General features: G+C 59.6%; 367 protein-coding genes, 8 tRNA genes, 10 pseudogenes and 1 CRISPR repeat array (2 of these 386 only partly in view). Of the genes and pseudogenes, 224 read left to right on the top strand and 161 right to left on the bottom strand.

Translation table 11 applies throughout. The annotated features are described in order from the left end of the window. The 12 genes from GH656_RS09515 to sctU (GH656_RS09465) form a co-directional block, all read right to left on the bottom strand. On the bottom strand, nt 1–347 hold the beginning of the coding sequence (locus GH656_RS09515; RefSeq protein WP_153075656.1) for a hypothetical protein. 2,134 nt of this gene lie to the left of the window's left edge; the window shows 347 of its 2,481 coding nt (coding positions 1–347); the start codon lies at nt 345–347; the stop codon falls past the left edge of the window. 121 nt (nt 348–468) lie between these two features. Further along, nucleotides 469–669, bottom strand: a complete 201-nt coding sequence (locus GH656_RS09510) for a hypothetical protein (protein WP_153075655.1) — start codon at nt 667–669, stop codon at nt 469–471. Between the two features lie 196 nt (nt 670–865). After that, nucleotides 866–1,021: a hypothetical protein gene (locus GH656_RS17775; RefSeq protein ID WP_174769734.1), complete on the bottom strand. Its 156-nt coding sequence runs from the start codon at nt 1,019–1,021 to the stop codon at nt 866–868. A 99-nt stretch (nt 1,022–1,120) separates the two neighbouring features. Continuing rightward, complete coding sequence (locus GH656_RS09505) at nt 1,121–1,345, bottom strand: hypothetical protein (RefSeq protein ID WP_153075654.1); 225 nt, start codon at nt 1,343–1,345, stop codon at nt 1,121–1,123. A 9-nt stretch (nt 1,346–1,354) separates the two neighbouring features. Then, a complete protein-coding gene (locus GH656_RS09500; protein ID WP_153075653.1) occupies nt 1,355–1,636 on the bottom strand; it encodes a hypothetical protein in 282 nt (93 codons plus the stop codon). A gap of 206 nt (nt 1,637–1,842) precedes the next feature. Continuing rightward, nucleotides 1,843–2,328 carry an FHA domain-containing protein gene (locus tag GH656_RS09495; protein ID WP_153075652.1) on the bottom strand — a complete coding sequence of 162 codons (486 nt, stop codon included), beginning with the start codon at nt 2,326–2,328 and terminating at the stop codon, nt 1,843–1,845. Between the two features lie 49 nt (nt 2,329–2,377). Further along, nucleotides 2,378–2,638 (bottom strand): type III secretion system export apparatus subunit SctS, encoded by a 261-nt coding sequence (gene sctS, locus GH656_RS09490; protein ID WP_153075651.1) that lies wholly within the window; start codon nt 2,636–2,638, stop codon nt 2,378–2,380. A gap of 3 nt (nt 2,639–2,641) precedes the next feature. Further along, a complete protein-coding gene (gene sctR / locus GH656_RS09485) occupies nt 2,642–3,289 on the bottom strand; it encodes a type III secretion system export apparatus subunit SctR (RefSeq protein WP_153075650.1) in 648 nt (215 codons plus the stop codon). Further along, nucleotides 3,273–4,526 carry a type III secretion system cytoplasmic ring protein SctQ gene (gene sctQ / locus GH656_RS09480; RefSeq protein WP_153075649.1) on the bottom strand — a complete coding sequence of 418 codons (1,254 nt, stop codon included), beginning with the start codon at nt 4,524–4,526 and terminating at the stop codon, nt 3,273–3,275. Before sctQ (GH656_RS09480) ends, sctR (GH656_RS09485) begins: the two co-directional genes overlap by 17 nt. Nucleotides 4,527–4,529: 3 nt before the next feature. Then, a complete protein-coding gene (locus GH656_RS09475) occupies nt 4,530–5,330 on the bottom strand; it encodes a type III secretion HpaP family protein (RefSeq protein WP_174769733.1) in 801 nt (266 codons plus the stop codon). A gap of 32 nt (nt 5,331–5,362) precedes the next feature. Next, on the bottom strand, nt 5,363–7,366 hold the full coding sequence (locus GH656_RS09470) for an FHIPEP family type III secretion protein (RefSeq protein ID WP_153076622.1): 2,004 nt from the start codon (nt 7,364–7,366) through the stop codon (nt 5,363–5,365). After that, nucleotides 7,363–8,415, bottom strand: a complete 1,053-nt coding sequence (gene sctU / locus GH656_RS09465) for a type III secretion system export apparatus subunit SctU (protein ID WP_153075647.1) — start codon at nt 8,413–8,415, stop codon at nt 7,363–7,365. Before sctU (GH656_RS09465) ends, GH656_RS09470 begins: the two co-directional genes overlap by 4 nt. 242 nt (nt 8,416–8,657) lie before the next feature. Between sctU (GH656_RS09465) and GH656_RS09460 the strand changes: the two genes are divergently transcribed. The 11 genes from GH656_RS09460 (at nt 8,658) to sctC (GH656_RS09410) (ending at nt 19,628) form a co-directional block, all read left to right on the top strand. After that, nucleotides 8,658–9,185: an HrpB1 family type III secretion system apparatus protein gene (locus GH656_RS09460; RefSeq protein WP_153075646.1), complete on the top strand. Its 528-nt coding sequence runs from the start codon at nt 8,658–8,660 to the stop codon at nt 9,183–9,185. Between the two features lie 89 nt (nt 9,186–9,274). Then, nucleotides 9,275–9,772 (top strand): hypothetical protein, encoded by a 498-nt coding sequence (locus GH656_RS09455; protein ID WP_153075645.1) that lies wholly within the window; start codon nt 9,275–9,277, stop codon nt 9,770–9,772. Between the two features lie 215 nt (nt 9,773–9,987). Further along, nucleotides 9,988–10,707, top strand: coding sequence for a type III secretion system inner membrane ring lipoprotein SctJ (gene sctJ / locus GH656_RS09450; RefSeq protein WP_153075644.1), 720 nt, complete (start codon nt 9,988–9,990; stop codon nt 10,705–10,707). Further along, a complete protein-coding gene (locus GH656_RS09445) occupies nt 10,704–11,654 on the top strand; it encodes a type III secretion protein HrpB4 (RefSeq protein ID WP_153075643.1) in 951 nt (316 codons plus the stop codon). The genes sctJ (GH656_RS09450) and GH656_RS09445 overlap by 4 nt, the downstream gene beginning before the upstream one ends. Next, nucleotides 11,639–12,475 carry a type III secretion system stator protein SctL gene (gene sctL, locus GH656_RS09440; protein WP_153075642.1) on the top strand — a complete coding sequence of 279 codons (837 nt, stop codon included), beginning with the start codon at nt 11,639–11,641 and terminating at the stop codon, nt 12,473–12,475. Before GH656_RS09445 ends, sctL begins: the two co-directional genes overlap by 16 nt. Next, complete coding sequence (locus tag GH656_RS09435) at nt 12,475–13,833, top strand: FliI/YscN family ATPase (protein WP_153075641.1); 1,359 nt, start codon at nt 12,475–12,477, stop codon at nt 13,831–13,833. The genes sctL and GH656_RS09435 overlap by 1 nt, the downstream gene beginning before the upstream one ends. Nucleotides 13,834–13,850: 17 nt before the next feature. Then, nucleotides 13,851–14,282: a hypothetical protein gene (locus tag GH656_RS09430; protein WP_153075640.1), complete on the top strand. Its 432-nt coding sequence runs from the start codon at nt 13,851–13,853 to the stop codon at nt 14,280–14,282. Then, nucleotides 14,279–14,794: a hypothetical protein gene (locus GH656_RS09425; protein WP_153075639.1), complete on the top strand. Its 516-nt coding sequence runs from the start codon at nt 14,279–14,281 to the stop codon at nt 14,792–14,794. Before GH656_RS09430 ends, GH656_RS09425 begins: the two co-directional genes overlap by 4 nt. A 3-nt stretch (nt 14,795–14,797) precedes the next feature. Beyond that, on the top strand, nt 14,798–15,667 hold the full coding sequence (gene sctT / locus GH656_RS09420; RefSeq protein WP_153075638.1) for a type III secretion system export apparatus subunit SctT: 870 nt from the start codon (nt 14,798–14,800) through the stop codon (nt 15,665–15,667). 358 nt (nt 15,668–16,025) lie between these two features. Continuing rightward, on the top strand, nt 16,026–17,459 hold the full coding sequence (locus tag GH656_RS09415) for a helix-turn-helix transcriptional regulator (RefSeq protein ID WP_153075637.1): 1,434 nt from the start codon (nt 16,026–16,028) through the stop codon (nt 17,457–17,459). A 249-nt stretch (nt 17,460–17,708) separates the two neighbouring features. Beyond that, nucleotides 17,709–19,628, top strand: a complete 1,920-nt coding sequence (sctC, locus tag GH656_RS09410; protein ID WP_153075636.1) for a type III secretion system outer membrane ring subunit SctC — start codon at nt 17,709–17,711, stop codon at nt 19,626–19,628. A gap of 458 nt (nt 19,629–20,086) precedes the next feature. Here the strand turns inward: sctC (GH656_RS09410) and GH656_RS09405 are convergent, their stop codons facing one another. Both GH656_RS09405 and GH656_RS09400 read right to left on the bottom strand, forming a co-directional pair. Beyond that, nucleotides 20,087–20,959 carry a hypothetical protein gene (locus tag GH656_RS09405; RefSeq protein WP_153075635.1) on the bottom strand — a complete coding sequence of 291 codons (873 nt, stop codon included), beginning with the start codon at nt 20,957–20,959 and terminating at the stop codon, nt 20,087–20,089. Between the two features lie 206 nt (nt 20,960–21,165). Continuing rightward, a complete protein-coding gene (locus GH656_RS09400) occupies nt 21,166–22,107 on the bottom strand; it encodes an RNA polymerase sigma factor (protein WP_217352245.1) in 942 nt (313 codons plus the stop codon). Nucleotides 22,108–22,811: 704 nt separating this feature from the next. Between GH656_RS09400 and GH656_RS09395 the strand changes: the two genes are divergently transcribed. From GH656_RS09395 to GH656_RS09385, 3 genes are all read left to right on the top strand, one after another. After that, the gene (locus GH656_RS09395; RefSeq protein ID WP_174769732.1) at nt 22,812–23,573 is read left to right on the top strand and encodes a response regulator transcription factor; all 762 of its coding nucleotides are present in this window, start codon (nt 22,812–22,814) and stop codon (nt 23,571–23,573) included. A 375-nt stretch (nt 23,574–23,948) separates the two neighbouring features. Continuing rightward, nucleotides 23,949–25,772 (top strand): inositol phosphate phosphatase SopB, encoded by a 1,824-nt coding sequence (locus GH656_RS09390; protein WP_174769731.1) that lies wholly within the window; start codon nt 23,949–23,951, stop codon nt 25,770–25,772. 439 nt (nt 25,773–26,211) lie between these two features. Then, on the top strand, nt 26,212–27,111 hold the full coding sequence (locus GH656_RS09385) for a response regulator (protein WP_153075632.1): 900 nt from the start codon (nt 26,212–26,214) through the stop codon (nt 27,109–27,111). A gap of 296 nt (nt 27,112–27,407) precedes the next feature. On the opposite strand, the gene pdxR is transcribed toward GH656_RS09385, so the two are convergent. Then, on the bottom strand, nt 27,408–28,865 hold the full coding sequence (pdxR, locus tag GH656_RS09380) for a MocR-like pyridoxine biosynthesis transcription factor PdxR (RefSeq protein WP_153075631.1): 1,458 nt from the start codon (nt 28,863–28,865) through the stop codon (nt 27,408–27,410). Between the two features lie 190 nt (nt 28,866–29,055). Here pdxR and GH656_RS09375 point away from each other — a divergent pair, with 190 nt between their 5' ends. The 4 genes from GH656_RS09375 to GH656_RS09360 all read left to right on the top strand — a co-directional run bounded on the left by GH656_RS09375 (nt 29,056) and on the right by GH656_RS09360 (nt 34,464). Beyond that, nucleotides 29,056–30,132, top strand: coding sequence for a phosphotransferase (locus GH656_RS09375; RefSeq protein ID WP_153075630.1), 1,077 nt, complete (start codon nt 29,056–29,058; stop codon nt 30,130–30,132). Then, a complete protein-coding gene (locus GH656_RS09370) occupies nt 30,119–31,444 on the top strand; it encodes an aspartate aminotransferase family protein (protein ID WP_153075629.1) in 1,326 nt (441 codons plus the stop codon). The genes GH656_RS09375 and GH656_RS09370 overlap by 14 nt, the downstream gene beginning before the upstream one ends. 195 nt (nt 31,445–31,639) lie before the next feature. Beyond that, nucleotides 31,640–32,641 carry an ABC transporter substrate-binding protein gene (locus GH656_RS09365; RefSeq protein WP_153076620.1) on the top strand — a complete coding sequence of 334 codons (1,002 nt, stop codon included), beginning with the start codon at nt 31,640–31,642 and terminating at the stop codon, nt 32,639–32,641. Nucleotides 32,642–32,706: 65 nt separating this feature from the next. Then, nucleotides 32,707–34,464: an ATP-binding response regulator gene (locus tag GH656_RS09360; RefSeq protein WP_246184238.1), complete on the top strand. Its 1,758-nt coding sequence runs from the start codon at nt 32,707–32,709 to the stop codon at nt 34,462–34,464. Between the two features lie 242 nt (nt 34,465–34,706). On the opposite strand, the gene GH656_RS09355 is transcribed toward GH656_RS09360, so the two are convergent. Genes GH656_RS09355 through GH656_RS09345 form a run of 3 tightly spaced genes read right to left on the bottom strand, consistent with a single transcriptional unit; the run spans nt 34,707 to nt 36,840 of the window. Continuing rightward, a complete protein-coding gene (locus GH656_RS09355) occupies nt 34,707–34,958 on the bottom strand; it encodes an EscF/YscF/HrpA family type III secretion system needle major subunit (RefSeq protein ID WP_153075627.1) in 252 nt (83 codons plus the stop codon). A gap of 26 nt (nt 34,959–34,984) precedes the next feature. Then, nucleotides 34,985–35,242 carry an EscE/YscE/SsaE family type III secretion system needle protein co-chaperone gene (locus tag GH656_RS09350; RefSeq protein ID WP_153075626.1) on the bottom strand — a complete coding sequence of 86 codons (258 nt, stop codon included), beginning with the start codon at nt 35,240–35,242 and terminating at the stop codon, nt 34,985–34,987. After that, nucleotides 35,239–36,840, bottom strand: a complete 1,602-nt coding sequence (locus GH656_RS09345; protein WP_153075625.1) for a hypothetical protein — start codon at nt 36,838–36,840, stop codon at nt 35,239–35,241. Before GH656_RS09345 ends, GH656_RS09350 begins: the two co-directional genes overlap by 4 nt. 29 nt (nt 36,841–36,869) lie before the next feature. Here GH656_RS09345 and GH656_RS09340 point away from each other — a divergent pair, with 29 nt between their 5' ends. After that, on the top strand, nt 36,870–37,220 hold the full coding sequence (locus GH656_RS09340) for an STAS domain-containing protein (protein WP_153075624.1): 351 nt from the start codon (nt 36,870–36,872) through the stop codon (nt 37,218–37,220). A gap of 175 nt (nt 37,221–37,395) precedes the next feature. On the opposite strand, the gene sctV is transcribed toward GH656_RS09340, so the two are convergent. The 8 genes from sctV to GH656_RS09300 form a co-directional block, all read right to left on the bottom strand. After that, nucleotides 37,396–39,498: a type III secretion system export apparatus subunit SctV gene (gene sctV / locus GH656_RS09335; protein WP_153075623.1), complete on the bottom strand. Its 2,103-nt coding sequence runs from the start codon at nt 39,496–39,498 to the stop codon at nt 37,396–37,398. Between the two features lie 5 nt (nt 39,499–39,503). Continuing rightward, complete coding sequence (locus tag GH656_RS09330; RefSeq protein ID WP_153075622.1) at nt 39,504–39,959, bottom strand: hypothetical protein; 456 nt, start codon at nt 39,957–39,959, stop codon at nt 39,504–39,506. After that, a complete protein-coding gene (gene sctX, locus GH656_RS09325) occupies nt 39,956–40,387 on the bottom strand; it encodes a type III secretion apparatus assembly protein SctX (RefSeq protein ID WP_153075621.1) in 432 nt (143 codons plus the stop codon). Before sctX ends, GH656_RS09330 begins: the two co-directional genes overlap by 4 nt. 12 nt (nt 40,388–40,399) lie before the next feature. Continuing rightward, complete coding sequence (locus GH656_RS09320) at nt 40,400–40,768, bottom strand: type III secretion system chaperone family protein (protein WP_153075620.1); 369 nt, start codon at nt 40,766–40,768, stop codon at nt 40,400–40,402. Between the two features lie 78 nt (nt 40,769–40,846). After that, on the bottom strand, nt 40,847–42,100 hold the full coding sequence (locus tag GH656_RS09315) for a hypothetical protein (protein WP_153075619.1): 1,254 nt from the start codon (nt 42,098–42,100) through the stop codon (nt 40,847–40,849). A gap of 305 nt (nt 42,101–42,405) precedes the next feature. Further along, the gene (locus GH656_RS09310) at nt 42,406–44,454 is read right to left on the bottom strand and encodes a PP2C family protein-serine/threonine phosphatase (RefSeq protein ID WP_153075618.1); all 2,049 of its coding nucleotides are present in this window, start codon (nt 44,452–44,454) and stop codon (nt 42,406–42,408) included. Beyond that, nucleotides 44,441–46,285, bottom strand: a complete 1,845-nt coding sequence (locus GH656_RS09305; RefSeq protein ID WP_153075617.1) for a hypothetical protein — start codon at nt 46,283–46,285, stop codon at nt 44,441–44,443. Before GH656_RS09305 ends, GH656_RS09310 begins: the two co-directional genes overlap by 14 nt. Further along, nucleotides 46,278–47,147, bottom strand: coding sequence for a hypothetical protein (locus GH656_RS09300; RefSeq protein WP_153075616.1), 870 nt, complete (start codon nt 47,145–47,147; stop codon nt 46,278–46,280). Before GH656_RS09300 ends, GH656_RS09305 begins: the two co-directional genes overlap by 8 nt. Before the next feature lie 115 nt (nt 47,148–47,262). On the opposite strand from GH656_RS09300, the gene GH656_RS09295 reads away from it, so the two are divergent. Next, nucleotides 47,263–47,727, top strand: coding sequence for an ATP-binding protein (locus tag GH656_RS09295; protein ID WP_153075615.1), 465 nt, complete (start codon nt 47,263–47,265; stop codon nt 47,725–47,727). Here GH656_RS09295 and GH656_RS09290 read toward each other — a convergent pair. The 3 genes from GH656_RS09290 to GH656_RS09280 all read right to left on the bottom strand — a co-directional run bounded on the left by GH656_RS09290 (nt 47,686) and on the right by GH656_RS09280 (nt 50,306). Continuing rightward, nucleotides 47,686–48,171, bottom strand: a complete 486-nt coding sequence (locus GH656_RS09290) for a type III secretion system chaperone (RefSeq protein ID WP_153075614.1) — start codon at nt 48,169–48,171, stop codon at nt 47,686–47,688. The two genes, GH656_RS09295 and GH656_RS09290, sit on opposite strands and share 42 nt — an antisense overlap. A gap of 94 nt (nt 48,172–48,265) precedes the next feature. Next, the gene (locus GH656_RS09285) at nt 48,266–49,720 is read right to left on the bottom strand and encodes a hypothetical protein (RefSeq protein WP_153075613.1); all 1,455 of its coding nucleotides are present in this window, start codon (nt 49,718–49,720) and stop codon (nt 48,266–48,268) included. A gap of 406 nt (nt 49,721–50,126) precedes the next feature. Next, complete coding sequence (locus GH656_RS09280; protein ID WP_217352243.1) at nt 50,127–50,306, bottom strand: hypothetical protein; 180 nt, start codon at nt 50,304–50,306, stop codon at nt 50,127–50,129. A 187-nt stretch (nt 50,307–50,493) separates the two neighbouring features. On the opposite strand from GH656_RS09280, the gene GH656_RS09275 reads away from it, so the two are divergent. The 4 genes from GH656_RS09275 to GH656_RS09260 all read left to right on the top strand — a co-directional run bounded on the left by GH656_RS09275 (nt 50,494) and on the right by GH656_RS09260 (nt 54,478). After that, nucleotides 50,494–50,733 (top strand): hypothetical protein, encoded by a 240-nt coding sequence (locus tag GH656_RS09275; protein WP_153075611.1) that lies wholly within the window; start codon nt 50,494–50,496, stop codon nt 50,731–50,733. 447 nt (nt 50,734–51,180) lie between these two features. Further along, on the top strand, nt 51,181–51,855 hold the full coding sequence (locus tag GH656_RS09270) for a hypothetical protein (protein WP_153075610.1): 675 nt from the start codon (nt 51,181–51,183) through the stop codon (nt 51,853–51,855). A 577-nt stretch (nt 51,856–52,432) separates the two neighbouring features. Then, a complete protein-coding gene (locus tag GH656_RS09265; protein ID WP_153075609.1) occupies nt 52,433–53,131 on the top strand; it encodes a hypothetical protein in 699 nt (232 codons plus the stop codon). Nucleotides 53,132–53,962: 831 nt separating this feature from the next. Then, nucleotides 53,963–54,478, top strand: coding sequence for a hypothetical protein (locus GH656_RS09260; protein ID WP_153075608.1), 516 nt, complete (start codon nt 53,963–53,965; stop codon nt 54,476–54,478). 472 nt (nt 54,479–54,950) lie between these two features. Here the strand turns inward: GH656_RS09260 and sctC (GH656_RS09255) are convergent, their stop codons facing one another. The 23 genes from sctC (GH656_RS09255) to GH656_RS09145 all read right to left on the bottom strand — a co-directional run bounded on the left by sctC (GH656_RS09255) (nt 54,951) and on the right by GH656_RS09145 (nt 75,571). After that, complete coding sequence (sctC, locus tag GH656_RS09255; RefSeq protein ID WP_153075607.1) at nt 54,951–56,789, bottom strand: type III secretion system outer membrane ring subunit SctC; 1,839 nt, start codon at nt 56,787–56,789, stop codon at nt 54,951–54,953. Next, nucleotides 56,786–57,235, bottom strand: coding sequence for a CesT family type III secretion system chaperone (locus GH656_RS09250; protein ID WP_153075606.1), 450 nt, complete (start codon nt 57,233–57,235; stop codon nt 56,786–56,788). The genes sctC (GH656_RS09255) and GH656_RS09250 overlap by 4 nt, the downstream gene beginning before the upstream one ends. Next, the gene (gene sctU / locus GH656_RS09245) at nt 57,232–58,281 is read right to left on the bottom strand and encodes a type III secretion system export apparatus subunit SctU (RefSeq protein ID WP_153075605.1); all 1,050 of its coding nucleotides are present in this window, start codon (nt 58,279–58,281) and stop codon (nt 57,232–57,234) included. Before sctU (GH656_RS09245) ends, GH656_RS09250 begins: the two co-directional genes overlap by 4 nt. Then, the gene (gene sctT, locus GH656_RS09240) at nt 58,278–59,090 is read right to left on the bottom strand and encodes a type III secretion system export apparatus subunit SctT (RefSeq protein WP_153075604.1); all 813 of its coding nucleotides are present in this window, start codon (nt 59,088–59,090) and stop codon (nt 58,278–58,280) included. Before sctT (GH656_RS09240) ends, sctU (GH656_RS09245) begins: the two co-directional genes overlap by 4 nt. Beyond that, on the bottom strand, nt 59,090–59,362 hold the full coding sequence (sctS, locus tag GH656_RS09235) for a type III secretion system export apparatus subunit SctS (RefSeq protein ID WP_153075603.1): 273 nt from the start codon (nt 59,360–59,362) through the stop codon (nt 59,090–59,092). The genes sctT (GH656_RS09240) and sctS (GH656_RS09235) overlap by 1 nt, the downstream gene beginning before the upstream one ends. Next, nucleotides 59,359–59,946 carry a type III secretion system export apparatus subunit SctR gene (gene sctR / locus GH656_RS09230; protein ID WP_246184299.1) on the bottom strand — a complete coding sequence of 196 codons (588 nt, stop codon included), beginning with the start codon at nt 59,944–59,946 and terminating at the stop codon, nt 59,359–59,361. The genes sctS (GH656_RS09235) and sctR (GH656_RS09230) overlap by 4 nt, the downstream gene beginning before the upstream one ends. A gap of 59 nt (nt 59,947–60,005) precedes the next feature. After that, nucleotides 60,006–61,265: a type III secretion system cytoplasmic ring protein SctQ gene (sctQ, locus tag GH656_RS09225; RefSeq protein ID WP_174769730.1), complete on the bottom strand. Its 1,260-nt coding sequence runs from the start codon at nt 61,263–61,265 to the stop codon at nt 60,006–60,008. Beyond that, the gene (locus GH656_RS09220; protein WP_153075600.1) at nt 61,210–61,998 is read right to left on the bottom strand and encodes a hypothetical protein; all 789 of its coding nucleotides are present in this window, start codon (nt 61,996–61,998) and stop codon (nt 61,210–61,212) included. Before GH656_RS09220 ends, sctQ (GH656_RS09225) begins: the two co-directional genes overlap by 56 nt. Then, nucleotides 61,995–62,741 (bottom strand): hypothetical protein, encoded by a 747-nt coding sequence (locus tag GH656_RS09215; RefSeq protein WP_153075599.1) that lies wholly within the window; start codon nt 62,739–62,741, stop codon nt 61,995–61,997. Before GH656_RS09215 ends, GH656_RS09220 begins: the two co-directional genes overlap by 4 nt. Continuing rightward, entirely contained in the window at nt 62,741–64,099 is a 1,359-nt protein-coding gene (sctN, locus tag GH656_RS09210) for a type III secretion system ATPase SctN (RefSeq protein WP_153075598.1), read from the bottom strand. The genes GH656_RS09215 and sctN overlap by 1 nt, the downstream gene beginning before the upstream one ends. Continuing rightward, complete coding sequence (locus GH656_RS09205) at nt 64,096–64,833, bottom strand: HrpE/YscL family type III secretion apparatus protein (RefSeq protein WP_153075597.1); 738 nt, start codon at nt 64,831–64,833, stop codon at nt 64,096–64,098. Before GH656_RS09205 ends, sctN begins: the two co-directional genes overlap by 4 nt. Further along, on the bottom strand, nt 64,821–65,477 hold the full coding sequence (locus tag GH656_RS09200; RefSeq protein ID WP_153075596.1) for a hypothetical protein: 657 nt from the start codon (nt 65,475–65,477) through the stop codon (nt 64,821–64,823). Before GH656_RS09200 ends, GH656_RS09205 begins: the two co-directional genes overlap by 13 nt. A 14-nt stretch (nt 65,478–65,491) precedes the next feature. Then, nucleotides 65,492–66,367, bottom strand: coding sequence for a type III secretion system inner membrane ring lipoprotein SctJ (sctJ, locus tag GH656_RS09195; RefSeq protein WP_153075595.1), 876 nt, complete (start codon nt 66,365–66,367; stop codon nt 65,492–65,494). Next, the gene (gene sctI / locus GH656_RS09190; RefSeq protein WP_153075594.1) at nt 66,364–66,840 is read right to left on the bottom strand and encodes a type III secretion system inner rod subunit SctI; all 477 of its coding nucleotides are present in this window, start codon (nt 66,838–66,840) and stop codon (nt 66,364–66,366) included. Before sctI ends, sctJ (GH656_RS09195) begins: the two co-directional genes overlap by 4 nt. A gap of 115 nt (nt 66,841–66,955) precedes the next feature. Next, on the bottom strand, nt 66,956–67,366 hold the full coding sequence (locus GH656_RS09185) for a tetratricopeptide repeat protein (RefSeq protein WP_153075593.1): 411 nt from the start codon (nt 67,364–67,366) through the stop codon (nt 66,956–66,958). Further along, nucleotides 67,335–67,850 (bottom strand): hypothetical protein, encoded by a 516-nt coding sequence (locus tag GH656_RS09180; protein ID WP_153075592.1) that lies wholly within the window; start codon nt 67,848–67,850, stop codon nt 67,335–67,337. Before GH656_RS09180 ends, GH656_RS09185 begins: the two co-directional genes overlap by 32 nt. Then, nucleotides 67,847–69,316: a hypothetical protein gene (locus GH656_RS09175; RefSeq protein ID WP_153075591.1), complete on the bottom strand. Its 1,470-nt coding sequence runs from the start codon at nt 69,314–69,316 to the stop codon at nt 67,847–67,849. Before GH656_RS09175 ends, GH656_RS09180 begins: the two co-directional genes overlap by 4 nt. 83 nt (nt 69,317–69,399) lie before the next feature. Continuing rightward, entirely contained in the window at nt 69,400–70,827 is a 1,428-nt protein-coding gene (gene sctE / locus GH656_RS09170; protein ID WP_153075590.1) for a type III secretion system translocon subunit SseC family protein, read from the bottom strand. Then, the gene (locus GH656_RS09165) at nt 70,824–71,360 is read right to left on the bottom strand and encodes a SycD/LcrH family type III secretion system chaperone (RefSeq protein WP_174769729.1); all 537 of its coding nucleotides are present in this window, start codon (nt 71,358–71,360) and stop codon (nt 70,824–70,826) included. The genes sctE and GH656_RS09165 overlap by 4 nt, the downstream gene beginning before the upstream one ends. 284 nt (nt 71,361–71,644) lie before the next feature. Continuing rightward, nucleotides 71,645–72,628: a hypothetical protein gene (locus tag GH656_RS09160; RefSeq protein WP_153075588.1), complete on the bottom strand. Its 984-nt coding sequence runs from the start codon at nt 72,626–72,628 to the stop codon at nt 71,645–71,647. A 364-nt stretch (nt 72,629–72,992) separates the two neighbouring features. Next, nucleotides 72,993–74,063 carry a hypothetical protein gene (locus GH656_RS09155; protein ID WP_153075587.1) on the bottom strand — a complete coding sequence of 357 codons (1,071 nt, stop codon included), beginning with the start codon at nt 74,061–74,063 and terminating at the stop codon, nt 72,993–72,995. Between the two features lie 143 nt (nt 74,064–74,206). Next, on the bottom strand, nt 74,207–75,016 hold the full coding sequence (locus GH656_RS09150; RefSeq protein WP_153075586.1) for a hypothetical protein: 810 nt from the start codon (nt 75,014–75,016) through the stop codon (nt 74,207–74,209). Between the two features lie 201 nt (nt 75,017–75,217). Beyond that, nucleotides 75,218–75,571, bottom strand: a complete 354-nt coding sequence (locus GH656_RS09145; protein WP_153075585.1) for a hypothetical protein — start codon at nt 75,569–75,571, stop codon at nt 75,218–75,220. A 226-nt stretch (nt 75,572–75,797) separates the two neighbouring features. Between GH656_RS09145 and GH656_RS09140 the strand changes: the two genes are divergently transcribed. Then, nucleotides 75,798–76,442 carry a response regulator transcription factor gene (locus GH656_RS09140; RefSeq protein WP_153075584.1) on the top strand — a complete coding sequence of 215 codons (645 nt, stop codon included), beginning with the start codon at nt 75,798–75,800 and terminating at the stop codon, nt 76,440–76,442. Nucleotides 76,443–76,552: 110 nt separating this feature from the next. On the opposite strand, the gene GH656_RS09135 is transcribed toward GH656_RS09140, so the two are convergent. Further along, nucleotides 76,553–78,442 carry an ATP-binding response regulator gene (locus GH656_RS09135; RefSeq protein ID WP_153075583.1) on the bottom strand — a complete coding sequence of 630 codons (1,890 nt, stop codon included), beginning with the start codon at nt 78,440–78,442 and terminating at the stop codon, nt 76,553–76,555. Nucleotides 78,443–78,849: 407 nt separating this feature from the next. Here GH656_RS09135 and GH656_RS09130 point away from each other — a divergent pair, with 407 nt between their 5' ends. From GH656_RS09130 to GH656_RS09050, 17 genes are all read left to right on the top strand, one after another. Beyond that, nucleotides 78,850–79,587, top strand: coding sequence for an RNA polymerase sigma factor (locus GH656_RS09130; protein ID WP_246184298.1), 738 nt, complete (start codon nt 78,850–78,852; stop codon nt 79,585–79,587). A gap of 247 nt (nt 79,588–79,834) precedes the next feature. Then, nucleotides 79,835–80,629, top strand: a complete 795-nt coding sequence (locus GH656_RS09125) for a lytic transglycosylase domain-containing protein (RefSeq protein WP_246184237.1) — start codon at nt 79,835–79,837, stop codon at nt 80,627–80,629. Continuing rightward, nucleotides 80,616–82,481: a serine hydrolase gene (locus GH656_RS09120; RefSeq protein WP_153075582.1), complete on the top strand. Its 1,866-nt coding sequence runs from the start codon at nt 80,616–80,618 to the stop codon at nt 82,479–82,481. Before GH656_RS09125 ends, GH656_RS09120 begins: the two co-directional genes overlap by 14 nt. A gap of 404 nt (nt 82,482–82,885) precedes the next feature. Beyond that, nucleotides 82,886–84,631 carry a type VI secretion system protein TssA gene (gene tssA / locus GH656_RS09115; RefSeq protein WP_153075581.1) on the top strand — a complete coding sequence of 582 codons (1,746 nt, stop codon included), beginning with the start codon at nt 82,886–82,888 and terminating at the stop codon, nt 84,629–84,631. A gap of 23 nt (nt 84,632–84,654) precedes the next feature. Further along, a complete protein-coding gene (gene tssB, locus GH656_RS09110; protein ID WP_153075580.1) occupies nt 84,655–85,233 on the top strand; it encodes a type VI secretion system contractile sheath small subunit in 579 nt (192 codons plus the stop codon). Continuing rightward, nucleotides 85,230–86,726 (top strand): type VI secretion system contractile sheath large subunit, encoded by a 1,497-nt coding sequence (gene tssC / locus GH656_RS09105; RefSeq protein ID WP_153075579.1) that lies wholly within the window; start codon nt 85,230–85,232, stop codon nt 86,724–86,726. The genes tssB and tssC overlap by 4 nt, the downstream gene beginning before the upstream one ends. Nucleotides 86,727–86,830: 104 nt before the next feature. Further along, on the top strand, nt 86,831–87,316 hold the full coding sequence (locus GH656_RS09100; protein WP_153075578.1) for an Hcp family type VI secretion system effector: 486 nt from the start codon (nt 86,831–86,833) through the stop codon (nt 87,314–87,316). Nucleotides 87,317–87,504: 188 nt separating this feature from the next. Then, the gene (gene tssE, locus GH656_RS09095) at nt 87,505–87,945 is read left to right on the top strand and encodes a type VI secretion system baseplate subunit TssE (RefSeq protein ID WP_174769728.1); all 441 of its coding nucleotides are present in this window, start codon (nt 87,505–87,507) and stop codon (nt 87,943–87,945) included. Then, entirely contained in the window at nt 87,926–89,656 is a 1,731-nt protein-coding gene (tssF, locus tag GH656_RS09090; RefSeq protein WP_153075577.1) for a type VI secretion system baseplate subunit TssF, read from the top strand. Before tssE ends, tssF begins: the two co-directional genes overlap by 20 nt. Further along, entirely contained in the window at nt 89,620–90,636 is a 1,017-nt protein-coding gene (tssG, locus tag GH656_RS09085) for a type VI secretion system baseplate subunit TssG (RefSeq protein ID WP_153075576.1), read from the top strand. The genes tssF and tssG overlap by 37 nt, the downstream gene beginning before the upstream one ends. Next, nucleotides 90,633–93,533, top strand: a complete 2,901-nt coding sequence (gene tssH / locus GH656_RS09080) for a type VI secretion system ATPase TssH (RefSeq protein WP_217352241.1) — start codon at nt 90,633–90,635, stop codon at nt 93,531–93,533. The genes tssG and tssH overlap by 4 nt, the downstream gene beginning before the upstream one ends. Then, the gene (locus GH656_RS09075; RefSeq protein ID WP_153075575.1) at nt 93,530–95,995 is read left to right on the top strand and encodes a type VI secretion system Vgr family protein; all 2,466 of its coding nucleotides are present in this window, start codon (nt 93,530–93,532) and stop codon (nt 95,993–95,995) included. The genes tssH and GH656_RS09075 overlap by 4 nt, the downstream gene beginning before the upstream one ends. 161 nt (nt 95,996–96,156) lie before the next feature. Next, nucleotides 96,157–98,793 carry a DUF2169 family type VI secretion system accessory protein gene (locus GH656_RS09070; protein ID WP_153075574.1) on the top strand — a complete coding sequence of 879 codons (2,637 nt, stop codon included), beginning with the start codon at nt 96,157–96,159 and terminating at the stop codon, nt 98,791–98,793. Then, the gene (locus GH656_RS09065) at nt 98,786–99,793 is read left to right on the top strand and encodes a pentapeptide repeat-containing protein (protein WP_153075573.1); all 1,008 of its coding nucleotides are present in this window, start codon (nt 98,786–98,788) and stop codon (nt 99,791–99,793) included. The genes GH656_RS09070 and GH656_RS09065 overlap by 8 nt, the downstream gene beginning before the upstream one ends. 16 nt (nt 99,794–99,809) lie before the next feature. Beyond that, the gene (locus GH656_RS09060; RefSeq protein ID WP_153075572.1) at nt 99,810–100,688 is read left to right on the top strand and encodes a DUF3540 domain-containing protein; all 879 of its coding nucleotides are present in this window, start codon (nt 99,810–99,812) and stop codon (nt 100,686–100,688) included. 156 nt (nt 100,689–100,844) lie between these two features. Next, entirely contained in the window at nt 100,845–101,234 is a 390-nt protein-coding gene (locus GH656_RS09055; RefSeq protein WP_174769726.1) for a DUF4150 domain-containing protein, read from the top strand. 81 nt (nt 101,235–101,315) lie between these two features. Then, nucleotides 101,316–102,203 (top strand): type VI secretion lipoprotein TssJ, encoded by an 888-nt coding sequence (locus tag GH656_RS09050; RefSeq protein WP_174769725.1) that lies wholly within the window; start codon nt 101,316–101,318, stop codon nt 102,201–102,203. Here GH656_RS09050 and GH656_RS17770 read toward each other — a convergent pair. Next, complete coding sequence (locus GH656_RS17770) at nt 102,194–102,562, bottom strand: hypothetical protein (RefSeq protein WP_174769661.1); 369 nt, start codon at nt 102,560–102,562, stop codon at nt 102,194–102,196. The two genes, GH656_RS09050 and GH656_RS17770, sit on opposite strands and share 10 nt — an antisense overlap. A 114-nt stretch (nt 102,563–102,676) precedes the next feature. Here GH656_RS17770 and tssK point away from each other — a divergent pair, with 114 nt between their 5' ends. The 4 genes from tssK to GH656_RS09025 all read left to right on the top strand — a co-directional run bounded on the left by tssK (nt 102,677) and on the right by GH656_RS09025 (nt 109,999). Beyond that, complete coding sequence (tssK, locus tag GH656_RS09040; RefSeq protein ID WP_174769724.1) at nt 102,677–104,059, top strand: type VI secretion system baseplate subunit TssK; 1,383 nt, start codon at nt 102,677–102,679, stop codon at nt 104,057–104,059. A gap of 4 nt (nt 104,060–104,063) precedes the next feature. Continuing rightward, complete coding sequence (locus tag GH656_RS09035) at nt 104,064–104,768, top strand: DotU family type IV/VI secretion system protein (protein WP_153075568.1); 705 nt, start codon at nt 104,064–104,066, stop codon at nt 104,766–104,768. Between the two features lies 1 nt (nt 104,769). Then, a complete protein-coding gene (locus GH656_RS09030; RefSeq protein WP_153075567.1) occupies nt 104,770–109,035 on the top strand; it encodes a type VI secretion protein IcmF/TssM N-terminal domain-containing protein in 4,266 nt (1,421 codons plus the stop codon). 322 nt (nt 109,036–109,357) lie between these two features. Beyond that, on the top strand, nt 109,358–109,999 hold the full coding sequence (locus GH656_RS09025; RefSeq protein WP_153075566.1) for a hypothetical protein: 642 nt from the start codon (nt 109,358–109,360) through the stop codon (nt 109,997–109,999). Nucleotides 110,000–110,601: 602 nt separating this feature from the next. On the opposite strand, the gene GH656_RS09020 is transcribed toward GH656_RS09025, so the two are convergent. Beyond that, complete coding sequence (locus GH656_RS09020) at nt 110,602–111,870, bottom strand: serine hydrolase domain-containing protein (RefSeq protein WP_153075565.1); 1,269 nt, start codon at nt 111,868–111,870, stop codon at nt 110,602–110,604. Between the two features lie 392 nt (nt 111,871–112,262). Here GH656_RS09020 and GH656_RS09015 point away from each other — a divergent pair, with 392 nt between their 5' ends. The 10 genes from GH656_RS09015 to amaB all read left to right on the top strand — a co-directional run bounded on the left by GH656_RS09015 (nt 112,263) and on the right by amaB (nt 125,414). Further along, nucleotides 112,263–113,549, top strand: a complete 1,287-nt coding sequence (locus GH656_RS09015) for a serine hydrolase domain-containing protein (protein WP_153075564.1) — start codon at nt 112,263–112,265, stop codon at nt 113,547–113,549. Nucleotides 113,550–113,593: 44 nt separating this feature from the next. Next, nucleotides 113,594–114,877, top strand: a complete 1,284-nt coding sequence (locus GH656_RS09005) for a serine hydrolase domain-containing protein (RefSeq protein WP_174769721.1) — start codon at nt 113,594–113,596, stop codon at nt 114,875–114,877. Nucleotides 114,878–115,449: 572 nt separating this feature from the next. Continuing rightward, nucleotides 115,450–116,013 (top strand): hypothetical protein, encoded by a 564-nt coding sequence (locus tag GH656_RS09000; RefSeq protein WP_153075561.1) that lies wholly within the window; start codon nt 115,450–115,452, stop codon nt 116,011–116,013. Further along, complete coding sequence (locus GH656_RS08995) at nt 116,001–116,465, top strand: hypothetical protein (RefSeq protein WP_153075560.1); 465 nt, start codon at nt 116,001–116,003, stop codon at nt 116,463–116,465. Before GH656_RS09000 ends, GH656_RS08995 begins: the two co-directional genes overlap by 13 nt. A gap of 50 nt (nt 116,466–116,515) precedes the next feature. After that, a complete protein-coding gene (locus tag GH656_RS08990) occupies nt 116,516–116,743 on the top strand; it encodes a hypothetical protein (protein ID WP_153075559.1) in 228 nt (75 codons plus the stop codon). A gap of 1,128 nt (nt 116,744–117,871) precedes the next feature. Next, nucleotides 117,872–118,054 (top strand): hypothetical protein, encoded by a 183-nt coding sequence (locus GH656_RS08985; protein WP_153075558.1) that lies wholly within the window; start codon nt 117,872–117,874, stop codon nt 118,052–118,054. 112 nt (nt 118,055–118,166) lie between these two features. Further along, the gene (locus tag GH656_RS08980) at nt 118,167–118,937 is read left to right on the top strand and encodes a hypothetical protein (RefSeq protein ID WP_153075557.1); all 771 of its coding nucleotides are present in this window, start codon (nt 118,167–118,169) and stop codon (nt 118,935–118,937) included. A 294-nt stretch (nt 118,938–119,231) separates the two neighbouring features. Then, complete coding sequence (locus GH656_RS08975; RefSeq protein ID WP_153075556.1) at nt 119,232–120,011, top strand: hypothetical protein; 780 nt, start codon at nt 119,232–119,234, stop codon at nt 120,009–120,011. Nucleotides 120,012–120,618: 607 nt separating this feature from the next. Continuing rightward, nucleotides 120,619–123,597 (top strand): calcium-binding protein, encoded by a 2,979-nt coding sequence (locus GH656_RS08970; RefSeq protein WP_153075555.1) that lies wholly within the window; start codon nt 120,619–120,621, stop codon nt 123,595–123,597. A 299-nt stretch (nt 123,598–123,896) separates the two neighbouring features. Continuing rightward, nucleotides 123,897–125,414, top strand: a complete 1,518-nt coding sequence (gene amaB, locus GH656_RS08965; RefSeq protein WP_153075554.1) for an L-piperidine-6-carboxylate dehydrogenase — start codon at nt 123,897–123,899, stop codon at nt 125,412–125,414. A gap of 101 nt (nt 125,415–125,515) precedes the next feature. Here amaB and GH656_RS08960 read toward each other — a convergent pair whose 3' ends face one another. Then, nucleotides 125,516–125,887 (bottom strand): sugar ABC transporter ATPase, encoded by a 372-nt coding sequence (locus tag GH656_RS08960; protein WP_153075553.1) that lies wholly within the window; start codon nt 125,885–125,887, stop codon nt 125,516–125,518. 706 nt (nt 125,888–126,593) lie between these two features. Here GH656_RS08960 and GH656_RS08955 point away from each other — a divergent pair. Both GH656_RS08955 and GH656_RS08950 read left to right on the top strand, forming a co-directional pair. Continuing rightward, nucleotides 126,594–127,106, top strand: coding sequence for a hypothetical protein (locus GH656_RS08955; RefSeq protein WP_153075552.1), 513 nt, complete (start codon nt 126,594–126,596; stop codon nt 127,104–127,106). A 225-nt stretch (nt 127,107–127,331) separates the two neighbouring features. Further along, a pseudogene (locus GH656_RS08950) lies at nt 127,332–128,095 on the top strand (IS5 family transposase). Nucleotides 128,096–128,101: 6 nt separating this feature from the next. Here the strand turns inward: GH656_RS08950 and GH656_RS08945 are convergent. Then, the gene (locus GH656_RS08945; RefSeq protein WP_153075551.1) at nt 128,102–128,536 is read right to left on the bottom strand and encodes a hypothetical protein; all 435 of its coding nucleotides are present in this window, start codon (nt 128,534–128,536) and stop codon (nt 128,102–128,104) included. A 354-nt stretch (nt 128,537–128,890) separates the two neighbouring features. Between GH656_RS08945 and GH656_RS08940 the strand changes: the two genes are divergently transcribed. Next, nucleotides 128,891–130,846: a PhoX family protein gene (locus tag GH656_RS08940; protein ID WP_153075550.1), complete on the top strand. Its 1,956-nt coding sequence runs from the start codon at nt 128,891–128,893 to the stop codon at nt 130,844–130,846. A gap of 490 nt (nt 130,847–131,336) precedes the next feature. Here GH656_RS08940 and GH656_RS08935 read toward each other — a convergent pair whose 3' ends face one another. Then, nucleotides 131,337–131,879 carry a hypothetical protein gene (locus GH656_RS08935; RefSeq protein WP_153075549.1) on the bottom strand — a complete coding sequence of 181 codons (543 nt, stop codon included), beginning with the start codon at nt 131,877–131,879 and terminating at the stop codon, nt 131,337–131,339. A gap of 176 nt (nt 131,880–132,055) precedes the next feature. Further along, nucleotides 132,056–132,691 carry a hypothetical protein gene (locus GH656_RS08930; RefSeq protein WP_153075548.1) on the bottom strand — a complete coding sequence of 212 codons (636 nt, stop codon included), beginning with the start codon at nt 132,689–132,691 and terminating at the stop codon, nt 132,056–132,058. 579 nt (nt 132,692–133,270) lie between these two features. Between GH656_RS08930 and GH656_RS08925 the strand changes: the two genes are divergently transcribed. Then, entirely contained in the window at nt 133,271–133,627 is a 357-nt protein-coding gene (locus GH656_RS08925; protein WP_153075547.1) for a hypothetical protein, read from the top strand. Between the two features lie 419 nt (nt 133,628–134,046). Here the strand turns inward: GH656_RS08925 and GH656_RS08920 are convergent, their stop codons facing one another. Beyond that, nucleotides 134,047–134,610 carry a hypothetical protein gene (locus GH656_RS08920; RefSeq protein ID WP_153075546.1) on the bottom strand — a complete coding sequence of 188 codons (564 nt, stop codon included), beginning with the start codon at nt 134,608–134,610 and terminating at the stop codon, nt 134,047–134,049. A 262-nt stretch (nt 134,611–134,872) separates the two neighbouring features. After that, nucleotides 134,873–135,664 carry an enoyl-ACP reductase FabI gene (gene fabI, locus GH656_RS08915; RefSeq protein ID WP_153075545.1) on the bottom strand — a complete coding sequence of 264 codons (792 nt, stop codon included), beginning with the start codon at nt 135,662–135,664 and terminating at the stop codon, nt 134,873–134,875. Between the two features lie 188 nt (nt 135,665–135,852). Here fabI and GH656_RS08910 point away from each other — a divergent pair, with 188 nt between their 5' ends. The 5 genes from GH656_RS08910 (at nt 135,853) to GH656_RS08890 (ending at nt 142,429) form a co-directional block, all read left to right on the top strand. Further along, entirely contained in the window at nt 135,853–137,736 is a 1,884-nt protein-coding gene (locus GH656_RS08910; RefSeq protein WP_425495858.1) for an extracellular solute-binding protein, read from the top strand. 160 nt (nt 137,737–137,896) lie between these two features. Next, nucleotides 137,897–138,934 carry a microcin C ABC transporter permease YejB gene (locus GH656_RS08905; RefSeq protein ID WP_153075543.1) on the top strand — a complete coding sequence of 346 codons (1,038 nt, stop codon included), beginning with the start codon at nt 137,897–137,899 and terminating at the stop codon, nt 138,932–138,934. Between the two features lies 1 nt (nt 138,935). After that, complete coding sequence (locus tag GH656_RS08900) at nt 138,936–140,003, top strand: ABC transporter permease (RefSeq protein ID WP_153075542.1); 1,068 nt, start codon at nt 138,936–138,938, stop codon at nt 140,001–140,003. Continuing rightward, entirely contained in the window at nt 140,000–141,619 is a 1,620-nt protein-coding gene (locus GH656_RS08895; protein WP_153075541.1) for an ABC transporter ATP-binding protein, read from the top strand. The genes GH656_RS08900 and GH656_RS08895 overlap by 4 nt, the downstream gene beginning before the upstream one ends. 126 nt (nt 141,620–141,745) lie before the next feature. After that, nucleotides 141,746–142,429 (top strand): C40 family peptidase, encoded by a 684-nt coding sequence (locus GH656_RS08890; RefSeq protein WP_153075540.1) that lies wholly within the window; start codon nt 141,746–141,748, stop codon nt 142,427–142,429. A gap of 154 nt (nt 142,430–142,583) precedes the next feature. Here GH656_RS08890 and GH656_RS08885 read toward each other — a convergent pair whose 3' ends face one another. Then, nucleotides 142,584–143,675, bottom strand: a complete 1,092-nt coding sequence (locus tag GH656_RS08885; protein ID WP_153076616.1) for a patatin-like phospholipase family protein — start codon at nt 143,673–143,675, stop codon at nt 142,584–142,586. A gap of 252 nt (nt 143,676–143,927) precedes the next feature. Here GH656_RS08885 and gltX point away from each other — a divergent pair, with 252 nt between their 5' ends. From gltX to GH656_RS08850, 7 genes are all read left to right on the top strand, one after another. Further along, the gene (gene gltX / locus GH656_RS08880; protein ID WP_153075539.1) at nt 143,928–145,343 is read left to right on the top strand and encodes a glutamate--tRNA ligase; all 1,416 of its coding nucleotides are present in this window, start codon (nt 143,928–143,930) and stop codon (nt 145,341–145,343) included. A gap of 121 nt (nt 145,344–145,464) precedes the next feature. Next, a tRNA-Ala gene (locus tag GH656_RS08875) sits at nt 145,465–145,540 on the top strand. Between the two features lie 148 nt (nt 145,541–145,688). Further along, nucleotides 145,689–145,764: transfer RNA gene (locus GH656_RS08870), tRNA-Glu, on the top strand. A 78-nt stretch (nt 145,765–145,842) separates the two neighbouring features. After that, nucleotides 145,843–145,919, top strand: a tRNA-Asp gene (locus GH656_RS08865). A gap of 60 nt (nt 145,920–145,979) precedes the next feature. Then, nucleotides 145,980–146,055, top strand: a tRNA-Glu gene (locus GH656_RS08860). Between the two features lie 77 nt (nt 146,056–146,132). After that, nucleotides 146,133–146,209, top strand: a tRNA-Asp gene (locus GH656_RS08855). A 196-nt stretch (nt 146,210–146,405) separates the two neighbouring features. Then, entirely contained in the window at nt 146,406–146,882 is a 477-nt protein-coding gene (locus tag GH656_RS08850) for a GNAT family N-acetyltransferase (protein WP_153075538.1), read from the top strand. A 213-nt stretch (nt 146,883–147,095) separates the two neighbouring features. On the opposite strand, the gene aceB is transcribed toward GH656_RS08850, so the two are convergent. Together aceB and GH656_RS08840 are read right to left on the bottom strand one after the other, a co-directional pair. Then, the gene (gene aceB, locus GH656_RS08845; protein ID WP_153075537.1) at nt 147,096–148,682 is read right to left on the bottom strand and encodes a malate synthase A; all 1,587 of its coding nucleotides are present in this window, start codon (nt 148,680–148,682) and stop codon (nt 147,096–147,098) included. A 55-nt stretch (nt 148,683–148,737) separates the two neighbouring features. After that, nucleotides 148,738–149,544: a haloacid dehalogenase type II gene (locus tag GH656_RS08840; protein WP_153075536.1), complete on the bottom strand. Its 807-nt coding sequence runs from the start codon at nt 149,542–149,544 to the stop codon at nt 148,738–148,740. 184 nt (nt 149,545–149,728) lie between these two features. Between GH656_RS08840 and GH656_RS08835 the strand changes: the two genes are divergently transcribed. Beyond that, nucleotides 149,729–150,631, top strand: coding sequence for a LysR family transcriptional regulator (locus GH656_RS08835; RefSeq protein ID WP_153075535.1), 903 nt, complete (start codon nt 149,729–149,731; stop codon nt 150,629–150,631). 178 nt (nt 150,632–150,809) lie between these two features. Continuing rightward, complete coding sequence (locus GH656_RS08830; protein ID WP_153075534.1) at nt 150,810–151,244, top strand: universal stress protein; 435 nt, start codon at nt 150,810–150,812, stop codon at nt 151,242–151,244. A 50-nt stretch (nt 151,245–151,294) separates the two neighbouring features. Here the strand turns inward: GH656_RS08830 and aceA are convergent, their stop codons facing one another. The 3 genes from aceA to GH656_RS08815 form a co-directional block, all read right to left on the bottom strand. Further along, on the bottom strand, nt 151,295–152,599 hold the full coding sequence (gene aceA, locus GH656_RS08825) for an isocitrate lyase (RefSeq protein WP_153075533.1): 1,305 nt from the start codon (nt 152,597–152,599) through the stop codon (nt 151,295–151,297). 518 nt (nt 152,600–153,117) lie between these two features. Beyond that, nucleotides 153,118–154,731, bottom strand: coding sequence for a DEAD/DEAH box helicase (locus GH656_RS08820; RefSeq protein ID WP_153075532.1), 1,614 nt, complete (start codon nt 154,729–154,731; stop codon nt 153,118–153,120). A gap of 431 nt (nt 154,732–155,162) precedes the next feature. Beyond that, the gene (locus GH656_RS08815; protein WP_153075531.1) at nt 155,163–155,432 is read right to left on the bottom strand and encodes an acyl-CoA-binding protein; all 270 of its coding nucleotides are present in this window, start codon (nt 155,430–155,432) and stop codon (nt 155,163–155,165) included. 218 nt (nt 155,433–155,650) lie between these two features. On the opposite strand from GH656_RS08815, the gene tsaB reads away from it, so the two are divergent. The 4 genes from tsaB to GH656_RS08795 all read left to right on the top strand — a co-directional run bounded on the left by tsaB (nt 155,651) and on the right by GH656_RS08795 (nt 159,225). Beyond that, nucleotides 155,651–156,502: a tRNA (adenosine(37)-N6)-threonylcarbamoyltransferase complex dimerization subunit type 1 TsaB gene (gene tsaB, locus GH656_RS08810; protein WP_153075530.1), complete on the top strand. Its 852-nt coding sequence runs from the start codon at nt 155,651–155,653 to the stop codon at nt 156,500–156,502. A gap of 239 nt (nt 156,503–156,741) precedes the next feature. Then, nucleotides 156,742–157,206 (top strand): ribosomal protein S18-alanine N-acetyltransferase, encoded by a 465-nt coding sequence (gene rimI / locus GH656_RS08805; RefSeq protein ID WP_153076615.1) that lies wholly within the window; start codon nt 156,742–156,744, stop codon nt 157,204–157,206. Next, nucleotides 157,193–158,194, top strand: a complete 1,002-nt coding sequence (locus tag GH656_RS08800; RefSeq protein WP_153075529.1) for a uracil-DNA glycosylase — start codon at nt 157,193–157,195, stop codon at nt 158,192–158,194. Before rimI ends, GH656_RS08800 begins: the two co-directional genes overlap by 14 nt. Continuing rightward, nucleotides 158,194–159,225, top strand: coding sequence for a DUF1853 family protein (locus GH656_RS08795; RefSeq protein ID WP_153075528.1), 1,032 nt, complete (start codon nt 158,194–158,196; stop codon nt 159,223–159,225). Before GH656_RS08800 ends, GH656_RS08795 begins: the two co-directional genes overlap by 1 nt. Nucleotides 159,226–159,342: 117 nt before the next feature. On the opposite strand, the gene thiD is transcribed toward GH656_RS08795, so the two are convergent. Then, entirely contained in the window at nt 159,343–160,149 is an 807-nt protein-coding gene (gene thiD, locus GH656_RS08790; RefSeq protein ID WP_153075527.1) for a bifunctional hydroxymethylpyrimidine kinase/phosphomethylpyrimidine kinase, read from the bottom strand. Between the two features lie 172 nt (nt 160,150–160,321). Continuing rightward, nucleotides 160,322–161,629, bottom strand: coding sequence for a lysophospholipid transporter LplT (gene lplT, locus GH656_RS08785; protein WP_153075526.1), 1,308 nt, complete (start codon nt 161,627–161,629; stop codon nt 160,322–160,324). 226 nt (nt 161,630–161,855) lie between these two features. Between lplT and alr the strand changes: the two genes are divergently transcribed. Together alr and radA are read left to right on the top strand one after the other, a co-directional pair. Next, the gene (alr, locus tag GH656_RS08780) at nt 161,856–162,926 is read left to right on the top strand and encodes an alanine racemase (RefSeq protein WP_153075525.1); all 1,071 of its coding nucleotides are present in this window, start codon (nt 161,856–161,858) and stop codon (nt 162,924–162,926) included. Between the two features lie 125 nt (nt 162,927–163,051). Beyond that, nucleotides 163,052–164,428 carry a DNA repair protein RadA gene (gene radA, locus GH656_RS08775; protein ID WP_153075524.1) on the top strand — a complete coding sequence of 459 codons (1,377 nt, stop codon included), beginning with the start codon at nt 163,052–163,054 and terminating at the stop codon, nt 164,426–164,428. A gap of 216 nt (nt 164,429–164,644) precedes the next feature. On the opposite strand, the pseudogene GH656_RS08770 reads toward radA, so the two are convergent. Then, nucleotides 164,645–166,589: pseudogene (locus GH656_RS08770) on the bottom strand (ATP-binding cassette domain-containing protein). Nucleotides 166,590–166,714: 125 nt separating this feature from the next. On the opposite strand from GH656_RS08770, the gene GH656_RS08765 reads away from it, so the two are divergent. Then, nucleotides 166,715–167,194, top strand: a complete 480-nt coding sequence (locus GH656_RS08765; protein ID WP_153075523.1) for a glutathione peroxidase — start codon at nt 166,715–166,717, stop codon at nt 167,192–167,194. Nucleotides 167,195–167,203: 9 nt separating this feature from the next. Here GH656_RS08765 and cls read toward each other — a convergent pair whose 3' ends face one another. From cls to dapC, 6 genes are all read right to left on the bottom strand, one after another. Next, a complete protein-coding gene (cls, locus tag GH656_RS08760; protein ID WP_153075522.1) occupies nt 167,204–168,688 on the bottom strand; it encodes a cardiolipin synthase in 1,485 nt (494 codons plus the stop codon). A 144-nt stretch (nt 168,689–168,832) separates the two neighbouring features. Further along, nucleotides 168,833–169,720 carry a 50S ribosomal protein L3 N(5)-glutamine methyltransferase gene (prmB, locus tag GH656_RS08755; RefSeq protein WP_153075521.1) on the bottom strand — a complete coding sequence of 296 codons (888 nt, stop codon included), beginning with the start codon at nt 169,718–169,720 and terminating at the stop codon, nt 168,833–168,835. A gap of 15 nt (nt 169,721–169,735) precedes the next feature. Continuing rightward, nucleotides 169,736–170,875, bottom strand: a complete 1,140-nt coding sequence (gene dapE / locus GH656_RS08750) for a succinyl-diaminopimelate desuccinylase (protein ID WP_153075520.1) — start codon at nt 170,873–170,875, stop codon at nt 169,736–169,738. Between the two features lie 490 nt (nt 170,876–171,365). After that, nucleotides 171,366–171,728 carry an ArsC family reductase gene (locus GH656_RS08745; RefSeq protein ID WP_153075519.1) on the bottom strand — a complete coding sequence of 121 codons (363 nt, stop codon included), beginning with the start codon at nt 171,726–171,728 and terminating at the stop codon, nt 171,366–171,368. Beyond that, entirely contained in the window at nt 171,728–172,555 is an 828-nt protein-coding gene (gene dapD / locus GH656_RS08740; protein WP_153075518.1) for a 2,3,4,5-tetrahydropyridine-2,6-dicarboxylate N-succinyltransferase, read from the bottom strand. Before dapD ends, GH656_RS08745 begins: the two co-directional genes overlap by 1 nt. 60 nt (nt 172,556–172,615) lie before the next feature. Then, entirely contained in the window at nt 172,616–173,830 is a 1,215-nt protein-coding gene (dapC, locus tag GH656_RS08735; RefSeq protein ID WP_153075517.1) for a succinyldiaminopimelate transaminase, read from the bottom strand. Between the two features lie 442 nt (nt 173,831–174,272). On the opposite strand from dapC, the gene GH656_RS08730 reads away from it, so the two are divergent. From GH656_RS08730 to def, 5 genes are all read left to right on the top strand, one after another. Further along, nucleotides 174,273–175,217: a DMT family transporter gene (locus tag GH656_RS08730; protein WP_153075516.1), complete on the top strand. Its 945-nt coding sequence runs from the start codon at nt 174,273–174,275 to the stop codon at nt 175,215–175,217. Nucleotides 175,218–175,385: 168 nt separating this feature from the next. Continuing rightward, complete coding sequence (smc, locus tag GH656_RS08725) at nt 175,386–178,907, top strand: chromosome segregation protein SMC (protein ID WP_153075515.1); 3,522 nt, start codon at nt 175,386–175,388, stop codon at nt 178,905–178,907. Between the two features lie 71 nt (nt 178,908–178,978). Continuing rightward, nucleotides 178,979–180,196 carry a cell division protein ZipA C-terminal FtsZ-binding domain-containing protein gene (locus tag GH656_RS08720; RefSeq protein WP_153075514.1) on the top strand — a complete coding sequence of 406 codons (1,218 nt, stop codon included), beginning with the start codon at nt 178,979–178,981 and terminating at the stop codon, nt 180,194–180,196. Nucleotides 180,197–180,395: 199 nt separating this feature from the next. Further along, nucleotides 180,396–182,459, top strand: coding sequence for an NAD-dependent DNA ligase LigA (gene ligA, locus GH656_RS08715; protein WP_153075513.1), 2,064 nt, complete (start codon nt 180,396–180,398; stop codon nt 182,457–182,459). Next, nucleotides 182,449–182,979 (top strand): peptide deformylase, encoded by a 531-nt coding sequence (gene def, locus GH656_RS08710; protein ID WP_153076614.1) that lies wholly within the window; start codon nt 182,449–182,451, stop codon nt 182,977–182,979. Before ligA ends, def begins: the two co-directional genes overlap by 11 nt. Nucleotides 182,980–183,156: 177 nt before the next feature. Here the strand turns inward: def and GH656_RS08705 are convergent, their stop codons facing one another. The 3 genes from GH656_RS08705 to map form a co-directional block, all read right to left on the bottom strand. After that, nucleotides 183,157–185,172: a pseudouridine synthase gene (locus tag GH656_RS08705; protein WP_153075512.1), complete on the bottom strand. Its 2,016-nt coding sequence runs from the start codon at nt 185,170–185,172 to the stop codon at nt 183,157–183,159. A gap of 6 nt (nt 185,173–185,178) precedes the next feature. Continuing rightward, complete coding sequence (locus tag GH656_RS08700) at nt 185,179–187,821, bottom strand: [protein-PII] uridylyltransferase (RefSeq protein WP_153075511.1); 2,643 nt, start codon at nt 187,819–187,821, stop codon at nt 185,179–185,181. A gap of 63 nt (nt 187,822–187,884) precedes the next feature. After that, nucleotides 187,885–188,694, bottom strand: a complete 810-nt coding sequence (map, locus tag GH656_RS08695) for a type I methionyl aminopeptidase (protein ID WP_153075510.1) — start codon at nt 188,692–188,694, stop codon at nt 187,885–187,887. Between the two features lie 421 nt (nt 188,695–189,115). Here map and rpsB point away from each other — a divergent pair, with 421 nt between their 5' ends. The 16 genes from rpsB to GH656_RS08615 all read left to right on the top strand — a co-directional run bounded on the left by rpsB (nt 189,116) and on the right by GH656_RS08615 (nt 205,059). Next, nucleotides 189,116–189,868, top strand: coding sequence for a 30S ribosomal protein S2 (gene rpsB, locus GH656_RS08690; RefSeq protein ID WP_153075509.1), 753 nt, complete (start codon nt 189,116–189,118; stop codon nt 189,866–189,868). A 184-nt stretch (nt 189,869–190,052) separates the two neighbouring features. Then, nucleotides 190,053–190,934 carry a translation elongation factor Ts gene (gene tsf, locus GH656_RS08685; protein ID WP_153075508.1) on the top strand — a complete coding sequence of 294 codons (882 nt, stop codon included), beginning with the start codon at nt 190,053–190,055 and terminating at the stop codon, nt 190,932–190,934. 219 nt (nt 190,935–191,153) lie between these two features. Then, nucleotides 191,154–191,867: a UMP kinase gene (gene pyrH / locus GH656_RS08680; RefSeq protein WP_153075507.1), complete on the top strand. Its 714-nt coding sequence runs from the start codon at nt 191,154–191,156 to the stop codon at nt 191,865–191,867. Nucleotides 191,868–191,962: 95 nt separating this feature from the next. After that, nucleotides 191,963–192,523 (top strand): ribosome recycling factor, encoded by a 561-nt coding sequence (gene frr, locus GH656_RS08675; RefSeq protein WP_153076613.1) that lies wholly within the window; start codon nt 191,963–191,965, stop codon nt 192,521–192,523. A gap of 87 nt (nt 192,524–192,610) precedes the next feature. Beyond that, nucleotides 192,611–193,393, top strand: coding sequence for an undecaprenyl pyrophosphate synthase (gene uppS / locus GH656_RS08670; protein ID WP_153075506.1), 783 nt, complete (start codon nt 192,611–192,613; stop codon nt 193,391–193,393). Further along, nucleotides 193,387–194,208 (top strand): phosphatidate cytidylyltransferase, encoded by an 822-nt coding sequence (locus tag GH656_RS08665; protein ID WP_153075505.1) that lies wholly within the window; start codon nt 193,387–193,389, stop codon nt 194,206–194,208. The genes uppS and GH656_RS08665 overlap by 7 nt, the downstream gene beginning before the upstream one ends. A gap of 5 nt (nt 194,209–194,213) precedes the next feature. Further along, nucleotides 194,214–195,419: a 1-deoxy-D-xylulose-5-phosphate reductoisomerase gene (locus tag GH656_RS08660; protein ID WP_153075504.1), complete on the top strand. Its 1,206-nt coding sequence runs from the start codon at nt 194,214–194,216 to the stop codon at nt 195,417–195,419. 7 nt (nt 195,420–195,426) lie between these two features. Continuing rightward, complete coding sequence (gene rseP / locus GH656_RS08655; protein ID WP_153075503.1) at nt 195,427–196,809, top strand: RIP metalloprotease RseP; 1,383 nt, start codon at nt 195,427–195,429, stop codon at nt 196,807–196,809. A 68-nt stretch (nt 196,810–196,877) separates the two neighbouring features. Further along, complete coding sequence (gene bamA, locus GH656_RS08650; protein WP_153075502.1) at nt 196,878–199,193, top strand: outer membrane protein assembly factor BamA; 2,316 nt, start codon at nt 196,878–196,880, stop codon at nt 199,191–199,193. A gap of 47 nt (nt 199,194–199,240) precedes the next feature. Continuing rightward, nucleotides 199,241–199,768, top strand: coding sequence for an OmpH/Skp family outer membrane protein (locus GH656_RS08645; protein WP_153075501.1), 528 nt, complete (start codon nt 199,241–199,243; stop codon nt 199,766–199,768). A gap of 20 nt (nt 199,769–199,788) precedes the next feature. Further along, nucleotides 199,789–200,868, top strand: coding sequence for a UDP-3-O-(3-hydroxymyristoyl)glucosamine N-acyltransferase (gene lpxD, locus GH656_RS08640; protein ID WP_153075500.1), 1,080 nt, complete (start codon nt 199,789–199,791; stop codon nt 200,866–200,868). Nucleotides 200,869–201,008: 140 nt separating this feature from the next. Next, the gene (gene fabZ, locus GH656_RS08635; protein ID WP_153075499.1) at nt 201,009–201,470 is read left to right on the top strand and encodes a 3-hydroxyacyl-ACP dehydratase FabZ; all 462 of its coding nucleotides are present in this window, start codon (nt 201,009–201,011) and stop codon (nt 201,468–201,470) included. Between the two features lie 60 nt (nt 201,471–201,530). After that, a complete protein-coding gene (gene lpxA / locus GH656_RS08630) occupies nt 201,531–202,319 on the top strand; it encodes an acyl-ACP--UDP-N-acetylglucosamine O-acyltransferase (RefSeq protein WP_153075498.1) in 789 nt (262 codons plus the stop codon). A 3-nt stretch (nt 202,320–202,322) separates the two neighbouring features. Continuing rightward, nucleotides 202,323–203,495, top strand: coding sequence for a lipid-A-disaccharide synthase (gene lpxB, locus GH656_RS08625; protein WP_153075497.1), 1,173 nt, complete (start codon nt 202,323–202,325; stop codon nt 203,493–203,495). Then, nucleotides 203,492–204,196, top strand: coding sequence for a ribonuclease HII (rnhB, locus tag GH656_RS08620; RefSeq protein WP_174769720.1), 705 nt, complete (start codon nt 203,492–203,494; stop codon nt 204,194–204,196). Before lpxB ends, rnhB begins: the two co-directional genes overlap by 4 nt. An 80-nt stretch (nt 204,197–204,276) precedes the next feature. Then, complete coding sequence (locus GH656_RS08615) at nt 204,277–205,059, top strand: TrmH family RNA methyltransferase (RefSeq protein WP_153075496.1); 783 nt, start codon at nt 204,277–204,279, stop codon at nt 205,057–205,059. Between the two features lie 63 nt (nt 205,060–205,122). Here the strand turns inward: GH656_RS08615 and ppsR are convergent, their stop codons facing one another. Next, nucleotides 205,123–205,938, bottom strand: coding sequence for a posphoenolpyruvate synthetase regulatory kinase/phosphorylase PpsR (ppsR, locus tag GH656_RS08610; RefSeq protein ID WP_153076611.1), 816 nt, complete (start codon nt 205,936–205,938; stop codon nt 205,123–205,125). A 342-nt stretch (nt 205,939–206,280) separates the two neighbouring features. On the opposite strand from ppsR, the gene ppsA reads away from it, so the two are divergent. From ppsA to GH656_RS08595, 3 genes are all read left to right on the top strand, one after another. Continuing rightward, nucleotides 206,281–208,686 carry a phosphoenolpyruvate synthase gene (gene ppsA / locus GH656_RS08605; RefSeq protein WP_153075495.1) on the top strand — a complete coding sequence of 802 codons (2,406 nt, stop codon included), beginning with the start codon at nt 206,281–206,283 and terminating at the stop codon, nt 208,684–208,686. Between the two features lie 115 nt (nt 208,687–208,801). After that, the gene (locus GH656_RS08600; RefSeq protein ID WP_153075494.1) at nt 208,802–209,257 is read left to right on the top strand and encodes an NfeD family protein; all 456 of its coding nucleotides are present in this window, start codon (nt 208,802–208,804) and stop codon (nt 209,255–209,257) included. Nucleotides 209,258–209,277: 20 nt separating this feature from the next. Beyond that, nucleotides 209,278–210,210 (top strand): SPFH domain-containing protein, encoded by a 933-nt coding sequence (locus tag GH656_RS08595; protein WP_153075493.1) that lies wholly within the window; start codon nt 209,278–209,280, stop codon nt 210,208–210,210. A gap of 158 nt (nt 210,211–210,368) precedes the next feature. Here GH656_RS08595 and smpB read toward each other — a convergent pair whose 3' ends face one another. Further along, a complete protein-coding gene (gene smpB / locus GH656_RS08590) occupies nt 210,369–210,815 on the bottom strand; it encodes an SsrA-binding protein SmpB (protein WP_153075492.1) in 447 nt (148 codons plus the stop codon). A 101-nt stretch (nt 210,816–210,916) separates the two neighbouring features. On the opposite strand from smpB, the gene GH656_RS08585 reads away from it, so the two are divergent. Both GH656_RS08585 and GH656_RS08580 read left to right on the top strand, forming a co-directional pair. Beyond that, nucleotides 210,917–211,354 (top strand): type II toxin-antitoxin system RatA family toxin, encoded by a 438-nt coding sequence (locus tag GH656_RS08585; RefSeq protein ID WP_153075491.1) that lies wholly within the window; start codon nt 210,917–210,919, stop codon nt 211,352–211,354. Then, nucleotides 211,351–211,701, top strand: a complete 351-nt coding sequence (locus tag GH656_RS08580; protein ID WP_153075490.1) for an RnfH family protein — start codon at nt 211,351–211,353, stop codon at nt 211,699–211,701. Before GH656_RS08585 ends, GH656_RS08580 begins: the two co-directional genes overlap by 4 nt. A gap of 75 nt (nt 211,702–211,776) precedes the next feature. Here the strand turns inward: GH656_RS08580 and GH656_RS08575 are convergent, their stop codons facing one another. Continuing rightward, entirely contained in the window at nt 211,777–212,751 is a 975-nt protein-coding gene (locus GH656_RS08575; RefSeq protein WP_153075489.1) for a DMT family transporter, read from the bottom strand. A 254-nt stretch (nt 212,752–213,005) separates the two neighbouring features. On the opposite strand from GH656_RS08575, the gene guaB reads away from it, so the two are divergent. The 4 genes and pseudogenes from guaB to GH656_RS08555 form a co-directional block, all read left to right on the top strand. Further along, complete coding sequence (guaB, locus tag GH656_RS08570) at nt 213,006–214,466, top strand: IMP dehydrogenase (RefSeq protein WP_153075488.1); 1,461 nt, start codon at nt 213,006–213,008, stop codon at nt 214,464–214,466. 6 nt (nt 214,467–214,472) lie between these two features. Further along, nucleotides 214,473–215,129 (top strand): hypothetical protein, encoded by a 657-nt coding sequence (locus GH656_RS08565; protein ID WP_153075487.1) that lies wholly within the window; start codon nt 214,473–214,475, stop codon nt 215,127–215,129. Nucleotides 215,130–215,312: 183 nt separating this feature from the next. After that, nucleotides 215,313–216,896, top strand: coding sequence for a glutamine-hydrolyzing GMP synthase (gene guaA, locus GH656_RS08560; protein WP_153075486.1), 1,584 nt, complete (start codon nt 215,313–215,315; stop codon nt 216,894–216,896). A gap of 327 nt (nt 216,897–217,223) precedes the next feature. Continuing rightward, nucleotides 217,224–217,639 (top strand): annotated as a pseudogene (locus GH656_RS08555) (transposase family protein); the annotation flags it as partial. 53 nt (nt 217,640–217,692) lie between these two features. On the opposite strand, the gene GH656_RS08550 reads toward GH656_RS08555, so the two are convergent. Continuing rightward, nucleotides 217,693–218,958 (bottom strand): hypothetical protein, encoded by a 1,266-nt coding sequence (locus GH656_RS08550; RefSeq protein ID WP_153075484.1) that lies wholly within the window; start codon nt 218,956–218,958, stop codon nt 217,693–217,695. Nucleotides 218,959–219,335: 377 nt separating this feature from the next. On the opposite strand from GH656_RS08550, the gene GH656_RS08545 reads away from it, so the two are divergent. Both GH656_RS08545 and GH656_RS08540 read left to right on the top strand, forming a co-directional pair. Next, the gene (locus GH656_RS08545) at nt 219,336–219,500 is read left to right on the top strand and encodes a hypothetical protein (protein ID WP_153075483.1); all 165 of its coding nucleotides are present in this window, start codon (nt 219,336–219,338) and stop codon (nt 219,498–219,500) included. 474 nt (nt 219,501–219,974) lie between these two features. After that, complete coding sequence (locus GH656_RS08540; RefSeq protein WP_153075482.1) at nt 219,975–220,178, top strand: hypothetical protein; 204 nt, start codon at nt 219,975–219,977, stop codon at nt 220,176–220,178. Between the two features lie 33 nt (nt 220,179–220,211). Here the strand turns inward: GH656_RS08540 and GH656_RS08535 are convergent. Continuing rightward, nucleotides 220,212–220,704, bottom strand: a pseudogene (locus GH656_RS08535) (DDE-type integrase/transposase/recombinase); the annotation flags it as partial. A gap of 660 nt (nt 220,705–221,364) precedes the next feature. Between GH656_RS08535 and GH656_RS08530 the strand changes: the two are divergent. The 12 genes and pseudogenes from GH656_RS08530 to GH656_RS08475 form a co-directional block, all read left to right on the top strand. Continuing rightward, nucleotides 221,365–221,697 (top strand): annotated as a pseudogene (locus tag GH656_RS08530) (helix-turn-helix domain-containing protein); the annotation flags it as partial. Nucleotides 221,698–221,882: 185 nt separating this feature from the next. Then, complete coding sequence (locus tag GH656_RS08525; protein ID WP_153075479.1) at nt 221,883–222,413, top strand: AAA family ATPase; 531 nt, start codon at nt 221,883–221,885, stop codon at nt 222,411–222,413. Nucleotides 222,414–222,883: 470 nt separating this feature from the next. Continuing rightward, nucleotides 222,884–224,140 carry an aspartate aminotransferase family protein gene (locus GH656_RS08520; RefSeq protein WP_153075478.1) on the top strand — a complete coding sequence of 419 codons (1,257 nt, stop codon included), beginning with the start codon at nt 222,884–222,886 and terminating at the stop codon, nt 224,138–224,140. 405 nt (nt 224,141–224,545) lie between these two features. After that, nucleotides 224,546–225,679, top strand: coding sequence for an arginine N-succinyltransferase (locus GH656_RS08515; RefSeq protein WP_153075477.1), 1,134 nt, complete (start codon nt 224,546–224,548; stop codon nt 225,677–225,679). After that, a complete protein-coding gene (gene astA / locus GH656_RS08510; RefSeq protein WP_153075476.1) occupies nt 225,676–226,752 on the top strand; it encodes an arginine N-succinyltransferase in 1,077 nt (358 codons plus the stop codon). The genes GH656_RS08515 and astA overlap by 4 nt, the downstream gene beginning before the upstream one ends. Before the next feature lie 19 nt (nt 226,753–226,771). Beyond that, a complete protein-coding gene (gene astD / locus GH656_RS08505) occupies nt 226,772–228,235 on the top strand; it encodes a succinylglutamate-semialdehyde dehydrogenase (protein WP_153075475.1) in 1,464 nt (487 codons plus the stop codon). A 9-nt stretch (nt 228,236–228,244) separates the two neighbouring features. Then, on the top strand, nt 228,245–229,585 hold the full coding sequence (astB, locus tag GH656_RS08500; protein ID WP_153075474.1) for an N-succinylarginine dihydrolase: 1,341 nt from the start codon (nt 228,245–228,247) through the stop codon (nt 229,583–229,585). Next, nucleotides 229,569–230,738, top strand: coding sequence for a succinylglutamate desuccinylase (gene astE / locus GH656_RS08495; protein ID WP_425495857.1), 1,170 nt, complete (start codon nt 229,569–229,571; stop codon nt 230,736–230,738). The genes astB and astE overlap by 17 nt, the downstream gene beginning before the upstream one ends. A 208-nt stretch (nt 230,739–230,946) precedes the next feature. Beyond that, a complete protein-coding gene (locus GH656_RS08490) occupies nt 230,947–231,741 on the top strand; it encodes an ABC transporter substrate-binding protein (protein ID WP_153075473.1) in 795 nt (264 codons plus the stop codon). Between the two features lie 80 nt (nt 231,742–231,821). Further along, nucleotides 231,822–232,619, top strand: coding sequence for a hypothetical protein (locus GH656_RS08485; protein WP_153075472.1), 798 nt, complete (start codon nt 231,822–231,824; stop codon nt 232,617–232,619). Nucleotides 232,620–233,032: 413 nt separating this feature from the next. Next, a complete protein-coding gene (locus GH656_RS08480) occupies nt 233,033–233,596 on the top strand; it encodes a peroxiredoxin (protein ID WP_153075471.1) in 564 nt (187 codons plus the stop codon). A 30-nt stretch (nt 233,597–233,626) separates the two neighbouring features. Further along, nucleotides 233,627–234,091, top strand: a complete 465-nt coding sequence (locus GH656_RS08475) for a hypothetical protein (RefSeq protein WP_153075470.1) — start codon at nt 233,627–233,629, stop codon at nt 234,089–234,091. 249 nt (nt 234,092–234,340) lie between these two features. Here GH656_RS08475 and GH656_RS08470 read toward each other — a convergent pair whose 3' ends face one another. Further along, nucleotides 234,341–234,571: a hypothetical protein gene (locus GH656_RS08470; protein ID WP_153075469.1), complete on the bottom strand. Its 231-nt coding sequence runs from the start codon at nt 234,569–234,571 to the stop codon at nt 234,341–234,343. Between the two features lie 272 nt (nt 234,572–234,843). On the opposite strand from GH656_RS08470, the gene GH656_RS08465 reads away from it, so the two are divergent. The 3 genes and pseudogenes from GH656_RS08465 to GH656_RS08455 all read left to right on the top strand — a co-directional run bounded on the left by GH656_RS08465 (nt 234,844) and on the right by GH656_RS08455 (nt 238,966). Beyond that, nucleotides 234,844–235,668: a gluconate 2-dehydrogenase subunit 3 family protein gene (locus GH656_RS08465; RefSeq protein WP_153075468.1), complete on the top strand. Its 825-nt coding sequence runs from the start codon at nt 234,844–234,846 to the stop codon at nt 235,666–235,668. Then, a pseudogene (locus GH656_RS08460) lies at nt 235,669–237,446 on the top strand (GMC family oxidoreductase). A gap of 14 nt (nt 237,447–237,460) precedes the next feature. Further along, nucleotides 237,461–238,966 carry a c-type cytochrome gene (locus tag GH656_RS08455; protein ID WP_153075467.1) on the top strand — a complete coding sequence of 502 codons (1,506 nt, stop codon included), beginning with the start codon at nt 237,461–237,463 and terminating at the stop codon, nt 238,964–238,966. 406 nt (nt 238,967–239,372) lie between these two features. On the opposite strand, the gene GH656_RS08450 is transcribed toward GH656_RS08455, so the two are convergent. Then, nucleotides 239,373–240,470 (bottom strand): GlxA family transcriptional regulator, encoded by a 1,098-nt coding sequence (locus GH656_RS08450; protein ID WP_153075466.1) that lies wholly within the window; start codon nt 240,468–240,470, stop codon nt 239,373–239,375. Between the two features lie 106 nt (nt 240,471–240,576). On the opposite strand from GH656_RS08450, the gene GH656_RS08445 reads away from it, so the two are divergent. From GH656_RS08445 to GH656_RS08400, 10 genes are all read left to right on the top strand, one after another. Then, the gene (locus tag GH656_RS08445; RefSeq protein WP_153075465.1) at nt 240,577–241,629 is read left to right on the top strand and encodes an ABC transporter substrate-binding protein; all 1,053 of its coding nucleotides are present in this window, start codon (nt 240,577–240,579) and stop codon (nt 241,627–241,629) included. Between the two features lie 14 nt (nt 241,630–241,643). After that, a complete protein-coding gene (locus GH656_RS08440) occupies nt 241,644–242,729 on the top strand; it encodes an ABC transporter ATP-binding protein (RefSeq protein ID WP_153075464.1) in 1,086 nt (361 codons plus the stop codon). Further along, complete coding sequence (locus GH656_RS08435; protein WP_153075463.1) at nt 242,726–243,568, top strand: ABC transporter permease; 843 nt, start codon at nt 242,726–242,728, stop codon at nt 243,566–243,568. Before GH656_RS08440 ends, GH656_RS08435 begins: the two co-directional genes overlap by 4 nt. Next, on the top strand, nt 243,565–244,353 hold the full coding sequence (locus GH656_RS08430) for an ABC transporter permease (RefSeq protein WP_153075462.1): 789 nt from the start codon (nt 243,565–243,567) through the stop codon (nt 244,351–244,353). Before GH656_RS08435 ends, GH656_RS08430 begins: the two co-directional genes overlap by 4 nt. A gap of 33 nt (nt 244,354–244,386) precedes the next feature. After that, nucleotides 244,387–245,400 (top strand): proline racemase family protein, encoded by a 1,014-nt coding sequence (locus GH656_RS08425; RefSeq protein WP_153075461.1) that lies wholly within the window; start codon nt 244,387–244,389, stop codon nt 245,398–245,400. Between the two features lie 182 nt (nt 245,401–245,582). After that, entirely contained in the window at nt 245,583–245,780 is a 198-nt protein-coding gene (locus tag GH656_RS08420) for a hypothetical protein (protein WP_153075460.1), read from the top strand. A 487-nt stretch (nt 245,781–246,267) separates the two neighbouring features. Next, on the top strand, nt 246,268–247,041 hold the full coding sequence (locus tag GH656_RS08415; RefSeq protein WP_174769719.1) for an OmpA family protein: 774 nt from the start codon (nt 246,268–246,270) through the stop codon (nt 247,039–247,041). Nucleotides 247,042–247,857: 816 nt separating this feature from the next. Beyond that, nucleotides 247,858–252,012, top strand: coding sequence for an autotransporter-associated beta strand repeat-containing protein (locus GH656_RS08410; protein ID WP_153075458.1), 4,155 nt, complete (start codon nt 247,858–247,860; stop codon nt 252,010–252,012). After that, nucleotides 251,973–258,944 (top strand): autotransporter-associated beta strand repeat-containing protein, encoded by a 6,972-nt coding sequence (locus GH656_RS08405; RefSeq protein WP_174769718.1) that lies wholly within the window; start codon nt 251,973–251,975, stop codon nt 258,942–258,944. The genes GH656_RS08410 and GH656_RS08405 overlap by 40 nt, the downstream gene beginning before the upstream one ends. Nucleotides 258,945–259,109: 165 nt before the next feature. Next, the gene (locus GH656_RS08400) at nt 259,110–259,634 is read left to right on the top strand and encodes a VOC family protein (protein ID WP_343039008.1); all 525 of its coding nucleotides are present in this window, start codon (nt 259,110–259,112) and stop codon (nt 259,632–259,634) included. Between the two features lie 332 nt (nt 259,635–259,966). Here GH656_RS08400 and GH656_RS08395 read toward each other — a convergent pair whose 3' ends face one another. Next, a complete protein-coding gene (locus GH656_RS08395; protein ID WP_174769717.1) occupies nt 259,967–260,464 on the bottom strand; it encodes a hypothetical protein in 498 nt (165 codons plus the stop codon). A 153-nt stretch (nt 260,465–260,617) separates the two neighbouring features. Further along, nucleotides 260,618–261,757, bottom strand: a complete 1,140-nt coding sequence (locus GH656_RS08390; protein ID WP_246184235.1) for a branched-chain amino acid ABC transporter substrate-binding protein — start codon at nt 261,755–261,757, stop codon at nt 260,618–260,620. Between the two features lie 864 nt (nt 261,758–262,621). On the opposite strand from GH656_RS08390, the gene GH656_RS17895 reads away from it, so the two are divergent. From GH656_RS17895 to ycaO, 3 genes are all read left to right on the top strand, one after another. Next, a complete protein-coding gene (locus GH656_RS17895; protein ID WP_217352238.1) occupies nt 262,622–264,271 on the top strand; it encodes an NHL repeat-containing protein in 1,650 nt (549 codons plus the stop codon). A 158-nt stretch (nt 264,272–264,429) separates the two neighbouring features. Then, a CRISPR array of direct repeats spans nt 264,430–265,357; the repeat unit is 28 nt; unit sequence TTTCTAAGCTGCCTACGCGGCAGCAAAC. 783 nt (nt 265,358–266,140) lie between these two features. Next, nucleotides 266,141–267,412 (top strand): DUF1214 domain-containing protein, encoded by a 1,272-nt coding sequence (locus GH656_RS08380; RefSeq protein ID WP_153075454.1) that lies wholly within the window; start codon nt 266,141–266,143, stop codon nt 267,410–267,412. Between the two features lie 553 nt (nt 267,413–267,965). Next, entirely contained in the window at nt 267,966–269,708 is a 1,743-nt protein-coding gene (gene ycaO, locus GH656_RS08375; RefSeq protein ID WP_153075453.1) for a 30S ribosomal protein S12 methylthiotransferase accessory factor YcaO, read from the top strand. A 202-nt stretch (nt 269,709–269,910) separates the two neighbouring features. On the opposite strand, the pseudogene GH656_RS08370 reads toward ycaO, so the two are convergent. Then, nucleotides 269,911–270,997, bottom strand: a pseudogene (locus GH656_RS08370) (IS3 family transposase). Nucleotides 270,998–271,128: 131 nt separating this feature from the next. Between GH656_RS08370 and GH656_RS08365 the strand changes: the two are divergent. The 4 genes and pseudogenes from GH656_RS08365 to GH656_RS08355 form a co-directional block, all read left to right on the top strand. Further along, complete coding sequence (locus GH656_RS08365; protein WP_153075452.1) at nt 271,129–271,326, top strand: type II toxin-antitoxin system VapB family antitoxin; 198 nt, start codon at nt 271,129–271,131, stop codon at nt 271,324–271,326. Beyond that, a complete protein-coding gene (locus GH656_RS08360; RefSeq protein WP_153075451.1) occupies nt 271,323–271,694 on the top strand; it encodes a type II toxin-antitoxin system VapC family toxin in 372 nt (123 codons plus the stop codon). The genes GH656_RS08365 and GH656_RS08360 overlap by 4 nt, the downstream gene beginning before the upstream one ends. A 75-nt stretch (nt 271,695–271,769) precedes the next feature. Continuing rightward, nucleotides 271,770–272,216 (top strand): DUF6988 family protein, encoded by a 447-nt coding sequence (locus tag GH656_RS18285; RefSeq protein WP_425495856.1) that lies wholly within the window; start codon nt 271,770–271,772, stop codon nt 272,214–272,216. 344 nt (nt 272,217–272,560) lie between these two features. After that, a pseudogene (locus GH656_RS08355) lies at nt 272,561–273,342 on the top strand (IS5 family transposase); the annotation flags it as partial. 285 nt (nt 273,343–273,627) lie between these two features. Here GH656_RS08355 and GH656_RS08350 read toward each other — a convergent pair. Next, nucleotides 273,628–274,227 carry a hypothetical protein gene (locus GH656_RS08350; protein ID WP_153075450.1) on the bottom strand — a complete coding sequence of 200 codons (600 nt, stop codon included), beginning with the start codon at nt 274,225–274,227 and terminating at the stop codon, nt 273,628–273,630. Nucleotides 274,228–276,223: 1,996 nt separating this feature from the next. Here GH656_RS08350 and tadA point away from each other — a divergent pair. From tadA to GH656_RS08320, 6 genes are all read left to right on the top strand, one after another. Beyond that, a complete protein-coding gene (tadA, locus tag GH656_RS08345; RefSeq protein ID WP_153075449.1) occupies nt 276,224–276,796 on the top strand; it encodes a tRNA adenosine(34) deaminase TadA in 573 nt (190 codons plus the stop codon). Nucleotides 276,797–276,842: 46 nt separating this feature from the next. Then, nucleotides 276,843–277,769 (top strand): muramoyltetrapeptide carboxypeptidase, encoded by a 927-nt coding sequence (gene ldcA, locus GH656_RS08340; protein ID WP_153075448.1) that lies wholly within the window; start codon nt 276,843–276,845, stop codon nt 277,767–277,769. 499 nt (nt 277,770–278,268) lie between these two features. Continuing rightward, a complete protein-coding gene (gene puuE, locus GH656_RS08335; RefSeq protein WP_153075447.1) occupies nt 278,269–279,219 on the top strand; it encodes an allantoinase PuuE in 951 nt (316 codons plus the stop codon). Next, nucleotides 279,216–279,749, top strand: a complete 534-nt coding sequence (gene uraD, locus GH656_RS08330) for a 2-oxo-4-hydroxy-4-carboxy-5-ureidoimidazoline decarboxylase (protein ID WP_153075446.1) — start codon at nt 279,216–279,218, stop codon at nt 279,747–279,749. Before puuE ends, uraD begins: the two co-directional genes overlap by 4 nt. Before the next feature lie 90 nt (nt 279,750–279,839). After that, nucleotides 279,840–280,850, top strand: coding sequence for an allantoicase (gene alc / locus GH656_RS08325; protein WP_153075445.1), 1,011 nt, complete (start codon nt 279,840–279,842; stop codon nt 280,848–280,850). Beyond that, nucleotides 280,850–281,374, top strand: a complete 525-nt coding sequence (locus GH656_RS08320) for an ureidoglycolate lyase (RefSeq protein WP_153075444.1) — start codon at nt 280,850–280,852, stop codon at nt 281,372–281,374. The genes alc and GH656_RS08320 overlap by 1 nt, the downstream gene beginning before the upstream one ends. Nucleotides 281,375–281,506: 132 nt before the next feature. On the opposite strand, the gene bluB is transcribed toward GH656_RS08320, so the two are convergent. Beyond that, nucleotides 281,507–282,163: a 5,6-dimethylbenzimidazole synthase gene (bluB, locus tag GH656_RS08315; RefSeq protein WP_153075443.1), complete on the bottom strand. Its 657-nt coding sequence runs from the start codon at nt 282,161–282,163 to the stop codon at nt 281,507–281,509. Nucleotides 282,164–282,417: 254 nt separating this feature from the next. On the opposite strand from bluB, the gene GH656_RS08310 reads away from it, so the two are divergent. The 4 genes from GH656_RS08310 to GH656_RS08295 all read left to right on the top strand — a co-directional run bounded on the left by GH656_RS08310 (nt 282,418) and on the right by GH656_RS08295 (nt 286,159). Next, the gene (locus tag GH656_RS08310; RefSeq protein ID WP_153075442.1) at nt 282,418–282,810 is read left to right on the top strand and encodes a YgiW/YdeI family stress tolerance OB fold protein; all 393 of its coding nucleotides are present in this window, start codon (nt 282,418–282,420) and stop codon (nt 282,808–282,810) included. Nucleotides 282,811–283,112: 302 nt separating this feature from the next. Then, the gene (locus GH656_RS08305) at nt 283,113–283,796 is read left to right on the top strand and encodes a MarC family protein (RefSeq protein ID WP_153075441.1); all 684 of its coding nucleotides are present in this window, start codon (nt 283,113–283,115) and stop codon (nt 283,794–283,796) included. 137 nt (nt 283,797–283,933) lie between these two features. Next, nucleotides 283,934–284,767 carry a class II glutamine amidotransferase gene (locus GH656_RS08300; RefSeq protein ID WP_153075440.1) on the top strand — a complete coding sequence of 278 codons (834 nt, stop codon included), beginning with the start codon at nt 283,934–283,936 and terminating at the stop codon, nt 284,765–284,767. Between the two features lie 93 nt (nt 284,768–284,860). Beyond that, nucleotides 284,861–286,159 carry a tetratricopeptide repeat protein gene (locus GH656_RS08295; RefSeq protein ID WP_153075439.1) on the top strand — a complete coding sequence of 433 codons (1,299 nt, stop codon included), beginning with the start codon at nt 284,861–284,863 and terminating at the stop codon, nt 286,157–286,159. Nucleotides 286,160–286,372: 213 nt separating this feature from the next. Here GH656_RS08295 and GH656_RS08290 read toward each other — a convergent pair whose 3' ends face one another. Both GH656_RS08290 and uraH read right to left on the bottom strand, forming a co-directional pair. Next, nucleotides 286,373–287,566 carry a urate hydroxylase PuuD gene (locus GH656_RS08290; protein WP_153075438.1) on the bottom strand — a complete coding sequence of 398 codons (1,194 nt, stop codon included), beginning with the start codon at nt 287,564–287,566 and terminating at the stop codon, nt 286,373–286,375. A gap of 97 nt (nt 287,567–287,663) precedes the next feature. After that, entirely contained in the window at nt 287,664–288,017 is a 354-nt protein-coding gene (uraH, locus tag GH656_RS08285) for a hydroxyisourate hydrolase (protein WP_153075437.1), read from the bottom strand. A 530-nt stretch (nt 288,018–288,547) separates the two neighbouring features. Between uraH and GH656_RS08280 the strand changes: the two genes are divergently transcribed. Beyond that, nucleotides 288,548–289,897 (top strand): 8-oxoguanine deaminase, encoded by a 1,350-nt coding sequence (locus GH656_RS08280; RefSeq protein ID WP_153075436.1) that lies wholly within the window; start codon nt 288,548–288,550, stop codon nt 289,895–289,897. Between the two features lie 9 nt (nt 289,898–289,906). Here GH656_RS08280 and GH656_RS08275 read toward each other — a convergent pair whose 3' ends face one another. Next, nucleotides 289,907–290,887, bottom strand: a complete 981-nt coding sequence (locus GH656_RS08275) for a LysR substrate-binding domain-containing protein (protein WP_153075435.1) — start codon at nt 290,885–290,887, stop codon at nt 289,907–289,909. Nucleotides 290,888–291,093: 206 nt separating this feature from the next. Here GH656_RS08275 and GH656_RS08270 point away from each other — a divergent pair, with 206 nt between their 5' ends. From GH656_RS08270 to GH656_RS08250, 5 genes are all read left to right on the top strand, one after another. Next, complete coding sequence (locus tag GH656_RS08270) at nt 291,094–292,104, top strand: NAD(P)-dependent oxidoreductase (RefSeq protein ID WP_153075434.1); 1,011 nt, start codon at nt 291,094–291,096, stop codon at nt 292,102–292,104. A gap of 197 nt (nt 292,105–292,301) precedes the next feature. After that, entirely contained in the window at nt 292,302–293,894 is a 1,593-nt protein-coding gene (locus GH656_RS08265; RefSeq protein WP_153075433.1) for an ABC-F family ATPase, read from the top strand. Between the two features lie 362 nt (nt 293,895–294,256). Next, nucleotides 294,257–297,556: a two-partner secretion domain-containing protein gene (locus GH656_RS08260; protein ID WP_153075432.1), complete on the top strand. Its 3,300-nt coding sequence runs from the start codon at nt 294,257–294,259 to the stop codon at nt 297,554–297,556. Between the two features lie 430 nt (nt 297,557–297,986). Continuing rightward, complete coding sequence (locus tag GH656_RS08255) at nt 297,987–298,148, top strand: DUF1328 domain-containing protein (RefSeq protein WP_153075431.1); 162 nt, start codon at nt 297,987–297,989, stop codon at nt 298,146–298,148. A 223-nt stretch (nt 298,149–298,371) separates the two neighbouring features. Beyond that, on the top strand, nt 298,372–298,827 hold the full coding sequence (locus GH656_RS08250; RefSeq protein ID WP_153075430.1) for a ferritin-like domain-containing protein: 456 nt from the start codon (nt 298,372–298,374) through the stop codon (nt 298,825–298,827). 24 nt (nt 298,828–298,851) lie between these two features. Here GH656_RS08250 and GH656_RS08245 read toward each other — a convergent pair whose 3' ends face one another. After that, nucleotides 298,852–299,055: a DUF1289 domain-containing protein gene (locus GH656_RS08245; RefSeq protein WP_153075429.1), complete on the bottom strand. Its 204-nt coding sequence runs from the start codon at nt 299,053–299,055 to the stop codon at nt 298,852–298,854. Nucleotides 299,056–299,218: 163 nt separating this feature from the next. Continuing rightward, entirely contained in the window at nt 299,219–300,553 is a 1,335-nt protein-coding gene (locus GH656_RS08240) for a phospholipase A (RefSeq protein WP_153075428.1), read from the bottom strand. An 836-nt stretch (nt 300,554–301,389) separates the two neighbouring features. On the opposite strand from GH656_RS08240, the gene GH656_RS08235 reads away from it, so the two are divergent. The 5 genes from GH656_RS08235 (at nt 301,390) to GH656_RS08215 (ending at nt 306,508) form a co-directional block, all read left to right on the top strand. Then, complete coding sequence (locus GH656_RS08235; protein WP_153075427.1) at nt 301,390–302,490, top strand: polyamine ABC transporter substrate-binding protein; 1,101 nt, start codon at nt 301,390–301,392, stop codon at nt 302,488–302,490. A 128-nt stretch (nt 302,491–302,618) separates the two neighbouring features. Next, complete coding sequence (locus GH656_RS08230) at nt 302,619–303,782, top strand: ABC transporter ATP-binding protein (RefSeq protein ID WP_153075426.1); 1,164 nt, start codon at nt 302,619–302,621, stop codon at nt 303,780–303,782. Beyond that, the gene (locus tag GH656_RS08225; RefSeq protein WP_153075425.1) at nt 303,779–304,711 is read left to right on the top strand and encodes an ABC transporter permease subunit; all 933 of its coding nucleotides are present in this window, start codon (nt 303,779–303,781) and stop codon (nt 304,709–304,711) included. Before GH656_RS08230 ends, GH656_RS08225 begins: the two co-directional genes overlap by 4 nt. Next, on the top strand, nt 304,708–305,526 hold the full coding sequence (locus GH656_RS08220; protein WP_153075424.1) for an ABC transporter permease subunit: 819 nt from the start codon (nt 304,708–304,710) through the stop codon (nt 305,524–305,526). Before GH656_RS08225 ends, GH656_RS08220 begins: the two co-directional genes overlap by 4 nt. A 217-nt stretch (nt 305,527–305,743) precedes the next feature. Continuing rightward, nucleotides 305,744–306,508, top strand: a complete 765-nt coding sequence (locus GH656_RS08215) for a class I SAM-dependent methyltransferase (protein ID WP_153075423.1) — start codon at nt 305,744–305,746, stop codon at nt 306,506–306,508. Between the two features lie 172 nt (nt 306,509–306,680). Here the strand turns inward: GH656_RS08215 and GH656_RS08210 are convergent, their stop codons facing one another. The 3 genes from GH656_RS08210 to GH656_RS08200 form a co-directional block, all read right to left on the bottom strand. Further along, nucleotides 306,681–307,526 carry a molybdopterin-dependent oxidoreductase gene (locus tag GH656_RS08210; protein ID WP_153075422.1) on the bottom strand — a complete coding sequence of 282 codons (846 nt, stop codon included), beginning with the start codon at nt 307,524–307,526 and terminating at the stop codon, nt 306,681–306,683. Next, the gene (locus tag GH656_RS08205) at nt 307,526–308,164 is read right to left on the bottom strand and encodes a cytochrome b/b6 domain-containing protein (RefSeq protein WP_153075421.1); all 639 of its coding nucleotides are present in this window, start codon (nt 308,162–308,164) and stop codon (nt 307,526–307,528) included. The genes GH656_RS08210 and GH656_RS08205 overlap by 1 nt, the downstream gene beginning before the upstream one ends. A 97-nt stretch (nt 308,165–308,261) precedes the next feature. Then, complete coding sequence (locus tag GH656_RS08200; RefSeq protein ID WP_153075420.1) at nt 308,262–308,891, bottom strand: DUF5666 domain-containing protein; 630 nt, start codon at nt 308,889–308,891, stop codon at nt 308,262–308,264. 157 nt (nt 308,892–309,048) lie between these two features. Between GH656_RS08200 and GH656_RS08195 the strand changes: the two genes are divergently transcribed. Both GH656_RS08195 and GH656_RS08190 read left to right on the top strand, forming a co-directional pair. Next, entirely contained in the window at nt 309,049–309,720 is a 672-nt protein-coding gene (locus GH656_RS08195) for a heavy metal response regulator transcription factor (RefSeq protein WP_153075419.1), read from the top strand. Beyond that, complete coding sequence (locus GH656_RS08190) at nt 309,717–311,126, top strand: heavy metal sensor histidine kinase (protein WP_153075418.1); 1,410 nt, start codon at nt 309,717–309,719, stop codon at nt 311,124–311,126. The genes GH656_RS08195 and GH656_RS08190 overlap by 4 nt, the downstream gene beginning before the upstream one ends. Before the next feature lie 121 nt (nt 311,127–311,247). Here GH656_RS08190 and GH656_RS08185 read toward each other — a convergent pair whose 3' ends face one another. The 3 genes from GH656_RS08185 to GH656_RS18050 form a co-directional block, all read right to left on the bottom strand. Next, nucleotides 311,248–312,477 (bottom strand): tetratricopeptide repeat protein, encoded by a 1,230-nt coding sequence (locus tag GH656_RS08185; RefSeq protein ID WP_153075417.1) that lies wholly within the window; start codon nt 312,475–312,477, stop codon nt 311,248–311,250. Between the two features lie 151 nt (nt 312,478–312,628). Continuing rightward, nucleotides 312,629–313,318: a PspA/IM30 family protein gene (locus tag GH656_RS08180; protein ID WP_153075416.1), complete on the bottom strand. Its 690-nt coding sequence runs from the start codon at nt 313,316–313,318 to the stop codon at nt 312,629–312,631. Between the two features lie 184 nt (nt 313,319–313,502). Next, nucleotides 313,503–314,042, bottom strand: coding sequence for a plasmid mobilization protein (locus GH656_RS18050; RefSeq protein WP_246184234.1), 540 nt, complete (start codon nt 314,040–314,042; stop codon nt 313,503–313,505). 519 nt (nt 314,043–314,561) lie between these two features. On the opposite strand from GH656_RS18050, the gene GH656_RS08165 reads away from it, so the two are divergent. Both GH656_RS08165 and GH656_RS08160 read left to right on the top strand, forming a co-directional pair. Next, nucleotides 314,562–317,087 carry a penicillin-binding protein 1A gene (locus tag GH656_RS08165; RefSeq protein ID WP_153075415.1) on the top strand — a complete coding sequence of 842 codons (2,526 nt, stop codon included), beginning with the start codon at nt 314,562–314,564 and terminating at the stop codon, nt 317,085–317,087. Between the two features lie 472 nt (nt 317,088–317,559). Further along, nucleotides 317,560–318,438: a lipid A biosynthesis lauroyl acyltransferase gene (locus GH656_RS08160; protein ID WP_153075414.1), complete on the top strand. Its 879-nt coding sequence runs from the start codon at nt 317,560–317,562 to the stop codon at nt 318,436–318,438. A gap of 78 nt (nt 318,439–318,516) precedes the next feature. Here the strand turns inward: GH656_RS08160 and GH656_RS08155 are convergent, their stop codons facing one another. From GH656_RS08155 to GH656_RS08080, 16 genes are all read right to left on the bottom strand, one after another. Beyond that, a complete protein-coding gene (locus GH656_RS08155; protein ID WP_153075413.1) occupies nt 318,517–319,665 on the bottom strand; it encodes an SET domain-containing protein in 1,149 nt (382 codons plus the stop codon). Between the two features lie 112 nt (nt 319,666–319,777). Further along, nucleotides 319,778–321,121: an SET domain-containing protein gene (locus tag GH656_RS08150; protein ID WP_153075412.1), complete on the bottom strand. Its 1,344-nt coding sequence runs from the start codon at nt 321,119–321,121 to the stop codon at nt 319,778–319,780. Between the two features lie 367 nt (nt 321,122–321,488). Continuing rightward, complete coding sequence (locus GH656_RS08145; RefSeq protein WP_153075411.1) at nt 321,489–323,318, bottom strand: ShlB/FhaC/HecB family hemolysin secretion/activation protein; 1,830 nt, start codon at nt 323,316–323,318, stop codon at nt 321,489–321,491. 80 nt (nt 323,319–323,398) lie between these two features. After that, a complete protein-coding gene (locus GH656_RS08140; protein WP_153075410.1) occupies nt 323,399–324,046 on the bottom strand; it encodes a hypothetical protein in 648 nt (215 codons plus the stop codon). A gap of 319 nt (nt 324,047–324,365) precedes the next feature. Continuing rightward, nucleotides 324,366–324,596, bottom strand: a complete 231-nt coding sequence (locus GH656_RS08135) for a hypothetical protein (protein ID WP_153075409.1) — start codon at nt 324,594–324,596, stop codon at nt 324,366–324,368. Further along, nucleotides 324,593–325,063 (bottom strand): EndoU domain-containing protein, encoded by a 471-nt coding sequence (locus tag GH656_RS08130; RefSeq protein WP_153075408.1) that lies wholly within the window; start codon nt 325,061–325,063, stop codon nt 324,593–324,595. The genes GH656_RS08135 and GH656_RS08130 overlap by 4 nt, the downstream gene beginning before the upstream one ends. Nucleotides 325,064–325,149: 86 nt before the next feature. Continuing rightward, nucleotides 325,150–325,410: a hypothetical protein gene (locus GH656_RS08125; protein WP_246184233.1), complete on the bottom strand. Its 261-nt coding sequence runs from the start codon at nt 325,408–325,410 to the stop codon at nt 325,150–325,152. Continuing rightward, nucleotides 325,411–326,226 (bottom strand): hypothetical protein, encoded by an 816-nt coding sequence (locus GH656_RS08120; RefSeq protein WP_153075407.1) that lies wholly within the window; start codon nt 326,224–326,226, stop codon nt 325,411–325,413. Nucleotides 326,227–326,388: 162 nt separating this feature from the next. Next, complete coding sequence (locus tag GH656_RS08115; RefSeq protein WP_153075406.1) at nt 326,389–326,901, bottom strand: hypothetical protein; 513 nt, start codon at nt 326,899–326,901, stop codon at nt 326,389–326,391. After that, a complete protein-coding gene (locus tag GH656_RS08110) occupies nt 326,898–335,789 on the bottom strand; it encodes a hemagglutinin repeat-containing protein (RefSeq protein WP_153075405.1) in 8,892 nt (2,963 codons plus the stop codon). Before GH656_RS08110 ends, GH656_RS08115 begins: the two co-directional genes overlap by 4 nt. A 253-nt stretch (nt 335,790–336,042) precedes the next feature. After that, a complete protein-coding gene (locus GH656_RS08105; RefSeq protein WP_153075404.1) occupies nt 336,043–337,176 on the bottom strand; it encodes an SET domain-containing protein in 1,134 nt (377 codons plus the stop codon). 101 nt (nt 337,177–337,277) lie between these two features. Continuing rightward, the gene (locus GH656_RS08100) at nt 337,278–338,012 is read right to left on the bottom strand and encodes a hypothetical protein (RefSeq protein WP_153075403.1); all 735 of its coding nucleotides are present in this window, start codon (nt 338,010–338,012) and stop codon (nt 337,278–337,280) included. A 480-nt stretch (nt 338,013–338,492) separates the two neighbouring features. Continuing rightward, the gene (locus GH656_RS08095; RefSeq protein WP_246184232.1) at nt 338,493–340,103 is read right to left on the bottom strand and encodes an efflux transporter outer membrane subunit; all 1,611 of its coding nucleotides are present in this window, start codon (nt 340,101–340,103) and stop codon (nt 338,493–338,495) included. Next, on the bottom strand, nt 340,100–343,384 hold the full coding sequence (locus GH656_RS08090; protein WP_153075402.1) for an efflux RND transporter permease subunit: 3,285 nt from the start codon (nt 343,382–343,384) through the stop codon (nt 340,100–340,102). The genes GH656_RS08095 and GH656_RS08090 overlap by 4 nt, the downstream gene beginning before the upstream one ends. Continuing rightward, on the bottom strand, nt 343,381–344,520 hold the full coding sequence (locus GH656_RS08085; protein ID WP_343039017.1) for an efflux RND transporter periplasmic adaptor subunit: 1,140 nt from the start codon (nt 344,518–344,520) through the stop codon (nt 343,381–343,383). Before GH656_RS08085 ends, GH656_RS08090 begins: the two co-directional genes overlap by 4 nt. A 642-nt stretch (nt 344,521–345,162) precedes the next feature. Next, nucleotides 345,163–346,896 (bottom strand): ClcB-like voltage-gated chloride channel protein, encoded by a 1,734-nt coding sequence (locus tag GH656_RS08080; RefSeq protein WP_153075401.1) that lies wholly within the window; start codon nt 346,894–346,896, stop codon nt 345,163–345,165. Nucleotides 346,897–347,094: 198 nt separating this feature from the next. On the opposite strand from GH656_RS08080, the gene GH656_RS08075 reads away from it, so the two are divergent. Next, complete coding sequence (locus GH656_RS08075; RefSeq protein ID WP_153075400.1) at nt 347,095–348,282, top strand: hypothetical protein; 1,188 nt, start codon at nt 347,095–347,097, stop codon at nt 348,280–348,282. 81 nt (nt 348,283–348,363) lie between these two features. Here the strand turns inward: GH656_RS08075 and GH656_RS08070 are convergent, their stop codons facing one another. The 3 genes from GH656_RS08070 to GH656_RS08060 all read right to left on the bottom strand — a co-directional run bounded on the left by GH656_RS08070 (nt 348,364) and on the right by GH656_RS08060 (nt 352,166). Continuing rightward, a complete protein-coding gene (locus GH656_RS08070; RefSeq protein ID WP_153075399.1) occupies nt 348,364–349,488 on the bottom strand; it encodes a YeiH family protein in 1,125 nt (374 codons plus the stop codon). Nucleotides 349,489–349,693: 205 nt separating this feature from the next. Next, the gene (locus GH656_RS08065) at nt 349,694–351,118 is read right to left on the bottom strand and encodes a phospholipase D-like domain-containing protein (RefSeq protein ID WP_153075398.1); all 1,425 of its coding nucleotides are present in this window, start codon (nt 351,116–351,118) and stop codon (nt 349,694–349,696) included. A 61-nt stretch (nt 351,119–351,179) separates the two neighbouring features. After that, nucleotides 351,180–352,166 (bottom strand): alpha/beta hydrolase, encoded by a 987-nt coding sequence (locus GH656_RS08060; protein WP_174769716.1) that lies wholly within the window; start codon nt 352,164–352,166, stop codon nt 351,180–351,182. Nucleotides 352,167–352,486: 320 nt separating this feature from the next. On the opposite strand from GH656_RS08060, the gene GH656_RS08055 reads away from it, so the two are divergent. The 3 genes from GH656_RS08055 to GH656_RS08045 all read left to right on the top strand — a co-directional run bounded on the left by GH656_RS08055 (nt 352,487) and on the right by GH656_RS08045 (nt 355,175). Beyond that, a complete protein-coding gene (locus tag GH656_RS08055; protein WP_153075396.1) occupies nt 352,487–353,428 on the top strand; it encodes a LysR family transcriptional regulator in 942 nt (313 codons plus the stop codon). A gap of 204 nt (nt 353,429–353,632) precedes the next feature. Continuing rightward, nucleotides 353,633–354,514: a YhfC family intramembrane metalloprotease gene (locus GH656_RS08050; RefSeq protein WP_153075395.1), complete on the top strand. Its 882-nt coding sequence runs from the start codon at nt 353,633–353,635 to the stop codon at nt 354,512–354,514. Nucleotides 354,515–354,809: 295 nt separating this feature from the next. Next, on the top strand, nt 354,810–355,175 hold the full coding sequence (locus tag GH656_RS08045; RefSeq protein WP_153075394.1) for a DUF3022 domain-containing protein: 366 nt from the start codon (nt 354,810–354,812) through the stop codon (nt 355,173–355,175). Nucleotides 355,176–355,270: 95 nt separating this feature from the next. Here the strand turns inward: GH656_RS08045 and GH656_RS08040 are convergent, their stop codons facing one another. Both GH656_RS08040 and GH656_RS08035 read right to left on the bottom strand, forming a co-directional pair. After that, on the bottom strand, nt 355,271–355,705 hold the full coding sequence (locus GH656_RS08040) for a PGDYG domain-containing protein (protein WP_153075393.1): 435 nt from the start codon (nt 355,703–355,705) through the stop codon (nt 355,271–355,273). Nucleotides 355,706–355,973: 268 nt separating this feature from the next. Then, a complete protein-coding gene (locus GH656_RS08035; RefSeq protein WP_153075392.1) occupies nt 355,974–356,513 on the bottom strand; it encodes a Spy/CpxP family protein refolding chaperone in 540 nt (179 codons plus the stop codon). 259 nt (nt 356,514–356,772) lie between these two features. Between GH656_RS08035 and GH656_RS08030 the strand changes: the two genes are divergently transcribed. From GH656_RS08030 to GH656_RS08020, 3 genes are all read left to right on the top strand, one after another. Next, a complete protein-coding gene (locus GH656_RS08030; protein WP_153075391.1) occupies nt 356,773–357,237 on the top strand; it encodes an Lrp/AsnC family transcriptional regulator in 465 nt (154 codons plus the stop codon). A gap of 168 nt (nt 357,238–357,405) precedes the next feature. Beyond that, nucleotides 357,406–357,672 carry a nucleotidyltransferase family protein gene (locus GH656_RS08025; protein ID WP_153075390.1) on the top strand — a complete coding sequence of 89 codons (267 nt, stop codon included), beginning with the start codon at nt 357,406–357,408 and terminating at the stop codon, nt 357,670–357,672. A 263-nt stretch (nt 357,673–357,935) separates the two neighbouring features. Beyond that, complete coding sequence (locus GH656_RS08020) at nt 357,936–359,033, top strand: saccharopine dehydrogenase family protein (protein ID WP_153075389.1); 1,098 nt, start codon at nt 357,936–357,938, stop codon at nt 359,031–359,033. A gap of 98 nt (nt 359,034–359,131) precedes the next feature. On the opposite strand, the gene cydX is transcribed toward GH656_RS08020, so the two are convergent. Continuing rightward, complete coding sequence (gene cydX, locus GH656_RS08015; RefSeq protein WP_153075388.1) at nt 359,132–359,284, bottom strand: cytochrome bd-I oxidase subunit CydX; 153 nt, start codon at nt 359,282–359,284, stop codon at nt 359,132–359,134. Nucleotides 359,285–360,129: 845 nt separating this feature from the next. On the opposite strand from cydX, the gene GH656_RS08010 reads away from it, so the two are divergent. From GH656_RS08010 to GH656_RS07935, 16 genes are all read left to right on the top strand, one after another. Beyond that, entirely contained in the window at nt 360,130–360,369 is a 240-nt protein-coding gene (locus GH656_RS08010; protein ID WP_153075387.1) for a ribbon-helix-helix domain-containing protein, read from the top strand. Beyond that, the gene (locus GH656_RS08005; RefSeq protein ID WP_153075386.1) at nt 360,369–360,788 is read left to right on the top strand and encodes a putative toxin-antitoxin system toxin component, PIN family; all 420 of its coding nucleotides are present in this window, start codon (nt 360,369–360,371) and stop codon (nt 360,786–360,788) included. Before GH656_RS08010 ends, GH656_RS08005 begins: the two co-directional genes overlap by 1 nt. A 4-nt stretch (nt 360,789–360,792) precedes the next feature. Next, nucleotides 360,793–361,050: a hypothetical protein gene (locus GH656_RS08000; protein ID WP_153075385.1), complete on the top strand. Its 258-nt coding sequence runs from the start codon at nt 360,793–360,795 to the stop codon at nt 361,048–361,050. Nucleotides 361,051–361,345: 295 nt separating this feature from the next. Further along, nucleotides 361,346–362,323 (top strand): magnesium/cobalt transporter CorA, encoded by a 978-nt coding sequence (corA, locus tag GH656_RS07995; RefSeq protein WP_153075384.1) that lies wholly within the window; start codon nt 361,346–361,348, stop codon nt 362,321–362,323. Nucleotides 362,324–362,735: 412 nt separating this feature from the next. Further along, entirely contained in the window at nt 362,736–365,285 is a 2,550-nt protein-coding gene (locus GH656_RS07990; protein ID WP_153075383.1) for an IPT/TIG domain-containing protein, read from the top strand. Nucleotides 365,286–365,551: 266 nt separating this feature from the next. After that, the gene (locus GH656_RS07985) at nt 365,552–367,492 is read left to right on the top strand and encodes a putative Ig domain-containing protein (RefSeq protein ID WP_174769715.1); all 1,941 of its coding nucleotides are present in this window, start codon (nt 365,552–365,554) and stop codon (nt 367,490–367,492) included. A gap of 434 nt (nt 367,493–367,926) precedes the next feature. After that, a complete protein-coding gene (locus tag GH656_RS07980) occupies nt 367,927–368,913 on the top strand; it encodes a sugar ABC transporter substrate-binding protein (RefSeq protein ID WP_153075381.1) in 987 nt (328 codons plus the stop codon). A 248-nt stretch (nt 368,914–369,161) separates the two neighbouring features. Further along, nucleotides 369,162–370,763 carry a sugar ABC transporter ATP-binding protein gene (locus tag GH656_RS07975; protein WP_153075380.1) on the top strand — a complete coding sequence of 534 codons (1,602 nt, stop codon included), beginning with the start codon at nt 369,162–369,164 and terminating at the stop codon, nt 370,761–370,763. Further along, nucleotides 370,760–371,761 carry an ABC transporter permease gene (locus GH656_RS07970; protein WP_153075379.1) on the top strand — a complete coding sequence of 334 codons (1,002 nt, stop codon included), beginning with the start codon at nt 370,760–370,762 and terminating at the stop codon, nt 371,759–371,761. Before GH656_RS07975 ends, GH656_RS07970 begins: the two co-directional genes overlap by 4 nt. A 12-nt stretch (nt 371,762–371,773) precedes the next feature. Further along, a complete protein-coding gene (locus tag GH656_RS07965) occupies nt 371,774–372,784 on the top strand; it encodes a LacI family DNA-binding transcriptional regulator (protein WP_153075378.1) in 1,011 nt (336 codons plus the stop codon). Nucleotides 372,785–373,158: 374 nt separating this feature from the next. Next, nucleotides 373,159–374,100 carry a ribokinase gene (gene rbsK / locus GH656_RS07960; RefSeq protein ID WP_281349641.1) on the top strand — a complete coding sequence of 314 codons (942 nt, stop codon included), beginning with the start codon at nt 373,159–373,161 and terminating at the stop codon, nt 374,098–374,100. A 285-nt stretch (nt 374,101–374,385) separates the two neighbouring features. Further along, nucleotides 374,386–376,125 carry a methyl-accepting chemotaxis protein gene (locus GH656_RS07955; RefSeq protein ID WP_153075377.1) on the top strand — a complete coding sequence of 580 codons (1,740 nt, stop codon included), beginning with the start codon at nt 374,386–374,388 and terminating at the stop codon, nt 376,123–376,125. Nucleotides 376,126–376,671: 546 nt separating this feature from the next. Beyond that, nucleotides 376,672–378,594, top strand: a complete 1,923-nt coding sequence (locus tag GH656_RS07950) for a PrkA family serine protein kinase (protein WP_153075376.1) — start codon at nt 376,672–376,674, stop codon at nt 378,592–378,594. Between the two features lie 97 nt (nt 378,595–378,691). Next, on the top strand, nt 378,692–379,960 hold the full coding sequence (locus tag GH656_RS07945) for a YeaH/YhbH family protein (RefSeq protein WP_153075375.1): 1,269 nt from the start codon (nt 378,692–378,694) through the stop codon (nt 379,958–379,960). Next, nucleotides 379,957–381,594, top strand: a complete 1,638-nt coding sequence (locus tag GH656_RS07940) for a SpoVR family protein (protein ID WP_246184230.1) — start codon at nt 379,957–379,959, stop codon at nt 381,592–381,594. The genes GH656_RS07945 and GH656_RS07940 overlap by 4 nt, the downstream gene beginning before the upstream one ends. Nucleotides 381,595–381,845: 251 nt before the next feature. After that, on the top strand, nt 381,846–383,156 hold the full coding sequence (locus GH656_RS07935; protein WP_153075374.1) for an MFS family transporter: 1,311 nt from the start codon (nt 381,846–381,848) through the stop codon (nt 383,154–383,156). A 95-nt stretch (nt 383,157–383,251) separates the two neighbouring features. Here GH656_RS07935 and GH656_RS07930 read toward each other — a convergent pair whose 3' ends face one another. From GH656_RS07930 to GH656_RS07910, 5 genes are all read right to left on the bottom strand, one after another. After that, a complete protein-coding gene (locus GH656_RS07930; protein ID WP_153075373.1) occupies nt 383,252–384,274 on the bottom strand; it encodes an SLAC1 anion channel family protein in 1,023 nt (340 codons plus the stop codon). 119 nt (nt 384,275–384,393) lie between these two features. Further along, nucleotides 384,394–384,864 (bottom strand): Cu(I)-responsive transcriptional regulator, encoded by a 471-nt coding sequence (gene cueR, locus GH656_RS07925; RefSeq protein WP_153075372.1) that lies wholly within the window; start codon nt 384,862–384,864, stop codon nt 384,394–384,396. Nucleotides 384,865–385,014: 150 nt separating this feature from the next. Continuing rightward, nucleotides 385,015–385,278, bottom strand: a complete 264-nt coding sequence (locus GH656_RS07920; protein WP_153075371.1) for a heavy-metal-associated domain-containing protein — start codon at nt 385,276–385,278, stop codon at nt 385,015–385,017. Nucleotides 385,279–385,531: 253 nt separating this feature from the next. Continuing rightward, a complete protein-coding gene (locus GH656_RS07915; RefSeq protein ID WP_153075370.1) occupies nt 385,532–386,275 on the bottom strand; it encodes a class I SAM-dependent methyltransferase in 744 nt (247 codons plus the stop codon). Nucleotides 386,276–386,589: 314 nt separating this feature from the next. After that, complete coding sequence (locus GH656_RS07910; protein ID WP_246184229.1) at nt 386,590–386,997, bottom strand: BON domain-containing protein; 408 nt, start codon at nt 386,995–386,997, stop codon at nt 386,590–386,592. 467 nt (nt 386,998–387,464) lie between these two features. On the opposite strand from GH656_RS07910, the gene GH656_RS07905 reads away from it, so the two are divergent. The 3 genes from GH656_RS07905 (at nt 387,465) to GH656_RS07895 (ending at nt 389,624) form a co-directional block, all read left to right on the top strand. Continuing rightward, nucleotides 387,465–388,229 carry a YdcF family protein gene (locus GH656_RS07905; RefSeq protein WP_153075368.1) on the top strand — a complete coding sequence of 255 codons (765 nt, stop codon included), beginning with the start codon at nt 387,465–387,467 and terminating at the stop codon, nt 388,227–388,229. 314 nt (nt 388,230–388,543) lie between these two features. Continuing rightward, nucleotides 388,544–388,864 (top strand): PsiF family protein, encoded by a 321-nt coding sequence (locus GH656_RS07900; protein ID WP_153075367.1) that lies wholly within the window; start codon nt 388,544–388,546, stop codon nt 388,862–388,864. 310 nt (nt 388,865–389,174) lie between these two features. Beyond that, nucleotides 389,175–389,624 carry a hypothetical protein gene (locus GH656_RS07895; RefSeq protein ID WP_153075366.1) on the top strand — a complete coding sequence of 150 codons (450 nt, stop codon included), beginning with the start codon at nt 389,175–389,177 and terminating at the stop codon, nt 389,622–389,624. Nucleotides 389,625–389,850: 226 nt separating this feature from the next. Here the strand turns inward: GH656_RS07895 and GH656_RS07890 are convergent, their stop codons facing one another. Further along, nucleotides 389,851–390,684, bottom strand: coding sequence for a M15 family metallopeptidase (locus tag GH656_RS07890; RefSeq protein WP_153075365.1), 834 nt, complete (start codon nt 390,682–390,684; stop codon nt 389,851–389,853). Between the two features lie 581 nt (nt 390,685–391,265). Between GH656_RS07890 and GH656_RS07885 the strand changes: the two genes are divergently transcribed. Further along, entirely contained in the window at nt 391,266–391,853 is a 588-nt protein-coding gene (locus GH656_RS07885; protein ID WP_153075364.1) for a BPSL1445 family SYLF domain-containing lipoprotein, read from the top strand. 174 nt (nt 391,854–392,027) lie between these two features. On the opposite strand, the gene GH656_RS07880 is transcribed toward GH656_RS07885, so the two are convergent. The 9 genes from GH656_RS07880 to mltG form a co-directional block, all read right to left on the bottom strand. Beyond that, a complete protein-coding gene (locus tag GH656_RS07880; RefSeq protein ID WP_153075363.1) occupies nt 392,028–393,110 on the bottom strand; it encodes a glycosyltransferase family 4 protein in 1,083 nt (360 codons plus the stop codon). 70 nt (nt 393,111–393,180) lie between these two features. Further along, nucleotides 393,181–394,344 (bottom strand): AAA family ATPase, encoded by a 1,164-nt coding sequence (locus tag GH656_RS07875; RefSeq protein WP_153075362.1) that lies wholly within the window; start codon nt 394,342–394,344, stop codon nt 393,181–393,183. 201 nt (nt 394,345–394,545) lie between these two features. Further along, nucleotides 394,546–394,905: a Rap1a/Tai family immunity protein gene (locus tag GH656_RS07870; protein ID WP_153075361.1), complete on the bottom strand. Its 360-nt coding sequence runs from the start codon at nt 394,903–394,905 to the stop codon at nt 394,546–394,548. 147 nt (nt 394,906–395,052) lie between these two features. After that, the gene (locus tag GH656_RS07865; protein WP_153075360.1) at nt 395,053–395,811 is read right to left on the bottom strand and encodes an ankyrin repeat domain-containing protein; all 759 of its coding nucleotides are present in this window, start codon (nt 395,809–395,811) and stop codon (nt 395,053–395,055) included. 49 nt (nt 395,812–395,860) lie between these two features. Then, nucleotides 395,861–396,652, bottom strand: a complete 792-nt coding sequence (locus GH656_RS07860) for a TatD family hydrolase (protein WP_153075359.1) — start codon at nt 396,650–396,652, stop codon at nt 395,861–395,863. A gap of 119 nt (nt 396,653–396,771) precedes the next feature. Then, nucleotides 396,772–397,290 (bottom strand): GNAT family N-acetyltransferase, encoded by a 519-nt coding sequence (locus GH656_RS07855; RefSeq protein WP_153075358.1) that lies wholly within the window; start codon nt 397,288–397,290, stop codon nt 396,772–396,774. 100 nt (nt 397,291–397,390) lie between these two features. Further along, complete coding sequence (locus GH656_RS07850) at nt 397,391–398,449, bottom strand: DNA polymerase III subunit delta' (protein ID WP_153075357.1); 1,059 nt, start codon at nt 398,447–398,449, stop codon at nt 397,391–397,393. Nucleotides 398,450–398,489: 40 nt separating this feature from the next. Then, nucleotides 398,490–399,140 (bottom strand): dTMP kinase, encoded by a 651-nt coding sequence (gene tmk / locus GH656_RS07845; RefSeq protein ID WP_153075356.1) that lies wholly within the window; start codon nt 399,138–399,140, stop codon nt 398,490–398,492. Then, nucleotides 399,141–400,154, bottom strand: a complete 1,014-nt coding sequence (mltG, locus tag GH656_RS07840) for an endolytic transglycosylase MltG (RefSeq protein WP_153075355.1) — start codon at nt 400,152–400,154, stop codon at nt 399,141–399,143. Nucleotides 400,155–400,234: 80 nt separating this feature from the next. Here mltG and ygfZ point away from each other — a divergent pair, with 80 nt between their 5' ends. After that, nucleotides 400,235–401,362 (top strand): CAF17-like 4Fe-4S cluster assembly/insertion protein YgfZ, encoded by a 1,128-nt coding sequence (ygfZ, locus tag GH656_RS07835; protein WP_153075354.1) that lies wholly within the window; start codon nt 400,235–400,237, stop codon nt 401,360–401,362. 126 nt (nt 401,363–401,488) lie between these two features. Here ygfZ and GH656_RS07830 read toward each other — a convergent pair whose 3' ends face one another. Beyond that, entirely contained in the window at nt 401,489–402,463 is a 975-nt protein-coding gene (locus GH656_RS07830) for an alpha/beta hydrolase (protein ID WP_153075353.1), read from the bottom strand. Here GH656_RS07830 and GH656_RS17890 point away from each other — a divergent pair. Next, a complete protein-coding gene (locus GH656_RS17890; protein WP_217352234.1) occupies nt 402,462–402,731 on the top strand; it encodes a hypothetical protein in 270 nt (89 codons plus the stop codon). The genes GH656_RS07830 and GH656_RS17890 overlap by 2 nt on opposite strands. Before the next feature lie 47 nt (nt 402,732–402,778). Here the strand turns inward: GH656_RS17890 and GH656_RS07820 are convergent, their stop codons facing one another. From GH656_RS07820 to GH656_RS07795, 6 genes and pseudogenes are all read right to left on the bottom strand, one after another. Beyond that, the gene (locus tag GH656_RS07820; RefSeq protein ID WP_153075352.1) at nt 402,779–403,786 is read right to left on the bottom strand and encodes an NADP-dependent oxidoreductase; all 1,008 of its coding nucleotides are present in this window, start codon (nt 403,784–403,786) and stop codon (nt 402,779–402,781) included. Between the two features lie 241 nt (nt 403,787–404,027). Next, nucleotides 404,028–404,555, bottom strand: a pseudogene (locus GH656_RS07815) (PaaI family thioesterase); the annotation flags it as partial. 10 nt (nt 404,556–404,565) lie between these two features. Further along, a complete protein-coding gene (locus tag GH656_RS07810) occupies nt 404,566–404,868 on the bottom strand; it encodes a Dabb family protein (RefSeq protein WP_153075351.1) in 303 nt (100 codons plus the stop codon). A gap of 559 nt (nt 404,869–405,427) precedes the next feature. After that, the gene (locus GH656_RS07805) at nt 405,428–406,606 is read right to left on the bottom strand and encodes an acetyl-CoA C-acyltransferase (protein WP_153075350.1); all 1,179 of its coding nucleotides are present in this window, start codon (nt 406,604–406,606) and stop codon (nt 405,428–405,430) included. 165 nt (nt 406,607–406,771) lie between these two features. Continuing rightward, a pseudogene (pncA, locus tag GH656_RS07800) lies at nt 406,772–407,380 on the bottom strand (bifunctional nicotinamidase/pyrazinamidase); the annotation flags it as partial. 61 nt (nt 407,381–407,441) lie between these two features. Next, nucleotides 407,442–409,547, bottom strand: coding sequence for a 3-hydroxyacyl-CoA dehydrogenase NAD-binding domain-containing protein (locus tag GH656_RS07795; protein WP_153075349.1), 2,106 nt, complete (start codon nt 409,545–409,547; stop codon nt 407,442–407,444). A gap of 426 nt (nt 409,548–409,973) precedes the next feature. Here GH656_RS07795 and GH656_RS07790 point away from each other — a divergent pair, with 426 nt between their 5' ends. The 5 genes from GH656_RS07790 (at nt 409,974) to GH656_RS07770 (ending at nt 413,848) form a co-directional block, all read left to right on the top strand. Continuing rightward, nucleotides 409,974–411,539, top strand: a complete 1,566-nt coding sequence (locus GH656_RS07790; protein ID WP_153075348.1) for a protein adenylyltransferase SelO — start codon at nt 409,974–409,976, stop codon at nt 411,537–411,539. 94 nt (nt 411,540–411,633) lie between these two features. Continuing rightward, a complete protein-coding gene (gene msrB, locus GH656_RS07785; RefSeq protein ID WP_174769714.1) occupies nt 411,634–412,068 on the top strand; it encodes a peptide-methionine (R)-S-oxide reductase MsrB in 435 nt (144 codons plus the stop codon). 133 nt (nt 412,069–412,201) lie between these two features. Beyond that, complete coding sequence (locus GH656_RS07780) at nt 412,202–412,732, top strand: septation protein A (protein ID WP_153075347.1); 531 nt, start codon at nt 412,202–412,204, stop codon at nt 412,730–412,732. Nucleotide 412,733: 1 nt separating this feature from the next. Beyond that, nucleotides 412,734–413,057: a BolA family protein gene (locus GH656_RS07775; protein ID WP_153075346.1), complete on the top strand. Its 324-nt coding sequence runs from the start codon at nt 412,734–412,736 to the stop codon at nt 413,055–413,057. An 11-nt stretch (nt 413,058–413,068) separates the two neighbouring features. After that, the gene (locus tag GH656_RS07770; RefSeq protein WP_153075345.1) at nt 413,069–413,848 is read left to right on the top strand and encodes a peptidylprolyl isomerase; all 780 of its coding nucleotides are present in this window, start codon (nt 413,069–413,071) and stop codon (nt 413,846–413,848) included. Nucleotides 413,849–414,232: 384 nt separating this feature from the next. Here GH656_RS07770 and purL read toward each other — a convergent pair whose 3' ends face one another. Beyond that, a complete protein-coding gene (purL, locus tag GH656_RS07765; RefSeq protein WP_153075344.1) occupies nt 414,233–418,327 on the bottom strand; it encodes a phosphoribosylformylglycinamidine synthase in 4,095 nt (1,364 codons plus the stop codon). 523 nt (nt 418,328–418,850) lie between these two features. Here purL and GH656_RS07760 point away from each other — a divergent pair. Beyond that, complete coding sequence (locus tag GH656_RS07760) at nt 418,851–420,152, top strand: FAD-dependent oxidoreductase (protein ID WP_153075343.1); 1,302 nt, start codon at nt 418,851–418,853, stop codon at nt 420,150–420,152. A gap of 484 nt (nt 420,153–420,636) precedes the next feature. Beyond that, nucleotides 420,637–422,259 (top strand): NAD(P)H-hydrate dehydratase, encoded by a 1,623-nt coding sequence (locus tag GH656_RS07755; RefSeq protein WP_153075342.1) that lies wholly within the window; start codon nt 420,637–420,639, stop codon nt 422,257–422,259. 59 nt (nt 422,260–422,318) lie between these two features. Here the strand turns inward: GH656_RS07755 and GH656_RS07750 are convergent, their stop codons facing one another. Then, nucleotides 422,319–423,452: an acyltransferase family protein gene (locus GH656_RS07750; RefSeq protein ID WP_174769713.1), complete on the bottom strand. Its 1,134-nt coding sequence runs from the start codon at nt 423,450–423,452 to the stop codon at nt 422,319–422,321. 376 nt (nt 423,453–423,828) lie between these two features. Between GH656_RS07750 and pgi the strand changes: the two genes are divergently transcribed. Further along, the gene (pgi, locus tag GH656_RS07745; RefSeq protein WP_153075340.1) at nt 423,829–425,463 is read left to right on the top strand and encodes a glucose-6-phosphate isomerase; all 1,635 of its coding nucleotides are present in this window, start codon (nt 423,829–423,831) and stop codon (nt 425,461–425,463) included. A gap of 90 nt (nt 425,464–425,553) precedes the next feature. On the opposite strand, the gene GH656_RS07740 is transcribed toward pgi, so the two are convergent. Further along, nucleotides 425,554–426,240: an ABC transporter ATP-binding protein gene (locus tag GH656_RS07740; protein ID WP_153075339.1), complete on the bottom strand. Its 687-nt coding sequence runs from the start codon at nt 426,238–426,240 to the stop codon at nt 425,554–425,556. Between GH656_RS07740 and GH656_RS07735 the strand changes: the two genes are divergently transcribed. From GH656_RS07735 to GH656_RS17885, 3 genes are all read left to right on the top strand, one after another. Continuing rightward, entirely contained in the window at nt 426,239–426,967 is a 729-nt protein-coding gene (locus tag GH656_RS07735) for an arylesterase (RefSeq protein ID WP_425495855.1), read from the top strand. The genes GH656_RS07740 and GH656_RS07735 overlap by 2 nt on opposite strands. A gap of 107 nt (nt 426,968–427,074) precedes the next feature. Then, nucleotides 427,075–427,416, top strand: a complete 342-nt coding sequence (locus tag GH656_RS07730) for a hypothetical protein (RefSeq protein ID WP_153075338.1) — start codon at nt 427,075–427,077, stop codon at nt 427,414–427,416. Between the two features lie 10 nt (nt 427,417–427,426). After that, nucleotides 427,427–427,690 (top strand): hypothetical protein, encoded by a 264-nt coding sequence (locus tag GH656_RS17885; protein ID WP_217352233.1) that lies wholly within the window; start codon nt 427,427–427,429, stop codon nt 427,688–427,690. 26 nt (nt 427,691–427,716) lie between these two features. On the opposite strand, the gene GH656_RS07725 is transcribed toward GH656_RS17885, so the two are convergent. After that, nucleotides 427,717–429,648, bottom strand: a complete 1,932-nt coding sequence (locus GH656_RS07725) for a SurA N-terminal domain-containing protein (RefSeq protein WP_153075337.1) — start codon at nt 429,646–429,648, stop codon at nt 427,717–427,719. 398 nt (nt 429,649–430,046) lie between these two features. On the opposite strand from GH656_RS07725, the gene GH656_RS07720 reads away from it, so the two are divergent. The 5 genes from GH656_RS07720 to GH656_RS07700 are packed head-to-tail and all read left to right on the top strand — an operon-like array spanning nt 430,047 to nt 440,168. Further along, nucleotides 430,047–430,556 (top strand): BapA/Bap/LapF family prefix-like domain-containing protein, encoded by a 510-nt coding sequence (locus GH656_RS07720; RefSeq protein ID WP_153075336.1) that lies wholly within the window; start codon nt 430,047–430,049, stop codon nt 430,554–430,556. 11 nt (nt 430,557–430,567) lie between these two features. Then, nucleotides 430,568–435,334 (top strand): Ig-like domain-containing protein, encoded by a 4,767-nt coding sequence (locus GH656_RS07715; protein WP_174769712.1) that lies wholly within the window; start codon nt 430,568–430,570, stop codon nt 435,332–435,334. Between the two features lie 15 nt (nt 435,335–435,349). Further along, entirely contained in the window at nt 435,350–436,795 is a 1,446-nt protein-coding gene (locus GH656_RS07710; RefSeq protein WP_153075334.1) for a TolC family outer membrane protein, read from the top strand. Beyond that, nucleotides 436,792–438,900, top strand: coding sequence for a type I secretion system permease/ATPase (locus tag GH656_RS07705; protein WP_153075333.1), 2,109 nt, complete (start codon nt 436,792–436,794; stop codon nt 438,898–438,900). Before GH656_RS07710 ends, GH656_RS07705 begins: the two co-directional genes overlap by 4 nt. Then, entirely contained in the window at nt 438,897–440,168 is a 1,272-nt protein-coding gene (locus GH656_RS07700; RefSeq protein ID WP_246184228.1) for a beta-barrel domain-containing protein, read from the top strand. The genes GH656_RS07705 and GH656_RS07700 overlap by 4 nt, the downstream gene beginning before the upstream one ends. Nucleotides 440,169–440,278: 110 nt before the next feature. Here the strand turns inward: GH656_RS07700 and GH656_RS07695 are convergent. The 7 genes from GH656_RS07695 to tig all read right to left on the bottom strand — a co-directional run bounded on the left by GH656_RS07695 (nt 440,279) and on the right by tig (nt 447,391). Then, nucleotides 440,279–440,355 (bottom strand) — tRNA-Asp (locus GH656_RS07695). 22 nt (nt 440,356–440,377) lie between these two features. After that, a tRNA-Val gene (locus GH656_RS07690) sits at nt 440,378–440,453 on the bottom strand. Between the two features lie 60 nt (nt 440,454–440,513). Continuing rightward, nucleotides 440,514–440,819 (bottom strand): HU family DNA-binding protein, encoded by a 306-nt coding sequence (locus GH656_RS07685; protein WP_425495876.1) that lies wholly within the window; start codon nt 440,817–440,819, stop codon nt 440,514–440,516. 429 nt (nt 440,820–441,248) lie between these two features. Continuing rightward, nucleotides 441,249–443,672 carry an endopeptidase La gene (lon, locus tag GH656_RS07680; protein WP_153075332.1) on the bottom strand — a complete coding sequence of 808 codons (2,424 nt, stop codon included), beginning with the start codon at nt 443,670–443,672 and terminating at the stop codon, nt 441,249–441,251. A 180-nt stretch (nt 443,673–443,852) separates the two neighbouring features. Continuing rightward, nucleotides 443,853–445,124 carry an ATP-dependent Clp protease ATP-binding subunit ClpX gene (gene clpX / locus GH656_RS07675; protein ID WP_153075331.1) on the bottom strand — a complete coding sequence of 424 codons (1,272 nt, stop codon included), beginning with the start codon at nt 445,122–445,124 and terminating at the stop codon, nt 443,853–443,855. Nucleotides 445,125–445,305: 181 nt separating this feature from the next. Next, the gene (clpP, locus tag GH656_RS07670) at nt 445,306–445,959 is read right to left on the bottom strand and encodes an ATP-dependent Clp endopeptidase proteolytic subunit ClpP (protein ID WP_153075330.1); all 654 of its coding nucleotides are present in this window, start codon (nt 445,957–445,959) and stop codon (nt 445,306–445,308) included. A gap of 85 nt (nt 445,960–446,044) precedes the next feature. Beyond that, on the bottom strand, nt 446,045–447,391 hold the full coding sequence (gene tig / locus GH656_RS07665; protein ID WP_153075329.1) for a trigger factor: 1,347 nt from the start codon (nt 447,389–447,391) through the stop codon (nt 446,045–446,047). Nucleotides 447,392–447,758: 367 nt separating this feature from the next. Here tig and GH656_RS07660 point away from each other — a divergent pair, with 367 nt between their 5' ends. Continuing rightward, nucleotides 447,759–448,901 (top strand): glycerate kinase, encoded by a 1,143-nt coding sequence (locus tag GH656_RS07660; RefSeq protein WP_153075328.1) that lies wholly within the window; start codon nt 447,759–447,761, stop codon nt 448,899–448,901. A gap of 52 nt (nt 448,902–448,953) precedes the next feature. On the opposite strand, the gene GH656_RS07655 is transcribed toward GH656_RS07660, so the two are convergent. Next, nucleotides 448,954–449,787: a squalene/phytoene synthase family protein gene (locus tag GH656_RS07655; protein ID WP_153076596.1), complete on the bottom strand. Its 834-nt coding sequence runs from the start codon at nt 449,785–449,787 to the stop codon at nt 448,954–448,956. A 242-nt stretch (nt 449,788–450,029) separates the two neighbouring features. Here GH656_RS07655 and GH656_RS07650 point away from each other — a divergent pair. Further along, nucleotides 450,030–450,116, top strand: a tRNA-Leu gene (locus tag GH656_RS07650). 243 nt (nt 450,117–450,359) lie between these two features. On the opposite strand, the gene GH656_RS07645 is transcribed toward GH656_RS07650, so the two are convergent. Continuing rightward, complete coding sequence (locus tag GH656_RS07645; protein ID WP_153075327.1) at nt 450,360–450,695, bottom strand: hypothetical protein; 336 nt, start codon at nt 450,693–450,695, stop codon at nt 450,360–450,362. A 262-nt stretch (nt 450,696–450,957) separates the two neighbouring features. Here GH656_RS07645 and ompR point away from each other — a divergent pair, with 262 nt between their 5' ends. The 4 genes from ompR to GH656_RS07625 all read left to right on the top strand — a co-directional run bounded on the left by ompR (nt 450,958) and on the right by GH656_RS07625 (nt 454,361). Continuing rightward, nucleotides 450,958–451,683: an osmolarity response regulator transcription factor OmpR gene (ompR, locus tag GH656_RS07640; RefSeq protein WP_153075326.1), complete on the top strand. Its 726-nt coding sequence runs from the start codon at nt 450,958–450,960 to the stop codon at nt 451,681–451,683. A gap of 35 nt (nt 451,684–451,718) precedes the next feature. After that, entirely contained in the window at nt 451,719–453,068 is a 1,350-nt protein-coding gene (locus tag GH656_RS07635; RefSeq protein ID WP_153075325.1) for an ATP-binding protein, read from the top strand. Between the two features lie 145 nt (nt 453,069–453,213). Further along, the gene (locus GH656_RS07630) at nt 453,214–453,762 is read left to right on the top strand and encodes a peroxiredoxin (RefSeq protein ID WP_153075324.1); all 549 of its coding nucleotides are present in this window, start codon (nt 453,214–453,216) and stop codon (nt 453,760–453,762) included. Between the two features lie 74 nt (nt 453,763–453,836). After that, a complete protein-coding gene (locus GH656_RS07625; protein WP_153075323.1) occupies nt 453,837–454,361 on the top strand; it encodes a carboxymuconolactone decarboxylase family protein in 525 nt (174 codons plus the stop codon). A 207-nt stretch (nt 454,362–454,568) separates the two neighbouring features. Here GH656_RS07625 and ispF read toward each other — a convergent pair whose 3' ends face one another. Further along, on the bottom strand, nt 454,569–455,048 hold the full coding sequence (gene ispF, locus GH656_RS07620; protein WP_153075322.1) for a 2-C-methyl-D-erythritol 2,4-cyclodiphosphate synthase: 480 nt from the start codon (nt 455,046–455,048) through the stop codon (nt 454,569–454,571). A gap of 46 nt (nt 455,049–455,094) precedes the next feature. Continuing rightward, entirely contained in the window at nt 455,095–455,805 is a 711-nt protein-coding gene (gene ispD, locus GH656_RS07615; protein ID WP_153075321.1) for a 2-C-methyl-D-erythritol 4-phosphate cytidylyltransferase, read from the bottom strand. Nucleotides 455,806–455,925: 120 nt separating this feature from the next. Between ispD and mfd the strand changes: the two genes are divergently transcribed. From mfd to GH656_RS07600, 3 genes are all read left to right on the top strand, one after another. Beyond that, nucleotides 455,926–459,420 carry a transcription-repair coupling factor gene (mfd, locus tag GH656_RS07610; protein WP_174769711.1) on the top strand — a complete coding sequence of 1,165 codons (3,495 nt, stop codon included), beginning with the start codon at nt 455,926–455,928 and terminating at the stop codon, nt 459,418–459,420. Nucleotides 459,421–459,547: 127 nt separating this feature from the next. After that, entirely contained in the window at nt 459,548–460,780 is a 1,233-nt protein-coding gene (argE, locus tag GH656_RS07605; RefSeq protein WP_153075320.1) for an acetylornithine deacetylase, read from the top strand. A gap of 89 nt (nt 460,781–460,869) precedes the next feature. Continuing rightward, on the top strand, nt 460,870–461,373 hold the start of the coding sequence (locus GH656_RS07600) for a pyridoxal-phosphate dependent enzyme (protein ID WP_153075319.1). It continues 516 nt past the right edge of the window; the window shows 504 of its 1,020 coding nt (coding positions 1–504); it begins with the start codon at nt 460,870–460,872; its stop codon lies off the right edge, out of view.

Here is a 461,373-nt window from a genome sequence, read left to right as displayed (position 1 = left end):
GCCGCTGCGCCGCCTTTGGCTGCCCACTCCAGGTTTGCCGTGCCAGTGATGCCGTCGTGGTTCCCTATGTCGTGGTTTTCGATCGTGCTATAGGCCTTCGGATTGTCCCGCATGAATTGCGCTGCTGCGCGCAGTGTATCGGGGGCCGACTGGTCGTCCGCTAGCGTACCCAGCGCATTCCAGTCCACGGTTATCAAGCTGTTCTTGTTCATGTAGTTCAGCAGCTCGCTGCTAGCCACCTGGGATGCGCTGGTGCCGGCTTCTACGCCCCTGAGCAAGTTGTCGCTGGAATAGGGGTACGGGTCGTGGTTATGCAGATTGCCGGTGGATGTCGAAGAGGTTGTCATCGAAATATTCCTTGTTGGTTAATCGCGTTGAATGCAGCAAAGCGAAGTGCGGCACCAGGCTTGCAGTTGCACAGTGGCGAAGGTGCGGCATAACGGCGAGGCAAAGAACGGTGCGCGGGTATCAGGCGTCGCCGAGCGTTTCCTGAAAGCTCTCTTTGAGGCGGGCTCTCATCTTCATGTAATGCCGGAACATCGATTGCGCGGCGTAGTTTTCCAGCGCGTCATTGAGCGCTTGCTGCTGTGCGCTGACATGAGGGTCGTCCTGGGCGGTGTCGTTACCTGGGGCGATAGCGGCATGGTGGGTGTGGCTGATAGCCGACATGATGTGATCCATTTCTGACGAGGCCTTGGTGGCTTCGATGGCTGATGGGGCAGACGTGCATGGAGCGCATGACGTGCATCAGACAGCGTCCCGGCACAACTGGGCAATGAACGGCAAGAACTGCGATTAAGCAAAAACAGCAAAGAAAAAAACAGCACGCCATGCGCGGCCCGGATAGCGTGCTGCAAAGGCAGCTTTAGCCGACGAGTTCCTTGGCGGCTTTAAGACCCATGGTGGCCAGCTTGGCCTGGGTGTTGGCCATGTTGATCGCATTTTCTTCTTCGGCAGATTGATTAATCTGGTCAATCTGCGCTTGAATGTTCGGCGATTGCGCTACTGATGGGACGGCCATGTCATCTCTCCTTTGCTTAGGGATTGGACTGCTTGGTAAAACCTCCTGATGGAGGCGTTGCGCGGTGCGCGAGCCTGGACGGCTTGGCACAACACTCTTTCAAGCCGCTGCCAGTTGACATAACTCGGCGGTGGCATTCAGTCCTTCGGCCACGATGCGGCGCTCTTGCGCGCCGGTGGCGCTGCTGGTTGTCAGCACGGCGTGGGCAGTTTGTTCAAGCATGCGGGCAGCGTGGAACAGGTCGTCGCGGGCGGGTGCGTGGCCTGCGTGCTGTGGCAAGGCATGCAGTGTTTTTAATAACGCGTCGTCTAGCAGTTCAAACATGGTGGGCCTTTAGGGCAGTGGAGCAAGGGTGGATGAGGTGGATGGGGCGGGTGTGGCAGTGCCGAAGTTCTTCGCACCATCGCTGGATTCGACATATCTCAACCCGGCGCTGGACAGCATGGATTCGATCTCGCCGTCGGCGCTGGCGTGCGCGGCGTTGCTCACTTGTACGGTGACGTCGGCTACCGTGGGTGCGAGGTCGGCGCGAAAGCGCGCGGCGCTCTGCCGCAGTGCATCGGGGTGGTTGGCCTGGCCGTTCAGCGCAAAACGGCCTTGACCGAGATAGCGCACCTGGATGCTGGGTTCGTCATGGAGTGACTCTTGTAGCTGCTGGGCGATGTCGGTTGCGCTTTTGACTTGCCAGACAAGATGGGTGCCTGCGAGCTCACGTAGCGTGTGATGTGCGGCTTCGCTGCGGGCGGTATCGGGGGCGATGCCGGTGGCGCGAAAGCCGTCAGGGGTGGCACTGAGTTCGATCTCGGGCAGGTTGAGTTGCGCTAGCCCGGTGCGTAATTCGGTAAGCGAAGCATGTGATTCAGGGTGGCTGGCAGCTTGGGGGGGAGGCCGCTCCAGAGCGCTAGCGCGACGGCGGTGCTGATGCCGAGCAGTGCCGCGATCACGCGTGAGCGGGACATGCTGAGAGGGCGGGTGGCGGCTTGAAGCGCGGTGGCAGTGGGGCTGAGCAGGCTTTGCAGCAGTTCGAGATCGCTGGGCCAGGGTGCGCCGGTTGGGCCGGTGCACAGCACGACTGGGCCAAAGCGTTGTGGCACGAGGCTGGCGAGCGTGATGGCGGGTTGCGAGCCATCTACGGCGTTCAGGGTGATGCCTCCATCCGGTTCCAGCACTAGCTGCATTTCCGGCCCGCTCCAGTCGTTGATGACGATATCGGCGTGTGCGCTGCGGCCTAGCGTCATGGTTTGAGCGTTTAACTCTAGTCTTGCGCCAGCGTGGACTCCGGTGAGCAGGCGAAATTCCTGGGTCATGAACGAACTCCTGATGCGGTATGCCAGGTAATTGTGGCTGGGAGGGCGTTCAAGCGAACATCACCTGCAGCAGCACGTGGGCGAAATTCTGGATCTGTGCGGCACCCCATGGTGCGCTGAGGACGACCACCAGCGTGACCACCACCAGCTTGACGCTTTGCCCGATGCTGGCGTCCTGCAATGAGGTGATGGCCTGAAGGAAGGCGATGGCGAGGCCGCTGCATGCGGCGATAGCCACGGCAGGTAACGACACCAGCAGGCATAGCGTGAGGGCCTGGGTGGTCAGATGGGTCAGCGCGTCGTAGTTCATGGCTTAGCGATAGGTGGTGATCAGGCCGTGCACGAGCGTGGACCAGCCGTCGAGTGAAACGAACAGCAGCAGCTTGAAGGGGATCGCTACGTTGGTTGGGCTCACCTGGGATAGCCCTAGCGCCATCAGCACATTGGCGATCACCAGATCCACCACCACGAACGACAGATACAGCAGGAAGCCGATCTTGAAAGCGGCGGTGAGTTCGCTGAGCGTGAACGCGGGGGCTAGCACGATCAGGTCATCGGGCTTGAGCGCGGCGGCGCGCTCGGGGGGCCAGATTTCTTGTGCGACGCGCATGAAATAGGCTTTCTCACGTGCTGCCGCGTGTTTTTGCAAAAACGCGCGGAAGGGCTCGCGGGCGGCATCGAGCAATGGCATCACTTGCATGCCAGCGCTTTGTGCGCTGCTGAGATGGGCGCGATGGGCGGCTTCCATGCCGACGGGTGCCATGATGAAACACGACACCAGGATCGCAATGCCGTTGAGCACCGAGGTGGGTGGCACTTGCTGGAGCCCGAGTGCGCTGCGCAGCAGCCCGAGCACCACAACAATCTTGGTGTACGAAGTAATCACCATCGCGGCGAAGGGCAGGACCGCTAGCGCTAGCGCTGCGACCAGCAGTGAGGCGAGCTCAGGTGTGCCGTTCATGGTTTTGGGTCAGACGCTGAATATGCAAGCCGAGCTGATCGCCCACGGCGACGAGTTCGCCAAAGGCCAGGGTCTGGCCATATGCGACCAGCCGGACCTGGGCTTCGGCCAGTGTCACGGGCAGGGGCAGCACGTAGCCAGGGGCGAGGGCGCTGAGTTGCGCTAGCGGCAGGCTGGCGCATAGCACTTCGAGATGCAGCGGTAGCTCAAGCGCGGCGAGATCGAGTGTGGCGCTGGCCGTGACGCTGGCGGAGAGATCGTTCAGGGGGGGATTCACGGGGGCGCTTGGGGGGGCGTTTAAGGGTTCGTGCAGGAGTGCGCTCAAGGGTTCGTTCAAGGGCTCATTCAGGTGTTCGGTGGGATCGTCACGCATGGTTTGAGGGAAGGTTTCGAGCAGGATGGTGCGGCCGCTTACCGTGGCCAGTGCACTCAGGACGTGGCCGCTGGCTGCGCCCCAGTGCAGCGTGACGCCGTGCAGGACTGCGCCATCACGGTAGCCGCGGGCGCGGGGCCAGCCCAGCAGGATGTCGCCTGGGCGTAGCGTGGCGAGGTGTGCTGCGGGGCAATGGCGGCTGCGCAGGCGTAAGCGGGTGGGCAATTGCAAGCTGCCAGACAGCGCGGCTAGTGAGTTTCGCGGCTCGCTCGGGTCTCGCGGCTCGTCTGGTGGGATGGCGGCTAGCGAGATGGGCCGTTGCTGTTCGAGTTGCGCGACGAGGGCTACCGGTGCGGCCGTCACGGCGATCACGCTGCGTGTGCGTTGCGGGTCCCATGGCAGGTTGTATTCCAGCACCAGGCCATGGGCCGCCTGGGCGGTGCTGCTGCAGTGCAGGTGCGTGAGTGTGAGCGTGCCGAGCCCTTCGCAGCTCATCAGGTGCAAGGTGTCGGCCAGCCACAGCGTGGCGAGTGCGAGGCGTTGCGTGATGCTGGTTTCGAGCGCGATGGCAGCCAGCACAACATGCTGGCTGCTGTCGAACTGCACCGTGAGCGGGCCATAAGCGGTGTCCAGGCCAAGCGTCGCGGGGCGTTGCAGCCAGATTGTCTGGGCACTGATATCGCGTAGCACGTAGTCCTCGAACGGCACGCTGGCTTCAGCCGTCGCCGGTCTGCCGAATAGCAGCCGGGCGAGACTGGCCAGGGCGGGGGTATAGGCGCGCAGGCGTGGGCCCAGTGGTGCAAACGCAGGCGGCCATTTCAGGTCGTCGCCGGATACGTCAGACACATCGCATACATCAGACACGGTTCAGTGATCCATGCATTCGGTTTCAATTTCGATGAGTAGGCCAAGCCGGTTTTCAAGTTGAGCCTGTAACTCAGCGCGGGCATTCGATAGTAGGGCTGAGGTTTCTGGGCTGCGGGTATCGAAGCGAAGGAATAGCGCGGTGGACGAAAGTTTCAGATGCAGGCGGGTGCCGGGCAGCAGCGCGGGGTTGAGTTCGAGTGAGATCTCCCAGCGGCCGCCGCCAAGTGCGACCGGGCTGCAGCAAAACCCGGTGATGTGGGTTACCAGGCGTTGTGTGTCCAGGCTTGCTGGGGAGTGGGTGGCGCGGGTGATGGGGCAGACTTGAGGGCTTGGCGGTGCGGGTGCTGCGGTTGTTGCATCTGGCGCTGGCATGGCTGACATCGCCGCTATGGCATCAGGGCGATTCGTCGTATGCCGCTGGTTTGACGCCGGCCGGGTGACGGGTCGCGGACGCGCTGGCCGTTTGGCTTCGTGCCGTTCTGCGGCGGTGGCGCTGCTAGTGCTGGCTGCATGAGCTGGGTTGAGAGGGTTGCTGCTGGCGCGGGTGGGCTCTGGTGTTGCGGCCAGTGTGGCTAGTAGCAACGCAAAGCGCTGGGCTGCGTCGTTGAACGCTGGACTGCGCGCCCGGGTGTGCTCATGAAAATGAGCATGGGTATGGGGGTGCGCCGGGGCGGGTGGTGGCCGGTGCCGGAGGTTGGGTGTCTGGGCCTGCCGTGCCAGCGCGGGCCTGGTCACGGCGTTGGCCATGATGGCGCTCGCCCTGGTTGTCCCAGTCAGTTCGCTGACCTCAGGCATTGGCATGGGCCGCAGGTCATGGCTGGAGTAGCGCCGGATCATGTGGCCAGCACCGCTTCATGCGGGTCCGCGAGCGCGGCGCTGTGCGGCAAGCCCACGCAGCCCACCGTCTGCAATTCCACTTCGCCTAGCTCCTGGAACGAATACACCTGAAGCCCGGGCAAGTGCCGCTCCAGCATGCGGCGAAAGTAACGCCGCACATCCATTGAGGTCACGACAGCGAGGCCGGGCTCGGGATGTGCGCGGGCGAGGGCGGCGGTGTCTTCGACTAGACGCTCGATCTGCTCTGGATCGAGCGTGATGAAGTTGCCCGTAGGCGTTTGCCGGATGGCGTCGCGGATCATCTGCTCCACGGCGGGGTCCAGCACGATGGCGTGCAGCTGGTTCGAGCCCGCGGTGGCGCGGTGCACGATGAAGCTGCCCAGATCGTTGCGCACGTATTCCGTTAGCAGCAGCGGGTCTTTCTCACGCGCGCCCCAGGCGACCAGGCTTTCCAGAATCGAGCGCAGGTTGCGGATCGGCACTTGTTCTTCCAGCAGACGCTTGAGCACTTCGGACACGCGCAAGGTCGAGACCACTTTCTGCACTTCGGCGACGAGCCCGGGGAAATCATTCGTGGCGTGCTCCAGCATCCATTGCGTTTCCTGCAGCCCGAAAAACTGCTGTGGTACGGACTTCACCGTGCGATACACCGCATCGGTTAGTGCGGTTTCAAAGCCGCTTGAACCGCTTGAACCGCTTGAACCGCTTGAACTGGCTGTGTTCCCGGCAAGCGCGACCGGCGCTTGCGGCACGTCATGCAGCAGCAACTGGTAACTCAGTGGCGGCAGCTCATCGGTGGTCCATAACGCGATGCGTGGAAACGGCAGCCCTAGATCATTCACAAGGGCGTGGCGGATGGTTTCGAAGGCGCGGTTTAGGCGGGTGTGGTCCAGTTGCTGCCCTAGCGAGGTGGACAGCTTGAGCGCTAGCGGCGCGGCGAATGAGGGGGCCTGGGAGGTGATCGATGGCGCTTCGCTGCGCGCGCCTTCGATGCGCAGCGCGGCTAACTCGGGGCCTTGCTGGCGTTGCTCGCCGCGTTGTTTGCGCTGTAGCACCAGTGCGCCGCCGAAGAGCAGCGCGGCGAGCAGCACGAATAGCGTGCTGGGAAACCCTGGCACCAGTGCAAAGCCGCACAGCAGCGCCGCTGCGCCAAACAGTGCGCGTGCATTGGACGACAACTGGAGCGCGATTTCCATGCCGAGTGAGCGCGGCTTGCCGTGTTCGTTGGCTACGCGCGTAATCAGAATCCCGGCGGCGACCGAGATCAGCAACGAGGGAACTTGCGACACCATTGCATCGCCAATCGACAGCACGGAGAAGCGGTTCGCCGCTTCTCCCGCGCTCATGCCGTGGTAGCTGACGCCAATCACGATGCCCGCGACGATGTTCACCAGCGTAATCAGCAAGCCCGCTATGGCGTCGCCCTTGACGAACTTCATCGCGCCATCCATGCCGCCATGCATCTGGCTTTCGGTGGCGAGCAGGGCGCGGCGGCGCTGTGCTTCTTCGGCGTTGAGGTTGCCTGCGCGTACGTCGGCGTCGATGCTCATCTGCTTGCCAGGCATTGCATCGAGCGTAAACCGCGCGCCGACTTCGGCGACGCGCTCCGAGCCTTTGGCGATCACGATGAACTGCACCGTGGTGATGATGAGAAACACCACCAGCCCGACTACCAGGTTGCCGCCCACCACCAGCTTGCCGAAGCTGTCGATGATGTGGCCGGCCTGGGCGTGCAGCAGGATGGATTTGGTCGAAGCGATATTCAGCGAGAGCCGGAACAGTGTCGTGAAGAGCAGCAGCGACGGAAACGAAAACAGTGAGGCGGTGTTGGGCGTGTACATCGTCACCATCAGCAGCACGATGCTGATGGCGATATTTACCGTGAGCAGCAAGTCGATGACGATGGTGGGCAGCGGCAGGACCATCAGCGCGACAACGGCGATGATCAGTGCGGCAAGTGCGGTTTCGCCGCTGATGTCGTGCAGGATGCGTGCTTTCATGTGGCGCTGTGCCCGGACATTTTTTCGACCCATGACAGCACCGTGGCGACAGCATCGAACAGCGGCTCGGGGATCGTGTGTTCGAGTGGCACCTGAAACAAGGCACGCGCCAGTGGCGGATTGCCGATGATGGGCACGCCCGCGCGCGTGGCCTGTTCGCGGATCAGCCGGGCTTGGGCATCGGCACCTTTGGCGATCACGCGGGGCAAGCCGCATTCGTCGGGGGCATAGCGCAGCGCTACTGCCACATGGGTTGGATTGACCAGCACCACTTGCGCCTGGGCGACTTTCGCCTGGAGCGGAGCGGAGGCGTTTTCGTGCGCGAGGCGGCGGCGTTGCCCCTTGATCTGCGGATTACCTTCGGTTTCCTTATGTTCGCGTTTGAGCTCGCTTTTGCTCATGCGCTGGTCGCGCAGGAACAGCCAGCGTTGCAGACGGTAATCAAGCACGCCGAGCGCGGCGAACAGCAGCGCGGCGATGCCCAGCACGTGGCACAGCACGTTCCAGGCGAGCGCATCGAGCCCGCTGAGTGGCTGATACACCACGCTTACCAGCGCTGGCGCGAGCTCAATCAGGGTTTGCCACAGCACTGCGCCGATCACGCTGGCTTTGACCACCGCCTTCGCCAGATCGACCGCCGAGCGCACCGAGAAAATCCGCTTGAGGCCATTCACCGGGTTGAGGGTGTCGAGTTTGGGCGTGATGGGTTTGAACGACACCATGAAACCGACTTGCGCCATCACTGTGCCGAGCGACACCACCAGCACACCTAGTACCAGCGGCAACACTAGCCATGCCATATGCAGGCCTGCATCCAGCAGTGCTGCGCGCAGCGAGAAGCTGTCGGCGCTCGCAGCCTTGACCGCGAAGCCGCTGCGCATCAGCAGCCGGAGTTGTTCGGCCAGTTGCGGGCCGAGCAGCGCGAAGCCGAGGCTTGCGCCCAGCAGGCAGGCGGCGAACGGGATATCGCTGCTTTTGGCGGTTTTGCCGTCGCGCCGCGCTTCGCGTAGTTTTTTCGCGCTTGGGGCTTCGGTTTTTTCTTCAGACATGGATGCAGCCTGGCCAAGGAAGAGTGGCGCAGTGTGCAGGGCGGGTGAGGGCCTGCCGCGTGTGACGGGCGAAATGTGGTGCGTTAGCGCGAAGTGCGCAGCGGCGCTTCGCTTGCCGCGTTGCCAGTTCGCATGGGGCTGGGCGTAGTGGCCTCGCGCTGCGGTACGTTCACTCGGGGCCTGGCTGCTGCTGCCAGGCGCTGAAGGTATGACCCCCGCATGACCCCAAGCCAGGAGAGCGCATGAGCGTGAAGCACGGAATGGATTGCAGTGACAAGTTGGTGGCCACGCTGCTTGAGGTGCTGATGTATGGCGCGCGGTGTGGCCATCTGGAGCAGTCGGAGCGCTTGCTGGCCGCGTTGCGGGTGCTGCGGCCGAATTTCATCGAGCTAGGCGCGTATGACGGCTGGATGCTGATTCGCCGTAGCCGCTATAGCGACGCTGTGCGCGTGCTGCGCGCGCTGGAGCATCAGCCGTTGCGTGGCTCGTTTGCTTCATATGTGCACGCGCTGATCGCCGTCAGCCTGTATGGCATGAATGATCCGCAATGGCGGGTGTATGCCCATGAAGTGCTGAGCCGGGGTGATGACCCGGATTCGATGGAGCTGGTGGCGACGTTGCTGGGTGTGCCGGTGGCTGGGGGTGTCGCTAGTGCTAATGCCAGCGCGGCAGCCAGGCCAGGTATGGCAACGGGTTCGGTGGCGGGTACTGCTGCTGGACGCCCGGAACCGCTAGGCCAGATGCTGCAGCGGCGTCATTTGCGTGCCTGAGCCGGTGCATCTGTTGCAACTCGTTTGAATCTGACTATTCCCTGCGTGACAGTGATGGGCGCGCCGTTGCCGCGTCCGAGGAGTGCCGCATGACGATCTCGATTACTGCGCTTCAGGCGCTGCCGCCTGTAAGCGCGACGCCCTTGACCCAGCCTGTTCAGGGTGCGCTCGCACCGCATGGCGTGACGCTGGAACCGGGTGCGCCTGGCGCTGCTCCAGAGGCTGGGGCGATTGAGCGTTTTCGCCAGCGGCTCGATGCGGCCCGGGTGCAGGGGGCGGGGGTTGCACCGGGTGCGACTGATGTGTCCGCGCCACCGTCTGGGGTACTGCATCACAGCCAGCACCATGCACACGGGCCATCTGCTGTGGCGCGGATCGTGGCCGAGCAGGACCATGCGTTTCATGCGTTGAGCGGTGAAGTGGAGCAGTTTTCTGGCGCGGCGGAGTCGATGACGACGCAGCAAGCCGTGGCCCAGTCGATGAAGATCCAGTTTCAGGTGTCGGCGCTGACTGCCCGGCTGTACATCGGCCAGATCGTCGCGCAAGGCAGCAAGAACTCGGTTCAGACCTTGATGAAAAACCAGTGAGCCTGAGGTATGAGGCATGGGATATGGGGCATGGCTGTGCTGTGCCGTGACGCGGTGTCTGCCCGGCGCGAATCCTGCTGTGCAACCTGACCAGTGAAGCTATGAGACAGCGCTGTGTGTTCCATGATTGTTCCGTTACGAGGCTGGGTGATGGTTGGCGCTATGCATCGTGCGCACCGCGTTCGCATCCAGGTGTGGCGTGGCTGCTGGCTGCGATGTTGGTGTTGTTGCTGCTGGGCGGCTGTAGCAAGACGTTGTTTACCCACCTCACGGAAGCTGATGCCAACGACACACTCGCGGTGCTGCTCGACGCTGGCGTGAGCGCGTCGAAGGACAGCGAGGAGGAGGGGAAAAGCTGGACGGTATCGGTCAGCGACAAGCAGTTTTCTCGGGCGATAGACGTGTTGCGTGCGCATGGCTTGCCTCATCCGCGCTATCAGAATCTCGGGGAAATGTTCCGCAAGGAAGGTTTGATCTCCACGCCGACGGAAGAGCGTGTGCGCTTTATTTATGGCGTGTCGCAGCAATTGTCCGAGGTGTTGTCGCGGATTGACGGGGTGGTCTATGCCAACGTCCAGATCGTGGTGCCGAATAACGATCCGTTGGCACCGGTGGTGAAGCCGTCATCGGCTTCGGTGTTCATCAAGTATTTGCCGGGAGCTGACGTTGCCACGCTGACACCCAGCCTGAAAAATCTGGTGGTGCATGCGGTTGAGGGGCTGACCTACGACAACGTGAGCGTGACCTTAGTCCCCGGTGTGGAGCCGCCTGCGGCGCAGGCGCTGCCGGGGTCTTCGCCGTGGCTCTGGCGTGCGTTGGCGCTGCTTGCCGGAGTCGCGTTGAGTGCGCTGGCGGCAGGGGTGTGGTGGCGCTGGAAGGTGCCGCTCAAGACGCAGTGGCAACGCGTGTGGCCGCGTCCGGAGCGGCGCGCATGAAGCTGGCGACAGGTGCGGCGCAGGCTTCGATGGCGTCATGTGAGCGTGTTGGGTTTGCCGTTGAGCTTTCTGTTGAGCTTGCCTCTGGGCTTTCCGCTGAGCTGCCCTCTGAGTCAGGCGTGGCGGATGGGGTGCTGGGGGTTGGCGCTGAGTTTTCTGCGGCAGTGTGGCTGTTGTGGCTGCGTGCGTATGAAGCGCGCGTGCGGGCGGTGTCGCAGCAGATGATTGCCCGGCAGTGCGAAGCATGGGGGCAGGTGGCAGAGGCGTTTTTGGCAGGAAAGGCGGATGCGTTGCCGGGGATGGTGGAGGAGGCGCGTGGGATGGTGAATGGGATGGCGCATGCAACGGCGCACGCAAAAGCACACGCAGTCCCAGCGGCAACAGCCCCGATGCTCAGGCACTGGCCGCAGATGTGCGCGGCCTGGCTTTCCCCGCTGGTTCCACCTGGCGCGCTGCTGCCGCAGGCCAACCGGCTGGCATTGCTTGAGCCCCAGTGGTTGCTGCGAGTGCTCGCGGCGCGGACGCTTTTCGCCATGGGTGGGGCGTTGCGTCTGATCGTCGCGCGTGAGCAGCGCAGGTTGTTGAGCGCCGCAGTCGGTGAGCACGCTTTGATCCAGCTAATGCAGTGCAATGCCAAGGTGCTGCCGCGCTCGCTGTCTCAGCTTCAGGCACAGGTTCAACCGGACATATCAGCGTGGCTGGCGGTTAGTACCTCGTTGACGCTGGCCGCCAGCGGCTGGAGCCTGCTTCAGTGCGATCAGGCCTGCCCTTTGCCGCTCGCCGAGACGCTGGTGACGCTGACGCTGCGGGGTTGTGGCATGGCGTTGACGCCTGATGCCAGCCCCACCACCAGCCCCACCATCAATGCGTTTTCCGGCTCTGACAGCGAGCGTTTTCTTGTGCTGTTGCCGCGACTGTTTCCGGAGTTGCAATGGTTATCTGGCTAAGAGCCGCACATGCCAGCGTGGCGCTGGTGAACGACGTGGTGCGTGCGCCCGAATGGCTTCAACTGGAACAAGGTGACCAGTTGGTGCAGCAAGCAGAGCAGATGGCAGCGGCGCAGCGCGAACAGGCGCGGCGTGAGGCCGATGCCCTGTTGCGTCACGCTCACTGGCAGGCGGCGTGTGTGCTGGAGCGGGCTGAAAGCGACTATCACAACAGCATGCGGCGGGGCTATGAGGTAGGGCTCAAGCGTGCGCTGCGCCAGGAACATGCGGCGCGGTTGCGGCACGTTCTGGCGGAGCAGGCAGCACTAGAGAGCGTGCAGCCACGGATCGCGCAGATCATCCAGCAGACGGTGGAACGGATGGTGGGCGAGGTCTCTCGTGAAGCGGTGTTCGCGCACGTTGCGCATAGCGTCGAGCGTCATCTGGAGGAGATGTCATGGCTTGGCGTCACGGTTGCCCCCGAGGATCTGGCCCAGGCTGCCACGGCATTTGCTCAGGTGAGCGCGGCGCAGCGTTGGCGGCTTCGGCCGCGCGTGCAGGCCGATGCCGCGCTGAGCCCTGGAACCTGTGTCTGCGAGTGGGATCACGGCGTGCTGGAAGCAAGCCTTGAAACGCAGCTAAGTGCGCTGGCCCAGGCGCTGGATGGGGGGGCTGGTGTTGGTGCTGCTGCGCTGGACGTCAGTGCTTTGGACGTTAATTTCAGTGCGCACGCTAATGCCAATGCAAACACCGGCGCAAACACCGGCGCAAACACCAGCGCAAACACCAGCGCAAACACCAACACCCCAGCACGCCCAGTCCGACCAGGGGAAGCCCGCTGATGCTGCCCACGCCTAGCCTGAGCAGCACCCCCATACCCGCACCACTTACCACCTGGCTCGACCGTCTGGAAAGCACGCTAGCCCAGCGCATAGCCCCGGTGCGTCATGGCAAGGTCGTTGAAGCCATGGGTACTTTGCTCAAAGTCGGCGGGCTCGATGCGATGCTCGGTGAGCTATGCGAGCTCTATGACCACAACGGGGCCTTGCTGCAACGCGCTGAAGTTGTCGGCTTGACGCATCAGTGCGTGATGCTGGCGCCGTTTGGCAGTGTCGCGGGCCTGTCGCGTGTGACGCGGGTGGCGGGTTTGGGGCGGCTGGTGGCCGTGCCGGTTGGGCCGGGTTTGCTCGGCCGGGTTGTGGATGTTTTTGGCGCACCGCTCGATGGCTTGGGTGAGGTGCCTCACGAGGGCTGGCGGCCCGTGGCCTGTGTGCCGCCCGAGCCGATGACGCGCCGCTTGATCGACACCGCAATGCCCACCGGTGTGCGCGCGATTGATGGCTTGAGCACGATCGGGGAAGGTCAGCGCGTCGGAATTTTCGCGCCCGCTGGGGTTGGCAAAAGCACCTTGCTGGGGATGCTGGCGCGCGGCACGGCGTGTGATGTCAACGTGATCGTGTTGATTGGCGAGCGTGGCCGCGAGGTGCGTGAATTTATCGAATTGACGCTTGGTGCAGCGGGTCTCGCGCGCAGCGTGGTGGTCTGCGCCACGGCTGAGCGTTCCGCGCTGGAGCGGGCCAGGGCAGCGCAGACCGGGACCGCGCTGGCTGAATATTTCCGCGATCAGGGCATGCGCGTGATGCTGATGATGGATTCGCTGACGCGCTTCGCCAGGGCTCAGCGTGAGCTGGGTCTGGCGTTGGGCGAGCCGCCCGCGCGTGGCGGCTATCCGCCGTCGGCATTTGCTGAGCTGCCGCGTTTGCTGGAGCGGGCTGGGATGGGCTCGCAGGGTTCGATCACCGCGTTTTACACGGTGCTGGCGGAAGGTGAGGAGGCCGACGATCCGGTGAGCGAGGAAGTACGCGGGCTGCTGGATGGTCATCTGGTGCTGTCGCGCACGCTTGCCGCGCGCAACCGCTATCCCGCGCTGGACGTGCTGCGCAGCCTGAGCCGGGTGATGCCTCAAGTGGCGTCGCCGTTGCATTGCGCGGGCGCGGCACGGATGCGGGTGTTGCTGGCGAAGTATCAGGAGATCGCTTTGCTGCTGCAGATTGGCGAATACGAGGCGGGACGCGATGCGCTGGCCGATGAAGCGATTGCGCGCCACGGGGGGATAGAAACGTGGCTGAACCAGCGCACCGACGAGATTTCGGACATAGCCACGACGCGCGCGAGCGTGACCGCGTTCGCGTTGCCGTGAGTGGCATGAGCAACGGCATGAGCAACGGCATGAGCAACGGCATGAGCAACGGCATGAGCAACGGCATGAGCAACGGCATGAGCAACAGCATGAGCAACGGCATGAGCAACGGCATGAGCAACGGCACAAGCAACGGCACAAGCAACGGCACAAGCAACGGCACAAGCAACGGCACAAGCAACGGCACAAGCAACGGCACAAGCAACGGCACAAGCAACGGCACAAGCAACGGCACAAGCAACGGCACAAGCAACGGCACAAACAACGGCACAAACAACGGCACAAACAACGGCACAAACAACGGCACAAACAACGGCACAAACAACGGCACAAACAACGGCACAAACAACGGCACAAACAACGGCACAAACAACGGCACAAACAACGGCACAAACAACCCGCACCACAACAACCCGCACCACAACAACCTCAACAGCAAATCGAAATGAGTGAGCAGAACAGCGCGACGATCGACGCTTGGCGCAGGCTACTGGCGGCGCGCGCCCGCAGCCGCGAGCGGCTTGAACGAGCGTTGCGCCGCGCCCAGCAGGTTTGCGCCGCAGCCGAAGCGGCGTGGGCTGCCGCGCACCAGGTTCTGGCCCAGACGCAAGCACGTGTGCTTGAGCATGACGCGCGCCTGAACCGTTTGCTGGGCCCGGGCCGCACCATCGACGCCGCTCAGTATCTGCGTTACGCCGCGCTGGGTGCGCCGTTGCGCCAGGCGTGCGAGCAGGCGCTGCGACGCAGTCATGAGGCGAGCGAGGCGCTGGCCGAGCCGCGCCGTGCGCTAGCCGCGGCGCGCGCCGCGCTGGTACAGGCGGACACCCGGCGCGATGCGAGTGAAGCGCAACTGCGGCAACTGACTCAGCGCGCCGCGCGTCTTGCACAGCGCCGCGCTGAAGATGACGCACTGGATCTCGCCTGGGCACGGCGCGCGCGGCCGCTGCCGCCACCGCGCTAGCCGATGGACGACTGGCGTGTTCTGGCGCAGGCCCTGCTGAGCTGGTATGCGGCTTATCACGGTCTGCTCGTGGCGTTGCTGTTGTTTGGCGTGCGCATCCTGTGCGCGTTCATGCTGCTACCGGCCACTAGCGATACCGCGCTGCCCGGCACGGCACGCAATGGCGTGGTGTATCTGCTGACGTACTTCATCGCGGCGGCGCAGCCGCTGGCACCGTTCGAGGCGTTGAACGGCGCGATGCTGCTTTTGCTGGCGGGCAAAGAGGCTTTTCTGGGCGTGGCGTTTGGTTACGCGGCGGCGACCGTGTTCTGGGTCGCGCAAAGCGTTGGCATGCTGATTGACGGGTTGACCGGATTCAACAATGTGCAGATGACCAACCCGTTGCGCGGTGACTCCAGCACGCCGGTGTCGAACCTTCTGCTGCAACTGAGCGTGACGCTGTTTTATCTCGGCGGCGGCATGCTGTTCCTGCTCTCCGCGTTGTTCGAATCGTTTCGCTGGTGGCCCCCGTACGCGCTGTTTCCTTCGCTCTCGGCAATGGCTGAAACGTTTTTGCTGCACCGTGCCGACACCATGTGGATGGCTATTGCGCGGCTCTCGACGCCTTTCATGCTGGTGCTGGTGCTGATTGATCTTGGCTTTGGCGTGATCGCCCATGCCGCTGACCGGCTTTCGCCGGCTTCGCTGTCGCAACCGCTGCGTGGCCTGGTCGGGATGGGAATGCTGATCGTGCTGATTGCGCTGTTCACTTCGCAGGTGCTGGGCGATGTGTCGCTCGGAGGGTTCGCGGCGGGTTTCCGCGCGGGGATGGTGGGGCCTGGTGTGTCTTCTTCAAGCGCGCCGTCTTCAGGTGCGCCAGCCATAGCGCGCTAACGCTGGATATGCCGTCTGGTGCTGATGGCCTGACGTGTTCCGCTTGCCGGTTATCGGTCTCCGGTCATTGCTTATCGCTTATCGCGCTTCGTTCATTTTCCTCGTCGGCCATACGCGACCTGCCTACGCGAACCGCCTACGCGAACGGCCTACGCGAACGGCCTACGCGAACCGCCTACGCGAACGGCCTACGCAAAACCGCCCACACAACCCCCCGCCATCCGTAGTTCCCACCCCTGTAGTGAGCATTGTTGTAGATCGCGCCGCGGGTATTTGAAGATTGCGTGCCGCCTGCTCCCTATGATCGGTGTACTTGCTTCGGCTCGTTGGCCGGATGCATTCACCGAGGTGCTGATCCATGTTCTCAGGGGTTTATTTCGCGTTGTCGTCAGGGCTGGCGTTACGTCGGCGGTTGCCGGATTTTTGTCAGGCGATGCTCGATGGCGAGCCGCAGCGTGCGTATTGCCTGGTTGACGATGTGCTGGAGCGTAGCCGCAAGTTCGAGGCGCAAGACGATGTGCGGCTGGTGGCGGCGGCCGATGTGTCGTTGCTGTTGGGCGCGGACCAGGATGCCGAAGAGCTATACCGCCGTGCGCAAAAACGCGTGGTGGGCGATGACCTGCGTTTGCGTAGTCTGTCGTGCCGCAATACCGGCTGGCAATTGATGGTGCGTGAGCGTTATGGGGCGATGGCGAAGTGTTTCGCGCGGATGGCGAGTGAGCGTCAGGCTAGTCCTGCTGACACGCTTGAGGCGCTCGTCGGGCTGGCGCTGGCGCATCACCAGGTGGGGCGCCAGGGGGAGGCCGATGCGACGCTGTTGCGCGCGGCGCAACTCGCTGAGGCTCATGAGGAACACCTTTGGCGTCAGGTAGTGGGGTTGCTGGCGCGTGAGTTCGACGTGCAGTTGCAAATCCGTCATGCCACCGCTTTGAGCGATCACGCGTTCTGGCGCTCGGCGCTGGCGTTGACGATGTGTAGCGCAACCGACCGGGCCGCGCTGACGCGGCAACTCAGCGCGCCAGATATGGCCAGCTTGCCGCCGTTGCTGGCTGAACGTCATGCTTATCTGACGCGTCTGGCGCAACTGGCGCAAGGCGAATTGCCTGCGCCTGCGGTGCTGCTCACGCTGCTGCATCCCGCGCCTGGCGCAATCGGCCCGGCACAAACCTTTCTGGCCCGGCTCGATTTGTTGCTGGCTGCGCTGGCGGGCGGACACGATGAACTGGCCCATAACGTGCTGGCCAAACTCGGTTGTGCTGAGACTGATCTGCACGCGCGGCGCTGCAATTTCGACTACCTGTACTGCGCCGCCAAGGTGGCCTCGCGTCAGGGGGATTCGGTGCAAGCGCTCAAGCTGTATTCGAACTACGCCTCCGAAGCGCTGCGCTGTCTGCGCCACGAAGCGCTGGGGCCGTCGCAGCGCCAGAGCCACCAGGCTGCGCCCGCCGACGATATCTCCGCGCGTTTGCCGCCGAAGTATCGCCGCGCATATCGCTACATCATCGACAACCTGGAGCGCAGCGATCTGAGCACGCGTGAAATCGCCGCGCAAATCGATGTCACCGAGCGCGCGTTGCAACTTACGTTCAAGCGCTCGCTGGGTATGTCGCCAGGTAGCCTGGTGCGGCGTCTGCGTCTCGATGGCATCCGCGATGATTTGCTGAGTGACGATTGTGCCGATACCTCGATCTTCGATACCGCTAGCCGTTGGGGGGTTAAAAGCCGCTCGGCATTCGCCAAGGGGTATCGCAAGCAGTTCAACGAATCGCCTTCTGAAACGCTTGGCCAATAAGCACGGCTCGTCCCAGGCAGGGTGTTTGGTTCGGTTTCGCTCTGCCCTGTCCTGGCATGCCGGGTTCGTGCTTTGATTCCTTGGCGCTGGTGTTGCGGTGCTTGGTACCCCAGTGCTGCTACCCCAGTGCTGACACTTCAATGCCCATACCTCTAGCGTCCATACCCCAGTGCCCATGCCATCAGCACTCATGCCTCCAGCCATGCGTTTGTGCCTCGACGCCTGGCGTTTTCTGATCTGCCGCGCTTCATGACGATATTTTTTCCGCTCTCCGTTGCCCGCCGGGCCTTGCCTGCGTTGCTGGGTGTGGCGCTCGCGGGCTTGTGCAGCCCGGCCTTGCGGGCCGCGCCAGTGATCTGGCAAAACAGCCGTTTCGACTACGTGGCCGACCATAAAGATCTGAAAGATGTGCTGCGCGATTTCAGCGCCAGCCAGCATCTGATGACATGGATTTCGCCGAACGTTGAAGGCACCGTCTCCGGTAGTTTTTCGTCCAGCCCGCAGCTCTTTCTGGAGCAGATGGCCAGCTCGTTCGGTGTGCTTTGGTATTACGACGGCGCGGTGCTGCGTATCGCTGGCGCGAACGAGGCGCGTAGTGCCACCGTGGGTTTGGCGCATGCCAGCGTCGAGGCTTTGCGTGGTGCGTTGCGCCGTTTGCAGATCGAAGACCCGCGTTTTCCAGTGCGCTACGACGCGCCATCGCGCACGGTGCTGGTGTCCGGGCCGCCGCGTTTTGTCGAATTGGTGACCAGCGTGGCGGCGATGCTCGACCATGACGCGCTGCCGGGTTCCCAGGTGGTGGCGCAACGTTTTCCGTTGCGCTATGCCTGGGCGACCGACCGCAGTCTCACGGTCAACGGCCGCGCGGTGACCGTGCGCGGCGTGGCGACGGTGCTGCGCAGTCTGTATGGCCAGAGCAATCCGGTGACGGCGGACCCGATGCCGCCGGAGCGAGCGGCTTACCGTTTGCCCGATGTGCGCAGCCAGGAAGCGCGTGGCGTGATGAATGGGGTGCAGCGTGAGGGCGGCAGTGGCCCCGCGCCGCTGCCAGGGTTCGCCGGGTTCTCCGGCTCCGGCATGAGCGGCGAGGGCGGGGCGGGCCTGATGGCTCCCTTGCCGGGGCGCTTTGATGGTGCGTCAGAGGACAGCCAGGCCGTTGGGGCCACAGGCGTGAGCGGCATGGCGCGTGGTTTCGCTGCCGGGGCGATGGCGGGCTCAGGCGGCGCGGCCGCGGCGGGTGACGTGCCACCGCCTGGGCCGACGATTGAGGCTGATTCGCGCAGCAATTCGGTGCTGATCCGCGACCGTGCTGAAAACATGAGCGCGTTTGGCACGCTGATCCATTCACTGGATTTACGGCCCGGGATTCTGGAGATCGACGCCAGCATCATTGAGATCACGGATAACGCGTTGCAGGAACTGGGTGTCGACTGGCAAGTGCATAGCAGCCATCTGAATGGCACGAGCGGCACCGGCCGCGAGCGCGGGCGTGAAGGTGATCGTGACGGCGAGCGTGACGCGTCGCCAGGCATGCTGCCGGCCACCCCCGGTGGCGTGCTGACGGCCGTGATTGGCAGCTCAGGCCGCTATTTGCTGAGCCGCATCAGCGTGCTGCAGCAGAGCGACCAGGCGCGCATCATCGCCAGCCCCAAAGTGGAGACGCTGGATAACCTCGAAGCGGTGATGGAGAACAAACAGACGTTCTACGTCCAGGTAGGGGGCTATCAGTCGAGTGATCTCTACAGCGTGTCGGCAGGGGTGTCGCTGCGGGTGTTGCCGATGATTGTCACCACGCCTGAGCAGCGGCAGATTCGCATGGACATGCATATCGAAGACGGCCGTCTCAGCGAGCAGAAAGTGGGCCTCTTGCCGATTGTCGACAGCAGCACGATTGATACCCAGGCCTTGATCCGCGAAGGTGAGAGCTTGCTGATTGCCGGATATTCGGTGGACCAGAACGATCATGAGGAAACGGCATTGCCGTTGCTCTCGAAGATTCCCGTGCTCGGTGCGCTGTTTCGTTTTCGTCATAGCCGAGGCCATCGGATGCAGCGGCTTTTTTTGCTGACACCACGGATTTTGTCGGCGGGCGTGGGGGAGGCGGCGAGTGCGGGTGCGGCGTTTCGCGCGGTGCCAGCGAGTGTCGCGGCACAGGAGGGGATGAAGTAGCGCTTGGGTGTGTGTGCGGGTTGCTAGGTTAGCGTGCAGACAGCGCAGGCGTTGAGGGTGCTACGTCAGTAACGGCGGGTTATCTGCGTTTGGCTGCACCGCACGGTGGACGGCCATGAGCACGAGCGCGGAGCTTCGCGCGGTACACGAGGGGTGAAGTAGCACTTGGGTGTGTGCGTGCGCGCTGCTGAGCCAGCGCGCAGACAACACAGACAACACAAACGTTGCAGATGCCACGCCTGCTCCGGGTCATCTGCGTTCTGCTTTCTCTTATTTGTGCCATTCACCGCACGGTGCGCGGCAACGGCTGAGCGGAGCCAGTGAGAGCGGGCAGCCCGGCTTCCAGGCACCCACGCGCTCACTTTTCAGCCGGCGCCGGTGGTCCGTACGGCGGATATCACAGACACAGATAAGGCAGATGCAGCCGGTGTGGCCAGGCGTGACATATGCCGCGAGGGTTACAGCGCCAGTGCTAACGGCGCGAGTGGCTTGATGAATTGCATGATCATCGGCGCGAGTTTTGTCAGCAGGTTGAACAAGGCCTGGATGTGCGGATGCTTGGCCGCGAAGCTGCTGGCCGCAGGCGCGTTATTCGTGCCGCTATTCGGGCTTGGGGTTCCGCCTGAAGTGGGCGTGCCGCTGGCACCGCCCGCGTGCGAGTTATGCAGGGCTTTCAGCTCGGACAGCAGTTTTATTACGTCGCCGACCAGCGCGATCACTGTCGAAGGCAACTCGGCAGCGGGATTGCCTGCATTAGCCGAACCACTGGCCCCCCCGGTTGCCGGAGCACCCGAAGGTTGCGCACCACCACTCGTGCTTCCTGCGCCGCCCGCATCGCCGGCATTGGCCCCCCCGCCTGCGCCACTTTCCAGATGCTGCAGCAGTTGCAGCATGTCATCGAGCAACTGTGCGGTTTGCGGATTCATCTGTCCGACACTGCCTGCTGGCTGCTGCTGGATTTGCTGCAACAGATCTCGGACCTGTTGCAGCAACGCGGCGATCTGCTCATGCGGCACGTTCAGTTGCTGCGCGCTCGCGGCAACTTTCGCTGCACCCGCCGTGTCCGCGCCTGCGCCCGCAGCTGGCATGTCGCTGGCACCCGGGTTTGAGGCGGTATTGGCGGTTGCAGCGGGACCGTTCGAGGTGCCTGCTGGAGCCTCGCTTGCATCCTGCGGCGAGCTTTGCAGTTTTTGCTGAAGGACCGCGAGAATGTCTTCCAGGATTTTTTCGATGTTGGCTTGCTGATCGTCTCCTGAACCGAGCCCATTGAGCGCAGGTGACAACGGTGCGGTGAGGTTCGAACGGCTGGACGTCTGAATGCTTTGATCCATGAATGCCTCTAGCAGTAAGTGTTGACTGGTCAGATCCGGAGCGTATGGGCCGGATCTGCAACAAGACTTCAATGGCCGCGCCACAGCCACCTGCTGGCTGTCCCGAGCAGCAGCGTAAGGGAGTGCTGGCCCGGCATCGGGGCTGGAAACGAAAAGCCGTGCGCATTAGCGAAGCAGCGCGGCAGCGCTAAGCGCATCAGCTCACACTAAACACGGCCATGTGGCGTAGCGAGCGCGGGCAGGAGCGTGCGCAGCCGGGCCCTGGCGTGGACCATACGAGCTTTCACCGTGGTGAGCGGGCAGCGCAGGTGACGCGAAATTTCTTCCATTGAATGACCCAGCACATACGCCAGCTCAAGCACTTGCTGATGCTCCGGCGTGAGCAGCGCGAGCGCGTGCTGTAGCCAGTCGCTGAGCTCGTCAGCGTCGTGCCATGGCAGCAGCGCATGAATCTCGTCGGCTTCAGCGCCGCTGATGAGCAACTCGTCCGCATGCATCTCCTCCTGGCGCAACGCGCTGCGCATGGCGCGGTAGGCAATGCCGATGATCCACGTCGAAATGCGCGAGTCACCGCGAAACCGCGCTGCCTTGTTCCAGACCACTAGCAGCACGTCGTTAATCACCTCATCAATCAGATGCGGTTTGCGCGTCAAGCGCCGCAGATAGCGTTCGAGCCGTGGCCGGTAAAGCCGGTGCAACTGCGTGAGCGCTGCCGCATCGCGCTGGGCGATGCGTTGCAGGAGTGCCGCTTCGGATGTGGCTGACGGATGCGTGGTGTCAGCGCGTGCCGAGGTTGAACTCGTTGCAGTGGTGGGGGGGGGGAGCGTCGCCATCGCCGCAGGCTGGCGCGGTGGTGGACTGAACGTGATATCGGTGCTGGCGCACAGCGGTGCCAGATGATGAGCAAGCTGGGCCACTGGCTGCGCGATCACTCGCCAGCCCTGCGCGCGCGCCGGAAGAACGCAGGGCTGGCGCGTCCGGTTCGCTGGCTTGCCTGGCGGTAGTGGTAACGCTGGATGGGGCGTATTCAGCGCACGCGGCGGCGTGAAACGCGGCGACGAAGTCAGCGGACCTTGCCGCGGCGATGACGCGCGGCTCAGCGGCACCACGCGCAAGAGATCAAGACAACGTAATTCTTTGATGGCCATATATTTTTCTCCGCCAACCGGTGCTTCGCGGTGGTTGTGACGGTTTGTTTTGTTGTGATGCGCGCAAGCCAGTGCTCCGCCGCGCTGCAAGGTCTGGCTGGGCGTACAAGTACCAGCAGAGCAGCAGGCCAACAGACCAGCAGGCAGAGAAAAAATCACTCTGCCTCATCTCCCCCCGAGGCTGGGCGCAACGGTGCCGCAAAGCGGCGCAGGCGCGTGACTGGCGTGCAATGAACGCAAGGGTTGAAATCAATCCGGCGCGCCGGGTCCGGCCCGGGTTTAAGCGGCGAAGTTGATTGCGGGGGGAATGTATTTATTGGCGGACAGTAGCATGTATGAATTTTCCTTTGTGTGATGAATTGTCGATTTTTGACTGAATTACCTGATTGCCGAATTTATGGTATGGGCGGATTTATTTCAGGATGTGGTGCCTTATTCAGTCAGCATTCGTTCGCTTATTGCATGCTGTGAGGTTTGACCATGGCGGGTTCCAGATGTCATGGAATAAACCGTATATGAAATAAAAATTTCGTTTGTGTTGCATCCGAATTCGCTTTTTATTGCACTAACGGGAGTGGTGATTAAAAAGTCTTTTATTCATCGCACTAACGTGGTGCAACCCGCTGGGTAAAGTGCTGCATACATTGGATAAAACCCGGATTACCGGTTTTGATACGTATAAAAGAATCGTCATGGAGAGTCGCGTGAGAGTTGGAATAGCGAGTGGCGATGCCGTGCTGATCCACAGCATCGGGGAATGTTTTGGGCATGATGGCGTGGCGGTAGATGCCTATAGCGACGACCGCAAACTGCTGCGCGCGATGCGCGGCGGACGTTACGACATGGTGCTGATCGACGTGCAGCACGACATGATTGCAGCGCGGCCGCTGCTGTCGTGGCGCAATGGCAATCCCGACTTGTTTACGCCGGTGATCGTGCTGGCGCGTCATCCAGACTGGTCGGATCTGCGGGCGCTGGCGCAAGCCGGGGCGCAAGACGTGGTGCACCGGGATGATGTCGAGCAGATTCGTTTCCGGGTCTATCTCGTGCTGCAGCGTGAAGGGCGTAACCGTCTGGCTGACCGTCTGCAGCACGGGCCGTATACGTTGCATCGGGATCTCGGCGCGATCTTCGTGAATGGCACCGAGGTGGCGCTGACGGCGCGTGAGTTTTCACTGGCGTGGCTTTTTTTCTCTCACCCGGGGCGGGTGCTGAGCCGCGCGCAGATCGCTGCGACGGTGTGGGATGCGTGCAAGGAGATCGCCGCGCGTTCGATTGAGCAGCACATTCATACGCTGCGTAAAAAACTCAAGTTATCGGCCACCGGGCTGTGCAATATCCGCACGGTGTATGCGCTGGGCTACCGGCTTGATTTGCTCGCGTCCGAGCCGTCGCAGCGCGATGCGGCCCGGGCGGAGACGTGCCTGGCACCGCGCCGGGTGCTGGCGGATTACGCGGATGGCTAGGGCAGCGCCGCTCACGCCTGTGGGGCACTGAGTCATCCGGTTGAGTGCCGCGTGAACTAATGCTGAATAAAAATGCTGGGTGAAATATGGAACTCGCGGGCGCGAGCGGTTACTTAACTGACTGAAACAAGTATCAGACCACGCAGAAAAATGATTTTGGTAGTGCTTCGACAAGCAACAGGCAACAAATAGGCGAGGGATCAACGGTGTCAAAAGCGCGAGCTGAATGGATCAGCGCTGCGCGTTTTGCCGGTGAAGCCACTCGATCTGGTATGCGAGCGGGGTCTTCCAGCTAGCTGCGTGAACTGATTACTCCAAGGTAGGGGGCAGGCAATGGCGGGCGGCATAAGTTTAAACACGAGCTTGAGTGGGAGTGTGAACTCGGAGTACCTCAAGAACGCGTCCCCCAAAGACGTCGGCATGGACTTGCTGTACCCCATGAGAAAGCGCACGCCAGGCCAGGACCCCTTTAACGGTACCCCGTTGCACGGCAATTGCGCGCTTAGCGTTGAGCCACCCGCCAAAAAATTCACGAATGATGCGTCGGGCTCCAGAGATGTGGGTTATCTCGCGGATGAGGCCAGCTTGCTGCAGAGCACGGCCATCAACATGATTCGGCGATCTGGGTGGGCGGCTTTCTTTGTAGCCGAGGATTTCGCGTTGCCAACGTGCAGTGGGGCGATGACGCGCCATGCCACCAAGGCCGATATCGCGCAGTTCGAGGCCTACCGCCTGCAGGTGGACCAGGCGCTATACCGCGTGGCCCGTAGTGCGGGCGACAAGCGTTCGCAGGATAAGCTCAGCAAAAAGCTGAAACGCGCCATGGCACAGGAGCGTAACCGCCAGCGCGTGTCCGTGATAAGGCGGGAAGTGCGTTCTGGTGACATCCTGTTCCATTCCACGATGACCCCGGCTTCGCAGCTCCCAGCGCTCAAATCCCGCTACGACAAGATCGAAGAGAACATCTTTACCAGCGGCTTCCAGGAAAGCGCGCACGCGACCAATCTCTGGTCGTCGACGTGTGAGCTCGAAGACCCGGTGACGGGGGAGCTCAAGGAGGTTTCAAGCGTGCTGCGTCTTGCCGTGAATGCGCCGCAGATACCGGGAGCAAGCCCTGAAGAAGTCAGGGCGGCTGCGGTTGAACGGACCCTCGAAGTGCTGTTGGTAGCAGCCGGTATGCGCGCGCCTGCGTTAGCCACGACCGAAGGCCAGCCAGCGACGGAGGGCGCTGAGGTGGTGGGTGGCCCGCTAGCAGTCCCCACCATGTCTGCGTGCACCTCTGGCGCGAAGCCTGTGAAGATCAAGCTCGTGCCGATTTCGATACTCACGCCAACGAAAGGTATGCCTGAAGGGGACATGACGAGGCTGCAGTTCGAGACGTATAAAAAGCTGAATGACATTTATAAAGATGGCGGCACGATAAAACTGAATGGGTCTGATGACGAGATCACCGAGGTCTCAGCCGAGTTTTTTTCGTTCAGCACCGGAGTGAATGCCGGTGCCATGCTGGCTCCCGACGGTAATACGCTGTTCGGTCGGGCGCTGGGTTTTATCTTTGCACCGTTAACGGAATACATCGGCGGCTGGGACTACTCCGACACCATCAATGCCGCCTCGTTGCCCGGATTTTTTGCGGCTGCCAGGGAGCACGCCACACTGGAAAAGAGCAGCGCGTCCACTGACGCTGAGAAAGCGCTAGCAGAGTCGCTTGCCGAGGAAATCGAAGGGCTGATAGGGGACATCGAGGCGCAGATGAAGGACAAGCGCCATCACACACCGGGCAAGAATCCGTATTTATTGCCGCTGCTGCTAGCGCTCCTTGCACAGCGCGCAGGTTGCATTCCGGTCATTAACTGCAAGAGCGGCAAGGATCGCACCGCGTGGCTGGATTCACTGATCAAGGCTTACAACCTGCAGATCGAGCGCAGCCGCAACTCGCCGCATTTGCAAAACAAACGTCCGGAAGGCACGAGCTACCTTGAGTGGATCTCCGACACTTATGAGATATCTGGCTATTACCTGTTTCGTGAGCTGTTTTGTGATATCGCCGTACAGGGTGGCAGCATGGATATCCAGCTCCTGAGCACCGGGTTCAAGGGCTACAAGGTGTTTGGTCTGGGCACGCCTGAAGCGATGTACCAGTTGGCGGGCTACTTGCTGGACGAACTGATCGGACTCTCCAGACTGACGAGTAGTTAAGCGCGTTCGTTAAGTACGTTTGTTAGGCACGCTCGCCAGGGCATAGCCGGGTCATGTCCGGCTATGCCGGGTTTTCGGCATCCTGGCTCAGTTATTTCCCCCACTGCACAGGGCGGCACCACGCCCGCTCCGCATCCAGCCGTTCCCCTCGCCGCATTAAGCGGCTGTCTGCCGTATCAACTTTGCTGATGACCCTTATCAGATAAATTTGAGATGGCTATACGATGCGTTTTGAATTGGTCTTACGGTCTGTGACCCGCACGCATTACACTTCCCCCCTAAAGACTTAGCAAGACAAAAAAATTCGTAAGACCAGATGCAACAGGTTTATCGAGCCGCCTGAAAACGGCAGGCAGCGTCCGTGCGATGTGATTTTTTCTCACATAAGACAGGGCCGTTGACCCGCTAGTGGCAGGCGGCAAATCACGGGGGTGATGCAATGGGAACAATCTGCCTGATTGACGACCACGCCATGTTCAGAGAAGGACTGGCGTTGACGTTACGCGCACACATGCCACAGATGCAGGTGCTGATGGCGGCAAGCGGGGCGCAGGCACTGCTGCGGCTAGCGAGTGAGCCGGCTGTGGAGATGATCGTCGCGGACTATTTCTTGCCCGATCTGGGTGGCGCGGATCTGATTCGACGCTTGCGTGCAGTGGCGCGGAATGTGCCGCTAATTGTTCTCTCATCAGCTGACGACCAGCGCGATGCGCACGACGCGTTCGAAGCGGGTGCCAGCGCCTTCGTGCATAAATCCAGCCACTGCGACGAGCTGTTCGAGGTGATGCGGCGTGTGGCTCAAGGTGAGCGTGGTCTGCTGCGGATGCATCAGATCACTCGGCCAGCGGCTCCCGTTGCCAATGGTTTTTTCGGCCGTCTGACTTCACGCCAGTGCGAAGTGTTGCGCCTGATTGGTGTGGGGCTGCGCAACCGGGAGATCGGCGAGCGCCTGGCGATGACCGAAAAAACCGTGAAAAACCATATTTCGTCGATCTTCAGCGTGCTGGGTGTGCCGAACCGGACCCAGGCGGCCCTGCTCGCAGTGCAAGGCGGGTTGTGCGATGGCGTCTCGGATGTGATGCCGCCAGCGGCGCTGGAAGTGATGCCGGTGGTGCCAGCGCTGCAGACAGCGCGGGCGAGCGCAGTGGTGACGCCCGCGCCCGCCACGCTGGCTGGCAAAGCGGTACAAGCGGCACCGGCCCTTGGCATGTCAGCCGCGCCGATGCTGACGGAGATTGCGCGCCGCAGTCCGCCTCCTGTGGCATCCGCACCGCGCGTCGGGCTGGCAAGACGCGAAGCGCGTCTGATGCTGCCCATCGGAGCGATTCCCTGCCTTTGAGGCATGGTTATGCATGTGCTTGATTGAGATGTGAGGCGTGAGATGTGAGGCGTGCGCTCAGATAGAACGCGTTTGAAAGACAGACACACCTGAACTTGAGACAGGTTTTGACACACTGCCGCGTTCCCAGCGCGCCGTGTCTACGCCGGGCCCTTTGAGCGCCCGGTTTTTTTTGCCCCGCGCTTTGTGCTCCTCTTTCATCCCTCTTTCGCCCATCGGGAGGGAAGGCCACCCACGCGCGTTGGCTTTCTGTGCCAGCGCGCAGGCGTTGCAGCGCTAATGTGCTCACACATCAGCTAGCCCATCAATCGCTCATGACACTGCGCCAGCAGCGCGACTTTCTCGTTGATCTGTTCCGTGGGCACGCCGCCATAACCCAGCACCAGGCCATTCGGTTGGCCCGCTTCGATCTGGTAGTACTGCAGCTCGCGCAGCGAGAGCTTGAGCGCCGCGCCCTCGGCCACCAGCGCGCCGACGTCGAGCGCCGGGTCGAAATGGCATTGCAGATGCAGCCCCGCGCGCCCGCCAGAAAGCGTCGCAGCCCGCCCGAGGTGGCGGCTGAAGGAATCGAGCAACGTCGCGCGGCGCTCGGCATACACCCCACGCATGGTGCGCACGTGAGCCGCGAAGTGGCCCGAGGTGATGAAGTCGGCCATGGCCGCATGAGTCGTGATCTGCCCGGGACGAAACAGTTGCGCGAGGCTGGTGGCGAAGGCGTCGGCCAGCGCGGGCGGCACCACCACATACGACATGCGCAAGCCCGGATACAGCACCTTGCTGAAGGTGCCCATGTACAGCACCCGGCCATGCGTATCCAGCCCTTGCAGCGATGGCAGCGGCCGCTCGTCGTAATGGAACTCGCTGTCGTAGTCGTCTTCGAGAATCCAGAAATCGCGTTCATGCGCGAGCCGTAGCAACTCGGTGCGCCGCTTGAGCGACATCACGGTGCCGGAAGGGTACTGGTGCGAGGGCGTGGCAACCAGCAATTTGGGCGAGGCGGCGAGCGTGGCCTCGTCCAGCACGACGCCTTCGTCGTCCAGCTTGCACGCCAGCACCTCAAGGCCCGCCGCGCGCAGCACGGTGGGAATCCCCCAGTGGCACGGATCTTCGGTGGCGGCGGTGCCGCCGTGATCGGTCAGCATGCGGGCGCAGAGATCGAGCGACTGATGCGTGCCCGCCGTGATGATGACTTGCTCAGGTTCGCACTGCACCCCGCGCGAAATACGCAGATAGCTCGCCAGCGCGCGCCGCAGTGGCATATAGCCACCTCCTGCGCCATAACCGGTGAGCATGTTGAATTCCTTGCGCAGATAGCGGTTTTGCAGGCGCTGCCACACATGAAACGGAAACTGCGAAATATCCGCCACGCCAGGCACGAACGCGCCTTCCAGCTGCACCAGCCCTTGCGTGCTGGAGACAATCTGCGCGCCACGGCGCGAGATGCCAGTGGCAGTGGGCGTGGGGCGCTCGCGTGGGCCGCGCTGGGCGAAGGTATCGGCGACATACGTGCCGCTGCCGACACTCGCGCTCAGATAGCCCTCGCTCGTCAGGCGCTCATAAACCCGCAGCACGGTAATGCGCGAGACTTTGAGCTGGCTAGCCAGCGCGCGCGTGGAAGGCATGCGGTGCCCGACCTTGAGCAGCCCGTCGAGCACGCAGCGCTGAATGCATTGCGCAATCTGGTTTTGCAGCGACTCGCCGCTATCCGGCACGAGCCGCGGCAAGATCAGATCGCTAAGAAGAATGGCTTCCATTTGGGGGCTTGTGAGAAGGGTTTTTGTAAGAGGTGGCCTCAATCAGGCGTGGAAATTGGCCCTATCGCGCTGCGCCATTCTCGTTAGGATGAATGGGCGCGCTGAGAAAGCGTGCCGCCGGTCCCGGCGCATCGCCATCAGGCGACCGGTGTACGCGCATAACAATTTTTCGTAACGCATTGGGAGTGCTATGTCGGATCTTTATCCGCTGACCTTGCAGGCTTCGCTGCTGAATCCGGCACCCCAGGTGCCTGCCAGCGCGGTCCGTGATATCGCCGTCTCGGTGTTCGGCCAGACTGGCGAAGTCACACCGCTGACGGGCGAACGCGACCAGAATTTTCATCTGAAAACTGCTGAGGGACATGAATATCTGCTGAAAATTACGCACCCGGGCGAGCCGCAGGACGTCGTGAACTTTCAGACCGAAGCGTTCCGCCATGTGGCGCGGGTCGATCCGGGCCTGCCTGTGTCGACGTTGTATCCGGGCCTGTGCGGCAGCTACGAGCCGCTAGTGCAGATCAACGCTGACGACCGGCGTGTGGTGCGGCTGTTTTCGTGGATGCAAGGTGAGCCGCTGCATCGCACGGCCGCTACGCCCGCGTTGCGGCGCAATCTAGGCGTGAGTCTGGCACAGCTTGATCTGGCGTTGCGCGGCTTTTTTCATCCGGCGTCGAATTACCCGCTGTTGTGGGACGTCAAACGTATGCAGGCGCTGACCCGGCTGGTGGAGCGGCTTGAAGGCGATGAGCGGCGTAGCATGGCAGAAGGCTTCGTGCGTAATTTCGAGCGCTATACCAACCCAGTGCTGCCTACGCTGCGCGCGCAAGTGATTCACAACGATATGAACGGGCATAACGTGCTGGTCGACAGCGGGGCGCATGAAACTGTCGCGGGCATTCTCGACTTCGGCGACATCATCTACGCGCCGCTGATCCAGGATCTGGCCGTGGCCTGTTCGTATCACATCAATGTGACCGGCAATCCGCTGGCCAGCGTGGCGGACATGGTCAGCGGCTATCACTCGGTGCTGCCGCTCGAAGCGGCTGAGATCGACGTGCTGTTCGACCTGATCGCCGCGCGGCTGGTCATGACGGTCGCTATTACCGAATGGCGCGCCCAGCATATGCCGGAAAACAGTGCCTATATCTTGCGTAACAACGCCCTCGCGTGGAGCGGGTTGCACCGGCTCCTGACCCTGTCACGGGATGAAGCGCGAGATTATCTCCATGCCTGCTGTGCTGCGGAGGCTTGTGATGTCCGTCATTGAAGCGTGCGGCAACCCCGCTAGTGCCACCGAAGCAAAAACCCATCCCGCTGCAACCACCGCCGCGATTCTCGCGCGCCGCGCTCATCTGCTGGGGCCTGCCTATCGCCTGTTCTATGAGCGTCCGTTGCATCCGGTGCGCGGTGAGGGGGTCTGGCTGTACGACGATGAAGGCCGCCGCTATCTCGATGCATACAACAACGTCGCCGCAGTGGGCCATTGCCATCCGCGCGTAGTCGAAGCGATTGCCCGCCAGGCTGCGCAACTGAATACCCACACGCGTTATCTGCACACCGGCATTCTCGATTACGCCGAACGTTTGCTGGCGCTGTTGCCTGCGGCCGATTACCAACTGATGCTGACGTGTACCGGCAGCGAAGCCAATGACCTGGCCTTGCGCGCCGCGCGGGCGTTTACTGGCGGCACTGGCGTGATCGTCACCGAATGCGCTTATCACGGCGTCACCTCAGCCGTGGCCGAAGTGTCGCCATCGCTGGGCATGGCGCTGGGCCCGATGGTGCGCACTGTGCCAGCGCCTGGCACGGGTGGCCCGCTGAGTTTCGCGCAGCACGTGCAAGCGGCGCTCGACGATATGCGCGCGCACGGCGTGCGGCCTGCGGCGTTGCTCGTCGATACGATTTTTTCTAGCGATGGCGTGCGCTCGCATCCTTGCGATGCGCTTGCACCTGCCGCCGACGTGATCCGCCGCGCAGGTGGCGTGCTGATCGCCGATGAGGTGCAAGCGGGTTTCTGGCGTCTGGGTGAGCGCATGTGGGGCTTCGAGCGCCACGGCGTGGTGCCGGACATCATCACGATGGGCAAGCCGATGGGCAATGGCCACCCGGTGGCGGGCGTGGCGTTGCGCGCGGAGATCATCGCGTCGTTTGGCGCGTCGGTGCGCTACTTCAATACGTTCGGCGGTAATCCGGTGTCGTGCGCGGCAGCAGCAGCGGTGCTCGATGTGCTCGAAGACGAAAAACTCGGTGAAAACGCGTACTACGTTGGTGAGCATCTGCATGCGGGCTTGCGCTGGCTCGCACAACGTCACGCGCTGATCGCGGAGGTGCGCGGCACGGGGCTCTTCGCCGGGGTCGAACTGGGCGCGCCAGCCGGCGCGGCACAGCCTTTGGCACAGATTGCCGCGAACGTGGTGAATGGCATGCGCGAGGCCGGTGTGTTGATTTCCGCCACAGGGGTGCAAGGAAATGTGTTGAAAATTCGCCCGCCGCTGCCTTTTTCGGGAGAACATGCGGACCTGCTGATTGAAGCACTCGATGACGCCTTGGCATTCGCCACGGCACGCGCCCGGCTTTAGCCAGAAAAACGGTGCGAGGGGCAGCTGCTGCGCGCTTCTCGTTACCAGGCCAATGACGCAGCAGGCAATGACGCAGCACGCAGCATGTACCAGGCAGGAAACAGCAAGTCCAGCGCAGTACGCAGTAACCCAATAACTGAAGGATGCGAGGAGAGACACATGAAACAAGGCATCGTATGGCCGCTAACAGGCTTGATGATGGTGATGGCTGGCGCAGCTCAGGCGCAATCGAGCCTGACGGTGGTGAATTTCGGCGGCGCGAATGGCGACGCGCAGCGCGCGGCGTTTGTCCAGCCGTTTGAAAAGGCGTCGGGCACCAAGGTCTCGGTGGTCGAATACGACGGCTCGCAAGCCAAGGTCAAGGCAATGGTCGAAGCGAAGCACGTGTCGTGGGACGTGGTGGATGTGGAGTCTGGTGATCTGGGCCGGGGCTGTAGCGAGGGCCTGTACGAGAAGCTCGATTTCACGAAGATCGGCAAGCAGGCTGATTACATCCCAGGCTCGATTGACGAATGCGGCGTAGGGGCCTTTGTCTGGTCCACGGCGCTGGCGTATAACGCCGATGCGCTCAAAACAGCCCCTACTGGCTGGAAAGACTTCTGGGACGTGAAGAAGATTCCAGGCAAGCGCGGCTTGCGCAAGATGGCGCGGGGCAATCTGGAGTTCGCGCTGATGGCCGATGGCGTGCCGCCGAAAGATGTCTACAGCGTGCTGGCGACACCAGCCGGGGTGGACCGCGCGTTTAAAAAGCTGACTGAACTCAAGCCGTACATCCAGTGGTGGGAAGCTGGTGCGCAAGCGCCGCAGTTTCTGGTGGCGGGTGACGTCGTGATGTCGTCGGCATTCAATGGCCGGATCAACGCCGCGCGCAAAGATGGCAAGAACCTCCAGGTCGCATGGAATGGCAGCATCTACGATCTCGACTACTGGGCCATCGTCAAGGGCACGCCTAATCTCGCGGCGGCATACAAATACATCGCGTATGCCACCTCGCCTGGTGCCACGGCGGATTTCGCCAAACGGATTGGTTATGGCCCGGTGAATACCGGCGGGATTGCGAAGCTCGATGCAAAAACGCTGGCGTCGCTGCCTAACTCACCGCAGAACATCAAAAACGCGGTGCGTCAGGATGGCGAATTCTGGACCGATCATGGTGATGAACTTGAACAGCGTTTTGCTGCATGGGCGGCTAAATAGGTCATGTTGTGATCCGGTTTTTTCCTGACTTACCTGCACAGCCATCCGATTACGGTGAACGGATCGTGGCTGTGCAGGTTTCATCGTTACGCCGTAGTTTTCCGTTTGCATTGACGGGCTCTGCGCTGAGCGCATGTGTGGTGGCGAATGTGATGCGCGACGTCGTGGCGTTGCCGCAAGTCATGTCATGGCTGGTGCTGACACTGTGCGTCGCGCTTGCGCGCTGTCTGGCGATGCTGCATTACGACCGCAACAGCGGCCAGCCCGGTGCTGGGCCGCGCTGGTTGCGCCAGATGATGCTGGGCAACCTGGTGTCGGGAGCGTTATGGGGGTTTCCGTTCGCCTGGTGGACCTTCTTCGTGCCGCTTGAATACCAGCTATTTTTTATCGTCGTGCTGTTTGGTCTTGGCACTGGCGCGATCTATTCGAATTACATGGTGTTGCCGGTGGTGTACGCGTTTCAGGTGATGGCGTTTGCGCCGCCCTTTCTCGCGTTGATGGTGCAGCCGTCCGTTGTGCATCTGGCGCTGGTGGTTGCGGGCAGCGCGTATCTGGTGGCCACGCTGGCGTTTATTCACCGTATGAACAAGACCCATCTGGATGCGTTGCGGCTGGGTTATGAAAACCTCGCGCTGCTCGATCAGGTACGCCTTGAAAAAGACGCGGCCGAACGCAGCGACCTCGAAAAATCCCGCTTTCTCGCTGCGGCCAGCCATGACCTGCGCCAGCCGGTGCATGCGATGAGCCTCTTTCTCGGCTTGCTGGCGCTCGAAAATCTCTCCAGCCGCAGCCGTTATCTGGTTGAAAACATCACGCGTGCCACCTCAGCGATGGGGCATTTGTTTGATGCGCTGCTGAATATTTCACGCCTCGATGCGGGCGTAATTCATCCGCGTATCGAAGCGTTTTCACTGGATGCGCTGCTCGACCAGATTCGCTCCGAATACACCCCGCAAGCGCAGCAAAAAGGTTTGTCGCTGCATGTGCGGCCAAGCCACGCGGTGGTGCGCTCCGATCCGCTGTTGCTGGAGCGGATCTTGCGCAACCTGGTGAGCAACGCGATCGTGCATACCGTGCGCGGACGTGTGCTGGTGGGCTGCCGGAAGCGGGGCGAGGGGCTCGACATCGAGGTCTGGGACACCGGCCCTGGCATTCCGGCACGCGAGCATGAGCGCATCTTCTGGGAGTTTCACCAGTTGCGGAACCCTGAGCGCGACCGGGGCAAGGGGCTGGGTTTGGGGCTGGCGATCGTGCGGCGCACTGCGACGCTGCTGGGCCACACGTTGACGCTGCGTTCCCGCGAGGGACGCGGCACGGTGTTTGTGCTGAGCGTGCAACGTGGCGCGAGCACGGTGCCGCAACTCGAAGCCGAGGCCGAGGCGGCCCGTGAGGCTGAAACGGCGGCGCAGGCCAGCACTGCACGCCATACCGGCCAACTGATTCTGGTGGTGGACGATGACGCGCAAAACCGCGAAGGGCTGAGCTTGCTGCTGGAGGGTTGGGGCTATCGAGTGGTGGCCGCATCGAATGGCGACAGCTTGCTGGGCAAGATCGCCCATATGCGCGACAAGCCCGCGCTGATCGTCACGGATTACCGTCTGCGCGATCACGAAACCGGGATTCAGGTGATTGACCGGGTGCGCGAGGAATACAACGACCCGGATATTCCGGTGCTGCTGGTGAGTGGCGATACTGATCCATCGCGTCTGGTGCAGGCCGCCGAGCGGGAAATGCCGTTGCTGCACAAGCCGGTGGAAGTTGATGCGCTGCGCAGCTGGATAGACCGGCTGCTGGCGGGTAATGATGTACCGGCGCAAGCCTGAAAGCCTGTGTTGGTGCGTTTTCGCGGTACGGCTGCGGTGTCTGGCGAAAGGGCTAATTTCCACGCGGGCTATACCGGCCACTTCGGCTGCAATTGCTACGGTTAACTAGCAGCGGCCAACTACAACGGCCAACTACAGCGGCCAACTACAGCGGCCAACTACAGCGGCCAACTACAGCGGCGCGATGCGCCAGACCTGGCACTTGAAGCCTGGGCCTGGCGTTCGCTCGTCCTTATGCCGTTTTATCCCGCTTTCTGAATCACGCCTTTCAGCGTGTCGCCAATTTCCTTAATGACGGTCGCATCCATCGACACGTCCATCGACCACGTTTGCAGCTTTTGCTGAGCTTTCAGCAAGTCTCCTTCGGTGGGCGATTTGCCAAGCGCATTGAGCGTGGATTGCAAATCGGCTTCGGCTGAATCGACTGAGGTGCCAATCATCGCGGCAAAGCCGTCGATATTGAGTGAGTTGCTAGACGGGTTATAGGTCGGCATGGCGTGAATCTCCGTAAATACAGGTGTTACTGAGGCTGGCGGCTGAAAGTCTCAATCACGGTGCTGGATGCGCTCAGCGCCTGTTTGATGGTGGTGAGTTCCTTGAAACGCTCTGGGGTGGATTTGCGGCGCAATTCCTGGTCGATCCGTTCGGTGAGGGTTTTGAGCTGTGCCAGCAACGCTTGCGCGCGCTGCTCGCCATGTGGGCCTTTCAGTTCGGTTTCGAGCTCAGTCATCGCTTCGGGCGGTGGCTGGAATGAGGTGTGCGGGAGCTTTGAGTTCATCGTTGCACCATCAGGAGGCGGGGAGAATCGAAAAGAATGCGGTCGGCTTCGATCGCTTTGAGATGCCAGCCCCGGTAGCTGCCACCGGGGGAGACGATTGTGCCGTCCGAGATCATCAGGTACGGATTGGTGCCGCCAATCACTGAACGGATGGTGAAGGGCAGCGAGTTATCCGACGCAGTCGCGGCATCCGCGCCCGCATGGGCGATGTGAGCCGTGAACGGAATGCGGCTGCGATAGCGTTCGTCGAGCACATGCAGCGCACCATCGAGCGAGTTCTCTTGCTCCGCGCTGAAATCGCCACTCACCACGATGCGCTGACCGTCCCACTGCACCTCAGCCTGGCGCAGCCCTGCCGCTGCGAGATCGGCACGGGTCCGGCGCACGATATCTGCGGGGTAGTCGATTTGCCCTGTCGTGACGTAGTAGTCAGGTAACGCATGACGTAGCCGGCCGAGCACCAGGTCCACTTGCTGCGCTGATATCGCGGCACCGCTCAGCTTGATATGACGCTTGTTGTCGATATCGAGGTTGAGCGTGGGCGCGTAGTCATCAAGGGTGCTGCGCACGATGTCGCGCACGTCGTCGCCGGTGAGCACGTTGAGCGCTGGACGTGGCACGACGCGTGCTAGCTGTGCGGCCAGCGCGTCGTAGCTGGCGCGGTCGGGCAATGAGCCCGAGACTAGTTCCACGCCATCAGCGCGGCGCGAGACATGCAGGCTTGACCAGTGAGGTTGCGCGAGAATCGCCGCGAGCTGCGGATTGATCGGCCGTGCGGCGGCTTCGCTGGCCGCACTCGCGGCATGCGGGGATTGCGCGCCTTTAGCGGTTACGGCATTGGCCGTGGAGGCAACGCGTGGTGCATGCGCGGTGGCGCTGGTTGCGGTGCCGCCGAAGCCGTAGGTGTGCAGCAACGCCAGGTGACCCGGCGACAGCGCGCGCGGCAACAGCGCGCAGACGCCTAGCGCCACCAGCGCCAGCACGGAGGTGCGGCGATGGTGCGCGAGCTTCGATGGCGGTTCGTCGTCATCGTCGTCATCATCATCATCATCGTCCGTGCGCTCGCGCCACCGGGGTGACGTGTCGCGTGCGTCCTCGTCATGGAAGCGGCTTGTGCCACTGCCTTCGGTGCTGTCTTCGAAGCCGTCTTCTGCGCCGGCTTCACGCGCTTCTTCAAGCGCGGCGCGGCGTTGGGCCTGGCGTTCGGTTTCGGCGCGTTCGCGCTGAGTTGTTGCATGCGTGGCTTGCCATGCCAGCGGATCGGGCATGGTGCTGCCAGCGGGCGCGACGCTCAGCCAGACATCAGCAATCTGAAACGCCTTTGGCATGGGCAGCCAGACTTCGGTTTCGAGTATCTGGCCCAGCTCGTTGCTCCCTGGCCCGAGCAGCAGTAATTGCCATGCGCCGTCCTCGTGACGGATCTGCACGTGAAAGGGTTCAATCCCGTCATCGGCTAGCGCAATCTCGTTGTCATCGTCCTGACCGAGCGACAACAGTTCGTTTTCGGCCGGTGACAACGGCACCCGGGTTCCGCCATGAACGCCAGAGACAATATAGAGTTCATCTGACGGGCGATATGAGGTATCGTCGCTACTCATAATGCATACGGGGAAGTCAGGAGAGACTTATGGCACAAAGCAAGACACTTGGCACGACGATAGATCAGCGCGATGACGCGCTGATCGTAGCGCTGACTGGCAGGCTCGACAGCAGCGTTTCTGACGGTTTCGGCAAGACCTTGGGCGACGCACTGAACCCGGATATCAAGCAACTCATCATCAATTTCGACGCACTGACTTACATCAGCTCGGCTGGCTTGCGCTCCATCCTGATCGCGGGCAAGCAGTTGCACGCAATGCATGGCCGTATGGTGCTGGTGGGTTTGCATGGGCTGGTGCAACAGGTGTTTGAAACCTGTGGTTTTCTGATTCTGTTTGAAACGGCCGCTTCGGTTGAGGCGGCGCTGGCGGCGCAATAAGTTGTGCATCAAGTGGTGTATCAAGTCATGCATCAGGCCGTGCATCAGGCGGCGTAGCGGGGTGAACGGCGAGCCGCAAGGCCGCCGTGAGTGACCAGAATCCCCCCGCTGACAGGTGGTGATCGCTTGCATGTCTGTTTTGCTGGGCACCAGAGCCCAGCCCCCATCCGTTACGTTAGAGGCCAATCCGGCCCAGCGGCTGAATGTTGATTTCAGTCGCCAGTTCCTGATATGACAGCACCGCGAGCTCATACAGGTCGGCCTCAATCATCTTGCGCAGATACCGGCGTATATCCATGGAGGTCAGCAATACCGGCCGCAACGTGGCCTGACCGATATCGCCCACCATCTCAATGATGTTTTGCAGCAGTTTCTTCGACACATCTGGATCAAGCGCCAGATAGCTGCCAGCCGAGGTTTGCCGCACCGCGTCGCGCAGGGTTTCTTCGACGTCCGGGGTCAGCATGTAAGCGCTCAGCACGTTCTGGCTGCTGCTGTGGCGATGGCTGATCTGGCGCTTCAGCGCTGAGCGGACGTACTCCGTCAGCAACACCGAATCCTTCTCTTTCTGGCCCCACTCGATCAGCGCTTCAAGAATCGTGCGCAGGTTGCGGATCGACACGCCTTCCGACACTAGCCGCTGCAGAATTTCAGCGATTTTCTGCGCGGGCAGAATCCGTGTGGCTTCTTTAATCAGTTCGCCAAAGCGTGATTCCAGGCCAGACAGCAGCGACTTGGTTTCCTGAATGCCGATGAAGTCGGCGCTATAGCGCTTGAGCACGGCTGCAAGGTGGTACGAAAAAATCTTGGTCGGGGTGAAAAACCCGATGCCGGCATCGTTTAGCAGCCGCTGGAGCTTGGCCGAGACCCAGATGGTCGGAATGCCCGGCAAGAAGGTGCGCTCGGTTTCGTGCGCAACCCCAAGCGCATCGAGATTGCGGGCGCTTTCGCGCACCAGCAGGCTTTCTGGGCGCACATGGCCTGAGGCCACCGGCACTTCATTAAGCAAGATCACGTAGCGGCCCGCTTCCAGTTCCGGATTAAAGCGCAGTTGAATACCGGGGAAGGGCACGCCCAGATCGTTGTACAGCGCCTGGCGCACGGCGATCAGTTCGTCGTTCAACGCCTGCACGCCGAAGGTCGCCTTGAGCCCGGCATGCACGTCGAGCATCACGGGCACGGCCGTGGCGTATTCCATCGGCGCTTTGTGCGCGGTTGAATCGCCACTGGCTGCCGGGGTACCGCTGTCGCCGAAGGTGGCACCTTCGGCCTTGCTGAGCTGCTCGGGCGTTGCCTGGGACAGCGCGTAGCCGACAGCGGCGAGCGCGAAGCTCAGGATCACGAAAATCAGGCTGGGCATGCCCGGGATCAGGGCCATGGTCAGCATCGCGGCGGCGGCGATCAGCAGCGCGCGCGGCCGGGCCAGCACCTGCGCCGAAATGTCCTTGCCGACGTTGCTGCCCTTGTGGGTGTCGGTCGACACCCGGGTCACGATCATCCCTGCGCTGATGGCGATAAAGAGCGCGGGAATCTGCGCAATCAGGCCGTCACCGATGGTGAGCACGGAGTACGTGCTCATGGCTTCGCTGGCCGACATGCCGTTTTGCATCGTGCCGATAATCAGCCCGCCGATCAGGTTGACGGCCACGATGATGAGCCCGGCGATCGCGTCGCCCTTGACGAACTTCATCGCGCCATCCATCGCGCCGTACAGCTGGCTTTCCTTTTCGACCAGCGAGCGGCGTTTGCGCGCTTCGTCCATGTCGATTGAGCCTGCGCGCAAGTCGCCGTCAATCGACATCTGCTTGCCTGGCATCGCGTCCAGCGAAAAGCGCGCAGCAACTTCAGCTACCCGCTCCGCGCCCTTGGTAATCACCACGAACTGCACGATGGTCAGGATCAGGAACACCACCAGCCCGACCACCAGATTGCCGCCCACGACGAAGTTACCGAAGGTGTAGACGATGTGCCCAGCGTCAGCCTGCAACAGGATCAGCCGGGTGGTGGCGATGCTGATGCCAAGACGGAACAGCGTGGTGACCAGCAGCACCGACGGAAACGAAGCGAAATGCAGCGGCGAGGGCAGATACAGCGCCACCAGCAGCAACGTGACCGCCACGCTCATGTTGAACGCGATCAGGATGTCCACCACCAGCGTGGGCAGCGGCAAGATCATGATGAAAATGATGCCGAGCACGCCAGCGGCCAGCATCAGGTCGCCGCGGCTCATGGCGGCGAAAATCAGGCGCTGGAATTGCGCGCGAAGGGTATGCAGCATGTGATTCATCGTGTGGTGGAGTCGGGGTCTGCAGCGGCATCGGCGGCATCGGCTTGCGCGGCAGCGGCGGCGTCTAGCGCGGTTTGTTGCATCCGGGCGTCGAGAAAGTGCTGCATTGCTTCGGCTGCGGCTTCTTTATGACCGAGCTCGGAGAGAGTTTCCGCGCGCAGCAACAGCAAGATGGGCAACAGTTGCGCGTCGGCATCGCTGATGTGCTCGATGATCGCCAGGGCTTCTTCGGGAGCATTGGTGTCGATGCGCATCAGCGCACGCAGCGCGGCGGTGGTCGCACTGTTGTCACCACACAGATGCAACGTGTCGAACAGCACCTGGGCTTGCCTTGAGCGCCCATGACGCCAGTACATGAAGCCGAGCGTGGCCAGCAGGTCGTGGGTGTCGGCGTCGGCGTCGGTGCTGACGTGGCCGGCGCTACTAAGCGGGATGTCGGTCAAGAGGGTCATCCCTGGAGCAAGGCGTTCATGTACATGTGAAGCAGGTTCTTCGACGCATTGAAGTCCTGCAGAATTTCTTCTGCTTCATCCAGCAACGCGGCATGTTCGGGATAGGCCTGACGCAGGCGGTGCAAGCGCAGCCGCAGCCGTTGCAGGTTCATATCGAGCGCATGGCGCGAAGTCGCCACCATCAGGCGGCGCGCGGGTTGCAGGTCACGTCCTACCTGATCGCGCAGGCTAGGCATCTGGAACAGCCAGTCGAGGCGCGAGCCGGTAGGCACATCGTCGGCCATCAGCAGCGACGCGTCTGGCAGCTCAAGTTCCTGTTCGATCCCGTCTACGATTTCTTCGATGCCGTAGACAAACTGCGATTTGGCCGATGGTGCCGTCGGTACTGTGTGCGGCACGTGGACGATGATTTTCCGTTGCACTCCCATGGCTGTGCTCCGCTACAGGTTAGCTAGCCGGGCGAGCAACGCCTGGCTGGAATCGTGCAGGATGGTTTCGTCGAAATCGCGGATCGCGTGCCGCATCGCAATCACCAGCAGCGGGCCGCTATCGCCTTGCACGATGCCGGTGGCGGTGGTGGGTTGCAGCGCGGTTTCGTTGAGCCAGTTTTCACCCAGCAGTGTTTCGAGGTGCTCGGTCGCGGCTTCGGCTAGTGGCGCGCTGGCATACACCAGCACGTCGCTGCCAATGCGCTCGACGGTGAGGCTGCGCTCGTCATCCAGCGCGAGCTGGGCTACGTGGTCAGGCGAGCAGGGCCAACCGGGCAAGCCCAGACGTTTGCCGTACTGGTCAATGATTTCTTCTAGCATGTCGGGCTCATGCACCATGGAGGTTGGGTGTCGAAACGGATGGGCGCGTAGATCAGCGCATGGCTCTGGGCAGTCTGATCAAGCGGCGGGGGAGGCTCCCGAGGATTCCGGGAAATCTGCATCCCAGGCGGCTTCGGCGACTTCGGTGGCCTTGTCCGAGGTAAGCAACAGCGCGGTCGTGAGCCCTTGCCACTGCTTGGGCAGGAACTCGTTGGCCAGGGTGCTTTTCACCATGCGCGTCAACTGGTTGAAAAACGTCACGCGCTCTTCCAGATCGGTGATTTTCAGCTTGTCGGCCATCTTCTCGAAGCTGAGCGGGGAGACAAGCGAGCTGCTGGTGTTGTTGCAGACGCTGCTCAGCAGTTCTTCCAGGCGATTTTTTTCGTGCTCGGCCTGGGCGATGTTGGCGGGTGCCGGATCAGGATGGCGTCGCAGAATCTCGCGGCATCCCATGATCAGCGAGGCCAGCAATTGCAAGCGGCGGTTGTCGCGCAGCAGCATGTACAGCCGCTCATCGGGCTTGGTGACTGTGCTCCAGAGGTTAATCAGGTGGTGCACTGCCGCGGTAACCTTTTTGATCGCGCCAAGCAGCCCGTCATTCTTGAATTCCGCCAGCACTTGCTTGATCAGGTTGTCGAGGCCGGGCTTGTCAAACACGATGTCGTGGAAGGTATTGATGAGGGCCGCGTCATGCTCGCGCGCCTCCCGGGTTGTCAGCGTGCTTTCCTTGATCGCGGCATACGCTGCCGCATCGGTCATGATGTGCTGGCCGTACTTGTCTTCCAGATCCTGAATGTCGTTATTCAGTGCCTTCAAGGCTTCAGGCCTCAGCGTGGCACCGTGTTTTTGCTTGACGAGACACAGCGTGAAGTACTGCGCCACGCCGTTCGCCTCGGTGTCCGGTTGCTGGCCGCTGCTATTGCCTGATTCGCCACCGGTGAGGTTGTTGCCCGGCAGATAGCGGGCCGCCGCCTGTGCGATGTGGCTTTCCAGACCGGCGCGATCCGCTTCGGCATCGGCTTCGCTGCTGTCCCGTTTGGCCAGATCGCCCTCGCGCTGGCCGTTGCGCTTTTTGCCGCCAACCTTGCCCATCACGACAAGGTAGCCTCCCAGATCTTCTTCAGACATGGCCACGGCCACGCTGCCGCTATTGTTGATAGCGATTGATGGGTTGCCTTTGCGCTTGACCGGATTATTTGCCGCTGAGCGTTTGATCGTCGTCATGCCTTCCGGCATCCGGATTTCGAAGTCCTGCTCCTCTTTTTTCAGCGGAGCGAGGTTTTGGGTCTGGGCCAATGCCCGAGCTGACTGAACGGTAGAGGTTACTGACATGAGGTAAGCGATCCACAAACAGGCGCGACAGGCTCCGCGCGAAAATCGGGAAGATCGGCCGGCGTAAATAACGGACGCAAAACAAGCCGTAGACGCCCCTTGAGTAACAGTGCCTCGAAGTTAGTTCCAATTTTTTTCGCAGCCTTGCTGGACGGGGCTTAGGCGAGCGTTTGCACATGTTCGCGGGGGGGCAATGGCTGGATTTCAGCGCAAGGCTGGCCCGGTTTGTGCGGCCAGCCTTGCGCTGGCGCGGAGTTTTGGCGCGGGAGGGGGCGGGAGGGGGCGGGATAGGGCGCTGGCGTGTCTCAGGTGACGTCGGCACCGCGCCAGGTGACGCTGACGCAGGCGATATCGTCCGACGGTGCCTGGCCATGCTCGAACGCTCGCACGGCGGCGATGACTTGCGCGGGCAGCGGCCCCTGGCCGTGCGCGAGCGCGGCGTGCAGGGTGTCGATCAGGCGTTCCTCGCCAAATAGCGCCTGGTTTGCGTCGGCGGCCTCGGTGACGCCATCGGTATACATAAACAACGTGTCACCGGGTTGCAGCACCACCTGCGAGGCGGCGAAGCGGCGCTGCATGATGATTCCCAGCGCCGGGTTCGGCTGCAGCGCCAGTGGTTCTGGCTTTTGCCCGGCGCGGCACAGCAGCGGTGCCGGGTGGCCGCCGTTGACGTAGGTCAGCGTGCCGCTGCGCAAATCCAGCACGCCATGAAACAGCGTGACGAACATGGTCTGGGAGTTATCGCTGGCCAGCAGGCTGTTGAGCCATTCGATATGTTCGGCGGGGCTGACCTGCACGCCCGCGCCAAGGCGCAGCAGGGTCCGCACCAGGGTCATGAAGAGCGCGGCTGGTACGCCTTTGCCGGAGACGTCGCCCAGGTCAAGCGCCAGGTGGTTTTCATCAAGCAGGGTGTAAGCGTAGAAGTCGCCGCCAATTTCGCGTGCGGGCACCATGCTGGCCTCGATTTGAACCGCGCGCGTGTCGGGCTGGGAGCGCGGCAAGATGGCTTGCTGCAGATCGTGGGCGATCGCTAGCTCACGTTGCAGGCTGGCCAGCGCGGCGCGGGTTTCGACCGATTGCTCGACTTCTTCCAGCAGCGCCAGCAGGCGTTTTTGCTGGCCTGCGATCAGATGGGTCAGGCGGCTCAAGGTGCCCGAGAGTGCGAGCAGCTGGTTGCCTGCCGGAATGCTGTCGACGCTTTGCAGCTCCTGCAAGATCGTGTCGCGCTCACCCGCGCCCAGGCGCTCGGAGAGCACCCCAAGCTGCTCCCGGATCACCGCTTCCTGGCGTTCCCACGCAAAGCGTTGTTCGTCTTGCACCAGTTCAAACTGCATCAGCGAGTGACGAATCGCGCCCGCATGGCGCGCCAGCTGGCCCAGCAGACCCGGCAATTCTTCATCTTCGGGATCGAGCTGGGCGGCGGTATCGAGCCGCGCGAGCCGCCGGGTGGCTTGCACGATGCGCGTGAGCGCATTCGACAGCCGGTTCAGCAGTACCCCGACACAAATCATTCCGGCGAAGATCGCCATGCCGATGGCGATGAGCGAGATCAGAAAATGACGCTCGGCCGGGGTCATCCCGGCGGGCAGGGCCCGGGCTGCTACCAGCGCTCCGGCGACATGGCCAGTGGGGCTGGCGATGGGCACGGAGATGATTTCGTAGCGCTGGCCATGGAGTGACGCCAGCGCGACCTGGCCCGCGCCCTGTGGAATGCGTTGCAGCGGGAGCTCCAGCGTGCCACTGCCGCTACGCATGACCTCGGTGCCACGCAGGTTCACCAGAAAGACGTTGGCACCGGTAGTGGTAGCGATCTGCGCCAGCGTGTCTTCCATGTCGAGGCCGAACACCGCATAGCCCGCGAGCGGTGTTCGGCCCAAGGCGATGGCATACACCCACATGTAGCGCTGGTTTTGCCACGGCACGACGCCACCGATGTTGCGCTCGGGATGCAGCTCCAGCGCGGTGCGCAGCATGCTGTTGAGTAATGGCTGGGCTTCGGTGCCGTGATGATTGGCGTACAGCAGCGCGCCATTGCGGTCGTATAGCTCAAGCCATGGGTGTGAGTTAAAGCCGCGTTCCGCCATGCGTGCGGCGCGCTCCAGCTCCTGCACCTGGCCTGCCGCGATGGCATCGGTCAGGCCAGGGTAGTTGCTGAGCCGCTCCGCTTGCTGGTCGAGCTGGGCCAGATTGTTGTGCTGCGCGGTTTGCCATATCCAGTCGATGGACTGCACCGCAACCTGTTGCGAGGCGCCGGTGTAGTCCTGCTGGCTTTTGGCCAGAAACCAGCCGCAGACGCAGCCAATCGCCGCGAGCAGGGCGACTGTGGAGATAAAAAAACGGTTACGCGAGAGCATGCTTGCGTCCAGCCAGGCGAGTGTGGAGCCATCCGGCGCATAGCAGCAGCACGCCTATGCTGAGCGCGCTTAACTCGAAGGTGTCGCGCTTGATGAGAAGTGCCGCGGGCGGCGCGCCGAGATGCACTAGCACGGGCCAGAGCAGTGCGGCGCTGGTGAGCAACCAGTCGAGGCAGAGCAGCAGCACCAGCGGGGCATCGCCCGTGTGGTAGAGCCGGTTGCGGCTGCGCATGCTGAGCCACAGCGCAGCGGCGGCCAGCGGCAGCACCAGATGATCGGTGGTGAACCAGAGCAGCGTCACCAGCAACACCGCCAGCAGGTGATAAGGCGAGACCCGGCGCGCGCTGCGCAGCCCCAGCCATGCGCAGAAAAACAGCACCGCGATGGCGGAATCACGCACTGCGCTGCGGTCGGTGGCGCTGAGCAGATACGTCACCGCTTGCAGGATGAGGCCGCTGCCAAGTGCCACCAGCAGCACGCTGAACAGTTCGCCGCAGCGGATGCGCCGCGTGGGCAATGGCACATACGAGGCCACGGGCAGTGCCGCGTGCAGCATCAGCAGTAGGGCGACGGCAAGCAGCAGCCACAGCAGGACCACCACGTCACTGGCATGGAGCAAGGTCGTGACGAATACGCCAAAGATCGGGCCGATCACCAGCGCGCCCAGCGCGACGCCACGGCACACCGAAAAACGCTCGCGCCGCCGGCTTAACGGGTTGCGTTGATCAAGCGCGAGTGCCACGCGGGCACCGAAGGTGGCGGCCATGCCAAGCAGCATTTCTGGCAATGGCGGCGGCGAGCCTGCGGTGATCCCGAGCAGGGTCAGCAGTAGCGAAGTCAGTAGCAGCGCGTAGAGCGCACCAAGGCGCAAGCGTCCCAGCGCGCCCAGCACCACGCCAAACGCTAGCGAACCTAGCCCGCGTGGCGTGGGATGCAGCAGGGCCAGCGCCGTGCCAGACCAGAGCGCGGCATGCAGCAGCGCGGAGAAACGGTGATAGCAACTAATGCTGGCGCGCACCCGGTTGATCCGCTGCGGCGTGCCAAAGGTGTCATCGCCGCGGACCTGCTCGGGCAACGCTCGCAGCATCTGTTGACGCTCAGGAGAGGTTTCGGTGCGGGCCTGTGATTCCGCCAGACGAATCACCCGTTCATAGCGGTCGAGCAACGTGAGCATCATGTTGGTCAGCATTTGCGGGCGCAGATCGGCATCGTTGCGGCGCGTGCCTTTCCAGAGCCGGTTGAACTGTCCGTGACAGGCGCTCACGATCAGACGCCGCACCGTGCGCTCGCGCTGCCACGGGCCACGCGCCAGCGAAAAATGCAGCGCCTCGGCCATTAGCAACGAGGTCGCCAGCATCAGGCATAGCGCGACCAGCACGATTTGCAGCAGGTCTTCGGCTTCCAGCCGGTCGGAGACCCGCACCGTGAGCCAGTACGGATCACGCTCGGCGCTGGCGATCGGCAGCGTGAAGGTCACGCCAAGGTTCAGGGCATCGCGGCGAGTGTCGCGCTGGCTATGCACCAGCGGCTGGCTGCCGCTGCGGTCGTGCAAGACCAGCTCGTCGATATCGGGAAAGCGCGTCATGCGCTGGCGAAAGATCGCATTGACCTCGGCCAGCCCAGCGGGGGTATCCAGCGCGGGCAAGCCCAGCGAGTCGAACTGGCGTGCGAGGCGCGCGGCGTAGGTGCCCGCATGGATGCTGGCCGCGTCATGGCGGATGTTGTGCATTTGCCACAACGCCTGGGCGCTGCACCAGGTGACCAGCACCAGCGAGACGCACCAGGTGAAGCAGAGCAGATGGCGCAGGAGGTGGCGGCCAGGTTTATTCATTCCGTGCGCCCTGGTTCGCCAAAAAGCGCTCGGCGGCTTCGATCCGCGCTTCGGCTTGCAAGAGCCGCTGCAGCGCGGTGTCGAGCGGAGTGCCGGCGGTGTCCAGCAGGGCGGCTGCCGTTACGGTGTCCGCGCGGGGGGGCATGCGGGTGTCCGTGTGGGTCTCTGTGAATAAGCGCGACGCGCTTGCGTCATCCAGCGCGTGCTGGGCCTGGGCGATGCGCTGGGTCTGATGCAGTACAAAGCGGCTCATTGGCCGGTACAGCAAGACGAACACAAAACACGCGAGGGCTGCCGCGCTTAGGCTGAGAAATCCGCTGGACAGGCTGGTCATGGGGATCTCAACGGGTGAGGCGGGGGGCGTGCGATAGGTGATGCTGATGTAGCCAGCCAGCGTTGCGTGACGGTTTAGCAGCGGGACGCCATACGTGGTGTAGCCATCGGCATGCACTAGCCAGCGCGGCGTCGCATGGTTGCGCCAGTGCTCAAACACGGCTTGCCAGCTAGCGGGCACCAGGGTGCCGATGGTGCTGGCATCGGTGCTGAACACGGTGCGTCCGACCGGGGTGAAGATATCCACGGAGGTGAGCATCGGATGCCGCACCAGGTTCGCCTGAATCAGCGCGTCGCCATCTGGCAGCGACTCCAGCGCTGTGCCATGCGCCAGCGCTGCTTCGAACTGGTCACGTAACTCCCAGATCGGCGCGCCGGTTTGCTCAATCACCTGTTCATGCCGGCAAGCGTGCTCAATCGCTGCGTAGGCCATGCCGGTCAGCACGATGCAAGCTAGCAGCGTGAGGCACCACGGCCAGGTTGCCTCGGCTAGCAGTGCAGGGCCCTGGCGGCGTGTTGCGGCTCGCATGAAATGTAAAAGGGTGCTGGCGGATTGGCGCATAGCTTCATAAACTGGCGTTAGTTGGCGCCAGCACCAACTGATTTTCGTTACCAGCCAGCACAACCCCAGGTACATCCTTTCCATGAGCTTTCCTGAATTCCAGCGCTGCATTTACGCCGAAGCACCTGCTATGGGCGCATGCATGGAGGCGTTTAACCAGTGGATGGAAGAGGCTGGATTACCCGAAACAGTGAGACTCGCGCTCGCCCTTGCGGTGGACGAGCTACTGGCCAACATCCTTTCTCACGCGTACCGCCAGGATCGGGACCGGCAGCTCAGTATCAGTGCGCGCTGCGCCGCCTGCGTGGTTGAGCTGACACTAGGTGACGACGGCCCGTTTTTCGATCCGACGCAGGCCCCGCAACCCGACCTGTGCGTGCCGCTGGAACAGCGTCATGCTGGTGGTCTGGGTTTGTGGCTGGTGCGTCATGCTGTCGACCACGTCAGCTACCGCAGGTTCGACAATCGCAACGAATTGACGCTGCGCAAGTCGTGGGGCGATGCGTCAGATGCGGTTGTTGAGCATGGCGAAATTGTCCCGCATTGATTTCGCAGCAGCCGAGTCATCGCGGCGCGCCGCGGTGGCATCAGCGGTTTCGCCCAGGCCGGTGAGTTCCTTGACCCAGTATTCGGCGGCGGCGACAAAGCGCTCCAGAATGGCCTGAACGGTTTCGGCCTTCATGTCGTCGCTTTCAATGCGATGGCACAAAATCACTTCATTACCCAGCTTGTCGAGCGCGAGGCTCGCACCACCAGTTTTGCTGCCAAAGGTATTGGCGCTCAACAGCTTTTCGCACAGTTCGACGCCCAGATCATCGGGGGTTGGAATGATCGTGCTGTAAATGTGCAGACAGTTGACTTCCTTATCGGCTTCGAGATTCAGGTCAGGCGAGCCCTCGATGCGCACCCGCGCCAAGCCGCGAGCGTCCAGCTTGAGTTGCGGCAGGCCAATGACCGCGCCGATTTGTTCGATTAACTTGTTGATATCCATGATGAGAATGCCTTGAGCAGGGTTGAAGGGCCGTTGCTTCGTCTAAGTAACATGGCGGCCGATTCAGTTCCATTCGGGTCCGGAATTGTGAGAATTAGCGTGAGTGCCTCTCGCTGGGTATGGATTTGGCGGAGGTGGGGGCGGAGCGTTCGCTGGACTGGTTGGTGAGCTTGCTGAGTTCGTGGTTGATCTTGTGCAAGGCTGCGCCTGCTAGATGCTGCCATGCCGGGTTAGCCTCGGATTCTTTTAGCCGGACGTAAAATTTAGCCACTTCTTCTAGCAGGTTGCGAAGCGTCTCTACGGTCTGCTTTTGCAAGGGATTTTTGCTGACTTCGTTCAGGTCGTAAGCGAGGTAGGCATAGGCTTTGGCGGGCTCGGGCTCTCCCAGGCGCTGATTGATTGCCTTGAGCGCGAGGCTGAGGGCGTTCAGATCAACTGGCGTTGCCGTTTCCTCCAGCTTGGAGGCGAACGCCTGGTACAGGGCCCAGTCAGCCTGCGTGGTGAAACCGTCGTCACCGGAAAACAGCTTGAGCTTGTTGATCGCAGGAAATCGCAACATCACTTTGTCAATGGTCCTGAGCGCTGCGCCGGGTGCCGTGCCGGGGAGTGCTAGCGGAACCGCAGCGGTTTTTAGAATGATCTCTGGGTCCAGTGTCAGCATGTCTCCCGTCTGGTTCACGCGGTACTGGCTTCGAACTGCCCAGAAGGTCTTGCTCGGGTCATACCGCAGGCATTTGATTTCCCCGTTGCTGGTTTCGGGTGCTTCGCCGGCGGCCCAGATGTTCAGGCGGATGCCGGAGTGTGTGACTAGACCTTGCTGGTTGTTGGGGTCGAGGTGCAGATGGATCTCATGGCGTTTTTCGCTGCCTTTAGCGCTCATGAAGTTGACGCCTTTCCAGGGCTTGCAGTGCTGCAGAATCCGCCGTTCAGCCTCGGCACCTTCTTGTGACGCGCATGCGGCGAGCCGGATTTTCACGTTGAGGATCGCGCAGTTCAGCGCCTCGCCGTTCAGAGGGCTGCCGGCCACGATGTTGCTGGCGAGTTTGTGAAATGCCATGCATAGCGTTGCGCGCGAGGCATCCTCGTCGAAGGTCTCACTGGATGTGGGCGGCCGGCCACAGTACGCTTCTGCTGTTTGTCCTTCGAAGCGCAGCGGGCTTTGGCCATCACGCGAGCGGGCGTGATCGATCATCACTGTATTGATCAGAGCTTTGAAATGAGTCTCGGCAGCGGAGTAATTCTGCGTGGAGGCGGTGGGCAAACCCTTGGTGATGTTGGCAGCGAGCTCAGTGGCGATGGACTGCGGCAGGCGCGTGAGGTGCGCGCTGTGCTGGGCTCCGGAGTTTCTTTCCAGCGCCTGGGTGATGTCGTCTTGTCGCTCGTCTAGCGAGGCGAGGATGGGTTTGGTCGGGGTGTGATGATTTGCGCCATTGGCCCGGTTGGGGCCTGGGTTCTCTTCTTGTATCGGGCCAATGTTGTTGACGTCGTTGACGGACTGAACCAGCCCGGATGTCGTTGTCGATGGTTTCGTGACGTTATTAATGCTCATGATTTCTGTTTGCGGTTTATTCGTGAATGACTTAATTAATCGAGACCAGGCTTGAGGCCGTTTTCCGGGATTAACCTGTTTTTATTGAGTGCAGCGTAAAAATGGGAATTAATCCGCCTGATATCGGGTGAAAATTTAAAGCATTTTGGCTGTTCTGAAGCGGCTTAGCTGTCCGGCAGTATAGGTGAACCCGCGCGGCGTGAAGTTCCCGCTTGATATGTGCTGGGCAGGCCTGCCGGGGCCGTGAAGGCACAGCGCGAGTGACGCAGGCCGGGTTGCATCTGCATTGGCCTGAAGCAAAATACTTGCAGCATGGTGGTGTGGTCAGGGTAAAGACGGTGAAGCATGATTTATATGGCTGCTGGAGATTAATTCCGGCCCCAATGATGATTAACTGACTAGCTAATTAATGTGGCGTGCGCTGGCTGATAAAACCCGGCTGCGTGGTAAACCGGGCGGCAGGTGTGGGCTGTTGCACCTGCACCTGTGTCAGCGTCAGCGCTGAGTCAGGGCCCGGGCCAGAAAATCCGTTGGCCACTTGCCCGGTGCGGCGCAGCAGGAGGCCCGGCACGTGTGCAGTGGCCATGTGGTACTTCCAGGCCGCCATGATGATCTCCGGAGTGACAGCAACGTGATGCTTCGAGTACTGATTGGGTAACATCCCCCGCCAGAGCGTTCCGTTTTTTCTGTGATGTGCTGTGAAATCAGCAGAGGATGGCGCGCGATAACACGGCGCTTGGCGGGGGCTGGGTAACTTGTCTGGAATGGTGCCGATGAGTCGCCTGCTGATTAATCTGCCAGAACCCGCTGCCAGAACCCTTCACCCGAACCCTTCACCCGAACCCGCAGAAAATTTCGCCCAATCGTCCTGGCGCAGCGATGTCTATCCGCAGAAGTCATCAGGCGCGACCTATACCTCCGAAGTTTTTGCTGACTTTGTTGCTGCTCAGATGGTCCCGGCCGCAGCGTTGCCGCAGCACGAGGCAGCCACAAGATTTCATCGTAGCCGTTGAGGCCCGGCGTTTAATCCGCTGACTCGGCTAGCCCGTCCTGTCGCGGCATCACTGTCCGCTGGCGGCCGCCTTTGGGTGACAACGTCAATGCCGTTTGACGCTCGTTGTTGCTTACGCTTTTGCTCATGCGGCCAGAATAGGGAATCACTGGCTTGATGCCCGGATTGCATTAGTCACTCAGATATAAAAATACGCTTGTAATGGAATGAATTATTCCTCCGTGAGGTTTTTAGTCCCGGAACGAAATAATTTGCCGGGTTACTAAGTGGGTAGGCTATGCGATCAAAGAATCCAAATTGCAGCCTAAATCAACTGTAGTCCGGTTGCATTTGATTGATGTAACTATTGTTCGGAGAAATAGTTTATATCGCCAGGCAACAAAGTGACTGGCGTTTCTGACTGTTGGTAAAGTTAAGTATTATTTCATCAATCAAGGAGTTAAATATCATGATTTATAATATTCAATCCGTTAGTTCGCAGGAGGCACAAAATATCAACCGTGGTGGCGTGGGCGATATCTCCATAGGTCTGGTTAACGGTAAAAAAACCGAACAGATTGACGTGCCAGAAAAATCCCGGTGGAGCACGGCGCTCAAATATGGAGCGTTTGCTGGAATAGGTGCGGTCGCTCTGGGGGGACTAGCGGTGTTAAGCCTGGCAACAAGTTTCGTCGAAGTACCGAATGAAAATTGTAACTGGGGGAGTGATAGCGCTTCGTCTAATTCATCTGCTAATTCTGAGGGGGTGAATTGTGAAGGAATAACTAATTATATCAATGATAATGCAATTCCATTTGTCTCTCAAATGGTGGCGGTTGGCGCGACGGCATTTCCGCTGGCATTGTTTGCCGCCAATAAATTTGAAAAATATTGCTGGACGAATAAAAGCGAGGAAGTTACTCCTCTTCTTTCCATGAGAAGTTCAGTCGTGGCAGAAAATAGTTTATATAAAAATAGTAATGAAATTGAGGGAAATAAATTGAATATTTCGCAGGATGAAGTAATAAAAAATATTTCTGATAGCTCCAGTAAAAATGATGAGGTTGACGAAAGAGGTGATGCGGTAATTTTTATAGATGATGAATCTTTCGATAATGAAAAAAAGAAGTCATTATCAATGTAGAAAATAATTGAACCGCTTGGCGCGCACAGGGCATGGCCGATAAGACCTTCCCTTGTTAACCTGGCGTTCCGGAGGAGGTAGGGAGCGTTGTCTCCCTACCAGAGTTTGATGAGCGAAGACGCTCCATAGCGCCGGTACAAACTGCGCTAAATGTTCAATACGCTGAGCCGGCGACGACGGCCGCTTTAGCGGTGGTTCGCGCGAATGCCGCCTTATCACCTTATCGCCCGTTGCTGCTTACGCTTCTGCCCATATGGCCAGAACGCGAAATCACTGGCTTGGTGCCCGGGTTGCATTAGCCAAGCTGAGATAAAAACTATGCGTGTCACGGAGTGAATTATCTTTTGCCCATGAGATTTCAAATCCCGGAACGAAATAATTTATCGGGTTACCAAGTGGGCAGGCTGTGCGATCAAAGAATCAAGATTGCAGCCTGAATCAACTATAGTCCGCCCATATTTGATTGGCGCAACTATTGTTCAGGGCAATGGTTTACATCGTCAGACAATAAAACGAATGACATTTATGACTGTTGCGAAGGTTAGGTATTATTCCATTAATCAAGGAGTTAAATATTATGAATTCTGGTGTGCAATCCACTATTTCGCAGGCATCGTCAAATGGAAACCTTGGAGGCGTGGGCGATTTCTCCATGAATAACATGGGTCATCTGGGCGATAAAAAAATCGAACAGATTGGCGTGCCAGAAAAATCCCGGCGCCCCACAGTGTACGAATATTTAATGGTTGCTGGAGCAGGCGTGGTGTTTACGGGAGGATTATCAATGCTAACCGCGATCATAGAGTTAAGCGTGAGAAAAGATGAAAAGTGTAACTGGTTGATTGATAGCTCTTCATATGATCCATCTACTGATTTTGACTCGTCAACTTGCGACAAGATCTCTAATAATACATTTATACATACAGGTGCAATAATGGTGTCTGGCGCGGTGATACCTCCGCTAGTATATTATCTATACAATAAATTTTATAAGAAAAATTCAGGCGATTTTTCACAAAGTGAAATCACGGAAGCTACCCGTCTCCTGTCTGGGAAAAGTCTAGGCTCGTCAGGAGACGATTCCTATAAAAATACTAGTGAAATTAAGCAAAATCTAGGCAATAATTTACAGGATGAAGCGATTGATCCTATTTCTCATGACTCCAGTAATAACCGTGGTTATGACAAAAAAGATGAGTCAGTAGTTTTTAATGATAATGTTCCTTTAAATAATGAAAACGGGAAGGACGCCGTTATCGATGTGAACGATAATTGAACCGCTTGGCGCGCACAGGGTATGGCCGGTAAGACCTTCCCTTGCTAACCAGTCGTTCCGGAGGAGGTAGGGAGTGTCGTCTCCCTACCTGAGTTTGATGAGCGAAGACGCTCCATAGCGCCGGTACAAACCGCGCTAGATGTTCAACATGCTGAGCCGGATGGCGCGCGCGGGTGTGTCGCGGCATAGGCTGCCAACGAATACCCCGCCGTGGCAACGGCGCTACCAGCAGTTACCAGCAATCACAACTAGCCGGGCGAGGCCGGGACGACGGCCGCTTTAGCAGGCTGTTGAAAAACTGTTTTGACGGGCGTCTGCAACCCACATTTGGGGGTGCTGCATCCCTTACCCGAATTGCGCGAGGGGCAGATAGGGCGTTTTGAGAGGTCGATGTTTTCAGCGCTACTCCTCCTGGAACGTTTTTCAGCAACCTGTTAGTGGTGGTTCGCGTCAGTACCGCCTTATCACCTTGTTGTCCGTTGCTGCATACGCTTTTGCCCATGCCGCCAGAACACGAAATCACTGGTTTGATGCCCGGGTTGTATTAGCCACTCTGATATAAAAATCATGCGTGTCATGTGGGAAGTCATTTTTTTCATGAATTTTTCAAATCATGGAACGAAATGATCTGGCTGGTTACTAAACCGCCAGGCCAGGCGATCAAGAAATCAAGATTGCAGTTTAAATTCGCTGTGGCCCTGTCTCATTTGATTGGCGCAATTATTATATTGACGCAGAGGAATGGTTTATATCATCAGGTAATAAAGCGGCTGGCGTGTCTGGTTGTTTGTGATTTTAATTGTTATTTAATCAATAAAGGAGTTTGACATTATGTATGCGTCTAACATTTCGGCGAAGGGTAATTATGGTGGCAGCGGAAATTCAGGTGCGGAGAAAACAGGTGTGCTGAGCGGTAAAAAAATCGAGCAGATTGATGATTCTGACAAATCGAGGGATTCCTGCTGCACCACGGCGTGGGCATATTTAAAATTGTTTGGAATAAGTTTTTTTATTTCGCTGCCAGTGGCATGGATAGTTTTATTGGCAAATTATGAAGCGAAAAAAAACGATGGGTGTGACTGGGTAGATGGTAGTTCTTCATATGATCCATCTACTGATTTGAGCAGTTCTGCCTGCTCCGAAATTGCAGCTGAGGTATTTAAGCCTGCCGTTGTGACTCTTGCCATTGGCTCTGCGATACTCCCGGTAGGACGTCTTTTGATTGGTGCCTGTGATAATGTTCTCACTAAAATTACAAACGTAGAAAAAACACCTCTCCTCTCCAATAACAATAATGAGAGTGGTAAAAAAAGCGCCTTGAAAAGCCGGGGAGATAATTCGGTATAAACCATTATCGATATAAACCATGGTTGAACCGGTTAGCGCGTGCAGGGTCTGGTCGATAAGACCTTGCTAATCTGGCGTTCCGGACGAGGTAGGGAGCTTTGTCTCCCTACCTGAATGTGATGAATGAAAACGCTCCATAGCGGCACCGGTACAAGCCGCGCTAAATGTTCAACGCGCTGAGCGGGATGGCGCGAGCGGATTTGTTGCGGTATAGGCTGCCGATGAATGTCCCGCCGTGGCAACGGCACTACCAGCAAACGCCACTAGTCAGGCCAGGCTTGGCCGACGGGTTCGCGCAAGAACCTAAGCTGTAAGCGCGCGATTGGATTGTCATGGCACCGCACAGGCTCGCACCCAGCGCCATCACACCATCGCTGGCCGCCAACGCATGACACGCCGGCGGCCAAACCCAATCAAGCCCAAATCCAACCAAACTCAACTAAACCAGCCAGCCAAACAAACCCCACAGAACCTACCGCGGCACCGGCGCGATGCTATACGGTGCCTGGTTCGGCATGACCGTCGGCGTCGGCAGGGCGGGTACAACCGGGAACGGCTGCAGTGCTGGCGGCTGGATCGATGGCAGGCTGCCAGGGGCTGATCGGGGTTCGACATCGCTGGCCAGCGTGATGATGTGCGGCCGGATCAGGAACATCCGTTCACGTTGCTTTTCGGTGCTCTGACGGCCGCCGAATAGATAGCCCAGCACCGGAATCTTGCTCAGGAAGGGCACGCCTGAGGCGGTGACGGCTGCTTCGTCGGTGTTGTAGCCACCCACCAGCAGGCTTTCGCCATCACGCACGATGGCCTGGGTGCTGACCGCGCTGGTGACGACGGTGGGTAACCCGTCCACGGTGTCTTGCACGACACGGCCATCCTGGATGTCGATCGACATCTGGATCGCCTGGCGGCTGTCGCGCTGCACCACACGTGGTGTCACTTTCAGCGTGGTGCTGGCGGTGACGGGGGTGACCGATGCCACCCGTTCGCCGGTGACCTTCACGTAGAACGTCTGGTTCAGGTTCAGCACCGCGCCGATGTTGTCGCTGGTGACCACCGATGGACGCGACACGACGTGCGCATCGCCGGTCTGCTCCAGCGCCTGGATGTTGCTGGCGAAATAATTGCCCGCACTGGCCAGCAGGCTCGCGCCGCCGCTGGCTACGGCCGCAGCACCCGCGCCAATCGACATCACGGTTGGGCCGGAGCCCACCGCTCCGGCGATGCTGCCGATCTGGCCGCTCCATGTCACGCCCAACTGGCTCATCCGCTCTTTGTTGATGTCGATCACCATCGCTTCGATCTCGATCACGGCGGTCGGTACGTCGAGCTGTTTAATCAGCGCGGCATATACCGGCATGCGGTCGGGTGAATCCTGAACCACGATCGCGTTCAGTGCCGGGAAGGCTTCAACTGCGCCGCGGATACCGGAGCTGTTGCTATCGCTGCCGCCGAAGCCGCCACTACCACCTGCACCACCTGGCGCGCCTGCACCGGCCAGCGCACCAGGGCGCTCGGCACCACCGCCCTGGCTGCCAAACGCGGGCAAGGGGGTTAGCGGGTTCAGCCCGGGCAGGGCCATTGGGCCTGCGCCAGCTGCTGGACCGGAGGCGGCGGGGCGCATTGAGTTGCCGACGCTGCCCGCATCCATCAACAGGTTGCGCAGCGTGGTGGCGACGCCGGGGATCACGATCTGCGTGTCGCGGTACTGGATGGCGCGGTCATCCACTTGCGCGTGCTGCAAGCGAAACACCGCTACCGTTTGCCGCTGGTCCACGCGCGGCAGGCTGGCTAACGTGCGCTCCACCAGGTCGACATACGGTGGCGGGCCGGACACCATCACGACCCCGGAATCGGCCATGTCGCCCCAGCCAAAGCGGGGGTCGAGCACGCCCAGCGCGGTGAGGGCTTCGCGGGCGGCAATCGTGCTGCCGCCGGTGACGGGCAGCGTGCGGGTGATGACCTGGTTGGCCGGATTGATGTACAGCGTGCCGCCATACGCAAACCAGGTGAAACCATAGATGCCGCCGAGGCGGTTTAGATACTCGGTAGGCGTGGCGGTGTTAAAGCGTCCGCTGACCCGTCCGGTAACCAGCGGGCTGATCTGTGGCGTCAGGCTGAAGGCGGCGGCGAAGTCGCTCAGCACGCGCTGCACGGGCGTGTTTTCGGCGTAGTACGAATAATTGACGGCGGGCCAGGGGGTGGCGGCGAGCAGCGCTGGGCTGGCACCCGCCGTTAGCAGCGCGAACAGCGCAGCGTACAGCGGGCGGCGCACCAGGGCGGGTGGGCGAAGGCGAGGCAAAAAAGTCATGAGCGTAGGCGCAAATCGAAAAGCGAAGGAGGGCTGGAGGCAGGGCTGTGTTCGAGGGCTTCGCAGATGGTGCGAACAGCATCGACGAATTGTTCGAGCACGGCGTCGATTTCATGTTCGTTCGCGCCGCAGTCAAAGGCGTCTTGCCACCACAGGCACTGGTTGGCGGGGTCGATGGCGAGGCCGCCGGGCAATTGCGCCAGCAGCGCGCCGGTGGCTTCGAGCGCTTCGCGCATCATGCGTGCGCGTGCGGTTTCGCCTGGCGGCAGGGTGGCGACGCTGCATTGCACTACCACGGAACGCACGCCCGCGAGGGTCAGGCGAATCTTGTGGGCGTCGTCAATCGAGAGTTCCAGTTCGCCGCGCGGTTGCCACATCGAGCGGCGCAGATGGCGTTGCGCGAGATAGCGGGCAAGGCCGGGGCAGGCTTCCAGCAGATCAGTCATAGCTGTCCTTCATTTTTCATGTCGTTGACGACGCGGATGATGTCGGCCACTGGGCCGATCAGTTCACTCGGAATGTATTGATTCTTCTCGCCGTGCTCCCAGAGCTTCCATGCGAGGTCGATATTGCGCAGCACGGGCACCTTGTTGGCCTTCGCCGCCTGGATCATTTGCCGGGCGAGGCCATCTGCGCCTTTGGCCCAGACAATCGGCAGCGCGGTGCGGGCTTCGTCGTAATACAGCGCCACGGCGACGTGTGTCGGATTCACCACCAGCGCGCTGGCTGAGGCGCTGCGCTGCACGTCCTTGTTATTCGCCAGCTCTTTGTGCAGGTCTTTGCGCTTTTGCTTGATGTGGGGGTCGCCCTCCATCTCCTTGAACTCGCGCTGCACTTCGTCGTGGCTCATCATCAGCTCCTTGCGGTGCTGGCGTTTTTGCCAGATCACATCGGCGGCGGCGAGCGTGCCGTACACCGGTGCCATATAGAGCGTGAGTTTTTCCAGCAAGCCACTGAAAACCGCCGCACAAGTGGCGATGTTCGAGCTGGGCAGCCACACGAGCGAAGGCAGGTTGTGCCACAGCAGCAGCCACACGATGCTGGCTAGCACGGTGATTTTCAGCACCGTTTTAAAGAGCTCGAACAGGCTCTTTTTGGAAAAAATATTCTTGGCGTTTTCGACCGGGTTCAAATGTTTGCCGGTTGGAATCAGCGCTTTGCCTGAGAGCGTGACGCCCACCTGTGCGACTTCGACGATCAGCCCGAACACAATCGGAATCAGCACGAACGGCAGCATCAGCCAGACCAGCTCGCTCACCATCCGTTTCATCATCGCGTCCAGCGCGATGGTGAAGGGCAGGTTCAGCAAGTCGGCTGGGGCCATCAGCGCCTGGCCCATATGCTCTGCCATGCCCTCGCCACCGAAAATCAGCCACAGCAACGTAATCAGCACCAGCACGGCCTGGGAGAAGTCCTTGCTGTGCGCGACCTGACCTTCTTCGCGCGCGTCGCGTTCCTTTTTGGGGGTGGGCTGTTCGGTCTTTTCGGTCATAGCCGTCCCATCATCTGGGACATATGTGGCAGGGCCCGTGTCATCTCGTCGATGTAGCGGTTGACGTACTCGAACATGGTGGGCGTATAGGCGGCCAGCACCATGAAGGCCAGCGCGCTTTTCAGCGGCATCGCCAGAAAGAACACCTGAAGCTGTGGCGCGAAGTGTGAAATCAGCGCGAGACCGAGTTCGACGAACAGCATCCCGAGCACGACCGGCGAGGCCAGCAACAACATCATTTCGACCATGTGGTTCAGGTTGGCGAGCCAGAACGTGGTGTCGGACAGCGCCATTTTTGGCCAGAACGCTAGCGGCGGCCACCAGATGTAGGAGTCGTACAGGATGCCTAGCAGCAGCGTAAAGCTGCCACTGGTGAACACATAAACGATGAAGGCGACGTGAAACAGCTGGCCCAGTGTCGAGGTGTCCTGGCCATCAAACGGATTGAGCGTGCCGGAAATACTTTCGCCACGCTGGTTGTCGATCAGAAAGCCAAGGGCTTCGACAGCCCAGAAGGGCAGCGCTAGCAAGAAGCCGAGCATCAGGCCCAGCAGCAGCTCTTTCACCGCGAGCACCATCATCAGGCCAACGCCAATCCCGTCGGGTGAGATATGCCGGGCGATGGACGGTGCCACCAGCAGCGCGAACCCGGCGCTGACCGACAGGCTCAGGAGCCCAGGAAAGGTCTGGCGCGTGAGGATGGGCACCACGGCCCAGAGCGCGGTCATGCGCGGCAGGGCCACCAGCCAGCCCAGCGCGAGCGACTTGACGGGCAGGCCAAACATCAGCGGCAAGTCCAGCTCGCTCATCAATGGCCTCCGAGGCGCGGCAGCATGTCGAAGATGCTGATGGCGTACATGAACATTTCGCTGCCCATCCAGTTGGCGGTCATGAACAGCGTGACGCCTGCGACGATCAGCTTGATGGCGATTGGCAGGGTCTGTTCCTGGATTTGCGTCAGCGCCTGCAAGATCGCCATCAGCACCCCGACCGCCGAGGCCGCGAGAATCACCGGCAGCGACAGCAGCAGCGTCAGGTACAGCATCTGCGCCAGATAGGCGGTGAGATCCGGGGTGCTCATACGTAGGACAGCACGAGGCCGTGAATCAGGCGGGTCCAGCCGTCGAGCATGATGAACAGGAACAGCTTGATCGGCAAAGAGATCATGGTGGGCGAGACCATCATCATCCCCATCGCCAGCAAGATGTTCGAGATCACCAGGTCAATCAGCAGAAATGGCAGGAACAGTAAAAAGCTCACCTGGAACGCCAGTTTCAGCTCGCTCACCATGAAGGCGGGCATCAGGATGATGAAGTTGTCTTCCTTCATGTCGGCGGGCGTGTCGTTGCCCCACAGCCGGTGCGCGGTATCGAGAAAGAAGTCGCGCTGCGCTGCTTGCGAGTTGCGCATCATGAAGCTGCGCAAGGGCTCTGCGCCCGAATCAATCTGGCTGAAAAAGGTGTCGAGGCTGCGCGTCTGGGACGGGGCGGCCGACACCTGGTCGTACATGCGCTGCGCCACGGGCGCCATGATGTACGAGGTGAGGATCAGCGACAGCGCGTACAGCGCGATGTTCGGTGGCACTTGCTGGATGCCGAGTGCGTTGCGCAGCATCATCAGCACCGTCGAGATTTTCAGAAACGAGGTGCAGACCACCACCAGCATCGGAACCAGCGAAAACAGCGCGAGTGTTAGCGCGAGGCCAACCGGATCGACCGGGAGGTTCACGAGAGCTCTCCCTCAAGAGCGATCCTCACGATTGACACGCCGAGCCGCCCGTCAATGTCGACTAGCTCACCGATGCCGAGCAGCACGCCATTGGCGCGAATCGACACGGCTTCGCTCAGCGGCCGTTCCAGCTCAATCACGCTGCCGGGGGTGAGGGTGCGGAGCTGCGACAGCGGCATGTTGCAACTGCCGAGGTCGAAATCGAGCGTCACGGGCACGCGTTCCAGCGCTTCCAGCACCGCTTGCTGTGAGGGCTCGCCGCCGCTGAGCAGCGGCTCGTCGTCGTAAGAAGGCGTGGCGTGGGTGCTGGGATGCGAGGCATGCAGGTGTGCCTGGGTGTCGTCGGCATCGTCGTATGTCTCAGCGTCGGTGTCGGTATCCAGCTCGGGTTGGTCGGCGTATTCCATGGTGGGGTGCAGTCCTCGGGTGACAACGAGATGCTGGCCGTCGCATCGGGCATGCCATGCCAGACCGGGACCAGCGGAAATGTGGAGTTCGCGGTTGTGCCACTGGCTGGCTTGCACCAGCAGCACGTCGTAGGGACGCAGCGCGTTGAAGGCGCGCCGGGTGAGACGTGTTTGCCCCACCTTGAGCCGTTGCGGCAATGGCAGGTGGGCCAGCGTGCGGGGCGTGGGCCGCTCCATGCTGGGGCGGTTCAGCAGTTTGGCTAGCAGCAGATGACCTGCGAGATCGCTATGCAGCTCGCCACTGAGCGCGGCCAGCCCGGCCGAGGTGCCCGGGCCGTGCGCATGCCAGCGATAGCGGAACGGCAGCGCGGCCGGAGGCTCGCCAGTGTCGGCCAGGGCTTCTGGCACGCCGCGCACTTCGAGGCCGCTTTGCCGCAGAAAGTCCTGCATCCAGTATTCGAAGGCGATCAGCCGCAGTACCGGGCTGCCGGGCGTGGCGGGCAGCGCGCCGAAGGTTTCGAGCAAAAACCGTTCGGCCATGTCGGCGGCGCAAAACAGGTTGAAGCGGCATTCGGACCAGTGCAGCGCACTGAATAGCGGGGCGCTGGGGCTGGGCTCGCTGTGCTGCAGTGGCAGCGGCACGAGGGTGATACGCCAGCCGTTGGCAGCACAGAGTTCCAGGTCAAGCGCGCGCTGGGCGATGGCGGTGCGCGCCAGCGCTTCGTTGCGCGCTAGCCGGGGCAGCCGCAAGGGCGTGGCCGTGGCTGTGGCCTGCTGGGACGGAAAAGCGAGGTTATTCATCATCTGGCTGGTAGAGGCCGCGCGCTTCAAGAGTGGCTTGCCTGCCATGGCTGATCTGCACCATGACATCGCGCTCAAGACGGGCGGCGAGTTTGTCTGCGAGTACGTAACGCTGGGTGCCTAGCCGCTCGTAAGGGGCCTTGAGGTGGCACTGGAAGGCGACCCACAAGGTGCTGCCGTCGTCGTTCAGGCTGAGCGTGACGCCGGGTAGCGTGTCGGTCTTGAGTTCGGCCATCAGAGTCGAATGACGGCCGCCATCGGCGTCGGTCCAGAGCCGTTCAACGGCGCTGATTACCAGTTCGAGATCGAGTGCCTGGCGGGTGGCGGTGTAGCGGCTGGCGTTGTCGTCGCTGGCGTGCGAGCTGACCCCGGGCCGCATCAGGCGCAGCAGGTCGCCCATGCCGTGCGGTTGCGGTGTGCCCGCAGCGGCCGTGCTGGCGAGCGGGTTGTTGCTGGGGTTCTGGTTGTCGCGCCCGGAGGAATCGTCGCGCTGGTCACTGCCCGTGCTGGTATTGCTGTCGTCGCGGCCGCCAGGCCGCTTGAGCCTCGCGGCGCGTTCGGCTTCGTCCAGCAGGGATAGCGTTTCCGTCAGGCTGGCCTCGGGGTTGCCGCTGTCGGACTGAAGCGCGCGGCGAAAACGTTCGCGGTCACCTTGTTCCAGCTCGTTTGGCGCATTGATGGCAGAGGGGTGGCCGGATGCCACGCTCTTGTCACGCTGTTGCGTCTCGTCCTCACGCCGGCTGGGCGGGCGCGGAGGCTGCTGCTGCACGGGGGTTGTCATCGAGCTGCTCCCAGAGAATTGGCTTCGGCCGCGCCGCTGGCATCGCTGGCATCGTCAGTGGCGGGCGTGTGGGTTGAGTAGTGCGGGTTAGCGAGCGGGCCGGTCTGGGCCTTGGCCCAGGGGGAAGGGGCCGCGCTGCTGCTGCCGGGCTCTGGCTGAGCCGCCGCGCGGGACGCGCGCACCGGCTCTTGTGCTGTGCCGCTGTTGCCGCCGCTGCCGGCTTCGGCTTCGGCTTCGCGCGCGTCGTGCAGAGCGAGTTGCTGATGCAGTTGCAGCGCTACTTCGTCGAGCTCGTTGTCTTCCAGCCGGGTGACGCGTACGCCATCGGCCCTGGCGATGCTCGTGACGGTGTCTTCCAGTTTCTGCTGGCGCCGGCGTACCTGGTGATACACATTGCGCGCCTGTATTTCTTCTGCGCGCGCTTCCTGCAGTTTTTGTTCGCTTTCTTTCGCGGCCTCGCGCAGACGTGCCAGCTCTTCGTACTTCGCGCTGATGCGGGCGTTGTTGTCCTTGACCTTGCGCTCGGTGGCGGGTTCCGCGCTCAGTTCGCGGTCGAGCATGGTGACGAACGCTTTCGCTGCGGTGGTCTGCTGCTCGACGCGCTGCCGCAGTTCTTCGGTTTCGTGTTGAGCCGCCTGGGTCGCTGCGCGGGCAAAGCGCAGCTTTTCCGCGCTGTCGTCAGCCCGTTTGCCGACGATCTGGCAGACCCCGGTGAGTGCGTTCGATCCCGTTTTGATACTCATCAGCCGTTCCTTCGGCGCGACCGGCCGCCGCCGCTGCCAGCCAGTGCGGACAGATGCTGCAGGGTGTCGCCATACGATGAATGTTCATCAGTTTCCTGACGCAGGAATGCGCGGATATGGTCGATCTTTTCGACCGCCTCATCGGCCAGCGGGTCGCTGCCGCTTTTGTACTCGCCGATCTTCACCAGCAGTTCGACTTCCTGGTACTTGGCCAGCAGCTCGCGCAGGCGGCGCGCATCGTTTTGATGGTCGCGCTCGACAATTGAGCTCATCACGCGGCTGACTGAAGCCAGCACGTCAATCGCGGGGTAATGGTTGGCGTTGGCGAGTTCGCGTGAGAGCACGATGTGGCCGTCCAGAATCGAGCGGGTTTCATCGGCCACGGGTTCGGTCATGTCATCGCCTTCCACCAGCACCGTGTACATCGCGGTGATCGAGCCCGAGAGCGTCGCGCCTGGGCGCTCCATCAGCTTGGGCAAGGTGGCGAAGACCGATGGCGGATAGCCGCGCCGGGTTGGCGGCTCGCCGGCGGCGAGGCCGATTTCGCGCAGCGCCCGGGCAAAGCGGGTGACCGAATCCATCAGCAGCAGCACTTTCTTGCCGCGGTCGCGGAAGTATTCAGCGATGGCGGTGGCGACATAGGCCGCCTTGACCCGTTCCATCGATGATTTGTCCGAGGTCGCGCACACCACCACGGCCTTTTTCAGCCCTTCGGGGCCCAGGTCACGGTCGATGAATTCGCGCACTTCGCGGCCCCGCTCGCCAATCAACGCGATCACGGTGACATCGACTTCCGCGCCTTTGGCCAGCATCCCCAGCAGGGTGGATTTACCGCCACCGGCGGCGGCGAAAATGCCAATCCGCTGGCCTTCGCCGCAGGTCAGCATGCCGTCGAACGCGCGCACGCCTAGCGGCAGCGGGGTGTCGATCACGCGCCGCTCCAGCGGATGGGGCGCGTCGGCGTAGACCGGATAGGTGGTGTCCGGGCGCAGGAGACCATGTGTCGCCTGGTCGAGCGGCTGGCCGAGGCCATCCAGCACACGGCCCAGCAGGCCTTCGCCGACCGGTACTTCGTGTGCCTTGCCGGTGGGAATGACTTCGGTGAATGACGAGATCCCGTGGGTGCTGCCCAGCGGTGTGAGCAGCGCGGCATCACGGGTCAGACCGATGACTTCGGCGTGCATCTCAAGCGGCTCGCCGGGGTTGCGCAAGCGGCAGATCTCACCGATCCGCACCGATGGCGCGGTGGCGCGAATCAGCGTGCCGACCACCTGCATCACGCGGCCCTTGAACTGGATCAGTTCGGCGTCCTGCACGGCAAGCGCCATCAAATCCATGATGTGGCCGTACTGTTTCATCGCAGCTCTCTAGGGTCCGGCACTGAACTGGCGTAGCCGCCATTCGACTCGCCTAGCCCGTGATGGTGCTTGGGCTCGCCGCTGCTATGGCCTGCGCCCAGCACCTTGACGAAAGCGGTGCGCAGCGCTTCGAGCTGAGTTTCGAGCGAGGTTTCGATAAAGCCGAGATCGGATTCGAGGATGCAGCTATCGGGGGCGATATGCGTGTCGGGCTGCACATGCACGGCGCGGATATGCGGGTAGGCCGAGAGGATTTCGTCGAGTTGCGGCTGGATCAGGTCGGCTTGCGAGGGCGACAGGCGCAGCGTGAGCTGCGGCTGGGTGCGGGCGGCGGCCAGCACGCTGCGCACCACGTCGGCCACGCGCTGGTGCTCCGGGGTGTCGCACACGATGCGTCGCACCGCGCTTAGCACCAGTTCGACCATGCGGGTTTCGACCTGTTCGAGATAGCCGAGTGAGCTGGCGACTTGCTCGATCATGTGCATCGCGTGCTCGCGCCTGGCCGCTTCGCGGCCATCGGCGTAACCGCGTTCGCGCATTTCGTCGTAAGCGTCCTGCGCGGCGCGCGCCAGGCGGCTGGCTTCGGCCTGGGCATCGGCCAGCATCTGGTGGGCGTCATTCAACTGCCACACGGCTTCGCGTGGAATCACCGTCTGGCCGGGTGGGTGGCGCACCGTGCGGCGCTCTTCGTCAAGGGTGTCGGGCAAGGCCGGCTGACGGCTCAGGAAAACCATACGGGCTCCAGCTGGCGGGCAACATCAAGCGAGACGGACCAGGCGAGCAAGGGGTCCATTTCGCTACGGATTGAGACGGTCGGGCGGCGCAACTGCCAGCGCCATGCCAGCCGTGGGGGCACCATCGATTGCGCCCGGTGCAGGCAGGCCAGCCCAAGCGGGGCCATGGCCTGGGCGAGTTGTTCGCTATCCCAGCTGTCGGCTTCGGCATGCAGAAAAGCCTCATTGACCGGCTGGCGCTGGGCAAAGCGCACCGCGTCGAGCATGTCGCGTGCGGCAAACGGTGCCAGCAGGGTGCGGCTGACCCGGCGGCGCAACGGCTGCGCCAGTTGCAGCGCGCCCAGATGGGTGGCGATGTGCATTTGCTGGGCGGCATCAAGGCTGGCGTACCAGATCATGTCGAGGTTGCAGTCCAGCTCCGGGCTGGCCGCTTCCAGATCGGCATAGCCCAGCAGCAAGCAGCGTGACCATGGCCGCGCGTCATAAGGCAGGGTGGCCCGCACCGGATCAGCGTCAACCCGCAGCGCTCGCGCTACCCGCGATGGCAGCGCGCCATGAGCGGGATTCAGCGCGAAATCCACTAACGCTGGCACGCGTGCACGATGCATCTCGAAAATGGTGCGCCAGAGAGCGGAGCAGAACATGGGCGGCGCTCCCGCTAATCGCTGGTGGGTTCAGACGGGCTGGGGCGGCGCAGCGATGGCAGGCTGCCTGCATTGCCGCGCAGCGCATAGGCCAGCGCGCCGAGGGTGATGAGCAACGCGCCGCCGAGCAGCGTGGCCAGCAGCCAGAAGGATTCGGGTGCGACGCGCACGCCCAGCAGGTCACGCATTTGCGCGGGGCGGGCGTTGAACACCGGAGCGGCGACGCCAGGCACGAACACAAACGAGATCTTGTCGGGCGACAGGCCCGGGATGCTGTCAGCGATCAGGCGGCGCATTTGCGGCTGGAGCGTGTCGAGCGGCGAATCGGGCCGGTACTTGATGAAAATCGCGGCTGACGACGGCGGTGGAGGGGCATCGCCTCGCGTGGTTTGCTCCGGCAGCACGATGTGAACCCGCGCCGCGAGCACGCCATCAATCTTGCTCAGCGTGAACGACAGCTCTTGCGACATCGCGTAGACATAGCGCGCACGCTCTTCGATCGGCGATGAAATCAGCCCATCCTTGCGGAACACATCACCGAAGCTCACGTGCTGGTCGCGCGGCAGCCCCTGGCTTTGCAGCAGCGAGACTGCCTGGGCGACCCGGTTGTTATCGACGCGCACGGTCGCCCCGGTCTTGCTGATCTCTTTGTCTGCGCCGATGCCCGCGCTGAGCAGCACCGCGAGCATGTCGTTGGCCTCGTTTTCCTGCAGCCCGGAGAGCAGTTCAGTGCGGCTGCTGCAGGCGCTCAGCACGAACGCCGACAGCACGATCAGCGCGGTGCGGCGGCGTGGCAGCAAGCGTGCGAGCCAGGACAGCCAGGCGAGGGGGGACGGGCGGCCAAATGCATGGCTGGATGGGCAGCTGGATGAGCGGAAACGTGAGTTCATTGCATCTTCAGTAGTTGATCGACATCCTGCGACGCCTTGGCGACGGCCTTGGTGACCAGTTCGGTCTGGTACGACCACGACACTAGCGACATCTGCACCCGCATGATTTCGTGCATGGAGTTGATGTTGCTGGAGAGGGCTTTGTCCGCGACGCGGAAGTTGTTGTCCATCGAGTTCGACACGCCTTGCAGCTTGTCGATGATGCGCGCTCCGATAGGCGTGCTGGCCAGCCCGGTGTCGCCGGTGCTTGAGCCAATGCCCGCGCTGGAGGGGGCACCCGTGGCACTGGTGGGCGTGATGCTGGGGGGCGGTGCGGCACCTGCTAGCGCGCTGCGAAACGCTTCGAGCGTGGCTGGGGTGGGCGCAGGTGGGACCGCGACAGGCGCGGCGAGGGCCGCGTTTGAGGCAGCGCCATCCGCTGCGCCCGATAGCGCATCAAGGGCTTGCGCACTGACAAGAGGGGCGGCGGACATGATCGACTTCTCCGGAATAACCAGGTGAAACAGATAAGCAGCAAACAAAGCAGCCAGCAAACTAGCCAATCAACCTCAGGGCCTGAAGCGGCCCTGCATGCAGCCTGGATGCGCGCTAGCGCACTGGGCTGGCGAGCAACGTGTTAGCCAGACGCTGCTCGGCGGGGGCGACATCGGTGCGCTGGACGATTTCACTGAGCAGTTTTTCGCTACGGTGGTTTTCACCCGACTGGCGGTGCGCCAGCGCGAGAAAGGTCTGCAACGTCACGTCGGTCGGGCATGCCGGCGTGGCATGACGCTGCAGAAACTGCGCGGCATCGGCGGGGCGTCCGGCATTCATCAACGCCACCGCGACACCGATATACGGAAACGGCGCGCCAGGCCGAAGCAGACGCAACGCTTCGAAAATTTCCGTCGCGTGACGCAGGGCTCCGATACTGGCGGCGATGAACCCAATGCTGGTGAGCAAGCGGATTTCATCGCTGTCCAGCGGTTCATTCACCGGGTTGGACACGGGTTTCTTCATGATGGGTTTCCAGAGCAGATAGAACAGAGTGCAGCTGTTGCAAGCGCGTGAGCGCTGCGGGTGAACCGCTTGCCGGATCATGCTCGGCAAGCGCCTGGCGAATGGTGCGCAGCGCCAGTGGCCGTTGCCCGAGTGCCAGTTGGCACTCGGCCATACGCAAGCCGTAGGTCGAGGAATTGCCACCCAGCGCCAGCGCGAACTGGTATTGCTGCAGCGCATCCTCATGCTGCTCGTGCAGTTGCAAGGCACGGGCCAGCCCATAACGCCAGCCCAAAGTAGTGGGGGCGTGCATCACGAGCAGGCGATAGAGATCAATCGCCTCGCGGTAGCGAGACTGACTGAGCACCATGTGGGCGAGATACTCGATTCTGTCGAGCGTCTCGCGGGGCAAAGGCATGCCCGCCGCGTACGCCGCCAGACGACGCTTGAGCAGATCAAAAGCGTGTTCTGGCGTCTCCGTCAGTGTCGTGGCGGCGGTGGTCATGCGTGGCCGCTGATGCTGCCGAGTTTGCCGAGCGAGTCGATCAATTGCCCTTCCACCTGGAAGAGGGTGTTGACCGTGTCCCGCGCCTGCTGCCCTAAGGTGGCTTCTCTCGAGGCCTCGAAGTCGGCTTGCGTTTTCATCGAGTCAGTGCGTTGAGCGGACGACTGTTCAGCTTTTGCCTGAGAGTCATAAATAGCGCCACCGACACTGCCGCTGCCGGAGAGCGCGCTAGCAATGGCGCTGCCATAACTGGAAAGCAGTTGGGCCTTGGTGGTGGCCGCACTGAAGGCTTGCTCGCGCTTCAATTTGGCGCTAGCGGCCTGCGGGTCAAGCAGGTCTGCGCCTTTGCGTTTCAGCCCTTGTGCGGGTTCCGGGTTTTTGCCACTGTCCGTTACCTCACTGCTGGTTTGCTGCTGTGGCAGCGCGGAGATGTCCTGCTCGTCGGATGGCTTATCGAGGTTCACTTCGACATCCACTTCGACATTGCTGTCAGCCAGAACGCTGGTCTCCGATGTCTCTTCCTCGGTGTGGCTTGACGGAGGGGTGGGTTCTTCGTTGAGGTTGAGGTCCTGGTCGAGCTCGTCGTCACCGCTGGGCACCAAGTCACCATTCGACAGCTGCATCTCGTCGGCCCCATCCATCGGGGAACCGGTGGACTGGTTGCCATTGGCGCTTTGCTGCTCTGCGGTAAGCGGGTTGGATGCCAGTTCGTGTGTTTGTTGCGCCTGCTGTGTCTGCTGTGTCTGGCTGTTCGCGGAAATATTCTCCGAGATGTTTTCTATCGTCTGGGTCGAATTTTCCGGCGTTCCTGCGATATCGACTGCCGGTGTCGTGCCAGAGAGGCTGTTGACTGGCGTGGCGAGTTCGTTGAGCGGCGCATTGAGGCTGTTGGCTGGTTCGGCCACTTCTGCCGGTTCCATGCTGTTTTTGGCTTCGTTCGCGGCGCTTGATTGCCCAACGCAGAACCCCAGCGACACCAGGCTGCTGGTAATGCCCATCGCGCCGTTCACGCAGCCGCTAATCAGATCGTCCTTGGCCGCTTTTACCAGGTCGTCGGCCTTGTCATTGTTTGCCGCCACCGCCTGTTGCGTGGCCAGCTCCTGAGCCATCATTCTTTTGGCCTGGACGTCTTGCATCTCCTCTTCCAGCGCGCCGAGATCCTGCATGATTTGGCGCAACTGCATGCCGGAGTTGCTGTATCTCACGCGGTCGCCCGCAAGTGCAGGAGAGGTGAGGGTGGCAGGGCTGGGGGTGCCGAGCTGTTCCTGGTCAATCGTGGCGTTGAGTACGGCTGGGTTCAGCAGTGCCTGGTCGTCCAGGGCGTCGTTAGCCTGAGCAGCGATCAGCGCCGCGCCGTGCAGCGCGTGATGAGGGCGCGCTGTGTGCGCCGGTGCCTTGAGTTCAGGCACATCGGTCAAGTGCTTGCTGGCAAACGTATTGATGGAATTCTGTGTCATCGAAGCCATGATGAAATCCTTTGAAAACGATTTAGATCAAGCAGTCAGGCGTGCCAGCCCGAAGGCTGGCAGCAGCAGTTAGCGCAGAGCGTTCAGGATCCGTTTGGAACCATGGCCTGGCGTGCTGCGAGTGACGCGTTTTGCATGATCTGCGTCGACAATCTGGCGGAACCATTGAGCGCATTCAGAATGGTTTGCGTCAACGTCAAGGCATTGCTGTTGAGCAACTGGAGGAACTGAATCTGGCCATCCAGCTTGCTGTTGTCGGCTTTCTCGGTGTCGGCCTTGTATTGCAGCGTGGAGGCGTTGATCCTCATGCCGCCGGTGGTGATGTTGCCGCCACTGCTCACCACTTGCTGGCCGATGTTGAGTGCCTGAGCCATCAGCTTCGTCAACTGCACGCTCCGGTCGCTCAGGTTGCCCAGGCCGCCTTGCACCAGGTTCTGCATTTTGCTGATGACACTGTCAATCGTCGGCAGCTTGCTGCTGAGTTTGCTCGCGTCGGCGACAGCGCTTTCGCCCTTGGTTGCGGCGTTTTCGATATCCACGGCAGCGTCTGTGGTATCGACGACTGCACCTTCAATCTTGACTGCTGCACTGGCGCTGGATGCGCCTGCTGTCATTACGATCGAAACCACGCCAATGGCGATGCTGAACGCTGCGGTGAAGGCTCCAGCGACGATGCCCTGTGTGGTGCTGTCAGCACCGGCCAGCTCAGCAATGCCGCCAAAGATGTCGCCAAATGACGAGGGGTTCACCAACGCGACGTAAGTCACCGTCAGAGCGACGCCGACAAGGACCTTGCTCAGGCCTTCAGCCGTGTGGGACGGCACGTGCATGAGTTCCAGCAAATCCGCGACGCCGTGCTCAAGCGGCCCGGTGGGGTCGAGCGCCGGGCCGCCATTGGCCTGGCTGATGGTGCTGGCCATATCAAGGCTGGCCGAGACCAGGCCGATCACGGCCAGTCCCAACAGCGGAGCGGCGGCTCCGCCCGTCACGCCGGACAGCGCCACGGCGGCGGCCACGCCAATCACCGCGCCCACGACTTCGGCGACCTTGGTGAGCCATTTGAGTGTTGAAGGCACCTGCGCTTCGTCAGCTTTTTGCTGCGCGGCCAGTTGCTTTTGAATCTCCGCGATCTGCGCTTCCTGCAGATCCTGAGTTTCCTGATTGGCTTTTTTCGCTTGATCGAGGGTGGATCCGGCGAGCGATTCGTAATTGGAGTTTTCTGCCTGGTTGAGCAGAATCATGATCGCCTGGAGGTCCTGCGTGCGCTCGGTATAGATTTTGATCGGATGGGGATCCGGCGAGTGCTCGTTGGGGAGTGCGATGTCAACCTTGCGGCGCTTGGCGGCCGGCGCAGGCGTGGCCGGTTCCGGCGCGAGGTGCAGCGTTTTTTTCGCGTCGTCTTGAGACAACTTGACGGCATTCGCGGCCTGGACGGCTGCACCTTGCGGCAGCGTGGTCTGGTCCGGCAGATAAGACGTCGAAATTGGCTTGGCTAAGATTGGAGCGTTCATACGGCTTCCTTTTGGGAGGATTCGCGCGACAGCAAATCGAACATTGCCTGTGCGCGGTCAAAAAATGCATGGCGTTTTCCCGTTTTTGCGCCATCCATCAAAATTGCCTGAAACCCTTCACGGGCTTCGCTGGTGCGCCCCATTTGCAGCAGGCACTCAGCGAGGTGGAACGCGGGGGCGGGATCATTCAGATCCAGCGTCGCGCAGACCACGTAGTACTTCAGCGCTTCTTCATAGCGGTCGAGCATTTGCAGCGTGGCACCAAAGGCCATCACGAAACGCCGGTCCAGAAAATTACGTGAGAGCAAAAAACCAAACACTTGGAGTGCTTCGAGATATTCGTCTTGCTGGTACAAGCGGTGGCCCAGCGCATAGAGGGTTTCATAGCCATCCGGCGTGAAGCCTTGCAGCGTGCCCGGGGTGACGCCATTAAAAACCGAGACCATGGCCTCCGATACGGCTTGCTGAATGGGATTCAGCGCCTCGGAGGCAGCTTGCTGAATGGGGGATTGCGGAAACTTACTGGTAGTCATGGCAAGCGCCTGCATCTCATTGCGTAGCGGTGTGCCTGAAGCGTTGAGGCATGGGGTCCATGCGCCAAACATCTCAGGCGGCAAAGGGGGTAGACCGGTTTTGCTGGCTTTGCAGCCATCTGCATCCTGCAATCAGCCCTGGCACCAGGCGGTTCTGGCTGCCCCGTGCCAGGGGTTTCAACGCATAAGTAACAATTGGCAGGAAAGCGTTCCATGGTTTTGTGCTTTTCCTTTTCCTGCCCGCTGGTTGCGCTGGTTGCGCTGGTTGCGCCGGTTACGTTGGCTCAGATCAGGCGGAACACGCTGGCGATGAGCTGCAGCATGGTTTGCAAGGTTTGCCCGGCGGTGTTGATGCTGGTCAGGTATTGCTGCGACGCACTGTTCATGGTGTTCATGCTCTGGTTGTTGTTCGTCGCCAGGTTGCTCATGTTGCTGTTCAGCGTGCTGATCCAGGTATTGATCTGCTGCACGGTGGCCTTGAACCCGCCGCTGCCGTCGTAGGTCACCGCTTTGTTCGTTTCTGGGTCCGTGTTGGGAAGTCCCAGGATGACTCTCATAAATATGATTGAGACCGTGCTGTCGTCCTTCCAGCCTGGCGGCGGCCCATACGTGCCGGCATACTGGTCTGCTTCACCAGCTTTGGGAGGGCGGCCAAGCGCCTGGTAGGCCCACCAGTAGGCAAACGTGCCTTGTGGCCAGGCAAGCGGCTTGCCGCTGGCGTCCACCCCGAGGGTCGAAAAGTCGATGCCGGTGAGTGATTCAGCGCTGTCCAGCTTGCTCGCATCTGAGCCCGGGATGCTGTTTTGCAGCATCGTGACGACCGCTTGGGTCAGCCGGATCATCCAGGCGTTCTGGTCCATCTCGTGCTTGAGCTGTACGAACGAGTTTTGCTGCACGTCTACGCTGCCTTCCTGGCTTTTCAGCATGGCCATCTGGATACAGAAGTTCGACAGCGCTGGAACCAGCGAGGCAGGCAACGCGTAACCTTGCCGCTGGCTGGCCGGGGTATCAGAGAGGGGGAGCGGCGCGGCGAAATCTGGCTTGTTGTGCTCAGGCGGGCGCGGCATGTCATCGGCGGGGCGGGCAGGGACGAAGCCGTCGAGGCTGGGGCCGGGCTTGGCGGGGGCGCAGGCTGCACCGGCACCGTTGGTGAGCGGCGTGTCCAGCAGCCCGTACAGGTCCTGCGTGTCGTAGCCGGCGCTAGGGGCCGGCGTATCGAGCGGGTCGCTAGAGGGATCTTCGTGTGCCGTGCGGGCACCATCGCTCACCAGCCGGATGAGATCCCGGTGTACCGTCCGCGAAACAGGCCCGGTGGGGATCGGCGCGTCAAGAACGGCTTTGCTTATTTTAAAAGCTAGATCCGGTTTGACGGCGGGCTCTCGTGTAGACAAGAGGGTGTGTCCGATGAGTGTGCTGTTATGCATACATGAACTCCACTACATAAAGAGTTGCCAGCTATCACTTCGATTTCGCCAGAGATTCCGGACGAGCGCCGCCGCACGCGCGTGACGGCTGGGTGCAACTTAAACGGCTTGAGCGGCTTGAACGGCTTGCATGCATGGAGTGCGTGCCGCGCCGTGGATGCCTTGCCAAGGGCAGCCGGAGGCAGCGAGCGGGGCACGCCCCCGGGGCTTACATCTTGCTGATAACAGTGGATTTGGTGGTGAAGCACTTTTCCTGAATCTGCGCGACCTGGGTCACCTCGTTCTGGTACTCGCCCACGGCCTCCTGCATATCCAGCCCGTCTTTGGAGTTACTCGCGGTCAGCTCACCGGCGGTGGTCTGCTGCTGGTCGATCCAGGCTTTGAGCTGGGTGCCGGTTACGGAGATCTGGGCGTCTGTGCCTGTACCCACTGTGATCACTGGCGTTGTGCCGGCAGTGGGGTCGCTAACCGTCGGGGCGTTGCCTGCTGCGCCGATGTTGAGCACGTACTGCAGAAAATGCTGGGTGACGACGCTATCCTGCGTGCCCGCGGGCGGTCCCTTGTCCGGCAGACCGTTGTCGGGATTCCATGCGCCAGCGGGCCAGGTGAAGGGCTGGCCATCCGGCCCTGGGCTGAGTGGCCCGAAGTCTATTGGAGCCAACTGGTTGTATTTGGAATCGTCGGGATTCATGTCGCTGTTTTGCATCGCGGCGATGCCCGCCTGCACCAGCTTGGCCTGATAGGTGCGGGCATCCATCGAGATGGTGTACTGCTTGATGGTGGTTTGCTGGATGCTCATGCTATCGAGCCCCATCATCAGCATTGCTATGCCGATGTTGAAGTTGCTGAGATCCGGCACGCTCGAAGCGGGTGCCCCTGCTGCTGCCTCCAGGCTGGCGCCGACCGATGACTGGCGGCTGCTGCCGAGGCCTTTGTGCTTCGGCGTTCCGGGTTCTGGCTGCTGCTGCGCTGGGCTGCGGCTGCTGAACAGTTTGGCCTGGACCTTGGCGTCGCCAGTCGGGGTCGAAGCGGGCTGATGCGCCTGGCTGTCGTGATCGTCCGGGTCGTCGATGCCAAATTCGCGTTGCAGGTCTTCCCGGTACTGCTGGACGCGCACACTGACCGACTCCGGTTTTTTGGCCTTGTAGCTTGACTTCTGCTGACTCGCGCCTTTGGCAACGTGTTTTTGTTTTTCGTGGTGAACCCGAACGTGCCGTTCATGGTCGACCGGGGCTGGTACCGCGCTCTGGGCGGGGCGGCTGTCGATTGGTGCGCTCATCGTGAGCTCCAGTAGAAAAAGTGGAAAAACGAGAATTCAACGGCGGTGCTTGATAACACCAGAGACACCAGAGGCACCAAGGATTCCATGCCGCCTGGCATCAGGCTCGGCGGCATGGGGTTGAGCCCCTTGGTGCCGGGACGTTATTCGCCGCCGGTATAGATCGCGTTCTGGCCGCGGGTGAACGTGTCAAGTGCCGCTGCGGCCTGGGAGCATGAGTTATTGAGTTGCGAGGAGATCTGGTTGAGTTGCTGCGCGTCTTGCTTGTCGCTGTTGACGAGGCCGCTTTGCATGGTCTGCAGGATGCTCACCCATGCCCGGATTTGCCTGATGCGGGCATCGGCGGCATGGCCGTGTTTGCCGGTAGAAGGCCCGCGTGTGTCGCTGGAGCCTTGCCAGTCGAAGCCAAACATCTGCTCCAGAAATTCCTTGCTGGTGCGGCTGGTGTACCAGAGATGATCCTGGTGGGCTGGCGTGCCATAGGGGGTTGGATTGAACGCGACAGGATTGCCATCGGGATCTTTCAGGTTCGAGTAGTCAATCGGACCTAGCGGATCGAAGACGTCGCCGCTTGAATTGATATCGCTGGCCTGAATCGAGCCGTTCAGCATGGTGATGGCAGCTTCCATCACTTGCCGTTGAAACGCGCGCTCTTTCATCGATCGTTCATACGATGCCGCGATGTTTTTTTCTGATTTCATGTCTTCGACCTGGGCGTCGACGATGATCAGCACTTCAGCGCATTTTTTTCCCAGCGCACTGCTCTGTTCGGGCGTGATGGCAAAGCCGTCGCGCCGCAACCGGGCGGCTGGGCTATTGTCCTGGGTGTTCGGCGTTGCCAGGCTGGGGCGCGGGTTCGCCGCTGCGGCTGAGCGGGAAGATTCCGCTGCGGCAGGGCTAAGCGTTGGCCGACGGTCTTGGGCGTGATCGAAACTCGCTGGCGAGTTGAGCATAGCGATACTCCAGTGGTGAAACAGACTGGCCGGAAAGCAGGTTTGCAGTGCTGCTCTGGCCATCAAAAACAGACTTGGCCGCGGCGCGCTGGGTGCGTCACATACGGCTTCACACACGGCTTTAAGCGCGGCTTTAAATACGGTTGCAAAGGTAGTTTCAAGTACGGCTTCAAACGCAGTTTCAAGCGCCGCTTCAAACGCTTAAGCGAGATTGCGTTGCGGCCGTTTGCGCACTGGTTTTGGCTCAGCGGGGGCGCTGGCTTCGGCCGTGGCGCTTTTTAGCGGCGCGGTGGCGATGGAGTTATCCGGCAGATCCGGGGACGTCGCCAGTTCTTCGATGCTGACGCTGAGCGCATGGGCTTGGGCAAACATTTCTGGTTCCAGATCCGGGACGTAGGTTTGCACCAGCTCGATCATTTCCATGAAATCACGGTTGGATTCAGCGAGGGTCTCGTTGGCGGCCCGCATCCTGGCATGCGCCTCCGCCACAATTTGTTCGTTCTCAGCAATCGCAATCTGAAGCGGTGACAACGGTGTAGCGCTGGAATTAGTCATGGCAGTCGTATCTGGAGTTGTACGTGCAGCGTAAGTAACGCTTTATGCCATTCGGGTTCCATTCTTGCTGCAAAAATCTTTCTGTGATCTAGCAGGCTCGCCTCCAGCGGGCCAGGATGCTATCGTGCCAGGACATTATTGAGATTGCGTAAGCGGCGAAACCGGCTACGGCCGGGGCAACGGATGCCAGTTTGTGCAGTGCAACGCAACGAGGAAGACGACACACATGGCAACCGCGTTACTGGTGGACGATCACGCGATGTTTCGGGAAGGACTGGCGCTGGCGCTGGAGCAGGGTGAGCCGACCCTGCGGATTCAGACGGTATCGAGCGGCGAGGAAGCCGTGCGGGCGCTGGGGACGATTGCGGATTTGTCGATTGTGCTGATGGATTACTACTTGCCCGATATGAACGGCACCACCCTGGTGGAACGTTTGCGGCGCACCCGGCCCGGCGCGCCGGTGCTGGTGCTATCGGCTTCGGATGACCCCGAGGACTATCGCAGCGCACTGGCGGCAGGGGCCTGCGGTTTTATCCATAAATCGTCGGATAGCGCGGTGCTGCTGGATGCGGTGCGGCGTGTGCTGCGCGGGGAGGCACTGTCATCGCAGCCGTTTCCGCGCGCGGCGCTGCGGGTGCAAAACGACGCGGATGCGGTGGTGCTCAAGCTGACGCAACGTCAGCGCGAGGTGCTTGGATTGCTGTGTGAAGGCTTGCGCAATGGCGCTATTGCCGAGCGCCTGAGCATGACGGAAAAGACTGTGAAAGCGCATGTGTCGGCGATTTTCATGACGCTCGATGTGCCGAGCCGCACTCAGGCGGTGCTGGTGGCGATGCGCTCGCAGGTGTACCGGGATCGGAAGGACCGGTGAGGCGGGGGTAAGGTCAACGATAAAGCCCTTGATTAGGGCTTTATTGCCTTCATTGCTTGCTAAAACACTTCCACTTCCACGGTCCCGGTTTTTCAGCCTCCGCTTGGCTTTCAGCCTCCGCTTGCTAGCCCCGTCATGTTGTCCGCAGACGTGGCCACTGCCACTGGCGTTGCTACCGTTGCCACCGCTCCCCCCTCAACCACTTCCCCATTGCCCGGATTGAGCGCCGCGCGCTGCTCCAGCAGGGCGGTGGCCAGCGCATGCAACTGGGCGGGCTCGATCGGCTTGTGCAGCAGGGGCCAGCCGCGGGCTTCGGCTTCAGCCAGACGTCCTGGCGTGTTGTCCGCACTAATCAGAATCGCGGGAATCTGGTCGTCGTTGTATTCCTCGTGCAGCCGTTCGATCACGTCGATACCGGTGTCGTGCTGGCGCAGCCGGTAATCGCTGACCACCAGATCGGGCTTGTCCTCGCAGGTGCGGGTCAGCTCCAGCATCTCGTTGAGGCCTTCTGCCGCCAGCGCGCGAAAGCCCCAGGTTTCAAACAGCAGGCGTAAGCCCTCGCGGTTTTCGAGGTCGTCTTCGATCACGTACACCAGCTTGTCGTGCGTTTGCCGCCCGCGTGGTTCATGCGCCTGGTGTGTGGGCAGGCCTACCAGCACTACCTGGCTGGCGAGACCGGCAGGCAGGGTCAGCGCGAAAACGCTGCCTTTACCCACCAGCGAGCGCAGTGTCAGCGGATGGTTCAGCAGGTGCGCGGCGCGCTGCACAATCGCTAGCCCTAGCCCCAGGCCTTTGTTGCGGTCCCGCTCCGGGTTGCTCAACTGGTGGAACTCCCAGAAGATTTTTTCCTTATCCTGCTCGGCGATGCCCGGGCCCGTATCCCAGACTTCGATGCACAGCGCGCCGCCGCGCCTGCGCCACGCCAGCAGGATGCCGCCGTCGCGGGTGTGGCGGATCGCGTTGTCGACCAGGTTGCGCACGATTTGCCCCACCAGCACCGGGTCAGACCACGCCGCCGGTGCGCCGCCGCGCACGCGCAGGATCAGGTTTTTGTCGGCCGCGCGTACGGCGAATTCGAGCTTGATGTCGTCGAACAGCGCGCTGAGCGCGAAGTGCCGCCGCGCGGGCCGCACCACACCCGCGTCGAGCCGCGAGATATTCAGCAGCGCATCGAACAGCGAGCCCATCGCGCTGACCGCACGCGAAATGCTGGCCACCAGATGACGGCTTTTAGGGTTCAGGGTTTGTTCACGCAGCACGCCCAGATACAGGCTCAGCGCATGCACCGGCTGGCGCAGATCGTGGCTGGCGGCAGCGAGAAAACGGGACTTGGCCTGGTCGCTGCGCTCGGCGGCGTCTTTTTCGAGCTGCAGGTTTTTCAGCAAGGCGAGGTTTTCGAAGCGCAGCACCAGCGAGTCGATCTGGGTGCGGTGAATCCGGTAAGAAAACACCAGCGTGGCCAGCAGATACAGCGCGCAGGCGGCCGCCAGAATGTTATCGAGCGTGCCTGAGACAAGCGCTAGCGCCCCGAGCGTCGGCACGAAAAAAGGCAGCTGGAAGCCGTACAGCACCGGCAGCCAGACGCTGTAGGCGGACATCGCCCCGGTGGAGAGTGCCAGCAGCGCGACGATGATGAACATCTGCACCGACTGGGGCGAGTGCAGCATCCAGTAGCCCGAGGGCAGGCCCCATAGCAGCCCGGCGGTGACTGCACCGGCGAACATCCATAGCCGCCAGCGGCGCATCGCGGCCGGATTGTCCTGAGCCCGGTCATAGCGCCGGTTCAGCGTGTAGCGCAATAGCGCCAGCCCCACTTGCGCCCCGAGCCAGAGCTGCACCTGCGCGGCAAAAGCCTGCGCCACGATGATCGAAAACATCACGCACGCCACCAGGCCGCACACCAGCGCGAACGGAAAGTTATTCCGCAGGATCTGCATCTGCGCCGCGTGTACCTGAGCGGCACACGAAAGCGGTATCGCTTCGCGCGGTAGAAAACGCATGAAATCTCCTCAGGTGGCCGCTGCTTCGAGTGTGTTGGTGCGTCTTGCTGGGTTTTTCTGGGTCTTGCTGGTTTTGCCGCTGGCCGGTGCTCGCGCGAGCTGTCAAGAGTGCGTTTTACGCTCTGGCAGCCCGTGCAGCAAGGCTTTTGAAGATTTATGCGCGACTAGGACTTTAGTCCGATGCGCGCCGCATTTATGCCCCTTAGTATCAGTTTCAGTTCTCGGACCGGACGCGCCAACCCAGCGCAGATCAAGTCAGATGAGACCAGAGGCAGTGCAGCAGCAACGTGCTGTTTGAGCGAAAGATGGCCACGGCAACAAGGCTTAACCAGCCTGAATGGCAAGACGACCGTGTTCCAGAGGCGAGACGCCTTTTAGCTGAGAAGGATAACGGGGAAGTGCAAGTCATGATCGAAACCGATGCATTCCTGAGTCCGGCGCTGTTGTGCCCGGAAGCCCTCGATGACATGGACGACAGGGAGCCAGTTGCTGCCATGGACGATATCGACGACCTCGATGATCTGGGCGATATCCCAGATATCGACGCCCTCACTGAAGATTTCACCGAAAGCCTGGCACTAGCTGGAGCAGGCACGGGCACAGGCAGCACGGCCGCTGAGCGCGAAAAACTGTTTCGTGAGCTGGTGGGCCAGCATGGCAAGCGTCTTTACCACTTCGTGCTGCGCCGTATCGGTAGCGTGTTCGATGCTGAAGAGCTGACCCAGCAAGCCTTCGTCGAAGCCGCCAAAGCCTACGAGACCTACCGTGGCGAAGCCAAGCTCTCGACCTGGCTCTATGGCATTGCGATGAACCTGGTGCGCAATCACCTGAACCGTTGCCCGGAACGCCGCTACAAATTCGAAAGCGCTGACGAAAGCATGTTCGACGGCGCCGGTCATGAAAGCGAGAGCCTCGAAAGCACCGTAGGCCGTAAGCAGCAATTCAAGCTGCTGTGGCAGGAACTGGGCGATCTGCCTGCCGAAATGCGCGAAGTGCTGATGCTGGTTGGGGTGAAGGAGATGAGCTACGAAGAAGCCAGCGTGATGCTCAGCATCCCGGTTGGCACCGTGCGCAGCCGCCTTTCGCGCGCACGCTCGACGCTGCGCAGCAAGCTCTCCGACTGCGGCTGGGATATCAGCGAATAACTTTGTCCGATGCCGGCCTCATATCAATCTCTCCTATCGCACCAGTTTCACCTCCGTCTCTGGCCGGAAGCACGGCCGGAGACGGGGCAGTGCGGGGTGGCTCAGATCTGTTCGGGGCCGCATGCCTGTCTCTGGATGCCGCCCCCAGCTCAACTTCTTTAGTTCATCCCTCTTAGCCCACTCTCAACGCATCCTTCGCACCTTCCGCACCCTCATTAACCGCGCTGTTGCCTATCCGGTAGTGACCATGAATTCATCCGTGACGATGGCCGCTGTGCTAGCGGCGCTGGTTGCAGTGACGATGCCCACGGCGCATGCCGAGGTGTACGCCTGCGTCGCGGGTGATGGCGCGCGTTACATGTCGAACCGCCAGACCGATGAGTGCTATGCGCTGGTCGTCGGCGCGCCGGTTCATGGCGCTGCGCGTGGCAGCCAGACTGTGGCCGCGCGCGCTGGGCAGTCGCGCTTGCAGCCGTACCAGCAGGCACGCCTGCTGTCTGGCTCGCGCCCGGTCACGCTGAGTTCCGTTTCTGTTGCCGCTGCGCCTCGTCCCGCTCGTCCTCTGCCGAATGTGCAAGCCACCTGGCAGCGCGCCTCAACTTATGGCGCGCTGATCGCTGATGCCGCGCAAGCCTATGGCGTCGATCCTTATTTGCTCACTGCCGTGATCTCGGTGGAGTCGGGCTTTAATCCGCTCGCGGTGTCGCCCAAGGGCGCAGTCGGCCTGATGCAACTGATCCCGGCCACTGGCATGCGCTATGGCATCGCGGGGGCGAACCAGGCCAGCGTGTCACAGCAACTGGCGGACCCCGCCGCGAATATCCACGCTGGCGCGCGTTACTTGAGCGACTTGCTGCGGCGCTACCCAGGCAATCTGAAACTGGTGCTGGCGGCCTATAACGCGGGCGAAGGCGCGGTGCAGAAATACAACGAGCAGATCCCGCCTTATGAAGAAACCCGCGCGTATGTCGTGCGGGTGCTCGGCCACTACCAGCAACTGATGGATCTTCCCCAAGGAAACTCGCGTCATGAAATTCAGTAAGAGTGTGGCGCTTGCTGCTGCGTTGATGAGCGTGCGGGGCACGCTGCCGCGCCGCAGGCTGGCTGCATCAGGCGCGCCTGGCCGCTGGTCCGGTGCGGCGCGCCAGCCTGGCCGTGTGAGCTTGCGTGCGCAGCGTCTTGGTTTGATCTTGCTGCTGGTGTTGTGGTTCGCCGGTGCCTCGGCTGTGCTGGCGCAGCCAGTGGATGGGGTAATGGGCAACCAGGTGCGGGGTTATCAGGCAGGCAATCAGGTGCCGGGTTATCAAGCTGGCGACCAGGCGCGGGGTTATCAGGCAGGCAATCAGGTGCCGGGTTATCAAGCAGGGAATCAGGTGCCGGGTTATCAAGCGGGGAATCAGGCGCAGGGTTATCAAGCAGGCAATCAGGTGCCGGGTTATCAAGCAGGGAATCAGGCGCGGGGTTATCAAGCAGGCAATCAGGTGCCGGGTTATCAAGCGGGGAATCAGGTGCCGGGTTATCAAGCAGGCAATCAGGTGCCGGGTTATCAAGCTGGCGACCAGGCGCGGGGTTATCAGGCAGGCAATCAGGTGCCGGGTTATCAGGCAGGTAATCAGGCGCGGGGTTATCAAGCAGGTAATCAGGCGCGGGGTTATCAAGCGGGGAATCAGGCGCAGGGTTATCAAGCAGGCAACCAGGCACCGGGCTATCAAGCTGGCAACCAGCCCAGCCCAGGCGGCGGTCCGGGCTTTGGCGCGGAAGTCGAGCGCCTGTTGCAACAGGCGGTGCGTTCGACGCCGCTGGCCTCTGCTGCCGTGGTGGTGTTGCAGCACGGCCAGGTCATCAAGCGCAGCGCGTTTGGTGTGGCCAATGCCGAACTGGCCATCGCCGCTAACACCGGCACCGCGTACCGGCTCGATTCACTGACCAAGCAGTTCACCGCCGCTGCGACGATGGTGCTGGCCCAGCGCGGCGTGATTGATCTCGATGCCCCGGTGAGCCGTTATCTGACGGATGCCCCTGAGAACTGGCGCGGCATTCGCGTAATCAACCTGATGAATCACACCGCAGGTTTTCCGCATGACAGCCCAGGGCGCTTCCCGCCGATTGGAGTGCAGAACTGCGGCGATGTCTCTCGTTCATTGGGTCCGCTCTATGAAATGCGTGTGCCCGAGGGCTTTATCCCAGGCGACGCGTTCCATTACAGCAACGCGGGCTATGCGGTGCTGACGGCGGTGCTGCGCCGGGCGACGGGGCGCTGTTATTCGGAACTGCTCGACGAGTTGCTGTTCCGCCCGGCGGGCATGCATCACACCTCGCTTGACTTGCTGCATTACGCAGACCCGAACCTGGCGATTGGTTATGAGCGCGGCAACTTCGGCCTGGGCTGGAGCCGCGTGAAGCAATTGCCGTCCGCGATGGGCGCGGGTGACCTGAAAACCACGCTGAGCGATATGGCGGCCTGGGAGCGGGCGCTCGAAAGCAACACGATCCTCAATGAGCAGAGCAAACAGCGCATGTGGTCGCGCACCCGGCTCAACAACGGCCATTTTTCGTCGTATGGCCTTGGCTGGTTTATCGACATGAGCGGTGACGGCATGCGCCTGAGCCATGACGGCGTGGGCTGGGGCTACAACTCGGCGTTTTACCGCTATCCGCGCGCGGGCTTCGCCGTGGTGGTGCTGACTAACACCAAAGCCAAAGCCTCGGAGGCCGATCGCCTCGCCCAGGCGATCGCGCTGGCGTGGAACCCCAGCTTCGCTATGCGCAAACACCGGCCGAAAGCCGCTGAACTGCCTGGGCTTGCGCAGCCGGTGGCGAGCGTTGCCATCGGTGAGGACCGGCCGCCCGCGCCAGACAGCGATGGCAACTGGCGGGAGCCAGGTAGCGAGTAGGGCGCGGGTGGCGGGTGGGTGGTGAGTGATTCGCAAGTGCCGGGCAAGTGGTTAGCGAATGGTTCACACGTGACTGGCGGGTGATTAGCAAGTGATTAGCAGGTGACTGGCAAATGATTAGCCAGTGCTGCACAAGTAATCACCGCGCATCCCAAACCCCAGGCAGGAAGCCACGCAGCCGCAGTATTTGCTGCACAGCAAGAAATGATTTCGTTATTTAGCGAACTTTTCCGGCTGGTTTGTTACTTAGCGGGAAATCAATCATTGCAACTAGCGTTGACGCGACGGTTGCAGTGGTTCCCATCGAGAGTGAAAACGCCTTGCCCCAAGCTCGGCGTGGTGGCTCTCCCGGTCTTGCGCCATGGCGCGCGAGGCAGCGTAGTCAGGCAAGCACAGGTGTTCACATGCAGCAACAAGCGGGTGATGAAGTGCAGGACATGACGTGGCCCCAGGCAGCGGGCGGCGCGCTGTTGTCCGCCGCAACCATTGCGGCGTACAGCCGCGACTGCGAGCCGTTTGCCCTCGCTGAAGCCGAAATCGAATTGCTTGTGGCGGTGAGCGCCAGCCGCTCAACCAACTGGAGTCAGGTCGCCAGTGCGACTACCCAGGTGCTGACGCAGCATGGCAAGGATCTGTCTGCCGCAGTCTGGCTGACGGTCGCGTTGCTGCGCACAACTGGCTTGACGGGCCTGGCCGAAGGTGTGCGCGGGCTGCGGCAGATGGTCAGCACCTACTGGGAAGTGATGACGCCACCAGTGAACCGGGTGCGGGCACGCGATAACCAGATGCAGTGGCTGCTGGACCAGCTTGAGTTGTGCCTCGCTCCCGGGGCACAAGACAGCACCTGGCAGCCGCTCGATGCCGTGACGTATGAAGCGTTGCTGGCCGACTGGGATGCGCTCGACGCGTTCTGGAGCGAACGCCATAGCGATGGCCCAGCGCTGTTCGCCGCGCGCCGGATGCTGGCGCAATTGCCGGTGCAGGACGCCGCGCCCGTCATCGACACCGCGTCTGACAGCGCAGTAACGCCCGAAACGCAAGCTGCTGCCGCTGCTCCTTCTTCCTCTCCTTCCGCCGCCGCTGCGTCCAGTGCGAGTGGCAATGCGAGTGCCAGCACGAACACCGCATTACCCGCTGCGTTTTCCAGCGCCACGCTGCTACCGGCAGGCGGCGCGGCAGAGGCCACGCGCAGCGCCGAAGCCACGCGTGAGGCGCTTGAAGCTGCGCTCAGCGGCTGGTCCGGCTTTTTGCTGGATTGCCTTAGCGCGACGCCGGATGCCGCTTTTGCCTATCGCTTGAATCGCGTGAGCGCCTGGGCGCTGATCGACACCGTACCCCTTGCCACTGAAGCTGCGCTGACCCGCGTGCCCGCTCCGCCTGAAGCGGTGCGTGGCGTGTTCGACAGCGTGCGCGCCGGGGGCGATGCGAGCGCGCTGGTGCAGTTCTGCGAAAGCCGTCTGACGCAATTTCCGTTCTGGCTCGACCTGTGCCGCTATAGCTATGAAGCGTTGCAGCGCCTTGGCGCAAGCCAGGCTGCTGAGGCCGTGGCGCAGGACAGCCGCGCGCTGGCCGCGCGTTTGCCGGGTTTGCTGACGTTGCAGTTCGCCGATGGCTTGCCCTTTGCCGATGAAGCCACACAGCGCTGGCTCGGCACCACCCGTAACGCACCGCGCATGGCTGCGCGTCCAGCAGCGCTGGTGCCACAGACATCAAACGCAACGAGCGCAACGAACACATCAAGCGCAAACGCAGGCAGCTCTTCCCAGCCCGATGTGCTGGAAAGCACCGCTGAAGCTGCTCAAGCCGCCGCCGCCAGCGGCCAGTTAGGCGCGGCGCTGAGCACGCTCGAAAGTTACGCCCAGGCGCAGACCACGGGCCGTGAGCGCTTTCGCGCCCGGCTCGCGCAATGCGAACTCCTGAGCCAGCACGATTCATCCGAAGCGCTAGGCCGCTTCGTCGCGCCGCTGGTCGGGCAGATCGAAGCCCATGGCCTGGCGCACTGGGAACCCGAACTGGCGCGCCGCGCGCTAGTCGTCGCGGCGAGCGCACAGCTCAGCTCGCCGCTGACGGAGCAGGACCGTTGGGTGGCACAGCTAGCGTCGGTCGATCTGGCCGGGGCATGGCATTTGATATTCAACGCCGATGTTTAATTGGCCACTGTGGGGAGAAGGAAATGGCAGATAACGGATCAGTTGCGCCGAAAGAGCGCGTCAATATCGTCTACAAGAGCGAGACCGGTGGCGCTAAGGAAGAAGTCGAGCTGCCGCTCAAGCAACTGGTGCTGGGGGATTTCACGCAGCGTGAAGACAGCACACCGGTTGATCAGCGCAAGACGGTGTCGGTCGACAAAACCAATTTCAACGAAGTGCTGCGGGCCCATGGGTTGACGCTCGATCTGGCGGTGCCGAACCGCCTCGCGGGTGCGCCTGAGGCGGGTGCTGAAGAAGAGCTGATGAACGTGCATCTCGAGTTCGACAACATCCGCGCTTTCGAGCCGGACGCGATTGTCGATCAGGTGCCCGAACTACAGCAGCTCGTGCTGCTGCGCGAAGCGCTGAAGGCGCTCAAGGGGCCGCTGGGCAATCTGCCGGAATTCCGCAAGCGTTTGCAGGATCTGGTCAAGGACGAAGGCACGCGCGCGCGTCTGCTGGCTGAACTGGGCGCAAGCCATGAGGACGACGGCGGCAGTTCGGGTGAAGGCGGCAAGGGCGGTCACGAGGAAGATCAAGGCAATCAGGGGGACAAGTCATGAGCGACGAGCAACAACAAAAAGCAGCAGGGGGAGTCGCACCGTCGTCTGAAGCACAGCCGGGCGGCTCGCTGCTGGACGAACTGATTGAAGTGACCCGCGTCAAGCCCGGCGACGACGCTTATGGCGTGACGCGGCGTGGTCTGGAAGCGTTCGTCGCGGAACTGCTGGAGCCGTCGCGCAGCACGGAGAAGGTCAGCCAGTCGATGGTGGACGACATGATCGTCGCGCTCGATCGCAAGCTGTGCCGCCAGGTCGATGCGATCCTGCATCACCCGACGTTCCAGAAGGTCGAATCATCGTGGCGCTCGCTGAAGTTCCTCGTCGATCGCACGGATTTCCGCGAGAACAACAAGATCGAAATTCTCAACGTGTCGAAAGATGCGCTGCTGCAAGACTTCGAAGATGCGCCTGACGTGACCCGCTCAGCGCTCTACAAAGCCGTGTACACCACCGAGTTCGGTCAGTTCGGCGGCCAGCCGATTGCCGCGATCATCGGCAATTACGAGTTCGGCCCGGGTGGTCAGGACATCAAGCTGCTGCAGTCGATTGCCAGTGTCTCGGCGATGGCGCATGCGCCGTTTATCGCCGCAGCAGGCCCGTCGTTTTTCGGCGTCGAATCGTTTTCCGAGCTGCCGAACCTGAAAGACCTGAGCGCGGTGTTCGAAGGGCCTCAGTTCACCAAATGGAATGCGTTCCGTCAGAGCGATGACGCGCGCTTTACCGGCCTGACCGTGCCGCATTTCCTGCTGCGCGTGCCTTACGGCGAAGCGACCGTGCCCGCGAAGAAGTTCCAGTACGAAGAAGACGTCTCTGACAACAACTCGCGCTTTTTGTGGGGCAATGCGGCGTTTGCGTTTGCCAGCCGCCTGTCGGACAGCTTCGCGCAGTACCGCTGGTGCGCCAACATCATCGGGCCGCAAGGTGGCGGCACGGTGGGTGATTTGCCGATCTACAACTACGAGGCGATGGGCGAGACGCAAACCAAGATTCCAACCGAAGTGCTGGTATCTGAGCGTCGTGAGTTCGAACTGGCAGAGCAGGGGTTTATCGCGCTGACGATGCGCAAGAACACCGACAACGCCGCGTTTTTCTCCGCCAACTCGTGCCAGAAGCCGAAGTTCTTTGGCAAGACCGCTGAAGGCCGCGAAGCCGAGACCAATTACAAGCTCGGCACGCAATTGCCATACATCTTCATCGTCAGCCGCCTCGCGCACTACATCAAGGTGATCCAGCGCGAGAACATCGGCACCTGGAAGGAGCGGGGCGATCTCGAAGCTGAACTGAACAACTGGATTCGCCAGTACGTGGCGGATATGGACGACGCAACCTCGGGCGTGCGTGGCCGCCGCCCATTGCGTCAGGCAGAAATTGCCGTCTCGGATGTCGAAGGTGATCCGGGCTGGTACCGCGTGAACATGAAGGTGCGTCCGCATTTCAAGTACATGGGTGCATCGTTCACGCTTTCCCTGGTGGGCAAGCTCGACAAGGCTTGACTATCCGGTCTGAGGTAAGGGTGACGTATCGGTCGGACAAGCATTAACCCTGTTGTAGCCGCTGTACTCACCGCTGCTTTTACATTTACTGCTGGAGATTTGCTATGCCAATGCCTTGTTATTTAACGCTGGAAGGCTCGAACGGGAAGATCGACGGTTCATGCGAAGTCGAACCCCACAAGAACAAGATCGAAGTTCAGGCCGTTGAGATGGCCGTTGAGCTGCCGCGTAATCCGCAAACCGGATTGCCGGCAGGCAAACGACAACATCTGGGCCTGACCTTCACCAAGGTGATCGACAAGTCCTCGCCGAAGATCTTCCAGGCCCTGTGCTCGGGCGAGCAGCTGAAAAGTGGCTTGCTGGAGTTTTATCGCACCAGCCCGCAAGGCAAGGAAGAGAAGTACTACACCATCAAGGTGTCGAATGCGGCGGTGGTGTCGGTGCGTGACTGGGTGCCTAACTGCCTCGTGCCGGAAAACAAGCAGATGGGTCACATGGAAACCGTCACGCTGACTTACGAAAAAATCGTCGTGACCTGGGTCAAGGACGGTATCGAAGCGGAAGACGACTGGCTCAATCCGAAGAAGTAAGCGGCCCGCTGTTCGTTAGCAAACCGTTGTAATTGTTGTGATGGTTGTCATAAGGCGGCAGGCGGCCCTTTTTCTTTCGGGGCCACTGTCGTTGCTTTACCGCAGAAGAGCGATTCACGGCTCATCGTTTGCATGAGTCGCATGCAGAGATTTTCCCGGCGCCAGGCGAACCACATCATGACTCAGCCATGAGAGAGCAAAGACTGCTGGAGCGCATTGCTGCATCGGAAAGTACCCAGGAGCGCTCGCATTCGACGCGCTTCGATGTGCTGATGCAGTCGATCCTCGACCATCTCACGCGCTTGCTCAACACGCGCCGCGGCAGTGTGCCGAGCGCGCCCGAGCTGGGCGTGCCGGATATCACCAACCTCGCGGGCTCGCTGGAAGCGGGCAGCTTGCAGCGGGCGGTGGATGACATGACACATCTGTTGCGCCGCTACGAGCCGCGCCTGAAAAATCCGCGCGTGACCTACGTGGCGGATCTGGGCCATCGGTTGACGTTGAGTTTTTCGATTGAAGGCAGCCTGAATATTGATTCGCAGGACGTGCCAGTCAGCGTGATGACCCAGGTCTCGCCGGAAGGCCGAGTGCAACTGAAACGGGGCCATCGTGCTGAATACCTACTTTGAACAGGAGCTAGGCCGTCTGCGCGGCCTGGCGAGCGAGTTCGCCGCCCTCAATCCGGCGCTCGCGCCGTTGCTGGGCGCGGACGTCGCGCCTGATCCGGACGTCGAACGCCTGCTGGAAGGCGTGGCGTTCCTGACCGGGCTGATGCGGCAGCGGCTCGATGACGAGTTTCCCGAGTTCGTCCAGTCGCTGGCGCAGATGCTGTTTCCGCATTTTCTGCAACCGTGGCCCTGCATGACGGTCCTGCAGTTCCAGCCGAAAGGCCCGCTGGGCGGCACGGTCCAGATTCCGGCGGGCACCGAGGTGGCCTCGGTGCCGGTCGATGGCGTGCGCACGATGTTTCGCACCTCGTTTGCGGTGGCGCTCGAGCCGCTGACGCTGCGTGGCGCGCGCTGGGATGGCGAAGGCACGCAACGCAGCCTGGTGCTCGATTTCGCCTTCGATGGCGTCGACCCGAACGCATGGCGCGGCAAGCGTCTGCGGCTGTATCTGGGCGATGCGGTGGCGGATGCCTCACGCTTGCTGTTGCTGATGATGCGCTATGTGCGTGAAATTCATCTGAGCGCGCCCGGTGCGGCCGTCAGCGTGCTGCCGTCCGAGGTGATCGGGATGGCCGGGCTCGACCCCGACGCGGCGCTGGTGCCGCAAAGCGACAACACTCATCCTGCGCATGCGCTGCTGCGCGAATACTTCGTCTTCCCGGAGAAATTCCTCTACCTCGATATCGGCGGCTTCGAGCGCTGGAGCGAGCGTGGCACGAGCGGCCGTTTTAGCCTGCGCTTTGTGCTCAACGAGTGTCCCGACTGGGCGCCGGCGCTGACTGACACCAGCTTCCAGCTCAACACCACTCCCGCCGTCAACCTGTACGAAGCCCAGGCGCATCCGATCAGCTTTGACGAGCGCCAGGCGGAATACCCAGTGCGCTTGCAGGAAAAAGACGGGCGGCGCGTCGGGCAGATTTTCTCGCTCGAACGCGTGAGCGGTTATACCGCGGGCGAAGAGGTGGACTACCTGCCGTTCGCCGCGTTCGCGGGCAGCCCGCACACCTACCACCTGCGCTTGCGCGAGTCGCCGCTGAAAGAAGGCGTGGATTGTTTTCTGAGTCTCGCCCGCAGCCCTGGCACGCCGTTGCCCGGTGCCGCCAGCGGGGTGCCGCAAACACTCTCGATCGAAGCGCTGTGCACGCATGGCGCGTTGCCCGAAGTGCTGCGGCTGGGCGATATCTGTCTGCCCACCGACAACTCGCCGTCGCGCATGAGCTTTCACAACATCCGCCCGGTCACCTCATACCGTTTGCCGGTGCTCGATGACCGGCTGCTGTGGCGCATGGTGTCGCACTTGAGCGCGAATCATCTGCGGCTCTCCAGCGTCAAGCAGTTGCGCCAGTTGCTCTCACTGCAACTGGCGGGCGCGCGCGCGGGTGTCAGCGAAGTGGCGCAGCAACGGCGCATCGACGCGATCGAGGCCTATACCGTGACCCCCGCGCAGCGTCTGATGGGTGGCGTGCCCGTGACCGGTTGTGAGATCGGGCTGGTGTGCCGCAGCGATGCGTTTGTGAATCTGGGCGGCTTGTTCCTGTTTGGCGCGATGCTGGACGAATTCTTTGCCGGGATTGTTGGCTTGAACGCCTTTTCGAGGCTCTCGATCAGCGACCCGGTTACGGGAGAAACATTGCAATGGCCAGCGAAGATCGGGCAGCAACAACTGCTCTGAGCCGACTTGAAGCCGACGGCCCGCGCTATGGTTTTTTCCAGGCGCTGCGGCTGCTGCGGCGCGACTATCCGGACCGTGCCGCGTTCGAGGCAGCGGTGCGCTTTCAGCCGACGCTGGGCCTTGGTTTCGCGGGCAACGATATCGAGCAGATCGAGACCGATGCCAGCGGCAAGGTGCGCGTGCGGGTCAACTTCTTTGGCCTGTATGGCGTGTCGTCGCCGCTGCCGACGTTCTATACCGAAGACCTGATCGACGAAGCGCGCAATGGCCGCAGCGCGATGCGCGATTTCATCGACATCGTGCACAACGCGTTGTATCCGATGCTGTTCCAGGTCTGGGAAAAGTACCGGCTTTGGCTGGGCGTGGTGGAAAGCCGCGAGCGGCAGCGCTACGATTTGCTGCTGGCGCTGATCGGCCGCATGGATGCCGACCGGCGCTTGCCGCGTGAAGCCGAACTGCTGCGCTTTGCCGGGCTGATGACGCATATGCCGCGCTCGGCGCTGGGGCTGCAAACCCTGGTGCGCGGACTGATTGGCTTTGGCCGGGTGCGGGTCGAGCCCTGTGTGCTGAATGTGATTGCCGTGCCGGCCAATGCGCGCTGTGAGCTGGGCAGCGCCAGCGCGACGCTGGGCGGCACGCTGCTGGGCACCGAAGTCGCGCGCCGCAGTGGCGTGGTCAACATCCATGTGCGCCAGCTCAATGCGCAGCGCTTTAGCCAGTTGCTGCCTGGCGGCCAGGTCTGGCAGCGCCTGGTGCGCCAGCTCACGCTGTATTTGCACGAGCCAGTGTGCTGCCGTCTGATTCTCTATCCCGATCCGCCCGCCCGCCTTCCTCTGGCGCTGGGGCAAACCGGCCATGCCCGGCTCGGCCTTGATGCCTGGCTGGGCGAAGCACTACCCGACCAGGCCGATGCGCCAGTCAAACTGACGCTGCTGGCCGGCGACGAACAACCGACTTTTGCGCAAGGAGCCTTCGCATGATTCAGCTCGACCTCAAGGCGCTATTCGCCCGACTCAATCCGTTCACGCGCCAGGCGCTCGAAGACGCCGCGGGTCTCGCGCTGGCGCGCAGTCACTATGAAATCGGGGTGGAGCATCTGCTGCGCAAGCTGCTCGATGAGCCTTCCGGTGATGTGCCGCTGCTGCTGGCCCAGGCGGAAATCGACGTGACGCGCTTGCGGCATTCGGTGGATACCGCGCTGGCGCAACTGAAGAGCGGCAATGCGGGCCGCCCGGTGTTCGCGCCGCTGCTGACCGAATGGGTGCAGGACGCGTGGATGGTGAGCTCGGTGAGTCTCGGGCAGACGCGGATTCGTAGCGCCGCGCTGTTGCTGGCGCTGCTTGAACGCAGCGGTTATTACGTTGCGGGCATGGCGTATGCGCAGATTCTGCGCGGCGCGCAGGCGAGCGCATTGCGTGACGCGTTTGGCAGCGTCTGCGCGGGTTCTGTCGAAGGCTCGCCTGCGGCGGGCAGCAGTGATGGCGCTGGCGGCGCGGCGGCTGCAGCGGAGGGCGCAGGCCCAACGGGCGAATCCGCGCTGGCGCGGTTTTGCGAAGACTTCACCGCGAAGGCTGCAGCAGGGAAGATCGACCCGGTGTTTGGCCGCGACGCGGAAATTCGCCAGATCGTCGATATCCTCGCGCGGCGGCGCAAGAACAATCCGATTTGTGTCGGTGAACCTGGCGTGGGCAAGACTGCGCTGGTCGAAGGGCTGGCGCTGCGTATCGCCGAGGGCGATGTGCCCGACAGCATGAAAGGCACCCGGCTGCTGGGGCTTGATCTCGGGCTGCTGGAAGCCGGGGCGAGCGTGAAGGGCGAATTCGAAAGCCGCTTGCGCCGGGTGATCGACGAAGTCAAAGCCTCGCCTGAGCCGATCATTCTGTTTATCGACGAAGCCCACATGCTGATTGGCGCGGGCGGCCAGGCAGGCGGCGGCGATGCGGCCAACCTGCTGAAACCCGCACTCGCGCGCGGCGAGTTGCGCACCATCGCCGCGACCACCTGGAGCGAGTACAAAAAGTACTTTGAAAAAGACGCCGCGCTGGCCCGCCGCTTTCAGTTAGTGAAGCTTGATGCGCCGGATGTCGCGGCGACGATTCATATCCTGCGCGGCTTGAAGGATGCCTATGAAAAGAGCCATGGCGTAACGATCCGCGATGACGCGCTGGTGGCAGCCGCTGAGCTATCGCATCGCTACATCACCGGGCGGCAGTTGCCGGATAAGGCGGTGGATTTGCTCGATACCGCTGCGGCGCGTGTGCGGATCAGCCAGAACGTGAAGCCTGCGGGGCTGGAGCGGACCGAGCGCAGGTTGTCGGCGCTGCTGCGCGAGCGTGAGGCGCTGCAGCGTGATGCGTCGTTTGGTTACGGCGATCAGGCCACGCGGCTGGCGGAGATCGAGCAGGAGCAAAGCGCGCTGGAAGCCGAGCAGGCCGCGCTGACCACCCGCTGGCACGCCGAGCGCGATGCCGCGCGGGCGGTGCTGGCGCAGCGCGATAGCGCGTATGGGGCGCAGGTGGCAGCCGCGCCGGGGACAGGGGCGAGCGGCGCCGCGAGCGCGGAGGTTGCCGCTGGAACTTCAGCGGCCGTTGCTACCGATGCCGCAAGCGCAGCCGATGCCGCAGCCCCCGCCACACCGTTGACCCAGCAAGCCGCCCGCGCCGCGCTGCAAGCGCTGCAAGGCGACGAGCCCTTGTTGTTTACTGACGTCGGCCCGGAGACGGTCGCCAAGGTGGTCTCCGACTGGACTGGGATTCCGCTGGGCCGTCTGCAACGCGACCGCGCCGCCACCGTGATGGCGCTCGCTGACACGCTCAAGGCGCGCATCCGTGGCCAGGACGGCGCGCTTGAACGCATCGTCGATATCGTCAAATCGGCCTCGTCCGGCCTGAAAGACCCGCAGCAACCGCTCGGCGTGTTTTTGCTGACCGGCCCCAGCGGCGTTGGCAAGACCGAAACTGCGCTGTCGATTGCCGACCATCTGTTCGGCGGCGAAGCTGCGCTGGTCACGATCAACATGAGCGAGTTTCAGGAGCGTCATACCGTCAGCCGCCTCGTCGGCTCGCCGCCTGGCTATGTCGGCTACGGCGAAGGGGGCTTGCTGACCGAAGCCGTACGCCAGCGGCCGTATTCGGTGGTGTTGCTTGATGAAGTCGAAAAGGCCCATCTGGATGTGGTCAACATCTGCTACCAGATCTTCGACAAAGGCACGCTCTCGGATGGCGAAGGACGTGACGTCGATTTCAGCAATACGGTGGTGTTTCTCACGGCCAACCTGGCTAGCGAGCAGATTGTCACTGCCTGCGCCAAAGCGGAGGCAGCAGGCGTCGCGCCCGATCTGGAAGCGCTGGTGGAGCAGATCACCCCAGCGCTGCAAAAGCATTTCAAACCCGCGTTGCTGGCACGCATGACGGTGATTCCGTATGTGACGCTGCCGGCCAGCGCGCTTGAAGGCATCGTGCGGCTCAAGCTGGCGCGTATCAGCGAGCGGTTGCGCGTGGGCAGCCATATCGAGCTGAGCTTCGCGCCGGAACTGGTGCAGGCGATCACCCAGCGCTGCCACGAAGTCGAAAGCGGCGCACGCAATATTGATTTCATCGTGCGCAAGCACGTGCTGCCGCGTCTGTCGGATGTGCTGCTGGCCGCGCAATGCGATGGCCGTGTGCTGCGCGCGGTGCAAGTCAGCCTTGACCCTGATGGTGGCTTTGCCGTGAGCGCGCAGGAAGCAGAGGCACCGGCGGCATTGGCTACGGGGCAAGGACCCGAGGTGGCTGGAGCGACTGGCGCAACCGAAGCCACGGAAGCCACGGAAGCCACCGAAGCCACCGAAGCCACCGAAGCCACCGAAGCCACAAAAGCGACCGGAGTAACTCCATGACTGCCGCGTTGAATTTTCCTGCACTGGGGCTGGCCGCATCCGGCATGTCATCTGCAGAGACCGCGTTCGAGTACAGCTTCGAGTGCGCGGGCCACGTGGCCGGAACCTTCCTCGTGTCGCAATGGCAGGGCCAGGAGCGGGTGTCGGAGCCGTACCGCTTCGAGATCCTGCTGGCCTCGAAGCTCGCCACACTTGAGCCGCAGAGCTTGCTGGGCAGCCGCGCCACGCTGACCATCAACGACGCGAACGGCACCGTGGCGCGGCGGCACGGTGTGCTGACCTCGGTGGCACAGCTCGACTGCGACGACCACTTCACCTATTACCGGGTGGTGCTAGAGCCGCGCCTGGCGCGTTTGCGCGAATGGATTTACAGCGAGATCTATCTGAATCTCGCGCTGCCGGATGTGATCCGTCAGGTGCTGCGCCAGGGCGCGCTGACCGCCGAGCCGGGCGGTTCAGGCGATTACGATTTGCGGCTCGCGGCGGGGGCTGAGGACAGCGCGCCGACGCAGAACAATTTCATCTGCCAGTTCGAAGAAAGCTGCCTCGCGTTTTTGACCCGGCGTCTCGCGCATGAAGGTTGGTACTACTACTTCGAACAGCTTGAACACAGCGAAGCGGTGGTGTTTTGCGCCAGCCAGGCGCAGCAGCCCACGCAGCCACTCGATCTGTATTACCGCTCAGGCGGCAGCCTGCGCCCAGACGAGGGGGCTGCCGTGGTCGAACGCTTTAGCGAAGCCGCGCGCGATACCGCGCAGCAAGTCACGCTGAAAGATTTCGCGGCGACCCGCGCGATGCTCGAACTGAGCGTGGCGCAGCGTGTCAGCGGCGGCAACGTGGGCGAATGGACCCGCTATGGCGAGCACTTCGACAGCGAGCGCGCTGGCACACGGCTCGCGGCGTTACGCGCTGAGGCGCTGGCTTGCGAGGCCACGCGCTTTAGCGGCGCGACGCGTTCGGCGGCGCTGAGCGCAGGCTTCACGCTGACGCTGCATGACCACTTCCGCGAGCGCTGCAACATGCGCTACTACGTGACCGAAGTCACGCACTGGGGCGCGCAGCCGCTGCCGCTGGTGGCCGCGCAGCAAGACCACCTGAGCCGCAGCTATCGCAACGAATTCACCGCGCTGCCGGACAGCATGCAGTACCGGCCTGCGCTGACGACGCCATGGCCGCGCATCGCGGGCTATATCAGCGCGGTGATCGACGCCGAAGGCGACGGCAAGCTGGCCGAACTCGATGAAAACGGCTGCTACAAGGTGCAGTTCCTGTTTGATCGCGCGGATAAGCAAGCTGGACGCGGCTCGGCCTGGGTGCGGCTGGCGACGCCGTATGGCGGCGCGAACCACGGCATGCATTTCCCGTTGCACAAAGGCACCGAAGTGCTGGTGACGTTTATCAACGGCGACCCGGACCGCCCGGTGATCGCCGCTACGGTGCCGAACTCGGAACACCCGAATCTGGTGACGCAGAAAAACCCGACGCAAAACGCGCTGCAAACCGCAGGCGGCAACAGCTTGCTGATGGACGACCGGGATGGCGCGCAAAGCATGACTATGGCTTCGCCGGTGGCCGGCACGAATATCGTGCTGGGCGCGGCGGCGACGCCTGGGATGGCGTTGAGTTCGCAAGGGCATATGGCGATGGTGTCGAGCAGCGCGACGCGCTCGGTGCCAGGGGCGTATAGCGAAACCATTACGGGCGGGCACAAGCTAGGGAGCTTGGCTGGCAGTTCACGTGTTGCCACCATTCAAAGAGTCAAGTCAGATCTTTCGACGACAGGCAAGGACGCCATATCCTCAAGCGATTCGGAGGGGTATGACGGTGCAGCGGAGGAATCGCAGGGCATCGGCTCGATGATCCAGGACTATCTCGGCTCCGTGGCGCAGAACTACTTTGGCTCGCAAGTGCAAAGCATCGCTGGTTTCAGCTCAGCGCTGTATGCGCTGGTCAATGTCCAGGCCTACACCGGCTGGCAGTTTTTGCGTCTGGCCAATGGCTACCAGGAGTTCAACGAAGGGCCGACCAATATCAGCGCGAGCTCGCGCTGTGTGATGGTGAGCGGATTGACGACGCTGATGACCAATGAGTTGCGCATGGGCGCGACGGCTGAGGTGGATTTCACTTTCGGCGACTGGCAGGTTTTTGCCGCGAGCGTGAACGTGGAGTCGCAAGCGGAAACGAGCATCGCCAGCGTGGGCGAGATGGCGCTGTCTAGCCCGCTGAGTATCGCGCTGACCGTTGATAGCAGTGGGATTCTCATGACGCCGGAAACCGCCAGAGTGACATCGACTGGCTTGACTTACCTCGGCGGTACGGGGGCGACGGCGTTGTTTGGGCAAATGGTGAATATCGGCGGAGCTGAGGGGCCAGCTGAGATTGTGACCATGACGGCTGACGAGGTGACGATTACGTCGGATAGCGCGATCGTCATGGATGGCGAGGTGATCATGCTCGGTTGAGCCGCGTGTCCTGGCAGGAGTCTGCGGCCGTGCTTGTCGTTTGTGGTTTGCCGCTTGTCGTTTGCCGCCGCTGCGCAGGAGTGAAGCGCGCATGGGCTAGCCGCATCACCTGTTCCATGTCACTCGCCGCGCGAGCTGTTTTTTTTGTTTAGCCGAAGCTGATGAAAATCGATAAACCTTCCGACGCGCTGATTTTGCTGAGCCATGGTGCCCGTTTTGGCAAACCGTGCCTGACGGTGACGCTCGGCTATATGGTCGGTGCCGATGGCCAGTGCCTGAACGAGCAGGCCGCGTGGGCCGCGCTGATGAAGCAGTTCAAGGGCCAGCCGTTCGACCGGGGGGAGAAAAAATCCCGTGGGGTGTTCGCTGTCGCGGGCGCTGCATGTGCACCGCAGGGCCACCAGGTATTGGCGATGACCGTCACGGCACGCTGCGCCAACCGTGAAAAAATCCTGCATGTGTATGGCGACCGGACCTGGCGGCGTGCCGCTGCCGGGCTCGGCGGCTGGATCCCAGGCGAGCCGCAGCCATTTGCGGTGATGCCGCTCGATCTGGCCCACGCCTATGGCGGCCCGCTCTGGCGCGATAACCCGCAGGGCCGGGGCCACGCCGCAGAAGGCGCTGACTGGGCCAGCACACCGCTGCCCAACCTCGAACTGCCAGGCTCGCCATGCCTGACGCCGTCGGACCGTCCCGCCGTCGCCAGCTTCCTGCCGCAGCCCCCCGAAGTGCCCGCGCGCACCCAGTGGCTCGGCGCATTCGACGAGCGCTGGCGCAAGACGCGTTTTCCCGATTACCCCGATGACACCGATCCGCGCTTCTTTGATGCGGTGACCGAAGACCAGTGCATGGAGCGCTACTTCAGCGGCAATGAGCGGTATGAAGTGAGCGGCATGCATGCGCAGCAGCACACGGTGGGCGGCCGCTTGCCGGGTTTGCGTCCACGCTTGCTGTGGCGGGCCGACAGCCGCGCCGAAAACGGCGCACGGCTGGACGACGGCGCGATTTGTGAAAGCCCGCTGGATCTCGATACGGTCTGGCTCTTGCCGAACGATGAACGCGTGCTGGTGTTGTACCGCGCGACATGGTGTGTGAATCAGCTCGATGCGACCGACGTCGCGGGGCTCAAGGTGTTCACTGAGCGGATGTCCGATGAAGCCGCCAGCACCGCAGCGCTGGCGGCACGCTGGCGCGACGAGATGGCCGCACGCGCGGCTAGCGCCCAGGCCGTGCCGGTGCCGCCAGTCCCGCCGCCGCCTGCGCCCGTGGTGGTGCCGACGTCCGAGGAACTCGCGCAGAAAGCCGCCGCGCAGCTGGATGCGCTCTGGGCGAGCAAGCTGAGCCAGCACCAGGAAATGGCGCAGCAACTGGCGCAGCAGCCTGGCGGCGCGGGGCTGGTGGGGCTGTTTCCGCCACCCAGCCGGGCCGCGTTTGAGGCAGCGCTGGCACGCTCGCCCAAGCGGGGCGATCCATTGCCGGACGTGATGGCCGAAATGCGCGCGGAGATGGCGCGCGTGGGCATGCCCGCCGCGCAGATCGAGCAGTTAATGAACGTGAAGGCAGCGGTGCGGCAAACCCCAGCCGAGGCATTGCAGGAAGCCAACCTGCGGGTTGCCGCGTTGCCGCTCAGCGAGGCGCAAAAGAGCCCGTTGCTGGGGCACCTGGCGGCGTTAAGCCAGGCGGTCGAAGCCTCCGAGGCGAAGCTCGCCGCCGCTGATGAAGCCTTGCAAGCCGCGCGTGCCGCTAAAGCCGCGAAAGCTGCTGCCGCCGCGAGCGCCGCACCGGCTTCCAGTGCGGCCCGTACCCCGCTGGATCTTGCCGCGCTGTGCGCGCGGCTCGCCGCACATCAACCGCTCACTCGCATCCGCGTCGAACAGCAGGATTTGTCGGCGCTGACGTTCGATCACGTTGATCTGAGCGAGAGCGAATTCATCGGCTGCAACTTCAACGGTGCTTCATTGCGGCGCGCAGCATTGCGCCGCACCACGTTCACCGAATGCACCTTGCAGCAGGCCCGCTTCGATGCCACCGATGCCACCGGCGCGAGCTTCAAGGCATGCGATCTGAGCGCAGCGAGTTTCGCTGGCTGCGATGGCTCGGACTGGCGCTGGACCGGTTGCACCGCGCCCAAACTCGATGTGAGCGGGGCGAAGCTAGAGCGGGCGAGTTTCAGTGAATCCACGCTCGATGGCCTGCGCGCGGCACAACTAGGCGGCGCGCAGATCACGCTGCGCCACTGCACGCTGAGCGAGGCCGATTTCACCCACGCCAACCTGGCGCGCGCGAGCTTCACCCATTGTCAGATCGACCGTGCCTGCTTTAACCAGGCCCAGTTGCACAAGGCCCAATGGCAGAGCGTCAACGGACGCGACGGGCAATGGCGCGGGGCGAACCTGACGAACTGGCGCGTGTTCTCGCAATGCGTGCTCGAAGCGGGCGATTTCACCCAGGCCAATCTGACCCAGGCCTGTTTGCGCAATAGCAGCCTCGCTGGCTCGCGGTTATGCGACGCGCAGCTCGAACGCGCGTTGCTGCTCGAATGCAATCTCACCGGCACTGACGGCTATCACGCCAGCGCCCGTGGCGCGCAATTCACCGGCTCACAGCTCGTACACGCGCAATGGCGCGGCGCGAACCTGATGGCCGCCTCACTGAGAAAAACCCACTTGCTCGATCTCGATCTGACCGGTGCCAACCTGTATGGCGTGGATATCCGTGGCGCGCAGGTGTCTGGCGTGAAGCTGTATCAAGCGCTGCTGACACGCTGCCGTTTGCTGGAGGAGCACGTTGATGGTTAGTCCTGTGCGTAACCCTGCTGCGGGTGCCGCTGCTACTGCTACTGCGGGTGCAGCCGCTCAACCGCTGACGCGCGCCGCGCTTGAAGAACAGCTGGCGCAGAACCTCACGCTGCGCGGCATAGTGCTCGCGGGCGGCGATTACCGCGGCCTGGTGGCACGCGCGGCGCGCTTTGAACAGGTCGATGCGCGCGGGGCACGCTTCGATGACGCGCAACTGGAACAGACCCAATGGAGCCACTGCCGCCTCGACGGCGCGCAGTTCAACCAGGCGCAACTGCGCGCGAGCCGCTTCATTGGATGCAGCGCGAACCAGAGCGCGTGGCGTGGCGCGAACCTGCTGCGTTCAGCATGGCGGCAGTGCGAGCTAGCCCAGGCGCAGTTCGACGGGGCCAACCTGACGCGCGTGTCATGGATTCAGTGCCAGGCACCGGGTGCTGGGCTGGCCAATCTCACGCTCGAAATCGGTTATTTCCAGGGCTGCGATCTGAGCGGGCTTAACCTGGCGCAAGCGAACTGGCGTCTGGTGCAGATGCGCGGCTGCAACCTTAACGGCAGCCAGTTCACCCGGGCGCGGCTGCAAAACTGCGGCTTTGGCGGCAGCAACCTGAGCCGGGCGGATTTTGCCGACGCTGACGCGCCGTACCTCGCGCTGAATGGCTGTGACCTGCGCGACGCGAACTTTGCCCGCGCGCGGCTACCGGGGGCGAAGTTCAACGACGCGCAACTGGAAGGCGCAGATTTTTCTGGCGCGAACCTGGCGCTGGCGTTTCTTGCTGGGGTGCAGGCACCGGGACTGAAGCTGAAGGGCGCGGTGTTGCAGCGCGCGGATTTATCCCAGGCGAAGCTGGCGGGCGCAGATTTTTCGGCCGCGACGGTGGAAGGCGCGAGGCTGGATGGCGCGGATTTGTTCGGCGTGAACTGGGACGGCTGCCAGCGCCAGCGCGCGCTGGCTGAAGATCTGCTGCTGCGCGAAGCGCTGGCGTGGCGTCCAGTGGTTTGATGGTTTGGGTTTGGGTTTGGGTTTTGTAACGGGTTTCTGGGGCGGAGTAGACGCGGGAGACGGAGCGGAAGCGGAAGTCGAAGACGGAGTCGAAGTCGGAGCTGAAGTCGGAGCTGAAGTCGAAGTCGGAGCTGAAGCGGGAGACGAAGTCGAAGCCGAAGCCGAAGTCGGAGCTGAAGTCGAAGTCGAAGTCGAAGCCGAAGCCGAAGCCGAAGCCGAAGCCGAAGCCGAAGCAAAAGCAGCAAGCAAAACAGACAGTGAATCAACCGGAGTCAATCTTATGCAGGCGAGCAAAAAACCTTCGACGCAAACCCACGTGGCGAGCTTCTACCACGCCGAAGTGAGCGCGCTGCACGACGATGGCGCACTCGCGGTGACTTGTGACGGCTTTGCCTTCGAGGTCAAGCTGGCGGCGGGCTGCCTGCTGCAACCAGCGGTGGGTGACAAGGTGCTGGTCACCGTGGCCAACGACCTCGGTTACGTGCTGAGCGTGATCGAACGCGCCGCACCCGCCAGCGCGCGACGGGTCTTGCTGCTTGGCGACGACGTGCAACTGGCCACCGAGGCGGGCACGCTGAGCCTCGAAGCGCGTCACGCCGCGCTGCGGTTTTCGAGCTGCGACTGGCACAGCGACACCTTGCATCTGCACGGCAACGAAGCGCGCTCGGTGTGGCGCGAGCGCAGTGAATGGAGCGAATACCGTTTCGAAGCCGCTGGCAGCGCGGAGGAATGTCTGGGCGAAAGCGTGCGGCGCATCACTGGCCACGAAGAAACCAGCGCGAACTCGATGCGCCAGCGCATCACGACCGACTGGCAAGCGTTTGCCCAGGATATTTCGCTGTTCGGCACCGACCGCATCAAGGCCGATACCGATGGCGATATCCAACTGGGTTGAACGAAGCGACGATCGGCAGATGGCAGATGACAGACAGGGCGGTGAAACAAAGCAACGAAACAAAGCAACGAAACAGCCATCACGCTCAGCCTCACAGCGAAATCACGGCACTGAAGTGGAGAACATCTGATGTTTGCTTGTACTGATGGGGGTGGCATGGCCACCGGTTTTCCGGACGTTTGCATTACCCCGATACCTTCGCCTGCTGGCCCGGTGCCGACGCCGTTGCCTTATCCGAATCTGGCCATGCTGCCAACGGCGGACCCGGCGACGCTCGCGCTGCAAGTCATCATCGCTGGCGGGCTCGCATTCAATCTGGGGACCGTGATCCCCATGACGGAAGGCGATGAGCCCGGAACCCTGGGCGGGGTGATCTCAGGAATGTTTGGCAATTCGGCCAAGGCGCTCGAAGGTAGCCTCTGCGTGATGATCGCGGGCCAGCCTGGGGTGGCGATGCTGAATGTGTGTGGCCAGAATGGCCCGCCGTTCAACATTGAAGGTCTCTATCTGGTGCCAAGCCAGATCAACGTCATTTTTAATATTTGAATCATGCAATGGCATAACGCTGAAAAGACCGCTACCCTACGCCCCCAGCGCGGGGCCTTTCGGCTGGCGGCACTGGGTTTGATGACCAGCGTCGCGCTGCTGCTCACCGCTTGCAGCTCGGTCAACGGCATGCTGGGCGGCAGCTCGCAGGCCAAGGCGCTGTCGCAACTGAAGTGGGCTTATGCCGCAGATGGTCTCAAGCTGGTGTGGCAGGCCGATCCCCAGTTGAACGAATCCGAAGGTCAGCCGCATGCGCTGGCGCTGGTGGCGGTGCAGATGGAAGATCCAGCCACCTTCATCGCGTATGCCGGATCGACCGACAAGCTCGCTGAACTGTTGGCGGCGAGTGTGCCGCCACAAGGTTTTCTCGCACTGAATCCGGTGTTCGTGCAGCCGGGCACGAAAGGCAGCGTGACGCTGCCCCGCATGGAAAAGGCGAAGTACGTCGGGATTGTCGCGGGGTACTACGGCTTTGATCCGGCGCGTATTGTGCGGCTGTACCAGATTGGGGTGCAGGTGCAGTCCAGCGGCTGGGTGGTGAAGAGCCGCACGGCCGCGCCCGCGCCGCTTGAAATCACGTTGATGCTTGGACGTGACGGGCTGGCGGGAACCGGGCAGGGCGTGGCGAGCGCGCCGCCGCCGCTGACGCAGCCACCGGTAGCCGGTCAAGTGCCATTGCCTGCAGCGGCAGCACCGCCAGCGGTGGTGCCGGGTGCGCCGGGTGTTCCTGGTGCTTCGGCGGCCGCACCTGCTGCGCCGGTGGTTCCGGTCACACCGGCTCCTGTGACACCCACGGCTGAAGATGCCGATGAAGCCGCGGTGAAAGCGGGCGCGAATGCGGATGCTGCGGCACAGGCTGCGCCCGATGCAGGCGAGCAAGCGGATTCGTTACCGTCTTTGCCTGGCATGCCGCCGTTTGGCCAGATTCCAGGCCTTGGCAGCGATGCCAAAAAAGCGCTTCAAAAATGAGATAAGCGGTGACAGGCCACTTCAGACCACTTGTCACCAGACCGTAGCTGTGGAAGTGGAAGTCGAAGCAACGGTCGAAGCAACGGCAGAAGCAACGGCAGAAGCAACGGCAGAAGCAACGGCAGAAGCAACGGCAGAAGCAACGGCAGAAGCAACAGCAGAAGCAACAGCAGAAGCAACAGCAGAAGCAACAACCAAAGCAACAACCAAAGCAAAGCAACAACCAAAGCAACAACCAAAGCAACAACCAAAGCAACAACCAAAGCAACAACCAAAGCAACAACCAAAGCAACAACCAAAGCAACAACCAAAGCAACAACCAAAGCAACAACCAAAGCAACAGCAACACCGCACATCAAGCCACACAGCAACCACGCGCACGCGCCTCACCACGCCGCGCGGCACCGCACAAAAAGCGGGCCATGTCATGTGCCGACACCAGGCACGGGCTGTGTCCCGCAGGGGAAACGCAGATGAATTTCGAACAGCCGCTGTACTGGCATCAGGGGCAACTGCTCCAACCGCAACACCTGCAGCACGCCGACGGCTTTCACGCCAGCCGGCTTGAGCGCCTGGCTGACCTGGCGCTGCCGTACTGCTGGGGCCTGGAAGGGCTGCAAATCAATGAAGCCGCGCTCGCGGCAGACCAGTTCATGGTGAGTTCGCTCAGCGCGCGCTTTCAGGACGGCGCGTTCGTGCGCTATCCCGGCAATGCGCTGCTCGATGCCCGCAGCCTGCAACGCAGCTCGGATGCGCCATGGCCGCGCGCCGTCTACCTTGGCCTGCGCCGTGTCGCCCCAGGCAGCGCCAACTGCAGCGTGCATGACTCGCTCGACGCCGCAGCCAGCGCGCCCACTCGCTTCGCCACATTGACCGACCCCGAAACCATCCCCGACTACCTGAGCGGTGGCAACAGCGCACAAGTGCGCGGCATGTTTTACGTGCTGCGTCTGTTCTGGGATGACGAACTCGAAGCGGCTGGCCAGTACGAACTGTTACCGCTGGCGCGGCTCGAACTCGATGGCGACAGCGTGCGCCTGGAACCGGGCTTCATGCCGCTGGTCGCCAGCCTCGGCGCGAGCGTGGCGCTGATGCAAGTGGTGCGCGATATCCGTGATGAATTGCTAGGCCGCGCGCATCAGCTAGAGAGCAACAAGATCGCCGCCGATGCGCTGAATGTCAGCGTCGATAGCGGCCAGTTGCGCGTGCTGATGGCGCTCAACGTGCTGGGCCGGTATGGCCCGCTGCTGTGTCATTTGCTGGAAACCCCGCAAACCCATCCTTGGCACGTCTATGGCGCATTGCGCCAGCTGGTGGGCGAACTCAGCATGTTCTCGGCACGCTATGACATGCTCGGCCGGGGCAAGGATGACCGGGTCGCGGTCGCGCCGTATCGCCATGAAGAAGCCGGGATGCAGATTGCCTCGATTGGCGCGCTGATCGCCCGTTTGCTCAACGAAATCACGTTCGGTCCGGATCAGGTAGTGCGCTTCGAGCAGGCCGACGATATCTGGGTGGCGGATTTGCCCGAGAGCTTCCTCAGTGGCCACAACCGCTATTACCTGATCGTCTCCGGTCTGAGCGAGGCCGACGCGGTGGCGCGCTTTGCCGCCGAAGCCAAACTGGGCGCGGCCAGCGAACTGGCCAATCTGGTCTCGCACGCGCTGCCCGGGCTGGAGCTGCTGCCGCTGGCCGTGCCGCCAGCCGGGATGCCTCGGCGGCAGCAGTCAGCCTATTTCCGCATCGAAACCGTCAGTGACGCATGGGCTTCGGTCGTGCGCGAACGTGGCGTGGCGCTGTTTCATAGCGCGCCAACCCAGACGCTGTCGGTCGAAATCGTGATGATCCGGAGATAAGGCGATGCGTCAGGCAAGTTGCTGGACCCCGGTGATCGAATACGCGGCGCTGGCCTTCACGGGCCGCGCTCCGGTGACGGTGGCATTCGAGGAGGGTGAAGCCTCCGGTGTCGCGGCTGCGCGCGCGGCGCAGACCGCAAGCGCATTGCAAACCTTGCTGGAGGAAGCTCAGGCCCGCGCCAGCAATGAAGGCCACGGGCCCGCAGCCGTGCGCGATGCGCTGTTTGCGGTGGTGGCGTGGCTGGATGAGCGTGCGCTTAGCAGCGACTGGCCAGGGCGTACCGCATGGCGCGCCGCGCCGCTGCAGCGTCATTACTTCGGCACGACCCGCGCAGGTACGGAATTTTTCGAGCGCCTTGATGCGCTGCCCGACGACGCGGCCGAAGTCCGTGAAATCTATGCGCTGATGTTGCTGTGGGGCTTTCGTGGCCGCTTTGCCGCACGTCCCGTCGCGGAATTTTTTGGCTATCGCCAGGCGCTGTTCGAGCGCCTTGGGCGCGAGTTACAGACCGCCCCGCTGAACGCCCATGCGCCGTTGTTTCCGCTACCGCCCGCGCCTGCCGCGCTGGCCAGCGGCCGTTCACGGCGGCGCGTGACCTGGGCGCTGGTGCTGCTGATTGGCTTGCCCTTACTGCTACTGCTGGGCCTTGGGCTCATCTACGACTGGCTGCTGATGGATCTGGCGCGGCCGTTGCTGGGAGGGCTTTGAGATGCTGCGCAAACTATTTCGCCTAGTCGGCATCCTGCTCGGGCTGGCGTTGCTGGCCTTTGTGTGCTGGGTGCTGGCGTTGTATCTGAACTGGCCGCTGTGGAGTGTGCCGGGGCTTTTCGTGCTGGCGCTGGGGTTGGGCTGGGCGGTGCTGGCACTGCGGCGGCAATGGCTGCGCTGGCGCAGCCTGCGCCAACTGGCAGCGGGCCCACGTGGCGCGGATGAAAGCACGCTCAAAGCTTTCGACGCGATCTGGCGCGAGGGCCTGAAACGGCTGCGGCACTCGCGTCTGAAGCGTTTTGGCAATCTCGGCGGCCCGCTGTATGCGCTGCCCTGGCTGCTGATGCTGGGCGCGCCCGGCAGCGGCAAATCCACCTTGCTGACGCGCACCCGGCTAGCCTCGACGCTGCGCCGCGTGCGCCAGGACGAGGTGGTGCAGCCGACTGAACTATTCGACTGGTGGTATTTCGATCACAGCGTGGTGCTCGATCCCGCAGGGCGGTTGTTCGAGCACGGCGGCGCAGGGCAAGGTGGCGCAGGCGAGGCGCGCAGCCTGTGGGCCCGCCTGCTGTACTGGCTGGGCCGGACCCGGCGGCGCGAGCCGCTCAACGGGATCGTGCTGACGCTGTCTGTGCCCGCGCTGCTCAACACCTCCGCGCAACAACTGGCGGATCAGGGCCGCGAGGCCCGCAGCCGGATCGACACCCTGACCCGCGTGTACGACGTGCGGGTGCCGGTGTATCTGGTGCTGACCCACGCAGATGCGATCGAAGGCCTGACCGAATGGGGCCATCAGTTGCCCGAAGCATTGCGCAGCCAGCCGTTTGGCGCGCTGGTGAGCGAGACCAGCGATGCGGCGCAGTTTCTGACTGCGGCGTTCGCCCAGATCGGCCAGCGTCTCGCTGATATCCGCCTGGCTCAGGGCATGCGTGAGAACCAGAGCGTCGAGTTGTTGCTGCCCGAGCGAGTGCAGGCGCTGATGACGCCGCTGCGCGCCTGGCTTGAACCCGCGTTCGATCACAACCCGTATGGCGAAACGCCCCTGTTGCAAGGGGTGTTTCTTACCGCCCAGGTGCAGGAAGCGGAACGTGCGCCGCTCGGCTGGTTTTCCCGCGAACTGTTCGATACGCTGCTGCCCGCACGCCGCTCAAGCTGGCTGCCAACCGGACGCTTTGGCGTCTGGCGCAGGTTTTTCCGCCATGCCGCCGTGCTGGGATGGCTGCTGGCCTGTCTTGGCTTTGGCTCGGTGATGACGCTTAGCTTCGTGCGCGATCGCACGACCTTGCAGCACCTGATCGAGCATCCCGCGCAAAAACTGCCTAAAGCGGGCGATTTCGCCACCCGTATGGATGTGCTGCTGCGGCACGTGCAGACCCTGCGCTGGGTGCATGCCCGGGCCGATAACTGGGGGCTCGACGTGTTTCCGTTTCATCGCTATGTGCTGGCGGTTCAAGCCGGCCTGGCACAACGTTTCACCAGCGAATTCCGGCAGCAGGCGTTGACCCAGGGCATCGACCAGATGCTCGAAAACCGGATTCAGGACGTCGCCAGCAAGGGCAGCGATGTGGTGGTGGCGGCCTATGCGCAACATCTGGTGCGCCGCATCAACCTGATCGACGCCGCGCTCGCGGGCCGGCCGCTGTTCGGCTTGCCGCGCGTCGGTGCCGACCTCGTGGTGATCCAGGCCGATGCGGATCACAGCGCGATGTTCGATCCGCTGGCCAGCAGCCGTTTTGGCTTTTTGTACGTGGACTATCTGCACTGGCAGCCGCGCCGCGCAGAACTGATCGCTGAGCGTTCGCGCCTGCGCGACATGCTCGATGAACTGGCACTGCCGCGCCGTCCGATTGGCTGGCTGCTAGCCTGGGCCGATTTGCAAGGCGATCTGGCACCGGTCACACTGGCGCAGTTCTGGGGCATCCCCGACCGGCCGGAACTGCCGCGTATTTCGGCGGCGTATACCCCCGACGGTCATGCGGCGATCGACCAGTTCATCAACGAAGTCGCGCAGACCGGCCAGTACAGCGAAGTCTGGGCCAAACGCGCCGCGAGTTTTGATGCGCAGTATCAGGAGGCGTTGCGCGGTGCGTGGTACGGCTTTGCCACCGCGTTCGCGCAAGCACCGACTCTGCTGCACGGCGAAGACGCCTGGCGCAGTGCGATGCCGGTCGTGCTGTCCGCACAAAGCCCATACCGGGCGTTGCTGCACGAACTGGCCCGCACCTTCGAACAAGCTTCGAGTATCGATCATCGCGCGCTCTCCGTGCAGCCTTCATGGGTCATCAGCGCGATCCGTCTGGACCGGCTGCTGGCGGTGGCCTACAACGGCCCAGGCCAGGTGGGCTCGAACGTGGTGGAACTGCTCAAGCTCTCCAGCGACGTTGGCCGCACTGCGCTGCAAGGCGATGGCACGGACGTGCTGGCGTCGCTCAAGCGCAATGATTTCGCCCTGGCCCAGCAGCTCCTGGCCTACCGGCGTCAGCTCAACGGCATCGCCGACGAACTGGCCAAAGGCGATGGGCATGCGCTCAAGCTAGCGGCTGATGCGTATCAGTTCAGCGCAAGCGCGGATATCAAGAGCACGCCGCTGATCGCAGCCGGAGCCGCGTTCGACAAGGCCAGCGCTGCCGCGATTGCCGCCGCGCCGGGGGATCTGCCGGTGTGGAACCTGGTGCGTGGCCCGCTCGACTTCACCTTGCAGTACGTCAGCCGAATCGCTGCCAGCAGCGTGCAGAAAGACTGGGACGCGCAGGTGCTGGCACCACTGCAAGGCGTGTCCGATCCGGCGCATACGCTGCAACTGCTGTACGGCGACACCGGGCTAGTACCGACCTTCATGAATGGCACGGTGAAATCGTTCGTGCTGCGGACTACCAGCGCCTATGTGCCTCGTCTGCTGTGGGGCCAAAGCGTGCCGCTGAATGGCTTGTTCTACGCGTTTGTCAGCCGGGCCCAGCGTCAGCGCAACGATCTGGTGGAAACCGCGCAACGCAACGCCGCCGACAAGAGCGCGGCCGAGGCGTTACGCGCATCGCAGCAAGCGGAGATCGCTGACATCACACAGCAGACCAGCGGCTTGCAAGAGCGGATTGGCAAACTGCGCGCGGTGACTTCGACGGTGGTGTTGAGCGCCAGCCCGCCAACGGTGAATCCAGGCGCGGGCAGCGTGCCACAAAAAACCACGCTGACACTGCGCTGCACCGCCGGGCCCACGGTGCTGGAAAACCTCAACTTCCCGGTGAGCCAGACCTTTGCCTGGTCGCTGGCGAATTGCGGCGATACCACGCTGGCGCTGAGCTTCCCGGGGATGACACTGACCCGGCAATGGAAGGGGCCAACCGGCTTTATCGACTTCCTGCGCACCTTCCGCGATGGGCAGCACACGTTTGGCGCGCAAGACTTTCCGGGCCAGCAAAAGGCGCTGCAAAGCGTCGGGGTGTCGGCGATAACGCTGAGTTTCGCGCAGCAAGGCCAGCAAGTGCTGCTCTCCAGCTTTGACGAAGCCGACCGGCTGAACGCGCAAATGGAGACCTTGCTGAACCGGCGTGCCACGCTGACTTCGGCGCTGGCCAACCAGAGCGCAGCCGAGGTTGGACAGCAGACCACGCCATGGGACTTGCAGCTTTCGGTGCCGCTACATGTCGCGGATGCATGGAACGAAGATGGCTTGCCCGTGATGAGCACTCAGCCCGCCGAGCGCCGGGCGTTGATGGATGGGGCAGGGCTGCCGCCCGTGACGCCAGGGCGCACGGCTGAAGGCACGGTGCGGCCGGCAACGCCTGCTGCTGCGCCGTCTGCGCCGTCGTCTTCGTCCGAGCTTGAGCGGCGCAAGATCGAGACGTTTGCCGCGACGGCCACTGCCGCTGCCACGGCAGCGACAGTGGCCACGGTGATGCCCTCGCCGGTGCCGTCGTCCGTGCCGCCTGTGGTGTCATCAATGCCGGGCGCGACGGATGCCCCGGCGAAACCGCTGGCGCATGCTCCGGTGCCAGCGCGGGCAGCTACTGCGGCAAAGACGCTGCCGGGCAAGGGGAAATACATCGTTCAGGTGGGGCGCTTCGCCAGCCCAGAGATCGCTGAAAAGACCCTGCGCGAGCTGCATCTGGCGAGCGAAAGCCGCCCGGTGAAATTCGCCGATGGCTCCACGCAATACGACGTGCGGGCGATTGGCTTTAACGACCGTGAAGCGGCCCAGGCGGTCGCGGAGCGGATTGCGCCGCTGCTGCGGCTGACACCCGTGGTGATGGCCGTCCGTCAGCCATCCTGAGTACCGCGCTGGCTGCTTTGGTCTTTGCTAGAGCAGCCAGCGTGATGGTGTGACACCTCCGTACACCTTCACACCAGCTGCACCTTCCAGGCTGTTTCTGACCCAACTTCATTCCCCTTGGCACCGATGGCTGCCAGCGGCTGGCGTGAACGGTGCTCCCTTCAGCGTTTTTCCGTTCCCCACGTTTCAGCGCCGTGTCAGTGGCAATACGCGCCAAGCTTTTTTATTACCAGTTATTTAATGATGGAACGAAGCGTCTATCGGAGTTACAAAATTGCCGCTGAATTAAAATTAATTTACAGAGAGGTTGAGTATGTTAGGTATGCAAGGTGTGAATAATTTGAGGTCAAATGATAATTCCGGCGTAGGTGGTTCATATCAAAACGGAAGTATTAATGATGCTGGTTTGTCTGGTGCAATCAATAATCAATCTATTAGCCTTGCCTTTGATTTGGATCAGCCGTCGCGGGCTCAGCTTGTCATTCAACTGATTTCACAAAAAACCGTCTCGTTCTGGAAGAACGTGCAGGAAGTAGTCGTACCCGTTGCAGTCGGTGCCATAGTCGGCAGTTTCGCCGGGATCACTGTCGGAATGGCGGGTGGGATTTGGCTCGGCAATCCGCCCCATGCGGCTGGGGATACTTGCAACGACGGATCAAATGTTGACCCATCGTGTTCCATTGAGTTGGCGGAAGAGCTGAATTCAGCCGTGGTTGGCACCCTGGTGGGCATGGGGGTGGGGTTGGTAGGTGGTATGACGGCAGGTTATGTCATAGGGCGGGCGCGTCTGAAGAATAAAACCAGCAGCGATATTGAAAATCCGCGCAAGAAGAATAATTCTGAGATGCAGCAATTACTCTCCTCTTCTAATAATTCTCAATATTCTTATGTCAATGGCAGTGGCAATTCTCATCCGCTGCCTGTTCCGAATATGTATGAGGTAAATCTGCTGTCGAAAATATAGAAAAATGGAAATTAAAATTCGCAATTGAGTTTTAATAAATATCAAGTCTGATTGCGGCGCTAATCGGGCTGCAATACAAGATGCAAAAATACCCGGTGAATTTCACCGGGTATTTTTGCATTATCGTCACTTTAAATACCGTGGTTTATAGCAGTTCTGCATTGACCTCAATCTCCACCTTGATGTGCGCTGCAATCAGTCATTGCCAGCCAAGCGCAGCCCATGAGCCTGGCCTTGTGAGGCTTCGGTAGCGTCCGGTCAGGACGGTTGCGGTAAGCAGCAAAGTTCACCGATTATTCAATGAAGAGAGCTGAGCTGGAGACGGAGGAACGCCGGGGGTTCCATGCTTAAAGCGCAGGAAAAAATAATCCAGAGAGTAGATGCGGCAAAAGCAGGGCAGGTCAGAGGCATCAGCCAGGTGCCAGAGAACACCGCCCCAGACGCCAGGCAAAAAAAAAGGCCCGAACAAGCATGGGCCAAAGGGGGATCACTCAGTAGCTGCCGCAAGCGGCAGATGAAACCGGATGACTACGCTGAATTAAGGCTCAACAGCGTAGTCAGGAAAACAGAACAACATGACGCATCACGACACATGACGAGATTCATGAGGCCAGCGCCGACATCGCCGGTGCAGCCGATGGCGTCTGGCCGTTAGCGATCTGCATCGAAGCATTGATGCCCACGGCGATTTGCTGCGCCAAGGCATCTGCCACATTGGCCGGACTAGTGCTGCTGGACAGATCGCTGTTGCACAGCACGATCACGCTATAACCCGCATCGAGAAAACGGTAGTGCGAGGCGCTGAACCCGGCAGCGTGGCCTGACTGGCATTCCACCTGGCCACCGCTTTGCGTCGTGGTGATGACCCAGCCCAGACCAACCGGGATCTGCGAGCCATTGTTCAGCGTGTAACGCGTGGCCATCTGTGCCTGGGTGCCAGTGCTCAGGCTGGTTTGCGCCAGCAGCGCCTGCTCCCACAGCACCATGTCGTTGAGCTTCGACTTCAGCAGCATCGAGCCCAGCGGATACAGCGCCGGGCTGGCCGGAACCCACTGGCCAGACGACAACACATAACCCGTGGCGAGGTTTGGATCAGCCAACTGGTTCGGATCTTCGTAGTCGAGCGAGGTGTTGGTCATGCCCGCTGGCACGGTCAGCATCGTGGCGACCACGTCGATATAAGCCGGGGCATACGGCTGCTGGGTGGCCGGGTTGATCGCCGCATTCGCCGGAAAATTCAGCACGCCATTGGTTTGCGCGGTCGCAGCGATCTGGCGCAGCACCAGCGAGACCAGGCCGTAACCCAGATTGCTGTACGCATAAGCGTCGCCCGGATTGCCACTCAGCGTGATACCGCTGGTGAACGTCGTGAGCGTGAGATGCGGATCACCCTGGTCTTGCTGCGCGCTGCCGAATTGCGTAGCGACGGGGAGATTGGGCAGGCCAGCGGTATGCGTCAGCAGATGACGCAGCGTGATTTGCGCCCAGCGCGGATCAGCAGGCAGGGCCGGATAGTACTGACTCAGCAGATCGTCGAAGCTGGCGAGACCCGCCTGGACGAAGGCGGCTAGCGTCGCGGCGGTAAATGGCTGGCTCAGCGAGGCAATCATGTAATGCGTCGGCATGCTCGCCGCCTTCGAACTGGCGAGATTCGCATAGCCGTACACCGCTTGCTTGAGCACCTGGCCATTGTTCTGCACCACAGCGACCGACACCGATGGCGGCGTGCCGCCCCACGACTGCATCAAATTAGCCACGAGCAGGTCAATCGCATCCGGCGCAGCCGGGCTGGAATTGCCACCGCTTCCGCCACAAGCGGCCAGCGCCGCGAGGCCGGACAGTGCGATGAAAGTGCGTCTGCTCATACCCATGATTTGCTTTTCCTTTTTTCAAGCCATGTTGAAGTGGTGAAGTGATGCCGTGCTTTTATGCGTTCTGGTTGCTGAGTAACGCTGACTTTGCTGCGGTTCCATCTGGCGTTAAATATTTCTGTTTTTTTACGCGTGGCAGCAAAAAGCGCCCTGAACGGGCCCTGCAAGTTTTTTTGCTCACACCTGGAACCAAAAATTTCAAACGGTTACTGAGGACGTGAAACCGCTTGACATGATGCGGATTGAATACGGTCAGGCTTGATTTAAGGCGGCTTTAAAGCGCTAACCACTGCGCCGTCGCGTGCCAATGTGGCTAATGCAGTGAAAGAAGCGGTGAAAGAAGCCAGAGACCAGCTTGCCGCTAACCGGAAAGATTGACGGGGAACCACGATATGACCACGCAGCTCATCAACCGACGCAATTTCATCGCACTCGCTGGCGCAGCAACGCTGTCCGCGTGCGGTGGCGGCTCGAACGGGCTCACGCCCACCCCCACGCCGACACCAACCCCCACGCCAACGCCTACCCCCACGCCAACGCCTACCCCGACACCCACGCCGACGCCTACACCCACACCTCCCGGCCCCACCGCGCAGTCAATACAAGTTGACGCCTATGTCGCGCGCAAGATGCGGCAATGGGATTTGCCGTCAACCCAGGTGGCGGTTTTGCAAAATGGCGTGCTGCAGCAGCAATCCACTTACGGTTTTAGTTCGATCAATCCCAACGTGGTGTCGACCTTTACGACGACCTACCTGCTGGCTTCGCTGACCAAGCAGTTCACCGCCTCAGCAATCATGGTGCTGCAGCAAAACGGCTTGCTTTCAGTGCGTGATCCGCTGGAGTACTACTTCCGCACGCTGCCCTCCGACAAGCGCTGGAAAGAAATTACGCTGTACCAACTGCTCACCCATACCTCGGGCCTCGCTTCCGATCTCGGCTATCCACCCGAACCTCCCGCTACCTCAGTGCAAAACAGCGGCGATCCTGGAGTGACGGTTGCCTCGCTGACGCAGACGGCCTTCGTGAACGATCCCGGCGTGGCCTACAACTACAGCAACAGCGGCTACGGCTTGCTGTCGATGGTGCTGCGCCAGGCCGCTGCCGCCGCACCTGCCGGGATGTTCCCCGTCAATCCCAAAGGTTTTCAGCCAACGTATGAAGACATCATTCACACGCTGCTGACCAGCAAAGCGGGCATGACCAATACCAACGTGGACTTCGAGACCACCGGCGCGAGCCGCGACCCGAATCTGGCCACGGGCTATCAGCAAAATGGTTCGGCCTGGGTACCCGCAACACCGCTGGCCTATCCGATTGGCGCGACCTTCATCAAGACGCTATTGAGCGACATGATTCTCTGGGAACAGGCGCTGCTGGGCAGCAACGTGCTGAGCAACACCAGCAAAGCGCAGATGTGGTACCCGTCCTCGCTCTCAAGCGGCGCTTACTGGCCCTATGGCTTTGGCTGGGCCGTGGGGCAAACCGCCAACGGCCAGCGCGCGGTGTGGCACAACGGCCTGGCGCTCGGCTTCAACTCGGCGTTTTACCGTTATCTCGACGCGGGCTATGCGGTGATCGTGCTGCTCAACGCGGAAAACAACCCCACCGGCGACACCATGGCCGACGAACTAGCGATGAATATCGCCAAGCTCTACAACCCGAGCCTGGCGTTTTAGGTAGCCGTTCCAATTTCAATTCCAATTCCACTGGAACTTATCTGATGCCTGATCATTTGCTCAATCGCCGCAGTTTTATCGCGCTGGCCGGAAGTGCCGCGTTGTCGGCCTGTGGCGGTGGCGGGGTCGACGTACCTGGCTTGACCCCGACACCCACGCCTACACCTACACCCACTCCGACGCCTACGCCTACGCCCATCCCAACACCCATCCCGACCCCAACGCCGCCTGCGCCCACGCTGCAGTCACAGCAAGTCGACGCTTACGTGACACGGATGCTGCGGCAATGGAACATTCCATCGGCCCAGGTGGCCGTGCTGCAAAACGGTGTGCTGCTGCAGCAATCGACGTATGGCTACCGCTCGGTTAATCCCAACGTGGTGTCGACCTTTGCGACGACCTATCTGCTGGCTTCGCTGACCAAGCAGTTCACCGCCTCAGCAATCATGGTGCTGCAGCAAAACGGCTTGCTTTCGGTCAACCAGCGGCTGAGTGATTTTTTCCCCAATCTGCCCGCCGACAAACGCTGGAAAGAGATCACCCTGCGCCAATTGCTGACGCACACAGCAGGCCTCGCACACGACCAGCCCGCACCAGGGCCGCCACCGACCGCCGAGCAAAACAGTGGCGACCCAGCGCTCACCATGCAGTCATTGACCACGGTCCAGTTCGATAACGATCCGGGCGTGGCCTATGGCTACAGCAATACCGGCTACGGCATTCTGGCGATGGTGCTGCGCCAGGCCGCAGCGGCCGCGCCAACCGGCACGTTCCCGCCGAATCCGAAGGGTTTTCAGCCCAGCTACAGCGACCTGATTCACAGCTTGCTGACGAGCAAGGCGGGCATGACAAACACCAGCGTGGACTTTGAAAGCACCGGCCCGGAACAAGACCCGAATCTGGCTCAAGGCTATCAATGGAACGGCACTCGCTGGGCCCCGGCCACACCCTGGCCATATCCGATTGGCGCGACCTTTCTCAAGACGCAACTGAGCGACATGATCCTGTGGGAGCTGGCGCTAGAGGGCGAGACAGTACTTACCAGCGCCAGCAAGTCGCAGATGTGGTGGTTTGCCCCGCTATCGAACGGCACGTATTCGTCCTACGGCTTTGGCTGGGACCTTGGCATGACCGCAAACGGACAACAGGCGCTCTGGCATGACGGCATCGCGCTCGGTTTTAATTCGGCGTTCTATCGTTTTCCCGATACAGGCTATGCGGTGATCGTGCTGACAAACGCCGAGGGCATCCTGGCGGATAACAACAGCATGGCCGATCAACTGGCGAATAACATTGCGGTGATTTACAACTCGAGCCTGGCTTTTTGAGGGAGGGTTGAGCAGGTTGGTTGTTGTTGTTGTTGTTGTTGTTGTTGTTGTTGTTTAACGCCCCCTGGCGCGCCGTTGCGGTGCGTCAGGGGGCGTTTTGTTTGTGCGTTGCTTGTACGTTGTACGGGTTGCTTTTCTGGCATCAGGTGTGGTGACCACCGAATCACTGACGGCGCAGCAGGGCAAGCGCTGGATCAGACAAAGATTTTGGGTCGCGTATGTAAATCCACTGCCGGACATATTGAAAGCGATATGGTGTTTATCTAGCGATTTATATGCCGCCAAATAATGAGATGAATATATCCAATAAAATCATCGTCGTAGCAAAAAAATAGAAATTAACTGGCGCGCGAGTGATTTGTAAAAATATGTCAATTCTGGTTTTGGGTATTGAAAAATAAATTGGCTGTGTGATACTTGCGCCCCGAACCTGAAAAAAATTGATGAGGCGTAAATCAATCTGCTATCGCTAATGGCAGATTGAGAAATCCGTCAATTTTATATGGAAAAGATAAAAATTCAACCTCGCCGGTGATTTTTTAAAGATCGCTAGTCACTCTGGGAAGCTGCTTATGAAAAATAAACAAGATAAAAAAATGTATTCTATATTTATGCCTGTTATTCCCATAGGCATAGGTCGATTTTTATTTTTCTTGATGTTTTTTGGATTAATGCTGGTGGCAATTTTAACTCCGGCCGTAAACCAAAATAATTTCGGTCTGGTTGGTGATCTGTGCTCAGTCGGACATCGCATTCCAATGGTTCGGTCATTAATTTTCGGCAATCGTTACCCCTGCACATTATCAGCTAGTTACGGGCTTGCAGTATTTTTGGGATTTTATATGAGCTTGATTGTGTGCTTTACAAAAATGAAAGATTCAATTAAATATCAAGACATATTATATGCAAGTCGGGGAAAAAAGTTGGCATTGACATTTGTCATAGTCTTATTTTTGGGTGGAACGTGGCTGTTTGGGTCGCCGCCCCCAACCAAAGGGATAATGGGAATATTTACCTCCAACCGGGTAATGATTGCCATTGGTGCGCCTCTCTTTTACGGCGCTCACGTCATGGTTTGGACAACCTTGTTTTTAATGATCAAACTGCAACTCAGAGGTGAAGAATGGAAGCGCTAACAAAATCCGATTTTGTCGAAATGCAAGAGAAGCTGGCAACCAGCGCATCTGATATCTGGACAGTAATCTCCAGTGAAATTACGACATCGCTGCAATGGTCATCCCAAAAAAGTACAGACCTGGCAGATAAATACGAGCAGCTTGGCCGGAAAATGGCAAATCAGGCAAGCCGGCTTTCTTATCATTTAATGAATTTGGGTGATGGCGGGGGGACGATTGCGCAGCAAAAGAATTTTCATGCAGTGAGTCAATCTATTTCCAATAATTTAGAAAAACTAAGGCAAGGCAGTATCGAGGGTTATAGAAATTATGGAAAGGCGATAGCCAATGCCGCACGATTCTCTAAATATGCGAAAGGCGTAGTGGCAGTCGGGGCGTTAGTTGATGGTTTAACACTAGGGAACGCAGTCATTAATGCGCAGAGAACGGGCTCGCCGCCATCGCTCTTCTGATTCTTGAGCTGAACGGCGACGGTATCCACACCACCAGCGACGGCTTTCTCGTGTTCGACAGGGACAGCAATGACGCTATCGACACTGGTAACAAACTCTTCAGCAACTTCACCCGGCTCGCCAACGGCACGCTCGCCGCGAACGGCTTCCAGACACTGCACGAATTCGACAGCAACAAAGATGGCGTGATCGACCAAAACGACGCGATCTGGTCTGGAAAACAAAAAGCTTTATCAAGCACTTTAATGACGCGAAATATTCTTAATAATTATTTATGACTTGAGACAAGTCTTAATGGAGATTGGTCATTCCGCAGGGACATTGTTGAATTTATGTAAATTCTCCAATCTCAATTTAAATTTAATTGTCCGAGCAAAAAGCTTTGTGTAAATTTTCGAGCTTCCAGTAATTATCTGATTTGGAAAAATTTCCGGACGGAGACGAATTTGGTCAAAAAAATATTTTATAGCGTTGTTTGCACCCTCTTCTTGATACTGCTTGTATCAGCATCGCTGGAAGTGATTTTTTTCAAATTGCCAGAGCGAAACTCGATAATAGTATCAGAAGGCCCTGCTAAATTTATTTCTAACCGCGGAGGAGCCAGCTTGCGAATTAAAATAGGGAAAAATACAAACTCTTTACTTGCGCAAACACTTTTTTAAGCTATTTGCAGACGGGAATATGCCCTCTTAAGGAGAGCGAGATAAACAAAATAAAAAATTCAAAAGTCGAGGTTGGCTGGTACACGCAAAATAGGTGGCCAGTTACCTCATCGGATAAACAAATTTATTTTATTAAAAAAATAACGAGAAAATTTTAAAGTACGAAAAAATGGAAAGTTTTTATAAAAAAGAAAACAATCCATCGCTGGCAATTCAGTTCATTGTTTTTGAGGTGGTCGGGTATTTTTTATTATGAGGAAAATTTTTAAATAAAATTTGATTTTTTATTCAGAGATGACGGTGCCTCTAAATCATTAGCGGAGTCTATTTTTATTGGCCCTTGATGAATAGGCAATGATTCACTCGCAACTCCAGGTGAGGGGAGTGTCGGTGAAGAAACAGGAGAGGTTAAATGAAGCAGTTAAACAACCACTGGAGCGAGATAACCCATGATCGAAAAAATATTCTGTAGCTTTATGCTGACCGGCCTTTTTTTGTTTTTGGTTTCTGGATCTCTGGAAGTGTTTTTTTCAAGATTCCAGAGAAACATGAAATTTCGACAATTACAGGACTGGCAAAATTTAAGCAAATTAAGTCAGGGGAGGATGTTTTAATTGTAAAGCAAAATGGCAAGAAAAAAATTCTGGGCTGCGAGGTCACTTCATTAATTTTGTCGAGAGGGGGACGTTGTCCTTTTTTAAAAGGGCAACGAGAGCAAATAGTAAATACGGAAATTGAGGCCGGATGGGCCCGGCAAAAATCTTTTTCCGCATCATCGACCATGCAAATTTATTACATAAAACAAGATGGCAATTATATATTGAGCCCGTCAAAAATGCTGAACTTTTACAAAGAAAAAAAGAATCCAGTGCTATTCATCGAGTTGCTGATTTTTTCTACTCTGGTTTACATCGTGATGATGGTTAGAATTTTCAAATAACCATTGTTATTTTTACTCTACAAAGGAGAGCGTATGTCTAATTCTGCAGTTGAATATATTTCGATTGACTTGGGGTAAATAGAAAATGGTGCAAACGTAATGCGGGCCGGGAAGAATGTCGGTCAGCTTATTGAGGCAAACAATAATAAACGTGACACTGCTATTTCCACCGCACAACTCGTCGAAGGTTTCCTCGGCTCAATCAACAAATCAATCCGTCCATTAGCAACCAAATACGGCCCCGTCCCCTGGGTCGGCGCGGCATTATCTGCGGCAGCACTAGTCAACGACGCCAGCAAAATCACCACTCAAATAAGCGAAGGCAAAGTCAAAAAAAGCGACATCTACGCCGCGATCAGCGATGCCTGCGCCTTACTCGGCCAGGGCATGCTGGCCCTCGCGGGCCTCGCCACACTGGCCGCACCCGCCGCGCTACTGCTTCTTGCTACGCCTTGCTGCTGTCGGAGCCGTTCTAGTGGCAGCCAGCATTGGCCTGAGCGTGGCCTCGGCATTTGCCGGAGAGGGCACTGTCGCGGTTACGCCAGAGTGCTGAATGCAGCCGACGTCATGATGAGCAAGCTCGGTGCCAGCGTGGCGGAAGGCGTGCTGAAACTCGCGGAAGGCTCGGCACCGCGCGAAGTCCTGCGGCAAGTGGCGGCGGCCCCGATTACCGCTGCGCAGCATGCATTAATCGAGCCGTTTATGAAGGCATGGGTCGCAACAACATCGGGCATGACGACCATCGAATCGCTGATAGCGCAGGGCAAGCGCTGGATCAGACAAAGATTTTGGGTCGCGTATGTAAATCCACTGCCGGACATATTGAAAGCGATATGGTGTTTATCTAGCGATTTATATGCCGCCAAATAATGAGATGAATATGTCCAATAAAATCATAAGCGTAGCAAAAAAATAGAAATTAACTGGCGCGCGAGTGATTTGTAAAAATATGTCAATTCTGGTTTTGGGTATTGAAAAATAAATTGGCTGTGTGATACTTGCGCCCCGAACCTGAAAGAAATTGATGGGTTGAGATTAATCTCTCTTCGGCGAAATCAACGGCACACTAAATAAATTAATCTCAATTTCGCATTGGATTTTGTGCGGCTTGAGATATTACTTATGAGTATTGCGGGTGTATCCCTATACACCGGAGAGACTGAAATGAAAAAAATTCTGATAGGCATTGGCTTGGCAGCCGTGATTTTTTGGGCCGGGTGCTTGAGAGAGGGCAACAAAAAGCCAGCGGAACCCGGGATAGGAAGTATGAATGGTGTGAGGCTGGTGATTCCTGCGGATTATCGGTTTTTTATGATTCAGTATGAGGGGGACCGGATATGGGCTAATCCTCCGGTTCGCCATCCACCAGGCCCAGATGTCCCTATCGTGGAATTCACACTTTTACTTCATTATCCAGATTTTTCTCCATTAAATAGATCAAACCAGGCTAGTTGGTTAGGGATTAAAGGAAGTAAAGCTAAAAATGATGAGTGGATAGTTGTTGGCGTTGAGCCAGATGAGCAGACAGAGAAAGATCCATCGGTGTGGTTCCCTAAAATGATCGGTCGATTTTTAGATGGAGAAAACACGGAGGTGCAGCCCGAATTGTTTTTTGGACTGGTAAGTGAAAAAGGAAAAAAAATTATCGATTCCGAAGAGAGGTCGGGGGAGAAAGAGTATTTTTATGATCCGGGTAAAACTATTGCTTACATTGAATGTAATAAATATGCCGTGGCCTCCTGTAAGCACTGGTTTGCCATTTCGGAAATCAAGGCAATTGTCAAGATTAGATATTCAAAGAATAACTTAAAGGACTGGAGAAAAATACAGGAAAAAATAACTGGCATGATTGCTTCGTTTGAAAATGGAAAAACTGAAAAGGAGATCGTCAATGAGAACAGTATCGTTGCTTACGCTAGTGCAGCTAAAAAATCTGGTCGCTGAAGGAAGGGTTGCCGAAGCATATGATTACCTGGCCGCCAGAGGATACGACTACGCACGATTGGCGCAAGGGGTAAATAAGGAAAATACGGTCAGCGGGACCGCTGCACTTCAGTTTCTTCAAGTTTCGGCAAAAGAATCTGGGCGTGAATTGAGCAAGGACGAATTAAGGTCAATAAAATCATCACTGGCTAAAGCGTATATTGACTCCCTGATTAATCAGGCAAAATATTCTGAGCTCGGCATGGCAAGCAGAGAAATAAATTCAAGTGAAGCGTGGGATATGCACAATACCGTATTTCAGGCGCACGGCATAGAAAATGATGCCTGGACCTTAAACACTCCATTTTCGGTGTTAAGCGAAGATAACCGCGAAAAATTATGGAAACAGATCTTAAAATCGGATGGAAGTATTTCTGGTGACAGGGAGGCGGTAGTTACATTAATGGAGTCGATGGCGCTGGCGTCCCGAGACGCAACTCAGGCTAAAGATTTTGACAAGCTTTTCCAGATTGGAAGCTGGATTGGCCGAATAATTAATCCGGATGTTTTAACAAATATCAGCGAAATAGCAGCGCTGACTGTCACAGGGAGAAATAACGGGGCAGATATGTCAGGCCGAACCGGCATCATGACGCTAGACAAATTAATTAAATTGATTCGCAATTCAAACAGCATTGAAGATTTTTTTAAAAAATACATCCAGGCCCTCGCCGCCATCGACCCCCTAATCCTCGACCTAAACGGCGACGGCATCCACACCACCGGCGTCGACCAGTCCACCGCCCACTTCGATTTCACTGGCGAAGGCCACCGCACCCACACCGGCTGGATCACCACCGGCGACGGCTTTCTCGTGCTTGACCGGGACAGCAACGGCGCCATCGACACCGGCCACGAACTCTTCAGCAACTTCACCAAACTTGCCAACGGCACACTCGCCGCGAACGGCTTCCAGGCGCTACGCGAATTCGACAGCAACAAAGATGGCGTGATCGACGCAAACGACGCGATCTGGTCCTCACTCAAAATCTGGCGCGACCGCAACGGCGATGGCGCGACCCAGCAGGGCGAACTGCTCAGCCTCACCGAACTCGGCATCCTCTCGATCAATTTGAGTAAAGAAGAATCCTTCCGCCTCCTCGACAACGGCAACCTCGTACGCGGCGAAGGCAGCTTCGTGCAGCTCGTCGACGGCAAGGAAGTCGTGCGCGAGATCCAGGAAATCTGGTTTGGCCAGGACACGCTGCACCAGAAATTCACCACCACCATCGCGCTGCGCGATGACGTCGTTGCGTTGCCGTTCGTGCTGGGCGCGGGCAACGTGCGCGACCTGTGGCAAGCCGCGAGCATGGACACCGCCGAAGGCGCAGCCCTGCGCGAAGTCCTGCGGCAAGTAGCCGCCGCCCCGACCACCGCCGCACAGCACGCATTAATCGAGCCGCTTCTGAAAGCATGGGTGGCGACATCCGGCATGACAACCACCGAACTGCTGGCGGCACAGGGCAAACGCTGGATCACCGTGATGGACAGCCGCATCTGGCTGGGCCGTCTTGCGGTGCTTGAAAAAATGGCCGGCACGATGCTTAACGCGGGCGGTGGGAACGGCCTCGGCGCGGTGGTGCTGCAGGGCGCGCGTGGCGAGCAGGTGAGCGCTGCCTGGGACACGCTGGTGCACACCGTGTACACGATCATCGCCGCGCAAACCACATGGAAGCCCTACCTCGATGCAATCAACTACACCGTCGATTCAAAGGATCCCGCAGGCCAACTCCGCACGGATTTCAGCGCGATGGTGGCGCTGCTGCAAGCAGCGCAAAGCCGGGTAGGCACGGTTGAAGTTGCCGTGCTGATGACGGAGCTGATTCATCAGTACGGTGCGGACTGGCGCGTGACGGGGTTCTTCCTCGAGCGGGAGCTGCAACGCTACGTCAGCGTCAACGATTCCCCCGCGCTGCGCGACGCGCTCAAGGCTATCGGCGTGTACTACGGCGCGGGCGAAGTGGAAGGCAGCAGCGGCGCGGACATCCTGCTGGCGCAGGCGGGCACCCGCGAACTGATTGGTGGCGCGGGGAATGACGTGCTACTGGGCACCAGCGGCAACGAGATCCTGTATGGCGGCACGGGCAGCGACACGTATTTCTTTGGCCGCCACTCGGGCGACGACACGATCTGCGACGGGTACGACTTCTACGATGACGACCGGGACGTGCTGGTTTTAGACGCCGGCGTGCTGCCGGAAGACGTCAGCGTCAAACGCGATGGCCGCAGCGATGATTTGCTGGTGACGATCAAGGGCGCGACGAACGTGCTGCGGATCAAGGACCAGCTACGCCAGTCCGGCACGACGTTTATCCGGGCGATTGAGCAGTTCCGCTTCGCCAACGGCACGACCTGGAGCAAACACGAGATCGCGTTGATGACGCTAAAAAGCACCTCAGGTGATGACGTTATTCAGGGCTTTGAAGGCGATGACCTGATCGACGGTGGTGCGGGTGATGACAAGCTCTACGGTGACAAGGGCAGCGACACCTACCTCTTTGGCAGAAACTCGGGCAACGACACCATCTACGAATCTAGCGACTTCACCAACCAGGACATCGACACAGTGAAGTTCGATGCTGACGTTCGTCCGGAAGACGTGAGCGTCAAACGCGATGGCCGCAGCGACGACCTGCTGGTGACGATCAAGGGCGCGACGAACGTGCTGCGGATCAAGGACCAGCTACGCCAGCATGAGAAAAACTTCTTCGCCGCCATTGAGCGCTTCCAGTTCGCTAACGGCACAACCTGGAACAAAAACGAAGTCGCGTTAATGACGCTAAAAAGCACCCCAGGTGACGACCTTCTAATCGGCTTCAACGGCGACGACACCCTCGACGGTGGCTCCGGCACCAACACCCTCGCAGGCGGCGCAGGCAACGACACCTACCTCCACGGCCGCCGTTCAGGCCATAACACGATTGAAGAAGGCTACGACTTCGACAAGCGCTACATCGACGTGGTGCGCTTCGACGCCGACATCCGTCCGCAGGACCTCACCGTCAGCCGCGAGCTATACACCAGCAACATCGTGATCAAGATTGACGGCTCGCATACCGAACTCAGAATCATCGATCAACTGGTCCAGCACAACGACGAGTACGTCAAAGGCATCGAACAGTTCGTCTTCGCGGACGGCACGATCTGGGACAAACAGACAATCGCCGAGAAATCCGCACGCACGCCGCAAATCAGAAGCCTGATGGGTTGGGCCGCAGGAGAGAACGCGCACCTGCACGATCCGATTGGCCACATGTGGAAGAAGTACTACGCGGCAGGCGGGAAGCGCGCAGGCGAAGAGTCGTTTTATGCCGACGGCACTGCACCGCTGCCGTGGAGTTCGCGCAAGTCGCCGGGGATTGCGGGCAACAGGCTGGCAAACCCAGCGGTAATTTCGCCTGCCATGACCGAGATTGAACGTCAGGACGAGGCTTTTTATCAGGCGATGATTAGTGGTTACGCGAAATCATCGGCCACTACCACCCAATCACAACCCAACCGTGATTCAGGGCTTTTCGCGCAGCCGTTGATTGCGGTGAATGTTTAACGAAATAAACCAAAGACTGGTTTGAAACGATCCCCCCGGCGCGCCGTTGCTGTGAACTGCGCGCCAAGAGGGGGCGTTTCGCATTACCCGCAGATTGCCCAGGCATCAGATGCGACTTCCCCCCCCCAAGCCCCCAAAACAATCCCAAAAAAGACCCTCTCCCCCGTAAACGAAGCCTCCCCCTGAGCTCGCTTGTCGCCAAAAAACCCGGCCTGTATAGTTTTCGGCCGCACTTCGCGTTTCTGGCTGGACTTTCACGGACCTTAAAAGGATCACGCATGAACGCTTCGGGATCACGCATGTCTGCTTCAGACACTCGCCTTAACCCCTCAACGCTCCTCGCTGAGCTTGGCCTGAGCGCCATTACGCAGACCGGCACGGCGGTGCATTCACCGGTGGATGGCGCGTGCCTCGGGCATGTCACTGACGCCACCGCGCCTCAGGTTGAGGCCGCGCTGCTCCAGGCGCAGCAGGCGTTTGCCGCATGGCGCGAGGTGCCCGCGCCACGCCGGGGCGAACTGGTGCGCTTGCTGGGCAACCGGCTGCGCGAGCAAAAGCAGGCGCTTGGCAGCCTGATTACGCTCGAAACCGGCAAGATCCTCCAGGAAGGATTGGGCGAAGTGCAGGAAATGATTGATATCTGCGACTTCGCGGTGGGTTTGTCGCGTCAGCTTTACGGCCTGACCATCGTCTCCGAGCGGCCTGGCCACCGGATGGCTGAAAACTGGCATCCGCTGGGCGTTTGCGCGGTGATTTCAGCATTTAATTTTCCGGCTGCGGTGTGGTCGTGGAATGCCGCGCTGGCGCTGGTCTGTGGCAACGCCGTGATCTGGAAGCCTTCGGAGAAAGCCTCGCTTACCGCGCTCGCGGTCAACCAGATCCTGCAAGAAGCGCTCGCGGCGTTTGGTGATGCGCCCGCTGGGCTCACGGCGTTGCTGAACGGTGGCCGTGAAATTGGCGCGCAACTGGTCGCGGATCCTCGGGTGGCGTTGGTTAGTGCCACGGGCAGCACCGCGATGGGCCGCACGGTAGGGGTCGAAGTGGCGCGCCGCTTTGGCCGCTCATTGCTGGAGCTGGGCGGCAACAACGCGGGCATCGTCAGCCCGAGCGCCGATCAGGCGCTGGCGTTGCGCGGCATCGTGTTTTCGGCCGTCGGCACGGCGGGCCAGCGCTGCACTTCGCTGCGCCGTCTGCTGGTGCACGACAGCGTGTATGCCAGCACCGTCGCGCGTCTGAAAGAGGCCTACGCCCGCGTGCCGGTGGGGCATCCGCTGGAAGCGGGCACCTTGATGGGGCCACTGATCGACGCGGCTGCGTTCGAGCGCATGCAAGCCGCACTCGATGAGGCGCGCGCGCAAGGCGGCACGGTGCATGGCGGCGAACGTGTGAGCGTGGCAGGGCTGGAGGGGGGCTATTACGTGCGTCCGGCGCTGGTCGAAATGCCTGCGCAAACCGCCGTGGTACTGACTGAAACCTTCGCGCCGATTCTGTATGTGCTGCGCTACCAGCACTTCGACGAGGCGCTGGCCGCGAACAACGCTGCAGCGCATGGGTTGTCATCGTGTGTCTTCACGCTGAACCTGCGCGAGGCGGAGCAGTTTATGTCCGCTGCGGGCAGCGACTGCGGCATCGCCAACGTCAATATCGGGCCGAGTGGCGCGGAGATTGGCGGGGCCTTTGGCGGTGAAAAAGAAACGGGCGGCGGCCGTGAATCCGGCTCAGATGCGTGGAAGGCTTATATGCGCCGCGCGACCAACACGGTCAACTTCTCGAACGCGCTGCCTTTGGCACAGGGGATTGATTTCAACCTGAACTAGGGCGTGGTGCTCAGGCGCGCCGGGCTCCAGACGGGGCTTGGCGCGTTTGGGGTATGCGGGATGTTTTGGATGCCTGAGATGTTCTGCCTGGCCCGGATTATTCAGGTCGTGCAGCGCGCGATATTGAAGCGCATTTCGGGCTCAGGCGGATCTTCGGGGGCATTGGCCGGGTGCAGCACTTTGACGACCGCGCCATAGCCCGATCCTGCTGGCGTGAGCGTCACCCAGTACGCCGGGTTGGAGTTCGCACCTACGGTGATTTCGGTCGTGCTGCCGGTGTTGGCGCTCTGAGCCCGCGCCAGGCGGCTGGTCAGGCAGTTGACGATGGCAGCTGGGGAGCGCGCCGAGCTGATATGCATCATCGGCTTGGCAGCGCTGTCCGCGCGCGCTGCCGGCCCGGGTGAACCACAGGCACTGAGCAGCAGGGCAGCGGCAATGGCAGTGGCGAACGGCACAGGCAATGGACGTGTCATGGTGGGCAATGGGGCGGTTGAAGGACCGGTGAGCGCAGCGAAACTGAGGCGCAGTATAGCGGCGCACGAGCGGCGCTGACATGTTCCACGGGCCGGCAACATATGCCGCGATGCAGCCTGCGAGCCACGGTGCACCTTTTTGTACCTCTTTGAATCTCTCAGAGATCTCCTTGAGTTTCCCTGAACCAGCCAGACCATGCCCCGGCGGGGCACCAGGGCTTAAGCCCAACGCCAGCCAGCAGCACAGCCACAGCCACAGCCACAGCCACAGCCACAGCCACAGCCACAGCCACAGCCACAGCCACAGCCACAGCCACAGCCACAGCCACAGCCACAGCCACAGCCACAGCCAGCGGCCACAGCCAGCAGCCAGCAGCCAGCAGCCAGCAGCCAGCAGCCAGCAGCCAGCAGCCACAGCCAGCAGCCAGCAGCCAGCAGCCAGCAGCCAGCAGCCAGCAGCCAGCAGCCAGCAGCCAGCAGCCAGCAGCCAGCAGCCAGCAGCCACAGCCACAGCCACAGCCACAGCCACAGCCACAGCCACAGCCACAGCCACAGCCACCGCCACCGCCACCGCGTGATCGCCCTTATCCCCTTGGCCAGCATGCAAGCCATAACCAAGCCAGACCCGTTTCAAGCGAGGGTGGGGCGGGTAGAATCCAGCGCTTCGGCGCGGCTCCACGCGTCCCCACTTCAGAACTCCCCCGCCATGACCGACGCCTCTGCCAACTTCTCCGATCACGCTTCTGCCGACTCACCTGAAACCGTGCGTGAGCCCCGTCTCTGGCGCGATGGCGGCTGGACCGCCCAGGTGATGAAGAACGACAGTGACGACGGCTGGGCAGTGGCCATGATTAAAGATGGCGAGCGCGAACCTGCGCTGATCGGCCCATGGACCATGGGCCGCGACAAGAAAAACCCCAAACCACTCGATACCGGGGCCTTCAACACGCTGGTCAAAACCGCGTCCGAGGTGTTAAGGCGTCATGAGCAGCAACTGCATGCGCTGCTGCATAAACGCTTGAACGTGAGCACGGCGGAGCAAGGCGAGATCAGCGTGACGCTGCAGATTGTCCCGGACGAGGACGACCCCTATGCGCTGCTAAGCGCATTTGATGCGCTGGGCGATCAGCTGGCGCAAATTCGCGTCATGCCCAGCTTCAAGCTGAACCAGGCGAGTGCCGCAGCATGGATCGAGCGCGATTTTGCCCGGATGGATTAACGCCAGGGTAACAAGGGGCGGCAGCGTAGCGGCATCAAGCGTGCAACTACTCCGCCGCCTTGCAGGTTGCGGCGATTTCAGCGTTTGAATTGCCGGTACAGCATGTTTCATGCCTGAAACGATTAACTCGATTAAGAGTCGCTAACCCAACTTAGGCATTAGGCGATGCGCGCCGTATCCTGGCGGCATGACAAGCCGAAAAATCAGTAAAGAGTATGGGTAGCCCTGGAAGCGTTGATTCCGGCGTTCACGCCATCGCCGAAAGGCGGTCGCAGACGCACGGTTGACGAGCAGGCTGCATTGAACGGCATTCTGTATGTCCTGCAAACCGGTATTGCCTGGGAAGAGCTGCCGCAGGAACGGGGTTTCGGTAGCGGCATGACCTGCTGGTGACGTTTGCGGGGCTGGCAGGCCGCGGGCATGTGGGACAAGCTGCATCAGGCGATGCTTCGCTGGTTGCGCGAGCATGACCAGATTGACTGGGGACGGGCCAGCGTGGATGCGGCCAGCGTTGCCAGCCCCCGGGGGGCCAGGAAACGGGCCCCAACCCGGCGGACAGGGGCAAGCCCAGGATGAAACGACACCTCGTCGTAGATGCAGAGGTGTTCCGCTGGCGCTCACGGTGACGGGCGCGAACCGGCACGATTCGATGGCGTTCGAGCGCACGGTTGATGCGATATCTGCAGTGCCGGGCCTGAGTGGCCAGCCCCGCAAAGGTCCGGACAAGCTGCATGCGGACAAGGGCTACGACTTCGCCCGCTGCAGGCAGTCTCTGAAACAGCGCGGGATCACGACGCGCATTGCCCGGCGTGGCGTCGAGAGCAAAGAACGGCTGGGCTGGCATCGCTGGGTCGTTGAGCGCGCCCATGCCTGGTTTGCTGGTTTCGCCAAATTGCATTCGCTTCGAGCGGCGTCTCGACATTTATGCTGCGTTGCTCTCCCTTGCTGTTGCCGTTATCTGCTCGCGCTTCGTTGATGACTTGTGTTAGCGGCGCTTAAACCAGGCTCTCCAAGGGCACGTCCTCGCCCATGGTGTTAATGTATTCCGGCATTTCCTCTGCAGTTTGATTCATCTCACGTTTAAGCAGGACAATTAAAAATCCGAGGCAAATAATCGAAAACGACAGGCACACGGTCGCTAACATATTTTTGGTTACATATTCTTCACTGGAAGTATCGTGCACCGCCTTGTCAAGGCTGTATTTGCCGCTCAGGATGTAAATCCCGGCGCTCATCAGCGTGCCGGATGCTACAAACCCACCTGCGATCGGCGCGGCATGCTGTTTAAGTGTTTTTGTGACAATCGCCAATTTCCGTTGACTGAAAAAGCTAGATTTTTTTATTGAAGTAGACAGTGTTTGCAAATTTTCTTTTAGTGGTGTTTTTTCGGTGCTAGTTGTATTAATGGATCGAGCCGGATTAAACATCATCACGCCTTTTTAAAATATAAATAATGAGTTAATGCATAAAATAACGAGAAAATAAATAATTCTGCGGAATTTAATAATAATATACAGCGAATACCTTGAATGCGATTTGCCGTGTTAAGTAACAGAAATGAATCAATCGTTCCATGTCACGGCGCTGAATGTGTTGCTCCGTCAAAAAACTTTCACATTGGCTTCGTAGAATGGCCTGGCGTGATGCGGCTGCCCGCTCCCGCTGGAGCGGGGTTGAGCGGTTGTACTAGCGGTGTGCTCCGGGTGGGGGTCAGGGCAGGTCTGCGTCATGCTGTGCAGAACACTTCCATTGCTTCCATTCCCTCCCCACTGGACCCGGACAACATGGCTGAACAGCCCGATTTCTCTCGCCGTAAAGCACTCAAACTCCTCTCGGGCGCGCCGCTGCTGCCGTTCGGGGGCTTCGCCAGCGCTGCGTTTCTCGCGGGTTGTGGCGGCAACGAGGTCAGCGCAGGGGCCACGCCCCAGCCGGTAGCAAATTTCGTTTCGGCGTCGTTTGCCGGCATGACCGCGCCCAATCTCGAACATCCCGCCGCGATGGCTCAAACCACCGTCGGCTCAAGCCTGACGCTGAATTTCAGCGATGGCAGCCAGCGCGTTTGCAAGCTCGCCTACCAGCCGTTTTTCATCACCGGCGATCAGGTATCGGATGGGGCCGGCGGCACGATTCTCACGGGCGGTTACTTCGATATTCACAACCAGCCGATCATCGACCGCTCGGTGCCCGGGCAGGAACGCCAGTTTTTCTCCGATTGCCCAGATGGCAGTTCGCTGATCCGTCTTGACCACACCACGGTAAAAGGCATCAGCGGCAACCCGGTGTTCGCGGTGGTCCAGTTTGAATACGCCACCCGCGACCAGAGCGCTGCTTCGGTGTACGGCCAGTTGCCCTCACCAATCGCGGTGCTAACGCTGGACCAGAATCCCGCCACCGGCGAGCTCAAGCTAGTCGCCTACCGCAACGTCGATACCTCAGGCGCGCATGGGCTGTGGATTACCTGCGGCGCGAGCCTCTCACCCTGGAACACGCATTTATCGAGCGAGGAATATGAACCGGACGCCAGCACGATTGCCAGCAACAGCCAGTTCAAGGCCTTCAGCCGCAACCTGTACGGCGACGAAACCACGGCCAACCCGTATCACTACGGCCATTTGCCCGAAGTCAGCGTGAACCCGGATGGCACCGGGCGCGTGACCAAGCATTACTGCCTGGGACGGATCTCGCACGAACTGATTCAGGTGATGCCAGATCAGCGCACCGTGCTGATGGGCGACGACGCGACCAATGGCGGCCTGTTTATGTTTATCGCTGACCAGAAGGCTGATCTTTCGGCTGGGACACTTTATGTGGCCCAGTGGCTGCAGCAGCGTTCCGCTGGTGCTGGAGCGGCCACGCTCAGGTGGATTCGCCTCGGGCATGCCAGCAGCGCCGAAATCGAAGCACTGGCCGATCGCCTCAGCGCCGCCGACATCATGGATGTGGCCGTCAAAGATCCGGGCGATTCGAGCTTCACGAAAATTCACTACAACGGCACCTTGAACTGGATTCGCGTGAAGCCAGGCATGACCCAAGCCGCGACCTTTCTGGAAACCCACCGTTACGCCGCGCTGGCAGGCGGCAGCATGGGTTTCACCAAACTCGAAGGCACGACGGTGAACCTGCGCGACAAGGTGCTGTACTCCGCGATGTCGCGCATCGAGAAGTCGATGGTGCGAGGCCACGCAGCGTCGAGCGACGTGGCGCTAGACCGGGCGATCAGCGCTGGCGCGGTGTATGCGCTGAATCTGAAGGGCGCTCAACAAGACACGCAGGGCACCACCATCGACAGCGACTGGGTGCCGGTGGACATGAGCGCGCCCGCTGCGCTGGTTGGCGAAGATCTGGCCACGGCTGATGCATTGGGCAACCTGGCCAATCCAGAGCGCATCGCCAATCCAGACAACCTGAAGTTCTCGGAAAAACTGCGCACGCTGTTTATTGGCGAAGACAGCAGCCTGCACGTGAACAATTTTCTGTGGGCCTACAACGTCGACAGCCAAACCCTGACGCGGGTGCTGTCCTGTCCGGCGGGGGCGGAGTCGACCGGCCTGCACGCGGTGGATGAGATGAACGGCTGGACCTATGTGATGAGCAATTTCCAGCACGTCGGCGATTGGGAGAGCCCGTTGCACGACAAGGTCAAGGCGACGCTTGATCCATTGGTGCGAGCAAATTACAAGGATCGCTTTGGCGCAGCGGTGGGGTATTTAACGGCTGAGCCGACGGCGCTCAAGCTTTAAAAACTGGTGCACGATCTTTTGCGCAACAGCAGGAAAAACGCCAGATAGATGAACTGCGAGCGGATGCTGCATGTCCGCTCGCAGTTCTTTCAGAACCGTCGATTCTTCTCCCATCACACAAAACCGCGTTCGACAATCCAGCGCTTGGGGCATGACCTTGACGGCATGCTGCTCGCTATGCCTGATGCCTGGCCATTGGCGCTTGCCGCTTGACAGCCTGGGCACAGCAGGCACAGCACCACGCACCACATTTCATACAGAGCTGCGCTGCGGGGCTTGGTGCGTTTGCGCGCCTGGCTCCAGGGGCGGAAGTCTGTTCGAACTTTTCACGGTTCATGCTGCCTGGATACGGGTTCTTTTCTTGTGCAGCCACAAAAGCGGTGCTGCTTGGGAGAAATCGTGAAAGGGTTCCAGAAACTGTTTGAACAAACAGGCGCGTGCAGCACGTCGCCGCTATCTAATCGTTCAGGATGGAGTTGTTAGCATAACGTCATGATTTTTGTTCAGGTAATGATGGTCGTGGTTGCAAAAATTTACCGTTAGAAACAGTGATTTCTATATTAGGTATTTTTGCTTTTAAATCGTGAAGGGCTTGGGAGATTTTTTCTGAGGGAATTCTGTGTTTCAAAGGGATTTCAGTATGATCGATTTTTGCTTTCGAGAGATTTAGGGTGGTTAATGAGGGGTATTTTCCCAGCTGCTCTATTATGTATAGATAATCAAGTTGCTGAAATTGGCATCCGGATAAATTAAGCTTGGTAAGGTTGGAGGGAGACGTTATGTGAAACTGCAGGATGTCGGCCAGATGATTCATTTCTGCCGAGGAGGCATTGCAATACTCGAGGCTGACCGGGATTTTAATGCCGGGCTTGTCAATTAGAGTCGTATCAAAAGCTGTTATTAGCAGGCTGATAGGTGACATGTAGAGTTTAGGGTTTTTCCATAGTCTCAGGTCGAGATATTCCGGATTGATTTTTTTAATAATTTCTGCGTTAATTTTATGAAAATAATTAAACTTGGCACGCTCGGACATTGTAGATATATCGAAAAAACTCCGGGAGTCTTCTGGGTCTAGGTTAACTGTTTTTTTGTAAATGTAATGTGCCAGATGGTTGGTGATTGAGTTTTTATTTTCAATTTTATTTAAGATTAATTTTAAACTCGGTATGGTTACGGTATTTTTGATGAAATGGCTCGCCAGTCTCAGGTTCAGGAGCTCTTTTGGATTGAAATTTTCGGGTTAAATATTGCGTTTATTATATTGATGCTTTCTATGTAGGGGAGTGTTTCTTTGGTAATATTATTTACAGTATTTTTGATGTAACTAGCGCGGCGGGCTGTGTTTAACTTTTGGTTAATTTCGTATTTTATAATTTCATCGAAATTTATTTCAAGTTTTTTGTTGTTTTTTGAATTTTTTGGAGTGTAATTTTTTAGAAGAGTTTGAGTGTCGTGAGAAATTTTTGAATAGTTGGCAAGATCACTTTGGGTGGAGTTTTCGGACAATATTTTGAGGATGGTGTCCTGGTTTTCAATTATAGGAAGTTTTCCTGCTGGCTGAGCATTGCGCGTGCTATTGGCTTCTGGATTAATGTTGTATTCAATAAGTGCTTTCAGATTAACGCCAAATTTTATATCAGTCTGGGTTGCTCTATTGCATTTCGGTGCAGGTGTTTCCTCGGCGAAGATTTTTCCTGAAACAAGTTTATATGTGTCTGTTAATGCCGCTCGTAGGTTGCTGCTGTAACTGGAGGAGGTAGCCGGATTGGAATTTTGTGGTGATTCGTTGCCTGTCACTATGCCGTTGTTATTAAATCCTGGAATGCGCAATGATGATAAAGACATAATTGTTTAATGTGGTGGGTAAGTTGGCTAAGTAACCCGGCGACCTTATTCGTTCCCTAAATTTCTCACCAACCAACCAATAAATAACCAATAAACAGCCTGTTGTTCACAGCACGCCATTCCACACAAGTCAGCTCTGACTGAGCTCGCGCGCCAACCTGATGCTGGCGGTGAGATCCATCACACGCTGTAGCCTCTGCCAGATCGCCTCAATGCGGGTTCATCGCCGCTCTTTTTGCCTGGAAGCCGCCGAGGATCACGACCAGCCGGACGGCTTCGTTTAGAACCCGGTGGCGTCTCAGACGGTGTCTTCCGGCTCAGGATGAACGCTGCGCGCGATTCATTGGGCTCGAACCGCCGTTGCGTGTCGAGGTGAGGGCAGGGGCGTCGCCAGAGCAAAAGCCGCCATGGCTTTACGCTGCGCCAATCGCGCAGCATTCCAGCCCAATGTAACCAGACGTAACGTCTGTGCCGGGTAGGTACCGTTAAGCATCATTTATTACAAAGCTGAAATACGTTGTGGCTGAACGCGGGCTATATTCCAGCCCACAACAGACAACTGCAACGAAGGGGAAATACATGAAAGCAACGCATCTTGCTTTGTGGCTGCTAGGGGGCCTGACGCTTGGCCTGACGAATCCTGCAGCAGCCAGTGGCTTGAACGTGGGCATCAACATTGGCGTGCCCGCCCCGGTGTATGTCGCACCACCGCCACCGGCTTATTACCAGCCCCCACCGGTTTATGTCGCACCGGTTTACGGCGGTGCGCCCGTGATCGTGATCGGCTGGCACGGCGACCGTTACTGGGACGGCCGCCGCTACTGGAGCCGCAACGACTGGTATCGCCAAAACGGCGGCGACCGCTGGCGCGGCAAGCGGAACAAGCATGACGAGCACGGTCACGGCAACCGTGGCCGCCACAATGGGCATCACTGAATAAGCATCACTGACGATGGTGGATTACGTCCGCACAATCATTGCCCGATCCTGCTATAGGTTGCGGCTGATGTGAGGAGGAGAAACCGCAGGCCGTTCCTGCGGTTTGCATGGCCGAAACGCCCGATGCATTTCATCGGGCGTTTTGTTTGTGCGCCCAGCATGGGCGCACTCTTGTGGGTGCAAGGGTGCATGCCCCACCGCGAGTTGATGACAGCGAGCGAAGCGCAATTGCCTTGCTATCCGGGCGCGCATTAGCAACCTTGGCGCTGCCGGTTCGAACTTCAATCTCAATGGCTCGATCTCAACAGGCATAGCGGGCGCAACGAGCGGACGCAACGAGCAAGCGTAATCGCACGAGGATGAGCCGGGTGTCTTTGGCTTACCGCTGATGCCAGATTGGGGCGGTTGGTGGCTGGCTAGGAAGACGTGATCTGAATGTTTTTGACGCCTGGAATCTGGAGATACAGGACGTAGACCTCGTTTCGATCAGCGGGGGGAATACCGGGAAGACAGAGGTATGTTTCGGCAATGTAGTTTTTGTTGTCAGCCGAGATCATGTGATCAGCGAGTTGCTTTTTAACGAAAGCAGTTTTGCTGGCGAGGGTGACATCGGGATCGGCCAGATGTGTTTCGGCTTCGTGCCGGATCAACGCTTTATTAACCCTGCTCAGAATCTGGTCAGTGTCCTGTCCAGCGTTTTGTGGCGCTTCATTGGTGACGGCGAGACCCGCCATCTGACGTTCAATCCCGTTCAGAGGGTCAAAATTGGCGTTGAGTTCTCTGGCAGTCTGCATGAGGCTTCGAAGAGCTTGCCGCACCGGATTGGTGTCCGCGTTGCCTGCACGAGGCCCATCTGCACGGCCTTGCTGGGGACGCCGCCCTCCGAGTCCGTTACCTGGGTTGTTTTCCGTTCCTCCATCCGTGGACGTGGTTGGCAATTGTGAGCCGCTAGGGCGGTTAGGGTTAAGGTTGTTGCTCATCTGGTGATCTGTTTGCTGTTGAGTAGGGGTGCTCTAAGTAACGACTCTGCCGATTTGGTTCCTTGCCGGGAAGATTGATGCCTCGGTCAAGTTATTTCGGAACACAAAATAGATTATTTGAGTGCCGCCCCATAAAAAAACACCCTGAATTGTCAGGCTGGGGCCCAACGATTCAGGGTGCTGTTTTCACTTTTCACTTTTCACTTCGACGCGCAGCAGCCAGGCTCATTAGTCAAGCCACGCAGCCACGCGCTGAGCCGTGTTATTCCGCGGCTGCCGCCATTCCGCCGACGACGGCATTAAAGCCGCTATCCACGTGAATCATTTCCGCTGTCACGCCTGCGGCGAGATTCGAGAGCAAAAAGGCCGCGGTGTTGCCGACTTGCTCGATCGTCACGTTGCGCTTGAGCGGGGCATTGTGTTCCACGAATTCCAGAATCTTGCCGAAGCCCTTGATGCCGCTTGCCGCCAGCGTCTTGATCGGGCCCGCCGAAATGCCATTCACCCGCACTCCCTTGACCCCAAGCGAAACCGCCAGATAACGCACACTGGCTTCAAGCGATGCTTTGGCAAGGCCCATCGTGTTGTAGTTCGGAATCGCCCGTTCGGCCCCGAGATAGCTCAGCGTGAGCAGCGAGGCATCCTGGGTCAGCAGCGGCTGGGCAGCTTTGGCAAGGGCGGCAAAGCTGTAAGCGGAAATATCGTGCGCGATGCGGAAGTTCTCACGCGTCATGCCATCGAGAAAATCGCCCGCAATGGCTTCGCGCGGCGCAAAACCGATTGAATGGACCAACCCGTCGAGACCATCCCAGTGCTGTCCCAGCGCGGCGAAGAGGGCGTCGATCTGGGCGTCGTCAGCGACGTCGCACGGAAACACCAGCGTGCTGCCGAACTCAGTGGCGAACTCAGTAATACGCTCCTTGAAGCGCTCGCCGACATAGGTGAACGCCAGTTCTGCGCCTTCGCGTTTGCAGGCTTGAGCGATGCCATAAGCGATTGACCGGTTCGACAGCAAGCCAGTCAGCAAGATTCGTTTGCCAGCAAGGAAACCCATGAAATCTCCAGATAGAATCGGCGCACCATCGAATGCGGCGCGCAGGACGGGCGGAATTCTCTCACACCGTCATTGCCCCTCTGACTAACAAGGCACCCATGACCATTGGCTTGCGCTGGGCTCACCCGGTTGGCGCACTTCGTTGCGTTAGCGCTTTTTTATCTCCGTATCCTGAATTTATGCGCCTTATGCCTTTCATACCTCTCATGCGCCGCCTGAGTTGGGCCACGGCCGGCTACAGGCTGGCGCTGGCGCTATTGAGCACAGCGCTGGCGCTGAACCTGCTGGCACTCAGCCCGCCTGTTCAGGCGGCGCATGCGATCGCACAATATGGCACCCCGAAATATCCGGCTGGTTTCAAGCATTTCGCTTATGTCAATCCGGCAGCGCCGAAAGGCGGCACGCTGGTGCTGGCGAATCCCAGCCGCCTGACGAGTTTCGACAAGTTCAATCCGTTTACGCTGCGCGGCAGCGCCGCTCCTGGCATTGACCTGCTATTTGAAAGTTTGCTGACCAGCAGCGCGGATGAGCCCGCTTCCGCGTATGGCCTGCTGGCTGACGATGTGCAGGTGGCAGCCGATGGCCTGTCGGTGGTGTTTCATCTGCATCCCGACGCGCGCTTTGCTAATGGCGACCGGGTGAGCGCGGCGGATGTCAAGTTTGCGCTCGACACCCTCAAGAGCGCGCAGGCTGCGCCGCAATACGCGGCGTACTTTAGCGAGATCAAGCAGGCGGTGGTGCTGGATCCTCAGACCATCCGTTTTGATTTTCGCCAGCGTAACCGGGAGTTGCCGCTGCTCGCCGGCGCGATGCCGGTGTTTTCGCGCAAGTGGGGCATGCGGGCCGATGGCAGCCGGATTGGGTTCGATCAACTGGCGTTCGAGGTGCCCATCGGCAGCGGACCGTATCAGATCGAGCATTACCGCGACGGACGCACCATCACCTACCGGCGTGATCCGCACTACTGGGGCAATGCGTTGCCGGTGCGGGTGGGCAGCTACAACTTCGAGCGCATTACCTACAAGCTGTATTCCGATGAAGTCGCGCGGCGCGAGGCCTTCAAGGCGGGGGAGTACGACGCGATGGTCGAATACATCGCGCGTAGCTGGGTGCGGCGCGATGTGGGCAAGCCGTTTGATCGCGGCGAACTCATCAAGCGCGAATTTCCACAACGCAATGGCTCGGGCATGCAAGGTTATGTGCTGAACCTGCGCCGGCCGATGTTTCAGGATGCGCGGGTGCGCCGCGCGCTTGATCTGGCGTTCGATTTCGAATGGCTTAACCGGCAGCTTTTTTATGGCCAGTACCAGCGTTTGGACAGCTTCTTTGCCAACACTGATTTTCAGGCGAAGGGTTTGCCGTCGGCGGGAGAGCTCGCGTTGCTCGCGCCGTGGCGAGCACAGCTCGATCCGGCCGTGTTCGGCCCACCGCCGGTGCAGCCCGATACCGACGCGCCAGGCTCGTTGCGCGCCAACCTGCTGCAAGCGCGTGCGCTGCTGGCGCAGGCGGGCTGGACATACCGCGATGGCGCATTACGCAACGCCCAAGGCCAGCCATTCACGTTCGAGATTCTGGATGACACCAGCTCCGCCGCGAATATGGAGCCCGTCGTCGCGCCTTATATCCGCAACCTGAAAAAATTGGGCATTCAGGTGAGCTTCCGCGCGGTTGATTTCGCGCTGTATCAAAAGCGGCTCGATGCGTTTGATTTCGACGTCACGTCGATCCGCTACGCCCCTAGCGGCCCGATCCCCGGCACCGAGCAGGTTGACCGCTTTGGCAGCAAAGCGGCTAGCCAACCCGGCTCGGGCAATCTGTCGGGCCTGAATTCGCCGGTGGTTGATGCGCTGCTGCAAGCGCTGGTGCGGGCGCAAACGCCTGAGCAACTGTTGGACGCCGCGCACGCGCTCGACCGGGTCTTGCTGCATGGCTACTATGTCGTGCCGCACTGGTTCAGCGCGCTGCACCGGGTGGCGTACCGGCGCGGCCTCGCCTGGCCGCAGACTTTGCCGCTGTACTATGCGGCGGGCGACTGGATCACCTCCACCTGGTGGTTCACGCCTGCGCGTTGAGGCCTTGCCTTGGGTGAGTTGCCTTGGTTGAGTTGCCTGAATCGAGCTGAGTTGCGTTGACTTGAGTCGTGTTGAGGCTCGCGCTTTAAGCCCCCGCGTTGAACGCACTTTTTGCCGCCCCGTGCGGCATCATTTTTAATCGCACTTCTAATGGCCGCCTATGTGGAGCTATGTCCTGAAACGCGTGTTGCTGATGATTCCGACGCTGCTTGGCGTGCTGACGCTCACCTTCGTGGTGATCCAGTTTGTGCCAGGCGGCCCGGTCGAACAGGCGCTGCATGATTTGCGCCAAGGCACGGAGCAGGGCGCGCCGTTTGGCTTGCGCACGCACAACGGGGTTGATGCGCAGCAAATCGCGCAGCTCAAGGCGCTCTACGGTTTCGACAAGCCGCCGCTGGAGCGTTACTGGCTGATGCTCAAGCGCTTCGCTAGCTTCGACCTCGGGCAAAGCTACTTTCGCCATCAAAGCGTGTGGTCGCTGATCGTATCGAAACTGCCAGTGTCGATCAGTCTGGGCTTATGGACTTTCTTTCTGACCTATCTGATATCCGTGCCGCTCGGGATTGCGAAAGCAGTGCGCAACGGCTCCCGTTTCGATCTCGTTACCAGCCTCGTGGTGCTGGTGGGTTACGCGATTCCAGGTTTCGTGCTGGGCGTGCTGCTGCTGGTGCTGTTTGGTGGCGGCTCGTTCTTGCAGTTGTTTCCATTGCGCAATCTCACCTCGGATGACTGGGCGCAGTTCAGCCTCCTGCACAAGATCACGGACTATCTCTGGCACATCACGCTACCCGTCGTGGCCTCGCTGGTGGGCAGTTTCGCGGTGGTCACGATGCTGACCAAAAACGCTTTTCTCGACGAAATCCGCAAGCAGTACGTGCTGACGGCCCGCGCCAAAGGCTTGCCAGAGCGCCAGGTGCTGTGGAAGCACGTGCTGCGCAACGCGTTGCTGCCGTTGATCGTCGGGTTTCCCGCAGCCTTTATCGGCGCGTTTTTCACTGGCAGCTTGCTGATCGAAACCCTGTTCTCGCTCGATGGTCTGGGCCTGTTGTCTTATGAATCGGTGGTGCGGCGGGATTACCCCGTGGTGCTGGGCACGCTGTATCTGTTCACGCTGATTGGTCTGGCGACCAAGCTAGTGTCGGACCTGTGTTACGTCTGGGTCGATCCGCGCATCCAGTTCGAACAGCTGGAGCGCTGAGATGACGCCAATCCATACGGCTGCAGCCCATTCTCCCGCCCGCCGGGTCTGGCAACGTTTTCGCCAGCAGCGCCTTGGCTACTGGAGCCTGATCGTTTTCGTCGTGGCGTTTGTGCTGAGCCTCGCTGGTCCGCTCTGGTCCAATGACCGGCCGCTGGTGGTGCGCTATGACGGCCAGTTTTATTTTCCGCTCGTCAAGAACTATCCGGAAACCACCTTTGGCGGTGATTTCCCCACGCCTACCGATTATCTGGATCCCTACATTCGCCAGCGCTTTGACGCGCCAGGTAATTTCGCGCTGTATCCGCTTAACCCGTACTACTACGACACGCTGAACTATTTTTCTGGCGCGCCGAATCCTGCGCCGCCATCACGGGAAAACTGGCTGGGCACGGATGACCGTGGCCGCGATCTGGTGGCACGGCTGCTGTATGGGTTTCGCGTATCGGTGCTGTTTGGTCTCGCGCTGAGCGCGATTGGCACCGTGCTTGGGATGCTGGCGGGCGCGCTGCAAGGTTATTTCGGTGGGCGAACGGATTTGGCCGGGCAGCGTTTGATCGAGATCTGGAGCGCGATGCCGGAGCTGTATCTGCTGATTATTTTTGCCTCGATCTTTGAGCCCGGTTTTATCTTGCTGATCGTGCTGCTGTCGCTGTTTGGCTGGATTGGCCTGTCTGATTACGTGCGCGCCGAATTTTTACGCAATCGCCAGCAAGACTACGTGCGGGCCGCGCGGGCCATGGGCTTGTCGCACTGGCAGATCATCTGGCGCCATGTGCTACCCAATAGCCTGACGCCAGTCATTACGTTTTTGCCGTTCCGCATGAGCGGCTCGATTCTGGCGCTCACCAGCCTCGATTTTCTTGGCCTCGGTGTGCCGTCACCGACGCCAAGCCTGGGTGAATTGCTGGCCCAGGGCAAAGCGAATCTCGATGCGTGGTGGATCGCGCTGTCGACGTTCAGCGTGCTGGTTCTGACGCTGCTGCTGCTGACCTTTATGGGCGACGCGCTGCGCAACGCACTCGATACCCGGATGGCGACGCCGGCGGGCACGGGAGGCCGGCGATGAACACCGCTCGGATATCAGGCAGCACGCCTTTACTGGAACTCGATCATCTGCGGGTGAACTTTGGCTCGACCGTGGCGCTGAACGAGGTCACGCTGGCGATCGGGCACGGTGAGCGGGTCGCGCTGGTGGGGGAGTCCGGTTCGGGCAAGAGCGTGACGGCGCTGGCCATTCTCCGGCTACTGCATGACGCGCAGATACAAGGCGCGATCCGCTTTAACGGCACGGATTTGCTGAGCCAGAGCGAGCGCGAGATGCGCGCGCTGCGCGGCGCTGAAATAGCGATGATCTTCCAGGAGCCGATGAGCGCGCTCAATCCGCTGTATACGATTGGCGCGCAGATCGCGGAAACCATCGTGCTGCACGACGGCGTGTCACTGGCTGAAGCCTGCCGCCGCGCAGTGGCATTGCTGGCGCGCACGGGCATTGCCGATCCCGGCCAGCGCGTGAACAGCTATCCGCATCAGCTTTCGGGCGGCCAGCGTCAGCGCGCGATGATTGCGATGGCGCTGGCGTGCCGCCCGCGTTTGCTGATCGCCGATGAGCCGACCACCGCGCTGGACGTGACGATCCGGGCGCAGATCGTCGAGCTGCTGCTGGAGCTGCAACGCGACGAAGCACAACAGCGCGGCATGGCGGTGCTGCTGATTACCCATGACCTGAATCTGGTGCGCCGCTTTGCCCAGCGGGTGGCGGTGATGGAGCAGGGCGTGCTGGTTGAAAGCGGAACCGTGGAGCAGGTTTTCACCGCGCCACAGCATCCGTACACCCGGCGCTTGCTGCAGAGCCATCCTGAGCGCGCGGTACAGCCAGTGGCACCCGGCGCGCCAGTGTTGCTTGAGGCTCGTGATGTTTCGGTCGAATTCCGCACTCGCTTGCCAGGTTTGCAGGGCTGGTGGCGCACGGGACGTTTCAGCGCGCTTGAGCGGGTCAGCCTTAGCGTGCGCGAAGGCGAGACGCTCGGCATCGTGGGCGAATCCGGTTCTGGCAAATCAACCCTGGCGCTGGCCTTGCTGGGGCTGCAGCGCACGGCACATGGCACGCTTGAATTTCAGGGACGGGCGCTGGCGAGCTACCGGGGGCGTGCGCAAACGCTGCTGCGCTCAACCATGCAGGTGGTGTTTCAGGACCCGTTTAGTTCACTGTCGCCACGCCAGACTATCGAGCAGATCGTAGGTGAAGGGCTGGCCTTGCATCAGCCGCAGCTCAGCAAACAGGCGCGGCGCGAGCGGGTGATGCAACTGCTGGGCGAGGTGGGGCTGGATAGCGCGGCGCTGCAACGCTATCCGCATGAGTTTTCCGGAGGGCAGCGCCAGCGCATTGCGATTGCCCGGGCCTTGGTGCTGGAGCCACGTTTGCTAATCCTGGATGAGCCTACGAGCGCGCTGGATGTGTCGATCCAGCAGCAAGTGCTCAAGCTGCTGCAACGGCTGCAGCAGAAATACAACCTGGCCTACGTCTTTATTAGCCATGACCTGGAGGTTATCCGGGCGATGGCGCATCGCGTCGTCGTGATGCAAAACGGCTTGATTGTCGAGGCCGGGGAGGTTGAGCAGATTTATGCTGCACCGACGCATGCCTATACCCGAAAACTCCTCGCGGCAGGCCTTGGGCGGTGATTCCAGTTAATGAGGCAAGTATCCCGATTGTATTTTTCTATTTGTTTTGACAGTTGAATACTTACTGGCTAGTATCGACCGAACTTTTATCTAGATGCCTGATTTTTAGGGAAAATATACCGTCCGATGCAGTCAAAATATCTGACTAAAACTTGTGTTCGTGTAGTGGCTGGGATGTTTTTTAGCGTGTTGATAGCCGCAACTCCCAGTGCTTTCGCCGACGAAGTCAACAATTTCAGCCAAAGCGCAGCATATTCATCGGCCCCTGGGCTGGATGCTTCGCCTTCTTCAAGTTCTTTCCTCAGCAATGCGAGCAGCGCCACCTCTGGCAGCAGCGGCAGTGGCGCACGTTCGTTTCTGTCTGGCATGGCTGGCAAAGCGGGCGATGTCGTGGTGGGTGCGCTGGGGATGATCGGCGTGCGTTACCGCTGGGGCGGCAACACACCTGATTCAGGTCTGGATTGCAGCGGTTTTGTCCGCTATGTGTTTCAGGACACGCTTGGCATGGCGTTACCGCGCCGCGCTGAAGAAATGAGCCGCGTGGGCGAGAAGATCCGGATGAGCGAGCTTCAGCCTGGTGACCTGGTGTTCTTCAACACGATGCGCCGCACGTTTTCGCATGTCGGCATTTACATTGGGGATAACAAGTTCGTGCATTCGCCTTCTACGGGCAGCACGATTCGCGTGGATGAGCTCGATAGCGGCTACTGGGAAAAGCGTTTTACTGGTGCGCGCCGGATCGAAACCGCGTTTCCAGAAGCCCAGGATTTACGTCAGCGCGTGAACGCTACGATTCGCCGTAGTCAGTAATAGCATCCGTGGTCTGGCAGTCACGCTGAGTAGCGCTTCCAGCCGTTTCAGACAAACCCCGCTTCAACGTGAACAACGTGAAGCGGGGTTTTGTTTTATGGGGCTTTGACTGATCAATCACTCAGTCGCCGCACGCTCCGCGCATTTTTCCGCCTTAACTCGCCCGGCTGGCGGCCAGCTTGCGCTGTAATTCCGGCATGATTTTGGCCACGGCTTCTTCGCCAGCGAGGATTGCGGCATTGCGCTGACTGAAGTCGCTACCGCTCATTGCGGCCAGGTTGGGGCGGATCACGATATCGGCGTATTTGTCGAGTTCGTAGGTCTTGATGGTTTGGCCCATGATCGTGAAGGTCTGCATCAGCATATCGAACGAGCTTTGCGTCAACGCGCTTTCAGGCCGGGCTGAAATATCGACGGCGATGACGAAGTCCGCTCCCATCTTGCGTGCGAATGAAGCGGGTACCGGGCTGACCAGGCCGCCATCAACATACTCACGGCCGCCAATTTTCACGGGTTCAAAGATCGACGGCACGCTGCACGAAGCCCGCACTGCCACCCCGGTATTGCCACGCTGGAACAAAATTGGCTGGCCGGTTTTCAGATCGGTGGCGACGACGCCGAGCGGCTTGAGCATCTTTTCCAGCGGCCGGTTATTGAGCGTCGCATTCAGATAGTTTTGCAGCGCAATGCCCTGTAGAAAGCCGCGCGTGCGAAAGGGCATGGCCCAGTCGCTAATAGCCGCTTCATCCATCTTGAGTGCGAGCCGGTTCATCGTGAGGCCGCTCATGCCCGACGCGTACAGCGCGCCCACGACTGACCCGGCGCTGGTGCCGCTGATCAGATCAAGCGGGATATTGCGTGCTTCCAGCGCCTTGATGACACCGATATGGGCGAAGCCACGAGCCGCGCCGCCGCCGAGCGCCAGGCCAATGCGGATGGCGCGCGGCGGTTTGTTGCCGCTGGCGGGCGTGCCACTGGCTTTGGCTGGGGGCAGCTCGGCGCTGGCCTGACCAGTTGGGTTAGCCGGATTAACGGAATTAGAAGAATTAGAAGGTGAGCGGGTGAAGCTGCACGCGCTTAATACCGCAGACGCGACAGCAGAAGCGGCCGCGAATGAAAACGCGCGGCGGCTGGTAGTACCAGCAGGGGATGATTTCAACGAATTCTCCAGCGGCGAAACAAAACAAACAGAAGTAGCCTGGTGCTGTGCCGCGAGGGCGTATGCAGCGGGCGGCGCGCACATCATAAAGCAAAGCGTTGAACGCGCCAGCACGCGCGCCAGGCCTTGCGTCACGCCTTACGCCACGCCTTACGCCACGCCTGATGGCGGCCCCGCAGCCGGGTCCGCCGCAGGTATAATCCGCGTCTTGTTTTTGTCGTTGAGCCCATGCGCTGCCGTGGCTTGAGCTCCGCGCAGCCCCCTCTTGCCGCACCTGGCGATCCATGCCTTGAACGCCAGACACCGGCATGCCGCGTAATTGCCTTCGAGTAACCGTCCATGACCACCCCTGTCCGCACCCGTTTTGCTCCGAGCCCGACTGGCTTCATTCACCTCGGTAATATCCGCTCCGCGCTTTACCCTTGGGCGTTCGCGCGCAAGATGAAAGGCACCTTTGTGTTGCGGATCGAAGATACCGATGTCGAGCGCTCTACCGCTGTGTCGGTTGACGCGATTCTTGAGGGCATGGCGTGGCTGGGTCTCGATTTCGACGAGGGCCCGTTTTACCAGATGCAGCGCATGGAGCGTTACCGCGAAGTGCTGCGGCAAATGACAGAGCAAGGGCTGGTCTACCCGTGCTACATGTCGACGCAAGAGCTGGATGCGCTGCGCGAGCACCAGCGCCTCGCGGGGGAGAAGCCCCGTTATGACGGCACGTGGCGTCCGGAGCCAGGCAAGACACTTCCCGTGCCGCCCGCAGGGGTCGAACCCGTGCTGCGTTTTCGCAATCCGCTGACGGGCGTGGTGGCCTGGGACGATGCAGTCAAAGGGCACATTGAAATTTCCAACGAAGAACTGGACGACCTCGTGATCGCCCGCCCGGATGGCACGCCGACGTATAACTTCTGCGTCGTGGTCGACGATCTTGATATGCGCATCACACATGTGATTCGCGGTGATGACCACGTGAACAACACCCCGCGCCAGATCAATATCTTGCGAGCGCTGGGAGCCGAGCCGCCGGTGTATGCGCATTTGCCGACTGTGCTGAATGAGCAGGGCGAAAAGATGAGCAAGCGTCATGGCGCGATGAGCGTCACGGGATACCGCGACGCGGGTTATCTGCCAGAAGCCGTGTTGAACTATCTGGCGCGTCTGGGCTGGTCACATGGGGATGCTGAAATTTTCTCGCGGGACCAACTGGTTGAATGGTTTGACCTGGACCATCTGGGCAAATCGCCCGCGCAATACGATCACGACAAGCTCAACTGGCTGAATAGCCATTACATCAAGGTCGCTGATAACGAGCGTTTGACGAGCCTGACGCGGCCATTTTTAGTTGAACTGGGGGTGGATGAAGCGGCGCTGGCACCCGGTCAGGGCCCTGATCTGGTTGCGGTGGTGGCCTTGCTGAAAGACCGGGCGTCGACCTTGAAAGAAATCGCTGAAAACGCGCTGATGTTCTACCGCACGCCACAACCTGATGCTGAAGCACTGGCACAGCATTTGAGCGACGTCACGCGTCCCGCGCTGGCTGATCTGGCGGCAGCGCTCAAGCATGCTGAATGGAGCAAGGAAGGGATCGCGGCGGCGCTCAAGGCAACGCTGGCTACGCACAAGCTGAAGATGCCGCAACTGGCGATGCCCGTCCGGTTGCTGGTTGCGGGCACCACGCATACGCCATCCATCGACAGCGTGCTGCAGCTTTTTGGCCGCGAGGTTGCGGTAGGGCGGATCGAGCAGGCGTTGAGCTGAATCGGGCATTGGCCGGCATCAGCAGGGTCGCGCACGAAAAATGAAAAATTTACGTGCGCGGACTTCAAAGGGTATTTACAAAGTGTGAATTGCTCACTAGAATCTCGTTTCTGTTCTGCAAGGGGGTATAGCTCAGCTGGGAGAGCGCTTGCATGGCATGCAAGAGGTCAGCGGTTCGATCCCGCTTACCTCCACCACCAGAACAGGTTGCAGCGGTTTTTGAAGTTGGTTTTGTAGCAAAAAAAACTTCACAAGCCAGAGTAGAAAAGCTAGAATGGCGATCTTTGTTGTTAAGTGGTTTTAACAATAAATAACGGCGTTTTCTGCATATATCCGAAAGATTATGTCCCCTTCGTCTAGAGGCCTAGGACATCACCCTTTCACGGTGAGTACAGGGGTTCGAATCCCCTAGGGGACGCCAAACATCCGCATCGCCAATTATTTCCGGCCATGCAGCTTGCAAGAAAAGCCAACGCTTGCAAGCCATGATGTAGAAACTGGAGCGGTAGTTCAGTTGGTTAGAATACCGGCCTGTCACGCCGGGGGTCGCGGGTTCGAGTCCCGTCCGCTCCGCCAGATCAAGCCCGTTCATTATTGTCTGAGCGGGCTTTTTCTTTAAAAGAAGTACGTATTACTGTCCCCTTCGTCTAGAGGCCTAGGACATCACCCTTTCACGGTGAGTACAGGGGTTCGAATCCCCTAGGGGACGCCAGACATCCGCATCGCCAGTTATTTCGGCCGTGCAGCCTGCAAGAAAAGCCAACGCTTGCAAGCCATGATGCAAAAACTGGAGCGGTAGTTCAGTTGGTTAGAATACCGGCCTGTCACGCCGGGGGTCGCGGGTTCGAGTCCCGTCCGCTCCGCCAGATCAAAGCCTGCTTCGTGCTGCGAAGCAGGCTTTTTTATTGGCGAGTGCCTGACTATTCCTGTGGCGAAATTCAAGCTTGGCCCGGCGCAGCGCAAACTGCTCCGGCTCATCCCTGATCAAAAGCAAATAGCCATTGTCAGCACGGGCAAGCTACTTTACCGTTGAGCGCACTTCCTTTTCGTCGCTGCCGCATCATGCCCGATCCAGACGGTGCATTTTCTGCCACTGCCTCCCCTTGCTTGCTGCGTCAGGCCCGCGCCGAAGACTTCACGTTTGCCGAGGCGCTGACGCACGACAACATGTGTGGCTATTACCAGCGGCATCGCCTCGACTGGCGTAGCGATCTGTTCTTCGCCAGTTGGCGTGAATCAGAGAATTTCATTCTCGAAGTGGAGCACGCTCCAGTCGGTGTGCTACGGATTACCGAAGAGAACGGCTCACTGCATATCCGGGATCTGCAAATCGCACCGGTGTACCGGCGTCAGGGCGTGGGAACCTGGCTGCTTCACGTCGCGCATCAATGGGCGCGTGAGCGAGGTTTGCAGACCCTGCAACTGCGCGTGTTCGTGGACAATCCTGCCGCAGCGCTGTATCGCCGCATGGGCTACCGGCCTGTTGGGCCACGGCTCGCGCAACTGGGGGTGATCTGGCATATGTCGCGCCGCGTTTGAGTGCCGCGTGATTTTGCAGTGTCCGGGTCTACCGCCAGTCATGCTGTGTTCTTCCACGAAGACCCAAGACCCAAGACCCAAGACCCAAGACCCAAGACCCAAGACCCAAGACCCAAGACATAACGCCCCGCCAGACCGAAATCTGGCGGGGCGTTATGCGTTCGGGGGTAGCGGCGCGCGACGTTGATTTGCCGCTACCCGCCGCATGATGCGTTAAATCTCTTCGTACAGCGGCAGCGTCAGGAAGTCCGCGAATTTTTCAGACGTCGACATCGTTTCGAAGATCTGCGCGGCCCGCTGATAAGGGCGAATGTCACCCGCGATAACCGCGGTGATCTTGCCGAGCTCTTGCTGAATCAGCGCGCTGACCATTTCTGCGCTGACCTTGCGGCCGTCATCGAGCACGCCTTTCGGAGAGCGGATCCATTGCCACACTTGGGAGCGCGAAATTTCAGCGGTGGCGGCGTCTTCCATCAGGTTGTGAATCGGTACGCAGCCATTGCCCGCCAGCCAGGAACCCAGATAGTGAACCCCGACGTTGATGTTGTTGCGCAGGCCTGCTTCAGTGATGGGCGCTTCCGGGCGGAAGTCGAGCAGATCGCCTGCCGTGACTTGCACGTCGACGCGTTGCTTGCCGATCTGGTTGGGTTTGTCGCCCAGCACCTTGACGAATTCTTCCATTGCAATCGGCACGAGGCCTGGGTGTGCCACCCAGCCGCCGTCGTAGCCGTCTGTGGCGTCGCGCGCTTTGTCTGAGCGCACGCCGCTCATGGCTTTTTCGTTGGCTGCGGGATCGTTCTTGATCGGGATCAGCGCGCTCATACCGCCGATGGCGGGTGCCTGGCGTCGATGGCAGGTTTTGAGCAATTGCAGCGCGTAGGCCCGCATGAACGGCACTGTCATCGTGATCTGCGAGCGGTCGGCAAGACAGAAATCCTTGTCATTCCTGAACTTCTTGATGGCCGAGAAGATGTAGTCCCAGCGTCCAGCGTTCAGGCCCGAACTGTGCTCGCGCAACTCGTACAGGATTTCATCCATTTCGAATGCCGCGAGAATGGTCTCGATCAGCACGGTGGCGCGGATGGTGCCGCGTGGCAGGCCGAGCGCTTCCTGGGCGGCGATAAAAATGTCGTTCCACAAGCGTGCTTCAAGATGGCTTTCCATCTTTGGCAGATAGAAATACGGCCCCGAGCCGCGCGCCAGCAGTTCTTTGGCGTTATGAAACAGATACAGGGCGAAATCGAAAATACCGCCTGAAACGCGCTGGCTGTCGATCAACACATGCTTTTCGTCGAGATGCCAGCCGCGTGGACGGACGATCAGCGTGGCGGTGCGCTCGTTCAGGCGGTACGACTTGCCGTTTTGTTCGAGGGAAATCGTGCGGCGGACGGCGTCTTTCAGATTGAGATGGCCGGTGATCTGGTTGTCCCAGTTTGGCGCGTTCGAATCTTCGAAGTCGCTCATGTACGAATCCGCGCCGGAATTCAGCGCGTTGATGATCATTTTGCGTTCGACGGGCCCAGTGATCTCAACCCGGCGGCAGGTCAAATCGGCGGGGAGCGGGGCGATGTGCCAGTCGCTCTCACGAATCGCCTGGGTTTCGGTCAGAAAATCGGGCCGCTCGCCTGCGTCAAGGCGTTTGGTGCGCTCGTTACGCGCGGTGAGCAGGGCCTGACGGCGCGGCTCAAAAGCCCGGTGCAGTCTGGCAACAAAGGCCAGCGCTTCCGGGGTCAGGATTGTTTCAAAGCCGGGTTTGATGTCACCGGTAAGTTCCATGCCTTGCGGCAGTGTGTGCGCCATGATTTCTCCTTGGTCGGTCGGATGGCAATGGTGTGAATGTGGATGAAATGTATGGTCAGGGTTGCCGCTGGCTGCTGTCGCGTGCCTGCGTGGCAGCGCTACGTGAGCGGCCAGCACTGCGGCTGGAGAACGTGAAATTTTGCAGAAAAGGGCTTAAATCGTGCATCCCCTGGCCTGTGCCATGAAATGTCACGCCGAGCTCTTCCGGGCTGGCGTGCTGCCGGTTGATCCAGAACGTGGTGTAGCCAAACCAGGCTGCGCCCGCTGCGTTCCAGCCATTGGATGAGACAAACACGATCTCGCGTGCGGGCACGCCGCCAAAAGCCTGCGTGCCCAGCGCATAGACGGCGGGTGCGGGCTGGTAAGCCCGCACGGCATCCGCTGAGAGCACGTGGTCGAACAGGCCGGTCATGCCTGAGCTCTTGATGGCGATGTCGAGCATTTGCGGATTGCCATTCGATAGCAGCGCGAGCCTTGGGCTATCACCCGTTGCGTGGCGAGGCAACGTATCGCGTAACTGGCGCAGCGCGGGCAGGGCATCAGGAAAGGCCGAGAGGCACGCGTATTCGTCCATCAAGCGCTTTTGCCCCTGATGCCCGAGGCTCAGGCCCAGCGTGTGGGCGGCGAAGCGGAGGGCGTCGAGCGTGATGTTCCAGAACGGCTGGTAATGCGTGCCAGCCGGGTCGGCCAGCGTGCGCAAATGGGTGTATTCGATTTGCTTGTGACGCCATAACTGCGAGAGCGCGTCACCTTGGCCCGGGAACATCTGCTCCGCCGCGGCCACCACCGAATGCACGTCAAACAGCGTGCCGTAAGCGTCGAAAATAATGGCTTTGGGCACGAGTGCCGTGGTGGCGGACATTGCCATATGCTCCCAGATGAAAGTCATGGCGGATTGTATTAGTGATCGTGTACGCTAAAAAAGTCTTTAATCATCACTTGATCTTTTACTTTCATCAACCTAATCTGGCGGGCGAATTTTGCCGCACGCTGTGGTTGTTCTTCTGCGCCTTCTTTTTTGTTTTGGCCCGTGCCGGGTTATTGCCATGGATCGTTTCAAGCAAATCGAGACTTTCGTCGCGGTCGCCGCCCGTGGCAGTTTGTCGGCTGCGGCGCAGGCCGAGGGCGTGGCACCGGCCATCATCGGGCGGCGGATCGACGCGCTGGAAGAGCGTCTGGGCGTCAAGCTGCTGCTGCGCACCACGCGCAAGCTCACCTTGACCTTCGAAGGCTCGGCGTTTCTTGAGGATTGCCAGCGCATCATTCACGAAATGCACAATGCCGAAGCCAGCGTGTCGGCCGGTGGCGTGAAGGCCAGTGGTCATTTGCGCGTGTCGGCTCCCGCAGGCTTTGGACGACGCCATGTCGCGCCGCTGGTGCCCGCGTTTACCGCTGCGCATCCTGATGTGTCGCTCACGCTGGATTTATCGGATCGCACGGTCGATCTGGTGAACGAAGGGTTTGATTGCGCGGTGCGTCTGGGGGCGTTGCCGGATTCGTCGCTGGTGTCGTTGCGCCTCGGAGAAAACCGCCGGGTGTGCGTGGCGTCGCCGGATTATCTGGCGCGCCGGGGGGCACCCGTGACACTCGCTGATCTGGCGCAGCATAACTGCCTGGCGCTGGGGGCCAGCGCCAACCAGCAACGCGGCTGGACTTTTCAGCACGAGGGAAAAACCGTGTCGATCAAGGTCTCTGGCACGATGGAGTGCTCTGATGGCGCAGTGCTGCACGAGTGGTGTCTCGGGGGCTATGGGCTGGCCTGGCGTTCGTGGTGGGAAGTCGGCAGCGATATCGCAGCCGGGCGGCTGGTTAGTGTGCTGGATGATTTCGCCGCGCCACCGGTCGGAATTCATGCGGTGTTTCCCCAGCGGCGTCATTTGCCACTGCGCGTGCGCTTGTTGCTGGATTTTCTGAAACATACATATGGCCGCTCCGGCTACTGGGGCTAACGGGTTGAGCAGGATTAAGCGCAGACTGCACATGCGGGCAAGAGGGGGCAGCAACGTGCGGGGTAGCGGCGGGATACTGGCCAGATCAGGCACAGCGAAACAGCTGGAAAGCGAAAAAATTAAAAGACTTAACGAGGTAACGGTGTAATGGCGTAGCGGCCGCTAACGGGAGGGCATCATGTTCAAGCACATTCTGGTTCCGACGGATGGTTCTGATCTGTCACAAAAGGCGATTGACGGGGCGATTGATCTGGCGCGCACCGTGGGCGCGCGAATTACCGCTTACGCCTGTCTGCCGCAGTATCCGTATGCGTCGTTTTCTGAGGTGGTGATTGAGCCGCCGGTTGATTTTCAGGCACGCAGTGAAAATGAGGCGCGGCAGCATTTACGTCAGATTGAGGATGCGGCGCAACTGGCGGGTGTCGCTTGTGAGAGTGTCACGAGCGTGCATCCTGCGCCGTATCTGGGGATTATCGAAGCCGCTGAGCAACGCGGCTGCGATGTGATTCTGATGGCTTCGCATGGGCGGCGCGGGCTGGGCAGCCTGCTGATTGGCAGCGAAACCCAGCGTGTGCTGACCCACACTCAAATCCCGGTGATTGTCTACCGCTAGGCGGCACGCCGGAGCTTATCGGGCTCCGGTGCGGCCGCGCCAAGCGGCTTTCAGGAGATTTTCCGCTCGAAGAACTGTTCATCTTCGGTCGAACCATGCAGCGCGGTGGTTGACGCATCGCGCTCCACCGTTTGCGTGACGGCATCGAAATACCCGGTGCCCACTTCCCGTTGATGCTTGACGGCGGTAAAGCCTTTTTCCGCCGCAGCAAATTCAGCTTGCTGCATTTCGACGAACGCGCTCATCTGCGTGCGGGCATAGCCGTGTGCCAGATTGAACATCGAGTAATTCAGTGCGTGGAAGCCTGCTAGCGTGATGAACTGGAACTTGTAGCCCATCGCGCCCAGCTCGCGCTGGAACCTGGCGATGGTGGCATCGTCGAGATTTTTCTTCCAGTTAAACGACGGCGAGCAGTTGTACGACAGCATCTTGCCTGGAAACTGCTTGTGAATCGCTTCGGCAAATTGCCTCGCGTATTCGAGGTCTGGCTTGCCGGTTTCGCACCAGATCAGATCGGCATAGGGCGAGTATGCCAGGCCGCGTGAAATCGCCTGTTCGAGACCTGGCCTCGTGCGATAAAAACCTTCGATCGTGCGCTCGCCTGTCAAAAACGGCTTGTCGTTGTCGTCGATATCGGAGGTGATGAGGTCGGCGGCTTCGGCGTCGGTGCGGGCGATGAGCAGGGTTGGTGTGCCGCAGACATCTGCCGCGAGGCGTGCGGCAGTGAGCTTGGCGATGTTTTCACGGGTGGGCACCAGAACCTTGCCGCCCATGTGGCCGCATTTTTTCACGGAAGCCAGCTGATCTTCGAAGTGCACGCCTGCGGCACCGGCTTCAATCATGGCCTTCATCAGTTCGAACGCATTCAGCACGCCGCCAAAGCCTGCTTCGGCATCCGCGACAATCGGTGCGAAGAAATCGGTGTAACCCTCGTCGCCGGGATTTTTGCCTTCAGACCACTGAATCTGGTCCGCCCGAGTCAGCGTGTTGTTGATCCGCTTGACCACCAGCGGCACTGAATTGGCTGGGTACAGCGACTGGTCCGGATACATCTCACCGGCGACATTGGCGTCGCCCGCCACCTGCCAGCCTGACAGATAGATCGCCTTGAGCCCGGCCTTGACCTGCTGCATGGCCTGATTGCCGGTCAAGGCTCCCAGCGCATTGACGAAGGGTTCATCGCGCACCAGTTCCCAGAGCTTTTGCGCACCGCGTTTAGCGAGGGTGTGCTCGACTGGCACGGAGCCACGCAAACGAACGACATCGGCGGCGCTGTAGCTGCGTGTGACACCTTTCCAGCGTGGATCGGTGGCCCATTGTTGCTGGAGTTGCTCGGCTTGCTGTTGACGTGACATGGTGTGCTCCGTGGATGACCTAAAAGGTAAAAAATCCGGACTCGGGTGCCGCAGCCTCTGCGGTGACGGGTGTCGTGGGTGTTTCGTGAAGTCTTGTATAAGAGTCTAGGTATCCCGGTGAGGCGCAAACAGCCCCTAAAGGCATTTTTCAGGATATTTTTAATTTTTTTAAATCAATGAGTTGATTGTTATTTTTCATAATAAGAAATAACATTTCTTCTGCTGCAAGTGATGCTCTTGTGCCACGCAACATGGCTTTTTACGAAGCAAAAGAATTTTCCACATCGTGAAATTTGGCGCTGAGCCAAATATTGCTTCGCCGCGCGGTAGCGCCAAACAAAAAAGAAAGACGAAAAAAAACCGCTTTGCACCGAAGTGCAGAGCGGTTTCTGGCTGGCCAGGTGGCTGGCGGAGGTTTCGTGTTGTGAAACTCCGCTGCCACTGCTGGCCCTGCAAGCTCGTTTCAGATCAGAACGGGCTTGTTTGCCTGTTGCGGGTCAACGCATCGGGACGGGCGATTAGCTGCCGCGACGTGCGGTACGCGGACCATCGCTGCGGCGTGCGCCGTAGCCATCGCGTGAACCACCCGTGCCTGATGGCTTGCCGCTCCAGCCGCCGCCACCACCTGCGGGCTTGCTGCCGCCACCGGTGCCGCCGCCGCTACCAAAGCGCCGGCCACCACCACCCGCGCCACCACCTGGACGGCCACGGCCGCCGCCGAAACCGCCGCGACCACCGGTCGATGCTGTTTTGCGCGGCTCGAAACCGACCACCACATTCACTGCCAGCGGTGTGCGGACAAAACGCTCGATGCGTTTGAGCGCACCTTGCTCAGCGTGATGCACGAGGCTGACGGCGATACCCGAGCGGCCAGCACGGCCAGTCCGGCCAATACGGTGGACGTAGTCTTCTGCAAATTTCGGCAGATCGTAGTTGAACACGTGGGTGATGCCAGGAATGTCGATACCGCGCGCGGCCACATCGGTTGCCACCAGCACGCGCACTTTGCGTTCACGCAGCGCACGAATGGTGCGGTTACGCGCGCCTTGCGGCAGATCGCCATGCAGTGCCGCTGATTCGAAACCAGCATCTGCCAGACGGCCAGCTAACTGGTCGGCGTCGTTTTTGGTCGCGGTGAACACGATGGCTTGATCGAGCGCTGCATCACGCAGCAGATGGTCGAGCAGACGGTCTTTGTGATCGCGGTCATCCACGTAATGCACGGTTTGCGCGATATTCGTGCGCTGCTCAAGGCGCTGCACGATTTCGATGCGTTCCGGGTCTTTCAGCAGACGGCCTGTCAGCGAACTGATCTTGCCGTCGAGCGTGGCTGAGAACAACATCGTCTGACGCGAAGCCGGTGTAGCGGCCACGATGGTTTCGATATCGTCGATGAAGCCCATGTCGAGCATCCGGTCGGCTTCGTCGAGCACGAGAATCTGCAGTTGCGACAGGTCAATCCGGCCGCGTTCCAGGTGATCGAGCAGACGGCCAGGCGTGGCCACGAGGATTTCAGGGTTTTTTGCCAGCAGCATCAGCTGCTGGCCATAAGCGACGCCGCCGAGAATGCTGACGGTGCGCAGGCGCTTCAGGTGCTTGCCGTAGGTCGATGCGGCGGTGGTGACTTGCATTGCCAGTTCGCGCGTTGGCGTCAGAACCAGCAGGCTTGGGCGTGCCACCGGCTGAGGACGGCGCACACGGCTGCCGGCTGCATCACGCGGTTCACGCGGCTGGCTGGCCTGGGTTTTCTGCAACTGGGCGAAACGTTCGATGGCAGGCAGCATGAAGGCCGCCGTTTTGCCCGAGCCGGTTGGGCTGGACACCATCAGGTCACGGCCCGAGATAGCCGCGGGAATAGCGCGTTGCTGTACTGGGGTTGGATGCTGATAACCGGCGGCTGTTAGCGCAGAAACGATTTCTGGCGACAGGCCAAGCGCGGCAAAGGTTGGGCCTTCCTGCACAACAGCAGGGGCGGTTTCAGTTTGGGGGGCTTCAGGCGTCACTGCGGCGCTAGCCGTGACAGTGATGGTAGCCGCTTCAGCCGCGACCGCAGCCGTAGCAGCTGGGATTTCGAGACCGAGAACTTGATCGGCGATGGAATTCAGCGGGCTGGAGGTATTGCTCGATGTCATAAGAATCCTTGGAACACAGGGAATAAAACGTCGGCGCCAATCGGCATACCCAAGTCGTCGGATTCAGCGAGCAAAACAGCAGCGAGCAAATCGAAAAACGGGGGCAACTCGCAACAAAACAAGGCTGGCGAGTTTTTAGTTAGAAGCTGTATCGGATGCAACATGCCAACGTGGCGTGCTGCTATGCCTGGTATCGAACTGGCCGTAAAGGCCGGGGCAGGAGGGGACAGTTTCTGAACTGGATTGGAGCAAAACGCTACGGGGCGCCGCGCCGCGAAAGCCGTTTGTTAATGCATTGCTACCGGCAGTAAGCAGAGTAAAGCGCAGGCCGCATTGTAGTGGGTTTTGCTGCACTGCGCCACTTTTTTAAGATTATTCCTGGGAATTCGAGAGGGTATTCGGTAAGACTTAAGACAGCGAATCAGACAGGCTCACGCTGCCGTGCCGTTCTTCAGGGATTCGACCAGTGCGATGTATTGCTGCTTCGCTGTATCTGGCGCGGTGCCTTTGAGCGCGGCCCACGCATCGTATTTATATTTGCCGACGATATCGGTGAAGCCTGGTTTGTCGCCCTGGACGTCGCCTTCGCTGCCTTGCTTGAAGAGCGCATACAGGCGCAGCAGCGTTAGGTTGCCGGGACGTTCCGCTAGTTGCTTGACATCTTCCTGGGCTTGGGTGAACTGGGTCGTGAGGTCGCTCATGGGGGTTTCCGTGGGGTTTTCGTGCGTGGGTTGGGGGCGAGCGGGCGATCATAGCAAGCGCGCCTGCTTTGCGGGCTGGAGCGATTCTTCCAGTGTGCAGCGTAGGGGCCGGCACGCGGTATGCCGAGGGCGAAAACCCCGGCCGTGCGGCAAAAACCTTGGGGCCACATCAGCGGTTGAGCGGTAGCGCGGCGAAACCGCGCATTACAATAGCGCCCATGACCGAAACCGTGCTGCTTGCCCTCGATACCTCGACTGAATTCTGTTCAGTTGCCCTCCTTAGCGCGGCGTCTGTGCCCGCTTCTGTCTCTTCTTCTGCTTCTGCTTCGGCCCCGTCTGCCTCATCTGCCTCGTCCATCATTTCCGCTGCTGCGCCAGTGCGTCTGTGGGTGCGCCATGAGGCCACAGGCGCGGTGTCCAGCGCCCGTTTGCTGCCCGCTATCCGTGAATTGTTCGATGAAGCGGGTTTGCCGCTTCAGGCCTGCCAGGCGGTGGCGTTTGGCGCGGGGCCTGGTTCATTCACCGGCTTGCGCACCGCGACCGGTGTGGCGCAAGGGCTGGCGTTTGGGCTGGGTTGTCCTGTGGTGCCGATTAGTACGCTGATGGTGTGCGCTGAAAGTGCGCGTCTGCGTGACGCTGCTGCAACGCGGGTGCTGGTGGCGCTGGATGCGCGCATGGACGAAGTGTATTGGGCCGATTACGCGTGGTGCAGCGTATCGGGCGAATGGCTGATACGGCATGCCGCTGCGCTCGACGCGCCCGATCAACTGCCACTGCCGGACACGCCTTTCACCCTGGCGGGCAATGCCGCGGGGGTGTTTGGTTCGCGTTTGAGTGTCGCGGCGCAGGCCCGTCAGGTGGATCACGCTGCGCTGCCGCATGCGCAGCCGCTGGCGCTGGCGGCTTTGCGTGCGTGGCGCGCAGGACGCACGCTGCCAGCAGCGCAGGCGATGCCTGACTACGTGCGCAACAAGGTTGCGCAGACCACCGCCGAGCGCACCGCGACGAAAGCTGGACAAGCGCTGGCGCGAGACGCTGACGAACGCTCAGCGGGAAGGGGCGAAAAGTGATTGAGGGGCGCGGCGAAGGACATAGCGAAGGACATAGCGAAGGACACGGCGAAGGACACGGCGAAGGACACGGCGAAGGACACGGCGAAGGACACAGCGAAGGACACAGCGAAGGACACAGCGAAGGACACAGCGAAGGACACGGCGAAGGACACGGCGAAGGACACGGCGAAGGACACGGCGAAGGACACAGCGAAGGACATAGCGAAGGACACAGCGAAGGGCTCGCCGACCGTTACATGCAGGCGATGAGCATGGATGATCTCGCGGAGGTCACAGCGATTGAAGCCGCCGCGTATGAGTTTCCGTGGAGCCGGGGTAATTTCGAAGATTCGCTGCGGCACGGCTATTACGGCATGTGCTTGCGCCACGTGACGGGCACCTTGCTGGGCTATTGCGTGCTGATGCCGGTGGTCGACGAAATGCATTTACTGAATCTTTGCGTGGCACCTGCTGTGCAGCGCGCGGGCAGCGGTCTTTTCTTGCTCAGCGAAGCGCTGCGCTTTACCGGCAGCCAACGGTTTGCCAGTGTGTTGCTCGAAGTGCGTCCGTCCAATCACGCAGCGCTTCGGCTCTATGAACGTGCTGGTTTTGTTGTGATCGGCCGGCGTAAAAACTACTATCCGGCCCAGCATCACACCCGGGAGGACGCCATCGTGATGCGTTATTCATTTACCAGGGAGAACGCCGATGGCGTTGCATGAATCTGCGCTGGAAGAGCTAGGGCTCGCGCCGCTATGGGTGCGGCGTGGTAGCGAGCCTGTTTTGGCTGAGACGGGGGGGGATGCCGCGTCTCACGTCGAGGCTCTGACGGCACCTCAGCAGCAGCTTGCTGGTGCCGCGTCCGTGCACCAGAGGCTCGCCACGCAAGGGCCAGAGTCAACCTCGATGCCAGCCGCTGAGCGCGTTTCGCGCGAGGTGATGACGGCAGCACCGGCAGCGCAAGAGGACGAAGCGGGCGATTTCGCATGGTTTGACGATTTGCCCACGACGCGGCCAACAGCCGCACCGCGCGCTGGAGCTGATGCGGTGTCAGGGCCTGGGTCGGCGTCATTGTCTACGCCTACGCCTATGCCGTTGGCGGCACCATCCCCGCTAACCGCGCCATCGTCAGTGGCCATGCTTGACTGGGACGCGCTGAGCCAGCGGGTGGCTCATTGCGAAGACTGCCGTCTGTGCGAAAAGCGCCGCAATACGGTATTTGGCGTGGGGGATCGCCACGCAGACTGGATGCTCGTGGGTGAAGCGCCTGGCGAGAACGAAGACCGTCTGGGCGAGCCGTTTGTCGGTCAGGCGGGCAAGCTGCTCGACAGCATGTTGCAGGCGCTGGCGCTTGAGCGGCAGAGCAACGTCTACATAGCGAATGTCATCAAATGCCGCCCGCCTGGCAACCGCAATCCTGAACCCGATGAAGTCGCCCGTTGCGAGCCGTATCTGCAGCGTCAGGTGGCGCTGGTGCAGCCAAAGCTGATCGTCGCGTTTGGCCGTTTTGCGGCGCAAACGCTATTACGCAGCACGGCCAGCATCGCGTCGCTGCGTGGCCGGGTGCATGAATACGAAGGGGTGCCGGTGATCGTTACCTATCACCCGGCGTACTTGTTGCGCAGCTTGCCCGACAAGGCCCGGGCGTGGCAGGACTTGTGCCTGGCGCGCGCCACCTGGCGTGATGCGCTGACTGAGGCCAGCGTCTAATGGCCACGGCCGGGCCGGTAGCGCCTGGCGCACCAGCGGAGGGACGGCTGGTGACGGAACGGGCGGCTGGGTTTGACGCATGGGATATGTGGGATGCATGGGATGCGTGGCGCGCGCCGCAGGTGCGCGATCTGGCATGGCTGTTGTTTAGTCCAGGTTTGCTGCGCTCACCTGCTGCCAGTCTGACCCCTCTCTTTGAAACACCCGCCGAAGCCGCTGCGGCCCGCCGCTGGTTGCAGGCGCTTGAAGTGTCCGGTGCCACGGGCGCGGCAGAACTACAACAGCACCTTGAAGCGGCACGGGTGTCGCGGCTTGGGCGTTACGCCGAGTTTCTGCTGGCCTGGTATCTGAAACACGGGCCTGGAGCGCGTCTAGTCGCGGCAAACGTGACGTTGCGGCGCGGCGGCGTGACTTTGGGCGAGTGTGATTTTCTGGTGCAAATGCAGTCAGGCGAGCGGCAGCATTGGGAGCTGGCGGTCAAATGCTATCTGCATGTCGAGACCGGACGCGCGCAACTGATGGATTATGTCGGCCCGAATTTGCAAGACCGCTTTGACCGTAAGCTGACGCATTTGCTGGAGCACCAGTTGCCGCTCAGCGCCCGCGCCGAATTCGCCGCTCTTGGCTATCGCGGGCCCTGGGTTCAACGGATGCGGGTGCATGGCTGGTTGTTTTATTACCGGGGCGTGCCGTGCGGCTACCCGGAATCCATTAATCCTGAGCACGCCCGGGGCTGGTGGATCACTCGTGCTGAATGGCCTGCATGGGCGGCGGCTCATGCGGGCCATTGGCGCGTCTTGCGCCGCCTCGAATGGCTCGCGCCCCGGTGTTATGCGCATGCGGCAGCCAGTGAGGCTGAAGTGAGCGTGACCGATAGCGACGCGTTAGCCCTGCATTTCGTGCAGCACGCTGGCCCGACCATGGTGGCTGTTTTCGGGGTGGACGATACCGGCCGCGAGATCGAACACTCACGCGGCTTTGTCGTGGCGGATGACTGGCCGGACAAGGCGCGGGCGTTTGCGCAGTCGTGAGGCGGGTGGGGCGGTGGCGGTGGGTAAGGTGTGCGTGCGGGCGGGGTGGGTAAGGCGGGATATCAGTGGCACGGAGCATGTCGCTTGCGGTGCTGCCGTGCAATGCCGGCAGTGTGACTACCACCAGCGATAAAAATGATGCACCGGGCCTATGCCATGGCCGACTTCCAGCCTGCCGCTTTGCTCTAGCGCGCCCGTCAGATACTGCTTGGCTTCGGCGACTGCGCTAGCCAGATCATCGCGTTGCGGCATCAGGGCAGCGATTGCCGCAGACAACGTACAGCCAGTTCCGTGAGTGTGTTTCACTGGCACGCGCGGGCCGCCAAGACATAACGTGCCGTGCGCTTCGATCAGCCAGTCGGGGCTGTCGGTGCTCTCCAGATGCCCCCCTTTCATTAACACCGCCTGGGCCCCCAGCGCGCGCAGCGCTTCGCCCTGATCAACCATCTCTGCTTCATCCGCCGCTGGTGCCATGCCTAGCAGCGCAGCGGCTTCCGGCAGGTTCGGCGTGAGCAGCGTGGCCAGCGGCAGTAGCTCATCGCGTAATGCCGCTACGGCATCGGCCGCGAGCAGTGCATGCAGGCTCTTCGAGATCATCACGGTGTCGAGCACCACTTGTGCTGGCCGGTGCCGCCGCAGTGCATCCGCCACCGCCCGCACGATCTGGGCATTGGCGAGCATGCCGATTTTGACCGCGTCGATGCGGATATCGTCGAACACCGCGTCAAGCTGTGCGGTAACGAATGCGGCGTCTGGGGTGTGGATCGCACTGACGCCGCGGGTATTTTGCGCGGTCAGTGCGGTGATGACGCTCGCTCCGTAAGCGCCGAGCGCGGAAAAGGTTTTCAGGTCAGCCTGAATGCCCGCACCGCCGCCGGAATCTGAGCCAGCAATGGTCAGGACGTGGGGAATTGCCTGGGTCATGAGAGAAGGGCGCTTGAAGTGCGCGACAAGTTAATACGGAAGTGGTGGCCGTGCGTGCCTGAAGGTGAAAGGCGATGGCCAGCGATTTGAAGCGCGGCTGCGTGTTACGCATGGCGTATCGCCTGTTGCGTGTGCCCGCCGCCGCTGTTCTGCGCTGTTCCGGCTAGCGCTGCTAGTGCTTGGCTTCACCGATCAGCGCGACTGAATCGAAGATGCGCTGGTTAGCCTGATGGCGTTTCATGACGAGCCACATCATCAGACACACGAAGGTGCCAAACAGCACGATCACGGCCGAGACCGGAATATCCAGCCAGACCAGCACCGCATACAGGCACAGCATCAGGAGCACCGAGAGATTTTCGTTGAAGTTCTGCACCGCGATGGAGTGGCCTGCCGACAGCAGCACGTGGCCGCGATGCTGCAGGAGCGCGTTCATCGGCACGACAAAGAACCCGGATAGCCCGCCGACGATCATCAGGAACAGATACGCGAGCACCAGATAGCCCGGCACGTGAATCCGGCCGTAGTAAACGCCCCAGTGCACCGGGAACAGATCGCGGCTATAGAACGCCATCAGCATCACTGAGGCTCCCATGGCGATGCCGATAGGCAGCACGTTCAGCGATTTTTTCAGGGGAATGCGCGCGGCCGCGATGATCGCGCCAACGGCGACGCCGATGGCCACGACGGCTTGCAGAATGGCGGCTTCGGAAAGTGACATGCCAAGCGAGACTTCGGCCCATTTCAGCACGATGAACTGCAGCGTCGCGCCTGCGCCCCAAAAGAGCGTGGTGACCGCCAGCGAGATTTGCCCGAGCTTGTCGCGCCAGAGCACCATGAAGCAGTCAGCGAAATCGGTGATGAGCTTGATCGGGCCGCGTTCCTGTTTCGGATAGCGGGCACCGGTATCGGGAATCCGCAGGTTGAAGAGCGCGGCAATCACGTAAATCACCATGATGACGAGCATCGCGGCTTCGGCGGGTGAATTGACTGAGGGGATGTGGTACTGCAGGATCGGCGCGGCGATATGCGGGCTGATTAACGCGCCGCCTAACACCGTGCCGAGAATGATCGAACTGACCGTGGTGCCTTCAATCCAGCCATTGGCAGCGACCAGCCGGTCGGGCGGTAGAAGCTCGGTCAGGATTCCGTATTTGGCGGGCGAATACGCCGCTGCGCCAAAGCCGACGATGCCGTAGGCGAGCAGCGGATGCGCGCCGAACAGCATGGTCAGGCAGCCGGCGATCTTGATCGTGTTGGTGATGAACATCACGTTGCCTTTGGGGCGGGAGTCCGCAAAGGCACCTACGAAAGCGGCGAGCACCACATATGACAGCACAAAGAACAGCTTCAGCAGCGGCGTCATCCAGTTCGGCGCGTGGAGGTCTTTGAGCAAGGCAATAGCGGCGATCAGAAGTGCATTGTCGGCCAGCGACGAAAAAAACTGCGCGGCCATGATGGTGTAAAAGCCTTTTTTCATCTGATGCGATGCTGTCCTTACTACGGCTCGTGAGCACTGGCCGGGTGCCAGGTCAGGGCACGTATTCCGTTCGAAATGGGTTGTGCGCCCGGCTTTATATCATGAAAATAGGCGGGCTCGGACCGGCTCCGTGCCCGGACGGGGCGACCTGAATCGCGCCCCAGATGCCAGAGCACCTGGTAAGTTCCTGATTCGCAAGTGTCTTTAGTCTCCATTCAAAACTCTCATGCCACGCCCGCTCTCAGCCACGATCAACACCGCCGCACTGGCGAATAATCTAGCCGTTGCCCGCCGTTTCGCCCCCAGCGCAAAAATCTGGGCTGTCGTTAAAGCCAATGCCTATGGTCATGGTCTGGCCCGCGTTTTCCCCGGTTTGCGCGCGACCGATGGCTTTGGCCTGCTCGATCTCGATGAAGCCGTGAAATTGCGCGAGCTTGGATGGGCCGGGCCCATCTTGCTGCTCGAGGGGTTTTTCCGCCCAACCGATCTCGATCTGGTCGACCGTTACAGCCTGACCACCGCGCTGCATTCCGATGAACAGTTGCGCATGCTCGAACTGGCGCGCTTGTCGAAGCCTGTGAATATCCAGTTGAAGATGAATAGCGGCATGAACCGCCTGGGTTATACGCCCGAGCGTTTTCAGGCCGCGTGGGAGCGCGCGCGCGCGGCGCAGGGAGTGGGCCAGATTACGCTGATGACCCATTTCTCTGACGCAGACGGCGAGCGTGGCATCCAGGCGCAAATGGCGGTGTTCGAGCGCGGCGCGCAAGGCATTTCCGGGGCGCGCAGCCTCGCTAATTCGGCTGCGACGTTGTGGCATCCCGCCTCGCATTTCGACTGGGTGCGCCCAGGCATCATCCTGTATGGCGCTTCGCCTTCCGGCGTGCATGCGGCCATACAGGACACGGGTTTGCAGCCGGTAATGACGTTTTCCTCTGAACTGATCGCGGTGCAAACCCTGGCCGAGGGCCAGACCGTCGGCTATGGCTCGATCTTCGCCGCGCGCGGGCCGATGCGTATTGGCGTGGTGGCCTGTGGCTATGCCGATGGTTATCCGCGGCTGGCACCCGAAGGCACACCGGTGGTGGTCGATGGCGTGCTGACGCGGATCGTGGGCCGGGTTTCGATGGACATGCTGACGGTTGATCTCACGCCTTGCCCGGCGGCAAACGTGGGTACTCGCGTCGAGTTATGGGGGCCAGCGTTACCAATCGACACGGTAGCCAGCGCATGCGGGACCGTGGGTTACGAATTGATGTGTGCGCTCGCCCCGCGTGTGCCGATGCGTGCGCAGTAACTGGGCAGGCTTCGGCACCAGCATGGCGGTTCATTCAGTTTCGGCTTGATTGATCTGGCCGCCCGGGGGGCGGCTGCAGCACATAGGCTGCAGCACATAAACCAATAGATGTACAGGACGGATGCGTGGCCAAACTGAAGACTTTGTATACCTGTAGTGAATGCGGTGCTCAGGCACCCAAGTGGCAGGGCCAGTGCGCGGCTTGTGAAGCGTGGAACACGCTGGTGGAAGGGGTGGCGGAGTCGCCGGTGGCGCACCGTTTTCAGTCGCTGGCGAAAACGGCTGCGGTGCAGCGTCTGGCGGATATTGAAGCCTCTGATGTGCCGCGTTTTTCCACCGGCGTCAGCGAGTTCGACCGGGTGCTGGGCGGCGGGCTGGTTGCGGGCGGGGTGGTGCTGATCGGCGGTGATCCTGGCATTGGCAAGTCAACGTTGCTACTCCAGGCGCTGGGCGAAATCGCGCATGAGCGCCGCACGCTGTATATCAGCGGCGAAGAGTCCGCCGCGCAGATCGCGTTGCGCGCGCAGCGCCTGTCGCTGCTCGATCCGGGCTCGAAGGCCAGCGAACTGAAGCTGCTGGCCGAGATTCAACTGGAAAAAATCCAGGCCACGATTGCGGCTGAGCGGCCCGATGTTGCCGTGATCGACTCTATTCAGACGATCTATTCCGAAGCCCTGACCTCCGCACCAGGCTCGGTCGCGCAGGTGCGCGAATGCGCCGCGCAATTAACCCGCATCGCCAAACAGACGGGTACCGCGATCATCATGGTTGGCCACGTGACGAAGGAGGGCAATCTCGCGGGCCCGCGCGTGCTGGAACACATTGTCGATACCGTGCTGTATTTCGAAGGTGATACGCATTCGTCGTTTCGTCTGGTGCGGGCGTTCAAGAACCGCTTTGGCGCGGTCAATGAGCTTGGCGTCTTTGCGATGACCGAGCGCGGCTTGCGGGGGGTGGCGAATCCATCGGCGCTGTTTTTGTCGCAGCATGAAACGACCGTGCCAGGTTCATGCGTGCTGGTGACGCAGGAGGGTTCCCGGCCGCTGCTGGTTGAAATTCAGGCGCTGGTGGATACCGCGAATGTGCCGAACCCGCGACGTCTTGCGGTCGGGCTGGAGCAAAACCGTCTGGCGTTGCTTCTGGCGGTGTTGCACCGTCATGCAGGCATTGCCTGTTTCGATCAGGACGTGTTTTTGAATGCCGTGGGCGGAGTCAAGATCACCGAGCCAGCCGCTGACCTCGCGGTTTTGCTGGCGATTCACTCGTCCATGCGCAATAAGCCGCTGCCAAAAGGGCTGGTGGTGTTTGGCGAGGTTGGGCTGGCGGGCGAGATCCGGCCTTCGCCGCGTGGCCAGGACCGTTTGAAGGAAGCCGCCAAGCTGGGGTTTTCGCTGGCGCTGATCCCTAAGGCCAATGCGCCGAAACAGCCGATCGAGGGCTTGCAGGTGATAGCCGTTGAGCGGATCGAACAGGCTATCGACCGGATTCGCACGCTGGAGTAACCGTGTGCGGGAGGTGTGCCGGGGGTGGTGCTGATGGTGCCGGTGCGGTGGGTGTTGTGGCTGGGAGGGTTGGAGTGTGATCGCGCTCCAGACGCGGCCTGGTCTGGAGCAGCAAATTGAGGGAGTGAGGAGCGCGAGGGCCGCGAGGGCTGTTAGCGAGGGGTCGGCTGACCCCGCAGTTTGGTCTGGCGGCTTAACCAGAGCAATCAACCAGACCTACCCAAGCTGCTCGATGGCTTCATGCGTTTCGAGCCATTCAGCTTCGAGCGTTTCCAGCCGCGCGGCAATATCCGCTTGCCGCCGGATCGCCTCAGTCAAGCGGGTTTTCTGTTCTGGCTCGTAGCTGGCGGGGTCGGCCACCACGTTATCGAGCCCCGTCTTTTCGCCATTCAGCGCGTCCATTTCTTTTTCGAGCTTGTTGATCCGGCTTTGTAGCGGCTTTTTCAGGTGCGCTACTTTTTGCCGCGTTTGCGCCTCCTGGCGTCTTTGCTCTTTGCGGTTGAGCCCTGCATCCCCACTGTTTTCATCCTGTTCCAGCGCGTTGCTGTTGCCTGCCTTAAGGGCGGCGCGCTGGGCCGCTGCGTGTTGCAGTAGCCAGTCACGGTAATCGTCGAGATCGCCATCGAAGGGTTGCAGCCGGTGCCGGGTGACGAGCATGAATTGATCGGTGGTGGCCCGCAGCAAATGACGGTCGTGCGACACCAGAATCAATGTGCCTTCGAATTGTGCGAGTGCCATGGTGAGCGCATGCCGGGTTTCCAGATCCAGGTGATTGGTTGGCTCATCGAGCAGCAGCAAGTTGGGTTTTTGCCAGATGATGAGCGCCAGCGCGAGCCGGGCTTTCTCACCGCCTGAAAACGGCGCGATGGGAGCCATGGCCATTTCGCCGGAAAAGTTAAAGCCACCGAGAAAATCGCGCAGCTCCTGTTCGCGGGTATCGGGGGCGAGCCGTGCCAGATGCTGTAGCGGCGAGTCGTCCGGCCGCAGGGTTTCGAGCTGGTGCTGGGCAAAGTAGCCAATGCGCAGGCCACGGCCCTCGCGCACGTCGCCGCCAAGTGGCGAGAGCGTGCCTGCGAGGGTTTTGATGAGCGTCGATTTGCCCTGGCCGTTGGCACCCAGCAGGCCAATCCGCTGGCCGTTCTGGATTGACAGCGTGACCTGTTCGACGATCGGGGTCTCGCCCTCGGCGCTGCGATAACCGCAGCGCACCGCTTCCATCACCATCATCGGGTTGGGCGCGGCGTCTGGCGTGCGGAACTCAAAGGTGAATGGGGAGGCGGAGTGAGCGGGGGCGATCAGCTCCATTTTTTCGAGCGCTTTCATCCGGCTTTGCGCCTGACGTGCTTTGGATGCCTTGGCCTTGAAGCGGTCGATAAAACTTTGCAGATGTTCGACGGTTTTTTTGCTGCTTTTGATAAGCGCTTTGTTGCAACGTCAGATGCTGGGCCCGCAAAATTTCGAATTGCGAATAATTGCCGCCGTAGCGTTTGATCTGCTGCTGTTCCAGATGCAGCGTCACGTTGCAGATCGAGTCGAGAAACTCTCGGTCGTGCGAGATCACGATCAAGGTGCCTGAATAACGATGGAGCCAGTCTTCAAGCCAAACGATGGCATCGAGATCCAGGTGGTTGGTGGGCTCGTCGAGCAGCAGCAAATCAGAGCGGCACATCAACGCTTGCGCCAGATTGAGCCGCATGCGCCAGCCGCCTGAAAACTGGCTGACGGGTTCGCGGGTTTGCTCGAGTGTGAAGCCCAGCCCCAGTAGCAAGGTTTCAGCGCGGGCGGGCGCAGTGTAGCCGTCGGCATCGGCAAAGGCCGCGTGGGCTTCGGCTTCTGCCGCGCCGTCATGCGCGGCAGAAGCTGCTGCGATGCGGGCTTCAATGGCGCGCAGGGCGGTGTCGCCATCAAGGGTGTAGGCCAGCGCAGTTTGATCGGCTGCGGGGGTCTCCTGGGCGACATGGGCGATTTGCCACGATGGCGGCAGCGAAAAGTCGCCTGCGTCAGCGTGTAATTCGCCTAGCAGCACGCCAAAGAGGGTTGACTTGCCCGCGCCGTTCGCGCCGATAAGACCGGCTTTTTCGCCAGGATTGAGCGTGAAGGTGGTGTGCTCGAAAAGAGGCTTGGTGCCGCGGGCGAGGCTGAACTGGCTGAAACGGATCACAGGAAGGCCGGATGGAAAAAAGCGCTATTTTAGACCGCGCGGCACAGCGCAGATACTAGCCATCTGGCCGAGTGCCGCGCACGGGGTTTTGACATAGACTGGCGGCTTTTCGGGAGCCCAAGGCCATGTCATCAATTTATTCTTTCACCGCCCGCACGCTGGGCGGCGAGGCCGTTAGCCTCGAACAGTACCGGGGCAAAGTGCTGCTGATCGTCAACACCGCTAGCGAGTGTGGCTTTACGCCGCAATACGCGGGGTTGCAAAAACTGCATGACACCTATGCGTCACGCGGCCTTGAAGTGCTGGGTTTCCCGTGCAACCAGTTCGGCAAGCAAGAACCTGGTGACGCTGCGCAAATCGGCAGCTTTTGCGCAACAAATTACGGCGTGTCGTTTCAGCTGTTCGACAAGATCGAGGTGAATGGCGCGGGGGCTCATCCGCTGTTCCGTTATCTGACTGAAGAAGCGCCGGGGCTGCTGGGGATCGAAGCCATCAAGTGGAATTTCACCAAGTTTTTGCTCAACCGGGATGGCTCAGTCATCAAGCGTTATGCACCGGTGACCAAGCCCGAAGCACTCACGGCCGACATCGAGAAGTTGCTGTAACGGCAGCGCTTACAGGATCGGCGCAAAAAGGCGTGCAAGGTGCATCCCCATGCGCCGCCATGCGGGGGCTTTGAGGTACTCATCCGCGTCGATCTCACGTGCCAGGCTGAAGTCATGCAGCAGCATGGTTTCGACTTCAGCGGCGAAGTCCCGGTCGACGGTCAGCAGCATGATTTCGAAGTTCAGCCGCAGCGAGCGGTTGTCCAGATTGGCGCTGCCAATGGCCGCAGCGAGGCTGTCGATCAGCACCACCTTCTGGTGCAAAAACCCCGGCTGATAACGAAAAATCCTGACTCCTGCGCGCACGCAATCGAATGCGTAGAGCGTCGAGGCTTCGAACACCACAACGTGGTCTCGCCGGCTCGGAATCAGGATGCGCACATCGACGCCGCGCAGCACCGCTAGCCGCAGCGCGGTAAACACGGCTTCATCCGGCACCAGGTAGGGCGAGGTGAGCCAGATGCGTTCACGGGCGGCATGAATCGCTTCAACAAGAAAGAGCGAGGCGGTTTCCTGGCGGTCGGCGGGGCCACTCGCCATCACGAGGCAATGCATGTGATCGCTGGCGTTGGCGGCGGCGGGTGTTGCTACCGTTGCTGCTGTTGCTGCCGCTATATCGGGGGCCTTAGCCGTAGCAAACCCGAGCTGCTGCTGCGTCGCCCAGTACCAGTCTTCCTTGAAGATCATCTGGATTCCCGCGACGGCCGGTCCGCGTACTTCGATATGGGTGTCGCGCCACGGCGAGAGCGGTGGTTTCGCGCCGAGATATTCGACGCCCACGTTCAGGCCGCCGACAAACGCGCGCTCACCGTCCACCACCACGATCTTGCGATGATTGCGAAAGTTGAGTTGGAAGCGGTTGACAAAGCGTCTGGTTGAAAACGAATGGGTTTCGACGCCACCAGCGCGCAAGGCCGCGATATAGCGATGGGGCAGATCAAAGCTGCCAATGCTGTCGTACAGCAGATAGACCTTGACCCCATGGGCGGCGCGCTCAAGCAATGCGTGCTTGAGCCTGTCGCCGAGGGCATCTGCGCGCACGATAAAAAACTGCACGATGACGTAGTTTTGCGCTTGGGCGATGGCAGCAAAAATCGCCTCAAAGGTGGCTTCGCCGTTGACCAGGGTGCGTACCGAGTTGCCGCTCAGAAACGGCATGCCAGCCAGCCGGGTGAGTGAGCGGACCAGCGGATGGCCAAGGTCGGCGGCAGGCTGGCCGTAGGTGGAGATCCGCGTGGCCCATTCGTCCTGGTGCCGCTGTGAGCGTAGCGATTCGCGGCCGATGGTGCGCGAATCGTCGTAGCCAGTAAAACGGCTACGCCCCAGAAATAGATAAGGCACTAGCGTCAGATAAGGCACGGTGACGAGTGCCACCGCCCAGGCCACCGCGCCTTGAGAGGTACGCGTATGCAAGATCGCATGGCAGGCCGCAATTGCGCCGAGCAGGTGTGCCAGCGCCACCAGCGGAGCGAGGTGAATCAAGTCGAATTGCATACGGGTGGCAGGACTCCTGAGGCAGGTGCTCGGGGCAGAGCGCGCGCGGGCCGGGGGGGATGCAGGGGCATCGGCGCCAGAACAACCGGAACCATGCAGCATCGGCCCGGTGCGGGCCGATGCTGCACGACATTGCGCGCGACGTTAGCGAGGCAAATCGCTCGCCTGTAGCAGGAACACGTTATCGTCGCCAGCGCTGGTCGACAGCCAGACCAGATCAAGGCCACCAAACGCCGCTTCGACATGGGCCCGCTCGTTGCCGATTTCGACTACCAGCACGCCATCGTCAGTCAGCCACTGGCGTGCTTCGCTGATGATGCGGCGCACGATATCCATGCCGTCGGTTCCGCCCGCCAGCGCCATTTCCGGCTCATGGCGGTATTCCTCGGGCAGGGCCTGCATGGACGCGCTGTTCACATACGGCGGATTCGACAGAATGACGTCGTAACGCTGAGGTGTGAGCGGTGCGTACAGGTCGCCTTCAAACAGTGCGACGCGCTCGTTGAGCGCATAGGCGTCGAGGTTGCGCGCAGCGACTTCGAGCGCGGCGGGCGAGAGGTCAACTGCGTCGATATCGGCATTGGGAAACGCGTGCGCTGCCAGCACCGCAAGGCATCCTGAACCAGTGCATAGCTCCAGCACAGTGCTCACCTGATCGGGATCGCTGACATATGGTTGCAGGCCATCGCGTAGCAGTTCGCCGATGAATGAACGCGGCACGATCACGCGCTCGTCAACATAAAAGCGCATGCCGTGCATCCACGCTTCCTGCGTGAGGTAAGCCGCTGGCACGCGGTCGCGCGCGCGCCGTTCAATCACGTTGAGCACGGCCTCGATTTCGCTTGCGCTCAGGCGCGCGTCGAGAAACGGTTCCAGCAAATCGAGTGGCAGGTGCAGTGTGTGCAAGATCAGGTAGGCGGCTTCGTCATAAGCGTTGGCGCAGCCATGGCCAAAAGCTAGCTCAGCCTGGTTGAAACGGCTGACAGCAAAGCGCAGCAGGTCGCGGACGGTGGAAAACGGGGGAATGGTCACGAGGTAGGGTCCTGGTCAGGCGATGAGTTGTTCGAGCACGCGGCGATAGATATTTTTCAGCGGCTCGATGCTGGCGATGTCGACGTGTTCGTCAATCTTGTGGATGCTGCCGTTCAGCGGGCCGAATTCGATTACCTGGGGGCAGAGACGGGCGATGAAGCGGCCATCCGAGGTGCCGCCAGTGGTCGAGAGTTCGGTGCGAATCCCGGTTTCAGCGTGAATGGCCTGCTCTAGTGCATTCGACAGCTCGCCGCGCGGCGTTAGAAACGGCAGGCCGCTGATGGTCCATTGCAGGTCGTATTCCAGCTCATGGCGCACGAGAATCGCGTGGACCCGTTGCTGCAGGCTTTCAACGGTGCTGGCGGTCGAAAAACGAAAATTGAACAGTACGTCGGCATGGCCCGCGATCACATTGCCCGCGCCCGTGCCTGCATGAATGTTCGACACTTGCCAGGTGGTGGGCGGGAAATATTCGTTGCCTTCATCCCAGCGTTCAGCGACGAGTTCGGCCAATGCAGGGGCGAGCAGATGCACCGGGTTGCGCGCCAGATGCGGATACGCAATATGGCCTTGCAACCCTTTGACGGTGAGCTTGCCGGACATCGAACCCCGCCGACCGTTTTTCACCATGTCGCCAAGCTTCGCGCTGGAAGTGGGTTCGCCGACGACGCAGTAATCCATCCGTTCGCCGCGCGCTTGCAGGGCTTCGATCACCTTGACCGTGCCATCGGTGGCTGGGCCTTCTTCATCGCTGGTGATGAGAAACGCGAGGGTGCCGCGATGCGCTGGATGGGCCGCGACAAACTCTTCGCTAGCCACCACGAAGCCCGCGAGCGACGCCTTCATGTCCGCTGCGCCACGGCCGTATAGCTGACCGTTGCGGTGGGTGGGCTCGAAGGGCGGTGAGGTCCATTGTTCGAGTGGGCCGGTGGGGACCACATCGGTGTGTCCGGCAAACGCGAGCAGCTTGCCGCGTGTGCCCTCGGTGCCGCGTTTCAGCGCCCACAGGTTGGTGACGCCGTGCGCTTCGATGGTTTCGCAGGTGAAGCCAAGCGCATTCAGGCGCTCGGCGAGCAAGGCCTGGCAATGCTGGTCGTCGGGCGTCACGGACGCGCGGGCAATCAGTTGTTCAGTAAGGGCAAGAGTGCTTGACATGGCGTGAGGCGCAAACCCGGTTCTAGATGAAAAAATGCCGGCACCAAGGCCGGTTGAAGAAATACTGGCGCAGAGCCAGTTGAAGAAAATGCCGGCGCAGGGCCGGCTGGAACGAATACCGGCGCAAGACCGGCCGAAACGAATACCGAAGCCAAGACCAGCCGAAACGAATACCGAAGTCAAGACCGGGCCGAAACGAATACCGAAGTCAAGACCGGGCCGAAACGAATACCGAAGCCAAGACCGGGCCGAAACGAATACCGAAGCCAAGACCGGGCTGAAACGAATACCGAAGCCAAGACCGGGCTGAAACGAATACCGAAGCCAAGACCGGCTGAAACGAATACCGAAGCCAAGACCGGCCGAAACGAATACCGAAGTCAAGACCGGGCCGAAACGAATACCGGCACCAAGGCCGGTATAGGGAGGGCCAGCCAGAACCTCACAAGAGCGCGGTAGTGCGCGCTTCGCGGGCGGTTCTGGCGGGCGGCTAGCTAAAGAGCGTGGCGTAAAGCTCGGGTGAGAATCCGAGCGTTTTCACCCGCCCGTTCACTACCACCACGGGCCGCTTGATGACCGACGGCTTGTGAATCATCAGCGCGATCGCGCCAGCCTGGGTGCTGGCGGCAGCTTTCATGTCGTCGGACAGCCCACGCCATGTCGTGCCGCGCTGGTTTAGCAACGCCTCAAGCGTGACGTCCTTAAGCCAGTCTTGTAGCAGCGGCGTGGTGACGCCAGCTTTTTTGAAATCATGAAATTCGAATTCGATGCCGTGTTCTTCGAGCCATACGCGGGCTTTTTTCACGGTGTCGCAATTCGGAATGCCATAGACGACGGTCTTTGGCGCAGCCATCAATCACCCCGCAACAGTTCGTTGAGGCTGACCTTGGCGCGGGTTTTCGCGTCGACTTTCTTGACGATGACCGCGCAGTACAGGCTGTGTGAACCATCTTTGGCCGGCAGGTTGCCTGCCACCACGACGGAGCCTGCTGGAATCCGGCCATACGTGACCGAGCCGGTTTCGCGGTCGTAAATTTTGGTGCTCTGGCCCAGATAGACGCCCATCGAGATCACGGAGTTTTCTTCGACGATCACGCCTTCCACGACTTCCGAGCGCGCGCCGATGAAGCAGTTGTCTTCGATGATGACCGGGTTGGCCTGCAACGGCTCAAGCACGCCGCCAATGCCAACGCCACCTGAGAGATGCACGTTTTTGCCGATCTGCGCGCAGGAACCGACGGTGGCCCAGGTATCGACCATCGTGCCTTCATCGACATACGCGCCGATGTTGGTATAGGACGGCATCAGCACGACATTTCTGGCGATGAACGAGCCGCGGCGCGCAACGGCTGGCGGCACGACACGAAAGCCGCCAGCGGCGAAATCAGCGGCGGTGTAGTGCGCGAACTTCGAAGGCACCTTGTCGTAGAACTGGGTGAAGCCACCCGCGGGCATCGCTGCGTTGTCTTCGAGACGAAACGACAGCAGCACGGCTTTCTTGAGCCATTGATGCACGATCCACTCGCCGTCTTTCTTTTCGGCGACGCGCAGGCTGCCCTGGTCGAGTTGTTCGAGCACGTGCGCGACGGCATCCCGTACTTCGGCTGGAGCGGCTTTCGGTGACAGCTCAGCGCGGTTGTCCCAGGCGGTATCAATGATCTGCTGAAGTGATTGCGACATAGTGATTGGTGAGTAGCTTGAAGAGAGAAGGGGGCGGAGTGATGCAAGCGGGATGGCCGCTCAGTGTGCTAGTGCATGGCAGAACTCAACGATGCGCTGCGCGCCCTTGAGGCATTCGCCGGGGCTGGCGACCAGCGCGAGGCGGATGAAGTTGCTGCCAGGGTTGGTGCCATGCGCCGTGCGTGCCAGATAGGAGCCGGGCAAAACCGTCACATTATAGTCAGCGAACAAACGCTGGGCGAATGCCGTATCCGTCAAACCTGTGCGGGAAACATCGGCCCACAGGTAAAACGCCGCATCGGGCAAGCGCACGTCCAGCACGCTGGCCAGCAGTGGTGTGACAGCGGCGAATTTGCGCACGTATTGCGCGCGGTTGTCGCGCACGTGTGCTTCGTCGCGCCAGGCAGCCGTGCTGGCAGCCTGGTAGACCGGCGATAACGCCGCGCCGTGATAGGTGCGATAGAGCAAAAAGCGTTTGAGCAACGCAGCATCACCCGCGACGAAGCCCGAGCGCATGCCTGGCACGTTCGAGCGCTTGGACAAGCTGGAGAGAATTACGAGGCGCTCAAAGCTGCGGCCAAGCTGCTGTGCCGCCTGTAACGCGCCGAGCGGCGGCGCGGCTTCGTCGAAATAAATCTCTGAATAGCACTCGTCCGAAGCGATCACAAAGCCATGCTGGTCCGACAGCGTGAACAATTCGCGCCAGTCGTCGAGGGTTAGCACGGCACCCGTCGGATTGCCTGGTGAGCAGACGTAAAGCAACTGGGTCCGGGCCCAGATATCGCTGGGCACGGCGGCGTAGTCACAGGCGAAATTACGCGCCGGGTTGCTGTTCACGAAATAGGGTTGCGCGCCAGCTAGCAGCGCCGCGCCTTCGTAGATTTGATAGAACGGGTTCGGGCAGAGTACGATCGGCGGGTTTTGCGTGCCGCAGGTTGGGTCCACAACGGCTTGCGCCAGCGAAAACAACGCTTCGCGCGAGCCCGAGACCGGCAGCACTTCGGTGGCTGGATCAAGCAAGGGCAGGTTATAGCGCTGCTTCAGCCAGTCGGCGATGGCTTCGCGCAGCGGCGCGGAGCCCGCCGTGGCGGGATAGGCCGAGAGCCCGTCGAGCGAGGCGACGACGGCTTCGCGGATTAGCGCTGGGGTGGGGTGTTTCGGCTCGCCGATGCCAAAGCTGACCGGCGCGAGAGCGGCTGGGGGCGTGAAGTCCTTGAGCAACGCACGGAGCTTTTCAAACGGATAGGGCTGGAGAGAGTCGAGTCGTGGATTCACTTGGAATGAGATCGTGGCGGGTCGAGAGGGAGTGGACCGGGCCGGGTCGCTGGCAAGACGGCAACAGACGACGCGAGCAGGCACGAGCAGGCAAGGCAGGCGGGGGAGCGGCGCTTCAGCGCGGATGGCGTAGACCCCGCACGCCGCATCGCTACCAGCGCGCGGATTATAGCTTGGCGGCTTGAGCCGCTTGGGGCATTCAGGGCATCTGGTGCCGTTTTTCGTCCCGGCTACCGGGATACATCGCTCATTCAGTTTCGGTTGATTTAGCGGCGCGCCATGCAAAGCCGCCGCCTTCAGGCATTCACAGCAGACGGGCAGGAACGGGAAAGATGCAGGCAATGAAGCAGATGATGGCAACTCACAGCACGCTGCGCGGCAAGCGCATCGTGCTACCGCAGCAAGCCGCACAGCGCACCAGCGCGGCCACCGGAGCTGGACGATGACGCGCCGCTGGCATGTGAGCTGGCCGACGCTGGCCATCATGATGGGGGCCTCGGTGTGGGGCATGATCTGGTACCCGCTGCGGCTGCTGGCCGGACTGGGGCTGAGCGCTACAGCGGCGAGCGCGCTGACCAGTGCCGCGGGCTGTCTGCTGGTGCTGTTGATGCGTTACCGCTCGCTCTCGACGGTGCGCTGGCACTGGCTGCTGCTGGCGTTAGCGCTGGCCGCTGGGGTGACCAACCTGGGGTTTGTCTGGGGCGCGATCCATGGTCAGGTGATGCGGGTGTTGCTGCTGTTCTATCTGACCCCCGCGTGGACTGCGCTGTTTGCACACTTTGTTTTGCGCGAACGCCTGGGCTGGGCCGGGGCCGCGCTCTCCGGGCTGTCGCTGGCGGGTGCGGTGCTGATGCTGTGGTCGCCGCAAGCGGGTGTGCCGTTGCCAGCCAGCCTCGCGGAATGGGCAGGCTTGGCGGGTGGCATGGGCTTTGCGATGAGTAATGTGCTGATCCTGAAAATCAGCCGGGTCTTGCCAGAGATGAAAGGCGAGATGCGGACCGCGACGATATTTGGTGGCGCGGCTATTTTTAGCGCCTGCGCCGCGTTGTTCGAAGGCATGCCCAACCCGCCCACTGGCGCTCATTTAGGCAGCGCGACGCTGCTGGTGCTCGGGCTGGGCCTGGTGCTGGCGGGCAACAACATGTTTGTGCAGTACGGTCTGGCGCGGGTGCCCGCCAACCGGGCGTCGATCATCATGCTGTTCGAGATCGTGGTGACTGCGCTGACGGCATGGCTGTTTGCTGGTGAAACGCCAGGTCCGCGTGAATGGGCCGGTGGAGTTTGCATCGTGCTGGCGTCGATTTTGTCGAGCTGGGTACACCGCACCCGCATACCGCCGCCACAAGTCGGGCCAGAGCGCGAGGACGCGGCACGCTCGATGGTATGATTGCCGCTGCCTTGGGTTTGGCGGCACCGCGTGCAGCACCTGAAATCCAGGCCTGGCGTGACAGCCGTGCCGCTCCGATCTGCTAATAGCGCATGACTGCGCGGCTGCATACGGCAGATACGAGGCACGCTTCCTTCCACTTTCTTCAATTCAACCAGCGATATCGCCGTGCGTCTGACCTCGATCAAACTCGCTGGCTTCAAGTCATTCGTCGATCCCACGCATTTCCAGGTTCCGGGCCAGCTTGTTGGCGTGGTGGGTCCCAATGGCTGTGGCAAATCCAACATTATTGATGCCGTGCGCTGGGTTCTAGGTGAATCACGCGCCTCCGAGCTGCGTGGCGAATCCATGCAGGACGTGATTTTCAATGGCTCAACGGCGCGCAAGCCTGGCAGCCGCGCTAGCGTCGAGCTCGTGTTTGACAATCCGGACGGCCGCGCCGCCGGGCAATGGAGCCAATACGCCGAAATCGCCGTGAAGCGGGTGCTGACCCGCGATGGCACCTCCAGCTACTACATCAACAACCTGCCAGCGCGCCGCCGCGATATTCAGGACATCTTCCTCGGCACAGGTCTTGGGCCACGGGCTTACGCGATCATCGGCCAAGGCATGATCGCGCGGATCATCGAAGCCAAGCCTGAAGAGCTGCGGGTGTTTCTGGAAGAAGCCGCAGGCGTGTCCCGGTACAAGGAGCGCCGCCGCGAAACCGAAAGCCGCCTGAATGACACGCGCGAAAACCTGACACGCGTCGAAGATATCGTGCGTGAGCTGGGCACCAATCTGCAAAAGCTCGAAGCCCAGGCGATCGTGGCGACGAAGTTCAAGGAGCTGCAAGCCGAAGGCGAAGAAAAGCAGCGGTTGTTGTGGCTCTTGCGCAAAACCGAGGCGGCTAACGAGCAGCAGCGCCAGCAGCGTGCGATTGAACAGGCGCAAACCGATCTTGAAGCCCACACCGCGAAGCTGCGTGAAGTCGAACTTGATCTGGAGACGCTACGGGTAGCGCACTACGCGGCGAGCGACGCGCTGCAAGGCACCCAGGGCGCGCTGTACGAAGCGAATGCCGAAGTCAGCCGGCTGGAAGCAGAGATCAAGTTCACGATTGAATCGCGCAACCGGGTGCAAGCGCAGATCGCCGCGCTCGATGCCCAGCGCGAACAGTGGCAGGCGCAGGCCGGCAAAGCCCACGACGATCTGCAGGATGCCGAAGAGCAACTGGCTTGCGCCGAAGAAAAAGCCGCGCAGGCCGAAGACGCCGCCGCCGCCAGACACGACGCACTGCCCGCGCTGGAAACCCGCTGGCGCGACGCACAGGCCCAACTGAATCAAGAGCGCACGGGCATTACGCAAACAGAGCAGGCACTCAAGCTCGAAGCGGCCCATCAGCGCAATGCCGGTCAGCAGCTGCAACAGCTGCAACAGCGTCATGAACGCCTGAAAACGGAAGCGGGCGGGCTCGATGCGCCCGATGCCACCCTGCTTGAGGCGTTGCGTGAGCAACTCGCCGAACACGAAGCCATCCTCGCTGATACCCAAACCCGTCTCGCTGATGCACAAGAGACGCTGCCGCGTCTGGACGGCGAGCGCCGCAGTGCGCAAGAGCGAGTGCAGGCCGAAAGCACGCAGATTCACCAGTTCGAAGCGCGCCTTGCCGCACTGCGGCAGTTGCAGGAAAGCGTGCAAACCGAAGGCAAGATTCAGCCCTGGCTTGAGCGGCACGAACTGGCCACGCTGCCACGGCTGTGGAAAAAGCTGCAGGTCGAAGCGGGCTGGGAGGCCGCGCTCGAAGCCGTATTACGCGAGCGTCTGGCCGCGCTTGAAGTGTCGAATCTCGACTGGGTGAAAGCCTTCGCTTCCGATGCTCCGCCCGCCAAACTGGCGTTTTACGCGCCACCGGGTGCCAGCTTGCCTGCCACGGCAGCCGCACCAAGCCTGCGGCCGTTGCTGTCGCTGGTGCGCATCGACGATGCAGGCTTGCGCGCGGTGCTCAGCGACTGGCTCGGGCAAATTTTCGTGGCTGACGATCTGGCCCAGGCCCTCACGATGCGCGCCCAGTTGCCCGACGGCGCAGCATTCGTCGTCAAGGCCGGGCATGTGGTGACCCGGGTTGGCGTGCAGTTATACGCAGCCGATTCCGAACAGGCCGGAATGCTGGCGCGGCAGCAGGAAATCGACAACCTCACGCGCCAGGTGCGGGCGCAGGCGCTGCTGGCAGACGAAGCCCGGGGCGCGTCGATTCGTGCCGAAGCCGCTTATACCCAGGCCACCCAGGCGCTCACCGAAGTGCGGCAGCAGACAGAGCGCGCGACGCAACGAGTGCACGCGCTGCAAATGGACGTGCTGAAGCTGGGCCAGGCGCACGAACGTTACACGCAGCGCAGCACGCAGATCAGCGAAGAACTGGACGAAATCGCAGCCCAACAGGAAGAGCAACGCGCCTTGCGCAGCGAATCCGAAGCGAATTTCGAGCGCCACGACACTGAACTGGCCGAACGCCAGACACGTTTTGAAGACAACCAGCAGGCGTTTGAAGTGCTGGACGAAGGTTTGACGGCAGCCCGTAGCGAAGCCCGCGACCTTGAGCGAGCCGCGACCGATGCGCGCTTTGCCGCGCGCAACATGGCGAGCCGGATTGACGAGCTCAAACGCAGCATTCAGGTCGCGCATGAACAAAGCGAACGCGTGGCGCTGGCGCTCGAAGACGCCCGCGCTGAGCTCGAAACCATCAACGAGCAGACCGCGCACACCGGCTTGCAGGAAGCGCTTGAAATCCGTGCGCAAAAGGATGAAATCCTGCGCGCAGCGAAGCTCGAGCTTGACGACCTCAGCACTAAGTTGCGTCAGGCCGACGAAAGCCGGTTAACCGCTGAGCGCGCGCTGCAACCGCTGCGCGAGCGCATCACCGAGTTGCAACTGAAAGAGCAGGCCGCGCGTCTGAACGGCGAGCAGTTTGTCGAGCAACTGGCAGCCGCAGGCGTCGATGAAGCCGAGCTCCAGCACAAGCTCACACCAGAGCTGAAACCCTCCTGGCTGCAAGGCGAAGTGACCCGGCTGAATAACGCGATTGCCGCGCTAGGCCCGGTCAACATGGCTGCGCTGGACGAGCTGAAAAGCGCGAGCGAACGCAAAACCTTTCTCGATGCCCAGTCGGCCGATCTGAACCTGGCAATCCAGACACTCGAAGACGCGATTCACAAGATCGACCAGGAAACTCGCACGCTGCTGCAAGGCACCTTCGACGAAGTGAACCGGCATTTCGGCGAGCTCTTTCCGCGCCTTTTTGGTGGCGGTCAGGCGCGGCTGATGATGACGGGCGACGAGATTCTCGATGCTGGCGTGCAGGTGATGGCCCAGCCGCCAGGGAAAAAGAATTCAACCATTCATCTGCTGTCGGGCGGTGAGAAAGCGCTGACCGCGACAGCGCTGGTGTTTGCGATGTTCCAGTTGAATCCCGCGCCGTTCTGTCTGCTCGACGAGGTGGACGCGCCGCTTGATGATGCAAATACCGAACGTTTTGCCAATCTGGTTCGGGCGATGTCGGACAAGACTCAGTTCCTGTTCATCTCGCACAACAAGATCGCAATGGAAATGGCACAGCAACTGATTGGCGTGACGATGCAAGAGCAGGGCGTATCGCGCATCGTCGCCGTTGACATGGAAGCAGCAAGCAGCTTCGTCCAGGGTGCCATGTGAAATGAGGGGGGCGTGCATCGCTATTGCCGCGATGCGCGCTGCAATGAGAAGAATTAGTTGATGGAGTGGGCATGGACGAGTTGACACTCGGTTTGATCGGCGCAGGTGCCGTAGTGGTAGGTGGCGTGGTGTTGTACAACGCATGGCAGGGCGCGAAGGTGCGGCGCCGGATGCCTCAGCCAGCACCGGAAGAAATAGCTGAAACGTTCGCGCGTGCGGACGACGAACCAGGGCCTTTTATCGAGTCCAGCCGGATGCCCGTCCGGCGTGATACGGCACTTGAAGAAGAACGCATTGACGTGGCGCGCGTCGAGCCGGTGTTTGGTGAAGACACCCCGCAGGAAACGGCGGCTGAGCTTCCCGCTGAACCGGACACGGTGGCCAGTGCCAGTGAGGCATCCACCACGGCCAGCGTTAGCGCTGACGAGGAAACCCCCGACGCCGCACTCGCCGCAACCCCGGTGGCCACCCCTACGGTGGTGGACCGGCGGATTGACTGCATCGTGCCACTCGCGCTCGCTACTCCCGTGGCGGGTGACAAGGCGCTGGTACTGGCACAGCGTTTGCGCCGCGCGGGCAACAAGCCCGTGTATATCGAGGGCAAAGCGGAGGGCGCAAGTGAGTGGGAGCCTTTGCAGCACGGCGTGCGCTATGAAGTATTGCGCGCCGCTGTGCAACTGGCGAACCGCAATGGCCCGTTGAACGAGCTCGAATTTTCTGAATTTGTCACCGGCGTGCAGCAGTTCGCTGATGCGCTGGACGCCGCGCCAGAGTTTCCCGACATGATGGAAACCGTGGCGATGGCGCGTGAACTGGACGGTTTTGCCGCGCAGTGCGATGCGCAACTGTCGATCAACGTGCTGTCCGACGGCGCGCCATGGTCGGCCAATTACGTCCAGGCCGTGGCCTCGCAAGATGGCCTGCTGCTCTCACGTGACGGCACGCGCTTTGTCAAGCTCGACGCCAGACAACGCCCGGTGTTCATGCTGCAGTTCGGCGACACCAATTTCCTGCGGGACGACCTGACTTACAAAGGTGGCCAGATGATTGCGCTGGTGCTGGATGTGCCCGTCGCCGACGAAGACATCCTGCCGTTCCGCCTGATTTGCGATTACGCGAAATCGCTCGCTGAACGGATTGGCGGCCGGGTGGTGGACGACCAGCGGCGGCCGTTGCCAGAGAGCGCGCTGCTGGCCATCGAAAAACAGCTGATGACGTTGTACGCCAAGCTCGAACAGGCCGGAATTCCAGCGGGCTCACCCGCTACCCGGCGGCTCTTTAGCCAGTAAGGCTTGAATTTGAACGACGAGAACCGGCGAGCGATGGCCCCTTGGGGTGCCATCGCTCGCCGGTTTTTTGCTGCTTCAACCCTGACTATGTGGTTCTGGCCATTGCCTCATTTGGTCAATTTGGCTATTTGGCCGATGCCGCGGTGAGCGCTTCCTGAGATAATCCGACGTCTGCATTTCACCGGCTCACGCTCATCGCATGGTCTCTCACCCCCCCCCCGCATCACCTTCCGGCTCCAGCGTGGCCGCCACTCGCGTGGCTGCATTGCGGGCCGAACTTGAGCGCGCCAATCACGCGTATTACGTGCTCGATCAGCCCGATCTGCCTGACGCGGAGTACGACCGGCTTTTTGCCGAACTCCAGCAGCTTGAGCAAGCCCATCCTGAACTGATTACCTCTGACTCGCCAACCCAGCGGGTTGGCGGTGAGGTCGCCAGCGGCTTTATGCCGGTGGTGCATGCGTTGCCGATGCTGTCACTGAATAACGGCTTTGCCGACCAGGATATCGCCGCGTTCGACAAACGCACGTCCGACACGCTGGGCAAAGCACCGGTCGAATACGCGTGCGAGTTGAAGTTCGACGGTCTGGCAGTCTCGCTGCGCTATGTCAATGGCCACTTTGTCCAGGCTTCCACGCGCGGTGACGGTGCAACCGGCGAAGACGTGACGGGTAATGTCCGCACGATCCGTTCAATTCCACTGGTGCTCAAAGGCGCGGCAGTGCCAACGGTGCTCGACGTGCGCGGCGAAGTGCTGATGTTCAAGCGCGATTTCGAGCGTCTGAACGCGCGGCAACGCGAGGCCGGGCAGCGCGAGTTTGCCAATCCGCGCAATGCAGCAGCGGGCAGCCTGCGTCAGCTTGATTCGCGCATTTCAGCGCAACGGCCGCTGTCATTTTTTGCGTATGGCATTGGTGTGCTGGAGGGCGCGGAGATGCCGCCCGCCCACAGCGCATTACTTGACTGGTACGACAGGCTGGGCTTGCCGGTTAATCCGCAGCGGGCCGTGGTGACAGGGGTGGATGGGCTGCTGGGGTTTTTCCGCCAGATTGGCGCGCAGCGTGAGGCGCTGCCCTACGACATCGACGGCGTGGTCTACAAGGTGAACCGGCGCGCCGAACAAGAGGCGCTAGGTTTTGTCTCGCGCGCGCCGCGCTTTGCGCTGGCGCACAAGTTCCCAGCGCAAGAAGCGCTGACCCGGCTGCTGGCCATCGACGTCCAGGTGGGCCGCACTGGTGCGATCACCCCCGTGGCCAGGCTTGAGCCGGTGTTCGTGGGCGGCGCGACCGTGACCAATGCGACGTTGCACAACGAAGGTGAAATCCGGCGCAAAGACATCCACATTGGCGACACCGTGATCGTACGGCGCGCCGGCGATGTGATTCCCGAGGTGGTGAGTGCACTCATCGAGCGCCGCCCGCCAGATGCCCGTGAGTTCGTGATGCCGGTGCAATGCCCCGAGTGCGGCTCAGCGATTGAGCGCTTGCCTGACGAAGTGATCGCGCGCTGCACGGGTGGCCTCTTTTGCCCGGCGCAGCGCAAGCAGGCGCTGTGGCATTTTGCCCAGCGCCGCGCGCTGAATATCGACGGCCTGGGCGAAAAAATCATTGATCAACTGGTCGAACAAAACCTGGTGCGTACGCCGGCCGATCTGTTCAACCTGGGGTTTGCGACGCTTGCAGCGCTGGAGCGTTTTGCGGATAAATCCGCACAGAACCTGCTTGATTCACTGGAAAAAGCCAGGCACACCTCGCTCGCCCGTTTTATCTACGCGCTGGGTATCCGTCACGTGGGCGAATCCACCGCGAAAGATCTTGCCCGCTATTTCGGCTCACTAGATCCGCTGATGGACGCGCCCGTGGACGAGCTGCTGCAAGTCAATGACGTTGGGCCCATCGTCGCGGAGTCCTTGCGCCAGTTTTTTGCCGAAGCGCATAACCGCGTTGTCATCGAGCAATTGCGGGCACCCGGCCGGGTGACCTGGTTGGAAGGGCCGCCTGCACCCAAAGCGCCGCAAGGCGTGCTGGCAGGCAAGACGGTAGTGCTCACCGGCACCTTGCCCAATCTCTCGCGTGAAGTGGCCAAAGAGATGCTGGAGAAAGCCGGGGCGAAAGTAGCGGGGTCGGTGTCGAAAAAAACGGACTACGTGATTGCCGGAGCGGAAGCAGGCAGCAAGCTCGAGAAAGCGGAGGCACTAGGCGTTCCGGTACTCGATGAAGAGGGTATGCACAAGCTTTTGGAGGGACATGCAGATGATTCGTGAAATTCTGAAGATGGGTGATCCGCGGCTGCTACGCATTGCCCAGCCGGTGGACCATTTCGATACGCCTGAGCTGCACCAGCTCATCGCCGATATGTTCGACACCATGCGCGATGCCGATGGCGCAGGCCTGGCCGCACCGCAAATCGGCGTTGACCTGCAGGTGGTGATCTTTGGCTTTGGCAGTAACGAGCGCTATCCGGATGCCGCGCCGGTGCCCGAAACGGTGCTGATTAATCCGCTGGTCACGCCGTTGTCGCAGGACATGGAAGAGGGCTGGGAAGGGTGCCTGTCCGTGCCGGGGCTAAGGGGCGCGGTGAACCGGTTTTCGATGATTCGCTACGAAGGCTACGACCAGTACGGCACGCCGCTCGAACGTGTCGCACAAGGGTTTCATGCGCGCGTGGTTCAGCACGAATGCGACCACCTGATTGGCAAGCTGTATCCGATGCGGATTACCGATTTTTCGAAGTTTGGTTTTAATGAGGTGCTATTTCCAGAGCTGGATCTGGACGAGGACTGAAGCCAGGCATGCGTATGCCGTATGCCGGCATGTCGCATGCACCGTGAACCTCCGCTGCAATGACAAACACCCCAAAGCCTGGATCAGATTAGCGTCCAGTTTTTTTGGGGTGTTTGTCATTGCAGCGGGGAGGTACAGCGAAGTCACGCGACGGCTACACCGCAGCGTGACTCTTCCTTAGAACGCCTCATCTGCGGCCAGATAGCGCCACTGGCCGGGTGGCAGCGCGCCAAGCGACACCTGGCCGATACGCACGCGTTTCAGGCCAACCACGTGCAGGCCAACCAGCTCGCACATACGGCGGATCTGCCGTTTCTTCCCTTCACGCAGGACAAAGCGCAGTTGCTCGCCGTTTTGCCAGGTGACACTGGCTGGCTTGAGTGGCACTTCGTCAAGCTCAAGGCCATGACATAACAACGCGAGCGATGCAGCCGGAAAGTGCTGCTCCACATCGGTGGCGATATCGCCATACGTGACACGCACCAGATATTCCTTGTCCACCAGCGAATGCCCGCCGACTAAACGTTTGGCGACCCGTCCATCCTGGGTCAAAACTAGCAAGCCGGTGGAGTCGATATCCAGACGGCCAGCGGGTGCCAGCGTGCGCAAATGCGTGATGGAAAAAGCGATACCCGATGGATCACCTTCCCAGCGGTTTTCTGGCGTGACTAGCGTCACGGCTGGCTGATAACCATCTTCTGCCTGGCCGGAGACATAGCCGACGGTTTTATGCACCAGGATCGTGACCTGCTTTTGCTGCATCGCCTGGGCCGCTGGATCAATTTCGATACGCTGATCGGGACGCACCCGGATGCCCAGCGTGTCGATCCGCTCGCCATCCACCAGCACCCAGCCGTTTTCGATCCATTCGTCGGCTTCCCTGCGCGAGCAAAGACCGAGTTCCGACATCAGCTTCGACAGGCGCAGCATGCCTGGCGTGTCGCTGAATTCACGCAGAGCGTGAGGCGCGGTTTCGTGCCGGGGCTCACTGCTGCGCTCGGGGCGGTTTGAATGTGCTGGCCGTTCTGAGCGTGCGTTTGCTGATGCACGGTGAGGTGGCCGCGCGCTGGAATCGCTGCGGGATGGGCGGACTTCGCCGCCAAAACGCGGTGCGCTGGCGCTGCGGTCGTTTCTGTCGCCTGGCCGTGGTGCGCGTGTGCCAGTGCCCCGATCGGTGCGCTCGCCGCGTTCAAAGCGCGCAGGGCGTTCGGTGGCATCGCTTGAACGGCGTGGCGCTGAGTTAAATGAGCTCCCCCGTTCACCCCGATCGGTGCGCTCGCCGCGTTCAAAGCGCGCAGGGCGTTCGGTGGCATCGCCTGAACGGCGTGGCGCTGAGTTAAATGAGCTCCCCCGTTCACCCCGATCGGTGCGCTCGCCGCGCTCAAAGCGTGCAGGGCGTTCGGTGGCATCGCCTGAACGGCGTGGCGCTGAGTTAAATGAGCTCCCGCGTTCACCGCGTTCCGCATAAGTGCTTTTCACCGGCCGGGCAAACGTGCGCTCACCCCGTTCAGATGACGGGCGAGCCCGGCGCTCTTCACCCGGCGTGGCCGCCGGATTCCGTTCGTTACCAAAGCGCGAGCGGGTTTCGTCATACCGTGCAGGCCGTGCCGGGCGTTCGCCACGCGCGAATGTGCCCGTGCCAGATGGCGTCCGGGGGCCGCTGCGCACGCGGCGTTCGTCGCTGCCAGACGCTGTCTCGCCGTAAGGGCGGCGCGCGCCTGCTTCGCGTGGTGCGCGTCCGCGCTCGCCGTAACCACGTTCCGTCTCATTGCGGCGCGGACCGTCTGGCCCGCCGTCACGGCGTGGCCGCTGATCGGCAAAGCTGCGTGGCGCACGCGCGCCAGCGCTGGCATTAGAACGCTCACGCGTAGGCGCGCCTTCGGCGCGAGCCGGACGTGTCTGAGTGCGTGGCGCGCCACGATCGGGCGCAGAACTGCGCCGCTCACCGGCGCTATAGCCACCACCACCCGGGGCGCGGCTGGTAGGCCGCTGACCTGCACCGCCAGCGGATGAGGCACCGGTGCGTGGTGCACCGGATGGCGTGCGACGCGGCGCACCGCTCGCAGGTGCTGCGCCGCCAGAAGGAGGCGTAGCCGGACGCGCTGGCTTACGCCCAGCAGTGCTGCCAGTACGAACTGGCGCACGCTGGGAGGATGCCGGTCGCGGATGCTTGGCGGTTAATTTTGCTCGCATGGAATCTCACACTGCGATCGCGCGCAGCAGTTCGGTTTCGACCTGGATTTGCCGGCGGTTGTCCGAGAGGCTGTTTCCATCCAGCAGAAACACGTCCTCGACACGTTCGCCAAGCGTATTGATCCGCGCCGCATGGACGCCGACCCGGTGCTCAGCCAGCACGCGCGCGATCGAATAAAGAAGGCCTGGCCGGTCGTTTGCCGAGACGGACAGGATGTAGTACTGGCCACGCTCATCGGCCCGAAGGTCGACGCGTGGAATGACCGGGAACGTCCGTGACTGGCGTGACAGACGTCCCCTTGAGGGTTCAGGCAGCAACGGGCTATCAGCGAGCAGGCGTGCGCCTAGCTCCTGTTCGACCAGGTTGGCGATGTCGCGGTAATGAACCCCATGCCCGGTATGAGCGACGAGGAAGTTATCGAGGGCATAACCGTGCTGGGTAGTGTTAATCCGGGCATCGAGCACCGACAGCGCGCTGCGGTCGAAATACGCGCAAATGCTGGCAAAGAGATCAGCTCGGTCCTGGACATACACCAACACCTGCAAGGCTTCGCCAATAGGCGCAGGACGCGCTCGCACGAGTGGCACCGGGCTAGTCACATGGCGATACAGCATGCGGGTTTGCCATGCGATATCGGCTGCGTCGTGGCGCAGGAAATACGCGACATCGAGCTGATTCCACAAGGCCTGATGCGCATGCTCCGGGACGGTTTCCAGCCGCAGCAGCGCCAGCGCTTCTTGCTGGCGGGTTTTCAGCGCTGAATGCGCATCAAGCGGAGCGCCGCCCAGCACTGCCAGCGTGGCGCGATAGAGGTCTTCGAGCAGCTTGCCTTTCCATGCGTTCCAGACTTTCGGGCTGGTGCCGCGAATATCGGCCACGGTCAGCAGATACAGCGCGCTGAGCCGCCGCTCATTGCCGACCAGTTGGGCAAAGCGTTTGATGACTTCCGGGTCGCTCGTGTCCTGCTTTTGCGCGACCTGGCTCATGGTCAGGTGATGCTGGACCAGCCACACCACCAGCGCGCCGTCATCGCCCGTGATCTCGTGCGCCACGCAAAAGCGCCGCGCGTCGACCATGCCAAGCGTCGAATGATCGCCGCCCCGGCCCTTGGCGATATCGTGAAACAGCGCGGCGACATACAGCACCCACGGGCGCTCGAAGTTGGCGCTGAGCTGGCTGCAAAACGGATATTCGTGCGCGTGATCCGCAACCGAGAAGCGGCGCAGGTTACGCACCACCATCAGAATGTGCTGATCGACGGTATAGACGTGATACAGGTCGTGCTGCATTTGCCCGACGATGCGGCGAAAGTTCAGCAGATAGCGTCCCAGCACGCTGGTCTGGTTCATCAGGCGCAGTGCGTGCGTGATGCCATAAGGCTGCTGCAGGATCGACAGAAACAAGCGGCGGTTTTCTGCTGCGCGACGCCATTGCAGGTCCATCACGTCACGGGCGTTGTACAGCGCGCGCAGCGTCCGGGCCGACAGGCCCTTGATGCCAGGCGTCTGCTCGTACAGTAAAAAAGCCTCAAGAATCGCGTTGGGTTCACGCTGAAACACATCGTCGCGGGTGATTTCGAGCATGCCCTGCTTTTCGACGAAACGCTCGCACAACACCCGCGTGACGCCGCTCGTGCTGGGAAAGAGCTGGGCCTCGATGTTCTGGATCAGGATCGTGGAAAGCTGGGTGACCGCTTTGGCCGCCCAGTAATAACGCCGCATCAGTTGCTCGCTGGCGCGCCGCGCGGTGCTGGTGCGGTAGCCGAAACTGCTGGCTACAGGGTCTTGCAAGTCGAAAATCAGGATGTCCTGGCGGCGTTTGGCGATCACATGCAGCCGCGCCCGGAGTGTCTTGAGAAAGGCTTCGTTGCGATGCAGCTCGCGCGCTTCGCGGCGGGTGATGAGCCCGAGCGTGTCTAGTTCCCTCCAGCTACTGCCAAAGCCTGCTGCACGCGTGACCCAGAGAATCAGTTGCAGATCGCGCAACCCGCCCGGACTTTCCTTGAGATTGGGTTCAAGCGCATAGGGCGTGTCCTGAAATTTGGCATGACGCTGACGCATCTCCAGCACCTTGGCCTGGAAAAAAGCGCGTGGATCAAGTGCTTCCCGGTAGCGCCGGGTGAAGTCCTCCGTGAGCGGCATGCTTCCCGCGAGATGCCGGGCCTCAAGCAATGAGGTGCGCACGGTAATGTCCTGGGCGGCTTCATCGAGACATTGGGACACGGTGCGCACACTGCTGCCTAACTCCAGTCCGAGATCCCACGCGAAGCCGATGAATTGCTCGACGCGCTCTTCAAGCGTGGCTTGGGGCTCAGGCGCAAGTTTCTGGCCGGATGGTGCGGATGCCGGGCTGTCTGGCAGCAGCACCAGAATATCGATATCGGAATAGGGTGCCAGTTCATCGCGGCCATACCCGCCGACGGCTAGAAGTGCCGCCCCGGCGGGGACCTGGCAGGCTTCCCATGCCTGGAGCAAGGTGTGGTCGGTCAAACGGGCGAGCGAGCGCATCGTGCTATCAACGCGAGGGGTGTTTTCGATACGCTCGAGAATCTGCGTCTTGGCCGCCCGGTAGTCTGCCTTGAGCGACATAGCGGCATGGGTCGCGGCGCTAGTCGTGGCACAAGAACCGGGGGGCGAGGCGTGGCTCATGAAGAACGGGGCGGCATGTGGCGCAGACGAAAGACGTGGAAGGGAGGCACAGGCCAGTGCTGCTTAGGCCGCGGCTGCGACGAGAGCTGGACGGGCGGGCGAACCGGCTGACACGGTGAGCACGTCATAGCCGGTTTCGGTGACCAGCACGGTGTGCTCCCATTGCGCGGACAAGCTGCGGTCTTTGGTTTTGACGGTCCATTGATCCGGCATCGTGCGAATTTCGCGCCGTCCGGCGTTAATCATGGGCTCGATGGTGAAAATCATGCCTGCCTGCAGCTCGAGCCCGGTGCCGGGGCGGCCGTAATGGAGGATTTGCGGATCTTCGTGAAACACCGTACCGATGCCGTGGCCGCAGTATTCGCGCACGACGCTATAACCCTGGCCCTCGGCATGGCGCTGAATGGCATGGCCGATATCGCCCAGGTGCGCCCCTGGGCGCACCTGGGCGATGCCGAGCCACATGCATTCGTAGGTGGTTTGCGCCAGCTTGCGCGCGAGAATCGAGCCTTCGCCGACGATAAACATCCGGCTGGTATCGCCGAAATAACCGTCTTTGATAACGGTGACATCGATATTGAGGGCATCGCCGTTTTTCAGCACTTTGTCGCCGGGAATACCGTGACAGATCACGTCATTGACTGAAATGCAGGTGGCTTTGGGGTAGGGCGGATAGCCAGGCGGCTGGTAATTAAGGGGTGCCGGGATCGTGCCTTGCTGTTGCAGCATGTATTCGTGGCACAGGCGGTCAAGCTCGCCGGTGCTGATGCCGGCTGCGATGAACGGGGTGATGTAGTCGAGCACTTCGCTCGCAAGGCGGCAAGCTACCCGCATTTGCGCAATATCGTGTTCGTTCTTGAGCGTAATCGACATAAGTGGGGGCCGGATCTGGGAGGCAAATATTCCGGGATTATCGCACCATCTGGTGAGCTCCGTAGACCTTCGTAAACGTTAACCCGGCGTGTTTTGTTTAAATCCGGGTCTTTTTTGTTATAGCTTTGCCGCAAGCCAGGTGCTTAGGGGAGCTGTTTGGCGGCTTGAGTCGTGTGCGGCGTGCGTGCTATACTCTTTGGCTAGGTCGCCTCTATTGCCGTTATTTGCCAAATTTATGGCTGATTTAGCTTTTTTGGCGGCGCTAGCTAGTAAGAAAGAAGCAGTTCAGCAGTAAAAACCACTTGCTGCACACTCGCAAGCCGGTGCATCCAGGGTGTTTGCAGTATTGGCCTTCCATCAGGCGGAGGTTATACGGCAGATACGGCAATCGGCTTAAGACCCAACCCTCGCGGAGTTTTTCATGGCAATTACCATGCGTCAAATGCTGGAAGCAGGTGTCCACTTTGGTCACCAGACACGCTTCTGGAACCCGAAGATGGCTCCTTTCATCTTCGGTCATCGCAACAAAATCCACATTATCAACCTCGAAAAAACGCTGCCGATGTACAACGACGCGCTGAAGTACGTGCGTCAACTGGCAGCTAATCGCGGCACCATCCTGTTCGTTGGCACCAAGCGCCAGTCGCGCGACACCATCGCTGAAGAAGCGCTGCGCGCAGGCATGCCTTATGTCAATGCACGCTGGCTCGGCGGCATGATGACCAACTTCAAGACGCTGAAAGTGTCGATCAAGCGCCTGAAAGAAATGGAAGCCGCTGTTGAGGCCGGCGATCTCGAGCGCATGAGCAAGAAAGAAGCGCTGCTGTTTGAACGCGAAATCGCCAAGCTGCAAAAGTCGATTGGCGGCGTGAAAGACATGGGCGGCATTCCTGACGCAATTTTCGTGGTCGACGTTGGTTACCACAAAATTGCCGTGACGGAAGCGAAGAAGCTCGGCGTGCCAGTGATCGCAGTGGTTGACACGAACCACTCGCCAGAAGGCATCGATTACGTGATTCCAGGTAACGACGACGCCAGCAAGGCTGTTGCCCTGTACACGCAAGGCGTGGCTGACGCGATCCTCGAAGGCCGTTCGAACGCAGTGAATGAAGTGGTTCAGGCGGCACGTGGTGGTGACGGCGACGAGTTCGTCGAGGTCAGCGCGGAAGCGTAAAGCTACCCCGCGTCCGGCAAAAAAGGGGGCTTTCTACAGGCCCCCTTTTTTTAAGCCGTGATAGTGACGCTGCCGTAGGTCAAGTAAAAAATATCTGCGTGACGGCGAAACGAATTCTTGCCGCCTGTATCGAAGTGCGGGCGGTGTGTAAAAGACAGACTCAGACAGACTCAAGGAGCAAACGATGGCGGCAATTACCGCAAGCATGGTTGCAGAACTGCGCGCAAAAACTGATGCGCCGATGATGGAATGCAAGAAAGCACTGACAGAAGCAGACGGGGATATGGCGCGCGCTGAAGAGCTGCTGCGCGTCAAGCTGGGCAACAAGGCAAGCAAGGCCGCATCGCGCGTGACTGCTGAAGGCGTGATCTCGTCGTTCATGGGCGGTAATGTGGGTGCCATTGTCGAGTTGAACTGCGAAACCGACTTCGTGTCGAAAAACGACGATTTCATTGCCTTCGCTAAAACAGTGGCTGAGCTGGTGACAAAGCACAATCCGGCTGATGTCGCTGCGCTGTCCGCGCTGCCGCTGGACGGCTCGACCGTTGACGCGATTCGCCTCGCGCTGGTTGGCAAGATTGGTGAAAATCTGTCGATTCGCCGTTTTGCCCGTTTTGAAACCACAGGCAAGCTGGCGGCCTATCTGCATGGCGCACGTATTGGCGTGCTGGTCGAGTACACCGGTGCCGACGAGCAGATTGGTAAAGATGTTGCGATGCACATCGCGGCGATGAAGCCAGTTGCATTGTCGTCGAAAGATGTTCCTGCTGAGCTGATCGCCACCGAGCGCAGCATCGCTGAGCAAAAAGCGGCCGAATCGGGCAAGCCTGCCGAGATCGTGTCGAAGATGGTGGAAGGCAGCGTGCAAAAGTATCTGAAAGAAGTGTCGCTGCTTGATCAGACTTTCGTGAAAAACGACAAGCAGACAATCGAGCAAATGTTGAAAGCTGCGGGTGCCAGCGTGCAGAAATTTGCCTTGTTCGTGGTCGGAGAGGGCATTGAGAAGCGCCAGGACGACTTTGCGGCCGAAGTGGCAGCCCAGGTCGCTGCAGCCAAACAGCAGTAAGTTTTAGCAGGTTTGTTGCCGGGCTACAGCAGGCGTTCTGTTCTGCTGTAGCCCGCAGCCATCATCAGGCTGCGCTGTTCCGGTCAAGTTTTTGCTGTATTTCCCAGTTTGTTGCGCAGTCACTTCCGGCCAGGTTTCAGGGTGTGCTGCGTGTATGTCTGGCCGAATTATTCCTGTAGCTTCATCTACCGTCCTTTCTGCGCGATCTGGATATCTCCTATGCCCACTGCCTATAAACGCGTTTTGCTTAAACTGTCCGGTGAAGCTTTAATGGGCGACGACGCCTTTGGCATTAATCGGGCAACCATCGAGCGCATGGTGGCCGATGTCGCTGAAGTCGTGCAGCTTGGCATCCAGCTTGCGGTAGTGATTGGCGGTGGCAATATTTTTCGCGGTGTCGCGGGCGGAGCGGCCGGCATGGACCGCGCCACTGCCGATTACATGGGCATGCTGGCGACGATGATGAACGCGCTGGCCTTGCAGGACGCGATGCGCCATGCCGGCATTGAAGCGCGGGTGCAGTCCGCGTTGCGGATGGATCAGGTGGTCGAGCCTTATATCCGGCCACGTGCGATTCGCCAGCTTGAAGAGGGCAAAGTAGTGATTTTTGCCGCAGGCACCGGCAATCCATTTTTCACGACAGATACTGCCGCCGCGCTGCGCGGCTCGGAGATTGGCGCTGAGGTTGTGCTGAAAGCGACCAAGGTCGATGGCGTTTATTCCGCTGATCCGAAAAAAGATCCCGGCGCTACGCGCTACACCACGATTAGTTTTGATGAAGCCATCAGCCGGAATCTTCAGGTGATGGATGCAACGGCTTTCGCGCTATGCCGCGACCAGAAATTGCCGATTCGTGTGTTTTCAATTGTTAAACCGGGTGCGTTGATGCGCATCGTGCAAGGCGTGGACGAAGGGACGCTGGTCCACGTGTAAGCTCTCGTCCTTGACGTGGGTTTTAACGCGGGCCTTGGCTGCTGCTTTCGGCGTTGGCCGGTTCGCACTGTTTTGAAGAGTTCGGAGGTTTAAAAATGTCTGTGGCTGAAGTTACCAAGAGTGTTGAGCAGAAAATGCAGCGCTCGATTGATGCATTCAAAAACGATCTGTCGAAAATCCGTACAGGTCGTGCGCATACCGGCTTGCTGGATCATATTCAGGTCGATTATTACGGCTCGCCAGTGCCTATTTCCCAGGTAGCCAACATGACGCTGATCGACGCTCGTACGATCGGCGTTCAGCCATGGGAAAAGAACATGGTCACAGTGGTTGAAAAAGCGATTCGTGATTCTGACCTGGGCCTGAACCCCGCGACACAAGGCGACATGATTCGCGTACCAATGCCAGCGTTGACCGAAGAGCGTCGCCGTGAACTGGCCAAGGTAGTGAAAAGCGAAGGCGAAACGGCGAAAGTCGCCGTGCGTAACTTGCGCCGCGATGCCAATGAGCAATTAAAAAAACTCGTCAAAGACAAAGAGATTTCCGAAGACGACGAGCGTCGTGGTGGCGATGATGTGCAAAAACTGACCGACAAGTCTGTGACCGAAATCGACAAACTGGTCCAGACCAAAGAAGCCGAGATCATGACGGTGTAATGCACGCCGTCTGAGTATCTTGATGGACTTCGGCCCGATGCTGGCCGAGTTCGATTTTTTCTTTTTGCAGCGACTGTCTCAACGGCCATGACCTATACCAGTTCAACCGTGCGCGTGCCGGATGTTGCGGCAGTGCCGCGGCATATAGCGATCATCATGGATGGCAATGGCCGTTGGGCGACGCAGCGCCGCTTGCCGCGGGTCGCGGGGCATACGCGCGGGGTCGAGGCGGTGCGGACCGTCGTTGAAGCCTGCGCCCGCTGCGGTGTCGAGTATCTGACGCTCTTTGCCTTTAGCTCTGAAAACTGGCGTCGCCCGAACGACGAAGTCTCGTTTCTGATGCGTCTTTTTGTGACGGCGCTTGAGCGCGAAGTGGGCAAGCTGCACGCAAACGGAATTCGTCTGCGTGTGGTGGGCGATCTGGCGATGTTCGACAAGCGGATTCAGGACCTGATTAAACGCGCGGAGACCAAGACCGCGCGCAATACCCGTCTGACGCTGACTATCGCCGCGAATTACGGCGGCCGCTGGGACATCATGCAGGCGAGCCGCAAGCTGGCTGAGGAAGCCGTGCAGGCCGGCCATGCCGCTGAAATCAGCGAAGCCTCATTTACCCAGCATCTGGCGCTGGCTTATGCCCCCGAGCCGGATCTTTTCATCCGCACCGGGGGCGAGCAGCGCATCAGTAATTTCCTGCTGTGGCAAATGGCTTACACCGAACTTTATTTCACTGATATTTTCTGGCCGGATTTTGATGGCGCGGCATTAGGGCAGGCGATTGCTTCCTATGCCGAACGTGAACGCCGTTTTGGCCGCACCAGTGCCCAACTGGAACCTCAAGTGCAAAACGCCGACTCGCTGCCATGCTAAAAACCCGTGTCATCACGGCGCTTGTTTTGCTGGCCGTCTTTCTTCCCGTCACTTTCTACGCATCGGTTAACGCTTTTGCCGTGCTGATTGCACTGGTGGTGGTTTTTGCTGCGTGGGAATGGGCGCGTCTGCTGAAAACCGGTGCGCGCGCGTCGGTTGTGTACGCGTTGTGCGCCGCACTGGCGCTTGCCGTCAGTCTGCCGGTCTCCTCGCTGATGCCCGCATCGCAGCCGCTGTTTCGCGCGGCTGCGATTTTCTGGGTAGTCGCCGTCCCTTTTATCTTGTTGCGCAAGCCGACGCTGGCGCAGGGCTCGTGGCGGGTGTTTTTGCTGCTTGCGGGCCTGACTGTGCTGGTGGCCTGCTGGCACGCGCTGGTCATTGCGCGCGAAGCAGGCGTGCCGTTTGTTTTATCGCTGTTGCTGCTGGTGTGGCTGGCTGATATTGGTGCTTATTTTTCCGGTAAGGCGTTCGGGCGGCACAAGCTTGCGCCAGCAATCAGCCCGGGTAAAACCTGGGAAGGCGCGCTTGGCGGCTGGCTAGCCGTGCTTTGCATGGCGCTTGCTGCGAGCTTGACGCATGTATTTGAACCCACAATCTTCTCCACGCTGGCGCAGCTCGGTTGGGCGCGCATGCTGGCGGTCGTCACCTTGCTGGTGGTGTTTAGCGTGGTGGGCGATTTGTTTGAATCCGTTCTGAAGCGTCAGGCTGGTGTCAAAGATTCCAGTGGCTTGCTGCCTGGGCATGGCGGCGTGCTGGATCGTATTGATGCGCTGCTGCCCGTGCTGCCATTAGCGATGCTGCTGTTACCTGGCTAAAAAACATGCAAAAACGTCTGACACTGCTGGGTTCAACCGGCTCGATTGGCGAGAGCACGCTAGACGTTGTTGCGCGCCATCCTGAAAAATTTTCGGTTTATGCGCTGACCGCCCATCGCAACGGCGACAAACTGGTTCAGCAATGTTTGCGCTTCCGTCCCGAGGTTGCCGTGGTCGGAGATGCGGCAACGGCCTTGCAGGTTGCCGCGCAATTGCGCGAGGCCGGATGTACGACGGAAGTAGCGTATGGTCCGCAAGCGCTTGTCGAGGTTTCGCAAAGCGTTCACTGCGATACGGTGGTCGCGGCGATTGTCGGTGCGGCAGGCTTGGCACCGGGTCTCGCTGCTGCGCGCGCGGGCAAACGCATTTTGCTGGCAAACAAGGAAGCGCTGGTGATGTCCGGCGCAATCTTCATGGATGCGGTGCGCGATCATCAGGCCACCTTGCTCCCGGTGGATTCCGAACACAATGCGATTTTCCAGTGCCTGCCACGCGAGATGGAACTGCACGGGGGCGTGTCGAAGATTGTTCTGACGGCTTCAGGTGGCCCGTTTCGCAGCCGTGAGCCTGCTTCGCTCGCTGCAGTCACCCCTGACGAAGCCTGCAAGCATCCGAACTGGGTGATGGGCCGGAAAATCTCGGTCGATTCCGCAACGATGATGAACAAAGGTCTGGAAGTCATCGAGGCGCACTGGTTATTTGGCCTGCCCGGTGAGCGCATCGACGTGTTGATTCACCCACAGAGCGTGATTCACTCGCTGGTGTCGTATGTCGACGGCTCAGTGCTGGCCCAGCTTGGCAATCCCGATATGCGCACGCCGATTGCGCATGCGCTGGCGTATCCAGAGCGTATCGACTCTGGTGTCGCGCAACTGGATCTGGCACAGATTGCCGCGCTGTCTTTTGAGAAGCCCGATTACGCCCGTTTCCCGTGTCTCGCTTTGGCGATGCAGGCGCTTGCCGAAGGCGGGCTGGCAAGTGCGACGCTGAATGCGGCCAACGAGGTCGCAGTTGACGCTTTTTTGTCACGCAAAATTGGTTTTATGGCGATTGCCCAAGTGGTGGGTGCCGTGCTCAACGGCTTGCACAACCGGAACGCATTGGCGCTGGATGATGTGCTGGAGGCCGATGCTGCAGCACGCCGGGCCGCAACTGAATTTATCGCTCGTATCTCTACTGCTGATGCTTTGCATCTAGCCGGGACGCGGTGAGGTAGCGATGAATTTTCTGATTGAGTTGCTGGCCTTCGTGGTGGCCATTGGTGTGCTGGTGGTGGTGCATGAGTACGGCCATTACAGCGTGGCCCGTTTGTGCGGTGTCAAGGTGCTGCGTTTTTCGATTGGATTTGGCAAGCCGCTACTGCAATGGGTCAGTCCGAAAACAGGCACCGAATGGACTATCGCCGCATTGCCGCTGGGCGGCTACGTGAAGATGCTCGATGAGCGCGAGACGAGCACAGCGATTCCGGCAGATGAGCTAGCGCATGCGTTTAACCGGCAGTCTGTCTGGCGCCGGATGGCGATTGTTGCGGCAGGGCCGGCGGCCAATTTTCTGCTTGCTATCGTGCTTTTTGCCGCAGTGTTTGCCACGGGGGTGATGGAGCCCCGGGCCACCATTGCCACACCTGCGGCCAATACGCTGGCCGCCAAGGCCGGCTTTGACGGCGACGAAACCATCGTCGCGGTGCGTGGTCCGCACGACAGCGAAGCACAGCCTGTCCGCTCATGGTCCGATTTGCGCTGGAAGCTGCTTGGTGCCGCGTTTGACCGTCAGCGTCTGGTGCTAAGCGCGCGTGATGCGCAAGGCACATTTGATTTCCCGCTTGACTTGACCCAGGTGCAGGAAAAGCACGTTGACGACAATTTCATGTCGTATCTCGGTTTTGAACCAGGAGGCGGCACGCTTTCCGTGGCGGCCGTTCAGCCCGATAGCGCGGCCCAGAAAGCAGGCCTGCTAGCGGGCGACCGTCTGAAATCTGCCGATGGCAAGCGCACGGATAATGCGACGGCATTTATTGCTTATATCCAGTCGCACGCGGGCCAGCCTGTCGCGTTGCAGGTTGAGCGTGGCACGGACCAGGCGGCGGTGCAGGTCTCACTGGTGATTATTCCGGCGGCACAGCGCGATGCCGGGAGTGCCCAGGTAATCGGGCGGATTGGCGCTGAACTGGCGACCCAGGTGCCATCGGTGAAGGTTCACTACGGGCCATTCGAGAGCCTGCAACTGGGCGCGCAGCGTACCTGGGATCTATCGGTGTATTCGGTACGGATGTTTGGCCGGATGATTATCGGCGAGGCTTCGCTGAAAAACCTGTCTGGCCCCGTGACGATTGCCGATTACGCTGGCAAGAGCGCACGTCTTGGCTTATCGGCATTCCTGTCGTTTCTTGCGCTTGTCAGCATTAGTCTCGGTGTCCTCAACCTGTTGCCAATTCCGGTATTGGATGGCGGGCATCTGTTATATTATTTGGTTGAAGCTGTAACTGGCACTGCCATATCGGATCGCTGCCAGCTCGTTTTGCAAAGGGCCGGGCTTGTCTGCATTGTCGCGTTATCGGCAGTTGCACTGTTCAACGATCTGGCTCGTTTAATCCATTTCTAATGCGTCTGGCGCTACCACCGATGGTGTTCCGCCTGATTTGATGCAGCTATATACACTGGGGAAGCACGTTGTTTAGACCTCATCGCCTTGTTCCTAAAACAGTTATCGCTGCGGCAATCGCCGTTCATGGGTTGGCAGCGCACGCGACAGCGCCTTTTGTCGTGCAAGACATCCGGATCGAAGGTTTGCAGCGTGTCGAACCCGGAACCGTATTCGCTTATCTCCCGCTCAGGCAGGGTGAAACTTTCACCGACGACAAAGCATCTGAAGCCATTCGTGCGCTTTATGCCACGGGGTTCTTCAACGACGTGAAGATCGCAGCGGTTGGTAACGTCGTTGTCGTGCAGGTGCTGGAGCGTCCGGCCATTGGCACGATCGATTTTTCTGGCATTAAGGAATTCGACAAAGATAACCTGACCAAATCGTTGCGCGCGGTTGGGTTGTCGCAAGGCCGTTACTACGACAAGGCGCTCGTAGACAAGGCTGAGCAGGAGCTCAAGCGCCAGTATCTGACACGGGGCTTCTACGCAGCTGAGGTCACCACCACCATCACGCCAATCGACCGTAACCGGGTTTCGGTGTTATTCGCGGTGGTTGAAGGTCCAAGCGCGAAGATTCGCCAGATCAACTTTATCGGCAACAACGCAATTAGCACCGGGACGCTGCGCGATGAAATGCAGCTTTCTACGCCGAACTGGTTCTCCTGGTACACGAAAAATGATTTGTATGCGAAAGAAAAGCTCGCGGGCGATCTCGAGAATATTCGTTCGTACTATCTGAATCGTGGCTATCTCGAGTTCAGCATTGAATCTACCCAGGTGTCGATTACACCGGACAAGAAAGACATGTATCTGACGGTGACGCTGCATGAAGGCGAACCGTACAAGATTTCAGGCATCCAGTTGTCGGGCAATCTGCTCGATCGTGAAGCAGAGTTGAGCAAGCTGATCAAGATCAAACCAGGTGACCGTTTCTCCGCTGAAAAACTCCAGACGACGACCAAGGCGATTGTCGACAAGCTCGGCGAATACGGTTATGCATTTGCAACAGTCAATGCATTGCCGCAGATCAACCAGGAAAATCACACCGTCGATCTGACATTGCAGGTTGATCCAAGCCGCCGCGTCTACGTGCGCCGCATCAACGTGGTCGGCAATACGCGCACGCGTGACGAAGTTGTGCGCCGGGAAATGCGTCAGCTTGAAAGCTCATGGTTCGATTCAAACCGTCTTGCATTATCCAAAGACCGGATTAACCGTCTTGGTTACTTCACCGACGTGAATGTGACGACCTCGCCGGTCGAAGGCACGCCGGATCAGGTCGATGTCGATGTGAAAGTGGCCGAAAAACCCACCGGTGCCATTACGCTGGGCGCGGGCTTTTCGTCAACCGATAAAGTGGTGCTGTCCGCAGGGGTGTCGCAAGACAACGTGTTCGGCTCGGGCACCAGCCTCGCCGTCAATATCAACACGGCCAAGACATACCGCACGCTGACCGTGACCCAGGTCGATCCGTATTTCACGGTCGACGGGATCAAACGTATTACAGACGTTTATTACCGCACTTATCAGCCGCTTTATTACTCGACTAATTCGAGCTTCAAGATTGTGACGCTTGGTGGCGACCTGAAATTCGGCATTCCATTTTCAGAAGTCGATACGGTGTATTTCGGTGCCGGGCTGGAGCAAAATCAGCTTGATACAGATGCCAATACACCGCAGGCGTATCAGAACTACGTGAACAGCTACGGCCGTGTTTCCAACAACGTGCCGTTGACGGTCGGCTGGTCGCGCGATGCACGGGATAGCGCACTAGTGCCAAGCCGTGGCTATTTCACCCAGGCCAATGCCGAATACGGCACGCCGATTGGTGGCACCCAGTACTACAAGGCTGATGTCCAGGCGCAGTATTACTACTCGTTTGCACGTGGCTTCGTGTTGGGCTTTAACCTGCAGGGCGGCTATGGCCAGGGTATTGGCAACAAGCCATATCCAATCTTCAAGAATTATTACGCGGGCGGTATTGGTTCGGTCCGGGGCTACGAGCCAAGCTCGCTTGGACCACGCGATCTGGTTACCGGCGATCCGATTGGCGGATCAAAAATGCTCGTCGGCAATATCGAACTTACGTTCCCGCTGCCGGGCACGGGTTATGACCGGACCCTGCGGGTCTTCACCTTCCTCGATGCGGGTAACGTCTGGGGTGATGCAGCGCAAGGCGGCAATACAACGATCGGTGCGAATGGCTTGCGGTATGGCTACGGCGTCGGGCTTGCATGGATTTCACCAATTGGGCCACTTAAGCTGAGCTTGGGCTTCCCGCTGACGAAGCATACTGGCGACCAGTACCAGAAATTCCAGTTCCAGATTGGAACGGCGTTTTAACTGCCTGGCCGATCGCCTGGAACCCTTACAGTATCGAGAGGATCATCTTGTTAACCAGTTTGTTTTCGAATCGTATGACGTGCGCGCTGGCCATTGCTCTGACTTTGGTCACTGGCGTGGCGCAGGCGCAAGAAGCCAAAATCGCAGCGGTCAATTCAGACCGGATCTTGCGTGAGTCGACGGCGGCAAAAGCGGCCCAGACCAAGCTTGAAGCGGAGTTTGCCAAGCGCGACAAGAACTTGCAGGATATGGCGCAAAAGCTGAAGTCAATGTCGGACGCGCTCGACAAGAACGGTGCTTCGCTCGCTGCGGCTGACCGGGCGCAGAAACAGCGTGACCTGTCGCAGATGGATACTGATTTTCAGCGCAAGCAGCGTGAATTCCGCGAAGACCTGAACCAGCGCCGGAATGAAGAACTGGCTGCGGTGCTGGACCGGGCAAACAAAGTGATCAAGCAGATTGCCGAGCAGCAGCATTACGACTTGATCGTGCAAGAAGCGGTCTACGTGAGCCCGCGCATTGATATTACTGATCAGGTGCTGAAGGCGCTTGCTGCCGCATCCAACCCTAACTGAGCAGCAGGAGCCACAGACGCATGGCATTGACGCTTGAAGAGATTGTCACGCGCTTCGGCGGTGAAATAGCAGGGGATGGCTCCCGCCCCATTCGTGGCCTGGCGCCACTGGATCAGGCAGGGCCCGATCAAATCGCATTCATTGCGAATCCAAAATATTTACCCCAGGTTGATACCACCCGCGCGGGTGCTGTGCTGATCAGTGCGGCTGATCTGGCTGGGGTCTCTTCCCGGGCGTCGCGCAGTTTTATTGTTACGCCTAATCCTTACGCTTACTTTGCACGGCTCGCCCAGGCCTTTCTGGATCTGGCCGCGCCGCCCATGGTGCCGGGCGTTCATGCCAGCGCGACGGTTGATCCGACAGCTCAGATCGCAGCCAGCGCGCTGCTCGGACCTAATGTGACGGTAGAAGCCGGCGCAGTGATCGGTGAGCAGGTCCGGCTTGATGCCAATGTTTTTATTGGCCGGGGCAGCCGGGTTGGGGCGGGTTCTCACCTGTATCCGAACGTGAGCGTGTATCACGGTTGCACGCTGGGCGAGCGCGCGATTATTCATTCGGGGGCGGTGATTGGTTCAGACGGCTTTGGTTTTGCTCCCGACTTTACGGGCAACGGGGAAGATCGTACTGGCAACTGGGTCAAGATTCCGCAAGTTGGTGGCGTGGTGATCGGTCCAGATGTCGAAATCGGTGCCAATACGACGATTGATCGCGGTGCGATGGCCGATACGGTGATCGAAGCCTGCGTGAAGATTGATAACCTTGTCCAGATTGGCCATAACTGCCGGATTGGCGCTTATACCGTGATAGCGGGGTGCGCGGGTATCGCTGGCAGCACGACGCTTGGAAAGCACTGCATGATTGGCGGCGCAGTTGGCATTGCCGGTCACGTCAAGCTGGCTGACTACGTGATAGTCACCGCGAAATCAGGAGTTTCAAAGTCGTTGCTGAAGCCTGGCATTTACACCAGTGCTTTTCCGGCGGTCAATCATACGGACTGGAATAAAAGCGCGGCCTTAATGCGCAACCTGGACAAGCTGCGCGACCGTATCAAGGCGCTTGAAGCTGCGGCGCACGACGCTTCAACGGGTTCGAAGTTGTAACGCAGCGTTTAATCAGTTCATCATCAACACCCTGTGCGCCGCTGGTTTTCGGGCGGCGCATCATCGGTTCCACGTTTTTCCATTCACCTGAGCTAGCATCCGCAGCTATCACCGCGTCTTTCTGGCGTGAGCAGAAACACATGAGCACTGAAAAAATCAATCTCGACATTCATAAGATTCTGACGCTGTTGCCTCATCGCTATCCGATCTTGCTGGTAGATCGCGTGCTGGAGCTTGAGCCTCACAAAAGTATCAAGGCGCTGAAGAATGTGTCCGTGAATGAGCCTTACTTCACAGGGCATTTTCCTTCGCGTCCAGTCATGCCAGGCGTGCTGATTCTCGAAGCGCTGGCGCAAACCGCAGCGCTTCTGACGTTTTCAGAAGAGCCGCATGACCGGAATGACACGCTGTATCTGTTCGTTGGCATTGACAATGCGCGCTTCAAGCGGATTGTCGAGCCGGGCGATCAGCTGATCCTGAATGCGACGTTCGAGCGGCATAAGCGAGGAATCTGGAAATTCAGGGCGCACGCTGAAGTTGATGGCGTGGTCGCTGCTGAAGCCGATCTGATGTGCGCAGTGCGTCAACTGGATAGCGAGTAAGGTTGCGAATAACGCGTAGTTGAGTGCAAGCAAGTTAAACCGAAGCGGAAGTGAGGGCCCATGAGCAGGATTCATCCAACGGCAATTATCGAGCCAGGTGCGCAGCTCGATGACACGGTAGAGGTTGGGCCGTATGCAATCGTTGGCGCGCATGTGAAGGTGGGCGCGCGCACCACAATTGGTTCGCATAGCGTGATTGAGGGCTGCACAACGATTGGCGAAGACAACCGGGTTGGTCATTACGCTTCGGTGGGTGGCCGGCCGCAGGACATGAAGTACCGGGATGAGCCCACGCGTCTGGTGATTGGCCATCGCAATACCATCCGTGAATTCACGACGATTCATACAGGCACGGCGCAGGACATGGGTGTCACCACGCTTGGTGACGACAACTGGATCATGGCGTATGTGCATGTTGGCCACGACTGCCAGATCGGCAGCAACGTGATCCTGTCAAGCAATGCGCAGATGGCGGGCCATGTGACGATTGGTGATTATGCGATTGTTGGCGGTATGTCTGGCGTGCACCAGTTTGTGCGGATTGGTGCGCATTCGATGCTGGGCGGTGCTTCTGCACTGGTTCAGGACATGCCGCCGTTCGTGATTGCGGCGGGAAACAAAGCAGAGCCGCATGGCATCAATGTCGAGGGGTTGCGGCGCAGGGGCTTTTCGCCCGATGCGATCTCCGCGCTGCGTGCCGCTTATCGGTTGCTCTATAAAAGCAGCCTGTCGCTTGAAGAGGCCAAAGTACAGATCCGCGAACTCGCTTTAGCTGGTGGCGATGGCGATGTTCCTGTCACCACGCTGCTGACATTTATTGAAGCCTCGCAGCGCGGCATCATCCGCTAGCCCATGACACTCTCATCATCCAGTTCGTTACGACTTGCACTGGTCGCCGGGGAGCCCTCCGGTGACTTGCTCGCGGCTGCATTGCTCGATGGCCTGTCGGCCCGTCTGCCCGCAGCCACTCGCTATGACGGTATTGGTGGTCCTCGCATGGTGGCGAGCGGTTTTGATGCGCACTGGCCAATGGAGAAGCTGTCGGTGCGCGGCTATGTCGAAGCGCTGCGGCATATTCCTGGCATCTTGCGTATTCGCAACGAGCTTAAACGCCAGTTGCTGGCCGATCCTCCGGATGCGTTTATTGGTGTCGATGCACCAGATTTCAATTTCGGTCTTGAACACGCATTGCGCGATGCGGGCATCCCGACCATTCATTTTGTGTGTCCGTCGATCTGGGCATGGCGAGGCGGCCGGATCAAGAAGATTGTCAAAGCGGTGGATCACATGCTGTGCGTGTTTCCATTCGAGATCGCGCTGCTTGAGCGGGCGGGGGTTGCCTCGACCTATGTGGGTCACCCGTTGGCGGATGAAATTCCATTCGAACCCGATATGCTGGGTGCCCGCCGCGAATTGGGGTTGCCTGAAAGCGGCCCGGTGATCGCGGTGTTGCCGGGCAGCCGCCGCTCGGAAATCAATCTGATCGGCCCCACGTTTTTTGCGGCGATGGTGTTAATGCAGCAACGCGAGCCGGGCGTGCGCTTCGTCATGCCTGCCGCGACAGCCGCATTGCGCGAATTGCTGCAGCCGCTGGTTGATGCTCACCCGCAACTGGCATTGACCCTGACCGATGGGCAGGCGCAGGTTGCGATGACAGCGGCCGATGCCATTCTGGTCAAGAGTGGCACTGTCACGCTCGAAGCGGCCTTGCTGAAAAAACCGATGGTGATCTCGTATAAGGTGCCTTGGTTGACTGGGCAAATCATGCAGCGCCAGGGTTATTTGCCGTATGTCGGTTTGCCGAATATTCTGGCTGGCCGGTTTGTCGTGCCTGAAATCCTGCAGCATTTCGCTACGCCTGAAGCGCTGGCGGATGCAACGCTCAAGCAACTGCACGATGAAGCCAATCGCCGCACGCTGCACGAAATCTTCACTCAAATGCATCACACGCTTAAGCAGAACACCGCCGAGCGTGCCGCTGACGCGGTGGTGAAGGTGCTTGACGCGCGCAAGCACCATTCATGATGGCGTCTCGTTCTTCGCGCAAATCTGCCGCAACGGGGTTGGCGGGCTCGCTGAGTTTGAGCTTCGGCGCGCCCGGTGCAATTATCTGCGGCGTCGATGAAGCCGGCCGCGGCCCGCTCGCGGGCCCGGTGGTTACGGCGGCCGTGATTCTCGATCCGGCCCGCCCGATTGCCGGTCTCGATGATTCGAAAGCGCTCAGCGCGAAAAAGCGCGAAATGCTCTACGAACACATCATCGAGCGTTCACTCGCTTATTGCGTGGCTTTAGCGTCGGTTGAAGAAATCGACACGCTGAATATCCTGCACGCCACCATGCTGGCGATGAAACGTGCCGTTGAAGGCTTATCACTGACGCCGACGCTGGCACTAATCGACGGCAATCGCTGCCCGCTTTTGAGTGTGCGAGCTGAAGCGGTGGTGGGGGGCGATGCGCTGGTGCCGTGTATTTCTGCCGCGTCGATTCTCGCCAAGGTGACACGCGACCGGTTGCTACTCGAGTTGCACCAGCAGTTCCCGCTCTACGGCTTTGATGCTCATGCGGGTTACGGCACCGCGCGGCATATGGCGGCTTTGCGCGAGCATGGGCCGTGTGAGCACCATCGGCGCTCATTTGCTCCGGTACGCGAAGCTTACGCACAACGCGATTTGCGCGCGGCACACCGGCTCGCCTCGCTTCCCGGCCACGTATCTGACGAAGCCTGAATACGCTGCGGTGCACGCAGGATGCTCAATACCAGAGCGTCCGTTTTTTTTCTCGCCTGATTACTCCGGTTCCGGTTCCTGTGAAAGCCATCACCTCGCGGGATAACCCGCTCTATAAACGATTGAAACTGCTGGCTGGTTCAGCGCACGAGCAGCGCCGCAACGCACATGCGCTGCTAGAAGGGCTCCATCTGGCCAAGGCCTGGCTCGACACGGCGGGACAACCGGAAACCTGCATCATCACCGAAGACGCATTGCGCCACGACGAAGCGCGGGCCATCGTCGCGCGCATTGACGCGCACCGGATCGTGACCTTGCCAGAGGCGTTATTTACCTCGCTTTCGAATGTGGTGCATGGCATCGGGATGGTGCTGGAGATCAGCAAGCCAGTTGCACCATGGCCGCAGCAGGTGAGTCAAACCTGTGTGGTTCTGGATGGGGTGCAGGACGCGGGCAACGTGGGTTCAATTTTGCGGAGCGCAGCAGCGGCTGGCATTGGGCAGGTCTTTTGTGCACCGGGGACCGCAGGTGCCTGGTCATCCAAAGTATTGCGCTCAGCGATGGGTGCGCATTTTCTGCTGACTATTCATGAGGATTTCGCCTCAGCCGCGTTGATTGAACGTTTGGCGCTGCCGGTGGTGATTACCGATTCGCATGGCGCACAGGCACTGTACGACTGTGATTTGTCGGTGCCATGCGCGTGGATCTTCGGTAATGAAGGTGCTGGCGTATCGGGTGTCTGGCGGGAGGCGGTCACGCATCGCGTGACCATTCCGCAGCCGGGTGGCATGGAGTCGCTCAATGTGGCTGCCGCCGCCGCCGTGTGTTTTTTTGAGCAATGCCGCCAGCAGCGCACTAGCTGAGCCATCTGCTCAGGGGCAGAGCTGGCTCAGTTGCAGTTGATCCTTGATCCTTGGGGCTTGAGCCTAGCTTGCAGGGCGCTCCAGCTTGATCTCCTGCAGGATCGTCGTAGCGATTTCTTCAATCGACTTATGCGTCGATGACAGCCAGTTGACCCCCTCGCGCCGCATCATCGCTTCCGCTTCGTTAATCTCATAACGGCAGTTTTCCAGCGCGGCATATTTGCTGCCCGGACGCCTTTCATTGCGAATCTCCGAGAGCCGTTGCGGATCAATCGACAGTCCGAACATTTTTTGCCGATGCGCAATCAGTGGCGTGGGCAGCTTGCCGCGTTCGAAGTCTTCAGGAATCAGGGGATAGTTGGCGGCTTTTACGCCGTACTGCATGGCGAGGTACAGGCTGGTTGGCGTTTTTCCGCTGCGCGACACGCCGACCAGAATCACATCGGCATCGGCCAGATTACGGTTCGACTGGCCGTCGTCATGCGCCAGCGAAAAATTGATCGCTTCAATGCGGCTTTTGTATTCGTCCGTGTCCGCATTCTGATGCCCGCGGCCTATCGCATGGCTCGATTTGAGTTCCAGCTCTTGTTCGAGCGGCTCGACGAAGGTTTGGAACATATCCAGCACCAGCGCATTTGAGCCTTTGACGATCTGGTTCGACGCACTGTTGACCAGTGTGGTGAACACGATAGGGCGGCGGCCTTCGAGCTGGCCCGCCTCATTGACCTTTTCGAGCGCCGCGTAGGCTTTTTCTGTCGAATCGACAAACGGCATGCGCACGAGGCGGAATTTCTGGTCGAACTGGGAAAGAATCGAATGCGCGAAGGTTTCGGCAGTGATTCCGGTTCCGTCGGAGACGATGAATACGGTGGGCGGCATCAGCGGGAAGAGAAAGGGGTTTGAGGCGTAATTCTTGTCTGACTGCCACATTTGCAGATGGCAGCACGGTAGAATAGCGGCAACCTGTTGGATAAGCAATTGTGCTGGTTTTTTATTGCCAATATTGCCCGTTAAGCGCAGTTTATTGCGGATTTTCCAATAATTATTGGTGAATTAGCCGATTTTTAATTCTCCGGATTATTCGTCAGGAGGCAAATCGCGGGGCGTATCCAGGACGATTGTTTCTCCAACAGGTTGTGCAAGACACGGTCGCGTGTTCGGCGTATTCCGTGTTCAAGCCCACTTGCACAGCCGCGTATTTTTTCTCACTTAGGGGCTTGTATGACTCAATCAATCAACCTTGCAAAGGATCAGGCGTATGTAGTGCCGTTTGAACAGCTGCGCATGACTGACGTCGAGATTGTCGGCGGCAAGAATGCTTCGCTGGGCGAAATGATTAGCCAACTGGCTGAAGCCGGGGTTCGGGTGCCGACCGGTTTCGCTACCACCGCGCTGGCGTTCCGCGATTTTCTCGCACACAACACGCTGGCTGAGCGCATTGCAAAGCGGCTCGAAACACTCGATATCGACGACGTCAAGGCGCTGGCTGAAGCAGGCAAGCAGATTCGGGAGTGGATCATCGACGCGCCGCTGCAACCGCGTCTTGAAGCCGAGATCCGCGCGGGCTTCGAAGTGCTGCAGAAGAGTTCGCCCGAAGAGTTATCGTTTGCGGTGCGCTCGTCTGCGACAGCCGAAGATCTGCCCGATGCATCGTTTGCTGGGCAGCAGGAAAGTTACCTGAATGTGGTGGGCATTGATGACGTGCTAGACCGGATGAAGCACGTGTTTGCTTCGCTCTATAACGATCGCGCAATTTCATACCGGGTTCACAAGGGTTTCACCCACGCGGAGGTCGCACTGTCGGCTGGCGTGCAGCGCATGGTGCGCTCGGACGTGGGCGCGGCGGGGGTGATGTTCACGCTGGATACCGAGTCAGGTTTTCGTGACGCGGTGTTTATTACTTCGAGCTATGGCCTTGGCGAAACCGTCGTGCAGGGTGCGGTCAATCCTGACGAGTTCTACGTCTTCAAGACCACACTGGCACAAGGCAAATACCCGATTATTCGCCGCTCAATCGGCTCCAAGCTGATTCGCATGGAGTTCACTAATCCGGGCGAGCCGGGCCGGGTGAAAACCGTCGATGTGCCGCACGAGCAGCGCAACCGTTTTTCAATCACGGACGAAGACGTGATTGAACTGGCGAAGTACGCGGTCATCATCGAGCGCCATTACCAGCGGCCGATGGATATCGAATGGGGCAAGGATGGCCGTGATGGCAAAATTTTCATCTTGCAGGCGCGTCCCGAAACCGTAAAAAGCCAGGCGACCGGCAAGGCCGAACAGCGTTTCAAGCTCAAAGGGCAGTCGCAGGTCATTGCCACCGGTCGTGCAATTGGGCAAAAAATCGGTGCGGGCCCGGTGCGTGTGATTCACGATCCGTCTGAGATGGACCGGGTCCAGCCTGGCGACGTGCTGGTAGCCGACATGACCGATCCGAACTGGGAGCCGGTGATGAAGCGCGCAGCCGCCATCGTGACCAATCGTGGCGGCCGCACATGCCACGCAGCAATCATCGCGCGCGAACTTGGGGTGCCTGCCGTGGTGGGATGTGGCGACGCGACTGATTTGCTGAAAGACGGCGCGTTAGTCACGGTTTCATGTGCCGAGGGCGACGAAGGCAAGATTTACGACGGCCTGCTCGAAACCGAAGTGACCGACGTACAGCGCGGTGAGTTGCCGCCGATCCCGGTCAAGATCATGATGAACGTGGGCAATCCGCAACTGGCGTTCGATTTTTCGCAATTGCCGAATGGCGGAGTCGGGCTGGCACGGCTCGAATTCATCATCAACAACAATATCGGGGTGCATCCGCGCGCGATTCTTGAGTATCCGAACATTGCTCAAGATCTGAAGAAAGCGGTCGAAAGCGTTGCCCGGGGCCATGCTTCGCCGCGCGCGTTTTATGTCGACAAGCTGACCGAAGGCATTGCCACGATTGCAGCCGCGTTTTATCCGAAGCCAGTGATCGTGCGCCTGTCGGATTTCAAGTCGAACGAGTACAAAAAGCTGATTGGCGGCTCACGCTATGAGCCGGACGAAGAAAATCCGATGCTCGGTTTCCGTGGCGCGTCCCGCTATATTTCCGAAGATTTCGCCCAGGCGTTTGAGATGGAATGCATTGCGCTTAAGCGCGTGCGTGAAGAGATGGGGCTGGATAACGTTGAAATCATGGTGCCGTTCGTGCGGACCTTGAAGCAGGCCGAGCGTGTGGTTGGCTTGCTGGCCAAATATGGTCTGAAACGTGGCGAAAACGGACTGCGTCTCATCATGATGTGCGAGGTGCCATCGAATGCGATTTTGGCCGAAGAGTTTCTGCAGTATTTCGACGGCTTCTCGATTGGTTCGAACGATCTGACCCAGCTCACCTTGGGTCTGGACCGCGACTCTGGTATGGAGTTGCTCGCGGTCGATTTCGATGAGCGTGACCCAGCGGTCAAATTCCTGCTGCAACGTGCAATCTCCACCTGCTTGCGTTTAAACAAGTACGTGGGAATTTGCGGGCAGGGCCCGTCGGATCATCCGGATTTCGCGCAATGGTTAACGCAGGAAGGGATCGCATCGATTTCGCTGAATCCCGATACCATCATCGATACATGGCAGGCGCTGGCCAATTCAGGGGCGAAATAATCTGTGCCTGAATGGCGCTTGATGCGTTCGCACATGCTTGGCTGATAAAGAAAGTACGTCAGGTTCGTGCTATAACACCCCGGTATATCCGGGGTGTTTTTTTATGGAGGCTGCTGTGACGCCTGGTGGATTGTTCTGGTGGATCGGTGCGGGCATGCTTATCGTGCTGGAGTTGCTTAGCGGTACGTTGTACCTGTTGATGATAGCGCTGGGCTTTATCGCAGCTGCATTCGCGCAATGGGCGGGAGTATCGACAGCCTGGCAGTTTGCGCTGGCGGGCTTGTTTACGCTGGTGGCTGTGCCGTTGCTGCGGTACTCAAAATACGGTCGTAAATCGGCTAGAGAGGCCGGGGGCAATCCAGATCTGAATCTCGATATCGGGCAAATTCTAAGTATCCCTGAATGGCATGGGCGGCGCGCGCGGGCGAATTATCGTGGCGCGGCATGGGATGTTGAGCTCGCGGCAGGCGAGCCTGAGGATGCACACCTGTATGCGATTGCCGCATTGCGCGGTAGCTGCCTGATTGTGGTGGCACACCGTTTGGCAAATGACGAGCATCAACCTGTTTAAACCAGAAAGGAGAGCGAAGAATGGATTGGAATAGCGTAATTACTGCGGTGCTTGGCGTCGTTATTGTGGTGGGCGTGGCGCAAAGCGTCAAAATTGTGCCGCAGCAACATGCGTGGGTGCTTGAGCGATTTGGGCGTTATAGACGAACACTTGCGCCTGGTCTGAGTTTCGTGGTTCCGTTTATGGACCGGGTGGCCTACAAGCACATGCTGAAGGAAATTCCGCTTGAGGTGCCAAGCCAGGTGTGTATCACCCGGGACAACACGCAGTTGCAAGTGGACGGCGTGCTGTACTTTCAGGTGACCGATCCAATGAAGGCCTCGTATGGTTCAAGCAATTTCGTCTTCGCTATTACGCAGCTGTCGCAAACCACCTTGCGTTCGGTGATTGGCAAGCTTGAGCTCGACAAGACTTTTGAGGAGCGCGATTTCATTAACCACAGCATTGTGTCCTCGCTTGATGAGGCTGCATTGAACTGGGGGGTGAAGGTCTTGCGTTACGAGATCAAGGATTTGACGCCGCCAAAAGAAATTCTGCATGCAATGCAGGCACAGATTACGGCCGAGCGTGAAAAACGTGCGTTGATCGCAGCCTCGGAAGGGCGCAAGCAAGAGCAAATCAATATTGCTTCGGGTGGCCGTGAAGCGGCGATTCAGAAGTCGGAAGGCGAGCGCCAGGCAGCGATTAATCAGGCACAGGGCCAGGCTTCTGCGATTTTGGCCGTGGCAGATGCGAACTCGCAGGCCATCCAGAAAATTGCCGCCGCGATTCAGTCAACCGGGGGCATGGATGCGGTGAACCTGAAGGTGGCTGAACAATATGTGAATGCGTTTGGCAATTTGGCGAAGCAGGGCACGACGCTGATCGTGCCGGGCAATCTGGCTGATATGAGCACGATGATTGCCTCAGCCTTGACGATTGTGAACAAGAACAAGGCAGCAGAGGTGCGCTGACAACGCGCCTGGATGAGTTGGCGCAGCTGGCATTGTCATCGTGACCTGCCTTCTTGCCCTTGGATGAAAAAATGGCCCGCAGTTCAGATTGAATGAACTGCGGGCCGTTTTATTACTGAATGTATTGCTGAGGTTGTTACGGAATTTGTTACCGGCGCTCACGCTAGCTTGCGCATCAGGCGGGCTTTTTCACGATCCCAGTCCCGATTTTTCTCGGTTTCACGTTTGTCGTGCATTTTTTTGCCCTTGGCTAGACCAATTTCACATTTGACGCGGCCGCCTTTGTAATGAAAATTGAGCGGCACGATGGTGTAGCCACTACGCTCGACTTTGCCAATCAGTTTGTTGATTTCAGCGGCATGCAGCAGCAGTTTGCGTGTTCGGACCGGGTCGGGGTGAATGTGGGTCGATGCTTCTGCCAGTGGGCTGATGTGCGCGCCGATCAGGAACAGCTCACCGTCTCGGATCACCACGTAGCCTTCCTTGATCTGGCCGCGCCCGGCGCGTAGCGCCTTGACCTCCCACCCTTCGAGCACGAGCCCCGCTTCGTAGCGATCTTCGATGAAGTAATCGAAGAAGGCTTTTCTGTTATTGATGATGCTCATGAATGGAAAGTGCCTAACTCGTTTAAAATCGCGATTTTAGCAAAGCGGGGCCAATAAAGCCCGTGATGCTTGTCCACTCTTGCCGCGTGCCTGTCCAATTTATGGCGGATGTCCAGAAAACCGTACTGATTCGCCATTCGGCGGAACAAATGTTCGACCTCGTTACCGATGTCGCTGATTACCCCAATTTCCTGCCCTGGTGCGGTGGCGTCGACATTCGCCGCCAGGACGAAACCGGCATGGAAGCCAGGATTGATATCAATTTCAAGGGCATTCGGCAGCATTTCGCTACGCGCAACACGCAACGGCGTCCCACCCAGATAGATATGGAATTTGCGGATGGGCCGTTTCGCAAATTCACAGGCTACTGGCGGTTTACACCGCTGCGCGAGGACGCTTGCAAAATCGAATTTGCGTTGCATTACGAATTTGCCAACATCATTCTCGAAAAGCTTATCGGACCTGTTTTTAGTCATATTGCCAATACGTTTGTCGAGTCGTTCGTCAAGCGCGCTGACCAGCGTTACGGCACATCATGAGTGAGATGCTTTCCGTCGAAGTCTGCTATGCGTTGCCCGACCAGCAAACGCGGATCATGGTTACGCTGCCGCGCGGTGCGACGTTGCAACAGGCGTTGGTGCGCAGCGCCATCCTTCAGCGTCATCCAGAGATTGACCTCGAGCGGCAAAAAGTAGGGGTGTTTGGCAAGCTGAAGCCACTCGACACGCTGCTGGCCGATCACGACCGGGTGGAAATTTACCGGCCGCTGACTGCCGATCCAAAAACAGCACGGGCCCGGCGCGTCAATAAAAGCCGGAAGGCAGGCTCGACGGAAGGTCATCGGTGGCGGCCGCGAGATCCGAGCCAGGAAGGAGGCGGGGGCTAGCCACACCGGGTGTCTGGTCGTCGTGGTTCATGTCATCCCGCCATGCCACGCTGCACGCGATACCCCCGGCGCGTTTTAATGTGCCGGCGTGGGCAGGCTGTCCTGAGTGCCAGGGCGCTCAGCATCACGGCCCGCATGCTGACGCACCGACCAGCTCACGCCGCCCATCAACAGCACGATCGCCGCGATTTCAAGTGGCCGCGGCATCCGGTGGTCATACATAAAGCCATACAGCAGCGCGAATAAGGTTTCGAAGACGATGAGCTGACCGGAAAGTGTCAGCGGCAGGCGTTTTGACGCGGCGTTCCAAAGCCCATTGCCAAGCCATGACGCGCCAACGGCGAGCACCAGATTCATGAGCCAGAATGCTTGCCAGCGTTCGCTCGATAGCGTTGTCTGGACTATCCCTGCGGGCAGCAGCGCAATGCCGAGCCACAGCAGCACGCCCAGCGCGCCAGTTACCACGCCCCACAACACCGACCATTCGTTGCCATTGAAATGCACGTGACGCTGCAGATAGCGGCTGTTGGCAACCGCGAACCACGACCAGCAGCCCAGGGCCCCAGTCGCGCACGCGATGCCGCCAAGCCAGGTAGCGACGCTAATGGTGCGATGGCTACCGACCGGCAGCACATCAATATTGATGCAGACGATGCCAGCCACCACCATGGACAGCGGCAATGCGAGGCGGCGCAATGGCACTGCATGTGCGTCACGGCGGCCTAGCAGGGTGACCGTGACCGGCAGCACACCGATAATCAGCGAGGTTGGCGCGACGCCAATCAGCTGCACTGCCCCCGTCAACAAGATGTAATAGAGCAGATTGCCGGTTAGCGCGAGCACCACGAGCGCCCGCAGATCCTGGCGAGTCAGGCGTGCTAGCAATGAGCGGGCAAACGGTAGCGCGACTGCCAGCGAGACCGCGCCATACATGACGTAACGCCCCGCGCTCAGCAGGAGCGGTGAAATATCAGATAACACATGAGGCACCAGAAACACCATGCCCCATAACGCACCGGCCAGCATGCCGTAGACCACACCACGTTGCATTCCAGACTCCACAGCAAGAAAACTCAATGACGCACGATAGCGGGCTGGAGGTCGCGTGTCTTGTTTGATTCTGCATACAAAGAGGGCGTGCGTGGAGCCGGAGAGGAGCGGGTAAGCACAGGGTTTAACCGATGACTGGCGAGCTTTTGCGGTGCATCTGAGGAAAATCTCAAAAAAGTGCTAAGCCGCTGTTTGCGCACTGAAAAAGGCAAAGGTATCGCGTATAATCCGCTTTTGCGTCTATAGGATTTGCCATGCGTCTGATCCAGAAAGCACTCACGTTCGATGATGTGCTCCTCGTCCCCGACTTTTCCGACGTTCTGCCGCGGGACACCAGCCTGAAAACCAGACTGACCCGCAACATCTCCCTGAATATCCCGCTCGTGTCCGCTGCCATGGACACCGTCACCGAAGCCCGTCTTGCCATCGCCATTGCGCAGATCGGCGGCATTGGCATCGTTCACAAAAATATGACCCCCGCCGCCCAGGCCAGCGAAGTCGCCAAGGTCAAGCGTTTTGAGTCGGGTGTCGTGCGAGATCCGATTACCGTTCCCCCGCACCTGACGGTGCGTGATGTGCGGGCGCTGTCGCAGCACCACGGAATTTCGGGCTTCCCGGTGGTTGAAGGCGCGCAGCTGGTGGGTATCGTCACCAATCGTGACTTGCGCTTTGAAACCCGTCTGGACGAACCCGTGCGAACCATCATGACGCCGCGCGAGCGGCTGGTGACGGTGCGTGAAGGAACTTCACTGGCTGAAGCGAAGGCGCTGATGCATGGCCACCGTCTTGAACGCGTGCTGGTCATTAACGACGCATTTGAGCTGCGCGGTCTGATGACCGTCAAAGACATCACCAAACAAACCGAACACCCGGACGCCTGCAAGGATGAGCATGGCAAGTTGCGTGTCGGGGCGGCAGTAGGTGTCGGCGCGGATAACGAAGAACGCGTGACATTGCTGGTGCAGGCGGGTGTCGATGTGATCGTGGTGGATACCGCGCATGGGCACAGCAAGGGCGTGCTGGACCGTGTCCGGTGGGTAAAAACTCGTTTCCCGCAAGTCGACGTGATCGGTGGCAACATTGCGACGGCCGATGCAGCGCGCGCGCTGGTCGAGCATGGCGCGGATGGTGTCAAGGTCGGCATCGGCCCAGGTTCGATTTGCACCACACGGATTGTCGCCGGGGTCGGCGTGCCGCAAATCAGCGCGATTGCCAATGTTTCGGATGCCCTCAAGGGCACGGGCGTGCCGGTTGTGGCTGATGGCGGTGTGCGTTTTTCGGGGGATGTCAGCAAGGCGCTCGCGGCGGGTGCTAATTCAGTCATGATGGGCAGCTTGCTGGCCGGTACTGAAGAAGGTCCGGGCGATGTGTTTCTGTATCAGGGGCGGCAGTTCAAGTCGTACCGCGGCATGGGTTCGGTCGGGGCGATGAAGGACGGTGCGGCAGACCGCTACTTCCAGGACAACTCAGCCAATATCGACAAGCTCGTCCCTGAAGGTATCGAAGGCCGGGTGGCCTACAAGGGCTCGGTCAACGCGATTTTGTATCAACTGATTGGTGGAGTGCGGGCCAGCATGGGTTATTGCGGTTGCCGCACGATCGACGAGCTGCATGAAAAGGCATCGTTTGTCGAAATTACTTCTGCCGGGATGCGTGAATCTCACGTGCACGATGTGCAGATCACCAAAGAAGCGCCTAACTACCACGTGGACTAAACGCCGATGAAGCCACTCCTGCGCGCCGTTCTGATGCTCAACGCTTTTATGCTGCTGGCGTTTGGTCTTCTGCTGTTGCTGACACCGTGGCAGGCGTTATACGACGCACTGCAACTGGTTCAGGTGGAGCCTGCGCTGGCAGGGCAAGGTTTCGGTATTGCGCTGGTGGGTCTTGCATGGCTAGCGTTGCATGCTTCGTTTGATGGCGCATTCACGGTGCCGGTGGCGCGCGTGGCAGGGCATGTGACCTGGCTGACGGGCTTGCTGATGCTGGTCTGGCTGATTGGTCTGCATACGCCCGATTTGACTGGTTTTGGGCAGCTCGTAGCAGGGCTGACGGGCGCAGTGCTACTGATTATCGGCCTGGGCGAAATCCGGCTGGCAGGGGGGGTGCGACGACGGGAGAAAGCCCGTATCGCTGAAGCTGCCGCCACAGCGCGTGCAGAAAAGCCGGGAGGTAAAGCGGCCCGTACTAGTGGCGTGGTTACCGAGCCGTTATTCGCGCCGGCCGAGGCCACCAGCTCAGATGGTTTTGCCGGTGCTAGGCCCGCGGTATCGCCCGCCGCGCAGGCAGAGCATCCGTCGGCATCAGCATCAGACAACGACGCGCGTGACGCGGCTGCGGATACCCCTGCGGGGCCGCGCCCACCGTTTCACGGTTGATGCGCTGCCAGCGCCACGTGTGCTGTGTTTTTTTCGTCGCCACGGCCGCTACCATCGCTATCGCTGCGCTTGCTGTGTTCCAGCGTGTTTTGAAACGTGTTTTGAGCCGTACTGTTTTCAGATCAACGCCGCGCGTTTTGCGCGGCGTTTCCTTTTCGTTCACTCTTGATGCCGTCCGACGCCATGCATGACAAGATCCTGATCCTCGACTTTGGTTCGCAAGTCACACAATTGATTGCCCGTCGCATTCGTGAAGCGCACGTGTATTCAGAAATTCATCCTTACGATGTTGATGAGGCGTTTATTCGCGCCTTTGCTCCTAAAGGCGTGATCTTGTCTGGAGGGCCCAATTCGGTCACGGACAACGATACGCCGCGTGTGCCTCAGGCGGTGTTTGAGCTTGGCGTGCCAGTGCTGGGCATTTGCTACGGCATGCAGGCAATGGCCGAGCAACTCGGTGGCAAGGTTGAGACGGGCCATCTGCGCGAGTTTGGCTACGCTGAAGTTCGCGCCCGCAGTCATACCCGTTTTCTTGATGGCATTGAAGACTTCCGGACGGCAGAAGGCCACGGCATGCTGAAGGTCTGGATGAGCCATGGTGACAAAGTGCTCGACATGCCACCGGGTTTTCAGTTGATGGCTTCAACCGGGTCGTGCCCGATTGCCGCGATGGCGGACGAGACCCGTCATTTTTACGGCGTGCAGTGGCACCCGGAAGTCACGCATACGGCGCAAGGCCGAGCGATGCTCGAACGGTTTGTGCTGACGATTTGCGCGGCGCAACCCGACTGGGAGATGGGGCATTACATTGACGAAGCCGTCGCCGCGATTCGCCAGCAGGTGGGTGATGAACAGGTGATTCTCGGATTGTCTGGCGGGGTGGATTCATCGGTGGCGGCTGCGTTGTTACACCGGGCGATTGGCAAGCAATTGACCTGTGTTTTTGTCGATCACGGATTGCTGCGTTTGAACGAAGCGGAGCAGGTGATGGCGACGTTTGCCGATCACCTTGGGGTGAAAGTGATTCACGTCAACGCCAGCGAAGTATTTTTGTCGAAACTCGCCGGCGTGACCGACCCGGAAGCCAAGCGCAAGATTATCGGCGCGGAGTTTGTGGAAGTGTTCCAGCGTGAAGCAAGCAAACTGCCCGATGCCAAATGGCTGGCGCAAGGCACGATTTATCCGGACGTGATTGAGTCGGCTGGTAAAGGCAAAAAAGCGGCGCAAACGATTAAAAGCCATCACAATGTGGGCGGCTTGCCCGAGACGTTGAATCTGAAGCTGCTTGAACCGCTGCGTGAATTGTTCAAGGACGAAGTGCGCGAGCTGGGTGTCAAGCTCGGATTGCCGCCAGCGATGGTGTACCGCCATCCGTTCCCGGGCCCTGGCTTGGGCGTGCGAATTCTGGGCGAAGTGCGGCGCGATTTCGCGGACTTGCTGCGGCGTGCGGACGCGATTTTCATCGAAACCCTGCGCACGTTTATTGACGCTGAGACAGGTAAATCGTGGTACGACCTGACGAGCCAGGCGTTCGCGGTGTTTTTGCCGGTCAAGAGCGTGGGTGTGATGGGTGATGGCCGGACTTATGAATACGTTGTGGCGTTACGCGCAGTGCAAACGCAGGATTTTATGACTGCACACTGGGCTCATTTGCCGCATGACTTGCTGGGGCATGTTTCGAACCGGATTATTAATGAGGTTCGCGGCATTAACCGAGTGGTCTACGATATTTCGGGGAAGCCGCCGGCGACGATCGAGTGGGAGTGAGTTGAGATCTGCTAACACCAGGCATTGAGGCGTATCAAAACACCCGGAAGCCCGCGTCACTGCGGGCTTTTTTGCTTTCTCGCCGGGTATTTTCTGGCACCGTGGTGCATAAGCAAACAGCGTTTTTTTCATAGCATAACCAATGGTGTTATTTCGAGCAGTGCCATGACTGATTCTCAATACCATGCTGAAGGTTTTCTCTGCCCCATGGTATTGAAACGGATTAGCTATTTGATTATTAAAAATAATCATGAAAAGTAGAGGTTTGAATCATGATATTTTTGACCAAAATAAACGGATGTCATGCTGGCCGATACCAAGCTGCGAAACCTCAAGCCTCAGGGCAAGCTCGGGTCGAAACAGCGCATCGTCGTAGACGCACGAGGCATTGTCCTGGTCATCACGGTCACCGGTGCCAACCGGCACAACTCGATGGCATCCGAGTCCACGTTCGACGCAATTCCGGCGGTGGCGGGCCTGAACGGCCAACCCTGCAAACGTCCAGGCAAGTTGCATGCGGACAAGGGTTATGACTTTGCCCCGTTGCCCGCATTAGTTGAACAAGCGTGGCATCAAGGCCCGTATCGCGCGGCGCGGCGTAGAACGTAAAAAGAAGCTCGGACAGCATCGCCGAGTGGTCAAGCGCACGCATGCGTTTCGAGCGTCATCTCGACATCCATGTTGCGTCACTTTCCCCAGCTGTTGCTGTTATCTGTTCGCGCTTCGTGGATGACTTGTGTTAGCGCCTTTAAGGCGCGGCAGGCAACTTTGGGTGAAGCCTGCCACGCGAGGCTAATTACTGGCTATGGCGGACGCTGGAGAAAGCGCTTGGGCTTGATGACGAGGTTGTGCTAGACGGATTAGCCAGCAGCACAGCGAACAACTTTTGTAGCTCCTCTCTATCGGTGAAGGTAGTGAGGCCAAGAATCGGTTCAGTCTTGGCAAGTGCCGAGATACTAACTGTCGCCGCATAAATCGCCTTAACGACTGTCGAAGGTAGGGGCGTGTTCGATTCTTTTAAAGATTTGTAAATTTCCCTAATCTTGTTTTTTAGATATCCGGTTTTTATATGCATTTTTTTGGGATCTGATTTCGCTTGATAAATATATATTTTTGCATTAATAAGAGCGATGGTCTCGTGCATTAATTGGTCGATGCTTATTTTGTTGTTTTCGGCTGCGTTAGTGAAATGATCAGCTAAGATTTTGATTAAATTTCTGGTTTCTTGATTAAACTGGGGATAAGTAAATTCAGCGAGCTTTACATGGAAAATCCCTTTCCCTCCATGACTAAGATTTTTTTTATTGATACTTGGTGGCATTATTTTCTGTTCGCGACGAAAGTCCGCGCTTTCTTCAATTAAGTATGAAATAATTTCTTTGTATTTTGTAAGCGAATTAATATAAGTAAATCCAAAAGTTTCGGCTTGCTCGCTAATAAACTCCAGGGAAATTGAATCCGCAAGATTTAACTGGACAGACTCCATATGCAAAATATGATTCAATTCCCATACAGAATGTAGCAATGCAATCTCTTGAGGTTTGAATTTTTCAAAATACTGGTTGGTGAGATTGGGATTGTATAAACGATTAGCAAAAAAAGTAGACCCCGCCTCAAATTCACCATTACTGTTTTTCTCAACCTCTTGCTTGTACCCCGGATTCGTGCAATGCAGAATAAACTGCCATTCCTTTCCTAGCTGCTGCCGAAGTTCATCCAGGCTGGTCTCATTATTTGATGAGTTAGTTATTTCAACCAGTTTTGTATTTTCAAAAATTTTTTCAGGCGTGTATTGGTCTGGCGAAAGAGGTTTTCCGTCGTGATCTATTATATTGATTCCGTAATATTTTTTTATATTTGTGAAAAAATCAATGGATGGTATTTTTTTATTCTGTTTTTTTGGATTATCCGATGAGGCCGAAGGTATTTTCTCTTCAGCAGCAGGTCGTACTACTGCGTCAACGATATTGAAATTTTTATTGCCATGAAAGCTATCTGGATTAAAGCATATATATGAATATTTAATCGACCGCGGATTTTCGACCGGTACTTGCTTAATCATCGGGTCGTGAGTTGTTGTTTCCGGTCGCGCGTTGGTGTCGGTGATTAATGAGGTTAGTTTATTTAATAGCATATTTAGAGGTTAAAGTTAATTTAGCCAATAAAAATTATGCAGCATATAAAAGCATGCTGCGCCATTTTCGAAAGCAGGCGAAATACACCTGACTCGAATTTTTAAAATAAAACATAAACTAAGTAACGCCTTAAGTAGGAAGGTTCCATGCTGAACCTCCCCTCGCTCCTTAGAGTTGCTAGCACAAGTACAAGTCATCCACGAAGCGCGTGATGCCGGAAACCTCCAATTCAAGGCGCTTGATTAATCGGGGGGAGCTCAGGTGCGGACCCGCATGCCGGGTGGTGTGGCAGGGGTAAGGCCTCTTGGCCGCCCCCTATGCCGATTTTCATCCCAGGTATTTTCTGGCGCTGTGGTGCATCAACAAGCAGCGTTTTTCACGAAAACTGGTCGCTTTCGAGAAATCCCCCGTCAAGGAGAAAGCGCGTGATAAACCCAGAGTGAAGGATGCAGAGAGGTTCGGCACTTGAGCGGCAAATTGGCTGCGTGGTCGTCAAATGGCAGATTCGCCATGCTGATGTGCCAGACTCAAGAACGATGCCGCCAGACGGAGGAAAGACATTAAGATTTCTCTGTGGGGCAGGAATCTTTGATACTTGTGCGTTATTTAAGCCCTGGTAGTATATGTGAGAAATATGGCACGTTATTCTGGACGTTTAATTTTTTAATATTTAAAAGAGAACTAAATTGTGATAAAAGTAACAGGGAATAATGTGGTGTCTGGTGTATCCACTCCCACTCATCAAAGGTTTTCAGTTAATCAAGTCGATAATCATAATAAACGGCGGCAGGTCCAGCAAATTCCCAGTAACAAAGCACGAGCGATCTTATACTCTGGATCTGTTTTTTTTATTGGTAATGGTCAGTTTTATTGCGTTTCAGCCCAGCCGTGTAAGCTGCGGCACCGATGAAAGCTGAAAAAAAGAGTACAGGATCAAAATAAATTGCTGGCTAAATACATCATCCGTGGCCTCGCCGGTATTTTTCTTGCTGCAGTTAAATGGCCGAATAATAAATTAAGTCAGGCAGTCAATAGTGCAGTTTCTGCAATCGATGTTTTCGGTGAGGCGGAAAAATGGGTGGAGAATCAATTCGGCCTTGCAGGAGAAAATATACTCCGGGAATTTGCGAATCAGCCCCCGCGATAATTCTCCCGTTTTAACGAGGTTCAGAAGTAGAGCTTATGCTGCGTTGGGCAACATCGGTTTTGGCGTGACCCCGCCAATTGCCGTGTTTGACCGTTCGTGATTGCATGACCACAACCACTTCGCCGCATACGCCTGAGCCTCGGCTACCGTCTCGAACAGGTAATGGGCGAGCCAGCCGTATCGAACTGTTTTGTTGTGGCTTGCCTGGCTGGATAAATTGCAGGACGATGCCGCGTCGGAGCGCCCATTCGCTCAGTGCCTCGCTGACGTATTCGGGAACGTTGTTACAGTGGATTTTCATCGGCTTGCCACGCCATTCGCTCACCTGATCCAGTGAGCGGATCACACGTAGTGCCGTCATAGAGAAGTCCACCTCGATACATCGGCCTTCGCGTTTGAAGTCATCAATCACGCTGAACAGTCTGATGCTACGTTCATTAGCGAGCTGATCGTGCATGAAATACATCGACCAGCACTTGTTCCGTCTCTGCGGCACCGCCAGCGGTTCCGGCTGCTCTGTGGCCAGTGATAGACTTTGGCCGGCTTTAAATGACCTAAATTCATCCTCCATTTGCTTGAAGCGTGCATCGCGTCCATGGCTCTGCATCTGGGCGCGGCCAAAGACGCTGTTTTCCGCTAGCGCAAGGGTGTGCCCATGCACCGTGTAGGACGGCTGTGAAAATTCTAGTTGTTCGAGGTGGGTGAATGAATCCGCGCTGATGGCGCAGACGAAGAACAACAAAAGCAAGATTGATTGTTGATTGAGAACTGACTTATGGCCAGGATCAGGATGCTACCCCATAAATCCGGTCTGTCATTTGCAAGAGCATATTGGTTTTGCCTGGATCAGTACTGGACTTGATCTGCTGCGTTAAGTGTTATTTTCAGTCAACTAATCGCTTTAAAATCTCAGGCGGTTATAGGTGTTTTGATTAACCGGGAATGAATGGGGATTTACGCGTTGTGCTCGGGAAAATAATGAATTTTTCTTCGCTACCGTACGTGATCGTGGATTTTTCTTTACTGGGAATGGCAGATTTACTTTGTGTTTATATGAAAAATTACCTGTCACGTTACGCGTTCGCCTGATGTCTGCCTCATGAGCCCCGCTGCATCGCCCCCTCCTTCAGCTCCTTGCCCTGACCCGGGCGAGCCCGGGCCTGCGCTACCGGCGACGCTCGAGGCGGGTGAGCATCATCCTCGTCTGAACGAGGCCTTGTTGCTGATGCAGGCCAATCTCGAAGAGCCCTTAACCACCGATGACCTCGCTGCGCTGGTTGGCGTGTCACGGCGGCAGCTTGAGCGCTGGTTTCGCCAGTATCTGGCGACCATGCCGTCACGCCACTATCTGAACTTGCGTCTGGCCCAGGCGCGTGAGCAACTGCGCAGCACCGGGCAATCCGTGTTGCAGATTAGTCTGGCGTGCGGCTTTGTCTCAGCGGCGCATTTTTCGAACCGGTACCGCGAACGCTTTGGCGTGACCCCGCGCGAGGAGCGCCGCAATTGGAGCGCGCGTTAGGCGTGGTGGGGGGCGGCTGGCATTTCCTCTTCTTTGCCATGCTGATGGATGGCTCATGCAATGCCATTGATCCAACGCGTCTGACACGCTCTAGCTACGAGCTACGAGCTACGAGCTACGAGCTACGAGCTACGAGCGCGTTCCGCCGCAATCCAGGGTGATGCCCTGATCTCAACGGAGGAGATATCAACCGGTTCGTCGTCATCTCTGGCTGCTCCGGCGGCGGTAAGTCCACCTTGCTCGCGGAGCTTGGCCGGCGGGGCTACGCGGTCGTGCCAGAACCTGGCAGGCGGATCGTACAAACAGCGCTTCATAGCAACGGGACGGCGCTGCCCTGGGTCGACCCAGTGGCGTTTTTGCGCCGTGCCATTGACGTGGCGCTCGCTGATCGGGCTTCATTGGGCTCGCCGTGCAACTGGACCTTCTTCGACAGGGGGGTGATCGACGCCGCGGCTGGTCTGCAGCATTTGACTGGAGAGCCGGTATTGACGCAGCTTGGGCCACGTCATCGCTACCATCAGCGTGTTTTCCTGACGCCACCCTGGCCGCAAATTTACGTTCAGGATGCAGAGCGGCAACATAGTCTTGAGCACGCCATGGACGAATATTCCCGGCTGCTCGAAGTCTGGCCCGCGCTGGGTTATGAGGTTTCTATCGTTCCCAGGCTTGGTGTCATGGAGCGAGCCGATTTCGTCCTCAAGATGCTGGGCAACTGAGTCACCGTATCACTGCATACGCTCTGCCAGCTTGGGTCCGGCGCTTTTGCGCTGTGATGGCCATCTTCTTTCCGCTCAATTCAGCGTTGCCGGTTCGCGGGGGATGGGTCGTGCAATAGCAGCCGCGATCGGCCAGGCAGTCCGGCCGTCAACACGGCTTACGCCCGTGACGTATTGAGTTCGTCCTCTCTGCATCAGAGCTTCTGCGCATCAGAACTAGCTACTTCCGGGCCAGCAGGACACAAAACCACCGCCCCCGTACTTCTGCCGTCACCGCGTCACCGCGTCACCCACCAGGATCATCAGGGTTTTCACTCCGATCCCCATCTCCACCGCACTAATTCCTACCCATGTCGCGTATGCGCAAGACGAGTGGCGGGCGATTTCCTACACTTGCGTTCACGTTCGCTCCGGTAATCTCACCGCCTCCCAGGCCTAGCCTGCCACCTGACTCTCAACAGGAATTCACGATGAACCCCTCCAGCACAGCCGTGACACGGCAAACCTTTGACGAAGTGATGGTGCCGGTTTTCGCTCCGGCGGCTTTTATTCCGGTGCGCGGCGAGGGCTCGCGGGTGTGGGATACCGAAGGGCGTGAATACATCGACTTCGCCGGTGGGATTGCGGTTACCGGGCTGGGGCATGCTCATCCGGCGTTGCTGCAGGTGCTGCAGGAGCAGGGCGGCCAGCTCTGGCATATCGGCAATGGCTATACCAACTTGCCGGTGTTGCGGCTGGCGCGTCAGCTTGAAGCGCTGAGTTTTGCTGAGCGCGCGTTTTTCGCCAACTCAGGTGCCGAGGCCAATGAGGCTGCGTTGAAGCTGGCGCGCCGTGTGGGTTTTGAGCGGCATGGCGTGCACAAAACCGGCATCGTTTCTTTCGCTCAGTCATTCCATGGCCGGACTTTCCTGACGGTGAGTGTTGGCGGCCAGCCGAAGTATTCCGAAGGTTTCGGCCCGGTGCCGGCTGATCTGCTGCATGTGCCTTACAACGATATCGCTGCCGCGCGCGCGGCGATTGGGCCGAATACTTGTGCGGTGATCGTTGAGCCGGTGCAGGGTGAGGGTGGGGTGATTCCGGCAGAACCTGCGTTTTTGCAGGCGCTGCGGGATGCTTGTGATGCGCACGAGGCGTTGCTGATTTTCGATGAAGTGCAGACCGGAGTGGGGCGCACCGGGCATTTCTATGCGTACCAGGAAAGCGGCGTCACGCCCGATATCCTGACCACGGCCAAGGCGCTGGGCAATGGCTTCCCGATTGGCGCGATGCTGACCACGGCGGCGCTGGCGCAGCATTTCAAGGTGGGCGTGCATGGCACGACTTACGGTGGTAATCCGCTGGCAGCGGCCATTGCGTCGAAGGTGGTGGAGCTGGTGAGCGAGCCCGCGTTGCTCGAAGGCGTGCGTCAGCGCAGTGAGGTGGTGCGGGCGCATCTGGCGCGGCTGGACGCGCGTTTCGGTGTGTTTCGGCAGATCCGGGGCAAGGGTTTGCTGATCGGCGCGGAGCTCAACGAACGCTTCAAGGGACGGGCGAAAGAGGTGCTGACCGCCGCCGCGCAAGAGGGTTTGATGCTGCTGATGGCCGGGCCCGATGTGCTGCGTTTTGCGCCTTCGCTGATTATTCCGTTAGCTGATCTCGATGAGGGTTTTGCTCGACTGGAACGGACGCTGGCGCGTGTGGTGGCTAGCGTGGCGGCCGAGGCTGGTGCGGCGCAGCCGAAGGGCTGAGGCGGATTGCTGGGGTTGGGGTTTGCCGCTGGGGTAATTTGCTGGGGTAAATCGCTGAGGTAAAGCGCTGTGACGAACCACAAAGGCAAACCACAAAGGCAAACCACGAAGGCAAACCACGAAGGCAAACCACGAAGGCAAACCACGAAGGCAAACCACGAAGGCAAACCACGAAGGCAAACCACGAAGACTTGACCCGTACATGACGACGATGAACGGAATTCTCCAATCGCCCAAACCCATCTACCAGGTCACTGGCACCGGGCTCCCAGGCGCGCACCGCGCACCACGGGTGCCACCAGGTTAGCTAACCTGATTACCCGACTCACCCCGCTGGTGCTTCACCCCGTGTTCATTTCTGGCTAGCGCACTTCAAACGCTGGTCATTTCACTCCAGGAGCGCAGATGCACTATGTCCGTCCTGCCCGTCTTGCCGATCTCGATGCGCTGTTGCAGATGGCGCAGACCGCTCGGCCAGTGCTGCACTCGCTGCCGCATGAGCGCGCGGCGCTCGAAGCGCGCATTGCGTTGTCCGAAGATTCGTTTCGCGCCGAAGTCGATTTCCCCGGGGAAGAGTTTTATCTGTTTGTCCTCGCTGATACGGCCACGGACACCTTGCTTGGCACCGCCAGCATCATCGCGGCGGCGGGCTATGCCGAACCGTTCTATGCGTTTCGTAACGATGCGCTGATTCACGCGTCACGCGAGCTGCATGTGAGCCGCAAGATCCACGCGCTGACGATGTCGCATGAACTGACCGGGATGAGCCGTCTCGCAGGCTTTTATCTCGCGCCTTCGCTGCGTGGCGATGCGGCGGCGCATTTGCTGTCGCGGGCACGCATGATGTATCTCGCGGCGCAGCGTCAGCGTTTTACGCCTGAGGTCTTCACGCTGCTGTTAGGTGTGACCGACGACGCTGGGGTGTCGCCGTTCTGGGAAGCGGTGGGGCGCAAATTTTTTGGGCGCGATTTCGCCGCGATTGAGCGGGCCTCAAGCGGGCGTAGCCACCGCTTTATCGCTGAAGTGATGCCGAGTTATCCGATCTATGTGCCGTTGCTGCCCGAAGCGGCGCAGCGAGTGCTGGGCGAGCCCGATGCGGGCGCGTTGCTAGCCTATGAAATTCATCAGGAAGAAGGTTTCGAAACCGACCGTTACGTCGATATCTTCGATGCGGGCCCGGTTCTGACCGTGCCGGTTGAGCGCAGCCGCTGCGCGGCGCGCAACGAAAATCGCCGGGTGCAATGGGCGTCTGGATCGACTGACGCCGCGTTAGCGGGCTCGACATATCTGGTGGCGAGCCATGCGCTGGATGGGTTTCGCTGTGTGCTGGCGGATCTGCCTGCTGCTGAGGCGGCAGCTTCCTGTGCCACGGCTCATGCTGCTCATCAGGTTGCGCTGGCCGCGCCGCTTGCGCCGCTCACGCCGGAGGTCGCTGCGGCGCTCAATGTAGAGCCGGGCGATGTGGTGCGTTGTGTGCCGTTGCATCAGCCTCGCGCGCAGAGCGCCGCAGCCGCTGGTTTTGCCGGAGACGCATCATGATCGTCGTGCGCGTGGTGCAAACCGAAGACGTCGATGCGCTGGTGCGGCTGGCGGGTGAAACCGGGCCTGGCCTGACGACTTTTAAACCTGACCGGGAGGCGCTGGCGGCCCGCATTGCGCGCACCCGGCGCACGCTTGAGGGCCGGGCCGAGCCGCATGAAGCGGGTTATTTCTTCGTGATGCAGGACAGCGTCAGCGGCGATATCGCGGGCGTGTGCGGCATCGAGGCCGAAGTCGGGCTGGCCCAGCCGTTTTATAACTACCGCGTGAGCCAGGTGGTGCACGCGAGCCAGGAGCTGGGTATCTGGACCCGGATGCGGGCGCTGAATATTTCGCACGATCTGACGGGTTACGCCGAGGTGTGCTCGCTGTTTCTGAGCCCGCGTTATCGCGCCAGCGGTGTGGGCGGATTGTTGTCACGCTCGCGCTTCATGTTTATCGCGCAGTTCCGTGAGCGCTTTCCGCAGCGCTTGTGCGCTGAGCTGCGTGGGCATTTCGATGAGCAGGGCACCTCGCCGTTCTGGCGCGCGGTGGGCTCGCATTTCTACCAGATCGACTTCAACGCCGCCGACTATCTCAGCTCGCACGGCCGCCGGGCGTTTCTGGCTGAACTGATGCCGCGCTTTCCGGTGTACGTCGATTTGTTGCCCGCCGAGGCGCAGCGCTGCGTTGGGCTGACGCACCAAGACACGGTGCCCGCGCGCCGGATGCTGGAAGCCGAAGGGCTGCGTTACGAAAACCATGTCGATATCTTCGATGCCGGTCCGGTCCTCGAATGCCATATCGCTGATTTGCGCACGGTGCGCGACAGCGTGCTGGCGGTGGTCGAGATCGCCGAACCTGAGGCGGCTCACGAGGCCAATGCGGCCGCGCTTGAACCCGCCGCACCCGCCGCGCAAGCCCAACCCCAGCCGCAGGCGCTGGTGTCGAATACCTCGCTGGGTGATTTCCGTGTCGGGGTGGCGGCGGGCGCGGTGCATGCCGGGCGCTTCCGGCTGAGCGCTAGCGAAGCCGCCGCGCTCAATCTCAACGCGGGTGATGCGCTGCGCGTGTTGCCCCTTAAACCGCGCTAGAACTTCAACAGGAACCAGCATGAGCGAGCTTTTTATTGATGGGCAATGGCGTAGCGGCACCGCAGCGGTGTTTGCCTCGCATGATCCAGGCACGGGTGCCGTGGTGTGGCAGGGCGCGGGCGCGAGCGCCGCTGATGTCGATGAGGCCGTGCGCAGCGCCCGGCGCGCGAGCGCAGGCTGGCAGGCGCAGCCGTTCGAGGCACGCGCGGCGCTGGTGCAGCGCTTCGCGGCGTTGCTGACGGAGCACAGCGAAACGCTGGCGCATGCGATTGGCCGCGAGACCGGCAAGCCGCTCTGGGAAGCGCGGCTGGAAGTGGCGTCGATGGCGGCCAAAATTGGCATCTCGCTGCAGGCGTATCACGAGCGCACGGGCGAAAAGCGCGTGACGCTGGCCGATGGTACGGCGGTGCTGCGGCATCGGCCGCATGGTGTGGTGGCGGTGTTTGGGCCGTATAACTTTCCTGGGCATTTGCCCAATGGCCATATCGTGCCGGCGCTGATCGCGGGCAATACGGTGGTGTTCAAGCCATCCGAGCTGGCACCGGGCGTGGCGCGGGCCACGGTCGAGCTCTGGCAGGCCGCTGGTTTGCCCGCAGGTGTGCTGAATCTGGTGCAAGGCGAGAAAGACACGGGCATCGCGCTGGCGCAGCACGCGCAGATCGACGGGCTGTTTTTTACCGGGAGCTCGGACACCGGCACGCTGCTGCACCGGCAATTCGGCGGGCGGCCCGAGATCGTGCTGGCGCTGGAGATGGGGGGCAATAACCCGCTGGTGGTCGCGCCGGTGGCTGATCTGGATGCAGCGGTGCATCACACGATCCAGTCGGCGTTTTTATCGGCGGGGCAGCGTTGCACTTGCGCGCGCCGTCTGCTGGTGCCGGATGACGCGTTTGGCGTGCGCTTTCTGGCGCGGCTGACGGAGGTCAGCGCAGCGCTTGGCGTGGGCGCTTACGACGCCACGCCGCAGCCGTTCATGGGCGCGGTGATTTCGGCGCGGGCGGCGGGGCAGTTGCTGGCGGCGCAGCAGCGTTTGCTGGCGCGTGGTGCCAAGGCGCTGCTGCCGATGACCCAGCGCGCACCCGATCTGGGTTTTGTCACGCCAGCGCTGATCGACGTTAGCAACGTGCAGGCCGTGCCCGACGAAGAATATTTCGGCCCGCTGCTGCAAGTGGCGCGCTATGGCGATTTCGCCGAGGCCATCGAGCGCGCCAACGACACCGCCTTCGGCTTGTCTGCTGGTTTACTGGCGGACGACGCAGCGCTCTGGCAGCAGTTTCAGCAGCGCATCCGCGCGGGCATCGTCAACTGGAACCGGCCGACTAACGGCGCGTCCTCGGGCGCGCCGTTTGGCGGCGTAGGGCGCTCTGGCAACCAGCGTCCTAGCGCTTATTACGCGGCGGATTACTGCGCCTATCCCATGGCCTCGGTCGAAAGTGCGCAGTTGCAAATGCCTGCCACGGTTGCACCCGGCCTGCACTTTTAAGGATCAACGATGTCAGCCATTGAAGCGAATTTCGACGGACTCGTCGGTCCAACACACAACTACGCGGGGCTGTCGTATGGCAACGTCGCGTCGCAAAGCAACGAAAAATCCAGCGCCAATCCCAAGGCTGCGGCGCGGCAAGGCTTGCGCAAGATGAAGCAGCTGGCGGATCTGGGGCTGGCGCAAGGTGTGCTGCCGCCGCAGGAGCGGCCTTCCATACGCTTGCTGCGCGACCTCGGATTTTCGGGCGATGACGCCAGCGTGATCGCCCGTGCGGCGAAAGACGCGCCTGAACTGCTGGCGGCGGCGAGCTCGGCCTCCGCGATGTGGACTGCGAATGCCGCGACCGTCAGCCCGTCGGCCGATACGCCTGATGCCCGCGTGCATTTCACCCCGGCCAACCTGTGCAGCAAGCTGCATCGCGCGATCGAACACGAGGCGACCCGCCGCACGCTGCGCACGATCTTTGCCGCGCCGGAGCATTTCGTGGTGCACGAGGCCTTGCCTGGCACCCCTGCGCTAGGCGACGAAGGCGCAGCGAACCACACGCGCTTTTGCCGCGACTACGGCGCGCCGGGCGTCGAGTTTTTTGTCTATGGCCGCAGCGAATACCGGCCGGGGCCGCAGCCGCAGCGTTATCCGGCGCGTCAGACTTTCGAAGCCAGCCGGGCGGTGGCCCAGCATCACGGCTTGCAGGACGCAGCCACCGTGTATGCCCAGCAAAATCCCGAGGTGATCGACGCGGGGGTGTTTCATAACGACGTGATCGCCGTGGGTAATGGCCAGACGCTTTTTTGCCATGAGCAAGCGTTTGTTGCGCAGGCGCAGGTGTACGACACGCTGCGCGAACGGATGGCGCGGCTTGGCGCACAGTTACAGGTGCTTGAGGTGCCCGAGGCCCAGGTCAGCGTGGCGGATGCGGTGTCGTCGTATCTATTCAACAGCCAGTTGTTGCGGCTGCCGGATGGGCGGCAAGTGCTGGTGGTGCCGCAGGAGTGCCGTGAACGGCCACGGGTGGCCGCATGGCTTGACGGGCTGAGTGCGCGTCCTGGTCCGGTTGATGAGGTGCTGGTGTTTGATCTGCGCGAGAGCATGAAAAACGGCGGCGGGCCTGCCTGCCTACGCTTGCGGGTGGTGCTGAACGAAGCCGAACGCGCCGCCGTGCTGCCAGGGATGTGGCTCGACGACGCGCTGTTCACGCGGCTGGATAGCTGGATCGAGCGCCATTACCGCGATACGCTCGCGCCCGCTGACCTGGCCGATCCGCACTTGCTGCTGGAATCGCGCACGGCGCTGGATGAACTCACGCAAATTCTCGGGCTCGGCTCGCTTTATGACTTCCAGCGCTAAGACACCTCCTTCGGGGATGGCTGCGGGCATTCATGGTGCTGGTGGTGCTCAGGGTGCTCATCTTCCAGACCATCTTCCAGGCCCTGCGCTGCTAGACGATTTTCTCAGCTATACGCTGGCGCTGGCCCAGCCCGCGCTGACGGGCGCGGCGGCTCACGGCAGTGTCGCGCATGGCCTGCGCTGGACGTGGCTTGAGCAAGGCGTGCTGCGCCTGGAACCTGCGCATTGCACTGCTACGACGCCCAGCGTGCTGCTCTCGGCGGGCATCCACGGCGACGAAACCGCACCGCTGGAATTGCTGTCGCGCCTGGTGAGCGACCTTGCTGCTGGACGCGCCAGGCTGGCGTGCCGGGTGCTGGTGGTGCTGGGCAACATCGAGGCGATGCGCAGCGCCCAGCGTTATCAGGATGACGATCTAAACCGCTTGTTTAGCGGTGCTTACGCCGCCGTGCCGGCGAGCCGCGAAGCGCCCCGCGCCCAGGCGCTGGAACATGTGGCGCAGCAATTCTTTGCCCAGGCCGCGGCGGCTCATCCGCGTGGCGCTCGCTGGCATTTCGATTTGCACACTGCGATTCGCGCCTCGGTGTTCGAGCAGTTCGCGCTGCTGCCGCATACCGGCCAGCCGGTCTCCCCCGCGTTGTTTGCCTGGCTCGGTGCCGCGCAGATTGCAGCGGTGCTGGTGCATACGGTGAAGAGCCACACGTATTCGCATTTCAGCGCGCAGACCTGTGGTGCCGAGGCCTGCACGCTCGAACTCGGCAAGGTCCGCCCGTTTGGCCAGAACGACCTGACACGCTTCGCTGCGGCCGATACCGCGCTGCGCGCGCTGCTGGCAGAGGGGGCCGTTACCGCCAGCGCCGCCGCGCCCGAGGCCGCGTCGTGGCCGCGCGTGTTCACCGTGATCGACCAGATCACCCGGCACAGCGACGCTTTCGAATTGCTGCTGGCCGCCGATGTGGCCAATTTCACGCCCTTTGCCCGAGGCACGTTGCTGGCTCGTGATGGGGCTTACCGCTATGTCGTCCAACATGAGGAAGAGCGCATCGTGTTTCCCAACCCCAACGTCAAAGCAGGGTTGCGCGCGGGCTTGCTGGTGCTGGAAACAGCGCGTGAAGCACTCGTCACTCTGCCTGGTGACACCGCGAGCGGCTGAAGTTGATGCGCGCTGCATCAGGCGACGGCCGTAACGGCTATCTCATAAGCCAATCTGCGGCCGATCCGCACCCTGTACAATCGCCCCCGCGCGAACGCGTGAAGCGCTGCAACATGGCCCGGGCCGGGGAAGGTCGCCCGGATTGCAGCGCGAGCGCGACGCTGTTTTTCTGTTTGATTCCCACCTTATTCCCACCGAGGACGTCCTGATGAAAATGAATTGGCGAAAGAATGCCGCCGCTGCGTTTCTGGCGGCAGCAACGGTCCTGAGCGGCACTGCGTCGGCGGCCGATATCAAGGAAATTCGTTTTGGTGTTGAAGCGTCATACGCACCATTTGAATTCAAGTCCGCCACGGGCGAGCTGCAAGGCTTTGACATCGACATTGGCAATGCGGTGTGCGCGAAGCTCAAAGCTAAATGCGTCTGGGTCGAAAACGACTTCGACGGCCTGATCCCTGCGTTGCAGGCACGCAAGTTCAACGTGATTAATTCGGACATGTCGATTACCGAGCAGCGGCGCGCGGCGATTGATTTCACCGATCCGATCTATGTGATTCCGAGCCAGATGATTGCGAAGAAAGGCAGCCGTCTGCAGCCTACCGGGCTCTCACTCAAAGGCCATCGCGTTGGCGTGCTGCAAGGCACGATCCAGGAAACCTATGCGAAAGCGCGCTGGTCGCCTGCTGGCGTCACCGTCGTGCCGTATCAGACCCAGGACATGGTGTATGCCGACCTCAAGTCGGGCCGTCTGGATGCGGCATTCCAGGACGCCGAAGCCGCTTCGAAAGGTTTCCTGAAGCAGGAGCAGGGCGCGGGTTTCGCGTTCGCTGGACCAGCGGTTAGCGACGAGAAGCTGCTGGGTGTGGGCGTTGGTTTTGGGGTGCGCAAAGGCGATACCGAGCTGAAAAATGCGCTGAACAAGGCGCTTAAAGAGCTGAAAGCTGATGGCACGATTGACCGCTTTGCCGCGAAATATTTCGATGTCAAGGTGGTGTTGAAGTAAGCCTTTAAAGCCGTACCGGAACTTGATGTAAGTGACGCCACTGGCCGCAGAAATGCGGCCAGTGGCGTTTTTACGGGTGGGTGGCAGAAATCTCAGCAGACCAGCCAGGTGGTGGCGTCAATTATGCTTGTCGTGATTTGGTTGAAGGTATTTCAAAAATAAAATCGCTAAAAAGTTTCAGTGTGGAGGCTAGAATTTCATGTATTCAGCCTGGTTTTAATATTACGAAGAAGGCGTTGCAAGGATTTTGTGGTCTCGAAGATTATGCTATAGGCTATGATCCAGAATGTAATTTAAGAGTGAATTTTAGGGCTAGTCCTAACATAGAATCATTGAAATCGTTGAGTCTGTATGGTAAGGGTTTTCCGGAAAATAAATTGTTCTGGCGTGACGAGATATGGCGTATTCGCAATGATAAAGCCGGAGATATGTTGGGTGGAGCGGGCTATAAAGATTTGAAAGCGCTACAATTTCTTGAAAAATTCAGCCTTGTTTTACCCGAAAGAAAACCGGGGGTTCACAATCTTCGAGGAGATATTGTTCTCGGCATTACCGAGCATTTGCATTTTCTGAAAAATGCGCGGTCGCTCCGTCTGGAAAATATTATATTGATTCCCGGGGATTATGATAATTGGTCAAAGATAAGCCTGCCGAAGATGGAGGAAGTGTATCTCTCCTCAACTACGCAGTATGCTTTAAATGAAGTTAATGAAGAAATGTCTGAATTTAATCCTTTTCCAAATTTGCGCCATATGACTGGTGATGCTAATACGGTAAAATGGCTCGCCGATTCGGCGGCGGGAATCGAACTTTATAACAAGGGCTGCGAATTTATCATTATTGGCCAAGGCCCTTACCGGCCCAAAGCAGTGATTTAAAAAATCTTATTCGCCTCGATTTATAAAGCGCCCATGTCTCGTGTTTTCAGGATTTTCTGGGTAAAAGCGGGAGGCAAGCAGGGTGGATGAGCGGCACGCGGGTGTGGCATTTTCGCTCGCGGTTTTTCCATAAAGGACGATGCGGCCCGATTCCGGTGGAACCTGGCGTTCGGGGGCACGGTGAATTCGAGTTGCCGGGGCAGCGCTTTTTGCGCCTGCCTGCACTATCACGCTTGCGCGGCAGATCGGTAGATCTTGAACCAGAACTAAAGCGCCCCGTGCCGTAACCCCCAGCAAAACATGGTTCAATCCAGCGTTCGTTCCGGCCAGCGGTGGCGGTGCTTGCCGCTTTAACCCGTTGGAGATGACCTCTGTCACGCGCGAAGCGTGACACCTTGACCCAAGGAATCCTGATGAAACGCAAGCTCGTGACACCGCTGCTCGCAGCGTTTTGCTCCATCGGCATGCTGCTGCATGCTCCGCTGGCCTCGGCCACGCTCAAGCCGGGCGATACCGCGCCTGATTTCACCGCGCAGGCTTCGCTGGGTGGCAAGACCTATAACTGGTCGCTGGCCCAGGAGCTGAAGAAAGGGCCGGTGGTGCTGTATTTCTATCCGGCGGCCTTTACCAAGGGCTGCACGATCGAGGCCCATCAATTTGCCGAAGCCACCGGCGAATACAGCAAATACGGAGCGACGGTGCTTGGGGTGTCGCATGACAAGCTCGAAACACTGAGCAAATTTTCCGTCAGCGAATGCCGCAGCAAGTTCCCGGTTGCGGCTGATCCGGATTCGAAGGTGATCAAGGCGTATGACGCGGCGATGCCGTTGCACGCTTCAATGGCGAACCGGGTGTCGTATGTGATCGCGCCGGACGGCAAGATTGTCTACGAGTACAGCAGCCTCGCGCCTGAGCAGCATGTGGCCAACACCTTGCGCGCGGTGAAGGCGTGGGCTGAGGCGCACAAACAGCCTTGATGCCGGAAAAGACTGAAAAGAAGGTGACGTATGCCGATTCTGGTTTTGTTGATGGTGGCCGCCGCGCTGGTGTACGGCGCGGTGCAGGCCTTTGCTGCGATCTCATGGTGGTTTGGCAGCGGGGTGGCCGTTGCGGCGGCGCTGCTGGTGCTGGGTTTGCTGCTGGCGGGTCTCACCTGGCTGTGGCAGCGCCAGCGCGAAATCGCACCCAACGTGCGCGATGGTGACTGGACGCACAGGCTTAGCGCGCCGTGGGGGGAGATCTCGCTGGCGGCAGGCAAGCGGCTGTGCAAGGTGCAGTTAAATGACGCGCGTGGCGCGTACATTTTTGCCGACTTGCAGGAAGCGACGGTGGAGCACGGCGGGCAGGGATGGCAGGTCATGCTGCAGGTGCATGACGCAGCCCGGACGGTTTGGCGTTTGCCGATGAGCGGTAAACGCCAGGCGCACCAGTGGCAGCGGATTTTGACGCTGGCGATGGCTCAGCGGCTTTGAAGCAGAGGCTTTGAAGCAGAGGCTTTGAAGAAGAGGCTTTAAAACAGAGGCTTTAAAACAGAGGGCGGCGCAAGGCCGCTTTTGCTTGTAGTAGCCAAGCTCATGACAGCGGCCCGCATGCCATCTGGCATGCGGGCCGCTGTGCCATTTCTGCCTGCTTTTTTTCGAGTGTTTTTCCTCATACGTCTGTCCCGCTTCGACATTTTTTCTTTGCCCATTCCTACGCCTTTATCCGGCATCGCTGACAGTTCAATAACAGCGTGCCCGGAAAATTCCCATTAATTCAAGACGCCCTGGAATCGAGATATTTAATACTCCGGAGTTCGTACAATCGCTGCGCTGAAAGTCAGCGGTCCCACGCAAAGTCAGCACGTGCGGGGCCGATGTTTCTGGGCAGCACGCCATGAAGGCTGGTGTTTTTTGCTTCGCGCTGGCATTCATGGCGGTACGTATCAAGTTCGTTTCAGCACCTTGTTTCATGCTCAAGCTCCAGCGGTAACCGATGCCTGTTTCTCGCGTGTCCCTCCTCCCTGGCGTGCCTGTCCGGACGCTTTCTGGTTGTTTCCGGTCTCTGGTTGTCTCCCGGTATCTGGTCTGGGTATTTGGCCCGCGCATTTGGTCAGCGTTTTTCAAGCACGGCCCGCTTTACTTTCGGATCACACGATGAATCTCCCGTTTTCGCGGCGTGCCAGTTTGGGCTCACGCTGAACCGCTTCGTGCGTGTTTTCCGGATAACTTGCAAATGCATCCCCATGAAAAAATCATCCGTCCCTCCTGCTGTATCTGATTCCTCCGGCTTGTCTGACGTATCCGCGACGCCCGCTGCAGCGCAAACCCCGGCTGCGGCGTCCAGCGCCCGGCGCTGGTTTATCACGCGCTCGGCGGCGCTGTTGCCGCTGGCCACTGGGCTGAGCGCTTGTGACTCACGGCCTGCCGCTTCCGGGTCTGCCGCTGCGGCTGCGCCGTCACGCACACCCTCGGGTGCGCCTGAAGTGCCCGACACGGTCCACTCGCCACGCTATTTCAGCGATGACGAATGGCGCTTTGTGCGTGCTGCCGTGGCGCGGCTGGTACCGGCCGATCACAACGGCCCTGGTGCGCTCGAACTCAACGTGCCAACGTTTATCGACACCCAGATGGAAGGCGAATTTGGCCATGCCGCGCGCTGGTATATGCAAGGCCCGTACCGCGAAGCCAGTCCGTTGTTCGGCTATCAGTCGCGGCTCACGCCGCGTGAGGTCTACCGCCTGGGCATCGCCGCCACCAATCGCTACTGCGTTGCCCAGCATGGCCAGCCATTTGCCGCACTGCCAGCGGCTGTCCAGGACACGGTGTTGCAGCAGCTTGATGACAGCAAGCTGAAGTTCGATGACGTCGATGGCAAAACCTTCTTCGATTTTCTGCGTGAAAACACCATCGAAGGCTATCTGGCTGACCCGATGCATGGCGGCAATAAAGACGCGGAGAGCTGGAAGATGATCGGCTTTCCTGGGGCCCGTGCTGACTTTCTTGAGTTCGTCGGCAAAAACCAACCTTACCCGTATAGCCCAGTCAGCATTCTGGGCAAGGAGCAGTAAATGTCAGCCATCAGAAAAAAACCCGTTGATGCGGTGCTCGTCGGCTTCGGCTGGACCGGCGCGATCATGGCGATGGAACTCGCCGAAGCCGGTCTGAATGTCGTCGCGCTTGAGCGGGGTCCGGCTCGTGACACCTACCCGGATTTCGCCTATCCGAAGATCGCTGACGAACTCTCGTATGCGGTGCGCTACAAGCTGATGCAAAACCTCGCAGGCGAAACCGTCACCGTGCGCCACACGCCGCAGGGCGATGCGCTGCCATACCGTCAGATCGGCTCGTTTGTGCCTGGTAATGGCGTGGGCGGTGCCGGAGTGCACTGGAACGGCATGCACTGGCGTGCGACTGCCACTGATTTAACGATTCGCAGTCACTACGAAGCGCGCTACGGCAAAAAATTCATTCCGCCGGATATGACCATCCAGGACTGGGGTGTCACTTATGACGAGCTCGAACCGTTCTACGACAAGTTCGAGTATGTCTGCGGGGTGTCGGGCAAGGCGGGCAATCTGCAAGGCAAGATCATCGCCGGTGGCAATCCATTCGAAAGCCCGCGCGCGCGTGACTATCCGCTGGCACCGCTCACCGATAACCTGCCTGCGGCGATGTTTGCTGATGCGGCGCGCTCGCTGGGCTACAAGCCGTTTGCGGTGCCGGCCTCGAATGCCTCGGCGGCCTATACCAATCCTTACGGGATGCAGCTTGGCCCGTGCAATTTCTGCGGCTTTTGTGAGCGTTTTGGCTGCTACATGTACGCCAAGGCGGCACCGCAAACCACCATCATTCCGGCCTTGATGAAAAAGCCGAATTTCGAGCTGCGTACACAAGCCTATGTGACACGCGTGAACCTCGATTCGACTGGGAAAAAAGCCACGGGCGTGACCTACATTGATGCGCAGGGGCGCGAAGTCGAACAGCCTGCGGAGCTGGTCGTGCTGTCGGCTTACCAGTTCCATAACGTGCGCTTGCTGCTGCTGTCGAAGATCGGCCAGCCCTACGATCCGAAAACCGGCCGGGGCACGGTGGGGAAAAACTACGCATACCAGATGAATGGCGGTGTTTCGCTGTTCTTCGATCAGGACGTGCACCTCAACCCGTTCATCGGCTCAGGCGCGGGCGGCCAGGCGCTCGATGAATTCAACGGCGACAACTTCGATCACGGTCCGCTGAACTTCATTGGCGGGGCGTACACCTCGGTCAACGTCACGGGGGCCGCCCGATCCAGCAAGCGGTGCTGCCACCTGGCACGCCAACGTGGGGCACTGGCTGGAAAAACGCGATGAAAGAGCACTACTTGCACTCGATGAGAATTGGCACCGAGGGCTCGGTGATGTCTTACCGCGACAACTTCCTCGACCTCGATCCGACCTACCGCGACGCGCACGGCCTGCCGCTGCTGCGCATGACCTTCGACTGGAAAGACAACGATATCCGCATGACGCAGTACACCACTAACCAGGCCGCGCTCGTTGGCCGCGCGATGAAACCCAAACAGATGTCGATCCACACCATGCAGTTTGGCGACCATTACGACGTGCGTCCTTACCAGAGCACGCACACCACCGGCGGCGCGATCATGGGCAGCCGGCCTGATTCGAGTGTGGTCAACAAGTACCTGCAAAGCTGGGATGTACCGAATGTTTTCGTGCTTGGCGCGAGCGCTTTCCCGCAGAACTTCTCGTACAACCCGACTGGCACCGTGGGGGCGCTGGCGTACTGGGCCGCTCATGCGATCCGCACGCAGTACCTGAAAAACCCCGGCGTGCTGATGACTACCTGACCTGGGCGCTGACTATGAAAACTTCCTCACGATTTATCGCTCGCCCAGGGCTTCGCGCTGGGCTCACGGCTGTGGCGTGGCTGCTTGCTGCTACGTTTGGCGCGGCTACGGCGGCTGCTACGGTTATTCCATCGGCGGTATCGAATGCATCAGCGGTATCAACCACCTCAACCGCAGCCGCCCGGCCAGCCACCGCCGTTGCAACCACCACCGCAGCGGCACCTGTCCAGGCACCGTTACCCCACACGCAGAAAGATCCGCAGGTGCATCGCGGTGCGTATCTGGCGCGCGCGGGCGACTGCATTGCGTGCCACACAGCGGCTGGCGGCCGCCCGTTCGCCGGCGGGCTGCCGATTGATACTCCGTTCGGCACGATCTATTCGTCCAACATCACGCCAGACAAAACCACCGGCATTGGCGATTACACCTTCGAGGATTTCGACCGCGCAGTGCGTGATGGCGTGTCGAAGCACTCGGGCAACCTGTATCCCGCGATGCCTTATCCGTCGTACCGGATTCTTTCGCATGACGACATGCAGGCGCTGTACGCGTATTTCACGCGCGGCGTGTCAGCGGTGCAGCAGGCGAACCAGCCGAATGGGCTGAAGTTTCCGTTCAATATCCGCCCGCTGATGATCGGCTGGAACCTGCTCTTTCTCAAAGGCAAGGGCAGCTACAGGTACAACCCGTCCAAAAGCGCGGAATGGAATCGTGGCGCGTATCTGATCGAAGGCCTCGGGCACTGCGGCGCGTGTCATACGCCGCACGGCGTGACGGGTCAGGAAAAAGCTTTTAGCGAACGGGGCGGTGGCCCGTATCTCGGTGGTGCAACGCTAGGCGGCTGGAATGCGCCGACGCTCGCTGGGGATATTCGCAGCGGGCTGGCGGGGTGGTCTAAAGCGGATATCGCTGCGTTTCTGAAAACCGGCCGCACTGCGCATTCCGCTGCGTTTGGCGCGATGACCGAAGTCGTCGGTGACAGCACGCAGTATTTGAGCGATGCCGATCTGGAGGCGATGGCGGAGTATCTGAAGAGCCTGCCGGGCGCGGTTCGTGCTGCTCCTGCGGCAGCCCAGCCGCCCAGCCCGCCAGCGGCTCCGGATGCTGCCACCTATGCGTTGCGTCAAGGTGATTTGAGCGCGCGGGGCGCACGGGTCTATCTGGACAACTGCAATGCCTGCCATCGCTCTGACGGCACTGGCGCACCGCGCACGTTCCCGGCGCTCACCGGCAATCCTGTGATCAGTTCGTCCGATCCGACTTCGCTGATTCATCTTGTGCTGACAGGTTCGAGAATGCCGTCGGCCGCGCTGGCACCGGCACCGTTAGCCATGCCGGATTTCGCCTGGCGTCTGACGGACCAGCAAGTGGCCGATGTGCTGAGCTTCATCCGTAGCAACTGGGGCAATCACGCGGCACCGGTGGATGCAGCAACCGTCGCCAAAGTTCGCCGGCAAACGGGTGCGGCAGCGGTGCTGGATGTCAGTAAGCCGCCTGCGCCGCAGCCTGCGCGCGAATAGGTTGTAGGCGGAAAGGCGTTGCGCTACGTGTTTTGCTGCGTGGCGCAACGCTGGGCCTGGTTGATGAGGCCGCTCGGTTAGGGTGGGGCTCGTAGCGTTGGGGCTGGCGTTTGCGATGGGATCTATCTGCAGCACCTGTCGTACCTGCCAGTAATCCAGCAATGGCGATACTGTTTCGCATGCGTCAGCGATCAGCGATCAGCGATAAAGCCAGGGACCCACTCGGCTTAGGCCTTTTTCAGAAAAAACACCGTGGTTTGGGTGCCGGTCAGGCGCTTAAAGCCGGGCTAAGGGCGTTAGCGGCCCATGGCAGCCAAAACAGCCAAAACAGCCAAAACAGCCATGGCGAGAAAGATCAGCCGCCAGGCGTTGCTCAAGGCCGAGTGTCTGGCGGTTTCAATTCAGGCTAAGGGCGCACGCCATCCCCCTCCATGGCATCCACCTCAAGCGCCACGCGCGCGCCGCCCTGGCGCTGAAATTCACGTGGCGACACGCCATACTTCGCGCGGAAATCCCGCGAAAAATGCGCGCCATCCGCAAAGCCGCAGTCCAGTGCGATCTGCGTAATCTGCGTCACGCCAGGCGGGTTATTCAACAGCAGCCAGCAACCATATTCCAGCCGTAACGAGCGCAGAAACGCCATTGGCGAGAGCCCTAGCGCTTCGTGAAAAGCCCGCTCAAGCTGACGCCGCCCAACGCCGACATAGCGTGCAATCGCATCCAGCGTGGGCGGGTTGTCGATGCGCTGCTCGATGAAATGCGCTGCCTGGCGCACCCGGATGTCCTTGATATGCATCAGGTCGGCGTAAAAATGCGCCTGCGGCAGCTTCGCCGGGCGGATGCCTTGCAGCATCATGTGCCGTACCACCTGTTGTGCTTCTGCCCGGCCGCAGTGCCGCGCAACCAGGTACAGCCCCAGATCAATCGCCGCAGTCGAGCCAGCGCAGGTAATCACATCCCCTTCATCGACGAACAGGTGATCCACCACCGCGCGGGCCTGCGGATAGCGCGTGCGAAACGCATCCAGCACGTTCCAGTGCACGCACACCGCGCGGCTGCCGATCAAGTCGGCTTGCGCCAGCGCGAAGGTGCCGGTGCAAATGCCTAGCATCCGCACGTGACGCGCGCTCGCGTCGCGCAGCCAGTCACGCAGTTGCGGTGGCAGATAGGTGTTGGGGTAGTCGTTGCCGCCACACACAGCGATGTAATCGAACTGCGCTGGATCATCAGGCAAGCCGCCATCAACCGTCACGATGGCACCAGCGCTTGAGGTGCGCGGCAAACCATCCATGCTCAATACCCGCCAGCGAGTGTGAATCTGCCGGCTGCGGCCGCCGTGGTCCGCTGCCAGCCGCAGCACGTCCAGCAGCCCGGCGAAGGCGGCCAGGGTGAACTGGTGCAACAGAATAAAACCGACAGACAGAGCGGGTTTACCCGATTTCGAGATAGTCTCTGGGCTTGATGGAATAAGGGTTTTGGCGGGGGTAGGGGGCGTTGGTTGCATGACGCAATTATTCAATTTTTTGACCCCGGCTTGCAAGCTCGTCCAGCCGGACGACGCGCAAGATGCAGGGGTGGTCAGGACTTGGCCAACTTATCAGGGGGACGACATGAAGCTCAGAAATCGCAACACGATCAAGGCCACTCTCGCGCTGGCTGGCACGCTCGCAGCGCTCGGGGTGCAGGCGCAAACGCCACGGTTGACGGTCGCCATGTATGGCGGCAACTGGGGCGATGCATTTCGCAGCTGTGTCGCTGAGCCGTTCACCAAGGCGACCGGGATCGCCGTTACGCCTGAACTGGGCACGTCGACCACCACGCTGGCTAAGCTGCAACAGCAGAAAAATGCGCCGAGCGTCGATGTCGCGTGGATGGATGGCGGCATCAGCGAACTGGCTTATCAGGCAGGGGTGGTCGATAACCTCGATGCGGCGGCGCTTCCCAACCTGAAAAACATGCTGCCGCAAGCGGTGTACCGCAATGGCGCGACCACCTATGCGGTGAGCTCGGGGTACTACTCGCTGGGTTTGACCTACAGCACCAAGGCGGTGAAGACGGTACCGACCAGCTGGAAAGACTTGTGGAACCCAGCCTACGCTGGAGCCGTGACCGTGCCATCGCCCGCGAATTCCGCCGGGGTGCCGTTCGTGGTGTTCCTCGCCCAGGTCTGGGGCGTCAATCCGGCCAGCCTTGAGCCGGTCTACGCCAAGCTGGCCGCGCTCGATACCGCCTTGTTCTTCGATAGCTCGGGTGCGGCCTCCAATGCATTCCAGAGCGGCGAAGCGGTGATTGGCGCGCATTTCAACGTGGGTGCCTGGGATTTGATCGACAAGGGGGTGCCGCTGGGCTTCGTGGTGCCGAAGGAAGGGGCTTGGGCTACCGATGCCCGGCTGCATCTGGTGAAGGGTTCACGCAACAAGGCCGCCGCCGAGCAATTCATCAATTCCGCCCTCACGCCCGCTGCCGCGACTTGTCTGGCGACCAAGCTGTATCTCGGGCCTGCGGTCGCTGGGGTAACGCTGCCTGCTGAGGTGTCGCGCAAGCTGCCGTGGGGCGCGTCGGGTTCGGTCAACAGCTTGAAGCTGTTTGACTGGAGCGCGATTAATGCCCGCCGCGCGGAAATCACCGCCGCGTGGAACCGCCAAGTGGCCAACAAGCGTTGAACCGGATCGCTGCGATGCCTGCTCTATTGACTCTCGATGCCGTGTGCAAGCGTTTTGGCGCGTACACGGCGCTCGACCAGATCAGTCTCGACATCCGCCAGGGCGAGTTCATCGCGCTGCTGGGGCCGAGCGGATGTGGCAAGACCACTTTGTTGCGCGCGATCGCTGGGTTTATGACGCCGGATCGTGGCCGCATCGTGATTGATGGCGAGGATGTGACGCACTTGCCGCCGTACCGGCGTCCGCTGAATACGGTGTTCCAGAACTACGCATTGTTTGCGCATATGAGCGTGCTGGAGAACGTGGCTTACGGCCCGCGGCGTCAGGGTGTGTCGCGCCGCGAGGCGGCGGCGCGGGCCCAGGGCGCGCTGGAAATGGTCGGGCTCGAAGCACTGGGGGCGCGTTATCCGCGTGAGATGTCCGGTGGCCAGCAGCAGCGCGTGGCGCTGGCGCGGGCCATCGTCAACCGGCCCAAGCTGCTGCTGCTCGACGAGCCGTTGTCGGCGCTCGATATGAAGCTGCGGCGGCGCATGCAACTGGAGCTCAAGCATCTGCAGGAAAAGCTGGGCATTGCGTTTGTGTTTGTGACGCACGACCAGGAAGAGGCGATGACGATGGCGGACCGCATCGTCGTGATGAACGCGGGACGTATCGAGCAGGTCGGCGCGGGGACGGAAATTTACCGCGCGCCAGCGACACGCTTTGTCACCGAATTCATCGGTGAAGCCAACTTGCTGCCGTTCCGGACTGTGGCGGGCGGCTTCGCGCTGGCGCTGCCGGGGCTGTTGCCAGCGGTGTTGCCGCTGCCACGGGTTGACGTGCCCGCGCAAGGGATTGCCGTGCTGCGCCCTGAGCAATTGCAACTGCTGGATAGCCATGGCCACGGCAGCGCGCTGGACGAGCGTGGGCTGTGCAGTTTTAGTGCGACGCTGGCAGAGGTGGTGAGCGTGGGCAGCCACACGATGCTGCATGTCGATGCGGGTGGCCAGCGGCTGGTGGCGCGAGTGATGGGCCTGCCTGGCGCGGAGGTGCGCAAAGGCAGCGCGGTGCGGCTCGGCTTTGCGCCTGCGGCGCTGCATTTGCTCGGAGAGACGGCATGAAGCCCGCCACGCTGACCCCGCTGATGATGCTTGCGGCACCGCTGGCGTTTTTCGCCGCGTTCTTTGTCGCGCCGCTCGCAGTGGTGCTGCTGGCTAGTTTGAGCAGTGCGAATGGTGCGGGGCTGACGCTGGCGAATTACCTCCATGTGCTGGCCGACCAATATCACTGGGACGTAATCATCGTCACCTTTCGTCTCGCCTGTCTGAGCACGCTGGTGTGCCTGGTGCTGGGCTATCCGCTGGCGTGGTACCTGGTGCGGGTGGTGCGCTGGCGGACCTGGCGGCGCGTCTGCGTGATCTTGCTAGTGGTGCCGATGCTGACCAGCAATATCGTGCGCTCGTTCGGCTGGATGATTCTGCTGGGCCGCAATGGCCTCGTGAACCAGACCCTGCTGGCTAGCGGCGCGATTGACAAGCCCATGCGCTTTCTCGGCACTGAGCTTGGGATTCTGATCGGGATGGTGTACGTGCTGCTGCCGTTCGTGGTGCTGGCGGTGGGCAATGCGCTGGCGCAAGTCGATCCGGCGGTGGAGCAAGCCTCGGCCGACCTGGGCGCGAGCCCCGCGCAAACCTTCCGTCACGTCACGCTGCCGCTGACGCTGCCAGGAGTGGTGGCGGGTTCGATCATGGTGTTCACGCTGGCCGTGAGCGCCTACGTCACCCCCGCGCTGCTTTCCGGTGGCCGCGTCACCGTGCTGTCGATGCTGATCTTCCAGCAGTACAGCGCGACCTTTGATTTCAACTATGGCGGCGCACTGAGCATCGTGCTGCTGGTTTTCACGCTGGCGATGGTGGCATTAGCAGGCCGCGTCGGAGAAATTCGCGGAGGGAGCCGATGATCGCGCGCCTGTCGATTCGTCTGGTGTCATGGTTGGTGCTGGGGTACGTAGTGCTGCCGCTGGTGGTGATCGTTGGCAGCTCGCTGACGGCGACCGAGTTTCTGGCTTTCCCGCCGCGCGGCTGGACTCTGCACTGGTATCACGTGATGCTGGCCGACCCGAGCTATGTCTCGGCCTTTACCACCAGTACCTTGCTGGCGCTGGCCGCCACGGCTGCCGCGCTGGCGCTGACGATACCTGCTGCGCTGGCACTGGCGCGCTATCCGTTTCCTGGCAAACGTGCGCTGAGTGCGCTGCTGATGGCCCCGCTGGTGTTGCCGCACATCGTGCTGGGTGCAGCACTGCTGCAGTTCGGCGGGTACTTCGGCTTGACCCGCAGCTTTACTTCGCTGCTGATCGGACATGCGGTGATCGTCGCGCCGTTCGTGCTGCGCTCTGCGCTGTCGATGATGACGCCGGAACAGCGGGCGCTCGAAGAAGCCTCGGCGGATCTCGGTGCCAACCCATGGACGACGTTTTTTCTGGTGGTGCTGCCGCGCATCCGTCCAGGCATCGTGACGGGATCGATCTTCGCTTTCATCTCGTCATGGATCAACGTTGAGCTGTCGATTTTCAACACCACCGCGAGCCTCAATACGATTCCCGTGAAGCTCTTTAACTACGTGCAGTACACGATTGATCCGACGATCGCCGCAGTATCGGGCGCGACCATCCTGGTAGCGGTTGTGGCGATCACGATTCTCGATTTGACGGTTGGCCTCGATATGTTGTCCGACCGGAAATAACCCACTTTTAATTTTCAACGAGGAGTTGCCATCATGCGCCAGCAGGACACGTTCGACGTTATCTATACCCACACCGAAGGGGAGCCCCTTTGTATCGTTCACAGCGGCATTCCGTATCCGGCGGGTTCGACGATTCTGGAAAAGCGTGCCTTTCTTGAGGCCAATTACGACTGGTTGCGCCAGTCGCTGATGCGCGAACCGCGTGGCCACAAGGACATGTTCGGCGTGTTTCTGACGCCGCCTTCCAGCAAGGAATTTGACGCGGGCCTGATTTATATCGACGGCACGGAGTACTCGCATATGTGCGGTCACGGCACGATTGCGGTGGCGATGACGATGGTGGCGCTGGGGCTGGTGCAGCGCGGGGCCAACGGCATGACGCGGATTCGTTTTGAAACCACGGCGGGTCTGGTGGTGGCCGATGTGGCGTCTGAAGGTGACAAGGTGTTGTGGACGCGTTTCGAAAACGTGCCGGCCTACGTTGCGGCCCAGGATATTCCGGTGCACCTGCCGGGTTATGGCGACCTGAAAGCCGATCTGGCATGGGGTGGCAACTACTTCGGCATCGTCGATCTCTCGGGTTGCGCGTTGCGGATTTCGCCGGATAACGGCAGCGAGCTGTCACGTCTTGGCCTGCTGGTGCGCGACCAGATCAAGGAGCAATTGCGCATCCAGCATCCGACCGAAGCTCACATCAACAATCTGAACTTCATTACGTTCTGGCATTCGCCGACGATTGAAGGGGCGTTCTACAAGAACGTGCACGTGTTCAGCGCGGGGCAACTGGATCGCTCGCCTGGCGGCACGGGCACCAGCGCGATGCTGGCGATGTTCGAAGCGCGCGGCAAGCTCAAGCTGAATCAGCCGATTTTGTCGGAAGGGCTGCTGGGCAGCGGCACCTTCGAAGGCTGTCTGCTGGGCAATGTGGACCTGAACGGCACGCATGCGGTGCGCACTTCGGTGAAGGGCACGGCGAGCATTCTCGGCACGGCGCGCTGGACCATTGAGCGCAATGATCCGGTCGGCGCGGGGTTCCTGGTGCGCTGAGCGCAGCAAGACGAGATAGCACGAAGGCACGCATAGCAAAACGCCAGGCAGCACGCATTTGCTGCAGCAGACGGTAGACCTCAGCCAGGGCATTGAACGCGTGAAGCGCCTGCTTCATGTGGCCGGGTCACGCGTGTAGATTCAGCGCTAGCGATTTGTGGTGGTAATGATGCACCCAGCGGATGAGCATTCCGCTGGGTGTTTTTTTATCGGCGGTTGTAGTGCCTAAGCTTGATTTTTTAGTCAAATATTTTTTCTGTGAATCACGCTGTGTGGTTATGTCTGTAATGAAACCGGTGTGTGTATCTGGCGAGTCTGGTGGGCTGGGAAGGGAGTTTGAAATGAAAGTTTGGCGGTGCGCGATGAAGCTGGCGGGGTGATTGATTCAAGCACTTTGAATTTCAGTCAGAGCGTTGTGTGGCAGGGCTTGGCTGGGGCGTGGCGATGCGGTTTTAATCTGGCAGCAGCATTGGATTTTATTATCTCGAAATAAATCGGGTTTGCCATTGCTGATCTGAAGAAGCATAAAAAATACCCGCTGCAAGACATTAATTTTCTGTGTGAAGTGAATTTGATAGGGAAATTTAATTTATTTGCCTGAGGTGCTTTTGCTAATTTCGGTTAGATTGTCACGCACTCCCGTTTAGCAGTTTTAAACATTGGGCAGTGAGATCCCGCACAGAATTATTTGCCCTGGGTTGGCGTTAAGCACAGGTCATGAATGCTTCCTCAGGCGTAGCCAGCGCTTAAGCCTGTTCTTGCCGCGTAGAAGGGCTGTTGATGGGCCCGCTTGCGGCTTCGAGGCTAGGTGGGTCGCACTGCGTATCTGCATATGTCTGCATATGCGTATTTCCTGAAGGAAGGGCCATGACGTCAACCACCGAGCTGCCCGTTCCGCCAGACCATCGGCGGGATGCGCGGAATTTGCCGGACACGCAAGATGATCCGGACACGCCGGATGTACCGGATGCGTCAGCTCATCCCCTTGTCCGCACCACCACGACAACGCTTGAAGCATTGCCGCCGCGCTGGCAGGTGGTCGATGTATGGGGCACGCGTGAGGCCGCAGTCAAACCCGCGCGCAAGATAGCCATCTGGATTGCCCTTGGCCTGATGCTGTCGCTGCTGTCAGGCCTGCTTGGCGCATTCATCCACGAACGCTTGAGCTACACCCCTCCTGCGGTACAGGCGGCGCAACCGGTCGATGTGCTGGCCAGAAAGCTCAACCATCTGCTGCAACGCGAGATTGAGGCGGGCACGGTAAGCCTGGAAGAAAACGTCGCGCGCACGGTGCTCACGGTGCGCATCAAGGACATGTTTCCGGCGGGCCTCGTCACGGTTAACGAACCAGCCGGAGGCCTGCTTGCCAGGGTTGGGCGGGAGATTGCCAGGGTGCAGGCAAAAGTCCGGGTAACAGGCCATACCGATAGCCTGACCACGGCCAACGCTCCGCCAGGTTCCAACCAGGTGATTTCCGACGAACGCGCAGAGCAGGTCAGGCGCATCTTGCTTGCTGCGGGCGTGCCGCCCGAGCGCGTGGAAGCGGTGGGCCATAGCGATACCGAACCGATCGCAGGCAACGACACACCGCATGGCCGGGCCATCAACCGGCGAGCAGATGTGATGGTGTTTCAGGAGTGAGGTGAACGGGGTGGCAGGTCATCCGGTTTTAAACGGCACGCGACGACATAAAAAGACCAAACCCTCAGCCTGACTCTCCGCGCCTTTGCCTGCGCCCAGCGTCTGTTTTTTTCTTTCTTCTTGCCCCTCCCTCCAGGCTAGCCGCCGCGCCTGTTATGACGCAGCGGCCTGGCTGCGTCAGTCACCCGCTAAATAAATAACTGATTAAAAACGGAACGAATTCTGGTGCAACGTTACTGAAAGGCTATTCAGGCGGCATATCGACCGCTGGATACAGCAACCGTTGCTATCCAGACTGCTCAACGACCTTTGAGCGAATCACAGCATGAGTGAGCATGAACAACATGCCGGTCGGGGAGCGAAGCATCGTGGACACGAATACTTTCGTGGTTCGCCAGCATCAACCGGTTTGCGTCGGCGCGACGCGGCGTAAGCCGCGTTGGTGTTCCGTTCAGCCGCGTCGATTAAATCGAAGCACATCAAGCGCACATCAAGCACATCACGCCAGCGAGCTTTACCCCGCGTCTGGTTGCCGCGCGCATGGGCTGCCCCGTGCGCGGGCGGGGCAGCTTCTGCTGCCTTCGCCTTTGCCTCTGTCTTTTTCTTTTTCATCTCGCCTGGGGCCTGCGTGCCGAAGGCTGCGCCCAGGCGCGGCCTCGGCGCGCAGGCCTGCGCGCGTGTCGCACCACAGCAAAAACGTATCGGCTGGCGGACGGGGTCCGCATACCGGAATGACGGTCGCGCGCGTCTGGAATCAAACGCTGCCAGCGTATTGAACAAAACAAAACAAAACAAAATGGATGGGCGGGAGGAGCAATGAGCAAGGTCTATCGGGTGGTGTGGAGCGGCGTGCATCACGCATTTGTGGTGGCTTCGGAGCTGGCGAAGGGCCGTGGCCGGGGGCATTCCGTGCAGCGTGCGCTCAGGCGTGGCCGCAACGGTGTGATGGGTGCGCGTGGCGCGCAGGCAGGTGGCAACGGCAGCAAGGGCATTGAGCTGGCGGCGCGAGCTGGTTTTGCCCAGCCGCTTGGGCTGGCGCTGGTCACGGTGATTTTTTACGCCGGTGGCACGCCAGTGGCGTGGGCAGCGTGCACGCCCAGCGCTCCCGTGGACGGTATAAGCGTTGCATGCAGTGGCTCGGTAAACACTTTTAGCAGCAACGCGAACAGATTGACGGTGAGCAGCTCTGGCACCATCGGCCCTTCAGCTGGAAACGGCACAACGGCGTTGAACCTGTCGGGACGCGATATTGCGCTGCAGAACCATGGAACGATTACCGTAGGCAGTTCAGGCAGCCCAAATGCCCTCACGACTGCCGTCGTGATCGGCACGCCTGGCATGGCGGGTGCGCACTTAATCAACAACAACCCTGGTAGAACGATCACGGGCAGTAACGGCGCGAGTTATAGCGCTGGGGGCGGCACGTTGAGCACGCTGACCGGCCTGGCGCTGAATGCCGGCAACGCGGCAAATGGCTCGACCACCATCTTTAATTGGGGCACCTTGAATACCAGGACTGTCGCCGGCGAGGCCGCACGGCTGGCTTCCGAGGCACCTGTCGTTGCCGTCCAGGGGGGCGGCGAGGTCCATATGGCCAACCAGGGACCCGGGGTGATTACCGGCCGGGTGGCATTCGAAGGCTCGGCCTCGGGCAATACGTTTTTCAATGCAGGAACGATTAACGGCAGCGTGTCGCTGGGGGCCGGCGGTGCCAACACTTTTACCGCGGTAACGGGTTCAACCATCAGTGCTGGCGGTAGCACGAGCACCAAGGCACTCAGCGGGCTAGCGGGTGTCAATCTGAGCTTCGCCGCGCCGGGCGTGGTGGACGGTGGCGCTGGGGGCAATAACACGCTGGAGCTGCAAAATGCGGATCCGTCGCCAACCGTGGGTACGGGCCAGGTATCGACCGATATCTACAAGAATTTCAGCCATCTGCTGGTCTACAGGGGCACCTGGACGTTGAGCGGCACGACGCCGTTCACCGATACCGCGCTGAATGATGGCGTGCTGGTGTTGGCGGGTGGTGCCGGCGGCGTGCCTGGCGCGATTAATGCAAATGGCGGCACGCTTGAAGCGGGCGATCCGACAGGGGCCAACGTGAGCGGCAATGTCGCGCTGGGCGGTGGCGGTCTGATCGTGCAGGGACAGTACCCGGTGACGTTGTCTGGCGTGGTTTCCGGCTCGGGCGATCTCACGATAGGCAGCACGCAAGTGATCCTCACGGGGAACAATAACTATTCAGGCCGGACGTATCTGAATAATTCAACCCTTTCGGTGGGTAGCAATACCGCGCTTGGGGTCGGCGAGGTTTGGGTAAACAACGATTCTTCCCTAGGGGCCTTCACCACAGGCCTGTCGCTGAACAACACGTTTTACCTGAATGCCAATCTGACAACGAGCGTGCCTGGGGCCACAACCGACACGCTGGAGTTGACCGGCACCATTAGTGGGGCTGGGGGGCTGACAAAAGATGGCGACGGCACACTCATACTGAACGGCAACAGTCTCTATTCCGGCGGCACGACGCTTTCCGGCGGCACGCTGATGCTGGGTCTTTCTGGGGGGGTGGGTAGCGGCGCAATCACGGTGACGAATTCTTCTTCGCTGGGCGGTACTGCTGGCACGGAGATAGTCAATAGCATCAACCTGAGTTCCCCCTCCGTTTTTCTGGCGCGCGCCGGAAGTAACGCGTTGACGCTGAGCGGCACCATTAGTGGCGCGGGAGGCCTGGCTAATACGCAGGATGGGACGTTGACGCTGAGCGGCAACAATCTGTTTTCGGGCGGTGTCACCCTGGCTGCAGGGACGCTGGTGGCGGGCAGTAATACCGCATTAGGGAGCGGCGGCGCACTTCAGGTGACGGGCAATGCCACGCTGGATAGCAACACCAGCGTGATGCTGGCTAACCCAATCGCACTCACGGCTAACCTCGGGCTGGGCGGAACGGCCGATATGGCATTGAGTGGCGTCATTTCAGGCACCGGCTACAGCCTGACAAAAACAGGTAGCGCCACGCTCACGCTGAATGGTGCCAACACTTATTCAGGCGGCACCGCATGGACTAGCGGAAAAATTGTGGCGGGGTCAAACGCCGCTTTCGGCACGGGTGCAGTGAATGTGAGCAGCACCGCAGGCCAGTTAGAAAGCGGCGCGCCAGTGACACTGAACAACGCCTTTGCCGTCAGCTCGGGGGGGGCCCTTCGGCTAGGCGGGGCAAATGCGTTGACGCTGAGTGGCGTCATTAGCGGCAATGGCAGCCTCATCAAGAATGGCCTTTCGACTGTCATGCTGACGGGGCTCAATACCTATACCGGCGACACCACCATCAATGCGGGCACGCTGGCGCTGGGCAGTGGTGGTGCGCTGAGCGCAAGCGGCAATGTCGTAGTCGGATCGGGTGCGGTATTCAATATTGGCGCTGGCGGCAACCAGACCATCGGTTCGCTAACCGGTAACGGCCAGGTCATGCTGGGCGCTGCCCAATTAAAACTGGGTGGCAATAACACGTCCCGGTCATTTTCTGGCGCGATCAGCGGCACGGGCGGCATTGTCAAGCAAGGCGCGGGCATCCTGACCCTGACTGGCGCGAGCAACTACACCGGTGCCACCACCATTAACGTAGGCACGCTGGCGCTGAGCGGCAACGGGAAACTGGCCACGACAGGTGCAGTGGATCTCGCGGGCAGCGGTGCCTCGCTGGATTTCAGCAATGGCGGCAATCCGACTATCGGCAAGCTGAGTGGCGTGACGGGCAGCGAGGTGCTGCTGGGGGCAAACACACTGAGTTTTGGCGATGCGAGCAACTCGGCCTACGCGGGCGTGATTGGCGGTACGAGCGGCACGGGTAGCACGGGCGGCATCGTCAAGCAGGGCGCTGGCACGCAGACTCTGAACGGCGCGAACACTTATACCGGCACGACCACCATCAACAACGGCACGCTGGAGCTGGGCGCAACCGGCACGCTGGCCACGAATAACACGGTGAACCTCGCCGCGACCGGCGCGGTCTTCAGCATTACGAACAGCGGTGGTGGCCGCGCCATTGGCGCTCTGGAAGGCGCGGGCGGCAGCAAGGTGCTGCTGGGCAGCAACACGCTGACACTGGGCGACACCACCACTGGAAGCGCGCATGACTTTGGCGGCGAGATTAGCGGCAGCGCGGGCATCGTTAAGCAAGGCGCGGGCACGCAGACGCTGAGTGGCGCGAACACCTACACCGGCGAAACCACGATCAGCCAGGGCACGCTGTCGCTCGGCGGTGGCGGCAGCCTGGCGACAGGCAGCACGGTGAACGTCGTGGGTCCGGGCGCAACATTCGACATCGGCGCGAGCAGCGGCGATCAGATCATCGGCATGCTAAAGGGCGGCGCGGGCGGTGAGGTCACATTAGGCGCGAATACGCTGACGCTGGGGGATTCGAGTGACCAGAGTTTCGACGGCAAGATCAGCGGTGACGGCGGCATTACCAAGCGCGGCTTGGGCGAGCAAATCCTGAATGGCAGGAACACCTATACCGGCAGCACCACCATCAACGGTGGCACGCTGACGCTGAGCGCGACGGGCAGCCTCGCCGCAGAAAGCACGGTGAATCTGATTAGCGCCAGCGCGGTGTTTGACATCGACAACCATGGCGCTGGTGCAGACCAGACCATCGGCGGATTAAGCGCTGGCACGGGCAGCAAGATCGTGCTGGGCGGCAACACGCTGAGCTTCGGCGATGGCAACAATCACAACATCGGGGGAGTGATTTCAGGCACGGGCGGTATCGTCAAAAAAGGCTTGGGCAGTGACACGTTGTATGGCACGAGTACTTTTACCGGCGACGCGCAGATCACTGAGGGCACGCTTGCGCTGGGGGGAGCGGCAATCTTGCATCCGCACGCAGCATCAACATCAGCGCTCAAGCCAGGTTCGATATCTCGGCAGTTTTGGGTACACCGCCAGTCATCGGCGCACTGGCGGGCGTGAGCGGCAGCACCGTGGCGCTAGGCAGCAATACGCTTGCACTAGGCAATGCGCTGTCGCAAACCTTTAGCGGCGCTATTACTGGCAGTGGCGGCATCATCAAGCAAGGCGCGGGCACGCAAACCCTTAACGGCGCGAACACCTATACCGGCGGCACCACCGTCAATGCAGGCACGCTGGCGCTGGGTGAAAGCGGGAGTCTCGCTGCCACGGGCAGCGTTTTTCTGGCCACCGGCCAGGCCGTATTCGACATCTCCGCCAGTCACACGCCTAAAACAATCGGCATCCTGAACAGTGCCGAGGGCAGCCAGATCGAGCTGGGCGCGAATACGCTGCTGTTTGGCTCGGAGTCAAACGGTAGCGTTTCAGGTGTGATTAACGGCACGGGCAGCATTGTCAAACAGGGCGCTGGCCAGCAAATCCTGAATAGCGCGAATACCTACACCGGCGGCACCACCATCAATCAGGGCGCGCTCGTGCTGGGGGGAAGCGGCTCACTGGCTTCGGGTAGCGCGGTGAACCTCGCTGGCAACGATACGTCTCTGATTCTCGGCTCAAGCGTGGACCAGACCTTCAGCTCGCTAACTGGCTCGGCAAGCAGTTCCGTACAGATGGTTGCGGGAACACTCACGCTCAAGGACAGCAGCGATCACACCTTCGCGGGTTTAATCACCGGTGCGGGGAATCTGGTCAAGGCAGGGACGGGCACGCTAACGCTCACTGGTGCGAACAGCTACAACGGGAGCTTGAGCGTCAATGACGGCACGCTTGCGCTGGCAGCAGCGGGGCGCCTTTCAAGTGGCAGCACGCTGAATCTCGCTGGCCAGAACACGAAGCTCGATATGTCGGCTAGTGCCGCAGGCCAGTCGATTACCGCGCTGAGCGGCGTAAGCAACAGTGAGGTCGTGCTGGGCTCGAACACGCTGGCGTTGGGGGGCGCGTCCAGTGCGGTATTCGATGGTGTGATTAGTGGCAGCGGCGGCATAACCAAATGGGGCACGGCGACACAAACGCTGACAGGTGCCAATACCTACACGGGTAAAACCAGCCTCGCTGGCGGCCGGCTGGCGTTAGCCGCAAGCGGTAGTCTTGACGAGAGATCGGTAGTGAGCTTCACTGCGGCTCCTGCCATATTCGATATCTCCGCGAGCGATGGCGCTCAGCGCATCGGAGGTCTGAGTGGCTCCGCTCCGACTGGCCTGGTGGTACTGGGCGGCAACACGCTGACGCTGAAAACCCTGACCGACCAGGTATTCAACGGCGTGATTAGTGGCACGGGCGGCGTCACCAAGGAGGGTAACTACACGCAGACCTTTGGCGGCGTGAGCTCCTACAGCGGTGACACCCGGGTCAAGCAGGGCACACTCGCGCTGAGCGCGACGGGACGTTTATCGCAAACGGGCACGGTCTGGGTTGGCAACGGCGCGACGCTGGATCTCTCGGCCGCCACTGGAACACAGAGCGTCGGCGCACTGACTGGCGAAACGGGCAGCACGATCGTGCTCAGCGCGGAGACGCTGACGCTCGGTGACGCGACCGATCAGATCTATGACGGCAATATCGCTGGCCGGGGCGGCGTGAACAAGGTCGGTACGGGCAGCGAAACTTTCAGCGGCAAACATAGCTATACCGGTGAGACCACCATTTCCGGGGGCACGCTGGCGCTGAGCGGCAGTGGTTCACTAGCCGACACTGGCACGGTGAATGTGGCGGCGGCCGATGCGACTTTTAGCATCGCGGGTGGCAGCAGCCAGACCATCGGTGCGTTGTATGGGACGGGCAAGGTCGCGCTGGGCGCTAATACGCTGAGCTTCGGCAACGGTATTGACCGGAGCTTTGCGGGCGTGATCAGCGGCACGGGCGGCATCGTCAAGCAAGGCGCTAGCACGCAGACTCTGAACGGCGCGAACACTTATACCGGCACCACCACCATCAACAACGGCACGCTGGAGCTGGGCGCAACCGGCACGCTGGCCACGAATAACACGGTGAACCTCGCCGCGACCGGCGCGGTCTTCAGCATTACGAACAGCGGTGGTGGCCGCGCCATTGGCGCTCTGGAAGGCGTGGGTGGCAGCAAGGTCGAGCTGGGCAGCAACACGCTGACCTTAGGCGACACCACTGCTGGAGCCACGCATGACTTTGGCGGCGAGATCAGCGGCAGCGCGGGCATCGACAAGCAAGGCGCGGGCACGCAGACGCTGAGTGGCGCGAACACCTACACCGGCGAAACCACGATCAGCCAGGGCACGCTGTCGCTCGGCGGTGGCGGCAGCCTGGCGACAGGCAGCACGGTGAACGTCGTGGGTCCGGGCGCAACATTCGACATCGGCGCGAGCAGCGGCGATCAGATCATCGGCGTGCTAAAGGGCGGCGCGGGCGGTGAGGTCACGCTCGGCGCGAATACGCTGACGCTGGGGGATTCGAGTGACCAGAGTTTCGGCGGCAAGATCAGCGGTGACGGCGGCATCGTCAAACAGGGGGCGGGCGAGCAAACGCTAAGCGGCGCGAACACCTATACCGGCGGCACCACCATCAAAGACGGCACGCTGACGCTGAGCGCGACGGGCAGTCTCGCCGCGGAAGGCACGGTGAACCTGACGAGTGGCAGCGCGGCGTTCAATATCGGCCATCAAGGCGCGGGCGCTGACCAGACCATCGGCGGCCTGGAGGGCGTTGCGGGCAGCAAGGTGGTGCTGGGCGGCAATACGCTGACCTTTGGCGATGCGGGCAATCACCTGTTTGCCGGTTCGATCGAAGGTAGCGGCGGCATCATCAAAAAAGGCACGGGTCAAGAAACCTTCACCGGCGTCAGCACCTTTACCGGCGACACGCTGATTCACGAGGGCACGCTGGTGGTGGGCACTGGTGGGCGTTTATCGGCCAGCAGTACGGTGGTGGTTGGTGCGAACGCGACACTCGATCTGACGGCGGGCGGCCTGCAAACCATTGGTTCGCTAGTTGGCGAAGCGGGCAGCACGATTGCGCTGGGCAGCAACGAGCTGACCCTGGGCGGCACCGGAGACCAGACCTTCAACGGCGGCATGGCTGGCACAGGCAGCATCGTCAAGGAAGGCGCTGACACGCAAACCCTGAATGGCGCGAATTCTTATACCGGCAGTACCACGGTCAAGGGCGGCACACTCGCGCTGGGCGCGGATGGCACCCTGACTGGCGGCGGCGCGGTGATTCTCGTGGCTAACCAGACCACCTTCGATATTTCAGCTAGCACAGCGAACCAGGGCATCAGCATCGGCGCATTAAGCGGCGTCACGGGCAGCAAGGTGGAGCTGGGCCGCAACACGCTGAGCTTTGGCGACGCCACAGCACAAAATTTCGATGGCGTGATTCAGGGCAACGGCGGCATCGTCAAGCAAGGCACAGGCACGGCCACGCTGACCGACGCCAATACCTTTACCGGCGGCACGATCGTCAATGAAGGCAAGCTCGCCCTGAGCGGCAACGGCAAGCTCGCAGAGAACGGCGCGGTGAATCTTGCCGGTGCCAACACCCGCTTCGATATCGCCGGGGCAATGAGCCAGATCATCGGCTCGCTGGCGGGATCAGCGAGCAGCAAGGTGGCATTGGGCACGAATACCCTGACGCTGAACGATGGTGCCAACCAGGCGTTTGCTGGCGTGATCGAGGGCACCGGCGCGCTGGTCAAGGACGGCAGCGGCAAGCAGACGCTAACCGGCAAGAACACCTATAGCGGCGGCACCGTGATCAACGACGGCACGCTGGCGTTAGGCGCGGGCGGCAGTCTCGCTGACATCGGCGCGGTGAACCTCGCCAGCGCTAGCGCAACGTTTGATCTTGCCGCGGGCAACAGCACGCAAACCATCGGTGCGCTCACGGGCGTCAAGGACAGCAAGGTGGCGCTGGGCGGCAACACGCTGAGCTTTGGCGACGCCACGGCACAGCACTTCGATGGCGTGATTAGCGGCAGCGGCGGCATCCTGAAACAGGGCGCGGGGGTTCAGACCTTGAATGGCGCGAACACCTATACCGGCGGCACCAGGGTGCGTAACGGCACGCTGGCGCTAGGCGCTGACGCAAGCCTTGCCGCCACCGGCGCGCTGAACCTTGAGCAGACCGGCGCGAAGTTCGACATAGCGCACAGTGGCCGCAACCAGAGCATCGGCGGATTAAGCGGCGCGGGCGGCACTCAGCTGGAACTCGGCGCGCACACGCTGGCGCTGGGCGACAACGCGAACCAGCAGTTCGCGGGCAGCATCAGCGGCAGCGGCGGCGTGGTGAAACAAGGCGCGGGCACGCAGGCGCTAAGCGGCGCGAACACCTACACCGGCGGCACCACCATCAGCGCAGGCACACTCGCGCTGGCGGGCGGCGGCAGCCTTGCGGCGGGCAGCGCGCTGAAGCTCGCCGCGGCCGGCACGGGCTTCGATATTTCGGCGGGCGGCAACAGCACGCTGGGTGCTTTCGCTGGCGAAGCGGGCAGCCAGGTCGTGCTCGGGCACAACACGCTGACATTTGGCGACAGCAGCAGCCAGCGCTTTAGCGGCTCGATGGATGGCAGCGGCGGCATCGTGAAGCAAGGCAGCGGCACGCAAACACTCAACGGCACGAACACCTATTCCGGCGTAGCGACCATCAACGGCGGCACGCTGGCGCTGGGCGCGAATGGACGTCTGGCGGCACAGAGCGCAGTGAACCTGGCGCAGGCCTCAACCGCGTTCGACCTGTCCGCCAGCCAAAGCAGCCAGACCATTGCGCGGCTTAGCGGCGTAGCGGACACATCGGTTGCGCTGGGTGCGAACACGCTGGCGTTTGGCGACAGCTCAAGCCAGCAGTACGACGGCAGCATCAGCGGCAGCGGCGGCATCGTGAAGCAAGGCAGCGGCACGCAAACGCTCAACGGTGCGAACACCTTTACTGGTGACCTCGGCGTAGCCGCAGGCACGCTGGTGCTGGGTAACGGCGCGAGCCTCGCTGCCCTCGGCGCAGTGCATCTGGCCCAGGACGCGAAGCTGGATGTCTCGGCGGGCCATCTGAGCCGCGTGCGTTCTTTGGCGGGGGCCACGGGCAGCTCACTCGCGCTCGGCGCGAACCCGCTGAGCTTTGGCGACGCCAGCGACCAGCGTTTCGACGGCGCAATCAGCGGCCACGCTGGCGTGACGAAAGAAGGCCGCGGCACGGCCATCTTCGGCGGTGTGAATTCGTACTCCGGCGCGACCGCGGTGAATGCAGGCACGCTGGTGATCGACGGCGCAGCGGCGAACTCAGCGGTGACGGTGAATAGCGGCGGCACGCTTGGCGGCAATGGCACGGTGGGCGGGCTCACGGTGAATGCCGGTGGGACCGCAGCGCTAGGCGCACCGGCGATCCAACTGAAGGTGGCCGGTAACGTCAGCTTCGCGCCGGGTTCGGTGTACCAGGTGCAAGCCAGCGCGCTCCACGTGAACCAGCCAGTGGCGCACGTGATGGTGAATCCAGCACTGACTCCGGAGACGAATGCATCGGCCAACACGGCGGCCAACACGGCGGCCAACGCATCAACCAACGCATCAGCCAACCTGATTAACGCCTCGGGCGTGGCCAGCCTGAGCGGCGGCACGGTGCAGGTGCTAGCTGCTAACGGCAACTACGGACCGAGCAGCACCTATACGATCCTGAGCGCCGCCCATGGCCTGAGCGGCACCTTCGACGGCACCACTTCGAACCTCGCGTTTCTCGCCCCGAGCCTCGGCTATGACGCGAATAACGTGTACCTGACGCTGGCGTTGAACGGCACGATGTTTCAGGACATTGCCGTGACGCGCAACCAGCGAGCCGTTGCCGGTTCGCTGGCTGGGCTGCCGACCAATAACCCGATCTACACCGCGCTGCTGTCACTCGACGCGGCTAGCGCGCGGCACGCGTTTGACAGCTTGTCGGGCGAAATCCACGCCAGCGCGAAAAGCGTGATGCTCGACGACAGCCGCTATCTGCGCGATGCCGTGACGGATCGGCTGAGACAAGCCAGCCCCTCCGCCAGCAGCCCGATGGCAGCACTCAATGCGAGCGCGGCGGCCTGCAAGAGCGCGCTGGCTTCTGATCTGGCCGCCAGCGCCGCCAGCGCCGCCTGCAACAGCACCGCGCAACGCGTCACCAGCGTCTGGGGCCAAACCTATGGCTCGCAAGGACGGCTGGGCAGCGATGGCAACGCCGCCAGCGTGGAGCGCAGCAGCACCGGCTTTATCGTCGGCGCAGATACCGCGCTCAACGAAACCTGGCGCATCGGGGTGGCGAGCGGCGTCAGCAGCAGCGCCTTCGATACCAGCGAAAACAACGCCTCCAGCACCATCGACAGCTATCACGTCGCGCTGTATGGCGGCGCGCAGCTCGATGCCGTGGCGTTGCGCATGGGCACCGCGTATTCATGGAACCGGGTGGAGGTGAACCGCAGCGTGAATGTCGGCGGCTTCTCCGGCAGCCCCTCGGCGAATTACGGCGCAGGCACCGCCCAGGTGTTTGGCGAAGCCGGTTATGCGACAGCGCTGGGGCCAGTCGCCATTGAGCCATTCGCCGGAATGGCTTATGTGGCGCTGCACACCAACGGCTTTGCCGAAGATGGCGGTGCCGCCGCGCTGACTGGCGATGACGATACGCAGAACCTGGCGTACTCGACGCTTGGCGTGCGCGCAGCAACGCGCTTTGAGTTGAACAGCCGGACCTCGCTGATGCCACGCGCGATGGTGGGCTGGCGTCATGCGTTTGGCGCTATCTCGCCGGCCGCACGAATGGCCTTTACCGGCAGCCCGACTACCTTTAGCATCGCCGGCGTGCCGCTCGCACGCGACAGCGCGGTGCTGGAACTCGGCGTGGATATCAGCATGGGCAAGTCCGCGACGCTCGGGTTCAGCTACGCCGGCCAGTACGGCAGCGGGTATCGGGACAACGCGATCCAGGGCAGCTTGCTGTGGAAGTTCTAGCAGGCTGTTGAAAAACTGTTTTGACGGGCGTCTGCAACTCACATTTGGGGGTGCTGCATTCCTTACCCGGGTTGCGCGAACGGCATATAGGGCGTTTTGATAGATCGATATTTTCAGCGCTCCCCCTTCTGGAACGTTTTTCAACAGCCTGCTAGGGGTAGGGCGTTGAGAAAGCCGGCCGCGCTCGCTGACCGGGCAGCGGCTTGCGGCTTGCGGCCTGTGGCCCGAGGTGCGCTGGCCATCGTGCACGCCAGCAAAATCGCCGATAACCCTGACAATCCGGGAGCGTTACCCGTCCCACCTGATTCGGAGCTTTCCATGCCAGTTGTTATGTCCCGGTTGCTGCTGTATGTCCGCGATGTTGCGTTGCTGAAGTCCTTCTATCAAACCCATTTCGGGTTTCCGCTCAGCGAAGAAAGCGAAAACGAATGGGCCGTGCTGAAGGCCGGTGCGATTGAGCTTGCCCTGCACCGAGTGGGCGAGCCCTGGCGCGAACGGCCAGTGCACACCAGCACTTCGAACGCAAAAATCGTTTTTTCGCTGGACTCGGGCCTGACGGAATTACGCGAGAAACTCGTGCGCGCCGGGGTGCGAATGCGCGACGTGAAACGCTATGAAGGTTTCGCCCAGCTGCTGTGCGACGGAGAGGATCCCGAAGGAAATGTTTTTCAGCTTTCGCAGGCTGACTAGCCGGCCGTTGAAAAACTTCGTGGAGTGCTTATCCGGGACGAAGACATAGAGATGGGCCCTGGGATATCAGATTAATAAAATCGAATAACCGCTATTTCACGCTTCACAAAAAAATCTGAAGATGGGCGAGAGCAATTGGCGCTGCTGTCGCCCATCCCACTGGAGTGCGAAAATGTCGAATATTTTGCTTCCAGCTCGTTATTTTTTTATTTTTCTTATTTATCTGAATAGCCAGTGCCACCAGTATCACTAACGCCAAGTGGCCGGGCCATTTTTCCCAGATCGCTTAAAAATAGGCCAATAATCTCTGCTTTGCTTCTGAGCGTGCTGTTTTAAACTGGGGGCTGATTTTTTTCTTTTTCGTGAACCAGAGGCTGATTTTCTTCGTTATATGGATTTATTTTTGCGGCTTCACGCAGGTGTTTGACTCCACTGAAGCCGCAGTGTAGTGCTGCCCAAACCATTACCAGATTAATAGCGTAATTTGCCACGCGGCCCGTCATTTCAATTCCAGAGTCACCGTCGGGAGGGCTGGTGAGACATATTTTTGCGATTAAACAGACCCCTAAAATGAGTTTTAGTGATCCAGAAATATTGGCAGCGCGCTTTTCATTTTGTTTGACGCTGACTTGCCAGGTTTTTCTGTTCTCGTTGTTTACAGAAATAGTTTCTGAATTGTCTGAGATGGGATTGTAATTTTTGCTTGCAGGAATGGTCCCATAGCTAATAGGGATTAGAGAAAAATTATTTGAGATTTTCATTGAAATATCCTGTTGTTTGATTAAAAATTTTCTGGCGTGACAGAAATTCGAGGCCTGACGGTTTGCCATTCAGAACGGCAGTTGTTTTTCAGATTATTTGAGTAACAGAAAACTTCAGTTTGTTCCGGTTCATCGGCATTTTTTTAGTGCGGGGCGCATCGGCACCGCACAAGCACAGCGCGGCGGGCACGCTATCCGCCGCGCTGGCTACCTCACCTGGTGTCAGCCGGTTTGAGCATCATTGCCCTGGAACGTTTTGACTGGATGCCAGGCCCCGCGCTGGACCTGATACACGGTGATGGCACTGCCGCGCATATCACCGGCAGAATCAAAGCGGATACGTCCTGTAATGCCGGCATAGTCAGTTTTTGCCAGCTCAGGCAAATAATCGGCCGGCTGTGCTGAACCCGCCGCCTGCATGGCATTAGCCAGCACCATCGTCGCGTCGTAGCTATTGGGCGCATAGAGCTGGACAGCGGTGTTAAAGCGCTCACGAAAACGTCTGTCAAAAGTGGCGTAACCTGGCAGCGTTTTCTTTTGCGCGCCGGGACTGGAGGCATAGGTGCCCTCGGCCGCCTCGGCACCTGCCAGCGCGATCAACTGCGGCGTTTGCATACCATCGGCACCCAGCAATGGCACCTTGATACCCAGCGCATGCATCTGCTTGAGCATGAGCCCAGCTTGCGCGTCCATGCCCCCATAGAAAACAAGATCCGGGTGAAGGTTCTTGATGCCCGTCAAGATGCTACGAAAATCGACCGCATGATCGGTCGTATATTCATGCGCCACGATGTCCGCTCCCAGCGTTTTGACCGCACGCTCGAACTCATCCACCTGGCCCTGGCTTGCCGCGCTGCGATCATCGATCAGCGCAATGCGTTTGACACCCGGCAATGCCATAGCGAAGCGTCCGAGCGCCTGGCTCTGGACCGTGTCGTTTGCGATGTCACGGAATGCCGTTTTAAAGCCCTGCTTGGTGTACGCCGGATTGGTGGCGGACGGCGAAATCTGCGGGATTCCCGCTCTGGCATAGATGGCCGACGCAGGAATGGTCGTCCCCGAATTCCAGTGGCCAATGACACCGGCAACGTGCTCATCAACCAGATGCTGCGCCACGACGGTCGCCTGTTGCGGGCTGGCCGCATCATCTTCCGCCACCATTTCGAACTGAACGCGCCGGCCGCCTATCTTGCGCTGCTCAGCATTCAGAGTCTCGATCGCAAGCTCAACGCCGTATTCATTATCTTTGCCCAAATGCGCCTGTGGCCCGGTGAGCTGGCCCGCCTGGCCAATCTTGACGATAAGTGGCGCGTCTGCTGCCGCAACGTTCGGGCTATCTGCCGGTTTGCTACAGGCGCTCATCAAGACTGCAGCTGTACAACTTAAAACGAGTAAACGATTCATAAGTAGTACCTTAAAAAGTTTCGGAATTAAGAATGGGTGGTAAAGAATTTCAGACGCTGCTTATTCCCGGCTGGGTGTAAATCGTTATTTCACTACTTGATATTTAATTGAGTTAAAGCCAGTTTTTGCCGGGCAGTATTCAGTAGTACCAGTTTTTTTCATAAAATAGCCCAATTTTTAGTTATTAAATCTGCAGCAGGCCATTTTTTGAAATGAGGTATGATGCGCCGTGGTTTGCGCAGCCCCATTTTTTTATGGCCTTATCATTACGGGGCATGGTGGGTTTTTACATAGCGCGGTAGTTTTAATTATGCCTGGTTGATGTCTGATTGTTGTATTTGAAAAATGAGGTTTCCCGGGTTCATAAAAAGCTCAGTTTGATCACCATGGGCTATGTAACAAACTAAATCCAGCAGTTCCATCCTGACGTGAAGAATGCTGCGGCAGGCTGGGCTTGAACCTTTATAGGCGGTGATGTTGTGCCGCGGTGCGCTTTTTCTGGGGCGGGGTAACTAGACCGATGCATTACGGCAAATGACTAGCCGAAGTCATCAACGGAGTCGTCAAACGGAGTAGGCCATGCATCAGTTGATGCTGGACCTCCGGTTAAATTTTTATTTTGCGAATCTGGACAGCATGGCATTTTGCCATGCTGCGTTACGGGTGTGCCCGCTAAATTAAATTAGCCAGAAAATGTAGATGATCTGCGCTGGGCTTGAAAATCGCCGAGAATACTCCGCGAATACCATTGGTCAGAAAAATCATAGTGCAAGGCGTTTGCATGGTTAGCCATTCACATGATTTGGCTGCCGTTCACGGCGCGTGGCGATAATCAATTCAATCTATTTATCCGCTTTCCCGTTGTTTGGCCTCGCTGGAAATACTCTCTCTAACCATTATTGGAAATTTCCCATGTCATTAAATTATTTTGCTGTGAGCTATGGTTTGCAGGCGAATATCCCGTTGTTCATTCGCCGTCTGGCGGCTGCAATGTTGCTTTTTATGCTGGCTGCGTGCGGTGGTGGCGTCTCTGTTGGCGATGGTGCTCAGCCACTGAGCCCTCCCTCTTTATCCTCGCCGTCGCCGGCATCACTTCCTGTGGCGCAATCTGCACCGCCTTCACCGTCCGCACCGTCACCTGCATTACTTCCTGCATCACTTGCTGTGCCGCAATCCGCACAGCTCACGCCCGCTTTGACATCTTTGGTAGCCGACGGCACCCAGTCTTTCAAAGTGAGCGGCACGCTGAGTGGACTGGCCGAAGGTGCCCGCGTGGAATTACGCAATAACGGCACGGATGACCTGAGCGTGCGCGCCAATGGGAGCTTCAGCTTTGCTACGCCCGTGCCTGGCCCAACCTATACGGTCACGGTGAGCAAGCAGCCCGCGTGGCAGTTCTGCACCGTGACCCAGCCAGACAACAAGGCATCGGCTGAAGTAAGCGGTGTGAGCGTGAGCTGTAAAGCGGCACTGGCCCAAGTTTCAACGTTGTCGGGGCAACCAGGCATGAATGGAATGGCAGACGGTACAGGCTCCGAGGCCTCTTTTTACTGGCCCACCGGGGTCGCAAGCGATGCTAACGGAAACCTCTACGTAACGGACCAGTTCAACCACGTCATCCGCAAGATCACGCCAGCAGGCGTCACCACAACGCTGGCAGGACAATTTGGGGTGATAGGTTCACAGGATGCAACTGATGGCCGGATGGCGACGTTCAACTATCCGGTTGGCATAGCAGTCGACGCCAGCGGCAATGTTTACGTGAGTGATCTGGACGCTCACGTGATCCGCAAGATCACACCACAAGGGGCCGTTACCACGCTGGCTGGAAAGGCGGGAGATTTTGGCTCGCAGGATGGCATCGGTACGGAAGCGATGTTTTACAGCCCGATGGGCCTTGCTCTGGATGCCCATGGAAATGTCTATGTGGCAGACTCTAGAAACTATCTGATTCGCCGGATTAGTCCACAGGGCGTTGTCACGACGCTGGCGGGAAGGGCCGGTGAGTCCGGCTCGCTGGATGGCAATCGTGCGGTGGCTACTTTGAGCAGGCCGGTCTTTCTGGCGTTGGATGCGAGCGGCAATGTGTATGTTTCAGAACTGGCCAACAAGATTCGCAAGATCACACCAGCCGGTGAGATTTCGACATTCGCCGGATCGGGTAAGCGAGGCGCTCTCAATGCTCGTGGCACCGCGGCGTCTTTCGATAATCCAGGCGCGATAGCCTTCGACGCTAGCGGTAGTTTGTACGTGGCGGAAACCGGCAACAGCTTGATTCGAAAGATTACTGCGGCAGGGGAGGTGACGACGCTGGCCGGGGCCGCAGACATCCATGGCTGGACCGATGGCGTAGGTGGTCAAGCGAGGTTTGCTAACCCGATAGGTCTGGCTATTGATGCTGATGGCAATCTTTATGTGGCGGACCAGGCGAATCATCTCATCCGCAAAATCACACCTGTTCCAGCGCCTTGAGTTGTGTGTGCTGGTGTAGGTAATGGGGCTCGCGGGGTTGGGGGTTGGTATGGGGGGCTTGTAGATGCTGCCGGGGGAGTGAGCGTGGTTTTTTCGTATTTTTAAGCTGTTGGGGCGGCAGAAAATACAAGACGAATGACCCATAGCCGCCCGAACATTTTCTAAGCTGCCTACGCGGCAGCGAACTACTTTGCCACTGACCCGGATCGGGAAGGCGATTTCTAAGCTGCCTACGCGGCAGCAAACCACCACATCGCGCGCGTGTTCACTCATATCAATTTCTAAGCTGCCTACGCGGCAGCAAACTCGGGAGTTTGCCCGACATGCAGTTTCTCGGCTTTCTAAGCTGCCTACGCGGCAGCAAACTTGCTGCGCAGGTTTAACTATTTTGTTTCGCGTTTCTAAGCTGCCTACGCGGCAGCAAACATGCCGGCCTTGCGCGTGCCCGTCCGCGTCGATTTCTAAGCTGCCTACGCGGCAGCAAACTTGAGGGCGGTCATGCCGTCACCTGAACATTTTTTCTAAGCTGCCTACGCGGCAGTAAACCCGGCGATTGTTCCCGTGCGCGAGCGCGTTCCTTTCTAAGCTGCCTACGCGGCAGCAAACTTGTGGCGACCTCGCTGATAATTTTTGCCCAATTTCTAAGCTGCCTACGCGGCAGCAAACGAGCCTGACTATGACGCGGCCTAATGGCGACTTTTCTAAGCTGCCTACGCGGCAGCAAACACTTGACGCTTCAGCCGTGCCCGTTCTGCAGTTTTCTAAGCTGCCTACGCGGCAGCAAACGATGTCGCTGTGCAAAACTACAATGACATTTTTTTCTAAGCTGCCTACGCGGCAGCAAACAATTTTTGAGGCGCGTCGCGCCGTATCAGGTATTTCTAAGCTGCCTACGCGGCAGCAAACGCGCTGGCCCGTCGCGGCGTGGTGCCGAGAGTTTTCTAAGCTGCCTACGCGGCAGCAAACACACTTCGTCAACGATCTTGATCGAACGGGACTTTCTAAGCTGCCTACGCGGCAGCAAACAAAAAATGTGACTCTCGATAAAGTCACTCTTGTTTCTAAGCTGCCTACGCGGCAGCAAACTAGCCAATTCAAACCACAAGGCCTTGATTCTCCTCAAAAACCCCATCTGCAGGCAAGCATTCTCCAAATTATTCCCTCTTCCTTAACCCATTGATTTAAAAAGAAATAAAAAGCCTCCCAGAAAAAGGGTGTAACTCAAAGACCGTACGCCGATAGATCCACCAGTTGCTGTGGAGGCGCATGCCATCGCCGCTCGCGGCGTCTACCTGCTGCCGAGGCATCCGATAGCGACCAAGCTAGATCCGACAGCCGACAACAAACAACAGACACATCCAACCAGGGTTCTACCGTGCAAATCAGGAGCTCAGAGCGTTGAGTAACACTGACATGGATCACGTCGGGCCGAACCTGATGCGTCAGCCCACCGGATCATGCAACAGCGGCCGCACAGCCCGATAACACGGCGAGAGCAGCATCCCCCGTGTTTTATCCCTGTCACATTTCATTTAATAAATAACGCCGCATAGAAATCTAACTAAAATGAATAAAATATCCACCACCAAAACATCAAACTAATTCACCAAAAATCAACCAAAAATCCTCCCCTAAAAGAATAAAAAATTCCCTTAAAAACACCTAAGCCGAAGCATCAAAAATAGAATAGCGATGCCCTGTCACTATTTTGAGATTGAGTGTAAGATGGCCGCCACCCATTTAAAAAGGAGTAATTCAATGCGAGACGCTGCCAATGCTACCCGATGGACGCTTTCCCTGATTGCCGCTAGTTTGATTGGTGTGGGTGTAGTGGCCTGCAGCTCGTCGGGCACTAGTCCGGCAACTAGCATGAACGCAGCCACAACGGCCAATGCCAGCGTTCCCTCCGACGATCAGATCGTGGCCGCATGGAATTATTTGTATGGGCGTTATCTGGTGCTGCAGCAAGAAAATTACGACATCAATGTCGAGAAAGCGGGCTACAACAAGATTAAATACAATCCGCTCGGCTCAGCTCAGTTTGTGAATCCCAATCTGGATGTGGCTTATCTGGAAGCCTGGCTCGCGGTGGACCCAGATCATGCGGTCATCCTGAATGTGCCAAAAATAACCGGCCGTTATTACACCGCGCAATTGCTTGACGGGTGGGGTGAGGTTATTACCAACATCAATGAGCGCACTTATCCGGATCATCCATATGGCAAGTTCGCGCTGGTGATAAAAGGCACTAATCCACCGGTGCCGTCTGACGCGGTCAAAATCGAATTGCCGTCGGCTAAAGCCAAACTTCTGGCGCGCGTCGAACTTAAAGACTCAGCAAAAACGGCGGTGAAATTACAGCATCAGTTCACGGTGGATGCCGCACCTGACATAAAGATTGAGCCGCCTTTCCCGGTACCGTCGTTTACTCCGGCTGCACCTATTGGGGCTGAGATTTTCGATCACGTCAGTGAAGTCCTCGCCACCTATCCCGATGCCATGCCGAAGGCTGCCGAGTATCAGGCAATGGCACTCAACGTCGCTAATTATCTGAAGAGTAGTGACGCGGCCCGCAAGCGGGTGGGGGATGTCGTCAAGACGAAAGCTGCCCAAGGTTTCCTGCAGCACGCCAAGGGCTTTGGCACGCAGAAGGGCGGCTGGTCGGTGACGTATGTCGCAGGCAAATTTGGTGACGACTATGTGGCGCGCGACATAGTCAACTACGGTGGGTTGTGGGCCAATGTCATCAGCGAAGCGATTTATTTTGTTGGCCTGAACGATAGCGACAATCAACCCCTCGATGGCAGCAAGACCTACGAGATCCGTTTCCCGAAGGGCGAAAAACCGGATGCGCATGTCAATGGGTTCTGGTCTGTCACGTTGTATAGCGTGCCGGATTATCGTGTCGTGCCCAATGCGCTGCATCGCTACAACCTGAACAACGTGTCGCATCTGAAGCCAAATCCGGATGGCAGCACGAGTATCTGGCTGGCACCAGTCAAGCCGAAAAATGCGCCTCAAAGCAACTGGCTGCCTACGCCGGATGGCAAGGGCTTTTCGTTGAATTTCCGCACCTATGTGCCGAAGGCTGAGGTCCAGCAAGGTCAGTGGTTTCCAGCGCCGATCGTGAATGTGAAGTAATGACGCAGAGGGGGCTCAAGGTTTGGCCTGCCGAGGCGTGTCTGCGGCTGGCTGAACTCAACCGGTAGTTGGCTCATCGGGGTTGGCACGGCGCATGCAGCACGTATAATCCGGCCGTTGCCGATCCCCCTCATGGCTCGTGGTACCGACCGATAGATGGCCCGTTCGAACAACGTTGCCGATGAAGGCCATGCACTGGCATGGACGAAAGCGTGCCAGGAATCCTCCTCAACATAGCTCCGCCCATGACCGCGCAAACAATCCTTGAATGCTTTTTAAATAGAATTTTTTTATCGCATTGGCATGCAGTGTTTGAATAAAAACATTGCGAACTGGCAAATTAAATATTTAATTCGCCAATAAAAATTGACCATTGAAGCGAATAATTTAATTTCTCGCAATAACGCAAATTGCATGCAACTGACGTGCAGCACAATTCAGACGCCCGCGTCACTGCGGGCTTTTTGCATTCATGTCTGACCCTGGACGCGAGAGCGTCACGATTTCTGAATTTATTTCAGCCATTGAGCCCAATCAATCAAGGCACTCCCTCATGCAAACCGAAGGCTTCAAAAACGAAAGCTTCATTTCCGGCAAGGACGCATCTCTGGAATTTTCCATTGCCACCATGCAGCAGAAGCTGGCGGCGCGTGGCTTTTTCCTCGAAGAAAGCTCGTGGCTCAATCCGGCCGAAAACATCTGGTCGTGCCATATGCGCGACAAGGCGTGTCCCATGTTGTTCACCAACGGCAAGGGTGCCTCGGAACTGGCGGCCCGTGCCAGCGCAATTGGCGAATTCATCGAGCGCCTGGGCTGCCATTATTTCTGGACGCATTTTTATCTTGGCGCAACCCGGGCCAACCGTCCCTTCGTTCACTACCCGCAGGAGCGCTGGTTTGCTCCCACCGAAGACGGCGCATGGCCAGCGGAATTGCTGAACCCTGAGTTGCACGCGTTCTATAACCCGGACAGCGATATCGACGGCTCGGTGGTGGTCGATCTGAACTCCGGTAACGTGGAGCGCGGCATTTGCGCGCTGCCTTATACCCGTCTGCGAGACGGTGCGACGACATGGTTCCCGGTGAACATCATTGGCAACCTGTATGTCAGTAACGGCATGTCGGCGGGCAATACCAAACTGGAAGCACGCACTCAGGCGTTGTCCGAGATCTTCGAGCGCCAGGTCAAATACCGCATCATCAGCGAGGGCCTGTGTCTTCCCGATGTGCCGGAAGCAGTGATTGCGCGTTACCCGAGCATTGCCGCTGGTGTGAAGTCGTTGCGCGACGCGGGCTTCGGCATCCTGATCAAAGACGCGTCGCTGGGTGGCCGCTACCCGGTGATGAACGTGACCTTGCTGCATCCAAAGGATCAGGGGGTGTTCCCGAGCTTCGGCGCGCATCCGCGTTTCGAAATCGCACTGGAGCGCGCGCTGACCGAATTGCTGCAAGGCCGCTCGCTCGAATCACTGGAAGACTTTCCGGAGCCCGGTTTCGACATGGAAGAGATTGCCGCTGTGTCGAATCTGGAGATTCACTTTGTCGATTCGAGCGGCGTGGTGAGCTGGAATTTCCTGAGCGACAAACCGGACTATGAATTCGCCGACTGGAATTTCAGTGCGACGACACAGGAAGATTACGACTGGTTGTGTGCCTGCCTCGCTGACGAAGAGAAAGACGTATACGTTGCCGATTTTGAAGAACTCGGCGCCTATGCTTGCCGGATTCTCGTACCAGGCATGTCGGAGATTTATCCGGTGGAAGACCTGCAATGGGAGAACAACAGCGTGGGTAACGACATCCGTCCTGCACTGGTGCGTTTGAACGAGCTTGACGATGACGAGTGCCGCGCGCTGCTTGATGAGCTGCAGACGATGAATCTTGGCGATGAGCGGCCGCTCTGGGAAATTCTCGGTCTTGCCGTACCGCTGGGGACGGCCTGGAAAGAACTGCGCATCGGTGAGCTCAAGACCTTGCTGGCGCTGGCGCTTGGTGATGCGGAGACCGCGCGCGAAGGCTGTGACTGGATTCACCATTACCGCCAGATGAACCGGGGACGCTGGCTGGTTTACCGGTGTGTCGAAGCGCTGCTCAAGCTCGATACGCCGGCCAATTTCACGCATTCGCTGACGTTGCTGTATGGCGCGGAAACACTGCGTCAGGCGCAAGCGCTAGTGGCGCGCAAGGAGCGATTCTTTGGTCTGGTCTCGCTCGGTGCGGATTTCGAGGGCAGCGCGATGCACAGTAATTTGCTTGCGGCTTACGACAAGTTGTTTGCTGCGACGGCTGCGACCTGAAAACGAGGGACGTGTGCGGGGCTGGTGGCGGATTAAGCGGTTTTAGAAGCTGTTGCGAAATTATGTTTTGGGTCTGTTAACTTTCTGTTTTGTTTTGCCTGACAGGAAGCGATGCCGAAAGAACTGATAGACGACGAATTGTGGTTACTGATTGAACCGCTGCTAGGTATCCCCCATTTCTAAGTGTCGCTAGAGGTAGAGGCTAAGCCGCTATGGCCGATCGCTGTTCCGGGGTTATGCCACCGAGCACCATGTTTGGGCGTTCATGATTGTAAGACCGCAACCATTTCGTGGCGTAATCCTGGACTTCTGCGATGGTTTCGAACAGATAGTGCGCCAGCCAATCGTATCGAACCGTTCTGTTGTATCGCTCGATGCAGGCGTTCTGCTGAGACTTTCCTGGCTGAATGAACTACAGCTTGATTCCTCGCTTTTGCGCCCAGTCCCTGAGCGCGTCGCTGACGTATTCGGGGCCGTTGTCGCAACGAATCCCCGTTGGACAGCCCTGCCACTCAATGACCTGATCCAAGGTGCGGATCACCCGGGGCGACGGCATCGAGAAGTCCACGTCGAGGCACAATCCTTCGCGATTGAAGTCGTCGATCACGTTGAACAGTCGGAAACTACGGCCATCAGCCCGTTGATCGTGCAGGAAATTCATCGACTAGCTTTGGTTCAAGGCTGACGAGACTGCCAAGGGCTCAGGCTGCTTGCGCATCAACCGCTTGCGTGGCTTGATGCGCAGGTTCAGCTCCAACCCCCGGTATCTGCGATACACGCGCTTATGGTTCCAGCCGAAGCCTTTGACGTTACGCAGATACAGAAAGCACAGGCCGAAGCCCCAATTGCGCTGGCTGTCGGTGAGCTTGACCAGTCAGTTAGCAATGACCTCGTTCTGCGCCGAATGCTGGGCTCGATACCGATAACAGGTCTCACTCACGCCAAACGTCGCGCAAGCGGTCTTGATCGATACGCCAAACTCCTTGACTGCACGCATGGCCATCTCGCGTCGATGAGATGGCCTCACCACTTTTTTCGATGGCTTCCTTCAGGATATCGGCCTTTAGGCGCTCCTCGGCGTACATCTTCTTGAGCCTGGCGTTCTCGGCTTCGAGCTCCTTCATGCGCGTCATCAACGCCGCGTCCATGCCACCGTACCTGGCTCGCCATTTGTAGCAGCTCGCGCTGCTCATGCCGTGTTCTCGGCATAGCTCCGGTACTGGTGTGCCGGCTTTGGCCTGCTTCAAAATGGCGATGATTTGGCTGTCTGTAAATCGAGAGGTCTTCATGCAGAACTTCCTATCCTTCCGTTACCAGGAAACTCTACCTCCCACGACGCTTGCTTTTCGGGGGAATGCCAGCGCACCATTGAAAGCATCAAGCGATGCTATGATTCGTGCTTAATTTTATGGAGATTCCCATGCGTACGACTATTGCGCTTGATGACGACTTGATCGCCAAGGCTCAAGCCTATACGGGCGTGAAGGAAAAAACGGCGCTCGTGCGCGAAGCGCTAAAGGCCCTGATCCAGCGTGAAGCCGCGAAACGACTCGCAAATCTTGGCGGTAGCCAACCGGGCATCAAGGCCGCACCGCGTCGCCGGCAGAACGCCGAATGATTCTCGTTGATACGTCAGTCTGGATCGACCACATCAACGCTTCTGATCCTATGTTGATTACCCTGCTTGCCGAGGAGCGCGTGCTGGCTCATCCCTATGTGATAGGCGAGATTTCGCTCGGTAGTTTGCGTTCCCGTGATGTCGTGCTTGGCGCGTTGCTCGACCTGCCGCGCGCTCCTGTTGCAACACCGGATGAGACGTTTTATCTGATCGAGCGCGAAGGCTTGTTCAATCGCGGAATCGGATACGTCGACACGTCACTGCTGGCGTCCGCGCGCCTACAACCCGGCATTACCATCTGGACGCGCGATAAGCGATTGAAGAAGGTTGCCGATGAACTCAATCTCGGTGCAATGCTGGCGCACTAGATAACGGCAAGGTCGATGACCATTACGGACTAGGAGCAGACTCTTACCGACGCCCTGAAGCGTTCAGGTGACTGGATGAACGCGTGCGTAACTCTTATAGATGATGTCGCGTTTGAGACGACGCTTCGCGCCCGTGTGGCCGTTTCGTTGCATCATCTTTGCATCGAACATCACAGGGGCGGTCACGTTCTAATCGAGCGTGGCGTTCGGAGGTCTGCGTTCGCTCTATACCGGCCGCAATTCGAAGCATATGTCCGCAGGTGTTGGTATGCCGTTTGTGCACAAGAAGACCAACTTGCGACGTTCGTTGCAGGTAAAAATCTACCTGATATGAACAGCCTGGTTAAGGATCTTGAAACGTCGGCAGATGAAATCGGTGGTTTGATACCGCAGGTAAAGCAGGATGCATGGCCGAACATGTGTGTGTTCACTGATGGTGGATCAATCCAGGTCAAAGCGCTGCAGACCAGTCTTTTTGATCGACATCGAAACATCTTTCAAGCTGTATATAGCCGGATTTGACGAAAAAACATTTCGACCAGTGAAAAGGGGAATGAATTCGAGTCAGTAGGCTAGGAGGCCGGATGCTCGTTACCCCTCAGATAGTTTAACTAGCGAAAGTCACGCTTGCGAACGGACTGGACTGGTCGCCGGCTGCGGACAAGATACTGTCCGTTGACAACTCGCTGTGTTTTTGTTCGTACCCCGATGTACCCCGATGGGGCATGGATCACCAACATGCACAGCGAAGCGAGTATGGAAGGCTGGACGAAATTGGAATGCGTGATCGCACTCCCTTAGAAGCTGTTGCGAAATTATGTTTTGGGTCTGTTAACTTTCTGTTTTGTTTTGCCTGACAGGAAGCGATGCCGAAAGAACTGATAGACGACGAATTGTGGTCACTCATCGAACCGCTGCTGCCCGCGCGAGCCCCACGCAATCGCTAGTACGCGGGCCGCAAACCGACGCCAGACCGAGCCGTGCTGACGGGCATCGTGTTCGTGCTGCGCTTGGGCATTGCGTGGAACCTGCTGCCGCAGGAAATGGGTTGCGGCTCAGGCACCACCTGCTGGCGACGGCTCGTCGCATGGCAGAAGGCCGGTGTCTGGCAACGTATCCATGAAACGCTGCCGGCCGAACTATGCCGCCGTGGCGAAATCGACTTAACGCGTGCCATCATCGACAGCTCATCAATTCGCGCCATGCTGGCGGGAAAAAACCGGCCCGAATCCCACGGACCGGCGCAAGTTCGGCAGCAAGCACCACCTCATCGTCGACGCCCAAGGCATCCCGCTCGCAGTCATCCTGACCGGCGCAAAGCGCCACGACATTACGCAGCTCGATGCACTCGTCGATGCGATCCCACACATCCGGGGCAAACGTGGCCGTCCCCCTGCACAAGCCGCAAATCGTTCAGAGCGACCGGGGCTACAGTTCCGAGCCACATCGGCAGCGCTTGCGCGAACGTGGCATCACACCCGTGCTCGCAAAAATTGGCTCGCTCCATGGCAGCGGACTCGGCAAAACGCGTTGGCTAGTCGAGCGTTGGATTGTCTGGCTTCACTCGTTTCAACGCCTGAAGATTCGCTATGAACGCTACGCTCATCTCCACGAGGCTTTCCTCTCGTTAGCCTGCGCCTTGATTTGCCGGACCCACCTCAAGCCTTGGTTTAACTCATTTCGCAACAGCTTCTTAAGCGGCTTAAAACCAGGTAACCAGGCGCAGTTGAAGTGTCGAAACTGGCTGATGGATATCAACCGGGTACAGGCTTGCGCTGTTTTTCGATGGTGACAGGGGGTGTTCGCAGGCGCTGTGTGCCTGCGAACACCCCCCGTTGAGCGAGGCCAGGTATGCGTAGTGTCGATCTTTGTATCGCTTTTCAAGCACCTCGACAATGCGCTCGTTTATCTTTCCGTCGGGGTCGAATTCCTGTTATGTCTGTGCTGCCAGTCTATTTATATTTAACTCGATTGATTTAAAAATATAATCAAGTGAATATTTAATTTCAGATGAATTTTCGGAAAAATCAGTGGCAATATGCTGGGTATTTTTCTTGAGAGAATTTTCTGGTTCTTGGAGTTCTGTTTGAGTAACGGTAGATGGAGAGCATATTTTTTTCGAAATGACACCAAAAATATCAATGAGGCCAGGGGTGATGGTGCAGAATTTCAATGATTGACTGAGATTAAGCAGTATTTTATGATCTAGGTTGTGAAAATTATTAATCTCTTTGGCAAGGATTGAAAGCAGGCGATCAATTGAGGCGCTGGAGAGTTTTTGGGTGTCTTCTGCAAAAACATACGTTATAAAATTTTCGAAGTAGCAATTTTTTTCCCGTAGATATTCGAATGTGCCGATGCAGGCCTTGACTAGCATCTTTGATTCTTCGGATTCAGTAGCATGCGCAATAGCCATTAAAGATTTGTTTAAAGTTAAGGGTGATGCACGTGGAATGATGGTGGCCAATTTTTCTCGAACAACATCGGCACCCTTGATTTCAGCGGAAAATTGGAGGAGTTCAATATATTTCATGCACTTGGTTAATCTGGAATTGGGGTTGGCATTGGTATTGTGGGAGCTGATTATGCGGTTCATAAAATTGAATGCCTCATTGATTAAATCAGCTGAGCCGATCAGACGTGCATTGGCAGTATGTTGAGAAATTGTTTTCCTGGTCCATTTTTCTGTTTTTGCATTTGTGGTGAGATATTCAAAAATAGCGTCACAATTGGCAACAATTTCAGGAAAATTGGCACGAGCAATTTTAATTTTGCCGGCAAAAAGCGTGAGATTATTTACCTCTATCGGACTGATGATGCGATATTTTTGCTCGCGGAGAAATTTAATAGCTGTTTCCAGCGCTTTCAGCTGGACGTCTGAATTTTCATGATTCTGGATACTGGCTAGCAGTTTGGCCGGTAACGTGGATGGCAGGGTATTTTTATGTTCGAGAATAAAGTCGCAAATTAATTCGTAAGAGTCAAATAAATAACCTTCAGTGTCTTTTTTCTGGCTCAGATATTTCTAATATTGCTTCGAGATTTATATTGAGAAGGAGAGGGTTCGGCGCGAACAAATTTTCATTTGCGTGCTTTATATAGCGGTTAAGTTCGGATATTAGTTCTGTTGCTGTAAAATTGTAATTATTTTTATTTTGGAAAGTTGGTTTGAATTATTGTCTGTCTGATATGGGTTGGTGTTGCTGTTTTGCTTGCCACGTTGATAAGGGTGGGTGCGATTGTTTAGTATTTTCGTTTCGGTTTGTAAGTGCCGCTGTTTTAGGGGAGGGGACGAAACCTGGGAGTGAGACCAGTTTGAATGAAAGCTGGCGCGAGGGTCCTGATATTGAGGATAAAGTGCCGGAGCCGGATTTGAAAAATAAATGCCGGGCTGCGAGTGTTGCGGAGAAAAAAATCCGAAATTATATTGCTGGTTAACTGGATGTGGCTAATTCCAGTAGCCATTGTCTTGATTTTGGTCTGGATTTTTAGAGTGGAAATGTGGGTGATTATTAGTCACCTGATTGTCAGGCCGTCTAAAATTATACTTGGCGGTAGTTGAAATGCTGGTGTTATAGGATTTTGTCATGATTAATCCGGGGTTTTAAATGGGGCGCATGCTGAGTAACGATATATGCGTTTTGGTTCCGTGATGTGGATTAATTGACGCGAGCTTAAAATGCCTGCTTTATCAGAGATATAAGCTGTACCAAATCCGTGCGCCATGTCTTTCACATGAATCGCCGGATCTGGCTTTGGGTGACAGGCGCGGGATCTGTGCACAAGGGCGGTTGATGTTGCGCCATCCTGGCTGTTGCTTCCGGCTTTGGCCGGCAGAGCGATGGCGTTTGATCGCTGTTCGCAGTTGCTGCGCCAGCAATGCGCTGTGGCATTCGTGGCGCGGTGTTCGTGGTGTCGTGGTATCTGCGGCGTCGCTCGTGATTTACCGCAAGCAATTCAGACGTTCTTAATTAAGTCAGCGTGGCAAGAGGGGCGATTTTCACGCGATACCACAGCGGGCAGGCGCTCTCCGCGCGGGAGAGCGGGGGTGCAAGCCTAGAACCGCATGCCCGCCGCGCATCCTCCCGCGAAGCCGCCCCCGCTACCGCCGCCTCCGCCACAAAACACGCCACAGCCGGACAACGCGGTGCATACCACGAGGGCTGTTAGTGTTAGGCGCAGGCGCGAGCTGGCGGGCGTCAAGAGTGCGTGTGGCGCATGTGGCCTGCACCGCCCGGCGCGCGGCGAAGGTTGCTTGAGTAAGGTGTGTTCGATGGCAAAAAAGTGTTTCTGGATTTTCATACCGGAGCCGTACTGAACAGAAATTTGAACGGGGTGAAGCATAGCGCAGGTGGCGGTGTGCGTTATCCCTTGAGCGAGGCTCGACGGCTATCCCGCGAGCGCTTTGCCTGTAGGGAAGCGAGGATGGAACAAGGATGAAGCCCAAAAACGCCGCCCAAAAACGCCGTCAGCCCCCTGCTAGAATGCGCCGGCCTCACTGGCATGCCGCGCAGCGTTCTGGATAAACGATGAAACAGCTCGACGAAAGTATTGAATCAAGCGATGACATAGCGGCGCGCGAAGCGCGCGACCGTCATTTCATGGCCCTGGCGCTGGCTGCCGCGCAAGAAGCCGAGGCGGCGGGTGAGGTGCCCGTGGGTGCTGTGCTGGTGAAGGATGGCAAGGTGATCGCCAGAGGATTCAATCATCCGATTGGCACGCATGATCCGTCGGCTCACGCGGAAATGCTGGCGTTGCGTGGTGCGGCTCAGGCGCTGGCCAATTACCGTTTGCCGGGTTGTGAGCTTTACGTGACGCTTGAGCCGTGCCTGATGTGCGCGGGCGCGATCATGCATGCGCGCCTCGCGCGCGTGGTGTTTGGCGCGCGGGACCCCAAAACGGGTGTTTGTGGCAGCGTGATGAATGCCTTTGCCCAGCCGCAGTTGAACCATCACACGGCGGTTATCGGTGGCGTGCTCGAACACGAATGCAGCGCGGCGCTCAAGCGGTTTTTTGCCCAGCGGCGCGAGGCCAGCCGTATTGCCCGCGACGCCGGGCGTGGCGCAGCCGAATCCTCCGGGCCGCTTTCAGACGCTGTCTAGCCGATCTCTCCCTTCCTGAATTCCTGAACTCCTGAGCTTCCTGAACATGACCGTTCTCCGCACGCTTGAACTGATTGCGCCCTCGGGCTATCCAGATGATCCGCAAACGGTTCAGCGCGCGCTGCAGCAGTTGCGTGCACAAGGGTTGCAGATTCAGGGGGAGCAGGTTACCCAGCGGTGCGTGCAGCGTTTTGCCGGCACGGATGGCGAGCGCATCGCAGACCTGAACCGCCTGGCTGACCCTGAGCGCCGCTTGCCGGACATCGTGATGGCGGTGCGTGGTGGGTATGGCGCAGTGCGATTGCTACATGAGCTCGACTACAAGGGCCTGCAGCAGCGTTTGCATGATCAGCCAGTGGCGCTGGTCGGGCATAGCGATTTCACCGCGATTCAACTGGCGCTGCTGGCCCGCGCGGGGCTGACGACGTTCAGCGGGCCGATGCTGACCAGCGATTTCGGCGCACCGGTGCTGAGTGCGTTCACGCTGCAGCATTTCTGGTCTGCGCTGACCCAGCCGGTTTTCACGCTGAGCAGCATGGTGCCGCAGCTCCAGTCCGCTGATGTGACGGGCCTTCTGTGGGGCGGTAACCTGGCGGTGCTGGCGTCGCTGGTGGGCACGCCGTATTTGCCGCAGGTGCAAGGCGGCATTCTCTTTATCGAAGACATCAACGAGCAGCCGTTCCGTCTCGAACGGATGATTTATCAGTTGCATGAGGCTGGCATTCTCCGGCAGCAGCAGGCGCTGCTGCTAGGGGACTTCTCAGGTGGCCGCAGGTTCGACTACGACAATGGTTACGACTTGCACGCGATGATTGACCAGGTGCGCTCGGTGATCGGGATTCCGCTTGTCACCGGCTTGTCGTTTGGCCACATCCCAGACAAGGTGACGTTGCCCGTGGGAGCGAAGGCACGTTTGCTGGCTAATGCGCATGGTTTTACGCTCACGGTGTCAGGGCATCCGACGCTGGCCTGAGGTTGGGCCTGAGGTTGGGCCTGAGCCTGGGCGGTTGGCATTAGCGTCTCGCGTTACGTTCCAGCGTCAGCTTTCGCCCCTGGCCCTGCCTTCAGACATTGCAGACATACCGGTCTGGGTTCAACGGTTGTTCAGCCGGATCCACTGGTTCGCCGCGCATTTCTCATCCCCCATCTTCCGCATGCAGCACGCTACCGTTTGCCGAGGGTAAACGCGGAGTTTGTTCTGATGCCCTGCCAGACAGGCCCATGTGCCGTCCATACGCCGATGCATACACGCACTATCTGCCTGCGTGTATGGCGCGAGAGAGTGTTTTCGCTACACTTGCTCCACTTTTCCAGGCGGGCCTGAAACACGTTGCTACTGGCTGTTCTGGTCTGCCTTGATGCATGCTGGTTCCCGTGCATGGCGTCGTCTGCAGCTAGTTCGTCATCCGTATTTCATCCGCCTCTCATTGGCCTGTCACTTTCCTGTCACTCACGTATCCTGGCGTCCAACCATGTCATCTGATTCGTACTATCCCCGCGATATGCGCGGCTATGGCCGTTATCCGGTTCAGGCCAACTGGCCGGGACGCGCCCGTATTGCGGTGCAGTTTGTGCTCAATTACGAAGAGGGCGGCGAAAACTGCGTGCTGCATGGTGATCCGGCCTCAGAACAGTTTCTGTCTGAAATCGTGGGTGCTGCGGCATACCCTGCGCGCCATATGAGCATGGAATCCATCTACGAATACGGCTCACGGGTTGGGGTGTGGCGCATCCTGCGCGAGTTCGAAAAACGGGGTTTGCCGCTCACGGTATTTGGCGTCGGCATGGCGCTTGAGCGGCAGCCTGAGGTGGCCCGGGCGTTTGTCGAGCTTGGTCATGAAATTGCCTGCCATGGTTATCGCTGGATTCACTATCAGGACATGCCGGCTGAACGCGAGGCCGAACATATGCGCCTCGGCATGGCAGCGATTGAGCGCATCACGGGCGTGCGTCCGCTTGGCTGGTACACCGGCCGCGACAGCCCGAATACGCGCCGTCTGGTTGCCGAATATGGCGGCTTTCTTTACGACTCCGATTACTACGGTGACGATCTGCCGTTCTGGATGGATGTGCCTGTGAGTGGGGGCGCAACGGTGCCGCAACTGATCGTGCCTTACACGCTGGATACCAACGACATGCGCTTCGCCAGCCCCCAGGGCTTCAACACGGCGGACCATTTTTTTACCTACCTGCGCGATGCATTCGATGTGCTTTACGCCGAAGGCGATGAAGCTCCCAAGATGCTGTCGGTCGGCATGCATTGCCGCTTGCTGGGGCGGCCTGGGCGGTTTCGTGCGCTGCAGCGTTTTCTCGATTATGTGCAGCAGCATGAGCGTGTCTGGGTGGCGCGCCGCGTGGAGATCGCACGGCACTGGCGTGAACAGCATCCGTATCAGCCAACACTCAACGGGAGCGAGGCATGAAAGCCATGCAAGACACCCTTAAATACCCCCTTAATCAGCTTAATCAGGCGTCGCTCGAAGAGTTTGTCACGGCGTTATCCGGTGTGTTTGAACATTCGCCATGGGTGGCGCGCAATGTAGCGGCGCAACGGCCCTTTGCCAGTATTGATGCGTTGCATCAGGCGATGATTCAAGCGGTTGAAACTGCGGGTGAGCCGGCCCAGCTCGTGCTGATCAACGCTCACCCGGAACTGGCGGGCAAAGCCGCGGTACGGGGCGAACTCACCGATGAGTCCACCCGCGAGCAAAGCGGCGCGGGCCTCAACCTGTGCACTCAGGAAGAGTTCGACAAGCTTCTCAGGCTGAATGCCACATACCGCAAGAAGTTTGGTTTCCCTTTCATTCTGGCGGTGCGTGGCTATGACCGTCACGGCATCATCAAAAATTTCGAAGCGCGAATCAATCACAGCTACGCCGAAGAGTTGCGCGCGAGCCTTGACCAGATTTACCGGATTGCCCGTTTCAGGCTTGATGACCTGATTGATGCTTGATGGCGCTTAAATCCGCGCGGCATATCGCTTCGGGTGGCTAGAACGGCTGCCCGGCATTTGTTAACTCACTAGATAACAAGGAAGATAAAGATGGCACTCCCCATGCTCGATCCGAATGCGCCTGAATTCACGCGACGTTATGTGAACCTGGCGGACCCGCGTCTTGGCGCACAGGCGCTAGAGGCCAGCGACGATTTTTTCGCACCCAAAGAGCGGATGCTGAACCCGGAGCCTGCTGTTTTTATTCCCGGCAAATACGACGACCACGGCAAGTGGATGGACGGCTGGGAAACCCGGCGCAAGCGGGCCAACGGCTATGACTGGTGTGTCGTGAAGCTGGCGCGCCCGGGTGTGATCAAGGGGCTTGATCTGGACACCAGCCACTTCACCGGTAACTTTCCTCCGGCTGCATCAGTCGAAGCCGCCTATGTGCCTGACGGTGCGCCGAACCAGTCCACCCAATGGACCGAGATCGTGGCGTCGATGACGTTGCAGGGTAATAGCCATCACTATGTCGAAACCAGCAGCGCTCAGCCTTATACGCATTTGCGCGTGAACCTGTACCCCGATGGCGGTCTTGCGCGTTTGCGGGTGTATGGCCAGCCGCAGATGGATTGGGCCGGTGCGAGCCGCACTGAGCAGTTCGATCTCGCTGCGATGGAAAACGGCGCTTACGTTGTTGCGGCGAACAACCAGCACTTTGGGCCCGCCTCAACCATCTTGATGCCAGGCCGTGGCCAGAATATGGGCGATGGTTGGGAAACCCGGCGGCGGCGTGAGCCCGGCAATGACTGGGCGATTGTCGCGCTGGCGCAGCCTGGGGTGATTCGCAAGATCGAAGTCGATACTGCGCACTTCAAGGGCAACTATCCGGACCGGTGTTCCATTCAGGCGGCCTGCGTGAAAGGCGGCACCGACAGCTCGCTGATTACCCAGGCGATGTTTTGGCCGATGTTGCTTGGCGAGCAAAAATTGCAGATGGACAAGCAGCATTATTTTGAAAGCGAAGTTGCGGCCTTGGGGCTTGTCACCCATGTGCGCTTCAACATCATTCCTGATGGCGGAGTGTCGCGCCTGCGTCTGTGGGGCACGCTGTCGTGATGAAGACGCTGACGATCGAGCCATTGACACGTGATGCGTTCGCCGCATTTGGCGATGTGATTGAGCTAGACGGGGCCAAACAGATTCAGATCAATCTCGGGACGACGATCCGTTATCACGATCTGGCACAAGTCGATGTGACGGATGAAGCGGGGCGGCCATTAGTCAATCTGTTTCGTGGCCAGCCGCGGACGTTGCCGTTCGAAGTAAAAATGCTGGAGCGTCATCCACTGGGAAGTCAGGCGTTTCTTCCGTTGAACGACAAGCCCTATCTGGTGGTGGTCGCTCCTGCGGGTGAGCTTGATGTGGCGCAGGTACGAGCGTTTGTCACGCAGGGCTGGCAAGGGGTCAATTACGCGAAAGGCGTGTGGCATCACCCGCTGATCGCACTCGCCGAAGTCAGTGATTTTATTGTTGTGGACCGGGGCGGTGACGGGCTGAATCTGCACGAGCAGGATTTGCCCGCGTCGTTGTGGTTGACCAGTGAGGCGTTGAAGCGTGGTTCTGAAGCAGTGAAGCGCTGAAGCGCCAGGAATCGGACAGCACGCTTTGCACGCACATTCCAGAAGCAGGTTTGGTCTCACGCGCCCATCGCTATTGCGATGGGCGTTTTTTATGGCGAATACCGAAGAACACCTAAAAATACCCAGCGCACCTTAAGCCGCGCCATCCGTCTCCGGCCAATGATTTTCGAACACGCATTGCGCTAAGGGCATACGGCTGGCCCAACGCTGGGTTTCGAGCATCGGCTCAGGATAAAACTGCTCGACATGGCCTACACACAAAATGGCGACCGGCTGTGCGCCTGGTGGCATGCGCAATAGCGTGCGCACTTGCGTGCAGTCGAACAGCGAAACCCAGCCCATGCCGATGCCCTCGGCGCGTGCGGCGAGCCACATGTTCTGGATCGCGCAGGCAACTGACGCCAGGTCCATCTCGGGTAGCGTGCGGCGGCCAAAGATATGCGCTTCGCGCCGGTCCATCAGTGCGACGACCAGGAGTTCGCCGCATTCCAGCATGCCTTCAACTTTCAGCCGCATGAACTCGTCGCCGCGCTGCCCTAATGCTTCAGCGGTTTTTTGCCGTTCGTCCTCGACAATCCGGTGCAAGGCGGTACGTAACGTGGTGTCGGTAATGCGCGCAATGCGCCACGGCTGCATAAAGCCGACGCTGGGGGCGTGATGCGCGGCGTCAAGCAGGCGTTGCAACAGGGCGGGGTCAAGTGGCTTGGGCACGAAGTGGCGCATGTCGCGCCGTTCATAAATGGCGCGGTATACAGCGGCGCGATCGGCATCATTAAAGGGCTCAGTCATGGGCTCGGTCATGGACGGAAAAGGCTGCAATAGTCAGATTGAATAGCGTTGAGAGAGAAAACAGGCATGCCATTCTCTACTTGCCTCGCTTGAGACACAAATATTCAATTATTTTCTGAAACACACGGTAAGCTCGCTTGCGCAGTATTTTGCCGCGCCATATATTGACCGGCGCGTTTTAATGATGCCATCCGGCATTTCATCGGTTTTATCCGATGCCATTCATTGTTTTGCTTCACTGTGAGGAATACACCATGAAATCAGGTCTAATCCGTCAATCTCTTGTGTTTGCCGTACTGGCTAGCGCCTCGACGTTTGTCAGCGCCCAGGGTTATAGCGGGCCAAGCACGCCGCACTATAGCGGGCCTTCTTCAGTGGCGGGCATGACGGTCAAGCAGCTGCTGGAAACGGGAGCGGATGACCAGTACGTGACGCTGCGCGGCAAGCTGGTGCGGCATACCGGTGGTGAGCATTACGTGCTGGCTGATGCGAGCGGTGAAATCGAAGTAGAAATTTCCAGCAAATATTTCCCGCAAAACGTCACTATTTCACCGGAAATGACGCTTGAGCTAAACGGTAAATACGATAAAAAAATCCTTGGAAAATCGAAACTGGAAGTGAAAAAAATGATCGTCGTAATGCATTAACTGTACGCGAGAAATCGACGTTATATCGTTTGCCAACCTGCGGGGCAGGGCGTTATTCCTGCCCCGCAATCATCGTCCGGCTTGTTTAAAACTAGCGTATTAAAAAGGCAATAACGCGCGCCAGAATCCGTGCAGGAAAATTTCTGGGGCCATCGCGTCTTCGCCATGCCGCATCCCGATTTTGTTGCAGTTACACTCTCGCCCATCGCACGGCCAGTTGCTGGCAGCCGGGTGATTCCTTGGTGCTGCCATGACCGCGGGTCGATGGCAGCCGTTTTGCTCCCCTGAAATGAATCACGTTCATGATCCATAGCTTGATATCTGAAATTTTGTTTGGCGTTACGGCGCTGATTAGCATCATCAATCCATTCGGCATCGCCTTTGTGTTTTTGGGCCGGACCGAATCGCTGAGCTACGAAGCGCGCGCAGCGCTGGCCAAGCGTATTGCGATCAACGCATTTTGCGTGTTGCTGGTGGTGTTTTTTGTCGGGACGCCGATCCTGCATTTCTTTGGCATTTCGATGGAAGCGCTACGTATTGGCGGCGGGCTTGCCGTCGCGGTTAGCGGCTGGCAGATGCTGAATGCCCCGGATGCACCTGCCAAGCGGACGCCCGAACCCGAGGCGGCTGCCGTGGATGCCGAAAATGTCAGTGCGCGGACTTTTTTCCCGATGACGATTCCGCTGACCACCGGTCCTGGCACGATGGCCACGGCGATTGCACTGAATGCGAACCGCACGCACAAACTCGCCGATTTCATGCTGTCGATGATTACGACGGTGTCGATCTCATTGATCGTGGTGCTGGTGATTTACTTCACCTACAGCCGGGCTGCGACGTTTGCGCGTTATCTCGGCGCTGACGGCACCAAGGTCGCATTGCGGGTGTCCGCGTTCTTGCTGTTGTGCGTCGGTGTGCAAATTATTTTGACTGGCTTGTCAGAATTTATTACGCCGCTGGTCAGCGGCGCGCAGAGCGCGAATTAGGTCCCCGTTCTCCAGCGCCGGGCCCAGCCGTTGCATGCGGCGGGCCTGATGGCTGCGATTACGGCGATTACTGTGACTACTGCGGCCTATCCATCGTGCGAGACAACCATGAACCGTTACTCGACAGGAAACTCACTATGTGCCGCTGGCTGGCTTACACCGGAAATCCGATTCAACTCGAAACCGTGCTGTTTCGCGCAGGGCATTCGCTGATCGACCAGAGCCTGCACTCGCGTCTGGGTCAGACCACCACCAATGGCGATGGCTTTGGCATTGGCTGGTACGGTCATCCGACTGATTTGCCGTTTCGCTATCGCAGCGCGCACCCAGCCTGGAGTGACCGCAATTTGCGTGATGCCGCGCGCGCGGTGCATTCACCTCTGTTCGTCGCTCACATTCGTGCCGCGACCGATACCCCAGCGCAGGAAACCAACAGTCATCCGTTTTGCTACGGCCGCTGGCTCTTCATGCATAACGGGCTGGTGCGCGATTATCCGTTGGTTCGGCGCGATCTGATGATGGCGATTGATCCGGGCCTGTTTGCCTCAATTGAAGGATCGACTGATTCCGAAGTGCTGTTTTTTCTGGCGCTGACTTTTGGTCTGGAGCTTGACCCGGTGCTGGCGCTTGAGCGGATGGCGGCGGTGGTGGAGGCCACGGGCCAGCGTTACGGCGTGGCACAGCCGCTCAATATGACCGTCTGCGCCACCGATGGCGAGCAGATCATCGCGGTGCGCTATTCAAGCGAGCGGCAGTCGCGCTCACTGTTTCATAGCGCATCGTTCCAGCATCTGCACGCGCTGTATCCCCATGACCGGCGTATTACCGCGGTGGGTGAGGATGCTTTTCTGGTGCTCTCTGAACCACTGCTGGATTTGCCCGACTGGTGGGAGGAAATTCCAGAATCCACAGCGGTGATCGCGCGCGGCGGCTCGCTCGAACAGCGTACGTTTAGCCCGTCGCTGCCTTGACCCGTGGCGAGCTTATCCCACGGCACGCATGAGCTTGCCTTAAGCAGATCAACCCAGATCAACCTGATTCAACCCAGACGCGAGAGATCCACGATGGTGTCCACGAGCGCATCCGGTGAAGCCCTGCGCTGGCTCAATCTGGCGCTTGACGCGCATGAATCGGGCCGTCTGGCCGAGGCCCAGGCAGCCTACGCACAAGTGCTGGCATGTGACCCGGCACATGTGCTGGGCTGGAACAATCTGGCGAACCTGTTGCGTCAGACTGGATGCTTGGCTGAGGCCGAAGCTGCTTATCGCCAGGCGTTGAATGGCGCACCCGGGCAAGCCGGCATTCATAACAACCTGGGCGGCGTGCTGGAAGATCTCGGACATCTGGATGACGCTGAACAGGCGTACCGCCAGGCGCTTGCACTCGATGCTGGATTTGCCCAGGCGCGTTTTAATCTCGGCTTGCTGCTGCTGGCTCAGGGGCGTTATGCCGAAGGCTGGGACGCTTACGAAGCACGCAAGCAAATTTTTCCCGAGTACGGGAGGCTGCCGTTTCCGGAGTGGCAGGGCGAATGTCTCGCGGGCCGTTCGCTGTTGCTGCTCGCGGAGCAGGGCTATGGCGATACGCTCCAGTTTGTGCGCTACGCGGCACAGCTGAAGGCGCTAGGGGTCACGCAACTCTCGCTCGTTTGCCATGACACGCTGGCCTCCGTGTTGCAAACCATTACTGCGCTTGATCAGCTCATCACCCGGCCTGAGGCGCTGCATGCACATGATTTCTGGATTTCGCTGGCGAGCTTGCCGCGCTGCCTGGGCACGACGCTCGACACGATTGCCAAGACCCCTTATCTGAGTGTTCCCGCTGAGCGCGAAGCGCTATGGCGTGCTTGTCTGCCTCCTGCTGCGCTGCGCGTCGGCCTTGCGTGGAAGGGCAATGCGCAGCACGCCAACGACGCGCGGCGCTCGTTGCCTCATCTGTCTGTGCTGCAGCCACTGTGGTCGATTGCGGGCGTCCAGTTCGTCAGTCTGCAAAAGGGCGCAAGCGAAGAAGCGGAGATCACAGCCTGTGCGGCGCAACAACCGCTGATTTCGGCCGGTTCGGCCTTGCGTGATTTTGGCGACACGGCGGCACTGGTGGCGCAAATGGATCTGGTGCTGTGTGTCGATACAGCGCTGGCCCATCTGGCTGGGGCGTTAGGCGTGCCTTGCTGGGTGATGCTGCCGCGCCATGGTGTTGACTGGCGCTGGTTGAAAGCGGGTGAGCGGGCACCGTGGTACGGGCCAGAGATGTGGTTGGTGCGGCAAGGGGATGAGACGCTGCATGGGAAGCCGGACTGGAAACGGGTTGTCCAGGGAATCGAAACGCGTTTGCGCTCGATGCGGCAAACGGCTGGTGATAGATGAAGCTGAGATAGATGCTTATTTAAGCATCCTGATTGTGCCGCGCACATGAGCAAATGCACCGGGCGTAGCAGCCGAAGCGCCGCGAAATCACCGGGTAAGTACAAACATAAACACAAGCACAAATACCAGGCGGGCTTTCGCATATGGCGAAAGCCCGCTGGCGTTTAACGCGTTGACTTCGGGTCAAATCCCGCGGTCGTGGAAAACAGCCGCTTATTTGGCTGCACCGCTCTGGAACCACTCCGCGATTTTTTTCCGTTCGTCGTCGGTCATTTGCGTGACGTTGCCAAGCGGCATGGCTTTAAGCACGACGGACTGCTGGTAAATCTGCTGCGCGTGCTTCGAAATTTCATCGGGCGTATCGAGCAGCACGCCTGCTGGTGCGCTGCCCATCATCGTTGGATGAGCCGAATGGCAGGTAGCGCAGCGCTGCTGTATTGCCGGTGCGATATCGGCAATGCGCACGACCGCTGCCCCAGGGGCCTGGGCGACGCGCGCCACGGGTTTGGGCATGGTCCAGGCAAGTGCCGCAAACATCAGCGCGATGCCGATTAGCGGCAGATACCACAGCACCTGGCCGCGATGACGCATCACGAAGAACTGGCGAATCAGCGCGCCGGCCAGCATGATCATGACCAGCACCGCCCAGTTGTACGGATGGGTGTAGGTCATGGCGTAGTGGTTCGACAGCATGGCGAACACCACGGGCAACGTGAAATAAGTGTTATGCACCGAGCGTTGCTTGCCGCGTTTGCCGTAGATCGGGTTGGGCACGTCGCCCTTGAGCATGGCCGCGACCATCTTGCGCTGGCCTGGAATGATGACGAAGAACACGTTGGCCGACATGATCGTGGCGAGCATTGCACCCATGATCAGGTACGCCGCGCGGCCCGCGAAAATATGGCATGCGAGCCAGGCGGCCAGCAGCACATAAATGCCGACGCAAATCCCCAGCACCCGGTCGCGGTTGCCGAGCAGGCGGCACAGCGAGTCGTAGACGATCCAGCCTGCCGCGAGAAACCCGAGCGCCGATGCGATGGCCACCACGGGGCCCATATCCAGCACGTTTTTGTCGATCAGATAGGTGTTGGGCGCGAACAGGTAAAGCACCATGAACAAGCCGAAACCCGACAGCCAGGTGGTGTAGGACGGCCATTTTGACCAGTGCAGGTCGTCAGGCATTTCGGGCGGGGCTACCGTGTACTTCTGCATGTTGTAAAAGCCGCCGCCGTGCACGTGCCACAACTCGCCAAAGACACCCCGCCGTTTCTGGTTCGGGTCTTGTGGCGGCTTCAGGCTGTTGTCAAGGGCAACGAAATAAAACGATTCGCCAATCCATGCAATCGCGGCAATGACGTGAAACCAGCGGATCGCCAGATTCAGCCAGTCGGTGATAAAGCCTTCCATGAAACTTCTCCACTTCGCATTTGTTATAGGTCAGATGTGTGCGCACAGGGGGTGTGCTGTTGTTTGATGCTGCTTGAGGTTGCCTTGATGGCGAGGCCTAGCTGCCGCGATAGGTGCTGTAGGACCACGGCGATACCAGCAATGGCACGTGGTAGTGCGCGCTGGCGTCGGCGACGCCAAAGCGCAGCACCACCCGGTCGACAAACGGCGGCTTGGGCAGCGTCGCGTCTTGTTTGGCGAAATAGTCACCGGCGTGAAATACCAGTTCGTATTCGCCCGTGACAAAGGCCGCGCCTTCGAGCAACGGTGTGTCGCAGCGGCCATCGTGATTGGTTTGCGTGGTGAGCAATGAGCGGCGTGAGTTGCCGTCAAGCGCGAAGAGTTCGATCTTGAGCGCCGCGCCTGGGCGGCCATTTGCCGTGTCGAGCACGTGGGTGGTGAGCTTTCCCATTCGCTGTTTTCCTTGTGTCTTGTGTTTTGTGTCTTGTGTGAATTGCGAGGTTCGAACGGCGTTGCGGGTTGCGCCAGCGGCGGCGGATCGGGGCACTACGTCAGTGGTGAGCGGTCCGTCGGCAATCAGCGCAAACCAGTGTGCCGTGGCCGCCATTGTAGAAAGATGGACCCCTCAGTGCGCGAGCGATACAAAAGATAAGCCAGGTCACATGACGGTTATTTGTAAGCCTGCGGTGAAGACGCACGACTATATGCAAAGCGCAAAGGTGAACATTACCTGGGGGCGTATTGCCAGCGTAATTTTGGTCGGAGAAGGTGCGCACGTGCGCGCTTTCGGTTTGGCTGACGCACCCCGAAGACGGCGCTGGTTCGCTGGGTAACCGGGTTAATTCTGTGCGGGTTCTGAGTGTGCCGGGACACGGCAGCTCGTCAGCGCCCTCGCAGCCAACCGGTTTGGCCACACTGGCCACGAGCAAAACGGGAGCAATTGTGCAGAACGGGCAACACGGGCAACAACGCAGCAAAACCATGCTGGTCAAACACGCCGACATGCTGGTCACGATGGACGGCGAGCGCCGCGAATTACGCGATGGCGGCTTGTATCTCGAAGGCAACCGCATCGTCGCGGTCGGGCCGACAGCCTCATTGCCGCAGACGGCGGACGAGGTGCTCGACATGCGCGGGCATCTGGTGATTCCTGGGCTCGTCAATACCCACCACCACATGTATCAAAGCCTGACGCGGGCGCTGCCTGCTGCGCAAAACGCCGAGCTATTCGGTTGGCTGACGAATCTGTACAAGGTCTGGGCGAATCTCACGCCGGAAATGATCGAAGTGTCTACGCTGACTGCGATGGCGGAGTTGTTGCTGTCGGGCTGCACTACCTCAAGCGATCATTTGTATATCTATCCGAATGGCAGCCGCCTCGATGACAGCATCGCGGCGGCGCGCCGGATTGGCATGCGTTTTCACGCTAGCCGCGGCAGCATGAGCGTGGGGCAGTCAGCGGGCGGGCTGCCGCCAGATGCGGTGGTGGAGCGTGAGGCCGATATCTTGCAGGACACCCAGCGCCTGATCGAGACCTATCACGACGCTGGACGTTACGCGATGCTGCGGGTGGTGGTTGCGCCGTGCTCGCCGTTTTCGGTCAGCCGCGATTTAATGCGTGAATCCGCCGCGCTGGCACGTCATTACGGCGTATCGCTGCATACCCATCTGGCGGAGAACGTCAACGATATCGCTTACAGCCGCGAAAAATTCGGCATGACCCCCGCTGAATACGCGCAGGATCTCGGCTGGGTTGGGCCGGATGTCTGGCACGCGCATTGCGTGCAGCTCGATGAGGCGGGCATCGTGCTCTTTGCCCGCACCGGGACCGGTGTCGCGCATTGCCCCTGTTCGAACATGCGCCTCGCGTCAGGCATCGCCCCGGTGCAGCGGATGCGGCTCGCAGGTGTGCCGGTAGGACTGGGGGTGGATGGTTCGGCGTCGAACGATGGGGCGCAGATGGTGGGTGAAATGCGTCAGGCGTTGCTGTTGCAGCGGGTGGGTTTCGGGCCCGATGCGATGACGGCCCGTGAGGCGCTGGAGATTGCCACGCTAGGGGGGGCAAAGGTGCTCAACCGCGACGATATCGGGGCGCTCGCGCCTGGCATGGCTGCTGATTTCGTCGCGTTTGACTTGCGCCAGCCGCTCTTTGCCGGGGCGTTACACGATCCGCTCGCAGCCTTGGTGTTTTGCGCACCATCCCAGGTGGCGTATAGCGTGATTGGCGGTCAGGTGGTGGTGCGCGACGGCAGGCTGACTACGGTTGACCTCGGCCCGGTGATTGAGCGTCACAACCAGCTTGCTGCGACGCTCTACCAGATGGCTCATTAATAAGCTCATTTAGGTTGTGGCAGCGGCGGGCTGTTGCCGTTTGATGCTGCGCGGGCTGACCGGCCGGCTGACCAGAGTCTTGGTGGCCTCGGTAATCAAGCCGCGCAGCCAGCGCACTTCATCGGAGTAATGCACGCGCTCATGCCACAGCTGGTAGTACTGCATCGGTGGGAAATCAATCGGTGCGGGCATTACAGTCAACGGCAGAAACCGGGCGTAGTAGTCAGCAAAGAGCCGCGTCGTGGTGAAAATCAAATCGGATTTAATTAGCACGTAGGGCGCGACATTGAAATAAGGCAGCGTGACGACCACCTGGCGCTTGAGCCGCTCGCGCGCCAGATGCACATCAATCGCGCCCCGCTGGCCGACCGAATAAGGTGTTGGTGCCAGATGCGGCGCATGCAGATAGGCATCGAGGGTTAGCTCATCACGTTTTACGAACGGATGCGAGGTGCTCATCAGGCAGACGATCTGATCGACAAACAGATTGGACAGATGCAGTTGCTCGGGCGGTTCGGGCCAGTTGCCAATCACGATATCGAGCTTGCCATTTTCCAGCTCCATTTCGTAATCGAACGCAGGGCCGAGCGAATGAAACTCCAGTTTGGCCTTGGGTGCCGCACAGCGAAAACACTCAACCACGGTTGGCACAAACAGCACATTCAAATAGTCAGGGCAGGCGATGCGGAAGGTGCGGATCGAGGTGGCAGGATTGAAATTGCGCTGCTGGTATTTGATTCGTTCAATTTCACCAAGGGCGTTTTGCACCGGCTCCAGCAAGCGCAGCCCGTATTCAGTGGGAACCATCCCGGTTTTGCCCCGCACCAGAAGCGGGTCGCCCGTGATATCGCGCAGGCGGCGCAGCGCCGCGCTGATCGCGGGCTGGGACTGGTTCAGCTTGACCGCTGTCCGGGTGACACTGCCTTCGGTGAGCAGCGTGTGCAACACGCGCATTAAGTAGGTGTCGATAGCCTCGCGTTGCTGGCTCATGAATTCTCCTGAATATCTCTGTTCTGTGTAACGCGACAGCGTGTGGGTATCAGTCTTTTAATATGGACATCGAACGTCGTCAAGAGTGGCTTACCCGCAGCGGGAACAGGTTTAAGGCTTAAGATCCTGGCGTAAATGTGTCTGTAAAAATGCGTCGAAATGGTGTGTCCGGTTTTTAGAAAATATTTGTAAATGGAGCGTAAAGCGTGGAAGCAGGTTTTTGTGGTTCGGGTTTGATGGGGGCACCGGTGATTCGCCGCGTGCTGCAAGCGGGCCATAGGGTGCAGGTGTGGAACCGGACACCAGACAAGGCAGCGGCGCTGGTGGCCGATGGCGCACAGGTGGTGGCGACACCGGCTGCATTGTTTGCCGCGGTTGACGTGGTGCTGTTATGTCTGGCAGATGCCCAGGCGGTGGAAGAGGTGGTGTTTGGCCCGGCTGGCGTGCTGAGCCCGGCTGCGGTTGCTGGCTGGCCAGCGGTAGCGGGTCACGCTTGTGTCACTGAATCTGCAACTGAATCTGCCGTTGCAGATGCACCCGCTGCCCGGCCGCGGGTGCGCTGGATCGTCGATCATTCGAGCATTGCGCCACGTGCGACGGCGGCGCTGGCGCAGCGTGCCGCGGCCTTCGGCGTAGGCTGGATCGACGCGCCAGTGTCGGGGGGCGTCGCTGGCGCGGCTGCGGGAACCCTGGCCGTGATGGCGGGCGGTGCGGCGGCAGACCTCGAACAGGTGCTGCCGCTGCTGCGCACCTATGCAGCACGTGTCACGTTAATGGGGCCAGCAGGTGCCGGACAGACCGCCAAGCTGTGCAACCAGGCCATCGTCACCGCGACACTCGCCGCGATTGCCGAGGCGATCAGCCTTGCGCAACGCAGCGGCCTTGATGCGGCACGTCTGGGGGAAGCGCTGGCGGGCGGCTGGGCCGATTCGGTCTTGCTGCAAACCTTCGTGCCACGCATGACGCACCCTGGCTCAGCGCCGCAACCCGCGATTGGCGCGCTCAAGGTGTTTCAGAAAGATGTGGATGCGTTCGCCACGGCTGCGGGCGAAACCGGTACGCCGGTGCCAGTCGCTAGCACAGTGCAGCAACTGTTGCGGCTTGGGGGCGCGCTGGGTTTGGCGCAAGCGGATTTATCCGGCTTCATCGACATCTTGCAGATGCGGCAGCCGTCAGCAGAGGGGGGCCGGCCGGACAACGGGAAAAACGGGATATAACCTGTTAAACTGCCCGGTTTTTCGCCGCTTATTGGCCCCTGCTGGGTTCTTATTGTCCTTATTGGGGCTTTCGAGGATCTTTCGGGCCTGCCCGGGTTTGCCGGGTTTTTAGAGTCTTCCGGGTTTTTCAGCCAGCTTTCTGGCGTTTTGCGCTCGCTTCTGGTTTATCGCTGCTTACTTATTCAAAAGGACAAGTCGTGCTGTCTACCGCCAACATCACCATGCAATTTGGGCCCAAGCCCCTTTTCGAGAACATCTCGGCCAAATTTGGCGAAGGCAACCGCTATGGCCTGATCGGCGCGAACGGCTGCGGCAAGTCCACCTTCATGAAAATCCTCGGTGGCGATCTTGAGCCCAGCGCGGGCAATGTGATGCTTGAGCCGAACGTGCGTCTCGGCAAGCTGCGCCAGGATCAGTTCGCTTACGAAGAGATCCGTGTGCTGGACGTGGTGATGATGGGCCACACCGAAATGTGGGGCGCGATGACCGAGCGCGACGCGATCTACGCCAACCCTGATGCGACCGATGACGATTACATGCACGCGGCCGAACTCGAAGCGAAGTTCGCCGAATACGACGGCTATACCGCCGAAGCGCGTGCAGGCGAGCTGTTGCTGGGCATTGGCATTCCAATTGAATTGCATACCGGCCCGATGAGCGCGGTCGCTCCAGGCTGGAAGCTGCGTGTCTTGCTGGCCCAGGCGCTGTTTTCGAAACCTGATGTGCTGCTGCTCGACGAGCCGACCAACAACCTGGATATCAACTCGATTCGCTGGCTGGAAGACGTGCTCAACCAGTACAACTCGACGATGATCATCATTTCCCACGATCGCCATTTTCTGAACCAGGTGTGCACGCACATGGCCGATATGGATTACGGCACGCTCAAGGTTTATCCGGGCAATTACGACGATTACATGCTGGCCAGCACCCAGGCCCGCGAACGTCAGCAAAATGCGAATGCGAAGGCGAAAGAGCGGATCTCCGACTTGCAGGATTTCGTGCGCCGCTTCTCCGCTAATAAATCGAAAGCCCGTCAGGCAACCAGCCGCGCCAAGCAAATTGAAAAAATCAAAATCGAAGAATTTAAACCTTCGTCCCGGCAAAATCCGTTTATCCGTTTCGAATACGAAAAGAAGCTGCATAACATCGCGGTAATCGCTGAGCGCATCACCAAAAAATACGAGCGCACGCTGTTTTCTGATTTCAGCCTGAGCGTGCAGCCCGGCGAGCGGATTGCGATCATCGGTGAAAACGGCGCGGGCAAGACGACCTTGCTGCGTTCGTTGCTGGGCACGGTGCAGACCGACCATGGCAGCGTCAAATGGGCCGAGAACGCGAACATCGGTTATATGCCGCAGGACACCTATGAAGAATTCCCCGACGACGTGACCTTGATGGACTGGATCGACATTTACCGCAAGGAAGGCGATGACGAGCAGATGGTGCGTGGCACGCTGGGCCGTTTGCTGTTTAACGCGGACGACATCCGCAAATCGGTGAAAGTGCTGTCGGGCGGAGAAAAAGGACGGATGATCTGGGGCAAGCTGATGCTGGGCCGCCATAATGTTTTGCTGATGGACGAACCCACTAACCACATGGATATGGAATCCATCGAATCCTTGCAGATCGCGCTCGATAAATACGAAGGCACCTTAATTTTTGTCTCGCACGACCGTGAATTTGTCAGTGGCCTGGCGAACCGGATTATCGAAGTTCGCACTGACGGAAAATTGAACGACTTCAGTGGTAATTACGAAGATTTTCTGGCGAGCCAGGGAGTGCAGTAAGCGGCCAGGCCGCTTGAGCACGCTTAGGCCGTCAGGTGGACTTGGTCATGCTCGAAAGCCGCTTCAGTGAAGCGGCTCTTTTTTTATGACGCGGGCAGCGGATATGTGCCTTGATTAGGTCATTGGTCTAGGGGGGGGGAGCGAAGCCCTGATTCAATTTCCGTCAGATTATTTCCTACAAATAAAAAACGCAGAGAAAATTCACGTTAATAATTGATTTTCTATGTAGGAAAAATTGAGTTTCACTGCAAATATTTTCCCTTCCTAAATGCTTTCGGATTTATCTTATATTCAATACTAAAGGGCATTTCTGATACTCCAGAACGTCCACTAACGGACGGATTATTTGGGAATCGGAAAGCATGAAACATACATTGATCTTAAGGCCACTCGCGCTGGCCATTTCACTGGTAGCGGCTTCGCAGGCGCACGCGGTGGGTGAGGGAAAAATCGCATTCGGCGGGGGCAGTATCGTCAAGAATGGCGAGACCACGACGGTGAACCAGTTGGGCGGCAAGATGATCGTCGACTGGGACAACATGAATGTTGCAAAGAACGAAACGCTTAATTTTTCCCAGCCCCTGCCGTCGTCCGCTGTGCTGAACCGGGTGCACTCACCTGATCCGACTTCGATTCTCGGCGCGCTGAATGCGCCAGGACGGGTGTTCGTGGTCAACCCTAATGGTGTGCTGATCGGTGCGGGTGCCCGGATCAATGTCGCTAGCCTGGTGGCATCGTCGCTGGATATCAGCGATGACGACTTCAAGGCAAACAACCTGAACTTCCGTGGTGAGGGCAAGGGCGTCGTGAAGAACAGCGGCACGATCACCGCTCTCGATTACGTCGCGCTGCTTGGCGGTGCCGAAGTCAGCAACGACGCGACCGGCCGTATCGGTGCCGGGCGTGGCGTGGCCATGGCTTCTGCCAGCGATCTGACGCTGCGTCTGGGCAATGGCATGGACGTCAAGATCAACAAGGGCAGCCTGAATGCACTGGTGAAAAACGGTGGTTTTATCGGCACGGCAGATGGCGGCGTCAAACTCACGGCATGGGCGATTGATGCACTCACCCGCAGCGTGGTCAACAACACCGGCACGATTGAAGCCACAGGTGTCAGCCGTAACGCCAACAATGAGATCGTGCTGAATAGCATGGGCAATGGTTCGGTGGACATCGCTGGCAAATTGACGGCTACTGCGCCTGATACCCGTCAGGGCAGCACCATCACGGCCAAAGGTGCCACGATCAATGTTCTCGATAACGCTGAGCTGACCGCTGCAAGACTGGCCCGCACGTACTACGGTTCCAGCTATCTGACCGGTGGCGATATCCGCTTTGATGCGCCGGACGTGAACCTGAACAAGGCCAAACTGGCGGCTGCCAACCTCAACATCATTGCGGACAACGTGCGGACTGGCGGGGCTGAACATCAGCCGGTCCTGTCGGGTGCGGGGCGTAGCACCTTGATGACGAGCGTCCGCGCTGCTTCTGACGGAAAAAATATCAATGTCGGTGCTGAAACCAAAGCGGTCGCTGATGATGGTTTGATCGACGCGGGTTTCGTCAAAGCCGTGGCGGATGGCAAGGGTTCCCTTTTTGTGCGCAATGCCAAGGGCAACCTGACGGTTGACAACTCAGCCCTGAACTATGGCCGTCTGTCGCTGGATAGCGATGAAGGTTCAATCGCGTTTAACAGTGCATTCCAGGGTACGTCGTTAACGGCTAGCGGTAACAACGTGACCCAGGCCGTGGGCGCGGATATCAATGCCGATCATGTTGAACTGGCATCCCGTGGCGATCTGGCGCAAAACGCCAATATCACCGCGAAAAACGATGCGTTCCTGTCTGGCCGCACGATTCGGCAAGAAAAAGGAACGGCAGTGCAAGCCCGCCAGGTTGGCCTGCGCGCTGGCGATATCCAGCTCAACGGCAAGATCAAGGGCGATCTGGTGCAACTGGCGGCGGGCAACAGCGTGACGCAAAGCGCTGATGGCGTTATGGATGCGGGTGAACTCCGTCTTGACGGGCGTGGCGCTAACTTCTCGCTGACCCAGGGCACGAACAACGTGGCCGGTGTGACGGCTGACGTGAAGGCGCTGGACCTTGCTGTAGCGGGCAGCACCCAGTTGCGCAGGACTACCACTCAGGGCAGCCTCAAGGTCACTGCCGCCGACAACCTGACAGTCAGTGATGCCGTTGACGTGCGTGAAAATCTTGACCTGAAGGCGGGTAAGGATCTGATCCAGCAAGGCAGTCTGTCGTCGTATGGCAATACGACACTGGATGCCGACACGATCCGGACTAGCTGGGCTCCGAATCAGTATCGCCGCAACGCTATCGCGGCTGGGGGCGATTTGACGGTTGCAGCACGTAACAACATTGATCTCGATTCGGTCTATCTCAACGGCAAGAATACTTTCACGGCAGATAGCGGATCAGTAAAGATCGGCAATCTTCAGGGTGAAAGCAAGGCCAGCACGGCGATCAAGGCGAAGGGTGATATCGCGTTGGGTTCGGTCGGCGACAGAGCTTCGAACTTTGGCAGCTTGTCGGCCCAGTCAACGGATGGTGCGATCGCAGTGGGCGCGTTCAAGACGCGCGGGGATGTTGCACTCGACGCCAAAGGTGCGGTTAGCGTGGGCAATTATTCGGAGACATCCGGTGACGTGAGCATCAAGAGCGGTGCCAACGTTGCGGCGCAAAAGGGGATCTCGGCCAACAAGCTGACAGTCGCGGCTATTGGCGACGTCGTCCTCGGCAACAGCGGTGGACGGGATATCGACGTGACGTCAACCGGTGGGAGCGTGAGCACGCCTACGTTGTGGGGCGTGAATGTCGGGTTGAAGGCCAAGGGCGATATCAATGTCGGGCGTATCACGGCCAGCGGCAAGGCTGATCTGGCGTCGAGCGAAGGCAAGACCAAGATCTCTTTTCTTGACGCTGCCGATGCGAACGTAACCAGCGCTGGCAACGTCTCGATTGACACACTTCGCACTGGCCGGGACGCGGTGTTGGCCGCTGGCGTTGACGGGATTGATCTGGGTTCGGTTGAAACGGGCCGTGACCTGACCTTGAAAACGCAAGGCGATATCCGTCAAGGCCGGCTTAATTCGTCTGGTCGCAACGGGGTTCGAGTGGGTGGTGACCTGACCTATGACGTGGCGCAAACCACCAAAGTGACCGGGGCCAATGGCCAGCCAATGTATGCCGAGGTGCGGGGCAAGGTGATTGATCCGCGTGTCAAGTCAGACCCTGCGCCGACGGATGACGGTACTACTCCGCCACCAGCACCGGTTGATCCGGCGGTGGCGTTCCAGGCGGCTTTGCAGAAGGCAAGGCTGGCGGACGCGGCGCTGCAGCGCGCTTACGAACAGGTCAATAACGAGCAAGCGAGTGCTCGGGAGCGCTTATATCAAGCCCTGGATGTTGCTACCGACGAGAAATCGTATCGTGCAGCAGTGAGCCGCTATAAGCAGGAAAGTCAGGACCTGAGGACCAAGCATGCGGAACTCATGCGTCAGGTGCAGCAAACACGTGACCAGGCCTGGAAGGAAGCGAATGTGTTGCGTCAGCAAATGCTGGCCAGCATGGACAATAACCGCGGGCAGTATGGCTACAACGGCTATGGCAACCGTAACGGCTATGGCTACGGCTTTATGTAACGCCTGTCTGTAACTTTGTCTGTAATCCCTGCCGCTTTTCTCTAGCCGTATTTGCTTTAAATGTGGCGAGATGAAAGGCCTGCACCAGGCTGTGCGTCTCGTGCTTAGTCTGAGTCTGGCAAAGCGCTGGCTTCGTTTCGAAGCCAGCGCTTTTTTTTGGGGTGCTCCACGCATGCACCATAGCGTGGCGTTCACTCTTACCGGTTGATTGTAAAAAGCACCACACCTTATGTGCCGTCAGATCGCCGGGTGTGCGCCTGTGCCCGCCACCACGGGTTATCGCGTGAGCGGGCATGGTGCTTGCATGCAGTTCACCACTCGCCATACAGATGAAAAAAACAGTTTCGTTTTGCCGGCGTAGCTTGCCTGACGTAATGGCTCGGCTAGCTGGCTTTACCGTCGAAGGACGGTCTTTGGAAAGGAGGGCGACATGCTGCACTACGCTGTTGTGTTTTTCATCATCGCAATCATCGCTGCTGTTTTTGGTTTCGGCGGGATCGCCGCAGGCGCAGCCGGCATCGCCAAGGCGCTGTTCTTCATTTTTATCGTGGTCTTTCTGGTCACGCTGCTGCTTGGTTTTATCCGGCGTTAGGCCCGTGTAGGCCTGCATTAGGCCTGTATTAAGCCTGCGTCAGGCTGGTGAGTCCGGGCGGCTCGCTGCGAGTCTGGCCCGGACACCACCTGTCTTGTGTGCGGAGCGTTGCGTGGTGCCGCAGACAGCGGGAAAACCCAGTGGCGTGGCATGAAAGTGGCAGACCGACTGGCCGCCGCAAGCGGCTTTGCTGTAATGAACCCAATCAACCCGGGAGGCTGATATGTCTACGAACGTGGTGACGGTACTCAACGATCTGGTCGAAACCTCGAAAGATGGCGAGAAGGGATTTCGCAAAGCCGCTGAAGAAGCACATGATGCGCAGCTCAAGACCTTGTTTCAGGGCTGTGCTGAAGATTGCATGCGTGGTGCCCGTGAATTGCAGGATGCGGTGCAGCATCTGGGCGGCAAGCCGGAGTCGGGTGGTTCAATCAGTGGTGCGCTGCATCGCGGCTGGGCCGACGTCAAGGCAGCGGTGACGGGGCGCAGCGATCACGACATTCTGGCCGAATGCGAAAAGGGCGAGGACGTGGCGAAAAAGCATTATCGGGAGGCGCTGGAAAAAGATTTGCCGTCCGATGTGCGGACGCTGGTGGACCGGCAGTTTCAGGGCGTGCTGCAGCAGCACGATCGCATCCGTGATTTGCGCGACCAGTACGCTGCGGCAGGCAGGCGCTAAGGGTGCGCGGCACGCGTTAAAAAGCTAGGGTGCCGGATCCTGGAAGCGCATCGCGGTGCCCTCGCGCTGGATTCTGTCCCAGATCGCGCGTTTTTCTTCATCGCTGAAAAAAACCCAGTTCGAGACTTCGAAAGCGGTACGCCCGCAGCCCTTGCACACTTCGTCAAACAGCGTGGAGCACACGCCGATGCATGGGCTTTCGGGCAGATCGTGAAGATTTGAAGCCATCAGATACCTTGAACGTGGTGCGGCAATGATTTGCCGCTAGTTGGATGCTGCCGCCCGCGCCATCGCCAGACGTGCAGAACAGCCAGAACAGCAGCGCTCTGGCGGGCTTGCTTGCTGGCGGGTGCCATTCTGGCGCTCTGGCGTGGGCGTCTGGCTGGATGCATTAGCGCGCAATGCTGTAGCCGATGCGCACGACAGTGTGCTGGCGCTGGTTGTAATCGAGAATGTCTTCGCCATACCCATTGAAATAACCGACCCACGCATACCCACCCCACGCACTGCCAAGCAGCTTCGCCAGTGGATAGGTAAGCTGGGCATCGACACTGCCGTACCAGCTTTTCATCCCTTTGCGCAGCGTTGCTGCCAACTGCCAGCCGTTCGGGCTGCCGTACTTCACCAGCAGGTCAACATAACCGCGATAGTCAGCGATATCGCGGTTGTCGCTTTTTTCCAGGTAGTAATAGAACTTCGGTGAGAGGCTCAGGTGATTCGCGCTGAGATCACCGAATTCCCAGGTCGGCCGCACAAACGCGATGTTGATGCTGCGCGAATCTGTGCCGCTCTTGCCATTTGACTCATGCCCAATCCCGGCGGCTACTCCCATGCGCGAAAACCACGTGCTGCGCCAGCCGGTATCTGCCACGTCGTAGAACACCTGCGGCTGGTAGCTGGTATCGCGGAAGGGTTTCGAGTTGGCGGACAGGTCCCAGATCGAGGTTTGCGTATACGCGAAGTACAGGTTGTCGAGAAAGCGTTTCGAGCGCAAATCGTCGGGCATTAGCACGCGGTATTTGAAGCTGAACTGGAAGCGCGCGGTGGTATCGCCATTGCTCCCCACGCCGACATACATCGGTTCGAAATACGAAATCCGGGCCATCGTGTCACGGTTGGTCGTCAGCTCGTCACCGGAAGGCGTGAGCGGCTCGCCGTCAGGCCGAACACTGGCCGATGCGGCGGCAACCTGGCCCGCGCTGGTGGCCTGGCTTTCAGCGCGTTCTGCATTGGCGATCTGGATCTGGTTTGCGCCGCGATTGATCGTCACCAGTGCGGGTGACGCATCAAAACCAACGGGGTCAAGCCGTACCACGCCGCGGGCGCTGTCGGGCCAGGGAGCGGAGAAGCGCACCTTGCGAAATTCGCCTGGGCGCAGCCGCAGTGTGGCTGGCGTTCCGGGCTCGCGTGTGAGTTCGATGGGCTGTGGTGCCAGATCGTTGCTGGTGAGCAGGAGCCGCAGTGTAGGCGGCGGGCTCAGCGTGAGCGTTTTTTTGGCCTCGTCGCCGGAGTACAGCAGCGTGATTTGCAAGGGCTCGCTCGCGGCGGCTTCACGTGCAGGGGCCAGCATGGCGATGGCGGCCTGGGCGTTGCCCGACAGGCTGGACAAGCCGATGAGCGTGGCTAGGGCAAACGCATGGAGCGGCAACGCCGGGCGATGTAATGGGGGCCGGTGATCGGGGCGAGGGAGCAGCAGGAAACACAAAGGCTGGGCGTTTAAACGCATAAGCGGAGTTCCTGGGGCGGGCGGGGGAGTGTGCTGGGACTGGGCCTGTGATGCTTGCCTGGCCTGGTTCCACTCACGGCTTCACGGATCTGCGAGGTCGTCCTTGCGGGCGGCGTCGCGGTGACTGAGGCCGTCATTGTAAAGACTCGCCAGCGGTGCAGGGATGGACGTTTGTTTGCAGGTGCGTTGCAGGTGCCCGGTGTGGTCTTTGGTGTGACTTTCGGCATAGTTTCAGCACGATTTCGGCGTGACCTTCGGCATGGCTTCGGTTCGACTTCAGCGTGACTTTGGAGCGACCACCGCGCGCCCTTCGGTTTGACTTCGGCATGGCTTTAGTTCGACTTCGGAGCGGCTTCGGTATGACTTCAGCGCGATTTCAGTGTGACTTCGGTTTGACTTCACCGCGACCCTCAGCACGACCACACCACGACCTCAGGGTGACCTGAAAACAACGGCAGCGGAAAACCCCGATTACCGGGTTGCGGCACGAGGCGCGGACATGTCACGATGCGGCCTCGGGGCCAGGCTTCAGGCATGGCTTCTCATCGGGTGCCCCAGGCATCACGTCCCCTTGGCACATGAATCAAGCACGCGAATCCAGCGCGTGTCATTTTTTTGGGGATGGATATATGGACATATGGGCATAACCCGATAGAATTGCGCCCGCCCAAGGCTAGCCATGCCGCATTAGCTGGAGCAGGGGGTGAAGGGCAAAGGGCGAAGCCAGAGACAGGATCAAGGGCAGCGTCGGATATTTCGGGCCAGCGGCAAGAGCGGCTGGTGGTATCGCGTAAGGTCAAGGGCGGGCCATGGGCTTGCCAGGTTCGGAGGGCAGAATGAAACAACAGTGGGTGAACCGGCTGGCGCTGCTTGTGCTGTGCGCCGCACCATGGGTGACGGTAGCGGCAAAAGACACACAACTGAACGTGTACAACTGGTCGGATTACATCGCCAAAGACACCGTGCAGAACTTCACGAAGCAAACCGGCGTGAAGGTCCGTTACGACAACTACGACAGCGATGACACGTTGCAGGCCAAGCTGCTGACGGGCAACTCCGGCTATGACATCGTGGTGCCCACCACCAATTACGCTGGCAAGCAGATCGCGGCTGGCATTTTCATGCCGCTCGACAAATCGAAGCTGCCTAACCTGAAGTACCTCGATCCGGCATTGATGGCGCTGGTGGCGGGGGCTGATCCAGGTAACACCTATTCTGTGCCATGGGCCTACGGCACCACGGGCCTCGGCTATAACGTCACCAAGGCGCAGCAGTTGCTGGGCAAGAACGTGCCGCTGGATAGCTGGGACGTGCTCTTCAAACCTGAAAATCTGTCGAAGCTGAAGGCTTGTGGTGTCTCCGTGCTGGATGCGCCTGATCAGGTGTTCGCTGCGGCGCTGCACTACCTCGGGCGCGATCCGATGAGCAGCAATCCGGATGACTATCGCGCCGCGCTGGCGCTGCTCAAGACAGTCCGCCCATTCATCACGCAGTTCAATTCGTCCGGCTATATCAATGATCTGGTTGGTGGCGATGTGTGCTTTGCGTATGGTTTTTCAGGCGATGTGGTGATTGCCAAGCGGCGCGCGCTAGAAGCTAAAAAACCCTACAAGGTGGAGTACTACATTCCGAAGGGTGGCGCGCCGATCTGGTTCGACGTGATGGCGATTCCTAAAGACGCACCACACAAGGAAGCCGCGCTGGCCTGGATCAACTACATCGAAACCCCCCAGGTGCATGCGGCGATCACCAATGCGGTGTTTTATCCCAATGCCAATCTTGAAGCGCGCAAGTACGTGAACAAGGACGTGGCTAATGATCCAGCGGTGTATCCGCCGCCCGAGGTCATTAAGACTCTGTTCCTGCTCAAGCCGCTACCGCCAGCAATTCAGCGGCTCCAGACGCGTCTGTGGACTGAGCTGAAATCTGGCCGCTAACACCAGCGCGTTTTACCTCGCCCGGCAACCGGCCTCCGGTATGTGCCAGTGCGTGTTCCCTTGTTCCACCAGAGCCTCCGGCGCAGCCGGGGGCTTTGTTCCTTCAATGCAGGAGAGAGCTGTCCATCATGAGTGACCAGTCGAGTGCGCAGACGCTGCCAGGTGCGCCGCCCGTGGGCAATTCCAGCGCGGTGCCTGGCGTGGCGGATGACTTCGTGCAGATCGTCGATGTCGTCAAAAAATTCGGTGAAACGCTCGCCGTGCGGCAGGTCAGCCTGTCAGTGAAAAAGGGCGAATTATTCGCGCTGCTTGGCAGTTCGGGTTCGGGTAAATCGACGTTGCTGCGAATGCTCGCCGGGCTCGAAACCGTGACCTCGGGCAAGATCCTGATCGACGGTGAAGACCTGGCGCAGATGCCGCCTTACCGCCGGCCGGTCAACATGATGTTCCAGTCCTATGCGCTCTTTCCGCACATGACGGTTGAAGCCAACGTTGGCTTTGGCCTGAAGCAGGAGCGCGTGCCCAAAGCCGAACTGAAAGAGCGGGTGCAGGCGATGCTCGAACTGGTGCAGATGACGCGTTACGCCGGACGCAAGCCGCATCAACTCTCGGGTGGGCAGCAGCAGCGGGTGGCGCTGGCGCGCAGCCTGGTCAAGCGGCCGAAGCTGTTGCTGCTCGATGAGCCGATGTCCGCGCTCGACAAGCAGATCCGCCAGCGCACGCAAATCGAGCTGGTGAATATTCTCGACAAGGTTGGCGTGACTTGCATCATGGTCACGCACGATCAGGAGGAGGCGATGACGATGGCCGGGCGTCTCGCGGTAATGAGCGAAGGCGAAATCGTCCAGCTCGGCACGCCGCACGAAGTCTACGAATATCCCAATAGCCGGTTTTCTGCCGAATTCATTGGCTCGACTAACCTGTTTGACGGCACGGTGGTGGATGACCAGCCCGATCACGTGTTTATCGAAACCCCCGATCTGCCACGGCCGCTCTACGTGAGCCACGGCATCAGCGGGCCGCTAGGCATGCCGGTTGGCGTGTCGGTGCGCCCGGAGCGCATTTCGCTCACGCGCAAGCCACCCGAGAGCGCCTACAACTGGGGCCGTGGCGTGGTGACGAATATCGCGTACATGGGCGGCTATTCGCTGTATCACGTGACGCTGGATAGCGGCAAAACGGTGGTGGCGCATATGTCCAGCCTCGCGCTTTCCGAAATCGACACCCCCACCTGGGACGACGAGGTGTATGTGCGCTGGGGTGCAACGGCTGGCGTGGTGCTCCGGTCATGAAGCGCGCGCTCCTCAACTTTGCCGCGTGGCCGGTGCGCCGCTTCGCGCTGACGGGCCGCTCTGCGGTGGTGGCAGGGCCGTTTATCTGGCTGCTGCTGTTTTTCCTCGTGCCGTTTCTGCTGGTCGTCAAGATCAGTTTTGCCGATCTGCAACTGGGGATTCCGCCTTATACCGAGCTGACATCGTTCAAGGATGGTGTCTTCCATCTCGCGCTCGATCTCTCGCATTACGCTTTTCTGTTCACCGATAGCCTGTATTTCGCCACCTACGTGAACTCGGTGGTGGTCGCGGGCATTTCCACCTTGTTGTGCCTGTTGCTGGGTTACCCGATGGCGTATTACATCGCGCGCTCGAACCCGGCTAGCCGCAACCTGCTGCTGATGGCGGTGATGCTGCCGTTCTGGACGTCGTTTCTGATCCGGGTTTATGCCTGGATCGGGATTCTGAAAAACAACGGCTTGCTAAACCAGTTCCTGCTGTCACTGGGTCTGATTCACACGCCAATCGAGCTGTACCGCACCAACACGGCGGTGTACATCGGCATGGTCTACACGTATTTGCCATTTCTCGTGATGCCGCTTTACGCGCACCTCGTGAAGATGGACCTGACCTTGCTCGAAGCGGCTTACAACCTGGGCGCGCGTCCCTGGAAAGCCTTTGTGCAGATCACCTTGCCGCTGTCGAAGAACGGCATCATCGCTGGTTGCTTGCTGGTGTTTATTCCAGCGGTGGGTGAGTACGTGATTCCTGAGCTGCTGGGTGGTGCCAATACGCTGATGATTGGCCGGGTGATGTGGAATGAATTCTTCGATAACGCTGACTGGCCTGTGGCCTCAGCGGTGACGTGCGCGATGGTGTTGCTGTTGCTGGTGCCGATGGCGTTGTTTCAGCACGCCCAGGCCAAAGCGCTGGAGGAAAACGATCGATGAAGCCGAACCGCTTTTTGCAATATGCGGTGCTCGGCACCGGCTTTCTGTTTCTGTATATCCCGATCATCAGCCTGATCGTCTATTCGTTTAACGAGTCGCAACTGGTGACGGTGTGGAGCGGTTTTTCCACGCGCTGGTATGCCGCGCTGCTACATGACGACGAACTGATTTCCGCTGCCTGGCTGTCGTTGCGGGTCGCATTGCTGACGGCGTTTGCCTCGGTGTTTATTGGCACGTGGGCCGGATTTGTGCTGGCGCGCATGGGCCGTTTTCGTGGCTTTACGCTGTACACCGGGATGATCAATGCACCGCTGGTGATTCCCGAAGTGATTCAGGGTATCTCGCTGTTGCTGCTCTTTATCGAACTGGGCAAGTGGTTTGGCTGGCCAGCGGGGCGGGGGATTTTCACGATCTGGATTGGCCACGTGATGCTGTGTATTTCGTATGTGGCGATCATCGTTCAGTCGCGTGTGCGAGACCTGCATCCGTCGCTCGAAGAAGCCGCGCTCGATCTTGGTGCCACGCCGTTCCGGGTGTTTTTCGCGGTTACGCTGCCACTGATTTCCCAGGCGCTGATGGCGGGTTGGCTGCTGTCCTTCACGCTTTCGATTGATGACCTGGTGCTGTCGGCGTTTCTGTCCGGGCCGGGGTCGACTACGTTGCCGCTGGTCGTGTTTTCGCGTGTGCGGCTTGGGCTCAATCCAGAGATGAATGCGCTGGCGACGCTCTTTATCGCGGTGGTCACTGTAGGGGTCGTTGCGATCAATTACTTCATGCTGCGCGCAGAACGGCGGCGCACGGCACTGGCGCTGTAACGTGAGCATCCGGTGCACCTGGGTACCACGCTGGAGCCTTGCATGATTCCCGCGTGGATCAGTGAGACTGGCTGGCAGCAACTGGCGAGTCTATGGGAGTGGCTGGTGGCGGTGTGCGAGTTTTTCTGGCGCTTGTTGCGCCTGCTCGGTGGCGGCTAGGCCCGAGCGGAGCGCCCGGCATTGCAGCCGTAGCGGGTTCTGTCACAGGAGATTTTCGATGACTCTCAATTCGACTCAACGCTTTACTGATCGCGTCGCTGATTACGTCAAATACCGCCCGAGTTATCCGCAGGAAGTCGTTAGTTTTCTGCATGAGACCTGTGGTGTGGCACCCGCCGCCAGGGTAGCGGATATCGGCGCGGGCACGGGGATTTCGGCGCAACTATTTATCGCGGCGGGCCATCCGGTCATCGCGGTCGAACCGAATCAGGCGATGCGGGCTGCCGCCGATAGCTGGTTGGGCGACTCGGGGTTGTTTCGCAGTGTTGCAGGGACGGCCGAAGCGACCACACTGGAGGCCGCGAGTGTCGATCTGGTGATCGCTGCGCAGGCGTTCCACTGGTTTGATCCAGCGACAGCCCGGCGCGAATTCGCTCGCATTCTGACGCCATCTGGCTTGGTCGCGCTGTTCTGGAATAGCCGCAGGCTTGAGGGTTCGCCGTTTCTGGCGGGCTACGAAGCGCTGCTGAGGCGCTATGGCATCGATTACACGCTGGTGGCGGAGCGTTATGCCGATGATGCGGCGATGGCCGAGTGGTTTGGCCAGGGGTTTTTGCATCAGGCGCGCTTTGCCAATCATCAGCGGCTGGATCTGGCCGGGGTGCAGGGCCGATTGATGTCGTCGTCGTATGCGCCGAAACCAGGGCATGCGAATTACGCGCCGATGCAAGCGGCGTTACGCACGCTCTTTGAGCGCACCGCGCAAGACGGTGAGATTGAGCTGACTTACGACACGTGGGTGTATGTGGGGCGGCCTGCTTGAAGGTGAAGCGGCGTTGCTTGGAGGTAGGGCGACGCTGCCTGAGCGTGCAGCATGCGGATGGCCTGGCGCTGTGCAGAATAAATAAAAAAACAGGCTTGGTTCAGTGCGTTGGCAAGACGGACAGGCTTCATCCTTCCCGCGTTCCTCCATTTTTCCTTCTCTGTGATCAGGGCTATAACCCGCTGAACCAGTTATAGCCCTGATCCTCCCAATACCCGCCTGGATTGGTATTGCTGACAAAAATAGCCGTGATGTGTTTCGGATTCTTGAAGCCGAGCTTGGTGGGCACGCGTAGTTTTAGCGGATAGCCATATTTGGACGGCAACGGCTGATGGCCGAAATCGAGTGCAAGCAGTGTCTGCGGATGGAGCGCGGTTGCCATGTCGAGGCTGCTGTAATACCGGTCCGCGCATTTGAAACCGACGTAACGGGCGCTGGTATCGGCACCGACACGTTCAAGAAACGTGCGCAATGGCACGCCGCGCCACTCGCCAACCGCACTCCAGCCTTCAATGCAAATGTGGCGCGTGATTTGCGCTGACTGCGGGAGCTGGCGCAACTGCTCGAGGGTCCATGGACGCCGGTTGGCAATCAGGCCGGAGAGTTCCAGCGTGTACTCGGTGCCGTCGATCTCTGGCACATCGAATTCCGGATAAAACGCATTGAATGGAAACGGGTTTGTGATTTCGCTGGCAGCGTAGGTGGGTGCCAGCCGGTTGCGGCTAAAAAGCCAGCCTTGCACCCGGTCATTCCAGCGTGACATGGCCCACAACACTTTGTCGACGGCATCACCGTCTTGCAGCGTGCAGCCAGAGAGCATGCTTAACGCGCCGAGCGAGAGTGACGTGCGCAAGAACAGCCGTCGCTGCAGCCGCGCGATTTGTGGCTGGTGATCGGCGAGATTGATGGATGTTGCGGCACGTGGTTGCAGCACGCGGCCCGGCGTTGTCTGTGCCCGGGTTTGGGTGCCGCGCTCTATATCGGCCTTGGCGGGAAGGATGATTTTTTTCTCGTTCATCAGTGCGCGCTCCTGTGCGAGGTGCGTTTTGAGCGTCCGTTCAGCATGGCTAGCAAGGTGCGAGGCACGAGGATCACGAGCGCCAGGTGAATCACCACGAAGCCGACGACGCCCGCCATGGCGAAAAAATGAACTCGCCGGGCGAAGTCGAAGCCGCCGAACAGCGCGCTCAGCCAGGCGAGTTGCACGGGTTTCCAGAGCGACAAGCCCGATGTCACCAGCAATACGCCCAGCAGCAGCACGACGAGGTAGAGCAGCTTTTGCACCGCGTTGTACGCGCCATTTTCATGGGGCAGTTTGAAGCGTGCCGCCAGCACCAGGTCGCGCATCACATCGGCTGGCCGCACCGGTAGAAAGCGCTGACGGAAGCGCCCGCTCACCAGGCCGAAGATCACGTAGACCAGGCCGTTCACACACAGCAGCCACATCGCCGCGAAATGCCATGCAATCGAGCCCCCAAGCCAGCCGCCGACAGTGGCCCAGGCGGGGAAGCGGAAAGCAAAAATAGGGAAGGCGTTATAGATCGCGCAGCCGCTCATCACCATGCAGACGATGGCGCAGGCATTGATCCAGTGAGTCACGCGCACGACCAGCGGATGGCTCGCCGCGGGCCGTTCCTGATGGGGCGATAAGTTCATGGCGCAGGGATTTGGCAGAAAAACATGGGGCAGAAAAACACGGGAAAAAGGTGATGCAGGCCGCGTAGCGTGCTGGTGCTACGCGGCAATTGAGGGCTTACATCGGCGGCACGATCCCGTCTTTGCCAGCCGAAATGAACTTGGCGACGAGCGAGCCGTCCGCGCTTTTCTGCGCGAATAGCACGACATGCGTACCAGGCCGGAGGAGTGAACGGTCGCCGAGCGTCAGGCTAACGATCGGGACATCTGCCGGGACCACGATTTTCTTTTCGCCGTTCGGATATTTGACGGTGATCGTGCGGCCATTGCTGACCACCAGATCGCCTACTGTGCCGTTCGTCATCGTGCTGTTCTTGCCGAGATCCCATGCGCGATGGCCTTCGCCACTACCGCGCAGCGATGGCGGGAACACATGCACTTCGAGTGCCTTGAGCGTGCCATCGGCTTGAGGGATGGAGGCCGCACCGATATAGCTGCCGCTCTTGATGTTTTCGATTTTGTCCAGACTGACGCCGCGTACGGCGGTGTCAGCGGCGAGTTTCACGGCCACCTCTTTGCCCGCTTTGGTCCGCACGCTGAGCGTATCGCCCGCGAGGGCGGTAATCGTGCCGCGCACCCCGGTGGGGGTGGTGTTCTGCGCGCTGGCCGGGCTGATGACAAAAAAAGCGCTGGCGAGAGCCAGCGCTGCGGTGAATGGACGGATGAATCTGCCTGAAGCGAAAGTCATGACGGGTCCTTTAAAAAATAGGGAAATCCTCTAAAGGATAACGAAGCAGTCTGGACTTTCAGATGATTTTTTGGTGACAAATGCGTCATCTAGCGCCATGGGTGATGCGGCTAGAATGGCGCGCAGCGCGATTCGCCACGACCTTGATCCCCCGCGTATGAGCATTCTGATTATCGAAGACGACCCCAAGACAGGCGCTTACCTGAAGCAAGGTCTGCGCGAAAGCGGCTATGCCGTTGATCTCGCGCGAACCGGCTCAGAAGGCCTGCATATGGCGCTGGAGCAGCAGTACGAATTAGTGGTGCTTGATGTGATGTTGCCTGGCATCGACGGTTGGGAAATCATGCGGGTGCTACGCGCGCAGCATGATCTGCGCGTGATTTTTCTCACCGCCCGCGATCATGTGAACGACCGTATTCGCGGCCTTGAACTCGGCGCGGACGATTATCTGGTCAAGCCTTTTTCCTTCATCGAACTCGTGCTGCGCATCCGCACCTTGCTACGGCGGGGCGGGGCGCGTGAACAGGAGGTGCTTGAGGTGGCGGGTTTAAGGATTGATGTTTTGCGCCGTACCGTGATGCGTGAAGGCGTGGATATCACGCTGACCAACAAGGAATTCATGCTGTTGCATCTGCTGCTTCGGCGTGAAGGCCTGGCGCTGTCGCGCATGCAGATTGCAGCAGAAGTCTGGGGCATGAATTTCGACAGCGACACCAATGTGGTCGATGTCGCCATCAAGCGCTTGCGCGCCAAGATTGATCAGCCATTCGAGCGCAAGCTGATTCATACGGTGCGCAGCATTGGTTACCGTTTTGGTGACGGCTTATGAAACGCTGGGGCGCATGGTCGTTGAGCGCGCGGGCAACCGTGTTGTTTGCGCTGGTCGCATGCGTGGTGACGGGCATGCTGGGCACGTATTTTTATCAGGTTGCACGTCAATCGCTGGAGCGCCAGGCCGATCTCGTGCTGGCCGCGCGGGTGGCGCATTTCAGCCGGCTGGTGCGCGAGATGTACACCGTCAGAGAATTAAAAGAGCGGCCGTTGCTTTTCGAAACCATGCTGGGTTCGGAGCGTGACATGCTGTTTTTCCGCAAACCGGGCGAAGCGCCTTTTATCCACGTTAATCCAGACAACCTGCCCATACCCAGCCTGACGGTGTCCGTTCAGGACCATGCACTGGGGCCGGTGGAGATTCAGCGCACGTTCTTGCCCGATGGTGTTCCGGTTCACTGGGTGAGCGCCAGGACCCTGGCGCGCGAGGATGGCACGCCGGTCGATGTGATTGCCGGGCATCCGATGACCAGCGAAGTGCAGATGCTCAAGCGCTGGCGCAATGGGATTGTGCTGGCCACGCTGGGCGGCATGCTGGCAGCGACGTTGCTGGCCTTTGCTGTGCTGTGGCACTTGTTCAAGCCATTGCGCGGCATGGTGCGGCAAGCGGCGCAAATTAGCCCGAAAAATCTGATGGTGCGTCTGAATCTCGCCGAGGCACCGCCTGAATTGCAGCAACTGACGCAGGCGTTCAATGCAATGCTGGACCGGCTGGCAGAGGGCTATCAACGCTTGTCACAGTTTTCTGCCGATTTGGCGCATGAAATACGCACCCCGGTGGGGATCCTGACGGGGCAGACTCAAGTGGCGCTTGGGCAGGCGCGTCAGCCCGAGGAGTACCGCAAGGTGCTGGAATCGAATCTGGAAGAGCTGGAGCGCTTAAGCCGCATCATCGAAAACATCCTGTTTCTGGCCCAGGCCGATCATGCGGCACTGGTGATTGCGCGCCAGCCCATGGCGTTGCATGAAGAGATGAGCAAGATTGCCGATTATTTCGAAGGGCTGGCAAGCGAGCGCGGCATGCGTTTCAGTGTGCAGGCCGAAGGCCAGATGTGGGCTAATCCGCTGCTGTGCCGCCGGGCGATTAACAATCTCGTGGTGAATGCCTTGCGCTATGGCGCAGACGATACCTGTGTGCGCCTGAGCGCCACGCAGCATGCGCAAGGCGCGACGGTGTGGGTTGAAAATGACGGCGAGCCGGTTACACCCGCGCAGTTAGGACGTCTGTTCGACCGGTTTTACCGGGGGGATGCGGCGCGCAGTACGCCAAGCACATCGAATGGCCTCGGGCTGGCAATCGTCAGCGCGATCATGCATCTGCATGGCGGAACGGCCCAGGTATCGTGTCCACGGCCTGGCGTCATCCGTTTTGTGCTGGAGTTTCCCGCGCGGGCGGTGCAATAGCGGTGGTGGGGCGTCTGGGGCGCATGGGGCGTGGCGCTCCGATGCGTTTTTTGTGCAACTGGCGCGAGCCTGTTGCCTGGGTTCGCCGGGTTCGCGCCAGCCGGTATGGGCGGGGTTTGCGTCAGGTATTGCCCCAGCCGCCTGAATCGTCATTACCGCCGAGATCAATCTGGCCTGAGCCGCCGTCATTCCAGTCGTTCGAGCCCTGGCCTAGATCCAGCCCGCCCTGGTCGCCTCCACCTGCGGCGTTGTTACCGCTGCCGCTGCCGAAACTGCCATCGCGCTCAATCGGGCGCTCACGGCCTCCGTTATTGAGCATCTGGCCCAGCAGCACCCCGGTTAGCAGGCCGCCGATGCCACCATTGCCGCCACCGCCTTGCTGGACGACGACAGGCGGTTGCTGCTGCGGGGGCTGTGGCGGATATGGTGGATACGGCACGTTAGCGGCGGGCGTGGGGGCGCGGCCAAACTGCGCCTCCGCTTCGCGAGCAAAGATGGATTCGCCGGTAGCGGCACCATTGCCGCCTGTGGTGGTGACCGGTTCAGGACGGCCGTCAGCGCGAGCCTTGAGCCGTTCAACTTGCTGCTCTAGTTCGTCGATCTGGTAGGGCGGTACGGGGTTCTGGCCGGTTGATAGCGCTTCAACTAGTTCGCGTAGCTGGGTTTCGGTGGCTTCAACTTCCTGCTTCAGCCCGTCATGACCTGGCGCGCTCGAAAGCCTTACATCCAGTTTGAGTGAGCGCACGGCGTTAAGTAGCTCGGTGGCGCGTTTGAGTTGCTGGCGGCGGTCGTCACCCGCGCGTGAATCGACCCGCGAACGTGCGCGGCGCACAGTCCAGCGCAGCACCAGTGCGATAACGCCAAACAGCAGCGCAATGCCAATCCATGAAGCTAGTGATGGCCCGTGCGAGGCCTGGACCGGAGCTGCCGCAATGCGGTTGGGCACAGCGGCCGTGGCGGCGGGCGGCACTCGCTGGATAAACGGATTGCTGGTGCTGGTGTTGTTGCCGGAGAGCACGCCAGCGCGCTCAGCGTTGCGGCGCAGGCGGTTTTCGGTCTGGGCGAAGCGGGCTGGATCGGTGAAGCGCAGTTGCGGATCGAGGGCTTTGGCGCGTTGCACCTGAGCCAGCGCATCGGCATAACGGCCTTCGCGGTCCAGCACCTGGGCGTACAGGTAATGCGCCCGTGCGTTGTTCGGATGCGCTTGCAGTACTTCTGTGAGCCCAGCATCGGCTTGACGCCAGTTGCCTTGTTGCATCGCGCTTTCGATTTGCGCCACGGTGGGCACGGCAAAAGCGCTGCCTGAGGCGAAGAGCAATACAACCAGGATCGCGGCAAGAAATTTTTTCATGATGCGGGCGGGGCGGTTAAACCCCCGTCTCCATGGCAAACAACAGGGTAATGCGGCAGGGTGATGCGTGGCCCAGGTGGATCGGGACAGGGTGGCCAGTGGCCAGCATGGTGCGGTGCCCGCGAGCCGGAGGGCTCCGCACCGTGCGGGTTTATTGCCCGGCTGGAGTGGTGCTGGCGATCTGTTTTTTCAGCGCTTCGAGGCGCTCTTCCACCGATGGGCCGCGGTTGAGTTCGGCGAGCTTGTCGTCAAGTGCCTTGCCGCTTTTGACGTCTGCTGAATTCAGACGTGCGTCCGAACGTGCATTGGACAGCGCGACCTTGTCTTCCAGCTTGCGAAAGTCCTCAGAGAGATTTTTGCCGCCGATTCCGCCCAGTGCCGTGGCGGCCACATCTTTTGCCTCAGCGATCTGTTGCTTCGCCTGAAGAATGCTGGAACGCGCGTTCAGGTCGTTGCGCCGCTGACGCATATCGTCGATCTGGCTTTTGAGCTGAGCCACGGAAGGCTCCAGCGTGCCGAGTTCCTGGGCCAGCGCGTCGCGTTCGGCTTCGGCGGTGGCCTGGGCCCCGAGGGCTTCGCGTGCGAGCGCTTCGTCGCTGCTTTGCAGGGCGCGTTTAGCGCCGTCTTCGTATTTTTTTGCCTTGTCGGCGGCGACGTCACGCTTGCTTTGCTGCATGGCGACTTGTGCCTGAATTTCGATCAGCGCGTTTTCTGCTTTGGCGATGCTGTCATCCAGTTCGCGCACGATCTGGCGTGAATCGCGCGAAGGATCCTGAACGGAATCGGCAGCATCGTTCAGAAGACCTTTGAGCGTGCGCGAAATGCTGTCTATGAGCGACATGAAGAACCTCCGTAAATGAAATAAGAGCCTGGAATCCGTGCTGTGAACCCGCGTTGCAGCAAAACCGGGGCCGAAGCTGTTTCAGGTTTCAGGTGGCTCGCCGGGTGCGAAAGCGCGCTGTAAAGGCTCGACGCAGCAGGCGAGGCGCGCCGATATTACACCACCGCTTATCCTGAAACAGGCTTTAAGCCGCAGGCGGCACAGGGGGGAGAGGGCCAGCGGATGCGATGTTTTCATCAGGGGCCACAGGCGTGGTTGAGGCCGTTGCAGGGGGGAGCAGGGCGAGTGCTGGCGCTGCTGCGGTAAGAGGCGCTGTTGGCTCAGCGGGGGCCGCTGCTGGTGCTGCTGCCACGGGTATCACGCCGATGGGGGCGGCTGTTGCTGCTGCCGTTATGGCCGTTGCCGCTGTCACCGGCACAGCGGGTACAGCGGAGGCAAGCGGCACAACCTGCAGAGCACCAGTGCGCGTCCCGTTTTGGCGCGCACCGCGATGGCTGCTGGCGACGCGCCGTAGTGCTTCGCCGAGCGTGTCCGGTGTGCGGGCGGCATTGAGGCGGTCCACGATGCTGGCCACTTTCATCTGCTCGCTGGTTGCGCTGAAGCTCAGCACCGCGCGCCGCATCAATTCGCTGACGCTAATCCCGAGATCCCGGGCGCGTGCCGCAATCGCGCGCTTTTGCGCGGGCGTGACGATGACGACAATGCGTTCGCTGGGCGGGTTCATGGTGGGCTCGCGGGTGCCTGGCGCCAAATCGCAGCACGATCTGGCCATCATAGGCGCAGTCGTTCTTAGGCGAAATAACTTAATTAAGACAGAACGGGAGATCCGGTGATATCAGGCGTTTACCGCATATTTCGAGGCGTTTCAGCAGAAGAGTGTCTGAATAGTCTAATGAAACAGCTTTAAGCCATCATGCTAGCGCCACCCGGCACGGGCTCATCGCGGCTTGGGAGCCCGGCTCTGCGCCGGGAGACGTCATGTCTGGAGCAGGATTGAGCCGCAACCGCAAACCTGAGTGGCATCCAGGCAGTACGCTGTTGCGGTAATTCTTACAAAAAAGTCGTCAGAGCCGCTGGCTAATCTCATTAAAATGCGTCGTCGCGCGCGTTCACCTGTTTCCCGTTCGCCATGGCGCGCCGTGCGGTCCACTATCCACCGTGCACCGTGCACCAGGTTCGCGGGTGAGCCTGCCCAGCCGTCCAACTGCTTTTTTAGTCCGTCCCGCTTAAATCAAGCCAGTCAATGCCCATCATCAAATCGCCGCAGTCATCGTCTTCTGCCAGCCGCCGTCAGGGCACCCGCTCCTCCTCCAGTGCTTCCTCTTCCTCCTCCGGGCCTGAGCGCCGGACGCCGCCACGTGCTTCCAGCGCGCGCACCCGGGCGGCGCGTGCGGGCCGCTCGTTTTACGTCACGCTGATGCTGTGGTTCGCCGGACTGGCGGCGCTGGCCGGGGTGATCGGCGCGCTGGTGCTGGGTTATGCGCTGGTGGTGATGGGCCCGAATCTGCCTTCGCTGGATGCGCTGACCGACTACCGGCCAAAGATCCCGCTGCGGGTCTATACCGCCGACCACGTGCTGATCGGTGAATTCGGTGCAGAACGGCGCAGCGTGGTGCGCTTTCAGGAGATGCCGGATGTGATGAAAAAAGCGGTGCTGGCGATTGAGGATGCCCGCTTTTATGAGCATGGCGGTGTCGATTTCCTTGGCATCTTGCGCGCGGGCCTGACCGATGTGCTCCACGGCGGCGCGTCGCAAGGTGCCAGCACGATCACGATGCAAGTGGCGCGCAACTTCTTTTTATCCAGCGAAAAAACCTATACCCGCAAGCTCTACGAGATGCTGCTGGCGTACAAGATTGAGCGGGCGCTGACCAAAGACCAGATTCTCGAGTTGTATATGAACCAGATTTATCTGGGCGAGCGCGCCTACGGTTTTGCTGCCGCTGCGCGGGTTTATTTCGGCAAGGATCTGAAAGACATCACGCTGGGCGAGGCGGCAATGCTGGCTGGCTTGCCAAAAGCGCCGTCGGCGTATAACCCGGTGGTCAATCCCAAGCGGGCGCGGATTCGTCAGGAATACATCCTGAAACGCATGCTGGAGTTGAATTTCATCAACCAGGCGCAATACGCTGCGGCGCTGGCCGAGCCGTTGCACACCCGGGCGGTGGGCGGCGAATACAGCGTGCATGCCGAATATGTCGCGGAGATGGTGCGTCAGACGATGTACGCGCAATACAAGGAGGAGACCTACTCGCTGGGGCTGAATGTGACGACCACGATTGATTCGGCGGGCCAGGAGGCGGCGTATCGCGCTGTGCGCAAGGGCGTGATGGATTACGAGCGGCGTCACGGCTATCGCGGCCCAGAGGGGTTTGTCGCGTTGCCGGCCACCACTGATGCGCGCGATGAGGCAATTGCCGATGCGCTGGCCGATCATCCGGATAACGGTGAACTGGTCACGGCGGTGGTGACGGCGGCGAGTGCGAAGGAGGTCACGGCGGCGTTGTCTGATGGCACCGTGGCGACCATTCGCGGTGAAGGCCTGCGCTTTGCGGCCGCAGCGCTCGGGCCGCGTGCGGCGGTGGCGTCCAGCGTGCGGCCAGGTTCAATCGTGCGTCTGATGGCGGATGCCAAAGGCAACTGGCAGATCACGCAGATGCCGCAGGTGGAAAGCGCACTGGTGTCGCTGGCACCACAGGACGGAGCGATTCGCGCGCTGGTTGGCGGCTTCGATTTCAGCCAGAACAAGTTTAATCACGTGACTCAGGCATGGCGTCAGCCAGGTTCCAGCTTCAAGCCGTTTATCTATTCGGCCGCGCTGGATAAAGGCGTGGGGCCCGCGACGCTGATTAACGACGCGCCGCTGTATTTCCCGCCCGCTTCGCCTGGCGGCGAAGCGTGGGAGCCCAAGGACGACGATCAGCCGGAGGGCCCGATGCCGATGCGGCTTGGGCTGCAAAAATCGAAGAACCTGGTGTCGATCCGCATTTTGTCGTTCATCGGCACGCAGTACGCGCAGCAGTTCGTCACGCAGCGCTTTGGCTTCGACGCTGCCAAAACCCCGCCGTACCTGCCGATGGCACTGGGCGCTGGGCTCGTCACGCCGCTACAGTCGGCGGCGGCGTATGCGGTGTTTGCGAATGGCGGCTATCGCGTGACGCCTTATCTGATCGCGCAGGTGAGTGACGCGCGTGGCACGGTGCTGGCGCAAGCCAAGCCCGTTGTCGCCGGGCGGGATGCGCCGCAAACCCTGGAGCCGCGGAATGCTTATGTGATGAACAGCCTGCTGCATTCGGTAGCGAGCGCTGGCACGGGCTCGGGCACCAACGCGCTGCAGCGTTCGGATTTGCAGGGCAAGACCGGCACCACCAACGATGCGAAGGATGGCTGGTTCGCGGGCTATCAGCAGTCGCTGGTGGCGGTGGTGTGGATGGGTTATGACCAGCCGAAAAGCTTGGGTAGCCGGGAGTTTGGCGCGCAACTGGCGTTGCCGATCTGGAACGGCTACATGCAACGTGCGCTGCGTGGCGTGCCGCAGGCTGAACCGGCGATGCCGGCGGGCGTGACCACGTTGGATGGCGAGCTGTATTTCGCCGATATGACGCCTGGCCATGGCTTTGTTTCCAGCATCGGGCTGGATGCCGCGAATCCGCTGGGCGGGGCCAGCGACGCGTTGGGCGAGGCCGGGGCGGCGGGGCTGAGCCCGCCGGATGTATCGTCCAGCGAGAAAAAACAGATCCTGGATCTGTTCGGCACGGAAAAGCCTTGAGCAGCACTGGCGTGGGGTTTAGCTCAGGGAGCACGGCATGGCAGTAGCGGGTTATGCCGTGGGTTATGCCGCGAGTTGCTTCGTTTGGGGGGTGTTGCTTCAGGTGGTCCGGGGGATTAGGGGTTTTAGGGGTATGAGGCTTATTCGGGTTGGGCTTCGGCGCGGTTTAACGGGGTTTAACGCGGTTTAAAATTTACTCACCCCATATTTTGTCTAGCGCAGGCCTGTGTTTTAATCTGCGCTGCTTTAGGTGGCTTGTCAGGCAGCGGTTCCGGCGGCCTGATTGTTTGACGAATGCACAGGATGCAATCTCAGGCCACCGGAACGATTTGTCTCGCCTGAACGCGAAATATCTCCTCTTCCTGTCTGCTTCTGATTTCCGCGTTATCCCGCTGCCGCGCTGGCCGCAAGGCTTGGCCGTTGGCGCATGGCCGTGCATTACCTCACATAGCATCTACCGGGTTTTTCGTTTGTGAAGAGTTTCATTCTGGTTACTTTGACCACGGGCTTGCTGCGCCTGCTGGCGTGGCTGCCTTATCGCCTGGTGGCGCGTTTTGGCGAATGGCTGGGCGCACAGCTTTACCGTATTCCGGGCACACGCCGCCGGGTAGTGCAGATCAATCTGAAGCTGTGCTTTCCGGATTTGAGCGATGACGAGCGCGAGCGTCTTGCGCGGGCGCACTTTAGCCATGTGATTCGCAGCTATGTCGAGCGTGGGCTGCAGTGGTATGGCAGTGCGAAGACGCTGGCGCGTCTGGTGCAGGTTGAAAGCGCGATTGATCTGGACGATAGCGCCGCAGGCCCGACGATTTTCGTTGGGTTTCATTTCGTGGGGATTGAAGCCGGCTGCATGATGTACTCGATGCGCTATCCGGTGGCTTCGCTGTATACGCCGATGTCGAACGCGTTGCTAGATCAGCTCTCCTGCCGCCAGCGCGCGCGTTTTGGCACCGAGATGATTCCGCGCGGTGACAGCGTGCGCCGCGCGCTGCGGGTGCTGCGCAGTGGCAAGCCGGTGATGCTTGCTGCTGATATGGATTTTGGTTTGCGCGATTCGGTGTTCGTGCCGTTTTTTGGCGTGCCGGCCTGCACGCTGACCTCGGTGTCGCGCCTTGCTAAAGCGGGCAATGCCCGGGTGGTGCCGTTTATTACTGAGGTGCTGCCAGACTATCGCGGCTATAAGCTGAAAATCTTCGAGCCGCTGCGGGAGTTTCCTTCCGCTGATGTGAGCGTCGATGCTCGCCGGATTACTGCATTTCTCGAGACAGAGATCGAGCGCATTCCGGCCCAGTACTACTGGGTGCACAAGCGCTTCAAGCACCGGCCGGTGGGAGAGCTGCCGGTGTATTAGGTATTAGGCCAGGTGCTGCCGCGCTGGCCTGGCGCGTTGTGTTTCGAGCGCGCTTTTCAAGTACACCTCGCGGCAGTCTTAACGGATCGCTATCTGAACTGCCGCATCGGTATAGCCGTAGTTGGCACGAAACTCTTCGCCTTGCTGCACCGGCTGTTCCGTGAAATAGCACGGCTGCATGATGCTGGTGCCGTCTTGCAGAAGCAGCCGAACACCGTAAATCGCCGTGTTATAGCCGTCTGGTGCCTGCACCAACTGACCTTGCGGGTCTTTCGTGAAAAGCGAATTCACCCGCGAAATAATCCCGTCCCCCACAATTTCCGTGAATTCGCTGATGGCTCCGGGCGAGTGCTTGTCCTTGCACGAAAAGCTGTAGCTGCGCGACTGCACGCACCACGTGTTGCTGCGTGTAATCAGATAACCAGTGTAGGCACCGACCAGTTCATGAGTGGCAAAATCGCGCGCGGCAAAGACGCCGTTTTGCCCAGCGAGGCTCGGCGGGTCTTCGGGACGTAAATCAGTGTTCTGCAACCTGCGGCACACCAGGTGCTGGGTGCAGAGCGCCAGACGTTCGCTGGCAGGCGTGGCCTCGCTGAAAGTGGCGTTGAGCTGTGCCAGCGTCGCCGGTGTGAGGTACGCGTCGGGCAATGAGTTGGCATCGACTCGCGCGACGTTCAGTGGCACGCCATCCAGCGTGCGCAGGGGGTAGGCCTGATTGATTTCGTGGACGTAGCGTTTGGCTTGCGTTAGCACGTAGGTTTCCAGCGCGTCGAAATCAATCCGGCTGATGCAGCCCATCATCTGCAGCCGGGCAAAATGCTGGCTGATCGTGGCTTGAAGCGGCTGCGGCAAGCTGGCAATGATTTCATGCGCGTTGTCTTGCTGGCGCAGCGACACGTCTTTTTCGTAGTGAATGATTTGGTGCGCGCTGAGTTGCTGCAGCATCGCATCGTCCAGCAGGCCGAGGGAAATCTGGTTGATCTGGCCCAGCCATTCAAACAGATGCCAGGGCGAGAACGGCGGGATTGCGTTGAAGCTCGAGGTGAGGCGGTCAGCAAAGCTTGCCAGTGTGCGCGCGGCTTCCAGCAGTTTGGGATCGCCGCTTTGCGCCAGCAGCGCGGATTTTTCCTGTGCACGGCGCAGATTCGCACTCATTTTCTGGCTGAATTTTTCGTGCGCTGTGGCAAGCGCAACGGCGGATGTGGCCGGGTGGGGAAACGTTGTCATAGGGCATTTAATCCATCGGCCAGCATGCAGGGGCCAGGCCTTGGTAAGCCTGGCGTGAGTGAACGCCAGTCAGAGCGTGAGACGGCGATTATTCCAGATACAGGGGCAGTGGCTAAACAGGTTTTTCGGAGTTCAGCGCCCGGTTCACGTCGATCTCTGAATAGCCGTAGTGAAGCCGCAATTCTTCTCCAGGAAGCAGTGGACGCAGGGCAAAAATGCCGGGCGGGTAAATGACTGAACCGTCTTTAAGCTGGATTTTGAGGGGGAGGGTAAATGCGTTATAGCCAGTTTTTGCCTGCGCTATGATGCCGTTCTGGTCGCGTGAAAAAATCGTATTGATCATCGCGCCAATGGCATCGCCATCGACCACGGCATAAGTCGATTCCGACAACTTTTTAGTGAAGGTCGCCCCATTTTCCGCGAAGCTCTCCCCGGAGAGATTGAAGAGGTAGGTATCAAGCAGAAGCAGTCGCTCTTCAAACGATTGCAACGCAATGCCGGAATGGAACGTAATAAATTCATTGGGCTTGAATGCTCTGGTGGTAAAAACGCCGCGATGGCCAAGCAATGCATTGCCATTATCGAGTGGATTAGGCTGGGTGATAATTTCGCATTTGAGGCCGTCTGTCATTAATTTCAGACGCGTGTTTTTATCTGTTTTTTCTGAAAAAATTGTGCAGATTTTTTCTGCTGAGGAAAAATCAGGGTAGTCGGGGAGAGGAGATAAATCAATACTTACGATCTCAAGAGGACTACCGTCGAGTGTCCTTAATGGAAATTCTCCATTTTTTTCGTGATGATAGGCGGTGATGCAGACAGGAATAAATTTTCCTATCAGCTTACGGTTAATCAGGTCAATCGCGCTCAGATTTTCCAGGTCAGCCAGAAAATTTTCTTTGGCATAAATGCTGTGCCGTTGCTTGAGATAGTCGAGAATTTTTTGTGCGCATTGCGTGGTTTCATAGTGATCATCCTCAAAGCACAAATATCCTTCCTGCACTAGTTCATCCATGTCTTCTTGAGGCACGTTCTCATTGATTCGGAGGAAAATTGGCGCAATTAATTCTTCTAGTTTTTTAACTGCAAAATAAGGACTGTAATTATATTTGCCATTCATCATGTGAACATATAGCTCATGGATGGCATCGAGTTTTTGTAAAGTACCATCTTTTTTATTAAATAAATCGAAGCTCAATTTTTTTCTAATGAGCGCAAAAGTGGTATTCAGTTCTTCCAGTGCGCTGTTTTTTTCAGTTTTCGGGACTTCTGGTGGGGCAATCGTTAGATTTTTATAACGCAGGTTGCTGCTGCTAATGTTTTGCCCGACGGATGCCGCAGAAGTGCCAGAGGTACTATTGGGCAGCACCGGATATGAAATGGTTGTCGATCCGGTTTGCAGCTGGTTTTGAAATCCGTTTACTACCAGACCTCCTTGCGGTAATTTCGGGTCACTCATGCATGGCGTAGCGGGTGCAGATGGTGCGGTCGATGTGCGGGAAAAATTCAAAATAAAAATCGTATCTAAAAATGTGAATCGACAGACAGCCATCGCTGCCCCCGAAACGTTTAAGTGACAGCACGCCGCTTAACGTTCCTTGCCACACAAAATTTTGCCGTGGCGGCCATCGCCCGGCCATGGCGGCACCAGGTTATCCACAGATGGTGTGAATGAACCTGTTGAAAACTCCCTGGAAAAGGGCTTAAGCCTTTGAGCGGGAACGATTTTTAGCGGAAGGTTCGAAATGCGGCGCTGAAAGCGGGATGGTGAACCTTGCGCGGCCGGTTCCCACACCTGCGCTGTGCGCCGCGTTGCTCACGGCACGCTAGAACTGCGCTGTTGCCTGCATGCCAGCACTCACGCGCGAAGCCGGCAAGCCGCTGGGTTTGTAGAGTGGCGCGCCGATGAACAGGTCATAGGAGAGAGCGGCAAAGCGCGACGGCAATCCCCCTTTGATGCCAATCACTGCGCCCGCGAGCTGGGTGCCGGCCAGAAACACCGTGTTCGGTCCGAACACGCGTCCATAGTCGATTCCCGCATACAACGCCTGCTTCGTCTGGCCAATCGGCCATTGCAACTCGTTACGCCAGTAGAAACCTTTCTCGGCCGCCAGCATGGTTTCGCCATCGAAGCCACGCACCGTGTAACGGCTCCCGATGGCCAGATCGTCCAGATAGAACAGGGTGTCGTTAGTGAACTGGGCGTGAACCGTCGTCACGTAGCGCAAACGCTGTTGCGCGACAGCGAACGGCAATGACAGGTTTGCATCGAGCACCGCCATGCGGTAACGGTAGGTCGGGCCGGACGGATACGGATCAGGCGTCGCACCCAGCCCACCGATGCCCTGGCGGTACGCCAGCGTGCCGTCGAACTGCGCTGCGCCAAAGTAATGCCGATTGGTCAGGCCGACCTCGATGAAGGTGTTGTTGCGCCGCTGCTGCGCAATGTCGGTGTCGTCAATAAAGCTCTTGCCGAAGCGCTTTGACAACTGGAATTCAATGCCCGATACACCGCTCTGATTACGGCTCAACACCCGCGCCAGCCTCAGCGCGGCAGTCTGCGAGTTGCCACTGGAGACGAACGTCTGGTTCACGCCCGCAATGTTCTGGTAGTAAGTGTTGCTGCTGCCAGACAGCGTAGCCGTCCAGTAACCCCACGGTACAGAATACGAACCATTGAAGCCATGCGAACCGAGCGACTTGTTGCCGAACGACAAGTCCTGGTTAGCACCAGCCGTGAACACATCATTCAGACCGAGCGGGTTGTCGATACCGAGGCTCACATTACCCTGCCACTTGCCGGTCGCATCCGCGCCCGAGTTATCGACGGACGCGACGAAACTCCACGGCTTCGAGCGCTGCACCGTTAGCACGACATCGCTTTCGCCCAGCGTGCCGGTAGGCTCGATCTGCATTTCCACGTCCTGCGACGCGACACGCTTCATCTGCTCCAGCCCCTGTTCAAGGTCACGCAGGTTGAGCAGGTCGTTAGGGCGGACGGGGAAAGCGGAGGACAACGTGCCACGTGTTTCAGGGTTGGCAAAGCGGAGCTGGCGCACAACACCTGGAATAAGCGTAAAGGCCAGCGTGCCGCTGGACAGATCCTGCTGCGGGATGAGCACACGCGTGGTCAGATAGCCACGGCTCAGGATGGCCTGCTGCAGCCCCTTGACCAGCGTATCAATGCCGGACTTGCCGAGACACACACTGTCCTGCGGGGATTGCGGCTGGCCGTTGGCGTTCTCGTTGGTGCTCCCATTGGCGCTCCCATTGGCGGACTGGCCGCGATAGTGCTCAAGCCATTCGCGCGCAAAAGCGAACGGATCTTGCGCCAGAGCCGACGCGCCGTTGTTGCGCACTGCGTCGGGCAGGGTTGCGGGGACTTCGAACGTGAACGTATGGATGCGAAAGCAGGGCGTCTCGATGGGCAGCGGCGGAAAGTCTTCGAAGACGGGAAGGGTTGAGCGCACAGCGGGCGCTTGTACAACCGTGTCGCGTTGCTGCGCATCGCGCTGCTGCTGGATTTGCTGGTTCTGCTCAGCATTGGCCCGCGCGGCGGCGGCTTTATCGGCTGGCGTTGGTGCGTGCTGTGCGTTCGAGGCCAGCGATACCAAGGCTGTGAACGGCAGGGCTGCCAGCTTGTTGCGGATTTTCATTGCTTGATTGTTCCTGGGTTAGTGGATTTTGTGTGGGTTTTTGTGGAGTGTTCGGTTTTTAATTTGGATCGTTATGCTACTCAAATTGTTGGGGTGTCGGTGCATTTCCAATGCAGGATTAAGGATTCCGAGGTATTGCTGTGGCTGTGGCTGGTACCGAGCGAGAGGTTCAGGCCAATGCCGCCTGCCTGGGCGGGGTTGCTTGTGATGGCGTCGTAGGCGTTTTTGCCCGCGAGGCCGGTTGTCGCGGCGGCCAGCGCGGTGAGACGGGTGTTGTTCCCGGTGCTGTTACGGCTTTGCTGGAGGTCGTGGCGCATCTGGTTCGCGGTCTGGGCGGCGGCGAGCGCGGGGCTGCTGAGGCCTGCGGTAATCCCGGTCTGGCTGAATGCGTGTTGCTGCTTGTGCGTGGTGGTGTTGTGCGTGGCGTCGAGCGTCACGCGCTGGCCAGCGAGATTCACGTCCTGGCCGGCATGCAGGGTGCTGCCGGTGAGGTGTAGCTGGTTGCCTGCGATGAGGGTCAGGTTGCCGTTGAGCGAACCGGCCGTGCTGCCGGTGTGCAAAACCTGGGTGTCCTGCTGGGTCTGGGTCGTCTTGCGTGTGCCGATCGAATAGCCCTGGAGCCCGCCATCAAGCTGGTTCAGCGGATTGAGCCCGGAGAGGAAGCCGTATTCGTGTTTGCGGTAGCCGTTCTGTGTGGCGTATGTGTCCTGTGCGGTGGTGAGGTTCACGTTGCCCTGGGCGGCGAGTGTGACGTCGTTGTTTCAGCTACCTCTCGGCTACCACACCAAATTTCGAAGACTACATCCTCACGATCGGGAGTGGGCTCGTGATCTTCGCGTTCAATTGGTTCATTTTTGCTTCGGTTCAAAAAAGGTGGGCATGAAGGGGCTTTTCTAGTCAACCGGTGCCGCACACACGACAACCACGAATTGCACAAACTGGATCACCGGGGCTCGGTGAGGGTATTTTCCGCACTATCTGCCCCGGTCGCACTGTTTGTAGCAGCAAATCTTCGTGGGCGGCGTTACCGACAATCCGGTCCCGCTCCTAATCCGCGATGCCCATCTTCTTGCCCGCGGTCACCAAAGCTGTTGGGCACGCTAGCCGCTGCTTATCTATTACGAATGCCAGCAGTTCGTAGGCGACCCCGTATTCGTCATGATCGAGGTAGTCGTGGACATCATTCCGATCTTGATCGGAGAGGTTATTGGTAACCGCTGCAAGTGACTCCCGAAGGAGCCGTCCCAGCTCGTCAAAATGAGATTTATCCAGTGTCATTTCGGGTTCCTTGGAACGTTCGTTGGGAATGCGGTCACAATACCTCCGCCTTTGCTAGCCGGTTCAATCACAACCCGGATATCGATTCCATCAACCGTGCCATTTTTCACAATGCGGCCGTTCGCCTGTACCGTCTCAGGAATCGATGGATCGGTTGCAATATTGGATACCGAATTCATTATCTTTGAGGCCGACCAACTGTCCGGGAAAACGGATTTACCTGGTGCACCAGGCGACAGATGCCCACCGCCAGTGGCATCGCCATTTAAAATGTGATTTGTTCGATCTGGCGAAGCCAAGTTTACGTCGGATACAGAACCGCTGTCTGTAGCCTTCCCCGAATCCCCTCCCACCTGCGTAAAAACAAAATCAACCAACCCCGCAATCGCATCAACTGCGCCACCAACTGGCTTAAAAATCTCCTCAATGAGTTTCGATCCTGCTGGTGTCACCAGCGCTCCAGCCATGATCGTCGGATCAAGCTGCGTCGCCGGATCGGCAATAACGCCATCACCTTTTTGCGCCTGCTCCGGGCGATACCCTGGCCGTTTATCTAGCCGTTGCCGTTCGGTGACTTATCAGCCGCCTTTTCCTCTCGCTTCAACGCCCGCAGCTCTTTGATGAATTGATACGTGGCAGCACCCAGTAAAGTCAAGAAGGCGGGTGAACCAACAAGAACAGGCTTCCAACCCGCGCCTTGAGCAAGCGAGAACCCCAATATCAATAACGGCAGGGATAGCAAAGATATGTATCCAACCGTAAAACGCTTAAACAAAATTTTTTTCTTAGTCTTAATGCTGGATATTGATTTCATTTATTTCTCACTCGAATTGTTTTTAGACGCATCAATAGCTGCTTGCGCGGGTCCCAAAGAGAATTGAATAAACTGATTAATAAGCCTCCCCATATTTCCTGGGAGAATTTGCTCCGCAAATTGGCCGGCTGCACCGCCAGTTGTACCCAGTGCCCCTGCCATATCAGCATTGCCACTTGGGTTTGCTATAGCCGTTCCGGCAAATGAAGCGGTTCCGCCCACTATTGCGTTATATCCTCCCACCGTCATTTTCCCCAGCGTGTTGCTGCCGAGGGTGCCAAGCGGTAAGTAAAACGGCGTCATAGCTGCGGCAAGTCCGCCGACAATCATCGACTTATTCAGATTAGGCGCATCTTTGGATAACCCCATCGAATAGCTCAGTGCGTCGCCCGCATAGTCATAGACTGTGCCTAAAGAAAATGCGCTCGCTACATCTGGAGTCACGATTGCAACACCTCCCACGGCAGCTGCAGCACCACCGACTTTAACTGTGGTCATTGCGTTTTCATTCACCGCTTGCTGTAGCTCGTTCTGTGCTTTCAAGATTTCCTTAATCTGCGCATCGGTACACGTCCTGTTTCCACATACCCGGCTCACCAAATCAACCTTGAGTGCATTGAGCGGATTACGCTTGCTTTCTACCACCTGATTATTCTCCACCTCAGTCAGTCCAGCACTCACCGTCGTCGCAGCATTTGCTCCGGATACCGTAGCAATTCCAGCCACCAGACTCGTCACAAGATTCTCACGCGCCTGCCGGTCCTGTGCCGACATACCCGTCGTCGATCCCATCAACGAGCCCAGCACCGAACTCACCGATGCCCCCAGCGCTCCCGCTCCACAACCCTGGCGACTGGCACTCCGAGGTATTGCTGATGCCGAGAGAGAAGTTCAGGCCTTATGGCACAAATTGCCTGAGCCTGCATCACAAACAATAAATTCAGCCTAATCCAGATTTATTTTTTTAAAGCAAGGAAATTAAAATAATTGCTTTTCATATTCCAAATTTACTAAACCATTATTTTTCAGGCTAAATATTTCTCCATTCGAACAATGCAATCTCCATTGATCAAAGTCAGAATTATCAAATGGAGTTATATGCAATTTTGCTCCCATATCGAAATTAAAAATGCACCCATTACAATCCTTATCAATGGAGACGGATTTTAATCTCTGACCTTCTGCCAGTTGAAGAATTTTTTCCGATACATCTGTCGGCTGGTCCTGATCCGTGGATTCCTTGTTTTCTGTGAATTTCCATTTGCAATCAAGAATAAATAGCGACCATTCTCCTCGTAAAAAAACTCGTCGGCGACGTAAAAGGGGAAGAGTTGAATTTAATGAATCATCTTTTTTATGAATTGGCTCTCTAATCTTTAAATGTGGTTTACCAAACTCAACCATAAAATAGCTTCCATGACTAAATTTTACAGACCATGCAATTTCTCCAATTATTGGAAAAAATGCTTGATTTATGCGTTCAATGTTCATTTTTCAAACATGCCCTTTGCCGTCTCAAGGATTTCATGGTAGCCGAGATTTTGGCCTGTAATTTCTTCATGCAGGAGCCGCTGTTGGTCTTTTGTTAAGCCAAGTTGCACAACGATAGCTCTAAATTGCTTATTTTGGGCTTGATTGTTTCCTGGCGTACCTGATGCCCCATTGTTCCAGGTTTCAAACCATGCGGCTTGAGAAGGTGTCAGTACATCGATACTGCTAGCACCAGCGATACCCGCAACTAGGCTTGTGACGATGTTAGTTCTAGCGGTTTTCTCCGCATTGGTCAGGTTATCGGACGAGCCAAGCAGCGTATTCAACACCGAGCTGGCTGCCGCTCCCATTGCCCCTGAGCTGCAACTCTGGCTACTAGCCGCTGCGCTGGCGCAACCGACAATCGCATGTAATGCTGCGCGCGCTCCCTCATTGCCTAAGCTATCGGCCAGCCCCTTCGCCTGATTGGCCACCAAGCTTTGCACATAGCCCACCGTCGTATCCACTGCGAATTGTCTGGCGCTACCTGTCACGTTGCCGCCTGCCGCTGCTGTGAGCGCCATCAGAAGCTGGCTTCCTGGCTTACCAGGCCCCCACATTTGCTCAATCTCATTCGCTTTCTGCAACATCACCAAGCGTTGCTCGGCTGTATAGACATTACCTTGCATATCCGATGAAGATGGATCACTAACTATCTCGCGCAGGCCATCCGCCTCCTTCGCTCGGTTGTTAACAAACGTCCCAATCTGGTTCACGAACTGGCTGGTGATATCGAAGCTCGCTTCGATTTTGTTTCTGTCGAAGATCGGGGCCAGTGCTCCGCTGGTATTCGAGGTGTCGCGGCTGATGCTGGCCACGGTTTCAGCGGCAGTTTGCCCAGTTAGCGTTTGCTGTTTCTCTCCGTCAGTGAGGTGAATCACGCCCCCACTAATTGCACTCTTCGAGCTCGCATCGGCCTCGCCCGAAGTCCCCATCACGATGGGCGGAGCCAGCGAAACACCGTCGCTGTCTGGCAGCGTCGTGCCGGGTACGGGGTTCACATTGGTCGCGGTGCCTTGCTGGGTTTTGCCGATATCGCCGCCATTGCCGCCATAGCCGCCACTCAGCCCGACCGGCGAGCCGTGGTATTCCGCATGGTTCTGGATATCGGAGTGCGTGAGCGTGGCCGTCGTGAGCGTGTTTTTTGCAGTATCCGCACTGCCCGCGATATACGCCCCCCGGAGATCCGTATTACCCCCAACCTGAATCTGAAACCCGCCTTCGCCTGCCTTGATTCCGCTCTGCTCAGCCACACTCGCGTAGTCACTGTTGAGCCGGTTCTGGCTGAAGTTGCCCGATACGCTCGATGTGCCGTAGCAGATGGGGGGCACGCGTACGCTCACCGAGATCCCGCCGCTGGTCTGTTTCGCGTCGTCGTGCCGGGTGTCCTGCACGCTGTGGAGATTGAGGTTGCCGCCGACATCTGCGATAACGCGCTGGCCAGCCGCACTCGCGCCGCTAAGCGTGGTGTCGCCACCGGAGTGCAGCGTGAGCGTATTGCCCGCGTTGACGTGGGTGGGGGTCCAGCTTGCCGCGCTGCTGTTGCCGTGGCCTTGGGTGCCGGATACCCCGGCCTGGAACGAGATGCCGTTGCTCTGCCCGAGGCCGAGGGTGACGCCGATGCTGCCGCTTGACGCGCTGTTGTCGTTACGCGTGCGGCTGGTGTTTTGCGCGGCCTGGAGGTTAATCGCGCCTTGTGCGTGCAGCAGCGTATCGCGGCGGGCGGTGATCTCGCTGGCGCTTATGTCGAGGTCACTGCCCGAAACGATGCGCACGCCGTGGCCTGCGCTGACGGTGTTGCCTACTGCGGTGTTTAAGGACTCCGAGATATTGCTGTGACTGTGGCTGGTACCGAGCGAGAGGTTCAGGCCAATGCCGCCTGCCTGGGCGGGGTTGCTTGTGATGGCGTCGTAGGCGTTTTTGCCCGCGAGGCCGGTTGTCGCGGCGGCCAGCGCGGTGAGACGGGTGTCGTTCCCGGTGCTATTCCGGCTTTGCTGGACGTCATGGCGCATCTGGTTCGCGGTCTGGGCGGCGGCGAGCACGGGGCTGCTGAGGCCTGCGGTAATCCCGGTCTGGCTGAACGTGTGCTGCTGCTTGTGCGTGGTGGTGTTATGCGTGGCGTCGAGCGTCACGCGCTGGCCAGCGAGATTCACGTCCTGGCCGGCATGCAGGGTGCTGCCGGTGAGGTGTAGCTGGTTGCCTGCGATGAGGGTCAGGTTGCCGTTGAGCGAACCGGCCGTGCTGCCGGTGTGCAAAACCTGGGTGTCCTGCTGGGTCTGGGTCGTCTTGCGTGTGCCGATCGAATAGCCCTGGAGCCCGCCATCAAGCTGGTTCAGCGGATTGAGCCCGGAGAGGAAGCCGTATTCGTGTTTGCGGTAGCCGTTCTGTGTGGCGTATGTGTCCTGTGCGGTGGTGAGGTTCACGTTGCCCTGGGCGGCGAGTGTGACGTCGTTAGTGCCTGCGACCTGGCTGCCCTGGAGGGTGAGGTCGTGTCCGGCCCGAAGCGCGACGGCCTCGCCCGAGACGGTGCTGGCTACGCCGAGGCTGGTCTGTGAGGCGTGCTGCTCGCGGGTACTGGAGCCGTTGATGAGGCTGCCGCGTCGTGAGGCGGTGGCGGAGTCGGCGTTGTGCTGTTCGCGGGCTTCGCTGATGTAGACGTCGCCCGTGGCGGCAATAGTTGCTGCGCCGCTGCCTGCTGCCAATGAAGAACCGGTGAGCGTGACGTTGCCTTTGCCGGGGGCGGTGCTCACGGCCGCGAGTGTTGCGTTGCCGCCTGCGCGGATGTTCGTCCCGATGGTCTGTTCGTCGTAGCGGCGGTCGGTTTGCTGACGGGTTTTGTCGTCGGTGGCGATGTTGTTATAGGTCGTGGTGTTCGTGACGTTCGTTGCGCTCAGGTTGCCACCGGCGATGGCGGCCAGGTCGCCACCTGCGTTGAGCGTCGCGCCATTGAGCGCCGTGTCGTTGCCACTCTGTAATGCGAGGCTTCCGCCTGAAGTGAGGGCGCTGGTCTGGTGCATCGTGCTGGAGGCTTCCCAGTGATGGTCGGCATGCTTTCCCAGCGACTGTGATGTGTCCGACTGCACGGTATCCACCGTGATGTCGTGGCCCGCTGTGATCTGCGCGTTGCCGCCTGCAGCGATGCCCGCACCGTGAACCGCAAGGTCATGGCCTGCCATCACCAGCAGGTCCCCCGTCGCAGCCATCGTGCCCTGTGCGCCGGGCAGGCTCTGGTTGACTTGGCTGTGGCCTGCGCTCGAATGGATGCCCACCGTATCCACCAGCGTCGTGTTCACGATGTCATGTCCGGCGAGCACCGCGACGCGGTTGCCCGTGATGCGGCCTGACGCGTTCACCACGTCATGCGTCGCGGAAACCATGGTCGTGCCGGTGTCCATGCTGCTGCTGATTGCTCCACCCCGGTTCAGGATGTTAGTCGCGGCGATAACTGTCTGCGTGCCGCCCTTGATGACGCCAGCGTTCATCGCACTGCCCGTGGCGCGGATCTCCACATCATCGGCGGCGATTAGCGCTCCGGCCGGCTGCAGGTCATTCGCGTGCGTTTGCGCCAGATACACCACCGGTGCGAGCACCGTCTGCGTCGTGCCATCGGGCAGCGTCACCGTCTGGTTCACCAGCCAGACAATATCGCTGGTGAGCGCTGCCATCTGCGCGGCGCTTAACGCAAGGCCGGGTTGCAGGTTGAATGCCTGCGCAACACGCACGCCGCTGTTCATCAGCGCGCGGTATTCGTCCTCGTGGCTGGTGTAGCCCTGGAGATAAACCCGGCCGGTGAGCTGGGTGATCTGGTTGCGCACCTGCCGGGCTTCGTACACGCCATCGCCCAGACGCTTGATGGTTTTAGACGGGTCGAGCCCGAGTGCTCCCAGCATGCAGTCGCTGGAAATGAAGTTTGCGTAGCGCGTAAGGCGGGGGTCAGTAATGACCAGATATGACGCGCTGGGGGCGGAGTTAACGGTGTACAGCCCGCTCGATGGCAGGGTGATCGTCAGTGCGCCGCCAGGTCCGGCGATGGATTGCGGTGCATTCACCGTCTGTGTCTGCCCGGTGGCCAGATCAACCGTCTGCGTACCTGTGCCGCTGATGCCGCCCACGACGCCATTCGCCCCCAGCGTGCCACCGGTCGCGCCGGTGGCTGAACTGGTGGCCGTCACGTTTGTGTTGCTGATATCAGTCGCGCTGATTTTTACAGCGTGGTTGGCGATGATCGTGCCACCCGTACCGCCAATAGCAACAGGCGTGAGCACCACCGATGGCTGTACCACCGGACCACGGTCACGTGCGATGTTCTCGTTCCAGGCGTAGGTCGAAACGATGTCCTGCTTCTGGTGCTGGTACAGCGTCTGGCCGGTGTTGTTGACCAGCGTGCCGCCGTAACTGCCGCTCGCCACCTCGCCAGTCGCGTCAGCACTGCCGATCTGGATTGAACCGCCTGCGGCCATCGCGCTGTGCAGGTTGTTCAGCGTGCCAACGTTGGCGAGCACCATCTTGCCGCCCGCGATGATCTGCGCCTGCTGTGCCTGCGGGCCAGTGACCCTGTCCTGCTGGGTGGTGGTGGTCGTGTCGCGGGCGATTTCTACACGCTGGTAGCCCTTGTGTGCGTCGTTGTGTGACGCGTATTCGGTTCCGGGGTCGTAGTTGATGTGCGGGTCGTAGCCGTCCCAGTAGCTGACGCTGAGCGTGCCGTCAGCGTTGGGGGTGAGCGTGTTGTAGTAGATCGTCAGTGGCTGGCCGTTGCGCTGTACGACCAGTGTGCGGTCTACCGCGTTCGGGCCGCTGGTTTTGGTAATGACATCAGTGCTACTGAACGTTTCATTCAGCGGATGGCGGTAGCCGTTGTCCCACATCGCCTGGGTGCAGTGGCCCCTGTCGGCGTTGCCGGTGGTGCAGGCGAGGTATTTGTCGCGTTTGGTCTGGTGAGCGGTCGTCACAGCGGTCGTGACGGTTTCGATGCGGGGTGCGGGGCGGGTGTTGGTCAGCGTCTGTGTGGCGATCTCGATCCTGCCCTGGGCTTCGATGGTGGACTGGTCGTTCGTCACCGAGTGCGTGCGATGGATGAGCACGCCGTTTGCATCGCGTGTGCTGTCTGCGGCGAGGTTGATGTCGCCCAGGCTGAAGAGGTTTGCACCGCCGGTGCTGGTGATCCTGCCCGGCGAATACAGGTTCAGTTGCGAAGCAGCAGCCATCACAGCCGCTGTGCCGCTGCTGGTGATGACCTGGCTGGCGTTCAGCGTAATGGTGTTGCCGATGATCGTTGCGGTGTTGAGCAGCGAGGCGCTGTTCGTCGTCACGCTATCGCCTTCGATGCGGCCTGCGTTAGTAATCGTGTTTAGCGCATTGAGCGTCGTGGTCGAGGCGTTCAGGTGCGCGCCTGCCTGGTTGTCGAGGTTCGTGGCGTTCAGCGTGAGCGCGTTTACCGCGCCGAGCGTGCCCTGGTTCGTCAAGCGGCCCGCTGTCGTGAAGGTCAGGTTGTGGTTGGCCTGAATCGGGTTGCTGCTGGTGAGCGTGTAGTCGCCGTTGAGTGTGATGGAACCGTCGTTCCCGGCGATGATCCGGCCGTCGCCAGTGAGCTGGTTTGCCGTGATGGCCAGGTCCTGTTCGCTGCCAATCGCGCCGTTCTGGTTCGTCAGTGTGCCGGTGTGGATGGAGACCGGGCCGCTGTCTGGATGTGCTGCGCTGGCTGATGAAGTTCGCTGATCGTTGCCGATACGGCCTGCGGTGTTGTCGAGCGTGGCGGTGCTGAGCGTGATCGCGCCGTTGCCGTGGATCGAGCCGCCTGCATTGATGAGTCGCGCATGGGGACCGTTGAGCATGACGCTGTTCGCGCCGGATAGTGTGGCGTTCGTGTTGTCTGCGAGCTCGGTGATGCTCAGTGTGAGGTCATGGCCGGATATGAGCTGGGCACCGCTGGTGTTCAGCAGCGTGTCTGCGTGCACGCTTACGTCACCATTGCCGCCGATGGTGCCTGCGCCAGCGACGCCGCCTGCGTTGCTGTTCGTGATCGTGGTCGCGCTGAGCGATGTCGTACCTGATCCGGTGTTGGCAATGCGTCCGTTTGTGTTGTCGAGAGCTGTGGCGGAGAGGGTCAGTGTTGACGCTGGGTCGCCTGCAATCGCATTCGCTTCAATCTGTCCACCGGTGTTGTCGATGGCGTCCTGTGCAGACACGGAGACCGTACCGCTTCCCTGGATCAGGCCTGCGCGGTTATCAAGCGTGCTGGCGGACTGCAGCATCGCTGAGCCGCCTGCGGTGATCGTGCCGCCTGCATTGCTGATGCGGTTGCCCGACACCGATACGTTGCCGTTGCCACCGATCAGGCCATTGGCGGTGTTTGTCAGTGCGTCGCTGGCGGTGACAGTGGCGATGCCGGTGCCGCTGTTCGAGAGGGAGCCGCCATCGTTGGCGAGCGACTGTGCGGTGACCGACAGCGTGCCGTCCGCCTGGATCGTGCCACCTGTATTGTTCAGGATGCCTGTACTTGTTAGTGCCACGTTTCGTGCACCGGCATAGCCGCCCGCGCGGTTGTCGAGCGAGCCCGTATCAAGCGTTATGTGACGCTGTGCGGCCAGCTTGCCGCCGCGATTCGATACCGCGTCTGCGTGGATGTCGAGTGCGCCGTTCGTTGCCAGCGTGCCGCGGTTGTTTGACAGGGTGCCTGTGGTGACTGACAGCGTGCCGGTGCCAGCACTGCTTAACCTGCCGCCGTCGTTGACCAGCGCCGCAGCATTGAGCGCGAAGTTGTCGCTGTTGCTCTGGAGCGTGCCGGATGTGTTGTCGAGTGTGCCGCTGACATCAAGCGTCGTTGTGCCGGTGCCGGTTTGTGTGAGGTTGCCGCCGTGGTTGATGAGGTTCACCGTATGCAGCGTGAACTGGTCTGCGCTGAGGTTGCCGTGGCGGTTATCGATGGTCGCGGCCGTCAGTGTCGCAAGATGACCGGCCGTGATGGTGTTTGTATTTGTCAGCGTTGAACCAGCGCTCAGCGTGAGATGGCCGTTTGCCGCCAGCGTGCCGCTGCTGAACAGTGTCTGCACTGCGTGGGCAATCAGCGACTGCACGGCGGTAATCGAACCGGCGTTGGCGACCTGTCCGGCCTGTACGGTCACATTGCCGTTGCCGCCAATGGTGCCGGTGGTGCGGCCTGTGCCATCTGTGCCACTTGCATCACCCGTGCCGTTGTTCAGCAGGCCGCCAATCGCCAGCGTCAGCGCATCCGCCCCCAGCGCGGCAACATGACCACCGGTGTTGTCGAGTGAACCTGCATTGACGGAAAACGCACCTGCGGCCTGCAGCGTGCCACCCTGGTTCTGCAGGCCATCGGCTGTTGCGATCTCAAGCGTGCTGCCCGAGCGTATCTGGCCATTGCGGTTGCCCAGTGCACCCGCTGTGATGGCCAGCGCACCATCCGGGGACAGCACGCCGTTGTCATTCAGCAGCATCCCGGCTGCGTGCAGGTTTAGCGCGCCGCCTGATGTCGTGGTTGCGCCTGACAGGTTCAGATCGCCATCGCTGGCGCGCAGGGCCAGCGTGCCATTGGCCGAGGTGCGGCTGCCCGCGAGATTGAGCGCCGCGCCATTCAGCGCAGCATTCCCACCCGCTGCATTGCGGCCGGTCGCACCCAGCATGCCATTGCTTAGTATCACCAGGTCACCAGCGTGCGCGAGACTGCCATCGCTGTTTACACCAGCGCCAAGCGTGCCCGTCGATGCCACATTGCCTGCATGGATGACGGTGTTCTGCTGCGCGGCGAGCATGCCGCTATTTGTCAGCGTGCCAGCGGTGCTGACGCTGAGATTCTGTTGCGCATAGGTCGTACCACTGTTGTCGATGCCATCTGCGGCAGAAAGCACCATGTTGCCGCTGGCATTAGCCTGTCCGGCAAGAACCAGCTTGCCTTCGGTGGTCAGCGTTAACTCACCCGCCTGCGCCGCGAGCTCACCCTGGGTAGACACCCCAACGCCATGCTCATTGCCAACCAGCATGATCCGGTTCGCGTACATCCCGCCTAACTGGCTCACGTCGATCGAAACACCCGGCACCGGGCCATCACCCGCGATAGCCGTGGCACCGAGCGTGTCGTGATCGACGGCATTTGCCCCCGTGATGACGTTCAGGTTTTTAGCGTAGATCGCCGCGTTCGCCTGCACCGCGCGCGTAATCAGATCGACCTGATCGGTCGCCCCAGCGATCAGCCCCGCACCCTCGATGCGGATATGGCCGCGGCTCACGCTAAAACCCGCAAGCGAGCCATCCGGCGCGAAGTTCGGCGTGCCAGTGCTCAGAATCGCGCGTGACGTGTTGATAAAACCACCGCCATTCACGCTAATACCCGAGCCATTCGCAATTACGACTTCGGCACGCGGGCCAGCGACTTCGAGATACCCGTTGATCTGGCTCGCCGCACGGCTGTTAACCTGATTGACGATGACCCGCGCAGACTGGCCCGGCCCGAAGTTAGGATTCCCGTTGATCAAACCCGCCTGCTGCGTCTGCACGATCACCGGCGAGTTGTTCAGAATCGCACCGCGCCGGGGCACGTCGAACTGACCATAGGTATTCAGCGACACCCCGGCACCCGAAGGCCGGTTGAGGTTCACCTGGGGCAAGCCGTTTTGCGTTTGTACGACCGACGGTGAATACACCCCACCCGGAACAATCTGCGCGCGCGAGAGCGATGGCAGTGCGAGCGTGAAGGCGAATGCAAGTGCAGCACAGACGCTCGGCCTCAGCGCAAAAAGCACATCGCGTGATTTTTTACCGCGTACGGCGATATTTAGCGTGTCTCTCGCCTGTCCACCCACTACCGTAGCGGTCCCCTCGATAGCCGCCGACATCCCTCTCAGCCGGCAGCTCAGTTGCGTATTCAGTCGCCCACCCAGCCAGCCATCTCCCAACCCGTGTCTCTTCCGGTTCATTTTTCTGCTTCGCATTACGGATTAATTAACCGGCCGTAAATTAGCTGAAATACCGTAAGTGATTTGTTGAAAATAAGTAAATTTTTGCGCCATTCCGGCTGATGGAATCGGCTGCTTGTTTAGCAAGAAGGGATAACCAGGCGAGTGCCCGACCGGTTCGGGGCGCTTTTCGTCAGCCGTGACCGCCGTTCAGCGCCTGAAAATCAACCGGCGCGTCGTAGTGGTAATTCACCCGAAGCTCCGCGCCTTTGGCGATGCCTTTGGGGCCGGCAAAGAAGCAGGGCGCTTCGATGATTGCCTGATCCTGTGTCAGCAGTTGCAGCGTGTAGGCCACGACGTTATAGCCATCCGATGCCTGATGCCGTTGTCCTTGCGAGTCTTTGATAAAAATAGAATTAATGCGCGAGGTTAAGCCGGTGCCAATAATCAAACTGCGTTTTATCTGAAAAAAATGGGCGGAATTAATGTCGCAGGCATAGTTATAGGATTTGTCCTTGATATGCATGGCTAATTTTTCGTCAACCAGAAAGCCGGTGTACAAGCCAATTAATTCGTCTGGTTCAAAAGCTTCGGTGGCGAATACGCCCAGGCTGTGCTGTAAATCCTGTTCATCGTCGGACAGCATGGCGGCAGTTAATTCACGGGCTTCGAGTTTGTCAGTCTGAAGCTGGAGCCGGATGGCCTGTGGTGTCTCCGGCTTGAAGAGCGTGGCGATTTTTTCCAGCACGGCATCTGTGAAAGCGGCAGGGTAATGATCGGAGCGGATTATGCTGTAAATCGGCACATTTGAGCCATCAAATTCCCTGAGCGGATATTGACCATTAGCCATGGGCTGATATTTTCTGGCGGTAGTGGCCAGATAGCGGCTGATGATTTGATAGCTTGGTGCAAGCTCAAGCGTGACAGGTAATGGATGTTTTTCAGTCAGATGATTTAATTCTTGAGTGACGGCAGCCAGATTTTTCTCTATCAGCCATGGGCTGAAATTAAACTCACTCAATAACATCGCGGAAATCTGGCGCGCGATAAATTCAAATTCCATTTCAAGTTTTTGAAATTTACCGGGTTTGATATTTTTATAAAAATTTAATGCGCTGTAGAAAGTGTCTAGCGCGCTGACTATTTTGGCGGGGCAATTTTGATCAATGCTTGCTGCACCAGATTTGAATTTTATTGCGGTTATTGCTTGCGCATGGCCGGCTGTATGAGCAGGGCCTGGCGGTATTTGTTCTATTTCTGCTGGTGCGGAAGGTGAAGCGCCAGAGAGCGTTCCACGGTAGAAATAAATAGGTAAATAACAGGCCAAAATGATTCGATATAAAAATAGTGTCAGGCCACAAAAAAGGCCGCGAAAAAATCAACGTTTGGCGTGACCTGTAAGATAACGGCCCACAAGCAAAGCATATTTTAAGTAGCAGGACTGGAATCAGCAGAATAGTCCCCAATAGCCGGACGGCCATTTCTCATGATGTTATCAATCTCATCAGGAGTATGGTTTAAATTCACCCGAATATCTTCACCTTCAGCAATTTCTGTAACAGCAACATAATAAAATATATCAGCTGTGAGATTCGCTCTGGAAAGTGACTGGAGATGAAAAATTTGCGCGTTATAGCCACCCTCTGCCTGGATATGCTGGCCGTTTTTATCTTTGGTGAAAATGGTATTGAACTTTGAAAAAATGGACGGCTTTTTATCGTGTGGAGCGAAATCAAGGTCGATCAAATCGCCTGGCTGCAGATCTGTGTTGGCAAGTAATTTTTCTGCACCGATCAAATCATATGAGTCGCCATCACGCAAATGAAATTCATTGATTTTTCCAAATTTTATCTGTGCTGTTTTCAGTTTTGAGCATTCATCTGGGGTTGTATCTGGATTTAAAATTTTAGCTAATTTTTCTATCAGGCTTTGGCTGGGCTCGTTTTGCGTAAAGATGTAATTATCATGAATATTATAGGGCAGTGTTGTTGTGGACTGTAATGCGATCAGAGAAACCGATTTCTCGGTGAAACCGCCAGGAGAAATTGTTTGCAAATGATGTGATGCCTGAGGTTCAGCGGGTTTTCCCCGGGATATTTTGAAATTTGACGATTCACCAGAAAACACATTTATAAAGAATTTTTTTATATCGTCGAGGCGCATGGTCAGCAGCAAAAGTCCGGTTGAATGGCGCTCGGTAAGTGCGCGGGATTGTTATTAGCTCTGTGGCACTTTGCCTGTCAGTCGTTCCATTTCTGCGGAAAAATTCTCTGGCGCGTCACGGCTGGTTATCCACAGAAGATGTTGATGAAGCTGTTGAAAAGTCCGCTGGAATCAGCCTAAGCCGTTGAGTCAGTGGACTTTTTGCGTGCCGATGCGCAATGGAGCGAAGCGCACTAATGCGGCTTTGGCGGGTGCCGTTTCGGCCGTTTTGCGCTGTTTTGTGCCGCGCGTCGCCACGTTGGCCTAGTCTGGCGCGGCCAGCCCAAAGTTATCCCCAGTTTATGTTGACAGCGCTGTTGACAACTTCGGGGAAGGACCTCTAAGTCATTGAAAACTCGCACGATTGCAGCATCGGTGCAGCACCGGGCAGCGGTTGTCCGCGCAATTGCCCGCAGGTGTTCGCAGGCGCGCCGAGGCGAGTTAGCGCGAATTGTCCAGGCCGCCATTGCCGCCATTGCCATCCGCCACAGGCTCCGCTCCCGCTCTCATTTCCGCTGTCTCCGCCAGCGCGGGTGCGGCCGGCGAGGGCGTTGATGCCACTGGCGGTGTTTGCCCCATTGCCTGGAATAGCGCGGCGGTGTCGGTCAGCCGTGCGCCGCTGTAACGGATCTCGTCGAGCCGCGCGTTGCGCCATTGCTGCTCGCTTGCGCGCACGGCGGAAAACGGCACCGCGCCTAGCTGGTAGCGCGCGCGGGTGGCATCGAAGATGCCGCGTGCGGCCTGCGCGGCCTGTGCCGCTGCCGCCAGTGCCACGGCGTCGTGTTCGAGTGCGGCGAGTGTGTCCGCCACGTTCTGGAATGCCGTAAGCACGGTCTGGCGGTATTGCGCACTAGCCGCGTCGTAGCTCGCCAGTGCCGCGCGCCGCTGTGCCAGCAGTGCGCCGCCATGAAACAGCGGTTGCGACAGCGAGGCACCGATGCTCCACAGCGCGCCTGCGCCGGACATCAACGCGGGCCAGTTAAAGCCGCCCTGGCCCATCGATGCGCTCAACGACACGTTCGGCAACATCTGCGCGGTGGCCACCCCGACATCGGCGGCGGCGGCTTTCAGCGCGAGTTCCGCTGCCTGGATGTCGGGCCGGTTTTGCAGCAACGCCGAGGGCACGATGACGGGCACTTCGGGTGGCACTCGCAGTTGCGCCAGATTGAGATCAGCGGGGGCAGCATCGGGTGTGCGGCCTAGCAGCACCGCTAGCGCATGCCGTGTGCGTAGCCATTGCACGCGCAGCCCGGGCAGGCTGGCGCTTAACGTCGCGGCGCTTTGCTCTGCACTCAGTGCATCGGCGTGCGAGACCGCGCCGAGGGCGTAGCGCCGTGCCGTGTCACGCTCCTGGGCTGCCGCGAGCGTGACGAGCTGCTGGGTCTGCTCGATCTGCGCTTGCAGTATCGCGGCGCTTAGCGCTGCCGTGACGATGTTCGCGGCCAGCGCGCGTTGCGCGGCTTCGAACTGGTACGCCTGCATATCGACCCGGGCGGCTAGCGCGGCGTTTTGCAAACGGCTCGCACCAAACAAATCGAAGCTGTAGCGCGCCTGGATCTGCCCGGCGAAAACGTCATAGAGGAACGTATTGGGTCCGATCACGGGGATCGCCAGCGCGCGTTCGCGCGTGGCTTGCGCCCCCATGTCGATGCTGGGCAGCAGCGAGCTGCCAACTTGCGCCCGGAGCTGTTCGCGGGCCGCCGCCAGGGCGTGGTCGGTGGCCGCCAGGGTCGGGCTGTTGCGCAAGCCTTCTGCAACCAGCGCATCGAGTTCGGGCGACTGATACTGCCGCCACCATTGCGGCACCGGTGCCGCGCCTACGGCGAAGTGCTGTGCCACGCCCTGGGCGCTGACGGTGTGCTGTGCTTGTGCGTCGATGCCGTAATGCGCGGGCTGGGGCAGCACCGGAGGCTTGCCGTCTGGGCCGAATGAGCAGGCTGCCAGCGTGGTGGCCAGGGTCAGGGCTGTGCTGATCCGGCGCAGCGTTAGCGTCGAAGTCTGATGAAGCGGATGAAGCCGCACGGTCTGGGCGGAAAAAGATGAACGCATCATGAGGCTGCTCCCGGTGGCGTCAGGTTCGAAGCCGGTGCTGGCGAGGGTGCCAGCGAGGGGGCTGGTGAAAGTGGGGTGGACGGCGAGGGTGGGGCCGGGTCCACGGGTGGTTCATCGCGTTTGATGCGAAACACGGCGGCATACAGCGCGGGCAGGAAAAACAGCGTGAGCACCGTGGCGCTGGAAATTCCGCCCATCAGCGCCGTTGCCATTGGCCCGAAGAAATTCGAGCGCAGTAGCGGAATCAGCGCTAGCACGGCGGCAGCAGCGGTTAGCGTGATCGGCCGGAAGCGCCGCACGGTCGCGCCGATGATCGCTTCGAAACGCGCATGCCCAGCGGCAATGTCCTGTTCGATCTGGTCCAGCAGAATCACCGAGTTGCGCATGATGATGCCGAACATCGCAATTACCCCTAGCAGCGCGACAAAGCCAAACGGCTGGCGGAACAGCAGTAGCGCTAGCACCACGCCGATCAGCCCGAGCGGGGCGGTAAGCACCACGAGCAGAACGCGGGTGAAGCTCTGCAACTGGATCATCAGCAGCAACAGCACGGCGATCACCATGATGGGCATCTGCGCGAGGATCGACGACTGGCCTTTGCTGCTTTCTTCAACCGTGCCACCGACGTTGATCCGGTAGCCCAGTGGCAAGCTCGCGCGCAGTGCGTCGAGTGATTTGTCGACGCGCTGCGTCACGTCGATACCCTGGGCTCCGGCAATGACGTCTGATTGCACCGTCAGCGTCGGCTGACGGTCGCGCTCCCAGATCACGCCGTACTCCAGCCCATAGCGCAACTGCCCCAATGTGCTGAGCGGCACCGGGCCGTTCGGCGTGGGCAGCGCCAGCGCCATCAGCCCTGCGGGATCGACGCGCTCGCTGGCCGGGGCGCGCAGATCGACGCTGATGAGCTTGTCGCGCTCGCGGTACTGCGTCACGGTGTAACCCGATAGCGTGAGGGCGAGGAAGCTGGAAATATCCTGGGTTGATACGCCCAGTTCCCGGGCTTTTTTCTGGTCGATCTCGTAGCGCACCGAGCGCTCGGTGGGCTCGTCCCAGTCGAACTGCACGTTTTGTGTGCGTGGCTCGGCCCGCATCGTTGCCGCTACTTGTTCAGCAATGGTGCGCACGGTGGTGAGATCGTTGCCGCTCACGCGAAACTGCACGGGGTAGCCGACCGGTGGGCCGTTTTCCAGCCGTGACAGGCGCGTGCGCAATGCCGGGAAGTTGTCGCGCAGCATCGGCTCAAGCCAGCGCGCGAGCTTTTCGCGCTCGTCCACCGATTTCGCGGTAATCACGAACTGGGCGAGGTTGGGCTGCTGCATCTGCTGGTCGAGCGGCAGATAAAAACGCGGCGCGCCGGTGCCGATGAAGCTCACCGTATGGTCGATTTCCGCGCGGCCGTTGAGGCTTTTTTCGAGCCGTTGTGCTTCGCGCAGCGTGGCCTCAAATGACGCGCCTTCGGGCAGGTGCAGATCGACCAGCAATTCAGGCCGGTCAGAGCTGGGGAAAAACTGCTGCGGCACCAGGGCAAAGCCCGCCAGCGCCACTACGAACAGCCCAGCCGTCAACGCCAGCACGAGAAAGCGCCGCTCAAGGCACCAGCCAATCCAGCCGCGCAGCCGCTGGTAAAAACGTGACTGGTAGATGTCGTGCTCAGCATCAGGCCCTGTGCCGTGCCCGGGCTCGTGTCTGGCTTCATGTGCCGCTTCAGGTCCGGCTTCATGTGCGGTAGCCCCGGCCGCAGGCGCAGGACGCTTGCGTTCGGGCAACAGGTGATAGCCCAGCGTCGGAATTAGCACCACGGCCGCGAACCACGAGACGATCAGCGCAATCGCCGAGACTTCGAAGATCGAGCGGGTGTATTCGCCGGTGCTGGATTGGGCCAACGCGATCGGCAAAAAACCGGCCACGGTAACCAGCGTCCCGGTCAGCATCGGAAACGCCGTGCTGGTATAGGCAAACGCTGCTGCGCGGGTGCGGTCCCAGCCCTGTTCGAGCTTCACCGCCATCATTTCGACCGCGATGATCGCGTCATCCACCAGCAGCCCGAGCGCTAGCACCAGCGTACCCAGCGACACCTTGTGCAAGCCAATGCCAAAGAGGTACATGCACAGCGCGGTGAGTGCGAGCACCACGGGAATCGAGATCACCACCACCATTCCGGTTCGCACGCCGAGCGAAATCAGGCTGACCACCAGCACGATCGCCACGGCTTCTGCCACCGCGCGCAGAAAATCATCGACCGAATGCGCCACGGCCTGCGGCATGCTCGAAACCTCAGTGAGCGTGAGACCGGCGGGCAGATGCGTGCGCAACTTGGCGACTTCGGCTTCGAGTGCGTGGCCCAGGCGGATCACGTCGCCACCAGGCTGCATCGTGACGCCAATGCCGAGCACCGGTTCGCCGCGAAAGCGCATTTGCGTCGTGGGCGGGTCATCGTAGCTGCGCCGGATGGTGGCGATATCGCCAAGACGAAACGAGCGGTTATTGATGCGGATCAGCGTGTCGGACAGCGCCTGGAGATTGTCGAAAGCTCCGCTGGGACGTACGAAGACGCGGTCGTCACGGGTAGTCAGCGTGCCCGCCGGGGTCACCGCATTTTGTCCGTTGATCGCCTGAGCGATCTGCTGGGGCGAGATGCCCAGCCGGGTCAGTTGCGCATTGGCGATCTCGATGTAGATGCGCTGGTTTGGATCACCGAAATAATCGACCTTGGCCACACCTGGCACGCGCAGCAAGACCGTGCGCAACTGCTCGGCGTAATCGTGGCGTTGCGCGGCCGAAAAGCCATCACCGGCCAGGGTAAAGATATTGGTGTAGACGTCGCCGAACTCGTCATTGAAAAACGGCCCCTGGATACCTGGAGGCAGTGTCGCGGCGATATCGCCCACTTTCTTGCGCACCTGATACCAGGTTTGCGGCACGTCCTTCACCGGCGCTGAATCTTTCATCGTGAAGAAGATCAGCGATTCGCCGGGACGTGAATAGCTTTTCAGAAAATCGGCCGAGGGGGTTTCCTGCAATTTGCGTCCGATGCGCTCGGTGACCTGCTCTTGCACCTCGCGCGCGGTGGCACCCGGCCAGAAGGTTTGAATCACCATCACGCGGAAGGTGAACGGCGGATCTTCCGATTGCGCGAGGCGCGTGTACGCCAGCAGGCCAAACAGCGTGGCCATGCCGATGATGAACACCACCAGCGCCTGATGCCGCAAAGCCCATGCCGATAGATTGAAACGGCCTTCCTGATGCGCTTCCTGAGGCGCTTCCTGGGGCGTGCTCATGAGGCGAAATCCTCAGCGTGGAGCGGGGCGATTACGCGTACTTTTTCGCCCGCGCTGACGGTGTGCACGCCTTGCCAGACCACTCGCTCGCCATCCTTCAGACCGCTGCTGACCAGCACGTGGCTGGCATCGTAGCGCGCGACCTGGATGGGCCGCAGCACCAGCGTGTCATCCGCGCGCACGACCCACACGGCGGGTTGCTGGCCTTGATGGAAGAGCGCGGTGGCGGGGATCAGGAACTGCGTCGTGACGGCTGCAGCAGACGAGGCCGAGGCCGCCGTGGCGGTCGTGGCTGTGGCCGCCGCCGTGGCGGGCTGGAACGCAATCGTTGCGGTCATACCGAGGCGGACTTCGGGGCCGGGCTGGACCAGTGTCAGCTTGACGCGCCAGGTGCGGCTTTGCGCATCGGCGGCGGGCGCGAGCTCGCGCACGCGGGCTTTCAGCACGCGTCCCGGCAGGGCGGTCAGGGTGACGTTGGCGGGCTGGCCGATGCTGAGCGCGGCCAGCGTGTGCTCCGCGACGTCGCCAATCACATCGACCTCCCCGCTCCAGGCGAGGGTGTACACCGGTTGACCCGCAGAAAGGTTCTGCCCGGTCTCGGCTTGTTCGGCCGTGATGACGCCCGCATGGGTCGCGCTCAAGCTGGCGTAACGCAACTGGTCCGCGGCGAGCCCCGCTTGCTGCGCTGCTTGCTGACGCTGCGCTAGCGCGGAGGCGTATGCATCTTCGGTCTGTTCAAGCTGAGCCCGGGCGATCAGGTTTTCGCGCGCCTGGGCGCGGTCGCGCTCGAGCTGCTGCTGGGCAAAAACCAGCCGGTGCTGCGCGGCTTCAAGCTGAGCCTGGGCACTCGTAGCGTTTTTCTGCATATCAGCCGGGTCCAGACGAGCCAGAAGCTGGCCGCTCTTCACGCTGTCGCCCAACCGAACGTTGCGCTCGATCAGCTTGCCGGCGATGCGAAATGAGAGCGGCGTTGAGTAACGCGCCTGGACTTCACCGGGGACGCTCGCGCTGACAACCTCAGTCGCAGCGCGAACCGGACCGGCAACAACCGGACGCGGGTCTGGCGCAGCCGCTGATTGCGGCTGACAGGCCGCGAGCAGCAGCGCGCACGCAGCGGCACCGAAACATGCGCCCAGCTTGCTGAGCGGAACCGGGATAGCGTGGGCAGGCCGCTGACGCGGAGTGGCGAGTGCAGAAGCAAAAGCAGAAGCAGCGTGACAACGAGACCGGTTCACAAACACCCCATGCGGAAAACGATGATTCAGATTCGATTCGACCCGGGGCCGCGAAGCAGCGCCTTGCACAGGTCATGGTTCAATAATGGGATAGAAGGAGGCGATTTTAAACGCTCCGCACGGGCGTTGTAGCTGAAATCGAAATAACGCAGGCGGGTAGGGGTGAAACCGGAGGGAGCGTGAAGCGGGGCATTGAGCAGCGCTAGTCCGGTGACGGCAAACCGGAAACGACGTTGCAAGGCAGGGTGAAACTTGCGTTTGAAATCCGAACTAAAGCGGCGCTGCCGCGAAGCTTCATTCTTCGTTGGACATGCTGGTTACGAGCTCTTGGCGGTTTGCTTTTTTCATCTCGCGTCTGGTCACATGGTCTCGCTCTAAGCGCCTGACATGCTTTAGTGCCCCGTGACATTTGCATGCTGACCATGCCTCGCATTTAGCAGGAATTTATCCCGCATGGGGTAGCGATTTTCATATCTCAGGAAGTTGTTTTTTCGCTCCATTTCAACAGGCTTGCCTCAACGGTTGCTCCGGTTACTTGACTAGCTAACGCGCGGGCTTCATACGGAAATACGCATCCAGCAACGAAGTTTTATAAACCACACCCATGAGTTTCGGCTGCGTCACGCTTTCAATAACGGGCAGGCGTTCGCCCTGAAACGCCATGAAATGCGCCAGTGCGTCGCTGAGCGACATATCCGGTGTCAGCACATCAAAGTGCGGCTGCAGATAATCGGCGGCTGTGCGCTGGGTGGTATCGCGCTTTTCCAGTAAATCCGAGGTGATGTCCTTCAGTGCCACGACACCGAGAAAATGGCCCGCTGCATTGGTCACGTACAAATATTTCACTGGATATTCGAGGAACACGCGCGTCATCTCGGGCACGCTGGCTTCGGGGGTGACGACGGTTTGCGGCTCGCGGATCAGTTCGCGCATCTGTGTGGCGCGCAAGCGCATCTGTGCCTGTTCTTCGCGGTTGCGGTGCAGCGTGATTTCGTACATTGAGGTTTTGCCAATGGCCCGCGCGACAAAATATGCAACCACGCACGACAGCATCAGCGGCAAGACCACCTGATAACTCAGCGTCATTTCAAAGATCATCAGGATTGCCATCAATGGCGCTTGCGTCGCGCCCGCCAGAAACGCTCCCATCCCGACCATCGCATAGGCAAACGGCAATGAAGTCGCGTGCGGCCACAGCGCGTGCATGCCTGCGCCAAAGAGCGAGCCGAGCACCGCGCCGACAAACAGCGTGGGCGTGAAAATGCCGCCCACTGCGCCGGAGCCTGCGGTTGAGGCCGTGGCGATCAGTTTGAAGACGAGCACCAGCACTAGCGCGCTCCAGGTCCATGGTGAATGCAGGATCGAATTCACCACGCTATAGCCATTGCCCCACACCTCAGGCGACCACACCGAGATCACGCCGACCACGAGGCCACCCAGCGCGAGCCGCAGCGGTAGTGGCACGGGCAGGCGGCTGAAAGCGCGTTTCGACTGTTCCAGCAGGCGCAAAAACTGCGGCGCGGCGGCACCGCACAACACGCCCAGCGCGACGAACAGCAGCACTTCGAGGCCGGTGACCGGTGGAAACACGGGCATTTCATACGGTGGCCGGTAACCGGCGAATTCGCGCATGGTGATGTTGGCGACCACCGAGGCCACTACAACCGGCCCGAAGGTTTCCATGGCAATCGAGCCGAGCACGATCTCGGTGACGAAGAACGCGCCAGCGATGGGTGCGTTATAGGCTGAGGTGATGCCCGCTGCTGCGCCGCACGCAACCAGCAGGCGCAGCCGGGCTGGATCGAAATGCACCCAGCGCCCAACCAGCGAGGCGCATAGCGCGGCGAGCTGGACCATCGGCCCTTCACGTCCGATGGAGCCGCCGCTGGCGATGGTGAAAAGCGATGACACGCTGCGCCATAGGCTCACCCGCACGGGCACGATGCCCTCGCCGATGGCGACGGCTTCCATGTAATCGGTGTGGCCGTTTTGTTTCATGCCGCGCCGCGCCAGCAGCAGGATCAGCCCGGCAATCAGGCCACCGGCGGCGGGCAGCCAGATGCGGGTGCTCCACGGCAGGCGCTGGGCCATGGCGACAACACTGCCTGAGCCACCCGAGACGGCTTTTTGCAGCAGTGCGATGCCTTCGCGGAACGCAACCGTGGCAAAGGCACCAAGGACGCCGACCACCACTGACCACAGCAGCATCGTATGAGCGTCCGACAAGCGGAATAGGGACTGGGCGCGTGTGCGCAGTTTGAGCAGGAAGGAAAGCACGTGAGGGCAGGGAAGGTGGCGGGAGCGGGCGCAAGAATAGCACTGGGAAAGCCGGGTTTGACAGGGTGTGACATGACCGGGTGCCTGTGCCGGTGGCAGATAGTTGACCTGGAACGAAAACGGCTGCGAAGTTACTCATTAAATTAAGTCTTGACTAAGCATGGACGTTTGCCGGATTTTTAATCCGCTCGCTATGAGTTGAATGAGATCAAGTATTTTTTGCTGTGTGGCGCTTTCGTCGTGATGGAATGGCGTACGAAACAGGGTAAGCGTTATTGCTTTATTTATCATGTGCCGTGTGGTGCAATTTTAATTGGTTCTGAAAACATGATTCAATTGCAAAATCTAAAGACGGGAAGTTCCGCTTATTCTCAGGAAAAGCCCAAAAGCAGTTTTGAATTTGGCAAAGTTATTTCCATGTTTATTGGTATGGTGTTTCTGGATAAATTTGCAACCCAGCCCGAACCGAGATCGAGCCTTCATCCGCAACCGGATCTGAGCCAGGCTAGAACATTACGCCATGGGTGCGCGCTGGTGACGCGCGATGAAACTGGGCTGCCCAAGGTCAGTGAAAACAGGACCCTCGGCAGCCGGAAGCATGAAAAATCATATCCGGAACTGTTTAAACGCTATGCCCGGGTTCGGCCTGTCAGAGATCTGGCGCGGCCAGGCCGGGCAGAACGTGAGCGCAATAAAATCAGCCTGCGAATTAAAGAGGTAACGCACAGCCTGTCTGGTGATATTGCGGTGACGCGAAAATTTTTAAACTCAATAGAAAATACTCAAGCCGATCCTGCTGCAAGACTGCTGTCGTGCATTTTTGCTTTACGCCGGGGATGCAGGCGAGCGGATAAATTTGCCCCGCATCTCAGGAATAATTTTTCTTATTTAAAACAGGAAGACATTAATTTAGCCACCTTAACCCGTTATAGCGCAGCACTTGACTCGATAATCCGGGATCAAAATCCAGAGATTCAGCCTGAGGCAAGCCAGAGCGAGGAGGCGCTGATCTTGCAGGCATATATTGCGCAGCGCTCAAGGCCGGTAGCAGACACCGTGCTGATGCTTAAAACCGATCTCGAAGATGCCCTGGAATATCTACAAAAACAGACGGCGTTTGATGCCACCGTTCGTCCGTTACTGACCCAGCTTGAGCTGATGCTGGATCGGGCCACGCCGGATCTGCCGGGTGGGGCTGCGGGCCTGGCTTATGTCGTGCTGCTGGAGCTGTATGCAACCTCTAAGGCATTCAACGCACATTGCTCGGTGTTCCGTTCGCTTGATTTGATACGGAAGCTGGCGCAAATCGTTCAGCAGATTCAAACCCCGGTGGTGCTAGGGGAGCTACTGGCTACGTTTGGCTGGCTACCCGTTAGCAGTCAGTAACCGGTTAGCAACCAGCCAGTAACCGGCCGGATAGATTCTCGCCGTGTTTTTCGTGCGCCAACGCCGGATATCAAGTCCGCATCAACCCAGCACCCGCTGCACCGCCCAAGTGATGCCCAGTCCGCCCAGCATTAGCCACAGAGACAGAATCAGTCCGGTAATCAGCGCGCGCGGCCCTGCCTGGCGAATCTGCGCAAAACGCGTTTCGATGCCTAGCGCGGTCATGGCCATCGTCAGCGCGAAGGTATCCAGCACGTTCAGCGTATGGGTGGCAGTGGTGGGCAGCAGGTGCAGCGAATTCACGATAACCAGCGCGAGAAACCCCAGCGCGAACCACGGCACCGCCAGCTTGCGCGCGCGGCTGCTCGTACCTGGTTCCTGCGCGGCCTGGCCCCGTGCCTGCCGGTTGAGCCACACCCCGAGCACCAGCAGCACCGGTACCAGCAACATCACCCGGGTCATCTTGACGATGGTGGCGACGTGCGCCGCTTCAGGGCTGAGGGTGCTCGCCGCACCCACGACCTGGGCTACCTCGTGAATCGTGCCGCCAAAGTACAAGCCCGCGCCGATCGTATCCAGCGGCAGCCAGCCCGCGCGGAACAGCACCGGGTAGAGAAACATCGACAGCGTGCCGAACAGCACCACGCTGCCCACGGCCATCGCGCTTTTGTGCGGCTTGGATTGCAGTGCCGATTCGAACGCAAGCACGGCCGCCGCGCCGCAAATCGCGCTGCCGGCTGCGGTGAGCAGCGCGGTATCGCGGTCGAGCTTCATCAGCTTCATGCCAGCCCACGTGCCAATGGCAAGCGTGCTGAGCACCACCAGTAGCGACACCGTGAGTCCGGGCAGCCCCACCTGAGCGATCTCCTGAAGGCTGATGCGCAAGCCGAAAAACGCCACTGCGATACGCAGCAGCCGGCGCGCCGAGAAATTCACCCCGGCCGCCCAGCTTGCAGGCATGCCATCGCGCAGCACATTGCCGTACAGCGCCCCGGCGACGATGCCGATAATCAGCGGGCTCAGGCCGAGCCCTGCAATCGCGGGCAGCGAGGCGATCTGGGTGACCGCGACGGCGAACAACGCGACGAACAGGATGCCGTTGAGCTGGCCCCGGGTTGAACTGGCGGGGGCCGTGGCCGTGGATAGCGCAGGGGAAACAGTGGCCACGCCAGCAACGGCGGGAACGGGAACAGGAACGGTGGACATGACTGCGGGCCTGACGGTGTCGTTGAATGGCCCTAATCCTAGTTTGAATAGATGGATATGAAAAATTGTGCTTTGCGAGAGCAACTATCGGATGAGGTGATAGTTGAATAAAAATATAACGGTATTTCTGATGAAATTTGCGGCCACCGGTAGGACGGTGGCCGCCGTTGATCGTGGTTGTTCTTTGTTGATCGTTGATCGCTGGTTACAGCAGGTTGCGGATCGCGGGCGTCAGCATGCGGAACAACCCGGAGCAATTGGCCCGATCGCAGCGGGCCGGATCATCGACCAGCAGATTGCCCGCGCCATCGGCAATCAGGGTGGAGGCCGCCAGATAGCCAGCGATCTCCTGATTCAACTGGTTGATAAACGGGCTGGCCGCTGCATCGCTGGTTTCGATCCATAAGCCGTTTTCGGTATTGGTCAGCGCGGATAACGGATCGAAATTGAAACTACCGACAAAAAAGGTCTGGCCGTCGATCCGGATGATTTTCGAATGCAGCATCGGGTCGCCCTGGCCGCCGTGAAATTCCCTGACTTCGAAATGATCTTTGGCCAGCCCTGGCAGGTCGTCGCTATACGCTTTGCCAATCGCCGGAAATTCAGCCGACATGCTGGTGATGGAGGTGGTGAGCAGCACCACATGCACCCCGTCGTTTTTTATTTTGGCGTTGAGCACCTCGCGGATCTCAGGCACGAGGATCACGTAAGGGCTGACGATGACGATTTCTTTTTTCGCGCTCCGAAGCATTTGCACGATTTGTTCAAGCGTGCCGCCTGCTGATTTTTTTTGCGGCGTGTCGTGAATATAGGTCAGCCTGGGGCAGGCCGCCTGATCCGGGATTTCGCCTAAAAGCGTGGAATGGCCGCGGTTCGGTGGAGCGAACTGGCCATCGCGCAACAGGCTGACATAGCGCGCAAGCGCGGCGGAATCCAGGGAGCTAGCCGGTGCGCCGGTGCGGTAGATCTGGCTGGCATCGTTCCACCCGGCGGCTTGCAAAGGCGTTTGCGGCACGCTTTGCGAGGCTTGCCAGAACTGCTGGAAATGCGCGTGCATTGCGCCCAGCACCGAAGCGGGAGCGGGCGTGCCGCGCACCAGAATGTCTTTCTCAATCAGGCCGCCGCGCACGCTGGGGTCCCAGGTGGAGCTGCTGCCGATCACCGCGTCATCACCGACCAGAAAGAGCTTGTCGTGCATCCGGTTACGCAGGCTGAGCAAGCGGTACTTCGGATTAAAAATGCGAATTTCAAACTGCGGTGCGAGGGTCTGAATGGCCGCGATTAATTCCTGGCTCAATGGCAGGCTGACGCCGGGGCCAATCCCGTCCGCCAGCAATTGCACTGACACGCCGCGCTGCGCGGCCCTGACCAGGTGCTGCAGTAGTTCAAAGCCGCTGGCGTCGTCGTTCAGGATGTACGCGAGGATCTGGATTTTCTGCGGGGCCTGGGCGCGCTCGATCAGATCGAGCCGCACGCTTTGCAACTGGCTAAAGGGCACATCTGCGAGGGAATCGGCGCACAGTGGCGCGGCAGGTGCGGCGGCGGAAGACGGTGCGGGTGACACGCTGGCGGCCACGGCGTTGCCCAGGCTGAGAAAAATCGCCGCCAGCGCGGCAGAGAAAAGTTTCAAATCATGTTCCTCGTGAATTAACCGGAGTTGGTGCGACTGGGGCGTTTGCGCTGGTTTGAGCTCAATCAGCGGGCTGGATCTGTGCAGAAAAAAACTGCTCCACGCTGTCCATCATCTCGCCAAAGTGATGATTGAAACCTGCCGGGTCAACCTTATAGGTATCGAGCTTCGACTTCGTCACATTGGCGTGCCAGACCGGCGAATCTTTGGGATAGGTAATCAACTGCTTGGGGGCGGAAATTTGCTGGAACATCGCCAGACTTTCGCTGGGCGATACCGCTGGATCGTTCTCGGGTATCACGGCAAAAGTCGGCACCCTGATTTTTTTATAAACCCCGAGATAAGACAGCGGTAACGCGACCTGATTCGTTGGGCCATAGAGCGTGCCAACACGCTCGCCGTAAGTTTTGGCGAGGTATTGATTGAGATTGAAAATCTGCATGGCTGCGTTACCGGAGTATTTGGGTATTTCATCCAGATCCGGTGCCTGGCTCATGAAGAGATTGCCATCCAGCCGGGTCAGGGTGCCGATGGTACCGGCGAGATTCGGCAACACATTCAGTTGCAGCGCGGGGGCCCAGACCGCCAGCCCCGCCGCTTCGCCTGGGTATTTCAGCACCCCTGCGATAGCCAGTGCGCCACCCAGGGAGTGGCCCGCAAAGACAATCTTGTGGCCGAAGCAACTGGCCATGCTGACAGCCTTGTCGAGTTCATCAAGCCAGTCCTGGTAACTCACATGGTCGATATGGTTGACGTCTTGTTCCCAGTGACCGGGCAATAAAATCGTTAGCGTGTTGTAACCATTTTCAGAGAAATTCTGCGTCACACCTTTAAAAAAATAAGGCGATTCAAACAGGCCGTGAATAAATATGACGGTGTCTCTTTCAGGCTGCTGCCGTGCCAGGTCGAGATAGGGCAGATGTTTTTCTGGCACGCCTAGTGCGATTTTGGATTGGCGATAGGCTGCAAAACGCTGCTCGCACACCTGATGTGAGGCCTGTGGGCTGGACTGCTGGGCGCTGGCTGGCAGTGCGGCCAGAACGGACACGCTGCAGAAAATAGAACAAATAAATTTTTTAATCATCGCGTTATGCCACTTGATCAATAAATAGATACTGCCTTTCCAGTTTTAATGCCGGTTTTAATGCCGGATTATATCGAAGGTATTAAATGGAATAAAAATGGAATGGCCGGACAGATTATGTCCGGCGCATCATACCGACGCGCTAAACAGCGCTATCTTAAAAATAACGAAGGCATTCGGTTAAAGCGCGGCAGAGGCTTGGCGGGGGCTGTGCGCTAGTGGGCCAGTGAGTCAGACGTGTTTTTACCCTGCCCATCTATCGAAAAATATGATATTTATGCGCGATGAACGTTGACCAGCTTATAACTTTTGCCGCCGTGGCCGAGCACCGGAACATCAGCCGGGCGGCGCAGGCGCTGTATTTATCGCAGCCTGCCGTGTCGGGCCAGTTGCGCTTGTTGCAAGAGGCGTTTGGTGAGCCGCTTTATCAGCGCGATGGCCGTGGGGTGCGGCTTACCGCTGTGGGCGAGCAACTGGCGCAATACGCGGTGCGTTTGCGTGACACCTACGCCCAGGCGCGGGCTTACCGTGATGCCGTGCGAGGCGTCGAGCGCGGCACGCTGAGGATTGGTGCCAGCACGACGCCGGCTTCTTATGTGCTGCCGTACCTGATCGCCACGTTTCATCAGCGCTATCCCGATGTCACGCTGCATACCGCGGGCGGAAACACGGCTGATATCACCGGAGCGCTTGGCGCGCTTGATATCGCGCTGATCGAAGGGCCGGTAGGCGAGGGCTTGCCGCCTGATACGGCGGTGCATGCGTGGTGCGATGACGAGATCGTGGCCATCATGCCGCGCCAGCATCCGCTGGCCCAGGCGCTGCAGCAGGCAAATCTTCAGGACGTCACGCTTGCGCAACTGGGGGGCTATCCCCTGGTGTTGCGCGAAGCGGGCTCGGGCGTACGCCAGATCGTCGAACAGGCTTTCGCGCAGGCGGGGGTAGCGGCACAGGTGGCACTGGAGATCGCGGGGGTCGAAGGGATGAAGGAGGCGGTGCGAGCCGGCATGGGTATTGGCTTTGTGTCGGCGATGTCGATGCTGCACGAAAATCAGGCGCTCTGTGCGTTTTCGTTCGCTCCTCAGCCGCTGACGCGGCGCTTTTCGATTCTGATGCCGCACGCGAGCGCCCCGTCCCGTGTGGCTGAGCGCTTTCTCGCGCTGTGTCTGGAGCAGGCGGACGGCGGCCGTGTGCGGCTCGTCCCATCTCAGGAGGAGGCGCAATGAAGCGGCCCATTCTCCTGCTGCGCGGGTGCTGATCTGCGATCATGCCGCCTGCGATGAAGCTGGCGCGGCTGAGCTAACCGGTTGACGCAACACAACACGTCACACCACACCACCTCACACAACTGCAGCAGCGTACTGGCGTGGCCTGCCTGGCTTCGCTCCGATTCACCGGCCTATCTGTCTTTGGCATTTCGAAGGAAATTCATGCCTGTCGCTCTGTTGACGCTTGTCTGTTTGTCACTGGCGACGCTTTGCGTCGCCGTGTTTCCGATCGTGCTGTACCGGTGCTTGCGCCGTCCGTATGCGTTGAACTGGCGTGACACCGTGGCGGGGATTGCGGTGTTCGCGTTGTTTGCGATGGTGCTGGAGCGCGCGTTGAACGGCTATGTGCTGTACCAGAACGCCACGACTGCGGCATGGCTCTCGAACCCGCTTACTTTCGTGCTGTACGGCGCGCTGGTGGCGGGGCTGTGCGAAGAGGTCGGGCGTTATCTTGCGCTGCGCCTGATCTGGCGCAGGGCTGGCACAACACCGTTGAAGCCACTGAGCCGGCCAGTGAGCACGCCGTTGCCAGGCGCTGCTGCAAGCACCGCTACCGCTACCCTCAGCACTGTCCGCGGCAACGACATCACGGCGCTGGCGTATGGCATTGGCCATGGCGGCGCGGAAGTCTGGCTGGTGGGCGTGCTGGTGCAAGTGCAGTGGATTGTGTTCGCGGTGCTGGCGAACCGTCAGCAGCTTGATGGCCATTTGAGCGATTTGTCGCTTGAGATGCTGATGCGGATTCATCTGATTCTGGCGAGCTTGTCGCCGCTGACGGCAGGGGTGTTTGTGCTCGAACGGCTAGCGGCGCTGGTGTTTCAGATTGGTTTGTCGGTGCTGATGTGGCGCGGTGTGCGAGCGGGCTGGCGTGGCGTGCTGCCGCTGGCGATTGGCGCGCATGCGCTGATCGACGTGCCCGCCGCGATGGTGCAGGCGCGCCTGCTGCCGCTGCTGGTGGCCGATGGCTTATATGTGCTGGTGGCACTTGGCGTGGCGGGCTGGCTGATCGCGCTGTATCGTCAGCCGCAGCAACGGGCACAGTGAGCGTATGCGTGTAAGTATCGGCAGCGCTAGCCGGTGACGGCATTGGCTGCGTGCTTGATGTGCTTGATGTGCTTGAGTGCGTTTAAGTTGATGAGCTGCAGGCAAGCGGGTAGTGAACTTGCCTGTGGTTTGCTGGTGAAAACCCGCTGATGGGGCGGCTTATGACCTGCTGATAACCAGGCTTGTAACCCGCGTATGTCCCACTTATGGCCCGCGTATGACCTATAGACCCGGTTCAGCCCTGCGCTGCCCGGGTGATCTTTTATCTAGCCCGTTCTGTTTGCCGAGCATATCTATGGAAGCGTATCAATACGACTGCATCAGCCCTGAGATCGAGGCGCTGGCACGCGCGATCAGTGATCTTTTTCCGGAGCAGACCCAGTTTCTCCAGCGCTCAGCCACTGATCCGGCCTCGACGCTGGCGGTGCATTGGGTCGCGGCCCGGTTCGGCAAGGGCATGCGCAGGATCGTGCTGCATCTGGTTGTGGCACCGGCTGCGCTGGCGCGCTACCGAAGTCAGCCGTTGCTGGCGCAGGGCCGCAGCTTTGCGGTGCTGCGAGCGTATGTCGAAGCCACCTTGGGCTCGCTCGAAGAGGAGTACGCCAATGGTGCTGCCGTACCGTCCGAGGTCACGCTCGAACTGGGCGATGAATTCGCTTGAAGCACTCGGCTGTGGCGTTGCTATATGAAGTTAGGCGCACGCTGCTGCGGTTTGCCGTGAAGTCATGCGGCGCTTGACGCGGCCCATGACGCTGTTCAACGCACTAACCGGTACACCCTGGCAAACCGCGCGGCCTGCACGACGCCGTAATCTCCGGGCGCGTACTGCATCACCCAGTCGCCCGCGTTGCCGTGCAGCACGTCGCTGCCTGAGGCCCGGGCGAGGGAAAAGGGCTGATCCATTTGCCGCGCCAGCACGACGGCCGGGCGGTTCTGGTAAGCACCCGGTGCGCCGTGCGTCAGCGTGGCGGCAAGCGGCGTGTATTTCGCATCGAAGCGCGCGCGCTCCACCACCCAGCGTTCGCCATCCGCGCTGGTAATGAGCGCGTCGCCGCATTGATAGCGGTTTGGCCCTTCGAGGCTCATTAGCTCGCCTGGCTCCGTGGCGAAGTCGACATCGACGGTTTCTTGTTTGGTCACGCGTTGCGCGCTGGGATCAGTGCGCAGATCAATCTGGGTGAGTTCGAGCATGAGATGAGCGTTTTGCAGGTGGAATGCGAGGCGTGGAGTGGGAACGTCGTGATGCAAGAAAGAAAACACAACGGACAGCGCTTGGCACGCTGCCCGTTGGTTATACCAGGGCTTGGGTTCCGCGCTGCCTGTGGCGTACATGGGCATGCGGGTGGAGGCATGGAGCACGGCATCACGGGCGCTGGACCTGGGGAGCTGGAGGCCAGTGCAGCCAAGCTAACCAGGCCAACCGACCTCACCTGAGCGAAGCACCAGCGCGGCTACCGCGTTATGGCTTCGGTGTGGCTTCGTCCTGGCTGGCTGGTGCGGCTTTCTTGCTGGCCGAATGCTTGCCGTGATGCATCGTTGCACTCTGGCGGAAAGTTTTGTCAGCGAGCTTTTTTTGCTCCGGCGACAAGTTGGCATACAACGGCTCAAATGCCTCCACCAGTTTTTGCGTGCCGTCCGCATTGGCTCGCGTGAGCGCGGCGTATTCCTTCATGTTGTCGAGCGCCGACGTCAGGGCGTTGCCTTTGAGGTGCTGGTAGAGCGCGCTCATGGTGGTGCTGTTGGCACGCATGACATCAGCGAATTCGCCCCATTGTTTTTCCTGCTCGGGCGTGATCTTGAGCTGGTTGTGCAGGTAGGTAATGCGTTTTTCTACATGAACCCGGCGAGGTTCGGTTGCGGCCTTGGCCGGTGCTGAAGCGGCTGAAGCGGCTGTCAGCGTCGCAGCGGGGGTGCTGGCGGCGGCGACCGGTGCTGAAGCCTGAGCGAAAACGCTGCTCATCGAGAGCGCGGAAGCGAGAACAACGAGGGTTTTTTTCATGGAAACTCCTGATGCCGATTGAAATCAGGGCGATACCGATACCCGCCCCGGGTGGGTGCCGCTTTGCGCTGCAGCGCATGCTTTGCGTCAGGCGGGCCGTTTTGCCGTGGGCGCTATTAGTATCACGATCTGCACGTGCCGTGAGCCCTTCGCAACAATGCCTTACAACCCGCTCGCCGTTGCTGTCAGGCCATCTGGCTGAAGTGGAACAGCAGCGGCAGCTTTCTTTAAACCTGTTTCCCTCTTCTTGCCGTTTCTTATGAGACCTCCGCGCCTGGATCAACTAGATGACCTTGACCGCAACCTGGTGGCCCTGCTGCAGGCTAACGCCCGCGAAAGCGTGGCGGAGCTGGCGCGCCAGCTGGGCGTGGCGCGTACCACCGTGATTGCCCGGATCGCACGGCTGGAGCGCAGCAACGTCATCGCGGGGTATAGCGTGCGGCTTGGACAGGATGTGCTCGATGCCAGCATTTACGCGTATGTCGGCCTGATCATTGCGCCGAAATTCGGCGCGGAGGTGCAAAAGCGCCTCGGCAAAATGCCGGAAGTGCAGTTGCTGTGTGCGGTGAGCGGCGAGTTCGATTACGTCGCGTGGCTGCGCGCCAGCTCACCTGAGCGCCTGAATGATCTGCTCGACCAGATTGGCAACCTGAACGGAGTAGAGCGCACCACGACTTCGGTGATCCTTGCACGCAAGATTGATCGCGGTATGGCGGAGGGGTAAGAGGCTATCCAGCTTGATCTATCCGGTATCCGTAGCTATACGAAATTTCTCCGCCCAGTCCACCTGTTCGAGACGTGACGATTCTCGAACATAGTTCTTGAAACGTTATTCACTGCACCGAGTTTTGATCAGAAAGGAGGCTCATGCGAGCCGTCCGTTGCGTTTGATATGAAGCGAAGTGCCGTGCGTGAAGCGGTGAACCGTTTTCGCACGGCGAACCCGCGCGTCTTCGGTTCGGTGCTGCATGGCACCGGCCGGGACGGAAGCGACCTCGATTTATTGGCCGATACGTTACCCGGTGCGACGTTATTGGACTTAGGTGGTCTGCAAGATGATCTGGAATCTCTGCTCGGCGTTCACGTCGATTTGCTGCCCCCCGGCGACCTGCTGCCAAAGTTCCGGGCCAAGGTGCTTGCGGAGGCGCAACCGGTATGAATGAGAAGCGACTGTCCGATTAGCTCGGCCACATCCGGCCACATCCGGCCGGCTGCAATCGCTGTGTTCAGCTTCATTTTCGACGAATCGACGTAAAATTTAGTCTGAATGGCGAAATCACTCGTCAAAACGCAGCATTCTGCTACTAGGTTTTGTGTCTTCTTCTCCCTAAACTCTGGCTATCCGGTGTGCCTGCTTGTACCCGTCAAGCCCACTCAAGCTCACGCCAGAGCAATAACCATCAAAAAAACCAGGAGACGCACATGAAAATCGCCATCGCCGGTGCTGGCTTGATCGGCCAAACCATTGCCCACATGCTGCGCGAAACCGGTGACTACGAAGTCACTGCGTTCGACCGGGATCAGCCCGCGCTTGATCTGCTAGCGCAGCAGGGCATTCCAACCCAGCGGGTCGATTCCGCCGATGCGAATACGCTGCGTGCGGCGCTGCAAGGCTTCGATGCGCTGGTGAATGCGCTGCCGTATTACCTCGCGGTGAATGTCGCAACGGCGGCGAAGGGCGCGGGGGTGCATTACTTCGATCTGACTGAGGACGTGCGCGCGACGCAGGCGATCCGCACCATGGCGCAAGACGCGCCGTGCGTGTTCATGCCGCAGTGCGGCCTGGCACCAGGCTTTATCGGCCTGGCCGCGCATGAGCTGGCGCAGCGCTTTAGCGAAATTCGTGAGGTCAGAATGCGGGTTGGCGCGCTGCCGCAATTCCCCACCAATTCACTGAAATACAACCTGACGTGGAGCATCGACGGGTTAATCAACGAATATTGTCAGCCCTGCGAAGCTATTCGCCAGGGCCAGACGCAATGGCTGCAGCCGCTTGAAGGGCTGGAGCATTTCTCTCTTGAGGGCGCGGAATACGAGGCGTTCAATACCTCAGGCGGGCTTGGCACCTTATGCGAAACGCTGGCCGGCCGGGTTGAGACACTCGATTACAAATCGGTGCGCTATCCAGGGCACCGCGACCTGATGCGCTTTTTGCTCGAAGAGCTGCGGCTGGGCACGGAGCGCGACATGCTGAAAACGATTCTGCGCCGCGCGATACCGTCAACCGAGCAAGACGTCGTGCTGATCTTCATCACCGTGACGGGGGTGCGTGACGGGCGTTTGATCGAGGAGGTGTTCACCCGCAAGGTGCTGGCCAAAACCATCTGCGGTATGCCGATGAGCGCGATCCAGATCACCACGGCTGGGGCGATGTGCGCGGTGCTGGATTTGTTCCGTGAGAAGAAACTGCCGCAACGTGGCTTTGTGCGGCAAGAGCAAGTGCCGCTGGCAGCGTTTCTGGCGAACCGCTTTGGGCGGTTGTATGAAGGCCATCCGCTGGATGCAACCGCTATCGTTTAATGCGCTTCTGGCGGTGGAGGCTTTGAGCACCTGATGGATGGTGCTCAAAGCGAGAGGAGCGGGTGGTATTCAGCCGCGTGGCTGAAGGGGCTAAGAGGCTAAGGAGCTTTGGTTTTCGCTGATGCTGTTGATGTCGACGTTGCTGCTGCATCGGGGCTCTTGAAGGTCTCGCGCGCTTCAAGCCACATCACATTGATGATGCCGAAGCCGAGCGCCACGCCAATACCGAGAATCCACGTGAAATACCACATTGCACAGTCTCCTTGAATGTAAGTTCCTCCCAGCGAGCAGGAGCCCGGGGCGGTGAGTCGAAGCACAGCGAATGATCTGGCAGATACGGTTGAGCAAACAGCGGATTGAAGCAGGTTGAGCAAACAACAAGTTGGGCGGACAGAGAACAGCAGCAGCAACGGCAGGTGGAAGGCGGGTGCTACCAGGGCACCTCAGCGTCATCTTTAGTTGCCTCACTCGCCGCATCACTCAGTCGCATCAAATAGTGCCGGATGCCGCCGCCTGTCTGCCGCGATCATGACCAGGAAGCGTGAGCCACGCAAGGGGCGAAGCACGCGGCGTGACGGGCTGCGCTGCAAGGTATGTCAGAGGCATGAATCAAGCCCGGGCATTTGGCGTGAAACTTGTGCTTTATGCCCTGTGCCGCAGACCATGCGCTCGCTCCATTTCCGTGCCCCAAGCGGTGAACCACGGTTTACGCCGCGCCAGCCCATCAAGCAGGGCCGATGTCTCACGCTGTCTCCAGGCCCATGCCTCCAGCGCCACTTCTCAAACCGCTGCTCCACACCCCAAACCAGAGATCACCCCGCTTGGGGTCAGGCAAGGGTAGCGCCTATGCTTCCCTGCACCGTGTGTTGCGTGGAAGGGGCCGGGGAGCAACGGAACAGCCAATCGACTTAAACCGCTAGCATCGCCAGTGGCGGCCGGTTCCTTCCATGCTCGCATCGCGCTCTGAGAAGCAGTGGCGATTGGCCGCCTACCGGGCCACGTGCCCGAGCTAACGGTCGTTTTATCGAACTGTTGCAGGGACTGTCTGCCAGGTGTATAAACACCTATGTACTCAAACACTGATTTGGAGGGCATCATGAATACCGTGCGCTGGAACATCGCCGTGTCGCCGGACGTGGATCAGTCCGTCCGCATGTTCATCGCCGCGCAAGGTGGCGGCCGCAAGGGCGACCTGTCGCGCTTCATCGAGGAAGCCGTGCGAGCCTATCTTCTGGAGCGCGCCGTCGATCAGGCCAAGACCGCTGCGTCTAGTATGGGCGAGGCCGATCTGAACGACCTCATCGACGAGGCGGTGCAGTGGGTGCGTGAGCACTGATGCGCGTTATCCTGGACACCAACGTGTTGCTCGGCGCACTGATCTCTCCACACGCCCCCCCCGACGTCATCTATTGCGCCTGGCGCGCGGCGCGTTTCGAGCTGGTGACATCGATGACGCAACTCGACGAACTGCGGCGTGCGAGCCGCTACCCGAAGCTCAAGGTCATCCTGCCTGCACACCGCATCGGCACGATGGTCAACAACATGCAGCGCGCCATCGTGCTGGATGCGCTGCCAGCTCTGCCGGAAAACATCGAGGCAAACGATCCGAACGACACCTTCCTGCTGGCGATGGCCCTGGCCGGCGAGGCCGACTACCTGGTAACAGGCGACCGCCGCGCCGGGCTGTTGCAACGCGGCAGCATAGGCCGCACGCGTATTGTCACGCCGGCTACCTTCTGCGCCGAGTCGCTGTAACGCCATGCCTGTCAGCTTTCTGCCCGTGCAGTTTCGTGGAGTCCAGTTGTACGTGGACGGCACGCTGGCCGCGAACCTGATGAATGGCGAGCAGGTTGTGTTCTATCTGAACCCCGGCGTGCATCGGCTGGGAGTCTCGACACAGTTTGATCCGGTGCGCGAGTTGCCATTCGGGGTGAGTGCCGACGCGCGTTATACCAACCTCGCAGCGGTGAGCTTCAATCGCGGCCATCGCGTGCTCTTGCAGCGGGTCGCGCGTTAGGCGTGGCAACCAGATTGAAAGATCGCTCTCAGACGTTGCGAGCCGTTGGTCGCGCGTAAGGCGAGAAGAGAAAAAAAGCGCAAAAAGCGCATACACGAACGCATACAAAAACTAGCCAGTCACAAATTCGCACGTGTCGCAAGAACGAAGCCATTACCATGGCGGCTGTCCATTTTTCGCTTAGCCGCCTGGCGTCCTGCATTGCCTTTGGCCATTGCGCTCCACCAGGCCTGTGCACGCGGCAGCCCACGCATGACGCCGTGGCATCCCCGTTTAGACCTCAAGGTTCTCCAGAATGCTTATCAATTGCGCGGCCTACCAGGATGGCCGGAAACTCGCTGACATTGAAATCGACGACATCAGCGTGTATGTCGCCAAACCAGAATGCTTTGTCTGGGTCGCGCTGAAAGATCCTGGCCCTGGTGAGCTGGCCGTGATGCAGCATGAATTCGGCCTGCATGAACTGGCGGTCGAAGACGTGCGCAATGGCCACCAGCGGCCCAAGCTCGAAGAATATGGCGACTCGCTGTTTGCCGTGCTGCATACGGTCGAGATGGATGACGAGGGCGAACTGGTGATTGGCGAGGTCGATGTGTTTGTTGGGCCGAACTACGTGCTCACAGTGCGCAACGGCACGCGCCAGGGGTTTCAGGAGGTGCGTGCGCGTTGTGAGCGCGAGCCGGAGCTGCTCAAGCACGGTTCAGCGTTTGTGCTGTATGCACTGGCCGACCATATCGTCGACCGGTATTTCCCGCTTCTTGAGGCGCTTGGCGCAGAAATCGAAGAACTCGAAGACCGCATTTTCGACCGGCAGAACCTGTCGGCCTCACGCGCGATCATCGAAGACCTGTATTCGTTAAAACGCCGTCTCGTGCTGCTGCAGCATCACGTGAACCCGCTGCTCGAAGCGATTGGCAAGCTGACGGGCGGGCGTGTGCCACAAATCTGCGCCGGTATGCCCGCGTACTTCCGCGATGTTTACGACCACCTTGAGCGCATCGTCAAAACGATCGACGGCCGCCGGGAAATGATCGTGACTGCGGTTCAGGTCAATCTGGGGATGATCTCGCTGGCGGAGAGCGAGGTGACCAAGCGGCTGGGCTCTTTCGCTGCACTGTTTGCCGTGCCAACGATGATCGCGGGTATTTATGGCATGAATTTTCAGCACATCCCGGAGCTGAACTTTAAATATGGTTACCCGGTTTGCCTCGCGGTCATGCTGGGTGTTGACCTGATTTTATGGTGGCGTTTTCGCCGCGCGGGCTGGCTTTGAATCTGCCATGCCATTAATAATTTTTTCGCTTTTATTTCAGGCAAATTAATTTCGCTAAAATTAACGGCTTTTGAGTAATTTCTCAAAAACACCGGGTCCTGCTCAGCCAGGACCCGCGTGCACTGATCTAACCATCCACCCTTGCTCTCCGCCATTCAGCCAGCACCAGCGGGGGCCAGCGCCTGCGCTGTACCTGCTATCCAGCCGCAAATAATTGAATTTGGCGCGACGACGGTCGTCTGGCATGCCATGAAACGAGCCATTTTTATTTTTCATGTCTGAAAAATACGCGGTGGCGGCAGGGTCAGATGCTGCTTGATATTTTTCAGATATCAGCCTCATTAATTTGCCGCCTGGATTTAAATTATTTGGCAATGATTTTGTTTAAGCATTAATGGTGGTGATTATCTTCATGAAAGGACTTCAGGCAAAGCCTGGTCAGTGGCTCAGACAGGCGCTGCTCGCCGCTACGCTGCTGGTCATGCTGAGCGCTTGCGGTGGCGGTGGTGGCGCAGGCATCGACAGTGGCGCAACAGATCTGGCCGGAATCACACCCGCCGACATCACGGACAGAGGCCAGCAGCCCGAGCTGGTGCTGGAGCCGCTTCATTCCGCGTTACAACCCGGGCAGGCGGTCATGTCACCGGCTGCCACGGCCACTACGGTTATGACGGCCACGCCAGCAATTCCTCCCGTCAAAGTGTTCTCGGTTGAGCCAGAAAGTGGCCCGCCTGGCACCTTGTCCGTCATCCATGGCAGCGGATTCACGAAAAACATGCGGCTCTTCTGGGGCGAAACCGAGCTGCCGGTGGTATTTCAGTCGGATACCAAACTGATGTTCAGCCTGCCGTCGCAGTCTGCCGGGGAAGACATCAGCCACAGGCTGAGGTTGCAACGCGAAGACGGCGTCAGCCACAGATGGCCCTCGGCCGTGACGCTCGAAGCGGTGCCCGAGCCGGACGGGCTGACGCTCACTCGTGCCTACCGCGCTCAGAAAGTCCGCGTCACGGGGGCGCATCTCAATCTGGCGAGACGTGTGCTGATGGGTGACACCTCAAGCGTGCCGTTGAGTGTGGCCAGTGATGGCCGCTGGCTGGAGTTCACCGTGCCGGATCACGCCCCGAGTGGCTCGGTGGTGCTTGAAGATGCGAAAGGCCGCAAATTTGCCGCGGGCATCCTGCAGGTGTCCGGGCCTGCGCTCAGGCTGAGCATCGACGATGTCCAGATCGCGCATAGCCACCTTCACTCGCTGACCCAGCCGGTCACCAGCCCGTATCTGCGGCTGGTTTCGCTCAAGCCGCTGCTGGTGCGGGTGCGGCTGGCACCGAACAAGGACGGCAAGCTGTCTCAGCCAGAAGTGCGCCTGACGGTGAAAAACGATGCGCTGGGCAGCAAGACCTTCGTCATGAGCGGCCCGGACGTGCTGGACGCGAGCGCGGTGGCTGAAGATGACCTCGCGCGCAGCTACACCTATGAAGTCCCCGCGCAATGGCTGCAAAAAGGCTTTGCGTTTTCGCTTGAAGCCAATGAAAAGAGTTTTCCCGAGCAAGTCAGCCGCTTTGCTTACGTCCCACCCGCTGGCGTGCTGGGGATCGCCACCTATATCAAAGTGCGCTTCATTCCGCTGCAGGCACCCGACAAGCCAGCGCCAGGCGGGCCGACGACCTCTTACGACTACGAGATCGCGCGCAACCATATCCTGGGCCTATACCCGCTGTCGGAGGTCGATTTCGTGGTCGAGCCGGTGCTGGAGACGCTGGCTACCGATAACAGCCCAGAGTGGTTGATGCTCACCAAGGCTTACCGGATTGCCGCAGCGCCGCAACCGCAAGACAGCGAATTTTTCGTGGGGGTGACCCCGTGCGATAGCTGTAATGGCATTGCCGTGACGCCGGGGCGCGCTGCGGTCGTGCCGTATCGCTGGTATGCCCGCGAGGAGGGGGCGTTGCGTGATGTGCTGTTGCACGAGGTTGGCCATAACTTTGGCCGCAGGCATTCATGGCTGGACCCGTCGTTTCCTTATCTGAAAGACGGTAAAAGCCTGCTCGGCGGCGCATGGGCAATTAATCTGCTGCGCGGCCGGCTGCTGTACGACCCATCCAGGTGGCACGACATCATGAGTTACGACTGGCCGGCCAGCGTCTCGGACTACACCTTCAGCAGCGCCTATGCCTATCTTGAGAAAAACCTGCCGCTGAGCGCCAAAGTGGCCAAAGTTGTCAAAACCGCCAAGGCAAGCAAAGAGGAAAACAAAGAGCTCACCCAAGAGGCAAGCAAAACCGCTAAAACCGCTAAAGCCGCCAAGGCAACCAGCCCAACCAGCACCGCGAGCCACACCGCGCAGCAGGCGCTCTATCTCAACGGCTGGGTGAACCGGGCGGGCTCCCAGGTCAAGATGGCCCCGGTGCTGCGGCTCGTGGCCACACCGGACACGGTTCCATTGGCACCGAATGCATCTGTCCGTAAGCAGGAAATCACGCTCGAAATCACCTCCGCACAAGGGATTCACCGTTATCCGCTGCAACTGGCCGAAGCATCCGACGCAGATGATGCTCATGCGTTTAGCTTCGAAGCCAAGATTGCCGTGCTCGAAGGCATCCGCGCGATCCGGCTGTTCCGTGGGGCGGCGAAGTTGCTGACGAGCGAGACACACCCGCAGCCACAGCGCAGCATGCGCAGCCGCGCTACCACCGCTGCGATGGCCGCCGCCGTATCCGGCACCGCAACGGCGTGGGGCAGCTATCAGATCGTGGATGGCCAGCTTTGTCTGGTCTGGGATGCGCAGCGCTGGCCGTGGATCACCGTGTGGCAAAACACCCCAGCGGGCCGGGTGCCGCTGGCGCTGAACCGCACGGGCGGGCAGTTCGCACTGGCCTTGCGGGCCACCCAGCAAGAGACGACGGGCCTCACCGTCAGTTTGAGTGACGGCCTGAACACGACACTGCAATACGTTAGGCTCTGACTGAACCACGTCGTGCGTTGCAATGGCCGTGGTGAGTTGCGGCTCCCGGAGCGATCCTGGGAGCCGCCGTGCCGTTTACGGCCTGGCGAGTTAGCCAGACGGCGTCATGCAGGAAACAAATCCAGCACAAATGGAACGAAACAGGCCCGATGGTTACAGATTGCGAAAGCTATAAGTAAGAAAAACCGCTAAGGCGACTGCGTAACACGCAGTGACACGCTTCGCACTCAACATCCAAAATGCTTTTTGTCCTAAGGGGGACGTTCGTGATCCGCTTGATTTTGCTTGTCTTGAGCAGCGCCATTTTGCTGGCCGCTTGCGGTAGCGGCACGCGCACCGTGGCCGCGCCTGCTGGCTTGCACTACACCACGCTCAACCCGAGTTATGCCGCGAACCAGCCGATCGTGCCGAATACCCCCGCTAGCAGCGGCGGGCCGATCAGCCGGTATGCGGTGAACCCGGCACTGCCCGCGGGCTTGACACTCGACGCCATCACCGGGGTCATCAGTGGCACGCCAGCCCAGCCCAGCGCCACGGCTATTTACACCGTGAGCGGCAGCAATCTGGCGGGCACGGCCACGACGGCGGTGTCGATCACGGTGACGTCCGATGAAACGGCTCCGGTGAACCTGGCGTATAGCGCTGGGCCGGTGTCGTATGAAGTGGGCGTGGCGATCACACCGAACTTGCCGCATAGCGAAGGCGGCGCGATCACGGCATGGCGTGTCACGCCTGATTTGCCGCCCGGGCTGACGCTGGATGCCGCGAGTGGCGTCATCAGCGGCACGCCGAGCGTGGCCACGGCCGCTGCCACCTATACGGTGAGCGGCAGCAACGGCGCGGGCACGGCCAGCGCCGCGCTGGCCATTACCGCTGCGTTGCCCGCCCCGCCGCAGAGCCTGGCATATGCGCAAAGCTGGATGCTAGGCGGCGAGGGCCGGGTGCAACTGACCAACTCAGCGCAGCAAAGCGGCGGTGCGATCCGCTGGTTTACGGTCACCCCCGCCTTGCCTGCCGGCTTGAGCCTGAACACCCAGTCGGGCGAAATCAGCGGCACACCCGCTGAGACCGTGAGCCGGACTGACTATCTCGTCACGGGCAGCAATGCCGCGGGCAGGGTGAACACCACGGTGTCGCTGGAGGTAGTCAAACCGGGCACCTGGGCGAAAACGAATCCGATGGGGCAGCCACGTAACTTGCATTCCGCGACGCTCATGGCCGACGGGAAAGTGCTCGTGGTGGCCGGAACTAATGAGTCGGGTGGCATCTACAAGACGGCGGAGATTTACGATCCCGCGCATGGCACATGGAACGCTACGCTTAATCCGCCGAGCACCCCGCGTTATCTCCATCAAGCGGTGCTGCTGACAACGGGGCCGCACGTGGGGTCAGTGCTGGTGGTCGGCGGTGCGCCACTGAATGTGATTAGCCGGCAGGCTGACCGCTATGACCCCGCAAGCGGCATCTGGACGCGCAGCAGCGGTTTGATGAGCGTCTCGCACATGCTGGCTCAGAGCACTACGGCGCTAGCGGATGGAAACATTCTCGTCGTTGGAGGATCCATCCTGCCGTATCCCACACCAGCCACTCCAGTGGCGGAACGATATGACTCCGCTCTAGATAGCTGGACGCTGGCCGGCACCATGAAGAGTGCGCATTTGGGCCATACCGCGACGCTTTTGCCTAACCAGACCGTGTTGGTCACAGGGGGCATGGAGGGGGCTTCGGTCGGCAGCTTCACGGAGCTTTATCTGCCAGGAACCAATAGCTGGGAGCTTACTGGGCAGCCAGCGAGTACCCGACTCATGCATTCCGCCACCTTGCTGGCGAATGGCCAGGTGCTGGTGGCTGGAGGCAAGGAGGTCGGCGGCGTTAGCTCGTTGACTTCGGCCGAGCTGTATGACCCTGAAACCGGCAAGTGGAGCTCGACGGGCGCGATGAGCACCGGGCATCAGACACATTGCGCGCTGCGCCTGGCCGATGGCCGGGTGCTGGTGGCCGGTGGCCTGGAGGAGGGGGATGTTTCAATCGCGGCTACTGAGCTGTATGACCCCGAAACCGGTAAATGGACCTCGGCGGGACCGATGAGCATCGGGCGGAGCAACTTCACGATGACCTTGCTAGCCAACGGCCAGGTGCTGGCAGCAGGCAGACGGATGGTTTCGGGTGAAACAAATGGCGATCTGGCCGAAATCTTCGTCCCTTGATATTTGCCCGGTGCTTGTTGTGTGCTTGTTGGGTGCTTATGGGCCGCTTATGGGGCTTTCATTCAGCGCTTATTCAGCCGTTCATTCAGCCCCCACCCAGGCTTAATGCTTGATGCCAGGCGTCAAGCGCATTCTTCTGATCGCGCCTCACCACTGCGGTGGGGCGTTTTTTCTTCCCTTTGCCTGATTCCCTTTGCCTGATTCCCTTTGCCTGATTCCCTTTGCCTGATTCCCTTTGCCTGATTCCCTTTGCCTGATGCCGCTGGCTGCTTGAGCGACTGGCCGCGGCCAGCGGCATCAGTGCAGTGCAGCATGTTGCGGACGTTGACAGCGCGCACCACGGCCATGGAGAATAGCCCGCGCAAACGTTTGCGAAAATATCAAAATTACCCAGAAAAACAGGCTCGGCCAGAGCCTGATCTTTGGAGACACCTATGAACTCACGCCTTCGCTTTCGCCGCCGCACGCTGGCGGCGGTCGCTGCCATGGTCGCCACGCTTGCCGCACCGCTGTCGCCTGCCAATGCGCAAGCCAGTGCCGCGACGCCTGCCGCCCCAGCCAGGAAACCCAGGGTCGCCCTGGTGATGAAATCGCTGGCTAACGAATTTTTCCTCACGATGGAAAACGGCGCGAAGGACTACCAGAAGCACAATCCGCAGCTGTTCGAGCTGGTTACCAACGGCATCAAGGATGAAACCGATACCGCGAACCAGATCCGCATCGTCGAGCAGATGATCGTGTCGAAAGCGGATGCGATCGTGCTGGCCCCAGCGGATTCGAAAGCGCTGGTGCCGGTCGTCAAGAAAGCGGTGGATGCCGGAATCATCGTCGTGAACATTGATAACCGGCTTGATCCAGCGGTGCTGAAGTCGAAAAACCTGAACGTGCCGTTTGTCGGCCCGGACAACCGCAAGGGCGCGCTGAAGATTGGCCAGTATCTGGTGCAAAAGCTCAAGCCAGGCGATGAGGCGGCCATCATCGAAGGCGTGTCTACCACCACCAATGCGCAACAGCGCACGGCGGGCTTTCGTGAAGCGCTGCAGCAAGCGGGCGTGAAGCTCGTCTCGGTTCAGTCGGGCGCGTGGGAAATCGACAAGGGCAATGCCGTGGCAGCCGCGATGCTCAACGAATACCCGAACCTCAAGGCGTTGCTCGCGGGCAACGACAACATGGCGCTGGGCGCGGTGTCGGCGGTCCGCGCGGCAGGGCGGCAAGGCAAGGTGTATGTGGTCGGCTACGACAACATCAACGCGATCCATCCGATGCTCAAGGACGGCCGGGTGCTAGCCACCGCAGACCAGTACGCCGCCAAACAGGCCGTATTTGGTATCGACACCGCACTCAAGGCGCTGAGCGGCCACAAGAAGCAGTCGGAGTTGTCCGGCGTGGTCGAGACGCCGGTCGATCTGGTGACGAAATAACGTGGTTCAACGCTTTGTAGCGTTGAACCACGTCCCATCACGCTCATGGCGCGATGGGGCAACTGAATCTCGCGCGGCGGTTGCCGTTGTGCTATCGGCGGCATGCTGTGCGGCGAATGTGCCGTGTTATGCGCGGTGTTATGTCGTGGTTCCGCCGTGGTTCTACCGTGGTTCTGCCGCAGCGATGCCGTAGTTGCGCCGCTGCTTTGTCGTGATGCACCTGCTTGCCGTGTGTCTGGAACTCCCTGATGAATGCTTCCCCTGATGCTCCCGCGCGGACTGTGCTGTCCGTGACCGGTTTGGGTAAAACCTATGCCGAGCCAGTGCTGGCCGATGTCACGCTGGCTTTGCAAGCTGGTGAAGTGCTGGCGTTGACCGGCGAAAACGGTGCAGGCAAAAGCACGCTGTCCAAGCTGATTGGCGGCCTGGTGCAGCCGGATGCCGGTTCCATGCGCCTGGCGGAGCGTCCCTATGCGCCAGCCAGCCGCAAGGCAGCGGAAGCGCTGGGCGTGCGGATGGTGATGCAGGAGCTCAACTTGCTGCCAACGCTGAGCATCGCCGAAAATCTTTTTCTCAATCGCTTGCCGCAATCCAGCCGCTGGCGGCCGGGCTGGATCGACCGCCGCCGTCTGCGCGTTGACGCCCGTCAGGCGATGGCCCAGGTCGGATTGGATACGCTCGATCCCGACACGCTGGTGGGCGAGTTAGGCATCGGGCATCAGCAGATGGTCGAGATCGCGCGCAATCTGATTGACGACTGCCGCGTGCTGATTCTCGATGAACCAACCGCGATGCTGAGCTCGCACGAAGTAGCGTTGCTGTTCGAGCAGATCGAGCGGCTCAAGGCGCGCGGCGTGGCCATGGTGTACATCTCGCACCGGCTCGAAGAACTGGCGCAAATTGCCCAGCGCATCGCGGTGTTGCGCGATGGACAACTGGTGCATCAAGGGCCGATGGCACATCTGACGAGCGAGCAAATCGTCACCTTGATGGCGGGGCGCGTGCTGGGCGAGCAGATTGATCTCGGGCCGCGCACGCTCGGCGCGCCGCTGTTGCAGGTCAAAGGCATCGGGCGCGCGGCAGCGGTGCGAGAGGTGTCGTTCGAGGTGCGCGCAGGCGAAATTTTTGGCATCAGCGGCTTGATTGGCGCGGGGCGCACCGAGCTGTTGCGGCTGATTTTTGGCGCGGACCCAAAGACCCACGGCACGGTCGCACTGGCTCTGACACCGGGTGCCACGCCCCAGCCAGTGACGATCAATTCGCCAGCGGATGCAGTGCGTCACGGCATGGCGCTGATTACTGAAGACCGCAAAGGCGAAGGCCTGCTGCTGTCGCAACCGGTGGCGGCGAACGTGGCGCTGGGCAACTTGCGCTGCGTCGCGCGTCACGGCTGGATCGACCGCGCCAGCGAGCACGCGCTGGCGCAACGCCAGATCGACGCGATGCGGATTCGCACCTCAGGCCCGGAGCAGCCCGTGGGCGAGCTTTCTGGCGGAAATCAGCAAAAAGTGGTGATCGGACGCTGGCTGGCGCGCGAGTGCAAGGTGCTGCTGTTCGATGAACCCACCCGTGGCATCGACGTCGCCGCCAAATTCGACATTTACGCCTTGCTCGGCGCGCTAGCGCGCGAAGGGCGGGCCTTGGTGGTGGTGTCGAGCGAGCTGCGCGAACTGATGCTGATCTGCGACCGGATTGGCGTGATGTCAGCGGGGCGCATGGATGCCATCTTTACGCGCGCGAACTGGTCGCAGGATGCACTGCTGGCCGCCGCGCTCGCGGGCTATCGCGGCGACGCCGCGACCCCGCATGTTGCACCGATACCCACGCCATCAGCGGAGCATTTTTCATGAGCAGCCAGCCGTTATCCCCACCCCGCACACCTCCCGTGACAAGCCCACGCAGCGGCCGTGCGCGCGCCCGGGTCGCGCTCTCCAGCTATCTGGGCCTGGCAGGCGCGCTGCTAGCGATGATCGCGCTGTTCTCCGCGCTTAGTTCGCACTTCTGGTCCTACGACACGTTCAGCACCATCGCCAACCAGATTCCCGATCTCGTCGTGATGTCGGTGGGCATGACCTTCGTGCTGATGGTTGCGGGGATCGATCTCTCGGTGGGTTCGGTGCTGGCGCTGGGTGCGTCGGTGGTCAGCGTGGCCGCACTGCACTGGCACTGGGGGCCATGGCCTGCCGCGTTGCTCGGCGTGGCGGCGGCCACCTTGTGCGGCACGCTGACCGGCGCGGTGACCGTGGCCTGGCGGATTCCCTCCTTCATCGTGTCGCTGGGCGTGCTGGAAGCCGCACGCGGCCTGGCTTACCAGCTCACCGATTCGCGCACCGCCTATATCGGCGACGCATTCGATTTCCTCTCCAATCCACTCGCTCTCGGTATTTCACCGGCTTTTCTGCTCGCGCTGGCCGTGACGCTAGTGGGGCACCTGGTGCTTACGCGCACCGTGTTTGGCCGCTATCTGACCGGCATCGGCACCAATGAAGAAGCCGTCCGGCTGGCAGGGGTCAATCCCCGTCCGTACAAGATCATGGTGTTCGCGCTGATGGGCGCGATGGCGGGCCTGGCGGCGCTGTTCCAGATCTCCCGGCTTGAAGCGGCTGATCCGAATGCCGGGGCGGGCATGGAGCTTCAGGTGATAGCGGCCGTGGTGATTGGCGGCACCAGCCTGATGGGCGGCCGAGGCTCGGTTATCAGCACGTTTTTTGGCGTACTGATTATTTCGGTGCTAGCGGCGGGGCTCGCGCAGATCGGTGCGAATGAACCCACGAAACGGATCATTACCGGGGCGGTGATTGTGATTGCCGTGGTGCTCGATACCTACCGCAGCAAGCGCCGCATATAGGCTCGCCGCTGCATGGCAACGATCAAGGATGTCGCCGCCGCAGCGGGCGTGTCGTTTACCACCGTGTCGCATGTGGTGAACAACACTCGTCCCGTCTCGGCCAGTGCCCGCGCCAAAGTCGAGCGCGCCATTCGCCAGCTCGATTACGTGCCGTCAGCCGTGGCGCGCTCGCTCAAGGCACGGAGTACCGCGACGATTGGCCTGGTGGTGCCGAACAGCACCAATCCGTATTTTTCCGAACTCGCGCATGGCGTCGAAGAAGCCTGCATGCGCCGGGGCTACTGCGTGCTGCTGTGCCACTCGGGCGACGATCTGGGCCAACAGCAGCACTATCTGCGGGTTTTGCAGGAAAAACGCATCGACGGGCTGATCGTCGCTTCAGCAGGCGACGACACCATACTGACCCAGCTTCTGGGCGGCAGCCGCACACCACTGGTGATTGTTGACCGGCATCTTGAAGGACTGAATGCGGATCTGGTGCAGATCGACCACGAATACGGCGCGTATCTGGCCACCCAGCATTTGCTTGAACTAGGCCACGTGAAGCTGGGCTGTATTGCCGGGCCGGTTAGCACGGCGGTCAGCGCGATGCGGGTCAAGGGCTTTCAGCGGGCGCTGGCGCAGTACGGCGTCCCGCTTGCAGCGGGGGCGATTATCGCCAGCGATTTTTCTGGGGTGGGCGGCCATCGCGCAGCGGGACATCTGTTTGACACACTTCAGCCCAGCGCGATTTTTGCCAGTAACGACATGATGGCCATTGGCGCGTTGCGCGCGGCGGCGGAACGCGGCATTCGCGTGCCCGAGGCGTGTTCGATCATCGGCTTCGATGCGCTCGAACTGGGATGCTTTACCTATCCGTCGCTCTCGACGGTTGGGCAGCCGGTACGGCTGCTGGGCGAGAGCGCAGCGCACACCTTGCTCGAACGGATTAGCCAGCCCGCGCTGGGCCTGGCGCGCCAGCGCATCGTCACGCCTGAACTGGTGGTGCGTGAATCGACCGGGCGGTTTGTTTCTCTTCGCTGAGGGTGGCAATTGCTTGCCATGTAATGCGCGTGGGTGATTAGGGTGAGGGCACTGCGACTGGGCGGTGATGTTTGATCGGACGTGCGGTAAGGCTTTAACGGCGTGCGGTGTGTTGCATCAGCCTGGGTGGTGCGCGAATCGACCAGGCGGTTTGCCCCTCGCTGAGCGTGGCAGTTACTTGCCGTGCAAAGCGCGTGGAGGACAGGCATCACGGCACCGGCCGTGCCTGGTGTCTACCTGACGTGTGTCTGATCGCATGCCGCAGCGCTTCATATTGCTGGCCGTGCTGACTGCCACTTTCCGTTTCATGCTGCTGACGCAGGCCATGCCAGCAGCCCGTATATCTGCAAACAGCAAACAGTAAAGGACGCAACGTGGCGACATCCCCCGCATCAACCTCCACACCCGCCCGGGCAACGGTGACGGTGGTCGGCAGTCTGAACATGGATCTGGTGGTACGGGCGCAGCGTCTGCCGCAGCCGGGCGAAACCCTCGCGGGGCAGACCTTCGCCCAGGTCGCAGGCGGCAAGGGCGGCAACCAGGCCGTGGCCGCTGCGCGTCTCGGGGCTCAGGTGACGCTGGTGGGCTGCCTCGGCGCGGATGCCAACGGCGCGCAGTTGCGCGCTGGGCTCGAAGCGGAACAGATCGACTGCACGGCGCTGGAAACCCATGCGGCAGTAGCCAGCGGCGTGGCGCTGATCGTGGTGGATGACGCCAGCCAGAACGCCATCGTGATCGTCGCGGGCGCGAACGGCCTGCTGAACGCCGATGCGCTGGCGCGGCACGATGCAGCGCTCGCCGCGAAGGTCGTCGTCTGTCAGCTTGAAACCCCACTGGACGCTGTGCATGAGGCGCTAGCCCGGGCCCGCCGCCACGGCGCGACGACCATCCTGAATCCAGCCCCAGCCAATGGCCCGCTGCCCGACGGCTGGCTGATGCTGATCGACTATTTGATTCCGAATGAGCATGAAGCTGCCGCCTTGACCGGCCTGCCGGTCGATTCACCGGATACGGCGGCAGCGGCCGCTGCGCAGTTGCGTGCCGGTGGCGCGCGCAACGTGATCGTGACGCTTGGCGCTCAAGGGGTGCTGGCATTGCTCGAAGGCACGCCAGCTGTGCATCATCCGGCCCCCAAGGTTCATGCCGTCGATACCACCGCCGCTGGCGACACCCTGATTGGTGCGCTAGCGGCCCAGCTCGCGCAGGGCGTTGCCGCGCAGGAAGCGATCGCTTTTGCCCAACACGCCGCTGCGTTATCGGTGACCCGTGCCGGGGCGCAGCCGTCGATTCCATTCCTGGCGGAGTTGCAGCGCTGAGATTGCCGTGGGCGGTTGCGGCGGCGAACGGCGAGTGGTGTTGATGGCGCGGATGACCGCGCCCCTCACCAGCGCAACCAGCACCATGACGATTCAAGCCCCTAACTCCTCCTCAAGCCCTTTGTCCAGCCGCTTCAACAGCCCATTTAAAACTTTCAAGTATTCGTAACGCATGCCGTAAACGGGATAAGAACGCCACACGACTGCACGCCCAGCCGGGCGCGACAGCGGGCGCATGGGGCTGCGACAGGCAGCATTTCAATTCGATCCGTTACGGGGAACAGCATGTTGAACAACGGCATCACGATCAAGGCGCGCATTGGGCTGACGATGGGTTTTCTCGCTCTTTTGCTCGTCGCCATGGGAGTACTCGGTCTGCTGGGTATGAGCCGCTCGAACGATTCATACCGCGAGACTTATACCAACCAGATGCCGAGCGCCGTGAATATCGGCAATGCAGAGCTGTATGCCGCACGCGAGCGCCTGGCGCTCGACCGGGCGGCATTGCTGGTGGGCTTGCCTGAGGTGCCTGCCACGCTGGAGCGGGCAGTCGCCATGCGCAAGCTCTCAGAAGACTGGTGGAAGCGTTATTTGGCCTTGCCGCGTGACGCCGACGAAGACCGCGTGGCGCAAGAGGTTAGTGGCAAGCGTGAGGCGCTGCACCAGGTGATGGATGGCTTCGCCGCTGCGGTGGTGTCGAATGACCAGGCGAAGATCGTGGACTCCGCCAGGCTCTTGCAGGCGAGCTACAACGACCTCGTGCTCAGCGGCGAGCGGCTGCGCAAGATGCAGTTCGACGATGCCCAGAATGGCTACGAACATGCGCAGGAGATGTACGGCTGGTTCCGCATCATCTGCAGCACAACATTAGGTGCCGGCGTGCTTGCCGCGCTGTTTTCGTATATGACGCTGCGCCGCTCGATTGCGCGTCCGCTGAACGAAGCACTGGAGCATTTCGACGCGATTGCCGCAGGTGACTTGCGCCGTCAGGCGGTGGCCCGCTCGCACGATGAAATGGGCTTGCTGCTCGATGGCATCGGCAAAATGCAGCGCAGTCTGACTGACACGGTGCGCACGGTGCGCACCGGCAGCGAATCGATTGCGACGGCAACGCGGCAAATCGCGGCAGGCAATATCGACTTGTCGTCGCGCACAGAAGAGCAAGCCTCGGCGCTGCAGGAGACCGCTTCAAGCATGGAGCAGCTCACCGGCACCGTGAAGCAGAACGCAGACAACGCCCGCCAGGCTAGCGCACTCGCGGCCAGCGCCTCGGAAATCGCCAACAAGGGCAACGCCGTGGTGGGTCAGGTGGTGGGCACGATGGGCGAGATCAACCAGAGTTCAGCGAAGATCGCCGACATCATCTCGATCATCGAAGGGATTGCCTTTCAGACCAACATCCTGGCCTTGAACGCGGCAGTGGAAGCCGCGCGCGCCGGGGAAGAAGGGCGCGGTTTCGCCGTGGTCGCAGGTGAAGTGCGCAGCCTGGCACAACGCTCGTCAGCAGCAGCCAAGGAGATCAAGGAGTTGATTGATACCTCGGTGGAGCGGGTGCAGTCGGGCTCGGCGCTGGTTGATGAAGCTGGCCGCACGATGAACGAAATCATTGGCGCGGTGCAGCGCGTGACCGACATCATGGGCGAGATCGCGGCGGCTTCTGAAGAACAAAGCAGCGGCATCGACCAGGTCGCGCGGGCCGTGACGCAGATGGATGAAGTCACGCAGCAAAATGCCGCGCTGGTTGAAGAGGCGGCGGCCGCCGCGCAATCGCTCGAAGACCAGACCAGCAAACTGCGCTCAGCGGTTGCGGTGTTCCAGCTTGAAGATGAAGGCGGGGTGAGCGCGCATCCGGCTAGCGCACCTCAGGCACGCCAGTCGCGTCCGGCTCCGCTCAGGACACGCCCGGCATCGGGGGCTTCAGCGGCCTCAGTAGCCTCAGCGCGGCTTGCACCAACGACATCGGCCGCGAGCAAGGCACCGGTGCTGGCCACTGCAGGGGGCGACAAGGACTGGGAGACGTTCTAGCCTGCGCGGCGTGCCAGCGCAATACACGCGGTCTAAACGGGTAAACAGGTCAAACTGGCGCAACGCAAACGGCAAGCAACAGCGACACATTCACAGGTTGGAAAAAGCTACCTTTGCGCGAGCAACGGTAGCTTTTTTTATGGGGCTGGCTCAAACCGCTGGGGCACCGCTGGGTGCCACCAGGGTGATGCGTTGACAGGATGTGATGGTGCGCTAGCGTTTGCCCGTGAGGAAAAACCCCGAGGCTGACAGGGTTTGCAGCGAGCGGCTGCGGCTCGCAACATTCAGGCTTGGTGCCGGGGCTTAATATCTGGACTGACCTGGACTGACCCGGGCGTAGTCCCGAGGCTCGGCACGACGCGGCGAATGATTGTAGGTGAGCGAAGCGATGTTTCCAAGCTGAAAAAACAGAAGCCGGTTTTCAGCAGGTAGTTCGTGAAAAATGCGTTAAAAGGGTTTAGGATGATTTCGAGATATGAGGCTTTTGACGCGCGTGCCGCACATGACGCCAAGCGTTTTAAAAACCAGCTTTAGCGAGGAGGCAGTATGGATATCTACAGCAGTTTCGCGTCCCGTTTTGAAAAAACACGAGAAGATGAACTCTCGCTGGAAGAATATCTGACGCTCTGCAAAAGCAATCCCGTCGCGTATGCCACAGCAGGCGAGCGCATGCTCATGGCAATTGGTGAGCCGGAACAAATCGATACCCGCAACGATCCGCGTTTATCGCGGATTTTTGCCAATAAGGTGATCAAGGTATACCCCGCATTCCGTGAGTTTTACGGCATGGAAGAAGTGATTGAGCAAGTCGTGGCTTATTTCCGTCATGCCGCTCAGGGGCTGGAGGAAAAGAAACAGATTCTGTATTTACTCGGCCCGGTGGGCGGCGGTAAATCCTCTATTGCTGAACGCCTGAAACAATTGATGGAACGTGTGCCGTTTTATTCAATCAAGGGCTCGCCAGTGAACGAATCGCCATTAGGCTTGTTCGATTACGACGAAGACGGCCCGATTCTTGAAGAGCAATACGGGATTCCCCAGCGTTATCTGAAGAGCGTGCTGAGCCCATGGGCGGTGAAACGCCTGCACGAATACAACGGCGATATCCGCCAGTTCAGGATCGTGCGGCGTTATCCGTCGATCCTGCGGCAAATCGGCATTGCCAAAACCGAACCGGGTGACGAAAACAATCAGGATATTTCGTCGCTGGTCGGCAAGGTCGATATCCGCAAGCTGGAGCAATACGCTCAGGACGATGCCGACGCATACAGCTATTCCGGCGGCTTGTGCCTTGCCAATCAGGGCCTGCTTGAGTTCGTCGAAATGTTCAAGGCACCGATCAAGGTGCTGCATCCGTTGCTGACGGCAACCCAGGAAGGAAATTTCAAAGGCACCGAGGGTTTCGGTGCGATTCCGTTTGAAGGCGTGATTCTGGCGCACTCGAACGAATCCGAATGGAAAGCCTTTCGCAATAACCGCAATAACGAAGCCCTGCTAGACCGCATTTTCGTGGTCAAAGTGCCGTATTGCCTGCGCTATTCCGAAGAGATCAAGATTTACGAAAAACTGCTGCGCAATTCATCGCTGGCACAGGCCGTGTGCGCGCCTGGCACGCTGAAGATGATGGCGCAAATGGCGGTGCTAACACGCTTGCAGGAGCCGGAAAACTCCAGCCTGTTTTCAAAGATGCAGGTGTATGACGGCGACAACCTGAAAGACACCGATCCGAAAGCCAAGTCTTATCAGGAGTACCGTGATTTCGCCGGAGTCGATGAAGGCATGACGGGTGTTTCCACCCGGTTTGCGTTCAAGATTTTGTCGCGGGTATTCAATTTCGATTCAGCCGAAATTGCCGCGAATCCGGTGCATCTGATGTATGTGCTTGAGCAGCAGATTGAGCGTGAGCAGTTTCCCCCGGAAACCGAGCAGAAATATTTGTCTTTCGTCAAAGACGTGCTCGCCTCGCGGTACGCGGAATTTATCGGCAAAGAGATTCAGACCGCTTATCTGGAATCGTATTCGGAGTACGGCCAGAATATTTTCGACCGTTATGTCACTTACGCGGACTTCTGGATTCAGGATCAGGAGTTTCGTGACCATGACACGGGCGAGAGTTTTGATCGTGCCGCACTCAATGCTGAGCTGGAAAAAATCGAAAAACCCGCTGGCATCAGCAACCCCAAAGACTTCCGCAACGAGATCGTCAATTTCGTGCTGCGCGCGCGCGCAGCCAATGCCGGGATGAACCCCGCGTGGATCAGTTACGAAAAACTGCGCGTGGTGATCGAAAAGAAAATGTTCTCGAATACCGAAGAGCTGTTGCCGGTGATTTCATTCAATGCCAAAGGCTCGGCGGAAGAGCAGCGCAAGCATGAAGATTTCGTCAACCGGATGGTCACCAAGGGCTATACGCCGAAACAGGTGCGGCTCCTGTGCGACTGGTATCTGCGGGTGCGCAAGTCATCATGAAGTTGTCATGACGCGCTCGTCATAAGGTTTTACACGGGGCATCACGTGACATTCCTGGTGCGTGGCGTGCAGGTGAAACTGGCGCAGGAGAGTGAATGTGCTTCATCAAATCATCGACCGCAGACTGGCCGGAAAAAATAAAAGCATTGCCAACCGTGAGCGTTTTCTCCGGCGCGTAAAGCACTACATTCGTCAGTCCGTTGCGGACGCGGTGCGCGACCGCAGCATCAAGGAAATTCAGACCAGTCAGAGCATTACGATTCCCCGCAAAGACATTGCCGAACCCTCATTCCGGCATGGCCCGGGCGGGCGGCGCGAGATGGTTCATCCGGGCAATGCCGATTACATTCGCGGCGACCAGATTCAGCGTCCGCAAGGTGGGGGCGGTGGGCGCGGCGGCCAGGCCAGCAACGAAGGCGAGGGCGAAGACGATTTTGTCTTTGAGCTCAGCCGCGAAGAATTCATGCAGTACTTTTTTGATGATCTCGAGTTGCCCCGGCTGGTTAAAACCCATTTGCTGGCTGTGCCCACCTGGAAAAATATTCGCGCGGGCTGGTCTGCGGAAGGCAACCCCAGCAATATCGATGTAGTGCGTTCGCTGCGCAGCGCGCTGGGCCGCCGCATCGCACTCGGCGCGCCGCTGGTGAATGCATTGCATGAGCTTGAGCGGCAACTCGAAGCATTGATAGCCGATCCGGCTGACCGGCGCGAAGAAATTCGCCTGCTCGAAGAAGAGATTCATCATCTGCGCGGACGCATCTGGCGCATTCCGTTTATCGACCCGTTCGACCTGCGCTACGTGAATCGCATCAAGCAACCGCAGCCGTCGAGCCAGGCGGTGATGTTTTGCCTGATGGATGTTTCGGGTTCGATGGATGAACAGCGCAAAGATCTGGCCAAACGTTTTTTCATCCTGCTGTATCTGTTTTTGAAGCGTAATTACGAGCGCATTGAGGTGGTGTTTATCCGGCATCACACGCGTGCCGAAGAAGTTGATGAAGACACCTTTTTTCATTCGACCGAAAGTGGCGGCACGGTGGTGTCGAGCGCGCTTGAGATGATGCAGAAAGTCATCGACGAACGCTATTCGCCAACCGAGTGGAATATTTATGGCGCACAGGCCTCGGACGGCGATAACTGGACCGACGATTCTCCCAGGTGCCGCAAGATTCTGGCCGATGAGATCCTGCCGAAAGTCCGTTATTTCGCCTATATCCAGGTCACCCCTGAAGAGCAAAATCTCTGGCAGGAATACACGCAACTGGCGCAAAGCGAGCCGCATCTGGCGCTGAAAAAGGTCGAAGCAGCAGCGGATATTTACCCGGTATTCCGCGAGCTTTTTGAAAAGCAGGTGGCGGCATCATGAACCCAAAAACGGCCTCGAAACGTGAAGCCGATGGCGGCAAGCTAAGCGCCATCCAGGACCCGGCAAAATCTGACGGCACTCGTGCAGGTTCGGCAAAGGCGGCCTTGCAGCAATCGCAGCAACTGCGTCAACCATTACCGTGCCCATCCGACTGGAGCTTCGAGCTGATCGAAGCCTACGACGCGCAGATCGCCCAGGCCGCTGATCTGTATCAGCTAGACACCTACCCGATCCAGCTGGAACTCATCAGCGCTGAACAAATGATGGATGCGTATGCCTCGGTCGGCATGCCGGTGAATTACCGCCACTGGTCGTTCGGCAAACATTTTCTGGCAACGGAAAAAAGCTATCGCCGCGGGCAGATGGGCCTGGCTTATGAAATCGTGATCAATTCGAATCCGTGCATCGCGTATCTGATGGAAGAGAACACGATGACCATGCAGGCGCTGGTCATTGCGCATGCAGCGTATGGACATAATTCATTTTTCAAGGGCAATTACCTGTTCCGGCTCTGGACCGATGCGCATGCGATTGTGGATTACCTGGTGTACGCCAAGCATTACATCGCCGAATGCGAAGAGCGTCATGGCCTGGACCGGGTTGAAGAGCTGCTCGACTCGTGCCACGCGTTGATGAACTACGGCGTTGACCGCTACAAACGCCCGCAGAAACTCTCGCTGGCGAAAGAATCCGTCGCGCGGCGCGAACGCGAAGCGTATCTGCAATCCCAGGTGAACGAGCTCTGGCGCACGCTGCCCGCGCGGCACACACCGTTGCCCGAAGAAACTGGTGAGCGCTATCCGCCTGAGCCCCAGGAAAATCTGCTGTATTTCGCCGAAAAAAATGCACCGCTGCTGGAACCCTGGGAGCGCGAAGTAATTCGCATCGTGCGCAAGATTGGCCAGTATTTTTATCCGCAACGGCAAACCCAGGTGATGAACGAAGGCTGGGCGACCTTCTGGCATTACACGCTGCTCAATACGCTGTACAGCCAGGGCAAGCTGACCGACGGTTTCATGATGGAGTTTTTGCATTCGCACAGCAACGTGGTGTACCAGCCGCCGGTGACCATGCCGTATTACAACGGGATCAATCCATATGCGCTGGGGTTCTCGCTGATGAGCGACATCCGGCGCATCTGTGAGGCACCGACTGACGAAGATCGCCGCTGGTTTCCTGAGCTGGCTGGCAGCCCCTGGCTCGACGCGCTGCATTACGCGATGCGCAACTTCAAGGATGAGAGTTTTGTCGCGCAATATTTATCGCCGCATTTGATCCGCGCAATGCGGCTTTTTTCGGTGCTGGATGACGATACGCGCGACGCGCTCGAAGTCTCCGCGATTCACGACGACAGCGGTTATCAGTACGTGCGCCAGGCATTGGCACGGCAATACGACATGCATCACCGCGAGCCGAATATCCAGGTCTGGTCCGTCAACACCCGTGGTGACCGCAGCCTGACCTTGCGCCACTTTATGAGCGATAACCGGCATCTGGCGGACGATAGCGCAGAAGTGCTGCGGCATATGGCGCGCCTCTGGCAGTTCGATGTGTATCTGGAAAGCGTTGACGAGAGCGGCACGCTCAGAAAACGCTATGAATGTCCTTATGTGGCACCCAGCGTGCGGCTCTGAAAAATTCATCGGGCATTGCGTGAGTTCCATCAGGCCAGCCTTTGCGCTGGCCTGATGCATTGGCGGAGGGTGCGTATTACAGGCGCTGCCTACCCGGTGTTTGCCTGGGATGCGGGCTAGACGATATCCGCTACCATACGGCCCAGCCCAAATATTGCGTATTACGCCAGCTTGAGACTCAATCATCTCGTTGCGCGCGAATGTCGTGTGTTGCCGGGCTTATTCGTCCCAAACAAGGAACAACTCCAGCCATGGCAAACCAATCTGTTGTAACTGAAACCGGGTTAACCGAGCACGATACCCGGAGGCGCATTTTTGCGATCGTCGGTGCTTCGTCAGGCAATCTCGTCGAGTGGTTTGATTTTTACGTTTATTCGTTTTGTGCGCTGTATTTCGCCCCGGCCTTTTTTCCTGGCGGCAACACGACGACGCAGTTGTTGAACACCGCCGGGGTGTTTGCTGCCGGGTTTCTGATGCGCCCGATCGGCGGCTGGTTCTTCGGCCGCCTGGCTGATAAACGCGGCCGGCGGACGGCGATGATGGTGTCGGTATTCATGATGTGCGGTGGTTCGCTGGTCATCGCGGTCTTGCCAACCTACGCGCAGATTGGCGTATGGGCACCCGCGCTGCTGTTGCTGGCGCGGCTCTTTCAGGGGCTATCGGTCGGTGGTGAATACGGCACTAGTGCCACTTATATGAGTGAAGTCGCGCTGCAAGGGCGTCGCGGGTTCTTCGCTTCGTTTCAGTACGTGACGCTGATTGGCGGCCAGCTCTGCGCGCTGCTGGTGCTGGTGATCCTGCAGCAGTTGCTGACGACTGAAGAGCTGAAAGCCTGGGGCTGGCGCATTCCTTTCGTCGTGGGTGCGATAGCCGCCGTGGTGGCGTTATATCTGCGCAAATCGCTGGACGAAACCACCAGCGCCGCGACCCGGCAACGCAAGGATGCGGGCACGATCGGCGGCCTGTGGCGGCACAAGCGGGCGTTTTTGACCGTACTGGGTTTTACCGCTGGCGGCTCGCTGATTTTTTACACGTTCACCACGTATATGCAGAAGTACCTGGTTAATACCGCGGGCATGCACGCGAAGACAGCGAGCAATGTGATGACCGCCGCGCTGTTTGTCTACATGCTGATGCAGCCGTTGTTCGGTGCGCTGTCGGACCGCATTGGCCGCCGCCGCTCGATGATTCTGTTTGGCGCGCTGGCGACGCTTGGCACCGTGCCCCTGCTGCATACGCTGAAAGACGTCACCAGTCCCTATGCCGCGTTTGGCCTGATCGTGGTGGCGCTGGCGATTGTCAGTTTTTATACCTCGATCAGCGGCTTGATAAAGGCGGAAATGTTTCCGCCAGAAGTGCGGGCGCTAGGTGTCGGGTTGTCGTACGCGCTGGCGAACGCGATCTTCGGTGGCTCAGCGGAATACGTCGCGCTCTGGCTCAAGTCGATTGGGGTTGAAACGATGTTCTATTGGTACGTCACGGCGTTGTGTGCGATTGCCTGCATCGTGGCGCTCAAGATGCGCGATCCATCCAAAGAAGGGTATCTGCGCGACACCCCGTAAGGGCGTTGTGGCGCGGCATGTGAAAAAGCCAGCACCTGAACGGTGCTGGCTTTTTTGATTGGGCACAGCGGCATGCCAAATCGCACCGCCCAGGATTACAGCGTCAGCGTTTTCAATTCACCGCGCAGTATGCCTGTCAGTGTCCGAACGGCTAGCCCGCCAAGCACCAGCGTGCACAAGGCCAGCATCGTGATCGCATAAGCATTGGCAACGACAGACTGCTGGTAGGCCGCGAACCTGAGGCTGGCGATAGTCAGCGCGGCTAGCGGGAAGCTGACGGCCCACCACGAGACGCGGAACGGGCAGCAGATTCGCAGGTTCAGCATCTTCGGCAGCAGCACCATGAAGATGAAGACTGCCAGGTAAAAGAGCGCGCTGGCAAACAAGTCGACGTGGCCGGTGATATTCACGTAGGACGAGAAGCCAACGGCGAACGGCGCGACGAGGATCAGCAGCGAGGGCTGGAACGCAGGAGGGAGCGGTTCTTCGAAAATCAGGCGAGAGAGGATCATCGTGAACACCGGCACGGTGAAAAACAGCCCCACCGCCAGTGCGAACACTGAAACCTCTAGTGAACCTGGCAATTGCAGTTGCACACCCGCGATTGGAATATCCAGCGTTCCAACTGGCGGAATAATCCAGGCGGGCGTGGCATGGGCGATTTGCTGACGCACGCTGGTCCAGCGGTTCACGATCAGCCAGGCAAAAACGATCATCAGCGCGGCACCGATGAGCCATACAACCCGGGCCAGGTGAGGCAGCCAGGGCGCGATTACAGCAGGCAGCAGGAGTATTGAAATGATTGCCGTGCCGAAGAAGTTCGCCGCGACTGGATGCTGGAATTCATTGCGCACCGCAGCTGGAGAGCACACCCATTTGATCGCATAAGCCACGACGAGTGCGCTGAACGCGAGCACTGCCAGCAGACTTAACGCTTCACTGATCCATTCAGGCACGCCGTAGTGTTGTGTGGCAATACGCCAGGCCAGCGCCAATCCGCATAAGCCCATGATGGCGCCGAACAGGCTGACAGGAAGATAGCTGAGTGGACTGCTGCTTTGAGTGTTCTGTGTGCTTTGAGTACCTGGTGCAGGCATGGTGGTGCTATTAGCTGTCATCGTGGTCTTTCCCCCCGGTAGATCATGACTATTGCTTGAGCCCGCCGCAGGATTGCGGCGGAGCAGGGCACAAGGATAGTCAGAGGTGTTGTGACAGGCAAGTAGGCGAGGTGCCAGGCTCAGGGTAGGCCGGCACCACGTTTCAGACCGGCTGTCTTGCTGCGAGCGGGGGGGGGCGATACCACGCTGGCAGGATCTGCCAGCCGGGCAAGAATCGGACAATCTGGGCGGTCGCTTCCGTGGCAGTTTTGCACGAGCGTTTCGAGCGTTGCTTTCATCGCCAGCAGGTCATCGAGTTTGCGCTGTAGCTCCTGCAGGTGCGTTTGCGCCAGCTCTTTTACCCGTCGGCTGGAACGGCCGCGGTCGTGCCAGAGCGCTAACAATTCACTGATCTGGTCGATGGAAAACCCCAGATCCCGTGAGTGCCGGACAAAACGCAGCATGTGCACATCGCTTTCGTTGTACAGACGGTATCCAGCCTCAGTGCGGCGAGCGCTGGGGAGCAATCCCACGGACTCATAGTGCCGGATCATTTTGGCCGAAACGCCGGAGGCCGCAGCGGCCTGGCCGATATTTTTGGAGGTGTTCATGGACAGTGGCTCTGAATTTAGCGGTGAATAATCAACCCAGTCGTTTCAGACTCCAGACGCTGGACGATCATACAGAGAGGCCGTGCGCTTGTCGTCTCGGCATGTCTCAGGGTCTTTTCAGGGTCTGGAATGGCGTGCTCAGTGACAACCTCAGTGGCAACAGCTGCTTCGCATGTCAGGTATGCCTGGATAGGCTTCAGCTTCTGTGACTTCTGTGATCTGTGTGGCGGCATAACCCGCATTTTCAAGCGCCTGCTGCAGCGCTGCCGCCGTGGCGCTTGCTGACTGCACGCTGATGCGCTGCCTGGCCATGTCGACGATCAGTTCCGCTTGATGGTCGATGGTGGCGATTGCGCTGCTGATCGTGCTAACGCAATGCCCACAGGTCATGTCCTTGATTTCAAAGGTAATCATACGAGGCTCCTGGTGGAAAACGTTGATAACGCACGAAGGTTGGGCTTTGCCACGATGTCAAGGTCAAGGGGCTTGGCTGGGTTTGTTTTAGTTGAGTTCTAGCTGGAATGTTGGCGGGTTCTTTTAGTTAACATAATCTAAGTTATCGATCATTTTTTTGTAACGGCTACCTGGAGCTGACGACATTCAAGAATCGCAGCACTTTGGCTACAACGCGTTTCCCCTGGCTTGGCCAGCCCAGGCTCCAGGCTCACTAGCTCACGCGGCGCGCGGACACTAGCAACAACATGGGCCGCTCACATTCCTCGGCGAGCTCAGGCCGGGCAGCAAGATCTGCCGCTGACGGTCCCCATTCGTTGAGATGGGTCAGCATGAAACCGGTGTCAATCAACTGGTTCAGCAGTGTGCCCAGCGTGCGGTGCTGCTTGATGACGCCATCGGCTAGCCAGTTCGTGACGCGCGGCCCTTCGCGTTGATAGCCATTGACCGGCCAGGTTTTTATGCCTTGTGCATCGGTCAGCCATTGAGGATTGGCGGGTGCCATGAAAATCGGATGCTCAATCGAAAACACCAGGCTGCCGTCTGGCACGAGCGCCTGATGCAGATTGCGCAGCAAGCCCGGCAAATTTTTGATGTAGTGCAATGCCAGCGAGCTATACGCCAGATCAAACGTGTTCGCTGGCAGCGCTAGCGCTTCAAGATCGGCTTGCGCGTAGGTGATCGCGCGATGCGCATCGCTGGTTGACAAGGCCTGGGCCCGCTGCAGCATTTTTTCCGCGAGATCCAGCCCGAGTACGCTGCGCGCGCCCTGCTCCTGCACCCAGCGGCAAAACCAGCCGTAGCCACAACCCAGATCGACCACATCAAGGCCCGGCAACGCGGGCAGCATCGCCTGCAGTGCGGGCCATTCGGGCGCGCCAGCCAAACCTTCCATCGAACGTGTCAGCTTGCTATAGCGCTCAAAGAACGCCGGATCGTCGTAAATGTTCTGAGTCATGTGTTTAAAAGCTGCGCAAACGGCAAAACCGGCAGCATGCCGCAGGCATCAGATCCAGGCAAGGCGGGCTGGGTTGAATGACGCAGCGCTACAAGACAGGCAAGAAAAGCAAGAAAACCCACGAAACCGCCATTGAAAAATATCTTCGATGAAAACGAACGGCACCCCCGAAGCTCAGGACGATTTGATCCGTCCCGCTCCTGGGGTGCCGTTCTGCGGTTCAGCCTGGCGAAACCAAAGCACACCGGACTGTCTTGATCTCAATCTCTCGTCAATACTTCGTCAGGCATTGGCGCTAGCGCATTGAAATCGCCTCAGTGCGCGCGAACTTCCAGCGCGTCATGCACCTTGCGTGCGCCTTCGATCTTGCTGGCGACATCAACGGCCATGGCTTTTTGCTCGGCGCTCGGCACGCTGCCCGCCAGATTGACGGTGCCGTGATGCGTGGTGACGTGAATATCACCCGATGACAAATCCTTGGTCGCTAGCAGCGCAGCCTTGACCTTCGCCGTGACAGTCGTATCGCGCACGCTCTTGCCCACTGCCGCCGCATCCGATGACACGCTGGCCGATACCGTTGATGGCGCGGTGCTTTGAGCGAGTGCGTTCAGTGTGACCAGCGCGCCGCTGACACTAATGACCGTAGTCACGAGCGCGACGCCCAGATTCTTGACTGATTGCGCAGTTGAACTGGATAAAGCGCGGCCTGAGTTGTCTTTCATCGTGAACTCCCCTTTTGTACCGGCGACGATGCCGGGTTCATGAGTTATCACGCAAAGAGCGTGCCAGCTATCGGGAACGCTTGTTTTTAAAGGGATCGGCGGCATGCATGGCAAAACAAAGGGGCGCCGTAAGCGTTATCCGGGGACTTCGGCAGGTAGTTTTCACCGCCTCGTTGTAAATCTTGACGCTTCCCTGATAGATGCGCGCTAGCAGTTTCGCGCTGATGCATGCCCAGCTTTGAGTCCAGCTTCGAGTGTCATGGTTTATTAAAACGGCTGTTTCGGCGCACCATTTCCGCTGCTCGCCCGTTGCTCACCCGCTGCTCATCAACTGGCCCACCCTTCACGCAAAAATTCAAGGAAAAAATGCGTCTCTGTTCTGCTCAAAGCCGACTCGTCATGGGGCTAGGCCCCTTCCTGCCACACGTTATGGCCTTCAGCCAAAGCCAAAGCCAAAGGAGGTTCTGATGACGCTGATCGTGCTGGTGATACTGATCGTATTCGCAATCGGTTGTGCCGCGCTGGCGTGGCGGCGCACGAGCGTGATGCTCTATGCATTGACGGCTGTGCTGTTTCTGGCGATCGGGTGTGGCCCGGTGCCCGCCTGGCTGCTGGGGCAACTGCAGGATACCTATGACATAAAACCCCGGCCCGTATGGGGCAAACGCAATGCCCTGGTGCTGCTAGGCGCGGGCACCACCAAGGTGCCTCGCACGGGGGCGGTTGAACCCGGCATGTTCGCTTATGCCCGCATCGCTGAAGCAGCCGCGCTGTATAACGATTGCCGCCGCAAGACCGTAGCCGATTGCAAGATCATCGTCAGCGGCGGCGATGCGCTGCATCTGGGTTCTCCGGAAGCCATCGTCTATCAGCGCTTGCTGGTACGGCTTGGCGTCAGTGCGGCGGATGTGATGCTCGAACCCGGCAGCATGAATACCTGGCAGAACGCGCAATTCACGAGCGCCCTGCTACAACGCTATGCGCCGGACCGGGTGCTGCTGGTGTCATCAGGCCTTCATTTGCAACGCAGCCTGTTGTATTTCGGCCATTTTGGCGTCCATGCCATGCCTGTCCGCGCGGATTATCTGCGCCCGGTGTTAACGCTGATTCCGCTGTCCTACAACTTTGCCGTGACAGATTTCGCGCTGCACGAATATCTCGGCATCGCCCGTTACACGCTGTACAACGCGTTTGGCTGGAATGCCGTGAGCAAACAGCCGGGCGAGGCATAAAGCCTGGCGTTGGCGTTGATGCGCGCTGGCTTACGTGTGGCGCGCTAGCCGTGCTGGCATGGTTCTAGCCGCCGTCTTGAGATCACGGCCGTGCGTCTTCGTGCGCACGAAGGCCTGTCAACCGATGCACGGGTTGCGCCGTTTGGGGTTCACAGCCTGGCGTTTGCCGTGTTTGCAGTGCTTGCCGTTTCGGCTTCAGGCTGACGTACCGCCCTCGCGCACTTGCTGCTAACTTGCTCTGCTAGCTCGTTAACTAGCAGGCAAGCGTCAGGGCCCGTCACACAACAGCACGTTATTCACCGATGGAGTGCCTTATGACGATTCACTCGAAGACCCGCCTGATCCAGTCCGCGCTGGCCGCCCTCGTCCTTGGTGCGATGCTGGTGCCTGCGGCGTTTGCCGACAACAGCCAGCAATCAAAGATGACCGTTTGCAACCAGCAGGCCAGCGGCAAAAAAGGCGACGAGCGCAAAGCGTTCATGAAAAGCTGCCTGTCCGCTTCACCGGCTGCGGCACCAATGACTCAGCAAGAAAAGATGAAAGCCTGCAATACCGAAGCCAGCGGTAAAAAAGGTGATGACCGTAAAGCATTCATGAAAAGCTGCCTGAGCAGCAGCAATAAAAGCAACGGATAAAAGCAACACGCTAAGCCCTGAAGGGCTCGGCTGATCCCTCAGTTGGATCCCTCAGTTGGATCCATTAAGCATGCTGTGCCGATGGTTGGCACAGCATGCTTTTTTTGTGGCCTGCACTTGGGCGCTGGTGCTGGCCACAATCCCCTCCTTTGCCCCCTGCTTTTCTTCTATGATGGCCGGCAGACGGCCTGCTACCTGGCGTTGCCTTAAGGTGCTTTAGCTTTAAGCCTTAATTGCCTTAGAGATGCCCAGGTTTCCCCAAGGCTGCAGGTCTGATCGTTGATGCCGTAGCGCACGCACGGAGGCTCGGATGGTCTGGAAGCGTAAAAACCGCTGGTTACGCCGCTGGCTGGTCGTGATGGTGTTCTGGGCCGTGCCAGTGTTAATCGTCGTCGTGCGCGAAATACAGGAAGAAATGGCCTATAACCGCGCCGAATTAGAGCGCGTGTTGACCACCTGGCAGCTTACCGATGCGCAACGCGCGACCAGTGCGGCAACTCGCTGTCATGGCAAGCCTGAGCAAGCCCGGCAAACGGCTTGTCCCGCTGAGGTGCTCGCTGCCAACGCGGTGCGTCAGCAAGAGGCGCTTGCCGAATATGCCCATCGGCGCAGCACGCTCGTGGTGTATCTGTGGCATGCGTTCGTCGGCTACTGGGTGGTGCCAGCCGCCGTGTTGCTGGCCTGCGGCGTGTTGATTGGCGGCGTGCGGCGCGCCTTGCGCCGTTCACCGGCCGCAGAGCATCAGATGGATCAGCATTAGCAGGCTGTTGAAAAACTGCTTTGACACGCGTTCTACAACCCGTATTTGGGGGGCTGTGCATCTCTGACCCGGGTTGCGTGAACGGCATATAGGGCGTTTTGGGAGGTCGATCTTTTCGGCGCTAGCCTCCCGGAACGTTTTTCAACAACCGGTTAGATCCGCGTCAGCGCTCTCCTTCACGGCCCACGTTGTTTTAGATTTCGTTCACCTCCGCATGGCGTCCGGGTTAACGCGCTACCCGGCTGACACAGGCCGCACGCGCGGCCTCATGAGACACGCTGCCCGGTTCTGCCATGCAGCTTGCATAGTCAGTGATGACCTGCTCGAACAAGCGTTGCGCCTCCGTGACCGAAGCGCTCGCCAGTTGCTGGGTATAGGCGCTCGAACCAATTTCGAAGTGCTGGTAATCAATCGGGAAATTCCAGTAACCGCCCCACTGCAAAAAGCCATTGCTGGCAAAAATATCAATCACCTCTTCTGCCATGCCGGGCCGGAAATTTTTGTTCGGCCGGTAGTTCAGGCGGTTCACGGCTTCTTTCGCGGCCAGCGGCGGCAGGACCGTCGCGGCACCGTCGGCACCAAATGCAATGTAGGGATTCTGGCGCGGATTGAGATCAATCGCCGCGCCATAGGCATGCATGGACCACGCGCTTGCGCCTGTCATCGGCCGGGCATTGAAGGCTGAGGTGTTGTTGTCCGCCATTGAGGCTTCGTCGTCGCCTTGGTAGTGCTCCATCGTGAGCGCCTGGTGCAGCGGAAATTTTTTCTGATAAAGCGCGGTGAAAATCATCTGCACTCGCGGCGCGAGCACATCTAGCACCACCACTTCGCCCTCATGGGTCTGGCCATCGAAATCAATGTAGGGAAACGCCACGCTGCGCAGCCGGTCGCATTTGACAGGTGCGTTGTCGCTCATCACATGGCTCGCGCTGAGATTCGCGCACTGGCCTTGCGTGATTGGGCTGACCTCGGCCCGGACGGCCGCACCACAGCCCGACACGATGCCACTGCCCAGGATCAGCAACAGCGTGTAAGCGCATGAACGATGGCGTAAAGACATAAGTTGACTTCCTCGGAATAAAAAAACAGACGTGAGTCGCTAGCGCAAATGCGACGACTTTTCTCATAACGCTGGCAGCGCGGCTGAAGGCTTCAGGCGCTTCGGATCCAATGCGGCACACATGATACGTCGCAGCCAATGCGGGTTGTCGGACATCGCCGAGGCTTAGTGGAAATCATCCAAACGGTTCTACGCTGCGCTTCGCGCAATGCATGACGTGTGTGATTTCAGGCGGGATGTGTTGCCGGTATCTGACGCTGACTCTGGCATACCTAACCGGTAAAAATGACGTTGCGCTGAGCTGCGCAACGCGTTCGGCCGGCGCATTTTTTTAGCATTTTTTTTCTTCTCGCCCGATATGCCCTGCCAGTTACTCAAGCACGCTTTTACCCCCTCAATAACGACCGTAAAAGAGCAGTAAAAATGACCGATTTCAGCCCCCGAATCGGCCGCAAATGCATGATGCATAAGGCTTTTGTCGATATGGGAAAGGGTTATTTCTGCGCCGCTGTGATATAACTCCACCCCGTAACCTGTCGGACCCTAAAAGGTTGCACCCAGGAACCATGATGGAGAAAAAAATGCAAAGACGAAACTTCATGCTGAGGACGATTTCCACTCTTGCCGTCGGAGGCCTTGCGCTCTCTGGCTGCACTTTGACACCACACAAGCCGGATACGGGAGCGGCTAACCCCTCCAAACGCCAGTCGATTGATGCCAGCGTAGACGGCACCATGTCGCGGCTTTATTCAACGGTCAAAGGCTCGCGCGAGCTGGTGTCGAAAGCGCGTGGCGTGCTGGTGTTCCCATCGGTGCTACAGGCGGGTTTTATCGTTGGTGCCCAGTATGGCGAGGGCGCGTTGCAGGTGGGCGGCAGCTCAGTGGGTTACTACAGCACGCTGTCGGGATCAGTGGGGCTGCAAGCCGGTGCCCAGTCGAAGGCGATTATTTTTCTGTTCATGACACAACCCGCGCTTGATTCGTTCCGTAATTCAGATGGCTGGGCGGTCGGCGGTGATGCGTCGGTGGCGCTGGTCAAGGTGGGGGTGAATGGTGCGATTGATACCAATACGGCGAGCGCACCCGTTGAAGTGATCGTGCTAACCAATGCCGGGCTGATGGGAGACCTGTCGCTGGCGGGCACCAAGGTCACGCGCCTGAAGATTTAAGGTGCAACGGCTGGCACGCTGAGCGTGGGCTCTGGCTTGATGCAGCACCCAGGCTTGAGTTCAGGCGCAGCGTGAAGGCATCAATGCCGCTGAGGGTTTCCCCAGCGGCATTTTTTTATCCCCGATGACAGCATCAACATCCGCATCAGCGATAACGGCAACAGCAACAGCAGTTCAAGCCGTGGGCGGCACTGAACCCGACGAATCCACCACCTTGAAGCGCGCCCGCTTTTGCGCGCGAATCACCGACTGATACACCTCCACGTACTGCTGGGCCATCCGGTGCGAGGTGAAACGCGTTTCAAAACGCTCCCGCACCGCTGCCCGGGGCAATTTGTGCAAGCGGTTAACGGCCGCCACGGCACCAATTTCGTCTTCGACGATAAATCCCGACACCCCGTCATCCAGCACCTCAGGCACCGAGCCACGGTTAAACGCGATCACCGGTGTACCGCATGCCATGGCCTCGATCATGACCAGACCAAACGGCTCGGGCCAGTCAATCGGAAACAGCAGCGCATGCGCGCCCGAGAGAAATTCGGCCTTCTGTTGATCGGCAATTTCACCGATGAATTCGACGTGCGGCAGATCCATCAGCGGTTTGATCTCGCGCTCGAAATATTCCCGGTCAGCGTTATCGACTTTCGCCGCAATCCGGATGGGCATGCCGCATTTCCCGGCGATCCGGATCGCAATGTCGACGCGTTTTTCCGGCGAAATACGGCCAAGGAATGCGAGGTATTTCTGCTCAACTGGCTGTGGCGTATACAGATCGTGAGGCAGGCCGTGATAGACCGTGGAGAGCCATTTCGCCTGAGGCATCGGCTGGCGCTGGGCGTTGGAAATCGAAATGACGGGGGCGGTGTTGAAGGTATCGAAGACCGGCTGCTGCTCGGGCAGATCCAGCCGCCCATGCATCGTCGTGACGAACGGTGTGTCCTGGCGCTTGAACACCGAGAAGGAGTAGTAATCCATGTGAAAGTGCAGCACATCGAAGGCATCAGCCTGACGCCGCACCAGCTCCATTAGCAGCATATGCGGGGCGATCCGGTCGCGGATGCCTGGATCGAGGCGCAGCGCACGTGGCCAGACCGGTTCGAGTTTGGCGCGGGTCACGGAGTCGCCGCTGGCGAACAGCGTGACGTCATGGCCGAGATCAACAAGCGCTTCGGTCAGGTACGACACCACGCGCTCAGTGCCGCCATACAGCTTCGGCGGGACGGATTCGGTCAAAGGGGCGATCTGGGCAATTTTCATCAGGAAGTCTCCGGAAAGCGAAAGAGGGACGTGGAGCGGCGGGAACCGGCGCTAGAGCGCGTTGCATGCGCTAGCGCGCGGGCCATTTCCACGCGGGAAGATCGAGGCTGCCGGCATTGGCGATACGCGTTGCGCCCAGTTCTTTTTCGAGCACGATGGCATGGCTCTCGCTGCTGCGTTCGAGCGCGGCAATCAAGCGCGCTGCATGCGACACCACGATCACCTGCGCATGCGCGGCGGCCTGGATAATCAGCCGCGCAAGCGCGGGCAGTAAATCGGGGTGCAGGCTGGTTTCGGGTTCATTAAGCACCAGCAACGCTGGCGGGCGCGGCGTCAGTAACGCGGCCACCAGCAGCAGATAGCGCAAGGTGCCATCGGACAGCTCAGTTGCACTCAGCGCCCGCAGCAGGCCATGCTGCTGCATCGTGACTTCGAAGCGCCCGGCATGGTTGTGGATGACGATGCGCGAGCCAGGAAAGGCATCGTCGATAGCGGCGTCCAGCGCGCGGTGGTCGCCAATCTCACGGATGGTTTGCAGCGCGGCGGCCAGATCAGCGCCATCGTCGCTCAGCACTGGGGTGTGCGTGCCAATTTGCGGCTGACGCGCTGGCGCATCCTCATCGGTGCGGAAATGATCGTAAAAACGCCACGAGCGGATTTGCTGCCGCAGCGTGAGCATCTCAGGGGCGCTGAGGGGGTCGGAGAACTCGCTCATCATGCTGTCGAAACTCGCCAGCGAAGACGGCAGCGTTTGCCAGTCGCCCGCATGGCCGCGGCAGCGCAAGGTGGCACCATGACGCTCAACCAGCAGCGCCGAAGGCCGCAACACCGGGCCGCTCCAGATGCACTCGCGCTTGATGACTGGATCGAGGGCAAACTCGCTCTCGCCAGGCACTGCAAGACCGAGGTCGATCGCATAGCCGAAGGTGTCGCCCGAGAAGCCCAGGCGCAAGCTCACGGGTTCATGGCGGCGGGTGCCCTGCACTGGCGCGGTGCCCTCCAGCATCGCCCGCGAGAAGCGCTCGGGGCCCGCCCAGAGCGTCGATTGCAAGCCGCCCTCGCGCGCCAGCGACGGAATCACGCCACCGCGCGCGGTGAGCGCCAGCAGCCGCAGTGCGCGGTACACGCTGGATTTGCCGCTGCCGTTCGCACCCGTAATCACATTCAACGGCCCTAGCGGCACGATCAGTTCGCGCAACGAACGGTAACCGGCCAGCGCCAGCGTGGTTAGCATCGCGTCATCAGCGAGCTGCGGTAGCCCACCCTCGTCGAATTCATCTCAGACCTGCTCGCTCTAGTGTGTTGCTGCGATGCCGGGTATGGCGCGAGGCACCAGACCAAAGCAGAACAGCTAGACCAGCCAGATAAATAAAACACGCCAGCCCGCGCCAGACATGAGCTGGCGCGGGCTGCTGGTGTGCGTGAGCTTTCTTGCTTAATCGCTGACGCTTTTGCAGGGGAAGGCTTTACCCAGCCCTAGCGAAATCGCCGTGCTGGCGTTGTAGCCCGAGACCTGCGGGTTCTCCACGATGTAGCGCCGCACTGCGTCCCTTAACTGCTGTGGACGCACGCTGGCAGGCAGGCAGAAATACTGGCCCACCCGTGGCCCGGTGGTGCCGCCGATGGCGTCAATCGTATTGAAGACGCCATCGGCCGCGCCCTGGATATAAGCGGTACAGGTGCTTCGAGAGGCAACATCGGTTTTGGTGCAGAGCTGGTTGAGCTCAACCCCAGTTAAGGCAGCGGCCGAAAGCGGTACGGCAAGCGCGCTGGCGCATATCAAAACCCGCAGCATGGCAATTCTTCCCGGTAAGCAAACGTGAAAAAAGTAATGACGCGCGGCCTGCCGCGAGGAGCGCGGATGGATGAGGCCCTACTGGTTCTACGGGCCCTACCCACCCGCCGCTGCGGCAGCACGCGCGCTGTGCTGGCTGTGGCCGCGTTATTGCGCGGCTTTCGCAGGCGCTGCAGCGGTTTGCTGCAAGCGCTCAGTGAGCCCCTTGATGGTGTCCGGCTCTTTGTACTGTTTGGCAAAGTCGAGCGCGGTGAGGCCGATCTGGTTTTTCACCCGGATATCCGCGCCACTGTCGAGCAGCAACGTCGCCGTCGACATATGACCGCCGCGCGCGGCCATCATCAATGGCGTTGTGCCGTTGGGCGAACCCGCGTCGATATAGGCCGAATGTTCGAGCAGCAGCTTCACGATGGCGTCATGCCCATTGGCGGCCGCGTAGTGCAGCGGCGTCCAGCCCTTTTTGTTGACTTCGGCGTCTTTCGCCAGCAGCAACTGCACCAGCGGCAAATCGCCATTTAGCGCCGCCAGCATCAGCGCGTTCTGGCCTGCCCGGTCGACGATTTCAGGGTTGGTCTTTGAGTTGGCCAGCAACGCGGCGGCGACCTTGCCGGATTTTTCCCGGGCGGCGAGAACCAGCAGCGGCATGCCTTCGCTATCGCTTTGGTTCGGGTCCATGCCTTGCGCCAGTTGCTTGTTGACCTCTTTCACATCATCGAATTTGACCGCCTTGACCAGCGTATCAATGGGCGCGGCCTGCACCGGCTGTGCCACCAGTGCAGCCCAGCCGAGACCGCCCGCCAGCGCTAGCCGGGCTGCGTTGCGGCGCAACGATGACGCGCCGCTGGCGACGCGTGAGCGGCTCGCCAGACGAGCCAGAGAAATACTAAGGTTTTTCTTTAAAAACATAATCTATCCTATTGATAATATTTAGTTTTTACCGGTCAACGACCAACAATCAACGACCGGCTGGAGGCGGAATCTTGAACAGGCGGAAAAAGTTATCCGTGGTGGCGGCCGCCAGAGCCACTTCGGCTATCTCACGTTGCTGCGCGATAAAGCGTCCGACATGACTCACATACGCAGGTTCATTTGGTTTGCCACGATACGGCACTGGCGCGAGATAAGGTGAATCAGTTTCGATCAGCAGCCGCTCCAGCGGCACCCGGCGCGCGACGTCCTGAACTTCGGTAGCGCTCTTGAAGGTCACGATGCCGGAGAGCGAAATATAAAAATTCTGCGCTAGCGCCTGCTGGGCAATCAGCCAGGGCTCGGTAAAGCAATGCATCACGCCGCCAGGCACGCTGGCCCGCTCTTCGGCCATCAGGCGCAAGGTGTCATCGGCTGCGGCGCGGGTATGGATGATCAACGGCTTGGCCGTGGCATGCGCGGCGCGGATATGCGTGCGAAAGCGCTCACGCTGCCATTCCATCTCGTCCAGCGTGCGGCCTTCCAGGCGGTAGTAATCGAGCCCGGTTTCGCCAATCGCCACGACCTTGGGGTGCGCGGCCAGTTCGATCAGCTCATTCAGGCTGGGTTCCTGCACGTCCTCGTGATCGGGATGCACGCCTACTGACGCGTAAATATTGTCGTAGCGGCTGGCGATCTCAAGCACGGCGGGCAGTGTTTCCAGATCGACGCTGACGCACAGCGCGTGCGTGACCGAGTGACTGCGCATGTTTTCCAGCACTTGTGGCAGGCGCTCGGCCAGCCCGGCGAAATTGATGTGGCAATGGGAATCAACAAACATAAAAGTGTCCTGCCGCAAAGCGAGAGAAAGAAGCATGGGCACGCAGGATACGGCAGTGCCTTGGGGGAGATCAGCGAAATCCGCTTGAATCATCAGTGCGGACCAGCATAGGCAGCGGCTTACCGCGCTTGAACAGCCACATCATTGAGCCTGCGCCCGAGAATCAGCAAATCGCGCTCGATGCCGTCGAGCACCGCGACGCGCGGCAAGCTCCCCCAGGTCAAGAAGCCGAAGCGGCGAAACAGCCGCAGGCTTGGCTCGTTATGACCGAACACGAAGCCCAGCACGGTGTGCAACTGCAAGCCTGGGGCCGCTTCGAGCGCCGCGCCGAGCAGTTGCGCGCCCAGCCCCTGGCCGCGTGCTTCAGGGGCGAGATAAATGCTGATTTCGGCGGTATGGCGGTACGCCGGGCGGCCATAAAAATCCGAAAAACTGAGCCACGCACTCACCTGCCCGGCTTGCTCCACGACCCAGAGCGGCCGGGCCTGCGGGCCGTGCGCGTGAAACCACGCCACGCGGCTATCGCAGCTCACCGGTTCAAGGTCGGCGGTGACGAGGCGCGAGGCGATGGTCGAGTTGTAGATCGAGACGATCGCGGGCAGATCGTCCAGGGTGGCGTCGCGGTAAATCAGGCTCATGGCGTTCGGTGGGAGAAATTAAACCCAGTCAATTCAATCCGCTCGTGCAGGCATGCGACGTGCAGTGTGGCGTCTTGCCAGACCTGGCTTGGCGCTCAAGCTAGGCAAACACGCTGCGGTAGTCGAAAAAAAGTGCCTCGAAAACCAGCCGCGCGTTAAGCGGATGGTTTTCAATGGCGCGCTGCTGGGTCACGGTTTTCATAAAGCGGGCAAACGCGTGCGTATCGGCTTGCGCTGCGCACCGTGCAAGCGCGGCCGAGGCATCAGGGAAATAACGCGGCGTGCCTGCCATGCGCTGCGCCAGCAAATCGTAGAGCCAGCGTTGCAGCCAGCCCAGCACCACCGGCACGGGGAGTTTTTGCAAGGCCTCGGCGCAGGCGAATGCATCGCACGCAGGGCCTGCTGCCAGTTGTTTCAGGGTCCAGTCACGCAGGCTGCGGTGTTCGTCACCCGCGAGCGCAAGCGCGCTTAGCGGTGCGCCGCCCGCTTCCGCCAGTAAAGCGGCGGCGTCGCTGATACCTTGGGCGCTCAGCCAGCTTTGAGCGATGGCGGCCGTGGGTACGGTCATCGGCCATTGACGGCAACGGCTGATAACCGTGGGCAGCAAACGGTCAAGACGGGCCGAGACCAGCAAAAACACAATGCCGTCCGAAGGTTCTTCGAGGGTTTTCAACAAGGCGTTGGCTGCAGCCACGTTTAACGCTTCAGCGGGATACAGCACGATCACCCGCGCGCCGCCCCGGTGCGAACCGACGCTGCAAAACTCAAGCAGCGCACGGACTTGCTCGATCTTGATCTCGCGGCTGGGGGCACGGGGTTTTTTCGCTTCGTCGGCGCTGGCTTTGTCCGCCTTGTCGGCTTTTTCCGCTTTGTCGTCGCCGCCCGCTGGCGCGGCAAAGCCCGCTTCTGCGGCCAGCGCTTCAGGCAGCACGATGCGGTAATCAGGATGGTTGCCCTGGGTGAGCCAGTGACAGGCGATGCAACTGCCGCACGGCTCGCCATTGGCTTTGGGGCTCTCGCATAACAGCCCTTGGGCGAGGTGTTGCGCAAAGCGCAGTTTGCCGATACCCGCTTGTCCATGCAGCAGCAACGCATGCGGCCAGTGTGGCCGCAGCTGTTGCAGGCGGTCCCAGTCATCGGTTTGCCACGGATAAATCATCGTCGTTCTTTCGTCTGGAATGGGGAATGGCTAAGCGGAGTTAGGCGTGCGGATCAGGCGCGCGAAGGCATGACAGCGTGGCGAGCAGTTGTTCTAGCTGCTGCCGGATGAGCGTGATGGATTGCGTCGAATCGACCATTCTGAAGCGTTGCGGGGCTTCCTGCGCGCGCCGCAGATATTCCGCCCGGGTGCGGGAAAAAAAGCTGCCGGATTCGCGCTCGAAACGGTCGGGCTCGCGCGCCGCGCTACGGCGGGTGCTAGCGGTATCCGGCGGCAGGTCGAACAGCACCGTCAGATCCGGCTGAAATTCGCCCTGCACCCAGCGCTCGAGGGTTTCGAGCTTGCCGCGCGCCAGGCCACGCCCGCCGCCCTGATAGGCAAACGTGGCGTCGGTGAAGCGGTCTGAGAGCACCCAGTCGCCCCGTGCCAGCGCGGGCTCAATGACCTGGGCCAGGTGCTCGCGGCGCGCGGCGAACATCAGCAGCGCTTCGGTTTCGAGATCCATTGGCTGATGTAACAAGATTTCGCGCAAGGTTTCGCCGAGCGCGGTGCCGCCAGGCTCGCGGGTTAGCACCACCGCTGCGCCAGCACGTGCGGCCTGGTGCTCAAGACGCTCACGAAACCACGCCAGATGCGTGGTTTTACCCGCACCATCAATGCCTTCAAACGTGATGAAAATGCCTCGCGCCATTTATTGCTGTCCTCTGATGTATTGATCGACTGCCTTGTTGTGTGCGCCGAGCGTGTCGGAAAAAACGCTGCTGCCGTCGCCGCGCGAAACAAAATACAGCGCCGGGCTGGCCCCCGGATTGAGCGCGGCCACTAGCGATGCGGCACCGGGCAAGGAGATCGGCGTTGGCGGCAGGCCGCGGCGCGTGTAGGTGTTGTAGGGGGTGTCGGTTTGCAGATCGCGTTTTTTCAGCCGCCCGGTGTAACTGGGGCCCATGCCGTAGATCACCGTTGGATCGGTTTGCAGTGGCATACCAACGCGCAAACGGTTGGCAAACACTGCAGCCACCAGCGGCCGGTCTGAGGCTTTACCAGTTTCTTTTTCGATGATCGAAGCCATGATGAGCGCCGCATACGGGGTGGCATACGGCAGGTTCGGAGCCCGGGCCGCCCAGGCTTCGTTGAGACGCAGTTGCATCAGACGATAGGCGCGCCGGTACACATCGAGATCGCTGGTGTTTTTGTCGAACAGATAGGTATCGGGGAAAAACAGGCCTTCGGCATTGCCGCCGGGGGCTTCGGGCAGGCCTAGCGCCTGCAGCAGTTCGGCATCGCTCAGGCCCAGCGTGTCGTGGCGCAGCGCCGGATTGGCGTCGAGTTCGGCGCGCATGCGCTGCAAGGTCCAACCTTCGATGATGGTGGCGACATATTCGTTGACGTCGCCCCGGGCGATTTTCTGCAGCACTTCATAAGGAGTCACGCCGCTTTTGAACGCGTAATTGCCGGGTTTGAGCTGGCCTTGCAGCCCAAGCACGCGGGCCATCAGCACGAATAGCTCCGGCGAAACAGGCACCCCGCCCTGATTCAACTGGGCCGTGACACGGCGCAAGCTGCTGTGGGGTTTGAGCGTGACATCGAGTTCGGGGGATGCAAGCTGGACCGGGGTAGTCGCCCAGTAATAGCCGCCTGCGAGGCCTGCTGCAGCGAAAATGAAGGCGACGCTGCCAGCAACAAGACATTTCTTCAGAAGGGACATGCGGCGAAAGGCTGGAGGGGAGCCCATATAATACTTGCTTGCCCTAGCTAAAGTCAGTTCTGACTGTTCCCCCCGCGATCATGACCTCCATCCAGCCTGTTTTTGCGCCCTCTTCCGGCGCGCCTTCCGCAAGCGTCGCCACGCCTCTCACCACAGAACCCTACCCCATAGCGCTACCTCGTCCAGATGCCGATGCATTCGCAGCCGTACTGACGCGGGGCGCGTATATGCGTCTGACGCAGTTCGGCGTGATCGACGTGAGCGGCGTCGACGCCGCCACGTTTTTGCATAGCCAACTGACCAGCGATATCCAGCATCTGGATACCGCCAGCGCGCGTGTCTCGGGCTATTGCTCACCGAAAGGCCGGCTGCTCGCGTCATTTCTGGTCTGGCGCAGCGATGAAGCCACTCGCCTGCTGGTATCGCAAGACGTCCAGGCGGCTAGTGCAAAACGGCTCTCGATGTTCGTGCTGCGCGCCAAGGCACGTCTGACGGACATCAGCGGCAGCGTGGCGGTAATCGGTCTGGCTGGCGACGTGCGGCAAGCGTTAGCTGGTGTTTTCGAGGTTGTGCCTGAGCGCTCTTACGCCAAAGTCGACGCTCCGGCTGGCACGCTGATCCGGCTGCCTGACGCGGCTGGGCGGGAGCGTTATCTGTGGCTGGGGCCAACCGCTCTGGTCGAGGCTCATCTGGCAGGCGAACCCGCTGCGACTGTTAATGCCAGTGCCAGTGCTCATGCCACGGCCGCTCTGCCATGGCCGTTGCCCGAGGTGTCGCCGGTGATCTGGGACTGGCTGGAGATCCAGGCGGGCGAGCCACGCATCACCCTGCCGGTAGTTGAACAGTTCGTGCCGCAGATGGTGAATTTCGATGTACTGGGCGGGGTCGATTTCCGCAAGGGCTGTTACCCGGGGCAAGAGGTCGTCGCGCGCAGCCAGTACCGTGGCACGATCAAGCGGCGCATGTCGCTCGCGCATGTCGCTGCGGACGCGGCCGCGTGCCCTGGCGCGGAGCTGTTTCATTCCGCTGATCCGGGCCAGCCTTGCGGCCAGATCGTGAGTGCCGCGCCTTCGCCTAATGGCGGTCATGATTTTCTTGCTGAGATAAAGCTCGCGGCGCTGGATTCAGGCTCGATTCATCTTGGCGCACCCGACGGCGCAGCGGTTACCGTGCTGACACTGCCTTACTCGATCCCTACTGAGGTTTGAAGCGCGATTTTTAGCGTTTGAATGTGCGCTGGGCCAGGCCAGATCGGGCTGGCCTGGTCCGGTTCTTCAGGCCTCGTTTCTTCGTTCTTTCCTGCTCTCCCCCTTTCTCTCCCCCATCCCCGGTTTTCAATCGTCTCCCACGTCACTCACACCGAACGCCGAACGTAACGCGGCGGTGGCATCGGCATGAGCCTGTGCCACCTCAGGGACAAAGCCGCCCAGCTTGAAGAATTCGTGAATCATCCCGTCATAGCACTTGAGCACCGCTGTATTGCCCGCATCCTGCAGCTTGCGTGCATACGCTGCGCCTTCATCACGTAGCGGGTCGTATTCGGCAGTAGCGATCCACGCTGGCGCGACACTGCGAAACGAAGGCGCGCCACGCGTGCCGTCAAGCGGAGCGAAGCGCCAGTCAGTACGGTCGTCAGGGTGACGCAAGTACTGCTGGAAAAACCACTGGATGGTTTCCGCGTTCAGCAAATAGCCGTTGGCAAACTGCACATGCGAGCGAGTTTGCTGATAAGCGCTCGTGCCGGGATAGAGCAGCAACTGCAAGACCAGTGGAATCCCTGCATCCCGCGCCTGGAGCGCACACACCGTCGCCAGGGTGCCGCCTGCGCTATCGCCGCCCACGGCGATCCGGTTGCTGTCGATGCCATATGCCGCCGCTTCGCGGTGCAGCCAGCGCAATGCCGCAAATGCGTCGTCCACGGCAGTGGGAAAGCGGTGCTCAGGGGCCAGCCGGTAATCCACCGACAACACCGCGCATTGCGCATCACGCGCGAACATCCGGCACAGCGCATCGTGCGTCTCCACGCTCCCCACCGTAAATCCGCCGCCGTGGTAGTACACCAGCGCGGGAGCGGGTGCGGCCCAGTGCGGTTCGACCGGTTGATACAGCCTGGCGCGAATGCTGGCACCGTCGGGCAGCGCCAGCGCCAGGTCTTCGAGCGCGAACATTGGTGCCCGGGCGAGATCCAGGATCGGCGCACTTTTTTCGTAGGCCGCCCGGGCTTGTTGTGGTGTCAGCGTTGGATACGGCGGCTTCCCGGCCCGCGCGATCAGTTCCAGCACCTCGGCGATTTTTGGCTTGAGCGGCATGGGTTTTGGTTTTGGCTTTAGCTTCGGCCTTGGTTTTAGCTTCGGCCCTGGCTTTAGCTTCGGCCCTGGCTTTAGCTTCGGCCTTGGCTTTAGCTTCGGCCTTGGCTTTAGCTTCGGCCTTGGTTTTAGCTTCGGCCTTGGTTTTAGCTTCGGCCCTGGCTTTAGCTTCGGCCTTGGCTTTAGCTTCGGCCCTGGCTTTAGCTTCGGCCCTGGTTTTAGCTTCGGCCTTAGCTTCGACTTCGGCTTCGGCTCGAACGTTGAACATTGACGGCGGGATTGCGCTTCCCGCTTCGTTTACAACCCAGGTCAAACGCTCTAGATCAGCTTCACCAGCTGCTTGCCAAAATTCTTCCCTTTGAGCAGGCCGATCAGCGCTTCGGGTGCGCTTTCCAGTCCTTGCGCGATGGTTTCGCGGTAATGCAGTTGCTGCTGTGTCACCAGCCGGGCCAGCAGCGCTTGTGCTTCGGGCCAGAGTTCCAGGTGTTCGCTGACGATGAAGCCCTCCACCCGCAAACGCTGCGTGAGAATCAGCGCGGGCTGGCGCAACGGCAACGGCTGCCCATCGTAGCCCGCGATCATGCCGCATAGCGCAATCCGGCCAAACGCATTCATCTGGCCCAGCACGGTATCGAGCACCTCGCCGCCGACGTTTTCGAAATGACCGTCGATGCCATCTGGCGCGGCAGCTTTCAGGTCGTGTTGCAAGTTGCCCGCCTTGTAGTCGACGCAGGCGTCAAAGCCCAGCGTGTCCACCACATAACGGCATTTTTCGGCGCCACCGGCAATGCCCACTGCGCGGCAGCCCGCTCGTTTCGCCAGTTGTCCCACCACGCTGCCCACCGCACCGCTTGCCGCGCTAACCACCACGGTCTGGCCTTTTTGTGGCGCGATGAGGTGGTTCAGGCCGTACCACGCAGTGACGCCCGGCATGCCCACGGCACCCAGCCACGCCGATAGCGGCACAGCCGGATCAGTCACCTGCTGCACGCCTGCGCCATCCGAGGTGCCGTATTCCTGCCAGCCAAAGCTGCCGACCACCTTGCTGCCGACGGCAAAGCGCGGATGGCGCGACTCCACCACTTCGCCCACGGTGCCGCCCAGCATCACGGCATCCAGCGGCTGAGGCGCGGCATAGGACTTGCCATCGTTCATCCGCCCGCGCATGTATGGATCCAGCGACAAATAATGGTTGCGCACCCGGAACTGGCCCTCGCTGAGCGGTGCCAGTGGGGTTTCGACCAGCTTGAAGTTGTCTGCCGTGACCGGCCCTTGCGGACGTGAGACCAGCAGGATCTGGCGGTTAACTGACTTGCTCGTGGACATCGCGCTTACCTCGAAGAGTAGGAAAACAATGCGGCACCTGGAGCCGAAAGCGCGTGCCGCGCAGAAAACAAAAACGGGTTTTGCCTGGGACTGGGGGACGTTTCTTTTTTCTTTTCTGTCAGCCGTCTTGAGTGCTTTTAGTGCTGGGGCTGGTGTTCGTGGTGTTAGACGTAGCGTCAGCGTGAGGCCCGGCGCTGCCGCTCACGTTGACCGTTGCACTCGCACTTGAATTCGCACTTAAACCAGAACCAGAACCAGGTGCCACCACAACACCACGAACCCGCTGCTGCATCACCTCACGCCCTACCGCCAAACGTCGCATGTACTTGAAGGTGCCGAGCGCCTTGGCGACGAAATGCCCGTTGCTATCGCGGATTTCACCTTCGCAGTACGCCATGGTTTTAGAGCGATGCAGCACACGGGCCTGGGCGCGTAGTTCACCTCGCCCGGGCTGCATGAAATTGAGCTTCATTTCGACTGTGACCACACCGGCACCTGCTTCCGCGAGGCTGCGTGCGGCCATTGCCAGTGCTACATCGGCCAGCGTCATCGTGACGCCACCGTGGGCCACATGCCAGGTGTTCAAGTGCTGTGGCGCAAGCAGTAGCACCGCTTCGCTCGCACCGTCCGCCGCACTGACCAGGCGCACGCCAAGGTGATCGACAAAGGGGCTTTCAATGGATAACGCAGGCGGCTCAGTTGGGCTGCCTGCAACCGGAGGCAGATCAACCGGAGGCGCGTCAGCCGAAGCGCACTGGGGCACCGTCATCACGCTGAGTTCAGATTTCGTAGTCAAGGCATTCACGGGATTCGCGCACGGTGCTGACAAACGCTTTGAGCGCTTCATGCTGTGGATGAACCTGGTAAGCATCGAGCGCGGCCTGGTCGGCGAAATCAGAGACCAGCACCACATCGCTGCTGGCTTCGAGCCCTGGCTGGGCCAAACCGACTTCGAGGCGCAGGATGCCTGGAACGATATCGCGGCAGCCTTCCAGTTTTTCCTTGAGCTTGAGCGCGTTTTCAGCCCGGCTAGCGCCAGCGGCAGTTTCTTTGAGTTTCCACATCACGATATGACGAATCATGGCGTTACCTTGATTGGGTTAGCGGGAGGTGAGACCGGCCTTAGCGTGCGTCAGCCGGGGGGATTCATGGGTTGCAGAAAGATTCTGTTCTGCTTGCTGCGCCAGCCGGTCTGCTAACAAATTTGCTGACAGATCTGCTAACAAGCATCGGGGTATGGCCATGTCACTGGCTAGGCCTTTTGCGCGCGATCTATCTATGCGACGGCGTTCACAGCCTGGCTCCGGGGAATGGGTTGAAACCATGGCCATGCGCGGTGGGCCGTGATATCTGAGGCGTGACCCAAGTCACCCAAGTCACCCAAGTCACCCCAAAAAACACCCAGTGGCACCGCGCCGAGAGCCGAGAGCCGAGAGCCGAGAATCAGGAACCACGTTGCCAAGCCGGCGTTAGCGCTGGCGCATTATAGGCGAGCCTATGCGTGAATCCATGCGCCCGGGCGTGCCGGTTGCAGCGTGTGCGCCGCGCGGCAACCGGCTTGTTACCCAGACTTTTGCGCGGCGTCAGTGAGCGCCTGAATCGCATGCCTGTATGACACAACGCATTGCGCATTGCACAACCTCACGCAACCTCGAAAAGCCCCGCCGCGCCCTGCCCGCCGCCAATGCACATGGTTACCACCACGTATTTCACGCCGCGCCGCTTGCCTTCGATCAGCGCGTGCCCAGTAAGCCGCGCCCCCGACACGCCATACGGATGCCCCACCGCAATCGCGCCGCCATTCACGTTGAGCCGCTCGTTCGGAATGCCGAGTTTGTCGCGGCAATACAGCACTTGCACCGCAAACGCTTCGTTGAGTTCCCACAGGCCGATATCGTCCACCGTCAGCCCCGCGCGCTGTAGCAGTCTGGGCACGGCGAACACCGGGCCGATGCCCATTTCGTCGGGCTCGCAACCGGCTACCGCAAAGCCACGGAAGATGCCCAGCGGCGTCAGCCCTTCACGCTCAGCGAGTTGCGCATTCATCACGACACACGCTGAAGCGCCATCAGAAAACTGGCTGGCATTGCCCGCCGTGATGACGCCCCCCGGCAGCGCTGTGCGGATTTTCGCCACACCTTCGAGCGTGGTATCGGCGCGAATCCCTTCGTCGGCGCTGAGCGTGACTTCGCGCGTCAGCAGTTGTCCACTGGCTTTGTCCGCGATACCGGCAAGCACGGTCAGTGGCACGATTTCAGCGGCAAACCGGCCAGCCGCCTGAGCGGCAGCGGCACGCTGCTGGGACTGCACGCCGTATTCGTCCTGGGCGGCCTTTGAAATGGCATAGCGTTGCGCAACGGTTTCCGCGGTTTGCAGCATGGGCCAGTACAGCGCGGGCTTGTGCTGGCTGAGCCAGCTTTCCTGCAGCATGTGCTGGTTCATTTCGTTCTGCACGCAGGAAATCGACTCCACACCGCCCGCGACATATACCTCGCCCTCACCTGCAATCACCCGTTGCGCGGCCAGCGCAATCGTCTGCAAACCCGAGGAGCAAAAGCGGTTGACGGTCATGCCAGGGACGCTCACCGGCAGCTCAGCACGCAGCGCGATCTGGCGCGCGATATTGCCGCCGGTCGCGCCTTCGGGATTGGCGCAGCCGATGATGACATCGTCGATGCGCGCCGGGTCAAGGCCCGCGCGCTCAACCGCAGCGCGCGTCACATGACCACCGAGCGTCGCGCCGTGCGTCATGTTGAATGCGCCGCGCCACGATTTAGCCAGAGCCGTGCGGGCAGTCGATACGATTACAGCGTCAGTCATACAGATCTCCTGCGAACGGTGTCGCTCAGGTGTCGCTCAATCAAGGTGAAGGGGGGAATCTGAAGCGGAATCTGGGCTTGGGCTTTGCGGCTGAATCTCTGCGCCGCTGCTGGCCCGTGTTTGAGCAGAGGGGGCGAGCAACGTGTCCTGCCGCATCAGCGCGGTGGAACTGACCCGCGCCACCCCGGCCGCCGCGAGGCGCTGCCATGCCTGTTCAAGCGAGCCATCGAGATCAATCGCGCGGCAGGCGTCTTCGATCACGGCCACCTCAAAGCCCGCCGCGCGTGCGTCCAGTGCCGACCAGGCGACGCAGTAATCAGTGGCTAGCCCGCAGCACCAGACACGTTTGACGCCGGTCTCGCGCAGATAGCCGCCGAGCCCGGTGGGCGTGGAACGGTCGGCTTCGACGAAGGCGGAATAACTATCCACCTCGGGGTGATGGCCCTTGCGGATCAGCGCCCGCGCATGCGGGATCTGCAAGGCGTGATGCAGCGCCGCCCCATGCGTGCCCTGCACGCAGTGCGTAGGCCATAACACCTGAGGGCCATACGGCAGCGTGATGCTCTCGAATGGCTGACGGCCAGGGTGGCGGGCGGCAAACGAAATGTGTGTGGCGGGATGCCAGTCCTGGGTCAGAACGACGTGGCTGAAGCCCTCTGCGAGCCGGTTCACCAGCGGCACGATGTCAGCGCCACCGGGCACCGCGAGCGCGCCACCCGGCATGAAGTCGTACTGCATGTCGATCACTAGCAGCAGGTCGTGGGCATCGCGCATGGTGGTCATGGCGGTGTCTGCTGATTGCAGCACGGGAGGTAATGGCTTAGTGGGCAACGGCTTAGTGCGCGGCATCGTTGAAACCGCGCCCTTGCGCGGCGCGCTCAACCAGCCCTGGCGCGATCTGCCACGCATCGCCATTGGGCTGCGCCGCATAGCGGCGGATCGCCCGTTCGACGTCATACAGGCCGACGGTATCGGCATACAGCATCGGGCCACCGCGCCACAGCGGAAAGCCATAGCCGCTCAGATACACCATGTCGATATCAGAGGCTCTGGCGGCGATGCCTTCAGCCAGAATCTTCGCCCCCTCGTTGACCAGCGCGTACACCAGACGCTCGACGATCTCTTCGTTTGACAGCGTGCGCCGGACAATGCCGTGCTCAGCCGAGTAAGCGACGATCAGCGCTTCGACCTCCGCCGCTGGCCGCGCGTGGCGCTCGCCCGGCTGATAGTCGTACCAGCCGCGGCTGGTTTTTTGCCCGAAGCGGCCGAGCTCGCACAGACGGTCTGCAATCTTTGACGATGGCGCGTCTGGATGGGCCTGGGCGCGACGCTTGCGGATGGCCCAGCCGATGTCGTTGCCCGCCAGGTCGCCCATGCGAAACGGCCCCATGGCAAAGCCGAAGGCTTCGATGGCACGATCGACCTGGACGGGCAGCGCGCCTTCTTCCAGCAGCAAAAACGCCTGGCGCAGATACGGCTCCAGCATCCGGTTGCCGATAAAACCATCGCATACCCCCGACACCACCGCCGTCTTGCCGATGCGCCTGGCGCAGTGCATTACCGTGGCCAGCACATCGTTCGCGGTTTGCGCGCCGCGCACCACTTCGAGCAGCTTCATCACATTGGCCGGGCTGAAGAAATGCATGCCCACGACGTCCTGCGGACGGCGGGTGAACTGCGCGATCTGGTTTAGGTCAAGCGTCGAGGTGTTGGACGCGAGAATCGCGCCGGGCTTGGCCAGCGCGTCCAGTTGGCGGAAAACCTGCTCTTTGACGCTCAGGTCTTCAAAGACGGCCTCAATGATGAGATCGGCATCGCGCAAGTCGTCCCATGCCAGCGTCGGGGTAATCAGCGCGCTGCGTTGCGCCAGCGTGCTGGCATCCAGCTTGCCTTTTTTGACACTGGCTTCGTAGGTGGTGCGAATCTTCGCCATGCCACGCTCAAGCGCCTCGGCTTGCAGCTCCAGCAGCGTCACGGCAAACCCGGCGTTGGCGAAGGTCATGGCGATGCCGCTGCCCATCGTGCCCGCGCCGATCACCGCGATCCGGCGCAGCTCACGCAACGGCGTGCTGGACGGCACATCGGGCAGTTTGGCCGCGGCTCGTTCAGCGAAGAACGTATGGCGCAGCGCGCGGCTTTCGGGCGTTTGCACGAGTGCGAGAAAGCCTTTGCGTTCAGCGGCCAGGCCGCGCTCGAAGCCGTGCAGCACGCCCGCCTCGATGGCATCAATGCATTGCAGCGGAGCGGGGAAATGCACCGCAGTGGCCGCGACCGTGTTACGTGCGAAGCGGAGAAAACCCGCCGCGCCAGGATGCTCGACCAGACGCTCTCGCACCATCGGATGCGGCCCCGCCTGACAGCCTACCCGCAGCGCGAAGGCGCAGGCGGCGTCAAGCACCTCCCCCGGCTGGTCGCTAGCCAGCACTTCATCGAACAGGCCGGAATTGGCCAGCTTGCTGGCCGGCACGGAGGTGCCCGAGACGATCATGTTCAACGCTGCTTCGAGGCCGATCGCGCGCGGCAAACGCTGGGTGCCGCCCGCACCGGGCAGAAGGCCGAGCTTGACCTCGGGCAAGGCAATTTGCGCGTTGTGCGCGGCGAGGCGGTAGTGCGCGCCGAGCGCCAGTTCCAGCCCACCGCCCATGGCCACACCATGAATCGCGGCCACCACCGGTTTGGTGCTGGTTTCTACCGCTTTGATGACACTGGGGAGCGTGGGAGCTTGAGTGGCCTTGGGGGTGTTGAATTCGGTGATATCTGCGCCACCGGAGAAAACCTTGCCCGCGCCGGTGAGCACGATAGCGGTGATGGCAGGATCAGCCTGCGCGGCGTCGAGCCCGGCGACGATGCCCGCGCGGCTAGCATGGCCGAGCCCGTTGACCGGGGGATGGTTGAGCGTGATGACGGCAATCCCGTCACGGGTCGTGTAGTCCACTGCCATGATTTTTGTCTCCATCCGGTGTGGGGCCGTTTCAGCGTTTCAGCTTTGGGCCACCGGTATTCGGTTCGGTATTGTGTGCCAGGCGTGGAGGCCGTGTACGAAGGCCGCGCCCGTCAAGGGTGATGGGGCAACGGGCAGAATACACAAAATCGCACGCCCGTTCAATTTTGTGCGTGGCCGGTGGGCGTGAGCGGTGGACGTGAACCGCAGGCTGGGATTGATCTGGGGCTGGAGTTTGGGCTGGGCTTGGAGCCCCAGTTAGAGACACGCCCGCCAGACGCCTCCGAGCGGTATGACAGCCACGCGGGTGTTTGCCGCTCTGACAGCACGGCCACACGGCCACTCAGCACGGCCATTCGCCGCATCCACTTCGCCCTCTCCACGCACAGCGACTTACAATGTCGCCTTCTCCAGAGGGTGCTCAATATGTCGTTTTCTCCACGCAGCACCGGCCTGTTGCAGTCGATTGAGCAAGTCCAGGCCGCGCTCAGCCAGACCCGCGAAGAAGCCTTCGCCCAACTAGGCCCCGCCTTCCTGACCCGCCTGCCCGCGACGCCACTGCCAGCACCCTATGCCGCTGGTTTTTCAGCACAAACCGCCGCGCTGCTGGGTTTCGACCCAGCGCTCGCGCAAGACCCTGGTTTCGCCGATTTTTTCTGTGGCAACACCACGCGGGCCTGGCCGCCTGAAGCGCTGCCGTATGCCTCGGTGTATTCCGGCCATCAGTTTGGCGTGTGGGCTGGACAACTGGGTGACGGCCGGGCCTTGAACCTGGGCGAAATCAGCCACGACGGCCAGCGTTACGAGCTGCAACTCAAAGGCGCAGGACGCACGCCCTATTCCCGTATGGGCGATGGCCGCGCGGTGCTGCGCTCGTCGATCCGCGAATATCTGTGTTCCGAAGCGATGCACCACCTGGGCATTCCAACCACCCGGGCGCTATGTGTGATCGGCTCTGACCAAACCGTCTGGCGCGAAACCCAGGAAAGCACCGCGGTAGTCACGCGGGTCGCACCGAGCTTCGTGCGCTTTGGCCACTTTGAACACTTCGCGGCCAATGACCTTCCCACTGAGCTGCAAGCCCTCGCCGATCACGTCATCGCGCGTTTTTATCCCGCTTGCACGCAAGCGGATGATCCGTATCTGGCCCTACTGCAAGCCGTCGTCGAAGCCACCGCCGATCTGCTAGCGCAATGGCAGGCGGTGGGCTTTTGCCATGGGGTGATGAATACCGACAACCTGTCGCTGCTTGGACTGACCATCGACTACGGCCCGTTCGGCTTCATGGATGGCTTCGACGCTGGTTTTATCTGCAACCACTCCGATACCCAGGGCCGCTACGCTTACCGGCAGCAACCGCAAGCGGCGTACTGGAGCCTCTTTCGCCTGGCGCAGGCGCTGCTGCCGTTATTCGGCCGTCAATATCCGGAAACCGGCCGCGAGGAGCGCGTGATCGAAGACGCGCAGCGCGTACTGGAAACCTTCAAAACCCGTTTTGGCCCCGCGCTGGCGGCGCGGATACAAGCCAAGCTCGGACTCGCCACCACGCAACCTGGCGATACGGCGCTGGTCGAGCGGCTGTTCGAGATCATGCAAGCCAGCCGGGCGGACTTCACGCTGACGTTCCGCCATCTGGCGCGCCTGGCAAAACGTCCGCCAGCGGATGCCAGCGCCGATGCGCCCGTGCGCGACCTGTTCCTCGACCGGGCCGCGTGCGATGCCTGGCTGACCGAATACCGCACCCGCCTCGCCAGCGAAACGCGCGACGACGCGGCCCGTGCCAACGCGATGAATCAGGTCAATCCGCGCTATGTGCTGCGCAACCATCTGGCGCAAAACGCCATCCTGCGAGCCGAAGAACAAGACTTCAGCGAAATGGAACGGCTAGCCGCCGTGCTGCGCCACCCATTCGATGAACAGCCCGGACAGGAAGCCTACGCCGCATTGCCACCTGACTGGGCGGCAACGCTGACAGTCAGTTGTTCTTCGTGAAAGCACCGCTGGCCCCAGCCATCTCAGCCAAGTTCAGCCGTCTGCACTAGATATTTCATTCACGCTTTCCTTCGCCCCTCAACAGGACTCCACCATGCCCCTCGATGACGAAATAACGGCCACGCCTGGCCCGATCCCCAACTTGAAAGACAAAGACGACGCCGCATGGCGCGAACAGTTGTCGGAGATCGAGTACGAGGTCACACGCCATGCCGCGACCGAGCGCCCCTTCACCGGCCGCTACTGGGACCATTGGGACCACGGCGTCTACGACTGCGTGTGCTGCGGCACACCGTTATTCGAATCAGCAACGAAATTCGATGCGGGCTGCGGCTGGCCAAGTTATTTCAAGCCACTCAATGGCGAAGTCATCGAAGAACGCACGGACCGCACGCACGGCATGCTGCGCATCGAAGTGCGCTGCAAGCAGTGCGGCGCGCATCTGGGCCACGTATTTGAGGACGGCCCAGCCCCCACGGGCCTGCGTTACTGCATCAATTCGGCTGCGCTACAATTCGGCGCGAAATAAAGCCCCAAGGCGAAGCCAACCTCGAAACCCAAATCGAAGCCCCAAGCCGAATTCAACCTCGAACGCCGCCAGCACGCGGCGTTCATCGTGAATACCGCGCGCTCATCTGCTTACCGGAACCTCTCTGCCGACCATGAAATTTCTGTTCGATCTGTTCCCCATCATTTTATTTTTCGTCACCTTCAAGCTTTGGGGCATCTATACCGCGACGGCGGTTGCCATCGCGGCCACGCTGGCGCAGATCGCATGGGTGGCTTTGCGCCACCGGCGGGTCGATCCGATGCTGTGGGTCAGCCTGGGCGTGGTCGTCGTGTTTGGCGGCGCAACGCTCGTGCTGCACAACGACACCTTTATCAAATGGAAGCCGACGGTCCTGTACTGGGCGTTTTCGATCGCGCTGCTGGTGTCGCAACTGGCTTTTGGCAAGAACCTGATTCAGGCGATGATGGGCAAGCAGATCACGCTGCCCGCCCGCGTCTGGGGCCAGTTGAACCTGATCTGGGCCGTGTTCTTCGTCTTGCTAGGCATCGCCAACCTGCTGGTGGCGTACAACTTTTCGACTGACGCCTGGGTCAATTTCAAGCTGTTTGGCGCTACCGGCTGTCTGATCGTCTTTATTCTTGGCCAGAGCCTGTGGCTGGCGAAGTATCTGAAAGAGCAATGAAATGAGCGATAACCCCTTTTTGCACGCCAGCGCCAGCGAGCGGATGGCACTAATTGACAGCCATCTCCGGCAGGCCCTCGCCCCCGTGGTGTCGCTCACCGTGCGCGACGATAGCGCGAAGCATGCCGGCCATGCCGGAGCCTCTGCGGGCGGGCATTTCAGTGTCACGATCGTGGCCGCCGCATTTGCCGGAAAAGCCCGCGTGGCGCGCCACCGGCTCGTGTATGATGCGCTGGCCGTGGCCATGCAACACGGCATCCATGCGCTTGCGATCACGGCGTATACCCCCGAAGAATTCGATTCACTGCCTCCGTCGTCTCGTTAGGAAACTTCCCGATGATTTTCAAAAAACCCCATCTGTGGGTCTTGCTGGCTGCCTGTGCAGCCGCACCCGTCATGGCCCAGAACATTGCCGTAGTCAATGGCACGCCAATCCCGAAAGCGCGTGCCGATGCGATGATCTCGCAGCTAGTGCGCCAGGGGCAGCAGGACACCGCGCAGTTGCAACTGGCGGTACGCGAAGAGCTGGTCAACCGCGAAATCCTGATGCAGGAAGCGATTCGCCGTGGCCTGCCAGCCGAGCCGGACATCAAAGCCCAGATCGCCGTGGCGCAACAAACCGTAGTGCTGCGCGCGCTGATTGAAAACGTGATGAAAGAAATTCAGCCAACCGACGCCGAGATCAAAGCGCGCTATGACGCGATGGTGAAAGACGCGGGCGGCACCGAGTATCACCTGCACCACATCCTGGTCGATAACGAGCAACAAGCTAAAGACCTGATCGCCAAAATCCGCGCAGGTGCGAGTTTCGAAGCGCTGGCTAAAACGTTCTCGAAAGACCCGGGATCAGGCAAGAATGGCGGCGACCTCGACTGGTCCGACCCAAAAGCCTACGTGCCAGAATTTGCTGCGGCTGCCAGCCAGTTGAAAAAAGGCCAGATGACCGACACACCGGTGCATACCCAGTTTGGCTGGCACATCATTCGCGTCGACGATACGAGGACAGTGCCGCCACCGCCGCTGGCCCAGGTCCGGGCGCAAATCGTGCAGCAGATCCAGCAGGAAAAACTGCAGGCGTTTGAAGAGAATCTGCGCAAGAAAGCGAAGATCCAGTAAGCAGGCTTAAGCCAGGAGCCGGACAGTGCGTCCGGTGCCTGACCAGGCAAAAATGCAAATGGCCCCGTCAACACTGACGGGGCCATTTGCATTGTGTTGTGAGGTGTCTCTGCTGGCCCATCCCAGCAGGCGACACCAGCGGGTCAGTCGAGCGCTTGCGGGGCGTTGAAACATGCGAGGCATGCAAGCGCATGTAGCGCCTTATCCGTGCCATCCCGCAAGAGGATCACGATCCTGCAACGCCCTGATTGCACTTGGCCGTATTCAGGAAATTTGCCGGCATATAGAGGCACACATAGAGGCTGCACAAGTGGCTGCAAATAGTGACTGCAAAGAGGCTGGAGGCCACCACAATATGACGGCCCCATCCCCTCCTTCTCCCGCTTATCCCAGCCAGCGCCGCGCATTCTGAAACACCCGCATCCAGGGGCTGCCATCGCCGCCCTGCCCAGCGTCACGCCAGTCATCCGGGTGCCAGCTCATCTGGACCGTGCGGTGCACGCGCTCCATATGCGGCATCAGCACCGTGAAGCGACCGTCCGCCGTGGTGACCGAGGTCATGCCTTCGGGCGAGCCATTCGGATTAAACGGATATTGCTCGGTGGCCTGGCCGCGATGGTCGACAAAGCGCAGCGCCACTGCCACCCGCTTCGCATCCCCTTGCTGCGAGAAATCAGCAAAACCTTCACCGTGAGCAATCGCTACAGGAATGCGCGAGCCTTCCATGCCAGCGAAAAAGAGCGACGGTGAATCCGCCACTTCGACCAGTGAAAACCGCGCTTCAAACTGCTCGGACTGATTGCGCGTGAATTTGGGCCAGGCCTGCGCGCCGGGAATCATCGACGCGAGACTGCTCATCATCTGGCAGCCATTGCAGATACCTAGAGCAAAGGTGTCTTGACGGGCAAAGAACGCCGCGAACATGTCAGCCAGCCGGGCATTGAAGCGAATCGTTTTGGCCCAGCCTTCGCCCGCGCCCAGCACGTCGCCATAAGAAAAACCGCCGCAGGCTACCGCGCCAGCAAAATCAGCGAGATCCGCCCGCCCAGCCAGCAAATCGCTCATATGCACGTCGTGCGCGTCAAAACCCGCGCGATCGAACGCATAGGCGGTTTCAAGATGCGAATTCACGCCCTGCTCACGCAAGACCGCTACGCGTGGCCGCGCACCTTTGCCAATAAATGGCGCGGCGACGTCTTCGGCCGGGTCAAAGCTCAGATGAGGCGAAAGGCCCGGGTCCGAAAGATCCAGCAACGCATCGAATTCAGCATCAGCGCAGGCCGGGTTGTCGCGCAAACGCGCGATACGCCAGCTCACTTCACTCCACACGCGTTGCAGTTCATGCCGTGGTGCGTCGTAGATCTTCTTTGCGTCCCGGTGAATCTCCAGCGTGTCGCGCTCGTTTGGCTTGCCGATCACATGCGAGCAAGCCGACAGGTCGTATTCACGCAAGATGCCGAACACCGTGTCGCGCTCGCTGGCGCGCACCTGGATCACCGCGCCGAGTTCTTCGGCAAAGAGCGCGCGCAAGGTGCGGTCTTCGCGGCGTCCGCTGGTCTGTTTGGCCCAGTCTTTCGCATCGCCGTAATCGGATTCGTGACCAGGGTCAAGCGTCAGCATGTCGACGTTGAGCGATACCCCGGTGTGGCCAGCAAAAGCCATTTCGCAGACCGTCGCCCACAAGCCGCCATCAGAGCGGTCGTGGTAAGCCAGCAGATGGCCTTCCTGGTTGAGGCGCTGGATCGCCGCGAAAAAGCGCTGCAAATCTTGCGGATGATCGACATCCGGCGTGGTGTCGCCGATTTGCTGCGTGACCTGCGCAAGAATGCTGCCGCCAAGACGGTTCTGGCCACGCCCGAGATCAATCACGAGCAGCACGGTTTCACCGACTTCGCTTGAGCGGCGCAACTGCGGCGTCAGGTGGCGGCGCACGTCTGTGACTGGCGCGAACGCGGAAATAATCAGCGAGACGGGCGCGATCACTTCTTTGCTGACGCCCCCGTCCTGCCATTGCGTGCGCATCGACAGCGAATCTTTGCCGACCGGAATGCCAATCCCCAGCGCCGGGCACAGCTCCATGCCAATCGCGCGCACGGTGTCGTATAGCGCCGCGTCTTCGCCCGGGCTGCCGCAAGCGGCCATCCAGTTGGCTGAGAGCTTGAGCTTGTCGAGCGCGGCAATGGGGGCGGCGGCGATGTTCGTGATGGCCTCGCCGACGGCCATCCGGCCCGATGCCGCCGGATTAATCACGGCTAGCGGCGTGCGCTCAGCCATGGTCATCGCTTCGCCGCCAAATCCGGCGTAATCGGCGTTGGTGATCGCGCAGTCGGCAACCGGCACTTGCCAAGGTCCGACCATCTGGTCACGGGCCGTCGTGCCACCGACCGAACGGTCGCCAATCGTAATCAGGAAGCTCTTGCTCGCCACCGTGGGATGCCGCAGCACACTAGCCGCAACCTCGGCCAGCACCAGGCCGGTCACGTCAACCGGCTGCAGCGTGGTGGTTTCGCGCTTGACGTCGCGTTGCATGCGCGGCGCTTTGCCCAGCAGTACGTCCATCGGCATATCAACTGGCTGGGGCGCGCTAGCGTCAGCGATCTCAGTGTCGAGCAGTTGCAGTTGACGTTCTGCGGTGCTTACGCCAATCACCGCGAACGGGCAGCGCTCACGCTCGCACATGGCGGCGAAAGCAGGCAGATCGGCGGGGGCGATGGCCAGCACATAACGCTCTTGCGCTTCGTTCGACCAGATCTCGCGCGGCGAGAGCCCGCTTTCTTCCAGTTGAATCTGGCGCAGCTCAAAGCGCGCGCCCTTGCCTGCACCGTCCACCAGTTCAGGGAAAGCATTCGACAAACCGCCCGCCCCCACGTCGTGAATGCTCAGAATCGGGTTGCGCTCGCCTAGCTGCCAGCACGCGTTAATCACTTCCTGCGCGCGCCGTTCAATTTCAGGGTTGCCGCGCTGCACCGAATCGAAATCGAGCGCGGCGGTATTCGTGCCCGTCGCCATCGAACTGGCGGCGCTGCCGCCCATGCCAATCCTCATGCCAGGGCCACCGATCTGAATCAGTAGCGAGCCCGGTGGCAGGTCCTGCTTGTGCGTATGGCCAGCGGAAATATTGCCGATGCCACCCGCGATCATGATCGGCTTGTGATAGCCGCGCATGCGGCCCGCGACGTTCTGTTCGTAAGTGCGGAAATAGCCGCCGAGGTTGGGCCGGCCAAATTCGTTATTGAACGCAGCACCGCCCAGTGGGCCGTCAAGCATGATTTGCAGCGGTGAGGCAATGCGCTCCGGGCGGCCATACGGCGCGTCAGCCGCATCGCCAAAGTGGCTGCGCTGGGCCAGCGGCTGGGCGGTATCGCGTGCGTTCTCCCACTCTTCAGGAGCGCCGGGCAACGCCAGGCTGGAGACGGTGAAGCCGGTCAGCCCCGCTTTGGGCCGTGCGCCCCGGCCGGTTGCGCCTTCGTCGCGGATTTCGCCGCCCGCGCCAGTCGCCGCGCCCGGAAATGGCGCGATTGCGGTGGGGTGATTGTGTGTTTCGACCTTCATCAGCGTATGGGTCAGCTCAACATGACGGCCATAGCGCTCAGCGGGGCCAGCGCCCGACGTCTGGCGCGGAAACCAGCGCTCAGCCAGCGCCCCTTCCATGATCGCGGAGTTGTCCGAATACGCGACGATCGTGCCCTGTGGATTGAGCTTCTCGGTGTTGCGGATCATGGCGAACAGCGACAGATCTTGCGGCTCGCCGTCGATGCGCCATTGCGCGTTGAAAATCTTGTGGCGGCAATGCTCGCTGTTAGCCTGGGCGAACATCATCAGCTCGACATCGGTCGGGTTGCGGGCCAGTGTCGTGAAGGCATCGACCAGATAGTCGATTTCGTCGCTGGCCAGCGCGAGACCCAGTTCGGCATTGGCAGCTTCGAGCGCCTGACGGCCCTGCCCCAGTACGTCAACGGTTTGCAGCGGTTGCGCGGGCAACTCGTCGAACAAATGCATCGCGTGTTCACGCGACGGCGCGACGCTCTCGGTCATGCGGTCGTGCAACGCAGCCATCACCGCTTCGCGCGCCGTGTCCGACAACACTTTCTTGCCGCCCAGCAAGCCGCTCTTCAGGGTCACGGTGTATTCGATCCCGCGCTCGATGCGGCGAACCTGGGCCAGGCCGCAATGATGAGCGATATCGGTGGCCTTGCTCGCCCATGGTGAGAGCGTGCCGAAGCGCGGCACGACCAGCACCACTTCGCTAGTGCCACGCCCGCTCGCGGCATCAGCCGGAAACGGATCGCCGTAATGCAACAGCGCCTCAATCCGGGCGCTGTCTTCAGCGGTGAGTGGTGCCAGCGCCTGCACCAGATGCAGGTACTGGCCGCGCACGGCAACAATGCTGGCGTCGATCTGGGACAGCGTTTCGAGCAGACGGGCCTGACGGAAACCAGAAAGGGCCGAAGCACCGGGAAAACACGAGAAATGGGCCATGGACAGGAGGTTGCGTCGATATGAAGTCGCGCATGCAGGCGACAGGGGACAAGAACATGAGGCGGAAAAGAAGAGCGCGATTATACCCGTGAAGGTCTCGTTATTACTGGCGCAATTGTGTGTCAATCGCCTTGCGCCTGATGCTGTCTGGCGTTGGGCTGCGGCCTTGGCACAGCCTGCCGTGCTGGCGTATCCCGATATGGGCTGGTGCTACGCCTGGAGGATTGATCTCGCGGGCCGGCCCCCCCCTCAGGGCCTGATTCAAGCCGTGCGCTCCCGCTCAAGACCTGGCCGCCGCTCACCACCGTTTCAGGCAGCACTCCACAGGCCTCGGCACAAGGCGAGCCAGCGCCACGCCGCGCCGGGGCCTGGCATTGGCTGCTATCATTCGCGCTTTCGGCAGACCAGATCGGCGTCTGCGGCACAGCTACCGTGGGCTCGACAGCCCCGCCTGCGGCACCGTACCGCAAGGTTCAGCGGCGCTATCGGCAAACCTTCTTTCAGCAAAACGAATTAGTCAAACATGGATGTCATCGTCATTGGCGGCGGAATCGCCGGGGTCGCCACCGCTTACCAGTTGCGCGCGGCAGGTCACCGGGTATGCGTGATCGAACGTCATGCCACGGTCGCGCAAGGTGCAACCTATGGCCATAGCGGTGCAGTCTTGCCGACGCCACTGGATATCTGGTTCGGGCCGACCTTCATGCCACACCGCCTTGGCGCGAAAAACGGCGTAATCCGCAAAAGCGGCTTTAATCGCGCTGCCCGTGGGTTTGTCCGCAGGCTTGCCGCGCTGCAAGATCCCGCTGCTTTCAGCCTGCAATACAGCCGGCTACGCCCATTGATCGAAGCCTCGCGCGAGGCCATGGGCGAGATCGAGGCCCGCCATACGTTTGACTTCGAACAAGCCAGTGATTTGCTGTATCTGGTGCGCGGCGCAGCCGAATGGCAACTGGCTGGCACCGCGCTTGAGCTCCTGCGGCAATACGACATGCCCCATCAGGTTCTCGGCGCAGCCCAATGTGCCGCGCTTGAGCCTTCGATACCCACGACGCCAGAGTTTGCCGGTGGCGTGCAGCTATCCGGTGAGCGCACCGCGAACTGTCCGCTGTTTGCCAAACTGCTCAAACAGGCGCTTGATCTCCAGGGTGGCGTGACGTTCCAGTTTGGCCGTGAAGTGACGGCGCTGCGCTTTGACAACCATCATGCCGCCGTTGAACTGGCACCGCCGCTGGACGCCGCGCCGCGCTCACGTGAAGTCGATGTCATGCGGGCCGACGCAGTGGTGGTAGCCGCAGGCGCAGGCAGCCTGCCGTTGCTGGAACGGGTGGGTTTGCCGCTACCGCTGCATCCGCTCCGGCTGCACACCCTGGTTGCACCCATTGCCCACGAAGAATGCGCACCGCACCGGGCCATCGTGGATGCCGTAAAACGCATCACCATCACGCGCATGAACCACCGGCTGCGCATTGCCGGAGCGGCGGTATTGCAAAGCGCCAGTCAGACCAGCAAGCCACTGGACCCCGCACTCTCCGAAGAAGCCCTTGCACTGCTTGGCCAGGCCACCCACGACTGGATTCCTGGCGCGGCGAAAATTTCCGCGGCGCTGGCATGGGAAGGGGTGAAGCTGCTGTCGCCAGATGGCCTGCCTGTGGTCGGCAATGCGCTGCATCCGCGCCTCTTTGTGAATCTCGGGCATGGCCCAGCGGGCTGGGGGCTGGCGTGCGGCTCGGCGGGGCTGATTGCCGCGCTGATCTCCGGCACACCTTCCGGCCTGCCCCCCGACACCCTCGCCGCGCTGCGGCCGGAGCGCTTTCGGGGTTGAACTGGGTGGGTGGTTATTCGGGTTCTGCGGTTGCTTCGGGTTCTGCGGTTGCTTCGGGTTCTGCGGTTGCTTCGGGTTCTGCGGTTGCTTCGGGTTCTGCGGTTGCTTCGAGCCCTGCGGTTGCTTCGAGCCCTGCGGTTGCTTCGAGCCCTGCGGTTGCTTCGAGCCCTGCGGTTGCTTCGAGCCCTGCGGTTGCTTCGAGCCCTGCGGTTGCTTCAAGCTCCGCGTTTGCTTCAAGCCCTTAAGCCAGCAAGCCGCGAATCCCAGCCAAGACATCATCCGCGCGGGCTTATACCAGCCACGCCGCACGCATAGTGAGCGGCACTGGCACTTCACCTGCCATCTACCACTGGCCCAGATCGCTCACCCGAGACGCATCTGAAACCTTTCCCCGCGACAAGAATCTCCCATCGCGGCCGTGCATTGCGCACTACCATGGAAGGCCTCGCCATCCCGCCAGCGCCATTTCGCGCCCCAAGCCTTCATGACCGACGTCCGGCCTTCTCCCGGCACTGACTCCGCCGCTCCGCTTTTTTTCTCCCCGCTTGGCCAGCCTGTGCCGCTTTGCAGCGTAGCCGCCCTACGCCAGCTGGAACACGCAGCGGCCGCTGAACTACCACCACACACGCTCATGGCCCGCGCTGGCCATGCCGCCGCGCGCTTTCTGCTGGCACAGCGTACAGATACAAACGCAGAGACAAATACAAACACCAACGCGAGCACGCCCGCTCCACGGCCAGTCTGGATCATCGCGGGCCCCGGCAACAATGGCGGCGATGCGCTGGTGATGGCGAGCGAGCTACAGCGCGCAGGCGTTGCCGTGCAGGTCTGCCTGCCGCAGCCAGTCAGCACTGATACCGCCCGCTGGGCCCTGGCCACAGCCCAGGCCGCAGGCGTGCCGGTCAGCGCGGCCGTACCCGCTACCTTCGACGCGTCTCACTGGATCGTGGATGGCATGTTCGGCATTGGCCTGACGCGTCCGCTCGACGGGGTGTTCGCCGCGCTGGCGCAACGTCTGAGACATCACACCCGGCACCACGGCAAAGTGCTCGCGCTCGATCTGCCAAGTGGTCTGCACAGCGATACCGGCGAAGAAATAGAAGTAGGCAACGCGGTGCAGGCCAGCCATACGCTGAGCTTTATCGCCGCCAAACCAGGGCTCTTCATGGCCTCGGGACGTGATCATGCAGGCCACGTCAGCATCGCCCCACTCGGTCTCGATGGCATCACCAGCACATTCGTGCTCAATGCGCCGGCGCTGTTTGGCGCCAGCATGCCGCCACGCGACTTTGCCAGTCATAAAGGCCGCTTCGGCAGCCTCGCGGTGATCGGCGGCGACACCGGCCTGTGCGGTGCGCCAGTCCTCGCCGCGCGCGCCGCGCTGCACGCGGGCGCAGGCAAGGTTCATGTGGTTTTGCTGAGCCGCGAAGCACCGGCCTACGATCCGCCCTATCCCGAACTAATGCTTCATCCGGCCGGCACCTTGCCGCTGGCCAGCATGAGCGCGCTCGCGCTGGGTTGCGGCATGGGCCAGCGGGCGCGCGCGCGCCGTCTATTGCGCCAGGCGCTAGCGCTCGATCTGCCCACCCTGCTCGATGCTGATGCGCTGAATCTGCTAGCAGCCGATGCGGCGCTGGCCGCATACGTCAGCGCGAGAAACCGTCAAGGCCAGCCGTGCCTTCTGACGCCCCATCCGCTCGAAGCGGCCCGGCTGCTGGGCGTCACGACTGCCGCCGTGCAGCGCGACCGGCTAGCGGCCGCACGTGCGCTGGTCGAACGCTTCGCCTGTGTGGTGGTGCTGAAAGGCAGCGGAACACTGGTCGCCGCCCCCGACGGACGCTGCGCGCTCAATCCCACGGGGGGCCCGGCGCTGGCCAGCGGTGGCACTGGCGACGTCCTCGGCGGCCTCATCGGAGCCTTGCTGGCACAGCAACTACCGGTCTATGAAGCTGCGCTAGCCGGGGTCTATCTGCATGGACTCGCGGCCGATACGCTTAGCGCTCTCGGTGATGGACCCGCCGGATTAACCGCGGGTGAACTGGCACCCATGGTGCGCAAGTTAATTAACCGGCTTTTTTATTCCCACGCCAATGGCTCAGCGCAATAAATCATGCGCGGCCATTGGCGTGGATGTTTTTTATCTGACCTGATATCTGGTCAGGCGGACTATTCAACCTTTGCCTGCAATCCAGCTACGGGAGTAGTTTGAAATTGTTTGCGCAACTGCTTTCTGGCGGGCTCTTCGAGGAAGCGATAACTGAGCGCTGAAACAAAAATAACGGAAGCGGTGAAGAAAACACCCAAAACCGGGTATGACGCAGGCAATTTTGTCAGTGCCAGAAAGGAAGGCAGGCAAAACATCATTGGCATATGAACGATATAAATCGAATAAGAACGCTCACCGAGCCAGACCAGCGGTTTCAAGCGTAAAAATGCACCAAGCAAAGATCCGCGCGCCAGCGAAAACAAAATTAATGCAGGGAATACCAGCGCCACGGTTAAATAATCTATACCGCCCCAGTTTGGATCTTCATGTTTAAGCACTGAGGCAACAATAAATAGCAGAACCAGAGCGGCCCCCACATTGGCAATCAATGGATTGAAAACATTGACCTGACGTTTGCCGCGCAATACATGCCGCTGCAACAGCACCCCCAGGCCAAACCCCGCGATACAGCGCATCAGGCCTCCGCTGACTAGCGGATATAGGGTGTCATAGGTAATGCCAATGGTTTTGGAATGCTGTACGCCATAACCCAGATATAAAAGCAGCAGCGCAAAAAATACAGCGACGGCAATCACTACGGAAGATGCGCGCTGGCGGCATACCACCCAGAACCAGATGATGTTGACGCACATTTCAGCAGAAATCGACCATGCGGCCGGATTCCATGTTTGCAGCGGATAAATCCCGCTATTTTGTAAAAACAGCGCACTCAGGATAAAACCGTAAGCAGAATCATCCCAGGTAATAATGTGCTGCTGGCTTTGGCCAAAATGAAAAATAAACAGATTCGCCAGCAATAAAAAAATCAGGGCAGCCCAGTTTAACGGCCCCATTCTGGACACTCTGGCGAGCATGAATTGCTTGAAATTTAATTCACCCGAAGCGATTTTCTTCTCATAGGTATGAGCCAGAACAATACCGCTTAAAATAAAAAACAGATCAACGCAGAGGTAAGCCCAGTTGAAAACAGAATAAGCTTTTTCAAACCAGTAATTCTGGGTATGAAAAATCACCACGGAAACCGCAGCAATGCCGCGCAAAGAATCCAGCTCAAGATACCGCACGTTTTTCACACTTAATCCCTGAATTTTCTGATTATTACCAGATGGGTAATGAAAATAAATTGACTGGATTTACGTCAAAACCTGTGCGCGCATTCTAGCAAAAATCCAGTGCGCAAGGAGATATGTCAAAAAATCGTCAAACCCACGAACGTTGCCTCCAATCCAATACGGAAGGCCCTCTCTGCCAGTCGTGGGTTTCCGGCACGCTTCCTGCGCGACGCCTGCTGCGTCCAGCCGATATCACCACGCAAGCGGCTACACTAGCGGCGAACCGGAAAGAGACCTAACCTGGCGGGTGCTTGCGGCCTCGGGCCACCCCAAACCGCACGCACCCGCCAGGTTCAGTTTTCAGAATGAAGCCTTGTCAATAAAGGATGTAACGGTAATGACGCTCAATACGCTCCCTGCCTGGTCTGCGCTGCAAGCGCACTACGAACAGATCCACGACATGCATCTGCGCGACTGTTTCGCCGCGGCGCAAGATCCCGCTCCCACCCGCGCCGAACGCTTTACGTTCTCAGGCGCTGGCCTCACCGCCGATTTCTCCAAACACCGCATAACCGACGCAACCCTGCGCCTCTTCACCCAGTTGGCACGTGAAGCGCAGGTCGAAGCACGCCGCGATGCGATGTTCGCTGGCGCCATCGTGAACCCCACAGAAGACCGCGCGGCGCTGCACACCGCGTTACGCGCGGACGCTGTCCAAGCCCCGTTTCATGCCGAAGTCCACGCCGGGCTAGCGCGCATGGCCGATTTTTCCGCCAGGGTACGTGATGGCCGCTGGACTGGCTATAGCGGCAAGCGGATTCGCCACGTCGTGAATATCGGCATTGGCGGCTCGGACCTCGGACCCAAAATGGTGACTCATGCGCTGCACCATCTGGCAAGCCCCGAAATCTCGACTTACTTCGTGTCAAACGTGGACGGCACTGATCTGGCGCGCGTGCTGGAACAGATTGACCCGGAAACAACCCTCGTGATCGTGGTCTCCAAGACCTTCACCACCCTCGAAACCATGACCAACGCGCGTTCGCTGCGCACCTGGCTGGTTCAGCAAGGTTGCCCTGAAACTGCGCTGGCCCGGCATTTCGTCGGGGTCTCGGCCAATGTCGCAGAAGTCGTCAAGTTCGGCATCGCGGAAGAAAACGTCTTTGCGATGTGGGACTGGGTGGGTGGGCGCTATTCGCTGTGGTCGGCCGTCGGGCTGTCAGTCATGATCGCCATCGGTTCAGCGCAGTTTGGTGAGCTGCTCGCCGGTGCCCGCGATATGGACCAGCATTTCTGCAGCGCGCCACTGGAGCGCAATTTGCCGGTGCTCATGGCCATGACGGGCATCTGGTACCGCGACTTTTTTGGCTCGCAAAGCTATCTGGTCGCCCCTTATTCCGAAGCACTGCATTACCTGCCCGCGTATTTGCAACAGCTTGAAATGGAGAGCAATGGCAAATCAGCCCGGCTGGATGGCGCGATGGTCGACTACCCAACGGCCGCGGTGACTTGGGGCGAACCGGGCACGAATGGCCAGCACGCGTTCTTCCAGATGCTGCATCAGGGCCCTACCCTCGTGCCAATTGATTTCATCGCGGTTCTAACACCCGAGCATGCGCTGGCGGGTCATCATCCGCGCTTGCTGGCGAACTGTTTTGCCCAAAGTGAAGCGCTGATGCTCGGACGCACGCTCGAAGAAGCCCAGAAAATCGCCGGCCCCGAGCGGCCGGAACTGGCACCGCATCTGGTCTTTCCAGGCAACCGTCCGTCGACCACACTCGTGCTCGACGCGCTAAACGCCCGCACGCTAGGCGCGCTGATTGCGCTGTATGAACACAAAGTGCTGGTTCAGGCGGCGGTCTGGAATATCAATCCGTTTGACCAATGGGGCGTTGAGCTAGGCAAGATTCTGGGCAAGGTCGTCGAGGCTGATCTGGCGGCTGAACACGTCGCGGCGGGCAAACATGATTCCTCCACCACCGCGCTGATCGCCCGGGCCCGTCAAGCGCTGCAGCGTCAAACACCGCGCTAGCCGGGCTTGGGCCTTGCTTTGGGCCTTGCTTCGCCGCCACTGGCGCACTGGCCACCGGGCTAGTTCGCCAGTTGGCCCGCCAGGTGCCAGTTAAACCAGCCGTCCCGCTTCAATCGTCACCGTCCGGTCGCAACGCCGCGCCAGTTCTGCATCGTGTGTGACCAGCACCAGGGTCGCGCCGCTCGCGCGGTTCATCTCGAACATCAGCTCGATCACCGCATGGCCAGTGGCCGCATCCAGGCTGCCGGTCGGCTCATCGGCGAAGAGCAGCGCTGGGCGCGTGACAAACGCCCGTGCCAGCGCCACGCGCTGTTGTTCGCCGCCTGACAGCAGCTTCGGATAATGCCCGGTGCGCTGGCCAAGGCCGACTTGCTCAAGCAGCGTGCGTGCGCGCTGAGCCGCCTCGGAAGCCGCGATTCCGCCTTGCAGCTCCAGCGGCAGCATCACGTTTTCGAGCGCCGTCAGATGCGGCATGAGCTGAAATGACTGAAACACGAAGCCCACCGCACCGCGCCGCAACGCTGCCCGCGCATCTTCATCCAGCTCGGCTAGATCATGGCCTAGCAAGTGCACGGAACCCGCACTGGCACGATCGAGCCCTGCCAGCAGACCAAGCAAGGTGGATTTGCCGGAACCGGACGCACCGACAATCGCCACCCGGCTGCCAGCCTCGATGGAAAGGTCGATATCATCCAGAATCGTCAGACTGCCTGCCGCATCCTCCACCTTCTTGTACAAGCCCCGAACTTCAATGACTGAACTGATTTGTTTTTGCATGACCCGACGTAACGTGAAAATGCGCCTGAACGCGCGCTGGATGGCTGCAGCCGTTGCGGCAATGGCGCTGGTGGCGGTGCTTTTGCCCAGTTTGCCCGGCGGCGCACACGCAGCCAGCATGGTTAAAGCGGCTGAGACGAAAGAGTTGAGCAAGCCAGCGATCGTGGTGCTGGGCGACAGTATGTCCGCTGAATACGGCCTGCCGCGTGGCACCGGCTGGGTTGCGTTGTTACGTGAGCGCGTTACCAACGCGCGCGTGGATTATAGCGTCGTCAATGCGAGCATCAGCGGCGACACCACCAGCGGTGGCCGCGCCCGCCTTCCCGCGCTGCTGCAGCGCGTCAAGCCGGCCATCGTGATTGTCGAGCTAGGCGGCAACGATGCGTTGCGCGGCGTGCCACTGGCCACGACCGAAGACAACCTGCGCGCGATCATGCGTGCCGCGCAGCAGGCACGGGCGAAAGTGCTGTTAGTTGGGATGGCGGTGCCGCCCAATTACGGCCCGGATTACGCCCAGAAATTCCAGCAGCTTTACGGCACGCTGGCTAAAGAAATGCGGGTTCCGCTCGTGCCGTTTTTACTCGCCGGCATTGAAACTCGAGCGGAATTATTTCAGCCGGACCAGATTCATCCGGCGCAAACCGCACAGCCTGTTTTGCTCAACAATGTCTGGCCGCAGTTGCAGCCGCTTTTACGCATTACCGCGCCTGGTGCCAAAACGCATTAAAAATCTGTTTCTATTTAATGGGGAACAAGTCTGCGCTTTCACGATCACATACATTCGATTACTCTTGAAAATCCCGCTCATTTAGAGCTGTTCTCAAAGGAGATCAAATGAAATATTTATCGCTTGCCGTTATGACAGTGGCACTTGCTGCCTGTGCCGGTCAGCCGCCTGCTGGCGTTCAGCCTGTCGGGCAAAGCCAGCAGCCGCCCAAAGCGGTCGCACAGTGCGTCGCGCAGAAATGGGCTGACAAAACGCAACAGCAAGTTATCTTGCAGGACACGCTGGCTAACGATCAGGCACTGGATGTGTTCGTGCCGGGTCAACAGCCGCCTAATGGCGCTGCCGCCGTAGTGCGCCCGGCCTACACGGGCACTGGCTCATGGGTTGGCTTCCGTGCCAATGGCGCAGCAGGTAGCGATACGACTGGCGATATCAGCGCTTGCCTGTAAGCGCACGAAAATGACAGTCGTAAAAAACCCGGCATTGCCGGGTTTTTTTACGTTACGTATTTATGCAGGCAGCAACCTTTACCGCTTTTTGCCAAACTATCCAACTCATTGCTTAAGCAGCGAATGCCATTCGCTTTATTTAATTCAATTTAATTCAGAAAATAATTCAGAATTAAATCGCTTTAAATCATGCTTATTGCATGACGATGCAATCTGGCTAAAGAAGCTTAGGCACGCAAAATCAAGCAAAAAAATATCCGGACAAAGGCCGTGAGCCTCGGTCCGGATTCGCTTCATACGTTATTCAGCATGTGACGGTGCGGCATCCAGTGGGCCATACAGCTTCACTTTGGAGCGTTTGCGCAGCGCATCCAGATACGCCTCAACCTCGGACTGGGCATTGACCTGGGCGATCTGCTGCTGGGCAGCGGCAATGCGCTCCGGTGTCATCGCTTCACCCTGCTTCACGGCGTTCACCCGGTAGATCACATAGCCCTGGTCGCCAAGATCCACCCCAACATAAGCAGGCAGATTCTTTGCATTGGCTTTGTAAATCGCGCTGAGCGCTGCAGCAGGCATGCCCTGCGGGTTGTTCCGGGTCACCGTCAGCACTGGCGAAAAGCCATCGGTCGCTTTCGACTTTTGCAACGCGGCAAGCCTTGCTGCTCCGTCCTTGCGTGCCATTTCAGCAGCTTGCTGGGCGATCACCTTTTGCTTCACCGCCTCTTTCACCGCGGCAAACGCCGGAATCGCAGCGGGTTTGAAGTCCGTTACCCGGGCAGCGATCAGCGTGCTGTTGCCCAAATCAATCGCCTGGGTGTTATTGCGGCTTTTCACCGCGTCATCGGAAAACACAGCTTCGAGAAACGCCGCGTTGTTCAGCGGGCTGTCTGGCGGCAAAGAGGCGTTCGGCTTGGGCGTCACCACGGCGCTTTGCAACGTCAGCTTGTACTTGTCGGCCGCTGGCTGCAGGCTTTTGGCCTGCTCATAGACGATTGACGTAAAGCCGTCAGCGCTATCGGCAAAACCTTTGGCCGCCTGCTGCGCCTTCAGGTCGGTGAGAATGCTCGCCTTCACTTCATCAAACGGTTTGGTCACCGCTGGCTTCACGTCAGTCACGCGGATGATGTGATAGCCGAAGTCCGTTTGCACGAGGCCGCTGGTTTCATCCTTTTTCAGGCTGAAGGCAGCGTCATCGAACGCCGCGCCACCCGCGATCATGCCGCGGCCGAAATAACCCAGGTCGCCGCCCTTTGCCGCTGAACCCGGATCTTGCGAGTGCTTTTCGGCGATCTGTGCGAATTGCTCGGGATGAGCATTGACTTCGGCCAGCAGCGTTTGTGCTTGCTGTTTGGCTTTTTGCTGGTCTGCTGCGCTTGCGTCTTTGGGCGCGAGGATCAGGATGTGGCTGGCACGAATTTCGCCCGGCGTGCGGTAGCGCGTGAGATTGTCGTCGTAGTACTTCTTCAGCTCGGCTTCAGTGGGCTGGGTCGCAGCAGCGAGGCCTGCCGAGGACAGCACCAGATACTGGATCGTTGCCGTCGCCGGCGTAGCGAAGTCATTGCGATGAGCCTCGTAATAGGCCTGCAACTGCGCCTCGGCAGGCTGAACTTTGGCGGCGTAGTCGCTGCTGTGAAACACCAGGCTTTGCACCTCACGCTGTTGCCCGGAAAGCTCGGTCAGATGCTGGGCAAGGGTTTTGGAGGTGAATGCGCTGGACTGGATACTGGCGGGCAACTGCTGTAACGCGAGGCTATAGCGGACCCGGGCGTCGTACTGCTCGGGCGTCATGCCCTGCATCGCCAGCATCTGCTTGTAGCGTTCGATGTCAATCGAGCCATCGGGGGTTTTCAGCGAGGCAATGAACGGGTCGCTAAGCAGCACGCGGCGCACAGCGTCATCTGAGGCGGTCAAATGCAGACGCTGGGTTTCGTCCGCCAGCACCCGCTCCTGAATCAGGCCATCCAGCACCTGCTGGCGCTGCTCCGGCGTGTTGAACGCCTTGGCGTCGAACTGCGCGCCGAGCATCTGGCGTGCGCGATCCATTTGCTGACGCAGCGCGTTGTCATATTCCACACGGGTGATCGTATAGCGATCAACCGACGCCACATTGGCGCTGTCGTCAAAAAAGCTGCGGAAGCCCTGGAGTCCGAAAAAACCCATCCCCGGCACGATGACGAGGATGAGCATGAACATCATCAGGCGTTTGTGATTGCGAAAAAAATCGAGCATGCGTGAAGGTAGGAGCCAAAAACGGAACGCCCGATATTACAACAGCGGGCTATAGAAATGACGATCCAGAAAACGCCCGGTCGCCGGAGAAACGGCGACATCAGACACTCACGTCACCGCGCCAGCGCAGCGGGATGGCCACGAACAGCTGGCATTCGAGATACCTCGCGCCGTGTTCGCCAGAAACCATCCGCCCCCTGCACTGCTGAGCAAAACCCGCAGATTGTAGCCGAAACGTTCAGCCGCTCAGGTGCTGTGTCAGCACCGGCATGGTGCCATGCAATAAATTTGCCGCACGGCGGAACGCATTTATGCGTTTTGTTACTGAAAGAAAAACTAGCTAGTTGCAACAGCCGGATTTTCAGGCTGGCAACACGATTTCAGGAACCCAAGCCGGTATGACACAAGCCATCGTTGTGATCGACAAGCAAACTCAGCAACCCATTGCCGTTTCGGGTTCCGAGATCCATCTGCATGGCCCTGCCGCCGTCAAGCTGCCTCTCGCCAAAAATCAGATCAAGAGCATGAGCCGTGACGGCAACACGCTCGTGATTCACTGCGTATCAGGCGAAGTGGTGCTCATTCATGGCTTTTTTGCCTCAACCGCCGGGCCTGCCAGCGAGCTTGTGGTGCAGGACGGCAGCGCGCTCTGGCAAGTGCATCTCGATCCGTCTACGACCGGTGAGCTATCGCCGTGGTACACCGAAACTGATGCCAATACGGCAACCGGTATGCCAGTACCGCTTACGGAAGCCGCTGCGGCACCGGTATGGGTTCTGGGTGCCCTGGGCGTGCTCGGAGCCATCGGCGGGGTCGCACTCGCCGCAGGGGCGGGGGTGGAGGCAGCAACAATGGCAATAACGGTGGCGGCACGCTGCCTGGGTCACCGGGCGGGCCCGGCACGCTGACACCTCCTGCTGTGGTCGATGCGGCCATCAGCGTCAACCCCGATGGCACGCTGACGATCGCCGGACGCGCCACGGCAGCCAGCAGTGTCACCGTGATCTACCCGGACGGCACGCGGCAGAACGTACTAGCCGATGCAACGGGACATTTCAGCGCCACCTCAAGCGACCCGCAAACCAGCGGCGCAGTCAGTGTCAGCGCCACTGATGCCTCGGGCCACACCAGCACGCCACTCGAGCTGACCTACACCGATGTCACCGCGCCTGGACAACCGGGCCTCTCGATTGTCGAAGACCTCAACCACGACGGCCAGCTCAGCCTCGCGGAAATTTCCGCTCCGACGCTGCAAGTCAAGGTCAGCCTAAACGGCACTGGCGCGATGGTGGGCGACCAGATTGTGCTATCGGATCTCCGCACGCATACGCTCAGCGCTGAAGATCTCGCCACCGGCTACGTGCTGTTCGAATTCACGGTGCCGCGCGGCGGCCAGACCTTCAAGGTCGAAGCCCATCTGAGCGATGCAGCGGGCAATGTGTCGCCGAGCGCATCAAGCGAAGTGCTGATTAGCCCGGATTTCACCGGCATCACGGTGGACCAGTTAAGCCGCGTCAACATTGCGGAGATTGTCAGCAATGGCCTGAGCGTCACCGGCACGCTAAGCCAGTACACCGCGCATGAAACGATTTCCGTGACCTTGCTGGGCAAGACCGTCCAGGCCACCGTTCTGGCCGATGGAAGCTGGCACGCTTACTTCAGCGCGGGCAGCTATCTGGCCGGTTGCAAAAACAGCACGCCGGTGCAATTCACGCTTTCCGACTCGCTCACGGGCCAGGAGCATGCGGGCTCCAGCACACTCGGTTCAGGCGTCGATATGCTGCCTGCGACGATCGCGCTAAACCGCATCTCCGGTGACAACGTGTTAAGCCATGCGGAGCTGGCCCAGGAGATCGTGATCTCCGGCAGCACGACCAACACCCAGGCGGGAGACCTCGTCACGATCACCATCGGCTCGTTCAGTTTTCAGACTGCCGTCAATGCCCAGGGCCTCTGGTCTTATACCGTTCCCTCAGGCACGCTGACGGGCCTCAGCAACCAGGACTACCGCGTAAGCGCCAGCATCGAACGCCACGATGCCTCGGGCAATCCGCTGGGCAGCAGCACCTCGACTGATGTCACTGTGGATGCCAGCCTGCCCAGCCTCACGCTGGATCCGCTCCCCGGCGGCAATATCCTCGGGCAGAGCGCTACCGTTGGCGACTATCTCATCAGCGGGAGCGGCACGCCGTTCGAGCAGGTCGTCGTGCAGATCGGCGCGGGGAGCTTTTTCGCCACGGTCGATCAACATGGGCATTGGGAAATCCAGCTTGCGCCCGTGGTGTTCGCCGCGCTGCAAGACGGAAGCTATACGCTTAGCGCGTCGATCACGCGGCAGGATTCCTCGGGCAACGTGATGAAAGCCGAGGCTTCGCTGGATTTCACGCTCAAGCAAACCCCGCCCCGTCTGGAAGACCTCACCATCGTGACCCATGCCGACGGCACAGTCACGGTGTCGGGCAAAGCGCTCGACGGAGCAACGAAGGTCACGGTGAACTTTCTCGATGGCGCGCACAGCATCGTCATTGATTCAGACGGCGACGGCAGCTTCAGCATAACCTCAATCGCGTCGCAACCCAGCGGCACGATCACGGTCAAGGCAACTGACAACGCGGATAACCTGGCGTCATCAGATCTCAGCTACACCGACCTGATCGCGCCGGGGCAACCAACGGTTCAGGTGCTAACCGATACCAACCACGACGGCCTGATTAGTATCGAGGAACTCAATGGTGCCACGACGTTGATGCTCCGAATCACGCTCAACGGCACCCATGCGATGGTGGGCGATACGCTTTCGCTGTCCGGTCTGCCGACTCATACATTGACCGTAATCGAGATCCAGCAAGGCTATATCGACGTTCAGGTCCCGGCACCTGCGGCCGATCAGGCCTTCCACGTGAGCGCTGTTCTGACCGATAAAGAAGGCAATGCTTCGAGCGCTGGATCGGCTGACGTCACGATGGCAACCACGCCGGCCACGGTGACGGTCGACCAGATCACCAAGCTGAACTACCAAACCGTTGAAACCGAAGGGCTCACGCTCAACGGCCGGGTTACGGGCAGCTATTCCAGTAACGACACGGTGTACGTGACGGTGTTGGGGACCACCCTAAGCACTCACGTCAACGCCGACGGCACCTGGCATGTCACGTTTTCTGGCGCGCAGATGAACGGCATAAAAAATGGCACGCCGGTTACGCTCAGGTTCGACGAGCAACTGAATCACACTGACCTCATCGTATCCGACCTCACGGTGGGCTCAGGGACAGACTATGCTCCGCCGGTGGTATCAATCGACCCTCTTTTTGTTAATGGCATCCTGAGCTGGGACGAGTCGAAGGGCGATGGACTTGTCACAGGAAAAGTGTATGGCATTAGCCAGCCCGGAGACCGGATAGAACTGACGCTGGATAACGGGCAAACCTACATAGGCACAGTAAAAGCCGACCAGACCTGGAGCATCCTTATCCCGGCGAATGATTTGGGCAGCATGCGGGACGGCGATCACAATGTCACGGTCAAAGTCTTCGCCAGCGATCCAGCAGGCAATCTGTTTGAGACCAACGTCAACAATAGTTTCTCTGTCGACCTAACCCCCCCAACTTTCGCGCTAGCATTTTTCCCCCTGCCATTTGGCGAGACGCTGAATCTGATCGAAACGTTTAGCAGCTTTTCCATCTCGGGCACCTCCACCGGGCTACCGGAGGGTACGGAAGTAACAGTGCGGATCGGTGGTTACAGCTACACCGCATTCATAGGTGCGGACAGATCGTGGAGCATTACACCGACAACCTTCGATCTACAAAGGCTACCTGACGGCTCCGCGTCTATTTCAGTGTCTGCCTCTGTCTTTGGCCAGTCTGTTCATGGTCAGACCACCTTTAATGTTGATCTGACCCCGCCTGAGTTAAGCGAGCTCTCTTACAAGGTGAATGCAGATCACTCGATCACGCTGAGCGGCATGAGCGAAGCCGGCGCGAGCATCTTCATCATTTTCGAAGGAAGCGCCTATAAAGGTACCGCTAATTCAGCCGGATATTACGAAATCAGGACCCCGCCAAACATGGGGTCAAGCAGCGGCATCGCCACACTGACAGCGACCGATGCCGCCGGTAACGTCACGTCCGGGTCCTACAATTACGATATCGACCTGACCCCGCCTGAGTTAAGCGAGCTCTCTTACAAGGTGAATGCAGATCGCTCGATCACGCTGAGCGGCATGAGCGAAGCCTACGCGGGCATCTTAATCATTTTCGACGGACGCGCCTTTATGGGTACCGCTAATTCAGCCGGGTATTACGAAATCAAGACTCCGCCAAACATGGGCTCAAGCAGCGGCCCCGCCACACTGACAGCGACCGATGCCGCCGGTAACGTCACGTCCGGGTCCTACTATATCGACCTGACCCCGCCTGCAGCCCCTCAACTGAAGGTGCTCGAAAACACCAACAGCGACGCCTACATCAACAACGCTGAAATGGGCAGCGCCACGGTCATCACGGTGAAAATCTCGCTCGCCGGAACCGGTGCGCAAGCAGGTGACAAGCTGAACCTGGCTGGTCACGCCCCGTATGAACTGAGCAGTAGCGATATCACGCAAGGTTATGTCTCGCTGCAAATCCCAAGACCCACCGACGACGGCGCATTTACGGTCAAAGCGACCCTGCAGGATGCAGTAGGCAATGTGTCGAATGAATCGAATCTCGACCTGATCATGGCAACCTCGAAGCCCGTTGCATCTATGGAGATCCATTACACGCCCGGCCAGCCTCAGATCAACGGTTTAATGGTGAGCGGACAAGTAATCGGTGCGCATCTCAGCGCGACGCAGGTCGTCACGGTCACCATTCTGGGTATGGACGCGCAGGTTTCCATTGATCCGGATACGGGCAACTGGTCAGTTGTATTCCCTGCCAAGCTGTTCGCCGGAATGTCGATCAGCACTGTAAATAACATCTCTGTGCAAATCAGCGTCATTGATAGTGCAGGCAATGGATTTGACGCGCAGACGACGATCATAAGCGGCGGCTTGCCACTTCCCGTGCAAGCGCTTGCGGATGATGCCGCGATGAGCGTCAACGCTGCCAGCTTCGCCGAGACCGAGCCGCTGGCGCGCCACAGTGCCAGCATCAGCGAAACCGAACTCGCTGCACCCGCTGCACCAATCGCGCCACTGCATGACGAAACCGCCCTGTTCGTTCGCAGCGCGGCTGACAGCACCGCTGCTCCAGCGATGCTGTCCAGCGAACTGATTGCCGCGACCGAAACGGCCCATCCAGCGCTGCATGTCGCGCCACGCATGAGCGCGTTCGCGCAGGAAATGCCGTCACACGAAGCCGCTATACCCGCTCATGCGACGCGTCCCGGCCTGCATGAACTACTGTCGCCTGCGCCCACCAGCCATCCGAGCGCCGAGCTCCTGGCCGACGCGGCGGCATCCCCTGGCGCAGCGCTTGCGGAGCCACGGCTGAAACCGCCGCATGCCACGCACGAGGCCCAAGCCGCAGACGAAACCCAAGCCGCGACACCCAGCCTCGCTGCCAGCATCACCCTTGCCGATGTCGCGCCGGAGCACGCCCAAGCCACACCCGACGTAGTCAATTTCCCTGACGCCGCAGCCCCTCCCGTGCATCACGATGACCTCGCCACACTGCTGGCGAATCATCCATTAAACGTCGTTTAACCCGGCATCAGAACCATGAAATGGATGACAAGGGGCAACGCCATGCTGACGCTGGCGTTCGCGTGCGGCTCGGTCGGCGCTCAGGAATTACCCCGCTTACCTTCTTTACCCAGTCTTCTGCAACCGTTAAGCGATACCGACGAACACTCACAGGTGCTCGCACCTAGCGCGCTGGTCAAGCTCTCGGACGGCCCACGGGCCCAGCCCTTGCGCCGCGAAACCTTCGACGCGCCGACGATACAGCTCAATGAAGCCGTCCAGATGGCGGTCGGCTGGCATCCGTCGATTGCGGCCAATATCGCCACGCTAGGGCAACAAGCAGCGGGCGTCAGCGTCGCGCGCGCGGGTTATTACCCACAAGTGCGCGTGGGGGTAGGCGGCAGCGACAGCAACACTCAGATCGGCAATGGCTCTTCCGTGTCCGCCACCATCACCCAGACGATCTACGACTTTGGCAAGGTGTCCAGCTCAGTGGATCAAGCCCAGGCGCTGCTGAACCGGCAACAGGCGCAAGTGCTCCGGCAGATCGACGAGATTGCCCGGCAAACCGCCGAAGCCGTGGTGAATGCGCATCGCTATCAAGCGCTGCAAACCATCGCAGAGCAGCAACTGGCCGCACTCGAACGCGTGCTGGAGATGGCTCGCCTGCGCGCCAGCGCAGGCGTCAGCACGCGCTCCGATCCGGTTCAGGCGCTATCGCGCGTCGAGGGTGCCCGCGCTAGCTTGCTGCAGATCAAAACCCTGTCACAGCAAACGCGCCAGCGTCTGCGCACCTTTATCGGCGCGCCGGTGCCCGCCGCAATCGGTGCGTTACCCGAACTCCAGGCCGACGCACTCGACTGGAACCAGGTACCCGAAACCGATGCGCTCCCCGAAGTACTCGTGGCCCAGGCCGAACAACGCGCAGCGGCCGCGCAACTACTGCTCGCCAAAGCCCAGCGCTGGCCCACCATCTCGCTCGAAGCCTCAGTGAACCGGAGCATCAATGGCGTGAATCCATCGACGCTGCAACACAACGGCACCTACCGCGCGCTGATGATTAATTTGTCGTCGGTGCTGTTTCAGGGCGGCGCACTAAACGCGCAAGTGCGTGCCGCCACCAGCGCGATGGAAGCCTCGCGCCAGCAAATCGAACTGGTGCGGCTGGAAAGCAACGACCAGGCGCGGATTTTTCGTGAACAGGCGCTGGGTGCCAGGGAGACCATAGCAATCCAGATCCAGCGCAAAAAAAGCATTGAACAGGCGCGCGATATTTACCGGGATCAATACAAGCTCGGCACGCGCTCGATCATCGACTTGCTCAACGCAGAGCAAGAGTTCTATCAGGCACAAACCGACGAGCAGATGGCGCGCCACGAATTCTGGCTCAGCGTCGTCAGCTATGTCGGTGCCACGGGCCTGGGACGCGAGTTCTACGGCCTGAACCATCGAACCGTTCAGGGAATGAACCTGCTGCCATGACCTCACCACTGCCCTACACCTCATGGCTGGAGGCGATGCTGGTCGTCGCCCGGCATTACCGTCTCAGTGCTTCCGCCGAAAACGTGCGCGTCGCGCTGGCGTGGGAGCGCGGCATGCCACTCGACACGCTGCTGGAACCCATGGCGCGCCAGCTTGGACTCGCGCTGCGCGAAGTGCCGCTGAGCGACGACTGGCTAAACCCGTGGCGTCTGCCGCTGTTAATCGAATTTGCCGATGGCCAGGTCGGCGTGGTGCGCACGATGGATGACACCGGGCGCGCCGGGGTGCTGTTCAGCCAGGATCTTGGGCTGGAGACCGACCTGCCCATCGCCGAATTACGCCAGCGCACTACCCGCGTGCTGCTGCTGAAACCGCAAAGCGCAGTGCCGGATGCCCGGGTCGACGATTACATCAAGCCGTACCAGAAGAACTGGTTCTGGCAGATCGTGTTGCGCGACTGGCGCCGCTGCGGCGACATCATCGCCGCCTCGTTATTCGCCAACTTGCTGGCACTCTCAGGCGTGATTTTTTCGATGCAGGTGTACGACCGGGTCGTGCCATCGCAATCGGAGTCGACCCTCTGGGTGCTGTTTGCCGGGGTGATTCTGGCGATCGTGTTTGAGTTTTCGCTCCGTGTGGCCCGCACCCATCTCACCGACACCGTGGGCAAACGCGCCGACCTCGCGCTCTCCGATGTGGTGTTTGGCCATGCGCTGCGATTGCGCAACGAGGCCCGGCCGAAATCGACCGGCTCGTTTATCGCACAGATCCGCGAGCTGGAACAGGTGCGAGAGCTGCTGAGCTCCACCGCCATCAATGCGCTGGCTGATCTGCCGTTCTTCCTGCTGTTTCTGGTGATGCTGTGGCTGGTGGGCGGGCCGCTCGCGCTAGTGGTGCTGGCAGCCGTGCCACTACTCATCATTCCGGGGCTGCTGATCCAGCGCCCGCTGGCGCGGCTTTCGAGCGCCGGTTTGCGTGAGGCAGCGCTACGCAATGCGATGCTGGTCGAAGCGGTGCAAGGCATCGAAGACATCAAACTGCTGCGCGCCGAAGCCCGTTTCGAAAGCCAGTGGAACCAGGTCAACCGGGTCAGCGCCGGCATCAGCATGCGTCAGCGGCTTCTGACCAGCCTGCTGATGACCTGGACGCAAGAGGTGCAAAGCATCGTCTACGCCGTAGTACTGCTGGTAGGCAGCTATCTGGTGATGAAAGGCGAGATGACGACCGGTGCGCTGGTGGGAACCTCAATCCTCTCGTCTCGCATGATTGGACCGTTGTCTCAGGTATCCGGATTTTTCTCGCGCTGGCAACAGGCGAAGGTCGCGCGCAAAGGGCTAGACGAACTGATGCGCCAGCCGGTCGATCAACCCGAGCATGCGCACCGGGTGCACAAGGCTGCGCTGCACGGCGCTTACACGCTCTCAGCGGTGCAGTTCCGTTATGACAAAAGCGACCCCCAGCCAGCGCTCTCTATTGCCACACTGAAACTTCAGGCAGGTGAAAAAGTCGCCGTCCTGGGGCGTATGGGCGCAGGCAAATCGACCTTGCTGCAAGTGCTGGCGGGGCTGCAAATACCGCAGCAAGGAGGCATTGCGCTGGATGGCGTGACGCTCGGCCTGATCGACCCCGCCGACCTACGGCGCGACATGAGCCTGCTAACCCAGCATGCGTTTTTATTCCACGGCACGCTGCGTGACAACGTGCTAATGGGCATGCCGCAGGCATCCGACGAACAGGTGCTGCGCGCGCTGGAAATGGCGGGCGCAGCGGCTTTTGTCCGCTCCCGCGCGGAAGGGCTCGACGCCGTCGTGCGCGAAGGCGGCCAAGGTTTGTCAGGAGGTCAGCGGCAAGCGCTGCTGCTGGCCCGCACACTGCTTCGTGAGTCGTCGATTGTGCTGCTTGACGAACCAACTGCAGGCTTCGACGACACAACCGAGCGCCACGTGATTGACGCGATCCACAACTGGCTGCCCTCCCGCACGCTGGTGGTAGCCACACATCGCATGGCAGTACTGAAATGGGTCGACAGAATTATCGTGATTGATGAAGGCACCATCATCATGGATGGCCCGAAAGAACAGGTGCTCGGAGAGCTTGCCGCATGACTTCAACCCAGCAGGACTCAGCCCACACCATCACAGCAAGCGTCACCACGCAGCGCCCTGCTACGTCTGAGGCCACCGCTCCAGCGTCTGCTTCTGCTACAGCGGGCACCGCCAGGATGCGGCCACCCAGTGACCCACTGCCTCGTTCGGCTCTGATCGTGTGGTTGATTAGCGCGCTGCTGCTTGCGTTTTTGCTGTGGGCCTGGCAAGCCCGGCTCGAAGAGGTTTCAGCCGGAACCGGCAAAGTCGTGCCTTCGTCGAAAGAACAGGTGATCCAGTCGCTCGAAGGCGGCATCCTGGTTCAGCTCAAGGTTCGGGAGGGCGATATCGTTCAGGCGGGGCAAGTGCTCGCCCAGATGGACCGCACCCGCAACGAAGCGGCCGTCGGCGAAAGCGCCTCAAAAATGCGTGCCGCGCAGGCGATGGCAGCCAGGCTATCAGCCGAAGTGAATCACACGCCGTTAGTGTTTCCGCCAGAGGTGCAGGAAGATGCCGACCTTGTCCGCAGCGAAACCGCGTTGTACCAGTCGCGGCGCGACAGCCTCGCCCGCAGCCTGAGCGGGATCGGCCAGGCATTGTCGCTGGTGCGGCGTGAGCTGGCATTGACCCGGCCGCTGGTAGCACGAGGCGCGGCTAGCGATGTCGAAGTGCTGCGCCTTGAACGTCAGGCCAACGAACTCGAAAGCAAAGCCACGGATTTGCGCACCCAGTATCTGGTCAAGGCACGTGAAGATCTGGCGCGCGCGAATGCCGAGATCGAGTCGCAACGCTCGGTGACACGCGGCCGCAATGACTCGTTAACCCGGCTGACTTTTACCTCGCCAGTCCGTGGCGTAGTGAAAGATATTGCGGTTACTACGGTGGGTGGCGTGGTGCCACCGAATGGCAAGCTGATGGAGATCGTGCCGCTGGGCGACAAGTTGCTCATCGAAGCGCGCATCGCCCCACGCGACGTCGCATTCATTCACCCAGGCCAGGCTGCGAGCGTGAAAATCACCGCCTACGATTATTCAATCTACGGTGGCCTGCCGGGGCACGTGGTCACCATTTCGCCGGATACCATCCAGGACGACGTAAAGCGCGACAGCTATTACTACCGGGTGTATATCCGCACCGACGCTGACCACCTGAGCAACAAGGCAGGCCAGCGCTTTTCCATCGTGCCAGGGATGATTGCCTCGGTGGATATCCACACCGGACAGAAAACCGTGCTGGATTATCTGATCAAGCCGTTTAACAAGAGCAAAGAAGCGCTGCGGGAGCGCTAGTAGCGTCAGGACGAGGAGTATGGAAACTGGAACTGGATTCGGATACGAGTCCAGATAAAAATCAGGCACCATAAAAAAAGCCCGTTGAAAAATCAACGGGCTTTTTTGTCTGGCGGAGCGGACGGGACTCGAACCCGCGACCCCCGGCGTGACAGGCCGGTATTCTAACCGACTGAACTACCACTCCTTATTACCTGCGAATCTGGAACTGGTGGGTGCTGAGAGGCTCGAACTCCCGACCTACGCCTTGTAAGGGCGCCGCTCTACCAACTGAGCTAAGCACCCGCTCCACGACTCGACTTTTTGGTGCTTGATTGCTGGCGGCTTTCGCAACCAGCAAGCCTGCTAGTTTAATGCATCTTTTAGCGCTTTACCAGCCCTAAATTTAGGAACGGCAGCGGCATTAATTTTGACCTCGGCTCCCGTGCGTGGATTGCGTCCGATTCGAGCGGTGCGTTTGCTCACTGCAAACGTACCGAAACCGACTACCGTAACCGACCCGCCCTTTTTCAGCGTACTTTTGACACCGCCAATGACTGCATCCAGCGCACGGCCCGCGGCAGCTTTTGATATTTCGGCTTGCTGTGCAATGTGGTTAACCAGTTCTGTTTTATTCATTCCAGCCCCCAAAAACGTCATTGAATGGAACAACGGTGAGCCTGTGCCAGCGAGGCCAAAATCCCAGCGGCCGGATGCGTTATCACGTACCGCAAGCCCGCAAAGCGCCTCATTAGAATTGGCCGAAACCCGGGTGTCAAGCAACGCTCATCAAGCATGCCGAGCCTGATTCAGCGAAATTTTGGAGCGGCATAGGGGCCATCATCTGTGACTGCGCCTCTGCCATCACCCGGCATGCGGGGCCGCACCGGGCGGTTCAGAAAGTTGAGGTTATGAGAGGCGAGGCACGCCGAGACGGTCGAAGTATGCAATGGTCCGCACGCGTTTAATGGCGCGGTCGCTATGATCAACTCGCGGTGGGACTTGCATCCACTAGAGTGCGCCCATGCTCGGCACACAAAAAAAACCCGCAGACGAAGCTGCGGGTTAGGTCATCCAGATAACTCGTTGTTAATGCCTGGATTAATGCTTGACGACTTCGGTTGCGGCAGCCTCTTTTGCTGGTTCAACCACTGCAGCAGCCGGTGCCTTGGGTTCTTCATCTGGCAGCGGCGAAGGTACACGTTCAAGCGCGAGTTCCAGCACCTTGTCGATCCAGCGAACCGGAACGATTTCGATCGCATTTTTCACGTTATCCGGAATTTCCGTCAGATCCTTGACGTTTTCTTCCGGAATCAACACGAGCTTGATACCGCCACGATGAGCTGCCAGCAGCTTTTCTTTCAGGCCACCAATAGGCAGAACCTCACCGCGCAACGTGATTTCGCCGGTCATCGCAACATCCGCCCGGACAGGAATACCCGTCAGCACAGACACCAGAGCCGTAGTCATCGCAATCCCGGCTGAAGGACCGTCTTTGGGTGTCGCCCCTTCTGGCACGTGAATGTGAATATCCTGCTTTTCGAAAGCCTCATCCTTGACGCCAACCCGACGCGAGCGTGAACGCACCACCGAACGAGCCGCTTCAACCGACTCTTTCATCACGTCACCCAGCGAACCGGTACGAATCACGTTGCCCTTGCCTGGCATAACAGCGGCTTCGATGGTCAGCAGATCGCCGCCCACTTCTGTCCACGCAAGACCGGTTACCTGACCAACCTGATTCTCTTTGGCCGCCAGACCGAAGTCATACTTGCGCACGCCGAGGAAAGTATCGAGGGTGCTGCCGTCAACCTTGACTGCACCTTCAGCCTTCTTCAGCAACAGCATCTTCACAACCTTGCGGCAAATCTTCGAAATTTCACGCTCAAGCGAACGGACGCCCGCTTCGCGCGTGTAATAACGAATGATGTCGCGGATCGCATCTTCCGAAACTTCGATCTCGCCCTGCTTGAGACCGTTGTTCTTTTTCTGCTTGGGCAACAGATAGCGTTGCGCAATGCTGACTTTCTCGTCTTCCGTGTAACCCGACAGACGGATCACCTCCATCCGGTCGAGCAATGGCGGCGGGATATTCAGCGAGTTCGACGTCGCCACGAACATCACATCCGACAGATCGAAATCGACCTCGACATAGTGATCGGCAAACGTATGGTTTTGCTCAGGATCAAGCACTTCGAGCAATGCCGACGACGGGTCGCCGCGGAAATCCATTCCCATTTTGTCGACTTCGTCGAGCAAAAACAGTGGGTTCCGCACACCAACCTTGGCCAGGCTTTGCAAAATCTTGCCTGGCATCGACCCGATATACGTCCGGCGATGGCCACGAATTTCTGCTTCGTCGCGCACCCCACCCAGCGCCATCCGCACGAACTTACGGTTCGTCGCACGGGCGATGGACTGCCCCAGCGAAGTCTTACCCACGCCTGGCGGCCCAACGAGGCAGAGAATCGGGGCTTTAACCTTGTCCACCCGTTGTTGCACCGCGAGATACTCGAGAATGCGTTCCTTCACCTTTTCAAGACCAAAGTGGTCTTCATCGAGAACACGCTCGGCATTCGGCAAGTCGTTATTGACCTTGCTCTTTTTGCGCCATGGCAAACCGATCAGCGTATCAATGTAGTTACGCACGACAGTGGCTTCAGCCGACATGGGCGACATCAGCTTGAGCTTTTTCAGCTCGGCGTCAGCCTTTTTCCTGGCTTCCTTCGGCATGCGGGCAGCCGTGATGCGCTTTTCGAGTTCTTCGAGATCGGCACCTTCCTCACCCTCGCCCAGCTCTTTCTGGATCGCCTTGACCTGCTCGTTCAGATAGTACTCACGCTGACTCTTTTCCATCTGGCGTTTGACGCGCCCACGGATACGCTTTTCCACCTGGAGAATGTCAATTTCCGCTTCGAGGCGTGCGAGCAGATGCTCAAGCCGTTCGATAACCGGAAGCATTTCAAGGATGTGTTGCTTCTGATCGATTTTGAGCGGCAGGTGCGCGGCGATGGTATCGGCCAAGCGCCCGGCTTCGTCGATGCCGGAGAGCGAAGTCAGAATTTCTGGGGGGATTTTCTTGTTCAGCTTCACATACTGATCGAACTGGGACACGATGGCGCGGCGTAGCGCTTCGGTTTCAGCGTTATCAGCATGGTCGGGTTCGAGTGGCACGACATCGCAGGAAAATTGCGTTTCCTGCTCTTCGATCGAAACTGTCCTGGCGCGCTGAAGACCTTCTACCAGCACCTTTACCGTACCATCGGGCAGCTTCAGCATTTGCAGGATGTTGGCGATACACCCTACTTCATACATGTCTTTTTCAGTGGGCTCGTCTTTCGCCGCGGTTTTTTGTGCGACAAGCATGATGTGCTTGCCACCCTCCATCGCCGCCTCGAGCGCCTTGATTGATTTCGGGCGCCCAACGAAAAGCGGGATCACCATGTGTGGAAACACTACGACATCACGCAGCGGGAGCAGCGGAAGCGTAATTTGTTCCGGAGGAAGGAGTTGGGTTCCTGACATTTCATTTCCCCATGAGTGGAATCAGTTCGTTCGATAAGTGAGGCCTGCTGAAACGATTGCAAGCCTGTGCGTGTGGGAAAAGTACAGTGCCCCCCGAAAGAACCCGTTCTGAATACAAGATAAACGAAAAAGCCGTTCACGTCGCCATGAACGGCTTTTTTGCGGAGCTGAAAAAGCCGGTTAGTTTGATCCTGCTACTTTCGGTGTGTCTTCGTAGATCAGGAGTGGCTTGCCATCGCTATCAATGACGTTCTCGTCAATGATGACTTTGCTGACATCTTTCATCGTGGGCAGCTCGTACATCACGTCCAGCAACGCCTGCTCAAGAATTGAACGCAAGCCGCGTGCGCCCGTCTTGCGCCGGATCGCCTTGCGCGCGACAGCCTGAAGCGCGGCCGGGCGAATTTCCAGCTCGACGTGCTCCATCGCAAAGAGCTTGTGGTACTGCTTGAGCAGTGCATTCTTGGGCTCGACAAGGATCGTCATCAACGCCGCTTCATCCAGCTTGCCAAGCGTTGCAACTACAGGCAGACGGCCGATCAGTTCCGGAATCAAGCCAAATTTGATCAAGTCTTCTGGCTCAACTTCGCGCAACACCTCACCCGCATCCCGATCCTGCTTACTCTTTACGCTAGCCCCAAAACCGATACCCGTTTTTTCTGTACGGTCAACAATCACTTTTTCCAGACCGTCAAAAGCGCCGCCGCAGATGAACAGAATATTGGTCGTGTCTACCTGGATGAAATCCTGATTAGGGTGCTTGCGGCCACCCTGTGGCGGCACTGACGCCATCGTGCCCTCAACCAGCTTCAGGAGCGCTTGTTGCACGCCCTCGCCTGACACGTCACGCGTTATGGATGGGTTGTCTGACTTTCGGCTGATCTTGTCGATTTCATCAATGTAAACAATGCCGCGCTGAGCTTTGTCGACCTCGTAATTGCAGTTTTGCAGCAATTTTTGAATGATGTTCTCGACATCTTCACCGACATAGCCTGCCTCGGTGAGCGTGGTCGCGTCCGCGATCACGAACGGCACATTCAGCAGCCGCGCCAAGGTTTGCGCCAGCAACGTCTTGCCCGAACCGGTAGGGCCGATCAGCAGGATGTTGCTCTTTGAGAGCTCAATTTCATCTTTTTTGTCGAGATGCTTGAGGCGCTTGTAGTGGTTGTACACAGCGACGGCGAGAATTTTCTTCGCACGTTCCTGGCCAATCACGTACTGGTCAAGTATTTCGCGGATTTCCTGCGGGCTCGGCAAGTCAGACTTCGACAGGCCCAATTCGATACCTGCACCGGCCACTTCATCACGAATGATTTCATTGCATAAATCAATGCATTCATCGCAGATAAATACCGACGGGCCTGCAATTAACTTTTTGACTTCATGCTGGCTCTTGCCGCAAAACGAGCAATAGAGCAGCTTTTCGCTGCTGGAACCTTTTTTGTCCGCCATAGATGTAGAGCCTCTGGACGCTGGAATGACATGATACGCCGCTTGCACGACCCTGTTTCCGATGGATTCGGGCGTACAAAGCTGGAACGGCGTTTGCCGCAGGCGCTCAGGACGGGTTTCGATTACTGCGTTCACTGCCTGGTCGTTGCCCCTCATGCTGCACGTGAGGGGCAACGGTAAATCATGGACGCTTGTGCAGCACTTGATCGACTAGCCCATAAGTCTGGGCGTCATCTCCGGACATGAAATTATCACGGTCGGTATCACGAGCCAGACGTTCAACCGGTTGCCCAGTATGCTGCGACAGCAACTGGTTCAAACGCTCTTTCAAATACAGAATTTCGCGGGCCTGGATCTCGATGTCGGATGCTTGCCCACGTGCGCCGCCAAGCGGCTGGTGAATCATGATGCGCGCATTCGGCAATGTAAATCGCTTGCCTTTAGCACCTGCAGCCAGGAGAAACGCGCCCATGCTTGCAGCGAGCCCCATGCAAAGGGTAGATACATCCGGCTTGATGAACTGCATCGTATCGTAAATGGCCATGCCTGCCGATACGGAGCCACCCGGACTGTTGATATACAGACTGATGTCCTTGTCTGGATTTTCGCTTTCGAGGAACAGCAACTGCGCGATAACAAGATTCGCTGTCTGGTCATTGACTTCACCGACCAGAAACACCAGCCGCTCTTTGAGCAGACGTGAGTAGATGTCGTAAGAACGCTCACCACGACCGCTCGTTTCGACCACGATCGGCACCAGTCCGAGCGCCTGTGCTTCAAGATCCCGCGATGCCTGGGAAGTCAAAGTATCCAGCGTTTGAGCGCGAAAGGTCATGCAATGAATCCTTTTCGGGAAATAACCGGAACCAAAAAATGGCGTCCAGGTTGCCGTTACGGCAGACTGGACGCTTTTTTCTGACTTATGCCTGCGCTGTCGCGCTTGCGAGTTCTTCGAAAGTCACGTCTTTGTTAGTTACGCGAGCTTTGCTGAGAACGAAATCAACGACGTTGGCTTCAACAACATAGGCTTCCATTTCAGCCAGGCGCTGCTGGTTGGAATAATACCAGCGGACTACTTCTTTCGGATCTTCGTAGCTTTTGGCAAATTCATCGACTTCGGCGCGAATCTGCTCCGGCTTGGCCTGAAGCTCATGCGCCTTAACCAGTTCAGCCAGCACAAGCCCAAGCTTCACGCGGCGCTCGGCCTGTTCCTTGAACATTTCGGCCGGAATCGGCGCATCTGCTGCATTTGGCACACCACGCTGGGCCAGATCCTGACGCGTCATTTCAACCAGCCGCTGCTGATCTTGTTCGACCAGCGCGTTCGGCACGTCGAGCTCAGCAATCTTCAGCAGTGCGTCCATTACCTGATTTTTGGCAAGCGCCTGCATGCGGCGTTTCGCTTCGCGCTCAAGATTGTCTTTGATTTCTGCACGCATCTTGGTCAGATCACCATCTGCCACGCCAAGCGAGCGAGCGAAATCTGCACCGATCTCAGGCAGATGCGGCCATTCGATTTTCTTTACCGTAATGGTGAATTGTGCGGTTTTGCCAGCCACGTCCTTGCCGTGATAGTCCTCGGGGAAGTGCAGATCGAATTCGCGTGTGCCACCAACCTTCAGGCCCGTTGCAGCTGTTTCAAACTCTGGCAGCATGCGGCCCTCGCCGAGCACAAACGCGAAATCTTCAGCGCTCCCCCCCTGGAACACCTCGCCGTCGATCTTGCCAACGAAGTCCAGTGTCACGCGGTCACCCTCTTTCGCTGCTGTATCAGCGCCGCCGTCACCATGCTCACCAGCTTCGCCGCGCGAATGGAAATGCACGCGCTGTTTACGCAAAATTTCCAGCGTACGGTCGATCTCAGCGTCGCCAATGGTGGTTTGTGTCCGTTCAATTTCAGCCGTGGCAATGTCGCCCAGCTTCACTTCCGGATATACCTCGAACGTTGCGTCGAAAGCATAATCGGTGTCAGCCGCATCTTCCTTCGGGCTGAAACTTGGCTGGCCAGCCACGCGCAGATTAGCAGCCCGGCTGATATCAAAAAACTGCTTGCCAACCTTGTCGCTTAGCACTTCGGCTTCAACTTGCCCCGAATATTGCTGCGTGACCATTTTGAGTGGCACCTTGCCCGGGCGGAAACCCGGCATGCGCACATTTTTCGCCAGTTGGCGAATACGTGAATCGATTTCCTTCTGCACAACATCCTTGGGCAGGGAAATCGTCACACGGCGTTCCAGCTTGCCGAGGTTTTCAACAGCGTTAGACATGGCTTCAATCGTCCTAAAATTATTCGAGCGAATCAGTTATCTTTCCCGTGCCTGCCGATGTCGCTACATTCTGTTGCGTGCGTTTCGCTACAAGCCTCCTGGGCATACACGCGACACGGTTTGGGCGTAAAGAGCCCGATATATTAGCAAACTATTCGTAGCCTCAACCCGGATTCATTTTTTATCTTTTTTACCCACTAGCCCTGGCGTACTCGCCCGGGGCCAGCGCCACGCCGATATTGCCCCACCCGCAGCACATCTTCGACGGGTTGCCTGAGCAATTCTGACTATGCCATCTGGCGTATTTTGCCGCCCTTCCCGTGCTGCTAAGCTGGTGCCCCGTTACTCTCTTCTGGCCCAGCACGTCATGCCGAACTCCTTATCTGCGCCCGTCATCGTTATCGCTCCCGACTCATTTAAAGGTTCACTCAGCGCAGAAGAAGCCGCGCGGGCCATTGCCTCTGGCATCCAGCGTGCGTGCGCAGATGCCGTGATCCGCATCTGCCCAATGGCCGACGGCGGCGAAGGCACGCTGGATGCGCTGCTTGTTCATGGTGGCGAGCGGCAGGTGCTAACGGTACGAGGTGCCGCTGGCGTATTGCGTCAGGCTGCAACAGGGCTGCTAACCGATGGCCATGGCGTAATCGAAACCGCAGAAATAGTGGGTATCACCGACCCCATCGGCATGGGTATTCCTGTCGAGAACCGCAGCACGTGTGGCATGGGCGATGCGATTCGCACGTTGCTGGACACCGGAGTACGGCAGTTTTTTGTCGCACTTGGCGGAAGCAGCACCAATGATGGTGGAGCGGGTCTGCTCGCCGGGCTAGGCGTGCGATTTCTTGATGCTCACGGCAACGAACTACAGCCTGTGCCTGCGCAACTGGCGCACCTTGCACGTATTGACGTTTCGCAACTCGACACACGGCTGGCAGAGACCTCATTTATCGCCATGTCTGACGTGAACAATCCGCTAAGTGGCGAACAGGGTGCGACTGCCGTATTTGGCCCGCAAAAAGGAGTGAGGCCCGACCAGATCAAATCTCTGGACACCGTACTCGCACATTACGCAGAGCTTTTGGAGTCCGCCTTAGGCCGCTCCGCCAGCACAATGCCCGGAGCGGGTGCGGCAGGTGGGCTCGGATTCGCGCTACGGATGCTGGGAGCCCAGTTCGAATCAGGTGCGGAGGTGGTGGCCCGTCATATCGGGCTCGATACAGCGCTTGACGGAGCAAACTGGCTGATTACCGGCGAAGGCCGTTCGGACCAGCAAACGCTACACGGCAAAGCACCGTTTATCGCCTGCCGTCACGCCCATGCAGCGGGCGTGCCCACCACGTTACTTTCTGGTGCCGTCGACGCTGCAGCACTGCCGTTCCTGGCCGAATATTTTGCAGGATGCTTCTCGCCAGCCGCCGGGCCCATGACCCTGGAAACAGCTCTCCGCGATGCCGCAAGCCTGCTCGCTAACGAGGCCGAGCAACTTACCCGCCTGAAATACAACAGCTAACCGGAAACGATTGATGAACCGTGCGAGGCCGTACCGCCCGATTCAAGACGTCTCAAGACGCATACGTCGCGCGCCACGTAATCCACAACTTGCGAATCGGCGTCAGTGCAACTCGCTGATGCAGCACCTGATAGCCGTCCCGCTCAATTTCATCGAGCAGCGCAAGTGCTAACGCGACCTGCGCGCGCAAGGTACCTTGCCAGCGCCGCTCTGCGGCGGGCACAGTACTTTGCGCCAGATGCAATGCATCACGGGCACGAGCCGTCTGAAACCGCATCAAGCTGGTGAACTCATCGCTATAGCGGCCATTAATCAGGTCCGCAGCAATGACATTGAAGCGCTGCATTTCATCGACTGGAATATAAATGCGTCCACACCGGGCGTCGCGCCCCAGCTCGTCAATGATTTGCGCCAGCATCAGCGCTTCGCCCAAAGGCGCTGCCCATTGACTAGCCTGCAATGGATCACGCGCTGTAGTACGCGCAACCAGCACAGCAAATGCCCCTCCCACACTGTTGAGATAGCGGCGCAAATTTGGATAGTCGAGATAACGCGCCTGGTCGAGATCCATCGCGTAGCCAGCAAGCAGCGCTTGCAGTGCCGGATATTCCAGCGGGTTTTTCTCAGCGTGAGCCGCCAGCGCTTGCGACACTGGATGCGTTGGCTGGCCAGCGGCTAGCGCCGCGATTTCCTGTTGCCACCATGCAAATCGGGTGCGGCCGATTGCCGGATCGCTCATCTCCTTGACTGTTTCCTCAAACTCCTTGCGCAGCGCAAAGAGCGCTGTCAGAAGGGGCTGATAGGTTGCTGGTGCGCGCTTCAACGCGTAATACGTGCTGCTTCCCGGAGGAGCCGCTTTTTGCTGGCAATAATCGTCGAAATTCACGGCAATGGCGATGCGGGAGAGGTACGGGAAAGAGATGCGAGCGTAGGGCAAACAACCCCCGCCTGAAAGGGGGAAAAATTGTAGCACCGTCTTATTGCCGCAAATGCAGACAAGTACAGATCATTCAGTTAGAATTCCACGGATCTGTTCCCGGGCAGCACCTCATGTAACCGTTTTACGCATGCAGCCTGCTTCAGGAATAAAGCCAGATATCGGGCGAGGCGCTTCTGCTTCGTCCGGCTGCGAGGATGGCGAAATTGGTAGACGCACCAGGTTTAGGTCCTGACGCCAGCAATGGTGTGGGGGTTCGAGTCCCCCTCCTCGCACCAGGTTTCTGATGAAGAAGCCCAAAAAAGCGGCAACCTGTCATGGGTTGCCGCTTTTTTCTTGTCCCTCATGCTGGCTTTCCGATTGCATTGCTTCACACGATATCAGCGGCGTAGGTGCGCAATTTGATTTAAAGAAAGCCGCACACCTCGATTGTCCATTGCCGTCTTCTCAGACATCTGGCAACGCTCAGGTTTTACGTCAGCTCACAGTAGGTATTCCCGCTTGGATCCAGCTTAACGTGCTTAACGTTTATACAGCTCGCGGACCGCTTCTTCGATATGCTGGCGCAGCAGACGCCTTTCATCAGGGGTCATGTGTCCATCACGTGAACGTGTTTCTGGATCGTTGGGGCCTGAGGTGGGCGTCGCCGCCTCTGATGCAGCGCGCGGAACAAGGGTGGCACGGGACGGATGAGGCCGTTTTGCTGAAAGCGGCACGAAAGCCTGACGCACCTTGCCCGCACGCTCTGCAGGTGCCCGGGCAGAATCGGGAGCCGCACTCAGCGTGCCTGCGAACATACCCGACACGGTTAGCGCGACAACAACCCGGCACACAAGCGAATCCCGCCCTCCCTTCATCGTTTTCCCTTCATCGCGCAGCAGATTGCTGCGTCGGATTTAGATACGCCAGATGGCACCTCATCCCAGCCATTAGCCATCAGCCTCGGCACCTCTCGCGTTTTAGCCGGGTGAAGTATCTACCGAACAACTACATTCCGTAAAGAACTCTGCGCGCACGTCCTTTACTCAATGATGCGGGACGGGTAAATTTTGTAACTGCCTGTAACCTCGTCGAGAATGCAAACGCGTCCGTTTTTCTAATCGCGCTAAGATGCCGCCCATGGAAATCAAAAACCCTTCGAAAATTCTCGTCGTTGACGACGATCCACGCTTGCGTGACCTGCTGCGCCGCTATCTTGGCGAACAGGGATTTAACGTTTACGTCGCAGAAAACGCTCCCGCGATGAACAAGCTCTGGGTACGGGAACGCTTTGACCTTCTGGTGCTCGACCTGATGCTGCCAGGCGAAGACGGTTTATCAATCTGCCGGCGTCTGCGTGGCAACAATGACCGGACGCCAATCATCATGCTAACGGCCAAGGGCGAAGATGTTGACCGCATCGTCGGCCTTGAAATGGGCGCGGATGACTATCTTCCCAAACCCTTCAATCCACGCGAGCTCGTGGCACGAATTCATGCGGTACTACGCCGTCAGTCGCCATCCGAGTTGCCTGGTGCGCCATCCGAAACCACCGAAGTTTTCGAATTTGGCGAGTTCGCTCTCAACCTCGCTACACGCACGCTGACAAAAGCCGGTCAGGAAATTCCGCTAACGACCGGCGAATTTTCTGTACTCAAAGTATTCGCGCGCCAACCAAGGCAACCTCTTTCGCGCGAAAAGCTAATGGAGCTTGCACGTGGCCGCGAATACGAAGTGTTCGACCGGAGTCTCGACGTGCAAATCTCCCGTCTGCGCAAGCTGATCGAGCCTGATCCGGGTAGCCCGCGTTTTATCCAGACGGTTTGGGGTCTGGGTTACGTGTTTATCCCTGATGGCGCAGACTGAAGCGCCCGGCCCTATCCCGCGTCCAGGCAAATCTCATGCGGCTTGACCGGCGAATCCTGGCACTCGCGTTCGGCGGACTCTTCTGGCGTACGTTTCTGCTAATCGCGCTGTTAATCGCCGTCAGCCTGGCCGCCTGGTTTCAAAGCTTTCGCGTGATTGAACGCGAGCCCCGCGCGCAGCGGGTCGCGTTACAGCTCGTCGCAATCGTCAAGCTCACACGCACAGCCCTGCTCTATTCCGATCCTGACTTACGCCGAGCCCTGCTTCAGGATCTGGAAAGCAATGAAGGTGTGCGCGTCTATCCTCGTGAAGCCTCCGACAAATTTCGCCTCCAGCCAGACGAATCACTTAACCGGCTCATCGAGCATGACATTCGTGGACGGCTCGGCAATGGCACCATCATTGCGCAGTCGGTCAACGATATCCCCGGCGTGTGGATCAGTTTCAAGATTGACGAAGATGATTACTGGGTCGCGCTTGACCGCGATCAGCTAGACAACGCCAGTAGCCTGCAATGGGCTGGATGGGGTGTTTTCGCGCTAGCGCTCTCGCTGTTTGGAGCCGCATTTATTACTAGCCTGGTCAACCGGCCTTTTGCCCGCCTTGCGCTAGCTGCGCGCAAGGTTGGTTCAGGGCAGACTCCGGGGCTATTACCTGAGCGCGGCATGGGCGTAGCAGCGGAAACCAATCGCAGCTTTAACCAGATGGTGCGTGACCTGGAGCAGCTCGATGCGGATCGCGCGTTGATGCTGGCGGGCATTTCACATGATTTGCGCACCCCGCTTGCGCGTCTGCGGCTTGAAACCGAAATGAGCCCATCCGATCAGTCCACCAAAGATGCGATGAATGACGACATCGAACAAATGGACATGATCATTGGCCGTTTTCTCGATTACGCAAGACCGGTGCAAAAAATGCTGGAACCGGTCGATCTGTCTGTCATCGCAGATGAGCTTGCCACACGCATCGGCAACGAAGAGGGTATGCATCTGACCACCCGGCTAGCGCCCACTGCCGTCATTGAAGCCAACGAAACCGATGTCCGCCGGGTCATCGACAATCTGCTCGAGAACGCCCGCAAGTACGGGCAGAGCGAGGAGGATGGCATCGCGCATGTGATGCTGGAAACGCGTGTATCACATGCAGGCGTTGAACTAATGGTTGCCGATGAAGGCCCAGGTATCCCGGAAGATCAATTGCAACTGGTCACCCGGCCGTTCTATCGCGTTGATTCAGCCCGCACCCAGGCCAATGGCACCGGCCTTGGCATGGCAATCGTGCAAAGGCTGGTCAATCGTTATCGCGGCACGTTACGGCTGCGCAACCGCGCGCAAGACAGCGGGCTCGAAGTTTCAATCGAATTCCCGGCCGCAAAATATTCCTGAATAGCACCCACCACCTGTCTTGATATAAAAAAACTATTGCTAATGTGTTTGCAATAGATGTATAGTTCGACACATGTAACGCAGACGTTACAGCAGGCCGGTAGCTTAATCAGGCTGTTTTCCATCACATCAAGGAGTATTCCGCATGAAAACCGTGGGCGATAAACTCGAAGCTTTCACCGTCACCGCTGCCAAGCCGGGGTTCAATAATCACGAAGAAAACGGCGTATCGGCATTTGAAAACATCACTGAACAATCTTTTCCGGGCAAATGGAAAATTATCTATTTCTACCCGAAGGACTTCACCTTCGTGTGCCCGACAGAAATCGTTGAATTCGGCAAGCTGGCCAAAGATTTCGCAGAACGTGATGCGGTCCTGATGGGCGGCAGCGTTGACAACGAATTCGTGAAGCTGGCATGGCGTCGTGAGCACAAAGATCTGGACAAGCTCAATCACTATGCGTTTGGCGATGTCAAGGGTGAATTGATCGACCAGCTCGGCGTGCGCGACAAGGAAGCCGGTGTTGCATTGCGCGCCACTTTCATCGTCGACCCCGACAACACGATTCAGCACGTTTCAGTGAATAACCTGAACGTTGGCCGTAATCCAGAAGAAGTGCTGCGTATTCTCGATGGTCTGCAAACGGATGAACTCTGCCCTTGCAACCGCGCAGTTGGCGGCACAACACTGTAAATCTACGGTGCAAGCCCGCCCCAACTTGAAAAAGAGGGCGGGCTTTTTTATCCGCAACCCGATAGGAGAAATCAATGGAATTCTTATCTGCAATTAAAGATCTCGTACCCGAATACGCAAAAGATATTCGCTTGAACCTCGATGGCACGATTGCCCGCTCGTCACTGGAAGGCAATGATGCGGTTGGCGTAGCCCTGGCTGCGGCTTTCGCAGCACAAAGCCCGGCCCTGGTCGCGGCGATTCGTCAAGCAGGTGTGCTGTCAGAAGAAGAAACCAACGGCGCGCTGACTGCCTCCGCCTTGATGGGCATGAATAACGTCTGGTACCCGTATGTCGAGATGACCGGCAATGCCGATCTGAAATCCCAACCAGCCGGTTTGCGTATGAATGCCTATGCGACGCACGGTGGTGTGGATAAACGCCGCTTCGAAATGTACGCGCTGGCAGCTTCGATCATCGGCAAGTGCCACTTCTGTGTGAAATCGCACTTCGATACGCTGGTCAACGAAGGAATGAGCTCCACGCAGTTGCGTGACATTGGCCGGATCGCCTCGGTTATCAATGCAGCGGCACTCGTCATTGCAGCCGAAGGCAAGTAAGGCGTGAGTGCGGTGCTTTACACGTGCACTTCACACGTGCACCAAAGCCATGAAGCAACCAGCACCCGCCAAAAGAAAACACCATGTGGTCATACGCCACATGGTGTTTTTTTAACGACTTCACATTCGATTCAGGCATTCGGGCATTCGGGCATTCAGCCAGCCTTCTAATGAATGTGCCAGGACGGCGCTTCAGTGCCTCAAATCTCAGCGCTTCATCAGCAGCGCGATGGCCTGAGCCTCGATGGCCTCGCCTCGCCCGAGATAGCCGAGCTTTTCGTTGGTCTTGGCTTTCACATTCACTCGCTCAAGCGGTAGCTTGAGATCAGCCGCAATATTGGCCCGCATCGCGTCGATATGCGGTGCCAGCTTCGGTGCCTGGGTGATGACTGTGGTATCCACATTCACAATCGTAAAACCCGCTTTTTGCAGCCGTACTGCGCATTCACGCAATAACGCCCGGCTGTCTGCGCCCGCAAAATGCGGATCGGTATCTGGAAAATGCCGGCCAATGTCGCCCAGGGCCGCTGCACCAAACAACGCGTCGGTCAGTGCATGCAGCAGCGCATCAGCATCTGAATGGCCCAGCAGGCCGCGTTCATAAGGAACCATGACACCGCCCAGCACCAGTGGACGCCCTGGCACGAGCGCATGCACGTCATATCCCTGTCCGACTCTTAAATCCATAGCGAGAAACCTTGGGTTACGGGTTGATTGAATTGAACCAAACGGCTCAGGATCCGCCCTGCCAGCGCAACATTGCGTCAGCAAGATCGAAGTCCTCAGGATAGGTCACCTTGAAATTGCTCAAGCTGCCTTGCACCAGCTGCGGTGCATGGCCCAGCCATTCGATGGCGCTGGCTTCATCAGTCAGATCATGGCCGTTGCGCTGAGCGTCCAGAATAGCGTCACGCAACATGCCCACGCGAAACATCTGCGGCGTTTGCGCTTGCCACAGCCCATCACGCGCTTCTGTGCGAGCGATCCGCCCCCCACTATCGGGGGCGACGCGTTTGAGTGTATCGGCCACCGGCAGCGCGACGATGCCGCCAACGGGATCATCTTTTAGCACCCCGATTAATGTGCGAATCAGGCCCGGGGTAATGCCCGGGCGCGCGGCGTCATGTACCAGCACCCAGTCGTTGTCGTCTGCGCCAAACTCCGCCAGCGCATGCAGGCCATTGAGCACCGACGCCTGACGTGAAGCACCGCCGCAGCGGCGCACGATAAAGCGCAGGCCAGCAAAACGGCGCGCATCGAAATGAGCATCATCCGGGGCAATGACGACGAGTGTCTGGGCTAGTTCATGACAGGCGTCGAACGCAGCCAGCGTGTGATGCAGCAAATCACGCCCGGCCACACTGCGATATTGCTTGGGCATTGCTGCACCGGAACGGCTACCGGTACCCGCACACGGAATCAAGGCAAAAAAACGTGAAGTCACAGCGGCGGGCGTCTCATAGTCAAAGTCAAGCGCGGATTTTATAACAGCGCCTTACCATCCTGGCCCCGACACGCGTAAACTTGCCGCTCACCTGTGAACCTACGGCTGCCTTTTCCCCCTATGTCAGACATCGCCGCTTCATCGCAGTCCCCGTCTCCCTCGTCTCTTTCGACCGGCACTGCCACCGCGCCGGTCGCACTCGTCAAAACGGGCCAGCGTTTTGCTTTTGATGGCGCATTCGGTTCGTCCGATGCGCTACTGATCGCCCGCTATCACCTGGCCTATCGGGCACAAGCGCCGCTGCTGGCAGTGATCTGCGCGAACGCCGCCGATGCCCAGCGGCTTTCGCAGGAAATCAGTTTTTTCGCCCCCGAAGCGCGGGTGCGGTTGCTGCCCGACTGGGAAACACTGCCCTACGACACCTTCTCACCTCATCAGGATCTCGTGTCAGAGCGGCTCGCCACCCTGCACGATCTGGGTGAAGAGCGCTGCGACATCCTGCTGGTGCCGGCAACCACAGCGCTGTACCGCATGCCGCCGCCGTCATTCATGGCGGCTTACACGTTCTCGTTTGGCCAGGGCGAGCGGCTGAATGAAGCGCGCTTCAAGGCGCAACTGACGCTCGCTGGCTATGAGCATGTGAGCCAGGTGGTGCGTCCTGGTGAGTACTGCGTGCGTGGCTCGCTGATTGACCTCTTTCCGATGGGCTCGCCGTTGCCGTATCGCATCGACCTGTTCGACGATCAGGTCGATTCCATCCGGGCCTTCGATCCGGATACCCAGCGCAGCCTGTATCCCGTGCGCGACGTGCGCTTGCTGCCGGGCCGCGAGTTCCCGTTTGATGATGCCGCCCGGACAGCGTTTCGCAGCCGCTGGCGTGAGGTGTTCGAGGGCGACCCCAGCCGCGCGACGATCTACAAGGACATCGGCAATGGCGTCCCGTCGGCTGGCATCGAATATTATTTGCCGCTTTTTTTCGACGATACCGCCACGCTGTTTCACTATCTGCCCGCCGGAGCTCAACTGGTGTTTACCGGCGACATGGACACCGCGATCCGGCGTTTCACGGCCGATACCCGGCAGCGCTATAACTTTTTGTCTCATGACCGCGACCGGCCCATTCTTGAGCCGCAACGGCTGTTTCTTTCAGACGAAGATTTTTTTACGCTGGCCAAACCGTTTGCTCGCCTTGTACTCCCCTCTAACAGCAGCGGCTGGGCCACGCCGCTGCCGGCACTCGCGCTCGACCGCCACGCTGACGATCCACTCGCAGCGTTACGCGCTTATCTGGCTACCTCGCCAAATCGCGTGCTGTTTCTGGCTGAATCAGCAGGGCGCCGTGAAACCATCGCCCAATTGCTCACCGAGCATCAGCTACGGCCTGCATCAAGCGATAGCTACGAAGACTGGCTGACCTCCAGCGCACCGTTTGCGCTCGGCGTGGCACCGCTCGCCACCGGGTTTGCGTTGCCCGCCGAAGGTCTTGCGCTCATCACCGAAACCGAGCTTTACGGGCCGCTAGCGCGCCGCTCAGGACGACGGCGGCAAGAGCAGGCCAGCAACGTCGACTCGATGGTGCGCGATCTCTCCGAACTGAAGCCGGGTGATCCGGTCGTGCATGCGCAGCATGGCATTGGCCGCTATCTGGGCCTGGTGACGATGGATCTCGGCGAAGGCGAAACCGAATTCCTGCATCTTGAGTATTCCGCCAGCAGCAAACTGTATGTCCCCGTGGCGCAGTTGCATGTCATTTCGCGTTACAGCGGTGCCGACCCCGACAGCGCGCCACTGCATGCGCTCGGCTCTGGCCAGTGGGACAAGGCACGGCGCAAGGCCGCCGCGCAGATCCGCGATACCGCCGCTGAACTCCTGAACCTGTACGCCCGCCGGGCAGCGCGTGAAGGTCACGCTTTCACACTAGACGCGCGCGATTACGCGAAATTCGCCGGTAGTTTCGGCTTTGAGGAAACCCCCGACCAGGCCGCGGCCATTGCGGCCGTCATTGGCGACATGACCAGCGGCAAGCCCATGGACCGGCTGGTTTGCGGCGACGTCGGCTTTGGCAAGACCGAAGTCGCGCTGCGTGCAGCCTTTATCGCGGTCATGGGTGGCAAGCAAGTTGCGCTGTTGTCGCCCACCACCCTGCTCGCGGAACAGCACACACAAACCTTCTCCGACCGTTTCTCCGATTGGCCAGTGCGCATCGCTGAGTTATCGCGCTTTAAGTCAACCAAAGAAATCAACGCGTCGATCCAGCAGATTAACGAAGGCGGCATAGATATCGTGATCGGCACGCACAAGCTGCTGTCAGCCGATGTTCAGTTCAAGCGGCTGGGTCTGGTCATCATTGACGAAGAGCATCGCTTTGGCGTGCGGCAGAAAGAAGCGCTCAAGGCCTTGCGGGCCGAAGTGGATGTGCTGACGCTCACCGCCACACCGATTCCGCGCACGCTGGGTATGGCGCTCGAAGGATTGCGCGACTTTTCGGTCATCGCCACCGCGCCGCAAAAGCGCCTGGCAATCAAAACCTTCCTGCGCCGCGAGGAAGACAGCGTGATCCGCGAGGCCATGCTGCGTGAGCTCAAACGCGGCGGCCAGGTCTATTTTCTGCATAACGAAGTTGAAACCATCGAAAACCGCCGGGCGATGCTCGAAGCGCTGGTTCCCGAAGCGCGCATCGCCGTGGCCCATGGCCAGATGCACGAGCGCGAACTGGAACGTGTGATGCGCGACTTTGTGGCTCAGCGCGCCAACGTCCTGCTTTGCACCACGATCATCGAAACCGGCATCGACGTGCCCAGCGCCAACACGATCCTGATTCATCGCGCGGACAAATTTGGCCTCGCGCAGTTGCACCAGTTGCGTGGCCGCGTCGGGCGCTCACATCACCAGGCGTATTCGTACCTGCTGGTGCATGACCCGCAAGGCCTGACCAAGCAGGGGCAGCGGCGTCTCGATGCCATCCAGCAGATGGAAGAGCTGGGCGCGGGCTTTTATCTGGCAATGCATGACCTCGAAATTCGCGGCACGGGCGAGGTGCTGGGCGACAAGCAGTCGGGCGAAATTCACGAGATCGGTTTTCAGCTTTACACCGACATGCTCAACGATGCCGTCAAAGCACTCAAGGAAGGCCGTGAACCCGATCTGAATGCGCCTCTGGCCGCTACCACCGAGATCAACCTGCACACCCCTGCGATCTTGCCTGCCGACTACTGCGGTGATGTCCAGGAAAGGCTATCGCTATACAAGCGGCTGGCAAGCTGCGAGCACGATGACCTGATCGACAGCATTCACGAAGAACTGATCGACCGCTTCGGCAAGCTGCCGCAGCCGGCCCAGGCGCTGGTCGAAACGCACCGGCTACGACTGCTCGCCAAACCGCTGGGCTTGTCGAAGATCGACGCAGGCGAAAGCGTGATCGGCATGCAGTTCATTCCGAATCCGCCCATTGATGCGATGCGCATTATCGAAATGGTGCAAAAACACAAGCACATCAAGCTCGCGGGCCAGGACAAGCTGCGTATCGAAACGCGTAGCCCCGATCTGGCGATACGGGTCGCAACGGTCAAGGAAACGCTGCGCGCGCTCGGTGCGCCCGTGCGCAAAACCAGTTGATACAAACGGCCGCGACCAACCTGCGGCGATGGCCGAATTTATCTGCTTGCGCCTTGCTACATAAGGGCCTTAGTCCATCCCCTGCTTTTTGGGTATGATCGAAAATTCTGTATGCCGGAGTTCTAACATGTCTCAAACTGCTGAGTCGGCCCGTTCTGCTTCTGCTTCTACCTCTTCTGCTGCATCCCCTGCCTCACTGCCCTGGGTCACCCGGCTCGTATCCATGGATACCGTCAGCCGCAATCCCAATCTTGGCCTGATCGAAACCGTGCGCGACGCGTTGCGTGCGCTCGGCGTGAGCGCCACGCTCACTCATGATCCAAGCGGCAAGTGGGCCAACCTGTTCGCCACACTCCCCGCGCATGACGGCGCGACCAACGGCGGCGTGGTGTTGTCTGGACATACCGATGTGGTGCCCGTCGATGGCCAGCGCTGGGACAGCGATCCGTTCAAGCCAGAAGTTCGTGACGGCAAACTTTATGGGCGCGGCACCTGTGACATGAAGGGTTTTATTGGCGCGGCACTGACGCTCGTGCCCGAGATGCAGCGCACGAAACTGGCCAAACCGATTCACCTGGCGTTGTCCTTCGACGAAGAAGTGGGCTGTGTCGGCGCGCCGCTGATGATCGACGACTTGCTCAAACGTGGCATCAAGCCAGACGGCTGCATCGTCGGTGAACCTACCTCCATGCTGCCGGTTGTCGCCCACAAGGGCATTAACGCGTACCAGTGCTGCGTGCGCGGGCATGCGGCGCATTCGTCACTCACACCGCAAGGCTTGAATGCTATCGAATACGCGGCCCGTCTGATCTGCCACATCCGCGACATGGCCACCCAGTTTCGCGCGCAAGGGCCGTTCGATGAGCATTACGACGTGCCGTTCACCACCGCACAGACCAGCCTGATCGAAGGCGGCAACTCGCTCAACACCGTCCCAGCTGAATGCCGTTTCACATTCGAGTTCCGCAATCTGCCAACTCTGAACCCAGCCGAAATTTTCGCCCGCATAGATCAGTACGCACGCACAACACTGCTGCCGCAAATGCAGCGCGAACATGCGTCCGCGGCCATCGAGTTCACCCAGATCGCCGCTGCGCCAGGGCTTGACGAAGCAGAACAGGCCGCCATTACTACACTCGTACGGGCACTCACGGCCGACCAGAGCAAGCGCAAGGTCGCATATGGCACCGAGGCGGGTCTGTTTGCGCTAGCGGGCATTCCTAGCATTGTGTGTGGGCCCGGCGATATTCAGCAGGCGCACAAGGCAAATGAGTTTGTCGCGCTCGAACAGCTCACCGAGTGCGAACGTTTTCTGCAAAAGTTCATCCATAGCATGTCGGTTGACGCGCAACTGGCTTGAGCCTTTGTGGTCGCTTTGTAGCTGCTTTGCTACCGCTTTGCAGCCACCCAGGCCACCCGCACTTTCTTCCTCATTCGGCTTAAAACACCATGTCTAGCGCACTGCCCCGGCACACCGACCACACCATCGACGGTGAGCCGATCCCAACCCTTGACGACATCGCGGCGCAGCATTTCACCCTGACACCGTGGGTCGCTCGCACGCCCACCTTTGACCGGCTGGATTTTCCATCGCTTGACGGCACGCTCGTCAACTTCAAGTTCGAGCTGCTTCAGGCAGGCGGCAGCTTCAAGACGCGCGGTGCATTCACTCATATGCTCGCGCTGGAAAAAGCGCAACGCAGCGCTGGTGTCACGTGCGTCTCGGGTGGCAATCATGCGGTTGCAGTCGCCTATGCCGCAATGCGGCTAGGCATCAGCGCCAAGGTCGTGCTGTTTCGCTCCGCGCATCCGGCGCGCATCGCGTGGTGCAAGCGCTATGGTGCCGATATCGTGATGGCAGGAACCGGGCCGCAGGCGTTTGACATCGTGCGCCGTATCGAGGCCGAGGAAGGTCGCTATTTCGTTCATCCGTTTAATGGCTACCGCACTATC

Origin of the sequence: Paraburkholderia bonniea (assembly GCF_009455625.1) — a bacterium.
Taxonomy (GTDB): domain Bacteria; phylum Pseudomonadota; class Gammaproteobacteria; order Burkholderiales; family Burkholderiaceae; genus Paraburkholderia; species Paraburkholderia bonniea.
The sequence above is the reverse complement of the archived record's forward strand: the minus strand, read 5'-3'. Positions and strand labels throughout refer to the sequence as shown.

What these genes read in the sequence shown, in the direction of transcription:
- GH656_RS09510 (WP_153075655.1), bottom strand. Translation starts at nt 669, where the DNA reads ATGTCGGCTATCAGCCACACCCACCATGCCGCTATCGCCCCAGGTAAC.
- GH656_RS17775 (WP_174769734.1), bottom strand. Translation starts at nt 1,021, where the DNA reads ATGGCCGTCCCATCAGTAGCGCAATCGCCGAACATTCAAGCGCAGATT.
- GH656_RS09505 (WP_153075654.1), bottom strand. Translation starts at nt 1,345, where the DNA reads ATGTTTGAACTGCTAGACGACGCGTTATTAAAAACACTGCATGCCTTG.
- GH656_RS09495 (WP_153075652.1), bottom strand. Translation starts at nt 2,328, where the DNA reads ATGACCCAGGAATTTCGCCTGCTCACCGGAGTCCACGCTGGCGCAAGA.
- sctS (WP_153075651.1), bottom strand. Translation starts at nt 2,638, where the DNA reads ATGAACTACGACGCGCTGACCCATCTGACCACCCAGGCCCTCACGCTA.
- sctR (WP_153075650.1), bottom strand. Translation starts at nt 3,289, where the DNA reads ATGAACGGCACACCTGAGCTCGCCTCACTGCTGGTCGCAGCGCTAGCG.
- GH656_RS09475 (WP_174769733.1), bottom strand. Translation starts at nt 5,330, where the DNA reads ATGCCAATGCCTGAGGTCAGCGAACTGACTGGGACAACCAGGGCGAGC.
- GH656_RS09470 (WP_153076622.1), bottom strand. Translation starts at nt 7,366, where the DNA reads ATGAAAGCACGCATCCTGCACGACATCAGCGGCGAAACCGCACTTGCC.
- sctU (WP_153075647.1), bottom strand. Translation starts at nt 8,415, where the DNA reads ATGTCTGAAGAAAAAACCGAAGCCCCAAGCGCGAAAAAACTACGCGAA.
- GH656_RS09460 (WP_153075646.1), top strand. Translation starts at nt 8,658, where the DNA reads ATGAGCGTGAAGCACGGAATGGATTGCAGTGACAAGTTGGTGGCCACG.
- GH656_RS09455 (WP_153075645.1), top strand. Translation starts at nt 9,275, where the DNA reads ATGACGATCTCGATTACTGCGCTTCAGGCGCTGCCGCCTGTAAGCGCG.
- sctJ (WP_153075644.1), top strand. Translation starts at nt 9,988, where the DNA reads ATGTTGGTGTTGTTGCTGCTGGGCGGCTGTAGCAAGACGTTGTTTACC.
- GH656_RS09445 (WP_153075643.1), top strand. Translation starts at nt 10,704, where the DNA reads ATGAAGCTGGCGACAGGTGCGGCGCAGGCTTCGATGGCGTCATGTGAG.
- sctL (WP_153075642.1), top strand. Translation starts at nt 11,639, where the DNA reads ATGGTTATCTGGCTAAGAGCCGCACATGCCAGCGTGGCGCTGGTGAAC.
- GH656_RS09435 (WP_153075641.1), top strand. Translation starts at nt 12,475, where the DNA reads ATGCTGCCCACGCCTAGCCTGAGCAGCACCCCCATACCCGCACCACTT.
- GH656_RS09430 (WP_153075640.1), top strand. Translation starts at nt 13,851, where the DNA reads ATGAGCAACGGCATGAGCAACGGCATGAGCAACGGCATGAGCAACGGC.
- GH656_RS09425 (WP_153075639.1), top strand. Translation starts at nt 14,279, where the DNA reads ATGAGTGAGCAGAACAGCGCGACGATCGACGCTTGGCGCAGGCTACTG.
- sctT (WP_153075638.1), top strand. Translation starts at nt 14,798, where the DNA reads ATGGACGACTGGCGTGTTCTGGCGCAGGCCCTGCTGAGCTGGTATGCG.
- GH656_RS09415 (WP_153075637.1), top strand. Translation starts at nt 16,026, where the DNA reads ATGTTCTCAGGGGTTTATTTCGCGTTGTCGTCAGGGCTGGCGTTACGT.
- sctC (WP_153075636.1), top strand. Translation starts at nt 17,709, where the DNA reads ATGACGATATTTTTTCCGCTCTCCGTTGCCCGCCGGGCCTTGCCTGCG.
- GH656_RS09405 (WP_153075635.1), bottom strand. Translation starts at nt 20,959, where the DNA reads ATGGATCAAAGCATTCAGACGTCCAGCCGTTCGAACCTCACCGCACCG.
- GH656_RS09400 (WP_217352245.1), bottom strand. Translation starts at nt 22,107, where the DNA reads ATGGCCATCAAAGAATTACGTTGTCTTGATCTCTTGCGCGTGGTGCCG.
- GH656_RS09385 (WP_153075632.1), top strand. Translation starts at nt 26,212, where the DNA reads ATGGGAACAATCTGCCTGATTGACGACCACGCCATGTTCAGAGAAGGA.
- pdxR (WP_153075631.1), bottom strand. Translation starts at nt 28,865, where the DNA reads ATGGAAGCCATTCTTCTTAGCGATCTGATCTTGCCGCGGCTCGTGCCG.
- GH656_RS09375 (WP_153075630.1), top strand. Translation starts at nt 29,056, where the DNA reads ATGTCGGATCTTTATCCGCTGACCTTGCAGGCTTCGCTGCTGAATCCG.
- GH656_RS09370 (WP_153075629.1), top strand. Translation starts at nt 30,119, where the DNA reads ATGTCCGTCATTGAAGCGTGCGGCAACCCCGCTAGTGCCACCGAAGCA.
- GH656_RS09365 (WP_153076620.1), top strand. Translation starts at nt 31,640, where the DNA reads ATGATGGTGATGGCTGGCGCAGCTCAGGCGCAATCGAGCCTGACGGTG.
- GH656_RS09355 (WP_153075627.1), bottom strand. Translation starts at nt 34,958, where the DNA reads ATGCCGACCTATAACCCGTCTAGCAACTCACTCAATATCGACGGCTTT.
- GH656_RS09350 (WP_153075626.1), bottom strand. Translation starts at nt 35,242, where the DNA reads ATGAACTCAAAGCTCCCGCACACCTCATTCCAGCCACCGCCCGAAGCG.
- GH656_RS09345 (WP_153075625.1), bottom strand. Translation starts at nt 36,840, where the DNA reads ATGAGTAGCGACGATACCTCATATCGCCCGTCAGATGAACTCTATATT.
- GH656_RS09340 (WP_153075624.1), top strand. Translation starts at nt 36,870, where the DNA reads ATGGCACAAAGCAAGACACTTGGCACGACGATAGATCAGCGCGATGAC.
- sctV (WP_153075623.1), bottom strand. Translation starts at nt 39,498, where the DNA reads ATGCTGCATACCCTTCGCGCGCAATTCCAGCGCCTGATTTTCGCCGCC.
- GH656_RS09330 (WP_153075622.1), bottom strand. Translation starts at nt 39,959, where the DNA reads ATGACCCTCTTGACCGACATCCCGCTTAGTAGCGCCGGCCACGTCAGC.
- sctX (WP_153075621.1), bottom strand. Translation starts at nt 40,387, where the DNA reads ATGGGAGTGCAACGGAAAATCATCGTCCACGTGCCGCACACAGTACCG.
- GH656_RS09320 (WP_153075620.1), bottom strand. Translation starts at nt 40,768, where the DNA reads ATGCTAGAAGAAATCATTGACCAGTACGGCAAACGTCTGGGCTTGCCC.
- GH656_RS09315 (WP_153075619.1), bottom strand. Translation starts at nt 42,100, where the DNA reads ATGTCAGTAACCTCTACCGTTCAGTCAGCTCGGGCATTGGCCCAGACC.
- GH656_RS09310 (WP_153075618.1), bottom strand. Translation starts at nt 44,454, where the DNA reads ATGCTCTCGCGTAACCGTTTTTTTATCTCCACAGTCGCCCTGCTCGCG.
- GH656_RS09305 (WP_153075617.1), bottom strand. Translation starts at nt 46,285, where the DNA reads ATGAATAAACCTGGCCGCCACCTCCTGCGCCATCTGCTCTGCTTCACC.
- GH656_RS09300 (WP_153075616.1), bottom strand. Translation starts at nt 47,147, where the DNA reads ATGCGAGCCGCAACACGCCGCCAGGGCCCTGCACTGCTAGCCGAGGCA.
- GH656_RS09295 (WP_153075615.1), top strand. Translation starts at nt 47,263, where the DNA reads ATGAGCTTTCCTGAATTCCAGCGCTGCATTTACGCCGAAGCACCTGCT.
- GH656_RS09290 (WP_153075614.1), bottom strand. Translation starts at nt 48,171, where the DNA reads ATGGATATCAACAAGTTAATCGAACAAATCGGCGCGGTCATTGGCCTG.
- GH656_RS09285 (WP_153075613.1), bottom strand. Translation starts at nt 49,720, where the DNA reads ATGAGCATTAATAACGTCACGAAACCATCGACAACGACATCCGGGCTG.
- GH656_RS09280 (WP_217352243.1), bottom strand. Translation starts at nt 50,306, where the DNA reads ATGGCCACTGCACACGTGCCGGGCCTCCTGCTGCGCCGCACCGGGCAA.
- GH656_RS09275 (WP_153075611.1), top strand. Translation starts at nt 50,494, where the DNA reads ATGAGTCGCCTGCTGATTAATCTGCCAGAACCCGCTGCCAGAACCCTT.
- GH656_RS09270 (WP_153075610.1), top strand. Translation starts at nt 51,181, where the DNA reads ATGATTTATAATATTCAATCCGTTAGTTCGCAGGAGGCACAAAATATC.
- GH656_RS09265 (WP_153075609.1), top strand. Translation starts at nt 52,433, where the DNA reads ATGAATTCTGGTGTGCAATCCACTATTTCGCAGGCATCGTCAAATGGA.
- GH656_RS09260 (WP_153075608.1), top strand. Translation starts at nt 53,963, where the DNA reads ATGTATGCGTCTAACATTTCGGCGAAGGGTAATTATGGTGGCAGCGGA.
- sctC (WP_153075607.1), bottom strand. Translation starts at nt 56,789, where the DNA reads ATGACTTTTTTGCCTCGCCTTCGCCCACCCGCCCTGGTGCGCCGCCCG.
- GH656_RS09250 (WP_153075606.1), bottom strand. Translation starts at nt 57,235, where the DNA reads ATGACTGATCTGCTGGAAGCCTGCCCCGGCCTTGCCCGCTATCTCGCG.
- sctU (WP_153075605.1), bottom strand. Translation starts at nt 58,281, where the DNA reads ATGACCGAAAAGACCGAACAGCCCACCCCCAAAAAGGAACGCGACGCG.
- sctT (WP_153075604.1), bottom strand. Translation starts at nt 59,090, where the DNA reads ATGAGCGAGCTGGACTTGCCGCTGATGTTTGGCCTGCCCGTCAAGTCG.
- sctS (WP_153075603.1), bottom strand. Translation starts at nt 59,362, where the DNA reads ATGAGCACCCCGGATCTCACCGCCTATCTGGCGCAGATGCTGTACCTG.
- sctR (WP_246184299.1), bottom strand. Translation starts at nt 59,946, where the DNA reads ATGCTGGTGGTGGTCTGCACCTCGTTTCTGAAAATCTCGACGGTGCTG.
- sctQ (WP_174769730.1), bottom strand. Translation starts at nt 61,265, where the DNA reads ATGGCAGGCAAGCCACTCTTGAAGCGCGCGGCCTCTACCAGCCAGATG.
- GH656_RS09220 (WP_153075600.1), bottom strand. Translation starts at nt 61,998, where the DNA reads ATGACAACCCCCGTGCAGCAGCAGCCTCCGCGCCCGCCCAGCCGGCGT.
- GH656_RS09215 (WP_153075599.1), bottom strand. Translation starts at nt 62,741, where the DNA reads ATGAGTATCAAAACGGGATCGAACGCACTCACCGGGGTCTGCCAGATC.
- sctN (WP_153075598.1), bottom strand. Translation starts at nt 64,099, where the DNA reads ATGAAACAGTACGGCCACATCATGGATTTGATGGCGCTTGCCGTGCAG.
- GH656_RS09205 (WP_153075597.1), bottom strand. Translation starts at nt 64,833, where the DNA reads ATGGTTTTCCTGAGCCGTCAGCCGGCCTTGCCCGACACCCTTGACGAA.
- GH656_RS09200 (WP_153075596.1), bottom strand. Translation starts at nt 65,477, where the DNA reads ATGTTCTGCTCCGCTCTCTGGCGCACCATTTTCGAGATGCATCGTGCA.
- sctJ (WP_153075595.1), bottom strand. Translation starts at nt 66,367, where the DNA reads ATGAACTCACGTTTCCGCTCATCCAGCTGCCCATCCAGCCATGCATTT.
- sctI (WP_153075594.1), bottom strand. Translation starts at nt 66,840, where the DNA reads ATGTCCGCCGCCCCTCTTGTCAGTGCGCAAGCCCTTGATGCGCTATCG.
- GH656_RS09185 (WP_153075593.1), bottom strand. Translation starts at nt 67,366, where the DNA reads ATGAAGAAACCCGTGTCCAACCCGGTGAATGAACCGCTGGACAGCGAT.
- GH656_RS09180 (WP_153075592.1), bottom strand. Translation starts at nt 67,850, where the DNA reads ATGACCACCGCCGCCACGACACTGACGGAGACGCCAGAACACGCTTTT.
- GH656_RS09175 (WP_153075591.1), bottom strand. Translation starts at nt 69,316, where the DNA reads ATGGCTTCGATGACACAGAATTCCATCAATACGTTTGCCAGCAAGCAC.
- sctE (WP_153075590.1), bottom strand. Translation starts at nt 70,827, where the DNA reads ATGAACGCTCCAATCTTAGCCAAGCCAATTTCGACGTCTTATCTGCCG.
- GH656_RS09165 (WP_174769729.1), bottom strand. Translation starts at nt 71,360, where the DNA reads ATGACTACCAGTAAGTTTCCGCAATCCCCCATTCAGCAAGCTGCCTCC.
- GH656_RS09155 (WP_153075587.1), bottom strand. Translation starts at nt 74,063, where the DNA reads ATGAGCGCACCAATCGACAGCCGCCCCGCCCAGAGCGCGGTACCAGCC.
- GH656_RS09150 (WP_153075586.1), bottom strand. Translation starts at nt 75,016, where the DNA reads ATGCTCAACTCGCCAGCGAGTTTCGATCACGCCCAAGACCGTCGGCCA.
- GH656_RS09145 (WP_153075585.1), bottom strand. Translation starts at nt 75,571, where the DNA reads ATGACTAATTCCAGCGCTACACCGTTGTCACCGCTTCAGATTGCGATT.
- GH656_RS09140 (WP_153075584.1), top strand. Translation starts at nt 75,798, where the DNA reads ATGGCAACCGCGTTACTGGTGGACGATCACGCGATGTTTCGGGAAGGA.
- GH656_RS09135 (WP_153075583.1), bottom strand. Translation starts at nt 78,442, where the DNA reads ATGCGTTTTCTACCGCGCGAAGCGATACCGCTTTCGTGTGCCGCTCAG.
- GH656_RS09130 (WP_246184298.1), top strand. Translation starts at nt 78,850, where the DNA reads ATGATCGAAACCGATGCATTCCTGAGTCCGGCGCTGTTGTGCCCGGAA.
- GH656_RS09125 (WP_246184237.1), top strand. Translation starts at nt 79,835, where the DNA reads ATGAATTCATCCGTGACGATGGCCGCTGTGCTAGCGGCGCTGGTTGCA.
- GH656_RS09120 (WP_153075582.1), top strand. Translation starts at nt 80,616, where the DNA reads ATGAAATTCAGTAAGAGTGTGGCGCTTGCTGCTGCGTTGATGAGCGTG.
- tssA (WP_153075581.1), top strand. Translation starts at nt 82,886, where the DNA reads ATGCAGCAACAAGCGGGTGATGAAGTGCAGGACATGACGTGGCCCCAG.
- tssB (WP_153075580.1), top strand. Translation starts at nt 84,655, where the DNA reads ATGGCAGATAACGGATCAGTTGCGCCGAAAGAGCGCGTCAATATCGTC.
- tssC (WP_153075579.1), top strand. Translation starts at nt 85,230, where the DNA reads ATGAGCGACGAGCAACAACAAAAAGCAGCAGGGGGAGTCGCACCGTCG.
- GH656_RS09100 (WP_153075578.1), top strand. Translation starts at nt 86,831, where the DNA reads ATGCCAATGCCTTGTTATTTAACGCTGGAAGGCTCGAACGGGAAGATC.
- tssE (WP_174769728.1), top strand. Translation starts at nt 87,505, where the DNA reads ATGAGAGAGCAAAGACTGCTGGAGCGCATTGCTGCATCGGAAAGTACC.
- tssG (WP_153075576.1), top strand. Translation starts at nt 89,620, where the DNA reads ATGGCCAGCGAAGATCGGGCAGCAACAACTGCTCTGAGCCGACTTGAA.
- tssH (WP_217352241.1), top strand. Translation starts at nt 90,633, where the DNA reads ATGATTCAGCTCGACCTCAAGGCGCTATTCGCCCGACTCAATCCGTTC.
- GH656_RS09075 (WP_153075575.1), top strand. Translation starts at nt 93,530, where the DNA reads ATGACTGCCGCGTTGAATTTTCCTGCACTGGGGCTGGCCGCATCCGGC.
- GH656_RS09070 (WP_153075574.1), top strand. Translation starts at nt 96,157, where the DNA reads ATGAAAATCGATAAACCTTCCGACGCGCTGATTTTGCTGAGCCATGGT.
- GH656_RS09065 (WP_153075573.1), top strand. Translation starts at nt 98,786, where the DNA reads ATGGTTAGTCCTGTGCGTAACCCTGCTGCGGGTGCCGCTGCTACTGCT.
- GH656_RS09055 (WP_174769726.1), top strand. Translation starts at nt 100,845, where the DNA reads ATGGCCACCGGTTTTCCGGACGTTTGCATTACCCCGATACCTTCGCCT.
- GH656_RS09050 (WP_174769725.1), top strand. Translation starts at nt 101,316, where the DNA reads ATGACCAGCGTCGCGCTGCTGCTCACCGCTTGCAGCTCGGTCAACGGC.
- tssK (WP_174769724.1), top strand. Translation starts at nt 102,677, where the DNA reads ATGAATTTCGAACAGCCGCTGTACTGGCATCAGGGGCAACTGCTCCAA.
- GH656_RS09035 (WP_153075568.1), top strand. Translation starts at nt 104,064, where the DNA reads ATGCGTCAGGCAAGTTGCTGGACCCCGGTGATCGAATACGCGGCGCTG.
- GH656_RS09030 (WP_153075567.1), top strand. Translation starts at nt 104,770, where the DNA reads ATGCTGCGCAAACTATTTCGCCTAGTCGGCATCCTGCTCGGGCTGGCG.
- GH656_RS09025 (WP_153075566.1), top strand. Translation starts at nt 109,358, where the DNA reads ATGCAAGGTGTGAATAATTTGAGGTCAAATGATAATTCCGGCGTAGGT.
- GH656_RS09020 (WP_153075565.1), bottom strand. Translation starts at nt 111,870, where the DNA reads ATGGGTATGAGCAGACGCACTTTCATCGCACTGTCCGGCCTCGCGGCG.
- GH656_RS09015 (WP_153075564.1), top strand. Translation starts at nt 112,263, where the DNA reads ATGACCACGCAGCTCATCAACCGACGCAATTTCATCGCACTCGCTGGC.
- GH656_RS09005 (WP_174769721.1), top strand. Translation starts at nt 113,594, where the DNA reads ATGCCTGATCATTTGCTCAATCGCCGCAGTTTTATCGCGCTGGCCGGA.
- GH656_RS09000 (WP_153075561.1), top strand. Translation starts at nt 115,450, where the DNA reads ATGAAAAATAAACAAGATAAAAAAATGTATTCTATATTTATGCCTGTT.
- GH656_RS08995 (WP_153075560.1), top strand. Translation starts at nt 116,001, where the DNA reads ATGGAAGCGCTAACAAAATCCGATTTTGTCGAAATGCAAGAGAAGCTG.
- GH656_RS08985 (WP_153075558.1), top strand. Translation starts at nt 117,872, where the DNA reads ATGGGCCCGGCAAAAATCTTTTTCCGCATCATCGACCATGCAAATTTA.
- GH656_RS08980 (WP_153075557.1), top strand. Translation starts at nt 118,167, where the DNA reads ATGCGGGCCGGGAAGAATGTCGGTCAGCTTATTGAGGCAAACAATAAT.
- GH656_RS08975 (WP_153075556.1), top strand. Translation starts at nt 119,232, where the DNA reads ATGAAAAAAATTCTGATAGGCATTGGCTTGGCAGCCGTGATTTTTTGG.
- GH656_RS08970 (WP_153075555.1), top strand. Translation starts at nt 120,619, where the DNA reads ATGTCAGGCCGAACCGGCATCATGACGCTAGACAAATTAATTAAATTG.
- amaB (WP_153075554.1), top strand. Translation starts at nt 123,897, where the DNA reads ATGTCTGCTTCAGACACTCGCCTTAACCCCTCAACGCTCCTCGCTGAG.
- GH656_RS08960 (WP_153075553.1), bottom strand. Translation starts at nt 125,887, where the DNA reads ATGACACGTCCATTGCCTGTGCCGTTCGCCACTGCCATTGCCGCTGCC.
- GH656_RS08955 (WP_153075552.1), top strand. Translation starts at nt 126,594, where the DNA reads ATGACCGACGCCTCTGCCAACTTCTCCGATCACGCTTCTGCCGACTCA.
- GH656_RS08945 (WP_153075551.1), bottom strand. Translation starts at nt 128,536, where the DNA reads ATGATGTTTAATCCGGCTCGATCCATTAATACAACTAGCACCGAAAAA.
- GH656_RS08940 (WP_153075550.1), top strand. Translation starts at nt 128,891, where the DNA reads ATGGCTGAACAGCCCGATTTCTCTCGCCGTAAAGCACTCAAACTCCTC.
- GH656_RS08935 (WP_153075549.1), bottom strand. Translation starts at nt 131,879, where the DNA reads ATGTCCGAGCGTGCCAAGTTTAATTATTTTCATAAAATTAACGCAGAA.
- GH656_RS08930 (WP_153075548.1), bottom strand. Translation starts at nt 132,691, where the DNA reads ATGTCTTTATCATCATTGCGCATTCCAGGATTTAATAACAACGGCATA.
- GH656_RS08925 (WP_153075547.1), top strand. Translation starts at nt 133,271, where the DNA reads ATGAAAGCAACGCATCTTGCTTTGTGGCTGCTAGGGGGCCTGACGCTT.
- GH656_RS08920 (WP_153075546.1), bottom strand. Translation starts at nt 134,610, where the DNA reads ATGAGCAACAACCTTAACCCTAACCGCCCTAGCGGCTCACAATTGCCA.
- fabI (WP_153075545.1), bottom strand. Translation starts at nt 135,664, where the DNA reads ATGGGTTTCCTTGCTGGCAAACGAATCTTGCTGACTGGCTTGCTGTCG.
- GH656_RS08910 (WP_425495858.1), top strand. Translation starts at nt 135,853, where the DNA reads ATGCCTTTCATACCTCTCATGCGCCGCCTGAGTTGGGCCACGGCCGGC.
- GH656_RS08905 (WP_153075543.1), top strand. Translation starts at nt 137,897, where the DNA reads ATGTGGAGCTATGTCCTGAAACGCGTGTTGCTGATGATTCCGACGCTG.
- GH656_RS08900 (WP_153075542.1), top strand. Translation starts at nt 138,936, where the DNA reads ATGACGCCAATCCATACGGCTGCAGCCCATTCTCCCGCCCGCCGGGTC.
- GH656_RS08895 (WP_153075541.1), top strand. Translation starts at nt 140,000, where the DNA reads ATGAACACCGCTCGGATATCAGGCAGCACGCCTTTACTGGAACTCGAT.
- GH656_RS08890 (WP_153075540.1), top strand. Translation starts at nt 141,746, where the DNA reads ATGCAGTCAAAATATCTGACTAAAACTTGTGTTCGTGTAGTGGCTGGG.
- GH656_RS08885 (WP_153076616.1), bottom strand. Translation starts at nt 143,675, where the DNA reads ATGATGTGCGCGCCGCCCGCTGCATACGCCCTCGCGGCACAGCACCAG.
- gltX (WP_153075539.1), top strand. Translation starts at nt 143,928, where the DNA reads ATGACCACCCCTGTCCGCACCCGTTTTGCTCCGAGCCCGACTGGCTTC.
- GH656_RS08850 (WP_153075538.1), top strand. Translation starts at nt 146,406, where the DNA reads ATGCCCGATCCAGACGGTGCATTTTCTGCCACTGCCTCCCCTTGCTTG.
- aceB (WP_153075537.1), bottom strand. Translation starts at nt 148,682, where the DNA reads ATGGCGCACACACTGCCGCAAGGCATGGAACTTACCGGTGACATCAAA.
- GH656_RS08840 (WP_153075536.1), bottom strand. Translation starts at nt 149,544, where the DNA reads ATGTCCGCCACCACGGCACTCGTGCCCAAAGCCATTATTTTCGACGCT.
- GH656_RS08835 (WP_153075535.1), top strand. Translation starts at nt 149,729, where the DNA reads ATGGATCGTTTCAAGCAAATCGAGACTTTCGTCGCGGTCGCCGCCCGT.
- GH656_RS08830 (WP_153075534.1), top strand. Translation starts at nt 150,810, where the DNA reads ATGTTCAAGCACATTCTGGTTCCGACGGATGGTTCTGATCTGTCACAA.
- aceA (WP_153075533.1), bottom strand. Translation starts at nt 152,599, where the DNA reads ATGTCACGTCAACAGCAAGCCGAGCAACTCCAGCAACAATGGGCCACC.
- GH656_RS08820 (WP_153075532.1), bottom strand. Translation starts at nt 154,731, where the DNA reads ATGACATCGAGCAATACCTCCAGCCCGCTGAATTCCATCGCCGATCAA.
- GH656_RS08815 (WP_153075531.1), bottom strand. Translation starts at nt 155,432, where the DNA reads ATGAGCGACCTCACGACCCAGTTCACCCAAGCCCAGGAAGATGTCAAG.
- tsaB (WP_153075530.1), top strand. Translation starts at nt 155,651, where the DNA reads ATGACCGAAACCGTGCTGCTTGCCCTCGATACCTCGACTGAATTCTGT.
- rimI (WP_153076615.1), top strand. Translation starts at nt 156,742, where the DNA reads ATGCAGGCGATGAGCATGGATGATCTCGCGGAGGTCACAGCGATTGAA.
- GH656_RS08800 (WP_153075529.1), top strand. Translation starts at nt 157,193, where the DNA reads ATGGCGTTGCATGAATCTGCGCTGGAAGAGCTAGGGCTCGCGCCGCTA.
- GH656_RS08795 (WP_153075528.1), top strand. Translation starts at nt 158,194, where the DNA reads ATGGCCACGGCCGGGCCGGTAGCGCCTGGCGCACCAGCGGAGGGACGG.
- thiD (WP_153075527.1), bottom strand. Translation starts at nt 160,149, where the DNA reads ATGACCCAGGCAATTCCCCACGTCCTGACCATTGCTGGCTCAGATTCC.
- lplT (WP_153075526.1), bottom strand. Translation starts at nt 161,629, where the DNA reads ATGAAAAAAGGCTTTTACACCATCATGGCCGCGCAGTTTTTTTCGTCG.
- alr (WP_153075525.1), top strand. Translation starts at nt 161,856, where the DNA reads ATGCCACGCCCGCTCTCAGCCACGATCAACACCGCCGCACTGGCGAAT.
- GH656_RS08765 (WP_153075523.1), top strand. Translation starts at nt 166,715, where the DNA reads ATGTCATCAATTTATTCTTTCACCGCCCGCACGCTGGGCGGCGAGGCC.
- cls (WP_153075522.1), bottom strand. Translation starts at nt 168,688, where the DNA reads ATGCAATTCGACTTGATTCACCTCGCTCCGCTGGTGGCGCTGGCACAC.
- dapE (WP_153075520.1), bottom strand. Translation starts at nt 170,875, where the DNA reads ATGTCAAGCACTCTTGCCCTTACTGAACAACTGATTGCCCGCGCGTCC.
- GH656_RS08745 (WP_153075519.1), bottom strand. Translation starts at nt 171,728, where the DNA reads ATGGCTGCGCCAAAGACCGTCGTCTATGGCATTCCGAATTGCGACACC.
- dapD (WP_153075518.1), bottom strand. Translation starts at nt 172,555, where the DNA reads ATGTCGCAATCACTTCAGCAGATCATTGATACCGCCTGGGACAACCGC.
- GH656_RS08730 (WP_153075516.1), top strand. Translation starts at nt 174,273, where the DNA reads ATGACGCGCCGCTGGCATGTGAGCTGGCCGACGCTGGCCATCATGATG.
- GH656_RS08720 (WP_153075514.1), top strand. Translation starts at nt 178,979, where the DNA reads ATGGACGAGTTGACACTCGGTTTGATCGGCGCAGGTGCCGTAGTGGTA.
- ligA (WP_153075513.1), top strand. Translation starts at nt 180,396, where the DNA reads ATGGTCTCTCACCCCCCCCCCGCATCACCTTCCGGCTCCAGCGTGGCC.
- def (WP_153076614.1), top strand. Translation starts at nt 182,449, where the DNA reads ATGATTCGTGAAATTCTGAAGATGGGTGATCCGCGGCTGCTACGCATT.
- GH656_RS08705 (WP_153075512.1), bottom strand. Translation starts at nt 185,172, where the DNA reads ATGCGAGCAAAATTAACCGCCAAGCATCCGCGACCGGCATCCTCCCAG.
- GH656_RS08700 (WP_153075511.1), bottom strand. Translation starts at nt 187,821, where the DNA reads ATGAGCCACGCCTCGCCCCCCGGTTCTTGTGCCACGACTAGCGCCGCG.
- map (WP_153075510.1), bottom strand. Translation starts at nt 188,694, where the DNA reads ATGTCGATTACGCTCAAGAACGAACACGATATTGCGCAAATGCGGGTA.
- rpsB (WP_153075509.1), top strand. Translation starts at nt 189,116, where the DNA reads ATGGCAATTACCATGCGTCAAATGCTGGAAGCAGGTGTCCACTTTGGT.
- tsf (WP_153075508.1), top strand. Translation starts at nt 190,053, where the DNA reads ATGGCGGCAATTACCGCAAGCATGGTTGCAGAACTGCGCGCAAAAACT.
- pyrH (WP_153075507.1), top strand. Translation starts at nt 191,154, where the DNA reads ATGCCCACTGCCTATAAACGCGTTTTGCTTAAACTGTCCGGTGAAGCT.
- frr (WP_153076613.1), top strand. Translation starts at nt 191,963, where the DNA reads ATGTCTGTGGCTGAAGTTACCAAGAGTGTTGAGCAGAAAATGCAGCGC.
- uppS (WP_153075506.1), top strand. Translation starts at nt 192,611, where the DNA reads ATGACCTATACCAGTTCAACCGTGCGCGTGCCGGATGTTGCGGCAGTG.
- GH656_RS08665 (WP_153075505.1), top strand. Translation starts at nt 193,387, where the DNA reads ATGCTAAAAACCCGTGTCATCACGGCGCTTGTTTTGCTGGCCGTCTTT.
- GH656_RS08660 (WP_153075504.1), top strand. Translation starts at nt 194,214, where the DNA reads ATGCAAAAACGTCTGACACTGCTGGGTTCAACCGGCTCGATTGGCGAG.
- rseP (WP_153075503.1), top strand. Translation starts at nt 195,427, where the DNA reads ATGAATTTTCTGATTGAGTTGCTGGCCTTCGTGGTGGCCATTGGTGTG.
- lpxD (WP_153075500.1), top strand. Translation starts at nt 199,789, where the DNA reads ATGGCATTGACGCTTGAAGAGATTGTCACGCGCTTCGGCGGTGAAATA.
- fabZ (WP_153075499.1), top strand. Translation starts at nt 201,009, where the DNA reads ATGAGCACTGAAAAAATCAATCTCGACATTCATAAGATTCTGACGCTG.
- lpxA (WP_153075498.1), top strand. Translation starts at nt 201,531, where the DNA reads ATGAGCAGGATTCATCCAACGGCAATTATCGAGCCAGGTGCGCAGCTC.
- lpxB (WP_153075497.1), top strand. Translation starts at nt 202,323, where the DNA reads ATGACACTCTCATCATCCAGTTCGTTACGACTTGCACTGGTCGCCGGG.
- rnhB (WP_174769720.1), top strand. Translation starts at nt 203,492, where the DNA reads ATGATGGCGTCTCGTTCTTCGCGCAAATCTGCCGCAACGGGGTTGGCG.
- ppsR (WP_153076611.1), bottom strand. Translation starts at nt 205,938, where the DNA reads ATGCCGCCCACCGTATTCATCGTCTCCGACGGAACCGGAATCACTGCC.
- ppsA (WP_153075495.1), top strand. Translation starts at nt 206,281, where the DNA reads ATGACTCAATCAATCAACCTTGCAAAGGATCAGGCGTATGTAGTGCCG.
- GH656_RS08595 (WP_153075493.1), top strand. Translation starts at nt 209,278, where the DNA reads ATGGATTGGAATAGCGTAATTACTGCGGTGCTTGGCGTCGTTATTGTG.
- smpB (WP_153075492.1), bottom strand. Translation starts at nt 210,815, where the DNA reads ATGAGCATCATCAATAACAGAAAAGCCTTCTTCGATTACTTCATCGAA.
- GH656_RS08585 (WP_153075491.1), top strand. Translation starts at nt 210,917, where the DNA reads ATGGCGGATGTCCAGAAAACCGTACTGATTCGCCATTCGGCGGAACAA.
- GH656_RS08580 (WP_153075490.1), top strand. Translation starts at nt 211,351, where the DNA reads ATGAGTGAGATGCTTTCCGTCGAAGTCTGCTATGCGTTGCCCGACCAG.
- GH656_RS08575 (WP_153075489.1), bottom strand. Translation starts at nt 212,751, where the DNA reads ATGCAACGTGGTGTGGTCTACGGCATGCTGGCCGGTGCGTTATGGGGC.
- guaB (WP_153075488.1), top strand. Translation starts at nt 213,006, where the DNA reads ATGCGTCTGATCCAGAAAGCACTCACGTTCGATGATGTGCTCCTCGTC.
- GH656_RS08565 (WP_153075487.1), top strand. Translation starts at nt 214,473, where the DNA reads ATGAAGCCACTCCTGCGCGCCGTTCTGATGCTCAACGCTTTTATGCTG.
- guaA (WP_153075486.1), top strand. Translation starts at nt 215,313, where the DNA reads ATGCATGACAAGATCCTGATCCTCGACTTTGGTTCGCAAGTCACACAA.
- GH656_RS08550 (WP_153075484.1), bottom strand. Translation starts at nt 218,958, where the DNA reads ATGATTAAGCAAGTACCGGTCGAAAATCCGCGGTCGATTAAATATTCA.
- GH656_RS08520 (WP_153075478.1), top strand. Translation starts at nt 222,884, where the DNA reads ATGAACCCCTCCAGCACAGCCGTGACACGGCAAACCTTTGACGAAGTG.
- GH656_RS08515 (WP_153075477.1), top strand. Translation starts at nt 224,546, where the DNA reads ATGCACTATGTCCGTCCTGCCCGTCTTGCCGATCTCGATGCGCTGTTG.
- astA (WP_153075476.1), top strand. Translation starts at nt 225,676, where the DNA reads ATGATCGTCGTGCGCGTGGTGCAAACCGAAGACGTCGATGCGCTGGTG.
- astD (WP_153075475.1), top strand. Translation starts at nt 226,772, where the DNA reads ATGAGCGAGCTTTTTATTGATGGGCAATGGCGTAGCGGCACCGCAGCG.
- astB (WP_153075474.1), top strand. Translation starts at nt 228,245, where the DNA reads ATGTCAGCCATTGAAGCGAATTTCGACGGACTCGTCGGTCCAACACAC.
- astE (WP_425495857.1), top strand. Translation starts at nt 229,569, where the DNA reads ATGACTTCCAGCGCTAAGACACCTCCTTCGGGGATGGCTGCGGGCATT.
- GH656_RS08490 (WP_153075473.1), top strand. Translation starts at nt 230,947, where the DNA reads ATGAAAATGAATTGGCGAAAGAATGCCGCCGCTGCGTTTCTGGCGGCA.
- GH656_RS08480 (WP_153075471.1), top strand. Translation starts at nt 233,033, where the DNA reads ATGAAACGCAAGCTCGTGACACCGCTGCTCGCAGCGTTTTGCTCCATC.
- GH656_RS08475 (WP_153075470.1), top strand. Translation starts at nt 233,627, where the DNA reads ATGCCGATTCTGGTTTTGTTGATGGTGGCCGCCGCGCTGGTGTACGGC.
- GH656_RS08470 (WP_153075469.1), bottom strand. Translation starts at nt 234,571, where the DNA reads ATGAAACAAGGTGCTGAAACGAACTTGATACGTACCGCCATGAATGCC.
- GH656_RS08465 (WP_153075468.1), top strand. Translation starts at nt 234,844, where the DNA reads ATGAAAAAATCATCCGTCCCTCCTGCTGTATCTGATTCCTCCGGCTTG.
- GH656_RS08455 (WP_153075467.1), top strand. Translation starts at nt 237,461, where the DNA reads ATGAAAACTTCCTCACGATTTATCGCTCGCCCAGGGCTTCGCGCTGGG.
- GH656_RS08450 (WP_153075466.1), bottom strand. Translation starts at nt 240,470, where the DNA reads ATGCAACCAACGCCCCCTACCCCCGCCAAAACCCTTATTCCATCAAGC.
- GH656_RS08445 (WP_153075465.1), top strand. Translation starts at nt 240,577, where the DNA reads ATGAAGCTCAGAAATCGCAACACGATCAAGGCCACTCTCGCGCTGGCT.
- GH656_RS08440 (WP_153075464.1), top strand. Translation starts at nt 241,644, where the DNA reads ATGCCTGCTCTATTGACTCTCGATGCCGTGTGCAAGCGTTTTGGCGCG.
- GH656_RS08435 (WP_153075463.1), top strand. Translation starts at nt 242,726, where the DNA reads ATGAAGCCCGCCACGCTGACCCCGCTGATGATGCTTGCGGCACCGCTG.
- GH656_RS08430 (WP_153075462.1), top strand. Translation starts at nt 243,565, where the DNA reads ATGATCGCGCGCCTGTCGATTCGTCTGGTGTCATGGTTGGTGCTGGGG.
- GH656_RS08425 (WP_153075461.1), top strand. Translation starts at nt 244,387, where the DNA reads ATGCGCCAGCAGGACACGTTCGACGTTATCTATACCCACACCGAAGGG.
- GH656_RS08420 (WP_153075460.1), top strand. Translation starts at nt 245,583, where the DNA reads ATGAGCATTCCGCTGGGTGTTTTTTTATCGGCGGTTGTAGTGCCTAAG.
- GH656_RS08415 (WP_174769719.1), top strand. Translation starts at nt 246,268, where the DNA reads ATGACGTCAACCACCGAGCTGCCCGTTCCGCCAGACCATCGGCGGGAT.
- GH656_RS08410 (WP_153075458.1), top strand. Translation starts at nt 247,858, where the DNA reads ATGAGCAAGGTCTATCGGGTGGTGTGGAGCGGCGTGCATCACGCATTT.
- GH656_RS08395 (WP_174769717.1), bottom strand. Translation starts at nt 260,464, where the DNA reads ATGGCAAACCGTCAGGCCTCGAATTTCTGTCACGCCAGAAAATTTTTA.
- GH656_RS08390 (WP_246184235.1), bottom strand. Translation starts at nt 261,757, where the DNA reads ATGAGCGCCTGTAGCAAACCGGCAGATAGCCCGAACGTTGCGGCAGCA.
- GH656_RS08380 (WP_153075454.1), top strand. Translation starts at nt 266,141, where the DNA reads ATGAACGCAGCCACAACGGCCAATGCCAGCGTTCCCTCCGACGATCAG.
- ycaO (WP_153075453.1), top strand. Translation starts at nt 267,966, where the DNA reads ATGCAAACCGAAGGCTTCAAAAACGAAAGCTTCATTTCCGGCAAGGAC.
- GH656_RS08365 (WP_153075452.1), top strand. Translation starts at nt 271,129, where the DNA reads ATGCGTACGACTATTGCGCTTGATGACGACTTGATCGCCAAGGCTCAA.
- GH656_RS08360 (WP_153075451.1), top strand. Translation starts at nt 271,323, where the DNA reads ATGATTCTCGTTGATACGTCAGTCTGGATCGACCACATCAACGCTTCT.
- GH656_RS18285 (WP_425495856.1), top strand. Translation starts at nt 271,770, where the DNA reads ATGAACGCGTGCGTAACTCTTATAGATGATGTCGCGTTTGAGACGACG.
- GH656_RS08350 (WP_153075450.1), bottom strand. Translation starts at nt 274,227, where the DNA reads ATGAAATATATTGAACTCCTCCAATTTTCCGCTGAAATCAAGGGTGCC.
- tadA (WP_153075449.1), top strand. Translation starts at nt 276,224, where the DNA reads ATGAAACAGCTCGACGAAAGTATTGAATCAAGCGATGACATAGCGGCG.
- ldcA (WP_153075448.1), top strand. Translation starts at nt 276,843, where the DNA reads ATGACCGTTCTCCGCACGCTTGAACTGATTGCGCCCTCGGGCTATCCA.
- puuE (WP_153075447.1), top strand. Translation starts at nt 278,269, where the DNA reads ATGTCATCTGATTCGTACTATCCCCGCGATATGCGCGGCTATGGCCGT.
- uraD (WP_153075446.1), top strand. Translation starts at nt 279,216, where the DNA reads ATGAAAGCCATGCAAGACACCCTTAAATACCCCCTTAATCAGCTTAAT.
- alc (WP_153075445.1), top strand. Translation starts at nt 279,840, where the DNA reads ATGGCACTCCCCATGCTCGATCCGAATGCGCCTGAATTCACGCGACGT.
- GH656_RS08320 (WP_153075444.1), top strand. Translation starts at nt 280,850, where the DNA reads ATGAAGACGCTGACGATCGAGCCATTGACACGTGATGCGTTCGCCGCA.
- bluB (WP_153075443.1), bottom strand. Translation starts at nt 282,163, where the DNA reads ATGACTGAGCCCTTTAATGATGCCGATCGCGCCGCTGTATACCGCGCC.
- GH656_RS08310 (WP_153075442.1), top strand. Translation starts at nt 282,418, where the DNA reads ATGAAATCAGGTCTAATCCGTCAATCTCTTGTGTTTGCCGTACTGGCT.
- GH656_RS08305 (WP_153075441.1), top strand. Translation starts at nt 283,113, where the DNA reads ATGATCCATAGCTTGATATCTGAAATTTTGTTTGGCGTTACGGCGCTG.
- GH656_RS08300 (WP_153075440.1), top strand. Translation starts at nt 283,934, where the DNA reads ATGTGCCGCTGGCTGGCTTACACCGGAAATCCGATTCAACTCGAAACC.
- GH656_RS08295 (WP_153075439.1), top strand. Translation starts at nt 284,861, where the DNA reads ATGGTGTCCACGAGCGCATCCGGTGAAGCCCTGCGCTGGCTCAATCTG.
- GH656_RS08290 (WP_153075438.1), bottom strand. Translation starts at nt 287,566, where the DNA reads ATGGAAGGCTTTATCACCGACTGGCTGAATCTGGCGATCCGCTGGTTT.
- uraH (WP_153075437.1), bottom strand. Translation starts at nt 288,017, where the DNA reads ATGGGAAAGCTCACCACCCACGTGCTCGACACGGCAAATGGCCGCCCA.
- GH656_RS08280 (WP_153075436.1), top strand. Translation starts at nt 288,548, where the DNA reads ATGCTGGTCAAACACGCCGACATGCTGGTCACGATGGACGGCGAGCGC.
- GH656_RS08275 (WP_153075435.1), bottom strand. Translation starts at nt 290,887, where the DNA reads ATGAGCCAGCAACGCGAGGCTATCGACACCTACTTAATGCGCGTGTTG.
- GH656_RS08260 (WP_153075432.1), top strand. Translation starts at nt 294,257, where the DNA reads ATGAAACATACATTGATCTTAAGGCCACTCGCGCTGGCCATTTCACTG.
- GH656_RS08255 (WP_153075431.1), top strand. Translation starts at nt 297,987, where the DNA reads ATGCTGCACTACGCTGTTGTGTTTTTCATCATCGCAATCATCGCTGCT.
- GH656_RS08250 (WP_153075430.1), top strand. Translation starts at nt 298,372, where the DNA reads ATGTCTACGAACGTGGTGACGGTACTCAACGATCTGGTCGAAACCTCG.
- GH656_RS08245 (WP_153075429.1), bottom strand. Translation starts at nt 299,055, where the DNA reads ATGGCTTCAAATCTTCACGATCTGCCCGAAAGCCCATGCATCGGCGTG.
- GH656_RS08240 (WP_153075428.1), bottom strand. Translation starts at nt 300,553, where the DNA reads ATGCGTTTAAACGCCCAGCCTTTGTGTTTCCTGCTGCTCCCTCGCCCC.
- GH656_RS08235 (WP_153075427.1), top strand. Translation starts at nt 301,390, where the DNA reads ATGAAACAACAGTGGGTGAACCGGCTGGCGCTGCTTGTGCTGTGCGCC.
- GH656_RS08230 (WP_153075426.1), top strand. Translation starts at nt 302,619, where the DNA reads ATGAGTGACCAGTCGAGTGCGCAGACGCTGCCAGGTGCGCCGCCCGTG.
- GH656_RS08225 (WP_153075425.1), top strand. Translation starts at nt 303,779, where the DNA reads ATGAAGCGCGCGCTCCTCAACTTTGCCGCGTGGCCGGTGCGCCGCTTC.
- GH656_RS08220 (WP_153075424.1), top strand. Translation starts at nt 304,708, where the DNA reads ATGAAGCCGAACCGCTTTTTGCAATATGCGGTGCTCGGCACCGGCTTT.
- GH656_RS08215 (WP_153075423.1), top strand. Translation starts at nt 305,744, where the DNA reads ATGACTCTCAATTCGACTCAACGCTTTACTGATCGCGTCGCTGATTAC.
- GH656_RS08210 (WP_153075422.1), bottom strand. Translation starts at nt 307,526, where the DNA reads ATGAACGAGAAAAAAATCATCCTTCCCGCCAAGGCCGATATAGAGCGC.
- GH656_RS08205 (WP_153075421.1), bottom strand. Translation starts at nt 308,164, where the DNA reads ATGAACTTATCGCCCCATCAGGAACGGCCCGCGGCGAGCCATCCGCTG.
- GH656_RS08200 (WP_153075420.1), bottom strand. Translation starts at nt 308,891, where the DNA reads ATGACTTTCGCTTCAGGCAGATTCATCCGTCCATTCACCGCAGCGCTG.
- GH656_RS08195 (WP_153075419.1), top strand. Translation starts at nt 309,049, where the DNA reads ATGAGCATTCTGATTATCGAAGACGACCCCAAGACAGGCGCTTACCTG.
- GH656_RS08190 (WP_153075418.1), top strand. Translation starts at nt 309,717, where the DNA reads ATGAAACGCTGGGGCGCATGGTCGTTGAGCGCGCGGGCAACCGTGTTG.
- GH656_RS08185 (WP_153075417.1), bottom strand. Translation starts at nt 312,477, where the DNA reads ATGAAAAAATTTCTTGCCGCGATCCTGGTTGTATTGCTCTTCGCCTCA.
- GH656_RS08180 (WP_153075416.1), bottom strand. Translation starts at nt 313,318, where the DNA reads ATGTCGCTCATAGACAGCATTTCGCGCACGCTCAAAGGTCTTCTGAAC.
- GH656_RS18050 (WP_246184234.1), bottom strand. Translation starts at nt 314,042, where the DNA reads ATGAACCCGCCCAGCGAACGCATTGTCGTCATCGTCACGCCCGCGCAA.
- GH656_RS08165 (WP_153075415.1), top strand. Translation starts at nt 314,562, where the DNA reads ATGCCCATCATCAAATCGCCGCAGTCATCGTCTTCTGCCAGCCGCCGT.
- GH656_RS08155 (WP_153075413.1), bottom strand. Translation starts at nt 319,665, where the DNA reads ATGACAACGTTTCCCCACCCGGCCACATCCGCCGTTGCGCTTGCCACA.
- GH656_RS08150 (WP_153075412.1), bottom strand. Translation starts at nt 321,121, where the DNA reads ATGAGTGACCCGAAATTACCGCAAGGAGGTCTGGTAGTAAACGGATTT.
- GH656_RS08145 (WP_153075411.1), bottom strand. Translation starts at nt 323,318, where the DNA reads ATGAAAATCCGCAACAAGCTGGCAGCCCTGCCGTTCACAGCCTTGGTA.
- GH656_RS08135 (WP_153075409.1), bottom strand. Translation starts at nt 324,596, where the DNA reads ATGACACTGGATAAATCTCATTTTGACGAGCTGGGACGGCTCCTTCGG.
- GH656_RS08130 (WP_153075408.1), bottom strand. Translation starts at nt 325,063, where the DNA reads ATGGCTGGAGCGCTGGTGACACCAGCAGGATCGAAACTCATTGAGGAG.
- GH656_RS08125 (WP_246184233.1), bottom strand. Translation starts at nt 325,410, where the DNA reads ATGAAATCAATATCCAGCATTAAGACTAAGAAAAAAATTTTGTTTAAG.
- GH656_RS08115 (WP_153075406.1), bottom strand. Translation starts at nt 326,901, where the DNA reads ATGAACATTGAACGCATAAATCAAGCATTTTTTCCAATAATTGGAGAA.
- GH656_RS08110 (WP_153075405.1), bottom strand. Translation starts at nt 335,789, where the DNA reads ATGTCGGCGGCTATCGAGGGGACCGCTACGGTAGTGGGTGGACAGGCG.
- GH656_RS08100 (WP_153075403.1), bottom strand. Translation starts at nt 338,012, where the DNA reads ATGCGCCTCGACGATATAAAAAAATTCTTTATAAATGTGTTTTCTGGT.
- GH656_RS08095 (WP_246184232.1), bottom strand. Translation starts at nt 340,103, where the DNA reads ATGATGCGTTCATCTTTTTCCGCCCAGACCGTGCGGCTTCATCCGCTT.
- GH656_RS08090 (WP_153075402.1), bottom strand. Translation starts at nt 343,384, where the DNA reads ATGAGCACGCCCCAGGAAGCGCCTCAGGAAGCGCATCAGGAAGGCCGT.
- GH656_RS08070 (WP_153075399.1), bottom strand. Translation starts at nt 349,488, where the DNA reads ATGTCCACCGTTCCTGTTCCCGTTCCCGCCGTTGCTGGCGTGGCCACT.
- GH656_RS08055 (WP_153075396.1), top strand. Translation starts at nt 352,487, where the DNA reads ATGAACGTTGACCAGCTTATAACTTTTGCCGCCGTGGCCGAGCACCGG.
- GH656_RS08050 (WP_153075395.1), top strand. Translation starts at nt 353,633, where the DNA reads ATGCCTGTCGCTCTGTTGACGCTTGTCTGTTTGTCACTGGCGACGCTT.
- GH656_RS08045 (WP_153075394.1), top strand. Translation starts at nt 354,810, where the DNA reads ATGGAAGCGTATCAATACGACTGCATCAGCCCTGAGATCGAGGCGCTG.
- GH656_RS08040 (WP_153075393.1), bottom strand. Translation starts at nt 355,705, where the DNA reads ATGCTCGAACTCACCCAGATTGATCTGCGCACTGATCCCAGCGCGCAA.
- GH656_RS08035 (WP_153075392.1), bottom strand. Translation starts at nt 356,513, where the DNA reads ATGAAAAAAACCCTCGTTGTTCTCGCTTCCGCGCTCTCGATGAGCAGC.
- GH656_RS08030 (WP_153075391.1), top strand. Translation starts at nt 356,773, where the DNA reads ATGAGACCTCCGCGCCTGGATCAACTAGATGACCTTGACCGCAACCTG.
- GH656_RS08025 (WP_153075390.1), top strand. Translation starts at nt 357,406, where the DNA reads ATGAAGCGAAGTGCCGTGCGTGAAGCGGTGAACCGTTTTCGCACGGCG.
- GH656_RS08020 (WP_153075389.1), top strand. Translation starts at nt 357,936, where the DNA reads ATGAAAATCGCCATCGCCGGTGCTGGCTTGATCGGCCAAACCATTGCC.
- cydX (WP_153075388.1), bottom strand. Translation starts at nt 359,284, where the DNA reads ATGTGGTATTTCACGTGGATTCTCGGTATTGGCGTGGCGCTCGGCTTC.
- GH656_RS08010 (WP_153075387.1), top strand. Translation starts at nt 360,130, where the DNA reads ATGAATACCGTGCGCTGGAACATCGCCGTGTCGCCGGACGTGGATCAG.
- GH656_RS08005 (WP_153075386.1), top strand. Translation starts at nt 360,369, where the DNA reads ATGCGCGTTATCCTGGACACCAACGTGTTGCTCGGCGCACTGATCTCT.
- GH656_RS08000 (WP_153075385.1), top strand. Translation starts at nt 360,793, where the DNA reads ATGCCTGTCAGCTTTCTGCCCGTGCAGTTTCGTGGAGTCCAGTTGTAC.
- corA (WP_153075384.1), top strand. Translation starts at nt 361,346, where the DNA reads ATGCTTATCAATTGCGCGGCCTACCAGGATGGCCGGAAACTCGCTGAC.
- GH656_RS07990 (WP_153075383.1), top strand. Translation starts at nt 362,736, where the DNA reads ATGAAAGGACTTCAGGCAAAGCCTGGTCAGTGGCTCAGACAGGCGCTG.
- GH656_RS07980 (WP_153075381.1), top strand. Translation starts at nt 367,927, where the DNA reads ATGAACTCACGCCTTCGCTTTCGCCGCCGCACGCTGGCGGCGGTCGCT.
- GH656_RS07975 (WP_153075380.1), top strand. Translation starts at nt 369,162, where the DNA reads ATGAATGCTTCCCCTGATGCTCCCGCGCGGACTGTGCTGTCCGTGACC.
- GH656_RS07970 (WP_153075379.1), top strand. Translation starts at nt 370,760, where the DNA reads ATGAGCAGCCAGCCGTTATCCCCACCCCGCACACCTCCCGTGACAAGC.
- GH656_RS07965 (WP_153075378.1), top strand. Translation starts at nt 371,774, where the DNA reads ATGGCAACGATCAAGGATGTCGCCGCCGCAGCGGGCGTGTCGTTTACC.
- GH656_RS07955 (WP_153075377.1), top strand. Translation starts at nt 374,386, where the DNA reads ATGTTGAACAACGGCATCACGATCAAGGCGCGCATTGGGCTGACGATG.
- GH656_RS07950 (WP_153075376.1), top strand. Translation starts at nt 376,672, where the DNA reads ATGGATATCTACAGCAGTTTCGCGTCCCGTTTTGAAAAAACACGAGAA.
- GH656_RS07940 (WP_246184230.1), top strand. Translation starts at nt 379,957, where the DNA reads ATGAACCCAAAAACGGCCTCGAAACGTGAAGCCGATGGCGGCAAGCTA.
- GH656_RS07935 (WP_153075374.1), top strand. Translation starts at nt 381,846, where the DNA reads ATGGCAAACCAATCTGTTGTAACTGAAACCGGGTTAACCGAGCACGAT.
- GH656_RS07930 (WP_153075373.1), bottom strand. Translation starts at nt 384,274, where the DNA reads ATGACAGCTAATAGCACCACCATGCCTGCACCAGGTACTCAAAGCACA.
- cueR (WP_153075372.1), bottom strand. Translation starts at nt 384,864, where the DNA reads ATGAACACCTCCAAAAATATCGGCCAGGCCGCTGCGGCCTCCGGCGTT.
- GH656_RS07920 (WP_153075371.1), bottom strand. Translation starts at nt 385,278, where the DNA reads ATGATTACCTTTGAAATCAAGGACATGACCTGTGGGCATTGCGTTAGC.
- GH656_RS07915 (WP_153075370.1), bottom strand. Translation starts at nt 386,275, where the DNA reads ATGACTCAGAACATTTACGACGATCCGGCGTTCTTTGAGCGCTATAGC.
- GH656_RS07910 (WP_246184229.1), bottom strand. Translation starts at nt 386,997, where the DNA reads ATGAAAGACAACTCAGGCCGCGCTTTATCCAGTTCAACTGCGCAATCA.
- GH656_RS07905 (WP_153075368.1), top strand. Translation starts at nt 387,465, where the DNA reads ATGACGCTGATCGTGCTGGTGATACTGATCGTATTCGCAATCGGTTGT.
- GH656_RS07900 (WP_153075367.1), top strand. Translation starts at nt 388,544, where the DNA reads ATGACGATTCACTCGAAGACCCGCCTGATCCAGTCCGCGCTGGCCGCC.
- GH656_RS07895 (WP_153075366.1), top strand. Translation starts at nt 389,175, where the DNA reads ATGGTCTGGAAGCGTAAAAACCGCTGGTTACGCCGCTGGCTGGTCGTG.
- GH656_RS07890 (WP_153075365.1), bottom strand. Translation starts at nt 390,684, where the DNA reads ATGTCTTTACGCCATCGTTCATGCGCTTACACGCTGTTGCTGATCCTG.
- GH656_RS07885 (WP_153075364.1), top strand. Translation starts at nt 391,266, where the DNA reads ATGCAAAGACGAAACTTCATGCTGAGGACGATTTCCACTCTTGCCGTC.
- GH656_RS07880 (WP_153075363.1), bottom strand. Translation starts at nt 393,110, where the DNA reads ATGAAAATTGCCCAGATCGCCCCTTTGACCGAATCCGTCCCGCCGAAG.
- GH656_RS07875 (WP_153075362.1), bottom strand. Translation starts at nt 394,344, where the DNA reads ATGCTAACCACGCTGGCGCTGGCCGGTTACCGTTCGTTGCGCGAACTG.
- GH656_RS07870 (WP_153075361.1), bottom strand. Translation starts at nt 394,905, where the DNA reads ATGCTGCGGGTTTTGATATGCGCCAGCGCGCTTGCCGTACCGCTTTCG.
- GH656_RS07865 (WP_153075360.1), bottom strand. Translation starts at nt 395,811, where the DNA reads ATGTTTTTAAAGAAAAACCTTAGTATTTCTCTGGCTCGTCTGGCGAGC.
- GH656_RS07860 (WP_153075359.1), bottom strand. Translation starts at nt 396,652, where the DNA reads ATGTTTGTTGATTCCCATTGCCACATCAATTTCGCCGGGCTGGCCGAG.
- GH656_RS07855 (WP_153075358.1), bottom strand. Translation starts at nt 397,290, where the DNA reads ATGAGCCTGATTTACCGCGACGCCACCCTGGACGATCTGCCCGCGATC.
- GH656_RS07850 (WP_153075357.1), bottom strand. Translation starts at nt 398,449, where the DNA reads ATGATTTATCCGTGGCAAACCGATGACTGGGACCGCCTGCAACAGCTG.
- tmk (WP_153075356.1), bottom strand. Translation starts at nt 399,140, where the DNA reads ATGGCGCGAGGCATTTTCATCACGTTTGAAGGCATTGATGGTGCGGGT.
- mltG (WP_153075355.1), bottom strand. Translation starts at nt 400,154, where the DNA reads ATGTCCCTTCTGAAGAAATGTCTTGTTGCTGGCAGCGTCGCCTTCATT.
- ygfZ (WP_153075354.1), top strand. Translation starts at nt 400,235, where the DNA reads ATGACCTCCATCCAGCCTGTTTTTGCGCCCTCTTCCGGCGCGCCTTCC.
- GH656_RS17890 (WP_217352234.1), top strand. Translation starts at nt 402,462, where the DNA reads ATGGGTTTTGGTTTTGGCTTTAGCTTCGGCCTTGGTTTTAGCTTCGGC.
- GH656_RS07830 (WP_153075353.1), bottom strand. Translation starts at nt 402,463, where the DNA reads ATGCCGCTCAAGCCAAAAATCGCCGAGGTGCTGGAACTGATCGCGCGG.
- GH656_RS07820 (WP_153075352.1), bottom strand. Translation starts at nt 403,786, where the DNA reads ATGTCCACGAGCAAGTCAGTTAACCGCCAGATCCTGCTGGTCTCACGT.
- GH656_RS07810 (WP_153075351.1), bottom strand. Translation starts at nt 404,868, where the DNA reads ATGATTCGTCATATCGTGATGTGGAAACTCAAAGAAACTGCCGCTGGC.
- GH656_RS07805 (WP_153075350.1), bottom strand. Translation starts at nt 406,606, where the DNA reads ATGACTGACGCTGTAATCGTATCGACTGCCCGCACGGCTCTGGCTAAA.
- GH656_RS07795 (WP_153075349.1), bottom strand. Translation starts at nt 409,547, where the DNA reads ATGGCAGTGGACTACACGACCCGTGACGGGATTGCCGTCATCACGCTC.
- GH656_RS07790 (WP_153075348.1), top strand. Translation starts at nt 409,974, where the DNA reads ATGTCGTTTTCTCCACGCAGCACCGGCCTGTTGCAGTCGATTGAGCAA.
- msrB (WP_174769714.1), top strand. Translation starts at nt 411,634, where the DNA reads ATGCCCCTCGATGACGAAATAACGGCCACGCCTGGCCCGATCCCCAAC.
- GH656_RS07780 (WP_153075347.1), top strand. Translation starts at nt 412,202, where the DNA reads ATGAAATTTCTGTTCGATCTGTTCCCCATCATTTTATTTTTCGTCACC.
- GH656_RS07775 (WP_153075346.1), top strand. Translation starts at nt 412,734, where the DNA reads ATGAGCGATAACCCCTTTTTGCACGCCAGCGCCAGCGAGCGGATGGCA.
- GH656_RS07770 (WP_153075345.1), top strand. Translation starts at nt 413,069, where the DNA reads ATGATTTTCAAAAAACCCCATCTGTGGGTCTTGCTGGCTGCCTGTGCA.
- purL (WP_153075344.1), bottom strand. Translation starts at nt 418,327, where the DNA reads ATGGCCCATTTCTCGTGTTTTCCCGGTGCTTCGGCCCTTTCTGGTTTC.
- GH656_RS07760 (WP_153075343.1), top strand. Translation starts at nt 418,851, where the DNA reads ATGGATGTCATCGTCATTGGCGGCGGAATCGCCGGGGTCGCCACCGCT.
- GH656_RS07755 (WP_153075342.1), top strand. Translation starts at nt 420,637, where the DNA reads ATGACCGACGTCCGGCCTTCTCCCGGCACTGACTCCGCCGCTCCGCTT.
- pgi (WP_153075340.1), top strand. Translation starts at nt 423,829, where the DNA reads ATGACGCTCAATACGCTCCCTGCCTGGTCTGCGCTGCAAGCGCACTAC.
- GH656_RS07735 (WP_425495855.1), top strand. Translation starts at nt 426,239, where the DNA reads ATGACCCGACGTAACGTGAAAATGCGCCTGAACGCGCGCTGGATGGCT.
- GH656_RS07740 (WP_153075339.1), bottom strand. Translation starts at nt 426,240, where the DNA reads ATGCAAAAACAAATCAGTTCAGTCATTGAAGTTCGGGGCTTGTACAAG.
- GH656_RS07730 (WP_153075338.1), top strand. Translation starts at nt 427,075, where the DNA reads ATGAAATATTTATCGCTTGCCGTTATGACAGTGGCACTTGCTGCCTGT.
- GH656_RS17885 (WP_217352233.1), top strand. Translation starts at nt 427,427, where the DNA reads ATGACAGTCGTAAAAAACCCGGCATTGCCGGGTTTTTTTACGTTACGT.
- GH656_RS07725 (WP_153075337.1), bottom strand. Translation starts at nt 429,648, where the DNA reads ATGCTCGATTTTTTTCGCAATCACAAACGCCTGATGATGTTCATGCTC.
- GH656_RS07720 (WP_153075336.1), top strand. Translation starts at nt 430,047, where the DNA reads ATGACACAAGCCATCGTTGTGATCGACAAGCAAACTCAGCAACCCATT.
- GH656_RS07710 (WP_153075334.1), top strand. Translation starts at nt 435,350, where the DNA reads ATGAAATGGATGACAAGGGGCAACGCCATGCTGACGCTGGCGTTCGCG.
- GH656_RS07705 (WP_153075333.1), top strand. Translation starts at nt 436,792, where the DNA reads ATGACCTCACCACTGCCCTACACCTCATGGCTGGAGGCGATGCTGGTC.
- GH656_RS07700 (WP_246184228.1), top strand. Translation starts at nt 438,897, where the DNA reads ATGACTTCAACCCAGCAGGACTCAGCCCACACCATCACAGCAAGCGTC.
- lon (WP_153075332.1), bottom strand. Translation starts at nt 443,672, where the DNA reads ATGTCAGGAACCCAACTCCTTCCTCCGGAACAAATTACGCTTCCGCTG.
- clpX (WP_153075331.1), bottom strand. Translation starts at nt 445,124, where the DNA reads ATGGCGGACAAAAAAGGTTCCAGCAGCGAAAAGCTGCTCTATTGCTCG.
- clpP (WP_153075330.1), bottom strand. Translation starts at nt 445,959, where the DNA reads ATGACCTTTCGCGCTCAAACGCTGGATACTTTGACTTCCCAGGCATCG.
- tig (WP_153075329.1), bottom strand. Translation starts at nt 447,391, where the DNA reads ATGTCTAACGCTGTTGAAAACCTCGGCAAGCTGGAACGCCGTGTGACG.
- GH656_RS07660 (WP_153075328.1), top strand. Translation starts at nt 447,759, where the DNA reads ATGCCGAACTCCTTATCTGCGCCCGTCATCGTTATCGCTCCCGACTCA.
- GH656_RS07645 (WP_153075327.1), bottom strand. Translation starts at nt 450,695, where the DNA reads ATGAAGGGAGGGCGGGATTCGCTTGTGTGCCGGGTTGTTGTCGCGCTA.
- ompR (WP_153075326.1), top strand. Translation starts at nt 450,958, where the DNA reads ATGGAAATCAAAAACCCTTCGAAAATTCTCGTCGTTGACGACGATCCA.
- GH656_RS07635 (WP_153075325.1), top strand. Translation starts at nt 451,719, where the DNA reads ATGCGGCTTGACCGGCGAATCCTGGCACTCGCGTTCGGCGGACTCTTC.
- GH656_RS07630 (WP_153075324.1), top strand. Translation starts at nt 453,214, where the DNA reads ATGAAAACCGTGGGCGATAAACTCGAAGCTTTCACCGTCACCGCTGCC.
- GH656_RS07625 (WP_153075323.1), top strand. Translation starts at nt 453,837, where the DNA reads ATGGAATTCTTATCTGCAATTAAAGATCTCGTACCCGAATACGCAAAA.
- ispF (WP_153075322.1), bottom strand. Translation starts at nt 455,048, where the DNA reads ATGGATTTAAGAGTCGGACAGGGATATGACGTGCATGCGCTCGTGCCA.
- mfd (WP_174769711.1), top strand. Translation starts at nt 455,926, where the DNA reads ATGTCAGACATCGCCGCTTCATCGCAGTCCCCGTCTCCCTCGTCTCTT.
- argE (WP_153075320.1), top strand. Translation starts at nt 459,548, where the DNA reads ATGTCTCAAACTGCTGAGTCGGCCCGTTCTGCTTCTGCTTCTACCTCT.